Here is a 445,805-nt window from a genome sequence, read left to right as displayed (position 1 = left end):
GGGGGGCTGGGGGCTGGGGGGCGGGTTTTCGGCCCGTTCGACGGCTCGGCCTTTTGGCCCGGTTGGCGGTTCGGCCTTTGGGTTCGTTCGACGGCTCTGTCTTCGGCCCGGTCGACGGCTCGGCCGTTCGGCTCTTGGAGCGGCTGCGGCCTTTCAGCCTGGGCAGGGGTTGCTGCTCGTGCGGCCCGTGCGCGGCCGGCGGCCTTCTGCCTCTGCCCCGGCTGGTGTCTTTCAGCCCGTCCGGCGTTCGAGGACGAGGCCGCCAGGCCGATACGGGGGTCTGGGGGCGGAGCCCCCAGGTACGGGACGGGTAGGGGCGGAGGGGGCGAAAAAGGTTCGTCAGCAGCCGGGATACGCCGGGGGGCGGGGCCACAGGGGGAAGTTCACCCACATCTGGCACATCTGGGGCTCACCCCGGTGTGGGATCACCCCGGTGTGGGATCACCCCGATTTGGGATCACCCCGGGCCCGGGGTCACCTGATTCCGGGTCACCTGGAAACGGGCTCACAGGTGCTCGGGGTCACCTGGAAACGGGCTCACGCGTGCTCGGGGTCACCCGGAAACGGGCTCATGCGTGCTCGGGGTCACCCGGGCAAGAACTCACCTCGGTTCCGGGGCGCCCCGGGACCGGGCTCACCCGTGTTCGGGGTCACCCCCGGTCAGAACTCACCCGTGCTCGGGGCTAACCCCGTCTCGACCGCGCCGCCCGGGCAATCGCCACCACCGCCTTCTCCAAGGCGTACTCGGGATCGTCCCCGCCCCCCTTGACCCCGGCATCGGCCTCGGCAACAGCCTGCAACGCGTAGGCAACCCCGTCCGGGGTCCACCCCCGCATCTGCTGCCGCACCCGGTCGATCTTCCACGGCGGCATCCCCAGCTCCCGAGCCAGATCGGCGGGCCGCCCCCCACGCGCGGAGGACAACTTCCCGATGGCCCGCACCCCCTGCGCCAGAGCACTGGTGATCATCACCGGCGCGACCCCCGTCGACAGGGACCACCGCAACGCCTCCAGCGCCTCCGCCGCCCGCCCCTCCACGGCCCGGTCGGCCACGGTGAAGCTCGACGCCTCGGCCCGCCCGGTGTAGTACCGCCCGACCACGACCTCGTCGATCGTCCCCTCGACATCCGCGGTCAGCTGGGACACCGCGGAAGCCAGCTCGCGCAGATCGCTCCCGATGGAGTCGACGAGCGCCTGGCACGCCTCGGGCGTGGCCGCCCTGCCCAGCACCCGGAACTCATTGCGCACGAACGCCAGCCGGTCCGCCGGCTTCGTCATCTTCGGGCAGGCCACCTCACGGGCACCCGCCTTGCGCGCCGCGTCGAGCAGCCCCTTGCCCTTGGCCCCGCCCGCGTGCAGCAGCACGAGGGTGATCTCCTCGGCAGGCGCCCCGAAGTACGCCTTTACGTCCTTGACCGTGTCCGCCGACAGATCCTGCGCATCGCGTACGACCACGACCTTGCGCTCCGCGAAGAGCGACGGGCTCGTCAGCTCGGCGAGGGTGCCGGGCTGCAACTGGTCCGGCGTGAGATCCCGTACGTCCGTGTCCGCATCGGCGGCACGGGCAGCGGCCACCACTTCCTGCACGGCACGGTCGAGCAGGAGATCCTCCTGGCCCACCGCCAGCGTGACAGGGGCGAGAGGGTCGTCTTGTGCAGTCTTCCTGGCCATCGCGCCAAGCATCCCACGCTCCGCTGACAACGCGACGACAGCCGGGCGAGGACGACGGGGCGAGGGCGCCCGGGCGAGCGCGACCGGGCGAGGACGACCGGGCGAGCGCGACCGGGCGAGGACGACCGGGCGAGGGCGACCGGGCGGCAAGCGGCGGAGTCCAGCTCACCGCCGACCGGCCCACCCACGCCGACTGCCAGGACACCCACGGAAGACCTCTACGGCTCCTCCCGCCACCCGTCCCACTCACCCACGAACTCGTCCAGTTCCCCGGGTGCCAGCCGCTCCTCCGGGTCCCGCAGCACGACCAGCCACTGGGCGTCCTCGGCATCGTCCTCACCGGCCAGCGCGTCCCGGACGAGCTGCGGCTCCTCGTCGAGTCCGAACCGGTCCCCGAGTGCCTCCAGCGCCTCTTCCGCGGCATCGCGGTCGGGCAGCACCAGCACGTGTCTCACATCGCTCACGGAGACATTTTCCGCCACGCCCGCCGCCGCCGAAGCCGGGGCCTCCCCATCCCCCGGGAAAGGGCCAGGGCCACTGGCCCCCGGTCAAAGGGCCGGGTTCCCTTGCCACCGGACCACGGTGAGAGGACCCGGCCCCGCCACCGCCCTCGGAAGGGAGGACCGGCGCCCGTGTCATCCACCGCCCCCGCGAGAGCCGGCCCGCTCAGATCTCCCGCACCACCGGGACCCGGTCCAGTCCGATCCCGAACCGCTCCCGGTACACCCCCAGCACCTCCTCGTCCGTGCCCAGCTCCGTCACCTCCTTCGTGCCGTCGGCCGCGGTCACGGTGAAGGCGCGGCCGCTCAGCGTGATCCTTCCGCCGTCCTCGGTGACCCGCGAGCACACCAGCGACTGCGTGAAGTGCGACTCCGGCGACGTCCTGTGCCACCAGGCGCCCGACACGAAGTCCCCGAGCACACGCCTGCGCGTCTCCAGCCGGTACTGCGCCCTGCCGTCCCGCAGCACGTCCAGGTCCCCGTACTCCGAAGCCGCGCTCCCGGCCGGCTCCCCCACCTCCGCCACCCGGAACGTGCCCGCCGGGTCCACCTGATCCCCCCGCTCCCCGAAGGCCAGCGGCCAGTGGCTGTGCGCCCCGAAACCCACGTCGGCCAGCCAGTCGCCCCCGTCCGACGTCCGCACCCGCAGGGCGAGATGGTCGTAGGGGATCCCGAGCCGTTCCTCCGCCCCGTGCACCCGCGCCGCGAGCAGCGTCACGTCGAAGCCCAGCGCCTCCAGCAACGCCCCGAAGACGCCGTTCAGTTCGTAGCAGAATCCTCCCCGGCGAGCCCCCACCACCTTGTCCAGCAGCCGCTTCTCCTGCAGCACGATCTCCTCACGAAGGTGGATCGACAGATTCTCGAACGGCACGCTCCGCAGATGCCGCAGCTGGAGTTCGCGCAGCACCTCGGAGGTGGGTCCAGCGGGGCGCGCTGCGCCGATACGACGGAGATAGGCGTCGGCCTGTGCGGAATTCATGACCTCAGTCTCCCCCCGCTGCTCCCCGCACGCCCCCTCCGACGTCACCGGGCCCTCGCCTCTCCTCTCCGCCTTACCGCGGCCGTTCCGGTCCGTCACCTCAGTCACCCGCCACCTCAGTCACCCGCAACCCGCAGTTCCTCACCCGTGCCGGACACGGCGATCGCCCCGTCCTCGTCCGTACGCATCACCGCGGCACCCCCGGCCCTCAGCGCGGCGACCGTGCTCGGCGCCGGGTGACCGTACGGGTTGTCCTCGCCGCACGAGATCAGCGCCAGCCGCGGCGCCACCCTGCGTATGAGCTCCGGGTCCTGGTACGCCGATCCGTGATGGGCGACCTTGAGCACGTCCACCGCGCCCAGCCGCGCGCCCTCGGGTGACCTCAACAGGGCCTGCTGGGCGGGAGGTTCCAGGTCACCGAGCAGGAGCAGGGACATCCCGGCCGACCGTACGAGCAGGGCGACACTGGCGTCGTTCGGGCCCTCCGGCGCCGGCACCGGAGCCGGGGGCGGCCAGACCACCCGCCAGTCGAGGGTTCCCGCGCGGCGCCGCTCCCCCGTCGCGGCCCGGGTCAGCGGAATGTGCCGCGCGGCCGCCTGGGACCGCACGAACTGCGCCTGGTCCGCGGGCTCGTCGAGCCCCGTCGTCTCGATGGCGCCCACCGAGCGCCCACGCAGCACACCCGGCAGGCCCGCCACGTGGTCGGCGTGGAAGTGGGTGAGCACGACCAGCGGGATCCTGATGATGCCGAGCGCGCTCAGGCACCGGTCGACCAGGACCGGGTCAGGCCCCGCGTCCACCACCACGCCCGCGCCGTCACCCGCCGCCAGCACGGTCGCGTCGCCCTGTCCCACGTCGCACACCGCGAACCGCCACCCGGGCGGCGGCCAGCCCGTGATCACCCGGGCCAGCGGCGGCGGCTGCACCACGACCAGCAGGAACAGCACGACGCAGACAGCGCACAGCCAGGGGTGTCTCACCAGCCTCCGCCCGAGGAACACGGCGGCCGCCGTCACGAGAGCGAGCAGCAGCGCGCCCGTCCAACTGTCCGGCCAGTCCACTCCCGCACCGGGCAGCGCGGCGCCGGTACGGGCGATGTCGGCGATCCACCCGACGGGCCAACTCGCGCACCATGCCAACCCCTTGGCGACCGGCATGGTCACCGGAGCCGTCGCCAGGGCGGCGAAGCCCAGCACCGTGGCCGGCGCGACCGCGAACTCGGCGAGGAGATTGCACGGCACCGCGACCAGGCTCACCCGGGCCGACAGCACGGCCACGACCGGCGCGCACAGCGCCTGTGCCGCGGCCGCCGCGGCCAGGGCCTCGGCAGCGCGAGGCGGTACTCGCCGTCGCCGGAGCGCGGCGCTCCACCGTGGGGCGACGGTGAGCAGGGCACCGGTAGCAAGCACCGAGAGCAGGAAGCCGTAACTCCGTGCCAGCCAGGGGTCGTAGAGCACCAGCACCAGGACGGCGGCGGCCAGCGCGGGAATCAGGGACCGGCGTCGTCCCGTCGCGACGGCGAGCAGCACGATCCCTCCGCACGCGGCGGCCCGCAGCACACTGGGGTCCGGTCGGCACACGATCACGAAGGCGAGCGTGAGCGCGCCGCCGAGCAGGGCGGTCGTCCGCAACGGGATACCGAGCCGGGACGCAAGACCGCGGCGCTCCGCACGCTGAGCGAGTCCGGGCGGCCCGATGAACAGGACCAGCAAGATCGCCAGGTTTCCCCCGCTGACCGCCAGCAGATGCGCGAGGTCGGTCTCCTTGAACGCGTCGTCAAGTTCGGGTGTGACGCGTGAGGTGTCCCCCACGACCAGGCCCGGCAGGAGTGCCCGTGCGTCCGACGGCAGTCCGTCGGTCGCCTCCCGCAGCCCGCTGCGCAGCCGGCCCGCGAGCCGTTGCACACCCGACGGCTCCCCCACGACGTCGGGTGATGCTCCGGCCCGCACTCGCAGGACGCCCGCGATCCGGTCTCCGCCCGTGAGCGCGGGGACGAGCCGCGCGGTCACCCGCACCCACGTGGACGGCAGCAGACCCAGCCACGGCGAACGCACCGGGCCGCCCACCTCTCGTGGAGCGCCCGGCTGCCGTAGTGCGCTCGCGTCGACGATCACCAGCACCGGAGTACGCGTCGCCACGACCGCCCCGTCCGGTTCCCGCAGCCGCCGCACCTCCGCGTCGAACAGCACGGCCGTGGGAGCCGCGTGGTCGCCGTTGATCCGGGGCCTGGTGAGACGTGGATCGGAGGTGACCTCGACGTCGGCGGTCACCTGCGCGTACTGCCCCGCCAGGGCGGGCACGGGGCCGCGCCGCAGGTCCGCTCCGTGAGCCCCGGCGGAGGCGGCGGCCGCGGCGACGCACAGCAGCACGGCAGCCACCGAGACCCGCGGCCACTCACCCCACCGCCCTGTGCGGCCCTCCCCCCGACGCCGTTCATCGCTGCCCCGCGGCCCCTCGGCCCGATCCCCTCGACGGCCTCCCCCGCCAACTCCGCGATCTCCGTCGTCATCTCCCCGGCCGTCGGCTCCCTTGCCTCGACGGCCTCCGCCGCTGTCACGCCGACTCCGGGCGGCACCTCCTCGACACCCGTCACCGCGTCCACCCCCGTCCGGTGGCGCGCTCCTCGCGCCGCCCCGGTGCAGCCACAGCAACAGGCCTGCGCCGGCCAGGCAGACCAGCACCACAGCCGAGACCCGCGTGACGGCGGCGTCCACCGTCAAGGCCGCCGTCGCCCAGGCCGCCAGGGCGGGCGGCACCAACCTCAGGTCCGTCGGCCCTTCCTGGCGAGGATGCGAGGCCCCGAGCCGCGCACCGGAAACCGTGTGCACCGTCCGGCGACCGGGGGCCCCGGCACCTGTGTCCGAACCGGCCCCTGCACGCGTACCGGGCCCTGCCCCTGTGCTCGGCGTCCCGTTCATGGCCGGACGAGATTCCGCAGATCGGCGAAGCGCCGGTCGCCGATGCCGTTCACCTCACGCAGCTCGTCGACCGACCGGAACCCGCCGTGCTGGGTGCGGTAGTCGATGATGTGCTGCGCCAGGACGGGGCCGACCCCCGGCAGGGTGTCCAGCTGGTCCGGGGTGGCGGAGTTCAAGGAGACCGGCGTCGCGGGCGCCGCTCCGGCCGTGGACCCGCCGGCGGATCCCCCGGTGCCGGATACGACGGCTCCTCCGGGACCGGCGCCCGCCGGAGGTGCGGGGCCGCCGACCACAACCTGTTCGCCGTCCACGAGGAGGCGCGCCCGGTTGAGGCCTTCGGTCTTCGCGCCCGGACGCACACCACCCGCCGCCCGCAGGGCGTCGGCGACCCGTGAACCGGTCGGCAGCCGCTGGATCCCGGGACTGCGCACCTTGCCGCTGACGTCCACGACGATCTCGGTGCCCGGCCCGCCGGTGGACTCGGGCGTGCCCGCCGAGGCGTCCGGTTTCGTCCTCCGGCCCCCGGCCCGGCTGTCGTACGGAACCGCCGCCCGCACGACTTCGGGCGCGCGGACCTGCTGCGTCCGGCCTGTCCAGAAGTGCTGCACGGCGAAGACCGCGGCGACGACGAGCAGGACGGTCAGGGCGGCCACACCGCGGCGCTCCAGCCCGCACCGCGACTGCAGCCACAGCGGCATGCGCTCCCGGACGGCCGACCCGACCCGCTCCCGCCACGCGCCCGACGGCGCCTCCCCGTCGGGCCCCACGCTCCCACCGCCGCCAACGCCCGCACCCACGCCGTCGTAGGCACCCGCACCCGCACGGACACTCCCGAGAACGGAAGCGTCCGCGCCGGCGGCAGTCGCGGCAGTGGCCCCGCGCCGGCCCGCCGGCGGTCCGCTCCCCGACGCGCGCCGCTCCCCCGCTCCGTCGGTGAAGAGCGCCTCCGCGCGTCGGCGGAGCACCTCCGCCGACGCCCGGTGGCGTCCACCCCGCCCGTGGGCATGGTGGCGCCGGTGACGGGTGCGCCCGTCGGAGGCGGGACCCCGGCCGGGGCCGCTGGTCACCGTGGCTGTACGTGAACGTGATGAAAGTGCCATGCGCCGAGCATCGACCAGACCGCCGCCCCCGCGATGATCTTGCTCAGTTCCCGTGGACAAGCTCCCAGTTGTGGATAACTCGCTCACCCGGAGGGACCACGGGAGCCGCCAACAGCGCGGCCGGGCGGCCCCGTCACCGAGGCGAGACGACAACCGCCAGCAGCCCGGGCCCCGTATGCGCCCCGATGACCGCCCCGACCTCGCTCACATGGAGGTCCGCGAGGCCGGACACCCGCGCCCGCAGGCGGTCCGCGAGCACCGACGCCCGTTCGGGGGCGGCGAGATGGTGGACCGCGATGTCGACCTGCGCGACGCCCGCCCGGTCGGCCGCGATCTCCTCGAGGCGGGCGATCGCCTTCGACGCCGTCCGCACCTTCTCCAGGGGTTCGATGCGCCCGCCGTGCAGCTGGAGCAGCGGCTTCACGGCCAGGGCCGAGCCGAACAGAGCCTGCGCGGCCCCGATCCGGCCACCGCGGCGCAGATAGTCGAGGGTGTCGACATAGAAGTAGGCGGAGGTTCCCGCGCCCCGCTTCTCCGCCGCCGTGACCGCGTCGTCGATCGTCCCGCCCGCCTCCGCGGACGCCGCCGCGGCCAGCGCGCAGAAGCCGAGGGCCATCGCGACCATCCCGGTGTCCACGACGCGCACGGGCACCGGCGCCTCACGCGCCGCGAGGACGGCGGCGTCGTACGTGCCCGAGAGCTCGGAGGAGAGGTGGAGCGAGACGATGCCCGGGGCGCCCGACTCGGCCACCCTGCGATAGGTCTCGGCGAAGACCTCGGGGCTGGGCCTGGAGGTGGTGACGGACCGCCGCTTCTGCAGGGCGAGGGCCACGGAGCGGGCCGAGATCTCGGTGCCCTCCTCCAGCGCCTGGTCACCGAGGACCACGGTCAGGGGCACCGTCGTGATGCCGTGGCGCTCCATCGTCCGTGGCGGCAGGTAGGCCGTTGAATCGGTGACGATCGCGACATGGCGGGACATGAGCTGGAGGTTACCTGTCGGGGCGGGCGAGCGGCAGTCCGGCCCCGGGAGCCGGGAGCGGGGCCCTCCGGATCAAGTGGTGCTCTCGGGACGGGGCTTCTTCTGCCACGGGTACACGGGCCGCTGGAGCGGCGGGGTGATGGCCGGGCGGGCCGGCTGCTCGGCCCCACGGGTCTCGGGCGTCTCGGGCCAGGTCTGCCCGCCGGACGCCGCCTCGTCGGGCGCGGGGGCCTTCGGCCAGGGCGGCGTGACGGCCGGCTCCGTCGTCCAGTGCCGCAGTGCGCCCGCCTCCAGGTCTATCTGCGTGCTCAGCGCGTCGAGGTCTTCGTCCGCGAAGCGGCGGGCCCGGTCGCGGGCCGCCCAGCGCAGCGCGTCCGCCGACCGGGTGATCTGCTCGGTGCGCTCGCGGAGGCCGGGGAGCCGAGAGGCCAGGGTGCCGCGGTCCGGCTCGGTCTCCAGGCGCCTGAGCTCGCCGTCCAGTTCGTGGCCGTGCGCGCTGAGCCGCTCGAACAGGCCCAGCGACTCCTTCAGGGACTCGTCGTCCGTCACGCCCGCGTGCAGCGCGTCCTGCGTGGCCCGCATCGACGTGCGCAGCTTCAGCCGCAGCTGTGCCAGCTCGCCCACCGGGCCCGGCTGGGCGAACGTCCTGGCGCGCAGCGTGGTGTCCTCCACGGTGCGCCGGGCCTGCGAGACGGTGCGGTCCACGCCGCGCTTGGCCGCGCCGACGACCTTCACGGTGGCGTAGGCCCCCAGGACCACGAACAGCAGGAAGAGCAGCGCCATCACTGCGATCACGGCTTCCACCACGCTCCTCCTCCGTCCGGCCCCGGCAGCTGCCGCGGCGCTCTTCCACGGTAAACGCAGCGGGCAGGTCCGGAGTTCCACCAGAACCCCGAACCTGCCCGTAGGGGACTACCCCGACAGCCCCGAACGAACGTGCTGGGCTGCCGGTCTCCGGCTAGGCCGGGACGATGTTCACCAGTTTCGGCGCCCGCACGATGACCTTGCGGATGCCGGCGCCGTCCAGGGCGGCGACGACCCTCTCGTCGGCCAGCGCCACCTTCTCCAGCTCCTCGTCGGAGATGGCCGGGGAGACCTCCAGGCGGGCCTTGACCTTGCCCTTGATCTGCACGACGCAGGTCACGGACTCGTCGACGACGTACGCGGGGTCCGCGACCGGGAAGTCCTGGTGGACGACCGAGCCGGTGCGGCCCAGCTTGCGCCACAGTTCCTCGGCGATGTGCGGCGCCAGCGGCGCGACCAGCAGCACCAGGGACTCGGCGACCGTGCGGGCGAGCGGGCCGCCCGTCTTGGTCAGGTGGTTGTTCAGCTCGGTGACCTTGGCGATGGCGGTGTTGAAGCGCAGTCCCTCCAGGTCCTGGCGGACGCCGTCGATCGCCTTGTGCAGGGCACGCAGCGTGGCCTCGTCCGGCTCGGCGTCGACGACCGTGACCTCACCCGTGCTCTCGTCGACGACGTTGCGCCACAGCCGCTGCAGCAGCCGGAACTGGCCCACCACCGCACGCGTGTCCCAGGGCCGCGACACGTCCAGGGGACCCATCGCCATCTCGTACAGGCGCAGCGTGTCCGCACCGTACTCGGCGCAGATCTCGTCCGGGGTGACCGCGTTCTTCAGGGACTTGCCCATCTTGCCCAGCAGCCGGCTGACCTTCTCGCCCTGGTGGTAGTACGCGCCGTCGCGCTCCTCCACCTCGGCGGCCGGTACGGCGATGCCGCGGCTGTCCCGGTAGACGTAGGCCTGGATCATGCCCTGGTTGAACAGCTTGTGGAACGGCTCGGCCGAGGAGACGTGGCCCAGGTCGAAGAGGACCTTCGACCAGAAGCGCGCGTACAGCAGGTGCAGCACGGCGTGCTCGGCGCCGCCGACGTACAGGTCGACACCGCCGTGCGGCTGTCCCTCGCGCGGTCCCATCCAGTACTGCTCGATGGCCGGGTCGACCAGCTGCCGGTCGTTGTGCGGGTCCAGGTAGCGCAGCTCGTACCAGCAGGAACCGGCCCAGTTGGGCATGGTGTTGGTCTCGCGACGGTACTTCTTCGGTCCGTCGCCCAGGTCCAGCGTGACGTTGACCCAGTCCTCGTTGCGGGACAGCGGGGTCTCCGGGGAGGTGTTCGCGTCGTCCGGGTCGAAGGTGCGCGGCGAGTAGTCCTCGACCTCGGGCAGCTCCAGCGGCAGCATCGACTCGGGCAGCGGGTGGGCGATGCCGTCCTCGTCGTAGACGATCGGGAAGGGCTCGCCCCAGTAGCGCTGGCGGCTGAACAGCCAGTCGCGCAGCCGGAAGTTGACGGTGCCCTCGCCGATGCCCCGGCCGGACAGCCACTCGGTGATGCGCGCCTTGGCCTCGGTGACGCCCAGGCCGTCCAGGGAGATGTCCTCGCCTGTGGAGTTGACGATCTTCGCGTCGTACGAGGCGAAGGCGTCGTCCCACGTCGAGGGGTCGGTGCCCCGGTCGTCCGACGGCTCGACGACGCAGCGCATCGGCAGTTCGAAGGCGCGCGCGAACGCGAAGTCACGGCTGTCGTGCGCCGGGACGGCCATGATCGCGCCGGTGCCGTATCCCATCAGCACGTAGTCGGCGATGAAGACCGGGATCCGCTCGCCGCTGACCGGGTTGGTCGCGTACACGCCGGTGAAGACGCCGGTCTTCTCCTTGGCGTCGGCCTGCCGCTCGACGTCGGACTTCGAGGCGGCCTGCGCGCGGTACGCGGCGACGGCCGCCGCCGGGGTCGCGTGACCGCCGGTCCAGACGTCGTGGGAGCCCTCGGGCCAGGCGTCCGGCACGAACGCGTCGACCAGCGGGTGCTCGGGCGCCAGCACCATGTAGGTGGCGCCGAACAGGGTGTCCTGACGGGTGGTGAAGACCGTGATCGCCGCGCCGTCGACGGGGAAGTCGACCCGGGCGCCCTCGGAGCGGCCGATCCAGTTGCGCTGCTGCAGCTTGATGGCCTCGGGCCAGTCCAGCGCGTCCAGGTCGTCCAGCAGCCGGTCGGCGTACGCGGTGATGCGCATGTTCCACTGGCTCAGCTTGGCCTTGAAGACCGGGAAGTTGCCGCGCTCGGAGCGGCCTTCCGCGGTGACCTCCTCGTTGGCCAGCACGGTGCCCAGGCCGGGGCACCAGTTCACCGGCGCGTCGGAGGCGTACGCCAGGCGGTACTGGCCCAGCAGGTCGGCTCGCTCCGCGGCGGTCAGCTCACTCCACGCGCGCGTGGTGCCCTCGGTGCCCGGTACGGCGCGCTCGCCGCTCTCGAACTGGGCGACCAGCTCGGAGACCGGGCGGGCCCGGCCGGCCTCGGTGTCGTACCAGGAGTTGAAAATCTGCAGGAAGATCCACTGGGTCCACTTGTAGTACTCCGGGTCGATCGTCGCGAACGACCGGCGCTTGTCGTGGCCGAGGCCCAGCCTGCGCAGCTGGACCTTCATGTTCTCGATGTTGGCCTCGGTGGAGATCCGCGGGTGCGTGCCGGTCTGCACGGCGTACTGCTCGGCGGGCAGGCCGAAGGCGTCGAAGCCCAGGGTGTGCAGGACGTTGTGGCCCGTCATCCGCTGGAACCGGGCGAACACGTCGGTGGCGATGTAGCCCAGGGGGTGGCCGACGTGGAGTCCCGCACCCGAGGGATACGGGAACATGTCCATGATGAACTTCTTGGGCTTTGCGACCAGAGCGGGGTCTCCGGCGAGGTCACCGGTCGGGTTGGGCGCCGCGTACGTGCCCTCCGCGTCCCAGAAATCCTGCCAGCGTGCCTCGATGTCCGCGGCCATGGCGGCCGTGTAGCGGTGCGGCGCGGCCACCTCGGAGGCGGCGGGGGCACCGCCCGCGCCTTCGGCAGCGGGGGAGGCATTCGTCTCGCTCATGATCCTCAAAGCTCCATCGATCGTCTCTGCCAGCGGCTGGGGAAATGAAAAAGCCCCTCGCACAGGAGGGGACGCCGCGCCGATGCCGGCCACGATCCTTCAGTGGCCGGAACTGATCAGCGCGGCTCGCTAAGCAGAAGGCGTACGGCACGCATGGCGCCAGGGTACCCCAGCCCCGGCGAGCGCCGCGACGAGCTCGCGGCCGCTCCCGGCACGCCGTGCCATGCTCTCCGACACCACAAAGACTGAACAAAGTTCAGAAGTTACTTCGCGTAACAGCCACTAAGGGACAGCACAAGGATCTCGTTGCCTTTGGATAACGACGCAATAACTCAAACCTCGTATCCATAGGTATGGCTCGACTTAGAGTGCGCCTTCGGGACCGCTTCCCCGAACTCTTTGGGAGTACCCCCCATGAACCCTCGTCGCAAGAACAGCTCGCTTCCCCAACCCGGCCGGTCGGCCTACGGGGCGGCGTCGGCTGCCGCTCTGCTCCTCATACCCCTCATCGTCCTGCTCGGCGGTGACGGCGTCAGGGACTTCCTCAACTTCGGTGCCGGAGTGCTGTCGCTGGTCGCCCTCACGTGCTCCGTGGTGTGGGGGCTCGTCGCCACCGACCGCCTGTTCCTCAACACGCGCCAGCGCCTGATCGCCCAGGCTGTGCACCGGACGACCGCGGTCTCCTCGGTCGCCTTCCTCCTGCTGCACGTCACGGTCAAGCTGGCGCTGGACCACACCACACTGATCGCGGCCGTCGTCCCCTTCGGCCTCGGCGTCACGGGCACCGCAGGGCTGATCGGCTTCGGCTCCCTCGCCGGACTGCTCATGATCTTCACGGCCGTCACCGGCGCGCTGCGCAGCGCCTTCGCCTCCCCCGCGCCGGTCGCGTCCCGCTGGCGCGCCATGCACATGCTGGCCTACCCCGCCTGGTGCGCCGCGCTGGTGCACGGCCTCTACGCGGGACGCCCCGCGAAGACCTACGTCACGGTCCTCTACAGCCTGTGCCTGATCGCCGTCATGGCCGCCCTGGCGCTGCGCTCGACCTCCGGCCCCCTCAAGCGCAAGGTCGCCGACCGGATCCTGGCGGTCCTGGGCGAGCCGGGCGGACCCGGTGCCCGCACGTCCCGCGAGGGACGCGGGGGGCCCCGTGCCGCCGGCGGGGACGGGCCCCTGCCGGGCTTCACGTCCCGCACGCCGAGGACGTCCCCGCAGGACACGTTCGTGCCGCCGCAGCGCATGCCGGCCGCTCCGCAGTCGCTCTACGCCACCCCGCCCCAGGCCGCCGACGCGGCGAGCGGCGGGTTCGCGGCCGCCTACCGGGCCGTGGGGGGCAGTTCCCCCACCGGGGACCCGCTGATCGACCCGATGGAGCGCATCCAGGTCCCCCTGGACACGCAGCCCACGGAGGTCCTGCCGCGCACCGACGGCAGCACCTCGGGCAGCTGGCCCATCCCCTCCCCGCCGCCCGTCGGCGAGGCCCCCCGTTCGTCGTACGATCCTCTCGCCGACACGGGATACAACATCCCCGTCTATGACAATCAGGGCAACAACGGATACGGCACAAGTGATGTGTACGACACCGGTGAGACGAACCCCCTCTTCGGCACGTACAACACCAACGACACGTACGACAGCGGTCCCACGACTGACGTACTGCCGGGCGCCTTCGACGCTCCTGGCTCCGGTGAATCATGGAACGCCCCTTCCGGAGGCTTTTAAGTGAACGAGGCCCTGCCCGACGTCCCAGAGGTCCGCGTCGTCGGGCTTCCGCAGCTCACGTCGGGTTTCGACCTGGTTGAACGACTCGACCTGCCGATGCACCTCAAGGTGCACGGTCCACTCGAACCGATGGGCGGCGAACAACTCGCGGGCCTCGCCGAGGCGATCTCCCTGAAGGGCCGCGGCGGCGCGGGATTCCCCTTCGCCAAGAAGCTGCGCTCGGTCGCGGAGTCGGCCATCAAGAAGGGCATCCGGCCCGTGGTGGTCGTCAACGGCAGTGAGGACGAACCGGCCTGCCGCAAGGACACCGTGCTCATCAACCGGGCCCCGCACCTCATCCTGGACGGAGCCCTGCTGGCCGCCGAGGCCATGGGGGCCCGCACCCTGGTCATCGGCGTGACCCGGGCGTCCACGCAGGCCTCCATGGAGGCGGCCCTGGCCGAACGCGGACTGAGCAACCGGCGCGGATCCGCCCTCCGCGCGCGCGTGCAGCGCAATCCGGTGCGGATGGTCACCGGAGCGGCCGCCTCCCTGATCCGCTCCATCGACGGCGGTCCGGCGATCCCGCCGGGCCGCAAGATCAGCGCGTCGCAGATCGGGGTGGGCGGCGCGCCCACCCTGCTGTCGAACGCCGAGACGTTCGCCCAGCTGGCCATCGCCGCCCGCATCGGCCCCGAGCGCTACCGCAACACCGGCCTGTACGACGAGCCGGGCACCGTCATGCTCACCGTCTCGGGCGCGGTCGCCCGCCCCATGGTGATCGAGGTCCCGACGGGAGTGCCGCTGCGGTACGTGCTCCAGCTGGCCGGCGCGCCGCCGCTCCCGCAGGGCGTGCTCACCGGCGGCTATCACGGCAAGTGGCTGGACGCGGCGGCGCTGGACGGGGCGGTCGTCTCGCGCAACTCCCTGGACGCGGTGGGCGGTTCCCTCGGCGCCGGCGCGATCCTCCCGATCAGCCAGCAGACGTGCCCGCTCGGCGAGTCGCTACGGGTGGCCCAGTGGCTCGCCGAGGAGAGCGCGGGGCAGTGCGGCCCCTGCTACCTCGGCCTGCCCGCCGCGGCGCGCGGCCTGGAGGACATACTCAACGGCGGCGGCCCCGCCGCGCTCGAAGCCGTCAAGCAGGTCGCCAAGGCCGTGAAGCGGCGCGGCGCGTGCTCGCACCCGGACGGCTCGGCGATGTTCATCGAGTCCACGATCAAGGCCTTCACGGACGACCTGGCCGCCCACGTCCTCGGCAACGGCTGCGGCAGGCCCGTGGAGGGCGTACTGCCGCTCTTCGAGAACGGTCAGACCCCCACCGGCATCCCGGGTGGCCAGGGGCAGCTGGAGGCCGGTCCCAGCCGCCAGAAGATCTACGTGGACTGGACGCTGTGCCGCGGGCACGGCCTGTGCGCGGACATCCTTCCCGAGGTCTTCGAGCTCGGCGCCGACGGCTTCCCCACCGTCGCGCAGGCGCAGGTGCCCCGGTACGCGGAGGCGAAGGCCGTGCGCGCGGTGCGGCGCTGCCCCGCGCTCGCCCTGCGGATCGAGGAGGACTCCCGGTCCTCCGCCCCCGCCCGCAACAACCTGCCCGTCCTCTCGCAGGGGCGCGGTCGCCGGGCTCTCGGCAGCGGTCGCTGAACACGACGAAGGCGGGCCACTCGATATCGAGTGACCCGCCTTCAACTGCTGTGGAGCTAAGGAGAATTGAACTCCTGACCTCCTGCATGCCATGCAGGCGCTCTACCAACTGAGCTATAGCCCCTTGCGGTGTCCGCCCGGTTTCCCCGGCGGCGACGCCAACATTACACGCTCTCCCGGGTGCACCACCAAATCGTTTCCGGTCTGTACGGATACGGGAGATAGTGTCGGCCTTCGTGACCCCGACCGCCCTCCCCCGTGACCGCCGCGCGCTCCTCGCCCTGGGGACGTGCCTGCTGTCCTTCACGGTGTTCTGGACGGCCCAGCGGGCCGCGCACGTGTCGATGATCGATTTGATGGTGTACCGCGCGGAGGGCGAGACGGTACGCGGCGGCAACGACCTGTACGCACTGCGCGCGACCGGGGCCGGCCTCCCCGCCACCTACCCGCCCTTCGCGGCTCTGCTGTTCGTCCCGCTGGCGCTGCTGGGCGCCGGGACCGCGCGCACGCTGGCGACGGCCGGGAACCTCGTCCTTCTCACGGCGTTCGCCGGCCTCGCCACACGGCTGGTGGGGCACGCGCGCGTGGAGGGCGTCTGGTGGGTCGCGGCGGCGGCCGTGTGGTGCGAGCCCGTGTGGACGACCCTGCGGTACGGGCAGATCAACCTGCTGATCGCGGTGCTGGTGCTGTGGGACCTGACCCGCCGGCCCGGGCACCGGTGGGCAGGAGCCGGCATCGGACTCGCCGCGGCGATCAAGCTGACGCCCGCACTCTTCGCGGTGTTCCTGCTGGTCACCGGCCTGGTGGCCCGCACCGGGGGACGTTGTGGAGAGCCATGGCTGCGGCACGCGCGCGGGGCGGCCGTCGTCTTCGCCGGTGCCACGCTCTCGGCCGCGGCCGTCCTGCCGTACGACTCCTGGCGGTTCTGGACCCGTGTGGCGTTCGAGGCGGAGCGGGCCGGGCTCGCGGAGGACACCGCGAACCAGTCGCTGCGCGGGGTGCTGGCCCGGCTGCTGCACACCCCCGACCCCGGGCTGTGGTGGATCGCCGCCGCGACCGCCGTGGGGGCGGCGGGCCTCGCCGCCTCGGCGGCGGCGGAACTGCGCGGCAGCCGCCCCTGGGCGGCCGCCGGGTGCGCGGCCACGGCACTGCTGGTCAGCCCGGTGTCCTGGTCGCACCACTGGGTGTGGTGCGTACCGATGGCCCTGGTCCTCGCCACCAGGAACCGGACGGCGGCCGTGGGAGCGGCACTGGTCTTCTGCTCGTACGCCCTGTGGTGGGTGCCGCACGGGCCGGGCCGGCACGAACTGCGTCAAGGAGGAGTCGAGTTGACGCTGTCGGCCCTCTACGGGGTGACGGCCCTGGTCTTCCTGGCCCTGACCGCGACCCGGACCGCAAGGGCCGGGACCGGTACGGACAGGGCCGGAGAGGCCGGGACCGGTATGGCCGGGACCGGTATGGCCGGGACCGGTATGGCCAGGACCGGAAAGGCCCGGGCCCTGCGGCGGTCTCAGGCCGTCGCGAACGAGTAGAACCGCTTCAGGGTGCAGTGTTCGTCGAGGAGCCGGCCGTAGATCGGCTCGCCCTCCAGCTCCCGGTACGTCTCGATCGGGTCGCCTTTTATGATCAGCGCCCGCGCGCACTCCTCGCACCAGTACTGGTAGTCGTGATTGAGCGGCTCCATGTCGCGGACGATCGGTGTGCCGCTGCCGCACCAATCGCACTTCCGCCGGTGTGCACCCATCGATCAGCTCCAGCTGTGGCCGCAGGCCGTGCACACGTAGGAGATCCCGCCGTTGTCCCCGAGGACCTGCGCGACATGGACGGAACCGCAGGAAGGGCAGTCGAGGAGGGTGGGTGTCTTCCGGATCGCCGCCGCTTCGAGGAGATGGTCGGTCTCCTCGAGGATGCTCGCAGGCATCGCTACTCCTCCCGTCGGGCCGCGCCCCCTTCCGGCCGTCTGATTCTGCCACGGCCGGGCCAATACGGTCAGCGACGCCTGCGTACCAGTCCGGACACGGCACCCAGCCCGGCCGTGGCGGCCAGCGCGTACATGCACACCAGGAGCGCGTCCGCAGAGGTATACGCCCCGGAAGCCCCAAGTGACTCAAGCCGATTCAGGAAGAGTGCACCGAAGGCCGCCACACCGATCAGCTGACCGAGCTGTGTGACCGTCGCGAGCAGTCCGCTGGCATCCGCCGCGTCCTCGGGCCGCACCGTGGCCAGAGCCCCGGTGAGCGTCGGACTGAAGCTGAGCGCCAGGCCCATGCCCACGCCGGTGAACGCCACGTACAGCCAGAGGCCACCGTCGCCGCCGTCCCGCATCGCCCACCCTACGCCCGCCACGGAGGCCGCCGCGAACGCGAACCCGGCCGGTACGAGGGCCCGTTGCCACGCCGCGGGCCACGCACGCCAGGTCAGACCGACCAGACCGAAGACCACGGCGGTCGGCGCGAAGGTCAGCCCTGCGCGCAGGGCGCTGTAGCCGAGGCCGCCCTGGACGTGCAGGGTCAGTGCGAACAGGAACCCGCCGTTGACGGCCATCACGGCCATGATCCGGAAGACCGCGAGACCGACGCCGGGGTGACGCAGCACCCCGGGTGCGAGCAGCGGGGCCCCGCCACGCCGCGCGAGCCGGGCCTCGTAGCCGCAGAGGAGACCGAAGAAGGCCGCGGCCGCCGCGAGCGACAGCCAGGACCACAGCGGCCAGCCCTCCGCCTGGCCGAGCACGAGGGGCACCGTGAGCAGGGAGACGGCGGCGGCCAGCAGCACGAGACCCGGCAGGTCGAGACCGCGCGACCGCTCCAGCGCCCGCGGGTCGTCGCGCGGCAGCACCCGCCGGCCGACGGCCAGGAGTACGAGGCCCACGGGCACGTTCACGAGGAACACCGGCCGCCATCCGGTGCCGAAGAGGTCGGCGCTGACGAGGATGCCGCCGAGCACCTGGCCCGCCGCGGCGCCGGTCGCGAGGACCGCGGAGTACGCGCCGAGCGCCCGCGCCCGGCACTCGCCGGTGAAGTGACGCTGGATCAGGCTGAGGACCTGCGGGATCATCACCGCGGACCCGGCGCCTTGCACCACACGGAACGTGATCAACTCGCCGGTGTTCCCGGCGAGTCCGCAGGCCAGTGAGGCGGCCGTGAAGAGGGCGAGCCCGGCCAGCCAGACGCGGCGGTGACCGAGCAGGTCGCCGAGGCGGGCGCCCGTGATCAGCAGGACGGCGTACGCGAGGGAGTATCCGGCGACCACCAGCTGCAGGGCGGCGCCGGACGCGTGGAGTTCGGAACCGATCGTGGGTACGGCGACGTTCACGATGAAGACGTCGAGCAGCGCCATGAACTGGGCGGCGAGCACGACGGCGAGCAGCCGTCCGGGGCGATTGTCAGTGCCGGGGCCTTTACTGGTCGCGGGGCTCGGACTCGCTTGTGGTCCGGGGCCCGCGGGGGTTGTCGTCGTCATGCGCCGAGCCTGGCGACGAGCGGATCCGGGTGACGAGAGCCCGCCGGTGCTGGTACTGACAGCACCTGGCAACAAAGCGCTCCGGCCCCGACGATGGGACAGGGGGAGTGAGGACGATGGTCACGACACAGCAGCGCCGCAGGCCGGAGCTGGCGGCCTTCCTGCGCAGCCGGCGGGCCCGGGTGACACCGGCCGACGTGGGCATGCCGCCGGGATTCCGGCGCCGTACGCCGGGGCTGCGCCGGGAGGAGGTCGCCCAGCTCTCGGGCGTCGGGGTGACCTGGTACACCTGGCTCGAGCAGGGGCGGCCGATCAACGCGTCACCGCAGGTCCTGGACGCGGTGGCGCGCACCCTGCGGCTGGACCGGACCGAGCGGGAGCATCTGTACCACCTGGCGGAGGTGCCCTTCGAGTCCGGTCCCGAGCGCCTGGCGCAGGCCGTGGGGCAGGAGGTCCAGGACATCATCGACGCCCTCGACCCGCACCCGGCGGTGGTCTACAACTCGCGGTACGACATCCTGGCCACCAACCCCGCCTACCGCGACCTGTTCCTGGTGCCGACGACCAGCCAGATCGGCGTCCCCAACGTGCTGTGGACGCTGTTCTCGGTCCCCGACGGGTCCTGTCCCCTGGTGTTCCGGGAGCGGGAGCTGCCGGTGATGGTGGCCACGCTGCGCGCCGCCTACGGACGGCATGTGGGCGAGCCGGCCTGGGAGGACTTCATCGGCCGCCTGTCCGCCCGGAGTCCGTACTTCGTCGAGCTGTGGGCGAGCGGCGAGGTCATACCGCCGGGGCCCCGGGTGAAGACGTTCCGGCACCCTGCGGTGGGCGAGCTGCGCATGACCTCGGTGTCGCTGTCCGTCGACGGCATGCCCGAGTGCCGGATCGTGGCGTACTCGCCGGTGGACGCGGAGGCGAGGGAGGGGGTGGCGCTGCTGCGGGAGTGGCGGGAGCGGTTGTGGCCGTCGGCCGATGCCATGGACGCCGAGCCGGTGGGGGCCGACAGCTAGGGCAACGAAAAAGTCCCGCTCCCTGACGGGAACGGGATCTTCATCACCGATCTTTGACAACTCAAGAGTGTCGATCTGTGGAGCTAAGGAGAATTGAACTCCTGACCTCCTGCATGCCATGCAGGCGCTCTACCAACTGAGCTATAGCCCCTTGCGTTCTTCCCGCTCGGCGGGCGAACAAGAAGAACTTTAACCGGTGACCTGCCGGAAAGTGAAATCCGGGTCCCGCCCCCTCGTGAGGGTGCGGGCAGGGGTGCTCAGTCGTCGTCGCCGAGCACGGGCTCGGGCAGCGTGCCCGCGTTGTGTTCGAGCAGCCGCCAGCCGCGCGCGCCCTGCCCGAGGACGGACCAGCAGCAGTTGGAGAGCCCGCCGAGGCTCTCCCAGTGCTGGGATTCGAGGCCGAGGAGACGTCCGATGGTCGTACGGATGGTGCCCCCGTGACTGACCACCACGAGGGTGCCGTCCTCGGGAAGCTTGTCGACGTGCGCGAGCACCACCGGAGCGGCGCGGTCGGCGACCTCGCTCTCCAGTTCGCCGCCACCGCGGCGGACCGGCTCACCGCGCTTCCAGGCGGCGTACTCGTCGCCGTGCCGGGCGATGATCTCGGTGTGCGTCAGACCCTGCCAGACACCGGCGTAGGTCTCGCGCAGCCCCTCGTCGTGCACCACCTCGAGACCGGTGAGCCTGGCCAGCTCGGCGGCCGTGGCGGAGGCGCGCTTCAGGTCCGAGGCGACGACGGCGTCCGGTCGCAGCGAGGCGAGCAGGCGGGCGGCGCGGCGGGCCTGGCCGATGCCCGTCTCGGTGAGTTCCACGTCCGTGCTGCCCTGGAAGCGGCGCTCCAGGTTCCAGGAGGTCTGACCGTGCCGCCACAGGATGATGCGGCGGCCCCGGCCCTTCTTCCGCTCGTCCGCTCCGGCGGGGCCGCTCACCGCAGCTCTCCGAAGTCGGCGGAGTCCTCCTCGGCCTGCAGCTGGGCGTGCTCCTCGGCCTTGCCGCGCGTCGCCTTGGCGTCGGCGGGCAGCTCCAGCTCGGGGCAGTCCTTCCACAGGCGCTCCAGCGCGTAGAAAACACGCTCCTCGCTGTGCTGGACGTGCACGACGATGTCGACGTAGTCGAGGAGCACCCAGCGGGCCTCGCGGTCGCCCTCGCGGCGGACCGGCTTGACGCCGAGTTCCTTGTTCAGCCGCTCCTCGATCTCGTCGACGATCGACTTGACCTGGCGGTCGTTGGGTGCGGAGGCCAGCAGGAAGGCGTCGGTGATCGACAGCACGTCGCTGACGTCGTAGGCGATGATGTCGTGCGCGAGCTTGTCGGCGGCCGCCTGGGAGGCGGTGGTGATGAGCTCGATGGAACGGTCAGTGGCGGTCACTACGTAGCTTTCGGTCGGGAACAGGGGTCGGCCGGGGTGCGGGGTCACCCCGCGGGTCCCGGCCCGTCGGCGGCAAGAACCCTCACCGGTCACCTCAAGGGTCTCACGGCCCGCCGACGGCACCCCACGTGATGGTGGGAGCACGCCCCGGGCCTGCCGGGGCGTGCTCCCGGTCACGACGAGGTCAGGTAGCTCCGGCCGAGTACGACGGACACGTCCGCGTTGGACGTGACCTTGCCCTTCTGCACGGATGCCGTGGGCAGACCGAGGGTCTTGGCGACCTCGACGGCGTCGTCCTTGCTCCCGGCGTCGGCGTAGGTGATGCGGGACACGCTCTCGGAGGCACCGGCGGTGCCGGCGTCGACGAAGGTGTAGCCGCCGTTGATGAGGACCACGCGGGCCTTCTCGGTGCCTTCCCTGGAACCGGTGGCATTGGTGATGCCGACCCGCACGGCGTCGCCCTGTTGCGGGCTCCTGGCACTGCCGCCGAGGACGTTCTTGACGACGCTGTCGCTCGTTTTCGCGGTGAGTGTGCCGTCGGACTGCACCGGCAGGAGGGAGGTCCTGAAGTCGCCGCCCTTGGCGTGGTCGGCGAGCTTGGCGAGGAAGGAGCCGAGATCCTGGTCGTTGAGCGAGGGGTCGAGGATCTGCGCCAGCGTCTGCACGGTGGTCGTCGCGGCCTGTTCGTCGGAGGACAGCTTGCGCAGCACCCCCTGCATGACCTGCCCGAACCGCTCCAGCTGCGCGTTCTGGGCCTCGCCCGGGGCGCGGTAGGTGGCGTAGGCGACGGCCATCCGGCCGCTGAGGGTCTGGTCCTCCCCCTTGTGCACAAGGGGGTCGGCGCCCTTCTTCGACGCCTTGGCATCGGGGTCGGGCACGTCGGTGTCGGTGTCGATGCCGATGTTGCCGACGAGTTCGACGAGGTTGTTCAGGTAGGGGGTGTCGAGTCGCCAGGTGCCCTCGATGTCGGTGCCGAGGACCGTGTCGATCTCGTCGCGCGTCCCGGACGAGCCGTCGTCGTCGACGGACTTGGCGAGGGTGGTCGTGGTGCCGTCGTCGTCCGTCAGGGCGAGCGAGTTGGGCAGCAGGACGGTCGCGCCCTGGCGGGTGGTGGTGTTGTTGACGAGCAGCGCCGTGGAGGTGCCGCCCTTCTTGGTGTTGTGCAGGTGGACGACGATCACGTCGCGTTTCTGTGCCGCCGCGGACGTGGTCGTGCCGGACTCGGCGTCCGGCGAGGAGCCCGGGAGCTTGCCCGCGTACCAGAGGTAGCCGACGCCGCCGGCGACCACCAGGGCGAGGACCACGGCCAGGGCCACGACCCGGCTGCGGGCGCGGCGCTTGGCCTCCTCGCGCCGCTCTGTGCGGTTCTCGGTGAATTTGAGCCAGTCGATGACGTCCTCGGAGTCGCCGTCCGGGTCCTCGACGAAGGCGAACTGCTCGGTGCGGTAGTCACGGTCGGCGCGCGGTTCACCGTCCTCCGCGGGGCCCGGCTGCTGCGGGATGTACGCGGTCTGTTCGGCGACCCGCGGCTGCCGGCCGGTCCCCGAGGTCTGTCCGTAGGGGTCGTACGCGGTGCCGGTGGGCGCCTGGCCGTAGGAGGGGTCGTACGGGTCGTACGGCGGATCGGGCTGCTCCCGGCCGGTGTCGTACGAGGGCGCCGGCTGCTGCCGGCCTATGTCGTAGGGCGGTGCGGAAGGCTCGTGCCCGCCCGTGTCGTACGAGGGCGCCGAAGGCTGTTGGCCGGTCGCGTACGGGTCGTATCCATAAGCCTGTTGCTGCTGCCCGTAGGGGTCGTAGCCCTGCTGCTGCGGGGGCTGCTGCTGTGGGACCTGCCGGTACACAGGCTGCCCGAACTCGTCGTAGCCGACGAGTTCGTACGGGTCGCCGCCCGCGTACCCGTCGTATCGGTCGTTCACCGGTGCCCCTCTCGGCTCACTCGCCGCGGTACAGCTCGCGCTTGTCGATATAGCGCACCACGCCGTCCGGCACCAGGTACCAGACAGGGTCGCCCTTGGAGACCCGGGCACGGCAGTCCGTGGACGAGATGGCGAGCGCGGGGACCTCGACGAGCGAGACACCGCCCTCGGGAAGTCCCGGGTCGGTCAGCGTGTGGCCGGGCCGGGTGACGCCGATGAAGTGCGCGAGGGAGAACAGTTCCTCCGTGTAACGCCAGGTCAGGATCTGGCCGAGCGCGTCCGCGCCGGTGATGAAGAAGAGGTCCGTGTCGGGGTTGAGCGCGCGCAGGTCGCGCAGGGTGTCCGTGGTGTAGGTCGGGCCGCCGCGGTCGATGTCGATGCGGCTCACCGAGAACTGCGGGTTCTCCGCGGTCGCGATGACCGTCATCAGGTAACGGTCCTCGGCGGGAGCGACCTTGCGCTCGGTCTTCTGCCACGGCTGCCCGGTCGGCACGAACACCACCTCGTCGAGGTGGAACTGGGCGGCGACCTCACTGGCCGCCACGAGGTGCCCGTGGTGGATCGGGTCGAACGTTCCGCCCATGACGCCGAGACGGCGCTTGCCCGGACTCGACGGGGCGTTGCCGGTGCCCGGCACCGGGCGGTCCGCCGCGCGGCGTCCGGCGTCGCTCACCGTGTCGCTCGCCGGACCGGTAGGCATGTCCTGCTCTCCCATGCGTGCAGACCCTACCGGCCCGGCCGACGGGCTCCCGCCGACAGGCCCCCCTGCCCGGCCCGGACGGGGCTCAGCGGTCCCGGTTGAAGCGCGTGGTGATCCACAGCAGGAGGAGCAGCACGACGAAGGCGCCGCCGCCGGTCAGGTACGGGCTGAGGCTCTCGTGGTTGCCGCCGTGCTCCTCGCCCTCTGCGGCAAGGGTGACCAACTGGGCAGCGGTGCTGTGGAAGCTCATCTTCGGCAGGACCTATCCGGTGTGGGCGGGATAAAGACGTCCGGGCCATCGTATGCGGGGGCCCCGGCCCCCATCACGCCGACTCCGCCGTTGGGGAAGCCGATGGCGCCGGGCGAGGGCAGTGGACGAGGGCGCCGGGCGAGGCGGCGGGCGAGGGCGGCACGAGCCGGCCTTCAGCGGGCCGGGGCACCGCCCCGGGAGTCTCAGTCGTCGTCGTCCCGCTTGTATCCCCGCAGCAGGAACCAGGCGAGCAGGACGATCCCGACGACGCAGACGATCAGCACGACTCGCAGCAGATTGCCGCCTCCTTGCTGGTCCGCCGCGTTCGCGGCCTCGGTCAGCCAGGCGGCTGCGGCGATGTGTTCCATGGGGTCGCTCCTTACGGTGTGCTGCCCTGCCACCGTAACTCCGCCTAGGCTGGGGACCGCTTCGGGGGCGACACAGGGCAATCAGACGCGTGGGGGAACACATGTCCGACGACAGCCATGAGCAGAACGGGCACGAGAGGGTGCCTAGCAGGTCGCGCAGGCGCTTCCCGGGGATCTCCTCCCGGACCTACGAGCACCCGGCGGACCGCTCGGCCCTGGTGGCCCTGCGCAGGCTCACCGGCTTCGACACGGTCTTCAAGGCACTCAGCTCACTGCTCCCCGAACGCAGCCTGCGGCTGCTGTTCCTGTCCGACTCGGTACGGGTCTCGGACGCGCAGTTCGCACACCTCAACGACATGCTGCGGGACGCCTGTTACATCCTGGACCTGCAGAAGGTCCCGCCGATGTACGTCACCCAGGACCCCCGGCCGAACGCGATGTGCATCGGCCTGGACGAGCCGGTCGTCGTGGTCACCACGGGCCTCGTCGAGCTGCTCGACGAGGAGGAGATGCGGGCGGTCGTCGGCCACGAGGTGGGCCACGCCCTGTCCGGCCACTCGGTGTACCGGACGATACTGCTGTTCCTGACCAGCCTGGCGCTGAAGGTGGCCTGGATCCCGCTCGGGAACGTGGCGATCATGGCGATCGTCACCGCCCTGCGCGAGTGGTTCCGCAAGTCGGAGCTGTCCGCGGACCGCGCCGGGCTGCTCGTCGGCCAGGACCTGCGGGCCTCGATGCGCGGCCTGATGAAGATCGCGGGCGGCAACCACCTGCACGAGATGAACGTGGACGCGTTCCTCGCGCAGGCCGAGGAGTACGAGGCCGGGGGCGACCTGCGCGACTCCGTGCTCAAGATCCTCAACGTCCTCCCCCGGTCCCACCCGTTCACGACGGTGCGCGCGGCCGAGCTGAAGAAGTGGGCCGAGTCCCGCGACTACCAGCGGATCATGGACGGCCACTACCCGCGGCGCACCGAGGACCAGGACGCCTCCGTCTCGGACTCCTTCCGGCAGTCGGCCGCGAGCTACGCCAGCGATGTGAAGAACTCAAAGGACCCGCTGATGAAGCTGGTCAGCGACCTCGCGGGCGGCGCGGGCGATCTCGGCGGACGGGTGCGGCGCGGTTTCGGCGGCTTCGCATCGGGCGACGCCCCGAAGGACCCGAACCGGCCACAGACCCCGCCCCAGGGCGGACCCTCGTCCCAGGGCGGACCCTCGTCGCGGGACGACGGACCCGACAGCGGCCACCCCGACGGCACCGGCTGAACAGGGGCGGCCGGCACGGCTCCCGGGCACCACCGGCCCGGGTCGGCCAAACGCCGGACAGGGGCGCACCCGGGCAAGTCGGCCCACGCCGGACGGACCTGCCCGCGGGCAGGTGACGTGCACGCGGGCAGGTGACGTGCACGCGGGCAGGTTCAGACCTTCGGCTGCGCGTTCGTGGCCAGCGACCCGCACAGCGCCGTGGCGCCGCCGGTCGCGTACGGATCGGTACCGGCCGGCCCGCCCGCCTTCGCCGTCTGCCCGGCGAGCAGCGGGCGCAGATGGTCGGCCGAGTCCTCGGCGCAGGCCAGCGGCCCTGCCTGGACGTAGGAGAGGACCAGTTCCGCCTGGTGCCTGCGCAGGTCGTCGCGGTCGAAGCGGAAGTGCAGCTCGCGCCGGACGGTGAACAGCGACACCTGTGCCTCCGCGTCAGAGCCCGTGGGCCGCAGCGCGTAGACGAGGGTGTGGTCGGCGACGACCTCCAGGGTGTTCGCGTCGGGCTCGGCGGCCTGGAGGGTGCCCTGCACGCGGATCCGGTGGCCGGCGAGTTCCTCGCGGGCGGGGTCGAAGCGCACCAGCCAGCCGGTGGGCGCGTGCCGCCCGTCCGCCGCCGGGTGGTCGAAGCTCTGGTCGAACTGGTCGAGCTGCTGCGGGTCGAGCAGTATCCGTACCGGCCGGGTGACGTCGCCGGTGAGGACCTCCGGGTCCAGCGAGGACCTGACCAGGTAGTCCTTGGCCGTGGTCAGGGCGGTGACGACCTGACTGTCCGAGAAGTGCGCGGTGCGCCGGGAGGCCGGCATGGTGAAACCGTCGGCGCCGATGCGGAACTGGGCGGCCGGGCTGTGCGCGTACAGCTCCTCGGCCTTCGCGGCCCCCGGCACGGCGCTCTGCGGCGCGAGCGGGATCACCGTCATCCGCAGCGGTTCGGGGGGCTGGGCGGCGGGGCCCTGGTAGGGGTGGCGTACGCCCATGTAGATCGCGGTACCGAAGGCGATCGCGATGAGCAGGACGAGGACCAGCGCCTGCCGGGACAGTCCGCGGTGCAGGGGCGGGCGACGGCGTACGGCGGGGGCGTGATCGTCCACGCGCTCCCGGGCGGAGAACTCCTGCAGACGGGCAGCGCGGACGAACGACTCGTCGAAGACGACGGATCGGTACTCGTCCTCGCCACCAGCGGGAGCCCCTTCGGGCGCCCCCTCAGGTGGGTCTCCAGGCCCGCCCATACCTTCAGGTTAGGTCTCCTGGCGCCCCGGTAAACGCGACGCTACGGGACAACTTGCGTCAGGTCCTCACCAGCTCTGTCAGGGCGTGCGGGGGACCGCCGACACGGCCGGCCGGGAGTGGTCCGCGGAGACGGACGGGCTGACCCCCGTGACCTTGTCCCGGCCCTGTTCGAGGCCCGTCGGGGCGGGCGGGGGGACCGGGTCCTGGCGGCCGGACGAAGCGCCCCGGTAGACCGCGGTGAAGGCGAGGGCGACCATGCCGATGCCCATCAGGAGGGCCAGCATCCAGGCGACGGGGCGGCGCCAGCGACCGGGTCCCGCATACGTCCCGGACGGCCCGTAGGGGCCCTCGATGTGGTCGAAGGCGTCCAGGTCGTCCAGGTCCGGATCATGGCCGAAACCGCCGTTGCCGTCGGGGCCGAAGCCGTCCTCGTCGCCGTGGCCCCTGGCGTGCGCCCCACGGGCCTCCTCGGAGGCCTCCGCGCGGGCCTGGGCGGCGGCGAGCAGGCGCTCCACGGCGGTCGGCTCGTGGACCACGGCCGCCCGCACGAAGTCCTCGTCGAAGACCACGGAGGCGAACTCTTCGTCCATACCTCCGCGGTCGCGGTCGTCGTCGGGCTCCCAGCCGTCCGGGAACGGCGTGCCCCCCACGTCCTCCGGCACGGATCCAGAGTAGACCTGGGGGGTCATTTTGGGCAGACCGTACGGAAATTCTTCCGCCTGGCGAGACGCCCTCCCGCGGAGCGGTCTCAGCGCCGGACGTGCCCGTCCCCGGTCACGATGTACTTGGTGCTCGTCAGCTCCGGCAGGCCCATGGGGCCGCGGGCGTGGAGCTTCTGCGTGGAGATCCCGATCTCGGCGCCGAAGCCGAACTGGCCGCCGTCGGTGAAGCGCGTGGAGGCGTTCACGGCGACCGTCGTGGAGTCGACCAACCTGGTGAACCGGCGGGCGGCCTGCTGCGAGGTGGTGACGATCGCCTCGGTGTGCCCGGAGGTCCACAGCCGGATGTGCTCGACGGCCCGGTCCAGCGAGTCGACGACGGCGGCGGCGATGTCGTAGGAGAGGTACTCGGTCTCCCAGTCCTCCGCCGTGGCCTCCACGACGGTGGCCCGCGAGTCCTTCGCGTACGCGGCGACCCGCTCGTCGGCGTGCACGGTGACCCCGGCGTCCGCGAGGGCGTCCAGGGCGCGCGGCAGGAACTCCGGGGCGATGTCCTGGTGGACCAGGAGGGTCTCGGCGGAGTTGCAGACGCTGGGCCGCTGGGCCTTGGAGTTGATCAGGATGTCGATCGCCGTGTCGAGGTCGGCGTCGGCGTCGACGTAGACGTGGCAGTTGCCGGTGCCGGTCTCGATGACCGGGACGGTGGACTCCTGCACGACGGTGCGGATCAGGGAGGCGCCGCCGCGCGGGATCAGGACGTCGACCAGGCCGCGGGCGCGCATCAGCTCACGGACGGACTCACGGCTCTCGCCCGGCACGAGCTGGACGGCGTCGGCGGGCAGCCCGGCGCCCCCGACGGCGTCGCGCAGCACGCGCACGAGGGCGCTGTTCGACTCGTACGCCGACGAGGAACCGCGCAGCAGCACCGCGTTGCCGGACTTCAGGCAGAGGGCGGCCGCGTCGACCGTGACGTTCGGGCGGGCCTCGTAGATGATCCCGACGACGCCGAGGGGGACGCGGACCTGGCGCAGGTCGATGCCGTTCGGCAGGGTCGAGCCGCGGACGACCTCACCGACCGGGTCGGGCAGGGCCACCACGTCGCGGACGTCCGAGGCGATCGCGCGCACCCGCTCGGGCGTGAGCGTGAGCCGGTCGATGACCGTCTCGCCGGTACCGGCCTCGCGGGCCCGGGCGACGTCCTTGGCGTTTGCGGCGACGATCTCGCTCGTACGGACCTCCAGCGCGTCCGCGATCGCGAGCAGCGCGTCGTCCTTCTCGGCCCGCGGCAGGGGCGCGAGATCGGCGGCGGCGGCCTTCGCCCGGTAGGCGGCCTGGGTGACCGGGGACATCGAGTCGTACGGGGAGAGCGTGGTCATGACGGCAGCCTAATGCTCCGAATGGGGCCGTTCGGCTGTTGTCCCACACCCCGAGACACCCGGCGAAGGCGGCTCAAAAGGGGTGGACGCCCACCGGGGTGGCGGGCAGCGGGCCGTAGCCCTCGGCGATGCGGTGGTGGTACGTCTCCCGGTCGATGACCTCGAGGCCGACGATCTCCCAGGGCGGGAGGTTGGCGGTCTGCCGGTGCTCGCCCCACAGGCGCAGCGCGACCGCCGCTGCGTCGTGCAGGTCGCGGGCCTCTTCCCAGTACCGGATCTCCGCGTGGTCGTTGGCGTACCGGCTGGTCAGCAGGAAGGGGTGGTCGTGGGCGAGCTGTTCGAGGGCCCGCCTGACCTCCTTCAGGGGTGCCTCGCCGCCCGAGACGCTCAGCGTGACGTGCCAGAGCCGGGGGGCGTCCTTCGGTTCCTCGGCCTCGTACGTGTCACCGGCGGCGACGCTCGTGAGGGCCCGCTCCTCGCCGATCGCACGGGAGGTGCCACCACCGCGGGACGCCGCCGCCCCGGGGCGCACTCGTCTCACGACGGCCTCCTTCACCCGATGGTCGTGCCGAATCTCCCTGCCTCAAAGTTGAACAGCTACGGCGCCGTCGCGTGGCGGTTTTGCGGAACGTCCCTCGCCGGAGGGCGGGAGAACCGGCCGTTCAGGGCCACCGTGGCCGGTTGTCCACGAAACGTCCGGGACGCGGTCTACGGGTGCAGGAGCACCAGGTCGTCCCTGTGTACGACCTCCCGCTCGTAGGCGGGTCCCAGCTCACGCGCCAGTTCCCTGGTCGAGCGCCCGATCAGCTGGGGGATCTCCTTGGCGTCGAAGTTCACGAGGCCGCGGGCGACCGCACGCCCCGCGGTGTCGCGCAGCTCCACCGGGTCGCCGGCGGTGAAGTCGCCCTCGACCGCCGCGATGCCCGCGGGCAGCAGCGACGTGCGCCGCTCGACGACCGCGCGGACCGCGCCGTCGTCGAGGGTGAGCGCGCCCTGCGGGGTCGACGCGTGCTGGAGCCACAGCAGCCGGTCGGCCGAGCGACGTCCGGTGGGGTGGAAGTACGTGCCGGTGTCCCGGCCGGCGAGGGCGTCCGCGGCGTGCACGGCGGACGTCAGGACCACCGGGATGCCCGCGGCCGCCGCGATGCGTGCCGCCTCGACCTTGGTGACCATGCCGCCGGTGCCGACGCCTGCCTTGCCCGCGCTGCCGATCTCCACGTGCGCCAGGTCCTGCGGGCCGCGCACCTCCGCTATCCGCGACGTGCCGGGCTTGCTGGGGTCGCCGTCGTACACGCCGTCGACGTCCGAGAGCAGGACCAGCAGGTCGGCCCGTACGAGATGGGCGACGAGCGCGGCGAGCCGGTCGTTGTCGCCGAAGCGGATCTCGTCCGTGGCGACCGTGTCGTTCTCGTTGACGACCGGCAGGGCGCCCATCGCGAGGAGTTTGTCGAGGGTGCGGGATGCGTTGCGGTGGTGGGCCCGACGGCTGGTGTCGTCGGAGGTGAGCAGCACCTGCCCGACGCGGATGCCGTGCCGGGCGCAGGAGGCGGTGTAGCGGGCCACCAGGAGCCCCTGGCCGACGCTGGCGGCGGCCTGCTGCCGGGCGAGGTCCTTGGGGCGCCGGCGCAGCCCCAGCGGGGCGAGCCCGGCGGCGATGGCCCCGGAGGAGACGAGGACGATCTCGCGCTCACCGCCGCCACGGCCGTTGGCGAGGGCGTCGACGAGGGCGTCGACCCGGTCCGCGTCGAGGCCGCCGGCGGCGGTGGTCAGGGACGAGGAGCCCACCTTGACGACGATCCTGTGGGCGTCCGCCACACCCTGCCTTGCCGCTGACACGTATTTCCCCAATGTCTCCGAGGTCCGACCAGCCCGGTACGTGCAATCTACGTGAGCGCGGGCGGCCTGCGCCGCCGCGTTCCGAGGGGCGGACGACCCCCGTGTTCACAGGGTTCCCGGCAGGATGCCCGTTTTCCGGTGATAGTTCTCACCGCAGATTGCTAGCCGGGCGCCAGAGGTCATACGGTCAGTGGTCGGCCAGGTCATGCCTGCCGTCGTCACCCCCGCTTCTCCCATCCGCCGCATCCCTTCGCAGGAGCCCCGCCCGTGCCTTCCGCAGGCCTCGCCCCCCGCCGCATCGTGCAGCTTTCCGCGCTGCTCGCGATGTTCGCGCTCTTCACGGCACAGATCGTCTCCGCCCTGCTGCCGTACGTCCCGGTGTTCGTCGCCGCGAGTGCGGCGGGTCTCGCCCTCGACGTCTATCTGCAGTACCGCGACCCCGGTCTGCTCGCGCTGCTCGGCAAGGTCCGCTTCGACGTCACGGTGCGCCAGCTGCTGCGCGACATGCTCGTCCTCGTGGGGCTGCTGCGGATCGACGGCATCGACCCGGAGCGCGAGCAGGCGCCGCTGCTCGTCGCGCTGTGCCTGTTCTACGCGCTGCACTTCGCGTGCCAGGCCGTCGCGGTGCTGGTGCGCCGCACCCGTACGCTGCCGATCGTCACGCGGAACATCGACGCCTCCGCGCTGAACCTGAGCACCGCGCCGCCGCGCATCCTGGCCCGCCGGCAGGGCCACCGGCTGCTGACCTTCTCCGTGCCGACGACGGCCGGCCTGGTCCTCACCGCCGCCACCCAGGACGCCCTGTGGGGCCGCATCGGTGTCGGGGCCGCCCTGGTGCTGATCATCGGCGGCATCGTCCGCCTGGGCACCTGGCTGCTCCCGAAGAAGCGCGCCAGGAGCGAGCAGCAGGTCATGGAGTGGCTGGACAAGTGGCTGGCCGAGTACCGGCCGACGGTCGCCATGTACTTCTCCGGCGGCACGACGTCGGCGTACCAGGCGAACATGTGGCTGTCGACGCTCTCCCAGATCGACGCCAAGCCGCTGATCGTGCTGCGTGAGCGCTTCATGGTGCAGAAGATCGACGCGACGAACGTCCCGATCATCTGCTTCCCGAAGGTCTCGACGATGTTCTCGCTGGAGAACTCGACGCTGAAGATGATGCTGCACCCGGCCAACGCCGCGAAGACCTCGCAGGTGCTGCGCATCCCCACGATCAAGCACGCGTTCACCAACCACGGCGAGAGCGACAAGCTGTCCTCCTGCAACCCGTACGCGAAGGCGTACGACGAGGTGTGGGTGGCAGGACCCGCGGCCCGCGAGCGCTACCTGCTGGCCGAGGTCGGCGTCGAGAACAAGGACATCGTCGAGGTGGGCCGCCCGCAGCTGGCGCCGATCCGCCCCTACTCGGGCGCGCCGACCGGCACGTACACGACCGTCCTGTACGCCCCCACCTGGGAGGGCTGGGACGGCAACCCGGGCAACACCTCGGTGGTCCTGGCCGGTGAGAACATGGTCCGGCGGCTGCTCGCCGACGACGGTGTGCGCCTCCTCTACAAGCCGCACCCGATGACCGGCTCCGTCGACCCGCGGGCGGGCGCGGCCAACGAGCGCATCAAGGCGATGATCCGCGAGGCCAACACCAAGCGGTCGGGGGCCCGCCCCGGCCCCGAGGCTGCGGCCGAGCTGGCCCGCCGCACCGCGGAGCTGGACAGGCTCACCTCCACCGCGTTCCGGCCCAGCGCGGACGAGATGGAGCGGATGCTGCTCCAGGGCGCCCCGCACGGTGACCGCGAGGCGGAGATCGCCCGGGCGACCACGGCGTGGGAATCCGCGTACTGGGCGTCCTTCCCGGAGTGGGAGCACCAGATCATCACGGACGCGCGTCCGGCGATCTTCGCCTGCTTCAACCAGGCCGACCTGCTGATCAGCGATGTCTCGTCGGTCGTCTCCGACTGGCTGTCCAGCGAGAAGCCGTACGCCGTCGCCAACACCTCGGGCATGTCCGAGGCCGCCTTCCGCGCGGGCTTCCCGACGGTGTCCGCGGGCGTCGTCCTGACCCCGGCGGCGGACGGTGTCCCGGCCCTGCTGGAGTCGGTGCGCTCCCCCGAGAAGGACCTGTTCACCGCGGCCCGCGCCGAGCTCAAGGAACACCTGCTGGGCCCCTCGGACCCACCGTCCCTGTCCCGCTTCGACGCGGCGATCGCCGCCCTGTGCACCAAGGCCGACGAGCGCCGGGTGCGCATGGAGTCGCGTCTGGCCGCGGAGATCCCCTCCCAGCGCAGCGCCGCCCAGGAGACGGCCCAGGAGTCCGACCAGGGCCTGGAGGCCGTCGAGACCGAGGACAACGGCGCGGAGGACTCGGTCACCGCGTAGGTCCTGCGCAGTACGCCGACGGCCCCCGGGAGCAGCGCTCCCGGGGGCCTCGATGTGCACGGCGTCCGGGTCAGTCCGGGCAGACCGCCGCCGGCAGCCCGCGACGCTCGCCGTCCGTGAGGTCGCGGCCGAGGACCTCGCACAGATGGCGTTTCCACCGGCCGGGGTCCGGCGACAGCAGGTTCGCCTGGCCGCACGGGGCGCGCGCGGTGGGCTTCACCCCCCGCATCGCAGATCGTCACGCGGCGAACGCGCCCTGCAATCAGCCGACTTGGCCCGGGCCGAGACGCGCGCCAGGAGCGGCCCCACATGCAGGGACGCCCCGATCCGTGCGGATCGGGGCGTCCCATGACCATCGGGCGCGGTTGCCGGGAACGGCTAGAACGGCTCGAAGTCGTCGTACTCCTTCTCCGACTCGTCCCGCTCCGCCTGCTTGTCGCGGCGGCGCTGGGCGGCGGGACGGGGAGCGTCGAAGCGGTGGTCCTCGCCGCGCCGGCCGAGCATCTCGGCGCCGGCCATGACCGTGGGCTCCCAGTCGAAGACGACCGCGTTCTCCTCGGGGCCGATGGCGACGCCGTCGCCCGTGCGGGCGCCGGCCTTCATCAGCTGGTCCTCGACACCGAGCCGGCTCAGACGGTCGGCGAGGTAGCCGACGGCCTCGTCGTTGCTGAAGTCGGTCTGGCGGACCCAGCGCTCGGGCTTCTCGCCGCGGACGCGGAACAGGCCGTCCTCCTCCTGCGCCACCGTGAAGCCGGCGTCGTCGACCGCCTTCGGGCGGATGACGATGCGCGTGGCCTCCTCCTGCGGCTTGGCCGCGCGGGCCTTCGCGATCACGTCGGCGAGGGCGAAGGACAGCTCCTTGAGCCCCGTGTGGGCGACGGCCGACACCTGGAAGACACGGTAGCCGCGACCCTCCAGCTCGGGCCGGACCATCTCGGCCAGGTCCTTGCCGTCCGGTACGTCGATCTTGTTCAGGACGACCATGCGCGGGCGCCGGTCGAGACCGCCGTACTGCTTCAGCTCCTCCTCGATGATGTCGAGGTCGGAGACCGGGTCGCGGTCCGATTCGAGGGTCGCCGTGTCCAGGACGTGGACGAGGACGGAGCAGCGCTCCACGTGGCGGAGGAACTCGAGGCCGAGACCCTTGCCCTGGCTGGCGCCGGGGATGAGGCCGGGCACGTCGGCGATCGTGTAGACGGTCTCGCCTGCCGTGACCACGCCGAGGTTCGGGACGAGCGTCGTGAACGGGTAGTCCGCGATCTTCGGCTTGGCGGCGGACAGCACGGAGATCAGGGAGGACTTGCCCGCGCTCGGGTAGCCGACCAGGGCCACGTCCGCGACCGTCTTCAGCTCCAGGACGATGTCCTGGAAGTCGCCGGGCACGCCGAGCAGCGCGAAACCGGGGGCCTTGCGGCGGGCCGAGGCCAGCGCCGCGTTGCCGAGGCCGCCGCGGCCGCCCTGGGCGGCGACGTAGGAGGTGCCGTTGCCGACCAGGTCGGCGAGGACGTTGCCCGCCTTGTCGAGGACGACCGTGCCGTCCGGGACGGGCAGGATCAGGTCCTGGCCGTCCTTGCCGGAACGGTTGCCGCCCTCGCCGGGCTTGCCGTTGGTCGCGCTGCGGTGCGGCTTGTGGTGGTAGTCGAGCAGCGTGGTGACGGACTGGTCGACGACCAGGATCACGTCACCGCCACGGCCTCCGTTGCCGCCGTCGGGGCCGCCGAGCGGCTTGAACTTCTCCCGGTGTACGGAGGCACAGCCGTGGCCTCCGCTACCCGCGGCGACATGCAGCTCGACGCGGTCCACGAAGGTGGTCATGGTGGGGTGCCTCCAGCACTTCGGTTACTTCTGTACGTACGGAATGTCTCTTGGGTAACACGCGAAAGGCGGACCCGCCTTCCCGACCGGGAAGTGAGGTCCGCCTCGCGAGAAAGCTGTTCCGCGGAGCCTGGGCCCTAGAGGGACTGGATCAGGCGACCGGAACGATGTTCACGACCTTGCGGCCGCGGTGGGTGCCGAACTCCACCGCACCGGCGGTCAGCGCGAACAGCGTGTCGTCCTTGCCACGGCCGACGCTGGCGCCGGGGTGGAAGTGGGTGCCACGCTGGCGGACCAGGATCTCACCGGCGTTGACGACCTGACCGCCGAAGCGCTTCACGCCGAGCCGCTGAGCATTGGAGTCGCGACCGTTCCGGGTGGACGATGCGCCCTTCTTGTGTGCCATCTCTCCTCAGTCCCTTACTTCGCAGCCGCGGGGATCTCAGTGACCTTGATCGCCGTGTACTGCTGGCGGTGGCCCTGACGACGGCGGTAGCCGGTCTTGTTCTTGTAGCGAAGGATGTCGATCTTCGCGCCCTTGTGGTGGTCCACGATCTCGGCCTGGACCTTGATGCCGTCGAGGACCCAGGGGTCACTCGTCACGGCGTCGCCGTCGACAACGAGCAGGGTCGAGAGCTCGACCGTGTCGCCAACCTTGGCGGTGGAAATCTTGTCAACCTCAACGATGTCGCCGACAGCAACCTTGTGCTGGCGACCACCGCTGCGCACGATGGCGTACACGCGGATCTCTCTCTCACTCGGATCGGGACCCCGCAGTCCAGCCGCAGGCTTGCGCGAGCGGCCTCTCCCGAAGCGCGGGCGCCGGGAGGAAGAGGTTTACGGGGATGCGGCGTGCCAGGGGACACGCCGACGATCCAGGTTACGGGGCCGCAGCCGAAAGGGTCAAACCAGGCCGGGCCCCGCGACCGTGCCGCACGTCACGTCGTCGGCTTCTCGCCGTCGTCCGGGAGCGGCTTCACGCCCCTGCACAGGTCCGTGGTGTCCGCGGCACCGGGGTACGCGACCGACCGTACGCGGTCGAAGTGCGCCCGGTACATGTCGTGCACGGCGTCGTCGTCGACCTTGACGATGGACTCGTCGTTCTCGCGGAGCGCGGGCCCGGTGTAGTTCCCGGAGCCGGTGAAGCTGACCTTGTTCTGCACGCCGTCGTACATGCCGTCGATGAGGATGTACTTGGAGTGGATGATGAACGGCGTGGTCAGCTTCTGGCCGGGGTTCAGCGGGTCCCGGTCGTCGTTGTAGCAGCGCACCGAGGGGCCGCCGGTGGTGTGCAGCTTCTCCCAGGTGCCCTTGGTGCCGCCGGAGCTCTTGGCGCTGTCCGTCTCCGCGTACACGACGCTCACCGAGCAGCCCGCCTTCTGCAGCGAGACCAGCTTCTCGGCGATCGCCATCCTGGTGAGCTTGAAGATCGCGACCCGGACCCTGGTCTTCTGCGTGACCCCGGCGGCGTCCTTGTACGAGCACTGGACGTTGTTCAGCACCGAGTAGACGGTGTCGGTGTCCCGCGTGTTGCCCTCGCGCGGGAAGAAGTACGCCTTGTAAAGACCGTTGCTGACGGTGCGGTAGTTCCAGGACGCCCAGTCCCGGGCCACCATCGTGTCGAAGTAGTCCGAGTACGCGTCGTACATCGTCGGGTTGTTCGGCAGCAGCAGCGCGTCGTTGAAGAAACGGGTGTGCGCGGACGGCGTCGAGTTCGACGTCGTCTCGACGACCACGTTCGTGGCGCCCTGGACCGCGGAGAAAAGCCAGAACTTGTTGTGCATGATCGACTGCCCGAACTTCGGGTCGCCGAGGCAGGACTTCTTCGCCGGGCACGTGCTGACGTACGAGCCCTTGGCGCGGTCGGTGCCGAGACCCGCGGCCAGCGTGCTGTACGACGTGTTGGCCGGACGGTCGCTGACGCTGGACTCGTCGAGCAGGACCTGGACGTTGACCCCGCGGTCCTTCGCGGCCACCAGGGCGTTGACGACGGACGCCTCCCACACGTGGTACACCGCGACCTTGATGACCGATCCGGGCAGCGCCGCGTTGGTCAGCTCGATCAGCCGGGTGCGGATCGCGTACTGCTGATCCGTGGTCCCCAGCGGGTCGTTGAAGATCGGCCCCTCGGTCCACGTCGGACCGCCCACCGCCTCCGCGGTGCCCGCCGACGTCGCCGCCTGCACCCCCGCGGCCGACAGCACCGTGGCCAGCGCGACGGCCTGGCGTCCTCCCTTGACCGGCTTCACAGCGCGGTGCCGCCCCGTGCCCGTCAGGCGCACGCGCGCCATGAGATCCCCTCCCGTGACACGAGCAAGCCGTCTCCCCAACGCCGCCCGTGAGTTCATCAGTGTGACTGCTTGAGTTTTACATGTAGCTGATCGTGTTCCAAGCGGCGGGGGGTGGCCGCGGAAGCGGCGAAGCCCTGAAAACCCGTCAGGACAGACAAAAATCCCCGCTCAGGCGACCGCGCCCCGGTCCGTTCCCGCTCCGTCCGCACATACGTACGCCCCCTGCCCGGCGGTGGTCACCACCGGGCAGGGGGCGTGCGGTCTGCTCAGTCCTCGTCGGTGGAGGCCGTGACGGTGGACACCGTCCGCTCCGCCGCCGCGGTCTTCTTCGACGTCGACTTGGCGGCCGTCTTGGTGGTCTTGGCCGCCGCCTTCTTCGCCGTCGTCTTCTTCGCGGCCGTCTTCTTGGCCGCGGTCTTCTTCGTGGCGGCCTTCTTCGCGGTCGCCTTCTTGGCCGTCTTGCGGGCCGTCTTCTTCGCCGGTGCCGACTCCGCCGGCTCCTCGGCCGGCGTCTCGGCACCGGCCGCCTCGGGCGCGGAGTCCTGTGCGGGGGTCTCCGCCGCGGCCGACGGGACGACCACGACGGCCGCCTCCTCGGACGCGGTGGGCGCGGTCGCCTTGCGGACGGCACGGCGGCGCGGGCGGGCCGGGGCGGCGCTCTCGGCGGGCGCCTCGGCCTGCCCGGCGGCCGACGACTCGGCCACCGGCTCCGACACGGGCTCCGGCCTCGGCTCGGCGACGGGCTGCGGGGAGACCGCGACCGTCACCGCGGCGGCCTCGTCGGACGCCTTGGGCGAACCGGCGGGGGCCGACACCTTGCGGGTCGCCCGACGGCGCGTACGGCCCTGCGGAGCGGACACCTCGGGCGCCGGAGCCTCCTGGGCGGGCGCGAGCTCCGCGGGGGCCTCGGCGGCCACAGGTGCCTCCACGGGGGCCGCGGGCGCCTCGACGACCGGGTCCTCGACGGCCACCGGCTCCGACTCGGCGGCGTCCCGGGACTTGGCAGCACGCTCCTCGCCCCGCGGCGCACCCGCCGGAGCGGACGCACGCCGGCCGGTCCTGCGCCGCGAACGGCCCCGGGACGCGGCGGCCTCGGCCTCGGCGGCGCTGCTGTACAGCTCCTCGTCCGGCTGGAACTCGGGGGCCGGCAGCGCGGCCGGCACGGCGGCCTCCGCGGCCACCTCGGCCTCGGTCTCGTCCTCCGGCTCGGCCTCGAACGTCTCCGCGGCCTCGAGCTCGTACTCGTGCGTGTGCTCGCCGCCACGGCCGCGCTTCTTGCGCTTGCCGCCGCCACCGACGGAGGTCGGCTGCTCCATGTGCACGATGACACCGCGGCCGTTGCAGTGGACGCAGGTCTCCGAGAAGGACTCCAGGAGGCCCTGGCCGACCCGCTTGCGGGTCATCTGCACGAGGCCCAGCGAGGTGACCTCGGCCACCTGGTGCTTCGTACGGTCCCGGCCCAGGCACTCCAGCAGCCGCCGCAGCACGAGGTCCCGGTTGGACTCCAGGACCATGTCGATGAAGTCGATGACGACGATGCCGCCGAGGTCGCGCAGCCGCAGCTGACGCACGATCTCCTCGGCCGCCTCCAGGTTGTTCCTGGTGACGGTCTCCTCGAGGTTGCCGCCCTGCCCGGTGAACTTTCCGGTGTTGACGTCGACCACGATCATGGCCTCGGTCTTGTCGATCACCAGCGAACCGCCGCTCGGCAGCCAGACCTTGCGGTCCAGCGCCTTCATCAGCTGCTCGTCGATGCGGTGCGTCGCGAAGACGTCGACCTCGGAGGTCCACTTCGACAGCCGGTCGGTCAGATCGGGCGCCACATGGGACACGTATCCGTGGATCGTCTCCCACGCCTCGTCGCCGCTGACGATTACCTTGGTGAAGTCCTCGTTGAAGATGTCGCGCACGACGCGGACGGTCATGTCCGGCTCGCCGTACAGCAGGGTCGGAGCGTTTCCGCTCTTCGCCTTCTTCTGGATGTCCTCCCACTGCCCCTGAAGCCGCTCGACGTCACGGCGCAGCTCGTCCTCGCTGGCGCCCTCGGCGGCGGTGCGCACGATGACGCCCGCGTCCTCGGGGACGATCTTCTTGAGGATGGTCTTCAGCCGTGCGCGCTCGGTGTCGGGCAGCTTGCGGCTGATGCCGGTCATCGAGCCCTCGGGCACGTAGACCAGGTAGCGGCCCGGCAGGGACACCTGGCTGGTCAGCCGGGCGCCCTTGTGACCGATCGGGTCCTTCGTCACCTGGACGAGGACCGACTGGCCGGACTTCAGCGCGGACTCGATGCGACGCGGGCCGTGGGCCATGCCCAGCGCCTCGAAGTTGACCTCACCGGCGTACAGGACGGCGTTGCGGCCCTTGCCGATGTCGATGAAGGCGGCCTCCATCGACGGCAGCACGTTCTGGACCTTGCCCAGGTAGACGTTGCCGACGTACGAGGTCGACTGCTCCTTGTTGACGTAGTGCTCGACGAGCACGTTGTCCTCGAGGACGCCGATCTGGGTGCGGTCGCCGTTCTGGCGCACGACCATCACGCGCTCGACGGCCTCGCGGCGGGCCAGGAACTCGGCCTCGGTGATGATCGGAACGCGCCGGCGGCCCTGCTCGCGGCCCTCGCGGCGGCGCTGCTTCTTGGCCTCGAGACGGGTCGAGCCCTTGATGGACTGCACCTCGTCCGACGGGTGCTCGTCCTTCTTGCTGCGCGGTTCGCGGACCTTCACGACCGTCCGCTCGGGGTCGCTGTCCGCGGTCTCGACCTCAACGCCCGAGTCACCGGCGCGACGGCGGCGACGGCGGCGGCGACGGCTGCTGCTGGAGCCGGAACCGCCCGCCTCCTCACGCTCGTCGGCGTCCTCGGCGTCGTCCTCGGTCTGCTCGGCGGTGTCCTCGGCGTCCTGCGCTGCCTGCTCGTCGGCGTACTCGTCGTCACCGGAGTCGGTGTCGGAGTCGCCGGCCTCACCACGGCGACGGCGGCGGCCACCGCGGCGGCGACGGCGGCGGGAGCCGGTGTCCTCGGTGTCGTCACCCTCGACGGCGTCCTCGGCGGACTCCTCCTCGTCGACGGTCTCCTCGGGCTCGGGCTCGGGCTTCGGCGCGACCTGCGCGCTCGCGGCGGGCTCCTGGTCGCCGCGGCGGCGACGGCGGCGGCGCGGGCCGGCCTGCTCCTCGACGGCCTCCACCGTCTCCGTGGGCTCCTCCGCGGGCTCCTGGACCGGCTCCTCGACCTCCTCGGCGGCGGCAGCGGCGGCCCGCTCCGGGGTCTGGAACATCGGCTCGGCGAAGACCGGTGCCTGGAAGACGGCCACGGCGGGGCGCGCGGGACGTCGGGTGGAGTCGCCCTCGTCGGTCTCCGGCGCGGGCGCGGAGAAACCGGCGGCGGCCTGGCGGGTGGCACGGCGACGGCCGCCGCGGCGCGGCGCGGCCACCTCCTCGGACTGCGTGAACTGCGCGGTCCCGGCGGCGGGCTCCGCCACGGCGGCAGGCGTCGCGGCAGGCTCCTCGGGCAGGCTCTCGCCGGTCACGGGCGCCTCCACCGGCTCGTCGGCGGTGGCGCCCTCGGGCGTACCGGCGGGGGTGGAGACGCGGCGGGTGGCGCGGCGGCGGGAGCGACGGGGGGCGGCGTCCTCGGCCGCCTCGGGGGACTCCACCGGCTCAGCGGCGGGGGCGGACTCGTCCGCCGGGGTGAGGGGGGCCTGGTCCGCGGCCTCGGCCGTCTCGACCGTACGGGCGGGTGCGGAGGCACGGCGCCGGGTACGGCGGGCGGGGGCCGCCTCCTCGACGGGAGCGGCCTCGACGGGGGCGGCCTCGACGGCCGTGTCGGCCGGTACGTCCGCGGGGGCCGCGGACTCGGCCGGGGCCTGTGCGCCGGCGGGCGCGGAGGCGCGACGGGTGGCCCGCCTGCGGGACCGGCGCGGCGCGGCGTCGTCGTCGGCCTGCTCGGTCACCGTCCCGGCGGGGGCGGCGGACTCGGCCGCGGGCTCGGGGGTCTCGGACGCGGCGACGGCGGGCAGCACGGTCTCCGCCCCGACGTCGGCCGTCGGAGCGGCGACGGGCGCGGTCGCACGCCGGGTGGCACGGCGCCGGGCGCGGCGCGGGGCGCCGTCCTCGGCGGCGGGGGCCTCGGCGCCGGTGGTGACGGGGGCCTCGGCCGCCGTCTCTTCGCTCTCTTGCGCCTCGGGCGTGTCCGTGGCATCGGTCACGGTCTCGTCCGTGACGAGCTCGGCGGACGACGCGGCCGGTACGGCAGGCGCGGTGGTCTCGGCCGCCGCTTCGGAGGCGGCGGACGGCGGGCCCGCGGGACGCGAGGCGGCGCGGCGACGGCGTCGCGGCGGCAGCGTGTCGCTGGGGCTGGTGTTGTCGGCGGAGCCCGTGGAGGGCTCGGCGGGTTCGGTCGGCTCGAGCATGCGGGTGGATCTCCCGTCAGGCTCCCGGGCGCCGCGCCTGGCCCGGATGAATCCGGTGACGTCCGCGGCTCGCGCGATGCGCGGTGCCGCCGTCCGGGGCGCGGGCGCCGCACGGGAGCTCTCTGTGTCCTGTCTCGCCGGTTCCGTACGCCATGTGTGCGCACGGCCTGGCGAAAGTCTTGTGGTCGGTGCGCTGCCCGACCCAGGTGGCTCCCGAGTGCCAGGGCGGCGCTACGACATCCGTCCTTACGCGGAACCTTCCGGCACCGGCGCCTTCGCGGCGGCAGTGCCGGCGACCCCTGGACGATCGGCCGGGGCGGCCATGGCTGCCTCGCGGTCGGGCGCGAGCGGGTCGGTCACCGTGCCGGTCTCTTCATCGAACAGCCCCTGCGCCAGCCTGGTCACCGCTGCGGCGACCGGCGGCGCCAGGTCGGCCACGGCGCGGAGACCGGACAGGACGTCGTCGGGTCGTACGGCAGGCGTCACGTGCCGAACAACCAGCCGCAGTATCGCACAGGGCCGGTCCGTCGGCCTATCGGCCTGTGGATCGTGTGCCCCGTCCGGCGAGCTCGACGCCTCGGACCGGGGGCCGTGGGCCTCCAGCCCGGCGACGGCGGCGCGGGCGTCGAAGGTGCGCATTCCGTTCTTCGTCCTGCGCTGCACCTCGACGGTCTCCGCCGCGTTGAAGGCGTCGACCGCACGCCGGGCGTCCTCGGGCGTCACGCCGTCGAGGCGCAGCTCCCACACGGACGCGGTGAGCCGGTCGGCGAGACCCGAGGTGCGGGCCTCGACGGCCTCGGTGATGTCGAGCCCGGTGGGCAGCGACTCGTCGAGGAGCTCGCGCAGCTTGTCGGGATCACGCGCCTCGGTGAGCGCGATCTCCAGGTACTCCGCCTCACTGCCCGTGCCGGTGGGTGCGGCATTGGCGTACGACACCTTCGGGTGCGGCGTGAACCCCGCCGAGTACGCCATCGGCACCTCGGCACGGCGCAACGCGCGCTCGAAGGCGCGCTGGAAGTCACGGTGGCTGGTGAACCGGAGGCGGCCGCGCTTGGTGTAGCGCAGTCGGATGCGCTGCACCGCGGGTGCGGGCGGCGGGCCTTCGGGCTGTCGCTTGCCCAGTGTCGTTCAGTCCTTCGTGAGAGCGGTCGTTCTGCTGCCTAGAGTACGTGTGTCACCGGCTTCAGGTTCCCGCCGGGCCACCGTCCGCCGCTCCGGGGGCGTGCCGAAGAGCGCCCTGCGGAAGTCGGCGCGGGCCTGCCGGACGGACTCCCGGGCCGCGGTGACGGCCTGCCGTGCCGTGCGGCCCGCACTGCGGGCGGCGTCGGCCGCGGGACGCAGCACCGCGTCGCGGATCACGTGCCCGGCGGGGGTGAGCACGGTGCGGTAGACCCACTTGACCGGCTCCACGAAGAGCAGCCGCAGGAGCCGGGCGACAAAGCGCCCGACGGCGAGCGAGACGTGTCCGGCGACCCGCCAGGCGTGCCCGAGCGCCGCGCCGATCTCCCGGCCGACGACCACGAGCGCACGGCCGGCCGGCGCGAGGACCCACCGCCACAGGGCGAGCGCGGGAAGCACGAAGAGGATCCTCAGCGTCCAGTGGAGGACGGCACCGATCCCGACGAAGATCAGCCGTACGAGCCGTACGAGCCCCCGCGCGGCCCAGGCGATCCCCCGCCCGACAGGGGCGAGGATCCACTCGTACAGCCACAGTGCCGGTACGACGATCAGATATCTCGCCAGCCAGGCGAGGGCGGTGTACACGCCGAGACCGACGGCCCCGAGGACGCGCCCGAGCCCCCTGACCAGCCAGGCGAGCCCGTGCCCGACAGGCGTCAGGACGTGCGCGTACAGCCGGGTGAGCCCGGCCCGCACACCCCGGAAGAACCAGGTGAGCCCGGCCCGCACACCCCGGAAGAACCAGGTGAGCCCCGCCCGCACACCACCGAAGAACCAGGCGAGCCCCGCCCACACGCCGCGGAGGATCCGGGCGAGTCCGGCGCCGGCACCGCGCGCGGCCCGGGCGACCGCATGGCCGACCGGCGTCAGCACGGTCCGGTGGAGCCACACCACGGGCACGACCAGCAGGCGGTACGTGAGCCACCCGAGCCCCTTGCCCACCGGCACGACGGCGTACCGCCACAGCAACACCCAGGGCTGGACGAACACCGCCCACGCCAGCCACGCCAGCGCGCGTCCGGCCGGCCGCAGCACGGTGTCCCGCAGGAACCGGCCGCCGACGACCAGCGCGTCCCACCCGAGCCGCACCGGCACGACCAGCACGAGCACCACGATCCGCACCGGTATGCGGATCGCGACGGCCAGGCACCCCTCGCCCTGCGGCGCTTCGCGCCCGGCGGGCAATCCGGCGGCCGACTTCTCCAGTTCCATACCGGAGTAGACGCCCCGAGAGGCCGGATGGATGCGGAACACCCGGGGCATTTCGCCTCGCCGTCCCCGCAGGGCCCCAGCACGCCGAAGCGGTGTCCCGGGTGACTGTGGAAGCCGCCCGGGACACCGCTGCCGGTCAGACGTCCGGCGGGCCCTCGAGCGGGCCGCGCCGGCCGGGGTCAGCGACGGTCGTGCCCACCACCGTGGTGGCCGCCACCGTCGCGGCCACCGCCGTCGTGGTGCCAGCCGCCGTCGCGGCCGCCACCGTCGCGGCCGTGGTGCCAGCCACCGTCGCGGCCGCCGCCGTGGTGGCCGCCCCCGTGGTGCCAGCCGCCCTCGTGGTGACCGCCGCCGCCGTGACGGCCCCAGGACTCGTCGTCGACGCGGCGACCGTGGTCGTCGCGCAGGGTGGCGGTGTCGGAGCGGTTGTCCCACACGTAGGTGCGGCGGTCCTGGAAGACGTCGTGGCGGTTGTCGTGGCCGGATCCGGTGTGGACGCGGACGGTGGCGCGTCCTTCGAGGCGGAAGTGGCGGAAGGTGTAGGTGTCGCCGTCCCGGGACCGCAGGGTCCAGCCGTCGAGGTTGACGTCGCGCCGGCCGGTGTTGGTGAGGTCGACCCACTCCCTGTTCAGGGAACGGTTGGAGTTGTTGTCGTGGCCGGGCGAGTCGTACTGGACGTCACTGATGACCACGCGGTCACGCTGATGGCGGCCGTCCGCGGAGGCGGGGAGGGCCGTCGCGCCGAGTGCGGCGCCGGCTGCGAGGACCGCGGCGGCGATACGGCGGCTGGAGCGAGAAGACATGAACGTCCCCCAACTGTGCGAGCCTCGTCGGCCGGGCCTGACCGGCCGACGAGGACGATGTGCGTTCCCGGCGAGTGCCGAGGACCCACAGCTTGGTCATCCGCCGTGCCGTGCGGCAGGTGTCCCGGTTGGTGTTGCCGTATGCGGACATTTCCGTGACTGTCAGATGCAACATTCAACCGATTCGGCCGGGCCCGGGGATTCCGATCGTTGCGCCCTGCACCCACCGCCGCGGATCACCGTGGAAGCGATTTCCAGCTCCGCACGCGCCCCCACCGCACCCCCCGCACGCTCCGGAGCGATGGCGTGAATTGCGCGTAACACGGCGAAGCATCACATTTTCGATTCCTTGTTCCACAAGGTAGGAAAAGGTTCGATTCCGCACGCCAATGGTCCGGACCTGTGGCGGATCAGGGTGTCCGTGCGGCGGACCGCTTCGCGCTCTTCCTGCCGGCACCCGTGCCGCTCCGGTCGGCCGCGGCCGGTGCGCTCTTGCGCTTCGCGGGCTCCTCCGGAGCCGAGTCCGCCCGTGACGCGGCCCTCCTGGCCGACGAGGTCGGCCACTTGAGCTCGATCTCCAGCTCGATCTCACCGCCGCCGATCTCGACCTCGATCTCGCTGTGCAGGTCGTCGGGGATCCGCAGGCTCAGAGTGCTCGGACCGAGTTCCAGCTCCGCCTCGCCGCCCTCCCTCAGCGCGTCGGCGAGTGCCGTGAGCTGGTCGGCCGCCTCGATACGTGACAGGGAACGCTTCTGCTCGAATTTGAGGTCTTTCACGGCGAACTCCGATCCGGCGGAACTGGCAGACGCCTACCAATCTCGCCGCACCGGGAGCACCGCGCACCTCGAGGCGTTCCTGCCTCCGAGTGCACCGGGCGCGGTCGCGGCGCACGCTGGGAACATCGCACAGCGACCGCAACCGGGGGCCGCAGGCACCCGGGCTCTCGCAGACCAAGCACAGGTGACCGCTCATGTGCCGTTGGCTCGCTTACTCGGGAACCCCCCTGCTGCTCGACACCATCCTCTACAAACCGGCTCACTCCCTGATCGACCAGAGCCTCCACTCCCGGCTGGGCGTGGAGACGACGAACGGCGACGGCTTCGGCGTCGGCTGGTACCCCCAGGAGGACGGCGCAGGCACTCCCGCCCTGCTCCGTGAGATCGGCCCCGCCTGGAACAACCGCAACCTGAGGGAGATCGCGGATCATGTCCGCTCACCGTTGTTCTTCGCCCACATCCGGGCGTCCACCGGCACGGCGGTGCAGCAGACGAACTGCCACCCGTTCCGGCACGGCCGCTGGATGTGGATGCACAACGGCGCCATCTCGGGTTTCCACCTCATGCGCCGCGACCTGACACTGCTCGTCGACCCGGGGCTGTACTCCGACATCGAGGGGACGACCGACTCCGAGGTCATGTTCTACCTGGCGCTCACGTTCGGTCTGGACCGGGATCCGCCGGGTGCCGTGGCGCGGATGGCGGGAGTGGTGGAGCGCAGCGGCCGCGAGCACGGTGTGGAGTTCCCGCTCCAGATGACGGTCGCGGTGACCGACGGCGAACGCGTGTGGGCTTTCCGCTACTCGAGCCAGGGCTCTTCCCGGTCGCTGTTCCACAGCACCCGCGTGGACGCCCTGCGCAGGCTGCATCCCGACGTGGCGTTCCTGCGGGAGGTGTCTGACGAGACCCGCCTCATCGTGTCCGAACCCCTCGGTGATCTGCCCGGTGCCTGGAACGAGGTCCCCGAGAGCAGTTACGGCGTCGTGCAGGCCGGCGCCGACGAGTTCCATCCCTTCACCCCGGAACCGGCGTAACGCCACCGCGCCACCGCATGGGTGGGGCCCGGAGGGGCCGGCGGTCGAACCAGGAGGATTTTCATGCCCCAGAACGCGACCACGGCGATGCGGGCCGCGCCGCACGCGACGCACGAGGAACGCGCGGCCTTCGGCAAGGAGGCACGGCGCCGTTCGCCGCGATCGGACCACGGCGTGTACAGGCCCGCTCCCGACCGGCCGGACCCGCTGGCGATCCTGGAGGCGCAGTCCGCGGCACGGGTTCCCGAACTCGTCCCGATCCGCTACGGCCGGATGATGGAGTCTCCGTTCCGTTTCTACCGGGGCGCGGCCGCGATCATGGCCTCGGACCTGGCCGGCAGCCCGGTGTCGGGGCTCACGGCCCAGCTGTGCGGGGACGCGCACATGCTGAACTTCCGGCTGCTCGCCTCACCGGAGCGGCAGTTGATGTTCGACATCAACGACTTCGACGAGACGCTGCCGGGCCCCTGGGAATGGGACGTCAAACGGCTGTCCGCGAGTCTCGTCATCGCGGGCCGGGCGAACGGCTTCGACGACGCGGAACGCGCACGCATCGTGAGCGCCACCGTCCGCTCGTACCGTGAGGCGATGATCCGCTTCGCGGGCATGGGCAACCTCGACGTCTGGTACGCCAAGATCGACGCGGACATCCTCGCGGCCATGGCCGAGGGCAAGCTCCGCAAGCGCGGGCAGAAGCGACTGGCCCGCGCCATGGCCAAGGCCCGTACCCGCGACAGTCTGCAGGCCTTCGACAAGCTCACCGAGACGGTCCGCGGCCGGCCACGGATCGCGGCGGACCCGCCACTGCTCGTCCCGGCCGGCGACCTGCTGCCGGACGTCGAACGCGACGCGCTCGTACGCCGGTTCCGGGCGCTGACCGAGCGGTACGGCGGCACTCTCTCCGCGGACCGGCGCACGCTCCTCGCGGACTACCGGCTCGCCGACGTCGCCCGCAAAGTGGTCGGCGTCGGCAGTGTCGGCACCCGGTGCTGGATCTTCCTCCTGCTCGGCCGGGACGACCAGGACCCCCTCTTCCTCCAGGCCAAGGAGGCCGACACCTCCGTGCTCGCGGCACACGTCGGCGCGAGCCGTTACGCCAACCAGGGCGAGCGGGTCGTCTCGGGCCAGCGGCTGATGCAGGCCACCAGCGACATCTTCCTCGGCTGGGAGCGCGTGGACGGGATCGACGGCAGGCAGCGCGACTTCTACATCCGCCAGCTGCACGACTGGAAGGGCATCGCCGTGCCCGAGCAGATGCGGCCGAGGGGCATGCAGGCGTTCGGTGAGCTGTGCGGGGTGACGCTGGCGCGGGCGCACGCGCGCTCCGGCGACCGCATCGCGATCGCCGCGTACCTGGGCGGCGGCACCTCCTTCGACCGAGCCCTCGTCACGTTCGCGGAGACGTACGCCGACCAGAACGAGCGCGACCACCAGGCCCTGATCGACGCCGTACGCGCGGGCCGGCTCCCCGCGGAGAAACTGCCGCAGGCCTGAATCCCGGCGCGGGTGCGCGGGCGGGGAGAGCCCGCACCCCGACACCGGGCGTGGCACACGACGCCGTCGCACGCGTGGCGGATGCCTCGGAGCCCCCTCAAGGATCGGAGGGGGCTCCGTCATGGCGTCGGCCGCCGGGAGCGGCCGGCCGTCTCAGTGTGTGTGGCCGCTCGCCGCGGGCGTCGGCGTCGCGTTCTTGACCGTGAGCGGCAGGAGCTTCTTGCCGGTCGGGCCGATCTGGATCTGGGTGTCCAGCTGCGGGCACACCCCGCAGTCGAAGCACGGGGTCCAGCGGCAGTCCTCGACCTCGGTCTCGTCGAGGGCGTCCTGCCAGTCCTCCCAGAGCCAGTCCTTGTCGAGACCCGAGTCCAGGTGGTCCCAGGGCAGGACCTCCTCGTAGGTCTTCTCGCGCGTGGTGTACCAGTCGACGTCGACGCCGAAGGCGGGCAGCGTCTTCTCGGCGCACGCCATCCAGCGGTCGTAGGAGAAGTGCTCGCGCCAGCCGTCGAAGCGGCCGCCGTCCTCGTAGACGGCGCGGATGACGGCGCCGATGCGGCGGTCACCGCGGGAGAGCAGGCCCTCGACGATGCCGGGCTTGCCGTCGTGGTAGCGGAAGCCGATCGAGCGGCCGTACTTCTTGTCGCCGCGGATCTTGTCGCGGAGCTTGGTGAGACGGGCGTCCGTCTCCTCGGCGCCGAGCTGCGGCGCCCACTGGAAGGGGGTGTGCGGCTTGGGGACGAAGCCGCCGATCGAGACCGTGCAGCGGATGTCGTTCTGGCCGGAGACCTTGCGGCCCTCGGCGATGACGTTCATCGCCATGTCGGCGATCTGGAGGACGTCCTCGTCGGTCTCGGTGGGCAGACCGCACATGAAGTACAGCTTCACCTGGCGCCAGCCGTTGCCGTACGCCGTGGAGACCGTACGGATCAGGTCCTCCTCCGAGACCATCTTGTTGATGACCTTGCGCATGCGCTCGGAGCCGCCCTCGGGGGCGAAGGTGAGGCCCGAGCGGCGGCCGTTGCGGGTCAGCTCGTTGGCGAGGTCGACGTTGAAGGCGTCGACGCGGGTGGAGGGCAGGGAGAGGCCGATCTTGTCCTCTTCGTAGCGGTCGGCCAGGCCCTTGGCGATGTCGCCGATCTCCGTGTGGTCCGCGGAGGACAGGGAGAGGAGGCCGACCTCCTCGAAGCCGGTGGCCTTCAGGCCCTTCTCGACCATGTCGCCGATGCCCGTGATCGAGCGCTCGCGCACCGGACGGGTGATCATGCCGGCCTGGCAGAAGCGGCAGCCCCGGGTACAGCCGCGGAAGATCTCCACCGACATGCGCTCGTGGACGGTCTCCGCGAGGGGGACGAGGGGCTGCTTGGGGTAGGGCCACTCGTCGAGGTCCATGACCGTGTGCTTGGAGACGCGCCACGGGACACCGGACCTGTTCGGCACGACGCGGGCGATGCGGCCGTCGGCGAGGTACTCGACGTCGTAGAAGGCGGGGATGTACACGTTGCCGGTCTTCGCGAGGCGCAGGAGGACCTCCTCGCGGCCACCGGGACGGCCCTCCGCCTTCCAGGCGCGGATGATGTCCGTCATGTCGAGCACGGCCTGCTCGCCGTCGCCGATGATCGCCGCGTCGATGAAGTCCGCGATCGGCTCGGGGTTGAAGGCGGCGTGGCCGCCGGCCAGGACGATCGGGTCGTCGAGCGTGCGGTCCCGGGACTCGAGGGGGATGCCCGCGAGGTCCAGGGCCGTCAGCATGTTCGTGTACCCGAGCTCGGTGGAGAAGCTGAGCCCGAACACGTCGAAGGCCTTCACCGGGCGGTGGCTGTCCACGGTGAACTGCGGGACCCGGTGCTCGCGCATCAGTGCCTCGAGGTCCGGCCACACGCTGTACGTGCGCTCGGCGAGGACGCCCTCGCGTTCGTTCAGCACCTCGTAGAGGATCATGACGCCCTGGTTGGGGAGTCCGACCTCGTAAGCGTCGGGGTACATGAGGGCCCAGCGGACGTCACAGGCGTCCCAGGGCTTCACCGTGGAGTTCAGCTCTCCACCGACGTACTGGATCGGCTTCTGCACATGCGGGAGCAGAGCTTCGAGCTGCGGGAAGACCGATTCGGCAGGCATCGCGAACCTTCGTGAGCTGGCGGGGGGGGGCACCCCCGGCCGGAGGCTGGGGGGAGGGTGACCATCTAGCGTAACGCGGCCGGACGGTCCCCCCGCACGCTCAGGACGCGGCCCCGCGCACGGCCTTGCGCCACGCCCGCGGCAGCGCGTCCTCGTCGGCCGCCGCACGCCGCTCCTCCCGGCCGTACAGCACGCCGTAGGTGAACGAGCTCTCGCCGGCGGCCTGTGCCTGCTCCGCGAGGTCGCGCAGGGCGTCGCGGGTCATCACGCTGTCCTGGTGGTCGCCGAGCAGCTTGGTCAGGGACTTCATCGCCCCGGTGGTGGCCTCGGCGCGCTTGCCGAGGGCGGGAGCGGCGGCTTCGGCGGCGTACCGCGTCCGCTTGGCCTTCTTGCGGGCCTCGTGCAGCGCGACGTCCCGGTCCCGGCCCGGCGGCAGACCGGTGGCCCGGGCGACCAGGCGCGACAGCCGGTCGAGGTCCTTGCGGACCGCGGCGCCGAGGACCTTCCCCGGCTTGCCGCCGGCCGCCTTGCGCAGCGGCGGGTCGGAGACCAGCGCGTCGAGGGCGGCCAGCAGGTACAGGTGGCGCCGGCTGTCGAGGGCCTCGGTGAGCCGTTGCCGGGAGCCGGAGTGGCGCTCCCGGGACCAGGTGCGCAGGCGTTTGCGCACCGGGCCGGAGCGCAGCGTCCCCGGGAGGCCGTCCAGGGCCGCCGCCAGGCGCTTGGTGATCACTTCCTGGTCGCGGTCGCCGGCCAGCTCCCCCGCCAGCCACTGCAGCTCCGTGCGGATCGGGTCGGTGACGGTGCGGTCGAGGACGTTGTCGAAGGAGCGCAGGGTGTTGCGCAGGCGGCGGGTGGCGATCCGCATCCCGTGCACGGCGTCGGGCTGGTCGCGCCGGACGGCCGGGTCCAGCTCGACGAGGGCGTCGCGCTGCTCGCGTACGTAGGCGAGGACGTGGTCGCCCGCGGTGACGGGCTCTGCGGCGGACGGCTCCCCGGCGGGCCGCGCGGCCGCCGCCCCGGTCTCCGTCAGCGCCCGGGCCAGCTTGGACGGGGAGGCGGAGCGGTGCAGGCCGGCCTTGCGGAGTTTCTTCTCGACCTTGTCCAGGAAGGCGGGGTCGCCGCCGTCGGCGAGCTCCACCTCGATCTCGGTCCACTGGGCGGTGCCCTTGCCGCCGAGCCGCTCGGCGCGCACCCGGTCGACGCTGACCTCGGCGAGCAGGCCGCCGGAGTCGTCCACCAGGTGGCGGACGTCGCGGGAGGACCGCAGGCGTACCAGGGGGACGAGCGCGGCGTCCCGGACGCGGGAGCGCACGAGAGAGGTGAGCGTGGCGGGCACGGTGTCGGAGAGGGGCGCGTGGATCTCGTCGCGTACGCCGTCCGCCACGGGGAGTTTCAGGTGCCAGCCCTCGTCGTGGCCACCGGTGCGGTGGCGCAGGGTGATGGCCGCGGCTGCCAGGCGCTGGTCGGCGGTGTCGTAGTAGGTGGCGTCGAGTTCGTCGACGCCCTTGCCGATGACGCTCCCGACTCCGGGGACGTCCGTCAGGTCGGGCAGGCCCGCGCCGCCTCCGGCCGCGGGTCCCTCGTACTTCCGCTCGATCTCTCGTTTCGTGTCCGCCATGAAACAAATCTAGACGCGATTCGGGGCCGGGGGGCAGTGCGCCCCCGGCCCCGGACCGGCCCCTGGTGCCCTCCGGCGGGCCACGCCGGAGGGTCCCCGGGCCCTGTCCGGCCGGACCTCGCGGACCGGCCGGACGGGATCTAGGCGGACATCGGCCGCTGCACCCTGATGGACTGGAGCAGTCCCACGGCCACCCAGACCGCGAACATCGATGATCCGCCGTACGAGACGAACGGCAGGGGCAGGCCGGCGACCGGCATGATGCCGAGGGTCATGCCGACGTTCTCGAAGGCCTGGAAGGCGAACCAGGCGATGATGCCGGCGGCGACGATGGTGCCGTAGAGCTCGGTCGTCTCGCGGGCGATGCGGCAGGCGCGCCAGAGGATGACGCCGAGGAGCAGCAGTATCAGTCCGGCGCCGACGAAGCCCAGTTCCTCGCCCGCCACCGTGAAGACGAAGTCGGTCTGCTGCTCGGGGACGAACTGGCCGGTGGTCTGCGAGCCCTTGCCGAGGCCGGTGCCGAAGAGGCCGCCTGAGCCGATGGCGATGCGCGCCTGGTTGGTGTTGTAGCCGACGCCGGCCGGGTCGAGCTCGGGGTTGGCGAAGGCCGCGAACCGGTTGATCTGGTACTCGTCGAGGATGTGCAGCTGCCAGACGGCGAGCGCGCCGAGGGCGCCCGCGCCGATGATGCCGAAGACCCAGCGGTTGGAGGCGCCGGAGGCGAGCAGCACGCCGAGCACGATGATGACCATGACCATGACCGAGCCGAGGTCGGGCATGAGGAGCACGATCAGTATCGGTACGGCGGCCAGGCCCAGGGACTGCAGGACGGTGCGGTGGTCGGGGTAGGGCTTGTCGCCCGCGTCGACGCGGGCCGCCAGCAGCATCGCCATGCCGAGGATGATCGTGATCTTCACGAACTCGGAGGGCTGGAGCGAGAAGCCGCCGCCGAGGACGATCCACGCGTGGGCGCCGTTGACCGTCGCGCCGAGCGGGGTCAGCACGAGCAGGATCAGGGAGACCGAGAGGCCGTAGAGGACCGGCACGGCGGTGCGCAGGGTGCGGTGGCCGAGCCAGATCGTGCCGATCATCAGCGCGAAGCCGATGCCGGTGTTCATCAGGTGGCGGATCAGGAAGTAGTACGGGTCGCCCTGGTTGATGTCGGTGCGGTTGCGGGTCGCCGAGTGGACGAGGGCCGTGCCGATCAGCGAGAGCGCGATGGCGGAGAGCAGTATCGGCCAGTCGAGCCGGCGGGTGAGCGAGTCGCGGGCGAAGACGCGGGTCCAGCCGGCGCGCTCAGGCCCGTAGCCGGACACGGAGAAGCCGTTCGTGCCGGTCATGTGAGCCTTTCCTTTTTCGTGCGCGCGCCGGTCATGCGAGGGACCTCTGCCGCTTCCGGGGGCGGGCTGAGCGCCTGCGGGTGTCGCGGTTGGTCGGGTCGGGCGGGGCGGTGGTGCCCGCGGGCTGGTCCGGGTCCGTGCCGGCGGGCTGGTCCTTCTCGCTCGCCTGCTGGTCCTTGACGGGGTCCTGGGAGATCTTCGGGGCGTCGATCGAGCCGTCCGGCTGGATCTTCGGCAGGCTCTTCTGCGGGGTGGGAAGCAGCGCCCTCTTCTTGTCGATAGCGCCGTCCTCGGAGACGCCGTACAGCGCGTTGTAGATCTTGCGCACGGCGGGGCCGGAGGCTCCGGAGCCCGTACCGCCCTGGGAGATGGTCATGACGACCGTGTAGTCCTTGGTGTACGTGGCGAACCAGGAGGTCGTCTGCTTGCCGTAGACCTCGGCGGTACCCGTCTTGGCGTGCATCGGGATCTCGTCCTGCGGCCAGCCGCCGAACCGCCACGCGGCCGTACCGCGGGTGGCGACTCCCGCGAGGGCACCGTCTATCTCGTCGCGCGTCTTGTGCGTCATGGGCAGTTTGCCGTGCGAGGTGGGCTTGATCTCCTGCACGGTCCTGCCGTCGGCGCTGATGACGGCCTTGCCGACCCGCGGGTCGTAGAGGGTGCCGCCATTGGCGATGGCTCCGTAGATCGTGGCCATCTGGATCGGGGTGACGAGGGTGTCGCCCTGGCCGATGGAGTAGTTGACCGCGTCACCGGCGCGCATCTTGTTGCCTTCGAGGCAGTTCTCGTACGCGATCTTCTGGACGTAGTCGCCGTCCTTCTTGCCGGTCTTGCACCAGGCGTCCTTGTTGGACTTCCAGTAGCTCTGCTTCCACTGGCGGTCGGGGACACGGCCGGAGACCTCGTTGGGGAGGTCGATGCCGGTCTCCTTGCCGAGGCCGAACTGGTGGGCGGTCTTGTAGAACCAGTCGGCGGGGTGCTTCTTCGGCTTGTTGCCGCCGTCCTTCTGCCACTCCTGGTGCGAGAGGCGGTAGAAGACGGTGTCGCAGGAGACCTCAAGGGCGCGGCCGAGGCTGATCGAGCCGTATCCCTTGGACTCGAAGTTCTTGAAGACCTGGCCGCCGAGGTTGTACGAGCTGGAACACTCGTAGTTGCCGTCGAAGGGGTAGCCGGCGTTCACGGCCGCGGTGGTCGGGATCACCTTGAAGATGGAGCCGGGCGCGGCCTGGCCCTGGATGGCGCGGTTGAGCAGGGGGTAGTTGGACTTCTTGCCGGTGAGCTGCGCGTAGTCCTTGCCGGAGATGCCGCCGACCCAGGCGTTCGGGTCGTAGGCCGGGTTGGACGCCATGGCGACGACCCGGCCGGTCTTTGCCTCCATCACCACGAGCGCGCCGGCGTCGGCCTTGTAGTTCTCACCGGTGTTCTTGTCGAACTCGGTGCGGGCGGTCTTCATGGCCTCGTTGAGCTCGTACTCGGCGATGCGCTGCACGCGGGAGTCGATGCTGGTGACGATGTTCGAGCCGGGTTCGGCCGCGTCGCTCTCGGCCTTGCCGATGACCCGGCCGAGGTTGTCGACCTCGTAGCGGGTGACGCCCGCCTTGCCGCGCAGCTGCCTGTCGTACTGGCGCTCCAGGCCGGAGCGGCCGACCTGGTCGCTGCGCAGGTACGGCGAGTCGGTGTCCTTGGCCTTCGTGATCTCCGCGTCGGTGACCGGGGAGAGATAGCCGAGCACCTGGGCGGTGTTGGCCTTGCCGGGGGCGGCGTAGCGGCGGACGGCCTCCGGTTCGGCGGTGATGCCGGGGAAGTCCTCGGAGCGCTCGCGGATCTGCAGGGCCTGCTTGGGCGTGGCCTCGTCGGTGATGGGGATCGGCTGGTACGGCGAGCCGTTCCAGCACGGCTGGGGTGTCTTGGCGTCGCACAGCCGGACCTTCTCGACGACGTCCCTGGGCTTCATGTCCAGCACGTCGGCGAGCTTGGTGAGGACGCCCTTGCCGTCGTCCTTCATCTTCATCAGGTCGGTGCGCGAGGCGGAGACGACCAGCCGGGTCTCGTTGTCGGCGATGGGCACTCCGCGCGCGTCCAGGATCGAGCCGCGCACGGCGGGCTGGACGACCTGCTGGACGTGGTTGCCCGAGGCTTCCTTGGCGTACTCGTCGCCGTTGCGGATCTGGAGGTACCAGAGCCGTGCGCCGAGGGTCCCGAGGAGGGAGAGCACGAGGATCTGGATGACGACGAGCCGGATCTGGACCCGTGGGGTCCGGCCGGTCTCGGGGATGTTGGTCACTGCGGCTGCCTCCCCCTCTCAGTGTGTGTGCGAGTAGTGCGCGTGCGCGGCCGGCCGGTGCGCGCGGACGGCGCGGCCGGCAGGTCGCTGTGCGCGCGCGGTCGTCCGTCGCTCTCGCTGTCCGGTGATCACAGGCGCTTGACCCCCTTGATGCGTCCGGCGCGGGCGACGCGCGCCCTGGCCGCCTTGACCCGCAGGCCGCTGCGCTGGCTGCCGATGCGCAGGCCCGTGCCGGAGGACAGCCAGCCGGAGGAGACGTCGGCCGCCTTGGCGGCGTTGCTGTCGGCGAGCGGGTCGTTCTCGGCGCGCCGGGCCAGGGCCATCAGGCCGGGCACCACGAACGGGGCGAGCAGCAGGTCGTACAGGGCGGCGGTGAACAGCAGGCTGCCGAGGCCCACATGGCGGGCGGCCGTGTCGCCGACGAGGGCGCCGACTCCCGCGTACAGCAGGGTGGAGCCGATCGCGGCGGCGACGACGACGGCCATCGGGCCGGTCGCCGACTTGAGCCGGCCGTTCTCCGGTTTCGCGAGTCCGGCGAGGTAGCCGATGACGCACAGCACAAGGGCGTAGCGCCCGGCCGCGTGGTCGGCGGGCGGGGCCAGGTCGGCGAGCAGGCCCGCGCCGAAGCCGACGAGGGCGCCGCCGACGTGGCCGTAGACCATGGCGAGGGCGAGCACGGTGAGGAGGGCCAGGTCGGGGACGGCGCCCGGGAGGTGCAGTCGGGCGAGGACGCTCACCTGGATGACCAGGGCGACGACCACCAGGGTGGTGGAGAGCAGCATCCGGTTGAAACGCATGGGATTCGGCTCCTACTGCTGCTGTTGGCCGTCGACGGGCGCGTTCGCCGAGGGGGTGACCGTCACGGTCACCGTCGGCGTGGGGGTGGGTTTGGGCTTCGGCGGGAGCACCTCGTCGCGCGGGTCCTTGCGCGGGGCCTCCACGACGACGCCGACGATGTCGAGCTTGGTGAACGAGACGAACGGCCGCACGTAGACCGTGCGCGTCAGGTCGCCGCCGGAGGGGTCGACGCGGGAGATCACGCCGACCGGCACGCCGGGCACGAACGGCTTGTCGCGCTGCGAGCCGAAGGTCACCAGCCGGTCGCCCTTGGCCACCTTGGCCTTGCCGTTGAGGAGTTGGACGCGCAGCGGGCGGTCGCCCTGCCCGTCGGCGAAGCCGAGTTCGTCGGTGGACTCCATGCGGGTACCGACGGTGAAGTCGGGGTCGTTGGCGAGGAGCACGGTGGCGGTGCTCGGGCCGACGGTCGTGACGCGTCCGACGAGGCCGTCGCCGTTGAGGACGGTCATGTCGCGCCTGATGCCGTCGTTCGCGCCGACGTCGATGGTGACGGTCCAGGAGAAGCCCTGGGCCGCTCCTATGGCGATGACCTGGGCTCCCTTGATGCCGTACTGCCCGGCGCCCGCCGTCTTGAGCATCTTGTCGAGCTGCCTGACCCGGCTGCGGTTGCGGTCGTCGCTGCCGAGCTTCGCCTTCAGCGCCGCGTTGTCGTGCTCCAGCTGGGCGATGCGGTCGTGCCGGTCACCCGAGTCGCGGACGGCGGCGACCGCGTTGCCGACGGGGTCGACCGCGGACGACACCCCGTTCTCGATCGGGCCGAAGACGGTGGCCGCGGCATGCCGGGCACCGTCGACCGGTGAGTCCTCCCCACCGCGGATGTCCACCGTGATCAACGCGAACGCGATGGCGATCAGCAGCACCAGGAGCAGCCGGCTCTCTTTCGTGTCCCTCACGTGCGGCGGCCGTGCCTTCCTCGTCGGAATTGTTCGGGAATTCGTGGCTGACGCCCCGGCGAGCGACGCGGGGCGGCATGGGGGAGCTTATGCCTCTATATCAACGATCCGCCGTACGAGAGGAGATCATCTCGTACGGCGGAATCGCAGTGTCGTGTCATCGGCGCGGCTGGGCGTCCAGGACCTGCTGCAGCGCCTCGAACTCCTCGACGCATTTGCCGGATCCGAGCGCCACGCTGTCCAGCGGGTCCTCGGCGATGTGGATCGGCATGCCGGTCTCCCTGCGCAGCCGCTCGTCGAGACCGCGCAGCAGGGCTCCGCCGCCGGTCAGAACGATTCCGCGGTCCATGACGTCGCCGGACAGCTCCGGCGGGCACTTGTCGAGGGTCGTCTTCACGGCGTCGACGATCGCGTTGACCGGCTCTTCGATGGCCTTGCGGACCTCGGCCGCGGAGATGACGACGGTCTTCGGCAGTCCGGAGACCAGGTCCCGGCCGCGGATCTCGGTGTGTTCGTCATTGTCGAGGTCGTACGCGGAACCGATCGTGATCTTGATCTGCTCGGCCGTCCGCTCACCGAGAAGGAGGCTGTACTCCTTCTTGATGTGCTGGATGATCGCGTTGTCCAGCTCGTCGCCCGCGACGCGGATGGACTGGGCGGTGACGATGCCGCCGAGTGAGATGACCGCGACCTCCGTGGTGCCGCCGCCGATGTCCACCACCATGTTGCCCGTGGCCTCGTGGACCGGCAGGCCGGCGCCGATGGCCGCGGCCATGGGCTCCTCGATGATGTGCACCTGGCGGGCACCCGCCTGGGACGAGGCCTCGATGACGGCGCGGCGCTCGACGCCCGTGATGCCCGAGGGCACACAGACGACGACGCGAGGACGAGCGAGGTAACGCCGCTTGTGGATCTTCAGGATGAAGTAGCGGAGCATGCGCTCGGTGATCTCGAAGTCGGCGATGACGCCGTCCTTCAGCGGACGCACCGCGACGATGTTGCCCGGGGTCCGTCCGATCATCTTCTTCGCTTCCGCGCCGACCGCGAGGATGCCACCGGTGTTGGTGTTGATCGCGACGACGGACGGTTCGTTGAGTACGATCCCGCGACCCCTGACGTACACCAGCGTGTTGGCGGTCCCGAGGTCGACAGCCATGTCACGGCCGATGAACGACATTGAGTTCCCCATCAGGATTCGTCTGGCCTTCCCAAGTGGAGCTTTTGATGGCTTTTTAGGTCGGCGAGGTGGGTGCTGTGACGTGAAGGCTTCCATCGTAGACGCGCCTGCACGAACACTGCGCGAGGGTCTTCGCCAATTGTCAGCAGATGAGGCGGCGCCCCGCTTGTGGAGACGGGCCATCGGGGGCATGCGTTCCCCCGATCGGCACGGCATATGCCGGAGGACGGCCGAAATACTCCGGCCGTCCCTGGTCGAACGGGCCCCACTGCTGACATGACGTCAGAAAAACTGTTGCACACGGGTGCCGGGCGGGTCCGCCGGCCACCGCACCAGAAGCGGGCTCCCGAGGGGGAACGAGCGTCAGACCCGGCCGGGGAAGAAGATCTTCAGCTCACGCTCGGCGGACTCCTCGGAGTCGGAGGCGTGGATCAGGTTCTCCCGGACGATCACTCCGAAGTCCCCCCGGATGGACCCGGGCGCGGCGGCGATCGGGTCGGTCGGACCGGCCAGCGCCCGCACACCCTCGATGACGCGCTCGCCCTCGACGACGAGCGCCACGACGGGACCGGAGGCCATGAAGGCCACCAGCGGCTCGTAGAAGGGCTTGCCCTTGTGCTCGCCGTAGTGCTGCTCCAGCGTGTCCTGGTCCAGGGTCCGCAGTTCCAGCGCGGTGATCTGCCAGCCGGCCTTGCGCTCGATACGGCTGATGATCTCGCCGGTCAGGCCGCGACGGACGGCGTCCGGCTTGAGCAGGACGAGGGTGCGCTGGCTCACGGTGGTGGCTCCTTCGATCACATGGTGTGCGGGCTCAGAGGCTACAGGGCCGCACCGAGCCGTCGTTACTCAGTGTCAGGCGTTCCCCTGCCCGGAAACGCGCACGGTCCCTCCCGGTCAGACGCCGGACGGAGTGCCCGTCCCGCTCTGCGCCGCGAGGCGGGCCGCCTTCGCCTCGTCGATCCTGCGCCCGTAGTGGACCGAGGCCCACCACAGGGCCGCGAAGACCGCGCCCATGAAGAACATGGCGGGGACGGCGAAGCCGGAGGCGATCAGGGCGATCTGCAGCGCCCAGCCGAGCTGGACGCCGCCGGGCCGGGTGATCACACCGCAGAACAGCACGCACAGCACCATGGCGATGCCGCTCACCGTCCAGACCGTGGCGACGTCCAGGGCCGGGTCCTTCATGGCCACCAGGCCGGCGAAGCCGATCACGAAGAACTCGCCGATCAGAGTCGACGCACAGAGCGTACGCACAATCAGCCCCTCCCCAGGAGCAGTCGGGCCTCGCCGACGGTGATGACGGAACCGGTGACGAGGACGCCGCCGCCGGCGAACTCGCCCTCCTCCTCCGCGAGGGTGATCGCCGCCTCCAGCGCGTCGTCCAGACGGGGCTCCACCTGGACGCGGTCCTCGCCGAAGACCTCGACGGCGATGCCGGCCAGCTCGTCCGCGTCCATCGCGCGATGGCTGGAGTTCTGGGTGACCACGACCTCGGCAAAGATCGGCTCGAAGGCCTCCAGCAGCCCTCGTACGTTCTTGTCGCCGCTGGCGCCCACCACACCGATCAGCCGGCTGAAGTCGAAGACCTCGCTGACGGCTCCGGCGGTGGCGCGGGCGCCCGCGGGGTTGTGCGCGGCGTCCAGGACGACGGTCGGCGAGCGACGGACGATTTCCAGGCGGCCCGGCGCGGTGACCGAGGCGAACGCCTTGCGGACGGTGTCGATGTCCAGGCCCTGGGAGTGGGCCGCGCCGACGCCGAAGAACGCCTCGACCGCGGCGAGCGCCACCGCGGCGTTGTGCGCCTGGTACGCGCCGTGCAGCGGGAGGAAGACCTCCTCGTACTCCCCGCCGAGTCCGCGCAGGGTCAGCAGCTGGCCGCCGACGGCGACATGGCGCGCGACGACGCCGAACTCCAGGCCCTCCCTGGCCACCGTCGCGTTCACCTCGACGGCCTTCTTCAGCAGGACCTGCGCCGCGTCCACGGGCTGCTGCGCCAGGATGACGGTCGCGTCCTGCTTGACGATGCCGCCCTTCTCCTGGGCGATCTCGCCGGGCGTGGAGCCGAGCCGGTCGGTGTGGTCGAGGTCGATGGGCGTGATCACGGCGACGTCACCGTCGATGACGTTGGTGGCGTCCCAGCTGCCGCCCATCCCCACCTCCACCACGGCCACGTCGACGGGCGCGTCCGCGAAGGCCGCGTACGCCATGCCGGTCAGCACCTCGAAGAAGGACAGGCGGTACTCCTGCTGGGCGTCGACCATCTCGACGTACGGCCTGATGTCGCCGTACGTCTCGATGAACCGCTCCGCGGAGACCGGCGCGCCGTCCAGGCTGATGCGCTCGGTGACCGACTGCACGTGCGGGCTCGTGTACCTGCCGGTGCGCAGCTCGAAGGCGCCGAGCAGGGCCTCGATCATGCGGGCGGTGGACGTCTTGCCGTTCGTCCCCGTGATGTGGATGGAGGGGTACGCGCGCTGCGGCTCACCGAGGACGTCCATCAGCGCGGCGATGCGGTCGACCGAGGGCTCCAGCTTGGTCTCGCCCCAGCGCGTGGCGAGGTCGGCCTCGACCGCGCGCAGCGCCCTGTCGGTCTCCGGGTCGGCGGGGCGCGCGGGGACGTCCGACTGCGGCAGACCGCCCTGGGTGCGCAGGGTGCGGCTGCCGGCCTCGATCACCGCGAGGTCCGGGTCGCGCTCGGTCTCGTGCGCGACGATCTCGTCGAAGGGATCGAGCGGGTCGGACTCGCTGCTGTCGTCGTGCGGGGGGAGCTCACTCACGGGCCCAGTCTACGGAGCCCGGCCGACACCCGGCGCGGGGGCGCACCCCGGGGGCGGGAACAGCGAGGCCCCCGGTGCCACCTCGGCACCGGGGGCCTGCACGCACCGGCTGGGACCTGTCCGACAAGCCCTAGGCCTGCGGAAGCCGGTCCAGCTGGGCCTGGATGCGGGCGATGTCCTCGTCGGCCTTGGCGAGCCGCGTACGGATCTTCTCCACGACCTGGTCCGGGGCCTTCGCGAGGAAGGCCTCGTTGCCCAGCTTGGCGTTCGCCTGGGCCTTCTCCTTCTCGGCTGCGGCGAGGTCCTTGGCCAGCCGCTTGCGCTCCGCGGCGACGTCGATCGTGCCGGAGAGGTCGAGCGCGACCTGCGCTCCCCCGACCGGCAGGGTCGCCGTGGCCGTGAACTCCTCGCCCTCCGGCTGGAGGCGCAGCAGCTGGCGGATGGCCGCCTCGTGCGGGGCCAGGGCGGTCCCGTCGAGCGTCAGCCGGGCCGGGACGCGCTGGCCGGGCTGGAGACCCTGGTCGGCGCGGAAGCGGCGGACCTCGGTGATGACCCGCTGGAGCGTCTCGATCTCCCGCTCGGCAGCGTCGTCGCGGAAGCCGCTGTCCTTCGGCCAGTCGGCGATCACGACGGACTCACCGCCGGTGAGGGTCGTCCACAGGGTCTCCGTGACGAACGGGACGACCGGGTGGAGCAGCCGCAGCGTGACGTCCAGGACCTCGCCGAGGACCCGTCCGGAGACCTTTGCCGCCTCGCCGCCGGCCATGAATGTCGTCTTGGACAGCTCGACGTACCAGTCGAACACCTCGTCCCACGCGTAGTGGTAGAGGGCGTCGGAGAGCTTCGCGAACTGGAAGTCCTCGTAGAAGGCGTCGACTTCGGCGACCGTCTTGTTCAGCCGGGACAGGATCCAGCGGTCCGTCGCGGACATCTGCGAGGCGTCGGGCAGCGGGCCCTCGACCGTCGCGCCGTTCATCAGCGCGAACCGCGTGGCGTTCCAGATCTTGTTGGCGAAATTGCGGGAGGCCTGGACCCAGTCCTCGCCGATCGGCACGTCCGTGCCGGGGTTGGCGCCGCGGGCCAGGGTGAAGCGGACGGCGTCGGAGCCGTACGCGTCCATCCAGTCGAGCGGGTCCACCACGTTGCCGAAGGACTTCGACATCTTCTTGCCGCGCTCGTCGCGGACCAGGCCGGTGAGCGCGATGGTCTTGAAGGGGACCTCGCCGTCCATGGCGTACAGGCCGAACATCATCATCCGGGCGACCCAGAAGAAGATGATGTCGTGTCCCGTGAGCAGGACGTCGGTGGAGTAGAACTTCTCCAGGTCCGCGGTGCGCTCCGGCCAGCCGAGCGTGGAGAACGGCCACAGGCCGGAGGAGAACCAGGTGTCCAGGACGTCGGTGTCCTGGGTCCAGCCCTCGGCCTCCGTGCCGGGCGGCTCCTCGTCGGGGCCGACGCAGACGACCTCGCCCTCGGGCCCGTACCAGACGGGGATGCGGTGGCCCCACCACAACTGCCGTGAGATGCACCAGTCGTGCATGTTGTCGACCCAGTCGAAGTAGCGCTTCGACATGTCGGCGGGGTGGATCGCGACGCGGCCGTCGCGGACGGCGTCGCCGGCGGCCTTCGCCAGCGGGGCGACCTTGACCCACCACTGCATGGACAGCCGCGGCTCGACGGTCGTCCGGCAGCGCGAGCAGTGGCCCACGGAGTGGACGTACGGGCGCTTCTCGGCGACGATCCGGCCCTGCGAGCGCAGCGCGCCGACGATGGCGGAACGGGCCTCGTAGCGGTCGAGTCCCTGGAAGGGGCCGTGGACGGTGATGACTGCCCGCTCGTCCATGACCGTGATCGACTCCAGGCCGTGGCGCTGGCCGATCGCGAAGTCGTTCGGGTCGTGGGCGGGGGTGACCTTGACGGCGCCGGTGCCGAACTCGGGGTCGACGTGCGTGTCCGCGACGACGGGGATGGTGCGGTCGGTCAGCGGCAGCTTGATGCGCTTGCCGATCAGGTGCCGGTAGCGCTCGTCGTCGGGGTGGACTGCGACGGCGGTGTCGCCGAGCATCGTCTCGGCGCGGGTGGTGGCGACGACGAGCGTCTCGTCGCCCTCGCCGTACCGAATGGAGACGAGCTCGCCGTCGTCCTCCTGGTACTCGACCTCGATGTCGGAGATCGCCGTCAGACAGCGCGGGCACCAGTTGATGATGCGCTCGGCACGGTAGATCAGCTCGTCGTCGAACAGCCGCTTGAAGATCGTCTGGACGGCCTCGGACAGGCCCTCGTCCATGGTGAACCGCTCACGCGACCAGTCCACCCCGTCGCCGAGCCGGCGCATCTGGCCGAGGATCTTGCCGCCGTACTCCTCCTTCCACTGCCAGACGCGCTCGACGAACTCCTCGCGCCCCAGGTCCTGGCGGGACTTGCCCTCCTCGGCGAGCTGCTGCTCGACCTTGTTCTGGGTGGCGATGCCGGCGTGGTCCATGCCGGGCAGCCACAGCGCCTCGAAGCCCTGCATGCGCTTACGGCGCGTCAGGGCGTCCATGAGCGTGTGCTGGAAGGCGTGGCCCAGGTGCAGGGAGCCGGTCACGTTCGGCGGGGGGATGACGATGGTGTACGGAGGCTTGTCGCTCTTGGCGTCCGCGGTGAAGTACCCCCGCTCCACCCAGCGCTCGTACAGCTTCCCCTCTACCTCGGCCGGCGCGTACTGGGTCGGCAGTTCGGGAGTGGATGCGGGCGGCTGCTGCTGAGCGTTGTCGGTCACGGAGCCAGTTTAGAGGTGTCACGGGCCCGTCCCGAAACCGGATTCTTTGGTAACGGTGAGGCCCCCGGCACCGTGCGCCGTACGGCCTTGCGACAGGATGTTCGGAACACATGAATGTCTGGAGGGGAACCCAGTAATGAGCTACAACCAGCCGGGCCCGTACGGCGGGCAGCCGCAGCAGCCCGGACCGTACGGTCAGCAGCCGCAGGCGCCCCAGCCCGGTTACGGCTACCCGCCGCAGGCTCCCCAGCAGCCCGGCCCCGGCTATCCGCAGCAGGCTCCCCCCGGTGTTCCGCCCCAGCAGCCGTACGGCCAGCAGCCCTACGGCGCCCCGCAGCCGCCCGCCCCCGCCGACGGCAAGAAGAAGACCGGGCTCATCATCGGCGCGGTGGCGGTCGTGGCGGCGATCGCGGTCGGCGCGTACTTCCTGCTCGGTTCGGGTGGTGGCGGCGCGGACGTCGCGGACGACGGGCCTCACAAGCTCACGACTCCGGCGACTCTGCTCACCGAGTACAAGAAGGGCAACGACGCCAACGACGGCATGTCCAAGTCCGACCTGAAGGACGCCGAGTCCTGGGGCGTGAAGAACCCCAAGGACGTCAGTGCGTCCTACCAGGCGGGCGACAAGGACAATCCGCTGGGCGGGAAGATGATCTCCTTCGGTGGCGTCTACGGCGACATCGAGGACCCGGGCAAGGCCATCGACGGGTTCTTCTCCTTCCTGAAGGACGACTCCAAGGACGAGGACGTCACCTTCCTCGGCAGCCCGAAGGAGTACGAGCCCAGCTCGCTGGAGGGCGCCATCCTGAAGTGCCAGGAGGCCAAGGTGGACAACTCCGGCGCCAGCACGGGTCAGCCGAAGACGATGCAGGTGACGTGGTGCGTCTGGGCCGACCACAGCACTCTCGGCTTCGTGATGCCGATGGAGTTCTCCGACGTGGCGGCGGGCAAGAGTTCGGACCCGGCGGAGGTGGCCGAGACCACCGCTAAGGTCCGCAAGGAAGTCCGCGTCAAGATCTGACCGGCGCGCAGCACGGCGAAGGGGCCCCGGTCAATCGACCGGGGCCCCTTCGGCGTACGCGTTGCGGCGGCTACGCCGTCTTCTGCTCCCCCGGGCCGCGCCCGTTGCGCGCGTCCCTCGGGATCAGCGTCGGGTTCACGTTCGAGTGAACGACGTCCGCGGTGATGACGACGCGGGCCACATCCTTGCGGGACGGGACCTCGTACATCACCGACATCAGGACCTCCTCCATGATGGCGCGCAGTCCGCGGGCGCCGGTCTGGCGGAGGATGGCCTGGTCGGCGATGGCCTCCAGCGCCTCGCGCTCGAACTCCAGCTCCACACCGTCGAGTTCGAAGAGACGCTGGTACTGCTTCATCAGCGCGTTGCGCGGCTCCACCAGGATCTGGAGGAGTGCCTCGCGGTCCAGGTTGTGGACCGAGGTGATGACGGGCAGCCGGCCGATGAACTCGGGGATCATGCCGAACTTCACCAGGTCTTCCGGCATGACGGCCTCGAACTGGTCCTTGGACTCGATCTCGCGCTTCGAGCGGATCGTCGCGCCGAAGCCGATGCCCTTGGCGCCGGCCCGCGACTCGATGATCTTCTCCAGGCCCGCGAAGGCACCGCCCACGATGAACAGCACGTTCGTCGTGTCGATCTGGATGAACTCCTGGTGGGGGTGCTTGCGGCCGCCCTGCGGCGGGACCGAGGCGGTGGTGCCCTCCAGGATCTTCAGCAGGGCCTGCTGCACGCCCTCGCCGCTCACATCACGGGTGATCGACGGGTTCTCGCTCTTGCGGGCGACCTTGTCGATCTCGTCGATGTAGATGATGCCGGTCTCGGCCTTCTTGACGTCGTAGTCCGCCGCCTGGATGAGCTTCAGCAGAATGTTCTCGACGTCCTCGCCGACGTATCCCGCCTCCGTCAGCGCGGTCGCGTCGGCGATGGCGAACGGGACGTTCAGCATGCGCGCCAGCGTCTGGGCGAGGAGGGTCTTGCCGGAGCCCGTGGGGCCCAGCAGCAGGATGTTCGACTTCGCCAGCTCGATGGCGTCGTCACGCCCCTGCGCGCCGCCGTTCTCCCCGGCCTGGACCCGCTTGTAGTGGTTGTACACCGCGACCGAGAGCGCCTTCTTGGCGGCCTCCTGGCCCACGACGTACCCCTCGAGGAACTCGTAGATCTCGCGCGGCTTGGGGAGTTCCTCCCAGCGGACCTCGCTCGTCTCCGCGAGTTCTTCCTCGATGATCTCGTTGCAGAGATCGATGCACTCGTCGCAGATGTAGACACCGGGGCCTGCGATGAGCTTCTTGACCTGCTTCTGGCTCTTGCCACAGAACGAGCACTTGAGCAGATCGCCGCCGTCACCGATGCGTGCCACGGTGTGCTTCCCCTTCGCCTGGGAGACGCCTAGGTCCAGCGGCTCCTGGTGCTGCCTTATGTCCGACGGTACCTTGCCGGGCCCCCCGTTCGGGCCCCCCTTGGCACGGTTCACTTTGACGTGCTCCGTGCCAAGGAGCGGCAGACGATACAGCCTCGCGTCAGGCAACCGCCGAGTTGTTCATCTTCCGGGTGGAGATGATCTGGTCGATCAGGCCGTACGCGAGCGCGTCCTCGGCCGTGAGGATCTTGTCGCGCTCGATGTCCTCGCGGATCTTCTCGATCGGCGTGGTGGAGTGCTTGGCCAGCATGTCCTCCAGCTGCGAACGCATCCGGAGGATCTCGTTCGCCGCGATCTCGAGGTCGGAGACCTGGCCGCGGCCGGTCTCGCTGTAGGGCTGGTGGATCAGCACGCGCGCGTTCGGCAGCGCCATGCGCTTGCCCGGCGTACCGGCGGCCAGCAGGATGGCGGCCGCGGAGGCGGCCTGGCCCATGCAGACCGTCTGGATGTCCGGCTTCACGAACTGCATCGTGTCGTAGATGGCCGTGAGCGCCGTGAAGGAGCCGCCGGGGCTGTTGATGTAGACCGAGATGTCACGGTCGGGGTCCATCGACTCCAGGCACAGCAGCTGCGCCATGACGTCGTTGGCGGAGGCGTCGTCGATCTGCACGCCGAGGAAGATCACGCGCTCCTCGAAGAGCTTCGCGTACGGGTCGTACTCACGCACGCCCTGCGAGGTGCGCTCGACGAAGCGCGGGATGACGTAGCGGGACTCCGCGCGAGGACCGGTGTACTCGGCCTGCGCGCGGGCGTAGATGCCGCTGCCGGGGAAGTCGTTCACTGTGTCTCCTGGAAGCCTGAAAGGGGCCTGAGGCGGTCGCCTGGGGGCTTGAGGGGCTCGCGCACCGGCGTACGGCGGCCGGGTGCCGCGTACGTCGGCGCGCGCCGGCGTGAGCCGGTTACGCCGCCCCGGTGCCGCCGCCGCCCGGCATGCCGGCTGCGGTGGGCATGATGTCGTCGATGAGGCCGTACTCCTTGGCCTCGATCGGGTCGAACCAGCGGTCGCGGTCCGAGTCGCGGGTGATCTGCTCCACGCTCTGGCCGGTGTGGAAGGCGGTCAGCTCCGCCATCCGCTTCTTGGTGTGCAGCAGCCGCTCGGCGTGGATCTTGATGTCCGACGCGGAGCCCGCGAGGCCCGCGGAGGGCTGGTGGATCAGGATCTCGGCGTTCGGCAGCGCGAAGCGCTTGCCGGGGGTACCGGCGCTGAGCAGGAACTGGCCCATCGAGGCCGCCATGCCCATGGCGATGGTCACCACGTCGTTCTTGATGTACTGCATGGTGTCGTAGATCGCCATACCGGCCGTGATCGAGCCGCCGGGGCTGTTGATGTAGAGGTAGATGTCCTTGTCCGGGTCGGAGGCAAGGAGCAGCAGCTGCGCCGTGATCTTGTTGGCGATGTCATCGTCGACCGCCTGGCCGAGGAAGATGATCCGCTCGCCGAGCAGTCGGTTGTAGACCTGGTCGCCGAGGCCACCACCGATGGGCTCGCCGGCAGCTGTGGGCATCAGATTCGTCACGTATCCACCTGCTCGTCTTGCGACGGCGCCGGGCCGTCTCACGTCTTCTGCTCAGGCCTGGGGCCCCACCCGCACCGCCCCGGGGCGGCTTCGGGGACTCCCCTGCCCTCGTATTCATGGACCCTAACGCGCGGGTCCCTCCGGGGAATCCCGCAGAGGTAACTGTTCGCTGTGAGCGCATGCGCTGCGCTGGCTCTGAGCGGGGTTCGGGTGGGCCCCGTCCGACGGGAACCGTCTTTCTCCGGCGCCGCCGTGCGGCCGCGTCTGCGACAGGCTGCGCGCGCCGGCGGGTGCGGGTCGTCGGGGGCTGGTCGCGCAGTTCCTCGCGCCCCTGAAGGGCCCCTGAAGGGCCCCTGCGGGGCCGCCGACGCGTCTGCCGTGTCCCGGCCGTCGGCGGGTGCGGCTCCACGTGGGCCGAGCACGCCGTTGCCCGCGCCCCTCAGGGCGCACGACGGGCCCCCGGGACAATGAGATGTCCCGGGGGCCCGTCGGGCGTACTGGCGGGGCGGTCAGGCCTCGGGCTTGTCCTCGGTGGCGTCGTCCGAGGACTCGGCGGGGGCCTCGACGGTCTCGGCCGTCTCGTCCTCGTCGTCCAGGTCGACGATCTCGCCGTTGGTGTCCTTGACCGTGGCGGCCTCGACGACGACCGCGAGGGCCTTGCCGCGGGCGACCTCGCCGACGAGCATCGGAACCTGGCCGCCCTCGACGACGGCCTGGGCGAACTGGTCGGGGGACATGCCGGAGGAGGCGGCGCGCCGCATGAGGTGCTCGGTGAGCTCCTCCTGGTTGACGTTCAGCTTCTCCTTGTTGACGAGCTCGTCGAGGACGAACTGCGTCTTGATGCCCTTGACCGCGGCTTCCTTGGTCTCCGCGACGAACTCCTCCTCGGTCTTGCCCTGGATCTCCAGGTACTTCGCGAGGTCGAGGCCCATCTGGCCGAGCTGGTGGTGCTCGAGGTTGTGCTTACGGGTGTTGATCTCGTCCTCGAGCAGCTTCTCGGGGACCGGGACCTCGACCAGCTCGAGCAGCTTCTCCAGGACGCGCTCCTGGGCCTGCGTGGCCTGGTCGTACTGCTTCATGTTCTCGAGGCGCTTGCGGCTGTCGGCCCTCAGCTCGTCGAGGGTGTCGAACTCGGACGCGAGCTGCGCGAAGTCGTCGTCCAGCTCGGGCAGTTCGCGGGCGGCGACCTGGGTGACCTTGACGGTGACCTCGGCCTCCTTGCCGGCCGCCGAGCCGCCCTTGAGCTCGGAGGTGAAGGTGGTCTCGCCACCGGCCTCCACGCCCGTCACGGCCTCGTCGATGCCTTCCAGCAGCTCACCGGAGCCGATGGTGTAGGAGACGCCGGACGCGACGCCGTCCTCGAGGACCTCGCCGTCGACCTTGGCCTCCAGGTCGAGGGTGACGACGTCTCCGTCCTGGGCGGCGCGCTCGACCGGGGAGGTCGAGGCGAAGCGCTCGCGCAGCTCGGTGACGGCCTTGTCGACGTCCTCGTCGCTGACCTCGATGGCGTCGACCTCGACCTCGATGCCGGAGTAGTCCGGGATCTCGATGGTCGGGCGGACGTCGACCTCGGCGGTGAAGTTCAGCGTCTCGCCGTCCTTCAGCTCGGTGATGTCGACCTCGGGCTGGCCGAGGACGTTCAGCTCAGCCTCGTTGACCGCTTCGGTGTAGAACTTCGGGAGCGCGTCGTTGACGGCTTCCTCGAGCACGGCGCCACGACCGAACCGCTGGTCGATGATGCGGGCCGGGATCTTGCCCTTCCGGAACCCCTTCACCGTGACCTGCTGGTTGATCTTCTTGTACGCCGCGTCGAGGCTGTCCTTGAGCTCCTCGAAGGGCACCTCGACAGTGAGCCGAACCCGAGTCGGGTTCAGGGTCTCCACGGCGCTCTTCACGGTTCGGTCTCCTTGTGGCTGACTTCTTGGGGGTTCTGCGTGCCTCTGCCGGTCGGGCAGAGCCTCTGCGGATTCGCGGCCCTTGAGAGACGTGACAGTGCAGACATACGGGCGCGCAGTTTGCATACTAGCCGCAGGCGGTACACGCCCCAAAAGGAGACCGGTGAAGCCCGGCGCTGCCCGCCGGATCCAGCCGTCCTGGCGTCGGTCCAGGTGGTCGGGGTGGCGGGATTTGAACCCACGGCCTTCCGCTCCCAAAGCGGACGCGCTACCAAGCTGCGCCACACCCCGTCGGTGCGACACGTAGGGTACATGCCCCCGGGCCTCCCGGCGGGTCCATTTCCCCCGCGCTCGCGGCGCCGGCTGACGAAGCGCCGGACGGGGTGTGCGGCGAGGGGGTGCGAGACGCTACGATGCCTTCCGTGCCGCGGTCACTGACCTGCGGCGCGCTCCGTGCGGGCGTAGCTCAATGGTAGAGCCCTAGTCTTCCAAACTAGCTACGCGGGTTCGATTCCCGTCGCCCGCTCCACATGACGTAGGGCCAGGTCAGAGGATCATTCCTCCGCCTGGCCCTTGTCGTATCCCGGCTCTCCGTTCAGTCCGGTGTGTCCCCCGCGTGCCCCTTGGGCTTTCGATCTTTCTTCTTCGGCTTCGTCACGCCCTGGCGCCCCTTCTCCACCAGACCGCTCACCGCGTCGGCGATCAGCCGGTCACGGTCGGCGCTCGCGTGCTGGTAGATCAGGGCCGCGCGGGCGGTGCTGTGGCCCATGCGGGACATCAGTTCACGGGTGCTGGCCCCGGTCGACGCGGCGAGGGTGTTGCCCGTGTGCCGAAGATCATGGAAGTGCAGACCCTTGATCCCCGCGTCCTCGCACGCCCGGCGCCACAGCCGGTTGAAGTGGTTCCGGCGCGGGGTCGCCCCCTTGGCCCCGATGAAGACACGGCCGTCGGCGCCGTGCTCCGCGTAGCGCTCCAGGTGATCACGGACGTCGGCGACAATCACGCTCGGAATGGCCACCGTGCGCTTGCCGGCCGCGCTCTTGGGCGCCTTGATCTCGCGCTGCCCGTTGATGAGTTCTGCGACAGCACGGCGAACGCGCACCGCGCCGGCGTCCAGGTCGACATCCCGGCGGTGCAGGCCGATCAGTTCGCCCCAGCGCAAGCCCAGGAAGCCGGCCATCAGCACCAGCGCTCGGTACCGGGGATCGATGGCGTCGGCCAGGCTGTAGACCTCCTGCACCGTGGCGGTCGGGCGCTCCGGAGTGTGTACCGTGCTGGCGCCCTTGATCGTGCACGGGTTGCGCCGGATCATCTGGTCGGCAACGGCCGTACCCATGATCGCGCGCAGCAGGGCGTACGCCTTGGCCACCGTGGTCGGCCCGGTACCGGCAGCGAGCTTCTCGGCACGCCAACGCCGCACGAACGGGGGCGAGATGTCCGCGACGTTGACCGCCCCGAAGGTCGGTTCGAGGTGGTGCCGCAGGAGCGAGCGGTAGAGCTGCCGGGTGGTGGTGGTCAATTCGCGTTCCGTGATCCAGGCAACGGCGTACGGACCGAAGGCCACCTTTCCGGCGTCCGGGTCGTGCCAGTCACCGCGGCGCAACTCGGTCTGTTTGTCTGCCAGCCAGTCATCCGCGTCCCGTTTGGTGCGGAAGGTCTCCGGTGCCGGGCGGAGCTGCCCGTCAGGACCGGCGTAGCGCGCTTGGTAACGGCCGGACGGCAGCTTGCGGACACGACCGAACTGTCGGCGCTTGCCGGCCATCAGGCGACCGCCCGCAACGACGAGGAGGAACGGCGAGGCGCCACCGTGTTGCTCTCGATCAGCGCGCGTACGACGCTCTCCCGGATGCGGACGTGCCTCCCGACCTTCACGTACTCGACGCGCCGTTCCTCGATCAGCCGCCGCGGGAAGCGCACCGTCGTTCCCAGCAGTTCGGCGACCTGTTCCACGTTCAGCAGTCGATCCATGTTCAGTCCTCCCCTTGGCTGTCGAGGTCTTGCAGGGCTTCGCGTGCGGTCTCGCGGTTCTGTTGGATGTCGCGGCGGATGTTGGCCGCGAGCCAAGACTCACCGGGGGTGTAGCCGTGGCCGGCGTAGGCCCAGTGGGAGAGCACGAGGGTGGTCGCTTCCGGGTTGTCGTCGGGGTCGGGCAGGCCGAGGGCTTGGCGCTGCTGGGCTGCGCGGTAGTCGGCGCGGACCTGGCGGAGAGCGCCGAGGGTGGTGGAGTAGCGGCGGGATTTGGTGGAGAAGTGGCCGCGGAAGCCGAGCATGTGGGCCCACTCCCGTAACTTCCGGTCCGGGTAGAGGGCGTGCAGGTCGAGGCAGGCTTCGATCAGCCGGCGGGGATGCTCGGGCACGTCGAGGAGCACGAGGGCTTCCTTGTTGCCGATCCGGCGGTCGACGGTGCCGGTCGTCTCGGCGGCTTTCGTCGCGTACTTGGCGACGTAGGAAGCCACGGCGAGTTCGGTGATCTCTTCGCCTTGGCCGAAGGCGCCGATGGGCTGAACGTCGAGCTGTGTGCCCCAGCGCAGGGTGCGGGCCGATTCGTCACCGGCGGGTGGTACGTCGACCGCGACGCGGGCAGCAGCAGCGCGGATCGCGTCCGTGAGCAGGCTGAGGGTTGCCCAGGCCGGGGGCGGGGTGTCGGGCCCTTCGGGTCCGTCGAAGCGGATGACGGCATGGAAGTGCACGGCGCCGCGCTTTTGGTATTCGGCGACCTTGCCGAAGGACAGCCGGGACTGTTCGCGGGCGTCTTTCTGGGTGAGGCCGGCGCGCTTGGCGATCTCGCGGCGGAGGTAGATCGTGAAGTAGCGCCACAGGTCAGATGCGTGGTTGTTCCAGAGCACGGCGCCCGCGTAGTCGTAGCGGTCAGGGTCGAGCGGGGTGCCGAGTTCCGGTGCGTCCTCACCATGGCCGATGCCGCAGCGGCAGGGCCGGGCGCCGGGTCGGTTGTGGACGGGGCCGAAGCTCGGGGCGGTGAGGGTGGCGAACACGCGCGGGTGGTCGCGGATCGTCTCGGGGGTGCCCTTGGCGGGATCGCCCACGAGGCCCGCGCGGATCAGGTGGTAGGTGTCGCCGGCGTAGGTCCAGGCGCACGAGGGGCAGCGCGAAGCCCGGCGGTTGCCGCAGGCGATGCGCAGTGTGCCGCCGGGCTCAGTCTCGGTCGTGTACGCGTGCAGGACGGTCTTCGTCGTCGGGTCGATGGTCTTGATTCCGCCGGTCAGGCGAATCGGGTCGGAGCATCCCCCGGTACGGCGGATCTGGTCTTGCCAGCGGTCGAAGTCGGTGGAGCCGGCCACCCTCAGCACGTCGGCGAGGGTGGCCGCATCCAGACCGGCCGCGGTAGCGGTGTCGGTCACTGGTTGTCTTCCTTCGGCGGGTGGCGGTCGATCCAGTCCTCGGCGCAGACCTTGTGCACGGGCTTGCCTCGGTCCGAGCGCAGCGGGGTGGGCTTGCCGCAGAGCACGCACGGCTGGTCGCCGGTGTGGTCGTAGTGATCGGCGGAGCGCCAATTCAGAACAGCCATGCCGATCACCAGCCCCAACGACGCTTCTGCGGGGTGTTGGCGTCTCGGCTGGAGGTCTGCGACTGGCCCTTGGACCCACCGCTCGGGCGGGGCAACTTGGCGTCCCCGTCGTGCAGCCGATGCGCCTTAGCGGTCTTCTTGAGGCGGTCGTAGTCGCCGTCCAGCCCGTCGGAGAGGATGCGGTCGACACCGAGGCTCCAGCGGCGGGGCATCAGAGGGTCACCGCCTGTCGACGAACGCTGCGGGCGGTGCCGGCGCCCTGACAGGTACGGCAGACGACGCGAAGCAGGACGCGGGAGCCGTCCGGGTGGCGGGTGCCGGTGGTGATGGCAACGACAGGGAAGCCGTCGCAGTCCCGGCAGACGGGCAGGTTCGGGGCGGGCTGAGGCATGATGAGAGAGCCCTTTCGGGTTGAGAGATCTGGAAGAGGTCGGCCGTCCGGGGCGGCGGATACTTGGCGGTTGAGGCCGCCCCGGAGGGCATCACTTGCGGTAGCGGCTCCGGGACCGGACAGGCCGGGAGCGAACCGGATGCTTGCGTGGCGAGCGGGAGCGCCGGCGAGTGCCCGCGCGGGATAACTCCCGCTTCTTGCTGCGGTTGATCGTGTAGCTGAGCCCGCCCGTGGCGGACAGGACCGCAACGGCAGCACCGGCGACGATCTGGGCGACGAAGGCGATCACGAGCAGGACCGCGATCGTTCCGGCGGCGACCACCAGCGCGAGGATGATCGGGCCTTTGTAGGAGCGGGGTGCTTCCTGGACGATCACGACCTTGCGCAGGTCGGCACCGGGCGGGATCTGCCGGTACAGGTCGGCGGGGATGTGACCGGCGCGCATCTGGTCCTCGGGTAACTGCACGGTTCAGCCCTCCTCAGGCGGTGCAGCGGTGCGTGCGGGCGGCGAGTTCGGCGGCCGAGCGGTTGCCGTGCTCGGTAGAGAAGCCACAGTTCGGGGCGGTGCACGCGGCCGTGTGCTTGGTCTGGCCGCGTCCGTTGTTGAACGTGCCGACCTTGACGGGGCCGATACGGATCACGTCGTAGAAGCGGTTCGGGCGCACGGGATCTACCTCCTTTTCTGTCAGGCGAGTTGGGCGACGATCGCGCCGGCGAGGTCCTCGGTAACCCCGAGGCGAGCGCGCAGGGTCGCGGCGTCGATGTCCGTGCCGGTGCGGGTGCGGTGCTCGGTCGCGATCTTCCGGGCGTGGTCCACCAGGGCTGGGGGCACGCTCGGGACGCTTGCTTTCGGGAGCGCAGGTGCCGGTGCGGGCTCGGAGATCTCGGGAGCCGGCTCGGGTGCCTCGGGGCGTTCGACCACGGGCCCGGGGACCGGCCTAGGGTCAGGCTCCGAGGCGGGCACGGGGCCGGCGGGCGTGTGGGCAAGGAGAGTGCCGCCAAGGAAGGCCAGCGCGGGCCAACCGGCCACGACGATGCGCAGCCAGTCCGGGACGTGCTCCAAGTCCAGGAGCCCGGCGGTGGCGATGTTCGCGCCGAGCGAGGCGACCAGGGCCACGAGGAACCACAGCCAGGCCAGTACGGAGCGTTCAGTGCGCAGTCGACGCCACACGGCGACCAAGAGCAGGTCAACCGAGACGGGGTAGGCCCAGGCTTTCCAGCCGTCTTGTCCGGCAGCGGCAGCGAGGTCGTGCAGGTGGGCGAAGGACAGCGCACCGGCAATCACGGCCTGGACGAGAACGGCATCGAGGCGGATCGAGCGGGACACGGGTCTTCACCTCCTTCGCGGTGTTGGGCCGGGGCGGGACGGGGAGGGGTGTCCGGCCGCCCCGGCCCCGGACGGTCAGTCGGTGGCGGGGATCTCGCCGGCGCCCATGCAGTTCAGGCACATACCGGTCTGCTGTCCGACGGCACGGCGCTTGCGGCCGACGCGAACAGTGCAGGAGACCTCACCGGTGCCGCCGCAGGGCGGGCACTGCTTGGTGGTCGAGGGCTTGACCGTGGTCTTGCGTGCCATGAGCGATGTCCTTTCGGTTTTCGGCATGGCTCGGGTAGGGACCTGGCGCGAGACGGTCACGCCGACCGGAGTGCGAGAGGTGTTACTCGGTGACCGGGCGGGGCCGCACGAGCGGCGGCGCAGCGGGCATCGGCGGGATGATCTGAGCGACCGGGCGGAACGGGGCCAGGAACGGCAGCTCCGGGGTCAGGTGGGCGAATTCCCGGCAGACGGCCGCCGCCTCATCCGGGGAAATCTCTGGGGTGCGGATGCGAGACCAGCCACCAGAGGTGTCACCAGCTACCGCGATGCCGGGGCGGTTCGCAGGGATCATCGTGGCCGCCAAGACAGCCTCGGGGGCAATGTCGGACAGGCCCATGTCCGCGCTTGCCTTGTCGTTGACGCGGTGCACCACACGGCCGGTGAGCTGAGCCCGCAGTGCGGTTGCACCCCGGCCCTGGTCGGAGCCGAAGCGCTGCCCGCACACCTCCAGGTAGATGCCGATCGCGCGGGCCATCTGACCCAGCCGCACGAGCTGCATGACCACCCGGTCCCGCTCCGCTTCATCCTTCTTGGAGATCACGAAGAACAGTTCCGCCACCTCATCGATCAGCACCACCAGAGGCACTGGACGGACGTGCTCAGGCAACTCCCACAGGTCCGACACGCCGTAGAGGGAGAGCAGGTCGAAGCGCTCCTCCATCTCTGTGACCAGCCCATCGATCAGCCGGCCGGCGGAGGCCAGATCAGTGGCTAGGGCCGACAGCCGGGACGCGTAGCGGCCATGCTCGACACCGCGCTTGCAGTCGATGCCGATCAAGCCGACCGGGAGCTGTGCCAGCTCCTTGATCAGGTTGCGCTGATACATCGACTTGCCCGACTGGTTCGCCCCGAGGGTCAGCGCGTGCGGGACCTCCCGATAGTTCCGCTCAAACACCGTGCCGTCCTCGCACAGCGCAACCGGGACCACCAGATCACGCGCCTTGGCCTTACGCGGCATCCGCACCCGGTTGAGTACGTCGTAGCCGGTCATCCGCAGTTCCACGTAGCCGGGCTTGGTCTCCCCCACCATCACCGAGCGGACTCCCCAGGCGTGACGTAGACGCTCGGAGGACGCGGCGATGTCGGCGGGCTCCAAGCCGGCAGGAAGGCGCAGCGTGACCCGCAGACCGGTGGACGTTCCCCGGATGCGACGGACCTTCGGCGCCGCCGGCCGCACCTCACGACGAGCCACGTTGCGGGTCATGAACGCGCGGAAGCCGGACGGCCGAACGGTCAGACCGCACACGTCCATGGTTGACCGGTAGGTCCATGTGAACCGACCCCACGTGACCGGGAGACCGACTAGCGACCAGTACACGCGCGGGGCGTTGTACTTCGCGTAGCCGAGCCCACCGGTACCAGCAGCAGCGCCGCCCAGCTCGAACCAGGTAGCCACGTCCGTCATGGTCAGGCCGCCGTGATCGCGACCGCACGGAAGGAGATCCCGTGCCGCTTCTGGCCGTTGAACTCGTTCTCCCAGTCACGCGCCTTGAGCCCGACCACCCGCACCGGCATACCCGGCGCCAGACCCTCAGGGAGCCCGGTCTCCGGCACGGTCACCTGGTACAGGTTGCCCTCGCCCTCATCCGAGACGAGCAGGCCCACCGTCGACAGGCTGGCGTTGGTGTCACGGTCCACAGCCCGCTCACCGGTCTTCTTGTTCACCATCTTCGGCTCCGGGGCGGTCGCCACGAACACCACAGCGGTCGAAAGGTCGATCTTGAAGGACGGCATGCTTACCTCCAGGCACGTGACTGACTTGGCTAGCCCTGTTGGCTACATGACCAACGTAAGCATCCTGGCTAGCCATGTCAATACCTGACTGTCCTGGCTGTCCTGACGACAGATCTGCCGCGTAGGATCGGGGCCATGGCCTTCAACCCGGACCCACTCGACCCGGACGACGAGCGACCGCCGTATGAGCAGGTCGCTAGCAGCCTCGGAGCTGCAATTCGCACGAAGAAGTTGGCGCCGGGTGAGAAGCTCCCTTCGCACCAGAAGCTGACGGAGCTGTACGGCTTCGCCCGGGCGACGATCCAGCGCGCGTTGCGCGAACTGGAAGACGAGGGCCTGGTGGTCTCCCGCAAGGGCAGCGGGGTCTATGTCCGTAACCGGACCGAACGGCCGGCGGGCCTGCGACCGTACGTGGAGCAGGCGTTCGCAGCCGAACACGTAACGATCGACTTCTCAGGATTCTCCAGCGAGACGCTGCACGGTGCTCTGCAAGAACCGCTGGACAAGATCAGAGTCGGTCGGCTGACCCCCGGCAGTATCCGGATCCGGATACTCGTCCCAGACATGTCGGTGCCGCACGCAGCGCCGGTACGCCGGGAGGACGGCGGGGACGATGAAAAGCTACGCACCCGCATGAGCGGCATCATGCTGGGTTACACGCGGAGTATCCGAGACTCGATCAACGAGCTGCAACAGCTTGGGCTGGTTCCCGAGACGAAGGTCGAGGTTCGCGTTCACAGCGGGACAGCGTTCTTCAAGCTGTATGTGATCAACGACGCCGACGTGTTCTTCGGGTACTACCCGGTCAAGCCCAACAAGGTCGTCGCCCAGGGCCAGGCGATCGAGATCTACGACCTACTGGGCAAGGACACCGTCCTGTTCCACCACGCTGTGAACGAGGGCGATTCTTCGAGTGGCGCCCAGCAGGTTCAGCAGGCGCATATGTGGTTCGAGAGCGTGTGGGACACGATCGCGAGGGATTTCGATCTTGATTCCCAGTGACAGTCTGACCAGGACACTCGTCGTCGCCGAGGCCGTTTTGTTCGACTTCGACGGACCCCTGTGCGACGTGTTCGCAAGTTTGCCCGCCCCACAGGTCGCCCGGGACTTGACCCGTCTAGCGGCGGAGCACGACCCCACGCTTCGAACCAAACTCGCAGGGGTCTTCGATCCGCTCGAAGTCTTGCGCCTTACCCATGACTCGGATAGATCGTGGAGCAGCCGAGTCGAGGATGCCTTGATCGCGGCAGAGATCGAGGCCGTCCAGGTAGCGGGCAACCCGACCAAGGGTGGAGTCGAAGCCATGGTCGCGGCAAGGCAGTCCGGCCGACCGATCGCGGTGGTCACTAATAACTCCCCGGACTGTGTCCGCAGCTTTTTCGATCTCCACGGACTGTCGTACCTCGTGGATGGCGTGGTTGGACGCGTGCTCCATCGACCCGACCTGATGAAGCCGAACCCGTGCGCCGTGCTGCGCGCCGCCGAACAGCTCGATGTTGCGCCGACCGCCTGTGTCCTGATCGGCGACTCCTTGACGGACATCCAAGCCGCGCACGCAGCGGGAGGAACTGCAATCGGCTACGCCAACAAGCCCCGTAAACGCGAAGCGTTGACCGCAGCAGGAGCCGAAGCCATCACAGAGGACATGCACGCCATCGCACTCGCCCTGAGCTAGGAGGACCATGGCCAACGCCCTCATCGGCCATAAGCTGTTACAGGTTTCTCTACCTCATCAAGCCCCGGCTGCGCTCCGCTCCGCCGGGCGCGCTTCCCGGCTCTGGCTGCGCCCGCGCTCCTGCCTTCGGCCCGCTCGGCGCTGCCGCCGCCGACGCGCGCCCACATGTGGATAGGGCCGGTGGCCATGAGTCGATCACCGCATTGCGAGGCCCGCGGTCAAAGCGATGCCTCCGGCGGGGGATCGGCCGGCACCGGGATGGAGGGGGCGCCGTTCCCGACTGCGGGCCCGTAGGGGTCGTGCGCGGGGTGCTCCCATCCCGTCCACCATCGACCCAGGCAGAGCCGAGCAGACGCGGCCCAGGGCGTCAAGGTCGTTCGTACAGTGGCGCGCTCCACCTTGACGCCCTGAACCACGCCCGCTCCACGGTGTGTGGGTCGACGGCAGACGGGATGGGAGCTGGGGGTGTGTAGTGAAACGGGGTGCCTCGCTCAGAGCGACGCACCCCTCAGGCAGGACTCGAAGCTACCGAGCCGCCGGCGAAGCTTCCGCGGTCACTGGCGTCGACGGCGAGACAGGTGCCTGAGCTTTGTCATCCGCCGCACTGACGAGGGCCAGCACCACGACAGCGACACACACGCATACGAAGGCAAGGAACATCAGCCGCTGTTTCTGGACCACCGCTACACGACCCTTCGTATCCCCGGCGATGATCTGGTACTTGGTCGTCCGATGCTCGAAGAACTTACTGATCGAATCCTTGGGGAGGTTCCTGACCACCCGGGCTACGGCAAGCATCGCGCAAGCGATGCCGGCAACAACGATGGTCCCCACGGACGCACCGTCAAAGAGCTGGAAGAACACGACTTCGGACCCTTTTCGATGAGGTCGGCAAGACGCGAGCAGCATCGACTTCCCGCTTCACATAATGGTGAAAACGTCTCAATGCGTAGCGAGAATGGGCACACCGGTCACACACGCCGGATAGCTCTCATTTCGACAGGACGCTGACCTGGTCGTGGCACCACAAGGACTACATGGGCACACGAAGTGAGCAGCGCGCGCTCAGGTCAAGCCGGTGAACTATCGCCTTCGAAGATTGCGAAGGCGCCGGCTAAGCGTCGAGTTACGCCTCGATGCGGTTCTCGGCCTTGCGGCCCCTGTTCCACGCGTGTCCGACGAGACGGTAAGCCGTCGCCACACGGGATCCCGTGCCGCTGTTGTTGAATCCGCCTCGCGACGACTGGCTGAGGATCTCGGAGCGCCACTTGGCGGCAGAGCCCATGGCCTGGATCTTCCGAGCGAGTTCCTTGTCGTCGACCAGGTCGCCCCACCGGCCGAGGAACATGCCGATGCCGCCCAGGAGCATGCCGTCCCACGTCTCCGCGGAACGCTCCCAGGAATCCTCGGCCACGGTGAGCGTGCGGTCGAAGACGGAGGCTCCGTAGCGGTCGACGATCTGCAGGACACCGGAGACCGCACCCACTCCGTTCGTGGACGTGGAGCCCAATGTGAGTCCGTGCTTGTCGAGGATCCTGTCCGTGTCGACGAAGAGGGGGACACCGCCGGTGAGGCCCACGTGGTATTCGTCGATGGGACGGGGCTTGTGGGATTCCCTGTTCTTGATCAGGAAGAGGATGGCTTCCTGCGCCTGCGACAGACCGTGGTGGATCTCCGCCATGATGGTCGAGATGCCCGCAAGAGCGCAGGCCCGCCACCGGTGCTGTCCGTCGACAATGTAGAGGTCGCCGTTGGGACGCTTCGACACGATGATGGAACCGATCGCCTCGCGCACCATGTTGTTGGCGATGTTCTGCGCACGCCGCTCGTTAAGAGTCCTCTGAGCCTGCGGATCGATGTTGAGGTCCTTGATCGAAACCTCGACACCGTAATCGACGTCATGCTCAGGCAGCTCGAACGTGTACCGAGCCTTAGGCATAGTTGTGCCCTTCAGCGCTGCGTTAGGGGGAGTTGGCGGCCGAAGCCGGGATTTTGGGATACAGCGCGGCGAATACTTAATCACATCCGAGCGACCTTGTACAGCTCCCCCAGCTGACCGTGATCGCGCGGCACAACCACCGTTACCGTCAGCACCGCGACACAGGTGTCAGCGACCAGCCGTACCCTTCGGCCATGCATAGAGGGGCAATCACACGAGAGTCTGTGCTCAAGGCGATCGCCGAGCACGACGAGGTGGGCCGCGAGGCGTTCCTGGAGGAGTACCACTTCGGCAAAGCCCGTTCATACGTCCTCGTGCACGACGGGCAGGAGTACGACTCGAAGGCCATCGCCGGAGTAGCGCACAAATGGGACCAGGGACGAGCCCTGGCGCCCGGCGAGTTCAGCGGCGGTAAGGATCACGCAGCCTCCTGGTTGAAGCGCCTCGGCTTCGAGGTCAAGGCCGTCCAGAATCCCGACTGGGCGCGTGACGAGATCATCCTCGCGTGCGACCTGGTCATGGCGAACGGCTGGAAGGGACTCGACGCGCAGGACAGTCGGGTTATCGAACTGTCGGCCCTGCTCCAGCTTCTGCCCATCCATGCGGACGCGGACCGCAACGAGACGTTCCGCAACCCCAACGGCGTGGCCCGCAAGACGTTCGACATCGCTACCCGGCACCCCGACTACCGCGGCAAGCCCACGAAGGGCGGCGCCCTCGACGTTGAGGTGCTGCACGAGTTCCTTGCACGCTCGGACGAGATGACCGAGGTGGCACACCTCATCCGGGAGGGCATCAGCGCTGGCGACCTCCAGGACCTCGCCCAGGCGGAGGACGACCTTGATGAGGACTTCAGCGCGCCCGAAGGGCGGTTGCTGCTGCGTCGGCACCGGGCGAGGGAGCGAAACGGCGGGCTGCGTAAGAAGAAGATCGAGTCCGTTCTCCGGAAAGGCGGCACCCTCGCCTGCGAGGCATGCGGCTTCGACTTCGGGGAGGTCTACGGCGAGCGCGGAGCTGGATACGTCGAGTGCCATCACGTCGTGCCGCTGCACGAGGCTGGCGAGGGAAAGACCAAGCTCAGTGATCTTGCCCTCATCTGCGCGAATTGTCATCGCATGATCCACCGCCGGGCACCTTGGCCCACTCCTGGGGAGCTGAGAGCAGACATCGAGGCCCGTCGCAGGGCGCGGCTCCGCGAGGCTGCCGTCATCGGGCAGCAGCGCACCGAGGTGGCAGTGCCTTCGGTCGCGCAGAAGGGCCAACGGTGATCGAGCCGACAGACCCTGTGCTGCTCTTCGACGAGGAAGGCCGCATGTTCGTCCTGCATGAACCAGCTGTAGCCGATGAGCTGATCGATTCGGTAGACGAGTACGTAGAGGGTTACGACGGCCGTGGACGCCCTGTCCGCGCATACGGGGAGCCGGGGCAGGTAAGCCTTGCTGTGGTTGCGATGCAAGCCCAGGGCGAGGAGCTTCGAGCACGAGTGGCCCGCTACTACTCGATCTTCGCTGCACGCCATCCCACACGCATCCCTCCCCGAGAAGCCGATCTAGTGGCCTTCATCCGCGCAGTTGCAGACGACTGGATCGAGGAGTGAGGGAAGCCCTTGCTGCAAAGCCCCTGTGCGCTCGCGTGAGGGCCGAAGAGCCCAACGCCGGGTACCGTGGGCGTCCGAACTCTCACAGGGCGACAGAGGGCTCCACGTGCCCCCTACGTGCCCGATCCAAGGGCGGGAGGCGGGGAACAGCGGGGAATCGCGGCGACCGGACTCGATAGGCGCAGGTCAACGTCTCGCCAGGTCAGACACCATCCGCATACGCGATCTTCCAAACTAGCTACGCGGGTTCGATTCCCGTCGCCCGCTCCATATGACGTAGGGCCAGGTCAGAGGATCATTCCTCCGCCTGGCCCTTGTCTGCGTCATCAAGCCCCGGCTGCGCACCGCTCCGCCGGCTGCGCACCCGCCTTCGGCCCGATCAAGAACATGCCGCCACCCTCGACCCGGGCGAAGATGAGCGGGTGAGGCAGTGGGCGGCTGATCAGTCGCGCTCGGGCCAGACCGGGCCCTGGTCGGTCCAAATGACGCCCTTGTTGCGGCACAGGCAGAAGGGGTGGCCGACCGGGTCGGTGTAGACCTGCCAGCCGTAGCCGTTGGGGCCGATGAAGTCCTGCCTCAGCGTCGCGCCGAGGTCGAGGACGCGGCGCTGCTCGGGCTCGATCTCGTCCACTTCGAAGTCGAGGTGGAACTGCTTGGGGTGCTCGCTGTCGGGCCACTGCGGAGCGCGGTAGTCGTCCACCCGGATGAATGCCAGCTCGATCTCGCCGAACTGGATGCCGGCCCAGTCCTCGGAGCTGCCTTCCTTGACCGGACGGCCCGTCACCTCGGAGTAGAAAGCCGCCAGCTTCATCGTGTCCGGGCAGTCGATGATGAAATCGGTGAGTCGCAGCATCCCGCGATATTGGCACAAGCCCACACACGACTTCGAGACAGGCCGCCCCGGGGGCGTGCGGGCCGCCGTCCGCGACCGGCGGGGCCTACGACCGGTCGGCCGACGGCGCCCACGAGCGGTGGCGGGGGCCGTCGGTCCGCGCGTGCGCGAAGACGCGGAGCCCGCCCGGGCGGGGTCGGGTGCCCGGGGAGCGTCCCGTCCGGTCAGAAGCTGATCGAGTTGATGGTCTCCGCTATCGAGTTCAGGAACCGGTTGATGGACGGAGCCATCCCGGTCGAGGCGAGGAAGAAGCCGAAGAGCACCGCCACGATGGCCGGCCCCGCCTTGATCGACCCCCCTCGGATCAACACCACCAGGATGATCGCCAACAGCAGCACCACTGACAGCGAAATGGCCACAACTGATCACACCCTACGGTCGGTTCCGCTCTACCGGCCCGGGAGCGCCAGCCCCGCGCACCCCCGCCAGAACCATCGTGCCACCAACAGGCCCCCCGTATGCGGCCGCTGAGGCAACGTCGGCGAAGGAGACCCGGGTCCCGCGCCGCCGCGCCTGCCCCGCGGGACCCGGCCGCGGGCCTCCGCACGGCAATTCGGCGGTGCCCCCGCGCCGGGAATTCAAAGTGATCGTTTCCATGTCCACACACCCTGTTCGCAGGTAATTCGAATTGTCGCGGCGGGCACACCACGGCATCGAGCACAGGTAAGAAAAGACCAATGGAAGCGGACATTCCGCCAGAGTCGCCCGCGAGTGTTATGCACTATTTAGTCAGGATGAAGTGGGACACAACAGGCTGACAGGCCCTGCCGATCGATGATCGGACAGTGTGTCCATTCGCATGTTGACTTCCCCGAATCCGGGGTACGCGCAGGCGAAAGCGGTAATCACACCCAGGGGTTTCACGGAATCCCACAGACAACGCTAGGGTGCCTCAGATGTTCCACGCTGCCTCGTCCCCCGCAAGTGCAGCGAGGTCATGGACCGTCCCGCCGAGTTCCTGGCGGGAGGGCCTGTGACGAACTCGTTGCGTCCGTACGGCCACGACAGAGCGCCGCTCCCCCCGGCACAGCAGCCGGCGGACGGAGTGCCGAGTCCGCGCTCGCCCCACCCCGCACAGCCGGTCGCCACGACCGCCTCCCCCGCGGGCAAGCCGCTCAAACAGCGTGACGCGTTCTTCGACAACGCCAAGTACCTGGCGATCGTCCTCGTCGCGATGGGTCACGCGTGGGAACCGCTGACCGACCACAGCCGCGCCGCGGAGGCGCTGTACATGGTCGTCTACACGTTCCACATGCCGGCGTTCATCCTCATCTCCGGCTATTTCTCCCGCAGTTTCGACATGCGCGCCGACCGGCTCAGGCGGCTGGTGACCGGCGTCGCCGTGCCGTACGTGCTCTTCGAGGTCGCGTACTCCTTCTTCAAGCGGTACGCGGACGACGACCCGACGCACCCGATCAGCCTGCTCGACCCCTGGTACCTCACCTGGTTCCTGGTCGCGCTGTTCGTGTGGCGGCTGACCACCCCGCTGTGGAAGGTCGTGCGTTGGCCGGTGCCGCTCGCGCTGGCCGTCGCCGTCCTGGCCTCGGTCTCGCCCGACATAGGCGACGACCTCGACCTGCAACGGGTGCTGCAGTTCTTGCCGTTCTTCGTCATGGGCCTGTTCATGAAGCCCGAGTACTTCCAGCTGATGCGGCGCCGCGAGGTCCGCGTCCTGTCGCTGCCGCTCTTCGCGGCCGCGCTGGCGGTGGCGTACTGGGTGGGGCCGCGGATGAACTCGGCCTGGTTCTACCACCGTGACAGCGCTCAGGAACTGGGTGCCCCGTGGTGGGCCGGTGTCGTGATGACGCTCGCGCTGTTCGGCAGTTCGATGGTCCTCACCTCGTGCTTCTTCGCCTGGGTGCCGCGCCGGAAGATGTGGTTCACGGTGCTGGGCGCGGGCACGCTGTACGGCTACCTGCTGCACGGCTTCCTCGCCAAGGGCTCCCGTTTCTGGGGCTGGTACGACAGCTACGCCTGGTTGCAGAAGCCGTACGGCGAGATCCTGGCGACGCTCTTCGCCGCCGTGGTCATCACCGTGCTGTGCACCCCGCCCGTGCAGCGCGTGTTCCGCTGGGCGATGGAGCCGAAGATGGAGTGGGCCTTCCGGCAGGACGCGACGGAGCTCGCCCGCGAGCGCGCCAGGGTCAAATCGGCGGCGTGACCGGTCCTTCCGGGGCGGGGCTCACGAGGGCGGCAGGCCGAGCAGTGCGCGCATCGTGGCGTACTTCTTCGCCAGCCGGGCCCGGGTGTGCTCGTCGAGGGCCGCGAGCCGGGCCGGGTCGGCGTTGTGCGCCAGGTCCGCCGCCTTCACCAGCAGGGCCCCCGGAGTCGAGCGGATGCGTTCCGCGTACGACTCCGGGGGCTCGTCCTCGGTCTTCGTGAGCGCGAGGACGATGTCCTTGGTGCGCGGGGTCAGCGCGGCCCCGCTCAGCCACTCCCGCGACAGCGCGTCGTCCTCGACGGCGTCGTGCAGCCAGGCCGCCGCAAGCTGCTCCTCGTCGCCGCCGCGCTCGCGCACCCCCTCGGCCACGGCCTGGAGGTGCTCCGCGTACGGCCGGCCCGCCTTGTCGGTCTGCGCGGCGTGCGCCTTGCGGGCGAGGGCTTCGACTTCGGCCAGGGTCAGGAGAGTCTGCGTCACTCCCCCAGTGTCCCCCAGCCCCGTCCGCCCCGGGGCGCCGGCGTTCAGCGGGCGGCCGTGGGTCCGTCGCGGCAGATCAGCAGCAGGGCCCGGTCGTCGTTGACGTCCTTCGCGACCGTCTCGATGAGATGCCAGGCGGCCCCGTGGAAACCGCCCCCCACATAGCGGTCGGCCTCTCCGGTGAGCCGGTCGATGCCCTCCACGATGTCGCGTTCGGCGGTCTCCACGAGGCCGTCGGTGAACAGCATCAGGACGTCTCCGGGGCGCAGCGAGCCCTTCACGGGGTCGAACTGCGCGCCGTCGTACACCCCGAGGAGGGGGCCTTCGGCCACCTTCTCCTCCCAGCGCCCGCTGCCCGCGCTGAGCTGGAGGCCCGGTGGGTGGCCGGCGGAGAAGAGTTCGTAGTCGCCCGAGTCAAGGTCGAGGACCAGGTGGATCGAGGTCGCGAAGCCCTCGTCCCAGTCCTGGCGCAGGAGGTAGCCGTTGGCCGCGGGCAGGAAGGCGTGCGGCGGCAGCGATCCCAGCAGGCCGCCGAAGGCGCCCGACAGGAGCAGCGCGCGCGATCCCGCGTCCATGCCCTTGCCGGAGACGTCGGTGAGGACGACCTCCAGGGTGCGCCCGCCGTTCGTCCGGGCGGCCACCACGAAGTCACCGGAGAACGACTGCCCGCCCGCCGGGCGCAGCGCCATCTCCCGGTGCCAGCCCTGCGGCAGTTGGGGCAGCTTGCTCTGCACCCGGATCCGTTCGCGCAGGTCGAAGAGCATGGTGCCGCCACGCCGCCAGGGCACGCCGACCCGGCTGCGGAACTGGGCGATCAGCAGCCCGAAGAAGCCGCAGGCCGCGACGACGAGCACGACGCCCGGCGTCACCCGCGACGGGCCCTGCGTGTACGGGCCGAGCCTGACCGACTCCACGATCAGCGCGGTGGCCGCCGCGGCGTACAGACCGAGCAGGCTCGCCGGCCGCAGCAGCAGTCCGCCCGCGACGATCGGCAGGACCAGCGCGGCGGGTGAGCACCACACGGAGTTGACCATCGTGGTGGCCGCGATCAACGGGATCGTCAGGAGCAGACCGACCAGCGCGATCCAGTCCGAACCGTCCCCGCGGAAGTAGTCGACGGCGGATCTGCGCAGGGCGGTGCGGACCCGGTGCCACTGTTTCTTCAACCGGGCCGTGAACGTCTCGGCGGCCGTGCGCCGCCCTCGTCCTGCTGCCATTGCTCGGGACCCTATCCATCGGACCAGTCCCTTGGCACGGGAGGTCCCACTTGTCCCTCGTCCGAGCGCTCAAATTCACAGAGAACTTCACGGAAGAACGGTTCCGGTAACCCGGGCGAAATTCCCTCGCTCGCACCGCATTGCCCTGATAGGCATGGCCCATGACGACTGATGTGCGCGTGCTCGAACCGGCCGAGTGGGACGCCTGGTACGGCAATTTGATCCGGGCTTTCGGCGGGGTGAAGGAGTCGTCGGAGGAGCGCGAGCTGGGGCGTGCGCTCACCGAGTACGACCGTGCCATCGGGGTCTGGGACGGCGACGAGTGCGTCGGCAGCGCGGGCGCGTTCACCTTCGGCCTCTCGGTACCCGGCGGGGCCTGCGTGTCCGCCGCGGGCGTCACCATGGTGAGCGTCGCGGCGACGCACCGGCGGCGGGGGGTACTGACGTCGATGATGCGCCGGCAGCTGGACGACATCCGCTCGTGGGGCGAGCCGGTGGCCGTCCTGACCGCCTCGGAGCCGGTGATCTACGGCCGGTTCGGCTACGGCACCGGCACCCTGAACGTGAACGCCGAGATCGACACCGCCCGGGTGCGGCTGTCCGTGCCGCCCGGCACCGATGACGTACGCCTTCGGTACGCGCCGCCGGCCGACGTGCTCGACGCGTGCGAGGCGGTGTACGCGCGGCTGGTGCCCGGCCGTCCGGGCATGCTGGCGCGCCGCCCCGGCTGGGAGCGGGTCGCGCTGCTCGACCCGGAGAGTGAGCGGGGCGGTGCCTCGGCGCTGCAGTGCGTGGTCGCGGAGCGGGACGGGGAGGTCGCCGGTTACGCACGCTTCCGGGTCAAGCCCGAGTGGACTCCGTCCGGGCAGAACGGCACGGTCGTCCTGGAGGACCTGGAGGGGCTCGACCCGTTGGTGCGGGCCGCGCTGTGGCGGTTCCTGTTCGACGTCGACCTGACGAGCACGCTGCGCACCCGGGGCCGTCCCGTGGACGAGGGGTGGCAGCATCTGGTGTCCGACATCCGGCGCTGCAACCTGCGGACGCGGGACGCGCTGCACGTACGGCTCGTCGACGTCGGAGCCGCGCTGGCGGCGCGGACCTACCGGGCGCCGGTGGACGTGGTGTTCGAGGTCGAGGACGCGTTCTGCCCCTGGAACGCGGGGCGTTGGCGGCTCTCCGGTGACACGAAGGGCGCGTCCTGCGTGCGCACGGAGGACGCGGCCGATCTCGCCCTGTCCGTGAAGGAGTTGGGGTCGGCGTACCTCGGCGGGGTGTCCCTGGCGTCGCTCGCGGGGGCGGGGCTGGTGCGGGAGCTGCGGCAGGACGCGGTGGCCGAGGCGTCGGCGGGGTTCACCTCGGCGGTCGCGCCGTGGCTGCCGCACGGCTTCTGACGGTCACGGGATGCGGTGACCGTCACGGGGTCTGATGACCGTCACGGAGTCCGGTGACCGTCACGGAGTCCGGTGACCGTCACGCGGTCTGGCAGGCCGGGCACCAGAACAGGTTGCGGGCGGCGAGACCGGCGGTGCGGATCTCGCCGCCACAGACGTGGCAGGGCAGGGTGGCCCTGCGGTACACGTAGACCTCGCCGCCGTGGTCGTCGACGCGCGGCGGGCGGCCCATGGCCTCGGGGGTGTGCTCCGGGCGGACGGTGTCGATGCGGTTGTGGCGGACGCCCTCGCGCATCAGGGCGGCCAGGTCGGCCCAGATCGCGTCCCACTCGGCCGGGGTGATGTCCTTGCCCGGCCGGTACGGGTCGATGCGGTGCCGGAAGAGGACCTCGGCGCGGTAGACGTTGCCGACGCCCGCGATCACCTTCTGGTCCATCAGCAGGGCGGCGATCGTCGTACGGCTGCGGGAGACCCGGCGGTAGGCCCCGGCCGGGTCGGCGTCGGGGCGCAGCGGGTCCGGGCCGAGGCGGCCGTGTATCGCCTGCTTCTCGGCGTCGGTGATCAGGGCGCAGGTCGTGGGGCCGCGCAGGTCGACGTACGACCTGGCGTCGGCGAGGCGGAGGCGGACGGTGTCCGTGGGCGGCGGGGCCGGGGCGGGGCCGAAGGTGACCTTGCCGAAGAGGCCGAGGTGGATGTGGATCCACTCGGCTGCGCGGAAGCCGAGGAAGAGGTGTTTGCCGTGGGCGTCAGCGGATTCCAGGACGGCGCCGTCGAGCAGGGCCGCGGCGTCCGTGAATTTTCCCTGGGGGCTGGTGACGCGGGTTCTGCGGCCGGCGAAGGCCGCGGCGCAGTCCTCCGCCAGGCGGTGAATCGTGTGCCCCTCGGGCACGGGGTCCTCCTGCGTCGTCCGTCCTGGGGGGTGGGTTTTCACCCCTTCCGCCCCTGCCCGTCCCGTTTCCGGGGCTGTGCCCCCGCGCCCCCTGGCGCGCTTCGCTCACTCCTGGACGCCGGACGGGCTGAGACTTCCCGTCCGGCGTTCTTGGCGGAGCGCTACTGCTGCGGGTGGTGGGGCGGGATCTCGGGGAGGTCGCCGGTGGTCTCGTAGGCGGAGAGCATGTCGATGCGGCGGACGTGGCGCTCGTCGCCCGAGAACGGGGTGCCGAGGAAGGTCTCGACGAACTTCGTCGCCTCCTCCTGCGTGTGCATGCGCGCGCCGACCGCGACCACGTTGGCGTTGTTGTGCTGGCGGCCGAGCGAGGCGGTCTCCTCGCTCCAGGCGAGGGCGGCGCGCACGCCGGCCACCTTGTTCGCGGCGATCTGCTCGCCGTTGCCGGAGCCGCCGATCACGATGCCGAGGGAGTCCGGGTCCGCCGCCGTGCGCTGTGCCGCGCGCAGGCAGAAGGGCGGGTAGTCGTCCTGGGCGTCGTAGATGAGCGGCCCGCAGTCGACGGGCTCGTGGCCGGCCGCCTTGAGCCACTCCACGAGGTGGTTCTTCAGTTCGAAACCGGCATGATCGGAGCCGAGGTACACGCGCATGCTCCGAGTGTGACACGCCCGTACCCGTCCGGCCTCGCCGGGTGCCGCCGGAGAAAAGAGTGGCCTGAGCCACTAAACCTCAGGGAAACCTCAAGTAACGATCCGGAATCAAAGGTTCACGAATTCCGTGGCCTCCGTTTCACTGGACCGACTCGTACACCGCTCGTATGAGGAGCCGTACACCGCTCGTACGGGAAATCTGCACACTCGGCACAAAGGAACTCGTCCCATGACCTCGCAGCCGACCCTGTCGAAGGCCGGACACGGCCCGGAGAGCCCCGGAGAACCCGGTGGCGGACTCCAGGCCGGACTGAAGAACCGCCACCTGTCGATGATCGCCATCGGCGGTGTCATCGGAGCCGGACTGTTCGTCGGCTCCAGCACCGGCATCGCCACCGCGGGCCCGGGCATCCTGCTGTCCTACGCCCTTGTCGGCACGCTCGTCGTGCTGGTGATGCGGATGCTCGGCGAGATGTCCGCGGCCAATCCGACGTCCGGTTCGTTCTCGGCGCACGCCGACCGCGCGCTGGGCCGCTGGGCCGGCTTCTCGATCGGCTGGCTCTACTGGTTCTTCTGGGTGGTGGTGCTGGCCGTGGAGGCCACCGCCGGGGCCAAGATCCTCGAAGGGTGGATGCCGGCCGTTCCGCAGTGGGGCTGGGCGCTCATCGTGATGGTGGTGCTCACCGCGACCAACCTGGTCTCGGTCGGCTCGTACGGCGAGTTCGAGTTCTGGTTCGCCGGGATCAAGGTCGTCGCGATCGGCGCGTTCATCGTGGTGGGCGGTCTGGCCGTCTTCGGCGTGCTGCCCGGCGTCGACGCGGACAAGGCGGGGCTCGGCAACCTGACCGAGCACGGCGGCTTCCTCCCGCACGGGCCCGGCGCGATCCTCACCGGTGTCCTGCTGGTGGTCTTCTCCTTCATGGGCAGCGAGATCGCCACGCTGGCGGCCGGTGAGTCCGAGGACCCGCAGCGCGCGGTCACCAAGTCCACCAACAGCATCATCTGGCGGATCGCCGTCTTCTACCTCGGCTCGATCCTCGTCGTCGTCGCGCTCCTGCCGTGGAACGACAAGGCCATCGCCGACGAGGGCTCCTACGTCGCCGCGCTGAACTCCCTGGGCATCGCGCACGCCGGTCAGATCATGAACTTCATCGTGCTGACGTCGGTGCTGTCCTGCCTCAACTCCGGTCTGTACACGGCCTCCCGGATGGCGTTCTCGCTCGGTGAGCGCGGGGACGCGCCGAAGGCGTTCGCGCGGACGACGGCACGGGGTGTGCCGATGACCGCCATCGTGGTCTCGGTGGTGTTCGGCTTCGTCGCCGTCTTCTTCAACTACAAGTTCCCCGACTCCGTCTTCCTCTTCCTGGTCAACTCCTCCGGCGCGGTGGCCCTGTTCGTCTGGCTGGCCATCTGCTTCTCCCAGCTGCGCATGCGCAAGATCATCCAGCGTGAGGCGCCGGAGAAGCTGGTCGTGCGGATGTGGCTGTACCCGTACCTCACCTGGGCGACCGCCGCGATGATCGTCTTCGTGCTCGGCTACATGCTGACGGACACGGAGCACGACGGACGCGAGACCGTCCTGCTGTCGCTGCTCGTCGCGGCCGTGGTCCTGACGATCGCGCTGGTCCGCCAGCGGATGGGTGCCGGCCGGCCCGCGCAGCCGGTGACGGACGCCTCCCGGGACGAGGCGCAGGCCGAGGCCGGTGCCTGACGCCGGCTGCTGACGGCCGGGTGACCGGTACCCCGGAGTGCGAGGGTGGGGCCCCGCGGCGTGTGCCGCGGGGCCCCACCCGTGCGCCGTGCGGCGGACGCCTTGTGTCGTGCGCCTTGCGGCGGGGGCGGGTACGGCTCTGCCGGGCCGGCGCCCTCACAGGACGGTGAAGCTGTTCTTGACCTTTTCGTAGGTGCGCAACGCCCGGCTCTCGATGCCGGGTTGGTACCAGGTGTTGATCTGGTACGACGTGCCCTCGGCCTCGAAGCCGAGCAGACGGGCGTGCCACCGCACGCCCTTGAGCGCGAACGTGTACTCCCAGACGACCGCGGGCCGGCCCCGGAACGTCGTCTCCTCCAGGCGGATCTTGCGGTAGTCCCGCCCCTGGTGGGCGTTCCGCTCCGACGTCCGCCACGTCCTCATCAGGTCGCCGCGGGCCAGGGACGACCTGGCCACCAGTTCCTGTCCGCCGTCCGGTGAGGTGTAGTGCACCTCGGCGCCCGTTCTCAGGTCCCGTCGCCAGCCCTCCGGCGTCACCCACGCGAACCCTCCGGCCTCCCGGCGTGCGCCCGGCGGCAGGCTCGGCGGGCGCGAGGTGCCCGCGACGGTGGGCGTGGCGGACGACGGGGCGCCTGTCCCGGTGCCGGTGCGGGTCCCGTTGCCGGTCCCGGTGTCCGCCGTGACGGACGGTACCGGCGACGAGGGAGAGGCGCCGTCGTCCCGGCCGAGAGAGCCGCCCGCCGCCGCGAGCACGAGCGCGGCGGCGGCTCCCGCGAGGACCGCCGCGCCGGCGGCGAGCACCGTGCGGCGCGAACTCGGCCGGGGGGCCGACGCGGCGGGTGGAGGCAGTTCGCCCGGGGGCATGGTGGCCGGCTCGGTCGGCTTCGCGGCCGGCCGGGCCCGTGTCGGCGTCTCGGGGGGCGCGAGGGTCTCTGGTGGGGGTGCTGCCGCTGCACGGCTCGCGTCGGTGCCGGGGACGGCCCCCGGAGTGCGGCCGGCCGTGACGGTCGGGGTGCGTCGTACCGGAACCGCGTCCTGGACCGGGCCGGGCCGCCCGAGCGCACGCGTCGGTGACACCGTGCGGAGCGCGGGCGGGACGGGTCCCACGGGTTGCGGCGCTTCACGCGTCGGACCTTCCCCGGGGGTTCGCTCCGCCTCCGGGGCGGGGCGGAAGGTGGCCTGCGGGACGGGGCGAGGGAGCGTCGCCGGGTTTGGGCCGAGGTCGGTCCCCGGCTCCGGCTCCGGGCCGCGGCCTGTCCCAGGCCTCAGCTCCTGCTCGGGGTCGGGGGCCATCTCCGGGTACGGGCGGGAAGCCGTTTCGGAGCCGGGGCCGGGGGCCACCTCCGGGGCTGCGCGGGAAGCCCCCTCGGGGTCGGGGTCGGGGTCGGGGTCGGGGTCGGTTCCAGGCTTCGGTGCCTGCTGCGGGCCGCCGTCGGTCCTTGGCTGTGGCTGCCGCAACCCCATCCCGCCGGGGTTGCTCGTCGTATCCGGTGTGGGCCGGGGTACTTCGTCGGGCGCCGGTCCGGGACGGGTCCCGGTCGCCGGGCAGGCGATCGGTGTCAGGGCCGACTCGAGTGCCGCGAGGCCGGGGCGAGTCGACGGATCCTTCTCCAGCAGGGCTGCCAGGATGTCCCTCAAGTCCCCTGCTGACAGGGGCAGTTCGGGCTGCTCGTACAGCACGGCGTGCAGCGTCGCCAAAGTCGTCGAGCGGGAGAACGGGGAGCGTCCGCCGAGCGCCGCGCACAGCGTCGCGCCGAGGGACCACACGTCGGACGGTGGGCCCTGCGGCTGCCCCGACACCCGCTCGGGTGCCATGTAGTCGGGGGAACCGACGAGCATCCCGGCCATCGTGAGCGCCTTCGCGTCCTGCATCGCGGCGATGCCGAAGTCGGTGAGGACGACGCGGTGGCCGCGTCGCTCGACGAGGACGTTGCCCGGCTTGATGTCGCGGTGCAGGACGCCCCCGGCATGCACCTGGCGCAGCGCCGCGACCAGTCCGAGCCCGAGCCGCGCCGCCTCGCGCACGGTGAGCGGGCCGTCCGCCGCCACGATCTGTTCGAGGGAGCGGCCGACGACCAGTTCCATGACGATCCAGAGCCGTTCGCCCTCGTCCACCACGTCGTAGATGCGGACGACGTTGGGATGGTCCATCCGAGCCGTGGCCCTGGCTTCGCGCAAGGTGCGTTCCCGGCGGGTGCGGGTGTCCTTCGGGTCGAGTCCGTCGATCCGCATTTCCTTGACGGCCACCCATCGGCCGAGCATGTCGTCGGATGCTCGCCACACCCGCCCCATTCCCCCCTGGCCTATGCTTTCGACCAGCCGATAACGACCGGTCACCAATAATCCCGGAACACCGTCGTACGCATTTCCCGGCAATCCCCTGCACCCCCTTCACACGCGCCACGGACGTCCGTAACAGCGGAAACACAATGGTCACACTTCACGCCGTACCAGCATAGTGCGGAGAAATCTTGTGGTACCTCTTCAAGTACTGCGAATTCAGGCGCAGCCAAGGGGGACGAACATGAGTTCTCGTCGCACGACGACCATCGCGGGATCGCTGCTCACGGCATCTTTCTCGGCCGTGCTGATCCTTTCCTGTTCCGCCGTCGCGGACGACACGGGGCCGGGAAGCAGCAAGGGGGGAAAGGCGGTGGACGAGGCGCCCGCGGGCGTGCGGCCGATCACGCGGCTGCCCGGGAGGATCTCGGTCGACAACAGCTCGCTGAAAACATCGATCACCGCCACGGTGAAGAACGAGGGGACCAAGGAGAGCGACACCCTCCGGCTATTGGTGGTCGGTTTCGACGGCCTGCGCGTCAAGAATGTCGAGGGGTGTTCCGCCATCGCCGCCGAGGATCTTCCCGCGAAATCGAACAGTGGTTTCAGTTGCGCCGTGGGCAAGCTGGCGGCCGGTGCCACGAAGTCCTACGACGTCGACGCGACGTTCGATCTGAAGAAGGCCGGAGAACTCTGCCTGCCGGTCCAGGACGGCGCCGGGAAGAAGACGTACTGGCAGCAGGGTCCGGTGCCGTTCGGTACGACGAATCCGTCGCCGAACGCACCGGCCACTCCATTGCTGCTCGGCACCGACAACACTCCGGTGGCGCCCGACGGCGACGAGCTGCCCAGGACCGGCCCCGCGGACCGGGTCGTGCCGCTCGGCGCGGCCGGCGCCGCACTCGTCGGCGCGGGTGCGGCCGGCCTGTGGTGGACGACCCGACGGCGTCCGCGGCGGGGCGGGGCAGCAGCCGGTCTGAGCGGCTGAGCGGAAGCCGTACGAGCACGTGGGGCGGCCGTATCCGCACGTGGGGCGGGCCGGGAGGCCGTACGCGGTGCCCGGCCCGCACCGCCCCTCGGTAACCTGACGGCACCTGTCAGGTTATGCGGGCACGATGCCGTCCATGAACACCGTGGACAGTACCCACAGCAGGCTCGTCCTGCGGCCCGGCGACGCGGGCTACGAGGACGAACTCGCAGGATTCCAGACCGGTTTCACGCAGCGGCCCGCCGTCGTCTTCGCGGCGGCCGGCGCCGACGACGTGGCCGCCGCGGTGCGTCACGCCGCGGCGGCGGGCCTGCCGGTCGGCGTCCAGGCCACCGGGCACGGGCTGCCGGGCGACTCGCAGGGCGGGGTACTCGTCACGACGCGGCGCATGGCCGGCGTCACGGTCGACGCCCGGGCCCGCACCGCCCGTGTCCAGGCCGGCGTCCGCTGGGCCGACGTGATCGCGGCGGCCGGGCCTTCCGGGCTGGCCCCGCTCAACGGGTCGGCGCCGGGCGTGGGCGCCGTCTCGTACACGCTGGGCGGCGGACTGGGCATCCTGGCACGGGAGTTCGGGTACGCGGCCGATCACGTACGTTCGCTGGACGTGGTCACCGGGGACGGGCGGCTCCGCCGGGTGACCCGGGCGTCGGATCCCGGCCTGTACTGGGCCCTGCTCGGCGGCGGGCACCACCTCGGCATCGTCACCGCACTGGAGACGGAGCTCGTGCCGGTGACCCGGCTGTACGGCGGCTCGCTCGCCTTCGACGGGCGCGAGGTCGACCCGGCGTCCGCGCTGCGGGCGTACGAGCGCTGGACGCGGACGGTCCCCGACGGCCTGACCTCGTCGTTCGCCGCCGTGCCGTACCCGGACGTGCCGGGGCTGCCGCCGCGGCTGCGCGGACGGTACGCCGTGTCCGTACGCGTCGCCCACCCGGGTCCGGCCGCCGAGGGCGAGCAACTCGTCGCCCCGCTGCGGGGGATCGGCCCGGCGCTCACGGACTCGCTGCGCGAGATGCCGTACTCCGAGAGCCACACCATCCACAGCGATCCGGACTTCCCGCACACGTACTACGGGGACAACGCGGTGCTGCGGGAGCTGGACGTCGAGGCGGTGTCCGCGCTGCTCGCCCTGACGGGGCCGCAGGCACCCGTCATGTGCGCCGTGCAGATCAACCACCTGGGCGGGGCGCTGACCCGGCCCGCGCCGAACTCCGTGCCGCACCGAGCGGGGCGTTTCCTGGTCCGGCTGCTGGCGATGGCCGACCGGACACGGGCACGCGCCCTGCTGGATCCGGCCTTCGCCCTGCTGGAGCCGTGGACGACCGGGCGCATGCGCAACTTCGCGTTCGGGGCCGGCGACCGCTTGGACGGGCTGTACGACCCCGGAACGCGCGAGAGGCTCGCCGGGCTGAAGTCGGTGTACGACCCGGCGAACCTCTTCGGGGGTGCCTGAGGGATCAGCGGTCGAGGAACTTCCAGGCGGTCGGCAGCACGCCCATCGCCAGGGCGGCCTTGAGGGCGTCGCCGATCAGGAACGGGGTGAGGCCCGCCGCGATCGCCGCGGTGAGCGACATGTCGGCGGCGAAGGCCAGGTAGGGGACGCCGATCGCGTAGATGATCGCCTCGCCGAGGAGCATCGTGCCCGCCATGCGCAGGACCGAGCGGTCGGCGCCGCGGCGGGCGAGCGCGCCCACGACGGTGGCGGCCAGGAGCATGCCGAGGATGTAGCCGAACGACACGGTGACGCCCGAGCCGCCCTCGGCGAACCACGGGACACCGGCAAGGCCCAGCAGCGCGTACAGGGCGAGGGAGAACAGGCCGCGGCCCGCGCCGAGCGCGGTGCCGACGAGGAGCGCCGCGAAGGTCTGGCCGGTCACCGGCACCGGGGAGCCCGGCACGGGCACGGAGAGCTGGGCGGCGAGCCCGGTGAGCGCGGCACCGCCGGCCACGAGCGCCACGTCCCTGACGCGGGAGGCGGGCAGCAGGTCGGCGAGGACCGGGCGGGGGCGGGCGGTCACGACAGCGGTACTCATGGGGACTCCGGCGGCTTCTCACGGTTCGGGACACCGTGACGCTATCCCAGGGCACTTGGGCCGATCACCGTCAGCGCTCGACAAAGGGGGGAACGTGCGCTTGGTGCCCTTCCGACAAAGAACGCCGGGGACACCCACGGCAGCGTGATGCTGGTCACTGTGGTGGGGTCGGTTTGCCCACGGGGACGGGTGGACCGGGACTGTAGGGACCCGCCAAAGGCCTCCGCCTCGCCTTTGGTGCGTCCCGGGCGCCGGGGCCTGGCCGGAACCGCCGGGCAGGCTCTACGCTCCGGGACATGACCGCCCAGTCCGAGAACTTCGCGTCGCGTCGCTATGTCGACCTGCGCCGCCAGGGCACGGCCACCTGTCGTCCGGGCTGAGGCGGGCGGAGCGGATCCGGCTCGCCGAGACCACCAGGCGCAGTGCCGGACCGACTCCGAGGACGTCTCCCATGCCCCGCTCCCTCACCCCTTCTCCCCCACCCCCCGCGGCGCCCGCGCACGTCCGGCGCGCCGTCGACAGTGACCGGCGCAGGACCAGCGCCAGCGCGATCCTGCGGTCCGTACTGGAACACGGGCCCGTGGCGCGCAGCACCATCGCCCGCCTGACCGGCCTCTCCCCGGCGTCGGTGAGCGACTACTGCGGCCGGTTCGCCGCGCTCGGCCTGATCCGGGAGGCGCCGCTGCCCCGGCGGCCGAACGGCGTCGGGCGTCCGCATCAGCCCGTGGACCTGGACGACTCCCGCTTCGTGGTCGGCGGAGTGCACGTGGCGGTGCCGTACACCACGGTGGCGCTGCTCGACCTGCGCGGCCGGGTCGTCGCTGAACGGCGGCTGCGGCACGACGGCACCGAACCGGGCCGGGTGCTGGCGAACGCCGCGGACGGACTGGGCGCGCTGCTGGCCGGCGCGCCGGGACGCACTCCGCTGGGGGTGGGCGTGGCGGCCGGGGGCTGGGTGGACAGGGACTCCGGGACCGTCGTGGAGCACCCCCTCCTCGGCTGGCGTGACGTGGCCGTGCGGGAGGCGGTCGGGGCGCGCACCGGGCTGCCGGTGCACGTGGACGGGCACGCGCGGGCGCTGGTCAACGCGGAGCGGCTGTTCGGGCGGGCGCGGGGCAGCCGGAGCGTCCTGCACCTGTTCGTCGGCAATGTGGTGGACGCCGCCTTCGCCACCAACGACGAGGTGCACCACGGCCCCCGCTCGCAGGCCGGGGCGATCGCGCATCTGCCGCTGGCGGGCGGCACCGAGGCGTGCGGGTGCGGCCGGACCGGCTGCCTGCAGGCCGAGCTGAGCGAGCGGACGCTGTGCCGCCGGGCCCGTGCGGAGGGGGTCGCCGACACGGTGAACCCGATGCACGTGGTCGGTGCCGCGGCCGGTGGCGATCCGGTCGCCGTGCGTCTGCTTCTGGAGCGGGCCCGGCTGGTCGGCCGGGCGGCGGCGCTGCTCCTCGACGTGCTGAATCCGGACACCGTCGTCGTCACCGAGGTCGGCGTCGTCCACCGGGAGGACTGCCTGGCCGCGCTGCGGGAGGAGGTGGGTGCGGAGCGGGCGGCGGCGGTCGTGCCGACCAGCTTCCCGGACTCGGTGCTGGCCGTGGCGGGCGGCTCGGTGGCTCTCGACGTGCTCTACCGGGACCCGTTGGGCACGCCACCCGGGCCGACTTAATTCAGAAACTCGGAATGTTGACAGGCGTCACGCGTGGCCGGGAACATCCTTTGCATGAGCAGCGCGCAGGACCATTCCCCGGTGTTCCGGTTGCGGCAGGGCCGCGACCGGAACGCCGGTGGCGCGCTGTCGCCGGCGCGGCGGGTTCCGCTCACCAAGTGCCGCGTCGTCGACCTGATGCGGGTCGGCCGCACGCTGTGTTGCTGAGGCACTGACCTTCCGACGTTCTGACGTTCTGACGTTCTGACGTCCTCTCGGGCCGCTTCCTTCCGGAGCGCGGGACCCGGCCGCTGCCTTCCCGGAGCGGACCCCTGGGCGTCAGGGCATCCCGCCGGTCCCTCGGCCGGCCCCTCCCGATCTCTTCTTCCGCCTCTTGTCCGGCCGCGCTTTCGGCGCGTGCCTCTTCCTGCGCGTGCCTCTTCCTGCGCGCGGACTCCTCCGTCCGCTTCGCCCTGCCCGGAACCGCGCGCCCCCTCGTCCCGACCTCACGGAGCCCCGCCATGCCACCACTGCCCGCGTCCGGTGTAGACCGACGGCTGTTCCTGTCCTCCCTGCTCGGCGCCGCCGCCGCGGCCGGGCTCAGCGGCTGCGCGGGCAGCAGCGCCGCCGACACCGGCACCAAGCGGTCCGCGACCGCCCCGCTGTCCTCCGACGTCCCGGCCGGCACCCGCCTGAAGATCGCCTCCTACCAGGGTGTCCAGCAACTCCAGTTCAAGCTGGCGGGCCTGTCCGACCTGCCGTTCACGGTCACCGACTGGCCCAACATCGGCGCCGGTCCCGACGTCATCAACGCCTTCCGAGCCAAGTCCCTCGACCTCGCCAACAACGCGGGCATCCCGCCGATCCAGGCGCACTACCAGGGCTTCGACGCGAAGATCGTCGCGATCAACGTCACCCGCAAGCCCAACTACCTCTTCGCCACCAAGCCCGGCAGCGACATCGAGGACGTGCGGGACTTCAAGGGCCGGCGGCTCGCGTTCTCGCAGGGTCAGGCGCAGGGCGTCGTCCTTCTGCGCGCCCTGAAGAAGGCCGGGCTGGCGTACGACGACGTGGAGCTGGTGCCGTTGACCAGCAACCAGTTCCTCACCGCGCTCCAGGCCGGGCAGGTGGACATCGCCCCGCTCGCCAACAGCCAGGCGCCGGCCTACCTGAAGCAGTACCGGGCCAAGGGCGCGCACACCATCAAGACCGATGTCGTCGACCTGCTCAACCTGCTGTGGGCGCCCACCCCGGTGCTGTCCGACCCCGCCAAGGCCGCCGCCGTCGCCGCGTACATCCCGCACTGGGCCAAGGGCCAGGTGTGGGCCTACGAGCACCCCGACGCCTGGAACGAGGAGTTCTACGTCAAGACGCAGAACCTCAGCCTCGCCCAGGCGAAGTCCATCACGGAGCTGGCGAACAAGCCGTATTTTCCGCCGAGTTGGGACAAGGCAGTGGCCTGGGAGCAGGAGACGGCCGACCTGCTGGCCGAGGGCGGTTTCGTGAAGGCGTTCAAGGTCGGCTCCCTCTTCGACCGCCGTTTCGAGGGCATCGCCGCCAAGGCCGTGCCGGCCGAGTACCGGAGGTGAGCGCCGTGACGACCACCGCACCGGCACCGGCAGCCGTCTCCCCCGCCGCCGCACCCGCCGGGACTCCCGGCCGGGACCGCCGCACCCGGCGCCGCGGCCTGGCCCCCGGCAAGCGGCTGCCCGCCTCCCGGATCATCGGCCCCGCGCTCTTCGCCGCGCTGTGGGCCCTCGCGTCCGCCGCGGGACAGCTGGACCCCGGTGCGATCCCGGCGCCCTGGACCGTCCTGCGCACCGCGGGGCATCTGTGGACGGACGGCACGCTCCCCACCGATGTACTGACCTCGCTCCGCCGCGCCGCCTACGGGTTCGCCCTCGGGCTGACCGCCGGGGTGACGCTCGCCCTGGCCGCCGGGCTCAGCCGGGTCGGCGAGGCGCTGATCGACGGGACCGTGCAGCTCAACCGGGCGATCCCCACCCTCGGGCTGATCCCGTTGTTCATCCTGTGGCTCGGCATCGGCGAGACGTTCAAGATCGCGATCATCGCCATCGTCGTCTACATCCCGATCTACCTCAACCTGCACGCCGCCCTGTCCGGCATCGACCACCGCTATGTCGAACTCGCCGAGGTGCAGGGCCTGTCCAGGCTCCGCTTCGTCCGGCAGATCGTCGTCCCCGGAGCGCTGCCCGGCTTCTTCGTCGGGCTGCGGCTCGGGGTGACCGGCTCCTGGCTGTCGCTGGTCGTCCTGGAGCAGATCAACGCCACCAGCGGCCTCGGCTATCTCATGTTCCAGGCCCAGAACTACGGCCAGACGGACGTCATCCTCGTCGGCCTGCTGATCTACGGCGTCTTCGGCCTGGTCTCCGACACCGCGGTCCGCCTCGTCGAACGGAGGGTGCTGTCATGGCGACGCACACTGAGCAACTGACCCGGCCGGCCGTCCGGCTCCGGGGCCTGACCCGCTCCTTCGAGGAGCGCACCGTCCTCGACGGCATCGACCTCGATCTTCCGCCCGGCCAGTTCACCGCCCTCCTCGGGCACAGCGGTTCCGGCAAGAGCACCCTGCTGCGCGCCATCGCAGGACTCGACCACAGCGTCACCGGCAGCGGTGAACTGAGCGCGCCGGAGCGGGTGTCCGTGGTCTTCCAGGACTCACGGCTGCTGCCCTGGCGCCGGGTGCTCGACAACGTGCTGCTCGGCACGGACGGCAAGGAGGCCGCGCTGCGCGGTCGCGCCGCCCTCGCCGAGGTGGGACTCGCGGGACGCGAACGGGCCTGGCCGAGCGAGCTGTCCGGCGGTGAGGCACAACGCGCCGCGCTGGCCCGCTCCCTGGTGCGGGATCCCGAACTCCTGCTGGCCGACGAGCCGTTCGGCGCACTGGACGCACTCACCCGGATCCGGATGCACACCCTGCTGCGCGAGCTGTGGGAACGGCACCGGCCCTCCGTCCTCCTCGTCACCCACGACGTGGACGAGGCGATCGTGCTCGCCGACCGGGTCCTCGTCCTCGACCGGGGCCGCATCGGCCTCGACCTGACGATCGAGCGTCCGCATCCGCGCTCGTACCGCGATCCGCTGCTCGGCGAGTACCGCGAACTGCTGCTCGGCGCGCTCGGCGTGACCGGACACGAGAAGAGCCCGGGGCGGCGGGAGACCCCGGCACAACAGCACGTGGACCAGGCGGACGACGTGCCCGACCAGGAGAGAACCCAGTGACCGAGCGCCGACTGCACCTCAACGCCTTCCTGATGAACACCGGCCACCACGAGGCCTCCTGGCGACTGCCCGAGAGCAACCCGCACGCGAGCGTTGATCTGGCCCACTACCGCGACCTCGCCCGCACCGCCGAACGCGGCACCTTCGACTCCCTGTTCCTCGCCGACGGTCCGGTGCTCTTCAACAGCGTCGGCCAGCGGCCGTCCGGCGCCCTGGAACCCATCACCCTGCTCACCGCGCTGGCCACCGTCACCGAACACATCGGCCTGATCGCCACCGCGTCGACCTCCTACAACTCGCCCTACAACCTGGCCCGCAGGCTCGCCTCTCTCGACCACCTCAGCGGCGGGCGCGCCGGCTGGAACATCGTGACCACCGCAGGAGCCGAGGCCGCCCGCAACTTCGGCCTCGACGACCAGCCGGCCCACGCCACCCGCTACGAGCGCGCCGCCGAGTTCCTGGACGTGGCGCTCAAGCTCTGGGACAGCTGGGAGGACGACCTGGTCGTCGCGGACAAGGCCGCCGGGGTCTGGGGCGACGAGCACAAGATCCACCCGCCGCGGCACCGGGGGACGTACTTCAGCGTCGAAGGCGCGCTCAACGTGCCGCGCACACCGCAGGGTTACCCGCTGCTCGTCCAGGCGGGCTCGTCCGAGAACGGCAGACGGTTCGCGGCCCGGTACGCGGAGGCGGTCTTCACCGCCCAGCAGACCCTGGCCGACGCGCAGGCGTTCTACGCCGACCTCAAGGCCCGTACCGAGCGGGCCGGCCGGGACCGCGACCACATCAAGATCCTGCCCGGGATCGTCCCCGTGATCGGCTCCACGGAGGCCGAGGCCCGTCGGCACGAGGCGGTCCTCGAGGACCACATCGTGTACGAGCACGGACTGGCCCGGCTGGAAGACCTGCTGCGGGTGGAGCCCGGCACGCTCGAACTCGACGCGCGGCTGCCCGCCGACCTGCCGCCGGAGAGCGCCATCGAGGGGGCCAAGAGCCGCTACACGCTCGTGGTGGAACTCGCCCGCCGCGAGCGGCTGACCGTCCGCGAGCTCATCGGCCGGCTCGGCGGCGGGCGCGGCCATCTGACGTTCGCCGGCACTCCGGAGCAGGTGGCCGACGCGATCGAGGAGTGGTTCCGGCTCGGTGCCGCCGACGGCTTCAACATCATGCCCGCCGTGCTGCCGTCCGGCCTCGAACTCTTCGTCGACCACGTGGTGCCGGTCCTCCGCGCCCGCGGACTGCTCCGCGCGGAGTACGGCCCGCGCCAGACCCTGCGCGAGCGCTACGGACTGCCGCGCCCCGTCAACCAGTACGCCGCCGCGCCGGCCCTCGCCGCGCACTGAGCGCCACCGCTGCCCGTCCGCCCGTCCCCTCCCGAGCCACCCTCGAAAGGACCGTCCCCCATGCCCGAGATCGAGATCCGCAAGGTGACCGCCCGCATCGGCGCCGAGGTGTCCGGCGTCGACCTCGCACAACCCCTGGACGAGGAGACCGTCGCGATCCTGCGCGAGGCCCTCGGCCGGCACAAGGCGCTGGTGTTCGACGCCGCCGGACTGGACGACGCGGGCCAGCAGGCCTTCGCCCGGCACTTCGGCGACCTCACCACCGCGCACCCCACGGTGCCCGCCGTCGACGGCGCCCCGAACGTGCTCGCCGTCGACAGCGAGCACGGTCGCGCCAACCACTGGCACACGGACGTCACCTTCGTCCTCAACCCGCCGCAGGCCAGCACCCTGCGCAGCATCACGGTGCCGCCGTACGGAGGGGAGACGCTGATCGCCAGCTCCGCCGCCGCGTACCGCGACCTGCCCGGCCCGCTGCGCTCGCTGGCCGACACCCTGTGGGCCGAGCACACCAACGACTACGACTACGCCGTGCCGGACGAGGAGATCGACGAGGAAACGGCCGGGCAGCGCGCCCAGTTCACGTCCATCGTGTACCGCACGGCCCATCCGGTCGTCCGGGTGCACCCGCTGACCGGTGAACGCGGCCTGTTCATCGGCGGCTTCGCGCAGCGGATCGTCGGCCTGTCGGCGGCGGAGTCCCGCAAGCTGCTGGAACTGCTCCAGTCGTACGTGACCCGGCCGGAGAACGTGCTTCGCTGGCGCTGGTCCCCGGACCAGCTCGTCCTCTTCGACAACCGGATCACCCAGCACTACGCCATTGACAACTACGACGGTCTGCCGCGCCGGCTGCACCGGGTGACGGTCGCCGGTGACGTGCCGGTCGGTGTCGACGGCCGGGAGAGCCACGCGATCACGGGCGACGCCTCGCACTACACGCCCGTCGCCGTGCCCGCGCCCGTGCCGGTGGCCGCCTGATACCCGCCAGGTAACCGGACCCTCACGTTCCGTATCGTGGGTGTCCGCATGTTGGGCAGTTCCTTCGTCGGGCGGGGGGACTGCCCAGACTGTGGGCGTTTTTGCCCCGTCTCACGTAACGGACTCCCCCACGCCATGTCCCGGACCGCTCCCGACAGCGGCGTCGACCGACCCGACGACGCCACCGCCGACCCGGCACCGCCGCTCTCGCACGGACTCAAGCAGCGCCACCTGTCGATGATCGCTCTCGGCGGGGTGATCGGGGCGGGCCTGTTCGTCGGGTCCGGCGCGGGCATCGCCGCCGCCGGCCCGTCGATCGTCGTCGCGTACGCCGTCTCCGGTCTGCTCGTCATGCTGGTGATGCGCATGCTGGGCGAGATGTCGGCCGCTCACCCCTCGTCCGGCTCCTTCTCCGCGCACACCGAGCGGGCGATCGGACCATGGGCGGGCTTCGCCTCCGGCTGGTCGTTCTGGGTGCTGCTGTGCACGGCCGTCGGACTGGAGGGCATCGGCGCCGCGAAGATCGTCACCGGCTGGCTGCCCGGTACGCCGGAGTGGGCCTGGGTGGCGCTGTTCATGGTCGCCTTCTGCGCGGCCAACCTCGCGGCCGTGAAGAACTTCGGCGAGTTCGAGTTCTGGTTCGCCGCACTCAAGGTCGGTGCGATCACCCTGTTCCTGGCGCTCGGGGTGCTGGCCGTCGCCGGACTGCTGCCCGGCACCGACTCCCCCGGCACGGCGCATCTCACCGGCGAGGGCGGCTTCCTGCCGAACGGCAGCGAGGGGCTGGTCATCGGCCTGCTCGCGTCCGTCTTCGCGTACGGCGGCCTGGAGACCGTGACCATCGCGGCGGCCGAGTCCGAGAACCCGGTCCAGGGCGTCGCGCGGGCCGTGCGCACCGCGATGTGGCGCATCGCGCTCTTCTACATCGGCTCGATGGCGCTCATCGTGACGCTCGTCCCGTGGGACTCCGACGAGGTCGTCGAGAAGGGCCCGTACGTCGCCGCCCTCGACCAGCTGGGCATCCCGGGCGCCGCGCAGCTGATGAACGTGGTCGTCCTGGTGGCCCTGCTCTCGGCGATGAACGCGAACGTCTACGGCGCCTCGCGCATCGCGTACTCGCTGGTGGAGCGGGGGCAGGGGCCGAAGACGCTCGGCCGGGTCTCCGGCGGCGTACCGCGGGCCGCGGTGCTGGCCTCCTCCGTGTTCGGCTTCGGCTGCGTGCTGCTCAGCTACTGGCGGCCCGACGACGTCTTCCCGTGGCTGCTGAACATGATCGGCGCGGTGATCCTGGTCGTCTGGATCTTCATCGCGGTGGCGCAGCTGCGGCTGCGGCGCACGCTGGAGCGGGAGGCGCCGGAGCGGCTCGCGGTGCGGATGTGGGCGTTCCCGGTGCTGACCTGGGTGGCGCTGGCGGCGATGGCCGCGATCCTCGTCCTGATGGCGCGGCAGCCGGACACCCGGGTGCAGCTGTACTCGACGGGCGGGATGACGGCGTTCCTGGCGGCCGTCGGCTACGTCCGGCAGCGGACGCGCGCCCGCGGCTGACCCGGCGCCCATAGGGGCCCTCGCACGGAGACGGTCCGTGCGGGGGCCCTTGCGCATGCCGCAGGCCCTTTCCGTGCGGGGCCCCTGCGCATGTCCCGGCGGATGGAGCGAGACTCTTGCTGTTAGCGTGCAGTTGCAAGTAACTTGCAACAAGACGTCGGAGGGGATCCCTGGCATGGCCGTCTACACACTTCCCGAGCTGCCGTACGACTACGCCGCGCTCGCGCCCGTGATCAGCCCCGAGATCATCGAGCTGCACCACGACAAGCACCACGCGGCGTACGTGAAAGGGGCCAACGACACGCTGGAGCAGCTCGCGGAGGCGCGTGACAAGGAGACGTGGGGCGCGGTCAACGGCCTGGAGAAGAGCCTGGCGTTCCACCTGTCCGGGCACATCCTGCACTCGATCTACTGGCACAACATGACCGGCGGGGGCGGCGGCGAACCGCTGGCCGCGGACGGCGTGGGCGAGCTGGCCGACGCGATCACCGAGTCCTTCGGCTCGTTCCGGGCCTTCAAGGCGCAGCTGTCGAAGGCCGCGGCGACCACGCAGGGTTCGGGCTGGGGCGTCCTCGCGTACGAGCCGCTCAGCGGCAGGCTGATCGTCGAGCAGGTCTACGACCACCAGGGCAACGTGGGCCAGGGCGCGACCCCGATCCTCGTCTTCGACGCCTGGGAGCACGCCTTCTACCTGCAGTACCGCAACCAGAAGGCCGACTTCGTCGAGGCCATGTGGCAGGTCGTCGACTGGCAGGACGTCGCCCGCCGGTACGCCGCCGCCGCGTCCCGCACGGACGTGCTGCTGCTCGCTCCCTGAAGGGACCCCCCATCGTCCTGCTCGTGATCGTCTTCTCACCCTTCACGCGCAGGCGGAAAAGACGTGAGGCCCCCGCGAGGACGTGACTCGCGGGGGCCTCGCGCACGGGGCGCGCTCCGGCCGGGCGGCACGGGCGACCCCGGTGGCTCACAGGTTGCTGAAGTCCGGGCCCTTGGTGCGCGTGCGCTTGATCTCGTAGAAGCCGGGGACCGAGGCGACCAGCAGGGTGCCGTCCCACAGCTTGCCCGCGTCCTCGCCCTGGGGGGCCGGGGTGACCACCGGCCCGAAGAACGCGATCTGCTCGCCGTTCGCGCCCGGAACGGCGATCACCGGGGTGCCGACGTCCTGGCCGACCTTGTCGATGCCCTCCTTGTGGGAGGCGCGCAGCTGCGCGTCGAACTCGAAGTCCTCCTGGTCGGCGTAGTCGATCAGGTCCGCCGGGAGACCGGCGTCGGCGAGCGCCGCCGCGATCGCCTCGCGGGTCGCGTCCTCGCCCTGGTTGTGGAAACGGGTGCCGAGCGCGGTGTAGAGCGGGCCGAGGACGTCGTCGCCGTGCTTCTGCCAGGCCGCCGTGACCACGCGGACCGGGGCCCACGCCTTGGTGGAGAGCAGCTCGCGGTACTCCTCGGGCAGCTCGTCCAGCCTCGACTCGTTCAGGACGGCGAGGCTCATCACGTGCCAGCGGACCTCGATGTCGCGGATCTTCTCCACTTCCAGCACCCAGCGCGAGGTCATCCAGGCCCAGGGGCACAGCGGGTCGAACCAGAAGTCGACAGGAGTCTTCTCGGACATGGCTCTCCTCGTGAGGTCTGTTTCCCCAGGGCAACACCGGCACGCGCCCCGGCCATTCCCGGGTGCCCGCGGTCAGGAGCACATGGCAGGATCGGTCCTGTTCACGCGTACCGATCACGTCACGAAGGAGTGCCGCCCGTGCCCGGTGAGAATCTGTCCCGCGACGAAGCCCGGGAGCGGGCCGCGCTGCTGTCCGTCGACGGGTACGAGGTGTCCCTCGACCTGCGGTCCGCCGTGGGGGACGCCGGGAGCGAGCCGCGCACCTTCCGGTCCGTGACCACCGTCCGGTTCCGCTGCGCCGAGCCCGGCGCCGCCACGTTCGCCGACCTGATCGCCCCGAGCGTGACCGCCGTCTCGCTGAACGGCCGGGACCTGGACCCCGGTGCCGTCTTCGACGGTGCGCGGATCCGGCTGGAGGACCTCGCCGCCGAGAACGTGCTGGTCGTCGACGCCCAGTGCGCCTACTCCCGTACCGGCGAGGGCATGCACCGCTTCGTCGACCCGGAGGACGGCGAGGTCTACCTGTACACGCAGTACGAGCCCGCCGACTCCCGCCGGGTCTTCGCCACCTTCGAGCAGCCCGACCTCAAGGCGCCCTTCCGTGCCGAGGTGCGGGCCCCCGAGGGCTGGACGGCGTGGAGCAACGGCATCGGCGAACTGACGGACGGGGTATGGAAGTTCACCGAGACGAAGCCGATCTCGACGTACATCACGGCGTTCGTCGTCGGTCCGTACCACTACGTCACGGACCGCTACCTGCGCACCTTCGACGACGGTACGACGCTGGAGATCCCGCTCGGCGCGATGTGCCGCAAGGGCCTCGCCCCGCACTTCGACGCGGACGACGTCTTCCTCGTCACCAAGCAGGGCCTGGACTTCTTCCACGACCACTTCGACTACCCGTACCCCTTCGGGAAGTACGACCAGGCTTTCGTGCCCGAGTACAACCTCGGCGCGATGGAGAACCCCGGACTCGTCACCTTCCGGGAGGAGTTCATCTTCCGCGGCAAGGTGACGCAGGCGTCGTACGAGCGGCGCGCCAATGTCGTCCTGCACGAGATGGCGCACATGTGGTTCGGCGACCTGGTCACCATGCGGTGGTGGGACGACCTGTGGCTCAAGGAGTCCTTCGCCGACTTCATGGGCAGCTTCTCGATGGTCGAGGCGACCCGGTTCACCGACGGCTGGATCACCTTCGCCAACAACCGCAAGGCGTGGGCGTACCGCGCCGACCAGCTGCCGTCCACGCATCCGGTCACGGCCGACATCCGTGACCTGGAGGACGCCAAACTCAACTTCGACGGCATCACGTACGCCAAGGGCGCGTCCGTGCTCAAGCAGCTGGTGGCGTACGTCGGCCGGGACGCGTTCCTCGAAGGCGCCCGCCGCTACTTCAAGCGGCACGCGTACGGCAACACGCGCCTGGGCGACCTGCTGACGGTGCTGGAGGAGACCAGCGGACGCGACCTGGCCGCCTGGTCGCGGGCCTGGCTGCAGACCGCCGGCGTCAACTCCCTTACCCCGCAGGTGATCCTGAACGCGGAGGGCCGGATCACGGAGCTGGCCGTCGTCCAGGAGGCACCGGAGTCGCACCCCGAGGTGCGGCCGCACCGGGTGGCGGTGGGCCTGTACCGGCGCTCGTCCGGCGGTGCCGTGGAGCGGTACGCGCGCGCCGAGGTGGACGTCGAGGGCCCGCGCACCGTCGTCGGCGAACTCGCCGGTGCCGAGGCGCCCGACCTGGTCCTGGTCAACGACGACGACCTGACGTACTGCAAGGTGCGCTTCGACGAGAACTCGCTGGCGACGCTGCGGGAGCGGCTGGGCGAGATCGCCGACCCGCTCGCCCGCGCCCTGTGCTGGTCGGCCCTGTGGAACCTCACCCGCGACGGGCTCATGCCGGCCCGGGACTTCATCGGGCTGGTGCTGCGGTTCGCCGGGCGCGAGTCCGACATCGGCGTGCTCCAGATGCTGCACGCCTGGGCGCACTCGGCGCTCACCCACTACGCGGCGCCCGTCTGGCGGCCCGAGGGCGGCCGGCTGCTCGCGGACGGCGCGCTGAAGGAGCTGCGGATCTCCGAGCCGGGCAGCCAGGAACAGCTCACCTGGGCCCGGTTCCTCGCCCGCGTCGCGTCCGGCGCGGGCGATCTCCAGCTGCTGAAGGGGCTGGTGGAGGGCACGGCCAGGATCGACGGCCTGGACGTCGACCAGGAGCTGCGGTGGGCGTTCCTGGAGCCGCTCGCCGCGGCCGGTGAGGCCGACGAGTCGGTGCTGGCCGCCGAGCTGGCCCGGGACGACACCGCGTCCGGCAAGCGGCACCAGGTGCGCTGCCTTGCGGCCCGCCCGTCGGCGGCGGTCAAGGCGCAGGCCTGGGCGTCCGTCGTGGAGTCCGACGCGCTGTCGAACGCGCTGGTCGAGGCGACCATCGCGGGCTTCGGCCGGCCGTCCCAGCGCGAACTGACCGCGCCGTACACCGCGAAGTACTTCGAGGCGATCGAGCGCGTGTGGGCGGAGCGTTCCATCCAGATCGGGATGGACGTGGTCCGGGGCCTGTTCCCGGCCCTGCAGGACTCGCCCATGACGCTGGACGCGACGGACGCGTGGCTGTCCGCGCACGAGGGGGCGCCGCCCGCGCTGCGCCGCCTGGTCCTGGAGGCACGGGACGACCTGGCGCGCTCACTGCGCGCCCAGGCGTGCGACGCGGCCGCCGGCTAGCCGTCCCGGCTCCCCGGAGGGCACCGGTCTCGCCGGTGCCCTCCGTCGCTACGAGAGCGGCGGTTACCGGATACCTGTACGCACGGCCGCAACTCCGTCGGCTCCCTGGCCGGACCTGCCGTTTTCGGCAGTCGAACGTCCGTACTTTAGGACGGGCTTGTCCGGATTCGTCGACGGACGTGTAACAGCGGTTAAGGAACGGGTCGCGGGCGGAAAGCTCGGGGTCATGACGCACAACACCCCGCTCTCCCCCCGCCCCCTCCGTCACCTGTCCGAGGTGCAGCGGCGCGTGCTGACCACCGCGCAGCTGCGGGCGCGCGGTGTGACCGCCGCCGAGGTGAACGAGCAGTGCCGCCCGGGCGGCGCCTGGCAGCAGATCCTTCCCGGGGTCCACGTCCTGCACCCGGGCGCGCCCTCCGGCGAGGAGCGGCTGCACGCGGTCCTGATGTACGCGGCCCGCTCCCCGCTGCGGGCGGCGGCGCCCGGTGTCCCGGTCCAGCCGGGTGCAGAGGAGCCGCGCCGTCCGGCGTACCCGGACGTGTTGGTCACCGGTCTCGCCGCCCTCGCACTGCACGGCTTCTCCGGCACGCCCCCGCTGTCCTCCCTGGAGCGGATCGACGTCCTGGTCCCCCGGCTGCGGCGGCTGCGCTCGACGGGCTGCGCGCGGATCGTGCGCACCGCGGTGCTGCCGGTCCCCGAGCAGGTCGCGGGTGTGCCGCTCGCCCCGGTGCCGCGGGCCGTCGCCGACGCCGTGGCGGAGCCGTCGGACGCGGCCACGGTGCGCAGGCTGCTCACGGAGGCGGTGCGCGGCGGCCACTGCGAACCCGCCGCGCTGGTCCGGGAGCTGACGCAGGCCCGGCTGCTGAACCGGCCGCACGTGGTGGACGCCGTGGACTCGCTGCTGGCGGAGGGCCGTTCGATCGCCGAGGACCGCCTGCACCGCATGGTGCGCGAGTACGGCCTGCCCGACCCGGTGTGGAACGTGGACCTGCGGCTGCCGGGCGGCCCGCACCTGGGCGGTCTCGACGCGTACTGGCCCGAGCAGGCGGTGGCGGTGGAGCTGGACACCCGCGCGCCCCGCCAGGGCCTCGGGCAGGACGACGACGCGCTGTGGTCGGAGTACGCCCGTAAGCGGGAGCACCTGGAGCGGCTGGGCATCACGGTCGTCCACATCACCCCGCGCAAGCTGCGGGACGCGAGGGAGCAGCAGGCGGCGGTCGTGCGCACCGCGCTGATGGCGGCGGGCGACCGTGATCCGGCGGCGTATGTCGTGGTGCTGCCCCGGTAGTGACGGACCGCGGACACCCGGAGGGGAGAGGAGGGGCCACCGGACCGCCGGCGGCCCCTCCTCGTGCGTGCGGCCCGTCCCCGGGGGGGCTACTTGCCGCAGTACTCCGCCTCGATCACGGCGTTGCTGTCCCCCGACCAGTCGCCGTTGAAGTTGAAGGCGAGGGAGTGCCGGCCGTCGGCGGTGGTGACGGCTTCCGAGGTGGAGCCGTGGATGCCGCCGCCGTGGCCCCAGACGTGGACGCCGCAGCTCAGTTCGCGGTCGATGAGGCCCAGGCCGTAGCCGGCGCCCGGGATCTCGTCGACCCGGACGGTGGTCTTCATCTCCCTGAGCTGCTTCGGCGGGAGGAGCCTGCCGCGCAGCAGCGCGGAGTAGAAGCGGTTCAGGTCACGGGAGTCGGCGATCATCTCGCCCGCGGAGGAGGCGAGCGAGGGGTTGAGTTCGGTGACGTCGTACGTCGGCCCGGTCGTCGTGGCGGCGAGCTTGCCGTAGGCGCGGCTGCTGGGCCCGGGCACCTTGGGGTACGTGCCGGGTACGAGGGTGGCGCGCAGCCCGAGCGGCTCGATGACGCGGCGGCGGATCTCGGTCGCGTACGGGTGACCGGTGGCCTTCTCGATCACCAGGCCGGCGAGAACGTAGTTGGTGTTGGAGTAGTGCCAGGACGTGCCCGGGGCGAAGTGCGGCTCGTGCTGCATGGCGAGGCCGACGAGCTGCCGGGGTGTCACCGTGTCGAAGCGGTGCCGGAGGAAGCCGTCCTTGAGGAAGTGGGTGCGGGCGAAGCCCTCGTCCTCCGTGACGTTGTAGATGCCGCTGGTGTGGTTGAGGAGTTGGCGCAGCGTGATGCGGCCGCCGTCGTGGCCGTGGCCCCGCACCATGCCAGGGAGCCACTCGTCGACGGTGTCGTCCAGGGACAGCCGGCCCTCCGCCTCCAGTTGGAGCAGGACCGTCGCGACGAAGGTCTTGGTGATGCTGCCGACGCGGTACCGGTCGTCGGCGCGGCGGGGCGCGCCCGTCCTCAGGTCGCCGGTTCCCGAGGCCGCCTTCCAGGTGCCGTGCTCGTCCCCGGCCCGGGCGGTGACGCCCGGGACGCCGTCCCGTACGGCGGCGTCCATGGCCTGCCTGGTCGGCGTGTGGTCCCGTCCGGCGGGCGCCGCCGCCGCGGACCCCGCCAGCGTCACGGCCACCGCCACCGCGGTCGCCCCCACCAGTCCCGTACGCACTGACATGTGTTCCCCCATCGTCCTGTTCCCGTAAATGTGCACGGTCAGGGGGAGGGACCCGGCGGACGGGGCGGCAGTTGCCTGCCGCCCGGGCGGTTGAGTGCGTTTCAGCCCTTCTTGAGCACCAGTTCGGTGTTGCGGTCGCCGGGCGCGCCGGACAGGTCGGTGCGGGCGCCCGGTGCGTTGAAGGACAGTTCGCGGTAGAGCGCCGCGAGGCCCGTCTGGGTGAGGTCGGCGTAGTCCGTGCGGTGCGGGGCCGCGGACTCGACGAGGGTGGTGAAGAGGGAGACCGTGCCGTCCTTGTTGTCCACGACCTCGATGACGCGGGCGAGTTGGGGGAAGTCGACGTGCGAGGCGGTGGAGATCTCCCAGAAGGAGCCGCCGCCGGACGCGGTGTGCGGGGTGATGTCGTTCTTGTGGCTGTGGCCGTTGACCCAGGCCAGCACGTTGCGGTGGCCGCCGAGGAGGGCGAGCAGTTCGGCGCCGCCGTGGCGCTTCTCGCCGGGGTGCGCGGGGTCGGCGCGCAGGTTGCGCATGGTCTTGCTGGTGTGGTGGCTGAAGACGATGACGTACGAGTCCTTGTTGTCGCGCAGTGTCCGCTCCAGCCAGCGCAGCTGGGCCGTGCCGACCGAGCCCTCGTAGTGACCGCCGGGGTCGGTCGAGTCGAGGCTGACGCCGAGGACGTCGTCGGCGATGCGGAAGGCGTAGTACTGGGTGCCCGCGGCGAGGTTGGCCTGGGAGTAGCCGTGGCCGACCGGGCCGGGGCCGGTGTGGGCGGGGTCGAGGTGCGCGGCGAGGTACTCGGCCGGGGTGAAGGGCGCGCGCGCCTCGTCGGGGGTGACCGCACGCATGTGGCGGGCCTGGGACTTGAGCATCGCCCGGAAGTCGACACCCTTGGGGTCGCCGCCCTGCTTGACGTTCTTCCAGAGGGCGGCGCCCACGGTCTCGTCGAGGGTCATCAGTTTCCTGCCGCCGACGGCGAAGTCCGCGAAGAAGGAGTCGCCGGGCGCGTAGCAGCCGCCGGGCAGGGCGTCGTGGTTGCCGACAGTGGAGTACCACGGCAGGCCTAGGCCGGGGCTGCGCAGCTCGCGGACGGCCGCGTCGAGAAAGCCCCGGATGCGCGGGAAGCCGTGCTGCTTGTCGGCGTCGCGCAGGGCCGTGTCGGGCTGCCAGTACAGCTTGAGGTCGCTGTTCTGGACGCCTTCGTAGTGGCGCGGGTCCCCGGAGTTGGGGGTGATGCGGCCGCCGCTCATCACCTTGAGGAACCAGTCGAGTTCCGTCTTGGAGTTGTTGTCGGTGTTGTCGCCGGTGGTCATGACGAAGTGGAGCGGGGAGCCGGTGACGGGGGCTCCCCGCAGGCTGTTGACCCGCTCGACGAGGGAGACCGCGCCGGCCACCGACAGGGCTTCCTGGGGGCGCCAGGCGCTGGCGGTCTGGGCGCGCAGGTACTCGTAGCGCAGCGGGTGCTGCACGTCGACCAGATGCAGGTCGGTGAACTGGACGAAGGCGGCGAGTGCGGTGCGCCGTCCGGCGCGGCCCGTCCTCGGTGCGGCCAGCTCGCCGCGTACGACCCGCGGCCAGGCGGGGCCGTCGCCGAGCCGCCGGTAGCCGGAACCGGCGCGGGGCGCCGCGACCGAGCCCAGGGTGGTGCCGCGCGTGTAGGGCGCCAGGGGCACGGCGGGCGCCCGGCGCGACATGGCGACGGGTGCCTGGCCCGCGGCGGCCGGTGCCTGGCCGGCGGCGGCGTGTGCCTCGGCGGTGGGCCGCAGCGCGTACCCGACGCCCGCGGAGAGGGAGACCGCGCCGGCGGCGGCGAGCAGGGCGCGGCGGTCGAGGGATGCGGTGGTGGCGGAGGCGGCGGCTGTGGCGACAGAGCGTATGCGCGACATGGCGCGATCTCCCCGGGTACGAACGCGTCGGCAGTGGTCGCGGGGTCTCGTCTCACGAAATCCCCGCTCACACTGGATCGTTGGCACTGGGAATGACCTGCGCGTTAACTCGACAGCAACGCGCAACGCCGATCACCGTACGTGGATCTCCGTGTGCCCTGGGCGGCCACGGGCCCCTCTCCGAACGGCCGGGAGGCGGTCACTTTGCGTTCATCTTCCGGGGTACACGGCCTATGTTCCGGCGTCGGCGGGCCGTCCCGAGGCCGGGCGCCCGCGCCACAGGGCGAGGCCGACGTCGACCAGTTCGACGCGCTCCAGCGCGGGCACCGCGTCCAGTGGGTGCCAGGCCGCCATGTCGGTGGAGCCGTGGGTCTCGTGGCGCAGTTCGCCGCCGGTGATCCGGGCCTCGTAGACGATGCGCAGCCCGTGGAAGTCGGCGGTCCTGCCCAGCCGGCGCGGGTAGGCGCGGCGGACGGAGTCGACGCCGAGGAGGGTGACGGGCTCCACGGCGTAGCCGGTCTCCTCCTCGGCCTCGCGGACGAGGGTGTCGTAGGGGTCCTCGCCGTGGTCCATGCCGCCGCCGGGCAGGGTCCACCGCTTGCTGCCGTCGCCGGCCACCCAGCGGGCCAGCAGCAGCCGACCGTCCCGTACACACACGGCGTAGGCCGCCACCCGCAACTCCTCGTGCATGCGACGACGTTACGGCAGGACCGGGTTGGCCGGTGAGAGGGCGGGCGGTGACCAGCTCAACGGGCTGCCGCCGGCGGTCTCCACGGCCTCGGCGACGGCGAAGCGGACGGTCCGCTCGCCGGCGGGGCCGTACTCCGTGCGGGCGGTGCCCGTGAGCTGGAGCAGTGTCCCGGACGACCAGTCGAGGAAGAGCAGTCCCGCCCGCGGGTCCGCCTCCAGGTTGCCGAGGGTCAGGAACATCGAGTTGCCCGGGTAGTCGCGCCAGGCGAGCTCGTGGGGTGAATCGGCGTGCACGAAGCCGGGGTTGCCGCCCCGGTGGCTCACGTCGGCGCCGCGCGGGTGCACGCTCGCCAGGAAGAAGGTGTCGGCGGTGGCGATGAACTCCCGCTGGCCGGGGTTGAGTTCGCGGCCGTGGCGGGCCGTCCGGGGAGCACGGTCGACGGTCTCGTACTTCTCCCTCCGCTGGAGGTACTTGGGGCAGTTGGCGAAGACCTGGTCGGCCTCGACGGCCAGGCCGCGGGGCGTGGGGCGCGCCCGGCCGTTGAGGCGCATCCGGCGGCGGGTGCGCGGGTCGAGGGCGAGGGTGCCCACCGCCGTGCCCGGCGCGGAGAGCGCGTCCGCCAGCGGGTCACCGGGGCGGACCTCGCCCGCGACGGAGATCAGGCGGGGCCCGGTGGCTCGGACGAAGCCGGGCCGGCCGGTGACCAGGGACGCCCACACCCCGCCGCCCGCCGGGTCGGCGGCGCCGAGCACCAGCATCGGCTGCTGCTCCAGGAAGGCGGCCGCCACGGGCCGGATGCCCTGGCCGATCGACTGCCCCACGTGGTCGGCGAGGTCGCGGACACCGACCCGCTCCTGCACGGCGCGTGAACCGGGGTGGTACGTCACGACGCGCCCCTCTCCTAGAAGAAACCGCAGGTCGGAGCCGAGGACGAGGGCGTCGGCGCCTCCTCGGCGCCCTGGGGCGCGTAGATCTCCAGGCGGGTGCCGTCGGGGTCGTGGAAGAAGATGCCGCCGGAGGCCGAGCCCTCCCGGTGGGCGACCACGCCCTCGTACGCGAACTCGACGCCGTAGGCGCGCAGCGCCGTCTCGTGCTCCCTGACCCGCTCGACCGAGTCCGCCTCGAACGCCAGGTGGTGGAGGCCGGCACGGCCGCGGTCGTACGGGCCCTCGGCCTGCTGCCAGAGCGTGAGCGCGGGGCTGCCGCCCTCCCCCAGGAACGCGTACTCGCGGCCCTCTTCCCTGCCCTCGGCGATCACGCCGAAGCCGAGGACGTCCCGGTAGAAGCCGAGCGAGCGGTCGAGGTCGGTGACGCTGAGGCCGATGTGGCCGGTGCGCGGTGTCATGACAGTCCCCTCCGTCGGTGGGGCCCCCGAAACCGAGGGCTAACCCTTGTAATGGAGATTAGAGGTTAGACAGCGGGGACGCAACCGGTCACGTAGTCTTGACCGGTTAGCAGTGAAGGGAGCCCCCATGACCCCCGCGTCCCCGGCGTCCCCCGCGCCCAGCGCGCCGGACCCGCGCCCGCTCACCGGCGAGCCCCTCTCCCTCGACCTGCTCAACACCCGCTGGATGCACGAGGGCTCCGTGCGGGACCTGCTCACGGACACCGACGGCCTGACGGTGTGGCTGCGAGCCAACGGCCTGGACTTCCCGGCCGACGACGCCACCCTGCGACACCTCCTGCACACCCGCGACGCCCTGCGCGCCGCCGTCGACGGCTCCCTGGAGGACGGGGCGGACCGCATCGACGCGGTCCTCGCGCACGGGCGCGTCAGGGTGAGGCTGACCCCGCGCGGGCCCGGCGAGAGCGCCGAGTTCGAGGACGGCGCGTGGGGCCCCGCCTGGCTCGCCGCACGCGACTACCTGGAGCTGCTCGCCGCCGCCCCCGACCGCATCCGGCGCTGTGCCCACGGCTCGTGCATCCTGCACTTCTTCGACACCTCGCGGAACGGCACCCGCCGTTGGTGCTCGATGGCGGCGTGCGGTAACCGGGCGAAGGCGTCCCGCCACTACGCGCGCACGAAGGACGGCTGAGACCCGCGCCCGGTCGGCGCCAAGCCGCCGGGAACGCCCCTCCGTGTCCCGCTATGACCGCCGTGGCGTATGGCGGAAGTACGCCATGCCCTCATCCCGCCACGGTCAACTCTCCCCAAACAAGTGCCCCTTGGGTAAAGCTGAGCGGTCTTCCGGGTTCACATACCGGACTGATGTGATCGGCCCGATTCATCCCGGGTCCGTTCGCTCCACGCTCGTTCCTTTACCTACAAGGGATAGCTGATGACCCCCGAACCTCAGCGCGCTCCGATATCGGGCGCGAGACGCGTGGCCCGCGTGGCCGTGGCCGCAGGCCTGATGGCCGCGCTCTCCGCGGCCGGGCCGATACCCATGGCCTTCTCCGCGGACCACGCACCCGCCACACCGGACCCGGGCACCAAGTCCGCGAGCGCCAAGCTCGGTTCGGCCGACGCCGACCTCCTCACGGAGGCCAAGGCCGAGGGCGCCAAGAACGTCACGATGATGATCGCCACCGCCCCCGGGCAGACCGAGCAGGTCGCCGACCGGCTGGACGCGGTGAAGGGCGGCTCCGTGGGCCGCACCTACGACAAGGTCGGCTACGTCCGCGCCACGGTGCCGACCGCGAAGGCCGACGCGGCCATCGCCGCCGCCGCGAAGCTCACCTCCGTGCACGGCATCGACCTGCGCCAGGAGATCGCGCTCGACGACCCGGCCCCGAGCGCCGACACGGCCAAGGGCGCCAAGGAGCAGGCCACCGCGACGGCCGCCTACCCGGCCCCCTCCAAGAGCACGCCCGCCGAGAACCCGTACAACCCGTCCTTCGAGACGGGCGCCGTCGACTTCGTGCGGGAACACCCGAAGGCGGACGGCCGGGGCATCACCATCGGCATCCTCGACTCCGGTGTCGACCTCGGGCACCCGGCGTTGCAGAAGACCACCACCGGTGAGCGCAAGATCGTCGACTGGGTCACCGCGACCGACCCGATCACCGACAGCGACCTCACCTGGCGCCGGATGACCAACCCGGTCACCGGCCCCGTCTTCACCTACGGCGGCGCCACCTGGAAGGCCCCGGCGGGCGACTACCAGGTCAGCATCTTCCGCGAGTCCGCCTCCGTCGGCGGCGACGCCAACGGCGACGCGAACCGCGACGGCGACACGACCGACGCCTGGGGTCTGCTGTACGACGCCAAGGCCGGCACGGTCCGCGTCGACCTGAACAACAACCAGGACTTCACCGACGACGCGTCGATGAAGCCCTACAAGGACGGCTTCCAGACCGGCTACTTCGGCACCGACAACCCGGCGACCGACGTCGTCGAGCGGCAGCCGTTCGTCGTCGAGATCCGCAAGGACGTGCCGACCGACCCCTACGGCGGCGACTGGGTCGGCAAGAAGGCCGACTTCGTCAACATCGGCATCATCGAGTCCGAGCACGGCACGCACGTCGCGGGCATCACCGCCGCGCACGGCCTGTTCGGCGGCAAGATGAACGGCGCCGCGCCGGGCGCCAAGCTCGTCTCCTCGCGCGCCTGCACCTGGACCGGCGGCTGCACCAACGTCGCGCTCACCGAGGGCATGATCGACCTCGTCGCCAACCGCGGCGTCGACATCGTGAACATGTCCATCGGCGGTCTGCCGGCGCTCAACGACGGCAACAACGCGCGCGCCGAGCTCTACACGCGTCTCATCGACACGTACGGCGTCCAGCTGGTGATCTCCGCGGGCAACTCCGGCCCCGGCGCCAACACCATCGGCGACCCCGGTCTGGCCGACAAGGTCATCTCCGTCGGAGCGGCCATCTCCAGGAAGACCTGGGCCGCCAACTACGGCTCCCAGGTGGAGAAGCCGTACGCGATGATGCCCTTCTCCTCGCGCGGCCCGCGTGAGGACGGCGGCTTCACGCCGACGCTCAGCGCGCCCGGCGCCTCGATCAACACCACGCAGACCTGGCTGCCCGGCAGCCCCGTCGCGGAGGCCGGCTACACGCTGCCCGCGGGCTATTCGATGCTCCAGGGCACGTCGATGGCCTCCCCGCAGGCCGCGGGCGCCTCGGCGCTGCTGCTGAGCGCCGCGAAGCAGAAGGGCATCGACCTCACCCCGGCCACGCTGCGCACCGCGCTGAACTCCACCGCCGACCACATCAAGGGTGTGCAGGCGTACGAGGAGGGTGCGGGCCTCATCAACATCGGGGACGCTTGGGAGTCCATCAAGGACGACGCCACCGCGCACACCTACGCGGTCAAGGCACCGGTCGACACGGCGGTCGACTACGCCCTGAAGACGCCGGGCTTCGGCACGGGCCTGTACGACCGTGAGGGCGGCCTCAAGGCCGGCCAGTCCAAGACGTACGACGTGACCATCACCCGTACGTCGGGCCCCGACCGGGCGCTCCGCCACGAGCTGCACCTGGAGAACAACGCGGGCCGCACCTTCCGCATCGCGAGCTCCGACGAGGTCTCGCTGCCGCTGAACACGCCGGTCACCATCAAGATCGCCGCCAAGCCGTCCTCGGCCGGCATCAAGAGCGCGATCCTCGAGGTCGACGACCCGCGCACCGAGGGCATCGACAAGCAGGTCCTGTCGACCGTCGTCGTCGCCGCGCCGGTCAAGTACACGTACTCCGCGTCGGGTTCGGTGCAGCGCAACAGCAGCACGTCGTACTTCGTGACGGTCCCCGAGGGCGCCAAGTCCCTCGAGGTCGCGATGAGCGGGCTGAAGGACAAGAGCCAGACGCGCTTCATCTCCATCCACCCGTACGGCGTTCCGGTCGACAACACCTCGACGCCGTACTGCTACAACAACTACCTCGGCGGCAACGGCTGCAAGCCCGACGTGCGCGCGTACGCAGACCCGCAGGCCGGCGTCTGGGAGATCGAGGTCGAGTCGCGCCGTACGTCGCCGCTGCTCGACAACCCGTACAAGCTGGACGTCGCCGTGTTCGGCGCGGCCTTCGACCCGGCCGTCGTCACGGTCCCCGAGGCGAAGGTCGGCACCCCGGCCGCCGCCTCCTGGAAGGTGACGAACAACCTCGCGGCGCTCGACGGCTCGCTCAAGGGCGGCCCGCTCGGCTCCTCCAAGACGGCACGGCCGACCATCACCGAGGGCGCGACGCAGACCACCACGGTCGAGGTGCCCGCGGGCGCCAAGTCGCTCGACGTGGCCATCGGCAAGGTCTCCGACACGGCCGCCGACCTGGACCTGACGGTGAAGAACGCCGCCGGGACGACGGTCGGCTCGTCGGCGGACGGCGACTCCGAGGAGGCCGTCTCCGTGCCCTCCCCGGCCGCCGGGACGTACACCATCGAGGTCGTGGGCTACGCGGTTCCCTCGGGCTCCACGGCGTACGACTACCAGGACGTGTTCTTCTCGTCCTCGCTCGGCGAGGTCAGCGTCGACGGGTCCGCGCCGGTCAAGCTCGGCACGGGTGACTCGGCGACGGTGTCCGCCTCGGTCACCGCCGCCGCCGCGGCCCCCGAGGGCCGCGAGTTCTTCGGCCAGGTCCAGCTGGTGAACGCCCGCGGCACGGTCGCGGGCCTCGGCAGCGTCAAGATCGAGAAGGTCACCCCGTAACCGACGGGTGACGGCAGGAGGGGCGGGCGTCCTCGCGGGCGCCCGCCCCTTCGCGTCGCCGTCAGCCGGTGCCCCGCCGGGACTCCTGGCAGGTCAGCCCATCGGCACCGGGCAGCGCCCTCAGCAGCTCCTTGCGCGCGTCGCCGACACCCCGGCCGACCTCCCAGTCCTGCCCGTCCTGCGGACGCACCGGGATCCGGACGAGCGTGTACACGCCTGGCTTCAGGTTCTCGCGCGCGCCGCCGTCCAGGGTGACGGTGAGCGTCGGCCGGTCCTTCACCGACGCCTGCGGCCGGTAGTAGCGCCTCACCTTCAGCACGACCCGGACGTCCCCGTCCGTCCCTGGCGCGATGCTCACCACGGTCCCCTCCACGAGGACCCGCGAACAGGCGACGCGCATCTCGGGCGAGTCCGCCGGCGTGTCGCCCGCCTTGTTCCAGCAGCCGCAGGCGGACCTGCTGCACCCCGTCCGGCAGGTCCGCCTGCGGCACCCCGCCGAGCGCGAGCACCGCACGCACCCGGCGCTCCTGGGCCGCGTCCAGGGGGTCGTCCGCCCCCTGGACGCGCCGCGTCCTTCTGCGCAGCACCGTCACCCCTCCCCTCGCCGCGTTTCCTCTACGACGCCGGCGCGGGCCGAAACGTTCGCCGGGGCGTGGGTCACCCGCGCGGGGCCGCCCGAGGGGTACGTCACAGGCGCCATCCCATTCCTCGGGCAATGGATTGGACACACGGGGCCTGGTGAGACGCATGATGGGTTCACTGGGACCTGTCGTCCGTACGCAGGAAAAGCACGCTAGGAGTCGTCGTGAAGGTAGGAATCGTCGGAGCCACCGGTCAGGTCGGCACGGTCATGCGCAGGATTCTCGTCGAGCGGGACTTCCCCGTCGAGACGCTGCGCCTGTTCGCCTCGGCACGGTCGGCGGGTTCGACGATCGACTTCAAGGGCACGGCCGTGACCGTGGAGGACGCGTCCACCGCCGACTACACCGGCCTGGACATCGTGCTCTTCTCGGCGGGCGGTGCCACCTCGAAGGCGCTCGCGGAGAAGGTCGCCTCGCAGGGCGCCGTGGTGATCGACAACTCGTCGGCCTGGCGCAAGGACCCCGAGGTCCCGCTGGTCGTCTCCGAGGTGAACCCGCACGCGATCACCGACCGCCCCAAGGGCATCATCGCCAACCCGAACTGCACGACGATGGCCGCGATGCCGGTCCTGAAGCCGCTGCACGAGGAGGCGGGCCTGGAGGCGCTGGTCGTCGCCACCTACCAGGCGGTGTCCGGTTCCGGTCTCGCGGGCGTGGCGGAGCTGCACGGCCAGGCGCAGAAGGTCGTCGCCGACGCCGACAGGCTGACCCACGACGGCGGCGCGGTCGAATTCCCCGAGCCGCAGGTCTACAAGCGTCCCATCGCCTTCAACGTGCTCCCCCTCGCCGGCAACGTCGTCGACGACGGCCTGAACGAGACCGACGAGGAGCAGAAGCTCCGCAACGAGTCCCGCAAGATCCTGGAGATCCCCGGTCTCAAGGTCTCCGGCACCTGTGTGCGCGTGCCCGTCTTCTCCGGCCACTCCCTCCAGGTGAACGCCCGCTTCGCGCGTCCGCTGTCTCCGCAGCGCGCCACCGAGCTGCTCGCCGGCGCCCCGGGTGTCGTCCTCTCGGACATCCCGACGCCGCTGGAGGCGGCCGGCCAGGACGCCTCGTACGTCGGCCGTATCCGCCCCGACGAGACCGTCGACCACGGCCTGGCCCTCTTCGTCTCCAGCGACAACCTCCGCAAGGGCGCCGCCCTGAACGCGGTCCAGATCGCGGAGCTGGTCGCCGCCGAGCTGAAGGACTGACGCGGGTCCGCGGTGGCCGGGACCCCGGCGAGGGTCCCGGCCACCGCGGCGTCCGAGCAGCGGGAGCCGTCCCGGTGCCCGAGGCTCCTTCAGGGCCGCCGTACCTCGTAGAGGAAGCACCCGTACTCCACGGCCCTGACGTGGACCAGGGCGACCCGCGGGTCGGCGAAGGCGTCGGCGAGGGCCCCGTCGAGCGCCGCCTCGGCGTCCCGGGGGATCTCCAGCAGGCGCCCGCCCAGGATGTGCCCCTCTGCGGAGTACCGCCTGAGGACCCGCAGGGCACCCGGCCGGGCCAGGGGATACCGCTCTGCGCCGGGCTCAGGCCCCGCGCACTCCCCGGCGTGGATGAAGACCGGCCCCTGCTCGTCGTAGGCTCCGGGCCGCGCCCACGTCGCGGCCGCCCACCGCCGCAGCGGCGCGTAGGAGACGAGGGCGATCCGCTCCCCCGGCACACTGGGGCGCAGACAGCAGCGCAGGGGCGCCCCGCCCTCCTCGTCCGGGTACGGAGCGAGGGGCCGTCCGGCGTCGTCCCGGTCCCGGAGTTCCTTGAGCACCGTCTGCTCGACGGGTCGTGCGGTACAGGTCGTCATGCCTGAAGACTCGCCTCCGGGCGGCCGCCTTACCGGCGGGAAACGGACATCGCGTTCCGCGCAGTTCCCATGGAAGGATGACGCGACCCACACATAACGAGGAGATGACCGCGTGCCTGGCACAAACCTGACCCGGGAAGAGGCACAGCAGCGGGCGAAGCTGCTGAGCGTGGACTCGTACGAGATCGAACTCGACCTCTCCGACGCGCAGAGCGGGGGCACCACCCCGAACGGAGCCGGGAGTGGGGGCGGCACCTACCGGTCCGTGACCACGGTGCGCTTCGACTCCGCCGAGACCGGCGCGGAGTCCTTCATCGACCTGGTCGCCCCGGCCGTCCACGAGGTCATCCTCAACGGCGACCCGCTGGACCCCTCCGAGGTCTTCAAGGACTCGCGGATCACGCTGCCCGGCCTGCTGGAGGGACGCAACGTCCTGCGGGTCGTGGCGGACTGCGAGTACACCAACACCGGCGAAGGGCTGCACCGGTTCGTCGACCCCGTCGACCAGCAGGCCTACCTCTACACCCAGTTCGAGGTGCCGGACGCCCGCCGGGTCTTCGCCTCGTTCGAGCAGCCCGATCTGAAGGCCACCTTCCAGTTCACCGTGAAGGCGCCCTCCGGCTGGACCGTCATCTCGAACTCGCCGACGCCGGAGCCCAGCGACGACGTCTGGACCTTCAAGCCCACGCCCCGCATCTCCACGTACATCACCGCGCTGATCGCCGGGCCGTACCACAGCGTCCACAGCGTGTACGAGAAGGACGGGCAGTCGGTGCCGCTCGGCATCTACTGCCGGCCCTCGCTGGCCGGGTTCCTCGACTCCGACGCCATCTTCGAGGTCACCCGGCAGGGCTTCGAGTGGTTCCAGGAGAAGTTCGACTACGCGTACCCGTTCGAGAAGTACGACCAGCTCTTCGTGCCGGAGTTCAACGCGGGCGCGATGGAGAACGCGGGCGCCGTCACCATCCGCGACCAGTACGTGTTCCGGTCCAAGGTGACCGACGCCGCGTACGAGGTCCGGGCCGAGACCATCCTGCACGAGCTGGCCCACATGTGGTTCGGCGACCTCGTGACCATGGAGTGGTGGAACGACCTGTGGCTCAACGAGTCGTTCGCGACGTACACCTCGATCGCCTGTCAGGCGTACCACCCCGACTCGCGCTGGCCGCAGTCGTGGACGACGTTCGCGAACTCCATGAAGACGTGGGCGTACCGCCAGGACCAGCTGCCGTCCACGCACCCGATCATGGCCGAGATCCGCGACCTGGACGACGTCCTGGTCAACTTCGACGGCATCACGTACGCCAAGGGCGCCTCCGTCCTCAAGCAGCTCGTCGCCTACGTCGGCATGGATGAGTTCTTCAGCGGTGTGCAGGCCTACTTCAAGGCCCACGCGTTCGGGAACACCCGGCTGTCGGACCTGCTCGGCAAGCTGGAGGAGACCAGCGGCCGCGACCTCGGCACCTGGTCCGAGAAGTGGCTCCGGACGGCCGGCATCAACGTCCTGCGGCCGCGGCTCGAGACCGACGCCGACGGCGTCATCACCGCCTTCGCGATCCGCCAGGAGGCTCCCGCGCTGCCCGCCGGCGCGAAGGGTGAGCCGACGCTGCGTCCGCACCGCATCGCGGTCGGCCTGTACGACCTCGACGCGAGCGGCAAGCTGGTGCGCGGTGAGCGCGTCGAACTCGACGTCGACGGCGAACTGACCGACGTACCGCAGCTGGTGGGCAAGCGCCGTCCGGCGGTGGTCCTGCTCAACGACGACGACCTGTCGTACGCGAAGGTGCGCCTGGACGAGCAGTCCCTCGCGTTCGTGACGGAGCACCTGGGCGACTTCGAGTCGTCGCTGCCGCGCGCCCTGTGCTGGGCGTCGGCGTGGGACATGACGCGTGACGCGGAGCTCGCGACCCGCGACTACGTCTCCCTCGTCCTCGCCGGCATCGGCAAGGAGTCCGACATCGGCGTGGTGCAGTCGCTGCACCGCCAGGTCAAGCTGGCGATCGAGCAGTACGCGGACCCGGCCGCCCGCGAGACGCTGCTGGCCCGCTGGACCGAGGCGACGCTCGCCCACCTGCGCACCGCGCAGCCGGGCAGCGACCACCAGCTCGCCTGGGCGCGCGCCTTCGCGGCGACCGCCCGGACGCCGGAGCAGCTGGACCTCCTGGAGTCCCTGCTCGACGACCGGGAGACCATCGAGGGCCTGGCCGTCGACACCGAGCTGCGCTGGGCGTTCGTGCAGCGGCTCGCCGCGGTCGGCCGCTTCGGCGAGGCGGAGATCGCGAGCGAGTACGAGCGCGACCGCACGGCGGCCGGCGAACGGCACGCGGCGACGGCCCGTGCGGCCCGGCCGACCGAGGAGGCGAAGGCGGAGGCCTGGGCCTCGGTCGTGGAGTCCGACAAGCTCCCGAACGCCGTGCAGGAGGCGGTGATCGGCGGTTTCGTGCAGACCGGGCAGCGGGAGCTGCTGGCCCCGTACACGGACAGGTTCTTCGCCGTGGTCAAGGACGTCTGGGAGTCCCGCTCGCACGAGATGGCCCAGCAGATCGCGGTGGGCCTGTACCCGTCCGTGCAGGTCAGCGAGGACACCCTCGCGAAGACGGACGCGTGGCTGGCCACCGCGGAGCCGAACGCGGCCCTTCAGCGGCTGATCTCGGAGGCCCGCTCGGGCGTCGAACGGGCCCTGAAGGCCCAGGCGGCGGACGCGGCGGCGTCGTGAGGCGTTGCACGGCGGTGGCGGCGTGAGCCGTCCTACGGCGGACGTGCTCTGAGCCGTCGTACGGCGGACGTGGCGTGACCTGTCGCAGTTGAGAGGGGGCCCCGGCGATGTGCCGGGCGCCCCCTCCCGGTTGCCGCGCCGTCGCGGAGTCCGCGACTCGGACGGTACGGAGGTCACCCCGGGGCGACGGTGTCGGAAGCGGGGACGGCGGGGACAGCAAGGGTGGTGGGGGTGCCGGTGACCGGGGTGCCGGTGACCGGGTGGGGCGTGGCGGCCGGACCGGTGGTGCGGCGGGGTGCCCGCTGGCCCGCCACCGTCGCCGCGAACGCCAGGGCCATGCCGACTAGTTGGAGCGGCATCAGCGTCTGGCCGAGCGCCGCCCAGCCGATGACGGCCGCGGTGAGCGGCGAGAGCGGGCCGAGGAAGGTGACCTGGGTGGCGGTCAGCCGGCCGATGCCGCGGAACCAGAGCCAGTACGCGACCGCCGTGTTCGCCAGCGCCAGGTAGAGGTACCCGCCGACCGCCCGCCCGTCGAGCGCGGGCGGCGCGCCCTCGACGAGGAGCGCGAGCGGGGCGATCAGCAGTCCGCCGGCCGTGAGCTGCCAGGCGGTCAGCGCCAGGGGGCCGACGCCGTCGGGGCGCCCCCACCGCTTGGTCAGCACCGTCCCGGTCGACATCGACGCGGTCGAGGCGAGGGCGGCGAGGACGCCCAGGGTGTCCAGCGCCCCGGCCGCCTGGAGCACCACCAGGCTGACCCCCAGGGCGGCGGCGATCCCGGTGAGCAGGGTGCGTACGGTGGGCCGCTCCCCCAGCAGCAGCGCGGCGAGCCCGGCCACGAACAGCGGGCCGACCGAGCCGACGACCGCGGCCATCCCGCCGGGCAGCCGGTACGCGGAGAGGAAGAGCAGCGGGAAGAACGCCCCGATGTTCAGCGCGCCCAGGACCGCCGACTTCCACCACCAGACGCCGCGCGGCAGCACCCGGGCCAGCGCGAGGAGCACGAGCCCGGCGGGCAGGGCGCGCATCAGCCCGGTGAACAGCGGGCGGTCGGCCGGCAGGAACTCGGTGGTGACGGCGTAGGTGCTGCCCCAGGAGACCGGGGCCAGGGCGGTCAGCAGGACGGTCGCGGACCGCCGTCCGGTGGTGCCCGTGGAGCCGGGTGTCGCGTCCGTCATGACGGCGCCCTCCGCAAGGTGGGCCGACGCCTGGACGCGTCGGCGGAAAGTAAGTCAGTAGAAAGTAGCTTAGCGCTAAGCGACTTATCGTCAAGCTACTTTCTTGCGACCGACCGACGCACGGGCGGATACTCCCCCCATGACCGGGAACCCGCCGAGCCAGGACGAAGTCGACGCGATCGTCGAGCAGTGGGCCGACGTACGGCCCGACCTCGACACCAGGGCCATGGAGGTCTTCGGCCGCGTCTTCCGCCTCTCACGGGCGATGGGCGACCGCATGGAGCGGGCGTACACGCGGTTCGGGATCTCCCGCGGCGAGTTCGACGTACTCGCCACCCTGCGCCGCTCCGGTGAGCCCTACACGCTCTCGCCCCGCCAGCTCTCGGCGACGCTCATGCTCACCACCGGCGGAATGACCGGCCGCCTCGACAAGCTGGAGCGCGCGGGGCTGCTGCGCAGGTCCCCCGATCCGCACGACCGGCGAGGGCTCCAGGTGACCCTCACGGACGAGGGGTACCGCCTGATCGACGAGGCGGTGGGCGCGGGCCTCGCCGTCCAGACCTCGGCGCTCGACGCACTCGACCCCAAGCAGGCGGCCCAACTGGCCGATCTGCTGCGCCGGTTGCTCGCCGGTACCACGAGCTGACATCTGCCGCGGCCGGACGATGCCGCCGCTGCTGCGCAGGCACGGACGTGCCGGCCGGGTCGCGCTCGGCCCGGTACCGAACCGGGCCGCACCCGCAGACACAGCTCGAATCGGGCCGCACCCGCAGACACAGCCTGGTACGGCACCGCACCCGCAGGCACGGCGTGGGCCGGCCGTACGCGCGTACGGCCGGCGGGAAACGCGTAGAGGGAGCCCGTACACCCCATGGGTGCGGACTCCCTCGGCGGGGAAGATCAGAGGCGGACGGCGGCGGTCAGCCCTGCTTCTCGTGCCTGTGCTGCTTCTGGGACTTGTCGAGGACCATCACGAGTCCGGCGATGACCAGGAACAGCACGATCGGCGCCGCGACGTAGAGACCCAGCGTGTCGATCACGCTCAGGCCCTTGCCGGGGTCGTCACCGTCGTCGCGGGTGAGCGCGAGCGCGGGGGACGACATGAGCAGCATCATCAGCGTCGTACCGGCAGCCAGGGCGCCGGCGCGCAGGGCGTTCTTCTTGTCCACGGTGCAAACGTAGCGAACGCCCGGAGCGGCCGCGCGCCCGGGGTGCCATAGGAAGGACCCGGGTGCCGTACGAGGGGCTCATGGGCCGGGGCCCGGCCGGCGGTCCGGGGAGCACGCGAGGCACGCCCCCGGGCCGGACGGACATCCGCGGCGTCAGGCGTCAGGGGTGCCGGGTGCGGCAGCGGACGCCGGGGGCGCCGGACTCGGCCGCAGCACGTCCAGGAGGGCGTGCAGCCGGGGTGACGCGGCCAGTTCCTCCAGCGTGACGGGACGGCCCCCGGCGTCGGCGATGGGCAGTCGCCAGTTCGGATACTGGTCCCAGGTGCCGGGCAGGTTCTGCGGGCGCCGGTCCCCGACGGTGTCCGGCAGCCAGACGCCGACCATCCGGGCCGGCGTGCGCAGCAGGAACCGGTGCACCGCCTGGATCTCGGCCTCCTCGGACGCCGACGAGATTCCTCCGCCCCCGGGCTCACCCCCACCCTCGCCCCAGCCCCTGGATTCACCCTCAGCCCCGCCCCAGCCCTTGGGCTCACCCTCAGCCCCGCCCCCGCCGTCGCCCTTCAGCAGTCCGAGCCGGGCCAGCAGTGCCAGCCACTCCCCCGTGTCCGCGGCCGCCTCGGCCCGCTCCTGCGCCAGGGGCCGGGTCAACAGGCCCAGGCTGTCGCGGAGTTCCACGTGCTCGCCGGTGAGACGGGCGGCGGTGGACGGGAGGTCGTGCGTGGTGGCGGTGGCCAGGCAGTCGGCGCGCCAGCGTTCGGGCGGCAGCGGCAGGCCGTCGCCGGCCCAGTCCCGTTCGAACCACAGGACGGAGGTGCCGAGCACCCCGCGCTCCTGCAGGGCCTCCCGCACGCCCGGCTCGACGGTGCCGAGGTCCTCGCCGATCACCAGTGCCCCGGCACGCGATGCCTCCAGTACGAGGACGGCGAGCATGGCCTCGGCGTCGTAGCGGACGTAGGTGCCCTCGGTGGGCGGCCGGCCCTGCGGGATCCACCAGAGCCGGAACAGGCCCATGACGTGGTCGATACGCAGGGCGCCCGCGTAGCGGAAGAGGGCGCGCAGCAGCCGGCGGTACGGGGCGTAGCCGGACTCGGCCAGCCGGTCGGGGCGCCAGGGCGGCAGGCTCCAGTCCTGGCCCAGCGCGTTGAAGGCGTCCGGTGGGGCGCCCACGGTCATTCCGGCGGCGAAGTGCTCCTGCTGTGCCCAGGCGTCGGCGCCGCCCGGGTGGACGCCGACCGCGAGGTCGTGGACGAGGCCGATGTCCATGCCGGCGTCGCGGGCGGCGCGCTGGGCGGCGGTGAGCTGGGCGTCGGTGAGCCAGGCCAGCCACGTGTGGAAGTCGACGCGGTCCGCCAGTCCGGTCCGGGCGCGGGCGGTCTCGGCCGAGCGCGGGTCGCGCAGTCCGGCCGACCACCGGTGCCAGTCGGAGCCGTGCACCTCGGCCAGCGCGCACCACGTGGCGTGGTCCTCCAGGGCGGTGCCCTCCCGGGCGAGGAAGTCGCCGTGGGCGGCCTGCCGTCCGGGGCCGAGCGGCACGGCGCGGACCAGTTCGAGTGCCTCGCGCTTGAGGTCCCACACGGCGTCGCGGTCGATCAGCGCGCCCTTGTTCAGGACGGAGTCGCGCAGGGCATCGGCGCGGCGGAGCAGGTCGTCGAGCCGGTCGCGGTCGCCGGCGTGGGCGAACTCGGGGACGTCCTCGACGCGCAGGTGCACCGGGTCGGGGAAGCGGCGCGAGGAGGGCCGGTAGGGGGAGGGGTCGGTGGGGGTGCCGGGCACGGCCGCGTGCAGCGGGTTGAGCTGTACGAATCCGGCGCCGAGCGCGCGGCCCGCCCAGGTGGTCAGCTCGCTCAGGTCGCCGAGGTCGCCCATGCCCCAGGAACGGCGGGAGAGCAGGGAGTAGAGCTGGACGAGCAGTCCGTACGTGCGTCCGGGCGGGGCGGGCAGCCGGGCGGGGGCGGCCACGAGGTGGGCGTCGGCGGTGCGGCCGTCGGGTGCGGTGACGCACAGGGTGTGGATGCCGGCCGGGAGGTCCAGGGCGGAGGTGCGGGTCTCGCCCTGCTCGGTCTCGACGCGCAGCCTGGTGCCGTCCGGCAGACCGTCGAGCGCGGCGGGCGCGCGGCCTCCCCAGGACACGACGGTCGGGGGCAGCAGCCGCTCGTGCAGTTCGGCCTCCCGGGACGCGAGGGCGGCGCGGACGGCCTGCGGGGTGCTCGCGTCGACGCCCAGGGCCGCGAGGGCCGCGACGACCGCGGTGTCCGAGGCGGGGACCGTGCGGTCCGTGGAGGGGCGGTAGGAGGTGGCGACGCCGTGCAGGGAGGCCAGCCGCGACAGCGGTGTCCCGGCGGACTCGGCCTCGGCGGCTTCGGCGGCTTCGGTCCGCGGGGCCGACGCGGTGCGGGACGGCGGGTTCTCGACGGGCTCGGCGGGCGGGGCGGACGCGGCGTCGGACGGCGGGTTCTCGGCGGGCTCGGCGGGCGGGGCGGACGCGGCGTCGGACGGCGGGTTCTCGACGGGCTCGGCCGGGGCCATCTAGACCCCCGCTGCGGCGCCGGTCGAGGTCGGCTCGCTGGTCAGGGGGGCGGCGTCGGGGAGGGGCGGCTCGCTGGTCAGCGGCTCGGCGTCGGGCAGCGGCGGCTCACTGGTGAGCGGTGCCTCGCCCCAGGAACCTTCGGCGCTGTCGCACTCCTGCGGAGCAACGCCGAGCGTGTCCCGCTCGGGGACTCGGGCGGGCCGGGCTCCCCGCTGTTTCGGCCGGAGGCCGGCGTCGCGGGCATCGGCGGAGCACTCCGCCGAGGGTTTGGAGAGGGCCGAGAGCAGAAGGTGTGCCGAAGCGGCCACGGGGGTCTCCTTGTCGTCGTGCGGCGGGCGCGGGTTGTCGCAGCCCTACCCAATGAGCGCGGCCGCAGACGTCCACGCACACTCAAGGTGTTCTTGGTCACATTCTGTGTCAGGAGTGGCCATGCCACCAGAAGCCGGTCGGGTGCTGCCGGAGCGCCGCCGCACGGCGCGCCGGGACCCCCGCGCCCGGCAGAGGCGTCGCGGCGCGTCGGCCGGTTCCGTTGACACTGCGACCACGTGAATGGTGGGGTCGGTGCCGCCCCGGCCGAGCCGTGCGGGGGAGCCGAACGACAAGGGAGGGGCTGTTGTTGCAGCTCCGGCGCGGGATGGGAGCCGTACAGCTTCGGCGGGGACGGGGGACCGTGCGGCGGGGGCCGGGTGCCGTTCCGCTCCGCCGGGGGCAGGGTGCCGCCGTGCTCGCGTTCGTCCTCGCCGCGAGTGCGCTGGGCGTGGCGCCGGGTGCCTCCGCGGCGCCGGGTGCCGCAGGCGCCCGGGTTCGGGCTGCCGCCGCCGCGGAGGCGCCGCGCGCGGAGGCCCTGCCGTCGGTCTGGCCGCGCCCGCAGTCCCTGAGCGCGGGCGGTTTTGCCGTCACGGTGACGGACGAGGTGATCCTGGTTGCCGACGCGGTGGCCGATCCGTACGCCCTGGACGCGTTGCGGGCGCTGCTGTGGCAGGCCGGCGCGCGGAAGGTCACGACGGTGGGTGACAGCGACCCGCTCCCCGCGGACGCGTTGCGCGCGGGCGCACTGGTGGTGCGCGCGGGCGCGGAGTCGGCGCACGACAGGCCGACGTACGAGACGGCGCACGGCGAGTCGGCGCACGGCCTGCCTTCGTACGGCGAGTCGGCGCACGGCGGTCAGACACCGGGCAGCGGAACGGCGGGCACCGACCGCGCCAGGAAGCCCACCGGACCGAAGCGCCCGGGCGGCACCGCGGGCTCGACCGGCACCACCGGCTCGGGTCGCACCGCGGGCCCCGGCGGCCGCGACGGTGGCGGTCGCGGTGGTGCCGGGGACGGCAGGAGCGCGTACCCCTTCGGCGGGCACGCCGGAAGCGCGGCGACCGACGGTGCGCACGCCCTCGGTGTCCGCGCCGCGACCCCCCTGGACAAGGCCCTCGCCGCCCTCGGCGCGCCACCCCGCGCCGATCTCCCCTCCGGCGGCTACCGGCTGGCCGTCGGCCGGGCCGGGGGCCGGGCCACGGTCGCGCTCGCCGGAGCGGGCGAGGACGGCCTCTTCCACGCCGTGCAGACGCTGCGCCAGCTGATCGACGGCGACGGGCGCGTCGCGGGCGTCCTGGTCCGCGACTGGCCGGGTACGGCGGTCCGGGGCACGACCGAGGGCTTCTACGGCACCCCGTGGACCCAGGAACAGCGCCTGGCGCAGCTGGACTTCATGGGCCGCACCAAACAGAACCGCTATCTGTACGCGCCCGGCGACGACCTCTACCGCCAGGCGCGCTGGCGTGAGCCGTATCCGGCCCGACAGCGCGCCGACTTCCGCGAGTTGACGGGCCGGGCGGTCCGCGATCACGTCACCCCGGCCTGGGCCGTTGCCCCGGGGCAGGCGATGTGCTTCTCGTCGGACGCCGACGTCGATGCCCTGACACGCAAGCTGGACACCATGTGGGCGCTGGGCTTCCGCGCGTTCCAGCTCCAGTTCCAGGACGTCAGTTACAGCGAGTGGCACTGCGCGGCGGACGCGGAGGAGTTCGGCTCGGGGCCGGAGTCCGCGGCGCGGGCGCAGGCCCGGGTGGCGAACGCGGTGGCCCGGCGGCTGGCCGGACTCCACCCGGACGCACCGGCGTTGTCGCTGATGCCGACCGAGTACTACCAGGACGGCCCGACCGCGTACCGGCGGGCGCTGGCGAGCGTGCTGGACGACGCCGTCGAGGTCGCGTGGACGGGCGTCGGTGTCGTGCCGCGCACCATCACGGGCCGAGAACTCGCCGCCGCCCGGGACGCGTTCGGGCATCCGCTGGTCACGATGGACAACTACCCGGTCAACGACTACGCACAGGACCGGATCTTCCTCGGCCCGTACCAGGGCCGCGAGCCCGCGGTCGCGACGGGTTCGGCGGGCCTGCTCGCCAACGCGATGCGCCAGGCGGAGGCGTCCCGCGTCCCCCTCTTCACCGCCGCCGACTACGCCTGGAATCCCCGCGACTACCGCCCCCAGGACTCCTGGCGGGCCGCGATCGGCGACCTCGCCGACGGTGACGCGCGGGGCGAGCGGGCGTTGAGCGCGCTGGCCGGGAACGACGCGTCGTCGGTCCTGCGCGGCGACGAGTCGGCATACCTGCGCCCGCTCGTCGCGGCCTTCTACAAGACCCGCGCGACACCGGACAGCGCGGCGGCGGACAAGGCGGCGCGGCGGCTGCGGGACGCGTTCGCCGTGATGCGCGGGACACCCGGGCACCTGCCCGGCCGCTCGCTGGCCACCGAAGTACGGCCGTGGAGCCGGCAGTTGGCGCGCTACGGGGACGCGGGCGACACCGCCGTCACCATGCTGCGCGCGCAGGCGGGCGGCGACGCGACGACGGCCTGGCAGTCCTACCGCACCCTCGACGGCCTGCGCGCCGAACTGCGCAGGAGCCGGGTCACGGTCGGCAAGGGCGTCCTCGACCCCTTCCTGACCCGGGCGCAACAGGCGTACGAGGCCTGGGCTGGTCTCGATCACGAGTCCGCGGTGCGGGACGACGCACCGGCCGGTCACGACGCCGCGACCGGGCGCGACTCGTCGGCGGAGCCCGGTTCCTCCGCCGAGCACGGCCGGGCGGCGGGCGGGCGCACCGTCCGCCTGCCGCACACCCGCCCCCTCGCCGCGGTCACCGTGCTCGCCGATCCCGGGACGCCCGGAACCGTCGAGGCGTACGTTCCCGGCGAGGGCTGGCGGCGTCTCGGCACGCTCGCGCCGGGCGGCGCGACGGAGATCTCCGCGACGGTGCGCACGGACGCCCTGCGGGTGACCGGGGCGGGGTCCTCGCACGTACGGCACCTCGTGCCGTGGTTCGCCGACTCCCCCCTCGCGAAACTGGAGTTGGGGCGCACGCGGACGGACGTGGCCATCGGCGGCACCGGGTCGGTGACGGCGCGGCTCGTCCCCCTGCGCCCGTCCGACGTCCGCGGGAAGCTCACCGTGAAGGCACCCAAGGGTGTCAGGGCGCGGGTCCCGGCGACGGAGCTCCTGCGGCGCGGCACGCGGCTCGACGTCCCGGTCGAGATCACCGTCCCGGCCCGGACGCCCTCGGGCACGTACGTGGTGACGGTCGGTTTCGGCGGGGTGACCCGCGCCTTCACGGTCCGCGCGTTTCCCCGCACGGAGGGACCCGACCTCGCCCGGAACGCGAGGGCACGCTCCTCGGGCGACGAGACGGCGGACTTCCCGGCGTCGGCGGCGAACGACGGCGACCGGGGGACGCGCTGGTCCTCGCCCGCCCGGGACGACGCCTGGTGGCAGATGGAACTGGCCGCTCCGGTGCGCCTGGGCCAAGTGGTGCTGCGCTGGCAGGACGCATACGCCTCCACGTACCGGATCCAGGTTTCCGGAGACGGCCGCACCTGGCGGACGGCCTCGGAGGTGCGGGACGGGCGGGGTGGCCGCGAGTCGGTGCGCATGGACGAACGGGACGTGCGGTTCGTGCGCGTCCAGGGAGCGCGGCGGGCGACGCGGTACGGCTACTCGCTGTGGTCGGTGGAGGCGTACGGCGTGGCACGGTGACGTCCGGTGGCCTGCGGCGCGGCACGGTGACGTCCGGGCGGTACGGCGTGGCCCGGTGACGTGACGTCCGGAGCGTACGGCGTGCCCCGGTGCGAGGAACACCGGGCGGGACCGGCGGGCCGCGCGGTGAACCGGTAACGCCGCGGGGGTCGATAGACGGGGTGTGAGACTGTTCCGCCCCATGGGGGGCCACCGGGAGGACGCGACGGACGCGGCGCTGCTGCGGGCCGTCGCGGACGGGGACTCGGCGGCGATGGCCGCGCTGTACGACCGGCACGCCGGCTGGCTGCACACGCGGCTGACCCGGCGGTGCGCGGACCCCGAGGTCGTGCGCGAGGTGCTCCAGGACACCTTCGTGACCGTGTGGCGGTCGGCGGCCGCCCACCGGGGCGAGGAGGCCGGCGGCTGGCTGTGGACGATCGCGGCCCGGCGGCTGGTGGACGCGCGCCGGGTGCAGGAGCGGGCCGCGCGGGTGGAGTACGAGGCACCGGCGCCGGCGGCCTCCGCCGAGGAACGGGTGCTGGCCGGACTGGAGTACGGGGACGTCGGCGCGGCGCTGGACCGCATCTCGCCCGAGCTGCGCGAGGTGCTGCGGGCGACGGTGGTCGACGGACTGACCACCCGGGAGACGGCCCGGCTCCTCGGCATCCCCGAGGGCACGGTCAAGACCCGCGCCATGCGCGCCCGCGCCGAACTCCGGGCGGCCCTCGCCCATCTGAACCCGTCCCCGGTCCCGGCGCCGGGCCCGGCCACGCTGGGAGGTCCGGCATGACCGGCTGGCACGCACCCGACGACCTGATCACCCGCTACACGGACGGCTCCCTGCCGGAGACGGACGCCTGGTCCCTGGAGAAACACCTGGAGGGCTGCACCCCGTGCGCCGTCCGGGCGTCGCGCGCGGCACGGGCGGGAGCGGCGGGGACGGTGCTTGCGGAGGTACGCGACGCGGTCCTGCACGCGGCAGACCCGCGGTCGGCACCGGTGCCCGCCGGCACCGCGCCGGGGACGCCGCTGCCCGCGCCGGTCCCGGTCGACACCGCGCCCGGCCTCGTCCGAACCGCCGGGGGGCGGCTCGGGCAGATCCGCACCGCGGGACGGCGGCTCGGGCAGATCCGCACCGCGGGACGGCGGCCCGGGCGGTTCCGAACCGTTGGAGGACGGCTCACGCACGCCCGGACCGTCGGGGGACGGCCCGCGCAGGTCCGCACCGTCGAGGGACGGCCGGCTCAGGTGCCCACCGCCGAGCAACGGCCCGAGCAGATCCGAGCCGCCGGGAAACGGCTGACGCAGGTCCGTACCGCCGGGAGAAGGCTGACGCAGGCCCGTACCGCCGGGGCGCGGACCGGACGCGCCCTGTGGGCCGCGGGCCCCGCGTTGCGCGGGGCCTGGGCGGGGGCGGTGGTGCTCGTGGCCGTGGGGGCGCTCGTCCTCGCGTACGGCGGTGGATTCGACGGGGCGCGTCCGCTGCTGCTCGCCGTCGCGCCGGTCGTCCCCGTAGCCGGAGTCGCACTCTCCTACGGGCGGCACGCCGATCCCCTGCACGAGATCGCCGCGGCGTCGCCCGCCGGCGGGCTGCGGCTGGTGCTCACGCGGACAGCCGCGGTCCTCGCGGTGAGCCTGCCCCTGCTGACGGCGGCGGGCCTCCTGCTCCCGGCCGGCGATCCGCGGCTGCCGCAGGCGCCCCCGGCGGCCGCCTGGCTGCTGCCCGGCCTCGCCCTGACGCTGGCCACGCTGGCACTGTCGGGGTACGTGGGCTGCCGGGCCGCCTCGGCGGTGGTGGGCGCCGGCTGGGTGCTCGCGCTGGCCGGGCCCGTCCTGGCGGACACGGGTGCGGGTCTGACGGCCCGTCTCACCCAGCAGCTCTCCCTCTACTTCACCGGCGCCCCGCCGCAGTGGGCCTGGGCGGCGGGCTCCGCGCTCTGCGCCCTGCTTCTCGCCGCGCGCCGTACCGCGTACGACCGTCTGGAGACGATGTGACCCCCGGAACCACCGACGCCACCACGGCCCGAACCACCGGTCCCACCAGAACCAGAACCGGCACCGGCACGCCGTCCGGCCCCTCGTCCATCCATGTCCGCGGCCTGACCGTCCGCCATCGCGGGACCGTCGCCCTGGACGCCGTCGACCTCGACTTCGGCCCCGGCGTCCACGGGCTGCTCGGTCCGAACGGGGCCGGCAAGACCTCCCTCATCCGTGTCCTCGCGACGGTCGCGGAGCCCGCCTCGGGCCGGGTGGAGATGCTCGGCAGCGACCTCGGCCGCCACCGGGAGCGCGGCGCGGTCCGCCGGGAACTGGGCTATCTGCCGCAGGAGTTCGGGTACTACCCGGGATTCACGGTGCGGGAGTTCGTGGCGTACGTGGCCTGGCTGAAGGAGATGCCGGCCGCGGCCACCCCGGCCGCGGTCGAGCGCGCGGTGACCCGGGTCGGGCTCGCCGACCGCATCGACGCGAAGGTGAGGACGCTCTCCGGCGGGATGATCCGCCGCGTCGGCATCGCGCAGGCCATCGTGAACGACCCCCGGGTCCTGCTCCTCGACGAACCCACCGCGGGACTGGACCCCGAGCAGCGCGTCGAGTTCCGCGCGCTGCTGCGGGACCTCGGCGGGACGGCCACGGTGCTCGTCTCGACCCACCTGGTGGAGGACGTGGCAGCCGCCTGCACGGACGTCACATTGATCGAGGCGGGCCGGGTCGCCTACCGCGGCACCCCGCCGTCGCTGGCCGCCCTTGGCGCGGACGGCGCGGACTCCGACGGCAACGCCATCGAGCGCGGGTACACAGCGGCCCTGCGGGCCCACCGCGCGTGCACCCCTGCGGAGGCCGGCCGATGACCGCAGGGACCCGGCCGGCCTCCGCCGGGTACCGCGCGGCACCCGTTCGTCCGCCCCGCACGACGCCCGCGGCCGATGCCGCACCCGCACCCCACCCGCTGCGCACCGAGTTCCTGCGGGGCTTCGCCCCCTGGGCGGGTGCCGCGCTGCTGGTCGCGCTGGCGTGGCCCCTGGTGGCGACCGCGTCCCAGTGGCAGGGCAGCTGGGGCGAGACGACCACCAGGCTGAGCGCCGCAGCGGCCATGATCGGCGCCCCCTTCGCGCTGGCCGCGGGCGCCTGGCACGGCGGACGGGAACGCCGACTGGGGACGACGGAACTGCGTGCCTCGACCGCGCGTGGCCCGCTGGCCCAGCTCCTGACGGCGGCGCTGCCGCTCGCCTGCTGGCTGACCGCGGCCTGTCTGGCGGCGGCGGCCGGCGCGCTGCTCGCCTGCGCGCCCTACGCGTCGGCGGGCGGCCCGGCCCCGGCCGTCCCCGCGGGGACCGCCCTCTCCGTCGGCGCGTGCACGGTGCTCGGGCACGTGGCCGGACGCGTGCTGCCGTGGCGGCTGACCGCGCCCGCGCTGGCGATCTGCGGATACGTCCTCGCCGGCACCCTGGGCACCTCGCAGTCCGGCCTGCGCCACCTGGTGTTCGCGCATGTGCAGGGCAACGACGACAGCGAGCTGCCCCTGTGGTGGTATCCGCTCGTCTCCGTGCTGTGGGCGGCCGCTCTCGCCGCCGCCGCGGTCCTGGTCCACACCGCGCGCCGCCGGGCGACCGCGCTGCTGCCGCTCGGCGCCGCGCTGGTCGCCGCCGTCCTCCTCGTCCAGACGGGTGACGGCCTGCTGCGCGACAACCCCGCGTTCCGCCGGCAGGTGTGCGACACGTCGGTCACCCCGCACGTGTGCGTCAACGCCACCCGTCCCGGCCTGCTGCCAGAGGTCACGGACGCGCTGTCCGGTCTCACCGGCCGCCTGGAGGGCGTACGGAACCTGCCGGTGCGCTTCGAGGACCTCGGACGCCGCCCGCGCGGGGACGAGGCGGAACTCCCGATGCTCACGCCGTTCGGCTGGGGTGTCGTACGCGGCGAGGTGACCGACCCGGAACGGTACGCCTGGCAGGCCGCGCACGCGCTGGTCCGCTGGGACTGCGACGGGACGCCCTCGGCACGGCGGGTCCGGGTGACCGACGAGGCCGTGCTCCGCTGGCTGGCCCCCGATCCGATGGCCCGCCGCCTGCCGGCGGATCTCGCGGAGTGGGCGCGCACGAGCGGCGACCAGGGGGAGACCGCCCGTTTCCGCGCCGAGGACGAGGCATACGCCCGGCTGGCCGCCATGACCGACGCCGAGCGCCGCCCCTGGCTCGGCCGCTACTTCGCGACGGCCCGTGCGTGCGACCCGGCCCCGAGCGAGGTCCCGTCCCTGTGAACAGCCTCCGCCCGCCGGGCCCCCTCGTCCTGTACGCCCGTTCCCGCGACCTGCCGGTGACCGTGGCCGCGCTGGTCTGCACCGCGCTGCTCACCCTCTGGGCGGCGAGCCGCCCGGAGACCTATCTGGACCCGTACCGCAGGGTCCCGCTGCTCTCCCTCGCCCCACTGCTGGCCTCGGCGGCGATCGGGGTGAGCCTCCACTCGTCCACGCGGGACCTGGACGACACCGCCGTACGCCCCTGGTGGCCCCGGCGACTGGCCCATCTGCTGGTGCTCAGCGCGCTCGCGGCGCTGCTCCTCGCCCTCGCGGTGCCGGGGCACGCCGACGTGTTCGGCGCGGCGGCGATGGTCCGCAACACGCTCGGCGCGGTCGGGCTCACGGCGGTGTCGGCGGCGGTGTTCGGGGCCCGGGCGAGCTGGCTGCCGACGACGCTGTACTTCAGCGGGATGTATCTGTCGGCGTCCGCGCCCCGTGTGAGAAACGAGACAGTCCTGGCGTGGCCCATGCAGACGGGGCCGCAGCCGGGTGCGTGGGCCGTGGCGCTGGCACTGTTCGTGACCGGGCTGGCGCTCTGCGCGGTGCGCGGTGCCCGCCCCGAAGGGCCCCGCGGCTGACGCGGGGCCGTGCGCGGCCGGCCGGGCACGGGTGTGCGGGCAGGCCGGGCGGAACCGTGTGCCGCAGGCCGGGCCGGGGATGTGCAAAAGCCCGGATCGTCAGGCGGAGATGCCGTCGATCCGGGCCATCGCGTCCTCGGCGCCGTACGGCTGCAGGTAGGGCAGCCAGCGCGGGTCGCGATGGCCGGTTCCGATGATGCGCCAGGCGAGCCCCGTCGGCGGGGCGGGTTTGTGGCGCAGCCGCCAGCCGATCTCGACCAGATGGCGGTCGGCCTTGACGTGGTTGCAGCGGCGGCAGGACGCCACCACGTTGTCCCAGACGTGCTGACCCCCGCGGCTGCGCGGGATGACGTGGTCGACGCTGGTGGCGATGCCACCGCAGTACATGCACCGGCCGCCGTCCCGGGCGAAGAGAGCTCGCCTGGTCAGCGGGACGGGGCCCCGGTAGGGGACCCGGACGAACCTCTTCAGCCGGACCACGCTGGGTGCGGGGACAGTCACGGTCGCGCTGTGCATGAAGGCGCCGGATTCCTCGAGACAGACGGCCTTGTTCTCAAGGACGAGGACGAGCGCGCGGCGGAGCGGTACGACGCCGAGTGGCTCGTACGACGCGTTGAGGACCAGGACATGCGGCACGGATGCCTCCTTGTACGCCGGCGGCGCGTGGCTCGCGCCGGGACGATCTGTGGCCAGTGTCCCCTCATGCCTGGTGGAAGCGCCACCATGTCCCGGTAACGGGCTGGGAGTGTTTTCGACCACACCTCGTTCATCCCCAGGTGAGCACAGTCCCTCCCCCGGGCATCGCAACGATCCACACACGATGCCCCGTTAGTGTGGTGGGTCTGCCCGACGGTGTCCCTCTCGTGATTTCCGGCCGCGGGCGGACCGCTACGCCTGGAGGTACCCCCGTGTTCTTGTCCGTCCTGCCGGCCGCAGCCACGCCGTCGCCTTCACCGTCGACGACGGCCGACCCGCTCCAGGACGCCCAGGAGAGCGCGACCAACGCCGCCAGCTGGGTCGAGCAGAACTGGTCCACCTGGCTCAGCATCGGCCTGCGCGTCCTGCTCATCGTCGTCATCGCGGTGGCCCTGAGAATCGCGGTGCGCCGGGCGATCACCAAGTTCATAGAACGGATGAACCGGACGGCGCAGGCCGTCGACGGCACCGCGCTCGGCGGTCTCCTGGTGAACGTGGAACGGCGCCGGCAGCGGTCCCAGGCCATAGGTTCGGTACTGCGCTCGGTCGCGTCCTTCCTGATCCTGGGTACGGCCGCGCTGATGATCCTCGGCACGTTCGAGATCAACCTCGCGCCGCTGCTCGCCTCCGCCGGTGTGGCCGGTGTGGCCATCGGTTTCGGTGCCCGCAACCTGGTCACCGACTTCCTGTCCGGCGTGTTCATGATCCTGGAGGACCAGTACGGCGTCGGTGACACCATCGACGCCGGGGTGGCCTCGGGCGAGGTGATCGAGGTCGGCCTGCGCGTCACCAAACTGCGCGGCGACAACGGTGAGATCTGGTACGTCCGCAACGGCGAGGTCAAGCGCATCGGCAACCTCTCGCAGGGCTGGGCCACAGCGGGCGTCGACGTCACCGTCAGCGCCGCGGAGGACCTGGACCGCGTCCGTTCCGTGCTCAACCAGGTCGCCGAGGACATGAGCAAGGCGGAACCCTGGAACGAGCTGCTGTGGGGCCCGATCGAGGTGCTGGGCCTCGACAGCGTCCTGCTGGACTCGATGGTCGTCCGGGTCTCGGCCAAGACGATGCCCGGCAAGGCCCTGACCGTGGAGCGCGAGCTGCGCTGGCGCATCAAGCGGGCCTTCGATGAGGCCGACATCCGGATCGTCGGCGGCTCCACGGTGCAGCCGGAGGAGCTCCCCGCCCCGGACCCGACGGCGGCGGTGGCGGCCCCCTCGGTGTACGCGAACTCCGCCTCCCCGCAGTCGGAGGCCGCGTCACCGATCGCGCCCCGGCAGAGGTAGACCCCGCACGGACCGCAGGAGGGGCGCCCGGAACACTCCGGGCGCCCCTCCGCCGTACCCGAGGCCCCTCCGCCGAACCCGAGCCCCTCGCGTCCACGCACCCGCCCACGTGATCCGCCGCCCCACCCCATTGATCCGCGCCCCCGCAGGTAACGACTCTGTTGCCGCGGGGGCGGTTTCTCTTGACGCCCCGGCGGCACCGCGCATACGTTCCTCTCACCGAACTGGAAACTTTCCTAACAGTGATGGGCGATGCGGTGGCCCCGGCCCCCGTGTGGACTTCCCCGCCGCGTCACTGGAAAGCTGGGCAGCCGAGAGGCAGGTGGGGACAGACATGGCCGGATCAGCCGGTACGCCGGGAACTCCGCGCGTCCTGCGCGCCATGAACGACCGTGCCGCCCTCGATCTCCTGCTGGAGCACGGCCCCCTGTCCCGCACCCGGATCGGGAAGCTGACCGGGCTGTCCAAGCCCACCGCCTCCCAGCTCCTGGCCCGCCTGGAGGCCGCCGGCCTCGTGCTCGCCACCGGGACCAGCGAGGGACGCCCGGGCCCGAACGCGCAGCTGTACGCCGTCAATCCCCGCGCCGCCCACGCGGCGGGGCTGGACGTCACCCCCGCGCGCATCCGGGCCGCCGTCGCGGACATGACGGGACGGACCGTGGGTGAGTACGAGCTGCCCACGCCCGGCCGGCGCCCCGCCCACCCCGTCGTCCGGCAGGTCACCGACGCGCTGGACGGGGCCGTGAAGGCCGCGGGGCTCACCCGGGACGACGTCCACCGCCTCGTCATCGCGACCCCGGGCGCCTTCGACCCCAACACCGGACGGCTGCGCTACGCCTCGCACCTGCCCGGATGGCACTCCCCCAGCATCCTCGACGAGCTGGCCGCCGCGCTGCCGATGCCCGTCGAGTACGAGAACGACGTCAATCTCGTCGCCGTCGCCGAACAGCGGCTCGGCGCGGCCCGCGGCCACGAGGACTTCGTCCTGCTGTGGAGCGAGGGCGGCCTCGGTGCCGCGCTCGTCCTCGGCGGCCGGCTGCACCGCGGCTGGACCGGCGGCGCCGGCGAGGTCGGCTTCCTGCCGGTGCCCGGCGCGCCCCTGGTCCGCCACGTCACCCGCGCCAACAGCGGCGGCTACCAGGAACTGGCAGGCTCCCAGGCACTCCCGGCGCTGGCCCGCGAGCTGGGCATCCGGCCCGTGCCGAGCGGGCCGTACGCCGAGGTCGCCGCCGCCCTCGTCGCCCGGGCCGCCGCCGTGCACGAGGGAGCGCACCTGCGCCTGCTGGAGACGTACGCGACCGGGCTGGCCACCGGTCTCGCCTCGCTCGTCTCCGTGCTCGACCCCGAACTCGTCGTGCTCAGCGGCGCCTCCCTCACCGCCGGCGGTGAGCCGCTGCGGGCCCTGGTCCAGGCCGAGCTGGAGGAGCTGGCCGCGTCCCGGCCGCGCCTCGTCGTCGGTGACGTCCGTGAACACCCCGTGCTGCGCGGCGCGCTGGAGAGCGCGCTCGCGGCCACCCGCGACGAGGTCTTCGACACCTCGCGCTGAACCCATCCCGCCGTACCCGCCTCACCCCCGCGTCCCCTGCAGTCCCGCCCGTCCAAGGGAGACCCCGCCATGCCCGAAATATCCCGGAAAGCGGCCGTCGCGCTGGCCGTCTCCGCCTCGATGGCCCTCCTCACCACCGCGTGTACCGGCCAGTCCGACGGGGGGGCGAGCGACGACGCCTCCCGGGAGACGACGCTCAACTTCTGGCACGCCTGGAGTGCGCCCGCCGAGGTCGAGGCCGTGAAGTCACTGGTCGCGGGCTTCGAGAAGGCACACCCCAACATCCATGTGAACGTCGTCGGCAACATGACGGACGACAAGACCAACCAGGCGCTGCGCGCGGGTGGCGACAAGGCCCCCGACGTCGTCTCCTCCTTCACCACGAACAACGTGGGCAAGTTCTGCTCCTCCGGCGCCTTCGTCGACCTCGACCCGTTCTTCGAGAAGGCGGGACCCGACCCGGAGAAGACGTTCCCGAAGGCGATGAACGCGTACACCCGGTTCGAAGGCAACCGCTGCACGGTGCCGATGCTCGGCGACGCGTACGGGCTGTACTACAACAAGACCGCGTTCGAGAAGGCCGGCCTCACGAGCCCGCCGAGGACCTGGTCCGAGTTCGAGAAGGCCGCCAAGAAGCTCACCGTCACCAAGGGGGACTCGTACTCCCAGCTCGGCTTCATGCCGAACTACCACGGCTGGGAGTCGACCACCGAGCACTATCTGGGGCAGTTCTCGCCGACGTACTTCGACCGGAACGGCAAGTCCAACATCGCCAAGGACCCGGCGTTCAAGGAAGCGTTCACCCTGCAGAAGCGGCTGGTCGACGGACTCGGCGGCTATCGGAGGCTGGAGAAGTACCGGTCCGGGCTCGGTGACGAATGGGGCCCCAAGCACCCCTTCCACACCGGCCAGGTCGCGATGCAGCTGGACGGCGAGTGGCGGCTCGGCATGGCCGAGAAGACGAAGCCCGGCTTCGAGATCGGCGTCGCCCCCCTGCCCGTGCCCGACGACCAGGCCGACCAGTACGGCAAGGGCTACATCACCGGCGCCGTCGCGGGAATCGCTGCCACCAGCAAGAAGCAGAACGCGGCCTGGGAGCTGCTGAAGTACATGACCACGGACACGGACGCGGTGGTCGGCTTCGCCAACGCCATCCACAACGTGCCGTCCACGCTGGCCGCCCTCAAGTCGCCGAAGCTGAAGTACGACCCGCGCTTCAAGACGTTCCTGGACATCGCCTCGAACCCCGACTCGACGACGACCCCGGCGTCGGTCAACGGCGGTACCTACCTCGTGTCGATCCAGCAGTTCGGCTACGACTACGAGAGCGGCAAGGCCAGGGATCTGGCGGCGGGCCTGAAGAAGACCGCCGCGCAGATCGACACGGACATCGCCCAGGCGAAGTGACATCCTCATGAGCGCCACGTACACACTGCGCGCCAAGCGCCGCCGGGCGGCGCTGCGCACGGCCGCCTTCATGTCGCCCTGGCTCATCGGCTTCGCGGTCTTCTTCGCCTATCCGCTGATCTCGACGGTCTACTTCTCCTTCATGCACTACGACGGCTTCAGGCCCCCGACGTGGAGCGGGACGAAGAACTGGGTCTACGTCTTCCAGAACTACCCCTTGTTGTGGCCCGCGTTGAAGAACACGCTGTACCTCGTCGTCGTCATGGTCAGCCTCCGTGTCCTGTTCGGGCTCGGGGTCGGGCTGCTGATCACGAAGATCAGGACCGGCACGGGCGTGTTCCGCACGCTCTTCTACCTGCCCTATCTGGCCCCGCCCGTCGCCGCCACGATGGCCTTCGCCTTCCTGCTCAACCCGGGCACGGGACCGGTCAACGCGATCCTGGAGGGCATCGGGATCCCGGCACCGGGCTGGTTCAACGACCCCTCCTGGTCCAAGCCCGCCCTCACCGTGCTCGCCCTGTGGGGCGTCGGCGACCTCATGGTCATCTTCATGGCGGCGCTGCTCGACGTGCCGAGGGAGCAGTACGAGGCGGCGGAGCTGGACGGCACGTCCGCGTGGCAGCGGTTCCGGTACGTGACCCTGCCGAACATCTCGCCGATCGTGATGTTCGCCGTGGTCACCGGCGTGATCCAGACCATGCAGTACTACACGCAGCCGCTGATCGCCGGGAAGGTCGCGTCCGGGGTCATCCAGGGCGCGGGCACACAGTTCGAGCCCGGCTACCCGGACAGGTCGACGCTCACCCTGCCGCAGCTCGTCTACAACCTCGGCTTCCAGCGCTTCGACTACGGCTCCGCCTGTGTGGTCGCGCTCGTGCTGTTCGCCCTGTCCATGGTGTTCACCGCGTTCCTGATGCGGCGCCGGGGCGGCCTCATCCAGGCAGGTGACTGACCCATGACCCACGTACTCGACAAGCCGGTGGAGTCGGGGCCCCGCCCCGTCTCCCCCGCCGAACGCACCGCCCGCCGCCGGGTCCTCCTGGAGTGGGTCGCCGTGCACGCGCTGGGCGTGGCGGCGGCGCTCTTCTTCGTCCTTCCCTTCGTGTTCGTCTTCCTGACCTCGCTGATGAGCGACACCCAGGCACTCAGCCGGGACCTGATCCCGCACACCTGGGAGTGGGGCAACTACCGGAAGGTCTTCGACACCCCCGGCTTCCTGACCTGGTGGAAGAACACGCTGCTCTACGCCGGCCTCGGCACCGTCCTGACCGTCGTCTCGTCGGTCCCGGTGGCGTACGCGCTCGCCAAGTTCCGCTTCCGGGGCCGGAATCTGTCCCTGATGCTGGTCATCTCGATGATGATGCTGCCGCCGCAGGTCGTCGTCATCCCGATGTACCTGTTCTGGGCGAAGCAGCTGGACCTGTCCGGCACACTGTGGCCGCTGATCGTCCCGATGGCGTTCGGGGACGCGTTCTCCATCTTCCTGCTGCGCCAGTTCCTGACGACCATCCCGAACGAGTACCTCGACGCGGCGAAGGTCGACGGCTGCGGTGACCTCAGGACGCTGCTGAGGGTCGTCCTGCCGATGGCGAAGCCCGGCATCGCGGCCGTCGCGCTCTTCCAGTTCTTCTACGCCTGGAACGACTACTTCGGCCCGCAGATCTACGCGTCCGAGAACCCCGGTGCCTGGACACTGAGTTACGGCCTGGAGTCGTTCAAGGGCGCGCACCACACCGACTGGAATCTCACCATGGCCGCGACCGTCCTGGTCATGGCCCCCGTGATCCTCGTGTTCTTCTTCGCGCAGAAGGCGTTCGTCGAGGGTGTCACGCTGACCGGAGTGAAGGGCTGACTATGAAACTGGCAGTAGTGGGCGGGGGCTCCACGTACACCCCTGAACTCATCGACGGCTTCGCCCGGCTGCGGGACACCCTGCCCGTGGAGGAACTGGTGCTCGTCGACCCGGCCGCCGACCGCCTCGAACTGGTGGGCGGCCTCGCCCGGCGGATCTTCGCCAGGCTGGGGCACCCCGGGAGGATCGTCACCACGTCCGACCTGGACGCGGGGGTCGAGGGCGCGGACGCCGTGCTGCTGCAACTGCGCGTCGGCGGACAGACCGCCCGCAACGAGGACGAGACGTGGCCGCTGGAGTGCGGCTGCGTCGGCCAGGAGACGACGGGCGCGGGCGGCCTCGCCAAGGCGCTGCGCACCGTGCCGGTGGTGCTGGACATCGCCGAGCGGGTCCGCCGGACGAATCCGGACGCCTGGATCATCGACTTCACCAATCCGGTCGGCATCGTCACCCGCGCCCTGCTCCAGGCGGGGCACAGGACGGTCGGGCTGTGCAACGTCGCGATCGGCTTCCAGCGGAAGTTCGCCGGACTGCTCGGGGTCTCCCCCGCCGACGTGCACCTGGACCACGTGGGCCTGAACCACCTCACCTGGGAGACCGCCGTGCGGCTCGGCGGTCCGGAGGGCGAGAACGTCCTGCCGCGGCTGCTCACCGAGCACGGCGACGCCATCGCCGGCGACCTGCACCTGCCGCGCGGCCTCGTCGACCGCCTCGGTGTCGTCCCGTCGTACTACCTGCGCTACTACTACGCGCACGACGAGGTCGTGCGCGAGCTGCGCACCAAGCCGTCCCGCGCCGCCGAAGTCGCCGAGATGGAGAAGCAGTTGCTCCGGATGTACGGCGACCCGTCGCTGGACGAGAAGCCGGAGCTGCTGGCGAAGCGCGGCGGCGCGTACTACTCGGAGGCGGCCGTGGACCTGGCGGCCGCGCTGCTCGGCGGGGGCGGCAGCCCGTACCAGGTGGTGAACACGTACAACCGGGGCACGCTGCCCTTCCTGCCGGACGACGCGGTGATCGAGGTGCAGGCGGCGGTCGGCGCCAAGGGGCCGACGCCGCTGCCGGTGCCGGCCGTGGACCCGCTGTACGCGGGGCTGATGGCGGGCGTGAGCGCCTACGAGGACCTGGCGCTCGATGCTGCCCTGCGCGGTGGCCGCGACCGGGTGTTCCGCGCGCTGCTCGCGCACCCGCTGGTCGGCCGGTACGCGTCCGCCGACGCCCTCACCGACCTGCTGATCGCGCACAACCGGGAGCACCTCGCGTGGGCATGACCGCGAGCGTCCTCGCCGTCGACGCGGGGAACAGCAAGACGGACGTCGCGGTCGTGACGGCCGGCGGGAAGGTCCTCGCCACGGCGCGCGGCGGCGGGTTCCGGCCTCCCGCGGTGGGCGTCGAGACGGCCGTGGACGCCGTCGCCGACGCGGTCCACCGGGCGTTCGCCACGGCGGACGTCACCTCCGTCGCCCATGTCTCCGCCTGTCTCGCCAACGCCGATCTGCCGGTGGAGGAGGAGCAGCTGGCGGGGGCGCTCCGGGCGCGCGGATGGGGCGCGAGCGTGGAGGTACGCAACGACACCTTCGCGATCCTGCGGGCCGGGATCGCCGAACCGCGCGGGGTCGCCGTGGTGTGCGGTGCCGGGATCAACTGCGTGGGCATGCGGCCCGACGGCCGTACCGCCCGCTTCCCGGCGCTCGGCCGGATCTCCGGCGACTGGGGCGGCGGCTGGGGCCTGGCGGAGGAGGCCCTGTGGCACGCGGCGCGCGCCGAGGACGGGCGGGGCGGGCCCACGGCCCTCGCCCGCACCCTCCCGGCCCACTTCGGCCTCGGCTCCATGTACGCGCTGATCGAGGCTCTGCATCTGGAACACATCGGCAACGCCCGGCGGCACGAGCTGACCCCGGTGCTGTTCGCCACCGCGGCGGACGGCGACCCGGTGGCCCGCGCGCTCGTCGACCGGCTCGCGGACGAGGTGGTCGCCATGGCGACGGTGGCCCTGACCCGCCTGGACCTGCTGGACGAGGAGGCGCCCGTCCTGCTCGGCGGCGGCATCCTCGCCGCCCGGCACCCCCAGCTGGACGACCGGATCGGCGAACTGCTGGCCGACCGCGCGCCCAAGGCGGTCCCCAGGGTGGTCACGGCCTCCCCCGTGCTGGGCGCCGCCCTCCTCGGCCTCGATCACGTGCGGGCCCCCGACGAGGCCCACGCGCGCGTGCGCGCCTTCTACGAAGGGGAGTGAGCCCCGCGCGCGGGGACGTGTGCTCCCGCGCGCGGGGCGCGCCACCTGGGCACGGGTGGGAACCGAACGGATCCTGCGCGCGTATTCATGGGCAGGGGGTGGTGCGGGGAGTCGTGCGCTGCGCCGGAACCGGACAGGTGGGCCGCGATCCGCACAAGATCGAGTCAAGGCCTGTGCGGATGTCCGTCGCGGCGGCGATACTTGCGCCCGTGCCTCTCCGTCCGCGCCCGTCAGTGCGGCGGGGCGGGGTGGCCGACGGAGGACCATGGGGGAGGTCACGTGACACACCCGCAGCAGGGCGGTGCGGCGCCGGCTGCGCCGGCCGGGCCGGGCGTGCCGCCGGCGGTGCCGGCGCAGGCCGGAGTACCGGCGCCGAGGCCGGCCGCGCGACCGCTGCCCGACGGCGCTCCGCCCCGGCGTACGGCGTGGGCCGAGGGCGTCGACCGGCTGCGGGCGGGCGCGACGACCGAGCCCGGCCGGCTGCGGATCATCGGCGCCCTGCTGGCGCTGCTGGTGGTCGCGTTCGGCTCCGTCACCGCCTGGCAGATGACGGAGCGTTCGGCCGCGGCCGACGACGTCCTGCACAAGAGCCAGCCGCTGAGCTCCGACGCGGCGGACATCTACCGCTCGCTCGCCGACGCCAACACGGCTGCCTCCAGCGGGTTCCTGGCGGGCGGTCAGGAGCCGGACGACACCCGCCGGCGCTACGAGGACGACATCAGGACCGCCGCCGCGAAACTGGTCACCGCCGCCGCCAACTCCGAGCCGGGCTCCCCGTCGGCGCACACGGTCACCAAGCTGAACGAGCTCCTGCCGGAGTACAAGGGCCTGGTCGAGCGGGCCCGGGCGAACAACCGCCAGGGTTTCCCGCTCGGCGGCGCCTACCTGCGGTACGCGAACGAGAAGATGCAGGAGGAGATGCTCCCGGCCGCCGAGGACCTCTACACCTCGGAGAACCGGCGGCTGCGCTCCGACTATGCCGCCGCGACCCCGTACCCGTGGGCCGCGATCGGACTCGGCGTCCTCGTCCTCGGCGCGCTCGTCGGGGCCCAGCGGCGTCACTACCGGCACACGAACCGGGTCCTGAACCAGGGCCTGGCCGCCGCCACGGCCGCCTGCGCGGTGGTCCTGCTCTGGCTGGTCGTCGGGCACAGCGTCGCCCGCGCCGGACTCGACTCCTCGTACGACCACGGTGTCCGCTCGCTGAACGTGCTGCACGACGCCCAGATCGCCTCCCTCAAGGCCCGGGGCAACGAGACGCTCACCCTGGTGAGCCGCGGCGCGGAGACCGTCAAGGTCGACGGCGAGCCCAAGGACAAGTTCGACGTCGCCTTCCAGGCCGCGATGAGGGACCTCACCGAGGGGCTGGCCCAGGCGGACTCCCTCGCGGACGACACGGCGGGCCAGAAGCCCGTCGCGGCCGCCACCGGCAACATGAAGGTGTGGAAGTCCCGCCACCTTCAGGCCCGCAAGGCCGACGACGCGGGCGACTACCGGGGCGCCCTGGACAGGATCATCGGCACCCCGGCGCAGAAGCCGACCGCCGAATGCTTCGACGGCGTCGACGACAATCTGGACCTGGCCCTCGGCCACGAGGAGCGGGAGTTCCGGCAGGCGGCGGGGGACGGCCGGGGTGCGATGACCGGCCTGCCCGCCGGCGCGGCCCTCCTCGCGGTGCTGGGCGCGGCGGCTGCGGTCCTGGGCATCGGGCGCAGGCTTTCGGAGTACCGGTGAGGGGAGGAGCGGCGATGACGCTACGACGGCTGCGGGCGAGCCTGCGGGGCTGGGGTGGAGTGGGCGCGATGGCGCTCGCCTGTGCCCTCACCGCGGCCCTCGCGCTGCTGCTCCCGCTGGCCGACGCACACGGGGACGGCAGCACGGGCACCGGTGGGCCGGGCGTCGCGGACGGCCGGCAGCTGAAGGCCGAGGAGTGCACGGACCCCCAGGACCTGAGCCCCTCCCCCTCCGGTGACGAGAGCGGCACCACCGTCAGGGCCATCAAGGAGCGCGGCTATCTGAAGGTCGGCGTCGACCAGAACAGCTACCGCTGGGGCTACCGCGACCCGAACAGCACCAAGCAGAAGGTCGAGCTGGAGGGCTTCGACATCGACCTGGCGCGACGGATGGCGCAGGCGCTCCTCGGCAGCCCGGACAAGATCCGCTTCCAGGCCATCCCCACCAACGAGCGCATCCCCGCCGTGCAGCAGGGACGGGTCGACATGGTGGTCCGCACCATGACGATCTCCTGCGACCGCCTGGACCAAGTGGCCTTCTCCGCGCCCTACTTCGTGACCGGTCAGCAGGTGCTCGCCCCCAAGAAGTCGGCCATCGAGGGCTACGACGACACCCTCGCCGGCAAGAGGATCTGCACGGCCGACAGTTCGACCGCGCGGGACACCCTGATGGCCGACCGGAAGTCGGGCAGGCTGGTCTCGTCCGCCGACCTCTCCACGGTCGTCCCCAACCAACTCGACTGCCTGGTGCGGCTCCAGCTCGGCGAGGTCGACGCCGTGGTGACCGACGGCGCGCTGGCCGCGAGCCAGGCCGCGCAGGACCCGACGGTCGAACTCAAGGGCGGCACCTTCACCACCGAGTACTACGGTGTGGCGATGAACAAGGACGCCGAGGATCTCGTGCGCCGGGTCAACGAGGTCATCGAGGACTACCGCAAGAGCGGCTGGCAGGCGTCGTACGACACCTGGCTGGCCGCCACCCTGCCCGACAGGTCGCCGTCGTCGAAACCCCCGGTGGCCCACTACAGGTGACGGGCCGCGACCGACTCCAGGCAACTACCGAGAGCGAGAGGTGATCGATGGGCGTCACGGGGCCCCCCGGGCCGGTGCTGGACCGGGACGAGGTGGACCGTGCGCTGGCGCGGCTCGGCGCGGAGCACGAGGCCATCGAGACCTCGCTCCTCGCCCTGCAGGACCACGCGGGCCGCAGACTCCTCGAAGGCGCCGAGCTCACCGGCTCGACCAAGGAGCGCTGGACGGCCACCGAGGCGTCGATCACCCTGCTCTGGGCGTACTTCGACGCGTACGCGGACGCGCTGCGTGCCGCCCGCGGCATCCGCGCGCGCAGACGCTGGTCGAGCCGCGAGGACCTGGCCGAGCTGACAGAGCTGCTGCGCGGCGAGAGCGTCACCGTCGCCGGGAGTGCCACGGCCACGGCCAACGCGCCCACGCTCGCCGGATCGGGCAAGCTCAGCGAGCGGTTCTCACTGGCCGCGCTGGTGGAGCGGATGAACGAGCTGTACGCGGCCTCCCTCGACATGGTGGTGGCGGCGGACGCCGTCTGGTCGGCACTGCCCGCCCGGATCGACCTGCTGGCCGCGGAACTCCAGCGCACCCGCCGGCTCGCGCACTCCGTCGGCGTACGCCCCGGGGAGCATCCGTCGGGCGACGACCTGGAGCGGATCACCCGCACGCTGACGGCGATGCGGGAGCGCGTGATCTCCGACCCGCTCGCCTTCTGGCTGCCCGCACGGGGCAGTTCGGCGCCCGGCGGCGGCCGCCCGGACACGACGGCGTACGACCGTGAGGCGCGGGCCCTGGAGGACGTGCGGCGGGAGATCGACGCGGTGCTCACCGTGCGGCAGGACGCGGAGGCGCGGCTCGTGCGGCTGCGGGACGTGCTCTCGCGCGCGGACCGGACCCTGGCCGAGGCCCGCTCCGCCCGCGGTGAGGTGCTGGCGAAGATCGCCGCGTCCGAGGTGCCCGCGGTGAGCGGCCCGCCGACCGCCCTGCACGAGCAGCTCGCGACGGCCGCCGAGTACCGGCGGCACGCGCAGTGGCACCGCCTGTCCCCGCTCCTGGAGTCGCTGGAGCAGAAGGCGGAGGACGAACTGGAGCGCGCCCGGGAGTCGTTGACGGCGGTGACCGCACCACTGGCGGTGCGCGCCGAGCTGCGCGGCCGCCTCGACGCGTACAAGGCGAAGGTCGCCCGGCACGGCTTCGCGGAGGACCCGTTCCTCGTCGAGCGCTATGACGCGGCGCGCCGCATGCTGTGGAGCGCGCCCTGCGATCTGCGGGTCGCGGAGGAGGCGGTGCTGCGCTACCAGCGGGCGGCGGCCGACCTGCTCAGCCCGCGGTTGCCCGAGCAGGACGGGCCGGGCGAGCGGACCGACCGCAGGGGGCCGGTCACGTGAGGGGCAGGGGTGGGACGGCGTGAGTGAACAGCCCGAGAGTGCGCGGCGGACGTGCCGGCGGCCCGGCTGCCCGGGCTCGTACGAGGACATGGGCGGCGGGGAGCTGTACTGCGACACGTGCGGTCTGGCGCCCGTGGTCCCGCACGACGGCACGGTCGGTTCGCCGCCGACCGGGATCACCGCCGGCGGGCGCGGTTCCCGCGGCAGCAGCACGCGCGGCAGTGCGCGCGCCAGCTCGCGGACGTCGTCGCGGTCCTCGCAGTCCCGGCGTTCCGTCTCGGGCCGTCTGTCGCGGTCGCTGTCGGACGGTTCGGCGTCGCGGTCGGTGTCCGTGCGCAGTTCCGGTGCCACGACGGGGGCCTCAAGCCGCGGCCGGCTCGGCGCCGGCCTGGTGCAGGTCCCGGGGGTGCCGCGGCCCGACCCGCGCGAGATGGTGCTGGAGAACCCGGAGGTCCCCGAACGCAAGCGGTTCTGCTCGCGCTCCGACTGCGGGGCACCGGTGGGGCGTTCGCGCGGGGACCGGCCGGGGCGCACGGAGGGCTTCTGCACGAAGTGCGGCCACCCGTACTCGTTCGTGCCGAAGCTGCACACGGGCGACATCGTGCACGGCCAGTACGAGGTCGTGGGCTGTCTGGCGCACGGCGGTCTCGGCTGGGTCTACCTGGCCGTCGACCGCGCGGTCTCCGACCGCTGGGTGGTCCTCAAGGGCCTGCTCGACACGGGTGACCAGGACGCGATGGCGGCCGCGATCTCCGAACGCCGCTTCCTCGCCGAGATCGAGCACGCCAACATCGTGCGCATCTACAACTTCGTCGAACACCTGGACCAGCGCAGCGGCTCCCTCGACGGCTACATCGTCATGGAGTACGTGGGTGGCAAGTCGCTGAAGGAGATCGCCAACGGCCGTCGCACGGCGGGCGGCAAGCGGGATCCGCTGCCCGTGGAGCAGGCGTGCGCGTACGGCATCGAGGCGCTGGAGGCCCTCGGGCACTTGCACAGCCGCAACCTCCTGTACTGCGACTTCAAGGTCGACAACGCGATCCAGACCGAGGACCAGCTCAAGCTGATCGACATGGGCGCGGTGCGCAGGATGGACGACGACGAGTCGGCCATCTACGGCACCGTCGGCTACCAGGCACCCGAGGTCGCCGACGTCGGCCCCTCCGTCGCCTCCGACCTGTACACCGTCGCACGCACCCTCGCGGTGCTCAGTTTCGACTTCCAGGGCTACACGAACGTCTTCGTGGACTCGCTGCCCGACCCGGACACCATCGAGGTCTTCCGGCAGTACGAGTCGTTCTACCGGCTGCTGGTGCGGGCCACCGACCCCGATCCGGCCCGCAGGTTCGCCTCCGCGGAGGAGATGTCGGAGCAGCTGACCGGCGTCCTGCGCGAGGTCGTGGCCCTGCAGACCGGCCGTCCGCGGCCTTCCCTGTCGACCCTGTTCGGCCCCGAGGTCAAGGTCACGGACACGGAGCTGTTCGGCGGGCCGCACGGTGACGTGTCCCGGCTCGGCGCGCGCGCCGTGCCCGTACGCGGCAGGAAGGGCGCACCCCGCCCGGCGGCCGGGACGAACGGCGCGCCGCCGCTCCCCCCGCCTCCCGGGGCCGCCCTGGTCAGGCCACTGGACACGGCCGCCACCGCGCTCGCCCTGCCCGTCCCGCACGTCGATCCGGGCGACCCGAACGCCGGTTTCCTGGCCGGCTTGATGGCGTCCGCGCCCGCGGAGCTGGTCACGGCGCTCGCGGCGGCGCCCGGCGAGTCGGTCGAGACGAAGCTGCGGCAGATCCGGGCCTGGCTGGAGAACGGCGACTCGTACACGGCGCTCGACGTCCTGCGGAAGCTGGAGGAGCAGCGGCCCGACGACTGGCGGGTGGTCTGGTACCGGGGCGTGGCCGCGCTGGTCACCGGCGACCACGAGGGCGCGGCGCTGTCCTTCGACGCGGTCTACGACGCGTTCCCCGGGGAGCCCGCTCCCAAGCTGGCGCTCGGCGTGTGCGCGGAGGTGCTCGGCCAGCTGGACAACGCGGCCGAGTACTACCGCCTGGTGTGGACGACCGACCCGAGCTATGTGAGTGCGGCCTTCGCGCTGGCCCGGGTGCAGCTGGCGGCGGGCGACCGGCGCGGCGCGGTGCGGACGCTGGAGTCGGTGCCGGAGTCGTCGATCCACTACACGGCGGCGCGCGTCGCGGCCGTACGGGCGCGACTGCGGCACCGGACGGCCGAGGAGACCGCCGCGCCACGCTTCCTGGACGACCTGATCGCGGCCGCCGGGCAGGTGGAGGCCCTGGACGGATACGGCCTCGACGCCGTGCGACGCGAGCAGTTGTCCACAGAGGTCCTGGGATGCGCGCTGGACTGGGTACTCTCCGGTAGCCAGGGTTCCGCACCGGCCGCGGGCGGACGTGCGCTGCTGGGCAGCGAGCTGGACGAGCGAGGCCTCCGCTTCGGTCTGGAGCGTTCGTACCGGATGCTTGCCAGGCTCGCGCAGGGCGGCGAGGAGAGGATCGACCTGGTGGAACGTGCCAACCGTTACCGCCCCCGGACGTGGGTGTGATTGATGTCCCAGATGCCCCAGCCGACGGCTCTTTCGAGGTGCCCCAGTTGCGAGGAACCGCTGGAGCCGGGTGACCGTTTCTGCGGAGCGTGCGGGTTCGACCTGTCGGCGGTGCCCGCACCGCCGCAGGACACCCCCACGATCACCATGAACGGCGATGCGCCCCGCCCCCCTTCGGAGGTCCCGTCCGTGGACTGGCCCGTCGCCCCCGAGCGGGGCAGCTCCGGCACGCCCGCCCCGGTCCATCTGCCCTCGGACATCCCGGGCACGGACTCGGCCGGCTCCGAACTCCCGGACCCCCAGTCACCCGCCGGCGCCGGGTCCGCGCCCGGCCGGGGGGCCGAAGTGCCGGACGCCGGGGGCGAGTCCGCCGGGGTGCGGTTCGACCGGCCCGCGGAGCCGGACGAGTACCCCCTCGCTCCTCCCGGGTCGGCACCCGCCGATCCCCGTACCGCGGACCTCGCGACGCCGCCCGCCGGCACCAAGCTATGCGTGGCCTGCCGCGCGGGCCACGTCGACCGCGACGGCTACTGCGAGAACTGCGGGCACGCCCAGCCGCGCGAGCGGGACCACATGGAGCAGGAACTCGCCGCCGTCGCCGCGGTCAGCGACCGGGGGCTGCGCCACCACCGCAACGAGGACGCGTTCACGCTCTCCTCGACCGCGCTGCCGGACGGTTCGCCCGCCGTCGTCGCGATCGTCTGCGACGGCGTATCCTCGGCGACCCGCCCAGACGAGGCGTCGCTGGCCGCGTCCCGCGCCGCGGGTGAGGCGCTGCTCGAGTCGCTGCCGCTCGGCACCCACCCGCAGCAGGCGATGCACGAGGCCATCGTCGCCGCCTCGAACGCCGTCAACGCCCTGGCCGAGGAGCCCGCTCCGGCCCGCGAGCAGACCCCCCACCAGAACGCGCCCGCCTGCACCCTGGTCGGCGCCGTCGTCACCACCAGCCTGCTGACCGTCGGCTGGGTCGGCGACAGCCGCGCCTACTGGGTGCCGGCCGACCGGAGTGCGCCCCCCGCCCGGCTCACCGAGGACGACTCGTGGGCCGCGCAGATGGTCGCGGCCGGCCTGATAAACGAGGCGGAGGCCTACGCCGACGAGCGCGCCCACGCGATCACGGGCTGGCTCGGCGCGGACGCCTACGAACTGGAGCCGCACGTCGCGTCCTTCAAGCCCGACCGGCCCGGCGTGGTGGTGGTGTGCACCGACGGGCTGTGGAACTACGCGGAGGCGGCCGAACACATGGCCGACGTCGTCCCCCACGACGCGGCCGACCGGCCCCTGCACAGCGCCCAGGTCCTGGTCGGCCACGCCCTGGACGGCGGGGGCCACGACAACGTAACAGTGGCCGTCATGCCGTTCCCCGCACCCTCCCAGGGGGCAGGATCGGCCTGAGGCCGCAGCACGGGAACGGGCCTCGGACCGGAGGGGACCGGTCCGCACATCGTCGTCCTTCCGCCCGCCGTGGGAAACCGCGCGGCGCGGGAGGCTGGGGGGAGCAGAGAAGGCATGGCCAATTTCTCGAAGTCGCACGCGCCGCAGTTCTCGGTGGACGTCTACCAGAACGAGTACCTGCCGGAGGGCGGCCGCGAGGTCAACGCGATCGTCACGGTGAGCGCGACCGGCGGCGGCACCGTCGGCAGCGCGATCACCGCCCCGCATCTGTACGCGGCCGGGCAGGCACCCGACGCCGCCGTGGCGATCATGGTCGACTGCTCGGGCTCGATGGACTACCCGCCGGCCAAGATGCGCGGCGCCCGCGAGGCCACGGCCGCCGCGATCGACGCGGTGCGCGACGGCGTGCACTTCACGGTGATCTCCGGCACACATGTCGCCCAGGAGGTCTACCCGGCCGACGGGCGGCTCGCGGTGGCGAGCGCCCAGACCCGTGAGCAGGCCAAACAGGCACTGCGCAGGCTCAGCGCAGGCGGCGGCACGGCGATCGGCACCTGGCTGCGCCTCGCCGACCGTCTGCTGTCCTCGGCGGGCGTCTCGATCCGGCACGGAATCCTGCTCACCGACGGCCGCAACGAGCACGAGACGCCGAAGGACCTGAAGGCCGCCCTGGAATCCTGCACCGGCCGGTTCACCTGTGACGCGCGCGGGGTCGGTACGGACTGGGAGGTCAAGGAGGTCACCGGGATCGCCTCGGCGCTGCTCGGCACCGCCGACATCGTCGCCGACCCGGCCGCCCTGGCCGCCGACTTCACGCAGATGATGGAGACGGCCATGGGCAAGGAGGTCGCGGACGTCGCCCTCCGGTTGTGGACACCCGTCGGCACGGAGATCAAGTTCGTCAAACAAGTGGCGCCCACGGTCGAGGAGTTGACCGGCCGTCGCAGCGAGGCGGGCCCGCGCGCAGGCGACTACCCCACCGGGTCCTGGGGCGACGAGTCCCGCGACTACCACGTGTGCGTGGAGGTCCCCTCGGCCGGTCTCGGCCAGGAGATGCTGGCCGCACGGGTCTCCCTGGTCGTCCCGCAGAGCGACGGAAGCGTGCACAATCTCGGCGCGCAGGGGCTCGTACGGGCCGTGTGGACCGAGGACATGGTGGCGTCCACGTCGATCAACCCCCAGGTCGCGCACTACACAGGTCAGGCGGAACTGGCACAGGTCATCCAACAGGGCCTGGATGCCCGCAAAGCGGGAGATGTCGACGGCGCGACGGCCAAGCTGGGCCGCGCGGTCCAGCTCGCGAGTGCGTCCGGCAACGCCGATACTGCGAAACTGCTTGCGAAGGTGGTGGACGTGGTCGACGCGGCTGCAGGTACTGTGCGATTGAAGGCACGGGTCGAAGAGGCGGACGAGATGACCCTCGAGACCCGGTCCACCAAGACTGTTCGTGTGAAGAAGTAGCGAGCCCGAAGTAGCGAGCCCGGCCCCTCCAGGGGACCGGAGAAACCCGGCCGGACCGGCCGGAAAAGGAGAGGGGGAAGCGCCGACATGCCGACCTGCCCGAACGGACACCAGTCGGGTTCCGACGACTGGTGCGAGGTCTGCGGTCACCGCATGGCCGGTGCCGTGCCCCCGCCCCCGCCGCCGCCCCCTGCCGGTTACGGCTATCCGCCGCCCGGCTCACCCCCGCCGCCCGGTGCGGGTGGTCAGCCCGGTGGCGGCCGGCCCTTCTCCGGCGCCCCCGACCGCGAGCCGCAGCTCTGCCCGCAGTGCCGCACGCCCCGCGAGGGCGGCGCGCCGTTCTGCGAGGAGTGCCGGTGGAACTTCCTGACCAACACCGCCACCTCGTACACCCCGGCCGCGCCGCGTCCGCCGGCGCCCGGCCCGGGGGCTGCGGGCGGCCCCGGCCCGGGGCAGCGCTTCCAGCAGCAGCCCGGCCCGTCCTACGGCGTCGGCGGTGACCCGTACGACTACCAGGGCTCGCGGCCCTCGCAGATGAACCGGCCCGCCGAGCCCATCCCGCCGTACGGCCAGGAACCCTCCGGTCCCTCCGGCTTCGGCGGCAACCCGGCGGGCCCGTCCGGCTTCCCCGGCGAAGCCTCGCGACCCGGCGCGTCGGGCTTCCCCGGCGAGGCCTCGCGCCCCGGTCCGTCCGGTTTCCCGAGCGATCCTTCACACCCCGGCCCTTCGGGCTTCCCCGGTGATCCCTCGCGGCCGGTTCCGCCGCAGTCCGGTGGTCCCGGTGCTCCGCAGGCCTTCCAGCAGCAGAGTCCGGCCGCGCCGCCGGCCTTCCCCGGCGAACGGCAGCAGCCGCAGGCCCCGCAGCCGGGCGGTCCGGCCTTCGGGGGCGACGACGACTGGGTGCTTCCCCCGCCGTCCACCGGCCCCGGCGGCCAGGGCGGCCCCGGCGGACCGGGCAGCCCCGGCCAGGGACCGGGCCACGGACCGGGTCACGGACAGGGCGGTTACGGCTTCCCGCAGCCCGGCGCGACCCAGGCCCCGCCCGCCCCGGGCGCCGACTACCAGCAGCAGCCGCAGACCTGGACCGCGACCATCGGTCCCGACCGTGCGTACTTCATGGCGATGATGCAGCGCTCCGGTCCCGAGGCCGCGGGGCTGAACCTGCCCGCGTACTCGCCCGAGCAGCAGCGCCCGCTCACCGGCAACCAGCTCACCATCGGCCGCCGCCGCCACTCGACCGGCGACACCCCCGACATCGACCTGTCGGTGCCGCCGGAGGACCCGGGCGTCTCGCACCAGCACGCGGTCCTGGTCCAGCAGCCGGACGGCAGCTGGGCGGTCGTCGACCAGAACTCCACGAACGGCACGACGGTCAACGGCGGCGAGGAGCCCATCCAGCCCTTCGTGCCCGTCCCGCTCCAGGACGGCGACCGGGTCCACGTGGGCGCCTGGACGACGATCACCGTCCGCCGGGGCTGAGGCCTCTCCCGGGCCGGGGGGCGTGCCACCCGGCGCTCACCGGCCCGGTCCGCGTACGGCGGCTGCGCTCACGCCAACGGCCAGGTGTACGGCCCCTCGGGGTCGTCCAGCCAGGCCCAGGCGTCCGCGCCGCTGACCGTCACGCCGTACCGCTCCCGCGACGGCGCCTCCTCGCGCTCCCACACGGCGTACGCCTCGTGCGGGTCGACACGGCCCGCCGTCAGGGTCAGCAGGAACCGGAACAGGTCGTCGGTGGTGGCCCGGCGCGGCAGCCCGCCCAGTTCGGGGAACTCAGGCTCGGGCGGGGTCTCCCCGCGCAGCGGCACGAAGAAGGCGGGCGTGTGCAGGAAGCGCCCCTCGGCGTGCCCGGCGTCGCGCACGCGCAGGGCGATCAGACCGGTGGCCAGCGGGGCGAGGATCCGGGCCCCGGGGCGGCACTGAGGCAGCCAGGCCCGCGGGACCGAGGTCAGCGTGCAGGTCGCGATGATCCGGTCGAAGGGCGCGCGCTCCGGGACTCCCCGTGCTCCGTCACCGGTGACGACGGCCGGGTGGTGACCGGCGACGGCGAGGTGCCGCCGTGCCGAGCCCGTGATCTCCGGATCGAGATCGACGGTGGTGACGAGCCCGTCGCCGAGCCGGTGCGCGAGCAGGGCCGCGTTGTAGCCGGTGCCGGCGCCGATCTCCAGGACGGCGTCCCCGTCGCTTACCGCCAGCTCGGTCAGCATCTTCGCCATCAGTGAGGGCTGGCTGCTGGAGGACAGCAGCTCCCCGTCCCGCACCCGCGTCGCCAGCGGGGCGTCGGCGTACGCGCCGCGCAGCCAGCGCTCGCGGCGGCGCGGGTCGGGATCCTCTCCCCACATCCGCTCGTAGCCGCCCAGGACGCCGACGTAGTAGTACGGCACGAAGAGGTGACGCGGGACCGTCTCGAACGCCTCCCGCCACAGCGGGTCGCCGCCCCAGGCCCCGCTCGCGTCGATCTCGCGCACCAGCGCCGCCCGCGCGGACGTGGCGAGGTCGTCGAGGCCGGGGTCGAGAGCGTGCGCACCCATACCTCCACTGTGCTGCCGGAGTGCCCGCGACGCGAGTACCGGAGCCATCCCGTCCGCACTCGGCACCACGCGCCTCCTCGGCGCGCTCGCCGTGCTCCCCGGCGTACCCGGCGAAGGCGGGTGGTCCTAGGGCCTGAGTCCTCGGTCGGCGCGTCTGAGACGATGGACGGGTGAATGAGATCCGGCGCGGCACGCTTCAGGAGCAGACCTTCTACGAGCAGGTCGGCGGCGAGGAGACCTTCCGCCGCCTCGTGCACCGTTTCTACCAGGGCGTCGCCGAGGACCCCCTGCTGCGGCCCATGTACCCCGAGGAGGACCTGGGACCGGCCGAGGACCGCCTCACTCTCTTCCTCATCCAGTACTGGGGCGGGCCGACGACGTACAGCGACGACCGCGGCCACCCCCGGCTGCGGATGCGCCACGCCCCCTTCGCCGTCGATCAGGCCGCGCACGACGCGTGGCTGCGGCACATGCGCGTCGCCGTCGAGGAGCTCGGCCTCTCCGAGGAGCACGAGCACACCCTGTGGAAGTACCTGACGTACGCGGCCGCGTCGATGGTGAACACCGCGGGCTGACCTCACGGCCGGCTGGCCTCACGGCGGGCCGGCCTCACGGCGGGCTGGCCTCACCGCGGGCTGACCTCACGGCCGGCTTCCCGCGACCCGTCCGGCACGGGACCGGTCCGGCACGGGCGGGACGGGACCGGTGCGGACGGGCGGGACGTTCAGCGGACGCTGACGTCCAGCGCCCCGAGTCCAGTGGCCCTGCGTACGGCTATCGAGCCGTAGGGCGTGCGCAGCCGCAGCCAGGCCCCCGACGAGTACAGGGCCGGCGACTCCTCGTCCGACGCGGTCGTACGCGCGGGACGCAGGAACCCGAGCGCCTGGGCGGCATGCGCGGCCCGCATTGGAAGGGCGCTGTCGCCGACGGGCCGGGACCAGATCTCCCGGCCGATCCGGTCGAGCTCGGCCCGCGTACGCTGATCGGCCGCCAACTCCTGCGTACGGGACCGGAATTCGGACACCGCCGTGCCGACGGCCGCCCGGACCGCGTCCAGTGGGGGAAGCCCGGGCTCCCGTCGCCATCCGCCGCGGGGCGGAAGCAACCCGGCCCACGGCGGCCCGGTGACGGCAGCCGGCACGGTGACGGCGGCAGCCGCTTCGTCGAGCGACTCGAGCAGTTCACCGGCGGAGACCGTCACGTCCAGCGTGACGTCCAGTCCGCTCTCGTACGGCTTGACGAGACGCGCCGCACGCACGGCGAGGACCTCGAACGACGGCGGCCGTCCGAACACCGCCAGCGTCGTGCCGGACGCCTGGAGGCGCACGGCGGCGGCACGGTCGTAGTGGATCAGCCTGGCCAGGAAGGCGGCGAGGTCCGCCGCCTCCCCCTCGTCGGCCAGCTGCAGGTCCGTCATGCGGCGACGGCCTCGGCCCGGTCGTCCTGGTACTCCAGCAGGAACTCCCGCTCCTCCGCCGTGATCCGGCGCGGGCGCTGCGCCTCGAAGTCGAACGGCACGATCACCGTCTGGGCCCGGACGTACACCTGGTCCGGGTCCTTGACCTCGTAGGCGAGCGTGAACGACGCCGCCCTTATCTGCGTCACCCAGAGCTCGATGTCCACCGGCGCGTGCCGGTGGACCAGCTGGCGCTTGTAGTCGATCTCATGGCGCGCCACCACGGACCCCTGCTGGAAATCCTTGTCCGGGCGGAACAGGAAGTCGATACGGGCTTCCTCCAGGTAGCGGAGGAAGACCACATTGTTCACGTGGCCGTACGCGTCCATGTCCGCCCAGCGCAGCGGGCAGCGGTAGATGTGCCGCAAGATCAGCCCCGGGTCAGCTTCTTGTAGGTGGCGCGGTGCGGACGCGCGGCGTCCGGGCCGAGCCGCTCGACCTTGTTCTTCTCGTACGAATCGAAGTTGCCCTCGAACCAGAACCACTTCGAGTCACCCTCGTAAGCGAGGATGTGCGTCGCCACCCGGTCCAGGAACCACCGGTCGTGGGAGACGACCACGGCCGCACCCGGGAACTCCAGCAGCGCGTTCTCCAGGGAGGAGAGCGTCTCCACGTCGAGGTCGTTGGTCGGTTCGTCGAGGAGCAGCAGGTTGCCGCCCTGCTTGAGGGTCAGCGCCAGGTTCAGCCGGTTGCGCTCACCGCCGGACAGGACGCCGGCCGGCTTCTGCTGGTCCGGGCCCTTGAAGCCGAAGGCGGAGACGTAGGCGCGCGAGGGCATCTCGACCTGGCCGACGTTGATGTAGTCCAGCTCGTCGGAGACGACGGCCCACAGCGACTTCTTCGGGTCGATGTTCGCGCGGCTCTGGTCGACGTACGAGATCTTGACCGTGTCGCCGACCTTGATCGTGCCGGAGTCCGGGGTCTCCAGACCCTGGATCATCTTGAACAGCGTGGTCTTGCCGGCGCCGTTCGGGCCGATGACGCCCACGATGCCGTTGCGCGGCAGGGTGAAGGAGAGGTCGTCGATGAGGACCTTGTCACCGAAGGCCTTGCTGAGGTTGTTGACCTCGACCACGATGCTGCCCAGGCGCGGGCCCGGCGGGATCTGGATCTCCTCGAAGTCCAGCTTCCGCATCTTGTCCGCCTCGGCGGCCATCTCCTCGTAGCGGGACAGACGCGCCTTGGACTTGGCCTGCCGGCCCTTGGCGTTGGACCGCACCCACTCGAGCTCTTCCTTGAGCCGCTTGGCGCGCTTGGCGTCCTTCTGGCCCTCGACCTTGAGGCGGGAGGCCTTCTTGTCGAGGTACGTGGAGTAGTTGCCCTCGTAGGGGTGGGCGCGACCGCGGTCCAGCTCGAGGATCCACTCGGCCACGTTGTCCAGGAAGTACCGGTCGTGGGTGACGGCGACGACGGTGCCGGGGTACTTCGCGAGGTGCTGCTCCAGCCACTGCACGGACTCGGCGTCCAGGTGGTTGGTGGGCTCGTCGAGCAGCAGCAGGTCCGGGGCTTCGAGGAGGAGCTTGCAGAGCGCGACGCGGCGGCGCTCACCACCGGAGAGGTTGGTGACCGGCCAGTCGCCGGGCGGGCAGCCCAGGGCGTCCATGGCCTGCTCCAGCTGGGTGTCCAGGTCCCACGCGTTGGCGTGGTCCAGGTCGTCCTGGAGCTTGCCCATCTCCTCCATGAGCGCGTCCGAGTAGTCGGTCGCCATCAGCTCGGCGACCTCGTTGAAGCGCCTGAGCTTGCCCATGATCTCGGCCGCGCCGTCCTGCACGTTCTCCAGGACCGTCTTCGACTCGTCCAGGGGCGGCTCCTGCAGGAGCATGCCGACCGAGTAGCCGGGCGACAGGAACGCGTCACCGTTCGACGGCTGCTCGAGACCGGCCATGATCTTCAGAACGGTGGACTTACCGGCGCCGTTCGGGCCGACCACACCGATCTTCGCTCCGGGCAGGAAGCTCAGGGTGACGTCGTCGAGAATCACCTTGTCGCCGTGCGCCTTGCGCGCCTTGCGCATGGTGTAAATGAACTCAGCCAAGAGAAACCGTCCGGACGCTTGAAATCGGCAGTGGGCAGATACACCCCATCTTGCCTGACGGCCACCCCTGGATGGAAACCAGTCTCATCGGGGGCCCGCGACCTGCACGTCAGGGCGGGCGGCGGTTGCCGTACCTGACGCCGGTCTTCGCGTCGCGCGGAGCCGCCGGGGGCCGTGGCTCGCTGTGGAGGTGTCAAGGTGCCGTGTCGCTCAGTCCTGCGTCGGGGTCTTCTTCCGGATGAGCAGCAGCGCCGTGCCGCCGATGACGAGCAGCGCGAGGGCGGTGCCCGCGATCATCGGGGTGGCGCCCGAGCCGCCGGTCGCGGCGAGGTCGGTGCCGCCGGTGGAGGTGCCGCCGCCCGCCGTGGCCGGGCTCGGCTCACTGAGCGTCTGTGCCGCGTCGCCGCCCGCGCCGCTTTCGGTCTCGCAGTCGAGCACGCCGGTGAAGCGCTTCTCGAAGCCGTTCGGGCCCTCGATCGTGAAGTCGTACGCCTGGTCCTCCTGGAGCGGGATCGTCACCGTCTGTGTCACCCCCGCCTCGACGGTGTGCTCCACTCCCATCAGCTCGAAGGTGAACGGCTCGTCCCCCTCGTTGGCCGCCGTGATGTCCACGCCGGACTTGGCGCAGTTCTTGCGGGCGGACAGCGCGGGTATCGCCCCCTTCTGCGCCCAGGTCGCGGTCGCCGTCGCGGAGACCGTGGACTCGCTGGAACCCGCGAGTATCTGGGTCTGGCTCCGGGTCTCGGAGGCGAGGGCACGGCCGACGGGCACGGTCGTCGACGCCTGAACGGTCAGCGCTGCGGAACCGTCCGCCGTGTGCTGCGGCACCTCGAAGTAGAGCCGGCTGCCGTCCGTGGCCGAGGTGACCCGCTTGCCGTGCTGGTCGACGATCTTCATTCCGGCCGCGGTCGCGTCAGCGGGCGGGGACACCGTCACCGTGTCCGCGTTCGTGTGCACCGTCACCGGGCCGAGCTTCCCGCCCGCGTGGCCGGAGACGGCGGGCGAGTCGAGGGTGAGCGAGGCCTTGGGCTCCGCGAGGTTGTGCGCGCTCCGGTGCAGGTAGTCCGCGAGCTTCTCCGCCCGCGGGCTCACGGCGTCCACGTCGGCGCCGTCCGAGTACCGCCAGATGGCGACCTGGGTGCCGGCCGCCGCGTCCTGCTCGGTGAGGCCGCTCGTACCCGCCTTGTGCGCCAACGCAGCGAGATCGTTGACCTGCGGGTAGGAGTTCTGCAGGATCCAGCGGATCTTGCCCGCGTCCGCGTTGCCGTTGAGTGAGGTGCCGCTCCAGGGGGTCTCCTGGTACTTGGCGTCCTTCTGCGTCGGGTTGTGCACGTCGACGCAGTAGGTCTGGAGCATGCCGCCGTTGTCGACGGACATCTCGAAGAGTCCCGCGGAGACCTCCAGGTCCCCGTCCGCGTCGTGGATCACGGCGTCGCCGTACGTCTTCAAGCCGACGATCGTCGCGGTCGCACCGCCCTGGCTCTGCGGAGTCTCGTCGGCGACGGCCGCGCCGGCGGTGGCCATCGCCCCGGCCGCGACGAGCCCCGACACCAACGTCGCGGCGGCGAGGCGCGCGGCCCCCCGCCTGCGCGCGGACGACGCAGAGAACGAAGAAAACACAGAATTCCCCTTCGAGCAGGACCCGTTGACGTGGGGGAACGGTCCCACCAGCAGAATCAGAAGCCCCATGAGCTATGCCCGGCATCCTAGGGAGACGGCACACCGCCCTCCCCAGTCATGTCATCCGATAACCGATCCGACTCGGAATCGTTATCGCTGAGAACGCCCTGTGAGCTGGGCTTATCGACAAATCCACGAAAACCGTCGGCACACCGACGTCGATAAGCCGTACGCCAGGTCAGTTCGGTCCGATCTCTGACATCACGTCACCACGGCGGGCACCGGCTGCTCCTGCGCCGCCGGCTCGGTCCGGCTCCCCGGAACCGTCTCCCATTCGGGCTCGGACCTGGATGCGGTGGGAACGCCGGACTCCCCCTTGCCGGACGGGCGACGGAATGCCGACGTCCCTCGTGACAGGTCGTGGCCGACCGCCACCGCGTCGATGTCCGCCGACGTCCGGCTCTGCCCCTCGCGCACCTCGGTGCGCACCTTCAGCCTGCCCTGCACGATGACCGGGTCGCCCACCGAGAGGGACGCCCCCACGTTGGTCGCGAGCGCCCGGTTGGCCCACACCGTGAAGAAGTTGGTGTGCCCGTCCGTCCAGGTGCTCTTCTCGCGGTCCCAGTACCGCGCGGTCACGGCGAGCCGGAAGCGGGCCGAGGCCCCCGACCCCAACTCCCGGTACACCGGCTGCGTCGCCACGTTCCCCACCGCGCACACCATGGTCTCGTTCATACCGAACCCCTCCCTCACCCCGGCAGCCTTGCCGGGCGGATCGCGGACAGGCGTACAGGCCGGGCCCGTACGGCTGCGTCTGCCGCGGCGGTCACGTCGGTGCGATCGCCGTGGGACCAGACTGCCTCCGCCGGGCCGGGCCCGCTGAGGGCTGTGGACCGTCGCCGGGTTGTGGACAACTCGGGCACCCGAACGAGGAGTTCCGCAGTTCCGACAGACCCGCGGCCCCGCACGACGGATTCGGCACACCCACCCCCGCCAGCAGCCGCCCCCCACCCAGGGGGCGCCCTGCCCAACGGCGCGGCCCCCTGCGGGGGAGGCCTTGAACCCGCGCCTCCCCCGCAGCGGGGGAGGCCTTAAACCCGCGCCCCCACGACCCTCCCGAACTGTTCCCGCACCTCCCGGTACCGCAGCAGTTCTGCCGCCACCGGGTCGAGCACCCGGGCCCGTCCGCACCCGGCGGCCGTTTCCCGCAGCCGCCGTTCCGCTTCGAGCCCGTATCTGCGCGCCGGGCCGCGCGCCGCCAGTTTGCTGCTCCACTCCACGACCGGACCACCGACGATGCCCGCCACCATCAGCAGCACCGGCACACCGAGGTTCGGCGCCATGAACCCGATGATCTGACCCAACAGCCACAGCCCGCCGACGATCTGGAGGACCGTCATGGCGGCCTGGGCGAACACCGCCACCGGCCACCAGCCGGGCCGCGGCGGCCGCCCGGGCGGGCCTCCCGCACTTACCGCGAGCTCGTCCAGCGCCTCCGGCAGCCCCTGCGCGCCCCGGGCGGCCGCCTCGCGCACCGCCAGCGCCCAGGGCACGGGCAGCCCGTACGCCGCCCGTTCCGCTACCGTACGCACCGCCTGCTCGACGCGCTGGCGCGCGGTGGCCTCCTCGTCCGCGGGCGCCCGCACCGGCAGCCGCCCGGTCGGGGGTTCGCGCCGGTCCTGGTACCAGCGCCACAGCCTCAGCCAGGGAGTGCCGCACGCGCGGTTCGCGTTGCGCAGCCACGCGCGCTCGGCCGCGTCCCCCGCGGCGGTGGCGCCCACCGCGTCGGCGAGCCGGTCGGCGAACTCGTCGCGTGCCTCCTCGCTGAGCCCGGCGCGCCGACCGGTCGCGTAGACGGGCCACAGCCGGGCCGCGGCCACGTCCAGGTCGGCGCAGATCCGGCGTGCCGCGGCGCCGCGCTCCGCCACGAACTGACCGAGCGCCTCGCGCAGTTCACCGATTCCGTGCCCGGTGAGCCCGGACACAGCAAGCACGGTGGCGCCCGGCTCGCCGTACTCCCCCAGGGCGATGCCGTCCTCGTCGAGCAGCCGCCGCAGGTCGTCGAGGACCTGGTCGGCGGCCTCACCGGGGAGCCGGTCCACCTGGTTGAGGACCACGAAGGTGACCTCCGCGTGCGCCGCCATGGGACGCAGATAGCGCTCGTGGAGTACCGCGTCCGCGTACTTCTCGGGATCGACCACCCAGATGACCGCGTCGACGAGCGCCAGGATGCGGTCCACGTGTTCGCGGTGCTGGACGGCCGCCGAGTCGTGGTCGGGCAGGTCCACCAGGACGAGCCCGCGCAGCTGCGACTCCGCCTCGGGACTCTGCAACGGCCTGCGGCGCAGCCGTCCGGGGATGCCGAGCCGGTCGATGAGCGTGGCCGCGCCGTCGCTCCAGCTGCACGCGATGGGGGCCGCCGTGGTCGGCCGGCGTACGCCGGTCTCCGAGATGGCCACCCCGGCGAGCGCGTTGAAGAGCTGGGACTTGCCGCTGCCGGTGGCTCCGGCGATGGCGACCACCGTGTGCTGTCCGGAGAGTTTGCGCCGGGCCGCCGCCTCGTCCAGGACCCTGCCCGCCTCGGAGAGGGTCCTGTTGTCGAGCCGGGCGCGGGACAGACCCACGAGTTCGCGCAGGGCGTCGAGACGCGCCCGCAGCGGCCCGTCGTACGCGAGAGGGGCGGGCGGCGCCTGGACGGCGGCCCTGGTCTCCACCACGGGTGTCTCCTGCGGGGTGTCCGTTTCGGACACCCGCCGCGCGATCAGTCCGTCGTCCCAGCCCCGCGCGGACTCCGCCCCGGCGCCCTCGTCGGCGTGGTCATCACCGTCCCCGCCGCCGCGCTCGTCCTTGTCGCCGCCTTTCCTGGAGATGAACCTGATCGGTTTGATCGTCCTGCCGGCCCCCGGGGCGGTGTCGTCCTTGCCGTCCTCGGCGCGCGCGTGGCGCGGGCCCGCCTCCTCGCGCTCCACGCGCGCGTGGCCACCGTTGGAGGAAGCGTTGCCGGCGCGTCCGCCCTCGGACGGCTCCCGTGCCGGACGCCCACCGCTCCCGGCCTCCGCGGGGGCTCCGGTTTCGCAACGGGCACTCCCGTGGAAATCGTCCTTCGAAGTGCCGTCCCTGGGGGAGCTTTTCCCGGAAGTGCCGTCCCTTGGGGAGCCGTTTCCCGAAGTGCCGTCCCTTGGGGAGCCGTTTGTGGAAGTGCCGTCCCCTGCGGGGTCGTCTCCGGGACGGTCGGCGTGATCCGTGCGGTCAGTGACGGCGGTCACAGCGGTCACCTCTCCTTCTGCAGTACGGACAGCGCGGCGATGAGTTCGGCCTGGGGTTCTGGGTGTACGTCGAGTGCGTCGAGGGGCGCGAGACGGCGCTCGCGCTCGGTGTGCAGCGCCCTGTCGAGGTAGTCGGTGAGCAGGCGCCCGCCCCGGTCCCGCAGCCGCAGGGCGCCGTGCGCGCCGATCCGCTCGGCGAGTCCCTCACCGGCGGCTCTCCCCCGGCGGCCGCCCAGGAGCGTGGTCGCGACCAGCGCGGCCACCACCTCGGCGTCCGGTGCGACGCTCTTGTCGAGGTCACGGACCTCCTCCTCCGCGTACTCCTCCAGGACCCGCCGCCAGCGCCGTACGGCCATCCCGACGCGGTGCTCGGCGCTCTCCAGGATCGGGTCACGGTCCGTCAGCCCCGGCGCGGCCGCCGCGGGTTCCCGCCGCCAGGCCTCGTCGATCCGTTCGTCGGCGGCGGTGACGGCGCACAGCACGAGCGCTCCGAGGCTCTCGACGAGCGCGTCCAGCAGTTCGCCCGCCGTGCAGTCCAGCGGATAGGCGCGCCAGCGCTTCAGCGCGTCCCCGGCGAGCACGGCCCCGGACTGCAGGCGGCTCCGCACGCGCGCGTACTCGCTGTCGTAGGCCCCGTCCACGGCGGCGGTGAGCCGCAGGGCGGCGGCGTACTGCGCGGCGGCCGCGGCGGCCAGTTCGGGCATCCGGGACTTCAGTGAGTCGAGGGCGCCGTAGGCGGTGCGGGCCATCGCCTGGTGGCGGGCCGCGGGATCCTGGACGTGATGGATGAGCCAGGTCCGCAGCGGCGCGACCGCGGTCGCGGGGAGAAGCCCACCGCCCCAGGCCGACTCGGGCAGTTCGGGCACGGTGAAACGGGGCACGTCGCCGAGTCCGGCCTTGGCGAGCAGGGCGCCGTACTGCCGTGACACCTCGGACACCACCTGGTGGGGCACCCGGTCGAGCACGGTGACCAGCGTCGCCTGGTTCTCCTTGGCCGTACGCAGCAGGTGCCAGGGCACCGCGTCGGCGTACCGGGCGGCCGTGGTCACCATGACCCAGATGTCGGCGGCGCAGATGAGTTCGGCGGCGAGGACGCGGTTGTCGGCGACCAGCGAGTCGACGTCGGGCGCGTCGAGCAGGGCGAGGCCCGGTGGCAGCGTGTCGGCGGTCTCGACGCGCAGCACCCGCTCACCGCGTTCGACGGGTGTGTGCATGTCGTCGCCGGGCTCCTGGTGAGGCACCCACACGCGCGTGAGGTCGGGCAGCACCCGCATCCCGCTGAACCAGTGATGGTCCTCCGGATGACAGACCAGCACCGGGGTGCGGGTGGTCGGCCGCAGCACTCCCGCCTCGCTCACCCGGCGCCCCACGAGGGAGTTCACCAGGGTCGACTTGCCGGCCCCGGTGGATCCGCCCACCACGGCCAGCAAGGGCGCTTCGGGGTCTCTCAACCTGGGCACCAGATAGTCGTCGAGCTGTGCGAGCAGTTCGTCGCGGTTGGCACGCGCGCGTGGAGCCCCAGCCAGGGGCAGCGGAAAGCGTGCGGCGGCGACACGGTCGCGCAGGGCGGAGAGTGCGTCGAGCAGCTGAGGCCGTACGTCCAAGGTCACCACATGCGAAGAATGCCCAATTTTGGAGGCTTTCTGAAGCATATGGGCACGCCTGCGCGCCGACCGGACACAAGGGGGCGGAAGGGATGACTGGGGCGCAGGCATAACGAGTGCACAACACCCGGTGCGCCAGAGGCCAAAAGCGGTGCACGATTCGTACCTGCCTGCGATTATCAGGACCGCTTCACCGAACCTCCACATCGAGCCACGGAGGGGAAGCATCAAGGACAAGGACGCGGGAGCCCTATCCTTGTCCCCGGCACCGTCACGGAGCAGCCCACACCCGGGCAACACCAGGACACAGGCCACCACACCCGGCCCCCGTAGCTCAGTGGATAGAGCAGGCGCCTTCTAAGCGCTTGGCCGCAGGTTCGAGTCCTGCCGGGGGCGCACATACCCTGTCCCCTGCGAAAACGCATGAGGGTTCTCCGGTGTCCGGATGCACATCGCTGTGAGAAGGATCGTGCGGAGCACAGGTGCGTCGGAACGCGGCTTCACCTCGACCCGGTGAACCCGTGCGGTGACCAGCACCAGCGTGCGCCCAAGAACCGTTTCTCCCGGTTCCTGGCCCCGCTCCCGGAGCTTTCCCCGTCGATAAGGGTGACGCAGCGCTGATCGCCGTTACCACCCGTGACCGGGAGCGTTGAAGGGAAGTGCGGTCGCGTTCGTGCGGCCGCGCTTACCGAGTAGAAGGAGAACGTGATGTCCCGCATCGCGAAGGCAGCCACTGTCGTTCTCGGCACCAGTGCCGTGGTCCTCAGCGGGGCCGGCCTGGCCACCGCCGATGCCGACGCCAGCGCCGCCGCCGTCGGCTCGCCCGGCGTCCTGTCCGGCAACGTCGTGCAGGTTCCGGTTCACGTGCCGATCAACCTGTGCGGGAACACGATCAACGTCGTCGGCCTGCTGAACCCTGCCTTCGGCAACACCTGCATCAACAAGAGCGGCGACAAGCACTACCACCACCACGACAACAAGAAGGACAGCGGCTACGGCCGCTGAGCGGCGCGGCCCGCACACGCTCAACGACCCCCGGCAGTGGTACCGCCGGGGGTCTCGCACGACAGGGGGCCGGCGCCGGTCACGCGTACCGGTAGATCCCGCCGACATCCTCCAGCTGATCCGGCGTCACGTTCCACGGAGGCATCGCCTCGTGCCGCGCGACGATCCGCCGGTACTGTGAACTGCCCGGCCCGGGCGGGCTCGCGGGCAGGTAGCGCGCTCCCCGGTGTTTTCGCTGCCAGCGGGTCCAGAGCAGATCCACGAAGGCGTGGTGCAGCCAGAAGACCGGGTCGTTGACGGAGGCACCGCCGAGCATGTGCCCGCCGACCCAGCGGTGGACGCGGTTGTGGTTGCGCCACGCGCCACTGCCGGGCCCCCATCCCTCGAGTTTGTTGCGGAACCCCCGCGCCGACGTCGAGTTCCAGGGGTGTGCGTCATAGACGGGATCGTCCAGAGCGCCGGCCAGCTCGGCCGCCGTCGGCAGAGTGATCGGATCCCGGGGGCGGCCGAAGTCACGGGTGAGGTACTCGATGTCGGTGACCCCCTCCTTGATCTTCCACTTCCCGTTCCCGTAGGCGAAGGGCCCGCTCATGACCCGGTGGTCGGAGCGCCGGCCGTTGCCGCCGAGCAGGTCCGCCGTCCAGGGGGCGGAGGACGGCGTGCGGCTGCGCGTCCAGTCCCAGTAGGGCACGCTCACCGAGGAATCCACCCGCCGCAGCGCCCGCTCCAGGTCCAGCAGGAATCTGCGGTGCCAGGGCAGGAACGACGGAGCCATGTGGGCCGTGCGCAGACCGTCGTCGCCGTCGGAGACGTAGTACTCGATGTGCATCCGCACGAAGTCGTCGTACTCGCCGCGGCGCTTGATCTCCAGCAGTGCCGCGACGAACCGCCGCCGCTCGGCGCGGGTCAGGGAACTGACGTCCCTACGCGTGTACACCATCGTGCCTCCCCCCGGCCGCGAGGCCGCGCAGGCGCTGGGCGGCGCCCAGCTCGTCGACGGCCGCGCGCGCCGCGGCGAGCGGGGTGGGGTAGGACTCGTAGTGGTCCACCATGCTCAGGTACGAACCGTCTGCGCGCCGCATGAGATGCAGCGGCCGTCCGGCCACGGTGACGTGCCACTGTCCGCTGTCGTAGGCGGCAGGGCCCGCGACGGAGTAGACACCGTGGAGGTGGTGCCCGCGGTACGTCTCCTCGAAGGTGTCCGCCACGTCGCTCGGGTCGGACACCACCTCGTCGCCCCCCGACGGCCTCGACGCCGCGACGACGGGGACCGCCGAGACCGCGACGAGCGAGGCGAACATGGCGCCCATGACATGCCGGCGGGTTCTGTTCCCGACCTCCACCGGGCCGGTCGGAGGCACCGGCACTCTGCTGACGGACATCGTTCTCTCCTTGTCGGGTCCCGTGGCGCGTGGCGGCCGCGGTGGGAGGCCGGGTGCCGGGGTCCAGACCGCCGAACGCCCGGCCCCTGATGGGGCTACTCGCCGAACGTGAGGTTCATGATCGGCACTTGCGGGAGGGCGCGTTCGGGCAGGAGGTGGCCCGTCACGTACCGCGGCCCCTTCGGGCTGCCCGGTACGGGCACCGGCAGTTCTCCGGCATCCCTGAGCAGCTTCATGCCGAGGGCACGCTCCGCGCCGCCCAGCGGCACCGCGACGGGGACGGCGGGGGCCGCCACATCGGTCAGGACGGCGGCGAGGGTTGCCCGAGTGGTGGACTTCATCTCAGGTACGGTCCCTTTCAGGATTCGGGGCAACGCGTCCGTACCGCGTAACGATCCCGCCAACGGCATCAGCGCAAGATTCCCCCGTCCGACGCAGTTGTCGGACCGGCCGCCCGGGCGGCCGTGCGGCTCCGCGGATGCGCGGCTGTCCGGCCGCCGCACCGGTACGACGATCAGCTCGTCCAGAAGTCCCACCAGCGGGTCGGGGTCAGCACCCCGACGACACCGATCCCGGAGAGCATGCCGACGTCGAGGAGCAGCCAGTACCAGCGCTGGAAGCCCGGGTCCTCCAGCAGCTTGAACGGGCGAGTGCGCGGCCGGCGCCCGTCGGCCGTGCCCCGGCCGCCGTCGTCGGCCCGGCGACGGCCGCCATCAGACGCGCCCCCCACGGGCGGGCAGGAGCACGTGCGCCGCGCTGTTCAGGACGTCCTCGTCACCCGCGAAGGCCGTCAGGCTCTCCGGCGCCACGGGCCTGCCGGGCACCGCCTCGGGCCACGGGCGGGTGGTGAACAGGAAGTAGGTGTAGCCGCGTTGCTCCACAGCGGCCAGCCATTCGGCCGGCACCGCGCACCGGGCATTGAGGTACGGCATGTCGATCACGACCTCGCTTCCTTCGACGGAGAAAGTGAGCGGCAGGTCGGGCCGCTCGGCACCGTCGAGGATCTCGTCGTCCGTCAACAGGCCTTTTCCGCGCAGGAGTTCCTTGACCGCGGCCGTGGAACCGGCCGGGCCGCCTTCGCCGTCGCCCAGGGTGTAGGCGAGGAGGTAGGGCATGTCGCCGTCGGGGGCCGCGCCGCTGAACGCCATGACGACGAGCGTGCCGAGGTCGGCGGCGCGGAAAGGACGGGTGTGGCTTGAGGCTGAGGTCACCGCAAGACCCTATCCAGGCAACGGAATTCGTCCGGCCGCCTCATCACCCGCCGGCGTACGACGTCACACGTTGACGCAGATGTTCTCGAACGCGGGGTTGAGGAGGCCGACGACGTTCACGGTGTTGCCGCACGCGACGGCGGCACCTTCGGCCTATGCAATGAAATGAACTGATCAACCTTTGAGAGGAAGGCCACCGAGCAGGAGATGCGACGGGCTGGTGGCCTTGTTCAGGGCCTTCGTCGCGCCCTTCGCGGTGCTGAGCGGGGAGTTCTTGTTCTCGGTGTCGAGCGCGTTCGACTGCTGCTTCAGGGGCTGCACGTCCTCCACGTTCAACGAGCGCTGGCTGCCGATGGTCTCGATGGCGCCGTTCAGGCCGCCGTTGAGGCTGGTAGGAGCTGGATCGTACGCGAAGGCGGGAGCGGCGGCGCCCGCGGCGACCAGGGAACCGGCAACGACAGCGGCGGCCTTCAGGGACTTCATCGTGTTCCTTTCTTCGGCAACTCGCGTCGCCAGGAGGAATTCCATACAGACATGACTTATGCCTGGTCTCTCGACTTCGCCCTGGTTAACGATCCCCGCCACGACCGGAAACCCCGCGCCCGGTAAAAATCCTGACCACTACCCGAATGAACGGCGTGCGCCCCCCTGATCCGACGTGTCCGCCAGGCCGGAGGTGTCCGAGGCAGCGGTGCTGCCGCTGCCGACCACCGTGGAGACCACGACGTCGACGAGACCGGTCAGCAGGCTCGTGGCCACCGGCCCCACCTTGCGGAAATCACCCGAGTCGATCACCTCCTGCAGGTTGTCCAGACCCTTCCGCAGCTCCGCGAGCAGGTCGGCGTCGATGTCCGCGGCGTCCTCGTCCCGCAGGCCGTCGGCGTCCGGCGTCTCGTCCGAGGGGTCGGTGGTGGTGTCCCGCACGGGGTCGGCCGGCGTCTCCGCCGTGGCCTCCTCGGTGATGTCGGCGATCGCGGCCTTCGCGGCGTCGCCGAGCACCGTCGCCTCGTCGTCGGAGAGTCGGCCGTTGTCCGTCGTGAGCACCTCGCTGAGCAGGTCGGTGACCGGGTTCAGCGCCCCGTCGAGGCCGGCCACGGCCACGGCCTGGTTCAGGAGCCCTTCCGCGCCGGGGACGGGAGCCTCCGCGTGGGCGCGGCCACGCTCCGAGCCGTCGTCGGCCGCCATGGCGGCCGGGGCGGCGATCCCGAGCAGGAGCGTGGCGCAGAGTGCGGAGGACGCGATGCGCCGTGCGGGCAGAGCACGCATGGTTGTTCCCTTCGATGGTTGCGAGGAGCTTGTGATCACCGTGGGAGCGGTGATCTTTCCCTGCAACAGATCGACGGGCACCCGTACCCGCCTGACGCCGCCGTCATGAACGTCGTCCCTGGTGAGACGTCGTGTCATCGCACGGATACCCCCTCCGTCCATTAGGGGCAACGCGGACCGGCCGCCCTCCCGTCGGGGAGAACGGCCGGCAGAAGGGTCCGGGCCGGCGTCAGTCGTTGACGCAGACGTTGCCGAACGCGGGGTTCAGCAGGCCGATCACGTCGACGGTGTTGCCGCAGACGTTGACCGGGATGTGGATCGGAACCTGCAGGACGTTGCCCGACAGCACGCCAGGAGAGTTGACGGCGGCGCCGTTCGCCTCGCTGTCGGCGGCGGCGATGCCGGCGGTGCCCGCCACAGCGGCGGCGGCAACGGAGGTCAGGGCCAGGCCCTTCGCGATACGCGACATGGGGAGGTGCTCCTTGGGAGTCGACACAACAACCGGGCGGAGATGCCCGGCGCTGTGTCAACGCGCGGCCCTCGCGCTGGTTGCGCCTCCAAAGGAGTGGTGTCCCGACTGCCTGACTTCACCATTCCGACACACTTGGGATGTTTCACCGATAAATACCGATACCGGCTAGAGTTGCACTCCTCCCGGGGCCTTCGACCCCCGGGACAGGACTGGGGAGTCGGCGCGTCATCTGTGCGAACCGCACACGGTCGCCGCTCCGCCGGTCCGGAACCTTCTCCGCTCGGAAGGGCAACGCCGAATGCGTATTTCCCCGAGTCGTCTGCTGCGCCGCGCCTTGGTGAGCTGCTTCGCCCTTACCTCGCTCTGGGCGCCCGGCGGCCTCGCGACGGCCGCCCCGGCCGCCCCGGAGGCCGCGGAGGCCACGGAGGCCGAGAGCCTCGCGTTCGCGCAGCGGTATCGCGCCCTCCAGCACGGCGGGATCGTCCGGGCGGCGAACTCGTCCATCACCTGCGGTACGGCACCCGCGCGCGGCCCGCAGTCCGGCCGCACCTCGGGGGCGTCCTCGTGCGCTGCCGCGCAAGCGGGCGGAACGGCCGCGAACGACGACTTCGACATGTTCTACATCGACGTCGACGAGGACCCGAACACCTACAACTCCAGCCGGGGCGAGGTCCGTCTGCCCACGGGCGCGCGGGTCACGTACGCGCGCCTGTACTGGGGCGGCAACCTGCGGGTGGGCGAGCAGAAACCGCCGGAGGACAACGCGCGGGTGCTGGTGGCCGAGCCGGGCGGGGAGTACAAGGCCGTGCGGGCCGACACCGTCGTCGGGCACCGGCTGGCACACGGGGCGGACGCGTTCCAGGCCTCCGCGGACGTCACCGGGCTGGTGCGGGCGAGCGGGTCGGGGCTCTACACGGTCGCGCAGGTCAACGTGGCGATGGGCCGTTCGGTGGCCGGTGCCTGGGGCGGCTGGACGTTGATGGTGGCGTACGAACGGGAGTCGGAGCCGCTGCGGCACCTGGCGATGTGGGACGGCTTCGCCCCCCTCGGGCCGGGCGCGGACCAGGTGATCGGGGTCCCGGGACTGCCGCTCGGCCGGGGCGCCGGTGGCCTGGCGGGCCTCGTGGCCTACAACGGGGACGCCGGCCGCGACGGCGATTCGCTCATGGTGTCGACCGGGCTCGGTACGACGGCCCTGAGCGACGCCGCCAACCCCGCCGACGACGTGCTGAACTCCACGATCAGCGAGCCGGGGCCGGCCACCGCGCAGCGTACGCCGGCCTACCGGAACACCCTCGGCTACGACTCCGATGTCTTCGACCTTGGCACCGCGCTACGGAACGGCGGTGACCACTTGGCCTTCCGGCTCGTTGCGCAGCGGGACGCGGCCTGGGCCGGGGCGCTCTTCGTCGCTGTCGACGCCGAGCAGTGACGCGCTCCGACCGGCGCCGTCCGTGAGCGAGGAACCGCGTATGTCACTGCCACCGACCGACCCGGCGACGCGGGTCCTGCATGTCACCCAGCCCGTCGACGGCGGCGTCGCCCGCGTCGTCACGGATCTGGTGCGGGCGCAGCTCGCCGCCGGACTGCACGTCACGGTCGCGTGCCCGGACGGCGGCGGGCTCGCCGACACGCTCCGGATGCTCGGCAGCGACGTACGGCTGTGGCGGGCGACGCGCTCGCCGGACGGCGGGCTGGCGTCGGAGCTGTGGCAGCTCGGCAGGATCGTCGAGGAGACGCGGCCGGACGTACTGCACGCGCACAGCGCCAAGGCGGGACTCGCGGTGCGGCTCGCCCTGCGGGGCCGGCTGCCGACCGTGTTCCAGCCGCACGCCTGGTCGTTCGAGGCGGTCGGCGGTGTCACCGCCGCGCTCGCGCTGCGGTGGGAGCGGTGGGGGGCACGCTGGGCCACCCGGGTGGTGTGCGTCAGCGAGGCGGAGCGCAGGACCGGGGCGCGGGCCGGGGTGGCCGGCCGGTGGCGGGTGATCCCCAACGGCGTGGATTCTGCGCGCTTCCGTCCGGCGGACGCGCGGGCCGTGCGGTCCGGGATCCCGCTGCTCGCCGGGGCGGGCGCCGGGAGTCCGCTGGTGGTCTGCGTGGGACGGCTGTGCCGGCAGAAGGGGCAGGACGTCCTGCTTGCGGCGTGGCACTCGGTGGCCCGGCGGATGCCGGGAGCCCGCCTGGTGCTGGTCGGGGACGGTCCCGACGGCCCGGAACTGCGCGCTCGCGCCCCCGGATCCGTGCTGTTCGCCGGAGCCGCCGCAGACTCCGTGCCCTGGTACCAGGCCGCCGACCTGGTGGTGCTGCCGTCCCGCTGGGAGGGGATGGCGCTGGCGCCGCTGGAGGCGATGTCCTGCGGGCGCCCCGTCCTGATCACGGACGTCGACGGCGCTCGCGAAAGTCTTCCGCCCGGGCTCCAGGACCGGTGCCTGGTGCCCGCCGAGGCGCCGGGCCCGCTGGCCGACGCCCTGTGCGGTCTGCTGTCCGATCCACCGCTGCGCGAGTCGCTCGGCCGTCGGGGGCGTCGCCACGTACTGGCCACGCACGACGTACGGCGCATGGCCGACGCGGTCACGGCCGTGTACGGCGAGCTGCTCGTCGCACAGCCCGCCAGGCGCCGCAAGGCGTCCGCCGGGCACGCCGAGCGCGCGGAGTTCGCCGCGCGCGGGGCACACAACGAGTGCAGGGAGTCCATCCACACGTGACTGCGGAAAGCACCGTTCCCTCCCCCGGCGCACAGCCACGGGAGCACGGATTCTCGCCCGTCTCGGTCATCCCTCCGCGCGAGGCCGCCGACGGCTTCAGATTTCCCGCCGGCCGGCGGACCTTCGTACGGCGCACCTCGCGCTGGCCGCTGCCCGCGGTGGACGCCGGTGCGGCGCTGTGCGCGTCCCTGGCGCTTACCGGGACGCAGCGGCATCCGCTCCTCGTCGGCCTGTTGCTGGCCGTGGTGGTCGCCCTGAACGGGCACGCGTCGCTGTACCGGCCGGCCGCCGTGCCCGCCGTCCTCGACGAACTGCCCGCCGTCTGCGCGCGCGTCGCGGTGGCCTGGTGCGTGCTGGCGGCACTCGTGGCCGCGCTCGCGCCGGCCCACGCGCTGTCCGTGAGGACGCTGGTAGTGGGGTGCGTGCTCCAGTCGGCGGCGAGCTGCGGGGGCCGCGGCACGGTCCACTGGCGGCGGCGCAGGGCGCTGGTCCGGCATCCCGGGGCGGCCCTGGTGATCGGACCCGCCGCCAGGGCGCAGCGGGTGGCCGCCGCGTTCCTGCGGCACCCGCGGTGCGGGGTGCGGCCGGTGGGCATCGTCGACCGGCAGCCGTCCGGGGGCGAGGGGCTGCCGGTGCTGACCACCGGCGAGGAGGTGCAGCGGGCGCTCATCCAGAACGGCGTCCAGGACGTCCTCGTCGTCGGGCGCCGCGCCGAAGACACGCCGCTGCTCGGCGCGTTGGGCGAGTCCGGGTGCGTGGTGTGGGAGGTCGACGCCGACTCGCCGTCGCACGACGTGCACGGCGAGCGGCTGGCCGGGTTCTCCTGCCGGCGCGTCAGCGTGACCGGGCCCCGGGGCAGCGCGGGCAAACGGCTGCTCGACGTGCTGGTCTCCGGGGCGCTGCTGCTCGCGGTCAGCCCGCTGCTGCTGGTGTGCGCGGCCGTGCTGCGGCTGGCCGACGGGCCCGGGGTGGTCTTCCGGCAGGAGCGCATCGGCAAGGACGGGCGGCCCTTCACGCTGCTGAAGTTCCGCACCCACCGCCCCGTCGACGCACACGAGGCGGCGACGCGGTGGAGCGTGGCGAACGCGCACGAGATGAACCCGTTCTGCCGCTTCCTGCGCCGGACCTCGCTGGACGAGCTGCTCCAGCTGTGGAACGTCCTGCGGGGCGACATGAGCCTGGTCGGCCCGCGTCCCGAACGCCCTTATTTCGTGGCCCAGTTCAGCCAGACGTATCCCGGTTACGCGAGCCGTCACCGGATGCGCACCGGCGTCACCGGGCTCGCCCAGGTGCACGGGCTGCGCGGGGACACCTCCATCGAGGACCGCTGCCGCTTCGACAACGCGTACATCGACGACTGGTCGTTGTGGCAGGACGTCTGCATCCTGCTGCGCACGGCGGTCGCGGTCGTCCGTCCGACGGGGAGCTGAGCCGGTGACCGTCAGGTGGACGCCCCTCGTGCCGGTGGTGGCGGTGGTCGCGATGCTCGCGCTGCCGGTGGCGCCCGGCGGCGAGGGCGGCGCGACAGCCGCCGACGCCGTCTCCGGGCTGCTGGTGGCGTACTGCGTGATCCGTCTCGTACGGCAGCGGCGGCGGCCCCTGACGCGGACGGCCGCCGTGATCCTCGCCCTGCCCGTGGCCGGTTTCGCGGTCGCGGCCCTCGGGGCGGCGTCGCCGGGGGCGGGGCTCACCGGGTTCGGCCGCTATCTGCAGATCTTCGTGCTGGTCCCGGCCGCCGTGGTGCTGCTGCTGCGGGACCGGCGCGACTTCCGGCTGCTCGCCTGGGCGTTCGTCGCCCTGGCGCTGTGGCAGGGCGCGATCGGGGTGCACCAGTACGCCACCGGGACCGGTGCCTCGTACATGGGCGAGGAGATCCGGGCCGTGGGCACGTTCGGCGCGGCGGACATCATGGGGATGGCGACCGTGGTGGCGTTCGGGCTGGTGTGCGCGGTCGGGACGGCGCTCGGGACCGGCCCGGCCCGGCAGCGGGCCGTCGCTGCCGCGTGCGCGCTCACGCTGCTGGCGCCGCTCGCGCTGTCCTTCAGCCGCGGCGCGTGGATCGCCACGGCGGTGACGGTCGCGGCGCAACTGGCGCTGGCCGGGATGCGGCGCGCGCTGAAGGCGGGCCTGGCCGTCGCCGCCGTGGCCGTCGTCCTGGTGGGCGGGGTCGGTGTGGGTACCGCCATGCTCCAGGAGCGGATCACCAGCATCACGCAGGTCACGGACGCGCCCGACCGGTCGGTGACCGACCGCTACACGATGTGGGCCGCCGCGGTCGACATGTGGCGGGAGCACCCGGCGGCCGGGGTCGGACTGAAGAGTTTTCCCGAACACCGTGACGGACACGCCTCGTTGGCGCTGTCGTCGGGCAGCGACACGGAGGGCGCGGGCGCCGCGTTCCGCAGGCAGCCGCTGCTCTCCCCGCACAACATGTACCTGCTGGTCCTCAGCGAGCAGGGCCTCATCGGGCTGCTGGCGCTGGCCGGGAGCTGGCTGGCGCTGCTGGTCTGCGCGCTGCGCGGGCTCGTCCGGGTGCGGCGGCGGGACCCGGCGGGTGCGGCTCCCGGCGGCGGACCGGGGAGCGGGCACGGGCTCGACTGCGCGCTCGTCTCCTGCGGGCTGCTGGTCTGGCAGCTGGTCGACTTCGCGTACGGCGACATCGGCGGGCCCTCGACCGTGCTGACCGCCGTCTGCTTCGGGCTCGTGGCCTGGTGGGCGCTGATGGATCCCGCCTGTGCGGCGCCGGGCCGCGTCACGGCCGGGCCCTGCGGTGCCGCCGTCCGACCGGGCGTGACGGCGGGCCCTTTCGGAGAGGGCGTGGCGCGATGAAGGTGACACCCCCCCGGTCCGAGGGCGCGACGACAGTGCCCGCGGCGCGCGGCGCTTCCCCGGCCACCGGTACGGGTGCCGGTACGGCAGCTGGTACGGGTGCCGGTGCCGCCGGTACGGCAGCCGGTACGGCCGCCGGTACGGGTGCCGGTGCGGCAGCTGGTGTGGCCGCCGGTACCGGCGCTGACACGACCGCTGGTACCGGCGGCGCGGACGCGGTGGCCGGTACGGGCGCGGACATGGCCGTTGGTATGGGTGCGGACACAGTGACCGGTACCGGCGCGGACACAGTGACCGGTACCGGCGCGGACGCGGTGGCTGGTACGGGCACCGGCACCGGTACGCCTGCGGACGCGGTTGCGGTCGCGCCAGCCGGTCCCTCCTCGCAGCGCTTCCTCGCCAAGGCCGCTCTCGTCACCGTCGGCCTGTCCATCGTCGGCGCCCTGCTGGGCCTCGGCCGGGACCAGGCGCTCGCGCACCTCTTCGGGGCCGGCCGCGAGACGGACGCCTTCCTGATCGCCTGGACCGTGCCGGAGTTCGCGGCGACGCTGCTGATCGAGGACGGGCTGGCCTTCGTCCTGGTGCCGATGTTCAGCCGGGCCGTGGCCCGCCGGGCCCGGGGGGCCGCCGGGGACCCGGTGCGCTCGCTCGTCTCCGGCACACTGCCCCGCCTGACCGCGGCCTTCACCGCGACGGCTGCGCTGCTGATCGCCGGGGCGCCGTACGTCGTCGAGGTGCTGGCGCCCGGGCTGCCCGACCCGGGGCTCGCGGTGGACTGCACGCGGCTGACGGCGACCTGTGTCCTGAGCTTCGGGCTGGCCGGCTATTGCAGCGCGGCCCTGCGCGCGCACCGCCGGTTCGTCGCGCCGGCCGCCATCTACGTCGCTTACAACACCGGCATCATCACCGCGATGTTCGTGCTGGGCGGGCGCTGGGGCGTGCGGTCGGCGGCGGCCGGGGTCGCGGTGGGCGGCGTCCTGATGGTGCTGGCGCAGGCGCCGTCGCTGTGGCGGCAGCTCCGGGGGCGACCGCGCGACGGCCGGCACGGCAGGCAGGACGGGACGGCCGACAGCCGTCCGGACCGGCCCGCGCCCGGACCGGCCCCCGGCTCCCCCGCCCCGCCCGCGCCCGCACCCGCACCCGGAACCGCCCACGGCTCCCCCGTCCGGCCCGCGCCGGGCGCCGGCGGTCCCGCGCCGGGTTCCGGGAACGACGACGGGTCCGCCGCGCGCTCCATGGACCTGGTCCTCGTCGCCGCGGTCCTGCTCTTCGCCCTGTTCCGCCAGTCGCAGGTACTCGTCGAACGCTTCCTCGCCTCCTCGCTCCCCGCCGGGGCGATCTCGCATCTGAACTACGCCCAGAAGGTCGCCCAGATGCCGATGGTGCTGTCGCTCATGCTGTGCACCGTCACCTTCCCGGTGGTGGCGCAGGCCCTCGCGGAGGGCGACACCGAGCGGGCCCGGGACCGGGTGGAGCGCGACCTGGCCGTCGTGTCCTGCACCGTCCTGCTCGGCGCCGCGGCGGTCGTCGCCTGCGCTCCCCAGATGATCCAACTGCTGTTCGAGCGAGGAGCGTTCGGTGCCCAGGACACCGCGGCCACCGCCGCCGTCATGCGCGTGTACGCCCTCGGCCTGCTGGGCCACACCCTCGTCGGCGCGCTCGTCCGTTCGTACTTCTCGGCGGGCCGGCCCACCTGGTACCCGATGTGCGCGATGGCGGCGGGGATCGCCGTCACGGGCGGCGTCGGCGCGTGGGCCGTCGGCCCCTGGGGCGTGTGCGGGATCGCCGCCGCCAACGCCCTCGGCATCACCCTGTCCGCGCTGCTCCTGCTCTCGGGCATGGGCCGGCGCGGGGTGCCGATCCGTACCCGGCAGGTCGTGGCCGAGATCGGCCGGCCGGTGCGCGCGGCGGTGGCCGCGGCGGCCGCGGGGGCGTTCTGTGCGAGCCGCACGGACTCCCCGCTGCCCGCTCTCGCCGTCGGCGGCTCGGCCGTCGTCGTCGTCTTCGTCCTCGTGGCCTGGGCGCTGAACGCCCAGGCCGTCGCACCCGCCCTCCGCTCCGTGACCCGAAGGCTTCCGTATGTCCGTTTCCGCTGACCCGGCACGAGTTCGACGTGCCTCCAGACACACCGGCACTCCCCCGTGGGTGGCGATGTACCACTCCGTGGGCGACTGCTCCGACGACCCGTACCGCGTCACCGTCTCGCCCGACCGCCTCGACCGGCAGCTCGGGCTGCTGCGCCGGCACGGACTGCGGGGCGTGGGCATGGGCACACTGATCGCCGCCCGGGCCCGGGGCGAGGGGCGGGGCCTGGTGGGCCTCACCTTCGACGACGGGTACGCCGACTTCGTCGAGCACGCCCTGCCGCTGCTGCGGCGCCACGACTGCGGGGCCACCCTCTTCGTGCTGCCCGGCCGGCTGGACGGCCACAACGCGTGGGACCCGCTCGGCCCGCGCAAGCCGCTGCTCGGCAAGCAGGGCATCCGCGTCGCCGCCGCCTCCGAGGGCATCGAGATCGGCTCGCACGGCCTCACCCACGTGGATCTGACCCGGGCCGACGACACGCTCCTGCACACCGAGGTCGCCGACAGCCGAGCGCTGCTCTCGGACCTGATCGGCGCACCCGTCGACGGCTTCTGCTATCCGTACGGCACGGTCGACCAGCGGGCCGTCGACGCCGTACGGACGGCGGGCTACCGCTATGCCTGCGCGATCGACCCCGGGCCCCTGACCGGCCCCTTCGCCCTGCCCCGCGTCCACGTCGGCCAGAACGACACCGACGTGCGCCTGCTGCTCAAGTTGAAGCTCCACCGGCTGCGGCGCCGCCCCGCCGAGGGGGTCTGATGAAGGCCCTGCACGTCATCACCGGCCTCGGCGTCGGCGGCGCCGAACAGCAACTGCGCCTGTTGCTGCGGCACCTGCCGGTCGACTGCGACGTGGTGACCCTCACCAACCCGGGCAGCGTCGCCGACGGTCTCGCCGACGACGGTGTCCGCGTCATCCACCTCGGCATGACCGGCAACCGCGACCTCTCGGCACTCCCCCGGCTGGTGAGGATCATCCGGGCGGGAGGCTACGACCTCGTCCACACCCACCTCTACCGGGCCTGCGTGTACGGCCGGATCGCGGCCCGGCTCGCGGGAGTCAAGGCCGTCGTCGCCACCGAGCACTCCCTCGGCGACTCGCAGATGGAGGGACGGGCGCTCAGCACGGGCGTCCGCGCCCTGTACCTCGCCAGCGAACGGCTCGGCAGCTCCACCGTCGCCGTCTCCCCCACCGTCGCCGACCGGCTGCGCCGCTGGGGCGTGCCGGAGCCGCGCATCGAGGTCGTGCCGAACGGCATCGACGTGAGCCGCTTCCGCTTCGATGCGGTGCTGCGCGCACGTACCCGCCGCCGGCTCGGGCTGCCGGCGGGCGCGTACGTCGTCGGCGGCGTCGGCCGGCTCACGGCGGGCAAACGCTTCGACGTCCTGGTCCGGGCACTCGCCCGACTCCCCGACGACTACTGGCTGCTGCTGGTCGGCGGCGGCGCGGAGGAGAGCGTCCTGCGGCGCGTCGCACAGCGCGCGGGCGTGGCGGACCGTGTCCTGCTCACCGGCGAACGCCCCGCGGGCGGCTTCCCCGGTGCCGACCTTCCGTCGCTGATGGCGGCGATGGACACGCTCGCCTCGCCGAGCGCGGAGGAGGCGTTCGGGCTCGCCGTCGTCGAGGCCCTGGCCGCCGGACTGCCCGTGCTGTACGTGTCCTGCCCGGCGATCGAGGACCTGCCGCCCGGCGCGGCGCTCGGCGCACGGCGGGTGCAGGGCGGCGCGGAGTCGTTCGCCCGGGCGCTGGAGAAGGTCCGCGCCGAGGGCCCACGGCCGCGTACGGCGCCCGAAGCCGCCCACCACTACTGCATCACCCGCAGCGCCGCCCAGCTCATGGACGTGTACGCGGCCGCGGTGTCCCGCACCTCTCTGGGAGTGAGTTCCTGATGACCGACAACCACACCGGCTCCCACCGCCCGGCCGCCCGGCCCGGCCCGGCCCTGTCCGGGGCGCGGGCCCTGCCGGCCTGGGCCCTGCTCGCGGGCGGCACCCTGCTCGGCACCCTGGCCGGCGGCACGTACGGCGTGCTGACCCCCGCGACGTACACGGCGACCAGCTACGTCGTCGTCGTACCGACCGGGCAGGCGGACCAGGCGTCGGCGCTCGGCTTCGCGCAGGCGTACGGCCGGGTCGCCACGCAGCTCGCGGTGCTCGGCGACGCCCAGGTGTGGGCCGGGGTGCCGGTCAGGACGCTCCAGGAGAGTGTGCGGACCGCGACCTCGCCGGACGCCCCGATGGTCTCCGTGACGGCCACCTCCTCGCGTCCGGACCTGGCCGCCGACATGGCCAACGCCGTCTCGCGCTCCCTGACCCGGCACGCGAACGACACCAAGGGCAGCACGCACGTGGAACTGCTGCAGTTCTCGCGCGCGGTGAAGCCGGCCGAGGCCTCCTCTGCGTCGCCCCCGGTGACGGGCCTGGTCGGCGCCGCCGCGGGCGGGCTGCTGGGCGGGCTCGCGCTGCTCGTCCGGCCCCGGCGGGCGGCGGACGACGCCGCGCGCGCCGCGTCCGTGCCGAACCCGGCCGTCGCCGCCGACGCGCACGGACAGCTGTGAGCACCGGGCGGGGCGCCGGCGTTGCGGCCGACGGGACCACCACCGGGCCGGTTCCAGGCACCGCCCGCTACCCGGCGCCCATCCCGGGCACCGGCGCCGCGGGTGGCGACCGGAGCGCCCTGGCCGCCGAACTCGTCACCGGCGCGGACGAGTTCGCGGAGCTGGGTCCGGCCTGGGAGCGGCTGTACCGGCGGTGCTCGGCAACCACCCCGTTCCAGAGTCACGCCTGGCTGCACTCCTGGTGGCTCTCGTACGGCACCCCGGGCGCGCTGCGGCTCGTCGTGGTCCGGGAGGGCGGCGAGCTGCGCGCCGTCGCGCCGCTGATGCGCGTACGCCGGCCGCTGCCCGTCCTCGTACCGCTGGGCGGGACGATCTCGGACTACGCCGACGTGCTGCTGGACGACGAACACGCCGACCGGGCGGCGCCCGCGCTCGCCGAGGGACTCGCCGCGGCCGCCCGCACCGCCCTGATCGACTTCCGCGAGGTGCGTCCGGGCGGCGCGGCCGAGCGGTTCTACGAGCAGTGGAGCGGGCCGCGGCGCCGCGAGCGCGACTCGGTCTGCATGGAGCTGCCCGCCCTGCCGATGGAGGAGCTGCTGGACCGGATGCCGCCCCCGCGCGCCCAACGGGCCCGCTCCAAGCTGCGCAAGCTCGCCGCCCTCGGCGTCCGGCACCGCGTGGTGGGCCACGACGGCGTGGAGGCGGCACTGCACCGGTTGCTGGAGCTGCACCGGCTCCAGTGGCAGGGCCGCAAGGTGACGTCCGAGCACCTGCGGCCCCGGTTCCGCACCCATCTGGTGCGGGCGGTGAGCCGCATGGTCCTCTCCGGCGACGCCCTGGTGACCGAGTTCCTGCTCGAGGGCGAGGTCGTGGCGGTCAATATCACCCTGCTGTCGCGGCGGCTCGCGGGCGGCTATCTGTACGGCTCGGATCCACGGCTGCGCGAACGGAAGGCGGACGTGGCCACCATGCTGCTGGACGCGACCGCGCGGGAGTCGATCGGCGGCGAACGGCGGGTGCTGAGCCTGCTGCGCGGCGCCGAGTCGTACAAGCACCGCTGGCGGCCCGAGACGGTCGTGAACCAGCGACTGCTGCTCGCCCGGCGCCGTACGGCGCCGCTGCTGGCGGTGGTCGCCGTCGGTGTGGCCGCCCGCGGACTCTGCCGGGACCTGGTGCACCGCTGGAGGGAGCGCGGTGGCGACGGGTCCTGAAAGAAGCGTCGCCCTCCGCGAGTCGCCCCGCGGGGGGAGCGCCCGGCGGGCGCTCCCCCGGCGGTCACCGGTTGCGCGACCACCAGTCGAAGCGGAGGCAGAGCTTGCCGCCGATCCAGTGCTCGACCCAGTCGCCCAGTTCCACCGGCGAGCAGTTCACCGGACGCCCGGGAGTCGGAGTCGGGGCCGTCGGGGGTGTCTTCGTCGGCGGTGCGGTGGGCTCCGGTGCCGGATCGGTGCGGCCGGAGAGCATGTCCCGGTAGATCTGCGACGCCCTGGGGTTGTCGTCGCACTGCCACACGCCGTGCGGGCAGTAGTCGGTGACGGTGTGGTAGAGCGGCTGGTGTTCGACCATCCACGTGAGCATGCGCTTCATGTACGTCGCGTTGTCGCCGTTGCGGAAGAGTCCCCATTCCGGATACGAAATGGGCTTGCCGTGGGCCTTGGCGAAATCCACGTGCGCCTGAAGGCCGTAGGGCTCCGTCACCTGTTCGTCGAATGACATGCCCTGCGGCTGGTCGTACGCGTCCATGCCGATGATGTCGACCGTGTCGTCCCCGGGATAGCACTGCGTCCAGGGAATGGCGTCCCGGCCACGGTTCGGAGTGAAGTCGAACCGGAATTTCTGGCCCGGCACCGAACGCATGGTCGCGACAATTCTGTTCCAGTATTTCTTCCACGCCTCCGGATCGGGACCGCAGCGATGGGTGTACGTGATGCCGTTCATCTCCCAGCCGAGCACCACGACGGTGTCCGGCACCTCCAGCGCGACCAGTCGCTCGGCCAGCACGCGGAAGTGCTTGTCGTAGGCGCCCGACGCACCCTCGGCCAGCAGCCGCCGCACCTCGGCGTCGGAGAGGTGCCCCTCGTTGCGCTCCATCATGGGGACGTTGAGGACCAGGAGCCGGTCGGCCTTCGCGCGGCGCCAGTCCGCCCAGGCGTCGAGGAAGCCGGGCCGTCCCTCGATGTTGCTCCAGCGGTCACCCGGCAGGTACGTGTGGGCGACGCGGAGTTCGGCGCCGCCCAGCCACTCGCCGAACCGGGCGATCCGGGCCACGCCCCGGGGGCCGTAGTCGAGGTAGGCGCCGAGGGCGGGCCGGAGAGCCGCGGGTTTCGGCACCGAGGGCGCGGTCGTCCCGCTCTGCGGGAGGGGCGGCGGGGTGACCGGCGGACCGACCGGTGGGGTGGCGGGCGCGGGAAGCGTCACCGGGCCCGTGGCGGCGGGTGCCGGCGCCGCGGCGGGTGGCGTCGTGGCGGGTGGCGTCGTGGCGGGTGTCGCCGAGGCGGGTTCCGGCACCGGGGGGTCGGCGGCCCCTCGTGCCCCCGCACCCACCGCGTGTCCCGGTCCCGATGCCAGGGCGAGCGACGCGACGATCGCGGCCGCGACGAACGCCGACCGTCCGGCCCGGGGCCGTCGTTGCTGTGCGGCCATACCTGCTCCTCTCTCCACTCTTCTCCGCTGTCTCTCCGGCGTGCTGTGCCGTCTTGCGCTGTTCCATCCACTGACACTCAGTCATATAAATGCGAAGTCCGCCAACCGAGGGGCCGGAATTCGCGTGCTCCGATCACCCGCACGGGTGAATTGACATGAAGGAAATGCCCGTGTCGCTTCTCGACAGCCGCGTCCCCGCCGTTCTCCTGCGGATCGACCGGAATCCCTTTCACCACGGAACACTGGGCGCGGTGCGCTCCCTCGGGCGGGCGGGTGTGGACGTGCACGTGGTCGCCGAATGCGCCGGAAGTCCCGTACGCAGGTCGCGATTTGTGACCGAGCTGCACCCGCCGCCACCGCCCGGCGCGTCCCGCAGCGACATCGTCGCCACGCTGCTGCGGGTGGCCCGGCGTGTGGCGCGTCCCGCCGTCCTGATCCCCATGGACGACGCGAGTGCCGTCGCGGTGGGCCATCTGTGCGAGGAACTGAGGCCGGGTTACCTGCTGCCGCGGCAGCAGGGCCCGCTCGCCGAGTCCGTCGCCGACAAGGCGGAACTGGCCGGCCTGTGCGCCCGTACGGGCATCGCGCACCCGGTGACGCTGGTCCCGGACAGTCCCGCGGAGGCGGCGGCGGCGGCCTGGCGGCTCGGGATGCCCGTTGTGGCGAAGTGGAGCCGCCCGTGGCTAATGCCGGCCGGAACCGGGCTGCGCAGCACGGTGATCGTGCACTCGGCCCAGCAGGCGCAGGCGCTGTACCGGCGGTCGGCGGAGGCGGGCAGCCGACTGCTGCTCCAGGCCTTTCTGCCGCCCGGGCCGGACCGGGACTGGTTCTTCCACGGGTACGTCGACCGGTCGGGGGCCGTGCGGGCCGGCGGTCCGGGCCGCAAGCTGCGCGCCCAGCCGCGGGGCGCGGGCCTGACCGCCGTCGGCCAATGGATGCCGAACCCGCGGGTGCAGGAACTCGCCGAGAGGCTCGCCGGGGAGCTGGGCTACCGCGGCATCTTCGATCTCGACCTGCGCCGGGAGGGCGCGGACGGGCGCTATCACCTGCTCGACTTCAACCCCCGCCCCGGCGCCCAGTTCCGGCTCTTCACCGATGCCTCGGGGCTGGACGTCGTCCGTGCCCTGCACCTGGACCTGACGCACCGTCCGCTGCCGGACCCGACGCCGCGGCCCGGTCGGACGTTCGTCGCGGAGAACTACGCCCCGCTGACCGCGCTCGGCACGCGGCCGGGCGGGCGGGAGCTGGCCTGGCACGCCCGCGACGACCTGGGACCCGGGATCGCACTGTGGGCCCTGTGGTCCCGCCATGTGGCGGCGCGCCTGCTGGACCGCGCGCCGCGGACCGCGATCGCACCACCGCTTCCCCGGCCCGCACGACCGCCGGACACCAGGAATCCGTTGCCCGATGACGTGAGGCCGGTGCGCGACGCGCGTCCGCCGGCCGACGACGAGAAAGCGAGTACGTGCTGATGTACGACCTGCTGGTGGTAGGGGCCGGTCCCTACGGCCTGTCCATCGCCTCCCATGCCGCGGCCGCCGGTCTGAGCCTGCGTGTCTTCGGCAGACCCATGGCGTCGTGGCGGGACCACATGCCCCGCGGCATGTTCCTCAAGTCCGAGCCGTGGGCGTCGAATCTCTCCGACCCGCAGGGCCGGCTGCGGCTGGACATGTACTGCGCCGGGCAGGGGGTACGGGCGCGGCACGGGGAACCGATCCCCGTGGAGATGTTCGCCTCGTACGGCCTGTGGTTCGCGCGTCACGGCGTGCCAGGCGTCGACGAGCGGACGGTGACGCGCGTCGGCACCGTCCCCGGGGGCTTCGAGGCGGTCACCGAGGACGGGGAGGTGCTGCGGGCGCGGACGGTGGCCCTGGCCGTGGGTGTCCTGCCGTTCGTCGAGATCCCGGCGGCGCTGCGCGGCCTGGACCCCGAGTACGTCTCGCACAGCAGCCACCACGGCGACCTCGCCCGGTTCCGGGACCGGGACGTCACGGTGGTCGGCGGTGGCCAGGCGGCGCTGGAGACGGCGGCGCTCCTGGCGGAACAGGGCACCCGGGTGCGGGTGCTGGCCCGCGCGGACCGGCTGTACTGGAACGAGGTGCCCCCACCCTGGGAGCGCCCGTTGTGGCAGTCGCTCCGCGCCCCGCACAGCGGCCTCGGCTGCGGCTGGCGCAACTGGTTGTACGCCGAGCGTCCGGGCCTCTTCCGCCGCCTGCCGGCGCCGACGCGCGCCCGCGTCGCGGCGACGGCCCTCGGCCCGGCGGGTGCCTGGTGGGTGCGCGACCGGGTGGAGCCCGTCGTGGAGGTGCTCCTGGGGCGGGAGGTGTCGGCGGCACACGACGCCGGGGGCCGCGTCCGCCTGGAGACGGTGGGCCGGGCCGGTGACCTGACGGTCCTGGACACGGAGCACGTCATCGCGGCCACCGGGTTCCGGGCGAGCCGCGAACGGCTGGGACTGCTGGCGGACGACGTCCGCGGCGGCCTGGAGACGATGCCGGACGGATCGCCCTACGTGGGGCGGGACTTCGAGTCGTCGGTGCCCGGGCTCTTCATGGCCGGGCTGATGACGGCGGCCGGCTTCGGGCCCGCGATGCGCTTCGTGCACGGCGCCTCTTTCACGGCGGGCACGCTGGTGCGCGGGGTGCGCCGACGGCTGCACGAGGGGTTGCGGGACGGGTGGGTCCCGGCGCCCGCACTCCGCTCCCCGGACGGGGCGCTGGACACGGCAGGGCGGTGAAGCGGGCCTGGGTGCCGGGCAGACTCGTCCGGCACCCAGGAGCACCTAATGACGGGACGCCACTCGGCCTCGCCGGTACAGGACGGCCCCGCCGATCAGCAGCGCGGCACCGGTGGCCCCGGCGGCGAGCACGCCCTCACCTCCGGTCTGGGCCAGCGAGGACGAGTCATCCGGGCCCTCCGGCGTGTCGGCGGGCGGCTGGGCCCGGGTGTGCTCGGGAGGGCTGACCGGTGAGTCACCGGGCGGCCGCTCGGACGGGGTGTGCGGTGGGGTGTCTTTGGCCTCCTCGCCGCAGCGGTTGCCGAATGCCGGGTTCAGCAGGGCGACCACGTCGACCGTGTTGCCGCACACGTTCACCGGTACGTCCACCGGGACCTCGACGTTGTTGCCGCTGCCGACTCCGGGCGAACCCTTCGCGATGCCGTCCGCCGAGGAGCCGGAGTGCCCGTGCGAACCCGGCCCGTCCCCGTATCCGGCACCCTCGCCGTAGCCCCCGCCGTGGTGGGAGGGCCGGTGCGGAGCGCCGTGGGCGCCGCGGGAAGCGGAGATGTTGGCACACGAGTTGCCGAAGGCCGGATTCAACGCACCCGCCACGTTGACGGAGTTGCCGCAGGCGTTCACCGGCACGTGCACGGGCACCGACACGTTGTTGCCCGACGCGACACCGGGCGAGTCCGACGTGGCTCCGCCCGCGTGCGAGTCCGCGAAGGCGGGGGCGCCGTACATGGACACGATGCCCGTCGCGGCCGCGGCCACGACCATTCCCCTGCTCAGAGTCTGTCGCAATGTCGTTGTCTTCCTGCTGGTAGAAGTGGGAAAGCCGGCCCTGGCACCGTGAAGGTCATCCAAGGCCGGCGGGACCGAGCCGGACGGCTGGTGCGCTCCGACGTCAGGCGTTGACGCAGGCGTTGCCGAACGCCGGGTTCAGCAGACCGATCACGTTGATCGTGTTGCCGCACACGTTGGCGGGAATGTGAACGGGAACCTGGACCACGTTGCCCGACAGGACACCCGGGGACCCGATGGCGGCACCCTGCGCGTCGGCGTCGGCGAAGGCCGGGGCGCCCATGCCCAGAGCCATGATGGTGCCGGCGATGGCAGCTGCGCTCTTCTTGTGATTCACGTGCTTTCCCTTCTTTGCGGTCATGCCCCTGAGACGGCCGGAACCGAGCGAGCACCTTGGAAACGGCTCGCAGCACGACCTGCATGCGGTGAACGAGGACGGAGGTCCGAAGAAACTACGGAACGAAGGCCGCTTGATAATTCACTCGAACGCTGTACACAGAAAACGACGGCGCCGGTGGGATGCACGTGGGTAAAGGCCCGGGCGCCCCGCACGGAGAACCGCGGGCACCCCGGGCTGCACCGGGAGCGTCTCAGCCTTCGCTGTTGGCGGACAGGACCGAGATGTCCTCGAGGACGTGCGACAGGGCGCCGTCCCGCTTGGCCTGCGTCGAGTTGTCGCTGCACTGCTGAGCCAGGTCGTCCGACAGGATCGGGACGTCCTGGATCGGGACGAGGTTGACGACGGCGACGTTGACGTCCTCCAGCGCGAGGCACGGCTTGTTGAGCGTGCCCTGGACCAGGGACAGCTGCGGGCTCATGTCGCCCTTGGTCGTCGAGTTGCCGAAAGCCGACGTCGCGCCGTTCCCGTTGGCGACGGAGGGTCCGGCGTCGTCACCGATGGCAAGGGCCTGGGGAGCAGCCGCCACCGCCATACCGATCACGGAAGCGGTGGCCGCTGCGGCGACCATAGCCTTCTTGAGCACTTCGGGTTCCTTTCCTCGTAGCGACGCACTGTCGTACTGCCTCATCAACCCGGCGTCACAGGATTAGTTGCGGGCGTTCACCCGGTTGGCCGACAAGCGGTTCGCGACAGCTACGAGAAATCAAGGGTTTCAGCGGGTAGGTACACGCATGGGGTATCGGCCGTGCGGGTGAACAGGGGAAACCATCCTTGCCAAACGGAGTTGGCCATGGCGCTCCGGTGGACGGGGTTTCTAAGAAGGGACTGGCCAGTGATCAAGAAGGTTTTTGCCGCTGCGGCGATCACCGCTTCCGTCGTGGGCGCCTCCGCTGCCGCGGCTCCTACGGCGATGGCGATCGGTGACGACAAGGGGCCGGCCATCGCGAACGGCAACGCGGCGATGCAGAGCTTCGGCAACTCGGCCACGTACGGCGACATGAGCCCGCAGATGGCGCTCATCCAGGGCTCCTTCAACAAGCCCTGCATCGGTCTGAACGACATCAACGTTCCGATCGTCAACCTCATCCCGATCCAGGACGTCCCGGTCCTCTCGGACGATCTGAACCAGCAGTGCACGGAGAACTCCACGCAGACCAAGCGCGACGGCGCGCTGGCGCACCTGCTGGAGGACGTGTCGATCCTGTCCGCCAACGGCGAGGGCTGACACTCCGGGCGCGCGAGGGGCGGCGCCACCGACCAGGTCGGTGGCCCCGCCCCTCTTCGTGTGCCGGCGCCGTTTCAGCGCTCCAACGGGTCGCGCACGGGCGTCGCCGGGAAGGGGTCCGCAGGGCCCTGCCCCTCCGATGGCCTCTGTCCCTGTGCGCCAAAGGGAGTTGTGTGGCCCGTGGAGCCTTGCGTGCCGACCGGTCCGGTTCGATGCTGGCGCTTCTTGTTGTCTTACGTGCGGAGTCGCAGCGTGAGTGCTGACACACCGACCAGCCACCGTCCGAGCCGCCGCACCCTCCTCGCGGGTGGCGCTCTCGCGGGATGGGCCGCCCTCACCGCGCAGAAGGGAGCGTTCGCCGCGGACGCGGGGGACGCCGCGTGGGACGCGCGGCCGGGCGTCTTCCAGATCGGCCGCGAAGCGGCACGTGCCCGCCTCGTGCCGTACGCGAGTGCCGGTGACGCGCTGCGCGGGAAGTTCGCCGAGTCGCCGTACCACCATTCGCTGAACGGGACTTGGCGCTTCCACTGGGCCCGGAACCCCGACCGGCGGCCCGTCGGGTTCGAGGACCCGGACTTCGACGACGGCGGCTGGGACCGCATCCCGGTCCCGTCGAACTGGGAGATCGAGGGGTACCCGGAGCCGATCTACCTCAACGTCAGGTATCCGTGGATCGGCTACGAGACCCCGGCGCCGCCGCGGGTGCCCCACGACTTCAACCCGGTGGGCTCCTACCGCCGTACCTTCACCGTGCCCACAGGCTGGTCCGGGCGGCGCACGCTGCTCTCCTTCCAGGGCGTGAAGTCGGCGTTCTTCGTCTGGGTCAACGGCGAGCGGGTCGGCTACAGCGAGGACAGCTACACCCCCGCCGAGTTCGACATCAGCCGCCGGCTGCGGCCGGGGCGCAACACGATCGCCGTCGAGGTGTACCGCTGGTCCGACGGCAGCTGGCTCGAGGACCAGGACATGATCGACCTGTCCGGGATCTTCCGGGACGTGTACCTGTACTCGATCCCGCCGGTGCACGTGCAGGACCTGTTCGTGCGGACGGAACTGGACCCGGCGTACCGGGACGCCGTCCTCGCGGTGGACGTCGCCGTACGCGACCGCGGCGGGGAGCGGCCGGGCGGGTACCGGGTGACGGCGGAGCTGTTCGACGCACGCGGGCGCCGCGTGCCGGTCCCGGTGCCGGCCGGGGACGTGGAGTTCGGTGACGGTGACGCGGAGGTCCGGCTGCGGGCGGACGTGACGGCGCCCGCACTGTGGTCGGCCGAGGCTCCGAACCTGTACACGCTGGTCGTCACGCTCGCCGACGCCTCGGGCCGGGCCGTCGACGTGCACAGCACCCGGGTGGGCTTCCGCGAAGTCGGTTACGGGCCGGGGAAGTTCACTCTCAACGGCAAGCCGCTGATGTTCCGGGGCACCAACCGCCACGAGTCGGATCCCGACCGCGGCCAGGCCGTCGACGAGGCGCGGATGCTCCAGGACATCCGCCTGATGAAGCGGTACAACATCAACGCCGTCCGCACCTCGCACTACCCGAACCACCCGCGGTGGATGGAGCTGTGCAACGAGTACGGGCTGTACGTCGTCGACGAGGCCAATCTGGAGACGCACGGGGTGCGGGACACCCTGCCGGGGTCGCTGGCCGAGTGGACCGACGCCTGTGTGGACCGGGTCCGCTCGCTCGTGGAACGCGACAAGAACCACGCCTGCGTCGTCCTCTGGTCGCTCGGCAACGAGGCGGGCAAGGGGTCGAACTTCCAGGTCATGGCCGACTGGGTGCACGCCAGGGACGCCTCGCGCCCCGTCCACTACGAGGGCATGAACTCCGTTGCCGACGTGCACAGCGAGATGTACACCAGCCCGGCGGGCGTGGAGGCGTACGGCAGGTCCGGCAACCCGAAGCCGTTCATGCTGTGCGAGTACACCCACTCCATGGGCAACAGCGGCGGCAACCTCCGGGAGTACTGGGACGTCTTCGAGCGCTACCCGAACCTGCACGGCGCCTTCGTCTGGGACTGGACGGACCAGGCGGTCCGGCTGCCCGTGCCAGGGGACGCGCGGCGCACCTACCTGTCGTACGGAGGCGACTGGCACCCCGGTTATCCGACGGACGGGAACTTCTGCTGCAACGGTCTCGTGGCGTCCGACCGCTCGGTGCACCCGGGGCTGATCGAGGCGAAGAAGTGCTACCAGCCGGTGGGGATCAGGGCGGGCGAGCTGTCCGAGGGGACCGTGAAGGTGCGCAACAAGCACCTGTTCAGCGGGCTGGACGCGTACGACCTGCGGTGGTCCGTCACCCGGGACGGCGACCGGGTGCAGCACGGCACGCTCGCCGCGCCCGCCGTCGCGCCCGGGTCGGAGGGGACCGTCCGCGTCCCGTACCGCAGGCCCGTGGCGCCGGAGCCCGGAGCCGAGTACTTCCTCGGGCTCTCCTTCGTCCTGCGGGCCGGGACGAGCTGGGCCGGCGCCGGGCACGAGGTGGCCGCGGAACAGCTCGCGCTGGACTGGCACACGCCCGCGCGGACGGCGGCCGCGCCGCGCGGTGACCTCACGCCGGTGGAGACCGACACCGAGGTCGCGGTGACCGGGCGGGAGGTGGAGGTGGTGCTCTCCAAGGAGTCCGGGACGCTCTCCGCGTACACCTGGCGCGGGCGGCGGCTGCTCGTCGAGGGTCCCGTGCCGAACTTCTGGCGCGGGCCCACCGACAACGACATCGGGCGCAGGTTCCCGGCCACCGCGCGGACCTGGCGGGAGGCCGGCGCCCGGCGGACGGTGACGTCGGTGAGCGTCACGCGGCCCGCGTCCGGCGAGGTCGTCGTCGAGGTCGGCTGCACGCTGCCCACCTCGCCCGGCGCCTGCACGTGGCACACCGTGTTCACCGTGCGCGCCGACGGCGAGGTGCGGGTCCGGCACACCCTCGACGCCGCGGCCGGGCTGCCGGACCTGCCCATGGTGGGCGCCCTGCTGACGGTCCCGGCCGGTTTCGAGAGGCTCGACTGGTTCGGCCGGGGGCCGCACGAGAACTACCAGGACCGCAGGAGTGCCGCGTTCGTGGGCCGCTACCGCTCCACCGTCGACGAACAGATGGCGCCGTACGTCCGCCCCCAGCAGACGGGCAACATGACGGACGTACGGCGGCTGTCGCTGACCGACCGGGCCGGTGACGGGCTCTGCGTGCTGGCGGACCCGGCGGACGGCGAGCCGCTCCTGGAGACCAGCGCCCTGCATCACTCGCCGTTCGACCTGGACGGGCCCCGGCACCCCCATGAGCTGAAGCGGCGGGACGAGACGGTGCTCCTGGTCAACCACCGGCAGATGGGCGTCGGCGGTATCAACTCGTGGGGCGCGGCACCGCTCCCGGAGTACGTGCTGCGCTCGGGGCGGACGTACACGTACGCCTACCGCCTGCGGCCCGCCCAGGGGCAGCCCGTCCGACGCTAGTCCCGGAGGCGGTCGGCCCGGCGGACCGCGTCGGCCAGCCGGCGCACCGCCTCGTCCTGCGCGCCGGTCGCCAGCCGGTCGGCGCGGTCGGCGAGCCGGCCGAGCGAGGGGCGGGCCGGGAGCGCGGGCCGGCGGTCGTCGCCCCTGCGGAGGTCGTCGGCGAAGTAGGCGGCCACGGCGGCGACCTGGAGGCCGGGCGACGCCCTCCACAGGTCGTCGCCGAGGGAGGCCGCCTCCAGCCGGCCGGACTCCTCGTGCGGGCTGCGGTCGCCGGGGTCGAGCCAGCGGACGCTCGCGGTGGCGAGATGCCCGGAGGCACCCGGCCTGGTGCGGACGGCGTACAGGGCGGTGACGGTGTGGCCGGGGCCCACCTCGCCGCCGTCCACCCGGTCGTCGCGGAAGTCCTCGTCGGCGACCTGCCGATCGTCGTAGCCGACGAGCCGGAACGTCTCGACCGTCGCGGGGTCGAAGGCGACCTGCGCCTTGGCGTCGCGGGCCGTGAGGTCGATGTTGCGAGGGAGTTCCTCGCAGAAGACCTTCCTGGCCTCCGCGTCGTCCGAGACGTAGGTGGTGTGGCCGTCGCCCTTGTCGGCGAGGCGCTCCATCAGGGCGTCTCCGTAGTCGCTGCCGACGCCGACGCCGAACAGGGTGATGCCGTGCTCGCGGCGGGCGTCCGAGACACGCTCCAGGATGCTGTCCGCGTCGGTGTCGCCGGTGTTGGCGAGCGCGTCGGAGAGCAGGACGACCCGGTTGGTGGCACCCTCGCGCAGACCCTCCACGGCGGTGTCGTACCCGGCGCGGACGCCCTCGCCGAGGTTGGTCGAGGACCGCGGCTCCAGGCGGCGGACCGCGGCGTGGACGCGGTCGCGGTGGCCGCCGAGCCGGGTCATCGGCAGGACGGTCTCGGCCTCGTCGCTGAAGGCGACCAGGGCGACCGCGTCGTCGTCGCGCAGCCGGTCCGTCATCACCCCGAGGGAGTCCTTGGCCAGGTCCAGGCGGCCCGGTTCGGCCATGGAGCCGGAGACGTCGACGACGAAGGTGAGGGCGGCGGGCGCGCGTTCGCCCTCGTGCCGTTCCTCCCGGGTGGCGAGGCCGACACGGACCAGCGACCAGTCCTCGGCGTCGGTGCGGGCGCCGTCGACGGTGACCGAGAAGCCGTTGCCTTCGGGGCGTTCGTAGTCCTGGCGGAAGCTGTTGACGAACTCCTCGGGGCGGACGGTCGCCGGGTCGGGCAGCCGGCCGTCGGCGAGGGTGCGGCGGGCGTAGCCGTACGAGGCGGTGTCGACGTCCAGGGCGAAGGTGGAGAGGTAGTCGGGGGACGGGGCGGCGTCACGGTCGCTGTCGCCGGTCTCCTCCCCGGGCCGCTCGCCCTCCGAGGTGCCCGGCCCCGGCGCGGGGGCGGGCCAGCCGGTCCCGCCGGCACGGGACTTCGCGGCGCCGTCCGACGCCCTGCTGCCGTCCGCGCCGCCGCCGCAGCCCGTGAGCAGCAGGCCGCCCGCGAGCGTCAGCGCGAGCAGCCCCCCGCGCAGCCGCCGTATGTGGTCCATCCCCATCCGTGCCCCCTCGGTGAACGGTCCGGCTCCTGGCCTACGTCTGTGACTGTGACGTCCGAGGGGGCCGGGATGTGCGCCACGGGGCGTTGCGGATGCGTCTCGATGCGGCCACGGCGAGGGGCCGCCGAGACCGGCGGGTGACCTTCCGGACACCTACGACACGATGTCCTTGCGCCGGAAGCCGCGGAAGGCCAGGGCGAACAGCACGAGCGCGTACGCCGTGGACACCGCGGCGCCCTGGATCATGCCGCTCCACTCCAGGTCCGGCTGGACGGCGTCCGCCCAGGCGAACTGCCAGTGCGCGGGCAGGAAGTCGCGCCAGTCGCCGAGGGCGGTCACCGCGTCCAGCACATTGCCGGCGATGGTCAGTCCGACCGCGCCGCCGACCGCGCCGAGCGGGGCGTCCGTCCTGGTCGACAGCCAGAACGCGAGCCCCGCGGTGACCAGTTGCGACACGAAGATGTACGCCACGACGATCAGCAGGCGCTGGGTCGCGGTGCCCGTGGACAGCTCTCCGCCGGTCGGGACCTCCAGCGGGCCCCAGCCGTACGCCGCCGTGCCCACCGCCAGCGCGACGACCGGGAGGAGCACCATGGCGGCCAGGCTGAGGCCGAGTGCGACGGTGAGCTTGGACAGGAGCAGCCGGGTCCTTGGGACCGGCGCCGCCAGCAGATAGCGCAGCGACGACCAGCTCGCCTCGGAGGCGATCGTGTCCCCGCAGAACAGCGCCACCGGGATCACCAGCAGGAAGCCGGCCGACACGAACAGGTTCACCGCGGCGAAGTTCGCGCCGGACGCGGTGGCCGTGTCCATCAGCGTCACCTGGCCGTTGCGCCCGCCCGGTTCGCCGCCGATCGCGAAGGCGACGACGAGGACGAACGGCAGCAGCGCGAGCACGGCCCCCATGACCAGGGTGCGGCGGCGCTTCAGCTGCCGTGCGAGCTCCACCCGCAGCGGCAGGGTCCGTCGCGCCCGGTACCCGTCGGCCGTCTCGGTCCGCTCGGTGAGGGTGCTCACGCGGAGCCTCCGATCAGGGTGAGGAAGGCGTCTTCGAGCCGCCGGTGGGGGCCGACCGACCGGACGGGCACATCGAGCCGTACGAGTTCGACGACCAGGGTTTCCGCGCTTGCTCCGGTGGCCAGCCGGACCAGGAGTCCGTCGTCGGTGACGACGGCGGAGGTCACGCCGGGCAGCGCGCCGACCTTGTCGGCGAGCGGCTCGGCCACGGGTGAGCCGGTGCCGACGAGGAGGGTGTCGCCGGAGCCGATGATCTCGTGCACAGGTCCGGCCTGGACCAGCCTGCCGCGGTCCATGACCACCAGGTGGGTGCAGGTCTGTTCGACCTCGGCCAGGAGGTGGCTGGAGACGATGACGGTACGGCCGGCCGCGGCGTAGCGGATCATGACCTCGCGCATCTCGCGGATCTGGGGCGGGTCGAGGCCGTTGGTCGGCTCGTCCAGGATCAGGAGGTCCGGCATGCCCAGCATGGCCTGGGCGATGGCGAGGCGCTGGCGCATGCCCTGGGAGTACGTGCGCACCGCGCGGGCCAGTGCGTCGCCGAGGCCGGCGATCTCCAGGGCCTCGTCCAGGTGGGAGTCCTCGGGCGGGCGCCCGGTGGCCCGCCAGTACAGCTCAAGGTTCTCGCGGCCCGAGAGGTGCGGGAGGAATCCGGCGCCCTCGACGAAGGCGCCGACGCGGGAGAGCACCGGGGCGCCGGGCCGGATCGCGTGCCCGAAGACGCGGATCTCGCCGTCGTCGGGGCCGATCAGGCCCATGAGCATGCGCAGGGTGGTCGTCTTGCCCGCGCCGTTCGGCCCGAGCAGGCCGAGGATCTGGCCTCTCTCGACGCGGAAGGACAGGTCCCGTACCGCGTACCGGTCCGCCGACTTCGCGTACCGCTTGCTCAGTTCGGTGATCTTCAGGGGGACGTCGGCCAGTTCGGGGTCGGGCTGCCCGGCGGCGGCACGGCGGCGGCCGGTGAGCAGCAGGGCGAGCGCGACCAGGGCGCCGGCCACCGGCAGCCACCACACCCAGGCGGGCAGCGGGGCGGCCGCGGTCCGCACGTCCGGCGCGGTCGGGACCCGGAGGTCGCCCTTCAGCGACACCGTGTACGTGGCGGGGGCGGCCGGGGACGCGTAGCCGAGGTCCGTGGAGGCGAGGGCCAGGCGCAGCCGGTGGCCCTTGCGCATCTCGTGGTCGATGGCGGGCAGGGTCAGCCGGACGTCCTTGCCGGCCTTCGCGCCCTCCACCCGTACGGGCGTCACCAGCTGGGCGGGCAGCAACTGCCGGGAGTCGCCGGGTCCGACGTCGTACACCTTCCCGAAGAGGACGGCGTCGTCGGTGGTCGACTTCACGTGCACGGTCGCCGTCGGAGATCCCGTGATCCGCAGGTCCTCGGTGAGCGGGGCGGAGGTGAACTTCGCGAACTGCCCCGGGAAGTCGACCGACACCCCGACGCCGAGGGAGGACAGCTGGGAGATGCCCCCGGAGTCGTCGAGGCCGGGGAGGGCCGAGATGGCGGGCGGGCTGGCACCCGCGGGGTTGCGGACGCTCTGCTCGCGCCCGCTCAGCGCGACCTTCCGCAGTCCGCTCTCCAGGCCGGGGTAGGTGTCCGCGCTCGCGCCCCGCAGCTGTGCGGCGCCGTCCGTGGAGTCGACGCCCCCGGTGCGGGTGACCCGGAAGGCGGGGCCGGTGCCGGCGCTCTCGTCGTCCTTCAGGTAGCGGTCGAACCACGTGGTGACGCGGGCGTGGACCCGGTCGCTCTCCTTGTCGCCGCCGTCGTGGCCCCCGGAGATCCAGTCGACGCCGACCGGTGCGCCGTTGGCCCGGATCGCCTTGGCCGTCGCGTCGGCCTGGCCGAGCGGGAACAGCGAGTCGGTCTGGCCCTGCACCAGGAGCGTGGGCACCTTGATGCGGTCGCCGACGGCGGACGGGGAACGGGCTTCGAGCAGGGCGCGCGCCCGCGCGTCCGGCTTCCCGGCCTCCGCGACCCGGTTGTACATGGCGCACAGCCGTGCCTCGAAGCGTTCGCAGCCGCCGCCGGAGGTGATGAACAGGCCGGCCCACAGCTTCTTGAGGACCCCGTTCGGGAAGAGGGCGTCCGCCAGGTTCCAGTAGGTGATCGACGAGGCGACCGCGTCGACCCGCCGGTCGTACCCGGCGGCCAGCAGGGAGACCGCTCCGCCGTAGGAGGCGCCGCTGAGGCCCACCCGCGGGTCGCCGCGCCCGTCCAGCTCGACCTCGGGCCGCTCGGCCAGCCAGTCGATGAGCCTCGAGACGTCGGCGACCTCGCCCCTGGGGTCGTTCAGGCCGATCTTTCCGGTGGAGCCGCCGAAGCCGCGCGCCGACCAGGTCAGCACCGCGTATCCGTGGCGGGCGAGCTGCTCGGCCTGGTCCCGCACGTCCGCCTTGCTGCCGCCGAAGCCGTGGGCCAGCAGCACGGCAGGGCGGCGGCCGGAGCCCGCGGTGAAGTACGACGTGTTGATCCTCACCCCGTCGCCCATGGCCATGGCCCGGTCGGCGCGGTGCACGGGCGGCGGCTCGTCCGAGGCGGCGGCCGTCCACGTGCCGGCACCGGCGAGCACGACGACGGCGGCCGCGGCGGCGGCCCACCGGCGAGGCCCCCGCGGTGCGGGTCCGCGCAGTCGGGGCAGTCGAAGATCCATGCGTCAACCGTAAGGGGGGCCGCCGGCAACCGATGCAGCCACCGGGCTGAACCCGGGCCCCTCCCCCGGGCGTACGGTCGCGCCCCCGCGTACCGCGCCCGTGGTACGCGGGACCGCGGCTCAGGCCTCCCCGTCCTCCGGGATCGACACCAGCCAGCGGGTGTCACGGCGGGGACGCAGGTAGAAGGCCCAGTACAGGGTGGCGACGGCGGTGATGCCGCCGGTCCACAGGAGGTAGCCCGCCTCCTGCCGGCTCAGGATGTAGGCGAGGACGCCGATCAGCAGGACGGGTACGGCGGGCCACAGCGGCATGCGCCAGGCGGCCGTGTGGGCGTGCGTTCCGCGCCGGGCGAGCAGGGCGGCCACCGCGACCAGCAGGTACATGGCGGTGACGGAGACCCCGGTGACGCCGTACAGGGTGTCCAGGTTCACGAAGCACAGGACGGCGCCGGGGACGCCCACGAGGAGGGTTGCGACCCACGGGGAGCCGAAGCGGCCGAGGCGGGACAGGCCGCGGTTGACCGGCTCGGGCCAGGCCTTGTCGCGGGCGGAGGCGAACAGGACGCGGGAGTTCTGGATGACCATGACGATGCCCGCGTTGATGATCGCGAGGGCCACGCACAGGCTGACGAAGGTGCCGACGGCGGAGTTCGACCAGGTGGTGACCATGGTGCTGATGTCGCCGCCGCTGAGGGCCGCCAGGTCCGGGGCACCCATGGTGATCGCGACGACCGGCACCAGGATGATCACCGACGAGATGGCGAGGGTGGCGAGGACGGTACGGGCCACGTTGCGGCGTGGGTTCTCCAGCTCCTCGGAGAGGTAGACCGCGGTCGAGAAGCCCTGGGTGACGAAGAGGGCGATGGCGAGCCCGGAGACGATCAGCATGGCCGTGACGGTGTCCGTGTGACCGCCGGCGTCCGCGACCTGGAAGGAGACCAGGCTGCCCGCGCCGCGCTCACCGTGCGCGAAGCCGAGGACCGCCACGACGGCCGCGGCGATGACCTCGAGGACCAGGAAGACGCCGGTGATCCAGGCGTTGGCGCGCAGGTCGAGCAGGCCGGCGAGGGTGGCGAGCAGCATGACCGCGGCGCCCGCGTAGGACGGGTCGAGGTGCACGATCGGGGCGAGGTAGTCCGCGGTGCCCATGGCGATCACCGGCGGCACGATCATGACGACCAGCAGGGAGAGCACGAAGACGAGCCAGCCGGCGAGGCGGCCGGCCATCGTCGAGACCATGGCGTACTCACCGCCCGCGCTGGGGATGAGGGTGCCCAGTTCCGAGTAGCAGAAGGCCACGGCGATACAGAGGAGCGAGCCGATCGCGATGGTGAGGGCGGTCGCCGTGCCGAGGGACGAGAAGAGGTCGGGGACGACCACGAAGAGCGTGGAGGCGGGGGTCACGCAGGAGAGCGTCAGCAGGGTGCCGCCGACGATTCCGATGGAGCGCTTGAGCTTGCGGGGGCTGCCCGGCGCCGTGGGGGCGGCGGCCGGGGCGGCGGTCTCGACAGGGCGGAGCGTGTCGGTCATGAAGCGGTTCCGATCGACTCGTGCGGCAGTGCTTGGGGCGGGAGCGATATCGCCTCCGGCGGCTCGCGTCGTTCATCTGTTCGTCCGCTCCCGGCGCTGCATGGAACCCCGACGAAAACCAGCACGTCAATGGCTGTTTACCTACGGAATCCGCAGTCGCGTCACGACCCGGGTCACATGACTTTCGCAGGCCCTGGCGCGTGAAGATTGCAATCATCAAGCTCTTCGTAAAGGTGACCTTGCTTTCCAAGGTCGAATCTTCTCGTGACCTGCGTCACCCGTTTCATCCCCTCTGAACGAGAACCGCAGCTCCGGCGGCAAAAAAACGTGAAGCCGTCCGCAATGCGGACGGCTCCACTGCCCTGCGTCGATCACACCTAGTGGTTGCGGGGGAACCCCAGGTCGACACCCGCGGGGGTGTCCGCCGGGTCGGGCCAGCGGGTGGTCACGACCTTGCCGCGCGTGTAGAAGTGCGTGCCGTCGTTGCCGTAGACGTGGTGGTCCCCGAAGAGGGAGTCCTTCCAGCCGCCGAAGGAGTGGTAGCCGACCGGCACCGGGATCGGCACGTTGACGCCGACCATGCCCGCCTCCACCTCCAGCTGGAAGCGGCGGGCCGCGCCGCCGTCCCGGGTGAAGATCGCGGTGCCGTTGCCGAACGGCGAGGCGTTGATGAGGTCGACGCCCTCCTCGTACGTGTCCACGCGCAGCACGCACAGCACCGGGCCGAAGATCTCGTCCCGGTAGGCGTCGGCGGTCACCGGGACCCGGTCGAGCAGCGAGAGCCCGATCCAGTGGCCGTCCTCGTGGCCCTCGACCGTGTAGCCGGTGCCGTCCAGGACGACCTCGGCGCCCTGGGCCGCCGCGCCCGTCACGTACGAGGCCACCTTGTCGCGGTGGGCCGCCGTGATGAGCGGGCCCATCTCGGAGGCGGGGTCGTTGCCGGGACCGATCTTGATCTTCTCGGCGCGCTCACGGATCTTCTGCACCAGCTCGTCGCCGATCGCGCCCACGGCGACGACCGCCGAGATCGCCATGCAGCGCTCACCCGCCGAGCCGTACGCGGCCGACACGGCGGCGTCGGCGGCCGCGTCCAGGTCGGCGTCGGGCAGGACCAGCATGTGGTTCTTGGCGCCGCCGAGGGCCTGGACGCGCTTGTGGTTCGCGGCGGCCGTGGTGTGGATGTGGCGGGCGATGGGCGTCGAGCCGACGAAGGATACGGCCGCCACGTCCGGGTGCTCCAGCAGCCGGTCGACGGCCGCCTTGTCCCCGTGCACGACGTTGAAGACGCCATCCGGCAGACCGGCCTCGGCCAGCAGCTCGGCGATCTTCATCGAGGCCGACGGGTCCTTCTCGGACGGCTTCAGCACGAAGGTGTTGCCGCAGGCGATGGCCATCGGGAACATCCACATCGGCACCATGGCCGGGAAGTTGAACGGCGTGATGCCGGCCACGACGCCCAGCGGCTGGCGGATGGACGACACGTCCACGCGGCTGGCGACCTGCGTGGACAGCTCGCCCTTCAGCTGCACGTTGATGCCGCAGGCCAGCTCGACGATCTCCAGGCCGCGCGCGACCTCGCCGAGCGCGTCCGAGTGGACCTTGCCGTGCTCGGCGGTGATCAGCTCGGCGATCGCGTCCCGGTTAGCGTCGAGCAGCGCCCGGAACCTGAAGAGGATGTTCGTGCGCTGCGCCAGCGAGGACTGCCCCCAGGTCGCGTACGCCTCCTTGGCGGCGGCGACCGCCGCGTCGACCTCGTCGGCGCTCGCGAAGGCGACCTTGGTGGTCACGGCGCCGGTCGCCGGGTCGGTGACCGGGCCAAACGTACCCGACGCGCCTTCGGCGGGCTTGCCACCGATCCAGTGGTTGACGATCTTCGTCATGCCAGTAACTCCCTCACAGATGGCGGCGTCGGGTGGAGACGTGCCGGTCGTACTCGTCGCGCGCCTCGACCGCCGACGGGCGGGTCGCGGTCTCGGCCACAGGTACATCCCACCAGGCCTGGGCCGGAGGCGCGCCCGACACTGTGTCTGCCGTTTCGGTCTCCACGTAGACACATGTGGGAGTGTCCGCGGCGCGTGCCTCGGCCAGGGCCGCCCGCAGGTCACGCACGGTCTTCGCGCGCAGGACGCGCATGCCGAGGCTGGCCGCGTTGGCGGCGAGATCGACGGGCAGCGGCGCCCCGGTGTAGGCGCCGTCGCCCGACCGGTAGCGGTACGCGGTGCCGAACCGCTCGCCGCCCACGGACTCCGAGAGGCCGCCGATGGACGCGTATCCGTGGTTCTGCAGGATCAGCACCTTGATCGGGACGTTCTCCTGGACGGCGGTGACGATCTCCGTCGGCATCATCAGATACGTGCCGTCGCCGACCAGCGCCCACACGGGCCGGCCGGGCGCCGCCATCAGCACGCCGATCGCGGCCGGGATCTCGTAGCCCATGCACGAGTAGCCGTACTCCACGTGGTACTGGTCCCGCGACCGCGCCCGCCACAGCTTGTGCAGGTCACCGGGGAGCGAACCGGCCGCGTTGACGAGGATGTCCTGCTCGTCCACCAGGGCGTCGAGCAGGCCGAGCACCTGCGGCTGCGTCGGCCGCAGGTCGGGGTCCTCCGCCTCGAACGCCGCGTCGACCCGGTACTCCCAGCGTTCCTTGTCGTCGGTGTACTCGGTGACGTAGGCGGGTTCCGCGCGGTGGCCGTGCAGGGTGAGGGCCTCGGTCAGTTCCTCCAGGCCGGCGCGGGCGTCCGCGATCAGGGTCCGCCCGGCCAGCTTGTGCCCGTCGTGGGGCGCGATGTTCAGGTTGAGGAAGCGGACGCCCGGCCCCGCGAAGAGGGTGCCGGAGGCCGTGGTGAAGTCGGTGTAGCGGGTGCCGACGCCGATCACCAGGTCGGCGGTGCGGGCCAGCTCGTCGGCGGTCGCGGTGCCGGTGTGGCCGATGCCGCCGACGTCCTGGGGGTGGTCCCACCTCAGAGAGCCCTTGCCCGCCTGGGTGGAGGCGACCGGGATGCCGGTGGCCGCGGCCAGCTCCGCGAGCGCGTTCTCGGCGCGGCTGTGGTGGACTCCGCCGCCCGCGACGATCAGCGGACGCCGGGCCTCGCGGACGGCCCGTACGGCGGCGGACAGTTCACCGGAGTCGGGGGCCGGGCGCCGGACGGTCCACACGCGCTCCGCGAAGAACTCCTCCGGCCAGTCGAAGCTCTCCGCCTGCACGTCCTGCGGCAGCGCGAGGGTGACCGCGCCCGTCTCCACCGGGTCGGTGAGCACCCGCGCCGCCTGGAGCGCGGCCGGGATCAGCGCCTCGGGGCGGGTGATCCGGTCGAAGTACTTCGACACGGGACGCAGGCAGTCGTTGACCGACACGTCGCCCGCGTGGGGGACTTCGAGCTGCTGGAGGACCGGGTCGGCCGGGCGGGTGGCGAACACGTCACCGGGCAGCAGCAGCACCGGCAGGTGGTTGACCGTCGCGAGGGCGGCGCCGGTGACCAGGTTGGTGGCGCCCGGACCGATCGACGTCGTCACGGCGTGCGTGGACAGCCGGTTGCGCTGCCGGGCGTACCCCACCGCCGCGTGCACCATGGACTGTTCGTTGCGGCCCTGGTGGTACGGCATCTCGTCCGCGTACTCGACGAGCGCCTGGCCGATCCCGGCGACGTTCCCGTGGCCGAAGATGCCCCAGGTGGCGCCGATCAGCCGCTGCCGCTCGCCGTCCCGTTCCGTGAACTGGGCGGCCAGGAAACGCACCAGCGCCTGCGCGACCGTCAGACGGGTCATCGGTATCCCTCCGTGCTCTCCACGTGTCCGGGGTGGAAGCAGATCCGCCACTCCCGCTCGGGACCCGGGCCCGCCATCACGTTCAGGTAGTACATGGTGTGCCCGGGAGCCGCGACGGACGGGCCGTGCCAGCCGTCGGGTACGAGGACCGCGTCGCCGGTCCTGACCTCGGCCAGCACGTCGGCGCCGCCCTCGCGGGAGGGGAACACGCGCTGGTAGCCGAACCCGTTCGGGCCCTCGATCTCGAAGTAGTAGATCTCCTCGAGCTGCGACTCGGCGCCGGGGCGGTGCTCGTCGTGCTTGTGCGGCGGGTACGAGGACCAGTTGCCGCCGGGGGTGATCACCTCGACGGCGATGAGCCGGTCGCAGTCGAAGGCGTCGGCGGAGGCGAAGTTGCGCACCCGGCGGGCGCAGGTGCCGCTGCCGCGCTCTTCGACGGGAACCTCCGGTGCGGGGCCGTAGCGGGCGGGGAGTCGGCGCTCGCACTTCGCTCCTGCCAGGGCGAAGCGGCCTCCCGCACCGGAGGCGATCTGTGTCCGGGCGTCACGGGGCACGTAGGCGAAGTCGGTGACTCCCCCGAACACGCTTTCCCGGCCCCGGAGATGGAACTCCTCGTCCTGCGTGCGCACCGTGCAGCCGCCCTCCAGGGGCAGCACGATCCACTCGCTGTCGCCGCTGGTGAAGGTGTGTCCGCCACCGGGGCCCAGTTCGACGACGCGCAGGCTGCTGTGCCGCCAGCCGGCCCGCCCGGGGTCGATGTCGACGGCGTACAGCGGGCCCGCGGTGGCGCCCTTCGGGACGTACAGGTCGTTGCTCGTCATCCGGTCCTCACAGAAGTCCTACGGCGGTGTCCACCGCTGCGGTCACGTCCCCGTCCGCCGGGTAGAGCAGGGAGCGGCCGACGACCAGCCCCCGCACGGTGGGCAGCCGGAGTGCGCCGCGCCACTTCTCGTACGCGGCGTCCTGGTCCTCGCCGACGTCACCGCCGAGCAGGACGGCCGGCAGGGTGGAGGTCTCCATGACGCGGGCCATGTCGTCCGGGTCGTCGGTGACGGGCACCTTCAGCCAGGTGTACGCCGAACTGCCGCCCAGGCCGCTCGCGATGGCGATGGACTTGGTCACGGCCTCCGCGCCGAGGTCGGTGCGCAGCGCGCCGTTCGCCGGGTCGCGGCGGCACAGGAACGGTTCGACGAACACCGGGAGCCGGCGCTCCGCCATCTCGTCGACGACCCGGGCGGCGGACTCCAGGGTCCGCAGCGAGCCCGGGTCGTCGTAGTCGATGCGCAGCAGCAGTTTCCCGGCGTCGAAGCCGGACCGCTCGATGTCGCGCGGACGGTGCCCGGTGAACCGGTCGTCGAGTTCGAAGGCGGCGCCGGCCAGTCCGCCGCGGTTCATCGAGCCGAGGACGACCTTGTGGTCCAGGGCGCCGAGCAGGAGCAGGTCGTCGAGGATGTCGGCGGTGGCGAGGACGCCGTCGACGCCGGGGCGGGACAGGGCGAGGCACAGCCGCTCCAGGAGGCCGGCGCGGCTCGCCATCGCGAACTTGCGGTCGCCGACGGCGAGGGCGCCGCGGGCCGGGTGGTCGGCGGCGATGATCATCAGGCGTTGGCCCTCGTCCACCAGGGGACGCCGGGCGCGGCGGACGGCGGCCTCGGCGATCGCCTCGGGGTGGTGGACGCGGGTGCGGACGAGCTCGGACACGTCCACCGGGGCGAGGGTGCCCGGGGCGGCGGACCGGCCGCCGCCCGCGTTCTCCTCGTGCCGCGCCCCGCCGACGTGGCCCGCCCTCACCGCACCGCTCCCGCGGCGAGCGCGTCCTCGACCTCGTCCGGGGTCGGCATGGCCGAGGAGCACTCCAGGCGGGAGGTGACGATGGCACCGGCCGCGTTCGCGTACCGCATGACGCGCTCCAGGTCCCAGCCCGCGAGCAGGCCGTGGCACAGGGAACCGCCGAAGGCGTCGCCGGCGCCGAGGCCGTTGAGGACGGTCACCGGCAGCGGCGGGACCTCGGCGGACGTGCCGTCGCGGTGGACGGCGAGGACACCCTTGGGTCCCCGCTTCACGACGGCGAGTTCGACCCCGGCAGCCAGCAGGGCGCGGGCGGCGGCGTGCGGGTCGCGCTCGCCGGTGGCGATCTCGACCTCGTCGACGTTGCCGACGGCGACCGTGGTGTGGCGCAGGGCCTCGGCGTAGAAGGGGCGCGCCAAGGCCGGGTCCTGCCAGAACATGGGACGCCAGTCGAGGTCGAAGACGGTCGTACCGGCCGCGGCCCGGTGGGCGAGCGCGGCGAGTGTCGCCGTGCGGCTGGGCTCCTCGCTCAGGCCCGTGCCCGTCACCCAGAAGATCCCGGTCGCGCGGACGGCGTCCAGGTCGAGTTCGTGGGCGTCGATCTCCAGGTCGGGTGCCTTGGGCTGCCGGTAGAAGTAGAGCGGGAAGTCGTCCGGCGGGAAGACCTCGCAGAAGGTGACCGGGGTGGGCAGTCCGGCGACCGGCGTCACCCAGCGGTCGTCGACGCCGAAGTCCCGCAGCGCCTCGTGGAGATACGTGCCGAAGGGGTCGTCGCCCGTACGCGTGATCACCGCCGTACGCCGCCCGAGCCGGGCCGCGGCCACCGCGACGTTGGCCGCCGAACCGCCGAGGAACTTCCCGAAGGACGAGACCCGGGCCAGCGGGACGCCCGTCTGCAGGGGGTAGAGGTCCACGCCGATCCGCCCCATGGTGATCAGGTCGTACGCCATCGAGATCCCTTCGCTTCGGCTGTCCCCAGGTCTAGCCCGGCCCGGGGAACCCTGTCAACGTTTTGTCCAGACATTCGGACCAGGCCTTGACACCTCTCCGGGGCGGTCCGAAGCTGACGGCCATGACGCCGTTGCCACCGCAGTCGCCGCCCGAGCCGTCACGCCCCGCATCACCCCCGCCGTCGCCGCGGTCGTCGCCTCCGTCCTCACTGTCCCGCATCCGGGTCGGTTCGGCCCCCGACTCCTGGGGCGTCTGGTTCCCCGACGATCCGCGGCAGGTCCCCTGGCGGCGCTTCCTCGACGAGGTCTCCGCGTCCGGGTACGAGTGGATCGAGCTGGGCCCGTACGGCTATCTGCCGACCGACCCGGCCGTCCTCGCGGCGGAGACCGCGCGGCGCGGGCTCAGTGTCTCGGCCGGCACGGTGTTCACCGGGCTGCACCGGGGGCCGGAGGTGTGGGAGTCCACCTGGGCGCACGTCTCGGCCATCGCGGCGCTCACCCAGGCGATGGGCGCCCGGCATCTCGTCGTCATCCCCTCCTTCTGGCGGGACGACAAGACGGGCACGGTGCTGGAGAGCAGCACGCTGACGCCGACGCAGTGGCGCAGCCTCACCGCGCAGACCGAGCGCCTGGCCCACGAGGTGCGGGAGCGCTACGGGCTGCGGATCGTCGTCCACCCGCACGCCGACACGCACATCGACAGCGAGGAGAACGTCACCCGCTTCCTCGACGCGACGGACTCCTCGCTCGTCTCGCTGTGCCTGGACACCGGGCACTACGCGTACTGCGGCGGCGACAGCGTCAAGCTCATCGAGACGTACGGCGAACGCATCGGCTACCTCCACCTCAAGCAGGTGGACCCGCTGGTGCTGGCGGAGGTCCGGGCCGGCGGGGTGCCGTTCGGGCCGGCCGTGGCGCGCGGCGTCATGTGCGAACCGCCGTCCGGTGTGCCGGCGCTGGAGCCCGTCCTCGCCGCCGCGCAGAAGCTCGGCGTCGACCTCTTCGCGATCGTCGAGCAGGACATGTACCCGTGCCCCCCGGACAAGCCGCTGCCGATCGCGCGACGGACGCGGGCGTTCCTGAGGTCATGCGGGGCGTGAATTCCGGCGGGCGGCTGCTCGTCCAATGCGTCACGGGTGTCACAAAAGACCGCTTCCTGTCACACATGTCACGTATTCGCGGGTCTTGGGTCACACCCGGGCGACAGGTGCGGCTTCCCGGTCACGGTGCGTCGCCGAACGGGCACAGGCTGGGTGATCGCCAGCGCAGTGCCCGGCTCCCCCGACGGCCGCCCCCCGGCCGCCGCTGTGGCGCGCGCAGGGAGGTGCCACCGATGACCGACAGAAGGCTCTGGTCGTACAAGGAGATCGCCGCGCACATCCGGGTGCAGGCGGACACCGTCAGGTCCTACCGCAAGCACGGTCTGCTGCCCCCGCCCGACCACGTGGAGGGCGGAAAACCGTACTGGTACGCGGACACCGTCCGCGCCTGGGTCGCCTCGCGGCCACGGAACCGCGGGCGCAGAGAGGACTGAGCGGGGCCCACGGTCCCCGCCCCGGCGGGGCGGGGACCGCGGGCCGCCGTGGATCGGGCCGGGGGCGGGATGCCTCGTCAGCTCCAGGGCTCGACGACCGTCACCCCGGCCCCCGGGGCCGTGCCCATCGCCGCCAGCGCCGCCGGTGCCGCGTCCAGGGGGATGGTGGAGGTGACGAGCAGGTCGGGGCGCAGCACCCCGGCCCTTACCAGCTCCAGCATCCGCGGGTAGGCGTGCGCGGCCATCCCGTGGCTGCCCAGGACTTCGAGTTCGAGGCCGATCACCCGTGCCATCGGGACGGGGGTGGAGCCGGTCGGCGACGGCAGCAGGCCCACCTGCACATGGCGGCCGCGGCGGCGCAGACCGTTCACGGAGGCGGCACAGGTGGCGGGTGAGCCGAGGGCGTCCAGGGAGAGATGGGCGCCGCCGCCCGTCAGCTCGCGCACCGCCTCGGCCGGGTCCGCGGTCCGCGAGGCGTCGACGCACTCGGCGGCGCCGAAGCGCCGCGCCAGTTCCAGCGCCCGGCCCGAGACGTCGACCGCGACCACCCGGGCACCGCAGGCCGCCGCGATCATCACGGCCGACAGTCCGACGCCGCCGCACCCGTGCACGGCGACCCACTCGCCCGCCGCCACCCGCCCCTGCGCGACCACCGCACGGAACGCCGTCGCGAACCGGCAGCCCAGCGCCGCCGCCGTCCCGAAGGACAGCTCCGCGGGCACGGCTACCAGATTCACCTCCGCGTGGTCCAGGGCCACGTACTGCGCGAAGGAGCCCCAGTGGGTGAAGCCCGGCTGGGTCTGGCGCTCGCACACCTGCTGGTCGCCCGCCGCGCAGGCGGCACAGCTCCCGCAGGCGCAGACGAAGGGCACGGTGACGCGGTCACCGGGACGCCACCCGCTCACCCGGGCGCCCACGGCCTCGACGACACCGGCGAGTTCGTGTCCCGGGACGTGCGGCAGGGTGATGTCCGGATCGTGCCCCTGCCAGCCGTGCCAGTCGCTGCGGCACAGCCCGGTGGCCTCGACGCGCACCACCACCCCGTGCTCCGCGGGCCCGGGGTCCGCCACCTCGCGCACCTCGGCCGGCTCCCCGTACCGTTCGAACACCACTGCCCGCATCCGTCCCACCCCTCGTCCGTCGCACATCGCCCGTGGCCCGCGCACTCGCCCGTCGCCGTCGTCCGTCGCCGTCGGCCGGGGATCACGTCCGCGGGGAACGCTAGCCGCGCGCCTCGGGCTTGTCCCGGTCCCGTCGGCCTCGTACAGGGCGGCGGCACCACCGGACCTCCGCCCTTAGTACCCCCTAGGGGTATAGTGTGGAGTGCGTCGTGCGGGAACCCGGTCTCACGGGTCTCCCGCCTGCACACGTACGCCCCCCTGCCTCGACGAGGAGTAACGCCATGACCGCCCAGACCGGTACCCCGAACTCCGTCACGACCGTCTACCGGGTGAGCGGAATGAGCTGCGGGCACTGTGAAGGCTCCGTCTCCGGAGAGATCTCGGAGCTCGACGGCGTCGAATCGGTGAAGGCCGTCGCCTCGTCCGGTGAGGTCACCGTCGTGTCCGCCGCCCCGCTCGACGACGACGCCGTGCGGGCGGCGGTCGACGAGGCGGGCTTCGAGCTCGCCGGCCGCGCCTGACTCCGTCCCGCACCGCACCACGGGCGAGCCCGCCCGAAGCAGCTCGCACCCGCACCGGGCCGTACCGGCCGGCTGACACCGACTCCGTACGGCCCGGCTCACCGACTGGAGCCGACATGACCACCGCAGCAGCCCGGACCCCGGCGGCGGACGCCGCCGCGGCCGTCCCGGTCTCCGAGGTCGAGCTCGTCATCGGCGGAATGACCTGCGCCTCCTGCGCGGCCCGGGTGGAGAAGAAGCTCAACCGCATGGACGGCGTCACCGCCACCGTGAACTTCGCCACCGAGAAGGCGAGGATCGCATATCCGGCGGGGACCCCGGTCGCCGACCTGATCGCCACCGTCGTGAAGACGGGGTACACGGCCGAGGAGCCGGCACCCCCGGCCCCCGAGGAGGAGACGGCGCCCGCCGCGGACGACCCCGAACTGGCGTCCCTGCGGGAACGGCTGATTGTCAGCGCCGTCCTCGCCCTGCCCGTCGTGCTGATGTCGATGATCCCGGCGCTTCAGTTCGAAAACTGGCAGTGGCTCTCGCTCACCCTCGCGGCGCCCGTCGTCCTCTGGGGCGGACTCCCCTTCCACCGGGCCGCCCTCACCAACGCGCGGCACGGCGCGGCCACCATGGACACCCTCGTCTCCGTCGGTACGCTCGCCGCCTTCGGCTGGTCGCTGTGGGCCCTGTTCTTCGGGGACGCGGGGATGCCGGACATGCGGGACGGCTTCGCGCTGACCGTCTCGCGCACGGACGGCGCGTCCACGATCTATCTGGAGGTCGCCGCCGGAGTCGTCGCGTTCATCCTGCTCGGCCGCTTCCTGGAGGCCCGCTCCAAACGCCGCGCCGGTGCGGCCCTGCGAGCCCTGATGGAACTGGGCGCGAAGGACGTCGCCGTGCTCCGGGACGGCCGTGAGGTGCGCGTCCCCGTCGGCCGGCTCGCCGTCGGAGACCGTTTCGTGGTGCGGCCCGGCGAGAAGATCGCCACGGACGGCACGGTCGTCGAGGGCTCCTCGGCGGTCGACGCGTCCATGCTGACCGGCGAGTCCGTACCGGCCGACGTGTCCGCCGGCGACACCGTCACCGGCGCCACCGTCAACGCCGGAGGACGGCTCGTCGTCGAGGCGACCCGGATCGGCTCGGACACCCAGCTCGCCCGGATGGCACGGCTCGTCGAGAACGCGCAGAACGGCAAGGCCGACGTGCAGCGCCTCGCCGACCGGGTCTCCGGGGTCTTCGTACCGGTGGTGCTGTTGATCGCGCTCGGCACGTTCGGTGTCTGGCTCGCCCTCACGGGCGACACGGTGGCCGCCTTCACCGCCGCCGTCGCGGTGCTGATCATCGCGTGCCCCTGCGCCCTCGGCCTCGCCACCCCCACCGCGCTGATGGTCGGCACGGGCCGCGGCGCCCAGCTCGGCATCCTCATCAAGGGCCCCGAGGTCCTGGAGTCCACCCGCCGCGTCGACACCGTCGTGCTGGACAAGACCGGGACCGTGACGACCGGCCGGATGACCCTGCACGAGGTGTACGCCGCCGAGGGCGTCGACGAGAGTGAGGTGCTGCGGGCAGCGGGCGCCCTGGAGCACGCCTCGGAGCATCCGATCGCCCGGGCGGTCGCGGCGGGCGCCGAGGAACGCACCGGCCCGCTGCCGGCCGCGGAGCACTTCGAGAACGTCCCCGGGCTCGGCGTGCGCGGGCGCGTCGACGGGCGGGACATCCAGGTGGGACGGCTGCCGCACGACGCGCTACCGCCGGAGCTGGCCCGCGCCAGGGCGGAGGCCGAGGCACAAGGGCGTACGGCCGTGGTGGTCAGCCGCGACGGGGTGGCGATCGGCGTCCTGACCGTCGCCGACGCGATCAAGGAGACCAGCGCGGAGGCCGTACGCGCCCTGCGCGCCCTCGGCCTCACGCCGGTGCTGCTGACCGGCGACAACCGGGTGGTGGCCCGGTCCGTGGCCCGTGCCGTCGGCATCGACGAGGTGATCGCCGAGGTGCTGCCCGAGGAGAAGGTCCGCGTGATCGAGCGGCTCCGCGGCGAGGGACGGACGGTCGCGATGGTGGGCGACGGGGTCAACGACGCCGCCGCCCTCGCCACCGCCGACCTCGGCCTCGCGATGGGCACCGGCACCGACGCGGCCATCGAGGCGAGCGACCTGACGCTGGTGCGCGGAGACCTGCGGGTGGCGGCTGACGCGATCCGGCTGTCCCGAAGGACGCTCTCCACGATCCGGGGGAACCTGGTGTGGGCCTTCGGCTACAACGTGGCCGCGCTCCCGCTTGCCGCCGCGGGACTCCTCAACCCGATGATCGCGGGCGCCGCCATGGCCTTCTCGTCGGTGTTCGTGGTGACGAACAGCCTTCGGCTCAGGGCATTTTCATGACGGCGAAGCGGGAGTCCCTCTAGAGTCCAACGGAGGCCTCACATAAGCTCTTCACAAGGCTCGCGCAGCATCCTTACGCTTGGCCTCCGATCGACGTATCGGGGCTCTTGCGTATCTTCAGGACATATGCAAGAGACGCAGATCACAGTGATGTGAATGTAACCAGCGAAGGGGTTCGTGAGTCTAAGTTGGCGATGTCGGACACGTCTTGGGGGGCGTAGCCGGCATCGGGGGACGTCTTGGGGGACGTCCCCGGAAATTGCGTTGCCGGGGCACGTACACCGGAGAGCTTTGAGCGGCCCTCCCGGTCCGTACGGGTCCCGGCAGAGCGCACCGTGTCACGCGGTGGCGCACGCAGTTCTGCTCGTTCAGCTCGCAGCGGTTCAGGCGCTGTCCCACAGACGCCCGGCCGGATCCCGTGGGGGGAATCCGCACCGGGACCAGGAAAGCGCCCTGACTGCCGGCCCGTGGGGGGACCGGCAGCAGGGCGCTTTTCCGTATTTTTTGAGGCTCGGTTCGCCTCCGGGACGCAGGAGCCTGTGCCGACGGACCGATCGTGCTCGGCCCTCCTTCGTCGGGCCTCCGCGCGGTCGGTCCGTCGGCACAGGCGCGCCCCTTCGGCTCACTCGCCGTAGGGGGCCGTGGTGCGGTGACCCTGAAAAAGCAGGTCAGCGGGCCTCGACCGGGACGAAGTCGCGGAGGACCTCGCCGGTGTAGATCTGACGCGGGCGGCCGATGCGGGAACCCGGCTCCTTGATCATCTCGTGCCACTGGGCGATCCAGCCCGGCAGGCGGCCGAGGGCGAACAGGACCGTGAACATCTCGGTCGGGAAGCCCATGGCGCGGTAGATCAGACCCGTGTAGAAGTCCACGTTCGGGTAGAGCTTCCGCTCGACGAAGTAGTCGTCGGCCAGCGCGTGCTCCTCGAGCTTCAGCGCGATGTCCAGCAGCTCGTCGGACTTGCCGAGGGCCGAGAGGACGTCGTGCGCCGCCGCCTTGATGATCTTCGCCCGGGGGTCGAAGTTCTTGTAGACGCGGTGCCCGAAGCCCATGAGCTTCACGCCGTCTTCCTTGTTCTTCACCTTGCGGATGAAGGTGTCGACGTCGCCGCCCGAGGCCTGGATGCCCTCGAGCATCTCCAGCACCGACTGGTTGGCGCCGCCGTGCAGCGGGCCCCAGAGGGCGGAGATGCCGGCGGAGATCGAGGCGAACATGTTCGCCTGCGAGGAGCCGACCAGCCGCACCGTGGACGTCGAACAGTTCTGCTCGTGGTCCGCGTGCAGGATCAGCAGCTTGTCGAGCGCGGAGACGACGACCGGGTCCAGGTCGTACTCCTGGGCGGGGACCGAGAAGGTCATGCGCAGGAAGTTCTCGACGTACCCGAGGTCGTTGCGCGGGTAGACGAAGGGGTGCCCGATCGACTTCTTGTACGCGTACGCCGCGATCGTCGGCAGCTTGGCGAGCAGGCGGATCGTCGAGAGGTGACGCTGCTTCTCGTCGAACGGGTTGTGGCTGTCCTGGTAGAACGTGGACAGCGCGCTGACCACGGACGACAGCATGGCCATCGGGTGGGCGTCACGCGGGAAGCCGCGGAAGAAGTTCTTGACGTCCTCGTGCAGCAGGGTGTGCTGCGTGATCTCGCCCTGGAAGGTGGAGAGCTGGTCGACGGTCGGCAGCTCGCCGTTGATCAGCAGATACGCCACCTCAAGGAAGGTGGAGCGCTCGGCGAGCTGCTCGATCGGGTAACCGCGGTAGCGGAGGATGCCTTCCTCGCCGTCGAGGTAGGTGATGGCGGATTTATAGGCAGCGGTGTTGCCGTACCCGCTGTCGAGAGTCACCAGACCGGTCTGGGCGCGGAGCTTCCCGATGTCGAAGCCCTTGTCGCCGACGGTGCTGTCGATCACCGGGTAGGTGTACTCGCCATCGCCGTACCGCAGTACTACAGAGTTGTCGCTCACGTCATCCCTCACCGACGTTGTGCCTCTTCTTCGAGGTGCCCTGACTGTCTCTACCATCCCCCATTTGGCCCTGGAGAGTGCACTCGGGGTCGACCATTGGGCCTACTGGCGGCACTCAGTGCCGCCAACCTGCTCATCCTGCCTCCCTCCGCCCCGCTTCCGGAAGTGCAGTGTGACCTTTGTGACTCATTTGATCGATCATTTTCCGCGACACGCGTGGCGACGGGCCCGTTGACCCGTCCTCACCGGGGTCCGGCCCGTCGTCAGGGGCCGGACGGACGCGGGGCGAGGCGGTGGTCCAGGGCCGTGCACCGCCGGCCCGCGGACACCGTGCGGACCGCCTGGCCCATCGCCTTGCGGGAGCCGACGAGGACGACCAGCTTCTTGGCGCGGGTCACAGCGGTGTAGAGCAGATTGCGCTGGAGCATCATCCAGGCGCTCGTGGTGACCGGGATCACCACCGCCGGGTACTCGCTGCCCTGGGAGCGGTGGATGGTCACGGCGTACGCGTGCGCCAGTTCGTCCAGTTCGTCGAACTCGTACGCCACCTCCTCGTCCTCGTCCGTGAGGACCGTCAGGCGCTGCTCGTCCGGGTCGAGCGAGGTGACGACGCCGACCGTGCCGTTGAAGACGCCGTTCTCGCCCTTCTCGTAGTTGTTCCGGATCTGGGTGACCTTGTCGCCGACGCGGAAGACGCGCCCGCCGAAGCGCTTCTCGGGCACGTCCGGGCGGGCGGGTGTGACGGCCTGCTGAAGCAGGGCGTTGAGCGCTCCCGCGCCCGCCGGCCCGCGGTGCATCGGGGCGAGCACCTGCACGTCGCGGCGCGGGTCCAGGCCGAACCTGGCGGGGATGCGCCGGGCCACCACGTCGACGGTGAGCCGGCCCACCTCCTCGGTGTCGTCCTCGACGAACAGGAAGAAGTCGTTCAGGCCCTCGGTGACGGGCTGGTGGCCGGAGTTGATCCGGTGGGCGTTCGTCACCACGCCGGACTGCTGGGCCTGGCGGAAGACGCGGGTGAGGCGGACCGCAGGAATGGGGCTGCCGTCGGCGAGCAGGTCGCGCAGGACCTCGCCGGCGCCGACGCTCGGCAGCTGGTCGACGTCCCCCACGAACAGCAGGTGGGCGCCCTCGGCCACCGCCTTGACCAGCTTGTTCGCGAGGAGCAGGTCCAGCATCGAGGCCTCGTCCACGACCACCAGGTCGGCGTCCAGCGGCCGCTCCCTGTCGTACGCAGCGTCGCCGCCGGGCTTGAGCTCCAGGAGCCGGTGGACGGTGGAGGCGTCGGCGCCGGTCAGCTCCGCGAGGCGCTTGGCCGCCCGGCCCGTGGGCGCCGCCAGGACGATCCTCGCCTTCTTGGCGCGGGCCAGTTCCACGATCGAGCGCACGGTGAACGACTTGCCGCAGCCCGGCCCGCCGGTGAGGACGGCGACCTTCTTCGTCAGCGCGAGCCGGACGGCCGCCTCCTGCTCGGGGGCCAGCTCCGCCCCCGTACGCCCCCTCAGCCAGGCGAGCGCCTTCGTCCAGTCCACGTCGTGGAACCCGGGCATCCGGTCCTCGCCGGTGCGCAGCAGGCGCAACAGCTGCGCGGACAGGGACAGTTCCGCACGGTGGAAGGGGACCAGGTAGACCGCGGTGACCGGGTCGCCGCCCTCGGGGGACGGAACCTTCTCGCGCACCACTCCGGGCTCCTCACCCTCCTCCGGCGGCGCGGCCAGCTCGGCCAGGCACTCGATGACGAGACCCGTGTCCACCTGGAGCAGCTTCACCGCGTCCGCGATCAGCCGCTCCTCGGGGAGGTAGCAGTGACCCTGGTCGGTGGACTGCGACAGGGCGTACTGCAGGCCCGCCTTGACCCGCTCCGGGCTGTCGTGCGGGATGCCGACGGACTGGGCGATCTTGTCGGCGGTGAGGAAGCCGATGCCCCAGACGTCCGACGCGAGGCGGTAGGGCTGGTTCTTCACCACCGAGATCGACGCGTCGCCGTACTTCTTGTAGATGCGGACGGCGATGGAGGTCGACACCTCGACGCTCTGGAGGAAGAGCATGACCTCCTTGATCGCCTTCTGCTCCTCCCAGGCGTCGGCGATCTTCTTCGTACGCTTGGGGCCCAGGCCGGGCACCTCGATGAGGCGCTTGGGCTCCTCCTCGATGATGCGAAGCGTGTCCGTGCCGAAGTGCCGGGTGATGCGGTCCGCGAAGACCGGGCCGATGCCCTTGACCAGGCCCGAGCCGAGATAGCGGCGGATGCCCTGGACGGTGGCGGGCAGCACCGTCGTGTAGTTCTCCACGGTGAACTGCTTGCCGTACTGGGGGTGGGAGCCCCAGCGGCCCTCCAGGCGCAGGGACTCGCCGGCCTGCGCGCCGAGGAGCGAGCCGACGACGGTCAGCAGATCACCGGCACCGCGGCCGGTGTCGACCCGGGCGACCGTGTACCCGGTCTCCTCGTTGGCGTACGTGATGCGCTCCAGTACGCCTTCCACCACCGCCAGGGTCACCTGGCGGGTCCCCGCCTGATTGGACATGATCCGACCGTACCGGTGAGGTGTGACACCCGTCAGGGATCAGCGCCGGGGGTCCTTCTTGAGCCCTTCGACGAAGGGGGCGAAGGCGGCGACCGGGAAGGTCAGGGTGGCCCGGGCGGGGGTTTTGGTGTCGCGGACGGCTACGTGGGTGGCGGAGTTCGCGATCTCCACGCAGTCGTTGCCGTCGCCCTCACCGGAGTAGGACGACTTCCGCCAATTGTCCATGGGTCCCTCACAGCTCTTTCAGCAGTCGGCTCGGGGCACCCTTTTCAGGGCCTCGACGAAGGGGGCGAAGGCGGTGACCGGGAAGGTCAGGGTTGCCCGGGCGGGGGTTTTGGTGTCGCGGACGGCTACGTGGGTGGGGGATTCCGCGACCTCCACGCAGTTGTTGCCGTCGCCGCCACCGGAGTACGACGACTTCCGCCAGGTGTCGGGGGTGGTCACAGGTCTCACAGTTCCTTGGCCAGTCTCTGAATGAAGTCACGCGACCGTCCGGGGTCGAGTGACACACCCTCCATTCTACGGAAGAGCGTTCGAAACACCGCGAGTTGAGCTTCCGAGTCGATGAAACCTGTTCCATACGGCGCGTCACGAACGGCCGTGTCGAGCTTGGCCACACCCCCGCCGGCCAGCATCACAGGGCTCCACGCCGCACCGAAATTGTCCAGGTCGAAAGGGATCACACGCACGTTGATGTGATCCGCCTCAGAGGCTTCCAGAACGCGGGCGAGCTGAGTTCGCGCGACGGCGCGGCCTCCGACCCTGATGCGCAACGCCGCCTCGTGGAGGATGGCTTCGTACGGCACCGGAGCCGGGACGTCGAGGATCACCTTCCGTCTCATCCTGTGGCGTACGCGCAACTCGCGCTCCTGCTCCGGCAGCTCGGGAATTCTGGACGAGAACGCGGCACGGGCGTAGTCCTCCGTCTGCAACAGGCCGGGGATGCAGAGGAACTCCACGTCGCGCCGATATGTGGAGTGGTGTTCCAGTTCGGCCAGATCCAGGAAAGCCGTCGGCAGCAGCCCCCGGTCCTCTTCCCACCAGCCACGTGTACGGTCGGTGGCCATGGCCACGAGAGCGTCGATGAATGTCTCGTCCGTGCATGCATAGTGGGAAGCCAAGCGACGCAGCCGCCCTTCGCTCACACCCGCGAGGCCCGCCTCGATCTGACTGATCTGCGGAGCACTGACCCCGAGCAACGCCGCCGCTTCACGCGCGCTGAGGCCCGCCGCGTCCCGGAGTCTGCGCAGTTCGGTAGCGAGGCGCAACTGACGCGCAGTCGGCTCACTTCTCAGCACCATCGCTCCCCTTCCCAACACACGTTTGGAAGTGCCTCGTTCGGGGTCAGGGTACGCGATCCGCTTGCGCGACTTAAATGTTTAGCCCTACCGTCAGTGACGCGACGCACACCGTGCGGAAACGCCGGGACCCCGGAAGCGCACCGCCCCGTCCTGCCATGACGGGCGCGACACTGCCACCGCCCGCCCCGCAACTCCCCCCCCATGAACGGAGTTCACACGCATGCCCGAAAACGAGTCCTGGGAGTACTCCCTCCACGTCCCCAACGACCTCCGCGCCGTCACCGTCAGCCGCCGCACCCTTCGTCTGATCCTCACCATGCACGGACTGATCGGCCTCGTCGACGTCGCCGAGCCGCTCGCGACCGAGCTGGTCTCCAACGCCGTACGGCACACGAAGGGCCCCGCCGCCCTCCGGGTGCGCTGGTCGCCGCCGGACACCCTGCGGATCGGGGCCTGGGACACGGACCCCGAACCGCCGGAGCCACCGGCGCCGTCCGGGATCGAGGAACACCTGGAGCAGGGGCGCGGGCTGGCGCTGGTGCAGGCCTGCGCCACCGGGTGGGGCTGGCACCCGCTGGCACGGCACGGCAACCGGGGCAAGTACGTGTGGTGCGAGCTGGCGGCCGGCTGAGGCCGCCCGGGGCCCGCGAGAGGCGGAATCCCGCCGTCGGTCACGATTGAATCTCGGCCACCTCCCGCCCCTTGCCCTCGGGCGTGTAATCGATTCCAATCTCCCGTGTAATCGATTCCACGAGGAGGTGGAGCGACGATGGCGAGCATCAAGGACGTCGCTGCCGAGGCGGGCGTCTCCGTCGCCACGGTCTCGCGCGTCCTGAACGACCATCCGTCGGTCAGCGCGGACGCACGCGCCCGTGTCCTGACCGCCGTCCAGACCCTGGGCTACCGCCCGAACGCCGTCGCCCGCTCCCTGCGCACCGACCAGACCCGCACCCTCGGCCTGGTCATCAGCGACGTGCTCAACCCGTACTTCACCGAGCTGGCCCGCTCCGTGGAGGAGGAGGCCCGCGCCCTCGGCTACAGCGTCATCATCGGCAACGCCGACGAGCGGCCCGACCTCCAGGACCACCACGTCCGTACACTGCTCGACCGCCGGATCGACGGGCTGCTCGTCTCCCCCGCCGACGGCGGCTCCCCCGCCATGCTGGACGCCGTCCGCGCCGGGACCCCGATGGTCTTCGTGGACCGCTGGATCCCGGGCGTGGACGTGCCGGTGGTGCGGGCGGACGGACGCGCGGCGGTGCGCGACCTCGTCGCGCACCTGCACGGGCTCGGCCACCGCAGGCTCGCCATCATCGCGGGCCCGGCGGCGACCACCACCGGCAGCGAGCGCGTCGAGGCGTTCCGGGAGGCGCTCGCCGAGTACGGCATCGCGCTGCCCGACGCCTACACGGGCCAGGGCGACTTCCAGGCGGAGAGCGGACGCCGGGCCACCGAGGGGTTCCTCGCCCTGGACGAGCCGCCCGAGGTCGTCTTCGCCGCGGACAACCTGATGGCGCTCGGTGCGCTGGACGCCATCAGGGCGCGCGGGATGCGGGTCCCCGAGGACATCGCGCTCGCCGCCTTCGACGACATCCCGTGGTTCGTCCACACCGATCCGCCGATCACGGCGATCGCCCAGCCGACCGGCGCCCTGGGCCGGGCCGCCGTCCGCGCCCTGGTCGACCGCATCGAAGGACGGCCCCCGCAGTCCGTCACCCTCCCCGCCCGCCTCGTCGTGCGCCGCTCGTGCGGCGAGAGCGCCCCCGTGCAAAGGAGCAACCCGTGAGCCACCCGGACGAGTTGCTGCGTATCGAAGGCATACGCAAGACCTTCCCCGGCGTCGTCGCGCTCGACAGCGTGGACTTCGACCTGCGCCGCGGTGAAGTGCATGTGCTGCTCGGCGAGAACGGCGCCGGCAAGAGCACCCTCATCAAGATGCTCTCCGGCGCCTACCGGCCCGACGCAGGACGGATCCTCGTCGACGGCGAGGAGACGCGCGTCCACGGGGCGCAGGACTCCGAACGCCTCGGGATCGCCACCATCTACCAGGAGTTCAACCTCGTCCCGGACCTGACGGTCGCCGAGAACATCTTCCTGGGACGCCAGCCGCGCCGCTTCGGGCTGATCGACCGCAAGACCATGGAGGCCGACGCCGCCGCACTGCTCGAACGGGTCGGCGTGCACGTCTCCCCGCGGGCGCGGGTGCGTGAACTGGGCATCGCCCGCCTCCAGATGGTCGAGATCGCCAAGGCGCTCAGCCTGGACGCCCGCATCCTGATCATGGATGAGCCGACCGCGGTGCTCACCTCCGAGGAAGTGGAGAAACTCTTCGCCATCGTGCGCCGGCTGCGCGAGGACGGCGTCGGCATCGTCTTCATCACCCACCACCTGGAGGAGATCGCCGCCCTGGGCGACCGGGTCACGGTCCTGCGGGACGGCCGGAGCGTCGGCCAGGTGCCAGCCACCACCCCCGAGGACGACCTCGTACGCCTCATGGTGGGCCGGTCGATCGAGCAGCAGTACCCGCGCGAACGCTTCGACGCCGGGGCCGCCTTGCTGACCGTCGAGGGGCTCACCCGGGACGGCGTCTTCCACGACGTGTCCTTCGAGGTGCGGGCCGGTGAGGTCGTCGGCATCGCCGGGCTGGTCGGCGCGGGCCGCACGGAGGTCGTCCGGGCGGTCTTCGGCGCCGACCCGTACGACAGCGGGTCCGTCGAGGTCGCCGGGGCCCGGCTGCCGCGCCACGACGTCGGCGCCGCCATGACGGCGGGCATCGGGCTCGTCCCCGAGGACCGCAAGGGCCAGGGGCTGCTGCTCGACGCCTCCGTCGAGGAGAACCTCGGCCTGGTCACCCTGCGCCGGGCGACCCACGGCGGGCTCGTCGACCTCAAGGGGCAGCGGGAGGCCGCCGCCCGCATCGCGAAGCAGCTCGGGGTGCGGATGGCCGGACTCGGCCAGCACGTGCGCACCCTGTCCGGCGGCAACCAGCAGAAGGTCGTCATCGGCAAGTGGCTGCTCGCCGACACCAAGGTGCTGATCCTCGACGAGCCGACACGCGGTATCGACGTCGGCGCCAAGGTCGAGATCTACCAGCTCGTCAACGAACTGACCGCCGCCGGCGCCGCCGTCCTGATGATCTCCAGCGACCTGCCCGAGGTGCTCGGCATGAGCGACCGGGTGCTGGTCATGGCCCAGGGCCGGATCGCCGGCGAACTCCCGGCCGCCGAAGCGACCCAGGACGCGGTGATGGCACTCGCCGTCAGCACGTCCGCCCCCACCCACACCGGAACTACCGCAGTGGAGGACTCCCGTGGCCACTGACACGCTCAAGAGCTCACCGGGCGCCGGTGGCGCCTCGGCGGTCCGCCGCCTTCTCCTGGACAACGGCGCGCTGACCGCGCTCATCGTCCTCGTCGTCGCGATGTCGGCGCTGTCCGGCGACTTCCTGACGACCGACAACCTGCTCAACATCGGCGTCCAGGCGGCCGTGACCGCCATCCTCGCCTTCGGCGTCACCTTCGTGATCGTCTCGGCGGGCATCGACCTGTCGGTCGGTTCCGTCGCCGCGCTGTCGGCCACCGTCCTCGCCTGGACGGCGACCTCCCAGGGCGTCCCGGTATGGATGGCGGTGCTCCTCGCGGTCGCCACCGGCATCGCGTGCGGCCTGGTCAACGGCGTGCTGATCTCGTACGGGAAACTGCCGCCGTTCATCGCGACGCTCGCCATGCTCTCGGTGGGCCGCGGCCTGTCCCTGGTGATCTCGCAGGGCAGCCCGATCCCCTTCCCCGGCTCCGTCTCGCACCTCGGCGACACCCTCGGCGGCTGGCTGCCGGTGCCGGTGCTCGTGATGATCGTGATGGGCCTGCTCACGGCCCTGATCCTCGGCCGCACGTACATCGGGCGCTCCATGTACGCCATCGGCGGCAACGAGGAGGCGGCGCGCCTGTCCGGGCTGCGGGTGAAGAAGCAGAAGCTCGCGATCTACGCGCTGTCCGGTCTGTTCGCCGCGGCGGCGGGCATCGTGCTCGCCTCCCGGCTGTCCTCCGCGCAGCCGCAGGCCGCGCAGGGCTACGAACTCGACGCGATCGCCGCGGTCGTCATCGGCGGCGCCTCGCTGGCGGGCGGCACGGGCAAGGCGTCCGGCACGCTGATCGGCGCGCTGATCCTGGCGGTGCTGCGCAACGGCCTCAACCTGCTGTCCGTGTCGGCCTTCTGGCAGCAGGTCGTGATCGGTGTCGTCATCGCGCTGGCGGTGCTGCTCGACACGGTGCGGCGCAAGGCGGGGGCGACCCCGGCGGCCGCCGGGACGGGCACTCCGGGCGGCCGGGCGCGGCAGGCGGGCACCTACGTGCTGGCGGCCGTGGTCGCGGCGGCCGTCGTGGGCGCGATGTCCTTCCTGCACAACGGCTCGTCGGGCGGCACGACCCAGAAGGTGGGGCTGTCCCTGTCGACCCTGAACAACCCCTTCTTCGTGCAGATCAAGGCGGGCGCGCAGGAGGAGGCGAGGAAGCGGGGCGCGGACCTGACCGTCACGGACGCGCAGAACGACGCCTCCCAGCAGGCCAACCAGCTGCAGAACTTCACCAGCGAAGGCCTCGGCTCGATCGTCGTCAACCCGGTGGACTCGGACGCGGCCGGTCCCGCGGTGCGCGCCGCGAACAAGGCCGGCATCCCCGTGGTCGGGGTCGACCGGGGCGTGAACAAGGCCGACACGGCGGCGCTGGTCGCCTCCGACAACGTCGCGGGCGGCAAGCTCGCCGCCGAGACCCTCGCCGACAGGCTCGGCGGGCGTGGCACCATCGTGATCCTTCAGGGCCAGGCGGGCACCTCCGCCAGCCGTGAGCGGGGCGCCGGGTTCGCCGCGGGCCTGAAGGAGCACCCCGGCATCAAGGTCGTCGCGAAGCAGCCCGCCGACTTCGACCGCACCAAGGGCCTCGACGTCATGACCAACATGCTCCAGGCCCACCCGGACGTGCGGGGCGTCTTCGCCGAGAACGACGAGATGGCGCTCGGCGCGATCAAGGCGCTCGGTTCCAAGGCCGGAAAGTCGGTCGCCGTCATCGGCTTCGACGGCACCCCCGACGGACTGAAGGCGGTCGAGGCGGGGACCCTGTACGCCTCCGTGGCGCAGCAGCCCAGGGAACTCGGCCGGATCGCGGTGCGCAACGCGCTGGCCGCCGCCGAGGGCGAGAAGGTCGACAAGACCGTGAAGGTGCCGGTGAAGGTGGTCACGTCCAAGAACGTGGCCGGGTTCGGCGGCTGACGGACGGGCCGGGTCGGGGGCGCTTGCTCCGGACCCGGCCCGCATCGGCGTACGGGGGCCGGACCCGGCCCTCATCGACAGGCGGGGTCCGTACCCGGTCCCCGTCGGCATACGGGGGCCGGACCCGGCTCCCGTCGACGTACGGGGTGCGCCCCGTGGACGTACGGAAAGAGTGTGCTGATGTACGACTACGACCTGCTGGTCGTGGGATCGGCCAACGCCGATCTGGTGATCGGGGTCGAGCGGCGTCCCGCGGCCGGGGAGACGGTGCTCGGCTCCGACCTCGCCGTGCACCCGGGCGGCAAGGGCGCCAACCAGGCGGTCGCCGCCGCCCGGCTCGGCGCCCGTACGGCCCTGCTCGCGCGGGTCGGCGACGACGCGCACGGACGGCTGCTGCTCGACTCGCAGCGCGCGGCCGGTGTCGACACGGCGGGCGTACTCGTCGGCGGGGCGCCGACCGGGGTCGCACTGATCACGGTCGACCCGTCCGGGGACAACAGCATCGTCGTCTCGCCCGGTGCGAACGGGCGGCTGACCCCCGAGGACGTCCGCGCGGCCGGGGACCTCTTCCGGGCCTCCCGCGTGGTCTCGGCGCAGCTGGAGATCCCGCTGGAGACGGTCGTGGAGACCGTACGGGGCCTGCCGGCCGGCGGTCGCTTCGTCCTGAACCCGTCACCGCCGGTGCCGGTGCCCGCCGAGGTGCTGGCCGCGTGCGACCCGCTGATCGTGAACGAGCACGAGGCCCGCGTGGTGCTCGGCGACGCGGCGGGGGACCGGCCCGAGGACTGGGCGCGGGCCCTGCTCGCCCTCGGACCGCGCTCGGTGGTCGTCACGCTCGGCGCCGACGGCGCGCTGGTGGCGGACGCGGAGGGCACGGCCCGGGTCCCGTCGGTGCGGGTCGACGCGGTGGACACCACCGGGGCGGGCGACGCGTTCACCGCGGCGCTGGCCTGGCGTCTGGGGACCGGCTCGTCCCTGGCCGAGGCCGCCGCGTACGCGGCCCGGGTGGGGGCCGCCGCCGTCACCAGGGAGGGCGCGCAGGTGTCGTTCCCCACCGCCGAGGAGGTCGCCGCGCTGTGAAGAGGGCCGGAATACTGAACCGTCATCTCGCGGGCGCCATCGCCGAGTTGGGGCACGGTGACGGGGTGCTGGTGTGCGACGCGGGGCTGCCGGTCCCGGACGGGCCGCGCCTGGTGGACCTGGCCTTCCGGGCCGGGGTGCCGTCGTTCGCGGAGGTCCTCGACGGGCTGCTGGCGGAGCTGGTGGTGGAGGGCGGCACGGCCGCCCACGAGGTCCAGGAGGCGAACCCGCAGGCGGCGGCCCTGCTCCGGTCGCGCCTGCCCGCACTGGAACTGGTCTCGCACGAGGAGCTCAAGTCGCGGTCGGCGGGTGCGCGGCTGATCGTGCGCACCGGGGAGGCACGGCCGTACGCGAACGTGCTGCTGCGGTGCGGGGTGTTCTTCTAGGCGGGCCCGAGGTCCCGAAACCCCGTGGTGGGCGGGGCTCCCTGGGGCCGGGTGGTCCGGTGGTCAGCGCGATTTCGAAGGAGCCCGGTCCGTCGACCGGGCCCCTTCGGCTTTCCCCTCCCCCGTCAGAACCCCCGCGATCCCCCCGGATCCCCCTCCAAGAGTCCTGACTCAAACAAGACCCGCTGTCCCGCGGAAGGGTTGCACGCTCTCCCGAAGATTTTTTCCCGGGGCCGTCAACACCCCGCACGGGCGCGGAGACCCGGAGTCGCGAACAAGTCCGCGTTACGTCCTGATCGTGTCACTTGGCGTCCAACGGCGTTGCCGCTGCAACGCGTCATGGGTCACGATGTTCGACGTACTGGTGAGTCATACGCGATACACGGGGGTGAATGCATGAAGTTCGACATGGGCTCCACGACCCTGGCGGACCTCGGCAAGAGCACGGTCGGATCCAGTGACGACCTGGGCACTCTGATCAAGTGGCTCGTGCAGGCCGCGGAGCCGCTGGAAGGAAAGTTCAACGGCGCGGGCAAGGCCGCGTTCGACTCGTTCAAGAGCCGCGCGGACGAGATCACCGACGCGCTGAACGGCTCGCTGGGCGCGATCCTGGGCGGTCAGGGCGGCATGGACACCGCCTTCGGCACCGGTGACACCGAGCAGCAGGACAACGCCCACCAGAACATGGGGCAGGCCAACTTCGACGCGGCCCGCTTCGGCGCCCGATAGACGACTCAGGGGGATTTCGATCATGGGTCAGAACCAGGACCGCCGCTCGTACGACACCGGCGCCTCCACCGAGGTGCAGGGCAGTCTGCAGGGCATCATCGGCCAGTTGGAGCGGGTCCTCGGCGACCGCGACCGTGCGGTGCAGGCCGCGATGGCCGAGTTCCAGGCCGACGGCGTCTCCGACGACTACCACGGCAAGGAAGTCCGCTGGAACCGCGCGGCCAACGAGGTCCGCGACATCATCAGGCTCGTGCGCACCACGCTGGAGCAGAACGACGGCACCGCCCAGGCGACCCTCGCCAAGGCCCGCGCCGCCGTCGACAACATCGGCTGACACAGACCGGTGCCGGGCCGCGGTGACCGCCGCGGCCCGGCACCCGGCACGTCCGTGTGCCACCGCGCGTGGGACGCGCCCGCCCGGGGAAGCACCGTGATCGCCAGCACTCCTGGCAGGAAGGGTTCGTCGTGACGGCCCAGGAGTACGACAGCCAGCTGCTGGAGTCCGTGTCGGTACGCCGGCGGCGGCTGCGCGACGCCCTGCTGTTCGGGGCGCAGCGGCAACGCCGTTCGGTGGACGAGCGGTTGGGCAAGGTGTTCGCCGGGGTGGTGATCGCGGCGGTGCTGTGCGCGGGATGCGTGGGGTGGTCGTTCGTGTCGCACCGGATCATCGGCAAGAACCCGAACGGCGGTCCCGTACAGCCCTCTTCGGGGGTTTCCGCGCCGTCGTCACCGGGGCCCTCGGCGGGGCCCTCCGCGTCCTCAACGACCCCTTCTACCCGGTGATAGGTTCGAATTCGTGATATCTGCGGGGGCTTCCATTCAGCCGGGTCCGGGTGACCGCGCGGCGCTGAGCAGGGTGACCCTGGTCGGCGAGCGGCAGCGCGTGGACCTCGTACTGCCGTCCCGGGAACCCGTCGGGCTGCTGCTGCCCGAGGTTCTGCGGCTGCTCGGCGACCGGGTCGCTGACCGTCCCCAGCTGCGGCACCTGGTCACCGCGGACGGCTCCGCGCTCGCGCACGACAGCACGCTGGAGTCCGCGGGGGTGCCCGACGGTGCCGTGCTGCGGCTCGTACGGGCCGAGGACGCGCCGTCCGCTCCGGTGGTGCACGACGTCAGCGACGAGACGGCCGACGACCTCGACGGGCGTGCCTGGCGCTGGCGGCCCGCCGTCCGGCGGGTCGTGGCCGGACTCGCGACGGTCGGCTGGGCGCTCGTCACCGGGCTGGTGGCACGCGGCGCGTACGGGCACGGGGCCGTCGGCGGCGGGCTGCTGGCCGCCGCCGCGGTCGCCGCACTCGCGGGTGTGCTGCTCGGGCGGGCCGGGCGGCGCGGGGTGGCCGCCACGCTGGTCACCACCGGCGGGGCGCTGGGCGCGCTCGGTGCCTGGACGCTGGGCGACGCCCGTGACTGGCCGACGGCGGTGCAGTCGGGGGGACCGGCTGCGGCCGTCGTCGTGACGCTCGTCCTGCTCGGCCGGTTCACGCCGCTCGGGCGCGGCGGGCTGGTCGGTGGCGCCGCCCTCGCCGCGACGGGCGTGTGCTGGGAGGCGGCCGTCGCCCTCCAGTCGGGGGCGGCGAGCGCCGGGGAGCAGGCCAGGGCGGGCGCCCTGCTCGCCGTCGGGTCCGTCGTCGTGCTCGGGCTGCTGCCCCGGCTGGCGCTGATGGCCTCGGGGCTCTCCGGTCTCGACGACCGGCGGTCGGGCGGCGCCTCGGTGAGCAGGTACCAGGTGACGGCGGCGCTCGCCGCCACGCACCGGGGGCTGGCGCTGGCGACGGTCACCGTGGCCGTCTCCGCGGCGGCCGCGGGTGTGCTCGCCCTGCGGGAGCCCACCGTGTGGACGGTGCTGCTCGCCGCCGTCACGACGGCGGTGCTCGCACTTCGCGCCCGCGCCTTTCCGCTGGTCGCGGAGGTCGTGGTGCTGCTGCTCGCGGGGGCCGTGCTCGCCGTGCGGCTGATCTCCGTGTGGCTGGAGCGGTCCGGTGCGGCGGGGCCGCTGGCCGTGCTGGCCGGGCTCGCGCTGCTGCCGCTCCTGGTGCTCGCGGTCCAGCCCGCCGAACATGTGCGCGTACGGTTGCGGCGCGCCGGCGACGTACTCGAATCCGTCGGGGTGATCGCCCTGTTCCCGCTGGTCCTCGGCGTGTTCGGCGTGTACGGACGACTGCTCGACACCTTCGCATAAGGGGCGGACATGGCGCAGGAACAGGGACAGGGACAGGGAGGGGACTGGCAGCGGGACGTGCTGCGCCGCCTGCAACAGGCGGAGACGACCGCACCCGCCGGGACGCCGGCCGCGGGCCCGGCGACACCGCCGCGTACGGAGCGGCCCGACGCCGGGGAGCCGTCCCGCGCCGTGGGGCACGTGGAGCAGGCCGGTGCGGCAGGACGTGCGGGTGCCGCCGGGCACGTGGGGGCTGTAGGGCACGCCGGTGCCGCCGGGCAGCCCGGTGCCGTAGAGCAGCCCGGTGCCGTCGGGCAGCCCGGTGCCGGCGCAGGGCACGCCGGTTCGGTCGGGCAGCCCGGTGCCGTGGGACACGCCCGTGCCGTAGAGCAGCCCGGTACCGTCGGGCAGCCCGGTGTCGGCGCAGGGCACGCCGGTGCCGTCGGGCGGGCCGGGGGTTTCGGGCCGGGTGGGGGGCCGGGCTCCGCCGGTTCCGGGGGGCGGCGGGGCGAGCCTGCGTTGCGTCTCGTGCATCCGCCCCGATCCACCGGGCCGACTGCCCCCGCGACCGGGCAGCCCGCACCTCCCGCCGCCGCCGTGCACCCCGGGGCGTCGGCGGAGTCCGCGATCCCCGCGCCCGGGCGCCCCGCCACGCCCACGCAAGCACCGCTTCCCGCCCCCTCGCCGGCGGAGTCCGCCGTCCCCGCGCCCGTGCCTCCCGGGCGGCCCGCCGGGCAGGCGCCCGGCGGCGGCCCGCCGGCCCCGGTCCTGTCGGCCGCGGCGGGCGAGGGGCAGCCGGCCGGGGGCAGTCCCGTGCCGGGCGGCTCGCGGGAGCCCCGGCTGCCCGCGTCCGCGCCGGAGTCCGTGCCCACCGTCGATCCCCGGCTCGCGCGGGCCCTGGGCCGGCCGCAGCACGGGGACTCGATCACCCGGCGCACCGGACGCTCGCTGCGCCGGCTGACCGCGTCGGCCGCCCAGGACGTGACCGAAGAGACCCGGATCGCCCGGGAGTTGCAGCAGCCCGTCACCACCGGCCGGGTCATCGCGGTGACGTCGATCCGCGGTGGCGTCGGCAAGTCCACGGTCTCCGCGCTGCTGGGCCGCACCTTCAACCACTACCGGCACGACCCGGTGCTCACGCTGGAGGCGGACGCCGCGCTCGGCACCCTGCCCGTGCGGATGGGCGCGGAGTCCGTGCGCTGGGCGTGCGCCGACCTGGCGCAGGTCCTCAGCCCGTCCATGCGGCTGAACGACGTCACCGGCTACCTGGTGCCGGTCGCGGACGGCGGCTGGCTGTTGCCCGCGAGCCGGGGCCGCGTCGGCGCCCCGCTGGACGTGCCGACGTACCGCACGGTGACGCTGGCGCTGCGCCGGTACTTCGCTGTGACGGTGGTGGACTGCGAGAGCCTGCCAGGCGAGGTGGCCCGTACGGCGATGGACACCGCGCACGCCCGGGTGGTCGTCTCGCCGACGACGGCCGAGGGCGTCAACGGAACCCGCCAGGTCCTCAACTGGCTGGCCCAGTTGCCGCACGCCGCGCTCGCCTCCACGGTGGTCGCGCTCACCGCGGGCTCGCCCGACCTGGTGCTGGACGTCAAGGCGGCCACCGCGCACCTGAAGGAGACGGGCGTCACCGTCGTCCCGCTCCCCTACGACCGGCATCTTGCGGGCGGCGGCCCCATCCGCACCGACCTGCTCGGGCAGGCCACCCGCGACGCCACCGTCCGCCTCGCCGCCGAGGCCATGCGGCGCGCGACGAGGGTGCGATGACCGCCCGCCGCAGCGCCGCAGCACGTCACGACACCGGAGCCGTCCGAGAAGGGGTCCGTCCGTGACCCAGAGTCTGATACACCGGCCCGCCCGCTCGACCCGGCCGCTCGCGCCCGCCGGGCCGCGCACGGTCGAACCGCCGCCGAACCTGCCCGAGGGCAAGCTCGGCAACGCGGCGACGGCCCTGCTGCCCATGGCCGGCGTGATGGGTTCGGTCGTCATGATGACCGTCATCCGCAACAGCCAGTTCGCGGCGCTCGGCGCGATGGTGCTGGTCCTCGCGCTGCTCGGCGCGGTCGCCCTGTTCCTGTCCCAGCGCGGCAAGGCGCAGCGCACCCGGCGGGCCCAGCGCGAGCGGTATCTGGAGTATCTGGAGGAACTGCGCGAGGAGTTCGGTGCCGCCGAGCGGGAGCGGCGCCGGCTGGCCCGGGTCCTCAACCCGCCCCCGGAGGGGCTCTACGACCTCGTACGGGATCCGGCCCGTCTGTGGGAGCGGCGGCGTCAGGACCCGGACTTCCTGCGGGTGCGGGTGGGCACGGGCGACGTGCCGGTGCAGGAGCTGGCCATCGACTCGAACTCCGGCGGGGTGATGACACCGCCGGACCCGTTCATGCTCAACGAGGCGCGGGCACTGCTGGCCCGGTACTCGGTCGCCAGTGACTGTCCGCTGACGGTGCCGCTGGACCGCGCGGGCAACGTGAGCATCGTCGGCGACCGCGAGGGCGTGCTGCGGGTCGCCCGCGCCCTGCTGATCCAGACCGCCGTCACGCACGCCCCGGACGACGTGGCCGTCGCCCTCGGCATCCCCGGGGAGCGGCTGGCCGACTGGGAGTGGGCCAAGTGGCTGCCCCACGTGCTCGATCCGCAGGAGCAGGACGGGCCGGTCGCCGCCCGCCGGATCGCCCCGAGCCTGCCGCAGCTCGCCGCGCTGTGCCGGCCCGAGCTGGACCGGCGCGCGTCGTACGCGGCGGAGGTGCGGCGGGGTCTGTCCGGCCGGGACGCGCTGCGGATGACGAGCCGGCTGCTGGTGGTGAGCGACGAGTACGGCGAGACGGCCGCCGAACTCCCGCGGCCGGACACGGTGGTCGAGCTGCCGGACATGGGCGTCACCGTGCTGCACCTGCTGGAGCGGCAGGTGCACGAGCCGGACCAGGTCGGCGTCCGTATCCGCGTCGACGGCGACCAGGTGACGGTGGAGGACCTGCGCGAGCCGTCCGCGGTGGCGCAGGGCACGGCGGACGCGGTGAGCCCCGCGGGCGCCGAGGGGCTGGCGCGGCTGCTCGCCCCGCTGCGGCTGTCGGCGGAGTCCGCGGCCGAGGGGACCCCGGTGTCCGGGCCCGTCGACTTCCCCGGTCTGCTCGGCGTCGAGGATCCGGCGGGGCTGGACATGGCCCGGCTGTGGGCACCGCGCGGCGAGCGTGAGTTCCTGCGCGTACCCATCGGCCTGACGGACCGTCATGAGCCGGTGCTGCTGGACCTGAAGGAGTCCTCCGAGCTGGGCATGGGGCCGCACGGGCTGTGCGTGGGCGCGACCGGTTCCGGAAAGAGCGAGCTGCTGCGCACGCTGGTGCTGGCGCTCACCGCCACCCACTCCCCGGAGGACCTGGCCCTCGTCCTGGTCGACTACAAGGGCGGTGCCACCTTCGCGCCCTTCACCGAACTCCCGCACGTGGCCGGGGTCATCACGAACCTGGAGAACCAGGCCGGGCTCGTCGAGCGCGTCCACACCAGCCTCGCCGGCGAGGTCAAGCGCCGCCAGCAGGTGCTGAAGGACGCGGGGAACGTCGCCGACATCGGGCACTACGCGGCCCTGCGCGCCGCCGCACGGCCCGATCTGGAGCCGCTGCCGCACCTGTTCGTCGTCATCGACGAGTTCGGCGAACTCCTCACGGCCAAGCCGGACTTCATCGACCTGTTCCTGTCGATCGGCCGCATCGGCCGCTCCATCGGCGTGCACCTGCTGCTGTCCAGCCAGCGCATCGAGGGCGGCAAGCTGAAGGGGCTGGACACCTATCTGTCGTACCGCCTCGGTCTGCGCACCTTCTCCCCCGACGAGTCGCGCACGGTGCTGGACACCACCGACGCCTTCCACCTGCCGCCGCTGCCGGGCTTCGGCTATCTGAAGGTCGACACCTCGATGTACGAGCGGTTCAAGGCGGGGTACGTGTCCGGCGCCCACCGGGGCCCGGCCCTGCGCGACCAGCGGGACGACGAGCCGCTCGCCTGGCCCTATCCCGCCTTCAACACCCTCGGCACGGCCCCCGCCGAGGGCGGCTCCGAGCCCGCCGCGACCAAGCGGGAGACCGGACCGACCGTGATGTCGGTGATGGTCGACCAGCTGGCCGGGGCGGCTCCGCCGGTGCGCCGGATCTGGTTGCCGCCGCTGCCGGCCGCCGTCACCCTCGACGCGGCCGCGGGGCCCGTCCAGGTCACCGAGCGCGGGCTGCACCTGGCCGACGGTCCGGCCGGGGCGATGCGCGTGCCCCTCGGCGTGCTCGACGACCCGGCCGGCCAGTGGCAGGGCAAGTGGCTGCTCGACCTGACCGTCGCCGGCGGGCACGCCGCCGTCATCGGCGGACCGCAGTCCGGCAAGACCACCCTGCTGCGGACCCTCGCGCTGGCCCTGGCGGCCACGCACACCCCGTACGACGTCGCCGTCTACGGGCTCGACCTGGTCGGCGGCGGTCTGTCGGCGCTGGCCGGGCTGCCGCACGTCGGCGGGGTCGCCGGGCGCGCCGACCACGAGCGGGCCGCCCGGACGGTCGCCGAGGTGCGGGCGATGCTGGCCGAGCGCGAGGAGCTGTTCCGCGAGCACGGCATCGACTCCGTCGAGCAGCTGCGCCGGCTGCGGGCGCAGGGCCGCCTCGCGGAGCTCGGCTCGACCGACGTCGTCCTGCTCGTCGACGGATTCGGGGCGCTGCGCGACGAGTTCGCCGAACTCGACGACTCGGTGACGGACCTGCTCAAGCGCGGCGGCGGGTACGGCATCCACGTGGTCGCCGGCATGCTGCGCTGGAACGACGTGCGGATCGCCACCCAGTCCATGTTCGGCACGCGCGTCGAGCTGCGGCTGAACGACCCGGCCGACTCCTCCGTCGACCGCAAGCTGTCCGAGACGCTTGCCGCGGACACCCCGGGCCGGGTCCTCACGGACCGGAAGCTGTTCGCGCAGGTCGCGCTGCCACGCATCGACGGTTCGCCGTCCACGGACGACATCGGGCCCGCGCTGGAGGAGGCGGCGCGCACGATCCGGGCCACCTGGCACGGTGACGTGGCGCCGCCCGTCCGGGTGCTGCCGACCCGCCTGCCGGCGGCGCGGCTGCCCTCCGTGGCCGCCGAGCCGCGACGTGTGCCGCTCGGCGTGGACCAGGACGCGCTCGCGCCCGCCCTCCTCGACCTGTTCGGGAGCGACCAGCATCTGCTGATCCTGGGCGACAACGAGTGCGGCAAGACGAACCTGCTGAAGCTGATCGCCGGACGGCTCGTCGAGCGGTACAGCGACGAGGAGCTGGTCTTCGGTGTCTTCGACCCGCGCCGCGGGCTGCGCGGGGTGATCCCGGAGGCGTACCGCGGCGGCTACGCGCACAACGCGAAGCTGTCCGCCGCGCTGGCCGGCGGCATCGCGACCGAACTGGACAAGCGGCTGCCGGAGAGCGCGGACCCGGACACGCTGAGCGCCGAACCCGCTTTCAGCGGGCCGCGGATCGTGATCCTGGTCGACGACTACGACATCCTCACCACGGCGGGCCAGCAGCCGCTGACGCCCTTCCTGCCGTACGTCTCCTCCGCCCAGGACATCGGGCTGCACTTCGTCATCGCCCGCCGCGTCGCCGGGTCCTCCCGCGCCCTGTACGAGCCGCTGCTGACGACGCTGCGCGAGACCGGCACCGCCGCGCTCGTGATGACCGGTGACCGCACCGAGGGCCAGCTCTTCCCGGGCCTGTACGCCTCGGCGCAGCCGCCGGGACGCGGCACGATGGTCCGCCGCGGCCGCCACCACCAGCTCATCCAGACCGCACTCTCCGACACCGAGGAAGCCGAACGCCCGTGACCAAGGACGTCATCGCTCTCACCCCGAAGATGCCCGACGTCTGGGCCCTGCTGACCGGCCTGTACGCGGGCGGCCCCGACCTGGGGGTGTCCGCGGCGGCCGACGGAGCGGTCATCCAGCTCCACGGGCCGGGAGGCCGCCCGCTCGTCTCCGTCGAGGCGCCGGTCCTCGTCCAGGTGCCGGGCGAGGCGCAGCGTCTGCTCGGACCGTCGGCCGCCGGTGTGCCCCTGCCGTTCTGGTGGACCGAGGCCCGCGCCTCCACGGCGGTGCCGGAGGCGGAGCGCCTCGCCGCTTCCGTCTGCGGCCGGCTCAACGCCCTGCTGGGCGGCATCACCTGGCCGGCGGGCGCGGCGCGTACGGAGGTGGTGGACACCTCCGCCGTACCGGCACCGGAGACCGCGGAGCCCGCTACGGACGGGGAGCCGCAGGCCGCCGGGAGCGGCGGGGCGGAGGGCGGGGAGCCACAGGCCACCGCCGGAAGCCCCGGGACGGAGAGCGGGGAGCCGCAGGCCGCCGCCGGGAGCCGCGGGACGGACGGCGGGGAGCCGCAGGCCGCCGCCGGGAGTCGCGGCACGGACGGCGCGGACGCCTCCGTGACGGCGCGTGCGGCGGTCGGTCTGCCGGCCGTCGACGTGCTCACCGACAGCACCGCCGTCGTCCTGGCCGACCGGCCGGTGATCGCCCTGACCTCGTGGCTGTCGGAGATCCTGCGGGAGGCGTCCGGCTCGCGCCGCGCCCTGCAGATCGTGACCCCGCCGCACGTCCGGCTGAGTCCGGCCGCCCGCACCACGCTGGCCCGGGTACCCAACCGCTGGGTCGTCGAGGACCCGGACTGCGGGTACTACGACGGGCTGTCCGGGGCCGTACTGCGCTGGCAGGGCGGCACCTTCACGCCCGCCCTCACCGCCGACGGGAGGGCGACGGTGGCCCGCGCGTTCTCCGCCACCGGCCCCACCGCCGAGCGGCAGCTCCACGTCGCGTTCCGCACCCGGCACGCCGCCGACCCGAACCTGCTCCTCGGCGGGGCGCTGGAGACGGCCTGGCGGGCCCTCACCGGGACGCCGCCCGCCGGCTGGGGCACGGCCGAGCCGGTCAACCTGCCCTGGTCGCCCCGGCAGTTGACGGATCTGGCGCACGGGCGGGCGCCGGCCGCCACCCACCTGATCGCCGTGGGCGACCCGGCGCGGCCCGCGGTCGGAACCCTGCGGGTGACGCGTACGGGGGCGGGTGTGGAGGAGGACATGCTCCTCACCCTCGGCTTCGGCGAGGACGAGGAGCTGCCCCTCGACGCGGTCCAGGACCTCGCCGGGGTCCTCGTCGGCGACCACGCCCTGGTCAGCCTGCTCGTCTCGGTCCGCAGGGCCCGCCGGGACCTGACCGCGCCCCCGCTGCTGGAGGCTCCGCCCGTGCCCTTCTCCCTCACCCTGGGCCCGGACGAGGTGCGCGGCATCGGTCTCGCCCACGCTCGGCGCCCGCCCGTCGCCGTCCGCCCGGTCCCGCTGGGTCCCGCGGCCGGGCCCGCCCTGCACTACCCGCTCGGCGACGGGAAGGACCCGCGGTCCTGGGCGACGTTCCAGCAGCTCACGCAGCACCTGAAGCGGGGATAGCGGACCGCAGGGGCGACCTGGTCCTACAGGGCGTGCGCCACGAACCGGGCCGCCGTCTCGGCCAGCACCTCGCGTCCGTCCCGTGCCCACAGCCCGTCGTTGAACAGCTCGACCTCGATGGGACCCGAGTAGCCGGCCGCCTCCACGTACCCGCGCCACTCCCGCAGGTCGACGGCGCCGTCCCCGAGCTGGCCACGCCCGTTGAGGACACCCTCGGGCAACGGGGTCACCCAGTCGGCGAGCTGGAAGGTGTGGATGCGGCCGCCGGCGCCGGCCCGGGCGATCTGCCGCGGCGCGGTGTCGTCCCACCAAATGTGGTACGTGTCCACCGTGACGCCCACCTGGTCCGCCGGGAAGCGTTCCGCCAGGTCCAGGGCCTGGGCGAGGGTGGAGACCACGCAGCGGTCGGCGGCGAACATCGGATGCAGCGGTTCGATCGCCAGCCGTACGCCGCGCTCGGCCGCGTAGGGGCCCAGTTCGCCGAGGGCGTCGGCGATCCGCTCCCGCGCGCCGTGCAGGTCCTTCGAACCCGCGGGCAGCCCGCCCGAGACCAGTACGAGGGTGTCCGTGCCGAGGGCCGCCGCCTCGTCGACGGCCTCCCGGTTGTCGTCCAGGGACCGCGCCCGCTCGTCCGGGTCGGTCGCGGTGAGGAAGCCCCCGCGGCACAGCGTGGTCACGGCGAGCCCCGCGTCACGCACCAGCTTCGCCGCCGCCCCGACGCCGTACGACCGGACGGGTTCGCGCCACAGACCGACTCCGGGCACGCCCAACTCGGCGCATGTGTCGACCAGTTCAGGCAAGGACAACTGCTTCACCGTCATCTGGTTGACGGAGAGGCGGGAGAGGTCCTGGGTGGTCACTGGGCGACTCCGTACACGGCGAGCAGGTTCCTCATACGGGACTCCGCGAGCGCCGGGTCCGGGAACAGGCCCAGCCCGTCCGCGAGTTCGTAGGCACGCGCGAGGTGCGGGAGCGAGCGGGCCGACTGGAGTCCGCCCACCATCGTGAAGTGGGACTGGTGGCCCGCGAGCCACGCCAGGAGGACAACCCCGGTCTTGTAGAAACGGGTCGGCGCCTGGAAGAGATGACGCGACAACTCCACCGTGGGGTCGAGGAGTTCACGGAACCCCTTCGCGTCCCCCGTGTCCAGGACGCGTACCGCCTCGGCGGCGAGCGGGCCCAGCGGATCGAAGATGCCGAGCAGGGCATGGCTGAAGCCCCGCTCGTCGCCCGCGATCAGCTCGGGGTAGTTGAAGTCGTCGCCGGTGTAGCAGCGCACGCCGTGCGGGAGCCTGCGGCGCAGGTCGATCTCCCGCTGCGCGTCCAGGAGGGAGACCTTGACGCCGTCGACCTTGTCGGGGTGCGCGGCGATGACCTCGAGGAAGGTGCCGGTCGCCGTGCCCAGGTCCGCCGAGCCCCAGTAGCCCTGGAGCGCCGGGTCGAACATCGGGCCCAGCCAGTGCAGGACGACCGGTTCGGCGGACTGGCGCAGCAGATGCCCGTACACCTCCAGGTAGTCCTCGGCGCCCGACGCCGCCGCGCACAGCGCCCGGGACGCCATGAGGATCGCCTGCGCGCCTGTCCCCTCCACGAGCGCGAGCTGTTCCTCGTAGGCGGCCCGGACACCGTCGAGCGAGGCGGAGACGAGCTGGTCGGTGCCGACCCCGCAGGCGATTTGCCCGCCGACCGCCCGCGCCTCGGCGGCGGAGCGCCGGATCAGCTCGGCGGCGCCCGCCCAGTCCAGGCCCATGCCGCGCTGCGCGGTGTCCATCGCCTCGGCGACCCCGAGGCCCTGCGCCCACAGGTGGCGGCGGAAGGCGAGGGTCGCGTCCCAGTCGACGGCGGCCGGGGAGTCGGGGGTCGTGTCGGCGTACGGATCGGCCACGACGTGCGCGGCCGAGAAGACCGTACGGGAGGTGAAGGGGGCGCCCGGGGACAGGGCGAGCGGATCGGAGCGCGGGGTGTAGGCGCGCAGTTCCCCGTCCGCGCCGGGCAGTCGGATCGTCACAGCGAGATCTCCGGTACGTCGAGACGGCGGCCCTCGGCCGAGGACCTCAGACCCAGTTCGGCGAGCTGGACGCCGCGGGCGCCGGCCAGCAGGTCCCAGCGGTAGGGCGCGTCGGCGTAGACGTGCCGCAGGAAGAGCTCCCACTGCGCCTTGAAGCCGTTGTCGAACTCGGCGTTGTCCGGGATCTCCTGCCACTGGTCGCGGAAGGAGTACGTGGCGGGGATGTCCGGGTTCCAGACCGGCTTGGGCGTGGAACTGCGGTGCTGGACGCGGCAGTTGCGCAGCCCGGCGACCGCCGAGCCTTCCGTGCCGTCGACCTGGAACTCGACCAGCTCGTCCCGGTTCACGCGCACCGCCCACGAGGAGTTGATCTGGGCGACGGCGCCGCCCGCCAGCTCGAAGACGCCGTACGCGGCGTCGTCGGCGGTCGCGTCGTAGGGCTTGCCCTGCTCGTCCCAGCGCTGCGGGATGTGCGTGGCGGTGAGCGCCTGAACGGAGGTGACCCGGCCGAAGAGCTCGTGCAGCACGTACTCCCAGTGCGGGAACATGTCGACGACGATGCCGCCGCCGTCCTCGGCGCGGTAGTTCCAGGAGGGCCGCTGCGCGCACTGCCAGTCGCCCTCGAAGACCCAGTAGCCGAACTCGCCGCGGACGGACAGGATCCGTCCGAAGAAGCCCCCGTCGATGAGCCGCTTCAGCTTCAGCAGTCCGGGCAGGAAGAGCTTGTCCTGGACGACGCCGTGCCTGATGCCCGCAGCGTCGGCGAGCCGGGCCAGCTCCAGGGCGCCGTCGAGGCCGGTCGCGGTCGGCTTCTCGGTGTAGACGTGCTTGCCGGCGGCGATCGCCTTCCTGATCGCCTCCTCCCGGGCGGACGTGACCTGCGCGTCGAAGTAGATGTCGACGGCCGGGTCGGCGAGCACCGCGTCCAGGTCCGTCGACCAGTGCTCCAGGCCGTGCCGGTCCGCAAGCGCCGCCAGGGCGTGCTCGCGCCGCCCGACGAGCACCGGCTCGGGCCACAGCACGGTGCCGTCGCCGAGGTCGAGACCGCCCTGCTCGCGCAGGGCGAGGACCGAGCGGACGAGGTGCTGGCGGTAACCCATGCGCCCCGTCACGCCGTTCATGGCGATACGCACCGTCTTGCGTGTCACGTCATTCCCTTCGTACGCGTCCGGCGCCGCGTACGCTCGCAGGCGAGCGAGACAGCAAGCGCTTTCTATACGAGTGAGAAGCTAACCGCTGCGGAACCGATCGGACAAGACCGCGGGGACCGCGAGATGTTCGACGGGGCGGACAAGAGGTACGGTCACGCGGCGGGGGCAGGGCATCGCACGGCCGATCACGGCCCCGGACCGACTGAGCGACGCGCGACCGGAGGAACGACGAGATGACGGTGACCCTGGCGGACGTGGCGGCCCGCGCGCAGGTCTCGCCCGCGACGGTGTCGCGTGTGCTGAACGGGAACTACCCGGTGGCGGCCTCCACGCGGGAGCGGGTGCTGCGGGCCGTGGACGAGCTGGACTACGTACTGAACGGGCCCGCGAGTTCGCTGGCCGCCGCCACGTCCGACCTGGTCGGCATCCTCGTGAACGACATCGCCGACCCCTTCTTCGGGATCATGGCCGGTGCCGTCCAGGCGGAGATCGGGGGACCCCTCGGGCTGCCCCCGCACGCCTCGCAGGTGCTCGGGGGCGGGCGCGCGGGCGGTGAGCGTCTCGCCGTCGTCTGCAACACGGGCGGCTCCCCGGAGCGGGAGCTGACCTACCTCACGCTCCTGCAGCGCCAGCGGGCCGCCGCGGTGGTGCTGACCGGCGGGGCCGTCGAGGACGCGACGCACGGGGCCGCGGTCGCCGCGAAGCTGCGCAGGCTGGCGGAGGCGGGGACCCGGATCGTCCTGTGCGGGCGGCCGCCCGCTCCCGAGGACACCGGGGCGGTCGCGCTCACCTTCGACAACCGCGGGGGCGGGCAGCGGCTGACCGAGCACCTGATCGGGCTCGGGCACCGGCGCATGGGCTACATCGCGGGTCCCGAGGAGCGGACGACGACCCGGCACCGGCTGGAGGGGCACCAGGCCGCGCTCGCCGCGCACGGGATCGAGGACGACCCGCGGCGGATCGTGCACGGCCCGTACGACCGGCGGGCCGGGTACGAGGCGACCCTCGAACTCCTGCGGCGCGAACCGTCGTTGACCGCGGTCGTCGCCGCCAACGACACCGTCGCGCTCGGGGCGTGTGCGGCGCTGCGGGACTCCGGGCTGCGGATTCCGCAGGACGTGTCCGTGGCCGGGTTCGACGACCTGCCCTTCAGCATCGACGTGGTGCCCTCGCTGACCACCGTGCGGTTGCCGCTGTCCGAGGCGGGGGCCCGGGCGGGGCGGATCGCGATGGGGCGGGAGGAGGCTCCGCCGGGGGGTGTCGCGACGGTCCGCGGCGATCTGATGGTGCGTGGCTCCACGGCGGCGCCACGCGGGTGACCCAGCCGACGCATTCCGCCGTGCGGCTTGTGACGCCGGTTCACCGCGTTCCCAGGAGCCCGGTGAGCCGGGGTGGATCCACTCCCCGCCACACATCGACACCCGGCGCCGCCGCGTGCACCCTCCCTCCCCCATCTCCCCCACCGCCCGCAGCCAGCAGCCAGCAGCCACGCACGCCTGCCCGCACGCACGCACCGCACCGCACCGCAATCCGTACGGTCCGCACCCGCCATCCGGCCGAAGGGGCCGTGCCGGTACATCAGATGCCCGTTGCAGGTCGGGCAGACCACCCCGGTTCACCCCCGTGACCAGCGTGCAAGCCCGACCTGCAACGGGCGGATGTACCGGCGCGGCCCCGACCCACCCACCGCAGCCAAGGCGCACAACGCCCGCACCAGCCGGGTAGGGTCCGCCTCAAGCCGTGCTGTTCCGGGGCCGGGCCCCGGGTCCCGTAGCGAGGTGCACCACATGAAACTGGCCTTCTCCACCCTCGGCGTCCCCGGACTCCCCGTCCCCGACGTCGTACGACTCGCCGCGACCCACGGCTACCACGGCGTGGAGCTGCGCGTGCACCCCGAGGAACCGGTGCACCCCGGCCTCACCCTCGCCGAACGGGCGGACATCGCCGCCGGGTTCAAGGGGGCCGGCGTCGAGATCCTCGGCCTCGCCGGATACCCGCGGGTCGCGGCCCCCGGTGACGACGCCCCCGTCCTCGCCGAGATCCGGGGACTCCTGGAGCTGGCCAGGGACCTGGGCGCCCCCTTCGTCCGGGTCTTCCCCGGCGGCCGGGACCAGAGCCCGGAGGAGGCGGACGCCACGGCGGCCCGCCGCCTTGGCACGGCGGCGGAGTACGCCGCCGACGTCGGCGTACGGATCCTGCTGGAGACCCACGACTCCCACCGCACCGGCACCGACGCGATCCGCGTCCTGGGCCCGGTCGGCCACCGCCAGGTCGGCGCGCTCTGGGACGTCATGCACACCTGGCTGGGCGGCGAACAGCCGTCCGCCACGTACGCCGCCCTCGCCCCGCACCTGGGCTACGTCCAGGTCAAGGACATCGCGTCCCCCGACGACACGACCCCGCTCCTCCTGGGCACGGGCGTCCTCCCGCTCACCGAGTGCGTGGAGCTCCTCTCCCGCGAGGGCTGGGACGGCTGGCTGTGCTGGGAGTACGAGAAGCGGTGGTACGAGTCCGCGGCCCCGCTGGAGCCCCTGCTCACCCCGGGCCGCGACCACCTCGCCCGCCTCCTCAACGAGTCGGCGTAGCGGAGCGGGAAACGCAGAACCGGCCCCGGGCGCACACGACACCCGAAGCCGGTCGGACCACGCGGACCGGGCCCGTACCCGGACCGCGCGGACGGCGTACCCCGTCCGCGCCTCCCACCCGGTCTCCCGCGCGCTCCCGCTACTTGTTGGTGGTGCGCACCGCGTCCAGATCCGGACGCGGCCCCGCGGCACCGCTCCCGCCCCGCGGCGCGGCCACGTCGGCCCCGTCCGCGTCGCGCCGCGCCGACAGCGGGGACTTCTGCGCCGTCTGCTGCGGGACGTCCCCGTTGTAGTACGGGGTGTACTTCACCAGCGAACTGCCCGCACCGATGGCGGACCCCGCCGCGGTCAGCTCGGCCGCGGAGACCGACCCCGTCCCGCCGAAGGCGATGACGGTGTTGACCCCGGCCGCCTGCTCGCGCAGGTAGGCCGCGTCGGCCTCCGGCAGCGTCGTCTCGTCGGTCCACAGGATGGGGCCGTACGAGAGCATGCCGGTGCTCGCGGAGACACCGCCGCGCCAGCTGTCCGACCGGGCGAGGCCCACCGCGGACGGGGCGCTCCACCAGAACCGGGCGAGCGCGGCGGACGTGCCGTCGTGGCCGCTGCCGCTGACCGGGTAGTACGTGTAGGTGTCGGGCCAGTGGGAGAAGTACGTGTGCGTGAGCGCGTACTTGGCCGAGGCGCCGACCGGGACGACCAGACTCTGGTCGGGGTCGATCGAGTTGAGGTAGGACGTCACCGACGACGACAGCGTGTTGCCGTCGTTGAGGACGACGGTGGCCTTGCCGCCGTACCCGAGGGCACCGGCCGCCGCGGAGGCCGCCATCGCGGAGTGGTAGTCGGTGCCGGTGGCGACGAACACGTACTGGGGCGCGCCGGTGACGGCCTTGGCGACCGCCACGGACGTGGAGTACCGCGAGGTGCCGGACAGCCGCTTCGGTGTGAAGCCGAGGGAGCTGACCTTGCCTGCGACGGCGCTGGACAGGATGTCCGTGCCGCCGACCAGGTAGACCGTGGCGCCGGGCTTCAGCGTGCGCTTCAGCTCGGTCTGCACGGCGGCCGACAGCGAGGTCTTCGACGTCATCAGCAGGGGGCCCTGCTTCTGGCCGGCGAGGCTCTGCCCGGTCAGGGCGTAGGAGGGGCTGTCCTTGCTGATCAGGACGGTCGACCTGGCGTCGATCAGCCCGGGCCGGCTCTGGCCGGCGGTGTTCCAGGTCCAGCGGGACGCGGCCACGTTGGTGGCGTACGAGTCGGCGCCCCAGACGCGGCCCGCGCTCTGGCCGCGCAACGGCTGCCAGGCCGGGTCGAGGACGGACGACGTGCCCGGGGGCAGCGTCATCCGGGTGACCTCGCCGGTGGCGACGTCCACGACGCGGGGGACGGCGGCGTCCTCGTCGGTTCCGTTGGTGACGACGATCCGGGTGCCGGTGGGCGACCACGCCGGGGCGTACGCGTCGTCGTCGAAGGTGAGCTGGCGCTCCCCGGTGCCGTCGACGCCGACCACGAACAGCCGGCCGTCGCGCACGAAGGCGACCCGGGTGCCGTCGGGCGAGACGGCGGGGTCGTCGCCGGCGTCGGCGAGCTTCGTGAAGCCGCCGGTGGTGTCGTCGTAGAGCCAGACCGCCGAGCCGGTCGGCGAACCGCAGGTGTCGCCGGTGCGGACGAAGGCGACCAGGCCGTTGACGGACGCGCTCGGCTTGCGGTCGCAGCCGTCCTGCGCGGTGGAGAACAGCGGCTCGGCGTAGCGGGAGCCGTCCGAGGGCGCCCAGCGCAGGCGGCCGCCGCCGGAGTAGACGACGGTGCTGCCGCTGTACAGGAACGTCGGGTCGCCCACGCTGGTCATCGAGCCCCGTTCCTGGATCTTGACCAGGGTGGAGCCGGTGTAGCGGCGGGTCTCGACGCGGTTGTCCTTCACGTACGCGACCCGGCTGCCGTCGGGCGACCAGGACGGCTGCTTCGCGTCGGCGACGAAGTCGGTGTAGGTGCCGCTGCCCGGCTGGGTCGTCTGGAGGACGTTGCGTGCGCCGTTCAGGACCATCAGCCTGCCGTCCGCGGCCTGCCACGTCACGGGATCTGCCGCTGCCGCGCCCGGCGCGGTGGCCATGCCGGCCGCCACGGCGACGGCGGTGCCCAGTGCCGCGAGCACGCGGCGTCTGCGAATCTTCATGTGCCCCCACAAGAGTGATGAGAAGAGCTGTCGTTCACCTCCCCGGCGCGGAACGGAAACCTCACGTTCCTCCACGACAGCGGCGCCACTCTAGCCGCCCGGACGATCAGAACGGAACAGGTTTCCACCTGCCCCCGCCTGCGGCCGACAGCACGCCGTCACCGGCGCGCCCCGCTCCGACCGGGCCGGTGACGGCCCCTTCCCGGTTACTGTGCACACCCTTGACCGGAAGAAACTTCCCGGATATTCGTGACTCCTCGGAAGTTTCCTTCATGAGGGAAGGAGCGCACGTGCGCGACTCCGGCACGGGAAGCACCGCACAACCGTCCAGACGTTCCGTTCTCACCGCCACGGCGGGCGTCACCGCCGCCCTCGCCGCCGGGGGCAGCGCGTACGCCGCCGCCGGCGCACCGCACGACGACAGGAAGCTGCGCACCCTCATCTCCCGGATGACCCTGGAGGAGAAGGTCGGCCAGCTCTTCGTGATGCGGGTGTACGGTCACTCGGCCACCGCGCCCGACCAGGCCGACATCGACGCCAACCTCAAGGAGATCGGCGTCAGGACGGCCGCGGAACTGGTCGCCAAGTACCGCGTCGGCGGCGTCATCTACTTCGCCTGGGCGCACAACACCCGCGGCCCGCAGCAGATCGCGGACCTGTCGGACGGCATCCAGAAGGCCTCGCTCGGGCTGCCGCGCGGACTGCCGGTCCTCATCTCGACGGACCAGGAGCACGGGATAGTGGCACGCGTGGGCAAGCCGGCGACACTCTTCCCCGGCGCGATGGCGCTCGGGGCCGGAGGGTCGCGGGCGGACGCCCGCACGGCCGGCCGCATCGCGGGCGCGGAGCTGCGCGCGCTCGGCATCCGCCAGGACTACGCGCCGGTCGCCGACGTGAACGTGAACCCCGCCAACCCGGTCATCGGCGTACGGTCCTTCGGCGCCGACCCGGACGCGGTCGCGGGGCTGGTCGCCGCCCAGGTGAGGGGCTATCAGAGTGCCGGGGTCGCGGCGACCGCCAAGCACTTCCCCGGGCACGGGGACACCGCCGTCGACAGCCACACCGGTTTCCCGGTCATCGGGCACAGCCGCGAGCTGTGGTCCGAGCTGGACGCCGTGCCGTTCCGGGCGGCGATCCGGGCCGGCATCGACTCCATCATGACCGCGCACATCATGGTCCCGGCGCTCGACCCGGCCGGCGACCCCGCCACCCTCTCCCACCCGATCCTCACCGGCATCCTGCGCGGCGAACTCGGTTACGACGGCGTGGTGGTGACGGACTCGCTGGGCATGGAGGGGGTCCGCACGAAGTACGGCGACGAGCGGGTCCCGGTGCTCGCGCTGAAGGCGGGCGTCGACCAGCTGCTCAATCCGCCGTCCCTGGACGTCGCGTGGAACGCGGTGCTCGCGGCCGTCCGGGGCGGCGAGCTGACCGAGGCCCGGCTCGACGAGTCGATCCTGCGCATCCTGCGCCTGAAGGCCAGGCTCGGCCTCCTCAAGGACGCCTACGTCCCCGACTCCGCCGTCGAGCGCACGGTCGGCACCCCGGCCCACCTCAGGGCGGCCGACCGGATCGCGAACCGCACGACGACCCTGCTGGTCAACAAGGAGGATCTGCTCCCGCTGTCCCGGCGCACCCACGGGAACGTCCTCGTCGTGGGCGCCGACCCGGCCTCGCCGTCCGGTTCCGACGGGCCCCCGACGACCGTGCTCGCCACGGCGCTCACCGGGCTCGGCTTCTCGGCGACCGCGCTGTCCACCGGCACGGCGCCCTCGCAGGCGACCGTCGACCGGGCGGTCGCGGCGGCCGGGGGCAAGGACGCCGTGGTGGTCGGCACGTACAACGTGACGGCGACCAGCGCCCAGAAGAAGCTGGTCGCGCAGCTGATCGCCACCGGTGTCCCGGTGATCGCCGTCGCCGTCCGCAACCCGTACGACGTGGCCCAGCTCCCGGACGTCGGCGCGTGTCTGGCCGCGTACTCCTGGACGGACGTCGAACTGCGCGCCGCGGCACGGGTGATCGCGGGTGCGGTGTCCCCCACGGGGAAGCTGCCGGTGCCCGTGCAGCGGGCGGACGACCCGGCGCAGGTGCTGTACCCCGTCGGGTACGGGCTTTCGTACTAGCTTGACCCTGTCGGGGATCTTGGTGTCGTCCGCACAGTCTCTGGCGGACCGCCAGGACCTCGGCCGGGGGATCCCGTGCTGGTCCAGGAAGACCCGGTGAACCACCCCGACTCCCCTGCCGGCATCTCCGCCCAAATCACCCCCTCGGCGGTCAGACCGGCCGCGCCGGCACGAGGGGTGTCAGGGGGCGGTGGTCGCCAGGAGGTCGATGACGATCTCCGCCCCCAAGGCGTACGCGGGGACACCCGAGGTGATGAGTGCGGTTTCGGCGACTCCGATGAGGTCGACGACGGTGGCGCCGGCGTGGAGGGCGCCCTGGGCATGGATGCGGGCGGGGTGTTCCCGGCCCAGGGACAGGAGTTGGCCGAAGTGGACGAGTTGCTGCACGCGCGCGCCGAGCGGGTTTTCGGTCAGCACGATGTGCCGCAGCGCCGCGAGTGCCTCCTCGGTGGGCAGCCGGTCGAAGTCCCGCGCCAGGCGCAGCCGGTCCCGCACACCGCCCGGAACGCCTCCGAGGGTGGAACGGTAGCGGGCGCGCACCGCCTCGGCCCGCCGGGCGAGGGCGTCGTCGACGGTCGTCTCGTCGGCCGCCGCGTCGCCGGCTGTCGCGTTGTCGGCCGTCATGTCGTAGGCCGTCGCGTGGTCGGTCATGACGCGACCCGGGCGATCGAGGCGCGTACGGCGGCCAGGGCGCCCTCCGGGAAGTCCACGGCCCCGCCGATCGCCGCCGCCGCGATCTCCGCCTCGGCGCTCTCCTCGATGGCCACCACCAGGTGGGCGGTCCCCACCGAGTCCGGACCGAAAACGATGAGGCCGTGGTTGGCCAGCAGGGCCGCCGAGGTCGTGGGGCGCTGTTCCAGGACATCGACGATGCCGCGCACGGACACGTCGGACCCGCGCGGCCCCCACGGCACCACCGGGACCTCCTCGGGCTGCCCGAAGCGCAGCATCGGCTCGGTCCTGCACGGCAGCGGCCGGTGTGCGACGGCGAAGGCCGTCGCGGAGGGCGAGTGGGTGTGGATGACGGCGCCCACGTGCGGGCGGGCCCGGTAGACGGCGCTGTGCATGGAGATGATCTCGGCGCTGACGGACCGCAGCTCCCCTTCCAGGACCCGCCCGTCGAGGCTGACGGCCGCCAGGTCCTCGGGGCGCAGCCCGCGGACGAATCCCGGCGTCAGCAGGAAGCTGTCGGCGTCGAGCCGAGCGCTGAGGTTGGCGTGCCCCGAATGGGACATCACCCCCGCCGTGAAGAGCGCTTCCGCCGCTGCGACCAGCTCGTTCGCTCGTTCGTTCGCCACCTGTGCGGTTGCCATCCGGCACCTCCGAAGTCCGCTGCCGGCGGCTCTCGATCGCCGCCGTGCTCGCGTACCTCACTCTTCAACTTAAACTCAGGTTCAAGTCAAGCGGCCGGCGGCCGGACCGGGCGGGAACGAGAGGAGCGGCTGCGTGCGCATGACCATCGGACAGCTCGCGGAAATCACCGGAGTGCCGGCGTCGGCCATCCGGTTCTGGGAACGCCACGGCCTGCTGCCCACGCCCGAGCGCGAGAGCGGGCAGCGGCGCTACCCGCCGGAGGCCGCGCAGCGGATCGTGGTCCTGCGCAAGTGCCAGCAGGCGGGGCTGACCCTGGCGGAGATCGGCGAGTTCCAGGAGGACCAACCGCGCAGGCAGGCCATGATCCGCGCAAAGATCGCCGAGGTCGAGCAGCGCGTGATCGACCTCGACCACGCCCATCAGCTCCTGGTCCACGCCCTGCAGTGCGGCGAGGAGGACATCGTCAGTTGCCCCAAGTTCCGCGAGCAGATGGCCGCCTGGGAGACGAGCGCCCCGGCCGCGCCGTAGTCCCGGCCCACGAGACCTGCGCCTACACCACCTTGCGACAGGCCCGGACGCGCGAGCATCTCCAGCCGGAACCCCGTCCCGGCACCCGGCTGTGGGTGACGGCGTTCGCGGCGACGACGGCGCGGGGTGCCTCCAAGAGGCCCCCACCGGACTGTCCGACCGCCGCCGGGCACAGGTCCGGTCCGGCGACGCCGGACCGGCGGGCCACGTCCGCCCGTCGCGGTGGACGGGCGGGCGCGGCGCGGGTGTTACGGCCGCAGCGCGGGCTCGCGCTCGACGTCCCGCTTGTCCAGCCTGGCGTCGAACCTCGCCAGCGGCTTCGCCTCCGACGGGTCCGCCCGGACGGCCGCCGAGGCGACTCCCGCCCAGTCCAGGATGCGCGCGGTGGCGAACGCCTTCTCGTCGGCGACGAGACCCGCGACGTTGGCGCCGTGGTTCAGCCCCGGTGCCGTCATGACGTACGCGTCACGCGCCCCCGCTCCGAGCCGGAAGCGCTCGGCGCCCCACGGGTCGTTCTCGCCGTAGACGAACAGCATGTGGCGGGCGTTGTGCCGCACCCAGGTGTCGACGTCGCGCATCGCCCACGGCTGGAACCTCATGGAGATGTCGCGCGGCACGAAGTTGCGCGGGGGCTGGTACCCGTAGCGGATGAACTTCTTCTCGATGTACGGGAAGTGGATCGTGGGCGCTCCGAGCTGCGTACCGGCCTGGTAGTAGTACGGCGTGTACGTGGTCAGACCCTGGTCCGTGTAGGCGGAGAAGCCGGAGATCGTGTCCACGGAGGTCCAGATCTCGTCGTCGGTGGCGTGCGCCGCGTCCGCCGGGATGTCGTCGCAGTCGGACAGCAGGCTGTACTGCCAGAAGCCCCAGACGTAGTCGAGGACGACCGCCTCGTACGCCCGGTCCAGGCCGCCGACGGTGTCGAAGGTGTAGCCCTCGGCGGCCGCGAGGTCCTCGTACTTCTTCTCCAGCGGCTCGCGGCGGACGAGCGCCTCGCGCTGCACCGCGTTCAGGCGGTCGCGGCACTCCTTGGTGCCGACCCTCTCGAAGAAGCGGTCGTAGGCGGAGTCCTCGTCGTTGACCACGTCGTTCGGGGCGACGTACGCGACGACGCCGTCCATGTCGCGCGGGTAGAAGCGCTCGTAGTACGTGGCGGTCATGCCGCCCTTGGAGCCGCCCGTGGACAGCCACTTCTTGCCGTAGAGCGGCTTGAGGGCCTTGAAGATGCGGTGCTGGTCGCTGGCGGCCTGCCAGATGTCCAGCTTGCTCCAGTCGGCCGGGGCGGGACGGGACGGTGTGAAGAAGCGGTACTCCATCGAGACCTGGTTGCCGTCGACGATCTGGGTCGGCTCGCGGCGGCTCGGGTTCGTGGAGACGTTGTAGCCGCCGGTGTAGAAGACCGTCGGGCGCGAGGTGTCCTTGTGCAGCACGGTGACGCGCTGCTGGAACGTGCCCCTGGACGGGTGCCGGTGGTCGACGGGCTGGGTGTACGTGAGGACGAAGAAGCGGTACCCGGTGTACGGCTTCTCCTCGACCAGGCTCATGCCGGGTATCGCGAGCAGCTGGTCCTTGATGTCCTCACCGGTGGTGCCGGTGGCCTCCGGCTGGGCGGCGGTGGCCGCCCCGGCCGTGCTCAACGTGCCGATGAGCACCGTGAGCGCCAGCAGCCATCTGAGCGCCTTGCGCATGCACCCTCCCCTGGGAAATACGCGGATGTCCGCCGGAACCTAGCGGAGCAACACCCGGTGCACCAGGGGATGTTGAAGCGGCCTGCCGGAATTGTCGCGGATCGGACCCTATCGGCCCACGCATCGGGGCCGGAGCGGGCCCCCTTGGGCGGGGGTCCGGGGCCGGTTCAGCACAGGATCCAGCCCGAGCTCACCGAGCCCGTGCCGACGGAGCCCTTGACCCACACGCAGCGGCGTCCGGCGTGCACGGTCACCGGACCGGCGTGGTGCGTGTAGCGCCCCCGGTCGGCGACGGGCCTGCTGCCGCGCGCCTGCACGCTCACCGACATCGTCTTGGCGGCGCCCCGCTTCTTGGGGAACGTCACCGCGCACACGTAGCCGCTCCGCTTGTAGACCTGCACGGAGCCGGTGGTGAAGGGCAGCGTCCGGACCTTGCGCCCGGAACAGTAGGAGGCGGCCTCCGCGCTGCCCGGGACGGCGAGGGCGAGCAGCCCGGACGCGGTCAACACGGCCGTGCCGAGCGCCAGCCGCCGGCGTATCGCACCACTGTCCACTGTCGTCCCTCCCGCAGCCATCAGCGTACTGGTGTACGGACGCAGGACGTACGTCGGATGGTTGCGCGGCCGGGAGCCCCGGTACCGCCGGGTCAGGCCGTGGAGCGGACCGGCTTGCCGGACTCCGGCTCCCCGGACTCCGGCGTGCCGGTGAAGGTGCGCCACAGCTCGGCGTACCGCCCGTCCAGCCGCAGGAGTTCCTCGTGGGTGCCGTCCTCGGCGACCTGCCCGTGGTCCATCACCACGACCCGGTCGGCGCGGGCGGCCGTGGTCAGCCGGTGGGCCACGACCAGGGTCGTACGACGGCCCGCGATCCGGTCGGTCGCCTGGTTGACCAGGGCCTCGGTGGCCAGGTCCAGCGCGGCGGTGGCCTCGTCGAGGAGCAGGACGTCCGGGTCGACGAGTTCGGCCCGGGCGAGCGCGATCAGCTGGCGCTGGCCCGCCGACAGGTTGCGGCCGCGCTCGGCGACCTCGTGCAGATAGCCTCCGTCGAGCGTGGCGATCATGTCGTGCGCGCCGACCGCGCGGGCCGCGGCCTCGACCTCGGCGTCGGTGGCGTCGGGACGGCCGTAGGCGATGGCGTCGCGGACCGTGCCCTGGAAGAGGTACGCCTCCTGCGGTACGACTCCCAGCCGGTGGCGGTAGGAGGTGAGGTCGAGGGCGCGCAGGTCGGTGCCGTCCACCGTGACGCGCCCGCCCGTCGGGTCGTAGAAGCGGGCCACCAGCTTCACCAGGGTCGACTTGCCCGCGCCGGTCTCGCCGACGAAGGCGACGGTCTGGCCGGCGGGAATGGCCAGCGTGACGCCGCTCAGCGCCTCCTCGTCGTCTCCGTAGGCGAAGTCGACGTTCTCGAAGGCGATCTCCCCGCGCAGGGACAGGACTTCGAGCGGCTCGGCGGCGGCCTTCGTGGAGGTCGGCTCGCGGAGCAGCTCCTGGATGCGGCCGAGCGAGACGGTCGCCTGCTGGTAGCCGTCGAAGACCTGGGAGAGCTGCTGCACGGGCGCGAAGAACAGGTCGATGTACAGCAGGTAGGCGACCAGCGCGCCGGTCGTCAGCGTGCCCGCGTCCACCCGGCGGGCGCCCACGATCAGGACGGCCGCCGCGGCCACCGAGGACAGCAGCTGCACGAACGGGAAGTACACGGAGATCAGCCGCTGTCCGCGGATGCGCGCCTGCCGGTAGCTGTCGCTGCCGTCCGCGAACCGCTTCCGGCCGGTCTCCTCGCGCCGGAACGCCTGGAGGATCCGCAGCCCGGAGACGGACTCCTGGAGGTCGGCGTTGACCACCGAGACGCGCTCGCGGGCGAGTTCGTACGCCTTCACGCTCGCCCGGCGGAAGAAGAAGGTGCCGACGAGCAGCGGGGGCAGCGTCGCGAAGACGACCAGGGCCAGCTGCACGTCGATCACCAGCAGCGCGCCCATGATGCCGAAGAAGGTGACGACGGAGACGAAGGCGGTGACCAGGCCGGTCTGCAGGAAGGTGGACAGCGCGTCCACGTCCGTCGTCATCCGGGTCATGATCCGGCCGGTCAGCTCGCGCTCGTAGTAGTCGAGTCCGAGCCGCTGGAGCTGCGTGAAGATCTTCAGCCGGAGCGAGTAGAGGACCCGCTCGCCCGTGCGCCCGGTCATCCGGGTCTCGGCGATCTGTGCCGCCCACTGGACGAGCACGGTGAGCAGGGCGAGCGCGGCGGCCGTCCACACCGCGCCGCGGGCTAGCCGCGAGACGCCCTCGTCGATGCCGTGCCGGATCAGCACCGGCAGCAGCAGTCCCATGCCCGCGTCGACGGCGACGAGCCCGAGGCTCACCAGGAGGGGCAGCCCGAAGCCGCGCAGCAGCCGGCGCAGCCCGTACGACTCCTCGGGCGTGACCGCGCGCGCCTCGTCGATGCCGGGGGTGTCGGTGGCCGGGGGCAGCGCCTCGACCTGCGCGAGGAGTCCGGGGGTGGCGGGCATCCCGGCGATCGCGTGGTCCTTCGGCTCGCGGTCGCCGGTCCACAGGTGCGGGGTGACGCCCCGCTCGGCGTCGAACTCCGCGTCGAGCTCCTCGCGTACGGAGGTGTCCTCCCGCACGGCGGCGGGCCCGGCGTGCCCGGGTGAGACACCGCCGAGTTCGTCCGGGTCGGTGAGCAGCCGCCGGTACAGGGCCGAGCGCTGCTGGAGCTCCTCGTGCGTGCCGAGGTCGGCGAGCCGTCCGCCGTCGAGCACGGCGATGCGGTCGGCGAGGTTGAGGGTGGAGCGGCGGTGGGCGATGAGGAGGGTGGTGCGGCCCCGCATGACGTGCGCGAGGGCCTCGTGGATCTCGTGCTCGACCCGGGCGTCCACGGCGGAGGTGGCGTCGTCCAGGACGAGCAGCCGCGGGTCGGTGAGGAGGGCGCGGGCGAGGGCCATCCGCTGACGCTGGCCGCCGGAGAGGGTCAGTCCGTGCTCGCCGACGGTGGTGTCGTACCCGTCCGGCAGCTCGGCGATGAAGCGGTCGGCCTGGGCGGCGCGGGCCGCGGCCTCGATCTCCTCCTGGGTGGCGTCGGGGCGGCCGTAGGCGATGTTGGCGCGGACGGTGTCGGAGAAGAGGAAGGAGTCCTCGGGGACCAGTCCGATCGCGGCGCGCAGCGACTCCTGCGTCAGCTCGCGGACGTCGTGGCCGCCGACGAGGACGGCGCCGCGCGTCACGTCGTAGAAGCGGGGCAGCAGCAGCGAGACCGTGGACTTGCCGGACCCGGAGGAGCCGACGACGGCGAGGGTCTCGCCGGGGCGGATCTCGAAGGAGAGGCCGTCGAGGACGGGGCGCCCCTCCTCGTAGCCGAAGGACACGTCGTCGAACTCGACGGTGGCGGGCGCGTCGGCGGGCAGGGTCTTCGTGCCGTCCTCGATGGACGGCTCGGTGTCGATCAGCTCCAGGACGCGCTCGGCGCCGGCGCGGGCCTGCTGTCCGACGGTGAGGACCACGGCGAGCATCCGCACGGGGCCGACGAGCTGGGCGAGGTAGGACGAGAACGCGACGAAGGTGCCCAGGGTGATCTGTCCGCGCACCGCGAGCAGACCGCCTAGGGCGAGCATCGCGACCTGGCCGAGCGCGGGCACGGCCTGGAGCGCGGGGGTGTACCGGGAGTTGAGCCTGATGGTGCGCATCCGGCCTGCGAAGAGCCTGCGCCCCACCTCCCGCAGCTTCCCGGTCTCCTGGTCCTCCTGACCGAAGCCCTTCACCACCCGGACGCCGCTGACGGCGCCGTCGACCACCCCGGCGACGGCGGCGGCCTGGGCCTGCGCGTACCAGGTGGCGGGGTGCAGCCTGGTGCGGCTGCGCCTGGCGACGAACCAGAGGGCGGGGGCGACGGCGAGCGCGACGGCGGTGAGCGGCAGGGACAGCGCGGCCATGATCCCGAGCGAGATCAGGAAGAGCAGAACATTGCCGATGGTCATGGGCAGCATGAAGAGCAGGCCCTGGATCAGCTGGAGGTCGCTGGTGGCGCGTCCCACGACCTGTCCGGTGGACAGCTCGTCCTGACGCCGGCCGTCGAGCCGGGTGATCGTCCCGTACATGTCGGTGCGCAGGTCGTGCTGGACGTGCAGGGCGAGCCGGCCGCCGTAGTAGCGCCGGATGTACGTCATCACGTAGACGAGGACGGCGGCACCGATCAGGGCGCCCGCCCAGGGGGCCATGTCCCTGGTGTGGTCCCCCACGACGTCGTCGATGATCACCTTGGTGACGAGCGGTACCAGTGCCATGACGGCCATGCCGCCGAGGGAGGAGCCGAGCGCGAGCACGACGTCCTTGGGGTAGCGCCAGGCGTACCCGGCCAGTCGCCGCACCCAGCCGGGCTCGCCCGCCCCGCCCTGTTCCGCTGCCACGCAGATGCCTTCCGTAGATCCGCTTCCACCGGAAGGCACCAACACGGATCGGAGCGGATTTCATCCCTCCGCAACACTTCCCGTCCCGGCGGTGCGTGGCACGCGCACCGCCGGGCGGCGGGAAGGTGCGGGCGTCAGCCGCCGGACGGGACCGCCGGGAAGGCCTCCCGCGGGGTGTTTGTCGGCGTGTAGCGCTGCGTGGCGGCGGCGGTCGGCACCAGATCCTTGTGGATGGCCCTGGCCACGCCCTGGATGGTGGCGACGCCGTAGTCCATGGTGCTGTTGCCGTGGGTGAGGACCGAGATCGTGTAGTCGTGTCCTGCGCCGTCGAAGGTGCCGACGCTGTGGACGCGCCAGCCGTGCGTGGACCGCGACAGCCAGCCGTTCTTGACGTGCACGGCGACCGTGGAGGGGGCGCCGGCCGGGGTGCCCCAGCGCTGCGAGGAGACGACCTTGCCCATCAGCTTCAGGACGTAGGCGCGGGAGTTGTCGCTCAGCACGGAGTTCTTGGCGGTGAGCAGCGCGAGCAGCTTCTGCTCGTCGCGCACGGTGATCTGGGTCAGGCCCCAGTAGCCGTCGGCGCCCGGCTTGGTCTGGGTCATGCCGGCGGCGGTGAGGAAACCCTTGATCTTCGTCGTGCCGAGCCGGCGCCACAGGGTGCTGGTGGCCGCGTTGTCCGACTGGGTGATCATGGCCGTGGCGAGGTCGGTTTCGTCGTCCGTGAGGTAGCGGTCGTGCTTCTTGGCGTCCCACAGCAGCGTGGCGAGCACGGTCACCTTGACGACGCTGGCGGAGTCGAAGGCGGACGTGCTCCGCAGGGTGCAGGTGGTGCCGGTCGTACGGTCGCGGAGCCCGACGGCGATGGTGCCCTTGCGGCCGGCCAGCGCGGCCGTGATGTCGCGCTGGAGCTTCTCGGCCAGGCCGGCCCGGTCCGACGTACAGGTGACCTGCGGCGGCGCGGCGCTGGCCGGCGCGGCGGCGGCGGCCAGCGGTACGAGCGCGCCGATGCCGAGGCCGGCCGCGAGCACGCGGGCGCGCCCGGATATCCGGTGAGTCATGAAGGCTTCCCATCCCATGAGGCGATACGAGTGCGCCCCCTGCACACTCGCCCCCCCTTGACCACGCAGGGGTGCGAAAAGTTGTACGAGCCGCGCAGAGCGGGCGGTCGCGCGGCGGCCGGAGGGAACCTGCCCGGTTCCGACACGCAACGGACACATCTCGTTCACCCCATAAAGCGCATGTCCATGTCACGCTCCCGATTGCCCGCTCAATCAACCCGCGTAGATCGGACGTCCCCACATGCCCGCCACGCACATTCGCCGCTGGAAGACGCTGGCGCTGTCCACCTCCGCCGTGCTCGTGGCGCTCACCGTGCCGACGGTGACCGCCTCCCCCGCGAGCGCCACGACGACGGCGTACGACACCACGTACTACAAGAACGCGGTCGGCAAGACCGGTTCGAGCCTCAAGTCCTCGCTGCACACCATCATCAGCAGCCAGAGCAAGATCTCGTACTCCGCGGTCTGGAACGCGCTCAAGGTCACCGACCAGGACCCGAACAACAGCAACAACGTGATCCTGCTGTACAGCGGAGTCTCACGCGCCAAGTCCCTCAACGGCGGCGACCTCGGTGACTGGAACCGCGAGCACACGTGGGCCAAGTCCCACGGCGACTTCGGCGAGGTGACCGGTCCCGGCACGGACCTGCACCACCTGCGCCCCGCGGACGTCCAGGTCAACAGCATCCGCGGCAACAAGGACTTCGACAACGGCGGCAGCACGGTCAGCGGCGGGGGCGGCAGCCTCACCGACTCCGACTCCTTCGAGCCGCGCGACGCGGACAAGGGCGACGTGGCCCGCATGATCCTCTACATGGCCGTGCGCTACGACGGCGGCGACGGCTTCGCCGACCTCGAACCCAACGAGAGCGTCAGCAACGGCAGCAAGCCCTACATCGGCAGGCTCGCCGTGCTCAAGCAGTGGAACGACGAGGACCCGCCGAGCGCCTTCGAGGAGAAGCGCAACCAGGTCATCTACGACACCTACCAGCACAACCGCAATCCGTTCATCGACCACCCGGAATGGGTCGAGGCGATCTGGTAGCCGACGTGGCCGCCTGAACTCCCTCAGTGACAAGGGGAGTTCAGGCGGCGTCCGGTGCCCCCGGCCACCGGCAGGTGACAGAGGAATGGCCTCAGGGCGTACAACCAGTGACGTCCCGCCCGAGTCGCACTCCCTGGACGCGTCGGACCACCGCGTCCCAGGAACGACGAAAGGCACCCGATGTCACGAGCACGACGCAGGACCCGCTCCGCGCGCCTGACCGCGCCCCTGGCCGCCGTCACGCTGCTGGCCGGCGGGATCGGCACCTGGGCCCTGACCGGTGCCTCGGCCCAGGCCGCCACCGGATCGGCGGACGCCCGGGACGACTTCAACGGGGACGGCTACGCCGACCTCGTCGTCGGTGCCCCGGCCGCGACGGTGTCGAGCCAGGCCAAGGCGGGCTACGTGGCCGTCATGTACGGCTCCGCCGACGGCGCGTCCGCCGCGCACAAGAAGATCGTCAGCCGCTCCACCAGCGGGGTTCCCGGCGCCGCCACCGCCAACCAGCGGTTCGGTGCGGCCTTCACCAAGGGCGACCTGGACAAGGACGGCTTCAGCGACCTCGTGATATCCGGCGGCACGACGGGCTCGGTCGTCCTGTGGGGCTCCGCCTCCGGCCTCACCGGCGGCACCGCCCTAGCCGGGTACGGAGCCGCGCCCCAGGCCGGTGACTTCGACGGCGACGGCACCACCGACCTCGCCCTGTTCGCCGCGCAGTCCGTCCACGGCGACGAACCCGCGGGCGCCCCGGCCGCCCTGTGGAAGGGCCCCGTCTCCCGCGCCGGCAAGCCCGCCGCCGTCCTCAACATCCTGGACAGGTCGTCCTGGTGGGGCTGGGACGAGGACGACGCCTCCTGCGCGACCGGCGGCGGCTGCGAGGAGGACGGCGACTCGATGACCGGACCCGTCGTCTCCGGCCAGGTCGGTGACATCAACGGCGACGGCAGGGACGACATCGTCCAGTGGACGTACACCGGTGACGGCACCTGGGGCAACCGGCTGCTCTACGGGAGCGGTTCGGGCTTCAAGCGCGCCGGTGCCCCCGGCGACACCGTGGGCAGCGCGGCCGGTACCGGCGTGGGCGACGTGAACGGCGACGGGTTCGACGACGTCGTGGTCGGCGCCGACGACTGGCACACCAAGGTCCGGGTCACCTACGGCTCGGCGTCGGGCCTGTCGGACCACGTCGACTCCTTCGACCAGGACCTGGCCGGCTTCCCCGGTGTCGAGGAGGAGGGCGACCTCACCGGATCCTCGGTCTCCGTCGCCGACGTCACGGGGGACGGTCACGCGGACATCGCGCTCGGCATCGCGGGCGAGGACGTGGCCGGCGTCGTCGACGCCGGCTCGGTCGCGCTCGTCCACGGCGGCGCCTCGGGCGTCACGGGCGCCGGCACGCAGGTCTTCCACCAGGACACCGCCGGTGTGCCCGGAGTCGCCGAGAAGGACGACCGGTTCGGCGTGAGCACCGCGCTGCTGGACGTCGACGGCAACGGCCGCCCCGACCTCGCCGCGTCCTCCACGGCCGAGAACGCCTCCGCCGGCGCGGTCTGGATCCTGCGCGGCACCACGACCGGCCTGACCACCACGTCCGCCCTCGCGTTCGGCCCGAGGACGATCTCGGCCCCGTACACGAAGGCCCTGTTCGGCTCGTCCCTGCGCTGACCGGCCCGCCGGACGAGAACAGCGCCGGGGAGTGTGGACGCCACGCTCCCCGGCGCTTCCGCGTTCCCGCCCCTTCGGCCCGGGTCAGCCCAGGTGCGTCGGCGCGAACATCCGCAGCACCGCCGGGAGCACGACCACCGAGGGACCGGGTGCCGCGAGCGCCGTCGCGAGGTCCGCCTCCAGCGTCCCGGGGCTCGTCCGCACGCCCGGGACGCCGAAGGACTCGGCGAGCGCGACGAAGTCGGGGCGGGCCAGCTCGGTGGCCGCGGCCGTGGCCTCGCCGAACGCGTCGGTCATGTACTCGCGCAGGATGCCGTAGCCGCCGTCGTCGACGATCAGCCAGGTGACGTCCAGGCCGTACTGCTTCGCCGTGGCCAGTTCCGCGATCGAGTACAGCGCGCCGCCGTCACCGGAGACCGCGAGGACCGGCCGGGTCGGGTCGGCCGCCGCCGCGCCCAGCGCCGCCGGGAATCCGTAGCCGAGGCCGCCCGAACCCTGCGCCGAGTGCATGGTGTTGGGCCGGCGGGCGTCGAAGGCCGACCAGGCCCAGTAGGCCAGGATCGTCATGTCCCAGAAGGACGGGGAGTCATCCGGCAGGGCCCGGCGCACGGACGCCAGCACGTCCTGCTCCAGGGTGAGTTCCTGGGCGGCGATGCGCTCGCCCACCTTCTCCAGCACGCCGCGCACCCGGTCGGGGGCCGTCGGGTCGGGGCGCGCGTCCGCCGTCTCCAGCAGCGCCGACAGCGCCAGGCGGGCGTCGGCGTGGATGCCCAGGGCCGGGTGGTTGGCCTCCAGCTTGCCGAGGTCCGCCTCGATCTGGACGAGGCGGCCCCGCGGCGCGAACGTGTGGTAGTTCGAGGACAGTTCACCGAGGCCGGAGCCGACGACCAGCAGGACGTCCGCGTCCTCCAGGAAGTCCGTGGTGTGCCGGTCCTCCAGCCAGGACCGGAGCGAGAGGGGGTGCGTCCAGGGGAAGGCGCCCTTGCCGCCGAAGGTGGTGACGACCGGCGCGTTCAGCCTCTCCGCCAGCGCCCTCAGCTTCCCGGACGCGTCCGCCCGTACGACGCCGCCGCCCGCGATGATCGCCGGGCGCTTCGCGCGGGACAGCAGGTCGGCGGCCAGGGCCGTCAGTTCGGGGCGCGGGACGACGTCCTCGGGCGTCGCGTCCATCGCGGTCACCACGGGCAGCCGGGCCTCGGCCAGCAGCACGTCCTGCGGAATCTCCACCCACACCGGTCCGTGCGGGGCCGTCAGCGCCGACTCCCAGGCCGCCGCGATCGCGGACGGGATCTGCGACTGCGTACGGACCGGGTGGACGGACTTCACCACGCCCCGGAACGAGGCCTGCTGGTCGGGCAATTCGTGCAGGTAGCCGTGGCGCCCGCCGCCGAGTCCCGCGGTCGGGACCTGGCTGCTGATCGCGAGGACGGGCGCCGAGGCGGCGGCCGCCTCCTGGAGCGCGGCCAGCGAGGTCAGCGCGCCGGGGCCGGTCGACAGCAGCAGCGGCGCCGCCTCGCCCGTGATCCGGCCGTACGCGTCCGCCGCGAACCCCGCGTTGTTCTCGACGCGCAGCCCCACGTAGCGCAGGGACGAGCGGCGCAGGGCGTCGAAGATGCCCAGCGCGTGCTGGCCGGGCAGTCCGAACACGGTCGTCGCGCCGAGGCCGGCCAGGGTCTCCACGACCAGGTCCCCGCCGATGCGGCCCGGCGGAGGGTTGAGGGCCGCCTCGGTCTGCGCCGCGGTCGGCCGCAGGTCCTGGTCGTGGTCGTGGGTCACTTCGCCGCCTTCTCCTGGGCGATCTGGCGGGACATGATCGTCGTCAGCTCGTACGCCGTGTGGGACGCGGCGACCGCGGTGATCTCGGCGTGGTCGTAGGCGGGCGCGACCTCGACGACGTCCGCGGAGACCAGGTGGCAGGACGACAGGCCGCGCAGGATCTCCAGCAGCTCGCGCGAGGTCATGCCGCCGGCCTCGGGGGTGCCGGTGCCGGGGGCGTGCGCCGGGTCGAGGCAGTCGATGTCGATGGAGATGTACAGCGGGCGGTCCCCGATGCGCTGGCGCAGCTGGTCGGCGACCTCGTCGGCGCCACGGCGGTAGATGTCCGCCGAGGTGACGATGCCGAAGCCCATCTTCTCGTCGTCGGTCAGGTCCTGCTTGCCGTACAGCGGGCCGCGGGTGCCGACGTGGGAGAGCGCCTCGGTGTCGAGGATGCCCTCCTCCACGGCCCGGCGGAAGGGGGTGCCGTGCGTGTACTCGGCGCCGAAGTAGGTGTCCCAGGTGTCCAGGTGGGCGTCGAAGTGGAGCAGGGCGACCGGGCCGTGCTTCTTGGCGACCGAGCGCAGCAGCGGCAGCGCGATGGTGTGGTCGCCGCCGAGGGTCATCAGACGGGCGCCGGTGCCGAGCAGCTCGTCCGCCGCCGCCTCGACACTCTCCACGGCCTCGTTGATGTTGAACGGGTTCGCGGCGATGTCACCGGCGTCGGCGACCTGCGCGAGGGCGAAGGGCGAGGCGTCCTGCGCCGGGTTGTAGGGGCGCAGGAGCCGCGACGCCTCGCGGATCGCGTTGCCGCCGAAGCGGGCGCCCGGCCGGTACGAGACGCCCGAGTCGAACGGGACGCCGACCACGGCGACGTCGGCCGAGCCGACCTCGTCGAGGCGCGGCAGCCGGGCGAAGGTCGCGGGTCCGGCGTACCGCGGGACGCGGGAGGAGTCGACGGGCCCGCGGGGCGTCTCGGTGCTGCTCATGGTGAAGTGCTCTCTTTCCTACGCTTCGTCGCGTATGTACAACGGATACGACTCTACTGGGGATCCCGTCCGCGTTCGGACAAGGGTTCGGAGCCACGCGCACCTGCCGGCGGCGTGTCGTACGACGGGGACGCGGCCGGCGGTGCGGCGGCGGCTCGCGGGGACCTCCCGCCGGTGCCCGCGGCTGCCGACGGCTTTGACCCTAGGTGGCCGGAGAGCGACTGCGAAGTGTACGTTTCATCCACTCGAACCGCTCCGGATGGAGGGAACGTCCACCGTGCCGGACCCGTCCGCCCCGCCCGTCCCGCCGACCCCGCCGGTGCCGCTGGGCGCGCTGCTGGCCCGGGACGACCTGGGCCTGCGCCAGATCGCGGGCCCCGCCGACCCCGGTACGGCGATCCACTGGGCGCACACCTCGGAGATGGCCGACCCGTACCCGTATCTGCTGGGCGGCGAGCTGCTGCTGACCGCGGGGGTGCACGTCCCTGACGACGCGGAGTCCGGCGCGTACTTCGACGGCTACGTGTCACGGATCGTCGCCGCGGGCGGGGCGGCGCTCGGCTTCGGTCTCGCGCCGGTGCACGACACGGTCCCGCGGGCCCTGGTCGCCGCCTGCGAGACGCATGCGCTGCCCCTGCTGGAGGTGCCGCCGCAGACCACGTTCTCGGGCGTGGCCCGCGCGGTCTGGCAGCTGATGGCCCAGGCCCGTCTGGCGGAGCTGCGCCGGGTCACGGAGGCCCAGCAGAGTCTCGCCGCGGCCGCCGCCCGGCCCGACCCGGTCCCGGCCGTGCTGCGCCGGCTCGCCCGGCACACCGACGGCTGGGCGGCCCTGTACGGCCCCGAGGGCCGGGAGCTGGCCACCGCGGGACGCGTCCCGCAGACCCCGGCACCGGACACGACCGCGCGGTCCGCCCCGCGCACAGCGGCGCCCGGCGCGGCCGACCCGGCACCCGGAGCACAGGCCCCGGCATCCGGCACAGCGGCACCCGGGGCCCGCCCGGCGGGGTCCGCACAGGACCCGGCGGGACCCGGCCCCCTTCCGGCGGGCTCCGTACCCGGGGCGGCGGCGGATCCCGGGGGCACGGTCGTGCGGGCGCTGCGGGAGCTGGCGGGGATGGTGCGGCCGACCGGGCGAGCGGGGGGCGCGGGCCCACCGGGGCCCTCGTCCGCCGCCGACACCGTGGGCGGCGTCCACCTGGCCGCCTACGCCCTCGGGGCGGGCCAGGGCTTCGTCCTCGGGGTCGCCGGGGCCCGGCGCGCCCCCGGTGACCACACCATCGTCTCCGTGGCCGCCGTCTTGTTGTCGCTCCTCACCGGGGAGCACCAGAGCGGGACCGGGGCGGCCCGCTCGGCGGCCCTGGTCCGGCTGCTGCTCGGGGCGAATCCCGGGGAGGTGGCGCCGCTGCTCGGCGCCGAGCGCCTCCTCGTGGTGCACGCCCGGCCCGCCGGGGACGCTCCAGCGCCGGACGCCGTCGCGGCCTCCGCGCTGGGCGCCGCGCTCGGTTCCACGCTCGTCGACGTGGGCGACGACGTCGTACGCGTCCTCGTCCCGGCCGGCCGGGAACCGGCCCCGCAGCCCGGCTGGACCTGCGGGGTCAGTGCTCCCGCCGCCCCGGACGGGTGGGCCGCCGCGGACACCCAGGCCGCCCGCGCCCTGGCCCGCGCCCGTGCCACCCGCGCGGCGCTGGTGCGTCACGGGGAGCGCGCGGCGCTCGCGGACCTCGTGCCCGCCTCCGACGCCGAGGCGCACGCACGGACCCTGCTCGCCCCCATCACGGCGAACCCCGCCCTGACCGAGACCCTGCGCACCTGGCTCTCCCTGCACGGGAGCTGGGACCGCACGGCGGTCGCGCTGTCCGTGCACCGCAACACCGTGCGCCAGCGCGTCACGCGGTGCGCGGCCCTGCTGGCGGCGGACCTCGACGACCCCGACGTACGGATGGAGCTGTGGTTCGCGCTGCGGGAGGGGTGACGGGGGAGGTCACCGGGGGTAGCGCGGCTAGTGACGCACGTCCCAGCGTCCGGGACACCGGCGCCCCGGACGTGACCCCCCGGCACAATGGGAGGCATGCCGATACCCGGGACCCCCAGCCGCGCCGAGCTCGTCGACCACCTCGTACGGACCCGTATCGCGGGCGATGTCGCCACGCCCCGCGAGAACAACCTCTCCCACTACCGCAAGCTCGCGAACGGCGACCGCAACTACTGGCTCGGCCTCGAACTCGGCGACCGCTGGAACGACGAGCAGGACGTGCTCGCGGTGATGGCGGAGCGGTGCGGCGTGAACGACGACCCGGAGTACCGCTACGGCCAGGACACCATCGACCCCGAGCTGACCGTCGACGCCCTGGACCGGATGGCGGCCCGGCTGCGCAAGGCCGCCGCGGGCAGGCAGCGGGTCCTCTTCGCCACCGGTCACCCCGGCGGCCTGCTCGACGTGCACCGCGCGACCGCGGACGCCCTGCGCGCCGCGGGCTGCGAGATCGTCGTCATCCCGGCGGGACTCCAGACGGACGAGGGGTACGTCTTCCAGTTCGCGGACGTGGCGGTCCTGGAGCACGGGGCCTCGCTCTGGCACACCCACTCGGGTGAGCCCATGCGCGCCATCCTGAACGGTCTTGAGCGCGACGGCCGCCCGCTGCCCGACCTGGTCGTCGCCGACCACGGCTGGGCGGGCTGCGCGGGCCAGTCCGGCATCGACTCCATGGGCTACGCCGACTGCAACGACCCCGCCCTCTTCCTGGCCGAGGCCGAGGGCACGGTCCAGGTGACGATCCCCCTCGACGACCACGTCACCAGCCCGCGCCACTACGACCCGATGACGGCGTACCTGCTGAACGCGGCGGGCCTGGCGTAGCAACCGGCCGGGAGCGCCCGGCGCCTCCTGGCGCCGGGTCCCGGTACACGCGGCCGGTCACAGCGACCGTGCTCCGCGCCGCCCGGTCACTGTTCCCGCGCCGCGCCCCTGGGGCCCGGTCTCACCGCGGAACGCGGACCACGCCCTCCTGGATCACCGAGATGGCCAGCCGGCCGTCCTGGGTGTAGATCCTGGCCTGCCCGAGCCCGCGGCCGCCGGACGCGGACGGGGACTCCTGGTCGTACAGGAGCCATTCGTCGGCGCGGAACGGCCGGTGGAACCACATCGCGTGGTCCAGGGAGGCCCCGACGACGTCCCCGATCGCCCAGCCGCCGCGCCCGTGCGGGAGCAGCACCGAGTCCAGGAGCGTCATGTCGGAGACGTACGTGGCGAGGCAGACGTGCAGGAGGGGTTCGTCGATGGCGCCGCCGAGCTTGCCGTTGGTGCGGAACCACACCTGGGAGCGGGGCTCCCGGGCCTCGCCGACGCTGCCGAAGGGCGGGGCGTCGACGTAGCGCAGGTCGACGGCCTCGCGTGCCTCGAGGAGACGCTCCGCCACCCCGGGTTCGGTGAAGACGTCGGCGTAGCGCGGGAGCATCTCGGCCGCGGTGGGCAGTGTCTCGGGGTCCGGGGCCGCCGGCATGGGGGCCTGGTGCTCCATGCCCTCCTCATACGTCTGGAAGGACGCGGAGAGATGGAAGATCGGCTGCCCGTGCTGGACGGCGACGACGCGGCGGGTGGTGAAGGAGCGCCCGTCGCGGATCCGGTCGACGGTGTAGACGATCGGCGCCCCCGGGTCCCCGGCGCGCAGGAAGTACGCGTGCAGGGAGTGGGCGATCCGGTCCCCGGGGACCGTGCGGCCGGCGGCGACCAGTGCCTGCGCCGCCACCTGTCCGCCGAAGACGCGCGGGACGACGGCGGACCGTGACTGGCCGCGGAAGATGTCCTGCTCGATCCGCTCGAGGTCGAGCAGATCGAGCAGGGACTCAAGTGCCTGACTCATGAGGTCAGTTGTACCGTGAACTTTTTTCGCGTGCCTTACAGACCCATGTCCTTGGCGATGATCGTCTTCATGATCTCGCTGGTGCCGCCGTAGATGCGGTTGACGCGGTTGTCGGCGTACAGGCGGGCGATCGGGTACTCGTTCATGAAGCCGTAGCCGCCGTGCAGCTGGAGGCAGCGGTCGATGACGCGGTGCGCGACCTCGGTGCAGAACAGCTTCGCGGACGCGGCCTCGGCCGGGGTCAGCTCACCCGCGTCGAGGGCCTCCAGGGCACGGTCGGCGACGGCCTGCGCGGCGTCCACCTCGGCCTGGCAGGCGGCCAGCTCGAACTTGGTGTTCTGGAAGGAGGCGACGGGCTTGCCGAAGACGGTGCGCTCCTGGACGTACTGCTTGGCGAACCGGACGGCCGCTGCGGCCTGCGCGTAGGCGCCGAAGGCGATGCCCCAGCGCTCGGACGCGAGGTTGTGGCCGAGGTAGGAGAAGCCCTTGTTCTCCTCGCCGAGGAGGTCCTCGACGGGGACCTTCACGTCGACGAAGGCCAGCTCGGCGGTGTCGGAGGTCTTCAGGCCCAGCTTGTCGAGCTTGCGGCCGATGGAGTAGCCCTCGGACTTGGTGTCCACGGCGAAGAGGGAGATGCCGTGGCGGCGGTCCTCGGCGCTCGGCGCGTCGGTGCGGGCGCAGACGATCACCCGGTCGGCGTGCACGCCGCCGGTGATGAACGTCTTGGAGCCGTTGAGGACGTAGTGCGAGCCGTCCTCGGAGAGCTTGGCGGTGGTCTTCATGCCCGCGAGGTCGGAGCCGGTGCCCGGCTCGGTCATCGCGAGGGCCCACATCTCCTCGCCGGAGACGAACTTCGGCAGGAAGCGCTTCTTCTGCTCGTCGGTGGCGAGCGTCTTGAGGTACGGCAGGCCGAGCAGCACGTGCACGCCGGAGCCGCCGAACTGCACGCCGGCGCGGGAGGTCTCCTCGTACATGACGGCTTCGAACTTGTACGAGTCGATGCCGGCGCCGCCGTACTCCTCGTCGACGCGGATACCGAAGATGCCCAGCTCGGCGAGCTTGTAGTAGAAGTCGCGCGGTGCCTGGCCCGCGGCGAACCACTCGTCGTAGACGGGTACGACCTCGGCCTCGATGAAGGCCCGGAGGGTCTCCCGGAACGCCTCGTGATCCTCGTTGAACACCGTACGGCGCACCGCCGCCACCTCCGTCTGGAATATCTAAGCGCTTGCTCAGATATCACGGTACCCGGCGGTCACGACGGTCGTCCAGACCGGCCGCCCCATGACGCTCGTCACGCCCCGGGGGCCGCTCCGGCCGCCCCGAAGGCGCCCCGCGCCATCCGGTGCAGCAGCTCGGCGGTGACCCCGCGGCCCGGCAGGGCGCCGGGGCGGCCCAGGTGGGGCGTGGAGTTCAGGAGCCCGAAGACCGAGTGCACGGCCGAGCGCGCCGCGGGCTCGGCCAGGTCCGGGTAGACCTCGCGGACGACCTCCACCCACAGCTCGACGTACTGCCGCTGGAGCTGGCGCACGAGCTTGCGGTCGCTGTCCCGGAGGCGGTCCAGCTCACGGTCGTGCAGGGTGATCAAAGGGCGGTCGTCGAGCGCGAAGTCGATGTGCCCCTCGATCAGCGAGTCGAGGACCGCCTCCGAGCCGCCCCGGGCCTCGGCGACCCGGCGCCTGCCGCCGGTGAGCAGCTGGCCGCTGATCCCCACCAGCAGCTCGGCGAGCATCGCGTCCTTGCCCGCGAAGTGCCGGTACAGACCGGGACCGCTGATACCGACCGCGGCCCCTATCTCGTCCACTCCGACGCCGTGGAAGCCGCGCTCGGCGAACAGCCGGGCGGCCTCCCTGAGGATCTGCTCGCGACGGGTGGGGGCGTCGGTTCTGGTGGCCATGAGAACAATTCTAGACAGGGAGGTTAGCGCTCGTTAACCTGGAGGAAATGCGTTAACGCTCATTAACAAGGTGAGGGGACCGCAGGATGCACGAGGCACCGGAGCTGACGAGCGCGGCCGATCCCGCGTCGGAGGCCTGGCGGGCCAATGAGGCGGCGCACCACGCGCTGGGCGAGGAGCTGCGGCGAAGGCTTGCCGCGGCCCGGCTCGGCGGTGGTGAGCGGGCCAGGGACCGGCACACCGCGCGCGGCAAGCTGCTGCCCCGCGACCGGGTGGACGCCCTTCTGGACCCGGGCTCGCCCTTCCTGGAGCTGGCGCCGCTCGCGGCCGAGGGGATGTACGGCGGCGCGGCACCGGCGGCGGGCGTGATCGCCGGGATCGGGCGGGTGAGCGGCCGCGAGTGCGTGGTCGTCGCCAACGACGCCACGGTCAAGGGCGGCACGTACTACCCGATGACCGTGAAGAAGCACCTGCGCGCCCAGGAGGTGGCCCTGGAGAACCGCCTCCCGTGCATCTACCTGGTCGACTCGGGCGGCGCGTTCCTGCCCATGCAGGACGAGGTCTTCCCCGACCGCGAGCACTTCGGGCGGATCTTCTACAACCAGGCGCGGATGTCGGGTGCCGGCATCCCGCAGATCGCCGCGGTCCTCGGCTCCTGCACGGCGGGCGGCGCGTACGTCCCCGCGATGAGCGACGAGGCCGTGATCGTGCGCGGTCAGGGCACGATCTTCCTCGGCGGTCCGCCCCTGGTGAAGGCGGCCACCGGCGAGGTGGTCACCGCGGAGGAGCTGGGCGGCGGCGAGGTCCACTCCCGCGTCTCCGGCGTGACCGACCACCTCGCGGAGGACGACGCGCACGCGCTGCGGATCGTCAGGACCATCGCCGCGACGCTCCCCGCGCGCGGGGATCTGCCCTGGACGGTCGAGCCGGCCGTGGAGCCCAAGGCGGACCCGGCCGGGCTGTACGGCGCGGTGCCGGTGGACTCCCGCACTCCGTACGACGTGCGCGAGGTCATCGCGCGCGTGGTCGACGGCTCGCGCTTCGCCGAGTTCAAGGCGGAGTTCGGGCAGACCCTGGTGACCGGCTTCGCCCGGATCCACGGGCACCCGGTCGGCATCGTCGCCAACAACGGCATCCTCTTCTCCGAGTCCGCGCAGAAGGGGGCCCACTTCATCGAGCTGTGCGACCAGCGCGGCATCCCGCTGCTGTTCCTGCAGAACATCTCCGGGTTCATGGTCGGCCGCCAGTACGAGGCCGGGGGCATCGCCAAGCACGGCGCCAAGATGGTCACGGCGGTCGCCTGCACGCGCGTGCCGAAGCTGACCGTGGTCATCGGCGGCTCGTACGGCGCGGGCAACTACTCGATGTGCGGCCGGGCGTACTCCCCCCGCTTCCTGTGGATGTGGCCGAACGCCAAGATCTCCGTGATGGGCGGCGAGCAGGCCGCCTCCGTCCTCGCCACCGTCAAGCGCGACCAGGCGGAGGCCCGCGGCGAGTCCTGGCCCGTGGAGGAGGAAGAGGCCTTCAAGGACCCGATCCGCGCCCAGTACGAGCAGCAGGGGAACGCCTACTACGCGACGGCCAGGCTCTGGGACGACGGCGTGATCGACCCGATGGAGACCCGCCAGGTACTGGGCCTCGCCCTGACCGCGTGTGCCAACGCCCCGCTGGGTGATCCCGGCTTCGGCGTCTTCCGGATGTGAGGGGACCCCTGACGATGTTCGACACGGTACTTGTGGCCAACCGCGGCGAGATCGCCGTCCGGGTCATCCGTACGCTGCGGGCCCTGGGCGTGCGCTCGGTGGCCGTCTTCTCCGACGCCGACGCGGACGCCCGGCACGTCCGGGAGGCGGACACGGCCATCCGGATCGGTCCGGCGCCGGCCGCCGAGAGCTATCTGTCCGCCGCCCGGCTGCTGGCGGCGGCCGCGCGGACGGGGGCGCAGGCCGTCCACCCCGGGTACGGCTTCCTCGCCGAGAACGCCGCGTTCGCCCAGGCCTGCGCGGACGCCGGGCTGGTCTTCATCGGCCCGCCCGCCTCCGCCATCGACCTCATGGGCGACAAGATCCGCGCGAAGGAGACCGTGCAGGCGGCGGGGGTCCCGGTCGTCCCCGGCTCCTCGGGCAGCGGGCTCACCGACGCCCAACTCGCCGACGCGGCACGTGAGATCGGCATGCCCGTCCTGCTGAAGCCGTCCGCGGGCGGCGGCGGCAAGGGCATGCGGCTGGTGCGCGAGGAGGCCCTGCTCGCCGACGAGATCGCCGCCGCCCGCCGCGAGGCCCGCGCCTCCTTCGGCGACGACACCCTCCTCGTCGAGCGCTGGATCGACCGCCCCCGGCACATCGAGATCCAGGTCCTCGCGGACGGCCACGGCCACGTGGTGCACCTGGGCGAGCGCGAGTGCTCCCTCCAGCGCCGCCACCAGAAGATCATCGAGGAGGCGCCGAGCGTGCTCCTGGACGAGGACACCCGCGCCTCGATGGGCGAGGCGGCCGTCCAGGCGGCCCGGTCCTGCGGCTACCGCGGCGCGGGCACGGTCGAGTTCATCGTCCCCGGCGGCGACCCGTCCTCGTACTACTTCATGGAGATGAACACCCGCCTCCAGGTGGAGCACCCGGTGACCGAGCTGGTCACCGGCCTCGACCTGGTCGAGTGGCAGCTGCGCGTCGCGGCGGGCGAGCCGCTGCCGTACGGGCAGCAGGACATCTCCCTCACCGGGCACGCGGTCGAGGCACGGATCTGCGCCGAGGACCCGGCCCGCGGCTTCCTGCCCTCGGGCGGCACGGTGCTGTCCCTGCGCGAGCCCCGGGGCGACGGCGTGCGCACCGACTCGGGCCTCTCCGAGGGCACGGAGGTCGGCAGCCTGTACGACCCGATGCTGTCCAAGGTCATCGCGTACGGCCCCGACCGGGCCACGGCGCTGCGCAGGCTGCGGGCCGCCCTCGCCGGGACGGTCACGCTCGGCGTGCAGACGAACGCCGGGTTCCTGCGGCGGCTGCTGGCCCACCCCGCCGTCGTGTCGGGCGAGCTGGACACGGGTCTGGTCGAGCGGGAGGCGGAGTCCCTGATTCCGGACGGCGTGCCGGAGGAGGTGTACGAGGCCGCGGCGGCGATCCGTCTCGACGCCCTCGCGCCCGGGCGCGCCGGCTGGACCGACCCGTTCTCGGTGCCCACCGGATGGCGGCTGGGCGGCGAGCCCGCCCCGCTCGCCTTCCCCCTGCGGGTGCCGAGCCTCGAACCGGTCACCCACCGCCCGCGCGGCAGCCGTTCGGTCACCGCCGACCGGGTCTCCGTGACCCTGGACGGCGTCCGCCACACCTTCCACCGCGCCGGCGACTGGATCGGCCGCGACGGCGACGCCTGGCAGGTGCGCGACCACGACCCCGTGGCCGCCTCCCTCACCGGAGCCGGCCACGCGGGCGCCGACTCGCTCACCGCCCCCATGCCGGGCACGGTGACGGTCGTGAAGGTCGCCGTCGGAGACGAGGTGAGCGCCGGACAGAGCCTGTTGGTGGTCGAGGCGATGAAGATGGAGCACGTCGTCTCAGCGCCGCACGCGGGCACCGTCAGCGAACTGGACGTCACGCCGGGTTCGACCGTCGCCATGGACCAGGTCCTCGCGGTCGTCACCCCGGCGGACACGGCCCCGCCCCAGACACCCGCGTCGAGCGGGGCCCCGGCACCGGCACCCGCGGCGGACACGGCCCCGGCACCGACGCCCATGGCGGACGCGGCCCCGGAACAGACACCCCGGGCGGACGCGGCCCCGGCCGGTACGCCCCGGGGCACCGCCCCGGCGCAGGCTTCCCCGGTGGGCGCCGCCGCCCCGGCACCGGAGGAGACGTCATGACCGCACCCCCACCCGGCCTGCCCATGGCCGTACCTGCGCGGGGTCTGCCCGCGCGGGTGCGGATCCACGAGGTCGGCGCGCGCGACGGACTGCAGAACGAGAAGGCGAGCGTCCCCACCGAGGTCAAGGCCGAGTTCGTCCGGCGGCTCGCCGGAGCGGGCCTCACCACCATCGAGGCGACCAGCTTCGTGCACCCGAAGTGGGTACCCCAACTCGCGGACGCCGAGCAGCTGTTCCCGCTCGTCCGCGACCTGCCCGTCGCCCTGCCCGTGCTGGTGCCGAACGCGCGGGGACTCGACCGCGCCCTGGCCCTCGGCGCCCGTCACGTCGCCGTCTTCGCCAGTGCCACCGAGTCCTTCGCCCGCGCCAACCTCAACCGCACGGTCGACGAGGCGCTCGCCATGTTCGCACCGGTGGTCGAGCGGGCGCGCGCCGAGCAGCTCCACGTCCGCGGCTACCTGTCCATGTGCTTCGGCGACCCCTGGGAGGGGCCCGTGCCCGTCCCGCAGGTCGTGCGCGTCTGCCGTGCCCTGCTCGACCTGGGCTGCGACGAGCTGAGCCTCGGGGACACCATCGGCGTGGCGACGCCGGGGCACGTGCTGGCGCTGCTCGCCGCGCTCGACGGGGCGGGCGTCCCGGTGAGCGCGCTCGGCGTGCACTTCCACGACACCTACGGCCAGGCGCTCGCCAACACCCTGGCCGCCCTCCAGCACGGCGTCACGACGGTCGACGCCTCCGCGGGCGGCCTCGGCGGCTGCCCGTACGCCAAGTCCGCCACCGGCAATCTCGCCACCGAGGACCTGGTGTGGATGCTCCAGGGCCTCGGCGTCGAGACCGGTGTCGACCTCGGCCGCCTCACCGCCACGAGCGTGTGGATGGCCGGACAACTGGGCCGACCCAGCCCCTCCCGCACCGTCAGAGCCCTCTCCCACAAGGAGCAGTGACCCCATGGACCACCGCCTCTCCCCCGAACTCGAAGAACTCCGGCGCACCGTCGAGGAGTTCGCGCACGATGTCGTCGCGCCGAAGATCGGTGACTTCTACGAGCGGCACGAGTTCCCGTACGAGATCGTGCGGGAGATGGGCCGCATGGGGCTGTTCGGCCTGCCGTTCCCGGAGGAGTACGGCGGCATGGGCGGCGACTACCTGGCCCTCGGCATCGCCCTGGAGGAACTGGCCCGCGTGGACTCCTCGGTGGCCATCACGCTGGAGGCCGGCGTCTCGCTGGGCGCGATGCCCCTCCACCTCTTCGGCACGCCCGAGCAGAAGGCCGAGTGGCTCCCGCGGCTGTGCTCCGGGGAGATCCTGGGCGCGTTCGGCCTGACCGAGCCCGACGGCGGCTCCGACGCGGGCGCGACGCGGACGACGGCCCGGCTCGACGAGGACACCGACGAATGGGTGATCAACGGCACCAAGTGCTTCATCACCAACTCCGGCACGGACATCACGGGGTTGGTGACGGTCACGGCCGTCACCGGGCGCAAGGCGGACGGCCGCCCGCGCATCTCCTCGATCATCGTGCCGTCCGGCACCCCCGGCTTCACGGTGGCCGCCCCGTACTCGAAGGTCGGCTGGAACGCCTCCGACACCCGCGAGCTGTCCTTCGCCGACGTCCGGGTCCCCCGCGCGAACCTGCTCGGCGAAGTGGGCCGCGGTTACGCGCAGTTCCTGCGGATCCTCGACGAGGGCCGGATCGCGATCTCGGCCCTCGGGACGGGGCTCGCCCAGGGCTGCGTGGACGAGTCGGTGAAGTACGCCAAGGAGCGGCACGCGTTCGGGCGGAACATCGGGGCGTACCAGGCGATCCAGTTCAAGATCGCCGACATGGAGATGAAGGCGCACACGGCCCGCCTCGCCTGGCGCGACGCGGCGTCCCGGCTGGTCAGCGGCGAGCCCTTCAAGAAGGAGGCCGCGCTCGCCAAGCTCTACTCGTCCACGGTCGCCGTCGACAACGCGCGCGACGCCACGCAGATCCACGGCGGGTACGGCTTCATGAACGAGTATCCGGTCGCCCGGATGTGGCGCGACTCCAAGATCCTGGAGATCGGTGAGGGCACGAGCGAGGTGCAGCGGATGCTGATCGCCCGGGAACTGGGCCTCGCGGGCTGACCCCGCACCGGCGGGCCGGAGACGGCGGATCGCACCCCGCGTGCGGTCCGCCGGTTGCGTCCGCCGGTGCCCGCGGTCGCGGAACACCCCGCCCCCTGGACAAGTTGTGAGGTTAGGCTAACCTACCTTCGAACTTGTCCGGCGGGCGCTCCGCCCCGTGCCGAAAGCAGCCACACCCATGCCCAAGCCCCGTGCCAACCTCCTCTCCCGCCGCGGCATCCTCGCCGCGGGCGGTGCCCTCGGTCTGGGCGCCGCGCTCGCCGCGTGCGGCGACGACGAAGCGAAAAGCGGTGGTTCGGGCAGCTCGTCGACGGCACGGAAGTCCGGTCCCTGGTCCTTCAAGGACGACCGCGGCCAGAGGGCCAAGGCCGACAGGACCCCGGCGAACATCGTCGCGTTCACCGGCGTCGCCGCCGCGCTGTACGACTACGGCGTCGAGGTGAAGGGCGTCTTCGGCCCGACCAAGACCAAGCACGGCAAGGATGTCCAGGCCGGCGACATGGACATCAGCAAGCTGACGATCCTCGGCAACGAGTACGGCCAGTTCAACATCGAGAAGTACGCGGCCCTCGCGCCCGACGTCCTCATCTCCACGATGTTCGACGACGCGGGCACCCTCTGGTACGTCCCCGCGGAGTCCAAGGCCACGATCCTCAAGGTCGGCGCCCCGAGCGTCGGCATCTCCGTCTACGACCGCCAGATGACCGGGCCCCTGGAGCGGATGCTGGAGCTCGCCGGGTCGCTCGGCGCCGACGTGAAGTCCGCCAAGGTCACCAAGGCGAAGAAGCGCTTCGAGGACGCGGCCGCCAAGCTGCGCTCGGCGGCCAGGGCCAACCCGGACATCAAGGTCCTGATCGGCTCCGCGAGCCAGGACATCTTCTACGTCTCCGGCTCCAACCTCTCCGTGGACCTGGAGTACTTCAAGGCGCTCGGCGTGAACCTCGTCGAGCCCCCGGCCAAGACCCTGAAGGCCAGCGGCGGCTGGTTCGAGAACCTCAGCTGGGAGAACGTCGACAAGTACGACGCGGACATCATCATGATGGACAACCGCTCCGCGACCATCCAGCCGGCCGACATCACCGAGGCGACCTGGAAGAAGCTCCCGGCCGTCAAGGCGGGCCAGGTCATCCCCCGCGTCACCGAGCCGATCTTCTCGTACGACAAGTGCGCCCCGATCCTCGAAGACCTCGCGGCGGCCATCGAGAAGGCCAAGAAAGTCAGCTGATCCGCACCGGGCGGCCGGGCAGCGTCCGCCCCCGGACGGCGACCGCCCCCTGACGACAACTCAGGAGCACCCATGACAACGGCCGTGGCCGCCCCGTTCCGCTTCTTCTCCCTCCAGGTCGCACGGACGAGGCGGCTCGGCCCGTCCCTGCTCCGGGTCACCTTCACGGGCCCTGACCTGCACTCCTTCCTCTCCGACGGCCGCGACCAGAGCCTGTCGCTCTTCCTGCCGCATCCGGGCCAGTCCGAGCCCGCCGTTCCGGTCGAGCTCGGTGACAACTGGTGGCAGGGCTGGCGCGAACTCCCCGACGACGTACGGGCGGTGATGCGGTCGTACACGCTGCGGGGGCTGCGCCGCGACGCCCTGGGCCGTACCACCGAGATCGACATCGACTTCGCGCTGCACGGCGTGGCACCGGGGGCCGACACCCCCGCGGGTCCCGCCTCGCGGTGGGCGGCGGGCGCCGCGGCCGGTGACCGCGTCCTGCTGCTCGGTCCGGCGACCGAGGACAACCGGGCGATCCGCTTCCGGCCGCCGGAGGACACCGACCTGGTGGTCATGTGGGGCGACGAGACGGCCGTACCCGCCGTCTCGGCCGTCCTGGAAACGCTGCCGGCGGGCATGCGCGCCCGCGTCTGGCTGGACGTCCCCCACGCCGGGGACATCCAGGACGTGGCGACCGCGGCGGACGCCGAGATCACCTGGCTGGTGCGCCACGACGGGTCCCCCGCCGCCCTCGACGCCATCCGGGACGCTGAACTTCCCGCCGCGCGCGCTCCGTACGCGTGGATCGCGGGCGAGTCCGGCCGGGTGAGGGAGCTGCGCCGCCATCTGGTGCAGGAGCGCGGGATCGATCGCAGGCGGGTCACGTTCGTGGGCTACTGGCGGCACGGACTGACCGAGGAACAGCTGCGCGAGCAGGAGTGACGTCCGGGGCGGACCGAGGCCTACGTCACTGAAAGCGCAGGTCGGGCGGGGTCGCACGATCGACTTAGGTTAGGCTAACCTAAGTTGAACGCGCGACCTCGCCCCTCTTCTTGTCCCGCTCCGCTCCCGTCCCGCTCGGACTCTCCCGCACGGAGGACCCCCACATGCGCTCGCACCTGCTCAATGACACGACCACGGACCGGTATCGCCGCTCCGTGATTGAAGGAGTCGAGCGGGTGGCCGCCAAACTCGCCACCACCGACCGTCCGTTCACCGGCACCACGGTCGACGCCCTCGCTCCCCGGATCGAGCGGATCGACCTGGACCGCCCGCTGCACGACACCACCGCGGTGCTCGACGAACTGGAGGAGGTCTACCTCCGGGACGCGGTCTACTTCCACCACCCCCGTTACCTCGCGCACCTCAACTGCCCGGTGGTGATACCGGCGTTGCTCGGCGAGGCGGTCCTGTCCGCCGTCAACTCCTCGCTGGACACCTGGGACCAGTCGGCCGGCGGCACCCTCATCGAACGCAGGCTCGTCGACTGGACCGCCGAGCGCATCGGCCTCGGACCGGCCGCGGACGGCGTGTTCACCAGCGGCGGCACGCAGTCCAACCTCCAGGCGCTGCTGCTGGCCCGCGAGGAGGCCAAGGGAGACGACCTCGGCGCCCTGCGCATCTTCGCCTCCGAGGTCAGCCACTTCAGTGTCAGGAAGTCGGCCAAACTCCTGGGCCTCGGCGCCGACAGCGTCGTCTCCGTCCCGGTCGACCACGACAAGCGGATGCAGACGGTCGCCCTCGCCCACGAGCTGGACCGCTGCGAGCGCGAGGGCCTGATCCCCATGGCGGTCGTCGCCACCGCGGGCAGCACCGACTTCGGCTCCATCGACCCGCTGCCCGAGATCGCCGAGCTGTGCGCCCAGTACGGCGCCTGGATGCACGTGGACGCGGCCTACGGCTGCGGGCTGCTCACCTCCCTGAAGAACCGGGACCGGCTCACCGGCATCGAGCGCGCCGACTCCGTCACCGTCGACTACCACAAGTCCTTCTTCCAGCCGGTGAGTTCGTCCGCGGTGCTGGTCCGCGACGCGGCCACGCTGCGGCACGCCACCTACCACGCCGAGTACCTCAACCCCCGCCGCATGGTGCTGGAGCGCATCCCCAACCAGGTCGACAAGTCCCTGCAGACCACCCGCCGCTTCGACGCCCTCAAGCTGTGGATGACACTGCGCGTGATGGGCGCCGACGGGATCGGGCAGCTCTTCGACGAGGTCTGCGACCTGGCCGCCGACGGCTGGGAACTCCTCGCCGCCGACCCGCGCTTCGACGTGGTCGTGCGGCCCTCCCTCTCCACCCTCGTCTTCCGCTACATCCCGGCGGCCGTCACCGACCCGGCCGAGATCGACCGCGCCAACCTGTACGCCCGCAAGGCGCTGTTCGCCTCCGGCGACGCCGTGGTCGCGGGCACCAAGGTCGGCGGCCGCCACTACCTGAAGTTCACGTTGCTCAACCCCGAGACCACGGCCGACGACATCGCCGCCGTACTCGGTCTGATCGCCGGCCACGCCGAGCAGTACCTGGGAGAGTCCCTTGACCGCGCTTGCTGAATCCGCCCGTGTGCACGACTTCGTGGGGATCGGCCTCGGCCCCTTCAATCTCGGCCTCGCCTGCCTCACGGAACCGATCGCCGAACTGGACGGGGTGTTCCTGGAGTCCAAGCCGGACTTCGAGTGGCACTCCGGGATGTTCCTGGAGGGCGCGCACCTCCAGACCCCGTTCATGTCGGACCTGGTCACCCTCGCCGACCCGACGTCCCCGTACTCCTTCCTCAACTACCTGAAGGAAGCGGGCCGGCTGTACTCGTTCTACATCCGCGAGAACTTCTACCCGCTGCGGGTCGAGTACGACGACTACTGCCGCTGGGCCGCCTCGAAGCTGAGCAGCATCCGCTTCGGCACCACGGTCGCGGAGGTCACCTGGGACGAGGGCGCCGAGTTGTACGTCGTCCGCACGGAGGGCGAAGAGACGTTCCGCGCCCGCCGCCTGGTCCTCGGCACCGGGACTCCCCCGTACATCCCCGAGGCCTGCGCCGGCCTAGGCGGCGACCTCCTCCACAACTCCCGCTACGTGCAGCACAAGCAGAAGCTGCAGCAGAAGGAGTCGATCACCCTCGTCGGCAGCGGGCAGTCCGCTGCCGAGATCTACTACGACCTGCTGAGCGAGATCGACGTCCACGGCTACCGGCTGAACTGGGTGACGCGCTCACCGCGCTTCTTCCCGCTCGAATACACCAAGCTGACCCTGGAGATGACCTCCCCGGAGTACATCGACTACTTCCACGCGCTGCCCGAGCCGACCCGCTACCGCCTCCAGTCGGAGCAGAAGGGCCTGTTCAAGGGCATCGACGGCGAGCTGATCGACGCGATATTCGACCTGCTCTACCAGAAGAGGGTCGGCGGCCCGGTCCCCACCCGGCTGCTCACCAACTCCTCCTTGCGGACAGCGAGTTATGAGGACGGCACGTACACGCTGGGACTGCGCCAGGAGGAGCAGCAGAGGGACTACGAGCTGACCAGCGAGGGCCTGATCCTGGCCACCGGCTACAAGTACGCCGAGCCGGAGTTCCTCAAGCCGGTCCGCGACCGCCTGCGCTACGACTCCCGGAACAACTTCGACGTGGCCCGCAACTACGCCATCGACGTCACCGGCGGCGGGGTCTTCCTGCAGAACGCCGGTGTGCACACCCACAGCATCACGAGCCCCGACCTCGGCATGGGCGCGTACCGCAACGCGTACATCATCAGGGAGCTGCTCGGCACCGAGTACTACCCGGTCGAGAAGACCATCGCGTTCCAGGAGTTCGCCGTATGAGCACCCCCTTCACCTTCCGTCCGCTCGACCCCCTCAAGGACGCGGAACTGCTGCATCGCTGGGTCACGCATCCCAAGGCGGCCTTCTGGATGATGCAGGACGCCGCACTCCAGGACGTGGAGCGCGAGTACATGGCGATCGCCGCGCACGAGCACCACGACGCGTTCCTCGGACTGCGTGACGGCGAGCCGGCGTTCCTGATGGAGCGCTACGACCCGCGGTACGTGGAGCTGGTCGGCCTGTACGAGCCGGAGCCGGGTGACGTCGGCATGCACTTCCTGGTGCCGCCGACGGACACGCCCGTGCACGGATTCACGCGCTCGGTGATCACCGCGGTGATGGACGAGCTGTTCGCCGACCCGCGCACCCGGCGGGTCGTGGTCGAGCCCGACGTGTCCAACACGGCCGTGCACGCGCTGAACGCGGCCGTCGGCTTCGTCCCCGAGCGAGAGATCGACAAGCCGGAGAAGAAGGCCCTGCTGAGCTTCTGCACCCGCGAGCAGTACCTGACGGCCCGTGAGCCGGCGGTCCTCGCCGCCGGCCGAGGAGTGACGACATGACCCTGTCCGACGCGGTGGCCCACCTCTCGCCCGAGCGCTGGGCCGAGGCCAACCGCCTGCTGATCCGCAAGGCGCTCGCCGAGTTCGCCCACGAGCGGCTGATCACGCCGGAACCGGCGGGCGGGGACCGCTACACCGTCCACAGCGACGACGGCCTCACCCGCTACGGCTTCACCGCCCGGCGCCGCTCGCTCGACCACTGGCAGGTGGACGCCGCCTCCCTCACCCGCCACCGCGACGGCACCGAACTCCCGCTCGCCGCACTCGACTTCCTCATCGAGCTGAAGTCGTCGCTGGGGCTGAGCGACGAGGTCCTGCCGGTCTACCTGGAGGAGATCTCCTCCACCCTCTCCAGCACCTGTTTCAAGCTCACCAAGCCGCAGATCCGCTCCGCCGAACTGGCGCGAAGCGGCTTCCAGGCCATCGAGACCGGGATGACCGAGGGCCACCCCTGCTTCGTCGCCAACAACGGGCGCCTCGGCTTCGGGGTGCAGGAGTACCTCTCGTACGCGCCGGAGACCGCGAGCCCGGTGCGGCTGGTGTGGCTGGCCGCACACCGCTCGCGGGCCGCCTTCACCGCGGGCGCCGGCGTCGAGTACGAGTCCTTCGTGCGGGCCGAACTGGGCGAGGCGACGGCCGGGCGCTTCCACGCGGTACTCACCGCCGAGGGCCTCGACCCGGCCGACTACCTCTTCATCCCGGTCCACCCCTGGCAGTGGTGGAACAAACTGTCCGTGACCTTCGCGGCCGAGGTCGCCCGGCGCCACCTCGTCTGCCTCGGCGAGGGTGACGACGAGTACCTGGCCCAGCAGTCGATCCGGACGTTCTTCAACAGGAGCGCCCCGGAGAAGCACTACGTGAAGACCGCGCTGTCGGTGCTCAACATGGGCTTCATGCGCGGGCTCTCCGCGGCCTACATGGAGGCGACCCCGGCCATCAACGACTGGCTCGCCCAGCTCGTGGAGAACGACCCGGTGCTGAAGTCCACGGGCCTGTCGATCATCCGCGAGCGGGCCGCGGTCGGCTACCGGCACCTGGAGTACGAGGCCGCCACCGACCGCTACTCCCCGTACCGCAAGATGCTCGCCGCGCTGTGGCGCGAGAGCCCGGTGACCTCGCTCCGGGAGGGTGAGTCGCTGGCGACGATGGCCTCGCTCCTCCACGTCGACCACGAGGGCGCGTCCTTCGCCGCCGCGCTGATCGAACGGTCCGGGCTCACGCCCGTGGAGTGGCTGCGCGGCTATCTGCGGGCCTACCTCACGCCGCTGCTGCACAGCTTCTACGCGTACGACCTCGTCTACATGCCGCACGGCGAGAACGTCATCCTGGTCCTCGCCGACGGAGCCGTACGGCGCGCGATCTACAAGGACATCGCCGAGGAGATCGCGGTCATGGACCCGGACGCGGTACTGCCACCGGCGGTCGAGCGGATCCGGGTGGAGGTCCCCGAGGACACGAAGCTGTTGTCGATCTTCACGGACGTCTTCGACTGCTTCTTCCGCTTCCTCGCGGCGAACCTCGCCGCGGAGGACGTTCTCGACGAGGACGCCTTCTGGCGGACGGTCGCCGAGTGCGTCCGGGAGTACCAGGAGGCGACGCCCGAACTCGCCGACAGATTCCGGCAGTACGACATGTTCGCACCGGAGTTCGCGCTGTCCTGCCTCAACCGGCTCCAGTTGCGCGACAACAGGCAGATGGTGGACCTCGCCGACCCGTCGGGCGCGCTCCAGCTCGTCGGCACCCTGAGGAACCCGATCGCGGGCCGGTGAAAGCCGGGTGGGGCCCGGGAGACGGTCCTCCCGGGCCCCACCCCCGTCCGGCGGACTACGGGGCGGGCCAGGGCACCTGGGGCGATCGGTAGTAGTCGATCCCCAGCGCGTCCCAGCGCGGTCCCTGCGCGGCGAGCCGCACCTTGTAGGTGTCCCAGTCGTGCGTCGAGGCGGGCGACCAGCCGAGCTCGGCGACACCCGGCAGGCGCGGGAACGCCATGTACTCGACGTGGTCGGAGTTCAGGATCGTCTCGGTCCACAGCGGCGCCTCGACACCCCGGACGGCCGACGCCGGCACGCCGGGCAGGTAGCTGCCCGGATCCCAGTCGTAGGCCCGCCGCACTTCGACGAGTCCCGCCCAGTCCAGGCCGAGCGGCGTGTCCGCGGTGTACTTCATGTCGAGGTAGACCCGGTCCGCCGGGGACAGGATCAGCCCCGTCCCGTTCTGCGCGGCCTGCGCGACCCGCGCCTTCTCGGCGGCGCTCGTGTCGTCCAGCCCCCAGTACTGGGCCAGCGCGCCCTTCGCCGGGGTGGCGCCGGTGAGCTGGTGCCAGCCGATCACCGTCTTGCCGTACGCGGCGACGACCGGCTGGACCCGGTCCATGAAGGCCACGTAGTCGGCGTGGCTGGTGGAGTGCGCCTCGTCGCCGCCGATGTGGAGGTAGCGGCCGGGTGTGATCGCGGCCAGCTCACGGATCACGTCGTCCACGAAGTCGTACGTCACCGGCTTGTCGACGCACAGCGAGCTGAAGCCGACCTCGGTGCCGGTGTAGAGCGGGGGCGCCACGCCGTCGCAGTTCAGCTCGGCGTACGAGGCGAGCGCCGCGTTGGTGTGACCCGGCAGGTCGATCTCCGGGACGACTTCGAGGTGGCGCGAGGCCGCGTACCGGACGATCTCCCGGTACTGGGCCTTGGTGTAGTACCCGCCGGGTCCGCCGCCCACCTGGGTCGAGCCGCCGTGCGCGGCCAGCCGGGGCCAGGAGTCGACGGCGATGCGCCAGCCCTGGTCGTCGGAGAGGTGCAGATGCAGCTTGTTGATCTTGTAGAGCGCCAACTCGTCGACGTAGCGCTTGACCTGGCCGACCGTGAAGAAGTGCCGGGAGACGTCGAGCATCGCCCCGCGGTAGCCGTAGCGCGGGGTGTCCTTGATGGTGCCGCCCGCGACGAGCCAGGGTCCGGGCTGCACGGACTTCTTCTCGACCGCGGCCGGCAGGAGCTGGCGCAGGGTCTGCACGCCGTGGAAGAGGCCGGCGGCCCTGCGGGCGGTGATCGTGACGCCGGACCTGCCGCTGTCGAGGCGGTAGCCCTCGTCCCCCAGTGTGCGGGCGGAGCCGAGCCTGAGCCGGATGCCGTCCCCGCCGCGCGAGGTGACCGGCAGCCGGTAGCCGGTGGAGGGCCGCAGCACGTCCGCGAGGTACTCGCCGATCCGGCGGGCCTCGCGCGAGTCGTCGACCCGGATACGGGTGTCGCCGGTGACGCGGTACGGCGATCCCTTCGCCTCGACCGAGGCGGGAGCCGGGACCACCCGGCCGAGCGGAGTGACAGGGGTGCCGGTCGCGGCAGGAGCCGCGCCGGCGACGGAGATACCGGCGGCCGCCACGAGCAGCAGCGTACCGAGCAGGCGGGACGTTCTGTGGTGCTGTCTCACACGCGCTCCCTTCCATGAAGCTCCACGAGCCTCGCCGGGGTTCCCGCGATCCGGACCCCGATGGGTATAGACCACTCTCGCGCACGACCGGTGGAACAGCCCCCCTCGCGGCGGAGATCGTCCAGCGGGACGGCACATGGGCCGGTCGGCCTCCAGACGGACGAGGAGTCCACGCCGGCCGGGCAGACAGCCCTCGTGGACAACTCGCAGACAGCGGTCCACGAGTGATTCCACAAGCGCCTGCCCGATATCGGGCAGGATTCTTGCGAATCACCTGCGCGTACTCCAGGATCAACGGGTGCACGACGAACTTGTTGATCACCTGACGCGCTCGACGCCCCTCAACCGGGGCGAAGCACTCCGGGTGGTCCAGGACGTGCTCGCCTACTTCGACGAGACGGCCGAGGAGTACGTCCGGCGCCGCCACCGCGAGCTCCAGGCCCAGGGCCTGGTCAACGCGGCGATCTTCGAACGGATCGAGGCGGACCTGAAGTACCGCGCGGTCGCGCCGCCCGGGCTCACGCTCAGGCAGCTGCGCCGCATCGTCTACGGCTGACCGCGGGACGGCGCGGCCGGACGATCCGGCGGACACCACGAACGACAGAGCAGAACGACAGAGGGGAACCGAGAGACGCATGTGCGGAATCGTCGGGTACATCGGCAGGCGTGATGTGGCACCGCTGCTCCTGGAGGGCCTGCAGCGCCTGGAGTACCGGGGCTACGACTCGGCGGGCATCGTCGTCACGACCCCCAAGGCGGCGGGCCTGAAGATGGTCAAGGCCAAGGGCCGGGTCCGCGACCTGGAGGCCAAGGTCCCGGCGCGCTTCAAGGGCACCACCGGCATCGCCCACACCCGCTGGGCCACCCACGGCGCCCCCTCGGACGCGAACGCGCACCCGCACCTGTCCCACGACGGGAAGGTCGCCGTCGTCCACAACGGCATCATCGACAACGCCGGGGACCTGCGCAAGAAGCTGGAGGCCGACGGCGTCGAGTTCCTCTCCGAGACCGACACCGAGGTCCTCACCCACCTCATCGCCCGCTCCCGGGCCGAGAAGCTCGAGGACAAGGTCCGCGACGCGCTCCGCGTGATCGAGGGCACCTACGGCATCGCGGTCCTGCACGCCGACTTCCCCGAGCGCATCGTGGTGGCCCGCAACGGCTCCCCCGTCGTCCTCGGCATCGGCGAGAAGGAGATGTTCGTCGCCTCGGACGTCGCCGCGCTCGTCACCCACACCCGCCAGATCGTCACCCTCGACGACGGCGAGATGGCCACCCTCAAGGCCGACGACTTCCGCACCTACACCACCGAGGGCACCCGCACGACCGCCGAGCCGACCACCGTGGAGTGGGAGGCCGAGTCCTACGACATGGGCGGCCACGACACGTACATGCACAAGGAGATCCACGAGCAGGCCGACGCCGTGGACCGCGTGCTGCGCGGCCGCATCGACGACCGCTTCTCCACCGTGCACCTCGGCGGCCTGAACCTGGACGCCCGCGAGGCGCGTGCCGTGCGCCGCGTGAAGATCCTCGGCTGCGGAACCTCGTACCACGCGGGCATGATCGGCGCCCAGATGATCGAGGAGCTGGCCCGCATCCCCGCGGACGCCGAGCCCGCCTCCGAGTTCCGCTACCGCAACGCGGTCGTCGACCCCGACACGCTGTACGTCGCGGTCTCGCAGTCGGGCGAGACGTACGACGTGCTGGCGGCGGTCCAGGAACTGAAGCGCAAGGGCGCCCGGGTGCTCGGCGTGGTCAACGTGGTCGGCTCGGCCATCGCCCGCGAGGCCGACGGCGGCATGTACGTGCACGCGGGACCCGAGGTCTGCGTGGTGTCCACCAAGTGCTTCACCAACACCACGGTCGCGTTCGCGCTGCTCGCTCTGCACCTGGGCCGTACCCGCGACCTGTCGGTGCGCGACGGCAAGCGGATCATCGAGGGCCTGCGCAGGCTGCCCGGCCAGATCTCCGAGATCCTCGCGCAGGAGGACGAGATCAAGAAGCTGGCCGAGAGTTACGCCGAGGCCCGCTCGATGCTCTTCATCGGCCGGGTGCGCGGCTACCCGGTGGCCCGCGAGGCCTCGCTGAAGCTGAAGGAGGTCTCGTACATCCATGCCGAGGCCTACCCCGCCTCCGAGCTGAAGCACGGCCCGCTGGCGCTGATCGAGCCCGCCCTGCCGACCGTCGCGATCGTCCCGGACGACGACCTGCTGGAGAAGAACCGCGCCGCGCTCGAGGAGATCAAGGCCCGCAGCGGCAAGATCCTCGCGGTGGCCCACCAGGAGCAGGAGAAGGCCGACCAGACGATCGTCGTCCCGAAGAACGAGGACGAGCTCGACCCGATCCTCATGGGCATCCCGCTCCAGCTCCTCGCCTACCACACGGCGCTGGCCCTGGGCCGGGACATCGACAAGCCGCGCAACCTGGCCAAGTCCGTCACGGTGGAGTAACCCGCCTGCCGTCGACGGGACTTGAGCCCGCCGGAGCATGAACGACCCCCTGCGTATGCCACGTTCGCGCAGGGGGTCGCTCTGTCAGGGCCGGGGCCGCCCAACGCCCCGGCCCGCGCCCGCTCCGGCCGGTGGCCGTCACCCCCCCGGGCCGGCGGCGCGTCCCAAGGTCCGGCGACCGGTATATGCCCTTCACAAGGGCACAAACACCTCTGTGCGGGGGTGGATTGACGTGATGGGCAGGGGAGTTGAGCGTTCCGGGCCTCATCCGCCTGAGAACGGGGGCGAGTTGCGCGCCCGGGCGCCCGGAACGGGCGGAACGGGCCGTGCGCTAGGGGATGACGATGACGGGCCGCCTGGCGCGCTTCGCGAGCCGGCCGGCCACCGAGCCGAAGATCCGCCCGACGATGCCGTGCGTGGAGCCGACGACGATCGCGTCCGCCTCGTACTCCTGCCCGACCTCCTCCAGCTCGTGGCAGATGTCGCCCCCGCGCTCGACGAGGATCCAGGGGACCTCCGCCAGGTACTCGGCGCAGGCCAGCTCGAGTCCCAGCACCTCCGTGCGGTGATCCGGCACGTCGACGAAGACCGGGGGCTCGCAGCCCGCCCACACGGTGGTCGGCAGCCGGTTGGCGACGTGCACGATGATCAGCCCCGAGCCGGAGCGGTGCGCCATGCCGATCGCGTACGCCAACGCCCGCTCGCTGGACGTGGAGCCGTCGAATCCGACGACGACGCCGTGCTTGAACGCGGGATCGCAGGAATGGCGTGGCTCTTTCGCCGCCAGGGGCTCGGCCGCCGTGGGATCGGCGACGGAGCGCTTGCGGTCCGCGGGATCGAAGAATTCGTGACCGGCCATAAGTGTCTCGGCGTGTGGATCCTCGTGGGTGGGACGAACAGGGAGCGGCGGAGCCGTGTCCGGGAATCACCTTCCCAGCCCCATACCCCCAAGGGTACGGCGGCACGCCTCCTCTGCCCATGTTCCGCGCCTGCCGCGCGGGGTTCCAGGGAGCATGCACGAGGGGGCGCCCGTAACGCAATGGTTGCTGCCCCGTACAGGCGGTTTGCACAGGGTTCACCTCGTGCTTCCGGGACCGCTCGCGCGTACGGTGGTGCCGCCCCGGCCGGTCTCCGCCCCCCGCGGCAGTGTCCGGCCGGCCGGCCGGGCGTTGAACCGGGTGAGCCACGACCACGGGAAGCACTGGAGCGCAAGGGAGCACAGCGTGCCCGGAACAGAGACCGCGCCCCAGTCCGCCGGGCCGCGCCCGCCCGCGCCTCCCCCGCAGGACACGGCGGGCGACGTGGTGCGCTGGGCGGCCTTCAGCTGCGTCCTGGTCCCCGTGGTGCTCGTCCTGTACGGCACCTCGCTCGCCGGGGCGGCCGGCACGGCACTGGGGCTCGGGGCGGTGACCGCCGTCTGCCGGATGCTGCTGCGGGAGTCCGAGCGGGGGGCCGCCCGGCCGCGCCCCGCGGAACGGCTCCCGCACCGGGGGCGGCACGGCAGGGAGGCCGCGCCGTGCGTCGGCCCCGCGAAGTCCGGCCGGGGCCGCGGCGGCTCGCACGCGATGGCCGGCGGCCACATCGGGCCGGGCGGTCTCCCAGGTTTCCCCGGCACGGGCGGGGCACACGGGAAGGACGGTTCGGGAGCGCACCGGGGCGCCCGTCGAGCGGGGGGAAATACGCCGGTCGACTGACCGGTTTGTGCGCACGCCCCCGCCTGTTTTCAGCCAACTTCACTTACCCGCGCATGGCGTGGTCGAACGACCCCCCAACCCCCGTTCCACCTGCACGGAAGGGCTTACTGGGGACACGTGCACCCTATGGGGACCGGCCACCGGCACAAGGCGCACTTCCCTGCGCGGCCCACGAGTGCAACGCTTCGTGATCGAATGCTTCACGCCAAGTTGCCATGTCGACAATGTGCCGGATCGTGAACTGGTCACGCCGGCACCACGGGACGCAGTAGATTCGATCATGACTGTCTTACGGCGGGGGACTCGTGCAGGACCAAGGGGAAACGTGCAGGAGCGACACAACCGAGGAGCCGCGACCACCGAGGGGGGCTTAGCAGCATGAGCCACGACTCCACTGCCGCGCCGGAAGCCGCGGCCCGGAAGCTGTCCGGGCGACGCCGCAAGGAGATCGTCGCGGTGCTGCTGTTCAGCGGCGGCCCCATCTTCGAGAGCTCCATACCGCTGTCGGTGTTCGGCATCGACCGCCAGGACGCGGGAGTTCCGCGCTACCGACTCCTGGTGAGCGCGGGTGAGGAAGGCCCACTGCGGACCACAGGGGGCCTCGAACTCACCGCGCCACACGGGCTGGAGGCGATCTCACGGGCAGGCACCGTCGTCGTGCCCGCCTGGCGGTCGATCACCTCACCGCCACCGGAGGAGGCGCTCGACGCACTGCGCCGGGCGCACGAGGAGGGCGCCCGCATAGTCGGGCTGTGCACCGGCGCCTTCGTGCTGGCCGCGGCCGGGCTGCTGGACGGCCGGCCGGCCACCACCCACTGGATGTACGCGCCGACGCTGGCCAAGCGCTACCCGTCGGTGCACGTCGACCCACGCGAGCTGTTCGTGGACGACGGGGACGTCCTGACCTCGGCGGGCACCGCGGCCGGAATCGACCTCTGTCTCCACATCGTGCGGACGGACCACGGCAACGAGGCCGCCGGCGCGCTCGCCCGCCGACTGGTGGTCCCACCGCGCCGGAGCGGCGGCCAGGAGCGCTACCTCGACCGGTCTTTACCGGAGGAGATCGGCGCCGACCCCCTCGCGGAGGTCGTCGCCTGGGCACTGGAGCACCTTCACGAGCAGTTCGACGTGGAGACCCTCGCCGCGCGCGCCTACATGAGCCGGCGGACCTTCGACCGCCGCTTCCGCTCGCTCACCGGCAGCGCCCCCCCTGCAGTGGCTGATCACTCAGCGGGTGCTCCAGGCGCAGCGGCTGCTGGAGACGTCGGACTACTCGGTGGACGAGGTCGCGGGCCGCTGCGGCTTCCGCTCGCCGGTGGCGCTGCGCGGGCACTTCCGCCGTCAGCTCGGCTCGTCCCCCGCCGCGTACCGCGCCGCCTACCGGGCGCGCCGTCCGCAGGGTGACAGGCCCTCGGACCTGGACGGTTCCACGGGATCCCCGGGACCGGCGCCCGCGCCGCACCAGGAGAGCCCGGTCCCGCTGCAGACCCGGCGTACGGCGGCCGCGAGCTCGGTCGGCCCGTCCACCTCACTGTCCACGGAGTCGGCCAGGCACGGCCAGGACTTCTACGCGGCGGGCCGCCCGAGCCTGCCGGGACAGCGCAGCGCGCCGTAGCACCGGACGGGTGGGGGCCCTCGGGCTCCCACCCGGCACACCGCCGCCCCGGCCGCCGGGCCCCCGGGGTACACGGGCGGTCCGGCGGGCCGGAGCGGGCCGTAGGGTAAGACACATGAACGACCGCATGGTGTGGATCGACTGCGAGATGACCGGACTCTCGCTGTCCGACGACGCGCTCATCGAGGTGGCCGCGCTGGTCACCGACTCGGAGCTGAACGTACTCGGCGAGGGGGTGGACATCGTGATCCGCCCGCCCGACGCCGCGCTCGAGACCATGCCGGACGTGGTGCGCACGATGCACACCGCCTCCGGCCTCCTCGACGAGCTGGCCGCCGGCACGACGCTGGCCGACGCCGAGGAACAGGTCCTGTCCTACGTACGGGAGCACGTCAAGGAGCCGGGCAGGGCCCCGCTGTGCGGGAACTCGGTCGGCACCGACCGCGGCTTCCTGCTGCGGGACATGCCGACGCTCGAGGACTACCTCCACTACCGGATCGTGGACGTCTCCTCCATCAAGGAGCTGGCCCGCCGCTGGTACCCGAGGGCGTACTTCAACAGCCCCGACAAGAACGGCAACCACCGGGCCCTGGCCGACATCCGGGAATCGATCGCGGAGCTGCGCTACTACCGCGAGGCGGTCTTCGTCCCGCAGCCCGGCCCCGACTCGGACACCGCCCGCAAGATCGCCGCCAAGCACGTCCTGCCCGCCGAATAGCCTCCCGCCCGCCCCGCGGGAAAGGCGGGCGCGAGCACCCCTTCGGACCCTGTACACTTTTCCTCGGCCGGTCGGTGAAGCGACTTTCGCAGAACCGCCGGTCATGGTGGGTGTAGCTCAGCTGGTAGAGCACCTGGTTGTGGTCCAGGATGCCGCGGGTTCAAGTCCCGTCACTCACCGTGAGCAGTCAGCCGGTGACCTGTTCGCACAGGTCACCGTCTGACTGCGTTTCAAGGGACCCTCGGGCGCGGGCCCCTGCCTCAGGCGGTTCCGGCCGGGCAGGCCGCCCGCCAGGCCGCGGCGAAGGCGGCGACGTCCTCGTAGCGGTCGCCGGGATCCGTGCGGGTCGCGCGCTCGATCACCGCCAGCTGCGGTGCCGTACCCCGCCAGGCGCGCTCCTCGTCACCGGCGTCCAGGAAGAGCCGGGCGGTGCGGCCCAGGGTGAAGACGGTCGTGCGGGCGTCGATCACGGAGCCCCGCTCGAACTCCTCGGGCGCCATGTACCGCCGGGAGCCGGGCAGCCGCTCCTCCTCCAGCACGAAGGGGCCCGGACGGTACTCGTCGAGGTCGACCAGGTGGGCCATGCCGCCCGCGAAGTCGTACAGCAGAGCCCCGTCGTAGAAGTCGACGGCGACATGACCGGCGCTCTCCACGGCGAGGTGGGCGCCCAGGACACGGTCGAAGGCGCGCAGCACGTCGGCGGTCGGCAGGGCGCGGAAGCGGGCCATGGGGGTGTGCGGGCTCGTACGGTCGCGCTGCCCGGTCGCGGTGGGGTGGTAGAGCACCTCGCCCTTCCGCCAGGGCATCACCACCGCCCAGCTGTCCCGCACCGCGATCCGGTGGACCTGCGGGACGATGGCCGTGTGCCGTACGGCCCGGTGGAACGCCCAGCCGCGTTCGAGCGACTGGCGGGCTCGGTCGGTGACCGCTTCCTTGACGAACCAGCACGCGCCGTCGAGCAGGCGCACGCCGTACGACACGCATCCGGAGTCCTGCTCCCGGAACGCGGTGAACACCTCACCCACCCGGCCCAGATACGGCTCCACGGAGGAGACTTCGTCGACTGCAAGCAAGGGATGGAGGACCATGGACGCCAGCTTGCCCTACCGGAGGTCAGGACGACGCGCGCGCCACCAGTTCCGTGGGCAGGACCACCTGACGGCTCTCCAGGTCGCGCGAGGCGACGGGCCTGCGGTCCGCGATCTCGCCCAGCAGGAGGTCGATCATGGCGCGCCCCATCTCCTCGATCGGCTGGCGCACGCTGGTCAGCGGGGGGTCCATGTGGCGGGCGATGGCCGAGTCGTCGTAACCGACCAGCGCCACGTCGTCAGGTATCCGGCGGCCCGCCTCGCGCAGGACCTGGCGGGCGCCCGCCGCCATGACGTCGGAGCCGGCGAAGACCGCGTCCAGGGTGGGGCAGCGGGCGAGCAGCTCCGTCATCGCCCGGCGGCCGCCCTCCTCGGTGAAGTCGCCGGCCACGATCAGGTCCTCGTCGACCTCGCGGCCCGCGGCGCGCAGCCCCTCGCGGTACCCCTCGATACGGCGCTGGGCACCGAAGACGTCCAGGCGTCCGGCCAGATGGGCTATGGTCCGGCGACCCCGGGCGATCAGGTGTTCGACGGCGACCCGTCCGCCGCCGAGGTTGTCCGAGTCCACCGACGGCAGCGTCTCGCGCGCGGATCTGCGGCCGCTGATCACGGCCGGGATCTCCAGCTGGGACAGCAGGTCCGGGAGCGGGTCGTCGGCGTGCACGGAGACCAGCAGGACGCCGTCCACGCGGTGCGCGGCCAGGTACTGGGCCAGGCGCTGCCGTTCCCGGTCGCTGCCCGCGAAGATCAGCAGCAGCTGCATCTCGGTCTCGGAGAGCTCCGCGCCGACGCCCCGGAGCATGTCGGAGAAGTACGGCTCCGCGAAGAAGCGGGTCTCCGGCTCGGGGACCACGAGGGCGATGGCGTCGGTGCGGTTGGCGGCGAGCGCGCGGGCGGCCGTGTTCGGGACGTAGCCGAGTTCCGCCACGGCCGCCTGGACGGCGGCGCGGGTGGCGTCGCTGACCCGCGGCGAACCGTTGATCACCCGGGACACCGTGCCGCGGCCCACCCCGGCCCGCGCGGCGACCTCCTCGAGAGTCGGCCGTCCGCCACTGCGGCCCCGCGCTCCGTAGCCTGCCATGGTCCGCCTCCCTTCACACCGCGTCGCATCGCGTTGGCCTGGAATCTAACAGTCTTGATCCCCGCGCGATGCCCTGAGACGGTCCGGTAGGGCTCCGTCCGCCGGATTAGTTAACAGCCCGATAACCGAAGACAGGTCTCCGCGTCCTCACTCTTGACACCCCCGCGTGAACCGACGACTCTTCAACACATCACTTGTGGGAGCGCTCCCACGGTACCTGACAAAACACATCCCGCACGTTCCCCGCCCGAGCCGCAGCGAGTAACTAACGGGCCCAACAATGCAGTTGGCCGGGGGGTCGGCACGTCAGGGCAACAGGAGGATGCAATGCGAGCACGTACCCTTACCGCCCGCAGAGCGGTGGTCGTCACGGCCGTCGCAGCGCTGGGCGCCGGGCTGCTGACCGGCTGTGCCGACGACGGCGGTGACGACTCCGGCTCGTCGGGCGGCGGCAAGGGCAAGACCACGATCTCCCTTGGTCTGTTCGGCACGTTCGGCTTCAAGGAGGCCGGGCTGTACGACGAGTACGAGAAGCTCAACCCGGACATCAAGATCCAGGAGAACGTCACCGAACGGAACGAGAACTACTACCCGGCTCTCGTCAACCACCTCACCACGGGCAGCGGCCTCGCCGACATCCAGGGCGTCGAAGTCGGCAACATCGCCGAGGTCGTCGACACCCAGGCCGCCAAGCTCGTGGACCTGTCGAAGGTCGCGGGGGTCAACCAGAGCGACTTCGTCGACTGGAAGTGGAAGCAGGCCACCGCCAAGGACGGCCAGACGGTCGGGCTCGGCACCGACATCGGCCCCATGGCCATCTGCTACCGCAAGGACATGTTCGAGAAGGCCGGTCTGCCCACCGACCGCGAGGAACTCGCGAAGAAGTGGGACGGCGACTGGAACAAGTTCGTCGAGGTCGGCAAGGAGTACAAGAAGAAGGCGCCGAAGGGCACCACCTTCCTCGACTCCCCCGGCGGCCTGCTGAACGCGGTCCTCGGCAGCGAGACCGAGAAGTTCTACGACGCCTCCGGCAAGGTCGTCTACAAGGACAACCCGGCCGTGAAGTCCGCCTTCGACCTCACCGCGGGCGCGGCGAAGGAGGGCCTGACCGGCAACCTCACGCAGTTCCAGCCGACGTGGGACCAGGCGTTCGCCAACAGCAAGTTCGCGGCCGTCTCCTGCCCGCCGTGGATGCTCGGCTACATCGCGTCCAAGGCGAACCAGGACACCAAGGGCAAGTGGGACGTCGCCAAGGCGCCCAAGGGCGGGAACTGGGGCGGCTCGTTCCTGGCCGTGCCGAAGACCGGCAAGAACGTGAAGGAGGCGTCCAAGCTCGCCGCCTGGCTGACCGCGCCCAAGCAGCAGGCCACCCTGTTCGCCAAGCGGGGCAGCTTCCCGAGTGCCCAGAGCGCGTACGAGCTCCCCGAGGTGACCGGCGCCAAGAACGACTTCTTCGGTGACGCCCCGATCGGCACCATCTTCGCGGCGGCCGCCAAGGACAGCCCGGTCCAGGTGATCGGCCCGAAGGACCAGATCATCCAGCAGGGTCTGACCGACAACGGCGTGTTCCTCGTGACGAAGGGCAAGTCCCCGGCGGACGCCTGGAAGACGGCCACGAAGACCATCGACAACAACCTGGAGAAGTGACCGGTATGGCCACCCGGCACGACACCGCCGCGCCCCCCACCAAGGAGGGGGGCGCGGCCCCGGCCGGCCGCGTTCCGGCCGGTGCGCCCACGGAGGAGGAGGTCCGCCGCCGGGCCCGGCTCTCCCGCCGATGGCAGCGGGACCTGCGCTGGAGCCCGTACGTCTTCGCCTCTCCGTTCTTCCTGCTCTTCCTCGCCTTCGGCCTGTTCCCGCTGATCTACACGGGCTGGGCGTCGCTGCACACGGTGGAGCTGACGGCACCCACGGACATGGAGTGGGCGGGGCTGCGCAACTACACCCGCATCTTCGACGACGAGTTCTTCTGGAACGCGGCGAAGAACACCCTGACCATCGGCATCATCTCCACCGTCCCGCAGCTGCTGATGGCCATGGGCCTGGCCCACATCCTCAACTACAAGCTGCGGGCCTCGACCTTCTACCGGGTCGCGATGCTCGCGCCGTACGCGACGTCGATCGCCGCGGCCTCCCTGGTGTTCGTCCTGCTCTTCGGCCGCGACTACGGCATGATCAACTGGTCGCTGCACTTCGTCGGCATCGACAGCATCGACTGGCAGAACGACAAGTGGCCCTCGCAGATCGCCGTCTCGACGATCATCGTCTGGCGCTGGACCGGCTACAACGCGCTGATCTACCTGGCGGCCATGCAGGCCATCCCGCAGGACCTGTACGAGTCCGCGGCCCTGGACGGCGCTTCGCGCTGGAAGCAGTTCCTGCACGTCACGCTGCCGCAGCTGCGCCCGACCATCCTGTTCACCGTGGTCGTGTCGACGATCGGGGCGAGCCAGGTCTTCGGCGAACCGCTGCTGTTCGACCAGAACAAGGGCGCCTCCGGCGGCGCCGAGCACCAGTTCCAGACGCTCGGGCTCTATCTGTACGAACAGGGCTGGGTCAACCAGCACCTCGGGCGGGCCTCGGCCATCGCCTGGACCATGTTCTTGATCCTCATCGTGATCGGGATCGTCAACTACGTCATCTCGCGCCGGCTGCGCGCCAGTAGTTAAGGAGAACCGGCCGTGACGACGACCCTGACGACACCACCAGCCGACACCGTGCCCGCGGAGCCGAAACGCTCGCGGCGCCCCAAGTCCGCACGGGCGGGCGGACAGCTGCACGGCGGCCCGATCGCCTATCTGATCCTCGCCCTGTTCACCATCGGCTCGCTGTTCCCGCTGGTGTGGACGGCGATCGCCGCCTCGCGCGACACCAACCGGCTGGCGCAGACACCGCCGCCGCTCTGGTTCGGCTCCAACCTCTTCAAGAACCTGGACCTCGCCTGGGGCGACGCCAATCTCGGCGAGGCCATGTTCAACACCACGCTCGTGGCGGGCATCTCGGCGGCCACCGTCGTCTTCCTGTCCACGATCGCCGGGTTCGCCTTCGCCAAGCTGCACTTCCGGGGCCGCAGTGCCATGATGCTGATCGTCATCGGCACGATGATGGTCCCGCCGCAGCTCAGCGTGATCCCGCTGTACATGATGGTCGCCAAGCTCGACTGGACCGACCAGCTCCAGGCGGTGATCTTCCCGTCCCTGGTGAGCGCCTTCGGTGTCTTCTTCATGCGGCAGTACCTGATCCAGGCGCTGCCGAACGAGCTGATCGAGGCGGCCCGGGTGGACGGTGCGAGCAGCTGGCGGGTGGTCTGGCACATCGTGTTCCCGGCGGCCCGGCCCGCGATGGCCGTCCTCGGCATGCTGATCTTCGTGCAGACGTGGAACGACTTCCTGTGGCCGTTCCTGGTGCTGACGCAGACCGGCAACCCGACCGTGCAGGTCGCGGTGGCCGGCCTCGGCCGGGGCTACACCCCCGACCAGTCCCTGATCATGGCGGGAGCGCTGCTCGGCACGCTGCCGCTGCTGCTGGTCTTCGCCCTGTTCGGCAAGCAGATCGTCGGCGGCATCATGCAGGGCGCCGTCAAGGGCTGATCCCTCTCCGGGGGCCGGGTCATCGCCGCCCCGGCCCCCCGCCCTTCCCGTTTCTCTTCTCCGTCGGTCTCCCCGACCTCCTATGGGAGCGCTTCCATGCCTGAGCCCGTGACGTCCGTGTCCTTCCCTCCCGCCTTCCTCTGGGGCGCGGCGACCTCCGCGTACCAGATCGAGGGGGCGGTGCGGGAGGACGGCCGGACCCCCTCGATCTGGGACACCTTCAGCCATACGCCCGGAAAGACGGCGGGAGGTGAGACGGGGGACGTGGCGGTGGACCACTACCACCGCTACCGCGACGACGTGGCGATGATGGCGGACCTCGGGCTGAGCGCGTACCGCTTCTCCATCTCCTGGTCCCGGGTGCAGCCCACCGGGCGCGGCCCCGCCGTGCAGCGCGGCCTCGACTTCTACCGGCGGCTGGTCGACGAGCTGCTGGCGCACGACATCAAGCCCGCCGTCACCCTCTACCACTGGGACCTTCCCCAGGAGCTGGAGGACGCGGGCGGCTGGCCCGAGCGGGACACGGCGCTGCGGTTCGCCGAGTACGCGCAGATCGTCGGCGAGGCGCTGGGCGACCGCGTCGAGCAGTGGATCACCCTCAACGAGCCCTGGTGCAGCGCGTTCCTCGGGTACGGCTCGGGCGTGCACGCCCCCGGGCGGACGGACCCGGCGGCGTCCCTGCGGGCGGCCCACCACCTCAACCTGGCGCACGGGCTCGGCACTTCGGCGCTGCGCGCGTCGATGCCCGCCCGCAACACGGTCGCGGTGAGCCTCAACTCCTCGGTCGTCAGGCCGCTTTCGACGAGCCCGGCGGACCTGGCCGCGGTCCGGCGCATCGACGACCTGGCCAACGGCGTCTTCCACGGGCCGATGCTGCACGGCGCGTACCCGCAGACCCTGTTCGAGGCGACCGCGTCGGTCACCGACTGGTCGTACGTCCTCGACGGCGACCTCCAGCTGATCCACCAGCCGCTGGACGCGCTCGGCCTCAACTACTACACGCCGGCGCTGGTCTCGGCCGCGGAGGCGGAGCGGGCCGGGCCGCGCGCGGACGGCCACGGGGCGAGCCCCTTCTCGCCCTGGCCGGCCGCGGACGACATCGCCTTCCACCAGACGCCGGGCGAGCGTACGGAGATGGGCTGGACCATCGACCCGACGGGCCTGCACGAGCTGATCATGCGCTACACCCGGGAGGCGCCGGGACTGCCGCTGTACGTCACCGAGAACGGCGCCGCGTACGACGACAAGCCCGACCCCGACGGCCGCGTGCACGACCCGGAGCGGATCGCCTACCTGCACGGGCACCTCGCCGCGGTGCGCGACGCGATCACCGACGGCGCCGACGTGCGCGGCTACTACCTCTGGTCCCTGATGGACAACTTCGAGTGGTCCTACGGCTACGGCAAGCGCTTCGGCGCGGTCTACGTGGACTACGCGACCCTGGCCCGTACGCCGAAGTCGAGCGCCCACTGGTACGGGCAGGCCGCCCGGACGGGGACCCTGCCGTCACCGGTGGCCGCCGAGTAGACCGACCCGCGGGGGAACCGGGGGACGGGGGAACGGGGGGCACGGGGGGAACGGGGAAGCGGAGCGCGCCCCGGCCGGGTGGGGGGAGGTCCGGCCGGGTGGGGGGAGGTCCGGCCGGGGCGCGCTCTCCCCCGTGGAGGAAGGGCCTACGCGTGGGGGCTCACTTGTAGGCGCCGAAGGCCTTGGAGAAGGCGTTCTGGTCCTGGACGACCGAGCTGCACGTGGGGTCGGCGACGTTCTTCGCGCCGCCCGCACACTGCTTGTCGCGGGTCGCGGACCACATGGAGAGCCAGCCGAGGCCCTTGGACCTGGCGAAGTTCACGAGCTGCGTGGCGTCGTCGACCTTGAAGATCTCGCCTGCGACGTCGTTCACGCCGATCATCGGGGTGACGGCGACCGCCTTCCAGGCCGCGCTGTCGGAGAGGCCGAGGACGCCCCTGACCTGGGCCTGGGTCGCGGTGGCCGCCTGCTCGGCGTAACCGCCCATGTCACCGCTGTACGCGGGTCCGTAGTCCATCGCCATGATGTTGACGGTGTCGACGCTCACGCCGTTCGACCTGGCGTTGGAGAGCAGGCTCACGCCGTCCTGAGTCAGGCCCTCGGGCATCACCGGGAGGGTGAAGGAGACGTCCAGGCCGGGGTGGGCCTTCTGGAGCTTGGCGATGGCCTGCGCGCGGCGGGTGTTGGCCGCGGTGTTCGGCAGCGCCCCGCCCTCGACGTCGAAGTCGACCTTGGTGAGCTTGTAGGCGTCCACGGTCCTGGCGTACGCCGTCGCGAGCGCGTCGGCGGACGGGCAGGTCGTCGCGAGCTCCGAGCCGGCGGCGCCGCCGAAGGAGACGCGGACGTCGCCGCCCTTGGCCCGCAGGGCACCGATCTGTCCGGCGACCGCGTCGCTGCCGAGGTCGGTGACGCCGCCCCACTTGGGGGTGCAGCCGCCGCCGTCGGTGACGAAGGCGAGGTTGTAGTCCTTCACGCCGGTGGCCGAGGCGCTCGCGACCAGGTCGAAGGCGGGGTAGAGGGACGTGTCCACGTAGGGCGCGAAGCCGGCGTTCGTGGTGGTGCCGCTGCCGGAACTCTGGGACGGGGCGGGGCTGGTGGGGGCCGAGGTGCCCGGGCTCGGGTCCTTGGTGGGCGTGGCGCTCGGCCGGGGGGTCGCCGTCCCGCTCGGGCGGCCGCTGGGCTCGGGGGTCGCGCCGCCGTCCGCGGAGCAGGTGGCGTCGTCGATGCGGCAGCCGGTCGGGTCGGCGGTGCCGTTCACCACGAATCCGACGGTCACCGACTTGCCGGCGGCCAGGCCGTCCTTGTCCCAGGACGGCGGGGTCACGGTGACGTGCTGTCCGCTCACCTCGTACCGGCCGTTCCACAGGGAGCTGAGCTTGGCACCGGCGGGCAGGTCGAACTCCAGCGTCCAGTCCTTCCTGGCCTGGCCGCTGTCGTTCGTGACGACGTACTGCGCGGTGTAGCCGGTCGTCCAGTCGCTGGTCCTGGTGTACGCGGCGCCGACGCCGGCAGCCTGCGCGGTCCCGGTGAACAGGAAGGCGCCGCCACCGGCCACGGCCGCGGCGGCGATGCCGCCTATTGCCTTGTTCCTGCCACTGACCTTGCGCCGGTGCGTGCTGCTCATCGTGGTGCCTGCTTTCGCGGTGTCACGGGGGGTGGGTGCGAGCAGCACGCTAGCGATCGGGAATCGGGCAAACCGCTTGTTCCGGACGGCGGTCGGGGATCTTAGGGTGCGCTTAAGGAAGGCATCGGGGACCGTTAAAGGTCGAGACCAGTGTGCCCGTTCGGGGGCGGGCGGTGCCGCAGGAGGTGCCGCCCGAGGATGCGGCCACCTCGGCCGGTGGGCGTCAGCTCACGCCCGCTCCGCGCCTGCGGCGCCGTACGGAGCCGCGGTGGCCGCGCCTGACCGGGGCGCGTCCGGCCAGCTGGATCCAGATCCGCACCTCGGTGCCGCCCAGGACGGACGAGCCGATGCGCACGTCCCCGCCGGTCGACTCCGCGAGGCGGCGCACGATGTCGAGGCCGAGCCCGGTCGACCCGTCGCTGCCGGAGCCCCGGCCGCGCGCCATCGCCGCCTCCGGGTCGACGATCCCCGGGCCGGCGTCCGACACCAGCACGATCACCGCGTCCCCGCCGTTGTGCACGTCGACCGCGAAGGCCGTGCCCTCGGGGGTGTGCCGGAAGACGTTGCCGAGGAGCGCGTCGAGCGCGGCCACCAGGTCGGCCCGTGCCACCGGTATCCGCACCGGCCGGTCGACGCCCGCGACCCGGACCTTGCGGCCCTCGTCCTCGGCGAGCGCCGACCAGAAGTCCATCCGCTCGCGGACGACCTCGGACGCGTCGCACCCGGCGCCCGCGCCGATGGCCGCGGTCTGCGGCTTGGCCTCCCGGGCCGTCCGGATGATCGTGTCGACCTCGCGCTCCAGCTGCGCGACCGCGGCCCGGGTCTGGTCGGCGGCCGGCCCGTCGCCGAGGGAGGCCGTGTTCAGCCGCAGCACGGTCAGGGGCGTACGCAGCCGGTGGGAGAGATCGGCGGCCAGCTCCCGCTCGTTCGCCAGGAGCTGGACGACCTGGTCGGCCATGGAGTTGAACGCGACGGCGGCCAGCCGCAGTTCGGTCGGTCCTTCCTCCGGTACCCGGGCGCCGAGTTTCCCCTCCCCCAGCTCGTGCGCGCCCTCGACCAGGCGCTGCGCGGGCTGCACCATCCGCACGCCGAGGCGGTCGGCGACCGCGACCGAGCCGATGACGAGGGCGACACCGACGGCGGCCAGCACCGCCCAGGCCGTCCCCACGCCGTTGCTGACGTCGGATTCGGGGACGTACACCTCGACGACCGCTATCTCGCCGGAGCTCAGCGCGGTGGGCTGGAGCAGGGTGGAGCCGCCGGGCACCTCGGTGGTGGTGGCCCGGCCGAGCTCGCGGGTGGTGGTGATGTCCTTGCCCGCGGCGCGCTGCCTGCCGATGTCGACCGCGGCCGCGTCACCGGAGGCGGGTATGTGCACGGCCATGCCCGCGTCGGACCCGGCGGAGGCGACGACGCGCTCCAACTGGTCCCGGTCGGTGGTGATGGAGAGCGCGGGCGCGACGGCCGCCGCCTCCCGCTCCGCGTTCGAGAACGCCCGGTCCCTGGCCATCTCCTTGATGACAAGACCGAGCGGGATCGCGAAGGCGACCACGACCATCGTGGTGACCGCCACGCACACCTTGACCAGCGCCCACCTCATCGCGCCCGCCTCGTCTCCCGCCTCATGGCGCCGGCTCCACGCGCGGCGGCTCCAGCTTCACGCCGACCCCGCGCAGCGTGTGCAGGTAACGGGGCTTCGCCGCCGTCTCGCCCAACTTGCGCCGCAGCCACGACAGATGCACGTCTATCGTCTGGTCGTCGCCGTAGGCCTGCTGCCACACCTCGGCGAGCAGCTCCTTGCGCGCCACGACCACTCCGGGGCGGCCGGCCAGGAAGGCGAGCAGGTCGAACTCGCGGCGCGTGAGGTCCAGTCGCACGCCGTCCAGCTCGGCCTGTCTGCGCAACGGGTCGACCGACAGGCCGCCGACCCGGAGCACGGAGGACGGGGGTGCCTCGCCCACGGCGGCCCGTGAGCGCCGCAGGACGGCCGCCATGCGCGCCGACAGGTGCTCGACGGAGAAGGGCTTCGTCAGGTAGTCGTCCGCACCGTCGTTCAGCAGCCGGACGATCTCCGTCTCGTCGTCCCGTGCGGTGGCGATGATCACCGGGACGTCCGTGATGCCGCGGAGCATCTTCAGGGCCTCGGACCCGTCCAGATCGGGCAGTCCGAGATCCAGGATGACCACGTCGAAGGAGAAATGGGCGACCTCGCGCAGGGCCTCGAGGGCCGTGCCGACACTGCGCACGGTGTGCGCGGCATCGGTCAGATGCCGGATGAGGGCCGAGCGCACGAACTGGTCGTCCTCGACCACGAGCACACTTGCCATGGGCGGCACCGTACGCCATCCGGGGGACGCCGGTCCGGTGCCTGTGGACAACTCCGGGTGTGACGCGTGCATGAGACACCTGTGGGGCGCGTGGGGCAGTATGGCCGCGATGCGCAGAGGTCTCGTACACGTACTCGCGTGGTCGCTCGCCACGGGCGCGGCGGTCACGCTGTCGTGGTGGGGTGTCCACACGGTGATGGCGGGGACCGCCTACGACCCACCGCGTGCCCTGCCCATCACGGCGGCCGACGCCACCACGCAGGAGCCGAGGCCGCTGGCCTCCTCGACCAGCCGTCCCGCACCGTCGAGGAGCGCCTCCAAGAAGCCGCCGAAAAGTCGCCGGCCGGCCACGACGCCGACCCCGTCGCCCTCCCGGTCTGCGTCCCCGGGGCCGGGCCCCAGCGCCTCGTCCGCCGCCTCCTCCGGGCAGGTCAAGAGCTATGACACGGACGGCGGGCGGGCCGTCTTCGACCTCGGCAGGGCGTCCGCGACCCTCGTCTCCGCGACGCCGGCGCCGGGCTGGTCGATGCAGGTGTGGAAGACGGAGACGTGGATCCGCGTGGAGTTCGCCTCGGGCGCCGACCGGGTGTCGGTGTTCTGCACGTGGCACGACGGGCCGCCGCGGGTCGAGATCGGCACCTACTGACGCGTTCGGCCCCTCGCCGCGCGCCCCCGCGGCGCACGGCGCACCACCGGGACAGCCCCGCGCGGCACCGGATCAGGCCCCGCCGGGCACCGGGTCAGCGGAACACCGACGGGGGCGGCGCGGGCGACGCCACCGCCGCCGCGTCCGTGACCGGCACCGCTCCACCGGTGAAGTCGGCGAGCGCGCGGCCGTGTTCGACGCGTCCGGGGTGCGGGTCCGAGGCCGCGCGCCGGGTCAGTTCGGCCACCGGGAGCGGGCGTCCGGAGGCGACCAGGACGGCGTTTCCGAAACGCTTGCCGCGCAGCACCGTGGGGTCCGCGACCAGGGCCAGTTCGGGGAAGACGCTCGCGGCCGTGGCGATCTGGCCGCGCAGATGGGCGAGCGGCGGGCCGTCGGCCAGGTTGGCGGCGTAGAGGCCGTCGGCCCTGACGACCCTGCGGACGTCGCCGAGGAACTCGACCGAGGTGAGGTGCGCGGGGGTGCGGGCCCCGCTGAACACGTCCGCGATCACCAGGTCCGCCCAGTCGTCCGGCACCTTGGCGAGGCCTTCGCGGGCGTCCGTGGAACGCACCCGGATCCGGGCGTTCGGGTCCAGCGGCAGCTCGCGGCGGACCAGTCGGACGAGGGCGGCGTCGCGTTCGACGGCCTGCTGGGTGGAGCGGGGACGGGTGGCGGCGACGTAGCGGGCGAGGGTGAGGGCCCCGCCACCGAGGTGCACGACGTGCACGGGCCTGCCGGGCGGGGCGGCGAGGTCGATGACGTGGCCGAGGCGGCGCTGGTACTCGAAGCCCAGGTACGCCGGGTCGTCGAGGTCGACGTGCGACTGCGGGGCGCCGTCGATGAGCAGCGTCCAGGCACGCGCCCGGTCCCGGTCGGGTATCAGCTCGGCGAGCCCGCCGTCGACCGGCTCGACGACACCCCCGGAGCCCTCCTGCCCACGCCGCGCGCCGCGGCCGCTCTTCGACTTGCCCATCCGGCCATTATCGACGCGCGGGGGGAGGCCGGCCCACCGGCGGCGGAGCGTTCCACGTGGGCGGGTGCGGGGGCCGGGGTCAGCGGCAGTTGTCGGCGGCCTCGATGAGGCGGGCCGCCTCCCCGAGCGCCGCGCGCAGCACCGCCGGGTCCGTCGCGAGGTCCGCGTCCCCGGGCGGGAGCAGCCAGTCGGAACCCTCGACCGGCGGCTGAGGGGCGAGGCTCACCCCGCGTCCGTTGGTCTGCGTACAGGTGCTGCCCGGCATGTCCCAGGCGTCGGCGGTGCCGGGCGGCACCAGGAAGCCGAGGGTGTCGCAGTTGTCGTCGTGCAGGACGGGCCCGACACAGTCGCCGGAGCCTCGGCGCAGGATGTCGACCGCCTCCAGTCCCTGCCGCGCCGGGACGGTCACGAGATCGCAGTCGGCGTCCTGCTGTGGTGGCACACCGCACTCCGGGTGCGGTCCGTACCGCGCCGTACGGAACTCGGTGCTCTGCCTGGTCTCCATCCCGGCGTCCGACACGGAACCCTCCTCCTGACGAGTAGGTCGGGAGTACGGGCGGCTCCCGGTCCGCAGGGTTCAACGCGTCAGCGTGTCAACGGCTACGGCGGAAGTCCGCCGCAAAGGATGGCAGTTCATGGCAGATCGGGGATGAGATATCCGTTTTGTAGCTAAACCCGGGGTGCCGGCATCCTCACAACAGGTACGTTCTTGCCCGCTGGACCCACGGCGACGATCGGGTAGCAATCGGACAACTCGCCTCGGGTCCGGCATGGTTGGACGGTTCGCGAGAGAGGGCCCGGCCATGACGTCGTCGACGGTGACCTCGGCCGGGCACCCCCGGCCGCCACGGCCGAACCTCGCCTTCCGGCGGCTGCGCGGGCACCGCTCACCGGGCGAGTTCGCCGCCGTGGTGCGGCGGGCAGCGCGGGAGATCGGGGAGCGGGTCAGCTGCGACGCGCGGTACATCGGCCGCGTCGAGGCGGGCGAGATCCGCTGCCCCAACTACGCGTACGAGCGGGTCTTCCTGCACATGTTCCCCGGCCGCACGCTCGCCGACCTGGGCTTCTCACCCCGTGCGTCGGTACGCGGCCGGGGGGCGCGCCCGCCGGACGAGGCGCCCCCCGGGCCCCTCGCGTGCCGCTTCGGCGGCCCGCATGAGTCGCGGGAGGCGGGCGACCCGTATGACACGCAAGACACGTGCGACACGCACGAGTACCACGATCGGAATCACGAGGAGAGCGACGTGCAGCGTCGCGCGTTCATGACCGGCGGCACCGCCACCGTGGCTGCCGTCTCCCTGAGCCCCCTGGGGCTCACCGGCGCACCCGCCACAGCCGCGGAAGATCCGGTCCGCCGGGCCGGGTCGTCCGAGGCAGGTGCCGTCGAGGAAGCCGTCCGCAGGATCCGGGTGCTCGACGACCGGCACGGCGCGGACGGCCTGTACCGGCGTGCCGCGGCCCCGCTGCGCGCCGCGTACGCGCTGCTCGACGCGGGCACGATGCGGCAGACGACCGCCGACCGGCTGTACGCCGGCGCGGGTGAACTGGCCATCTCCGTGGGGTGGCTGGCCCATGACTCGGGCCGTTTCGACGACGCCCGCTCGCACTACGCGGAGGCGCTGGCGACGGCCCGGCTGGCCGGGGACGCCGGCCTGGAGGCGCATGCCTTCTGCAACACCTCCTTCCTCGCCCGGGACGCGGGCCGCCCGCGTGAGGCGGTGCGGGCGGCCCAGGCGGCCCAGCGCGTGGCCCGGACCCTCGGCTCGCCCCGTCTGCTGTCCCTGCTGGCGCTGCGGGAGGCGGGCGGCTGGGCGGGCCTCGCCGACCGCACCGGCTGCGAGCGCGCGCTGGCCCGCGCGCAGGCCCTCTTCGGGCGGGGCGCAGCGCCGGCCGATCCGGAGTGGATGAGTTTCTACGGAGAGGCCGAACTGGCGGCGCTGGAGGCGCAGTGCTGGTCGACGCTCGGCGACTGGCCCCGCGCGGCCCGGCACGCCCGGCGCGCCGCGCACCTCCAGAACCCGCACTTCACCCGCAACATCGCCCTCTACACGGCCGAGCTCGCCGATGACCTGGCGCGCGGCGGCCGGCCCGACGAGGCCGCCACGGCGGGCCTGCGCGTCCTCGGCCTGCTCGACGAGGTCCAGTCCTCCCGCGTCCAGTCGATGCTGGCGGGCACGGTGCGGGTGCTGCTCCCGCACCGGCGGGCGCCGGGGGTGTCCGCGTTCCTGGACAGACACGCGAGCCTGCCGCGCACGGCGTGAACGGCGGTTTTGGGGCGGGTCAGCCCGGCAGGTGCCCGCAGTCGTTCCACGTCTCGATCGCGGGCTCGCCGTAGGCCCAGCCGAGGACCGAGAGGGAGGTCGGGTTGAGGCGGATGCGGGCGGCGAAGTCGATCGGGAGGCCGAGCCAGCGGGCGCCGATGGAGCGGAGGATGTGCCCGTGGGCGAAGACCAGGACGTCACGGTCGGCGGCGCGGGCCCAGGCGACCGTCTCGTCCGCGCGCGCGGTGACCTGCTCCAGGGTCTCGCCGCCCGGGACACCGTCGCGCCAGATGAGCCAGCCCGGCCGGATCGCCTGGATCTCGGCCGGCGTCAGGCCCTCGTACGTGCCGTAGTCCCATTCCATGAGCGGGTCCCAGGTGCTCGCCCGCTCGCCGAACCCGGCCAGTTCGCACGTCTCACGCGCGCGCGTCAGCGGACTCGTGCGCACCTCGAGGCCGGGCAGGGGGTCGAACGGTGCGCGGTGGAGCCGCTCACCCAGTAGTTTGGCTCCGCGCCGGCCCTCCTCCAGGAGCGGGACGTCCGTCCTGCCGGTGTGTCTGCCGGACAGGGACCATTCCGTCTGTCCGTGCCGGGCCAGCAGGATGCGCGGTGCCATGAGGAGCCCTTCCGGGGGAAATGGGAGGCGGATGTCTCCATCATCGCGCACGCTTGCCCGAGGCAACCCGGCGGGCGATTTTGGCGTCTTCGAGGACCGGGGGCGCCCACGGGGCGCGCGCCCATGCACCGTAAAGTGGCCGAGCGGGCCATCGGCCCAGGTCGGCAGAAGGTCGGCAGTCAGAAGGGGGAGGGCGATCGGATGCCGCAGACCGAGGCACCCGGCACCGGTGCGGTCGCACGCACCCGATTGCGCTGGTGGACCGAGCTCCCGCTCCTGGTGCTGGTGTACGCGTGCTACTCGGCGGGCCGGCTGCTCGCCCGGGGTGACGTGGCGGGCGCCGTCGACCACGGCCTGGCCCTCCTCCGCGTCGAGAAGTTCCTGCGTCTCAACGCCGAGCATCCGCTGAACCGTCTCTTCACCCACCACGCCTGGCTCGGCGTACCCGCCGACTTCTGGTACGCCTCCCTGCACTACCTGGTCACGCCGGTGATCCTGGTGTGGCTGTTCCGCTCCCGCACGGTCCGCTACCGGGCGGCCCGCACCTGGCTGATGACCTCCACGTTCATCGGCCTGATCGGCTTCACCCTGCTGCCCACCTGCCCGCCCCGGCTGCTGACGGCGAGCCACGGCTTCGTCGACACGATGGCGCAGTACAGCGACTACGGCTGGTGGGGCGGCGAGGCGAGCGCGCCGCGGGGCATGGGCGGCATGACGAACCAGTACGCGGCCATGCCGAGCCTGCACGTCGGCTGGTCGCTCTGGTGCGGCGTGATGCTCTGGCGCCACGGCCGCACCCCGCTCGCCAGGATCGCGGGCGTCATGTACCCGCTGCTGACCACGGTCGTCGTGATGGGCACCGCGAACCACTACTTCCTCGACGCGGTCGCCGGGGCCGCCGTGATGGGCATCGGACTGGCACTGACCCCGCTGGTGCTGCGGTTCGCGGACTCCGCGAAGGCACGCGTGGGCGCCCGTCTCGCACCGGTCGCACTCGCCTCGCGGGGCGCGGGTTCCCCCATTGTCAGTGCGGAGTGCAAGACTTCCGCGGGTGAGCGAATTCCCCGACAGCGCCAGTCCTCCACCGGGCCGGGAGCCGAGCCGGACACCTCTCCCGCCGAAGCGGGGGAAGGCGCTGCGGCACCGGCTCGCTGAGCTGCGCGGCCCGGACGTCCCGCCGAAGGCACTCGACGCCCGGGCCCTCGCCGCGCTCGCCGCGAATCCGGGCTGCGAGCGCCGCGCCCTCCTCGACGGCGCCGGGGTCGACAAGGCGAAGCTGGCCGACGCGCTGGGCTCCCCGTCGGCCTTCGGCCAGTCACAGTTCGCCTTCACCCGGGGCAACGCGTTCGAGGCCCGGGTCAAGGCCGACGGCGGCGCGGAGCTGCTGCGGCTCGTGCACGAGACGCTGGACCCGCGGGCCGAGCCGCCCGCCGCAGGTCTCGTCCCCGACCTCACCGCCGCGGGCCCCGAGGGACGCGCCGCCCGTACGGCACTCGCGCTGCGCGAGGCCACCGGGGCCGCCGCGTGGACCCTGCTCGACCACCCGATGCTCGCCCTGGACGTGGCGGGCTCCCCCGCCTTCCTGGAGCCGGACGCGGTGGTCGTGCACCCCGACGGCAGCTGGACGGTCGTCGAGATCAAGTCGTTCCCGATGCTGGACGGTTCGGCCGACCCCGCGAAGGTGGGCGCCGCCGCCCGCCAGTCCGCGGTGTACGTGCTTGCGCTGGAGCGCGTCGCGTCGCTGATCGACCCCGCACCCGAGGTGCGGCACCAGGTGCTGCTGGTGTGCCCCAGGGACTTCTCCAACCTCCCCGCGGCGTCCGCCGTCGACGTCCGCAAGCAGCGCTCGGTGACCCGCCGCCAGCTCGCCCGGCTCACCCGCGTCGAGGACATCGCCGACGCCCTCCCCGCGGGCACCTGCTTCGCCCCCGACCTGCCCGCCCCCGACCTCACCACCGCCGTCGAGTCGGTGCCCGCGGCCTACGCCCCCGAGTGCCTCGCCGCCTGCGAACTGGCCTTCCACTGCCGGGAGCGGTCCCGCGGCGAGCGCGCGGTGACGGCCCTCGGGCGCTCCCTGCGTGCCGAGCTCGGCCAACTGGCCACCGTCGACGACGTGCTCGCCGCGGCCCGCGGCGAGGCCGGGGACCCGGACGACCCCGCGGTGGCCGCCCTGCGCAGAGCGGCCCGGCTGCGGGCCGAGGCGCTGCGCGGACGCACGGTGCCCCCGCAGGGCCGGGAAGCGCTCCCGGAGGCCGCCCCGTGTCGCTGATCACCACGCTGGCCCGCCTCGAAGCCGTCAGCAGCGGGCGCGCCCAGCCCGCCGCCACCGTCCGGCACCGGCACCTGTCCGAGCGCCCCCTCGTCTTCGTGCCGCTGACCACGGCGGGCGAGGCCGGGGCCCCGCTCGGGGCGCTCGTCGGCACCGACCGTGACGCGCCGCGGCTGCTCGTCGTGGCGCAGCCGCGGGACCGGGACCTGCGGTTCGCGTTCCTCGCCGAGCTGGCCGGGGTCGTCCTGCCGTACATCGACTCCTACGCGGACGCCGTCGAGGCCGCCGAGCGCACCGAGACCGACCCCGAGACCGGCAAGCGGGTCAAGGTCGAGGTCGACCTGTGCGCGGACGCGCCCCAGTTGATCGTGCCGAGCCGCTCGGGCGTCGAGTTCGTCCGGCTGCTGGGGCGCTCCATGCGGTTCCGGCGCACCGCCGAGGAGGAGCCCGAGGCGCCCCATCCGGCGCCGCCCCGGGTGCCGTTGCTCGGACGGTGGCTGACGCACTACGGGGAGCGGGCCAGGGTGCCCGGCTCCTCCCTGCTGCTCGCGCTCTCCGACGTGCTGTCCCGGCACTGGGCCACCGGCCAGAGCAGCCTGGAGGACCAGCACCTGGGCGCGCTGCTCGCCTGGATCGACCCGGCGCCGGGCGAGTCGGGCGCGGCGGCGGCCCTGCGGGCGGAGCTGCTGCGCGACGCGGCGGGGCAGCTCGTGTGCCCGCCGGCCGGCCCCGCCACCGACCCCGCCTTCGACAACAAGCTGCTGGCGCCCGCCATCGAGCGGTACGACCGCGCGCGTACGGCGCTGGCCGCCGCCGAGGACGGTCTGGAGGCCGACGAGCGGCTCGGTGAACTGACCGTCGCCGAGCGGGAGATCCGCGCCCTCGTGGAGAGTCGCACCCGGCCCACCTGGGACGCGGTGTGGCGCGGGCTCGACCTGCTGCGGGCGCTGCCCGAGGGCGCGCACGTCACCGACCGGTGGACCCGCGACCGCTGGTCGTTCACCGGCCACCGCGACCGGGTCGTCGCCGGTGAGCCCCCGCAGCCGCGCCGCGACGACGCGGTCACCGCCGCGAACAAACTCGCCACACGCGAGCGGGAACAGGCCCGGCTGGAAGCACAGGAGGCCCTGGACGACCCGCTCGTGATGGCCGGACGGCGGCTCGCCGGGGAGGCGTTCGCGGGCGAGGTGACGGATGTCGTCATGGCGTACAGCGAGGGCAAGCGGCCAAGCCCCCGCCCGCTGGTGAGCGTCCACACCGACGACCGGCCGCATCTCGGCGAGCGCACGAAGGTCTACCGGTCGCTGGGCGGCAAGCCGCAGGCCGCCGAGTTCGTCACGTACGAGGAGCACGGGGAGGCCGGTACCGGCGGTCTCGTCGTGCTGCGGATCGTCGACAAGATGGGACGCGGCAAGGAGCCCGAGGCCGGCTCCGTGCCGGAGAAGGGGGACCCCGTCTGCTTCACCCTGTTCGAGCACGAGCAGCGGGGCGGCGCGAAGCTGCCCGACCCGGAGGAGACGCCGTGGACCCACGGCGGACCTCCGGGTGAGGCCGTGACGGCGCCCGCCCCCGATCCGGTGACCGAGGAGGACGTCCTGTGACCGGTCTTTCCGCCGTCCCGGCCGACCCCGGCGCCGCGGCCGGCCGTGCCACCGAAGCGATCCTGCGCGACACCCTGCACGGCACGCACCGGGGGGTCGTCGTGGACTCGCCGCCCGGCGCCGGCAAGTCCACGCTCGTCGTGCGGGCCGCGCTCGAACTGGCCGCGGCCGGACGGCCGCTGATGGTCATCGCCCAGACGAACGCGCAGGTCGACGACCTGGTCCTGCGGCTCGCCGAGACGGACCCCGAGGTGTCCGTCGGCCGGCTGCACAGCAGCGACCCCGACCCGTACGACAAGGCGCTGGACGACCTGGCGAACGTCCGGAAGTCCGCGAAGGCGGCCGACCTCGCGGGCCTGTCCGTGGTCGTCTCGACGGCGGCCAAGTGGGCCCATGTGAAGGGCGTGGAGCCCTGGCGGCACGCGATCGTCGACGAGGCGTACCAGATGCGCTCGGACGCGCTGCTCGCCGTGGCGGGCCTGTTCGAGCGGGCGCTGTTCGTGGGCGACCCGGGGCAGCTGGACCCGTTCTCGATCGTGGGTTCGGAGCAGTGGGCCGGGTTGTCGTACGACCCGTCGGCGTCGGCGGTGACCACCCTGCTCGCCCACAACCCCGAGCTGCCGCAGCACCGCCTGCCGGTGTCGTGGCGGCTGCCCGCCTCCGCGGCGCCGCTCGTCTCGGACGCGTTCTACCCCTACACGCCGTTCCGCAGCGGAACCGACCACGGCGACCGCCGGCTCCGCTTCGCCGTCCCCTCGGACGGTTCGGGCCCGGACCGGGTGATCGACGAGGCGGCGGAGGCGGGCTGGGGCCTGCTGGAGCTGCCCGCCCGGCACACTCCTCGTACGGACCCGGAGGCGATCCGCGCGGTCGCCGGGGTCGTCCGCAGGCTGCTGGACCGGGGCGGGGCGGCCACCTCGGAGCGGTCGCCCGGACCGGTGCCGCTGACCGCCGACCGGATCGCCGTCGGCACGGCGCACCGCGACCAGGCCGCCGCCGTCCGGGCCGCCCTGACCGCGCTGGGCGTCGCGGACGTCACCGTCGACACGGCGAACCGGCTCCAGGGCCGCGAGTTCGACGTGACGGTGGTCCTGCACCCGCTGTCCGGGCGGCCCGACGCGACGGCGTTCCACCTGGAGACGGGCCGGCTGTGCGTCCTCGCCTCCCGGCACCGGCACGCCTGCATCGTGGTGTGCCGGGCGGGCGTGTCGGACCTGCTGGACGACCACCCGTCGACCGAGCCGGTCCAGCTCGGAGTCACGGTCAAGTTCCCCGACGGCTGGGAAGCCAACCACGCGGTCCTGGCCCGCCTCTCGGAACACCGGGTGGCCTGGCGACCCTGACCGCCCCTCCGGCGGCCTCCCCGGGCAGGCGATCAGCGAGACGCCGCCCCTCAGCCGGACGGAGTCCGGCACGCCGCCGCAGGCGGCCAACGGTTGCAGCCCCGACGGCTGGGAGGCCAACCACGCGGTCCTGGCCCGCCTCTCGGAACACCGGGTGGCCTGGCGACCCTGACCCTGGCCGCTGCCACGGGGGTCTCGCGGAAGCCGGCGCCCGTGACCGAGGTTGTTGCCCCGGGGCCCTCTTGCACCGACAGGGGACAATGGACGGTGGCCCGCGCCGGACGCGGGGCACCGGAACCGTACGAGGAGGAGAAGACATGGCGGAGCCCACGCCGCGTCGGAACGAACCGCGGCTACGCCCCGCGCCCCTGCTCTTCGAGCCGGCGGAGGCCGCCGGCGACCCGGAGCACTTCTTCGACCTGGAGTCGATAGACGACCCGCGGGCCCTGCTCGCGCGGGCCACCGAGCTGACCCAGGCGTTCCGCGCCGCGGCCGACCGGGCCGTGGAGTTCCAGGCCATCGCCGCCGCCCAGCTCGCCGACCCGCGCCGCTTCGACCGGCTGACGGCCGCCACCATCGCCGAGCGCGCCGAGTGGACCGAGGACTACGCGAAGAAGATGGTCGAGTTCGGCCGCGACCTGCTGCGCAGCGGCACGGACGGAAGCGGCCGCAGCCACGGGCACGGGATCGGCGACCACGCCTGAGCGCGCCCCGCACGGGCACGCGCCGTCGGACGCCTGGAGCTCGGGCGTGCGCCGCCGCACGCCCGAGCCCGGGCACCCCGGACGCCCGAGCACGCGGTGCGCGAGGCCCCACCCGGTCCGGTGCCGCCCGGTGGCCCAATCGGTCCGGTGCCGCCCGGTGGCCCAACCCGGTCCGGTGCCGCCGGGGGGCCCAACCCGGTCCGGTGCTGCCCGGTGGCCCGGCACGGGCGACCCACAAGGCCCCCCGGCATATGCCAGGCGGGCAAGATACTCCCCTCTCCACCTCCCTGTCCCGGATTTCGGCAACTCTCCGGAACGGAACGCTCACACCGGGTAGATCTTGACGGCATGAGCAGCTCACGGAACCTCGCAGGCACGTCCCCGCACGGCTCCGGCGTGGGCGCGCCGCCCTCCGACCGCTTCGACGCCTCGGGCGTCACTCTCGACGCCTCGGGCGTCACTCTCGACGCCCCGGGCGTCACCGCGGAGGGAGCCGCCTGGCTGGCCTCCGCCGGCACGCACCCGCGCAGCACCCTCGCCCTCTGGCAGGAGCGGCCCGGCGCCCCGGTCGTCCTGCCCTGCGGCACCGCCTTCGACGTCGTCAACGCCCCCGCGACCTTCGGACGGCGGATGCTCGACCGGCTGTGGGACGAGGGCCCCGGTTCGGGTCCGGTGGCCGCGTACCGCGGACGGATGCTCCTGTTCGCGGCGCCCGGCACGGCGCAGCGGTTGCCGTCCCTCCTCCGGTGGGAGGACTGGGGCTCCCGGGCGGACGGGAGCCCCGGCCGGTGCGGCGCGATTCCGCCGCTGCTGTGCCACGGCACGGGTGACGCCGTGACCGTGCCCGCCCTGTCCGCGGCGTCGGCCGAGAGCGCCCCTGACCGGCCGGAATGCCGCTGGCTCGTGGCTCCCGACACCCGCGGGCCCTGGCTCCCCGGGCCCGAGGTTCTGCTCTGGGCGGCCGTCCGGGCGGCCCGCGCGGCGGCCTCCGCGGCGGTGCGGATATCGATTTTTCCTCCCGCCGATCAGGGTGCTAAGGTCTACGACGTCAGCAGGCGCCGCTAGCTCAGTTGGTTAGAGCAGCTGACTCTTAATCAGCGGGTCCGGGGTTCGAGTCCCTGGCGGCGCACGTTGGCGATGGCGAGGCAAGTTCGCGGAAACGCGAATCTGTCTCGCCATCGTTGTTTTCGCGAGTGCCTCCTTTGTTTTCGCGATTGCCTTCGATTGCTTTCGCGCCGGGCTCAATGAGGCGTGATCTTCACCGTCCAGGAGCCGGACGCCGTGCGGTCCTCCACCTCGACGGTGACGTTCTCGCCCGGCACCGTGAAACTCTCGCCGACTCCGACCGGGGCGTCCGCCAGGGGCGGGTAGACCGAGTCGCCCCAGCAGCCCTCGGAGCGGGGGTGCGCGTCGAGCACCTCGATGGGGCCGCCCCCGGACTCGGCCTCACTGCGCACGCGGTACACGAGGACCCCCTGCGTGCAGGTCGAGCCGTCGTTGCCCGCCGGGGCTCGCACCTCGATGCCGAGCGCGCTGTCCGGGCCCGTGCGGACCACGGCGAGTTTCGTGCCGCGTCCCGCGCCCAGGGTGTGCGCGCCCAGGCCGACGGCCGGTATCCCGGAACCGATCGGCCGCTCGGACGAGCCGGCGATCCGCCCGCCGGAACCGACGGGCTGCGCGCCCGGTACCAGGGCCCGGCGTCCCGGGCCTGAGCCGCCCGAGCCCGCGCCCGCGCCTGCGTCCGCGCCCGCGGCCGGCGCCTGTTCGCCGGATCCCGGGACGCGCCCGGCGGGCCGGGGCGGGACCCCCGCGGCACCCGGCGCCCCGGACTCGGCGGCCTCCGTCACCGATGGGCCCGCGGCCGCCGTCCCCGCCGGTCCCGTGGACAGCGGTTCGAGGGTGAGGCGGGTACTGCCGGAGCCCTTGACGCAGGTGACCTGGTGCGGATCCAGCCAGCCCAGTTTCCACTTGTGCCAGCCGAACAGGTCCGGTGAGAGGCCGAACTGACTGCCCATGAGATCCCAGTCGCCGACGTGCGTGTCCCAGTCGCCCTTGCCGTCCGTGGGGCGGTGATAGAGGTCGGGCAGATCGAAGACGTGGCCCGTCTCGTGGGCGAGGACCAGGCGGTCCGGCGGGTGTTTCTCGAAGACCGTGACCACGCGCCGGATCTCCTTGCCGTCGGCGCGCAGCGGGGTGTCGAGGTTGACCACCTTCGTCGCGTCCGAGTCGACGCCCGGCGCGTCCGGATCGGCCACGAAGTAGACGATGTCGTACCGCGAGAAGTCGATCCGGCCGTCAGCCGCCCTCAGGGCGTCGCGGAGGTAGGCGCCCCGGTGCGCGGCGTTCCAGTCGCGCCGTATGGCGTACGCGGTGGAGGCGCGCGGCATCCGGATCCACCGGCGCTGCGGATGCGGGCGCAAGGTGAACTTGCCGTAGGAGGCACGTTCGAAGAAGCGGGTGGTGTCCGGGAAATAGTCGGCGGTGAGTTCGTCGGGTGTGGTCGTGGGGGCCGAATCGGGGAAAGAAAGGAACACCATGACCGCGTCGAGGGCGCGGGTGGGGCGCGGATAGGAGGCGTTCCAGGTGTCGACGCCCTCCGAGTGGTGCGCCGGGGTCCGCCGCAGGACGCACGGCGCCGCGAGCGGTTCGGCGAGCGCGGGTGCGGTGACCAGGGAGGTGGCGGCCAGCGCGGTCATCGAGGTGAACGCGGCGGCGGTACTGCGCAACCGGGGCGCCCCGTCACGGGCGAGTCCCTTCAGGGCCTCGCGGGTGAGCCCCTTCAGTGGCAGCGGACGCGGCACGTCGACCTCCGGATGCGGTTGTCAGGACACCGCACCCAGCCTGTGGGTATTTGTAGTACTACGCCCTGTTTGTCTGCACCAGAAGAGTGAGGGTGCTCCGGAAGCGACACCCCCGAGCACTCACGGACCGTCACAAGCGATCGACTCGGTAAGGAAGCTGGCCAGGGGCGGGCAGAAACGATCTGCCAGCACGGGTGGCCGTTCCCGGACGCCGCACAGTGGCTGGAAGGCCCCGGGGGCAACCTCTATGATCGGCACACTTTCCTGCACGGGCCCGGCTTGTGCGGCCGTCCCCCGTTCGGCCGAGTACCCCGACGAGACTTATACGAAGAACGAGTGCACTGCGGGAGCGAGCGGTGAGCGGAACCTCCGAAGGGCCGGCGCCCGCGGCGGACTTCGTCCGGCGGGCTGTCACAGAGCGTCACATCGACACACCTTCTCGTACGGTGATGTCGCCGCATCCGTCCGACGGAGCGCCCCCGGGCCCCGTCTCCGGGGAGGTCCACCGGGAGCATCCCCAGCCCCTCACCGACGCGGCGCCGGGCACCGGGCCCTCTCCTCTGCCGGGCCGCGCCCGCGGTGCCGCCTTCGCCGCCGCCCCCCTCGCCATGGCCGTCGTCGACCGCGCGGACGTGATCGTCACCGCCAACGAGACGCTCGGCCTGCTGCTGGGCACCGGCTCGGCCCCGCTCGACGGGCGGACCGCCTCCGACCTGGTGGACCTGGCGTCCGACGCCCGCACCTGGCACGCGTACCGCGAGGTGCTGCGCGGCCGGCAGGCGCGGCTGCGCTGCACGCGCCGGATCAGGCACCCCGACGGGCACTCCCTCTGGGTCCAGGTGACGGTGACCCCGCTGCCCGAGGAGGAGGCCGTCCTGATGTCGGTCGCCGACATCAGCTCACGCCGGGAACTCCAGGCGCGGCTGCGCCACTTGCAGATGCACGACCCGGTGACCCGGCTGCCCAACCGCACCCTGTTCTTCGAGCGCCTCACGGCCGCGCTGGAGACGGACGCGTACGAGGAGGGCGGCACCGGCCGGATCGGGCTGTGCTACCTGGACCTCGACGGGTTCAAGGCGGTCAACGACACCCTCGGCCACCGCGTCGGCGACCGGCTGCTGGGCGCCGTGGCCGAACGTCTGACGCGCTGCGCCGAACAGGCGGGTCACGCGCGGGCCGCCACGCCCCTGGTGGCCAGGCTCGGCGGCGACGAGTTCGCGCTGCTGGTCGAGGACTCCACCGGCACCGAACAGCTCGCCGACCTCGCCGAGTCCGTACTGAAGGCACTGGAGGCCCCCTTCGACCTGTCCGGCCGGCGGCTGTCGGTGTCGGCGTCCATCGGCGTGGTGGAGCGCCGTGCGGCGGGGACCACCGCGACCGGGCTGATGCAGGCCGCGGACACGACGCTGTACTGGGCGAAGGCCGACGGCAAGTCGCGCTGGACGCTCTTCGACCCGGAGCGCAACGCGCACCGCATGACGCGCCAGGCCCTGTCCTCCACCCTGCGCCCGGCCGTCGACCGCGGCGAATTCACCCTCGAATACCAGCCGTTGGTGAGCATGGAGGACGGCGGGGTGCGCGGGGTGGAGGCGCTGGTGCGCTGGAACCACCCGCAGTTCGGGATGCTGACGCCGAATCGGTTCATCGGTCTGGCCGAGGAGGACGGTTCGATCGTGCAGCTGGGCCGGTGGGTGCTGGCGACCGCCTGCCGGCAGGCCCGGCGCTGGCAGCGGGACCATCCGGACACGGACCCGATCTTCGTCAGCGTGAACGTGGCCGTGCGCCAGGTGTGGGACTCCGACCTGGTCGCGGACGTGGCGCAGATCCTCGCCGAGACGCAACTCCCACCGCATTTGCTCCAGTTGGAGCTGACGGAGTCCGCGGTGATGGGCTCGGCCGGGCGTCCGCTCCAGGCCCTTCAGGCGCTCAGCGACATGGGCGTACGGATCGCCATCGACGACTTCGGCACCGGCTACTCGAACCTGGCGTACCTGAGCCGGCTGCCGGTCTCGGTCCTGAAGCTCGACGGCTCCTTCGTCCGCAGCTTCCAGTACGAGAGCCTCGACGGCGCGGACGGCCACTCCGACTCCGCCGACGAGGTCATCGTCGAGGCCCTCGTCCAACTGGCGCACCGGCTGGGCCTGACGGTCACCGCCGAGTGCGTGGAGACGTCCGCGCAGGCGAACCGGCTGCGTGGAATCGGCTGCGACACCGGGCAGGGGTGGCTCTACTCCCGCCCGGTGGCACCGGAGCGCATCTCGGAACTGCTGGCGTCACCGGCCGTTCAGGCAGGCGCCGGCAAACCGTAGGCGTCCGCGATCAGTTCGTAGGAGCGCAGGCGCAGCTCGCCGCTGTGCGCGTTGCCCGTGATCATCAACTCGTCGGCGCCGGTGCGCTTCTGGAGGTCGTCGAGGCCGGCCCGCACCTCGTCGGCGGTGCCGTGGACGACGTTGGCGTTCCAGCCGTCGACGAACTCCCGCTCCATGGGCGAGAAGTCGTACGCCTCCGCCTCCTCGGGCGTCGGGACGAGGCCGGGGCGGCCGGTGCGCAGCCGGACCATGTTCAGGGCGGCGGCCAGGACCTGGCGGCGCGCCTCCTTCTCGTCGTCCGTGGCGAGGGCGGAGACCCCGATGAGTGCATACGGCGCGTCCAGCACCGCGCTGGGCCGGAAGGACTCACGGTAGAGGTCGAGGGCCGGGATGGTGTTGTGGGCCGAGAAGTGGTGCGCGAAGGCGAACGGGAGGCCGAGGACACCGGCGAGGCGGGCGCTGAAGCCGGAGGAGCCGAGGAGCCAGACCGGGGGCCGGTGCGGGGACTGCACTCCGCCGGGCGAGGTCGACTGGACCGGGCCGGGGACCGCGTGGATGCGGGCGTACGGGTGGCCGTCGGGGAAGTCGTCGTCCAGGAAGCGGGTCAGCTCGGCGAGCTGCTCGGGGAAGTCGTCCGCGCCTTCGTTCAGCCGGTCCGTGCGGCGCAGGGCCGCCGCGGTGGCGCCGTCCGTGCCGGGGGCCCGGCCGAGGCCGAGGTCGACTCGGCCCGGCGCCATCGCCTCCAGCGTGCCGAACTGCTCCGCGATCACCAGCGGCGCGTGGTTCGGGAGCATCACGCCGCCCGAGCCCAGGCGGATGCGGTGCGTGTGGGCGGCGAGGTGGGCGAGGATCACGGCCGGCGAGGACGAGGCCACGCCCGGCATGGAGTGGTGCTCGGCCACCCAGTAGCGGTGGAAGCCGCGGGATTCCGCGAGGCGGGAGATGTCGACGCTGGTGCGGAGGGCGTCGGTCGCGGTCCGGCCCGCGCCGACCGTGACCAGGTCCAGTACGGACAGGGGTACCGGGGCGGTGCCCTGCGCCCTGCCTCGGATGTCGTCCGTCTCTGCCACCGGTGTGCCTCCTGCTCGGTACGTCGCGCTGTCCGCGGAGTGCTAACAGGAGGGTGTCCCCGCTTATTCCCTGCGGCCCGGGCCGGTGCCGGCCCCGGGGGTGTTCCCGCCCCCGGGGTGTGCCGCCCCCGGGGTGTCCCCGTCCCCGGGGTGTTCCCGTCCCTGCCCGACCCGGCACGGGACTCGGCCCCGGGCCCCGCTCCGGGAGCGGCCGCCCGGGTCACGCCTGGACACGGGTCCCCGTTCCCGGGTGACGGGGGCGCCGAGTGCGGTCGTGCGAGACGGACCGTGCGGGGCCCGTGTTGACGAAGGGGGGTCCGGGTGCGAGCGTGGTCGGTCCGCGCATCTCGGACGCCTGCGGCCCACCTTCCCTCCCAGCGAAGCGGACGCGCCTTGCGAAACGGTCTCTCCTCGATGTCCGGCGGCCGGTCGGAAGCGACCCTTCTCGTCCTCGACGCCGAGCCGCTCCCCCGCCTCGGCCGGCTCACCGGCCGGGTGCGGATCGAGCACGCCGACGAGTCCACGCTGGCCGAGCGGCTGCCGCGGGCGGACGTACTGCTGGTGTGGGACTTCACCTCCCAGGCGGTGCGCCGCGCCTGGCCCGGCGAGGGCCCGCGCCCGCGCTGGGTGCACACGGCTAGCGCCGGTGTGGACCACCTCATGTGCCCCGAACTCGTCGCCGGCGACACCGTGGTGACCAACGCGCGCGGTGTCTTCGACCAGCCGGTCGCCGAGTACGTCGCCGCGCTCGTCCTCGCGATGGCCAAGGACCTGCCGCGCACGTGGGCGCTGCAGCGCGAGCGGGAGTGGCGCCACCGTGAGACGCAGCGGGTGGCGGGCACCCGGGCGTGCGTGGTGGGTTCCGGCCCGATCGGGCGGGCGATCGTGACGACCCTCAAGGCGCTCGGCGTCACGACCGCGCTGGTCGGGCGGGTGCCCCGGACCGGCGTCCACGGCCCGGACGATCTGGACCGGCTGATGGCGCGCGCCGACTGGGTGGTGTCCGCGGCGCCGTTGACCGAGGCCACGTACGGCATGTTCGACGCCCGGCGGTTCGGTGTGATGCAGCCGTCGGCGCGCTTCATCAACGTGGGGCGCGGCCCGCTCGTCGTCGAGGACGCGCTCGCCGAGGCGCTGGGGAAGCGGTGGATCGCGGGCGCGGCCCTGGACGTCTTCCGGCACGAGCCGCTCGGCCCGGACAGCCCGCTGTGGGACGTGCCGGGACTGATCGTGTCGCCGCACATGAGCGGGGACACGGTCGGCTGGCGGGACGAACTCGGCGCGCAGTTCGTGGAGCTGTTCGAACGCTGGACGGCGGGCAGGCCGCTGCGGAACGTGGTCGACAAGCAGCGCGGGTACGTGCCCGGGCACTGACGTCGGGCTCCCGGGAGAAGATCATCGGCGCCCGGCGTACGACGACCGGACACGGGAATTTCGCAGCGCAGCTCTGCGACCACGGGGAGTGAACGGGGCAAACCGCGAGGTCCACCCTCCGGAGCATGACGCGCGACGGTGACGGAGGCATATGCCATGGGGGCGCGTTGCTGCTGAGGGACGAGGAACGCGCCACCGATCTCGCCAACGAACGCCCACTGCGGGCGTTTTGGTGGTTATCGTGGAGTGAGCCCGTTTCCCGGGCTCGTTCTGTTCCGAGACGGGGCCGAAAAGCGCAGGGGGAAACCGTGGCGCTGATGAACGAGCCGACCGCACCACACCACTCGGCCCAGGACGCCCTGCGCGTCCTGGAGACGGTGGCGGGCCGTCCGACCGGTGTCACCGGCACCCGGCTGGCCCGCCTGACCGGCCTCGGCACGGAGCGCCTGACCACGCTCCTGCTGATGCTGCGCCGGGAGGGCTACGTCGAGCAGGTCACCGACGGCGCCTATGTCGCGGGCGCCGCCCTCGGCAGGCTCAGCTCTGCGCACGGCCGGGACCAGGCCCTGCGGGAGAAGCTCCAGCACACCCTCGACCGGCTGCGCGACTCACTGGGCGCCGCCGTCTACATCAGCCGTTACATCGACGGCGAGGTGCACGTCACCCAGTGCGCGCAGGGGCCGACGGCGCCCGCGGTCAACGAATGGGTGGACTTCCGTTCCTCCGCGCACGCCAGCGCGGTCGGCAAGAGCCTGCTGGGGCAACTGGATCTCGACGGGCGCCGCGACCACCTCTCCCGCCACAAGATGGCCCGCCTGACCTCGCGCACGATCACCAGCGAGCGGGTGCTGCTCAGCAGGCTGGACGCCCAGCCGCCCACGGTGCCGGTGCTCGACCTCCAGGAGTACGCGGTCGGCACGGTCTGCGCGGCCGTCCCCATCACCGCGGGCTCGTCCGTCGGCTGCCTCGCGCTCTCCCTGCCCCTCGAGCACGCGCACCGGCTCCGCCGGGCCGCGGACACCCTGAACCGCGGCGCGGCCCCGGTGCTCCTGTCCCTGGCCCTCTGACGCCCGGATCCCGGCCGCCCGGCCCGCCGCGGGGTGGTCGGAACCACCCCGCGGGAGCAGGTATTATTTTTCCTGTCGCCGCCCCGCGAGAGCGGGAGGCGAGAGTCACGCGCCGCTAGCTCAGTTGGTTAGAGCAGCTGACTCTTAATCAGCGGGTCCGGGGTTCGAGTCCCTGGCGGCGCACGGTGGTGAGGGCGGGTTGCTTCGCGGGAACGCGAAGCAACCCGCCCTCACTGTTTTGCGTGCGGCTCCACCCCGCCGGGTCAGCCCCGGAGGTAGGCCAGCACCGCCAGGACCCGGCGGTGGGTGTCCTGCGCCGGAGGCAGGCCGAGCTTGGTGAGGATGTTCCCGATGTGCTTGCCCACGGCGGCCTCGGTGACGACCAGCTCCCGGGCGATCGCCCCGTTGGACCTGCCCTCCGCCACCAGCCCGAGCACCTCCCGCTCCCGGGGTGTCAGCGCCGCCAGCGGATCGCGCCGCCGCCGCAGCAGCTGCCGTACGACCTCGGGGTCGACGACCGTGCCGCCGGCCGCGACCCGCACCACCGCCCGCGCGAACTGCTCGACCTGACCGATCCGGTCCTTGAGCAGATAGCCGACGCCGGTGCCGTCCCCGGTGTCGAGGAGCTCGGCGGCGCAGGCCCGCTGGACGTACTGGCTGAGCACCAGGACCGGCAGCGCCGGATCGTCCGCGCGCAGGGCCAGGGCCGCGCGCAGCCCCTCGTCCTGGAAGCCGGGCGGCATCCGTACGTCCGTGACGACGAGCCCTGGCGCGTGGACCGCCACCGCCTCCCGCAGGGCGTCCGCGTCCCCGACCGCGGCGACCACCTCGTGCCCGAACCGGGTCAGCACCCCCACGAGCCCCTCGCGCAGCAGCACGCTGTCCTCGGCGAGCACGACTCTCAGCGCGGCAGGCACGGTATCTCCAGACACAGGGCGGTCGGCCCGCCGGCCGGGCTCGTGACGGTCAGTGTCCCACCGAGGACCGCGAGCCGGTCGGCGAGACCGGTGAGCCCGCTGCCCCGGGCCGGATCGGCGCCGCCCCGTCCGTCGTCCCGCACCTCCACCCTCAGCCGGCCCCGCGCGTAACGGCCGGTGACGCGGGCCAGCGCGGCCCCGCTGTGCCGACCCACGTTCGTGAGCGCCTCCCGCACCGCGAAGTACGCGGCGGACTCGACGGCCTCGGCGAAGCGGGGCAGTTGGGCCGTCACCTCCACGGGAACGGCGGACCGGTCGGCGGCGTCGGCGATCGCGTCCGCGAGACCGTAGTCGGCCAGCACCTGCGGATGGATGCCGTGGATCAGGTCCCGCAGCTCGCCGAGGACCCGGTCCGCCTCGCGGTGGGCGGCGTCGAGCCCGGCGGCCAGCTCCGGGGGCGCGTCGAGGCGCAGCAGCCCCAGTCTCATGCTCAGTGCCACCAGCCGCTGCTGCGCGCCGTCGTGCAGATCCCGTTCGATCCGGCGGCGCTCCGCCTCGAAGGCGTCGACCAGCCGGGCCCGTGACCGGGTCACCTCCGCCAGCCGGCGCTCCGCCTCGCGCGGGGCGAGCAGCAGCCGGGCGAGGTGGGCGCGGGCCCGCGCGTACCGGTCGAGGGGCCACAGTAGGAGCAACAGGAGTACGGCGCCGGCGAGCGCGCAGACGGCCGCCGGGCCGTACCCGCCGATCAGCCACAGTTTGGCGACGCGGGTGTCCCCGCCGGCGAGCGCGAGCTGCACCGGCGCCCCGGCCACGGCCCCGGGGAAGACGACCGTGCCGGTCAGGACGAGCAGGTCGAGCGGCCACAGGACGACCGCGAACAGGACGGTGTACGCCAGTTCGCGCCAGGTCGCCGGCTCGGTCAGCCGCAGCCGGGCCCAGGCGGCGAGGCCGGGTTCGCCGGGGGTGCGGTGCGGGGTCGCGCGGCCCGGCGGGACTACGGGCGCCGGGTCCACCAGGCGCAGCCGCCGGCGCTCCAGGATTCCGACGGGCACGCCGGACAGGGCGAGCAGCACCAGCAGGGGCAGGCCCACGAGCAGGGGGGTGAGCGCGACGCCCGTGACGGCGAGCACCAGCAGGCCCACGAGGAGCGGTACGCCGACCAGCACGCCGGTGACGAGATAGGCGAACGCGCGTACGGCGCCCCGGTGGAGGCTGCTGGTCATGGGCCCACGGTAGGCGGCGCCGCACGGCGGGGACCATACGCGCAACGGGCGTACCGGGGGTGGGGCCAGGCCTACCTCCGGGCAGGGCCGCGTGGGCGGCGTGCGGGGTACCCACCCGCCCCGTCCGGGTGATCCGCTCAGGGGGCGCCCGGAACCGCGGCCGCCGGACACCAGGTCGTGCGCGCCGCGACCGGAGGCGGTCGCGGCGCGCACACCGCGACCCGGCTAAGGCCGGGCGTGGGTCAGAAGGTGACGTCCGAGCAGGCGTAGAACGCGTTCCCGGTGTCGGCGACCGTCCACACCGCGAGGATGACGTGGTGGCCGCTCCGGCCGCCGGGGATGGTGCCGCTGTGCGAAAGCGTGGACGGCGGACGCTGGCTGTTGTACGGGACGGTGAGGAACGGCGTGGTGTCCAGGTCCGAGCGGCTGAGCGCGTGGTTCTGGTTCCAGCCGTTCTTGGTGATGTAGTACTTGAAGTCGGTCGTGGCGTGCATGGCCGTGAACTGCCACCGGAAGGTGTAGCTCTGGCCGCCGGTGACCCGGGTCGCCGGCCAGGCGCCGCCGCCCGGCTTCGTCGGCTGGTTGAGCGCGCCGAAGTTGCCGTGACCCGCCGAACAGATCTGACCGTCGGCGGGCCCGCCCGCGGGGAAGCCCTTGGGGCCCTCGACGCTCTGCGGCTCCCACTGGATGTCACCGCAGCCGGTCACGGTGCCGTTCTGGCAGAGCTTCTGCCGGCTGACGGGGAGGTCGGTGTAGCCGTGGCCGCTGGCGCCGGCACTGGAGAGCACCAGCGTTCCGGCCGTGGCGAGGCCGACCGCGCCGGCGTACCACTTCGTCTTCTTGGTCGTCCGTATTCGCATGCTGCCGCTCCTGGAGAACATGGGGGAGGTTCCGTGAGCCGTACGCGCGCACCGCGATGTTGCAGGTCTAGACCAAGTCCCACATTATTGCCGGTAGTTGAACATGTCCATACCAATCTCGGGGCCAGTTCCCGTACCGGCGCCGCTCGTCGGCGTCCGCTCAGGTCGCGTCCGCGGTCCGCCCGGTGCAGAACGCCACCGTCAGGTCCTTGACCAGCGCCTTGCGTTCGTAGTCGTCGAGCTCGACCAGGCCCCGCAGGGTCAGCCGGGTCACCGTGTCCTCGACGGAGTCGACGACCGAGGCGAGTACGGAGTCGCGGTGCTGGGCGTCCAGCGCGGCGATCCGGCGCCGCTGCATCCGGGACGCGACCTCGGGGGCGTACTCGATCCGGGTCGGCTGCACCGAGAACACCTCCAGGCCGACGGGCGCCGTGTCCGCGGCCACCAGCCGGGTCAGCGCCTCGCCGACCGCCTCGCTGTTGCGCAGGGTCGGACCGTCCGCGCCGAACCCGCCGCGGACGGTCCCCGGCCGGTCGGCGGGCAGGTGCGAGAGCACCCGGCCCAGCGCCGCCTCCACGCACTCCCGCAGATAGGCCTCGTGGTCCTCGACGCCGAGCGTGGCGCGCGCGGTGTCCTTGACCCGCCACACCACGAGCGCCACCACCCGCAGCGCGACCCCGTTCACGTCGACCGCGGACATCGGCTCGCTGCGCCAGTGCCGCAGCCGCACGTCGACCCGGCGGCGCAGCACCAGCGGGTTGACCCACATCAGGCCGGTGCGCCGGACCGTGCCCCGGTAGCGCCCGAAGAGGCCGAGCACCCAGGCCCGCCCGGTCCGGCCCCGGGCCAGCCCGCCGAAGCCGAACAGGCCGAGCGCGCCGGCCCCGGCGTATCCGGCCCACTGCGCGGGGCCGAGCCCGGCGCCCGCGAGGCCCGGGAAGGGGGAGGGTGCGGCAGCGGGCAGCACGCCAGCCCACCACGAGGTGACCAGGCAGCCTGCCAGCCCGCAGGCCCCGGCCAGCACACCCGCCACTCCCGGCAGCACCCGCGCCGGGCGTTCGGCCAGTTCCGGGTCGACCCCGGGGACCGGCCGGGGCCGCGCCGGTACGGGGCGCCGCACCCGCGGCTGTTCGCCGGTGCCGCGCCGGCGTCCCACCACGGCGGGCGCGACCGGCACCGAGACCGGGTCGGGGTCGTCCCGGAAAAGCAGGTGGACGGGGATTTCGGTGGTCGCCTCGTTCTGGATGAGCCGGGCCGGCCGCAGCACGGCCTCGGCCACCGCCTCCAGGGGTCCGGACGGCGCCCCCTCGGATTCCGGGGTGTGTGAAGTCGTCGTAGTCATACGTGCCTCCATGCCTCCGCGCCTGGAAGTGTTCTCACGAACCGCGCCGGTGCGTCGCCGTACCGGCGCCGGGGTGCGCCCGTACGGATGCCGCCGTACCGGCAGAGGGGTGCGCCCGTACGGATGCCGCCGTACCGGCACGGGGGTGCACCGGCGCGCGGGGCGGCGCGCGGGTGCGTGGGGGGGGTGCGTCACATGGGACGCGTCAGGAGAAGAGCCGTCGCCAGGTCTCCGGTCCCGGATAGCCGTCGGCCGCGCCGCCCCGCCAGCCCTGGGCCCGCTGGAACGCCTCGACGTTGCGCCGGTCCGCCTCGCCCCAGCGCGGCCCCGGCCCCTTGGTGTAGTGCGCGCCGAATCCCTTCCTGACCAGCTGCTGCCCGAGGCGCGTGACGTACGCGTTGTCCGCCCCGGGCCGGAACAGCGCCCGGCCCGGATAGCCGGGCACCCCGTGCGAGGAGGGGTCCGGCGTCGTGGAACCCGGGCTCCCGGCCGGGATGTCCTTGCCCCGCCTTCCCACCAGGTACGACCAGGTCGTCGGCCCCGGCAGTCCGTCGGCGCCCGCCCCGCTCCAGCCCTGGGCCCGCTGGAAGGCCTGGGTGGCCAGCCGGTCGGCGTCCGACCAGCGCGGGCCCGGCCCCCTCCGGTAGAACCGGGCGCCGCCCCGCTCCACCAGGAGCCGGCCCAGCCGCGTGACGTGGGCGTTGTCCGCGCCCGGCCCGAAGTACCCGGCCCCGGGGAAGCGCGAGGACTTCCCGTCGGAGCCGCCCGGATCCGCCGGCGCGGACGGGCCCGGCTCACCGCCCGCCCCCTCGGCCAGCCCCTTGTAGCGGTACGCCAGATAGCGGTCGGAGTTGCTCCAGTACGCGTAGGGGGTCGACTGCTTCCGGGTGTACGGGCGGGTCTGCTCGTACGCCAGGTAGTACGTGTGCGTGGAGTCCGCCCAGCCGCCGAAGACGACCACGTGCGAGCCGTTCTCGGGGTTGCTCGGATTGTGGAAGAGGAGGATGTCCCCGGGCTCCAGCGCGCCCTTGGACGTGCGCACGCCGAAGGTGTGGAGACTGCCCGTCCATTCGTTTGCGGGCAGGTTCCAGGCCATCGACACGAAGCCCGAGCAGTCCTGCCGGTACCCGTCCGACCAGTACTTGGTCATGCTGTACGGCACCTCGGCCGCGACCCACTTGTTCGCCCGGTTGACGATCTCGGCCCGGGTGGTCGCCGGCACGGCCACCACGGCGGGCGCACCGGGACGCTCCGGTTTCCCCGCCGGGCCGTGCAGCGGGGCCTTCTCGCCCTGGGGGGTGTCGGGCGGCTCGCCGTCCGCGGGGAGGCCCGGCCTGGCGGGAGCGTGGGCGACGGCGACCGCGGGCACCGAGTGTCCCGCGCCGAGGACGGTGCCCGCCGCGGCCGCCAGCGCGAGCGCCCGCGCCGCGGGACGGGCCGGTCCGGGCGACGACACCGCGGCGGCCGCGGCACGGCGCCGGCCGGCACAGCCGGGACAGTCGCAATCGCTCGCGGGATCGAATTCCTCGAACACCGGAGTCTCCATGCGATGCCCCTCACACTCCAGATTGAAATGTCCGCATTTCTGCACGATCGTCAGTTTCTCAACCGCCATCCGTTGTCGCATGTTGACGGTCCGAATGATGTACGGCACCCTCCGCGCGCGTCGGCGCACCGGGAACTCGCGGGCCGGACCACCTCCCGGAATCGGGTAGAGTTCTCCAGGTCAGCCCGCGCCGCTAGCTCAGTTGGTTAGAGCAGCTGACTCTTAATCAGCGGGTCCGGGGTTCGAGTCCCTGGCGGCGCACAGACAGACCGATGGGGCCCCTCGCCGATGGCGAGGGGCCCCATCGTCGTCCGCGCCCGGAGGACCGAGAGATCCCGTTTTCGCAGGGGGGCATCACTCCAGGGGGAACAGGTCGCCGGCCGGGCCGGGCGGGATCATGCGGTGCTGCCGGTGAGGTACGCGGAGACGACCACGTTCGCCGTGTACGAGCGGCTGGCCCGGTCGAAGGTGCCGCCGCAGGTCACCAGCCGCAGCTCGGCCCGCCCGGGCTCGCGCGGCCCGTAGGCCCGCCGGGCGTCGAAGCGGTCGCGCGGGACGACCTGCACGTCGTCGACGGTGAACTCGGCGACCGAGCCGTCGTCGCGGACCACCCGGACCCGGTCGCCGGGCCGCGCCGAGCTGAGCCGGTAGAAGACGGCGGGCCGGGTCTCGGTGTCGACGTGTCCCACGAACAGGGCGGTGCCCGCCGCACCCGGCCGCGCACCGGCCGCGTACCAGCCGACCACGCCCGGCCGGTCGTAGGGCGGCGGCTCGATCGCGCCCTGCCGGTCCAGGCCGCGGGCCACCACCTGGGCCCGGATCCGCAGCGCCGGGACGTCGACGCGCTGGGGCCGCGCCTCCCGCAAGGGCTTGTGCGCGGGCGGCAGCCGGGCGCCCCGGGAACGGCCGGCGCCGGCCACGTCTCCCGTGGCCGGCGCCGCCCCCTGCCGTACGTCGGTCACCTCGCGGCCCCAGAGCCACAGCCCCAGCAGCAGAACCGCCCAGGCGGCGCCCGTCGTCAGGCGCCCGGTGCCGGAGGAGCGTTCCCCGCCGGTCATGTCGGGTTCCTCATCCGCCGCCGCGGTCCCGGCGGGCGCTGCGCACCGCGACGGCGACCGCGGCGGCGCTCGCGAGGACCAGGCCGATCACGGCCTGCCCGGTGCCCGGGCCGGTGGAGCTGGTGTCGACGGACGCGAAGTGGGCGGCGCCTCCGCCGCCCGCCCGCACCGGTGCGACCGGTGAGGCCGGAGCGGACGAGACGGTCTGCTCCGGCCGGTCCGCGGGGCGGCTCTCCGGATCCGGGGCGGCGCGGCCAGGGCCGTCCGCCCGGGCGACCGTGAGCGTGCCCCTGACCTTGTCGTCGACGCCGTCACAGGTGACCTGCACGCCGTAGCTACCGGGCTTCAGCGCGGAGCGGACCCGGCTCTCCCCGACGAGGGCGCCGTCGCCGCCCGTGAGCCGGGCGTCCGCGACGAACGCCGGGGACTTCGCGACGCCGGTCCTGTCCTTGCAGCCCGTCGCCCGCACCGTGATGTCGGCGCCGGGCGCCGGGGGCGAGGGGGTGACGGAGACGGCCGCGTCGGCCGCGTACGCCGTGGGCGTGAGCGCGGCGGCGAGCACCGCTCCGGTACAGAGTGTGAGTCGCAGTGAACCCATCGTGAACCTCCAGACACCTGGAGACTCCCCCTCCGGGACGGCAGCCGCATCCCGGAGAGGACAATCGCTGCTCCGTTCGGGCGGACTTCCGCCGCCCGAGGCATGGAACGCGGTTCAGACGCGTTCGATCAGGTCCGCGATGGAGTCCACGACCTTGGAGGGGCGGTAGGGGTACCGCTCGATCTCGGCGGGCGTGGTCAGGCCGGTGAGCACCAAAAACGTCTCCATGCCCGCCTCCAGACCGGCGAGGACGTCCGTGTCCATCCGGTCGCCGATCATGGCGCTGCTCTCCGAGTGCGCCCCGATGGCGTTCAGGCCGGTCCGCATCATCAGCGGGTTCGGCTTGCCCGCGAAGTACGGCTGCTTGCCGGTCGCCTTGGTGATCAGCGCGGCGACCGCGCCGGTGGCGGGCAGCGGCCCCTCCGCCGAGGGGCCGGTCTCGTCGGGGTTGGTGCAGATGAAGCGGGCGCCGCCGTTGATCAGCCGGACCGCCTTGGTCATGGCCTCGAAGGAGTACGTCCGGGTCTCGCCCAGCACCACGTAGTCGGGCTCGTGGTCGGTGAGCACGTACCCGATGTCGTGCAGCGCGGTCGTCAGGCCCGCCTCGCCGATGACGTACGCCGTGCCGCCGGGCCGCTGGTCCTCCAGGAACCTGGCCGTGGCCAGCGCGGACGTCCAGATGTTCTCGACCGGCACGTCCAGGCCCATGCGCTGGAGCCTGGCGTGCAGGTCACGGGCTGTGTAGATGGAGTTGTTCGTCAGCACCAGGAAAGGCCGGCCCGACTCCCGCAGCTTCCTGATGAAGGCGTCGGCGCCGGGGATCGGCACACCCTCGTGGATGAGCACACCGTCCATGTCGGTGAGCCACGATTCGATGGGCTTGCGGTCTGCCATGCCGTTCTCCTGCCGTACGCGGTGCTGCGTGACCCTCAGCCTAGCGATCAGTTGTCGGCCGGGGTCCGCCACTTCTCGACGTCACTCTGGCGGTTCCGGTCGATTTCGGTCCAGGGGTGGTCGGCCGGTTCGGGTCCCGCTCGCGCCGGCGGGAGGCCGTAGGGCTCCGCCGACCGAGGGGACTCAGGAGTCCGTCCGGGGCGTTCCTGGCGTGGCGGCTCCCGAGGGACGGCGTGGAGGGCAGGTCATATGTTCATGCGACTGCGCACGTCCCTGTCCCTCACCGTTGTCACCGCGGCCGCCCTCGCCTGCGGTCCCGTCCCGAGCGCGGCCGGGCTCGACGCCCCGCCGGCCGCGGCTCCCGCGGCCGACCGCCGCCCCGGCTGTGCCGATCCCGACGCCCGCGACTTCCCCTTGAGGACCCGCGTCCACGGCGGACCCGACGTCTACGAGACCGGCGGCGCCGACGGGACCTGGTTCCTCGACCTCACCAACACCACCGCCCACCCGTGCGGCGGCATCCATCCCGTCGTCGTCCTCGTCGACGAGAAGCGGCAACTGCGCCCGTCCCAGGTAAGGCTGGAGTTCTTCGAGGGGACCCGGGCGCACCCCGTCTCCTTCGAGCGGACGGACGACGACGAACTCGTCGGGGCCTTCGACGGGTTCCCCGGGTTCACCGTGGCTCCCGGGCGGACCCTCCGGGTGAAGGTGCGGCTCACCGTCACCTCCGCCGCCGCGCCGAACGACGTCGTGGCGAACGCGGCCGTGGTGCACCGGCACCGCGACGACGGCGACTGGGTGGGGCAGTCGAACGACTACCGCTTCCGGATCGACGGCACGCCGGACGCCGCCGTGGAGGGCACGGACACCCCGGCCCCCCCGACGGCCACGGGTTCGGCGTCCGCGGCTCCCTCGGCCCGGGCTTCCGGGGCTCCCTCGGCCCCTGCTTCCTCGGCTTCCTCGGTCTCCTCGGCTCCGGCTTCCTCGGTCTCCTCGGCTCCGGCTTCCGCGGTTTCCTCGGCTCCGGCTTCCACGGCTTCCCCGGCTCCGGCTTCCGGGGCCGCCACCGACTCCGGGGGGAGTGGTGGTGACAGCGGCGATGAGGGTGACGGTGACGCCGGCGCCGAGGGTGACGGTGGGGCGCCGGGCGGTATGCCGTCCGTCGAGGAACTGGCCAGGACCGGTCCCGGCACGCCACACGACACCGGCCTCCTGATCGGCGGCCTCCTCCTCGTCACGTGCGGCACCCTCCTGATCACGACGGCCCGCTTTCTGCGCGGACGTAGGTGAGGGGGGAGGCGGGGAGGGGACGCGGTGAGGTGGGCCCCGTCGTTTCGTCCGGGTGCCCCGGTGCCTGGGTGCCCGGGTGCCGGAACCGCAGCGCCCGCGCCGTCCCGGCAGCCCCCGCCGGTCAGCCCTCGGCGCGCCCGAACAGGGGTGCGAGGAGGAGCTGGGCCGCGCCCTCCGCGACGGCACGCGCACCGCCCGGCGCGAGACGCACCGGCACCGCCGCGTCCAGGCCCCCGCGCCGGGCGCGCTCGTCGAGGACGGCGCCGACCCCCCGTACGAAGGGCTCCTCGTGGGCTGCGACGGTACGGCCCCCCAGGAGTACCAGGTCGATGTCGAGCAACCCGGCGAGATTCGCGGCGCCCGCCCCGAGGACCCGCGCCGCCTCGTCCACGGCGCCCCGCGCCACCGCCGAGAGGCACAGCACCTCGATGCAGCCGTGGTTCCCGCACTCGCACAGCGGCCCGCCCAGCTGGATGACCTGGTGCCCGAACTCCCCCGCCCCGGTCCGCGTCCCCCGGTGCACGGCGCCGCCGATCACCAGCCCGGCCCCCAGTCCCGTACCGAGGTGCAGATACGCGAAGGACCCCTGGCCCGGCCCGGCACCCCCGCCGACCGCGAGGGCGAGCGCCGCCGCGTTGGTGTCCTTGTCCACGACCACCGGCACCCCGAGGCGCCCGGCGAGTGCCTCCCGCAGCGGAAACCCGTCCCACTCCGGGAACCCGGTGACCCGGTGCAGCACCCCGCGGTCGTGGTCGAGCGGGCCGGGCAGCGCGACTCCGGCGCCCAGCACGGACGCGGCCCCCGGCACCCCCGCGAGCAGGGCCGTCACCTCCCGTGCCGCCCCGGTGACGACCGCCTCGGCCCCGGAGCCGAGGTCCAGGGGCGAGCGCCGCTCCGCGACCACCGCTCCCGTGAGGTCGCACAGGACCGCCGTCAGTTCGTCCCGGTCCAGGTGGAGGCCGACCGCGTGACCCGCCTCGGGAACCAGCCGCAGCACCGTGCGCGGCTTGCCGCCCGTCGACGCCCGCCGGCCCGCCTCCGCCGCCAGGCCCTCCGCCCGCAGCCGGGCGGTGATCTTGCTGACGGCCTGCGGGGTCAGCCCGGTCCGCTCGGCGAGTTCGAGACGGCTGATACCGGCGGGGCCCGCCGTGCGCAGCAGGTCGAGCACCAGCGCCGCGTTGTGGCTGCGCAGCGCCGGCAGGTTCACCCCCGCCTCGCCGCCGCGCCCGCGCACGACACCCGACCGGTTCACTCCGCTCCCGGTGCCGCGCCCACGCACCTCCGACCGGTCCACTTCCGACTCCGCGCTGGTCCTGTTCACGTACGCCATTGTCCCCCGCGCTTGCACTTTGGCAACAGCGTTGCGAAAGTGGAGGCATGACAGGCACCAGCAGCACCGGATCCGGCTCCGGCACCCCCCTCCGCGTCGGCCTCGTCGGCTACGGCCTCGCGGGCTCCGTCTTCCACGCCCCGCTGATCGCCGCGACCGAGGGCCTCACCCTCGACACGGTCGTCACCTCGAACCCGGAGCGGCGTGAGCAGGCCCGGGCGGAGTCCGGCGACGCCGTCCGCTTCGCCGGCACGCCCGACGACCTGTGGGCACGCGCCGACGAGCTGGACCTGATCGTCATCGCCTCCCCGAACAAGACCCATGTCCCGCTCGCGACCGCCGCGCTGAAGGCGGGGCTGCCGGTGGTCGTCGACAAGCCCGTCGCGGGCACGGCGGCCGAGGCGCGCGAGCTGGCCGCCCTGGCCGACGAGCGCGGACTGCTCCTGTCGGTCTTCCAGAACCGCCGCTGGGACAACGACTTCCTGACCCTGCGCAAGCTCGTCGAGGAGGGCGAGCTCGGCGACGTCTACCGCTTCGAGTCCCGCTTCGAGCGCTGGCGCCCCCAGCTGAAGGGCGGCTGGCGGGAGTCCGGCGACCCGGCAGAGATCGGAGGTCTGCTCTACGACCTCGGCAGCCACGTCGTCGACCAGGCGCTGACCCTCTTCGGCCCGGCGGCGCAGGTCTACGCCGAGTCGGACGTGCGCCGCCCCGGCGCCGAGACCGACGACGACACCTTCTTCGCGATCACGCACGTGAACGGCGTCCGGTCCCACCTGTACGTCTCCGCGACCACCGCCCAACTGGGCCCGCGCTTTCGCGTACTGGGCTCGCGGGCCGGTTACGTCAAGTACGGCCTCGACCCGCAGGAGGCCGCGCTGCGCGAGGGCAGCCGCCCCGGCAGCACGGCCGAGTGGGGCATCGAGCCCGAGACCCTGTGGGGGCACGTCGGCTCGGGCGAGTCCCCGCTGACCGGCGGCGGCCGCCCGGAGCCCACGCTGCGCGGCGCGTACCCGGCGTACTACCAGGCGGTGGCCGCGGCGCTGCGCGACGGCGGCCCGAACCCGGTCACGGCGTACGAGGCGGCCGACGCCCTCGACGTCCTGGAGGCGGCCCGGCGCTCCGCCCGCGACGGTGCGGCGGTGACGCTGTGAGCACCCCGACGGCCGCGCCCACGATCCCCGAACTCGAGGAGCAGGAGCGCCGCTTGACGCTCCCGCGCTTCACGTACGACGACGCCTGGGCCCTCGGCTCCCTGCTGGTCGAGCTGGCCCGGGAGCGCGCCGCGCCGGTCGCCGTCGACATCCGGCGCGGCGGCCAGCAGCTCTTCCACGCGGCGCTGCCCGGCTCGACCCCGGACAACGACGCCTGGATCGACCGCAAACGCCGGGTCGTCGAGCGCTACGGCTGCTCCTCGTACCTGGTCGGCGCCCGCTTCCGCGCCAAGGGCACCACCTTCGAGGAGTCCTCGCGCCTGGACCCCGACGTGTACGCGGCCCACGGCGGCGCGTTCCCGATCGTCGTCGAGGGCACGGGAGTCGTCGGCACGGTGGTCGTGTCGGGTCTGCCGCAGGTGGAGGACCACCGGATGGTCGTGGAGGCGCTGGAGCACTTCAAGGGCTGACGGCGGCGCAGGCCCGCACACTTCGAGGGCCGAGGCCCAGGCCGGCGCAGGCCCGCACACTTCGAGGGCCGAGGCCCAGGCCGGCGCAGGCCCGCAGCCTTGAGGGCCGAGGCCAGCACCGGCCCCGCCCCGCGCGGACGAGGCCGGGTGCACCCTCACCCACGAGGGCGCCCCCGGCCTCGCAGTGCTCACGCGTCCTTGAGTTCCTGGCGCTGCCGTCCCAGGCCCTCGATCTCCAGCTCCACCACGTCACCGGCCCGCAGGAACGGCTTCGGTTCGGGCTGCCCGAGTGCCACGCCGGCCGGTGTGCCCGTGTTGATGACGTCGCCCGGGTGGAGCGTCATGAACTGGCTGACGTAGCGCACGACCTCGGCGACCGGGAAGATCTGCTCGGCCGTCGTGCCGTCCTGCTTGAGCTCCCCGTTCACCCAGAGCTTCAGCGACAGCGCCTGCGGGTCGGGCACCTCGTCCACGGTCACCAGCCAGGGGCCCAGCGGGTTGAACGTCTCGCAGTTCTTGCCCTTGTCCCAGGTGCCGCCGCGCTCGATCTGGAACTCGCGCTCGGAGACGTCGTGCGCCACCGCGTACCCGGCGACGTGCGCGAGCGCCTCCTCGTGCGACTCCAGGTAGCGGGCCGTACGGCCGATCACGACCGCCAGCTCCACCTCCCAGTCGGTCTTCACCGAGCCGCGCGGCACGAGCACCGTGTCGTGCGGGCCGACCACCGTGTCCGCCGCCTTGAAGAAGATCACCGGCTCGGCGGGCGGCTCGGCACCGGTCTCCCGCGCGTGGTCGTGGTAGTTCAGCCCGATGCACACGACCTTGCCGATCCGGGCCAGCGGCGGTCCTACGCGCAGCCCGGCCGCGTCCAGCGCGGGCAGCTCGTTGGCTTCGGCGGCGGACCGGATCCGGCCGAGCGCCGCGGCGTCGGCGAGCAGCGCTCCGTCGATGTCGGCGACGACGCCCGACAGGTCCCGCAGGGTGCCCTCGGCGTCGAGCAGCGCAGGCCGCTCCGCTCCCGCCGTACCGACTCGCAGCAGCTTCATGATCACAATCTCCCTCGATCGCGGCAGCCCGACCGATGGGTGCAGCCATCGGAGGACTGGTCGATCCTCCAAGGTGGGCGTCCAGTCCGCAAGACCCCGTTCACGGACTGGACCGTAACCTGAGCGCCCCCTCCGCCCGTCAGCCGAGCGCGGTCGCCGCCGGAGCGGCCCCCGGCATGTCGCGGTACAGCACCGCCCGTTCCACCGCGCTCCACGTCGTGCTGGTGACCACGTACAGCGCGGCGGCCAGCGGCACCACCGCCACCGTGAACAGCGTGAAGAAGGACATCAGCGGCATGACCTTGTTGATCGTCGCGAGGCCGGGCACCTGCTCGCCACCTGGTGCGGGGGCGGGCGCGGCCGACATCGTCTGCCTGGTCCGGCGGTAGTTGAAGGTCGCGACCACGGTGACGACGGCGAAGAGGCCGAGATAGACGAGCCCGGGGGCGCCGAGCGGCCCGCCGTCCCCCAGGGCGTCCGTCCAGCGGTCGCCGAGCGGGGCGCCGAACAGTCTGTGCCCGAGCAGCGCGTTGGCCCCGCCGCCGATCGTCGAGCTGGAGAACAGGTGGTAGAGGAGGAAGAACGCCGGCATCTGGAGGAGGCTCGGCAGGCACCCGGAGAGCGGCGAGACCTTCTCCTCCGCGTGCAGCTCCAGGAGGGCCTTCTGGAGCTTCTCGCTGTTGTCACCGTGTTTCCTGCGCAGGGCCGCGACCTGCGGCTGGAGCCGGGCGCGGGCCCGCTGCCCGCGCGCCGACGCCCGCGACAGCGGGTGCACCAGCAGCCGTACGAGGGCGGTGAACAGGACGATCGCGGCGGCTGCCGCGGACGCGTGGAACAGCGGCTGGAGCAGGTCGGCCAACTGCTCGACCAGATTGGCGAAGACAGACATGAAAGCGGACATGGGTGAGCCCTCCGGGGGTCTCGTCGTGCCGGACGCGAAGAAACGGCATGACGGCCCGCACGGGGGTACGCGGCGGTGAGTGAGGTGGTGCGCGTCCCTACGCGGTGACCGTCGGGAGGGCACACCCCGGCGCTCGGGGGCGTGTGCGTCCCGACGCGTCGGGATCGCGCTGGGGCAGGAACGCCGTGCGCTGCTCGCGGTCGCGGATGGCCGTCCGTACGCGCGTACGCGGGACGGCGGGCACGCAGCGCGCGGCGATGACGGCGCAGGCGGCGAGCGCGGAGCCGGCCGCGGCGGTCGCGGCGAAGGCGACGACGGCCGAGAGGCTGCCGGTGTCGAGGAGGGCGAACTCCAGGACGAGCAGGAGCAGCGCGGCGGCGGGACGCATGGTCGCCCAGGTCCGCGTCATCGGCCACTCCCCCTTAGTACGCCTATTCGTCCTGCCGTTATACAGGATGGGCCCGGGCGGGAGCTTTTCGGGAGCCGTACAGCCGTCGCTGTCCGGCCGCGGGCTTCGCCGGAGCCGTCCGTCCGGCCCGTACGACGGGCGGGGTCCGGGGTGCCGAAGGTTCAGGCGCCGGGGCGGGTTCCCCGGCCTGGTGTCAGCGGGGCCGCACGGAGCGCAGTCTGCCCCAGACCACCAGGCGGTACTTCGAGGTGTACTCCGGGGTGCAGGTGGTGAGGGTGAGGTAGTACCCGGGCTCGCTGTACCCGTAGGACGGGCGGACGTCGCTGCGCGGCACGGGGCGTACGACACCGCCGTCGCGCGCGGAGGTCTGCGGAAGCGTCCGGTCGACGGCGTACACGTAGGTGGCCGTCCGGGTCTCGACCTCGACCGTGTCGCCGCGTCTCAGCCGGTCGAGGTGCCGGAAGGGCTCGCCATGGGTGTTCCGGTGCCCGGCGAGCGCGAAGTTCCCCGGCCGGCCGGGCTGTGCGGTGCGCGGGTAGTGGCCGGCGTAGCCCCGGTCGAGCACGTCCGGCTTGCCGATGCCCTCGGCGACGGGCACGCGGAGCGAGAGGCGGGGGACGGTGAGGACGGCGTAGGCCTCGGACCGGCGTGGCTGTTCGCCGGGGCTCCGGCGGGCGGTGCCCGTCCGCCCGCCCGGGCCGGCCGGTGCGGCTCCGGTCCCGGCGTCCCCGGTGTCCTGGGGGAGGTTCTCGCCCGGATCAGGGGCGGCCGTCACGTCCGGTGCGGGCCGCTGCCACTCCCTCTCCAGTGCCTCGACCCTCCGCTCGGCCCCCTCGCGGGCCTGCCGGTTGGTCCACCACAGCTGGTGCACGACGAGGAGCAGGAGCACCGCCCCGAAGGTGACGAGGAGTTCGCCCGCGCTCCACAGTGCCCGCCGGCACGCGGCGCGCCGCCGTAGCGTGCCGTGGTGCACGACCCCGGGAGTCCGCATGCGTACGCCTCCTTCAATGCCTGCACGATAAGGGGCGTCTCCTCAAGTCGCCAGCACGGTGCAGGACTTGATCTCCCCGTCCCCCCAGCCCTTCTCCTCACCCTTCTCACAACCACTGGAAGAAAGATCTGTCACACCTCTCGACAACCTCACCCACCGCACTCGATGCTTCCTGATGACATGAGCGCGACACGTCAACGCCGGTGCCGCGACCGGCAGTTCGAGCGGGACGGAGAGGTCATGATCCGACGCAGAACACTGCTGGCCGCGACGGGCGGCACGCTCCTGGGGAGCGCGCTGGCCACGGGCACGGCACGGGCCGACGCGACCATCGCGGTCAACCCCGGCACCACGTACGGGACATGGGAGGGCTGGGGCACCTCCCTGGCCTGGTGGGCCAACGTCTTCGGCGCCCGGGACGACTTCGCCGACATCTTCTTCACCACCAAGTCCGTGGCGTACGACGGCCGGACCCTCCCCGGCCTCGGTTTGAACATCGCCCGCTACAACCTCGGCGCGTGCAGCCGGAACAGCGTGAACGGCGAGAGCATGGTCGCCTCGCCCAACATCCCGGCGTTCAAGCAGATCGAGGGATACTGGCAGGACTGGAACAACGAGGACCCCGCGTCCTCGGCCTGGAAGTGGACGGCGGACGCCGCCCAGCGCGCCGCCCTCGTCAAGGCGACCGCGCGCGGCGCGACCAGCGAGCTGTTCGCCAATTCGCCGATGTGGTGGATGTGCGCGAACCACAACCCGTCGGGCGCGTCCGGCGGCGGCAACAACCTCCAGTCCTGGAACCACCGCCAGCACGCCTCCCACCTGGCCGCGGTCGCCCTCCGCGCGAAGACGGACTGGGGCGTGAACTTCGCGACGGTGGACCCCTTCAACGAGCCCTCCTCCGCCTGGTGGACGGCCACCGGCACCCAGGAGGGCTGCCACCTGGACGCCTCCGTCCAGGCCGCCGTACTCCCCCACCTGCGCGGCGAACTCGACAAGCGCGGCCTGACGGGCACCCGGATCTCCGCGTCGGACGAGACGAGCTACGACCTCGCGCGCACGACCTGGAACGCGTTCGGCACGTCGACGAAGGCACTGGTGGACCGGGTCAACGTGCACGGCTACCAGGGGTCGGGCGGCCGTCGTGACCTCCTCCACACGGACGTCGTGACCACGGCCCGCAAAGGCCTGTGGAACTCCGAGTACGGCGACGGCGACGCGACCGGCCTCACCCTTGCGAGCAACCTCTGCCTGGACTTCCGCTGGCTGCACCCGACGGCGTGGTGCTACTGGCAGGTGATGGACCCCTCCGCGGGCTGGGCGACGATCGCCTACGACGCGACCACGCTCCAGGCCGGCGCCGTACAGACCAAGTACTACGTGCTGGCCCAGTTCAGCCGTCACATCCGCCCCGGCATGACGATCCTCGACACGGGCGTCGGCTACGCGGCCGCCGCCCTGGACGCGGCGGCGAAACGCCTGGTCATCGTCGCCGTGAACACCGCGTCGTCGGCCCAGACCCTGACCTTCGACCTGTCCCGCTTCACCCGGGCGACCGGCGGCACGGGCGGCCTGGCCCGCCGTTGGAACACGGTCACGTCGGGCGGCGGCGACCTCTACGCGCCGCACTCGGACACGTACGTGAGCGGAAAGGTCCTGCGGGTGCCGTTCGCGGCGGGGGCGGTGCAGACGGTGGAGGTGGAGGGGGTCGTGGTGTGACCCCGCCGGCCCGCGCGCCCGGCCTCCCCTGCCCAGGCCGTGGCGCTGGCCTGCGGATCTCTCTCTTTTGCCGGTCCACGGCAGTACGGTGTCCACCATGCGCCCCGACACGCCAGCCGAGAACGTCGACCACAACGCCGAAGCGGCACGCCTGGAGCGGACCGCAGGCCTGTACCCCGAGGACGCCGAACACCTGCTCGTGCAGGCCGCGGCCCACCTGGAACTGTCCGGCGACCGCCCCAGCGCCACCGCGCTGTACGACCGCCTGCTGTCGTCCCCCGAGCCCCTGGAGAACCCCCACCTGGTCCGCGCCCTGAAGGCGGCGAACCTGTGGGAGTACGGCCACGAGGCGGAGGCACGGGCGATCATCGACGGGGTCCGCGCGACGTCCCCGCGGGACCCGGCGGCCTGGGTGATCGTGGCCGAGGCCCTGGAGTCGCACGACGAACTGGAAGCGGCGCACGAGACGTTCACGGAGGGTGCGCGGCTCTTCCTGGCGGACGTCTCGGAGCCGCCGTACGCGACGCACCCCCTGCTTTTCGGCCGCCACCGGGTCCGCCGCATGCTGGGCGTGGCCCACGACGACTGGGACATGCTCGCGGACACGCTGCACTCGTCCCCCGTCTCCCTGGACGAGCTGCACAACCCCAAGCGGGTGTGGTCGCTGGGCTCGGACAACCCGGCGGAGCTGGCGGCGGAGATCTCGCGCCTGCGCGCGGAACTCGGCACGTTCCGGGAGGCGCTGTCGCGTCCGTTCCCGGTGGCGGTCCTGCACTGGCCGGCGGACGAACTGACGGAGCTGCTGACGGCGTACCCGTCGCTGTCCTCGGAGTACCCGTCCCACGCGGAGCACCTCGCGACGATAGAGGCGTCCCTGCGCGAGCTGTCCGCCTCCGGCACCCCGAACCTGGGCATCGTCACGGGCACGGTCCCGTCCTACGAGGCCTTCGCGGCCTCGGAGGCCACGTCCCCGGCGGACACGAACCTCCTCCCCCAGTACGCGACGACGCTCGCGGCCCGCGGCCGAGCGACGGCGTGGCCGCCGCAGCGGGGGGCGGGGTGCTGGTGCGGGTCGGGGAACCGGTACACGGAGTGTCACGGGGCCGTATAGGTAGCTAGGCCTGCCCGCCCTCTACTTCCCCTAATGACGTCGGCCCCAGCCCCACTCCTCGGCTGGGGCCGGCCTCGCATCTGCCAACGGCCATACCTCAATCAGCGCCCGTCTGTCAGTTGTCCCTGTTAGAACTGGGCATAGCCGTATCAGTGATCAGGGGGACCAGCGTGACTCAACCGGGGGATCTGTCGCAGCCTGTTGCGGGTGTGTACGAGGAGCTCATTACCCGGCGGATGCAGGCACAGATAGAGAAGTTGGACACGGCTCGCTGGAAGGCCATCGACGGCGATGTCAGTGAGGAGTCCTCCCCGCATGTGATCGCGCGGCATCTCAGCCGGGCCATAGGACGAAGACTCGCCCAGGTGCCGCACGACGAGCGCGTAGCGGTCGCGAACCGGATGATCCAGTCGATCACCTCCGACATGGTTGCTCCTTCGCATCTCAACCCGAGCGACCCCGTCGAACTCATTGCCGACGGCCCTCGTCAACTGTTGGCTCTGGCAGAGCAGGAGGCTCCAGGTGTCTACGCCGTACGGCCCCTGACACCGCTCTCCGAGACTGCGCTGATCACTAACTCGCCAGAGGACCCCAGCCTGGGGACGGAACTGCGGGCAGAGCTGGCCACTGCAGACCGCATCGATCTGCTGTGTGCCTTTGTGAAGTGGTACGGACTACGCGTCCTGGAGGATTCGCTCCGCGCCGCCAGGAAGCGTGGCGTCCCGATCAGGGTGATAACGACCACGTACATCGGTGCAACTGATCGACACGCTCTCGACCGCCTGGTGCGCGACTTCGGTGCCGAGGTCAAGGTCAACTACGAGATCCGTTCGACTCGTTTGCATGCCAAGGCATGGCTGTTCCGTCGTAAGAGCGGCTTTGATACGGCTTACGTAGGCAGCTCGAACCTGTCCAAGGCCGCCCTGCTCGACGGCCTGGAGTGGAACGTGCGACTCTCATCCGTCGCAACTCCCGCGGTGCTGCACAAGTTTGAGGCGACGTTTGATTCGTATTGGCATGACAGCGCGTTTGAGTCGTACGACCCGGACGACGACGGAGAGCGCCTCGATCGGGCTCTGGCACAGGCAGGCGGAACAGGTAACACCGCTGACCTGATGAGGATCAACCTGTCGGGCCTTGAGGTACACCCGTTCCCGCACCAACGCGACATGCTCGAACGCCTCCGCGTCGAGCGCGAGATCCACGGCCACAGCCGCAACCTCTTGGTCGCTGCGACCGGAACCGGCAAGACCGTTATGGCCGCGTTGGACTATCGAGCCCTGCGCAGGAAGCACGACGGTGACGCTCCCACCCTGCTGTTCGTAGCCCATCGCAAGGAGATCCTCGCCCAGTCCTTGCGTACCTACCAAGAGGTCCTCGACGACGCATCGTTCGGCGAGCTCCTCCACGGCGGTCAGGATCCGCGGCACTGGCAGCACGTGTTCGCAAGCGTCCAGTCCTTGAACATCCGTCGCCTTGAGACGCTGGCACCCGATCACTTCGACATCATCGTGATCGACGAGTTCCATCACGCCACTGCGGCCACCTATCGCCGAGTCATCAACCACTTCAAGCCGAAGCAACTGCTCGGCCTCACAGCGACGCCCGAGCGGATGGACGGGCTCACTGTGCAGGACGAGTTCTTCGGCGGCCGCATCGCCGCAGAGATTCGGCTATGGGAAGCCCTAGAGAACGACCTACTCTGCCCCTTTCACTACTTCGGCATCCCGGATGGCACGGACCTCACAGGCCTCGGATGGAGGCAAGGCGCGTACGCGGATTCCGAGCTGGGGAACCTGTTCACGGGTAACGATGCACGTGCACGGATCGTGGTCAAACAGATTCGGGACAAGGTCTCCCAGCCCGGAGCGATGCGCGCCCTTGGCTTTTGCGTCACCAAGGCTCACGCACATTTCATGGCCGACTTCTTCCGGAAGGCCGGTTTTCAGGCCGCAGCTCTTGACAGCGACTCATCTGCCGCTGTGCGTGCCCAGACGCTGGCCGACCTGCGTAACGGAAAACTCCAAGTTATTTTTTCCGTTGATCTCTTCAATGAGGGCCTCGACATCCCTGACGTGGACACCCTGCTTCTCCTTCGTCCCACGAACAGTGCCACTGTCTTCCTTCAGCAGCTCGGTCGGGGCCTGCGCCGTACCGACACGAAGCCAGTTCTCACGGTGTTGGACTTCATCGGGCAGCATCGGGCGGAGTTCCGCTTCGAGGAGCAGTTCCGGGCCATGACGAACCTCACCCGCAACCGACTCGTCGAGCACATCGAGCGCGATTTCCCGCAGCTTCCTTCCGGGTGCCAAATCATATTGGAGGGAAAGTCCAAGGACCTGGTACTCGACAACATCCGCACTCAGCTGGGTGCGACGATCAAGACGTTGGTGAGAGAAGCCCAGGACTACGGCACCCCACGCCTCGCTGACTACCTCCGCGAGAGCCGGCGAGAGATCAGGGAACTCTACAAGAGCGACAACTCGTGGACGACGATTCTTCGTAGGTCAGGCCTGCTGGATGAACCGTTTCCGCCGGGGGAAGCTGATCTCCTCAAGCGCGTCCACGCCTTCCTGCATGTCGATGACCCGGATCGCGTACGCGCGTACCTCCGCCTCCTGTCACCGGAGGCTCCCTCGTATGCATCACTCAGTGCGACCGAGCAGACGTATGCCCGCATGCTCTTCTTCAACATCTGGGACAACGCTGGCGGTTTCACCAGCTTTGCGGAGGGCGTTGCATCGCTGCGGAACCAGCCGGTGTTTCGCGACGAGCTCCGACAGGTTCTGTCGCACGTCATGGATAAGTGCGATCATTTCCCCATTCCTTTGTCGGGGCCGCACGACAGCATTCCGCTAAAGGTCCACAGCTCCTACAACCGATCAGAGATTTTGGCCGCCCTCGGAGTTGCTCGCTTCGGCGGCCAGATGCCTCGATCGTTCGCACAGGGAGTCCAATGGGTCGACGAGATCAAAACAGACGCCTTGTTGATCACCTTGGAGAAGAACGAGAAAGATTTCTCTCCCACTATTCGGTACAAGGATTATGCGCTGAGCCCCACCCTGTTCCACTGGGAATCGCAGAACGCGATCGCTGACACGTCTCGCACGGGGCTGCGGTATCAACACCACACCAAGCAGGGCAGCCATATTCTGCTGTTCATGCGTCGGTACAAGAACACCGACACCGGCAAATCTCAACCGTGGATGCTACTGGGACCCGCAACGTATGTGGAGCACACGGGTAACAAGCCGATGGGGATCACTTGGCGCCTTCAGCACGAGCTCCCCGCCGATGTGTGGACGTACTCCGCCCTCACCCCGGGGTGAGCTCAACTCCCCTACCTGCCGAGCGGTTCGAAGTGCATGTGCGCCCGCTCTACCACCTCGCCCGCGTCAACACCATGCGCTTGGAACCAGTGGAGGAGGTCGACGATGACGTGCATGGCGACCTCCTCACCCGTGGCCACGCTCAACACACTCGGAGCCTTCGCCCGGGGCAACTGCGCGGCACCGTAGTGGCTGAGAATGGCTTCAGCCCTTGCCACGGGAGCGTGCTGGCTATGCCCGCCGGACGAGTTCAGGCGGGTGGCCAGCTCGCACCACGTGATCTTTCGGTCCGCGTGCAGCAGCACGCCCCAGCGGTCGGCAACAGCGTCGACAAGCGCCATACCCCGCCCCCCTTCCGCTTCGGCTCCCGCACACACGAGCGTCGGTAAGGCACGGGCGTCCGGGTCTTGGACCTCGATGCGAACGTAGGTGCCGTTCATCGAGACAGCGAGAGTGGCGGGGGTCCCTGCGCCCACGTGCGTGATGACGTTGGAGACGAGTTCGGTCACGCACAGCTGAGCCGCGTCAATGACGTCGGGAAGGCCCCAGAGGGAGAGGTGCAGTCGCAGGAGGCGCCGCAGGGCCCGCACCTCCTCAGGCTCCGCAGAGAACGGGAGGTCCCATCGTTTCCTTGACACACAGCTCACGTACTCCATACCCGCCTCCTGTCCAAGGACCGCTCTCTACGGTCCGCAGTGGATTCACCACCGAGAGTTGCAGTGAAACTCTCAAAATGGAACTCTCACGCCACACATTCACGCTGTGCTTAGGAGTGCGGCACACACTCGCGCGCCCCGGCGTACGCGACCTTGCCGTCATGGTCGGGCAGCCATCACGATCTGAGAGATCCATACGAAGGGCCGTACACATGGCAGTTGGACCTACCACTCGCAGACGTCAGCTCGGAGCCGACCTGCGTCGACTTCGCGAGCTCATGGGCTTGACGCTTGAGGAAGCAGGGGCGCGCGTCGGCATCTCGAAGGCGACGTTGAGTCGATACGAAACCAAGGAGGGGTCCGTCAAGTGGCCCTCCGTAGACGCTCTTTGCCGCGAGTACGGCGCCTCGGACGAGGAGCGAAAGGCCCTGGTCGAGCTAGCGAAGGGTGCGAAGATCCAGGGTTGGTGGAGGTCGCTCGCAGACCCCATCCCTGAATCGATGAACCTGATGCTGACGCTCGAGAACGAAGTGGTGCGTGAGGACCAGTACGCGTGCACGTACATCCCTGGCCTGCTGCAGACCCGCGCCTATGCCGAAGCCGTTCACCGCGCCTCAGAGATGCGCTGCCCGGAGCGGGAGGTGCAGCACATGGTCGACATTCGCATGAAGCGACAGGAACTTCTTCAGCGCGACGAGCCCCCACATCTCTGGTGCGTCATCGATGAGGCAGCCATCCGGCGGGCCGTCGGCGGGCAGGACGTCATGCAGGAACAACTACGTCACCTACTGACCATGTCGGAGCTGCCTCACGTAACCGTCCAAGTCCTGCCCTTCTCAACGGGCGCTCACGCCGCGGCTGTTGGCAGCTTCGTCGTCCTCGGAAGCCAGACTCCTGAGCTAGACGTGGTGTACGTGGACACACTCGGTGGCGGGCTCTTCATGGAGAAGCCCGAGGAACTCAAGCGCTATAGGTTGGCGTTCCAGTACCTCAGCGCCCAGGCCCTCAACCTTGAGGCATCTGCCGGGCTTATCCGCCGTATAAGCGAGGAGTCTTGATGACAGTGCAGACCGGGCCTCGTTGGTTCACGTCTTCTTTCAGCGGCGGTAGCGGAACCGAGTGCGTCGAGTGCGCGCGCAGCAACGATGGCGTGCTTGTACGTGATTCCAAAAGTGCCGGAGGACCCATCGTCGCTGTTCAAGGGGCATCTTGGCGTGTGTTCATACGGGCGTTGGACGACGGTGCGCTGTCCCTCTAGGTCAGGGACGTTTCGTCATGAGTGCCGGCGCCTCACGTCGACCCCTTGACGCACGCGGCTACTGGATGCTCCACCGCGAGCTGTGGGCCCGGTTCGTGGGGCACGTGAAGATGTTCAGTTCGCCCCAGCGGCCCACTGTTACCTCGGTCGGGGTGGCGGATCTGTGGGTGGGGAGGCCCCGGTCCTCCACAGGGGTCCAGCTGCCGCTGCCGCCGTCCCATTCCGAGCTGTCGATCGTGAGCAGCAGGTCCATCGGCGTCCCGCAGGTGCGGCAGTCCATGGGGGACGGGTCCGTGAGGTGCCAGGACGCGAAACCGCCGACGCGCCAGCCCGGTGGGATGGAGAGGTCGTACTGGTAGGCGGGCGGCTCGGGCCGGGCCTTCGCCTCGCGCGCCCTGGCCCACTCCTCGTACTCCGCCTCCGTGTCCCAGCTCTGCACCTCGTCCGTCATGTCCTCGCGTGCCGCCTCCGCCGACTCTTCAAGTGCCTCCTCCCACGCGTCGATCCGGGCGCACAGCTCCTCCGGCAGAAGGCCGGCGAAGGGGTACGTCGTCACCTGTTCCGGGTGCAGTACGCAGGGCTCCGGGACGTACCCCGCGTAGCCGACGACCACCGGCTGCGGGGGCCTGGCCAGCGGGTTCGTCACCTCCCGCGAGCGGCGCCAGCGCAGGTGCAGCGACATGCCGTAGCCACTTGCGCCGTGCCGGTCGAAAGGGCACCAGAAGACCTGGAGCAGGTCGCAGTCGTCCGGTCCCGGCGGCAGGTCGGCGATGTCCCGCCGGTAGAGCTGGGCCAGCCCGATCATGGGCAGCGGGTCGGTGTCCGCCAGGTCCGCGACGCGGTGTTCCCGGCTCAGTTCCGTGAGGAGTTGGCGTTCCTCCTCGGTGAGGCCGGTGGCCGGGTCGCGGGCCCAGGCGCCGGCCAGGATCCGGCGCTCCTCGTGGATGTCCGCCGGGCGCCTGCCATGGTTGCGCCGATGTGACTCCGTACAGACGGGCCAGGGTTCGTCCGCCGGCCACAGCAGCGGGCCGCCCACCGAACTCATCGTCGCGTCGGGCGTGCCCGGCCTCGGGTGCAGCCGGGTCGTCGTCCCTCGGTGCGCCGCCAACTCCGGGAAGTGTTCCTCGATGTCGAGCGGGCGGGGCGGGGTGGTCCTCCTGGTCATGGATCCGACTGTAGGTCTACGGCCTGCGGCCACGGGCACGGCCACGGGCACGGCCGTGGCCCTGCCGCCCCCGCCCCCGCCCCCGGCGCGGGCATCGGCACCGGCACCGGCACCGGCACCGGCACCGGTGATGCGGTCGCCAGGCACCCGCGCCCACGCGTTAGCCTCGGTCGCGTTCGACTGACGTAGCGGCATTGGAGGCAGCGATGGCGAAGGTTCCGGCCGCGGTGGTGGCCGCCGGGGGGCTTGTCGGTGGGTACGGGGTCGCCCGCTGGACGAAGAAGCGGCCGCTGGGCGGGGTCGTGCTGGCCGCCGCCGGTGCCGCGGCGGCGCAGCAGTGGCGGCAGCAGGCGGGCGGGAAGGCCGCCGGGGCGCTGACCGCCGCGTACGTCGCCGCCTTCGCCGGGTCCCATCCGCTGGCCAGGAAGGTGGGCGCCTGGCCCGCCGTGTTCGGTGTCGCCGGAGCCGTGGCTCTCGCCTCCTGGGCCGTCGCCGACCGGCGGGGCTGAGCGCAGGCCAAGATACCGGTCAGGCCGTCCTCACACCCTGAAACGCTCGCCGATATGCCTGCGGGCTCGTCCCGACCACCCGTCTGAAGCGGTCCCGGAACGCCGTCGGGGAGCCGAAGCCCGCCTGGGCGGCGATGCGTTCGACGGGGTGCGTCGTCGTCTCCAGGAGGTACTGGGCGCGGCGTACCCGGGCCCGGTGCAGCCACTGCAGCGGCGTCGTGCCCGTCTGCTCGCGGAAGCGCCGGTTGAGCGTGCGGGTGCTCATGCCGGCCCGGGCGGCGATGTCCTCCAGGGTCAGGTCGTCGCCGGCGTTCTCCTCCAGCCAGTGCAGCAGGGGCTCCATCGTGCTGCCCGCGGGGGCCGGGGGCTGCGCGTGGACGATGAACTGGGCCTGCCCGCCCTCCCGTTCGAGCGGGACGACGGACATCCGCGCCGCGTGTGCGGCCACCGCCGAGCCGTGGTCCCGGCGGATCATGTGCAGGCACATGTCGATCGCCGCGGCGGCCCCCGCCGAGGTGAGGAACTGGCCGTTGTCGACGTAGAGGACGTTCGGGTCGACGGTGACGGCGGGATATCTCGCGGCCAGGTCGGCGGCCGCGATCCAGTGCGTGGTCGCGCGCAGCCCGTCCAGGAGGCCGGTGGCGGCGAGGACGAAGGCGCCCACGCAGATCGACGCGATGCGGGTGCCGTTCGCCGCCGCCGCGCGCAGCGCCTCCGGTACGCCCGGTGGCAGCGGGGCGGTCGGGTCGGCCACGCCCGGCAGGACGATCGTGTCGGCTCCCGCCAGCGCGTCGAGGCCGTACGGGGCGCGCACGGCGAACGGGCCCGCGTTCACCTCCTCGGCGACCGCGCAGACCCGGACCCGGTAGGCCTCGCGGCCGTCCGGCAGGCGGGCCCAGCCGAAGGTGTCGATCGGGGCGGACAGGTCGAACGGGACGACCTGGTCGAGCGCGAGTACGGCCACGGTGTGCATGGCGAGAGCGTAGGCATACACAGGATTCCGGCCAAGCGGCCCACGGAAGCGGCAGTCACCGAGCCGGCGGACCGCCTGGCCCTCGCCTTCGCCGCCGTGCCCGCCGCACGATCCGGCAAACGGCGTGCCGACTTCCTGGGGCACCTGGCTCTCGGCGTCGCGCCCAGCCGGGCGGAGTTGGTCCTCGGTGTCTCCAGCACCAGTGGGCTGACTTCGCGCACCGGGGGCCGTGACAGCCCTCGCGGGCCGATATTCCGCGAGAGCATCGACCCGGGTGTTGGCGGCTACTCGATGACTGTCGTCGCCCTCCCGGTCTTCTCGGGGTGGTGCTTTGGGGCGAATGTCCCTGTGTACTTCTGGCCCTTCTCGACTTGCACGTCCCGCTTGTTGTAGTCGTGGTGCAGCAATCCGAACCGGTAGGTGCCCTCGGACGTACACACCACCCCGGGCAGAAAACCGTGCAGCGGATGACCCGAGATGTCCACGTCGAAGTAGTCGTTAGGTACAGGGCACGTACCGCTCCAGTGGCTGTACGCGTCGGCCGGGCTGGGAGTGCCGCTCAGCCCGTCGAAGTGGAGCGTCCACTCCGCTGCCTCCGCCTTGCCGCTGACGGGCGCTGCTTGCGCTGTCGCCGGAATGCCAGCGAGGACAGCAACAGCCGCCATACCGGCCAGGGCGCGTGACGTGCGCTTCATGAGGAAACCGCCTTCCAGCCCCGGACCACCCGAGGTACTTGGCCCAAGGATCCCCACACCGCGCGTTCCCGGATCGCGAAGCGGTTGCAGTTCACCCATGATGGAGCGCCCATTCGGCCCGGCACTTGCGCTCGGCAGGGGTTACCCACCGTTCTTCGCGAACTCCGCCCGCGCTTTCCTGGAGCGGCCGATGGAGACCGACCCCGCGACTTCACCACGAACCCACGGGGTCCACCTCCCGACAGCCGGGCATCGGACCCTCGGGTTCCCACTGAAGTGCCTTCAGTTTTCGCGAACTCGCGGGGGTCTCGGGGTGTGACCGAGACGCGCGCCAGGGGGGCAACGGGATGATCTTGAAGGCAGCGAATGCGCGCCGCCTCGCCCGGTCGGCCCGTGGTCAGTGCGTTGAATGTCCCGATCGTGCGCAGGCTGACGCCGCCGCGCCCGAGTTCCAGCCCGGCGGCACCCTCCGTGCCATAGCCGACGGCGGCGATCCGGTCGGGGTCGGTCCGCGGTTCGGTGCGCGACACACCAAGCGCCGCGTGGCCGATGCCTCGCGTCCGCTCGGGATCGGCGAGCAGCGGCAGGCAACGGGCCGGCATCTCCTCGGGGTCGCCCGAACAGCGCCCGCCATGAAGGCCGAAGGCCAGCGCTACCTATTCTTCCTGGCGAGAATCCGTTACCCCCTGGCAATATCGCCACTTTCCCAAGATCCGCCCTCGCCCCTACCGTCACCCCGTGACCAAGTTCCTCCTCGCCGTCCACGTCCTCGCCGCCATCGTCGCCGTCGGGCCCGTCACCGTCGCCGCGAGTCTGTTCCCGCCCGCCGCGCGGAAGGTGCTCGCCGAGCCGGGCGACGCGCAGGCCCTCGCGACCACGCGGCTGCTGCACCGCATCTGCCGGGTGTACGCCACCGTCGGCGTCGTCGTGCCCGTCTTCGGGTTCGCCACGGCGAGCAACATGGGCGTGCTCGGGGACGCCTGGCTGATCGCCTCGATCGTGCTGACGGCGGTCGCGGCCGTGGTGCTGGCCGCGCTGGTCCTGCCCCGGCAGAGCGCGCTCCTGGAGGGTCCGGGTGACCGGGCCGCGACCGTCCGGCTCGCCATGTTCACCGGGATCTTCAACCTGCTGTGGGCCACGGTCACCGTTTTGATGATCGTGCGACCGGGGTCCACCACGGGCGCATAGGATCCCGCTCATGTACGCACAGCAGGGACAGCCGGGTCAGTCGGCGTCACAGGCCTACCTGGCCTCGGTGGAACAGCGCCTGATCGCCGACGGATGCGGCACGCGCTGGGAGGACTGGGCCGGGGTGCCCGTCCTCGTGGGGCGCCGGGCGGACTTCAAGATGCGCTGGATGGCGACGCGGCTGCATCTGTTCACCGTGGCGGCGGCGGTTCCGGAGATAACCGTCGAGGCCGTCTCGGGATTCACCGACCAGGTGATGAAGTACGCCAAGGCCAACAAGGGCGGCCTGCCGGTCGGTCTGCAGAACGGGATCGGCGCGTTCCCCGTGCTGGTCAGCGACCGGGTCGACCCGGCGGCCGTGCAGTGGGCGGAGCAGCAGCAGCGCCTCAAGTTCGCCGTCATGACGCGGCCGGTCGTGGTCGACAGCGCCCGCCAGTACGTGGGCACCTACCGCGGCAAGCCCGCGCTCGGCCGGGTCTACGCCTCGTACTTCATCGAGAAGGGCTCGGCGTACTTCTACGGCCAGTGAGCCCGCGCCCCCGCGGGTGCCCACCCCGGGGTCCCGCCGGGCTCACCGTCCGTCCGCTCGGGGCGGGTTCAGGCCCGGTGCCCCAGCACGTTCACGACCCGCCCGTTCGGGTCCCGTACGAAGAAGCGCCGTACGCCCCAGTCCTCGTCGCGCAGTTCCCGTACGATCTCCGCGCCGGAGGCGGCCACCCGCGCGTGGACCGCGTCGACGTCCTCGACCTCGATGCTCATGTCGGGGACGACAGGCCCGGTGCGGTCCTCGGTGCAGAGGCTGATCTGGGCGGTGGGGTGGGACGGGGAGGCGAGGGTCGCGATCCAGCCCTGGTTCATCACCTCGTCGAGGCCCAGCAGGCCGTAGAAGTCCCGGCCGGCGTCCATCGCCTCCGCGGACTCGACACGGATGTTCGGAACGATCCTGCGGACAGTCATGGCCGGCGGCTCCTCACGCGTCACAGGTGCGGGCGAACACGGGTTCCTCGTCCTGCGAGTCTGCCCTGAACTGCCGGGCCACCGCAGCCGCGACGAGCACTCCCGTGGCGATCAGGAGTGTGCAGAACGCCCACGCCAGGGGCCACGCGTTCGCGAACCCGTCGGGCGGTCCGGGGTGCGTGCGCAGGGAGACGTACAGGAGCGCCGCCGGTGGCACAGCCACCAGCAGCAGCGGCCAGGCGAGGGCGTCGCGGTGGCCGAAGTAGGCCGCCAGGGCGAGCAGGGCGGCGGCGAGGAGCAGGCCGCCGGCGCCCGTCACGGGGCTGGTCTCCTGGACGGCCCCCGCGTTCTCGACGCGGTTGCGCAGATCCCAGGGGAGGCAGAGGAGGTACGCCGCAGCGGAGAGGGCGGCGCCGAGCACGCGCGTCAGCCAGCGTTCCGGCCAGGGGCGCGTTCGCAGGGGGCTCAACAGCTTCTCGGTCATGCGTACGAGGTTCCGCCATGGGCCCGGCGGCCGACAGAGTACGCGTACTCAGGCTCCCCTACTCATACGCCGGAGCGGTTCCCGGGCCCCGACGCGCCGCCGGGACCCGGGTCCCGGCGGACCGCCCGCCGCCGGGCCACCCGGGAGTCACCGCGTCCCGCCGACCGCCCCGGGTGTCCCGTCACCGGCGTCACGTCACCGGTGCCGAGGCCGTATCGGAGGACTTCTCCGTGGCCGACAGCGGCGTGGCGATGTCCTCGAGGGACCGGCGTTCCGCGTTCACCGCGAGGAACACGGCGACCAGTCCGGCCGCGCACATCAGGCCCGCGCCGATCTGGAAGGCGAGCACGGTCTCGCCGACCACGCCGGATGCCGTGAGGTCCGCGAAGACGAGCGGGCCGCTGATGCCGCCGGCGGCCGTGCCGAGCGCGTAGAAGAAGGCGATGGCCATGGCCCGGGTCTCCATCGGGAAGATCTCGGAGACCGTCAGGTACGCGCTGGAGGCGCCCGCCGAGGCGAAGAACAGCACCGCGCACCAGCACGCCGTCATCGTGACCGCGCTCAGCGAGCCCTGGTCGAAGAGCCAGGCCGTGCCGAACAGCAGCAGACCGGAGATCAGATACGTGGAGGAGATCATGATGCGCCGGCCGACGGTGTCGAAGAGTTTGCCGAGCAGCAGCGGGCCGAGGAAGTTGCCGGCCGCGATGACGGCGAAGTAGTAGCCGGTGCTGCCGGTGGGCACGTCGAAGAACTTGGTGAGGATGGCGCCGAAGCCGAAGGTGATCGCGTTGTAGAGGAACGCCTGGCCGATGAAGAGCGAGAGGCCGAGCACGGCCCGTTTGGGGTAGCGCCCGAAGACGGTCTTGGCGATGAGGCCGAAGCCGATGCTCTTGCGCTGCTCGATGGTGATCTCGCGGACGGGCTCCGGGAGCGGCTGCCCCTTCTCCCGCTCGATCCCGCGCTCCACGGAGGTGACCAGCGCGTCGGCGTCCTCGCCCTGGCCGTGGATGAACTGCCAGCGCGGGCTCTCCGGGACATGCCGCCTGACCAGCAGGATCACCAGGCCCAGGACGACGCCGAGGGCGAAGGTCAGCCGCCAGCCGACGTTCTTGGGGAAGATGTCGGTGTCCAGCATGACGATGGACAGCAGGGCGCCGCCGATCGCGCCGAGCCAGTAGCTGCCGTTGATGATCAGGTCGACCCGGCCGCGGTACTTGGACGGGATCAGCTCGTCGATCGCGGAGTTGATGGCCGCGTACTCGCCGCCGATACCGAAGCCGGTGAGGAACCGGAAGACGAAGAACCACCACGGGGAGAAGGACAGCGCGGTCAGCGCGGTCGCGGCGAGATACACCACCAGCGTGATCATGAAGAGCTTCTTGCGGCCGAACCGGTCGGTCAGCCAGCCGAAGAACAGCGCGCCCGCGCAGGCACCCGCCACGTAGAGAGCCGCCGCGATGCCGGTGACCTGCGCCGAGGAGATCGCCAGTCCGCTGCCGTCCTCGGAGAGACGGCCCGCGATGTTGCCGACCGTGGTGACCTCGAGGCCGTCCAGGATCCACACGGTGCCGAGGCCGATCACGATCATCCAGTGCCAGCGGGACCACGGCAGGCGGTCCAGGCGGGCCGGCACGGCTGTCGTGACGGTTCCCGTGGAGCCGGGCACTGAGTCCGGCGTCGCTGAAGCTGTCATGGCTCCCTCTCCGATGAGTGACCCGCGGGTGACCCATTTCAGGGTGCCCGGATCCGCGCTGGTCACGCCATGCGGGCCGAGCGCCCGCTCACGCTCCGAGGGCCCGCGAGACGACGTAGATCAGGAGACCGGCCAGCGAGCCGACCACCGTGCCGTTGATCCGGATGAACTGGAGGTCGCGGCCGATGTGGGCCTCGATCTTCCTGGTGGTGTGCTGGGCGTCCCAGCCGGCCACCGTGTCCGTGATCAGGGACGTGATCTCCGCGCGGTAGGTCGTCACGACGTACACCGCCGCTCCCTCGACCCAGCCGTCGACCTTCGCCTGGACCCTGGGCTCGGTGGCCATGCGGGCGCCCAGCGAGAGGAGCGACGCCCGCACGCGCAGCCGCAGTTCGCTGCGCTCGTCCTCGGCGGCGGACACGATCATCGCCCGTACGGCCGTCCAGGCGGAGGCGATCAGGTCCTGGACCTCGCCCCGGCCGAGCACCTCGCCCTTGAGGCGCTCCACGCGCGCCCGGGTGTCGGTGTCGGACTGGAGGTCGGAGGCGAAGTCGGTGAGGAAGCGGTCGAGGGCGCCGCGCGCCGGGTGCGAGGGCGCGTCCCGCATCTCGGTGACGAAGCGGAGCAGTTCCCGGTAGACCCGCTCGCCCACCTTCCTGTCGACGAACCGCGGGGTCCAGCCGGGGGCGCCGCCCTGCACGGCGTCCATCACGGAGTCGCCGTGCAGCACCAGCCAGTCGTGGGCGCGCACGCAGACCAGGTCCACGGCCCGCCGGTGACCGCCGTCGGCGACGACCCGCTCCAGCAGCTTCCCGATGCCGGGCGCGATCTCCTGGGCCTCGGCCCGCCGGGTGATGGCCTCCCCCACGACCGCCTGGACGTCGGAGTCGCGCAGGACCGTCAGCGCTCCGCGCAGCGCGGTTGCCAGCTCGGCGGTGACCCGGTCGGCGTGCTCGGGCTCGGCGAGCCAGGTGCCGAGGCGGCCGCCGATGCCGACGGCGCTCAGCCGCAGGCGTACGACCTCCTCGGAGAGGAAGTTCTCCCCGACGAACTCGCCCAGGGAGACGCCGAGCTGGTCCTTCTTGTTCGGGATGATCGCCGTGTGCGGGATCGGCAGGCCGAGCGGGTGACGGAAGAGGGCGGTGACCGCGAACCAGTCGGCGAGCGCGCCGACCATGCCGGCCTCGGCCGCCGCGGCCACGTACTCGGCCCAGTCGCCCGCGCCCCGGTGGGACGCCCACTTGGCGAGGACGTACACGACGGCGACCAGGAGCAGCAGACCGGTCGCCGTGATCTTCATCCGGCGCACCCCGCGGCGCTTCTCCTCGTCGGCGGGGCTGAAAGAGGTCATCGCCCGGCCGGCCGGGCCGGGGGCCGCCCGGTTCACCGGGCCACCCCTGCGGGCATGCTGTCCCTCGGCATCCGTTTCTCCCGCTTTCGTGCGTTCCATCCGCTCCACCCACTCGGTGACCTCGTACACATTGTCCCTTCCTGACCGACTCATGGAACGGATCAGGAGTTCCCGGCGTCTGTCCGGACGGGGGTTCGGCCGGGGACCCAAGGGGCTCTTTGGGTGTTCTTCTTCCCATGACGCATCATGGGGTCTTCACATCGGAGCCGCGGGCTCCACGTCCGAGGAGACACGCACCGCATGACCAAGCGTCACGCCGGGGGTGCGGGGGTGTCCCCCGCAAGGCACGGCGCCCTGCTCGCCGCGATCATCGCCGTGATCGTGCTGTTCTCCACCGCCATATACGTCGGTGTCTCGGCCGACGACGGCGGTGAGCCCGCCGGCCCGGCCAAGGGGGGAGCCCCGCGCAACTCGGCCGCCCCCGCGTCCACCGGCACCTGGGTCGGCTCCTGGTCGGCCTCCCCCGGGGGCGCCGAGCCGGGAACCGAGTCGAAGGGCATGGCGGGCCGCTCCGTGCGCAACGTCGTGCACGCGAGTGTCGGCGGTACGAGTGCCCGCATCACCCTGTCCAACCTGTACGGCCAGCAGCCGCTCACGATCACGCACGCCACGCTCGCCGTCGCGGCAGCGCCGGGCGACGCCGCGGCCGCGGCCGACTCGATGCGCCGGCTCACCTTCGCCGGCAGCGGATCGGTCGTCATCCCGCCCGGGTGGCAGGTGCTGAGCGACGCCGTGCGGATCACCGTCCCGCGGGGCGGCGACGTCCTGGTGACCACCTTCTCGCCGACCCCGTCCGGCCCGGTCACCTACCACTCCCAGGCACGGCAGATCTCGTACACCGCCGAGGGCGACCGCGCCGAGGACGTCACCGGCACGGCGTACACCTCGCAGACCCCGTACTGGCGCTATCTGACCGCCCTGGACGTGCTGAGCAACGAGGCGGACGGCACGGTCGTCGTCATCGGTGACTCGCTGACCGACGGCGTCACCTCCACCGTGGGGGCCAACAGTCGCTGGACGGACGCCCTTTCGGACCGGCTGCGCGAGGCGGCCGGTTCCGGCGACGTGCCCCGCTACAGCGTCGTCAACCAGGGCATCAGCGGCAACCGGGTGCTGACCTCGGGCCTCGGCCGCCCCGCCGACAACCCGAGCGGGCTCTCCCGCTTCCAGCGGGACGTCCTCGGCCGGACCAACGTCAGGGCCGTCGTCGTCGACCTCGGCGTCAACGACATCCTGCGCAACCCGAACCAGGCCGACCCCGACCGCATCGTCTCCGGGCTGCGCAAGCTGGTCCGGCAGGCGCACGCCCGCGGGCTGCGGGTCGTCGGCGCCACGCTGATGCCCTTCCAGGGCCACCGCGGCTACAGCGACAACCGCGAGGCCGTGCGCCAGGCCGTCAACGCGCGCATCCGGGCGGGCCGGGTGTACGACGACGTCGTCGACTTCGACAAGGCGCTGCGCGACCCGTACAACCCGCGCCGGCTGCGGTCCGACTACGATTCGGGCGACCACCTCCACCCCAGCGACAAGGGCTACCGGAAGATGGGGCACTCCTTCGACCTCGGCTCCCTCAAGGGGTCGGCGCCCGCCCGGCTCTGACGAGGAGTTGGGCAGCCGGGGGACCGCGCCGAACGGTCAGTGGCCTTCGTGCCTCCGCCTCGTGCGGTCCTCGCGCCGCTCCGCCTTGCGGTCGCCGTGGTCGCCGTCCCGGTCGGTGAAGTCGTCGAAGTCGTCGAAGTCGGCGGGACCGCCGGTGTCCTCGGCCTCGCCGGAGCCCCTCAGCTCCTTGCGGGCCGCCCTGCGCTCCAGCTTCTGCCTGCGGCGCTCCTCCTTCAGGCGCAGCCTCTCGGCCTTCGTCGCCTTGCGCTGGACGCCCACCCCGCCCCAGAAGGCGAAGCCCGTGACGACCACGCGCGGGGCGCCGGGATCACCCGGGACGCCGTCCTCGCGGTGGTCGAAGCCGCCCATGACGCCGATGCCGCGGACGACGACCTCGACGCCCGGCGGTACGAGAATGTTCACGCCGCCCATGACCGCGAAGCAGTTGAGGACGACCTCACGCCCGGCGAAGTCCGCCTCGCGCAGGTCGATGTCCCCGCCGCCCAGCAACGCGACGGACGTGAAACGCCGCGGCACGGTCCAGCGGCCCTTGCGCTCGAACCCCGATAGGACGGCGACACCCCAGGCGGACGAGCCCTCGCCCCCGACGATCCGCCCACCCCAACTGCCGTCAACTCGCGGTGACTTGGTCAGGGAGAGCGGTGCGAGGGCCGCCGCGCCGGGCAGGTCGCGGGTGATCGGCGCCAGCTCACCGTACGTGCGGGCCCGGTACGTGGCGTCCAGCCGCTCCTCGAACTCCGCCATGTCGAGGCGGCCTTCCGCGAGAGCGTCCCGCAACTGGTCGGAAACCCGTTCACGATCGGCGTCGGAGGCCCGGAGCTCAGGGAGTTCGTCCGTCATGCCGAGCAGCCTACGAGGTCGTCCTGTCCGCGTACATCTGCGCGATGACCGCCTCGATGTCCGGCTCACGGACCGACAGATCCACCAGCGGGAACTCCGCCGCGATCCGCGCCACCAAAGGGGCGGCCGACTGCGCAGCCGGAAAGGCCAGCCACTGCCGCGGCCCCTCCACCTTCACCACCCGCGCCGACTCCACCTCGATCGGCGGCAGTTCACGCTCCAGGTCCACCACCAGCGTCCGCTCGCCCTCCCCCGCCTCGTGCAGCCCGGCCAACGGACCGTCGTACATCAGCCGCCCGTGGTCGATGACCATCACGCGGCGGCACAACTGCTCGATGTCGGTGAGGTCGTGCGTGGTCAGCAGCACCGTCGTGCCGCGCTCCGCGTTCAGATCGCGCAGGAACGCCCGGACCTTCGCCTTGGAGACCACGTCGAGCCCGATCGTCGGCTCGTCGAGGTAGAGCACCTCGGGGTCGTGCAGCAGCGCCGCCGCGATGTCACCGCGCATCCGCTGCCCCAGCGACAACTGGCGCACCGGCACGTCCAACAGGGGTGCCAGTTCCAGGAGTTCGACGCAGCGGTCGAGGTTCTCCCGGTAACGGGCGTCCGGGATGCGGTACATGCGGTGCATCAGCCGGTACGAGTCGATCAGCGGGAGGTCCCACCACAGCGTCGTCCGCTGCCCGAAGACCACGCCGATCCGCTGCGCGAGCCGGGTCCGCTCACGGGACGGGTCGATGCCCGCGACCCGCAGCCGGCCGCCGCTGGGCGTCAGGATCCCGGTCAGCATCTTGATGGTGGTCGACTTGCCCGCGCCGTTCGGACCGATGTAACCGACCATCTCGCCCCGCGACACGGTGAACGACAGGGAGTCGACCGCCCGCACCTGCCGCCGCTCGCCGCGCCAGAACCCGGTCCTGCGGCGCACGTCGAAGACCTTCTCGACGCCGTCGAGCTCGATGAAGCGGCGATCCGGCGCACCGGCCGCGGGAGCTGTTCCCCCGGCACGCTCGGGCCGCCGCTCCGGCACCGGGGCCGGCTCTGCGTCCGTTCCGCGTCCGGTGTCCGGCTCTCCGTCCGTTCCGCGTCCGGCGTCCGGCTCTCCGTCCGTTCCGCGCCCGGCGGCCTCAGCGATGTCCTGACGGTCCATGTCCGCTAACTCCCTGTACTCCGGTAGGAACGAAGACCCACCCGCCAGGCCAGGCCCGCGAGCGCGCAGCAGCCCGCAGCCACCAGTGGCGGCGCGAAAGCCGTCCACACCGGCAGGTCGAGCGGATAGGGCCGGCCCAGCACGTACAGCGCGGGCAGCCAGTTGACGAAGGCCAGCGGCAGCACGAAGGTCACCCCGCGCACCAGGTCCTCGGCGAAGACGGTGGGCGGGTACCGCAGCAGCGTGTTGCCGCCGTACGTGAAGGAGTTCTGCACCTCGGAGGCGTCCTGCGCCACGAACTGGAAGGCCGCGCCCGCCACGAACACCGCCGCGAAGATCGCACCCCCGCTCAGCAGCGTCACCGGGATCATCAGCACCTTGACCGGGGACCAGGCGATGTCGAGGGCGGCGATCGCGTAGCCGAGGACCAGCAGCCCCTGCGTGATCCGGCCCAGGCGGCGCAGCGCGAAGCGGTCCGCGGCGACCTGCGCCAGCACCGGCGCGGGACGCACCAGGAGCGTGTCGAGCGTGCCGTCACGCACCCGCCGGCCCAGCCGGTCCATCGACCCCATCGCGAGGTCCGCCAGCCCGAACGCGGACCCCGACAGGCCGTACAGGAAGGCGACCTCGGGCAGCGAGTAGCCACCCAGCCGGTCGACCTGCGAGAACATCAGCAGGATCGCCGTGAAGTCGAGCGCCGTCGCCACGAAGTTGCCGGCCGCCGTCATCACGAAGGACGCGCGGTAGGCCATCGTGGAACGGATCCACATGGCGGCGATCATGCGGTAGGCGCGCAGGGCGTCCCGCAGCCGCCCGGACGCGCCGTCCACGAGCGGACCGCTGTCAGCCACCCTGGACCACCACCCGCCGGGTCGCCACGCCCTGCAACAGCCGGCCGGCCGCGAGCAGCCCCACCGCCCAGGCCGCCTGGAACACGTACGTGGCCGCCGGATCCCTCCGGCCGAGCAGGACGTCCACGGGCGCCTGGATCAGCGACGCCCACGGCAGCACGCGCACCACCTCCCCGAGCACACCCGGGAAGACGTTCAGCGGCAGCAGCATGCCCGAGCAGAAGATCCCCGCCAGGAAGGCCAGCTGCGCCACGCCCGCACCGTCCAGCAGCCAGAACGCCGACAGCGCCACCAGGAAGCGGATCGCGAAACTGACGACCACCCCGAGCGCCACCGCCACCAGGAACGCCAGCCACGCCAGCGGGTCGGCGGGCAGCGCCAGGTCGAAGACCAGCGCGCCGAACACCATCGGGACCACCCCCCGCCCCAGCAGATGGAACAGCGCCCGCCCCGCGTCCGCGGCCAGCCACCACGCCTGAAGATCGACGGGCCGGTACAGGTCGATCGCGATGTCGCCGGTACGGATGCGCTCGATGAGCTCGTCCTCGAAGCCGCCCCCCATCACGGCGACCACCATGAGCATCGCCTGCCCCAGCCACACATAGGTCAGCGCCTGCGCCTGGCCGTACCCCCCGAGGTGCGGCCTCTCGTGCCACAGCGCCAGATAGGTGTACGCCAGGATCAGCCCGAACACGGTGTTGGTGAAGACACCGGCCGCCGTGGCCGTCCGATAGGTGGCATACCGCCGGAACCCGCTCACGGCGACGGCCGCGTACAACCGCGCTGTCCCCACGAAACCGGCCTCCCTTTGCTCCGGACCGAAGCGCACGAGCCTAGTCCCCGGGTGACCTGGCGTGCGACGCATTTTCCCGCCGCGACACGTCCCGGGATCGGGGAACGGAACGCCCGGTGCGAGAGTCTTCAAGAGGGGGCGCACCAGACGTACGAGGTCGTACGCATCCGTACGACGCGAAACAGGAGTCCGGCACCGAGATGAGCGACGAGCCGCAGCCGCAGGACAGCAGCAAGGGCCGGCCGCCCGAAGAGCCCGGGCAGGCCCAACCGACGCCCGCGAAGAAGCGCCGGCGCACCGGCTGGCGCCGGCTCTTCCCGACCTGGCGGATGGTGCTCGGCACGTTCGTCGGCCTGATCCTGCTCCTCGTCGGACTCTTCGCGCTCGGCTACTACCTGGTCAAGATCCCGGCCGCGAACGCCGCCGCGGTCAAGCAGAGCAACGTGTACCTGTACGCGGACGGCAGCCAGCTCGCCCGCGACGGCGAGGTCAACCGGGAGAACGTCACCCTCGCCGAGATCGCCGCGAACACCCAGCACGCGGTGCTCGCCGCCGAGGACCGGGACTTCTACACCGAGTCGGCCGTCGACCCCAAAGCCATGGTCCGCGCGGGCTGGAACACCGTCACCGGCAAGGGCAGGCAGTCCGGCTCGACGATCACCCAGCAGTACGTGAAGAACTACTACCTGGGCCAGGAACAGACCGTCTCGCGCAAGGTGAAGGAGTTCTTCATCTCCATCAAGCTGGACCGCGAGAAGAGCAAGGACGACATCCTCGAGGGCTACCTCAACACCAGCTACTTCGGCCGCAACGCGTACGGCATCCAGGCCGCCGCCCAGGCGTACTACGGCGTCGACGCCGACCGCCTGACGGCGGGCCAGGGCGCCTACCTCGCCACGCTGCTCAACGCTCCCAGCGAGTACGACGTGATCGCCCACCCCGAGAACAAGTCCGCCGCCCTGGCCCGCTGGAACTACGTCCTGGACGGCATGGTCAAGAAGGACTGGCTCAGCCCGTCCGCCCGCGCCGCCGTCGACTTCCCCACGCCGAAGGAGGCCAAGGGCTCCGCCGGGATGTCCGGACAGCGCGGCTACCTCGTCCAGGCCGTACGCGACTACCTCACCGGCAACGGGATCATCGACGAGGACACCCTCGCCACCGGCGGCTACCGCATCACCACGACCCTGCAGAAGAAGAAGCAGAACGCCCTCGTCAAGGCCGTCGACGACCAGGTCATGGACCAGCTCGACAAGAAGAACCGCAAGGTCGACACCTACGTCCGCGCGGGCGGCGTCTCCATCGACCCGGCCGGCGGCAAGGTCGTCGCCATGTACGGCGGCATCGACTACACCAAGCAGTACGTCAACAACGCCACCCGCCGCGACTACCAGGTCGGCTCCACCTTCAAGCCGTTCGTGTTCACCTCGGCCGTCCAGAACGCCGCGACCACCCAGGACGGCCGCCCCATCACCCCCAACACCGTCTACGACGGCACCGACAAACGCCCCGTGCAGGGCTGGAGCGGCGGCACCTACGCCCCCGAGAACGAGGACAACGTCTCCTACGGGCCGATCACCGTACGCAGCGCCACCGACAAGTCGGTCAACGCGGTGTACGCGCAGATGGCCGTCGACGTCGGCGCGGACAAGGTCAAGGACACCGCCGTCGCCCTCGGCGTCCCGGCGACCACCCCCGACCTGACCGCCACCCCCTCCATCGCGCTCGGCCCGGCCACCGCCAGCGTCCTGGACATGGCGCAGGCCTACGCGACCCTCGCCAACCACGGCAGGCACGGCACGTACACCCTCGTCGAGGACATCGGCAAGGACGGCGCCGCGAACGTCCTCCTGCCCGGCCGGGGCACGAAGCAGGCCGTCGACCGGGAGGCCGCCGACACCACGACGTCCGTCCTGCAGAGCGTCGTCGAGGGCGGCACCGGCACCGCCGCGCTTGCCGCGGGCCGCCCCGCCGCCGGCAAGACCGGCACCGCCGAGGAGGACCAGGCCGCCTGGTTCGCCGGCTACACGCCCGACCTCGCCACCGTCGTCGCCGTGATGGGCCAGGACCCCGACACGGGCGCGCACAAGCCGCTGTACGGCGCGCTCGGCCAGGCCCGCATCAACGGCGGCGGCTACCCCGCACAGATCTGGGCCCAGTACACGAGGAACGCCCTCATCGGCACCCCGGCGAAGGACTTCGACCTGGAGGTGGAGGCAGGCGCGCAGGAGCCGCAGCTCCCCTCCACCGGGCCCACCGGCCAGACCCCCGGCACCGGCGGCCAGGACACCGGCGGCACCACCGGCACCTCCCCCACCACCGGCGGCACGGACACCGGCGGCACCACCGGCAGCCCCGGCACCGGGGGCACGACCGGCAGCACCCCCACCACGGGAGGCACCGCGACCGACGGAGGCACCACGGACGGCGGCACCACGGACACCGGCGGGACCGACACCGGCGGCACCACCGACGGCGGCACCACCGACGGCGGCACGACCGACACGGGCGGCTCCACCGACGGCGGCGACACGGTCGGCACGGCGGCGGGGGTCTTCAACCGGCCCGCAGGCAGACGCCCGTAGAGCCCGCCCCCCACCGACAGACCCGGTACGGCGCGTCTCGCCGGGACAGCCCCAACCGGGCGAAGGGCACGGCGAAGGGGCCGGTGACCACGGTCACCGGCCCCTTCGCGACACCTGCTACAGATAGAGCCCCGTGGAGTCCTCGGACCCCTCGAAGCGGTCCGCGGCCACCGCGTGCAGATCCCGCTCACGCATCAGCACGTAGGCGGTGCCCCGCACCTCGACCTCGGCACGGTCCTCGGGATCGTAGAGAACCCGGTCCCCCGGCTCCACGGTCCGCACGTTCTGCCCCACCGCCACGACCTCCGCCCAGGCGAGGCGCCGGCCGACGGCCGCGGTCGCGGGAATCAGGATGCCGCCGCCCGACCGCCGTTCACCCTCGGCGGCGTCCTGCCGCACGAGCACACGGTCGTGCAGCATCCGGATGGGCAGCTTGTCGTCGTGATGGGTCTTCTCGCTCACGCGACGAACCTACCCGCCCCGGCCGCTCCCGTACGCAAGCGGGTCAACGCCTGCGACGGCGCGGGCCCAGCGTGAGCAGACCCACCAGCCCGACGGCGAGCAGCGCCACCGGCACGATGCGCTCCAGCCTCGGCGCGCCCTCCTCGGTGACGAACTGCGCCCGCACCTCGCCGACGACCCGGTTCACGCCGACATAGGCGCGGCCGAGCGTGTGGTCGATGTGGGAGACGGCCCTGGCCTTGGCGTCCCCTGCGATGGTCTTGGGATGGACTCGCACACCGATCTCGTCCAGCGTCTCGGCGAGGACTTCCCGGCGGCGTTTGATGTCCGCCTCGATCTGCGCCGGAGTCCTGGTATCCGACGTTCTCGACGTATCCGACACCGCGCTGCCTCCGTGGTCGTTGCTACACAACTCTGTTCTCCGGACTGTCTCCGGTCGACAGTCTGTCAGCTCGCGGGCGATCGCACCCCACGGCACCCCCTGCCGGACGCGCCGAAGCCCATTAGGCTCGTTCCCCGAAACCCGCCCCTGTCACGTGAGGTACCGATGAGCGAGCGACTCCAGCCCGGCGACACCGCCCCCGCCTTCACCCTGCCGGACGCCGACGGCCACGACGTGTCCCTTGCCGACCACAAGGGCCGCAAGGTCATCGTCTACTTCTACCCCGCCGCCCTCACCCCCGGCTGCACCAAGCAGGCCTGCGACTTCACGGACAACCTCGAGGTGCTGGCGGGCGCCGGCTACGACGTCATCGGGGTCTCCCCGGACAAGCCCGCGAAGCTCGCCAAGTTCCGCGAGCAGGAATCCCTGAAGGTGACACTGGTCGGGGACCCCGACAAGTCGGTCCTGGAGGCGTACGGCGCCTTCGGCGAGAAGAAGCTGTACGGCAAGACGGTCGTCGGCGTCATCCGCTCCACGGTGATCGTGGACGAGGAGGGCAAGGTCGAACGGGCCCTGTACAACGTGAAGGCGACCGGCCACGTGGCGAAGATCATCAAGGACCTGGGCATCTGACGGCCCTGTGACGAAGGTCCCTCCCGCCGGGACCTTCGTCTGCGGTCGCCACCATCGAGCAGGTGATCCGCTGGACCACGAGATCCAGCGACGAGGTTCCCTCCATGGCGGCCACCGGGCCCGGACCCGACGGGGTCACCGCCGACCCCGAGGCGGTGAAGCGCCACCGGACGCTCAGCCTGGCCGGCGTCTCGGCGGGCATGCGGATGCTCGGCCTCTCCCTGGTCTGCATGCTCGGCACGATGTCCGCGGCCCTGCCCGCGCTCTTCCCCACCCAGGTCCGCTACGGCTCCCTCTCCGTCGGCTACAACCTCTCCGCGTCCCTCTTCGGCGGCACGACCCCGCTGGTCATCACCGCCCTCATCACCGCCCTCATCAGCGTCACCGGCAGCGACATGATGCCCGCGTACTACGCGATGGCCGCGGCGCTCGTCGGCGTCGTCGCCGTCGCCTGCATGACCCCGTCCCCGAGGTTCTGATCCCGCACGGCTCCGTGACTGTCCGATAGTCGGTTCGTTACTCCGTACGAGATCACGAACAGGTGGCGCAACGGAGGGGGAACGATGGGGGCCAGCCCGTACACCAGGGAGCGCCTGGAGAAGGCGGCGAGCTCGTCGCGGACGCTGTCGGAGGCACTGGGGAAGCTGGGGGTGGATGCGGGGAGATCGCGACGGGAGTACATCCGCAAGCGCATGAGGCAACTCGGTGTGGACACCTCTCACTTCGAGCGGGAGGGCTCGCGATGGACGAGGGCGGTCCTCGGACCGGTGGTCGCCAGGTCGGCCAGCGTCTACGAGGTGCTGAGGTGTCTCGGATTGGCCCCGGTGGGCGGCCACCACGCCCACATCGCACGCCGCATCAAGGCGTACGGTCTCGACACCTCGCACTTCACCCCGGTGGTGCGGACGGAGAGGATGCGGCACAACCGACGGCGCAGGACCGCCGGGGAGATCCTTGTCGCCGACGTCTCCGTGCATGCCAGGCGGACGCCCAGCGCTCGGCTCAAGAGAGCGATGAGCGAACTCGGCGTCGCCAACCGCTGCGCCCTCTGCGGGATCGGCCCCGTCTGGCTCGGTGCGGCACTCCCGCTGGAGGTGGACCACATCGACGGTGACTGGCGGAACAACCGTCTCGAGAACCTGCGGCTCCTCTGCCCGAACTGCCACTCCACCACGGACACCTATCGCGGTCGGGCCAAGATCCGCAGTGGGAGGGCGGTCTCGTGAGCGACCTCGGGCGCCGGACGCGCCCCACGTCCGAAGAACTCCGCCGGGCGGTGGCCGGGGCGGTCTCTCTGGCTGACGTACTTCGGCACCTCGGTCACCCGGACAACGGCGGCCGGCGCGTGATGCTGCGCCGCTGGATCGGCGAGGAGCAGCTCACGACCTCACATTTCCTGGGGCAGGGGCACCGGCGGGGGAAACCGGGGACCACCCCCGTCAAAGCGCCGGAAGCCGTGCTGGTCCGGCACGGCAGAGCGGGTCGGACATCGACGAGCCTCCTCCGGCGCGCGCTCCGCGAGGTCGGTGTACCGGAGCGGTGCGCCCGGTGCGGGTGCGGTCCGCAGTGGCTGGGCAGGCGGATGACGCTGGAGATCGACCACGTCAACGGCGACCGCAGCGACGACCGCCGCGAGAACCTGCGGCTGCTGTGCCCCAACTGCCATGCGGTCACGAGCACCTGGTGCCGTGGCGGCCGCCGCCGGGCCGCGTCGGCCGACTGCGTACGCCGCCCAGTAGAGTAGGCGGCGCTGCGGGCCCGTACCCCAGCTGGCAAGAGGGCGCCGGTTTAGGTCCGGTGTGTCGTGGGTTCGAGTCCCACCGGGCCCACTGCGTTCAGGGCGCCACACCTTCGAGGAGTGGCGCCCTTCTGCGTGCGCGCCCTCAGCCCACCAGTTCCCGTACCGCCGGGACCAGGGCGCGGAACGCCTGGCCCCGGTGGCTGATCGCGTTCTTCTCCTCGGAGGAGAGTTCCGCGCAGGTGCGGGTCTCGCCGGCCGGCTGGAGGATCGGGTCGTAGCCGAAGCCGTTCGTGCCGGAGGGCGCGGCGCGGAGGGTGCCGAGGAGGCGCCCCTCGACGACGCGTTCCGTGCCGTCGGGGAGGGCTAGCGCCGCCGCGCACGCGAAGTGGGCGCCGCGGTGCGGGTCGGCGATGTCGCCGAGCTGGGCGAGCAGCAGTTCGAGGTTGGCCGTGTCGTCGCCGTGGCGGCCGGCCCAGCGGGCGGAGAAGATGCCGGGGGCGCCGCCGAGGACGTCGACGCAGAGGCCGGAGTCGTCGGCGACGGCGGGCAGGCCGGTGGCCTGGGCGAGGGCGTGCGCCTTGAGCAGGGCGTTCTCGGCGAAGGTGACGCCGGTTTCCTTGACGTCGGGGATGTGGGGGTAGGCGTCCGCGCCGACGAGGTCGTGTGGGAGTCCTGCGTCGGCGAGGATCGCCTCGAGTTCGGTGATCTTTCCGGCGTTGCGGGTGGCGAGGATCAGGCGGGTCATGCGCACCAGTATCCAGGGGTGCGGCTGGGTCCCGGCCGGACGGCCGTCGTTGCGGCGGGTGTTACGGGGTGCAGACCTTGGTGAGTTCGCCGGCCGCGTCCGTGACGGGGCTGATGTCGGGGGTGTCGTCGCCGTTGGCGATGGCGGTGCGGACGTTGTCGACGGCGGTGCCGAGGTCGTCGACGGCCTTGTTGACGTCGGCGTTGTCGGTGGTGTCGTCGATCTTGTCGAGGTTCCGCTCGATGGAGCGGAGGGATTCGTCGGTCTGTGTCGGGTCGTTGGCGGCGTTCTCGACGGCCTGCTGGAGGTCGGTGACGCTGTCGGCTATGGCGTCTGCGGTCTGGACGCAGTCCAGGGCCTTGTTGACGGCGTCGCAGCCGACGGCCGCCGGCAGGACGACGAGTGCGGCGGCGACGGCGAGTGCCGCGGTGCGGTGGCGCGAGGCCATGGAAGGGTCCCTCCCCGTGGGCATGGTGTGGTCGCGGGCGCGCGGCTGAGCCGTGCGCCCGTACCTCTAAGAACGCGTACGGCTAGTGTGCGGTTGCCTCGAGGGCGGCGCGCTGGGCGGCGGCGAGTGCGTCGCAGCCCGATACGGCGAGGTCGAGGAGGGCGTTGAGTTCCTCGCGGTCGAAGGGTTCGGCCTCGGCGGTGCCCTGGACTTCGACGAAGCGGCCGTCGCCGGTGCAGACGACGTTCATGTCGGTGTCGGCCTTCACGTCTTCCTCGTAGCAGAGGTCGAGGAGGGGTACGCCGCCGACGATGCCGACGGAGACGGCGGAGACGGTGCCGGTGAGGGGCTGCCGTCCGGCTTTGACGAGTTTCCTGCCCTGGGCCCAGGTGACGGCGTCGGCGAGGGCGACGTAGGCGCCGGTGATGGCGGCGGTGCGGGTGCCGCCGTCGGCCTGGAGGACGTCGCAGTCGAGGACGATGGTGTTCTCGCCGAGGGCCTTGTAGTCGATGACGGCGCGCAGCGAGCGGCCGATGAGGCGGCTGATCTCGTGGGTGCGGCCGCCGATCCTGCCGCGGACGGATTCGCGGTCGCCGCGGGTGTTGGTGGAGCGGGGCAGCATGGAGTATTCGGCGGTGACCCAGCCTTCGCCGCTGCCCTTGCGCCAGCGCGGGACGCCTTCGGTGACGGAGGCGGTGCAGAAGACCTTGGTGTCGCCGAAGGAGACGAGGACGGAGCCTTCGGCGTGCTTGCTCCAGCCGCGCTCGATGGTGATGGGGCGGAGCTGGTCGGGGGTGCGGCCGTCGATTCGAGACATGGCGACGAGCCTAGCCGTACATGGGTGAGGGGCCGCTCCGGGTGGGGAGGCGGCCCCTGGGGGTGAGCCCGGTGGGGCCCGGCGGGACGTGGTGGGTCCGGCGGGGTCCGGTGGGTTCAGGTGTTCACATCATGTCTTCGATGTCGGCGGCGATGGGGTCGGCGTCGGTGCCGATGACGACCTGGATGGCGGTGCCCATCTTGACGACGCCGTGGGCGCCTGCGGCCTTGAGGGCGGCTTCGTCGACCTTGTCGGGGTCGACGACCTCGGTGCGGAGGCGGGTGATGCAGCCTTCGACCTCTTCGATGTTCTCGATGCCGCCGAGCCCGGCAACGATCTTCTCAGCCTTGGTGGCCATGTCCTTCTCCCTGATCCGAACCGCTTTTGTCGCAGTAACCCACAGTTGGCCCATCTTCGCGAGCGGTCGTGCGGTGTGTGCCGAATGATGACGATCACGACAGCCTGACCGCTCGCAACTGGTCTACACCACTTTTCAACGGCCGCCAAACCCGGTCCTGTTCCCGGAGGACGTCCATGAGCGCCGACAGTGCGGCCAGGCCCGCGCGCACCCGCCGGAACGATCTGTTCCAGGGTTTGCAGAAGATGGGCCGGAGCCTGCAGCTTCCCATCGCGGTCCTGCCGGCCGCGGGCATCCTGAACCGGCTGGGGCAGCCGGACGTGTTCGGGGACGAGGGGCTCGGCTGGACCGACGTCTCCAAGGTCATGGCGGGTGCGGGCAGCGCGCTGCTCGACGGTTCGCTCGGGCTGCCGCTGCTGTTCTGCATCGGTGTGGCCATCGGCATGGCGAAGAAGGCGGACGGGTCGACGGCGCTGGCGGCGGTGGTCGGGTTCCTCGTCTACTACAACGTGCTGCGGCAGTTCCCGGAGGACTGTGCCGAGCAGGCGAAGGTCATCCAGAACATCGGCTGCATGGGCGCGGACCAGTCCGTGACGGCGTTCACGTACCAGAATCCGGGGGTCTTCGGCGGCATCGTCATGGGGCTGATGACCGCGTATCTCTGGCAGCGCTTCCACCGTACGAAGCTGGTCGACTGGCTCGGGTTCTTCAACGGCCGCCGGCTCGTGCCGATCATCATGTCGTTCGTGGCCATCGCGTTCGCCGCGCTGTGTCTGTGGGTGTGGCCGCCGATCGGTGACGGGCTGGAGAACTTCAGCGACTGGCTGGTGGGGCTCGGGGCGTGGGGTGCCGGTGTCTTCGGTGTGGCCAACAGGGCGCTGCTGATGATCGGGCTGCACCAGTTCCTGAACGTGCCCATCTGGTTCCAGTTCGGCAGTTTCACCAAGCCGGACGGGACGGTGGTGCACGGTGACATCAACATGTTCCTGGCGGGTGACCCGAACGCGGGGCAGTTCACGTCGGGGTTCTTCCCCATCATGATGTTCGCGCTGCCGGCGGCGTGCCTGGCCATGACGCACTGCGCCAAGCCGCACCGCCGCAAGGAGATCGGCGGTCTGATGCTCTCGGTGGCGCTGACGTCGTTCGTCACCGGCATCACGGAACCGATCGAGTACTCGTTCATGTTCATCGCGCCGGTGCTGTACGCGATCCACGCGCTGCTCACCGGCGTCTCCATGGCGGTGACCTGGGGTCTCGGCGTGCACGACGGTTTCAGCTTCTCGGCCGGTCTGATCGACTACGTCATCAACTGGAACCTGGCGACCCGGCCGTGGGCGATCATCCTGATCGGCCTGTGCTTCGCCGCCGTGTACTACGCGATCTTCCGCTTCGCGATCACCAAGTTCGATTTGAAGACTCCGGGGCGTGAGCCCGAGGACGAGGTGGAGGACACGACGCGGGCGTAGCGCCCCGGGGGCCGCGTGTCCCCTCACCGCCCGAAGGGCCCCTGGACCTGCCTGGTCCGGGGGCCCTTCGTGACGTATGGAACCGGTTGTTCCGCTATGGCCGAGGCCACAAAATCCGCGGGTTCCTTATCCAGCCTTCACCGTGCTACAACAGGTCTACACCACTGAGTGGTGTAGACCACGCCGTCCCCCACCCCCTGTCCCCTGGGCGGCGCCTTGCCCACTGGAGGAAGTTGTGTCCACGGCCAGCGCCGCTCCCGCGGCCGACAAGAAGAAGGGCTCGGGCGTGATGGCTGTTCTGCAGCGCATCGGCCGCAGCCTCATGCTTCCGGTCGCTGTCCTGCCCGCCGCCGCGCTGCTGGTGCGCCTCGGCAACACCGACATGCTGGGGCGCGAGTCGTTCCCGTCGTTCCTGACCAAGATCGCCGGCTTCATGTCGGCCGGCGGCAACGCCATCCTCGACAACATGGCGCTGCTGTTCGCGGTGGGCATCGCGATCGGCTTCGCCAAGAAGTCGGACGGCTCGACCGCACTCGCGGCCGTGGTCGGCTACCTGGTCTTCAAGAACGTGCTCGCCACGTTCACCGACAAGAACCTGCCGAAGGTCGCCACGGCCGTCGACGGCAAGGTCGTCATGGTCGACGCCCCCGTGGACGCCAAGGTCCTCGGCGGTGTGGTCATGGGCATAGTCGTGGCCCTGCTGTACCAGCGGTTCCACCGGACGAAGCTGCCCGACTGGGCGGGCTTCTTCGGCGGCCGCCGCCTCGTCCCGATCCTCTCGGCCTTCGCGGGCCTGGTCATCGGTGTCGTCTTCGGTTACATCTGGCCGGTGCTCGGCACGGGTCTGCACAACTTCGGTGAGTGGCTGGTCGGTTCGGGCGCGGTCGGCGCCGGCATATTCGGTGTCGCCAACCGTGCGCTGATCCCGGTCGGCATGCACCACCTGCTGAACTCCTTCCCGTGGCTGCAGGCCGGCGAGTACAAGGGCAAGAGCGGCGACATCGCCCGCTTCCTGGCCGGTGACCCGACCGCCGGACAGTTCATGACCGGCTTCTTCCCGATCATGATGTTCGCGCTGCCCGCGGCCTGCCTCGCGATCGTGCACTGTGCCCGCCCCGAGCGCCGCAAGGTCGTCGGCGGCATGATGTTCTCGCTCGCGCTGACCTCGTTCTTCACGGGTGTCACGGAGCCGATCGAGTTCACCTTCATGTTCATCGCACCGGTCCTGTACGCGATCCACGCGGTGCTCACCGGTGTCTCCATGGCGCTGACCTGGGGGCTGGGCATGAAGGACGGCTTCGGCTTCTCGGCCGGCGCGATCGACTTCGGCCTGAACCTCGGCATCGCGACCAACCCGTGGGGCCTGGTCCTGGTCGGCCTGTGCTTCGCGGCGGTCTACTACGTGGTCTTCCGCTTCGCGATCACCAAGTTCGACCTCCCGACGCCGGGCCGCGAGTCCGACGAGGAACTGGCGGCGCTGCAGAAGGCCGAGGCCAAGTAGCCGCTCACGCACCGAGGCCCCCGGGATCACCCGGGGGCCTTCCGCGTACCGGCGTCAGATCCGGTACGACGCCCCCGGCGCCGCCAGTTCCGCCGGGCCGTCGTACACCGCGCGCGCGTCCGCCAGGTTGGTCCGGGGGTCCGTCCACGGGGGGATGTGGGTGAGGACCAGGCGGCGGGCTCCCGCGCGGGCGGCCGTCTCGCCGGCCTCGCGGCCGTTGAGGTGGAGGTCGGGGATGTTCTCCTTGCCGTGGGTGAACGCCGCCTCGCACAGGAACAGGTCGGTGTCGCGGGCGAGTTGGTCCAGGGCGTCGCTGACCCCCGTGTCCCCGGAGTAGGTCAGCGAGCGGCCGCCGTGCTCGACCCGGATGCCGTACGCCTCCACCGGGTGGCGCACCTTCTCCGTGTGCACGGCGAAGGGGCCGATCTCGAAGGAGCCCGGCTTGACCGTGTGGAAGTCGAAGACCTCGCTCATCGAGGACGCGGAGGGCGTGTCCGCGTACGCCGTGGTCAGGCGCTGCTCCGTGCCCTCGGGTCCGTAGACGGGGAGGGGGTCGCAGCGGCCGCCGTCGTGGCGGTAGTAGCGCGCGACGAAGTACGCGCACATGTCGATGCAGTGATCCGCGTGCAGATGGCTGAGGAAGATCGCGTCGAGGTCGTAGAGACCGCAGTGGCGCTGCAGCTCGCCCAGGGCACCGTTGCCCATGTCGAGCAGCAGCCGGAAGCCGTCGGCCTCGACGAGGTAGCTCGAGCAGGCCGACTCCGCGGACGGGAACGACCCCGAGCAGCCGACGACGGTGAGCTTCATGAGGGCTGGAACCTCCGCGCTGGCGGGAAATGCAAAGGCAGAAACGAAACGGGAACGGGGGTCGTGCGGTGCGTCGAGCGTAAGGCGCAAAAGCTCCCGTCGCTCCTCCGCCGTGGGCCGTTGTGGGCGAACTCACCTGTGCTGTCACCGGTTCGGATGGACATGCGGCGGACGGGGCCGGACCGGGGCGGCAGCGGTTCGGACGGACGTGCGGCGGACGGGGCCGGGGCGGCGGCCAAAGGTGCGCGCCGGTACCTTCTACGGTATGGACACGACCTGGTGGCTCGCCCTGGTGGCCGTGGTACTGCTCGCTCTGGTCGCGACACTGGTCGACGGCTGGGGTCGCGGGCGGCGCCCGCCGGGACGTACGCGTCCGCCGGGGCGTCCGTCCGGGCGGGCGGCGGAGCCGCGGGGACGGGCGGGCAAGCCCCAGCCGGCGGAGATCTGGTGGGCGAACGTGCCCTACGAGGACGGTCCGGGCGCGAAGGACCGGCCCTGTCTGGTGCTGTCCGTGCGCGGGCGCCGGGCGACGGTCGCGAAGATCACCAGCAAGTACCACGACGAGCGGGCCGGGGTGATCCCGCTGCCGCCGGGGTCGGTGGGCGATGCCCACGGCAGGCCGAGTTACCTGGAGACGGACGAGCTGCGGGACGTTCCGGTCGGGGACTTCCGGCGCCGGGTGGGGGCCGTGGATCCCGCGCTGTGGGACCAGGTGCGCCACCTGGCCCGGTGACCGCGCGGGCGAACCCCCGTGGGCCGGCCGCAGGCCCCGGACGCGGGACGGGCCGCGGGTCCGGCCGCCCCTCCGGCTCCGGGACTGCGCCGGGACCTACGCCCAGAGCTGGCCCTGGAGCGTCTCGATGGCCTCTTCCGTGGTCGCGGCCGTGTACACGCCCGTCGACAGGTACTTCCAGCCGCCGTCGGCCACGACGAAGACGATGTCGGCGCTCTCCCCCGCCGCCAGCGCCTTCCTGCCGACACCGATTGCGGCGTGCAGGGCGGCGCCGGTGGAGACACCGGCGAAGATGCCCTCCTGCTGGAGCAGTTCCCGCGTGCGGGTGACGGCGTCGGCGGAGCCGACGGAGAAACGGGTGGTCAGGACGGAGGCGTCGTACAGCTCGGGGACGAAGCCCTCGTCGAGGTTGCGCAGACCGTAGACCAGGTCGTCGTAGCGCGGCTCGGCGGCGACGATCTTGACGTCGGGCTTGTGCTCGCGCAGGAACCGGCCGACGCCCATGAGGGTGCCGGTGGTGCCGAGTCCGGCGACGAAGTGCGTGAGGGAGGGGAGGTCGGCGAGGATCTCCGGGCCGGTCGTCGCGTAGTGCGCGCCCGCGTTGTCGGGGTTGCCGTACTGGTAGAGCATCACCCAGTCCGGGTGCTCGGCCGACAGCTCCTTGGCGACGCGTACGGCCGTGTTGGAGCCGCCGGCCGCCGGGGACGAGATGATCTCGGCGCCCCACATGGCGAGCAGGTCGCGGCGCTCCCGGGAGGTGTTCTCGGGCATGACGCAGACGATGCGGTAGCCCTTGAGCCTGGCGGCCATGGCGAGCGAGATGCCGGTGTTGCCGGAGGTCGGTTCGAGGATGGTGCAGCCGGGGGTGAGCCGGCCGTCCTTCTCCGCCTGTTCGATCATGTGGAGGGCCGGGCGGTCCTTGACCGAGCCGGTCGGATTGCGGTCCTCCAGCTTGGCCCAGATGCGCACGTCCTCGGACGGCGACAGCCGCGGCAGGCGCACCAGGGGGGTGTTGCCCACCGCGGCCAGCGGGGAGTCGTAGCGCATACCGATCAGGCCATGCCGCCGGCCACGGCCGGCAGGATCGTGACGTTGTCGCCGTCGGTCAGCTTGGTGTTGATGCCGTCGAGGAAGCGGACGTCCTCGTCGTTGAGGTAGACGTTGACGAAGCGGCGCAGCTCGCCGGCGTCCACGATCCGGGCCTGGATGCCCGCGTGGCGGGTCTCCAGGTCGGCGAAGAGCTCGGCAAGGGTCTCCCCGCCGCCCTCGACGGCCTTGTGGCCGTCGGTGTAGGTGCGGAGGATGGTGGGGATGCGGACCTCGATGGCCATGATTGCGGGCTCCTGTCGGGAGGAAAGTCAGGTCGGTGGGCGCGCGGCGGCGCTGCGTGCGTAGCGGGACGCGGGGTGGTGACGCCGCGGCTCCACGGCCGTACGGCGGCGGGGGTCAGCGCGGACAGAGGGCGCTGTTGAGCCTGCACAGGTCGACGTGCAGCCGCGCCACGAGCAGCGTGCCCGGCGTCTTCTCGCTCACGTCGTGGGAAACCATGCGCTCATCGTATCGATTCCCGGTCGGGATCCCGGAGTGTGATCTCAGATAGTGGATGAATTCTGACCGAAATGCGGGATCAGTAGCTCTCCACCACGGTGACCTCCTCCTCCGTCACCACGCCGTCGAGGATCCGGTAGGAGCGGAACTGGAAGGGTCCGGCGTCGTCGGCGTCGGCCGTGGAGACCAGGACGTAGTGCGCGCCGGGCTCGTTCGCGTACGAGATGTCGGTGCGCGAGGGGTAGGCCTCGGTGGCGGTGTGCGAGTGGTAGATGACGACCGGTTCCTCGTCACGGTCGTCCAGCTCGCGGTAGAGCTTCAGCAGGTCGCCCGAGTCGAACTCGTAGAAGGTGGGCGAGCGGGCCGCGTTCAGCATCGGGATGAACCGCTCCGGGCGGTCCGTGCCGGCCGGGCCCGCGACGACGCCGCAGGCCTCGTCGGGGTGGTCCTGCCGCGCGTGCGCGACGATCTGGTCGAAGAGCGCCTGGGTGATGGTCAGCATGCTGGTCAGGATAAGCAGAAGGGCCGTCCCGTACCGAGGGGTGGTACGGGACGGCCCGGATGCCGGACGGGCGGCTCGGCGCCGACGAGGCCGCAGCGGGGCACGCGGCGCCTCGGAGGTCAGCGCTTGACGAAGGCCGCGCCCTGCGGGTTGCGGTTCTTGAGCACCAGGTAGGAGACGCCCAGGAGCAGGGCCCACACGGGGGCGCAGTAGAGCGAGATGCGGGCGTCCTTGTCGATGCCCATCATCACGATCACCATGCCGATGAAGGCGAGCGAGAGGGCGCTGGCCCAGATGCCGCCGGGGGCCGGGAAGGAGGAGCGGGGCAGCTCGCCGCGGTCGGACTTGAGGCGGTAGCGGATCTGACAGATCAGGATGACGATCCAGGCCCACATGCCGGAGATGGTGGCGAAGGAGACGACGTAGTTGAACGCCTCGCCGGGCCACTGGTAGTTGATCCAGACGCCGACCATCATCAGCGCGGCCGAGACCGTGGTGCCGATGAGCGGGGTGCCGCTGCGGGTGAGCCTGGTGAAGACCTTGGGGCCCTGCCCGTTGAGCGCGAGGTCGCGCAGCATGCGGCCGGTGGAGTACATGCCGGAGTTGCAGGAGGACAGCGCGGCGGTCAGCACGACGAAGTTGACGATGCCGGCGCCGGCGGCGAGGCCCATCTTCTCGAAGGCGGCGACGAAGGGGCTGACGCCGGGCTGGAAGTTCGTCCACGGCACGACGGACAGGATCATGATCAGGGCGCCGACGTAGAAGACGGCGATGCGCCACGGCACGGTGTTGATGGCCTTCGGCAGGACCGTCTTCGGGTCCTTGGACTCGCCGGCCGTCACGCCGACCAGCTCGACGGCGAGGAAGGCGAACATGACCATCTGGAGGGTCATCAGGGTGCTGCCGATGCCGTGCGGGAAGAAGCCGCCGTCGCTCCACAGGTGGCTGACCGACGCGGTGTCGCCGGCGTCGGAGAAGCCGAGGGTGAGGATGCCGGCGCAGATGAGGATCATGCCGACGATGGCGGTGACCTTGACCATCGAGAACCAGAACTCCAGCTCGCCGAAGAGCTTCACGGAGATGAGGTTCACGGCGTACAGGATGACCGTGAAGACCAGTGCGGAGACCCATTGCGGGATGTCCCACCAGTACGTCATGTAGGTGGCGGCCGCGGTGACCTCGGTGATGCCGGTGACGACCCAGAAGAGCCAGTACGTCCAGCCGGTCACGAAGCCCGCGAAGGGGCCGATGAACTCGCGTGCGTACTCCGAGAAGGAGCCCGACACGGGGCGGTACATGAGCAGCTCGCCGAGGGCGCGCATGATGAAGAAGATGACCACGCCCGCGATGGCGTAGGCGAGGATCAGGCTGGGCCCGGCCTTCGAGATGCCCTTGCCCGCGCCGAGGAACAGACCGGTGCCGATGGCGCCGCCGATGGCGATCATCTGGATCTGCCGGGATCCGAGACCGCGCTGGTAGCCCTCGCCGTCCTCGGTCGCCGCGCTCTGCACGGCCTCACTGCCGTCGTACTGCTTGTCGACCTGCGATGAGGTCATGTTTGGTGCGCCTTTCTCCATGCCGACCCGAGCCGTCTGCGCGGCCTCGGAATCGGGTCCCGATCCCCCCGGATGTGATGGAGCTGTGCCTGGCCGGCGATCCGCCGGCTCGGTGGCGCACCCGTCGGGACATGGGTGTCGTCCCGTCGGGCGGTCGTGAAGATTTATCACGGCCGCAACAATGATCGGCTGAGGCGTTCGTGGTACACGCCACAGGAAGAACCGGACAAAAGGCGAACCGCGCCCCATAGGGCGCGGTCACGGTAATGCGATCGTTATCCGGATTTGAGCGTCCGCTGAGCGAACATCAGCGGGTGATTGTCCTGACAGGTCAGGGCATAAGGGTCTCGACAAGGGTCTCCTGGAGACCGCCCAGCCACAGGTACGCCAGCACCATGGGCTTGCGCGGGTCCTCGTCGGGGAGCCGGTAGAGCAGGTCGGTGTCCTCCTCGTCGACGACGTCGAGCCGGGCGCCGATCGCGAGCCGCAGGTCGTTGAGGGCCCGCAGCCACTGCTCGGACTGCCCGGCGGACAGTTCGAGGACCGCACCGCCGTCCCCGGCGGGGGTGAGCGCGTCCAGGGAGCGGATCACCGCCAGCGCGTTGTCGCGCTTGCCGGCGCGCAGGTCGTTCTCCGTGAAGCGGCGGAACTCGGAGGAGTGGGCGCGCTGCTCCTCGGCCTGCTCGGGCGAGTGGGCCTCGACGCCGGGGCCGCTGTACGCGTCCGGGAAGAGGCGTTGCAGCACGGGATCGGTGGGCGGCTCGCTGGGGCCCTCGGCGAACAGCTCGGCGAGCGGGTCCTCGGGCGAGTTCTCGGCGGGGCCGGGGCCGATCAGCTCCAGGAGCTGCACCGCGAGCGAGCGGATGATGGAGATCTCGACCTCGTCGAGCGCGACGGCCGCGCCGCCGCCGGGGAGCGGTTCGAAGTGTCCTGGCATCAGGGTGCGTCGCTACTTCCAGTACTGCGCGCCGCGGCCGGCCCGTTCGGTCGTGCGGTACCGGGCGCCGCGGCCGGTGCGGTCATTTCCGGTCCTGCTGGAGGGTGGCCCACAGACCGTAGCCGTGCATGGCCTGCACGTCGCGTTCCATCTCCTCGCGCGTGCCGCTGGAGACGACCGCGCGGCCCTTGTGGTGGACGTCGAGCATGAGCTTGTTGGCCTTGTCCTTGGAGTAGCCGAAGTACGTCTGGAAGACGTACGCGACGTAGCTCATGAGGTTGACCGGGTCGTTGTGAACGATCGTCACCCAGGGGACGTCGGGCTCGGGTACGGCGAAGACCTCCTCCGCCGACTCGGTCTTCTCGGTCTCTAGGGGTGCGGGAGCCGTCACACCGCCCATGCTGCCACCTGAGGGGGCCACCCGGCGAAACGGACCCACAAATCGTCAGTGTGACGAGATGGGAGTACGATCCGTCGTCATGAACACAGCGGACCTTGGCCTGGCAGAAGAAGGGCGCGAAGCGCTTCCTCAGGAGGGTGGTGGCGGGCGACGGGTGGGCGTTCCCTCGACGGCGCTCTTCACGGACCAGTACGAGCTGACGATGCTGCAGGCCGCTCTGGCCGGGGGGACCGCCGAGCGGCGCTCGGTCTTCGAGGTCTTCACCCGGCGGCTGCCGGAGGGCCGGCGGTACGGCGTGGTGGCGGGCACCGGCCGGGTCCTCGACGCCGTCGAGAACTTCCGCTTCGACGCGGACGTGCTGGGCTTCCTGCGGGAGAACGGGATCGTCGACGAGCCCACCCTGGAGTGGCTCGCCGCGTACCGCTTCGGCGGGGACATCTGGGGCTACCCCGAGGGCGAGGTGTACTTCCCCGGGTCGCCGGTCCTGCGGGTGGAGGGCTCCTTCGCGGAGTGCGTGCTCCTGGAGACCGTGATCCTGTCCATCCTCAACCACGACTCGGCGATCGCCGCGGCCGCGTCCCGCATGTCCTCGGCGGCGGGCGAGCGGCCGCTGATCGAGATGGGCGCGCGACGCACCCACGAGCTGGCCGCGGTGGCCGCCGCGCGCGCCGCGTACGTCGGCGGCTTCGCGACCACCTCCGACCTCGCCGCCGGTTTCCGGTACGGCATCCCCACCGTGGGGACGAGCGCGCACGCCTTCACGCTCGTCCACGACCGGGAGCGGGACGCCTTCCAGGCCCAGGTGAACTCGCTCGGCCGGGGCACCACGCTGCTCGTGGACACGTACGACGTGCAGGAGGCCGTCCGCACGGCCGTGGAGGTCGCGGGGCCCGAGCTGGGCGCGGTGCGCATCGACTCCGGCGACCTGCTGCTCGTCGCGCACCGGGTGCGCCAGCAGCTGGACGAGCTGGGCGCGGCCAAGACGAAGATCATCGTCACCTCCGACCTGGACGAGTACGCGATCGCCTCGCTGGCGGCGGCGCCGGTGGACGCGTACGGCGTCGGCACCCAGCTGGTGACGGGATCGGGCCATCCGACGGCCTCGATGGTCTACAAGCTGGTCGCCCGTGCCGAGTCGGCGGACCCGAAGGCCCCGCTCGAGCCGGTCGCGAAGAAGTCGTCCGGCGGCAAGACGTCCCTCGGCGGCCGCAAGTGGGCCGCCCGGCGCCTGGACGGGTACGGCGTCGCGGAGGCCGAGGTGATCGGCACCGGTGCCGTGCCCGCCGGGCTCGCCGACCGACAGCTGCTGGTCGAACTGGTCAAGGGGGGCCGGGTGCTGGCCCGCGAGGCCCTGGACGTCGTACGCAGTCGGCACGCGGCGGCCCGGGCGAACCTCCCGCTGTCGGCGATGCAGCTCTCGCGCGGCGAGCCGGTCATCCCGACGGAATACGTCTGAGGGGGCCGGGGCGGGGCGGGCCCGGGCCGCGCCCCGCGCGGGCGGACGCGCATGAACCACCGGTGAGCGGGAATGCAACGGCCACGTCCGCCTCCCTCCCGCCGCAGCCGAACGCCCCCTCCCGCAGTGCACCCGAAGTCCCTACGCCCGGTTTCGAAGACCCGCGCCCGCACGACCGCCCTTGGCACCCGCGCCGCCTGCCGGCCGGGGTCCGGGTCCGTGCCCGGGTGACGCGAGACGGCCGGGCCCGCACCCCACCACCGCACACCCGCCGAGCCGAAGGACACCGACCATGCGCCGCGCCTTGATCGTCGTAGACGTGCAGAACGACTTCTGCGAGGGAGGCAGCCTCGCGGTGGCCGGGGGCTCGGACGTGGCCGCCGCGATCACCGAGCTGATCGGCCAGGCGCCCGCGGGCTACCGGCACGTCGTCGCCACCCGCGACCTGCACATCGCTCCCGGCGGTCACTTCGCCGACAACCCCGACTACGTCCACTCCTGGCCCGCGCACTGCGTGGCGGGCACCGAGGGCGTGGGCTTCCATCCGAACTTCGCCCCGGCCGTCGCCTCCGGCGCGATCGACGCCGTCTTCGACAAGGGCGCCTACGCCGCCGCGTACAGCGGCTTCGAGGGTGCCGACGAGAACGGCGTCCCGCTGGGCGACTGGCTCAGGGCACGCGAGATCGCCGAGGTCGACGTGGTCGGCATCGCCACCGACCACTGCGTGCGGGCGACCGCGCTGGACGCGGCCCGCCAGGGCTTCCGCACGCAGGTGCTGCTGGACCTGACCGCCGCAGTGGCGGAGCAGACCACGCACCGGGCGCTGGAGGAGCTGCGCGAGGCGGGCGTGGAACTCTCCGGGAAGCCGGTGGTCCAAGGGCTGTGACCACACCGGTCCGGCCGTCGGCGCCGGTCCCGGCCGGGAGATGGTCGTTGTGGCCGGTCAGGTCTGGGGAATTGGCCGACGCGACAGGGACCGGATCGGCTGCCAGAGTTCCGTCCCGGTGACACCGTTGTCGGGGGCTGTGCGCCAGAGCAGGCCGTCGGGGTGGTGCAGGACCGCGGTGATCTCGTCCGGGGTGGGCGGCGCCGCGTTGCCGCGCAGGTAGACCGCGCGCATCCCCAGATTGCGCAGCCGCGTCAGCGCGCGGGCGCGGTTCTGGGCGAGCACGAGGAAGCGCAGGCAGCCGGCGCCGGGGCCGGCCGGACTCGGCAGGTTGAGTGCCACCACCACGCTGCCGTTCGGCAGCTTGCTGAAACCCCCTGCGGCCATGCGGTCACACCCCCGTGAGATCTGGTGTCAATAAGAAGGTCACAGGACGCACCTAAACACGATCGGCCGCAACCCGCCAGAGGGGTTACGGCCGATCATGGTCTGACCAGGGAAGACGTGAGTTACTTGGTCGAGGGACCCACCTTGAGCGTGATCGTGGAGCCGTCCCTGGGCTCCTTGACGATCTTGATCTTGGTGTTGGTGTCAGTGACCTTGACGCTGTTGAACGGGTTGGCCGGGTCGTAGTACGAGCCCCGGCGGTCGTCGAAGGCCGGGACGCCCTTCTGCGACTTGATCTTCAGCGCGACATCGGCGTTGTGGAGCGTGAACGCGTCCGTCGGGTAGGTGCTGAAGGTGGCGTCGAAGGCCTGGATCTTGTTGCGGAGCAGCTTGCCGTCGGCCCACTTCAGCGCCTTGGCGTGCGCGTCCACCGGCAGGATCAGGCCCTCGCCCGGGTGCTCGCTGGTGTTGTCGTCCGCCTGCGAGGTGTCCCACTTCCAGATCAGCAGACCGTTCTGGTACGGGTAGTGCTCGACCCAGTCGGGACGCGTCGTCGAGAAGCCGAAGTTGTACGGGCCGACCTTGAGGGTCTTGTCGTACGAGACGTACTGGCGGTTCTCGGCCAGGTAGTACTGCGCGTAGTCCTTGGTGAAGGACGCGCCGATGCGGGAGAAGCCGTTGGCCGTCCAGGCCGCGTCCGCGCTCTCCGCGTTGTCGGAGAAGAGGGCGGAGCCGTCGGCGGTCACGGTGATCTCGTCGGCCGCGAAGCCCTTCAGCGCCTTGCCGCCGTCGGAGGAGTAGCGGAAACGCAGGTCGATCTTCTTGCCCGCGTAGGCGTCGAGCGGGAAGGACAGCTTCTTGTACGCGGCCGTGGTGCCGGTCAGGGCCGGCTTGTCACTGCCGTCCCGCGGGATGGCCGCGCCGTCGGCCGTGCCGTCCAGGGCGGTCCAGTTGGCGCCGCCGTCGGTGGACACCTCGGTGTAGAGGAAGTCGTACTCCTCCTCGATGTCCCACCAGCCGTCGAGGGTCAGCGCGGCCTTCGACTTGCCGGTGAGGTCTACCGAACGGGTCAGCGTGTTCTTCAGGTTGTCGCCGCTGCCGCTCCACCACTGAGTGGCACCCTGGGCCGGCGTGACGACCTGGGTGGTGACCTCCTTCTTCGGCAGCGTGACGACCAGCGCCTGCTTGTCCTTGGTGTTGTACTCCGCGACACCCAGCTTGTGCCGCGACTTCTTCCCCGCCTCGGCGGTGCCGTAGTTCAGCCAGCCGAGCTGCAGCTTGTCCCAGGCGTTCATGTCGCCCGGAAGGTCACCGATGGACTCCTTGCCGGTGCCGAGCCAGGAGCCGGCCGACATCAGCGTCCAGAAACCGGTGCCGTTCTCGCCGCCGCCGGAGGTGTCGTACTCGTCCGGCAGGCCCAGGTCGTGGCCGTACTCGTGGGCGAAGACGCCGAGTCCGCCGTTCTCCGGCTGGATGGTGTAGTCGCCGACCCAGATGCCGGTGTCGCCGATCTGCGCGCCGCCGAGCCGGTTGCCCGCGGGGCCCGTGGCGCCCGCGTCGGAGCCGAACGCGTACCAGCGGTGGGCCCAGATCGCGTCCGTGGCCTGGGCGCCGCCGCCCGCCGACTCGTCCTCACCGGCGTGCACGATCTGGAAGTGGTCGATGTAGCCGTCGGGCTCGTTGAAGTCGCCGTCGGCGTCGAAGTCGTAGCGGTCCCACTGGTCGTAGTGGGCGAGGTCCGCCTTGATGGCGGCGTCGGTCTTGCCGGCCGCCTTCTGCTGGGCGACCCAGGCGGTGACGCCGTCGCTCACCACGTTCCAGACGCTGGAGCAGTTGGTCTGGCCGCAGTAGTTGGAGCCGTAACGGGCTTCGTTGTAGGGGACCTTGACCCAGTCGGTGACCTCGCCGTCGACCGAGTAGCGGCCCGAGGACTGCTTCTCGTAGTACTTCTTCAGCGACTCGGTCTTCTTGCCGGTGCCGAAGTAGAGGTCCTGGAAGTGCTTCTGGTCGTAGTCCTTCTGCCAGGCCGTGCTGTTGTCCTTGGCACGGTCCGGCGCGGCTATGCGGTTGTGCAGCGGGCCGGCGGTGCCGCCGTACTTGCTGTCGATCTGGTCGCCGAACTCGACCAGGATCGTGAAGATCTGGTCGGTCTTCTCGCGGCCGACCTCGACGTACTTGCTCTTGTTGAGCTTCACGACCTGGGAGCCGTCGCGGTCCTTGACCGCGGCGTCGCCGGATATGACCCGGTTCAGGGCCTCCTGGCGCTGGGCTTCCTGGGTCTTGCTCAGCGGGCCGTCCAGGTCGTGTTCGACCTTGTTCCTGGCCGGCTGCGGGTCGTGGCGGTCCACGGTCGCCGACGACGGTGCGTCATCGGCCTGGGCCACGGCGAACGTCGAGAACGTGGCGGTCGCCGCCGCGAGGGCGACGCCCACTGCGGCCGCTCTGAACGTCCAGGGTTTGCTGGTCACTTGATTTCCTCCCCTGCGCCCCGTGCGCGCGGAGAGGATGGGGGTCCTGGTCATGGAGGGTCCCGCGCGCCGTACACGCGATTCAAGTGACGACATTCGACCTGAGTTGCCGAGGAAAAGACAGATCTTGACTTGAACAGGCCAAGTGCACTATGCGAAGTGTCCGTTCGCTATCCGGACGGTCCGCGGGACGCCAACGGGCGCGTCGTACCGTCCGGTTGGCGGACGCCATGACTCCGTGCGCCCCCCGTGCTCCGGCACCGTGGGTTAGGTCACGCTTACTGGTCGTTCCGGTCGGGCATGCAGCGGAATAGAGTCGATTGGCGGAACGCCGGTATGCCGGCGGAAAGTCACGTCGACACCGTTGTCCGACCCGCAGATCCTTGTCCGCACCCTCCCCCATCGCGAGAGGTCCGGGGGGAGCACCCACCCGAGGACACGATTGCCATGCCTCGTCCGACCGCCAGGCCTCGACCGACCGCCGCACAGCTCGCCTACGGCTCCTGCACCGTGATCTTCTCCACGCTTGCCATGCTGCTGCTGTCACAGACGAGTTCGGGCCTGGGCATCGCGGTGATCGTGCTCTCGGCGCTCGTCCTCGGGCTGCTCGTCGCCATGACGGTCCCGCTGCCGAAGCCCGTACCGGCCGCCGCCGGGCCCCGGGCTGCCCGGCCGGTGCCGGTGCGGCGGGAGACGGCGTCCGTCGGGTCGTCGGAGTCCGGACGCGAGACGGCGGGCCCGTGAGACACGGACCCGCCCGACGTCACCGCGCCGTCCCACCGGCGTTTCTCACCGGGTCCTGACCACCACCGTCTTCGCCGCCTTGTCGTGCAGACCCTGCTTGTAGGGCCGGTCGAAGAAGCTCCAGCCGCCCGCGATCGCGGTCCAGACGCAGGCGCAGCAGAACGCGAAGGGGAGCCACAGCACGAGCGCCCGCACCAGCGAGGACTGCACGGAGGGCGTCGCGCCGTTGTCGAGGTTGGCCACCCGGTGGTTGAACAGCTTCTTGCCCAGGGTCTGGCCCGTCCTGCTGATCATGAAAGTGTCGTACGCGATGTAGAGGATCGCGGCGACGAGTTCCTGCCCGAACGACTTGCCGTACTCGATCTTGTCGGTGTCGACCGTGTACTGGGTGAAGCCGAAGCCCCAGGACAGCAGCCAGATGACGACACCGACGAGGATCATGTCGATGATCCTCGCGAGCACCCGCTTGCCGCTCTCGGCCAGCGGGGGCATCCCGGAGAGGGGTTCGCCACCGCCGTAGGGGCCGCCGCCGTAGGGATCGCCGCCCCCGCCGTACGGGGAGCCGCCACCGCCTCCGGGGGGTCCGCCGGCGCCGTACGGGCCGCCCCCTCCGTACGGGTCGCCGCCGCCGTACGGGTCGCCCTGGGGCGGCGGCGTGCCGTGTGGGGAGCCGCCGCCCTGGGCCGGCGGGGGCTGCTGCTTCTTGAACGGGTCGTCGTCCGGGAACTGACCGGAGCCGGGGGGCGGCGGTTCGGTGCTCATGGCCCGAGTCGACCGCGAACCCCCCGGCTCCGCATCCGGCGCGGGGCCGTCCGGGCTACGGGCGCGGGTCAGGCGGCCACGAAGGTGTGGGCCGCCTTGTCGTGCAGGCACTGGCGCCAGGGCCGGTCGAACAGGCACCACACGACGCCCACGAGCCCGATCGCGAGGACACCCGGGACGCTGTAGACGAGCCAGCGGCGCAGCGCCAGGGCGAAGGTCGGCGGCTCGCCGCCCTCGATGTCCCGCACCTGGAGACCGCAGAGCTTCTTGCCGAGCGTGCGGCCCCATCTGGCCGTGGGCAGCACCTCGTAGAGGACCCCGAAGAGGAGCAGCACCGCGAGAACGACACCGAGGCAGGTGGTCGTGGTGCCGTCGAGCAGCCACACCGTGACGGTCTCGCCGGACTGCTTCGCCGCGTCGATCTTGTCGTTGACGTGGTCGACGGCCCTCGTGCCGAGGGGTACGGCGGCCACGGCGGTGACAGCGGCGACGACGACGGTGTCCACGAGCCGGGCGGCCAGCCGCCTGCCCAGCCCCGCCGGGCGGGCGGCGGCCTGAGCGCGCGCCGCCGCCTGGAACACGTCGTCGACGGGTGGTTTCCACGGGACGACGGGCTGTCCCTCGTCGGCCGCGCCGGCCAGCCGGTGCACCTGCTGCGCCCAGGACGGCTGGCCGCCGCCGGCCCCGGGGCTCATCGGGGTGGCGGCCGGGCCCGCGGACTGCGGGGGGACCGTGCCGGACGGGGTCTGCGGGGCGACCGCTCCCGCGGGGCCGGTCTGCGGCCCGGCCGGGCGCTCCGTGCGCGGGGAAGGCGTACGCGGGGCCGTGCCCTCGGGGGCGAGGGGGCCGTCGGCCGTGCCCGCCGACTGCCCCGCACCGGCGGGTCCGGGGACCCGCGGCCCGCCGGGACGGCCGGTCCCGGCACCCGCGGGTCCGAAGGTGCCGCCGCCCGCGGACGCGGCGTGCCCGGCGCGCTGGGCACCGATGCTCCCGGCCTCCGCGGCCACGTGCCCCGCACCGGCGGGCCCGAAGACCCCGGCGCCTGCGCCTGCGCCTGCGGAACCGGCGTTCCCCGCGCCGGGGTTCCCGGCGCCCGCGGCACCGAAAGTCCCGGCGCCCGCACCGGCGTTCCCGGCGCCCGGCGCACCGGCGTTCCCGGAACCCGCGTTCCCCGTGCCCGCGGCACCGAAAGTTCCCGTACCCGCACCCGCGTTCCCGGTCGTCTCCGTGCCGTACGCCCCAGCGCTCGCGGAACCGGGGTTCCCCGTACCGGCGTTGCCCGCCCCGGCGCCGGCGCTCCCGGACCCCGCCGGTCCGAAGCCCCCTGCCCCCGCGGGACCGGTGTTGCCGGACCCCGTCGGGCCGAAGTTCCCCGCGGACGTGCCGGCGCCGGCCGGGCCCGTCGCGGTGCCGGGGCGGGAGGTGCCGCCGGGCAGGCGGCGGAAGACGAACGTGCCGTCCGGCGCGGGCAGGCGCGGGGAGTCCTCGTCGGCGGTCGCCGGGGGGATCGTCGTGGTGCCGTCCGTGCGGGTGGACCTGCCGTCGGGCTGGGCGACCGGGTCGGCCGGCCCGCCCGCGCGCGGGACGCGCGGGTCGGCGCTGCGGTCCGCGCCCCACGAGACCCGGCGGTCCTGGTCCCCGCCGAAGCCGGACTGCCACGACCGGTCGGCGCCCCAGGCGGACGCGGGCTCGGGCCGGCTGCCGTGCTGGGCCTCGGCCGGGGGCACCCGGTGCGGCTCGGCCGGGGGCTGCGGGTCCTCGTCGAAGAAGTGCGGGCCCGTCTCCTCGGCCGCCGGGGTCCCGCCCCGCGCGGCCGGGACCGAGTGCCCGGGAGCGGGCGCCGGGCCGGGCCCGGAGGCGGGACGCGGGCCGGCGGGCGACGCGAGGGGCACCCCGTCCGTCGGCGCCGGACGGCTGGTGCCCGGCACCCAGGAGGCGCCGTTCCAGTACCGGACATATCCAGGAATGGAGGGGTCCGGGTAATACCCCTCGCGGGGCCTGTCGTCACCGGGTGCCGGGGTTGGGGCGCTCATGTCCGTCGTCCCGTATCTGCTCGGGGGTTTTTGGGGGGTCCACATCTATCAGACCGGCGCGCGTACCACTGGCGCTCCCGCCGTACCCACCCCATCGGGGCAAGGCCGCGCCACCTCCCGCGCTCCTGGCGCCGAAGCTGTCCGGGACAGTGCGCGCGGGTGTCGGGAAACCCTTCCGGACCCGCGTAATGATCCGGGCGCCCCGCGCTCTCCACTCGTGCGGGCCCTTTCCGCGGGCCCGATCCGGAAAGGAAGCGCATCGACATGCACACCGTGGTGGAACGCGAACTCGAACTGAAACTCGTCCTGTCGCCGGAGCGCAGCATCCCGGTGCCGGCGCGGCTGACCTATCGCACCGACGATCCGTACGCCGTCCACGTCACCTTCCACGTCGGCTCGGACCATCCGGTCGGCTGGACCTTCGCGCGCGAGCTGCTCGTGGAGGGGGTGTTCCGGCCGTGCGGGCACGGTGACGTGCGGGTGTGGCCGACGAAGGTCGCGGCCCGCGGTGTCGTCCTGATGGCGCTGAACTCACCCGACGGCGACGCGCTGCTCGAGGCGCCCGCCGCGCAGGTGTCCGCCTGGCTGGAGCGCACCCTGCGGGCGGTCCCCCCTGGCTCCGAGGCGGAGCAGCTCGGCCTCGACGACGGCCTCGCCGAGCTGCTCGCGCCGACTCCGGCCGACGACCTGTGGCTGCGCGACCCGTGGCCGTCGGACGAGTCGCCGGACGGTGAGTGAGCGGCCGAGACAGGCCCTACAGCACCTTGCCCGGGTTCAGGAGGCCGAGGGGGTCGAAGGCGGCCTTGATGCCGCGCTGCATCTCCACGCCGACCGGGCCGATCTCGCGCGCCAGCCACTCCTTCTTCAGGACGCCCACGCCGTGTTCGCCGGTGATGGTGCCGCCGAGTTCCAGGCCGAGGGCCATGATCTCGTCGAAGGACTCGCGGGCACGCCGGGACTCGTCGGGGTCGGCCGCGTCGAAGCAGACGGTGGGGTGGGTGTTGCCGTCGCCGGCGTGGGCGCAGACGCCGATGGTGAGGGCGTACTTCTCGGCGATCCGCTCGACCCCTTCGAGCATCTCGCCGAGCCGGGAGCGCGGCACGCAGACGTCGTCGATCATCGTCGTGCCCTTGGCCGCCTCCAGCGCGGGCAGTGACAGCCGGCGCGCCTGGAGGAGCAGTTCGGACTCGGCGGCGTCCTCGGCCGGCACGACCTGGGTGGCGCCCGCCGCCTCGCACAGCGCGCCGACCGCCGCGAGGTCGGCGGCGGGGTCCGGGGTGTCGAAGGCGGCCAGCAGGAGCGCCTCGGTGGTTTCCGGGAGGCCCATGTGGGCGAGGGCATTGACGGCGCGCACCGTCGTGCGGTCCATGAGTTCGAGCAGGGACGGGACGTGGCCGCCCGCCATGATGCGGCAGACGGCGTCGCAGGCGGCGGCGGCCGAGGCGAACTCGGCCGCGAGCACCAGCTGTTGCGGCGGCCGGGGCTTCAGGGCCAGGACGGCCCGTACGACGATGCCGAGCGAGCCCTCGGAGCCGACGAAGAGGCGGGTGAGGTCGTACCCGGCGACCCCCTTGGCGGTGCGGCGGCCGGTGCGGAGCAGGCGGCCGTCGGCGAGGACCACGTCCAGGCCGAGGACGTACTCGGCGGTCACCCCGTACTTCACGCAGCACAGGCCGCCGGAGGCCGTGCCGATGTTGCCGCCGATGGTGCACATCTCCCAGCTGGAGGGGTCCGGCGGGTAGCACAGGCCGTGTTCGTCGACGGCGCGGGAGAGCGTCGCGTTGACGACGCCGGGTTCCACGACGGCGATCCGGTCGACGGGGCTGATCTCCAGGATCCGGTTCATCCTGACGAGGGACAGCACGATGCAGCCGTCCGTGGCGTTCGCGGCGCCCGACAGGCCGGTGCGGGCCCCCTGGGGGACGACGGGGACGCGCAGCTCGGTGGCGGTGCGCATGACGTGCTGGACCTGTTCCACCGTGCGGGGCAGGACGACGGCGGCGGGGGTGCCCGCCGCGCAGAAGCTCGCCATGTCGTGGGCGTAGGAGGCCGTGACGTCCGGGTCGGTGAGGACCGCCTCGGCAGGCAGGCCCGCGAGCAGACGGTCCACGAGGTTGCCCGTCGCTTCGTCGCGCGGGGCTTCGATACGGCTCATGATCACAGCGTCGCACCCGGGGCCATCGGTGTGAACCCCGGATACGGCACCCTTCGAGTGCCGGGACGCGGTCTTAGTGTTGACGCACAGTGAGCGGCATGGTGATCGCACAATTCCCGCCGGATCCCGTCCGGCCGAGCCGCTCCCCCCTCGTGCGGCGCGTGCTGACCGGCACCGCCGTGGCGGGTGCCGTCCTGGGCGGTGTGCTGGTGCTGCTGCCCGAAGGGCGGCAGCCCCCGCCGCCCGCGCCTGGGCCGATGGCCCGGACGGTGACGGCGGTCGGGGCCGGGGTGCCGGTGGCGCTGCCCGATCTGGCCGCGCTGATCGCCCAGCGCGAGGCACGGGTGCGGACCCGTCCGCGTGACGGCCGCTCGTGGGCCCTGCTGGGCACCGCCTACGTGGAGCAGGGCCGGCGGACGGCCACGCCCGCCCTCTACCCGAAGGCCGAGAAGGCGCTGCGTACGGCGCTGGGGACGGGGACGGCGAGGAACGGGACGACGCTGGACGGGCTGGCCGCGCTGGCCAACGCCCGGGGCGACTTCCGGACGGCGAAGAAGTGGGGCGAGGCGGCGGTCGCGCAGGCTCCGAAGCGGTGGACGGCGTACCCGCAGCTGCTGGAGGCGTACGAGGGCCTCGGCGACCACAAGGCCACCAAGAAGACACTCGACCGGCTGCTGGAGCTGCGGTCGGGGCCCGCGGTCATGGCCAGGGCCGCCCAGGTGTACCGGGACCGCGGGTGGCGTGAGGACGCCGCCGCCGCTCTCGCGGACGCGGCGGCCGGTGCGGGGACCCCCGCGGCGCGGGCCGCCTATCTGTCCCGGTCGGGTGACCTGGCCTGGGAGCGGGGCGAGCCGGTGGACGCGCTGCGCCGGTACGAGGCGGCGCTGCGCACGGATCCCGACGAGCATTCCGCGCTCGCCGGACAGGGGCGGGCGCTGACCGCGCTGGGCCGTACGTCGCAGGCGCTGAGCGCCTACCGGACCGTGCTCGCAAAGCAGCCGTCACCGGGCTACGCCCTGGAACTGGGCGAGCTGTACGAGTCGCTGGGGCTGGGCGGGGCGGCCCGGGTCCAGTACGACCTGCTGCGGGCGCGGGCGCGGGAGGAGGCCGCCGGGGGCGTCGACGTCGAGCCGGTGCTCGGGCTGTTCGAGGCGGACCACGGGGACGCGCGCTCGGCCGTGCGCCGGCTGCGCGAGGAGTGGCGGCGGCACCCCGGGATCCCCGTCGCGGACGCGCTGGGCTGGGCGCTGCACCGGGCCGGGGAGAACGAGGAGGCGCTGGAGTTCGCGACGCGGGCCATGGACAAGGAGCACGGCGGCGGGGTCCGCAGCGCCCTGTACGCCTACCACCGCGGGCAGATCGAACGGGACCTGGAGCGGTACGGGCCGGCCCGCCGCCATCTCCAGGAGGCGCTGCGCATCAACCCGCACTTCTCCCCGCTCCTCGTCCCGGCGGCCGAGCAGGCGCTGGCGGCCCTGGGCGAGCCTCCCGCACAGGGGCTGCCCGAGGACGCGGAGCCGTCGGGGGAGGAGGCGGAGGCGGTGGAGCCCGGGCCGAAGCCGTCGGCCGCACGGCCGACGGCTTCGGGCGGGGCGACGGCTTCGGGCGGGTCGGCGGCGCCCGCCCCGGGGCGCTAGGGCTCCCGCTGAGCGCCGGGGCGACGGCTACAGGTTGCCGCGCTTCTCCTGCTCCCGCTCGATGGCCTCGAACAGGGCCTTGAAGTTGCCCTTGCCGAAGCCCATCGAGCCGTGGCGCTCGATGAGCTCGAAGAAGACGGTCGGGCGGTCCTGGACCGGCTTGGTGAAGATCTGCAGCAGGTAGCCGTCCTCGTCCCGGTCGACGAGGATCTTCAGTTCGCGGAGCGTCTCCACGGGCACCCGCGTCTCGCCCGCCCATTCGCCGAGGGTGTCGTAGTAGGAGTCGGGCGTGTCCAGGAACCGGACGCCGCCCGCCTTCATCGTGCGCACGGTCTCGACGATGTCGTTCGTGTTCAGCGCGATGTGCTGGACGCCCGCGCCGCCGTAGAACTCCAGGTACTCGTCGATCTGGGACTTCTTCTTGGCGATGGCCGGCTCGTTGATCGGGAACTTGACCTTCAGGGTCCCGTCGGCGACGACCTTGGACATCAGCGCCGAGTACTCGGTCGCGATGTCGTCGCCCACGAACTCCTTCATGTTCGTGAAGCCCATGACCTTGTTGTAGAACGCGACCCACTCGTTCATCCGGCCGAGCTCGACGTTGCCGACGCAGTGGTCGATGGCCTGGAAGGTGCGGCGGGCGGGCGGCGCGACGATCGGGTCGGCGGCCACGTACCCGGGCAGGTAGGGGCCGTCGTAGCCGGTGCGCTCGACCAGGGTGTGCCGGGTCTTGCCGTACGTGGCGATGGCCGCGAGGACGACCGTGCCGTGCTCGTCCTTCATCTCGTACGGCTCGGCGAGCGGGCGGGCCCCGTGCTCGACGGCGTACGCGAAGGCGGCGCGCGCGTCCGGGACCTCGATGGCGAGGTCGACGACGCCGTCGCCGTGCTCGGCCACGTGCCCGTCGAGGAAGCGGCCCCAGTCGGTGGCGGGCTTGACGACGGAGGTGAGGACGAAGCGTGCCGAGCCGTTGGTGAGGACGTACGACGCTGTCTCGCGGCTGCCCGTCTCCGGTCCGGAGTAGGCGACCAGCTGCATGCCGAAGGCGCTGGAGTAGTAGTGCGCCGCCTGCTTGGCGTTGCCCACGGCGAAGACGACCGCGTCCATTCCCTTCACCGGGAAGGGGTCTGCCTCGCGCGCGGTGCTGGGGGTGTGGTGGGTTGTCTGAGTCATGGCGGCAGCGTCGCCCCGTTCCGCAAGGTGCGCAATAGTTTGCGAATCGACTGGGCAGTCTGTCCGGAGAAAGGCCCGTAGGATCGGGCGTTCTGTACAGGATGACCACCCCGGAGGCCCGCGTGGCGATCGATCATCTGGACGGTCGGCTCATCGTGCTGCTGGCGCGGGAGCCACGCATCGGCGTGCTGGAGATGTCCCGGCGCCTAGGCGTCGCGCGCGGCACGGTGCAGGCCCGCCTCGACCGGCTTCAGTCGAATGGAGTCATCCGGGGGTTCGGCCCGCAGGTCGACCCCGCGGCCCTCGGGTATCCCGTGACGGCGTTCGCCACCCTGCAGATCCGGCAGGGGCAAGGCGCGGACGTGCGGGCGCACTTGGCGACCGTGCCCGAGGTGCTGGAGCTGCACACCACGACCGGCAGCGGGGACATGCTGTGCCGGCTGGTGGCCCGCTCGAACGCCGATCTCCAGCGGGTGATCGACCGGGTTGTCGGCTTTGATGGCATCGTCCGGGCCTCCACGGCGATCGTCATGGAGAACCCCGTTCCGCTGCGGTTCATCCCGCTGGTGGAGCAGGCGTCGGGAGACTCCTGACGCGGGGGCCGAGCCCGGCGGTGCGCCGTCGTGAGGGGTGAGGCCCGTGACTTTCTGGGAGTACCTGAGCAGTCGCCACCAGCAGCTGCTCACCGACGCGTACCAGCACGCGAGCGCCGTCTTCCAGTGCATGGTCGTAGCGACGCTCATCGGCGTGCTCATCGGCGTCGTCACCTACCGCAGCGACTGGGCGGGCAGCCTCGCGACCACCACCACGTCCACCATCCTGACCATCCCCTCACTCGCGATGATCGGTCTGCTGATCCCCGTCGTGGGCCTCGGTGTGCCGCCGACGGTGATCGCGCTGACCCTCTACGGGCTGCTGCCGATCGTGCGCAACGCGATCGTGGGTCTGCGCGGGGTCGACCCGTCGCTGGTGGACGCGGCCAAGGGCATCGGGATGTCGCGTGCCGCCCGGCTGCTGCGGGTGGAGCTGCCGCTGGCCTGGCCGCCCATCCTCACCGGCATCCGGGTCTCCACCCAGATGCTGATGGGCATCGCGGCCATCGCGGCGTACGCCTCGGGGCCGGGCCTCGGCAACGAGATCTTCCGCGGCATCGGCTCGCTGGGCAGCAAGAACGCGCTCAACCAGGTACTCGCGGGCACGCTCGGGATCATCATCCTGGCGCTCCTCTTCGACGCCGCGTACGTCCTCGTCGGACGGCTGACCATCCCGAGGGGGATCCGTGTCTGATACCACCGACACCGCGACCGCGCCGGCCGGGACGCGGGACGCGCCGGCCACCGGCGCCACGATCGAACTGGAGAACCTCACCAAGCACTATCCCGGCAGCAGGGAACCCGCGGTCGACAGCGTCAACATGGAGATCAAGGCGGGCGAACTGGTCGTCTTCGTGGGCCCGTCGGGCTGCGGGAAGTCCACCACGCTCAAGATGATCAACCGGCTGATCGAGCCGACCGGCGGCCGGATCCGCATCGGCGGCGAGGACGTCACCGACATGGATCCGGTGAAGCTGCGCCGCAAGGTCGGCTACGCGATCCAGGCCTCCGGTCTCTTCCCGCACATGACCGTCGCCCAGAACATCGCGCTGGTGCCGAGGATGACCGGCTGGTCGAAGCAGCGGATCAGGGCGCGGGTGGAGGAGATGCTCGACCTGGTCGGCCTCGACCCGGGCGAGTTCCACGGGCGCTACCCGCGTCAGCTCTCCGGCGGCCAGCAGCAACGCGTCGGCGTGGCCCGGGCGCTGGCGGCCGACCCGCCGGTGCTCCTGATGGACGAGCCGTTCGGCGCGGTGGACCCGATCACCCGCGACCACCTCCAGGACGAGCTGATCAGGCTCCAGCACGAACTGCACAAGACGATCGTCTTCGTCACCCACGACTTCGACGAGGCGATCAAACTGGGCGACCGGATCGCGGTGCTGCGCGAACGCTCGCACATCGCGCAGTTCGACACCCCGGAGGCGATCCTCACCAACCCGGCCGACGACTTCGTCTCAGGTTTCGTGGGCGCGGGCGCCGCCCTGAAACGGCTCAACCTGACCCGGGTACGGGATGTGGAGATCACCGACTATCCGACGGTCACCGTCGACGACCCGCTCCAGGACATCTTCAACAGGCTCCGGTCGAGCGGTACGAACGAGATCCTGCTCCTCGACAAGCGCGGCCGCCCCTACAAATGGCTGCGTCGCGGCGACCTGATGCGCGCGCGGGGCTCGCTGGCGCGGGCGGGCACGCTGGTGCACGACACGGTGACCCGGGACGCCACCCTGCGGGACGCGCTGGAGGCCGTGCTCACGGACAACGCGGGCCGGGTCGCGGTCACCGGGCGGCGCGGCGAGTACACCGGCGTCGTCGACATGGAGACACTGATGAACTCCGTGCACGAACTCCTGGAGGCGGACCGGCTGGACGCGATGGAGCACCAGCACGAGCTGGAGGAGGCCCGCGCCCAGCAGACCCGTCACGACCAGGAGGGCGCCGAGGACGGGGAGACGCGAGCGTGAACGGTCCGAAGACGCCCGCGGACCGCCGCCCCGAGGGCGAGCACGAGGTCAAGGGACTCGCCTTCCGCGACGACGCCGCAGCCGCCGCGGAGGCCGAGGACGCGGTGGACGGCGCCGGTACGGCCGGGCGAGACGCCGGCGTCGCCGCTCCCCCGTCGCCCGCCGCCACCCGCCGCCGCGTCACCTGGCAGAAGCTGACCTTCCTGCCCGCCGTCCTGGTGGCCGTCCTGCTCGCCACCTGGCTCTGGTTCCGGCAGGCCGACCTGGACCCGATCTCGAAGAACGCCCTGGCGGCCGGCCTGGTCGCCAAGGCGCTGCGCCAGCACATCCAGCTGACCGTGATCTCCACGTTCTTCGTGCTGATCATCGCGATCCCGCTGGGCATCCTGCTGACCCGCAAGGCCTTCCGGAAGCTGGCCCCCGTCGCCATGACCTTCGCCAACATGGGGCAGGCCACCCCGGCGATCGGTCTGCTGGCGCTGCTCGTCATCTGGCTCGGCACCGGCCAGCGGTCGGCCCTGATCGGCATCACGATCTACGCCATCCTGCCGGTTCTGTCCAACACGATCGCGGGACTCAAGGCCAACGACCCGACGCTCCTGGAGGCCGCCCGGGGCATCGGCATGTCCTCCCTGGGCGTCCTGTCCCGCGTCGAACTCCCGCTGGCCGTCCCGCTGATCCTCGCGGGAGTGCGCACCGCCCTCGTGCTGAACGTCGGTACGGCGACCCTCGCGACCTTCGGCGGCGGCGGCGGGCTCGGCGTCCTGATCACCACGGGGATCACCACCCAGCGGATGCCGGTCCTGGTGCTCGGCTCGATCCTGACGGTCGCGCTAGCGCTCCTGGTGGACTGGCTGGCCTCGCTCGCCGAACTGCTGCTGCGGCCCCGCGGACTGGAGGTGGAGTCATGAGGCGTGTGTGTCTGCTGCCGGCCGGACTGCTGGTGCTGGCCTCCGCCTGCGGGCTGACCAGCGGATCCCCCATGGTCGACGACGTCGAACCCGGCTCGATCGGGCAGGGCCGCCCGCTCGACGGCGTCGACCTGACCGTCACCTCCAAGGAGTTCACGGAGCAGCTGATCCTCGGGGCGATCATGGGCATCGCCTTCGAGGCGGCCGGCGCGGAGGTCCTGGACCGCACCGGCATCCAGGGCTCCATCGGCTCCCGGGAGGCCGTCAGGAACGGCGACGCGGACGCCGCGTACGAGTACACGGGCACCGCCTGGATCACGTACCTCGGGAACAGCGACCCCATCGGCGATCCGAACAAGCAGTGGGAGGCGGTCCGTTCCGCCGACAGGAAGAACGGCGTCACCTGGCTGCCGCCGTCCACCCTCGACAACACGTACGCGCTCGCGATGAACCAGGGCAACTTCAAGAAGTACCGGACCACCACGCTCTCCGGGGTCGCGGCGCTCAGCAGGAAGGACCCCAGGGCCGTCACGCTGTGCGTGGAGAGCGAGTTCGCCAACCGGGCCGACGGGCTGCCCGGCATGGAGAAGGCGTACGGCATGAGCGTGCCCGCGGCGAACGTCACCCAGATGGACACCGGCATCATCTACACCCAGGTCGCGAAGGGGAGCTGCACCTACGGCGAGGTGTTCACGACCGACGGGCGGATCAAGTCGATGAACCTCGTGGTGATGAAGGACGACAAGGGCTTCTTCCCGCACTACAACGCGGCACCGATGATCAATACGAAGACGCTGGAGAAGCATCCCGCCATCGCCCAGGTCCTGGACCCGATCACCAAGAAGCTGAACAACTCCATGGCCCAGGCGCTCAACGCCAAGGTGGACGTGGAAGGGCAGGACCCGCACGAGGTGGCCCTGGACTGGCTGACGCAGGAGGGCTTCGTGAAGCAGAACTGAGGGCTGTGCCGGGGGCCCGGGGCGGTGGATCCTCAGCCGGGGCCCCGGGCTGCGGTGCCGGGGGCTGCGGCGCCGGGGCTGCGGTTGCGGCGGTCGGTGCCGGCCGGGGTCAGCAGCTCGGGACCCGGCCCTTGCCCTTCTCCAGCGCGACCAGGGAGCCGACCGCGCCCTTCAGCGTGGTCACGGGGATCAGCCGCAGCCCCTTCGGCAGGTCGGTCCTCGCGTCCGCGCACTCGGCCTTCGGCACCAGGAACACGGTCGCGCCGTCCCGCCGGGCGGCCTGCGTCTTGAGGGCCACGCCGCCGACCGCGCCCACCTTGCCGTCGGCGTCGATCGTGCCCGTACCGGCGACCGTGCGGCCGCCCGTGAGGTCGCCGCCGCCGCCGTCGCCGTCCAGCTTGTCGACGATGCCGAGCGAGAAGAGGAGTCCCGCGCTCGGCCCACCGACGTCGGCCAGCTTCAGCGTGACGTCGACGTCCTTCTCGTGGAGGTAGGAGAGCGCGGCCTCGGTCGCGGTGTCCTGGGACTTCTTCATCTGCTCGGCGTTGTGCCGCTCGATCTCCCTGGTGCTGTCCCCGCTCGGGTAGACCGAGTCCCGCGGCATCACCGCCCGGTCCGTACGGAACCAGCTGTCGACGACGTCGCCGAGGCCCACGTGCGTGTCCGGGCCGGTCGCCTCGATCGTCGTCATACGGAGCTGGCCGCTCGTCCTGCGCGTCGTGGCGCCGGTGATCGTGATCACGGGGGCGCCCTTGTTCTTCCCGAGGACGTCCGCCGTCATACCGGGCTGCGCCAGGGAGAACGGCAGCGGCGCGAACACAGCCGTGGCGAGCAGGGCCACGACGGGTACGGCGCAGACGGCGAGGGCCTTGGGGCGCGGGAGGCGAGAGAGCACGGGATCAATCTAACGTGAGGGCACGTTTCGTCCGGGGCGGGTGGCCGGGGGCCGCCTGCGGGCGACGGCCGGCGACGGCGTCGATGGCCTACCGGTCAGGTCGGCGCGGGGCGTCCAAGGCGTCCCCTGCCGGGCCCACGCGGGGCCTCGAAGACCACCCGGCCGGTCGGCGCGGGGCGCCCGCGGCCTGCCGACCGGTCAGCGCAGGGCGTCGGCGACCTCCCTGGCCGCGTCGACCACCCGCCGCCCCACCCGTTCCGGGACGGAGTCCGCGAGCATGACGACACCGACGCTGCCCTCGACCCCGGTCACACCTATGAGGGGCGCGGCGGCTCCGCTCGCTCCCGCCTCCAGCTCCCCGTGGGTCAGCGTGTACCCGGGCTCGGCCACCGGCGCCTGCCGGGCGGCCAGGATCGCGCGGCCCGCGGCACCCCGGTCCAGCGGATGCCGGAAACCGGCGCGGTAGGCGACGTGGTAGTCCGTCCACGTCGGCTCCACGACGGCGACGGCGAGAGCCTCGCTCCCGTCGACGAGGGTGAGGTGAGCGGTCGCCCCTATGTCCTCCGCCAGCGCCCGCAGCGCCGGCAGCGCGGCCTCGCGTACCAGCGGATGCACCTGGCGGCCCAGGCGCAGCACACCCAGCCCGACCCGGGCCCGGCCGCCCAGATCACGGCGTACGAGAGCGTGCTGCTCCAGGGTGGCGAGCAACCGGTACACGACGGTCCGGTTCACGCCCAGCTTGTTCGAGAGTTCGGTGACGGTCAGCCCGTGATCCGTGTCGGCGAGCAGCTTGAGGACACGCAGTCCCCGGTCGAGCGTCTGGGAGGTCTCCGCGGTCACGACGCCCACTCCTTCGTGGTGAGGGCCGACGGACCCCTGCACGGCGGTTGCGTCACCGGTCCCGTCGGCGACGCGCCTCAGAGGCCGCCGGTCGGCAAGCGACCCGGGTGCCCCGGGCGGAGGCGCTTCACGGCTGCGCTCCGCGGCGGCGCTGCCACGGGGCGTGTGCGTAGCGGGACAGTAGCGAGCCGGTCCGCTCAGCGGAAGGCTCCGTCCAGAATCCGGGCGCCGCTCACCGCGCGGCGGCTCCGTTTGCCCCGGTACGCGTGGCGTGCGCACACCCCGCACACCCCACCCGCACGCCGTGCGCACCGTCGGCCGCAGGGAGCACCCGAGGGCACGGCGACCGCACCCCACTGGCACCCGTACCCGTACTCGCACCCGCACCCGCACCCGCACCCGCACAGCCGTCGCCGTGCCCCGCGGGGCTCAGCGCATGCGCGTGGCCCACTCCTGGACCTTGGCGATGCGCTGGCGCAGCTGGCCGGCCGTGGCCTCGGCGCTCGGCGGGCCGCCGCACACCCGCCGCAGCTCGGTGTGGATCACCCCGTGCGGCTTGCCGCTCTGGTGGACGTACGCGCCGACCATCGTGTTGAGCTGCTTGCGGAGCTCCATCATCTCCTTGTGGGAGACGACCGGCCGTCGCTCCGCGGGGAGCTCGAGGAGGTCGGCCGCCTCGTCCGGCTTCTTGCGGCTGTGCGCGATCTGCCGGGCCTGCCGCTTCTGCAGCAGCATCTGGACCTGGTCGGGTTCGAGGAGGCCCGGGATGCCGAGGTAGTCCTGCTCCTCCTCGCTGCCCGGGTGGGCCTGCATGCCGAACTCGGCACCGTCGTAGAGGACCCGGTCGAAGACGGCGTCGGACTCCAGCGCCTCGAAGGGCAGCATGTCCTGCTCGCCGGTGTCCTCGTCCTCCTCGCGGTTCGCCTCCTCCATCTCCTTCTCGGACTCGGCGTACGGGTCCTCCTCGCCCTCCTTCCTGGGCTTGTCGAGGACGTGGTCGCGCTCGACCTCCATCTCGTTGGCGAAGCCGAGGAGGTCGGGGATGGTGGGCAGGAAGACCGAGGCCGTCTCGCCGCGCCGCCGGGACCGTACGAAACGGCCCACGGCCTGCGCGAAGAACAGCGGTGTCGAGATGGTGGTGGCGTACACCCCGACCGCGAGACGGGGGACGTCGACGCCCTCGGACACCATGCGGACGGCGACCATCCACCGGTCGTCGTTCTGGCTGAACTCGTCGATGCGGTTCGAGGCGCCGGTGTCGTCGGAGAGCACGACGGTCGGCTTGCTGCCGGTGATCTCCCGGATCAGCTTCGCGTACGAGCGGGCCGAGTCCTGGTCGGAGGCGATGACGAGCCCGCCGGCGTCCGGGATGCCCTTGCGCACCTCGGTCAGCCGCTGGTCGGCGGCGCGCAGCACGCTCGGCATCCATTCGCCGCGCGGGTCCAGGGCGGTACGCCAGGCCTGGCTGATCGCGTCCTTGGTCATCGGCTCGCCGAGGCGGGCGGCGATCTCGTCGCCCGCCTTCGTCCGCCAGCGCATGTTGCCGCTGTAGGAGAGGAAGATGACGGGCCGCACGACGCCGTCACCCAGGGCGCTGCCGTACCCGTACGTGTAGTCGGCCGAGGACCGCCGGATCCCGTCGTTCCCCTCCTCGTAGGTCACGAAGGGGATGGGGTTGGTGTCGGACCGGAACGGCGTACCGGTGAGGGCGAGGCGGCGGGTGGCCGGCTCGAACGCCTCCAGGCAGGCCTCACCCCACGACTTGCTGTCTCCCGCGTGGTGGATCTCGTCGAGGATGACGAGCGTCTTGCGCTGTTCGACGCGGTTGCGGTGCAGCATGGGCCGCACACCGATGCCGGCGTAGGTGACGGCGACGCCGTGGTAGTCCTTGCCGAGCGGCCCCGCGCTGTACTCGGGGTCCAGCTTGATCCCTATCCGCGCCGCCGCCTCCGCCCACTGCTTCTTCAGATGCTCGGTCGGCGCGACCACGGTCACCTGCTGCACGACATGGTGGTGCAGCAGCCAGGACGCGAGCGTCAGCGCGAAGGTCGTCTTGCCGGCCCCGGGGGTGGCGACGGCCAGGAAGTCGCGCGGCTGCTCCTGGATGTACCTCTCCATCGCCCCCTGCTGCCAGGCACGCAGCTTGTTCGCCGTGCCCCAGGGGGCGCGGCCCGGAAAGGCAGGTGAAAGGTGGTGGGAGGTGGAGGAAGAGGCGGCGGTGGTAGTCACGGTCTCCGGGGGTGGTCGATCCGAGGGCGCCGTCCGCTACGCGCGTCGGTGGGGCTGTGCGGTGACGACGGCGGACGACTCGGCTACGTATGACAACCGGGCCACCCTACCGGCGCCCCGGGCGTGTCCACGCGCGGACGGTACCGGGTCACCGGCCGATGGGACTCACGTCACAGCCGGCGCCGCGGGGAGCGCCGCTCACGGCCGCCCGCCCGCGCTCTCCTTCAGCCGGGTGGTCACCCAGGCGCCCGCCAGGGCCACCCCGGCCATCGGCAGGAACACGGCGGCGAAGGCGGCCGGGTGGGAGCCGGTGACCTCGCCCGCGGTGTGCGTGACCGTGCCGCCGCCCAGGGCTGCGAAGGCGGCTCCGCCCGCGGCGAGCAGGATCACGTTGGACAGGCCGTCGGAGATCTGGAGGGCGGCGGAGTTGGCGCCGGCCTCCTCGGGGGCGGAGAGCTGGAGCATCAGCACGCTGCTGGAGGAGAGCACCAGGCCCATCCCGAAGCAGCCGAACCCCCAGGCGACCGCGACCGTCCACACCGGGACGGACGGGATCAGCACACTCGGGGCGGCGGCGATCGCGGCCGACACCAGCAGCATCCCGGAGAACATCAGCCGTTCCCGGTACGGCTCCACCCGCGGCCTGGACTGCACGAAGGAGCCCAGCGCCCAGGTCGCCCCGCCCGCGGCGAGGGAGAACCCGGCGAGCGTCGGCGACAGCCCCCGCTGGGTGACCAGCATCAGCGGCACGAAGGACTCGGCGGCGATGAAGGAACCGGCCGCGAGCCCGCGCAGCAGCACGACGGACGGCAGCCCGCGGGCCGCCCGGTAGGTGCCGGGCGGGAGGAGGCCGAGGACGGCGGGGACGAGAAGCGCGGCTCCGGCGGCTCCGGCGGGGAGCGCGAACCACCGCCCGTTCTCGCCGGACGCGGCCTGTGCCGCGTACTGGAGGAGCCCGGCGCCCAGGGAGATGCCGAGGGCCAGCCGGATGCGCCGGCGGTCGAAGGGGGCGGGGACCGCGCCGGACGCCGGGCCGGACGCCCGGCGCCGTATCTGCGGGAGGGCGAGCGCGAGCGGGAAGACGACCAGGACCGGTATCCCGACGAAGACCCAGCGCCAGCCGAGGTGTTCGGTGACCGCGCCCGAGGCGAGCGGGCCGACGACGGACGGGATCACCCAGCTCGCCGCGAACGCCGCCATGATGGCCGGCCGCAGCCGCTCCGGGTAGGCGCGGCCGACGACCACGTAGAGCGCGACGATCACGAGGCCGCCGCCGAGGCCCTGCACCGCCCGCCCGAGCACGAACAGCCACATGGCCCCGGCCGTCCCGGCCAGCAGCAGGCCCGCCGCGAAGGCACCGATCCCGGCGGCGAGCGAGGCCAGCGGTCCTGCGCGGTCCGACCACTGCCCGGCGAACACCATGCCGAACAGGCTCGTGGTGAAGTACGCCGAGAACGCGAAGGCGTACAGCGACAGGCCGTCGAGCTCACGGGCGGCGACCGGCATGGCCGTGCCGACCGCGGTCGCCTCGAAGGCGATCAGCAGCACGACGGAGACGAGGCCGATACTGAGCGCCCGGTGCTCCCGGCTCAGCACGCCACCCTCGGGGACGGGCTCGCGGGGTCCGCCCCCGGCATCCCGCCCGGCCTCGGCCTCGGAATCGGCCTCGGGGAGCACGACGGGGACGGGCACGTGGGCGACGCCGCTGTCGCCGGGTTCCAGGACGGTCATGCAGCTCAGGGTAAGGGGCACGACCCCGGATGACCCCTGTCGGAGGTCGCTGACCGGCTACGCCCTTGGTCGTACGTCCGGGGCGCCCTTGGTCGTACGTCCGGGGCGCCCTTGGTCGTATGTCCGGGGCGCCCTTGGTCGTACGTCCGGAGCGCGCACCCGGCCACGGCGCCGTTCGTGAACGGCGTGTGGCAGTCGCGTTGCGCACCCCGCGTTCCCCTTGAGCCCCGCCCGGACCCGCCCTACGGTCATCACACCAGCCCGGAACAAGCGCCTCGTTCCGGATCTGGCCGTGTGCCCGAGTGGTTCAGGGACTCGCCTGCAAAGCGAGTTACGTGGGTTCGAATCCCGCCACGGCCTCAACCTGCCTGATCAGGAAAAACGAAGGGCGGCACCCCGGCGGGGTGCCGCCCTTCCGGCTGTCCGTCTCAGTTCCCGTCTCAGTTCCCGGATACGAGCGAGGAATGTGTGGTGCCCCGCACCGCAGGTAAGGGCGAGGCACCACAGCGGGGCTACTCGAAAGATGTTCAGGAGGGGGATGCGGTTGACTCGACGGTTGGCGTTCCACGCAGAGGCAACGGCCAAGTGAACGGCCTTGAGACGGCCCTTGGTGCCATCGGCGCGCGACCCACCACCGGGCGCGGCCCGTGGGGCGCAGCACGGCCCCCGTTCGTCAGTCGGTGTCGCCCTTGGGCTTCGGCCATGCCTGTAGGGCGATACGGGCAAGCCACAAGGTGCGCAGCTGAATCCGGTCCTCGTCCCAGCACTCGGCCCAACGATCGTTGCTCCACTTGTCCCGAAGCCCCTCCGGCGCGGAGAGCACTGACGAGGTCGTCAGCCGCAAAAGGCTGTGCGCACCCAGGCTGTCCTTCTTATGAGGCCATTCCCGGTTACTCAACGACGGGTTGAGCTTCGTGGTGGTGAGCGTGAGATTGCCGAGCTGATGGACCGCCTCATGTCGTTTCTTCAAGCTCTCCTCGCCGTCACCGTCGTTCAGCGGCCAGTGCGTCTCCCATTTCTGCGGCAGAACATGCTCAATGTTCAGCCGGGGGTCCGCACTGGAAAGTGCCGGCGCGTGCTCGGTCTTCGGCGTCCGCAGGTGATTCTCCAGTCCGACCAGCAGGGCCTTCAACCGGGCACGGTAGGAACGACGGTAGAGATCGTTCGCGATCAGGGCGGCAAGGAACGTCGGGTCGTCAGGCCATAGCCGCGCGTCGGCCGTTTGATTCCACAGACTGCGTACGACGGCGTGACCTGCCCGAGTGGGGTCGCTCTGCTGAGCATCGGCCAGTACTTGGACGAAGAGTCGGTTGTAGTCCTTCGTCGTCATTAAGCACACGGCTCGCCGCATGAGAAAGGAGTCGATGGCGCGGGCCGCGATCGCTCGCTGGTCGTTCGGTACGTCGTCTGTCGCGTGCAGATAGAGCAGCACCGGCCACGGCGTCGTCGTCATGGTCTGCATGCGGTCGAGCAATCGGCCGGTGGGATCGGTCAGCGGCAATCCCCGAACCCGCTGATACGTCTCGGCATAATGCCTGATGTCCCGGATCACGTCCGAAGCCTGCCGACCACTTTCCGGTAGCCACTTCTTGAAGTCGGCGAACAGGTGCTCCACCAAGACGTCTTGACGCTTTTGAACAGTCAGCCAATGGGCCAGGAGCAGGTCGATCAGGGCACGCCTGATGCGTCCGGTGGTGACCTGACCGCGCCAGGGTTCGGCATCAAGAGGCAGCCAGGCGTTTATTAACAGCTCTTCGGAGTGCTGGTGCTCCCCCTGCGACTCGACGGTCTGAAAAAGGAGGTTCTTCACCAGGTCCGCGGCGTCGAGGCGCACTCCACGGTGGTTCAGCGCCTCGAAGATCACCTGCGGGTCGTCACCCGCGTCTAGGACGATCTCGACGAGCTGCATGCGCTCTTGAAGCGTATAAAACAGGTCGTCGAGCCGCTGGGCTGGATTGGGCGCGGCCTTGGCCCAGTCGCCGATCTCCTGCTCGAACCACACGCGGGCACGGACCAGCCGGTGGTCGGGGGCGGGCGCCGTGCCGTCATCGTCGCTCCCGCGTACGGCCCAGAGGAATGCCGCACGGTCCTGAGGGAGCGGCCAGACCTTGTAGCGGTCGTCCGGGAACGCCTCGTGAACAGTCTCCGCCCGGTTCTCCAGCAGACTCGTGAAACGCCCGACGACGCTGTCGGCGGCAATGTCGTGGGCGACAGCCCGAGCTGCCGCGAAGAGGATCTGCAGCGTGGTCATACGCTGCTGGCCGTCGATGATGTGGGACGAACCGAGGCGCCGGGGCGGCCGGTACCGCTCCTGTACGACCACGGCGCCCAGGAAGTAGGTGCGCGGCTTCGACTGCCCCGTACCACTCTGGGGCTCTGTCTCCGCCTCTACTTCCTCCGCCGCCGTCCGGACGTCCATCCACAAAGGTTCCCAGTTGTCCTCCTGATCCCATACATAGGGCCTCTGGAAGATCGGGATCACGCTCTGGTGGTCGTTCGCGAAAACCTTCCCCAGCTTGACATCGCCGGCCTGCATCGCCCCTCCGGTCCCCCAGCACCTGCATGGTCATCGCAGCGTAACGGCGCGCGCCGGATTTGATCACCCTTCCTGCGAACGTCCGCACTCGCTACGCCAATTGAGCTGACGGTCACTACACCCTCCAACTCCGCGAGGGGGATGACGCCTACCGCACTCTCCAAGCCGCCTTCGAGGCTCCCGACAGCCGTGCGGAGCGCTACCAAAATCTTCCTCGGCTGACCACGCCCCTGAGTTCGAGTACGCCGTCACCGAGTTGTGCCGCAAGGACGGCTGTACCCGGGTGCAGGCGATCGGCGGGGCCGGGGACCTTGGGGCGGATGTCGTCGCCTACACCCCTGACGGGCGCAAGGTGGTGATCCAGTGCAAGTAGTACCGGGCAAAGTCGCCAGCCCCGATCTGCAGAGGTTTGCCGGAACCGTGTTCAACATCCACCATGCCGACGTGGCGGTGCTGGTGACCGCCGGAGCCGTCACCACCCCCGCGGCTCGCCTGGCCAAGGCTGCGGGCATCGAGATCGTGCACGCCGACCGGCTCGACCGGTGGGCCGACGGAAGAGATCAGCCGCCCTGGCATCACAGCCGCACTGACCGGACCGCACAACCTGGTCGGAACCCCGTTGGTCCAACAACGCGGCGCAGGCTGGCGTGCCGCTCCCGGTACGGGGGCACGCCCGGCCTGCGCCGCGTGGTTACGCGTCTCCGGTGGGCCCTGCGAGGGGCTCGGTCACCGCAGGGCGGCGTCGTTGGTGCGGACGGTCCGAAATCCCAGGGCGGCGAGCAGGGCGCAGGCGCCGCCGAGAGGGCCCCCAAACACCGAGCGGCAGACGAGCGGGGCTGTACGCCGGGGAGTGTCACCACAGCGCTATGACCTGTGCAAACGCGTAGGGAGTGCCCTTTTATGGCTACTTTGATGGGGGGGCGGTTGGCGCTGACTCCACGGTGTACGTTCAGGCAGGGTGCGCCGAGAGTGCCCAGCACGCCGTGAGAGGAACCGAAAGCCAGATGGAATCCGCCACCGCCGCTCAGGAACGGCTGCGCGCACGCCAGCAGGAACTGCATGACGAACTGGCGCAAGTCCAGCGGCAACTAAAGCAACTGGAGACGATGGTGGTCGCCTCGCAGTGGAGGCATGCTCCCAGCGGCCCGAAGGGACGCGGCACCGTCTACCACGTGACGGCGAACCGGAGTTGCCGCCTGACAAACGGGCCGCAAGAGATCACCCTGTATGAGGCCCTGCAGACGGGGTTGGTCCCGTGCTCCAGGTGCAGGCCGAAGAGCGCCTAGCGCCAGCCGCCTTGGGGCCGCCCCTCTCCCGGCAGCGCTGACCGATCGCTCGCGAGATACAAAACGTGGGCGTCCGTCTCAGTTTCCGTCTCGTTAATCGCCGTACACAGCCGTACGGCGCTGTTCGCGCTGCCCGGCGAATGCGGCCGTTCGTACGGGGCTGACGGCAACGGACGCACCCGAATGGCCCTTTGACAGCGCCGACAAACCTGCAAAGCGAGTTACGCGGGTTCGATTCCCGCCACGGCCTCCACGTCCTGTCCAGGGGGCACAGCAGGCCGGCACCCTCGAAGGGTGTCGGCCCACCTGCCGTCCTGCCCCTCCCGCTCCGCGTCCCTAGTGCCCTGACGCCGCCGCGCTCAGCGCGCTTGCGCGCTCATGCGCGTGCACCTGCGCCCGCCGTGACGAGCCGTTACGAACGTCACCAGAAGTTGGGGGCGTTCACCCGTCCGGCGTTGCGGGCCGGGCCCGAAGAGGAATCGACGATCAGGACATGGACCGACCGGTAGTCGGCCTGGGTGCTGTTCCTGGTCGCGAAGCCGTCCAGTTGACCACAGCCATCTGCTCCAGCGATCCGAAATTGTGTCCCGCACACCAGAACAGCACGAGCGCAGGGTCCCTGCAACCGAAGTGCCCGACGAACGGGGATCAGGTTTCGGGGGACCTCGGGGGTCCAAGCACCTTCCGAACGACCGTCTCGGCACGCGGCTTTGGGGGCGGCACGCTCAGCGAGGCGGCCTCGGCAGTGCGCCCCTCGTCGTCCGGGTGAGGGCCGCTGCCAGGGGTGCGGGCGGGGTCGTGAGGCCGTGGGTTCTGGTGAGGGTCCGTACGCGGTGCAGCAGCCAGACGCCGAACGCGAGCGTGGAGACGTCGGCGTTCAGCGGGCGGAGCGTCAGGTCGGACTCGGTCCAGGCGAGGACCGCCCCCGTGGTGCCGTCGACCACCAGGCCGGTGTCCTCGGTCAGGTGGCCCAGCCGGATCAGCCGGTCCGCGCCCGCCGCGAGCCCGTCGTCGGAGAAGTCGCCGGGACGCCGGTCCGCGCAGTACTCCGCGAGCGTCGGCAGCGGCACCTCCGTGTCGAGCCGGAACAGGAAGCCGTCCTCGGGAAGCCCCGTCTCCCGCAGGAAGCGGCGGGTCGGAGCGTGCGTCAGCGTGGACGGGAAGTCGACCTCCTCGAAGCGCACGATCCCGCCGGCGCCGAACTCCTGGTCCAGCAGCCGCCGCGGCAGGTCCAGGACGAGACCGGCGCCCGGCCCCGCGATGCGGGCGAGCGGGCGCACCAGCGCGGCCGCCCTCCAGTACGGCGGAACGCCACCGGCTCCCGCGCCCCGCTCGAAGACCGCCGTCAGCTGCGCGGACGCCCGCTCGACCGCCCTCGGCCCGAACCGGGCTTCCAGGGAGGCGAACTGCCCGCGAGCCGCCGCGAGTTCCTCGGTCGCCGCCGCGAACCGCAGCAGCACCTCCAGCGAGGGCGCCGACGGGGAGAGACCCATGAGGGCGGGGTCGCGGTGGAGAGCCGTGCCGCAGACCCGGCCCGTCGTCCCGTCCAGGACGATCGACTCGAACGCCCGCTCACAGGCCCTCACCGCCCCGGCGACCAGCTGGTCCCGCAGCTTGGCGGAGAGCGCGGCGACGTCTTCGGCCAGATCCGCCACTCCGCGCGGCCCCGCCCCGAGCAGCGCGCCGAGGCTCAGCAGGGCCCCCTCGGCCGGCAGACCGGGCTCCGTCGGCCGACGCCGCGTCGGCGCGAGCGTGACGTACGGATCGAGCTCGTCGTCGGTCGGTCTGATCGCACCGCCGACAACGGTGTCAGTCGTGATCATGGCTCCCCCGCGCATGTGACCGCAAGTGTGCTTCCCCCGCGGGGAACCCGCCGCCGGGCGGCGGTCCCCCCACTGCCGAGAACCCTACGCGGCACCACTGACAACGCCGGAAACACAGGAACACGGGAACACGACCGGCTCACGCCCGGACACGGTGCCGCGGCACCCCCCGACGACACCGGCAGGCGGCCGGACCGGCACCGGACCGGCCGACGGGCAAGCGGGTTCGCGCGGCGGTCCGGGGGCCGTCACGCCCCGGTCACCACCGCGGCCTGCGGCCGGATCGGCAGCCGGTTGACCGGGCGTCCGGTCGCCGCGCGGACGGCCGACGCGATGGCCGCCGGGGACGTCACGACCGGCACCGCGCTCACCGCCTTCGCTCCGAAGGGGGCGACGACGTCACGCTCCTCGACCAGCTTGACGATGCGGATGTCGGGCGCGTCCAGGGAGGTGGGCAGCGCGTACCCGGTGAGGTCGGGATGGCGGACCAGACCGCGGGCGGTGCGCAGGTTCTCCGTGAGCGCCGCACCGACCCCCTGTGTGACCCCCGCCTCGATACGGGCCCTGAGCTGGGCGGGGTTGAGGATGCGGCCGACGTCCTGGGCCAGCGCGAGTTCCACGACGCGGACCGAGCCGAGTTCGATGTCGACGTCGACTACCGCGCGGATCGCGCAGAACGCGAGGCCGACGAACGCGTCCCCCTGGCCCGCCGCGTCCAGCGGCTCCGTCGGGTGGGGACGGCACTGGGCGGTGGCCCACAGCTCCTTGCCGTCCAGCGCCTCCGTGACGGTCGTCGAGAGCACACCGTCGTACGAGGTGATCTTGCCGTCGGTGATTTGGAGCAGCTCCGTGGACATCCCGAACTTGTGCGCCAGGGGCTGCAGCAGCTGCGTACGGACCATCTTGGCGGCGCGCTCCACCGCGCCGCCCGACACCCAGGTGTGCCGGCCGCGGCAGCTCGCGCCCGCCGGGGGCTGGTCGGTGTCGACCGGGGCCACGTACACCTCGTCGATGCCGAGTGTCTCCTGGACGATCTGCCGGGCGAGCGTGGCGAAGCCCTGGCCGGTCTCCACGGCCGCGCACAGCACCGTGGCGACGCCGTCGTGGACCTTGACGGTGGCCGTCGAGACCTCGTCCGCGCCCTCGGCGCCGAGCATGTGCACCATGCCGACGCCGTAGCCGACACCGCGGCGCACCGCTCCCGGCTCGCCCGCGCCCTCGGGACCGCCGGGCAGCAGCCACTCCTCCTCGGGGGTGTCCTTGGGCAGCGCGGGCAGCGGGAAGTCCCGTACGGCCTGGAGCAGTTCGGCGACCGGGGCCGGGCAGGTCACCGTCTGGCCGGTGGGCAGCACGTCACCCGTGGCCAGCGCGTTGCGCAGGCGCAGCTCGGCGGGGTCCACCCCGAGCTTCTTCGCGAGCTTGTCCATCTGCGCCTCGTAGGCGGCGCACACCTGCATGGCGCCCTCGCCGCGCACGTGGCCGGAGGGCGGGTTGTTGGTGCGTACGGCCCAGCCCTCGATGAAGGCGTTCGGGACGACGTACGGGCCGCAGGCGAAGGAGACGGCGGCGGCGAGCGCCTCGGAGGAGGTGTCGGCGTACGCGCCCGCGTCCAGCAGGATCTGCGCCTCGACCTTCACCAGCCTGCCGTCGGCGTCGGCGTGGTGGCGGTAGCGCAGCAGGGTGGGGTGGCGGTGGGCATGGCCGAGGAAGGACTCCTCGCGCGTGGCGGTGAGTTTGACCGGGCAGCCGGTCTTCAGCGCCAGCAGGCCGAGGGGAAGCTGGACGCCCTGGTCCTCGCGGTCGGCGGTGGCCCCGGGGACGCCGGTGACGACGACCTTCACGCGGTCGGGCTCCAGGCCGTAGCAGGCGGCGGCCGCGTCGCGGTCGGCGTGCGGGTCGGTGGACGCCACGTAGAGCTCGACGCCGCCGTCCGGGCGGGGCACGGCGAGACCGGCCTCCGCGCCGATGGGCGCCGGGTCCTGGCGGCCGATGCGGTACAGGCCCTCGACGACGAGTTCGCCCGCCGCGTCCGGGTCACCGTGGCGCAGCGGGATGTGGCGGATGAGGTTGCCGTCGGGGTGCAGGGGTTCCGCCTCGAAGGCCTGCTCCGGGTCGGTCACCGGGTCGAGCACCTCGTACTCGACGATGACGGTGGCGGCGGCCATCCGCGCGGTGTCCGGGTGGTCGGCGGCGACGGCCGCGATGGGCTCCCCGTGATGGCGTACCACCTCGGAGGCGAACACCGGGCGGTCGGCCTTGCCCCGGCCGTGCAGCACGGCGCCGGGCACGTCCTCGTGGGTGACGACGGCGTGGACGCCGGGCATCTCACGCGCGTGGGTGGTGTCGATGGACACGATGCGCGCGTGGGGGTGGGGCGACCGGAGCACGGCGGCCCACAGCAGGCCCTCGGCCCACAGGTCGGCCGCGTAGGGGAAGGTGCCCTCCGTCTTCGCGCGGGCCTCCGCCGAGGGCAGGGACGCGCCGAGGCCGTGCGGCAGCGGTTCGGGGGCGGGGGGTGCCGCGGTCGTCTCGGTGGCGGCTTCGTTGCTCACGCCTGGCCTCCGTCCTGGCCGTACGGCTGGTCGTGCGGCTTGTCGTGCGGTGCCGCCGGTTCGAACGCCGACCGGGTGACGCCACCGTCACCCGGGCCGGCCTGGTGCGGGATGCGGACCTCGTCGCCGGCCGCTTCGCCGGTCGTGGCGTGCGCCTCGCGTTCGGCGACGACCTCGCGCACGGCGTCCAGGACGCCGCGGTAGCCGGAACAGCGGCACAGGTTGCCGCACAGTGCCTGGCGGGCCTCCAGCTCGGTCGGCGCGGGGTTGCCCTCGAGCAGGTCGTGCACGGTCATCGCCATGCCCGGTACGCAGAAACCGCACTGGACGGCGCCGCACCTGGCGAGCGCCCGCTGCACGTCCGAGGGCTGCCCGTCCGCGGCCAGGCCCTCGACGGTGCGCACCTCGCTGCCGGCGGCGGTGACCGCCGGCACCAGGCAGGACGCGACGAGCCGTCCGTCCACCTGCACGTTGCAGGCACCGCACTCGCCCTGCGAGCAACCGTCCTTGGCGCCCGCCAGGCCGAGCCGTTCGCGCAGCACGTAGAGCAGCGACTCGCCGATCCAGGCGTCGGTGACGGGGCGGTCGGCGCCGTTCACCCGCAGGACGTACGACGACATGGGGTGCTCGTCGTGCGCGGGGGCGGGGACCTCGGCGGCTCCCGCGTCCTCGGCGTCTTCGGTGTCTGCGGTGTTTTCGGCGCCCTCGGCGTCCTCGGCGTCCTCGGTGGCGGTCCGCGCCACCGGGTCGGCCGCACCGTCCGGGGCCGCCTCGGGGGCGTCGGCGTCGCCGGGAGCTTCCGGCACCGGCGCGGACTCCTCGTACGCGGCACCGGCGGGCGTGTCGTAGGCGGCACCGGCGGGCTCCCGCTCCGGTGCGGCTGGCCCGCCCTCGGACCCCGTGAACTCACCCCCGGGCCCCGCGAACCCGCCTTCGGGACCCGCCCCGGAGTCGGCGCCCGGGCCGAACCCGCCGCCCTCCCGGACGTGTCCGGCCGCTTCGAACCCGCGCCCCGACGTGTCGTGTCCGTTCGGGGCCGTCCCGTGCTCGTGCACCGCGACTTCGTGCTCGTGCGCGCCGACTTCGCGCTCGTGGGTGACCGTCCTCTGTCCGGGAACGGCCGTCCCGTCGCGGTGCGCGGTCGCCCGGGTGGCGGCCTCAGCGGCCTCAGCGGCCTCGGCGGCCTCGTGGACGCGCTCGGACGCCTCCTGGGCGGCCCGGGCGGGCACCTCGCCGTACGGGTCGACCGGCGCCCCTCCAGGGGCCTCGTCGGCCGTTCCCGCGGCGCCGTGTCCGCGGGGGGCGGAGAACCACGGCTCCCCCACGGTCTCCGTGGTCTCCGTGGTCTCCGTGGTCGCCGTCGCCCAGGGCGCGGAGGCGCCTCCGGGGAGCGTGGCCGGCGGTGTCCCGCCCCACTGCTCGACCAGCGACGACGTGGTGAACTCGCCCGATTCGTCCGGAAGATCGCCACCGGCGACGGGGATGGACCACTGCCCGGTGACGTCGTGCCCGGCGGGCTCGTGTCCTACGGCCTCGTGTCCCACGGGCTCGTGCCCGTACGGGGCGCCGTCGTGCGTCTGCTGCTCCTCGGACGCGTGGGAGCCCTCCGCGTCGGCGAAGGTCCACTGCCCGGTGGACGCCGGCAGATAGGAGAATTCGTCGTGCGCGGTCTCCCGCGGCGCGGAGTTCGCCTCCGGCCACTGGACGCCCTCGGCCGGCACGGCCCAGCTCCCGGTGGCCGCCGGGTCCGTTCCCGCGGTGGTGGCGGGGTTGACCGTTATCTGCGGCGGCACGTAGCCGTGCCCGGGCGCCGCGAGCGGGCTGTCCCGTTCCGCCAGGAGGGCGTCGATGCCCCCTTCGGGGAGCTTGACGAAGGCGGTGGCGCCGTCGTCGTAGTCCCCTTGGGGCAGCCGCTCCCAGGCTCCGTGGGTGCCGCCCCGGGGGGCGTCCTCTCCGTGCTGGTCGTCGGTCACGACAGCGCCCTCCCCAGTGCTCGTCGGGCCAGCGCGGCGACGGTGCGCCGCAGGTGCAGTACGGCGGGCGGAAGCTGCGGCACGGAGCCGTCCTCCGCCGGGACGGGGTCCGGGATGCAGGCCGCGGCGACGTAATCCCCGAAGGCGCCCAGCGCCTCGGGCACCAGGGCGCGGTTGTTGTCCCAGTCGATGAGCGAGGCGACCCACTGCTCGGCGTCCAGCGGGCGCAGCGGCATCGGCGCTATCGCGCCGACGGCACACCGCACTCCGCGCCGCGCCGGGTCGAGGACGAGTGCCACGGACGCGATGGCCCGGCCGGGGCCGGTGCGTCCGGTCGCCTTGACGAAGACCTGGGGGGCGTGCAGCAGCGGTACGCGCACGTAGCCGATGAGTTCGCCGCCGCGGAGCATGTCCACGCCCGCGAGGAGGTGGGACACCGGGATCTCGCGGCGGGCGCCGCCCGGGCCCGCGATGATCAGCGTGGCTTCCAGCGCGGCCAGTACGGGCAGGGCGTCACCGGTGGGCGACGCCGAGGCGATGTTGCCGCCCAGGGTGCCTGCGTTGCGGATCTGCGGCGGTCCCGCGGCGCGGGCGGCGGCGGCGAGCGCGGGAATGAGGGCGGCGAAGTCGGGTCGGCCCATGCGCGCGTGGGTGAGGCCCGCGCCCAGCAGGGCGTGGCCGTCCTGGTACTGCCAGCCGCGGATCTCGCTGATGCGTCCGAGGCCGACGAGCGCGGCGGGCCTGAGCTGCCCGGAGTTGACGGCCGCCATGAGGTCGGTGCCGCCGGCCACGGGAACGGCGGCCGGCATGGCGGTGAGGGCCGCCACGGCCTCGTCCAGCGAGCCGGGCAGCGTGACGGCCTGCGCCGCCCGCGGTGCTTGCGTGGTCAAACCGGCTGCCCCTTCCCGCTGCCCCACCTGGTCCCGCCTGTGTTGCCGTACGGTACGTGCTGACAGGGCGGACGTGGCAACTCTGGCACATCTTCCCGGGCCCTCGACGCGGGGGTCCGCTAGGAGGCATTCGCCCCTCTCACCTGCGAGATGGTCCCTTTTGGCACGGCATCTCCGGTCCGCGGGAATTGGCACTCTTCGGTGACTCCTGAGCACATTTCCGCCGGTCGGCCGCGTCCCGGGGGCCGCACCCCGGGACGGGCCCCTCACCGGCAGGCGGACCTCACGCGTTCGGGGGCGCCCCCTCGGCCGGGCGGCCGAGCACCCCGGGCCGCCGCTGCCAGGGCCGGGGACCCGCGGGCGGCCGGTAGGCGACCCCCAGGGCGTCAAGTCGCGCGTAGTGGGCGGTCATCCGCCGCTCGAAGTCCGCGAAGTCCCGCTCGGCGGGCACGGGCAGGGCGCTCCAGGCGACCTCGGCGAAGGCCGCGAGACGCGGGTAGGTCTGGTAGTCCACGCGGGCGGCGTCCTCCATCACCTCGGTCCACACGTTGGCCTGGGTGCCCAGCACGTGCCGCGCCTCGTCGGGGGTCAGCTCCGGCGGCACGGGCTCGAAACGGTAGACGTCCTCGAGGGTGCGGACATGGCCGATGGGCACCGGCTCGTCCGGGCCGGCGTGCTGGCGGTGGTCCAGGTACACGTGCTGCTCGGGGCACATGACGACGTCGTGGCCCGCGCGGGCGGCGGTGACGCCGCCCCGGTAGCCGCGCCAGGAGGAGACGGCGGCCCCCGCGGCGAGCCCGCCCTCCAGGATCTCGTCCCAGCCGATCAGCCGACGGCCGCGCGCGGACAGCCAGTTGCCGAAGTGTCCGACGAACCACGCCTGGAGCCCGTCCTCGTCCGCGAGGCCGAGTTCCTTGATGCGGGCCTGCGCGGCGGGCGACTGCCGCCACTGGTCTTTCGGGCACTCGTCGCCGCCGACGTGAATGAACGTGGACGGGAAGAGTTCGAGGAGTTCCTCGAACACCCCCTCGTAGAAACGGAGGGTGTGGTCGGTGGGCGCGAGTACGTTCTGGGAGATGCCCCAGTCGTCCCAGACGGAGAGGGAGGCCGTGTCGACGACGTCGGTGTTGCCCAGTTCCGGATACGCGGCGATGGCGGCCTGCGAGTGCCCCGGGACGTCGATCTCCGGGACGACGGTGATATGCCGGTCGGCGGCGTAGGCGACGATCTCGCGGATGTCGTCCTGCGCGTAGAAGCCGCCGTGCGGTTTCTCCTCCCAGCGGGGTGAGGCGCGGTGGCCGAATTTCGTGCGCGCCCGCCAGGAACCGGTCCCGGTGAGTTCCGGGTAGCGCTTGATCTGGACACGCCATCCCTGGTCGTCCGTCAGGTGGAAGTGGAAGACGTTGAGTTTGTGCGCGGCCAGCAGGTCGAGGTGGCGGAGGATTCCGTCCTTGGGCATGAAGTGACGGGAGACGTCCAGCATCATTCCGCGCCAGGGGAACCGGGGCCCGTCCTCGATGGCGCACCGCGGGACGGCGAGAGGGGCGCCCGGCCGGACGGGGGCCCGCCGGAAGGCGTCGGGGCCCAGCAGCTGACGCAGTGTCTGGGCGCCCCAGAAGACGCCCGCCGCGCTGCCGCCCGTGATCTCGACGCCCCGGCCGGCGCTCGCGACGAGCCGGTACGCCTCCGCTTCCAGGGCGTCGTCGAGGCGCAGCCGCAGGGTGTTCGTGCCGTCCGCCCCGCCCGGGGGCAGCGGCAGACCGAAGGCCGCGCCCAGGACGGAGCGCAGCCACCTCTCCGTACCGCCCGTGCCGGGCGCGGCCCACAGGGCGGTCGCCGGGTCGAGCGGCACCTCGTCGTGCGAGGGGCCCGTCACGGCGCGCGGCGCCGGAATCACATCCATCACGTCAGTCCTTTACCGCTCCGCCGAGGCCCGAGACGAGCCGCCGCTGGACGAGTACGAAGAAGATCAGTACGGGAATCGTCATCACCGTGGAGGCCGCCATCACGCCGCCCCAGTCCGGCTCGTCGGGTTTGTAGAAGACGAGGAGTGCCATCGGCAGGGTGGACTGCGAGGTGTCGCTGATGATGAACGACTTGGCGAACAGGAAGTCGTTCCAGGCCGAGATGAACGAGAAGACGCTCGTGGCCACCAGCCCCGGGAAGACCAGAGGGAACAGAATCTGCCAGAGGAATCGCGCACGGCTCGCCCCGTCGAGTTGGGCCGCCTCCTCCAGCGCCTCGGGAACGGCCTTCACGAAACCCCTCAGCATCCAGATGGCGAAGGGCAGCGAGAAGGCGATGTGGGGCAGGATCAGCGAGCCCAGCGTGTTGAGTTGGCCGAGGTCCCGCATCAGGAAGAAGAGCGGGATCGTCAGGGCTTCCACCGGCACCGTCTGCGCGATCAGGAACATGACCAGCAGGGTGGTGCGGAATCGGAAGCGGAAGCGTGTCACCGCGAACGCCGCGAGAAACGCCACGAGCGCCGAGACGACGACGACCGAGCAGGCCACCACGAGGCTGTTGACGAAGTACCGGCCGAATTCCTGCTGCCCGAAGACGCGCCGGAAGGATTCCAGCGAGGGCGACGCCGTCCAGGGCCGGGGTTCGCTGGACTCGATCTCCCCCGCCGGTCTGAAGGCGCTCAGCACCATCCAGTAGAGGGGGAAGGCGACGACCACCGCGATCAGCAGCGCGGACGCCTCGGCGGCCAGCCGCCAGGGGCGCCGGGGCAGGAACCGCCGCCCCGCCGTGTGCGACGCACTCACAGTTCCTCCCCCTGTCGGCGCAGCAGCCGCAGATGGACCAGCGTGACCGCCATCAGCATCAGCAGCATCACCACGCCGATCGCCGAACCGAGGCCGTACTGGGACGACGCGAACGCCTTCTGGTACGCGTACACGTTCAGCACGAGGTTCTGGCCCGCGATGCCGCCGCCGTTCGTCATGACGTAGATCTGCGTGAAGACCTTGAAGTCCCAGATGACCGACTGGATGGTGACGACGGCCAGGATCGGCCGGAGCATCGGGGCGAGCACCGAGCGCCAGGTCCGCCACTGCGAGGCGCCGTCCAGGGAGGCCGCCTCCAGCATCTCGGCGGGCACGGCCCGGATGCCCGCGTACACCGTCACCATCACGAACGGGAAGGAGCACCAGACCACTTCGAGGAGGACGAGGGCGAAGGCGCTGTACCGCCCGTACGTCCAGGAGTGGTCGCCGAGTCCAAGGACGCGGTTGACCGGGCCGAAGTCGGGGTCGAAGAGGAACAGCCAGACGGTGGAGCCGGTGACGGCAGGGGTCGCCCAGGCGCCGAGCGCCGCCAGCATCAGGGCGAGCCGGGGCAGCGCCCGTACCCGGGTCAGCAGCACGGCCAGCGCGCAGCCGGCCGCGAGCGTGGAGACGACGCACGCCGCCGCGAAGACCGCGGTGGCGAGGAGCACCCGCCGGAACTCGTCGTCGGCGAAGAGCGTCGCGTAGTTGCCGAAGCCCTGGAAGGTGGCCGGTTCGCCGCCGCTGACCTGGGCCTGGGTGTAGTCCAGGAACGAGATCAGGCCGAGCTGGTAGACGGGGTAGACGAGCAGGCCGCCGAGGACGACGAGGGCAGGGGCGAGATATGGCCAGGGGGCCCGGCCGCCGTGCCCGCGCCGGGACTTCGGGGGCCCCGTCTTCGTGACGGGGGCCTGCCGGACCGGTCCGGGCGGGCGTGGTGCGGACTGCCCGGCCCGGCCCGCGACTTCGGTGGTGTCGTGCGCGGTCATCGGCTCAGCCCACGGAGCTGAAGGCGTCGTTCATCTTCTTCGCCGCGTCCTTCGAGGCCGTCGGCACGTCCTTCCTGCCGCTGACGATCTCCTGGAACATCGTCGGCAGGACGAGCGAGGCGTCGATCTGGGCCCAGGCGGGCGAGGCGGGGACGAACTTGGTGCCCGCGGCGAGCGTCTTCACGAAGGGCTCGACGAAGGGCTCCTTCTTCGCGACGTCGGCGCGGACATCGGTGTACGTCGGCAGGAAGCCCATGGCGTCGAAGAGTTCGCCCTGCGTCTTCTTGGACGCGAGCCGCTTCATCAGGTCCACGGCGAGCGAGCGGTGGGACGTGCTCTTCAGGACGCCGACGTTGTTCCCGCCCGCGAACGCCGGGGCCGTCTCGCCCTCCTCGAGCCCCGGCAGCGGTACGACGGCGTACTTGCCCCTGACCTTCCCGGTCTCCACCGCCGCGTGGCTGAAGTCGCCCCCGATGGCCATGCCCGCCTTGCCCGCGGCGAAGGCGGTCACCGTGTCGTTGCCGCCCATGCCCGCGCACTTGGCCGCGGGGCAGTTGCTGTCGCCGAAGAGCGAGGTGTAGGCCTTGATGCCCTTCTGGGCGGCGGCGCTGTCGATGGCGGAGGCGTACGAGCCGCCCCTGCCCCGGGCGAGTTCGCCGCCGTGGGCCCAGATGAAGGGCATCGCGCCGTAGGTGTAGGCGCCGCCGACCGCGAGGCCGTACAGGCCGGGTTTCGCGGCCCGGATGCGGCGCGCGGTGTCGATCAGTTCGGCCTGCGTCCCCGGCACGTCGAGGCGGAGTTCCTCGAAGACGTCCGTGCGGTAGTACAGGGCGCGGACGCCGACGAAGAAGGGGGCGCCGTAGACCCTGCCGCCGACCGTCACGGACTGCCGGGCGGTCGGGTCGGTGTCCTTGGCCTCGTCCCAGTCGGTGAACTCCCCGGTGATGTCGGCGAGTCCGCCGTCCTTCACGTACCCGGCGGTGTCGGTGTTGCCGTACTCGATGACGTCGGGAGCGCTGCCGGGGTCGTTGAAGGCGGCCTTGATGCGCTGGGCGCGCGTCTCGACGGGGATGTACTCGACCTTGACCTCGGCGCCCCGATGGGCCTTCTCGAAGGTGTCGACGGCGGCGTCGACGACCTTCTCCTTGGGCCCGTTGTCGACCTCCTGGAAGAGCCAGACGCGCAGGGTGCCCGTCTTGTCGTCCTTGCCGGAGGCGGAGTCGCCGGACGACTGGGGGGCGCAGGCGGTGGCGGTCACGGTGGCCGCCACCAGGGCGGCCAGCGACGCGGCCATACGGACAGAGAGCTTCATCGAGCATCCTCCGAGGAAGTGCGTTGCAACATACGCAATGACGGTTTCGCAGTGCACAACACACCGGAGGCTATGGAGTTCAGGAACGCGGCCACAAGAGGTCTCCACCACTCTGTGACCCCGGGACGCACTCCGTGCAACGGGCTGGGCCCCGGGCGAGTCCGCGCCGGGGTTCCCGGGCACGACAAGGCCGCGGCACCCCGCACCGGGATGCCGCGGCCGTACTCGGTCCGCGCGGCTGCTGCGCCGAAGTGGGCGGCGGGGTGTCGCTACGGGCCGTCGCCCGCCGCCCCGCGCGCGCTACTTCTTGTCGCCGCCCTTGCCACCGTCCTTGTCGCCACCGGCGCCCATGGACTCGTAGATCTCCTTGCACATGGGGCACACGGGGTACTTCTTCGGGTCGCGGCCCGGGACCCACACCTTGCCGCAGAGGGCCACGACGGGCGTGCCGTCGAGGGCGCTCGCCATGATCTTGTCCTTCTGGACGTAGTGGGCGAAGCGCTCGTGGTCGCCGTCACCGTGCGACGTCTGCGGCGTCGGCTCCACGAGGGTCCCCGTCCCAGTACCTCGCTGGGGCTGGGTCTCAGGCTCAAGAGTGCTCATGCCGCAAGGGTACTGAAGCTCACCGCCGTCAGTTGAGCGAAGGGTCGTCCGGATAGGTGGCCACCATCGCCAGTTCGCCGCGCTGGCGGCGCAGGACCTCGCGCCACAGCCGCTCGGGAGCGGGCGAGGAGACGTCTCCGGGCTCGGACTCGACCACGTACCAGGCGCCCTCGACGAGTTCCTCCTCCAGCTGGCCGGGACCCCAGCCCGCGTATCCGGCGAAGATCCGCAGCGAGCCGAGGGCCGCGGCGAGCAGCTCCGGCGGCGCCTCCAGGTCCACGAGCCCGATCGCGCCGTGCACCCGGCGCCAGCCCAGCGGGGCCTGTTCCCCGGCCGCGTCGCCGGGGATGACCGCGACGCCCAGCGCCGAGTCGAGGGAGACCGGGCCGCCCTGGAACACCACGCCCGGCTCACCCGCCAGGTCCGCCCAGGCCTCCAGGATGTCTCCGACGCCCACCGGGGTGGGCCGGTTGAGGACGACGCCCAGCGAGCCCTCCTCGTCGTGGTCGAGGAGGAGCACCACCGCGCGGTCGAAGTTCGGGTCCGCCAGGGCGGGCGTGGCCACGAGCAGCCGTCCTGTGAGCGAGGACACCTCGGTCATGCCAGACATGATCTCTCATCTTCCCGCCACGTGGGGCGGCAATGCGGGTACGCGAGTGAACGCAGCTCAGGGCACGCAGGGGCCGGCCCGGCGCACACGGGGCCGGTGACCCCGTGTGCCCGATTAGGAACGGTTCGTGTTGTGGCCAAGCTATGACGCGGCTGGGAGGTCCTCGGGCTTACAGAAGGGGGGTGGGCGGCCATTACGCTTGCCTCTTCAACCCCTGCCCACCTCACCGGAACGCGAGATTCATGACCGTCAACGGCTCTGATGACGTACTGCTTGTCCACGGCGGCACCCCGCTCGAGGGCGAAATCCGTGTCCGCGGTGCGAAGAACCTCGTACCGAAGGCCATGGTCGCGGCCCTGCTGGGCAGCGCTCCGAGCCGACTGCGCAACGTCCCGGACATCCGTGACGTGCGCGTCGTCCGCGGGCTGCTGCAGCTGCACGGCGTGACGGTCCGTCCGGGAGAGGAGCCCGGCGAGCTGGTGCTCGACCCCTCCCACGTGGAGAGCGCGAACGTCGCCGACATCGACGCCCACGCGGGTTCCTCGCGCATTCCGATCCTCTTCTGCGGTCCGCTGCTGCACCGCCTCGGGCACGCCTTCATCCCCGGCCTCGGCGGCTGCGACATCGGCGGCCGGCCGATCGACTTCCACTTCGAGGTGCTGCGGCAGTTCGGCGCGAAGATCGAGAAGCGGGCCGACGGCCAGTACCTGGAGGCTCCGCAGCGGCTGCGCGGCACCAAGATCCAGCTGCCGTACCCGTCCGTCGGCGCCACCGAGCAGGTGCTGCTGACGGCGGTGCTCGCCGAGGGCGTCACGGAGCTGGCCAACGCCGCCGTGGAGCCCGAGATCGAGGACCTCATCTGCGTGCTGCAGAAGATGGGCGCGATCATCGCCATGGACACCGACCGGACCATCCGGATCACCGGTGTCGACTCGCTCGGCGGCTACACGCACGCGGCCCTCCCCGACCGTCTGGAGGCCGCCTCCTGGGCGTCCGCGGCCCTGGCGACCGAGGGCAACATCCTCGTCAGGGGCGCCCAGCAGCGCTCGATGATGACGTTCCTCAACACCTACCGGAAGGTGGGCGGTGCCTTCGAGATCGACGACGAGGGCATCCGCTTCTGGCACCCGGGCGGCCAGCTGAAGTCGATCGCCCTGGAGACGGACGTCCACCCCGGCTTCCAGACCGACTGGCAGCAGCCGCTGGTCGTGGCCCTGACGCAGGCCACGGGCCTGTCGATCATCCACGAGACGGTGTACGAGTCCCGCCTCGGCTTCACCTCCGCGCTGAACCAGATGGGCGCGCACATCCAGCTGTACCGCGAATGCCTGGGCGGCTCGAACTGCCGCTTCGGCCAGCGCAACTTCCTGCACTCGGCCGTCGTGTCGGGCCCCACGCGGCTCCAGGGCGCCGATCTGGTCATCCCCGACCTGCGCGGCGGCTTCTCGTACCTGATCGCCGCTCTCGCGGCCCAGGGCACCTCCCGCGTCCACGGCATCGACCTGATCAACCGCGGCTACGAGAACTTCATGGAGAAGCTCGTCGAGCTGGGCGCGAAGGTCGAGCTGCCGGGCAAGGCACTCGGCTAGCGGCACCCGGCCCGGCCGGCGGCAGAGACCGCGGGCCGGGCCGGCGCAGGCACCACGATGGGGCGGCGCCCGGAGTTCCGGGCGCCGCCCCATTGGCGTACTGCTCGATGCCGCGCCGCGTGTCGCGGCGCAGGCGGACCTACTTGCCCTTGGCGGCTTCCTTGAGCTTGCTGCCCGCGGAGACCTTCACGCTGTACCCGGCGGGGATCTGGATCGGGTCGCCGGTCTGCGGGTTGCGGGCGGTGCGAGCGGCACGGTGCGTGCGCTCGAAGGTCAGGAAGCCGGGGATGGTGACCTTCTCGTCGCCCTTGGCGACGATCTCGCCGACGGTCTCGGCGAACGCGGCCAGAACGGCGTCGGCGTCCTTGCGGGTCACCTCGGCACGGTCGGCCAGCGCGGCCACCAGCTCACTGCGGTTCATGTTGTTACTCCCGTGTTCTTCTTGCCGTTGAGGCGTGCCACGCGGCGGTGCCGCACGTTGAGTGCGGCGTAGCCGATGCTGCCAGGGTCCTCGGTCGGTCCCCGGACCCGGGTCCGTCGCCAGACCCTCGCGCCCGAAGACGCATCCTGCCCCCACCTGCGGCGGGAAAGCCAATCCGGCACCCCTGGGAGTCACACGAACACCCTTGGGAGTCACACGAAGAGCGCCACTGCCTCGGAGTGGTGACGCTCCGTCCGCTCCCGGCAGCGGACCGCAGGACCTGGGGAGGCCCGAGCCTGGCCGCCACCCTAAAGGCGGCCAGAGGCCGCGCGTTCCGCGACGCGCCGGGCCTCAGACGGTCGTGGTACCCGTCACAGCCGGTCTCACACAGTTGTGTTGCCCCGAAAAGCGCGGTTCAGACGCTCGTGTTGTCCGTCACGGTCACCCCGGCCGCCTTCGCGGCGTTGCGGACCGCTCCGGCGACGGCGCCCGCGACCTTGTCGTTGAAGACGCTCGGGATGATGTAGTTCGGGTTGAGTTCGTCCTCGGTCACGACGTCCGCCAGGGCGGTCGCGGCGGCCAGCATCATCTCCGTGTTGACGGTGCGCGACTGGGCGTCGAGCAGGCCGCGGAAGACGCCGGGGAAGACCAGGACGTTGTTGATCTGGTTGGGGAAGTCGGAGCGGCCGGTGGCCACAACTGCCGCGGTCAGCCGGGCGATTGCCGGCTCGACCTCGGGGTCGGGGTTCGCGAGCGCGAACACGATGGCACCCTCGGCCATGGCGGCCACGTCGTCGCCGTCGATCACGTTCGGGGCGGAGACGCCGATGAAGACGTCGGCGCCGCGCACCGCCTCCTTCAGCGTGCCGGTGAGGCCCTCGGGGTTGGTGTTGTCGGCGATCCAGCGCAGCGGCGAGTCGGCGTGGGCGTCCACCAGGTCCGAGCGGTCCGCGTGCACGACGCCGTGGATGTCGGCGACGACGGCGTTCTTGACGCCGGCGGCGAGCAGCAGCTTGAGGATGGCCGTGCCGGCCGCGCCCGCGCCGGACATCACCACGCGGATGTCGCCGATCGCCTTGTGGGCCACCCGCAGGGCATTCGTCAGGGCGGCGAGGACGACGATCGCCGTGCCGTGCTGGTCGTCGTGGAAGACGGGGATGTCCAGGGCCTCGCGCAGCCGGGCCTCGATCTCGAAGCAGCGGGGCGCGGAGATGTCCTCCAGGTTGATGCCCGCGAAGCCGGGGGCGATGGCCTTGACGATCTCCACGATCGCGTCGGTGTCCTGGGTGTCCAGGCACAGCGGCCAGGCGTCGATGCCGGCGAACCGCTTGAAGAGGGCGGCCTTGCCCTCCATGACCGGCAGGGCGGCCTTGGGGCCGATGTTGCCGAGGCCCAGCACGGCGGAGCCGTCCGTCACGACCGCGACGGCGTTGCGCTTGATGGTGAGGCGGCGGGCGTCCTCGGGGTTCTCGGCGATCGCCATGCACACGCGGGCCACGCCCGGCGTGTAGATCATCGAGAGGTCGTCGCGGTTGCGGATCGGGTGCTTGGACTGCATCTCGATCTTGCCGCCGAGGTGCATCAGGAACGTACGGTCGGAGACCTTGCCCAGGGTGACACCCTCGATGGTGCGCAGCTGCTCGACGATCTCGTCGGCGTGGGACGTCGAGGTGGCCGCGATGGTGACGTCGATGCGGAGTTTCTCGTGCCCGGACGCCGTGACGTCGAGGCCGGTCACCGAGCCTCCGTGGGACTCGACGGCTCCGGTGAGCTGGGAGACCGCCGTTCCGCTGGCGGGCACCTCCAGCCGGACCGTCATCGAGTAGGAGACGCTGGGCGCCGTTGCCATGGCCGACTTCCTCTGCTTTCACCGTGTTCGCTGCGTACGCCGCGGGGAGCGCTGTCGTCCCGGCGGGGTCGTCCGATCGTCGCACCTACCGCGCAGTACGTGGTAGCCACCCCGGGTTGCGAACGTTTTGTTCGCAACGACCCGACACTTTCGGAAAATTACTTCCACCATACGAGAAGTAGTGGACGGGAGGGAAGAGCGGAGCGGAACGCGCGGTGGCCGGGACACGCCAGAGGCCCACGTCACCAGGTGACGTGGGCCTCTCGGACGCCTGATGACACCGACCCGCCATGCTCGCCTCGCGGCAAGTGGTCGCTCGTAGCGACGAAGGTTGGGCCCGGGGGCTTGGATCGGGCCGGTGTCACGTCAAAGGTAACAAAGGATCCCCGCAAGGCAATTCCCGTCCCCGAAGTTCCTTCCCGAGTCACCGGGTCGGCCTCGCGCGAGAACCCCTCGCTCCTCAGTCCCGCAGCAGGTCGGGCACCCCCTGGGCGTCCGGCTCGTCCCGGTCCGCCGAGACGATGGTGAGCTGCTGGGTCGCGCGGGTCAGGGCGACGTACAGGACCCGCAGACCGGCGGGCGACTCGTCGGCGATCTCCGCGGGCGACACCACGACCGTGGCGTCGTACTCCAGTCCCTTGGCCTCCAGGCTGCCGAGCGCCACGACCCGGTCGCCGAGCCCGGCGAGCCAGCGGGCCGCCTCCTCGCGCCGGTTCATGGCGACCACGACACCGACCGTGCCGTCGACCCGGTCGAGCAGCCGCGCCGCCTCCGCCCGGACGCTGCGGGCGAGCGAGTCCCCCGCGACGGCGAAACGCGGCTCGACGCCCGTGGACCTTACGGCCGACGGGGACTGCGAGCCGGGCATGGCGAGGGCGAGGACCCGGGCGGCCAGCTCGGCGATCTCGGCGGGGTTGCGGTAGTTCACCGTCAGGGTGAAACGGCGCCGGGGGCGGGACCCCAGGGCCTCGTCGCGGGCCTGCGCGGCCTCCTCGGGGTCGGACCACGAGGACTGGGCGGGGTCGCCGACGACCGTCCACGTGGCGTGCCTGCCCCGGCGCCCGACCATGCGCCACTGCATGGGCGTGAGGTCCTGCGCCTCGTCGACGATGACGTGCGCGTACTCGGTGCGTTCCTGGGCGAGCCGCTCGGCCCGCTCGCGCTGGGACTCCTCGCGCGCCGGCATCAGCTCCTCCAGGCCGGTGAGCTGGTCCAGCGGGTCGAGGTCGCGCCTCCTGCGGGGCCGGGCGGGCGTCCCGAGGATCGCCTGGAGCTCGTCCAGCATGGCCACGTCGTGCACCGAGAGCCCGTCCCGCCGGAGCGAGCGGGCCACCTTGCGCACCTCGCCGGGGTTGAGGATCCGCCGGGCCCAGCGGTTGAGGCGCTTCTCGTCGGCCATGGCGGCCAGCACGCCCCGCGGGGTCAGCTCGGGCCACCAGGCGTCCAGGAACTCGATGAAGCTGTCCTCGGACGTGACGTCCTCGTCGAACGACGACCGCAGTTCCGCGGCCAGCTCGGGGTCCGTGTGCCGCGTGCCCGCACCGGACCTGGCCCACAGGGCGTCCAGGAGCAGCTTGCGCGCCCGCGGACGCAGCAGGTTCACGGGCGCCGTCCCGCTGAGCGCGTTCTGCCGGATGCGGTCCAGCTCGGCGGCCTCCAGCTCGACCCGCCGACCGAAGGCGACGACGCGCAGCCGGGCGGGCGCTCCCTGCGGCCGGCCGGGCTCCTCGCCGAACGCGAGCTGTTCCCCGCCCGTCGACTTCCCGGCGTCGCCCCCGAAGGACGTCTCCAGTGCGCCCCTGGCCGCCTTCCGCAGCACCTTCAGCATGCGGTGGGAGCCCTTGGCGCGGGCGACCGCCGGGGAGTCGTACTGGGTGGCCTCGGCGCCGTCGACCAGGGAGCCGATGGCGCGGATGGCGACCTGTCCCTCCTCGCCGAGCGAGGGCAGCACACCCTCCGTGTAGGCGACGAGCAGCGGGGTCGGGGAGACGATCAGGATGCCGCCGGCGTATCTGCGGCGGTCCTGGTAGAGGAGGTAGGCGGCGCGGTGCAGGGCCACCGCGGTCTTGCCCGTGCCCGGGCCGCCCTCGACGTACGTCACGGACGCGGCGGGCGCCCGGATCACCAGGTCCTGCTCCGCCTGGATCGACGCCACGATGTCGCGCATGGAGTGGCTGCGGGCCTGGCCGAGGGCGGCCATGAGGGCGCCGTCGCCGATCACCGCGAGTTCCCGGCCGTCCAGGGTCGCGGTCAGCTCCGGCCGCATCAGGTCGTCCTCGACGCCCAGGACCCGGCGGCCCTTGGAACGGATGACCCGGCGGCGGACCACCCGGCCCGGCTCGACCGGGGTCGAGCGGTAGAAGGGCGCCGCCGCGGGGGCGCGCCAGTCGATGACCAGCGGCGCGTAGTCGGCGTCAAGGACGCCGATACGGCCGATGTGGAGCGTCTCCGCGATCTCCGCGGTGTTGTCCTCGCGGACGGCGCCCTCGGCCGGGTCCACCGCCGTGTACGCGCCGTCCGGGCCCTTCTGGCCGTCCTTGCCGAGGAGCAGGTCGATCCGGCCGAAGAGGAAGTCCTCGAACTCGTTGTTGAGGCGATTGAGGTGAATTCCCGCGCGGAACACCTGGGCGTCGCGCTCGGCGAGCGCCCCCGGCGTGCCGACCTGACCGCGCTGGGCGGCGTCTTTCATCAGGAACTCGGCCTCGTGGATCTTCTCCTCGAGCCGCTGGTACACCCGGTCCAGGTGTTCCTGTTCGACGCCGATCTCCCGGTCGCGTACGGAATCCGCGGCCGAGTCGAGCGCGGCGGAACCCCCGACCGGAACATGCGCGGCCTGCTGTTGAACCTGAGCGGCCACCGGGCCCCCTTCTGACGTGCTGGGCAGCCGTCAACCGTACGCGAAGGGGGGCCCGCCAGGCTACGTCCCGCCGCGGGTTCGCTCACGCGTCCCGTGGCGGGAGGGTCACGCGTCCCGTGGCGGGAGGGTCACGCGTCCACTTCCACGAGCCGCTTGCCGTCGAAGGTCATGACCTCGAAGTGGTCGATCTCGTCCGGGGCGAAGGCGGCGCCGCCGTGCACGTAGAGCGGCTGCTGGGCCTGCTCCGTCTTGGCGTTGTCGATGCCGTACCCCCACTTCGGGACCGACCAGGAGGTGACGGTCTCGCGCTCGCCGTTCTTGCCGACGGCGATGAGGGAGCACTTGAGCGGGCCCTTGACGTTCTTGAGTTCCAGGACCGCGTGCGTGCCCCAGGGCTTCGACTCCGTCGCGACCACGGCGTTGACCTTGGTGCTCGGGTCGGTGGCCTGGGACTTGTCCTTCATGACCTGGAAGGCCGCCTTGGCGGGGCTGGTCGGGTGCGCCATCCCGGCCTGGTTCCCCGTGGTGTCGTCGCCCCCGCTGACCGCCATCACGGTCAGCGGACCGCCGATGATCAGCGCGGCCGCGGCCGCCACCAGGTACATTCCCCGCCGGCGCTTGCGGGCTCGCCGCTCCGCGACCTCGTCGACCAGCCGCTCCGCGAGCCGCGGGCCGGGGCGGGCGGACAGGGACTCGCCGATGGACGGCGTGCCCTGGGAGCCGGGCAGGTCGGCCAGCGCCGCCAGCATCGGTTCCATCCCGGCCAGCTCGTCGAGCTGCTGGGCGCACCATTCGCAGGTGGCGAGGTGCGCCTCGAAGGCGGTCGCCTCGGCGTCGTCGAGGATGCCGAGCGCGTAGGCGCCGACGGTCTCGTGCTCGTTAGGGCCTTGTGATCCCTGCATGGATCCAGGACTACCCGTTCCGAATCCCCCGTAAATGCTCATGCCGTCACCCCCCGCTCCTCCAGTGCCAGCTTCATCGACCGCAGTGCGTAGAAAACTCTGGAGCGCACCGTGCCACTGGGGATGCCGAGCGTCTCGGCCGCCTCATTGACCGTACGCCCTTTGAAGTACGTCTCGACCAGGACTTCCCTGTGAGCAGGGGTCAGGTCGTCCAGCGCGTCAGACAGTGTCATCAGCCACAACGCCTTGTCGATCTCGTCCTCCGCGGGGATGACCTCCAGCGGCGACGGGTCGACCTCCTGCGGCCGGGCCTGCCGGCTGCGGTGGCCGTCGATGACGATGCGCCGGGCGACCGTCACCAGCCAGGGGCGTACCGAACCGGTCGCTCGATTGAGCTGACCGGCGTTCTTCCAGGCACGGATGAGCGTCTCCTGCACGACGTCCTCGGCCCGTTGCCGGTCACCGGCGACCAGCCTCAGCACGTACGCGAGCAGGGGGCCCGCGTGTTCCCGGTACAGCGCACGCATCAGGTCCTCGTCCGGTTCCGAGGGCTGGGACGCACGATGTCGTGCCCTTGGCGGGCGTTCATCAGCCACTGCGGAATCCTTACGCACGCCTACCTCCGGTGTCCCCGATTCGACCGGGGTCCCCCAGTCCATCGCTCACCACCGGGTACGGACGCGGATGCGCCTGTGTTCAAAGTGGTCGCACAAATTTCTTGGCAGGGATGTGACAGGAGGGTAGTTCACGTCCGGGCGAGCGCCGCCCGGCGCCGGTGCCGGGCCACTCTCTCCCGGTTGCCGCACACCTCGCTGGAGCACCACCGGCGCCGGCGCCCCCGCGAGGTGTCCAGGTACACGATCCGGCAGTTGTCCCCCTCGCAGCGCCGGAGACTCGCCCGGGCGACGGGGTCGGTGAGCAGCTCCAGGGCGTCGCGGGACAGCGCCGACAGCACACCGGCGCGCAGCAGTGGTCCGCGCAGCCGGCGCAGCAGCGTCCCGTCCTCGGCGCGCACGGCGCGCGGTACGGGCGGCGGGTGCTCGGCGCGCGCGTTGACCCGGGCGAGGGCCGCGTCGGCGGGGCGGCCGTCCAGCTCCGCGCTCACCAACCGTTCGATGTCGGCACGCAGTTCGCGGCAGGCGGCGAGCCAGGCCTCGTCGACCGCCGCCAGCGGTGTCCCGGCCGGCACCAGGCCCGAGCCGGCGATCCAGGCCCGCAACCGCTCGGCCGTGCACAGCCGTTCCTCGGGATGGGTGGTCGCCACCAGGTCCAGGCAGATCCGCCCGGAGTCGAACCGCATCTCGTACGAGGCCGTGGCCGTGCCCGATGCCATGTGCCTGTCACCGCCTTGGGTTACCGCGAGGGTCGGTGCGGGGTCCGTACCCCTACAGTGCCTTTCCCCGGCCGCCGCGGGAACCCCCGCGCTGGACGTCCGCTTATGCGCCCGCGCGCCTGGACCATGGGCGCGGGCCGGCCGCGCCGGTTGACTGGCAGGCATGACACGAAACAACGGGGGGCGGCGCACGGCCGCCGCAGGAGTGCTGGGTGCCGCCGCGGTCGCGACGGGCCTGAGCGCCGGAGTCTTCTACATATTCGCCTGCGCCGTGATGCCGGCGCTGGCCCGCAGCGACGACCGCGTCTTCATCGAGGTCATGCAGAACATCAACGAGGTGATCCAGAACCCGGTGTTCTTCCTGAGCTTCATGGGCGCGCCGCTGCTCACCGCGGTGTGCGCGTGGCAGTCGCGCGGCAGGCCGGGGCTCCGCGGCTGGGTGGCGGCGGCGCTGCTCGCCGTCGTCCTCGGCCTCGTCGTGACCGTGGCCGGGAACATCCCGCTCAACAACGGTCTCGCGGACGCCGGCGACCCGGCGCGGATCGCCGATCCGGCCGCCGTGCGCGAGGAGTTCGAGGACCCCTGGGTGGCGTGGAACGTCGTACGGGCGCTGCTGTCCACCCTCGCGCTGGGCTGTCTGGTCCGGGCGCTTGTCGTGTTCGGGCGGACCGGCCGGCCCCAGGAACGTCAGGAGTCGGCGTACTTGGCGTCCGCGGCCGGGTCGAGCGCGAGCCGGTAGCCGCGCTTGACCACCGTCTGGATCAGCTTGGGCACGCCGAGCGCGGTCCGCAGCCGGGCCATCGCCGTCTCCACGGCGTGTTCGTCACGGCCCGCGCCGGGCAGGGCGCGCAGCAGGTCGGCCCGTGCGACCACCCAGCCGGGCCGCCGGGCGAGCGCCCGCAGCAGGGACATCCCGGCGGGCGGCACGGGCCGCAGCTCCTCGTCGACCAGCACCGCGTGCCCGCGGATCTCCACCCGGTGGCCCGCGACCGGCAACGTACGGGCGCGAGCCGGGAGTTCCTGGCACAGCAGCTGGACGAGGGGCCCGAGCCGGAAGCGCTCGGGCTGGACGGTGTCGATGCCGTGGGCCTGCAACGGCAGGGCGGTGACGGGGCCCACGCAGGCGGGCAGGACGTCGTGGTGGAGGGCGGCGAGGAGTTCGGGCAGCAGGTTGCGGTCCTCGGCGCGGGAGAGCAGGGACGCCGCGGCGGGCGCGCTGGTGAAGGTGAGCGCGTCCACCCCGCGGGTGACAGTCGCGTCGAGCAGCCGGTCGACGGGCCCGATGTCCTCCGGCGGCATCCACCGGTACACCGGGACGCCCACCACCTCGGCTCCCGCGGCCCGCAGCGACTCCACGAACCCGGGCAGCGGCTCGCCGTGCAGCTGGATCGCGACACGGCGCCCGTCCACGCCCTCGTCGAGCAGCCGGTCGAGCACCTCCGCCATGGACTCGGAGGACGGCGACCAGGCCTCGGTCAGTCCCTGGGCCCGGATCGCGCCCTTGACCTTGGGACCGCGGGCGAGCAGCTCCACCCCGCGCAGCCGCGCCAGCAGGTCCTCGCCGAGCCCCCACCCGTCGGCGGCCTCGACCCACCCCCGGAATCCGATGGCGGTGGTGGCGATCACGACGTCCGGCGCCTCGTCGAGCAGTTCCTTGGTTGCGGTGAGCAGTTCGCTGTCGTCGGCGAGCGGCACGATGCGCAGGGCGGGTGCGTGCACCACGACGGCGCCCCGGCGCTGGAGCAGGGCCCCCAGTTCGTCGGCGCGACGCGCGGCCGTCACGCCCACGGTGAACCCGGCGAGGGGGCCGTGGTCTGGTCGCTGCTGTTCGTCGTACATGGCTTTCGTCCCGGCTCTCGTCGTGCACTCGAGTCGTCGTGCGGTTGCGGCTGGCCCGAGCCTGTCAACGCCCCGTGACAGGCTCGGATCAGCCGCATGTCGCACGTGTAACGTCACACTTCGGCGTAGCTGAGCCGCGCGTTCGTGTCCGAGGCCGCCGCCGTGGAGGTCCGGGTGGCGGCCGGACGTCGAAGGTATACGGCCCAGGTGACCGCGAAGCAGACCCCGTAGAAGGCCAGGAAGGAGACGAACGCGCCCGTTCCGGAGCCGTAGGAGAGGAAGGACTGCCGGAAGGCGAGGTTGATGGCGACGCCGCCGAGCGCGCCGACCGCGCCGATGAGCCCCATGGAGGCCCCGGACAGCCGCCGGCCGTACGCGGCGGCCGCCTCACCGGTCAGGCCCCTGGCGAGTGCCTTGTTCTGGAAGATGCCGGGGATCATCTTGTACGTCGAGCCGTTGCCGAGGCCGCTGAGCACGAACAGCGCGATGAAGGCGACGGTGAACAGCGGCAGCGACTTCTGCATCGAGGCGACGATGATGACCGAGGTTGCGGCGGCCATCGCGACGAAGTTCCACAGCGTGATCTTCGAGCCGCCGTACCGGTCGGCGAGCCAGCCGCCGACGGGCCGGATCAGCGAGCCGAGCAGCGGGCCGATGAAGGTGACGTAGGCCGCCTCCAGCGGAGTGCGCCCGAACTGGTTCTGCAGCACCTGGCCGAACGCGAAGCTGTAGCCGATGAACGAGCCGAACGTCCCGATGTAGAGGAACGCCATGATCCAGGTGTGGCCGTCCTTCGCGGCGTCCCTGGCGGCGCCGGTGTCGTTCTTCACCGACGAGATGTTGTCCATGTAGACGGCGGCGAGCGCGGCGGCGGCGAGGATGAGCGGGATGTAGATGCCGAGCAGGACCCGCGGCCCGCCGCCCGCCCCGATGATCGCGAGGGCCACGAGCTGGATCACCGGCACGCCGATGTTGCCGCCGCCGGCGTTGAGGCCGAGCGCCCAGCCCTTCTTCCGCAGCGGGAAGAACGCGTTGATGTTGGTCATGCTGGAGGCGAAGTTGCCGCCGCCGATGCCCGCGAGCAGGCCGATGAGCAGGAAGGTGGAGAAGGAGGTCCCCGGTTCCATGACGACGAACGCGGCGATCGTCGGGACGAGCAGCAGGCTCGCCGACACGATCGTCCAGTTCCGTCCGCCGAAGATCGCCACCGCGAAGGTGTACGGCACCCGGACGACGGCACCGACCAGGGTCACCACCGACGTGAGCAGGAACTTGTCGGCGGGGGTCAGGCCGTACTCCGGGCCCATGAACAGCACCAGCACGGACCACATGGTCCAGATCGAGAACCCGATGTGCTCGGACAGCACGGAGAAGAGCAGGTTCCGCCGGGCGACCTTCTCACCCGTCTCCTTCCAGAAGGTCTCGTCCTCGGGGTCCCACTCGTCGATCCAGCGGCCTCCCCTGCTCAGTGCGGGGGCTGTACTCGGGGCTGTCATGACGCCTCCACGGTTCTCCGGTGCTCAGGTGTCGTACGGGTGACGACTCCTGAAGGTAGGGAGAGCGCGTTTCCGGACTGTGGCTGTGGGTGACCGGAAGGGAACGTTGCTCTCACGCACGGCCGGACGCGGCGGTGAGGCCCGGCGGCCCGGCCGGGCGGGTGGCGTCCGGCAGGCCCGGGCCTGCCGTCACGGCGGGCCCGGGCCGTCGCCCGCAGCAGGAAGGGCGACAGCAGGACGAACCAGAGATACGGGGCCGGTCACGCGCGTGCGCGTGCTGGGCTCGGCGAGCGTCTCGGTGAGGTTGGGGAACCGGTAGCCGCGCTGCCGGAGTTCGGGCAGCAGGGTGCCGAGCGCCTCGACGGTCTGGCGGCGGTCGCCGCCGGAGTCGTTCAATGACACTTCATGATGAGCGCATCGATGGCCGGAATCCATCCATCGGCCGGGTAGCGCAACCACCCCTTCTCGCCAGCCAGTTCGAGGGCCGCGCGACGCAGCGCGTCGAGCCCCGAATGCACCAGCCCCTTTCGCCACACGAGCGAAACGGGCGACAGCGGCACGGGATCGACGAGCGGCCGCAGCACCGACTCCGGCATGGCCGGAAAGTCCACGACGGCGAGAACGGGAGTCCGGGTCCTGGCCATCACTCGCCGGAACTCCTCGGCGCCGATGGCCACCGGCGCGGGCGACGCCACCTCGATCCCGCGTCCGTCGAACAGCCGGACGGCGAGGTCGGTCCACTCCAGCGTCCTGGGGTTGCCCGCGCCCGCGTACACCGACCCGCCCGCGAGTGCGTCCAGCGGCACCGCGTCCAGAGCGGCGAGGCGGTGGTCCGCGGGCAGGACGACGGCCATCGGCTCGTACCGGACGGGCTGCTGTTCCAGGCGCGCCCGTACCGCCGGGTCGAGGCCGGCGAAGCGCCCGAACGACGCGTCGAGCCGCCCGGCGAGCATCTCCTGGGCCGCGCCCGTCAGACCGCTCTCGAAACGGGCCATCAGCTCGCTGTCCGGGGCGAGTTCGCGGGCGCGGTCGAGGACGAGGCCGGAGATGAGACCCGCCGAGTTGATGTCGACGAGCAGGGGTGCCTCCGGCGCGGACCGCTGCCGCGCGGGACCGCCCCGGCCGAAGGCGGACAGCAGCGCGTCCTGCGCCTCGACGACCCGGCGCGCGTACGGCAGCAGCCGGACCCCGTCGGCCGTCAGGGCCACCTGCCGGGTCGTCCGGACGAACAGCTCCGCCCCCAGCTCGCGCTCCAGGCGCCGGATGTCCCGGCTCAGCGCCTGCTGGGCGACATGGAGACGGGACGCGGCGCGGGTGAAGTGGAGCTCTTCGGCGACGGCCAGGAAGGCGCGCAGCAGACGGGGGTCGGCGGGCATCCGGCGAATTTACAACCGTGGTGCGTCAATCACCACCGCCTTTGGTGTTGGACCGCCGCGGGCCCCGCGGGCGACCGTTGATCCATGCCGCAACCACCCTCCGAGGGGCCTCCCCCGCTCCTGTTCACCGTCACCGGGGACACCCTGGTCGTCGCCGACTTCGGCCCGCGCCGCCGGCGGTCCGCGCAGCCGGAGGGCGGCCCGCCGGGGCGGCAGGTCCCCCCGCGCAACCCCTACCGCCGGCTCCTCGCCGTGCCCGGTGCCCGCGCCTTCACCGCGGGGAACCTGCTCGCCCGCCTGCCCATGGGCATGTTCAGCGTCAGCGCGGTCGTCATGATCGCCGGATCGCGCGGGTCGTACGCGCTGGCCGGTGCCGTCACGGCCACCGGTCTGGCCGCGACCGCGGTGCTCGCCCCGTGGACGGCGCGGCTCGTGGACCGGTACGGGCAGGCCCGGGTGGCCGTCCCCGCGACGGTGTTCGCCGCGTTCGGATCGCTCGTGCTGCTGCTCTGCGTCCGCCTGGACGCGCCGGCCTGGACCCTCTTCGCCGCGTACGCCGCCACCGCCACGACACCCAACACGGGCGGCATGTCGCGCGCCCGCTGGGCCCACCTCCTCGACGGCGACGCCGAGGCGCTGCACACCGCGAACTCCTTCGAACAGGCCGCGGACGAGCTGTGCTTCATGCTCGGCCCGGTGCTCGCGGCCCTGCTGTGCGGGACCTTCTTCCCGGAGGCCGGCACACTGACCGGCGCCGTCCTGCTGGTGACCGGCGTCCTGCTCTTCGCCGCCCAGCGCTCCACCGAGCCGCCGCCGCGGCGGGGCGCGGGCACGGGTGGCGTGTCTTTGCTGCGTGCGCCCGGCATGGTTCCGCTGCTCGTCGCCTTCCTGGCCGTCGGTGCCGTCTTCGGCTCGATGGAGATCGTCACGATCGCGTTCGCGGAGGCGCGCGGCCACCGGTCCGCCGCCGGGGTGATCCTCGCCCTGCAGGCAGCCGGCTCCTGCGCGGCCGGCCTGCTGTACGGGGCACTGAAGCCGGGCGGTCCTGCCGGGCGCCGGTACCCGTGGTGCCTGGCCGCCATGACCGCGCTGCTCACCCTGCCACCGGCCGCCGCGTCCCTGACCGGCTCCCTCCCGGTCCTCGGCGCCGCCCTGTTCGTGGCCGGCCTGGCCACCGCTCCGACGATGATCACCGGCATGACCCTCGTCCAGGGCCGCACGCCCGAGGGACGGCTGAACGAGGGCATGACGCTGGCGGTGACGGGCCTTCTCGCAGGCATCGCGTCCGGCTCGGCCGCGGGCGGCTGGGCGGTGGAGCACGCGTCGGCCACGGCGGCCTTCGGAATGCCGGTCGCCGCGGGCGCCCTCGCGCTGCTGATCGCGACGGCGGGGACGATACGAGAAGGAGGCTCCTGACAGCGCGGTCGGCCCGGACGCACCGGGCCGGTCGCCGTCCGGCCCGTCGAACCGCCGGGCCGAATCCCGCTCACCCCATTGACGTGCTCACGCCCCCCACATACCTTCCCCCGTCGAAGCGCTTCGACAGGGCCCCGTCCCCCCGGAACCGGCGGGGACGGACGCGCGATGCGGGCGAGGACGAGGGCGAGGCTCACGTTCCCGCGGCTGGATCCGGAGCAGGAGCGGAAACGGGGACCCACCGATGGTCAGGATCACCGATGTGGCGCGGCACGCCGGCGTGTCCGCCAGCACCGTCTCGTACGCCCTGAGCGGCAAGCGCCCGATCTCCGCGGCGACCCGGCAGCGCGTCGAGGCGTCCGTCCGCGAGCTGGGCTACCGCCCGCACGCGGGCGCCCGCGCGCTCGGCAGCCCGTGCAGGGTGCTGGCGCTGGTCGTGCCGCTGCGGCCGGGCGTCCAGGTGCCCGCGGTGATGCGGTTCGCGGAGTCGGTGGTGACGGCCGCGCGCCGGCACGACCACGACGTGCTCCTGGTGACGCGTGAGGAGGGTGAGGAGGGACTGCGGCGGGTCGCGGACACCGCTCTGGTGGACGCGCTGATCGTCATGGACGTCCAGCTGCGCGACGGACGGCTGCCGCTGCTGCGGACCCTGGACCGGCCTTCGGTGCTGATCGGATTTCCGGCCGCGGCCGACGGTCTCACCTGCATCGACCTGGACTTCCGAGCGGCCGGCGAGGTCTGCGTCGAACATCTGGCACGGCTCGGGCACCGGGTCGTGGCGCTGGTCGGCCCACCACCCGAGGTGTACGCGCGGGAGACGGGGTTCGCACGGCGCGTCGTATCGGGTTTCACCGCCGCGGCCGACCGGCACGGGCTGTCGTCCTCGGTGCACCCGTGCGAGGCCGCGCCCGCCGCCGCCCGCGCCGTGGCGGAGCGGCTGCTGCGGGAGCGGCCCGCACTCACCGGCGTCGTGGTCCACAACGAGGCGGTCATGGAGCCCCTGATCGACGCCTTCGAGGCGCTCGGGCGGCGGGTGCCCGGCGACCTCTCGGTGACCGCGATCTGCCCGGACGAGGCGGCCGGGCGGACCCGGGTGCCCGTCACCTGCGTACCCGTCCCGACAGCCGAGGTGGCCGCGGGCGCCGTGGACCTGCTGATGCGGAAGCTGCGCGGCGCGGCCGTCCCCGCGGCGACCCTGCTGGCCCCCCGGCTGACGGAACGCTCCAGTACGGCCCGCCGGGCGGCCCCGTGACGCGGGAACCGCCCGGCCGGACACGCTCAGCCCGGCACGGGGAGGACCAGCGGGGGCCGGCTCCGCGCCACGGGCACCGCCGCGGCCGGCCCGGGGGTGCGCTCCAGCCGAGGCCGCCACCGCCAGGACCGGCGCGGCGGCCCGACTCCATTGACGTACGCGGGAATTGACGCGCTGCACGGATGTGCCCACGGGTCTCGTCCCGCCTCGGCAGCATCCCCGAAGGCGGTTCCCCGACAGGATGCCCGCCTCTCAGCCGAGCCCCCACGCGTGCCCGAGCGCATGGGCGGCACACAGGTTCACGTCGAGGAGGTACGCCCCCGCCGTCCCGCACTGCGCGCTCCCGGTGCCCGGGTCGACGGGCTGCCCGTGTCCCATCCCGGTGATGCCGTACGTCTCCACGACCGTCCGGCCCGCGCCGTCGCGGAAGACCTGGTGCGGGTAGCCGGCGGCGGTGTCGGCGGCGTCCGCCGTCTGGTCGGCGCCGTGGACGTCGGTCCACTGCTTCATCAGGTCGGTCATGTTGACGGGCTTCACCGTGTAGTCGGCGGTGCCCTGGAGCACGGTCAGCGTCGGCCAGGGCCCGGTGTGGCCGGGCCGCGCGGCCCGTACCCGGTCGCCCCACTGCCGTGCGGTCTGGGTGGCGCCGACGTACATGCACACGTACGGCGACCCGGCGGCCTGCGCGCAGCCGTACGGCAGGCCCGCGACGACGCCGCCCGCGGCGAACTTCTCGGGATACGCCGCCATCATCACGGTGGTCATCCCGCCGCCCGCGGACAGTCCGGTGACGTACACGCGCGCGGCGTCGCCCGACACGTCGGCGAGCTGCCGGTCCACCATCTGCGCGACGGACTCGGCCTCGCCCTGGCCGCGCCCGATGTCACCGCCCTGGAACCAGTCGAAGCAGGACGAGGCGTTGTTGGCGCTCTGCTGCTGCGGCAGCACGACCGAGAAGCCCCAGCGGTCGGCGAGCCGGAGCCAGCCGCTGCCGGTGCCGTACCCGGCGGCGTTCTGCGTGCAGCCGTGCATCGCGACGACGACGGGCCGCCCTGCGGGCAGCGCTTCGGGAACGTAGCGGTACATCTTCAGCGCTCCGGGATTCGACCCGAAGCCCGCCACTTCCTGGAGGGAGGCCGCCGAGGCCTTCGCGGGCGCCAGCAGGACGGAGAGGAGGGCGGCCAGCACGGCCACCAGGACGACAGGGGGTGATGCGGCTCTGGTCTGCGTCATGGGGAGGGACGGTAGAAGCGTGAACGACCCTCGGATATGGGGTGGGACACCACAACAAAGGCCCCGCGACTGGTGCCCGGCCCGGGAAAGCGGCATGACGAAGGCCCGCTGCCGGGGCAGCGGGCCTTCGTCACTGTGTCACAAACATGGGGTGGTGGAGATGGCGGGAATCGAACCCGCGTCCAACGGTGCAGAATCAGGGCTTCTCCGAGCGCAGTTCGCTGCGATTTTCTCAGCCCCGGAGATCACGCGAACAAGTCTCCGACGGGCTCAGTCACTGTTTGATTTCCCATCGGACCCCGTGACCGGGCCCGATGGTTTAGTTCCCTAGATTATGCCAGGATCCGGGTCGGGAACACTCCCGGGCTGACACCCATTAAGGGTCCTTCACTCACTGCTTATTAGGCAGCGAGGGCGAAGGACTGGGAATCGCTCTTGGAATTGGCGATTATTTGTTGCGACATATGGTTAACGAGATCATTGCCGCTTCCTCGGCTCGCTTCCCCTGCTTCGACAGCCGCTGTCGAAACCGATCATCCCCATGTTGATTTTTCAAAGCCGGACCTCGCGGTCCACGCACCCGCTGTGAGGTGCAGTGCCATCGTACGTGACCGACGCACCGCGATGCCAGCGCATTCCCCGCGGCGGCCCGGTTACTGGGCGCGCTGCTTGCGCTTGGCCGCCGCGATCGCCCGGTCCGACTCCCGCCGGTCCTGCTTCTCCCGGAGCGTCTGGCGCTTGTCGTACTCCTTCTTGCCCCGGGCCAGCGCGATCTCGGCCTTCGCGCGCCCGTCCTTGAAGTACAGCGCCAGGGGCACGATCGTGTGACCCGTCTCCTGCGACTTCGACTCCAGCTTGTCGATCTCCTCGCGGTGCAGCAGCAGCTTGCGCTTGCGGCGCACCGTGTGGTTGGTCCAGGTGCCCTGGCTGTACTCCGGGATGTGGGCGTTGTGCAGCCACGCCTCGTTGCCGTCGATCTGGACGAAGCCGTCGGTGAGCGACGCCCGCCCCTGCCGCAGCGACTTCACCTCGGTGCCGGTGAGCACGAGGCCGGCCTCGTAGGTGTCGACGATCGCGTAGTCGTGCCGCGCCTTCTTGTTCTGCGCGACGATCTTCTTCTTGCCGTCCTTGGGCCTGCCGGCCGCTCCCTGGCTGCCCTGCTTCTGCTGGGACTCTTTCGGTACGTACATTCCCTTGGCCATAGTGCTGGCCATTTTCGCACTACAGGGGGGCTGCGGGGGAACCGGATTTCGGCGGCCGTCCCCGGCCCCGCTACGAGGGGTCGCCGAGCCCGCTCAGTACGGTCACCGCGCGGCGGACGGCCTCGTCGTCCGCCTCCAGGTCAGGGGTGATGCCGCGGCCGTCGACGGTGCGTCCCGCGGGGGTCCGGTAGTGCCCGACGGTCAGCTCGGCGACCGAGCCGTCGGGGAGCCGGCTCGGCGACTGGACCGAGCCCTTTCCGAAGGTCCTGGAGCCCACGACGACCGCCCGGCCGCGGTCCTGGAGGGCACCCGTGAGGAGTTCCGCGGCGCTCATCGTGCCGCCGTCGACGAGTGTCACCAGGGGCCGGTCCGTGTCGCCGCCCGGATCGGCGTGCAGGGCGCGCTGCGCGCCGCGCACGTCGTACGTCGCGACCAGGCCGCCGTCGAGGAAGGCGGAGGCGGCGGTGACTGCCTCGGTGACCAGGCCTCCGGAGTTGCCCCGCAGGTCGAGGACGACGCCGGCCCGCCGCGGCGCCGCGGCGACCGCGGAGCGCACCCGCTCTCCTGAGCCCTTGGTGAAGGCGGCGACCTTGATCACGGTGACGCCGCCGGAGAGCCGGTGCACCGTCACGGAGTCCGTGGACAGGCGGGCCCGGCGCAGCGTCTCGCTCCACGCGCGCGTGCCGCGCTCCAGGCCCACGGAGACCTCGGTGCCCGCCGAGGCGTCCTCGGTGTCCCCGCGCAGCAGCGAGACGACCTCCGTCACCGGGCGGCCCTCGACCGCCCGGCCGTCCACGCTGCGCAGCCGGTCGCCCTTGCGGATCCCGGCGGTCGCGGCGGGCGAGCCGCTCCGCACGCGGGACACCTGGATACGGCCGTCCCGCTCGCGCCTGGCCCACAGCCCGACGCCGGTGTACTCGCCGTCGAGGGCCTCTTCGAACTCCTCGTACTCGCCCTGGGAGTAGACGGCGCTCCAGCGGTCCCCGCTGCGGCTGACCGCGCGTTCGGCGGCCTCCTTGGGTGACTTGCCGTCGGCCATGGCCTCGGCGGCGGCCCGGGTGACGTCCTCGCGGTGGCCGGCCGGATGCGGCCTCGCCGCGGCGGACGGAGTTTTCCGGCCGTGCTCGGGGAGGGATCCGGTCGCGGCGCCGGCGGCGAGCACTCCGGCGAAGACCAACGTCAGGGCGGCCCCGCGGCCGATGCGGCGGGGCTGACAGAACAGGTCACGACCTGACATGCCGGTGAGTCTAGGACAACGCGAGAGGGCCGTACCGCCCGTTGGCAGTACGGCCCTCTTGGCATGTGTCACACCTTCAGGTACTTGCGCAACGCGAAGAACGCGGCCAGCGCGGGCATCACCAGACTCGTCGCCAGGATGAGCGGCAGCTTGGTGAACACCGCGTCCCAGCCGATGAACTCGATCAGATTCAGCTTCTCCGACAGGGCCACGCCGTGGTCGATGATGAAGTACCGGGCGACCACGAGGAAGCCGCACGCCACACCGCCGCCGATGAGCCCGGCGACCGCGGCCTCCATGATGAACGGCGCCTGGATGTAGAAGCCGGAGGCGCCCACCAGCCGCATGATGCCGGTCTCACGGCGGCGGCTGAACGCCGAGACGCGCACCGTGTTGACGATCAGCATCAGGGCGACGACGAGCATCATCGCCATGACCGCGCGGGCGGCCCAGTTCATGCCGTTCAGCAGCTCGAAGAGGTTGTCGAGGGTGCTCTTCTGGTCCTGGACGGACTGCACCCCGGCACGGCCGTCGAAGGCGGTCGCGATGACCTGGTACTTCTCCGGGTCCTTCAGCTTGATGCGGTACGACTCCTGCATCTGGTCCGGCGTGAGGGAGGAGGCCAGCGGGGAGTCGCTGAACTGCTCCTTGTAGTGCTTGTAGGCCTCGTCCTTGGACTCGTAGGTGACCTTCTCCACGAGGGACGACATCTTGTCCAGGTCGGCCTTGATCTGTTCCTTCTGCTCGGTGGTGACCGCACCCTTGGCGCAGCTGGGGTCGGACTCCGCGTCGCTTTTGTTGCAGAAGTAGATGGAGACGTTGACCTTGTCGTACCAGTAGCCCTTCATCGTGTTCACCTGATCGCTCATCAGGAGCGAACCGCCGAACAGGGCGAGGGAGAGGGCGACCGAGACGATGACCGCGAAGGTCATCGTCAGATTGCGACGGAGACCGACACCGATCTCCGACAGGACGAACTGGGCGCGCATGGCGTTCGTTTGAGCCTTTCCGTGGATCGTCAGTGCTGGTAGCCGTAGACGCCGCGCGCCTGGTCGCGGACGAGACGGCCCTGCTCCAGCTCGATGACGCGCTTGCGCATCTGGTCCACGATGTTCTGGTCGTGGGTCGCCATCACCACGGTCGTGCCCGTGCGGTTGATGCGGTCGAGCAGTTTCATGATGCCGACGGAGGTCTGCGGGTCGAGGTTTCCGGTCGGCTCGTCGGCGATGAGGAGCTTCGGCCGGTTGACGAAGGCGCGCGCGATGGCCACACGCTGCTGCTCACCGCCCGAGAGTTCGCCGGGCCTGCGGTCCTCCTTGCCGCCCAGTCCGACCAGGTCGAGCACCTGGGGCACGGACTTGCGGATCTCGCCGCGCGACTTGCCGATGACCTCCTGCGCGAAGGCGACGTTCTCGGCGACCGTCTTGTTCGGCAGGAGACGGAAGTCCTGGAAGACGGTCCCCAGCTGGCGGCGCATGTGCGGCACTTTCCAGTTGGAGAGGCGCGCGAGGTCCTTGCCCAGGACGTGCACCTGGCCGTGGCTGGCCCGCTCCTCGCGGAGCACCAGCCGCAGGAAGGTGGACTTCCCGGAGCCGGAGGACCCCACGAGGAACACGAACTCGCCGCGCTCGACCTCCAGGGAGACATCCCTGAGAGCGGGCCGGGTCTGCTTGGGGTAGACCTTGGAGACGTTGTCGAATCGGATCACGGATGCACCACGGGTCGCCGGGGGTAGGTGTGCGTGACCATACGCGAACCGGGTGCGCGAGCGCAGTCGGCGAACACGGTTGCGCGAAGCTTGCACGTTTTGTCCCGGATCTGAGGGTCCGGAGGGGCAGCTTCAGGCCGGGAACAGGCTTCGATCTCGCCAGGACCGGGCAAGACAGGGCGAGCCGCGCCGAAATCCACGGAACCTGGCACAGTGGAGGGGGAACGGTCGCGTTCCCCGCAGCGTTATACACGCGGAGAGACAGCGCAAGGAGGGCCGGCGCATGACGTACGACCGATTGGTGTGCGCGAACTGCGCGTCGCCCGTGAGTGAGGGCCGCTGCCACGTCTGCCGCGCGAACCGGGAGCGTCTCCAGCAGGAGAGCCCCTTCGCCGGACTGAACCCGATGGCACTGATCGCACTGCTTGCCGTGCTGATCGCCGCGGTGGCGCTGCTGACCCACTAGGCGCATGACCGGGGACGACGCCCCCGGCACCGTGACACGGGAAGGGCCCGGAGCCAGCTGCTCCGGGCCCTTCTCACGCGTGTCCCACGCGGTCGCGCGTCAGGCTGCGGCACCGCCGCGGCCGCCCGCGAGGCGCGGGAGCATCCGGAAGCCGATACCACCCGCGATCATCGTGGCGGCGCCGACCAGCAGGAACGCGGTCTGTCCCGCGCCCGTCTCGGCCAGCTCGCCGTCGCTCTTGCCCTGCGCCGAGGTGCCGGAGGAGGTGTCCGAGCCGGTGTCGGTCAGGGCCGAGGAGCCCTCACCCTGCTCGACGGGCCTGGAGCCGCCGTCCGGGTCGGTGTCGTTGCCGCCGGTGCTGTCGCCGCCGCCGTTGCCGTTGCCGCCGCCGTTGCCGTTGCCCGGCTCGGTGGGGTCGGTCGGCTCGGTGGGCTCGGTGGAGGGCTCCGGCGGTTCCTCGGTGGGCGGCACGACCGTCGGAGTCGGGTCCGGCGGAAGGCCGGTGTCGGACGGCGTCGGGACCGGCACCGGCGGCGTCGGGTCGTCGCCGTCGACGTTCACGCCGACACCGTCACCGTCGGCGGAGGCGCCCACGTTCAGGCCGGCGACGTTCACGCCGACGTCGAGGGCCGAAGCGGCCCCCGCGGCGGTCAGCGAAGCACCGGCTGCGATCACCGCACCGGCGGCTATCCGCGCCACGCGGATCCGCGTCTTCTTGGTCATCTGCCTGCTACCCCCAGTAGCTCATCGTGAGTGGAGCAGCGCACGGGGCCACGGCGTCACAGGCGGCCTTTCGAAGCCCCCCGGTTCACATGCACCCCGAACATACGCATGCCACGCGTCACCATTCCCACTTTTCATAGCAACGTCAAGGTCGTTGCGTACGCGATGTCCGGATGAACGGCATTTGCCTGCCGTGCGGACATGTGACTGTGACGTAAAACCCAGACAACCCACACACGCAAGGCAACTGCCGTCCGGAGAACGGCAGTTGCCTTGTCGACAAAGCGGCGTCAATTCGCCCGGTTACTTCTCCTGCTGCTTGCGCCAGCGAATTCCGGCCTCGAGGAATCCGTCGATCTCGCCGTTGAACACGGCCTCGGGATTGCCCACTTCGTGCTCGGTCCGCAGGTCCTTGACCATCTGGTACGGGTGCAGGACGTACGAACGCATCTGGTTGCCCCAGGAGTTGCCGCCGTCGCCCTTGAGGGCGTCCATCTTGGCCTGCTCCTCCTGGCGGCGCCGCTCGAGCAGCTTGGCCTGCAGGACGTTCATCGCGGACGCCTTGTTCTGGATCTGCGAGCGCTCGTTCTGGCAGGAGACCACGATGCCGGTGGGGAGGTGCGTCAGGCGGACCGCGGAGTCGGTCGTGTTGACGCCCTGGCCGCCCGGACCCGACGACCGGTACACGTCCACCCGGAGCTCGGACTCGTCGATCTCGATGTGGTCGGTCTGCTCGACGACCGGCAGGATCTCGACACCGGCGAACGAGGTCTGCCGGCGTCCCTGGTTGTCGAAGGGCGAGATCCGCACCAGGCGGTGCGTGCCCTGCTCCACGGACAGCGTGCCGTAGGCGTACGGCACGTGGACGACGAACGTGGTCGACTTGATGCCGGCCTCTTCCGCGTACGAGGTCTCGTAGAGCTCCGTCTTGTAGCCGTGCCGCTCCGCCCAGCGCAGGTACATGCGCTGGAGCTTCTCGGTGAAGTCGGAGGCGTCGACGCCGCCGGCCTCGGCGCGGATGGTGACGACGGCCTCACGGGAGTCGTACTCGCCCGAGAGCAGCGTACGGACCTCCATCTCGTCCAGCGCCTTCCTGACGGAGGTGAGCTCGGTCTCCGCCTCGGCGCGGGTGTCCGAGTCGTCCTCCTCCTCGGCCATCTGGAACAGGACGCTCAGGTCGTCGATCCTGCTGCGCAGGGCCTCCGCCTTGCGGACCTCCGCCTGGAGGTGGCTCAGCTTGCTGGTGATCTTCTGCGCCGCGTCCGGGTCGTCCCACAGGGACGGCGCGGCCGCCTGCTCCTCGAGCACGGCGACATCTGCCCTCATCTTGTCGAGGTCCAGGACGGCCTCGATCGACTCCATGGTCGAGGAGAGGGACTTGAGCTCTTCGGATACATCGACGACTGCCACGCCTCCAGCGTAACGGCTACGCCAACCGACCCCATCGCCTCGACCCCCTTGGCGCCCAAGGGAGCAACGCCCGGCCGGGCCGGCCCGCCCCTGTTCCCCGGGCACCCGGCACTGCCACCGATCCCGGGGTGGGCCGGCGAACCGGCGCCGACGGGGTGCCGCCCGCGCCCACCTCGCCCCAGCCCGGAGCGGCACGCCTGCCCGCACCCCAGCCGGGACGACCCGCACCCGCCCTCCCGCAGAAGGGGCCGTGCCGGTACATCAGATGCCCGTTGCAGGTCGGGCAGACGGCCCCGGTTCACCCCCGCAACCCACGCGCCCGCCCGACATGCAACGGGCGGATGTACCGGCGCGGCCCCGACCCACCCACCGGCCCGTGGGCGACCCACCGGAGCGAACCCGACCCCCCGGAGGCAAGACGCCCCACCGGAGCGAACCCGACCCCCCGGGGCCAAGGCGCCCCACCGGAGCAAGCGCGACCCGACGCAGCCAAGACGCCCCACCGGAGCCAAGGCGCCCCCGACGCCCAGGACAGTCACGGCGCAGCCGGAGCCGACGTCTCCCTGTCGTCGCGGGGCGTGGCTCCCGCGTCGTCGCCCGACGTGGCGACCCACGTCCCCACCCCCACCGCGGCGATCAACGCCACCGCCGCCGCCCCCAAGGTGATCCTCCGCCGCCGAGCGGACGCCCGATGCCGGGCCGACCCCGGCCGCGGCGCCCCCGCGGCCCGCGGCGCCCGCGCCGTCCCCCGCGCGCCCCCGGCCAGCTCGTCCGGCCCCGGCACCCGCATCGACGTGTGCGTATCCCGGTTCGAGTCCGGCGCGGCCCCCGGCACCAACGGCACCGCCCCCCGCCGTACCCGGCCCCGCCCCCGCTCACCCTCGCGCCCCGCGACGGCCTCGGCCGTCTCCCCGTATCCCGGCCGCCGGGAGCCCTCGCCGCCCTCCGCCTCGGACTCCGCCTCCGCCTCCGACTCCGCGTCGGGCTCGTCGACGTCCAGCGGCGGCATCCCGGCCAGCAGCGGCAACTGCTCCCGCAGCCGCGCCCCCAGCTCGGACGCCCGCAACCGGGACGCCGGAGCCTTGGCCAGGCACTGCACGATCAGCTGCCACAGCTCGTCGGGGATACCGGGCAGCGGCACCACACGCTCCGTGACGTGCCGCCGCAGCACGGCGCCCGGATGCCCGCCCCCGAAGGGGGTGAAGCCGGCCAGCAGCTCGTACAGCACCGTGGCGAGCGCGTAGATGTCGACGGCGGCCCGCGGCGGCAGCCCCTCGATGATCTCCGGGGCGAGATAGTCCGGCGTGCCGATGATCTTCGTCGCCCGGGTCCGCCGCGGCGAGTCGATGAGTTTGGCCACCCCGAAGTCCGTCAGCAGCGCGGGATGCGCGCCGCCGGGTCCGAGGGGCCCCTGCATGTCGAGCAGGACGTTCTCCGGCTTGACGTCCCGGTGGACGACACCGGCCGCGTGCGCGGCGGCGAGCCCGTCCGCGACGTCCGCGACGATGGCGACCGCGGCCTCCGGGGCCAGCCGCCGCTCGCGGTCGAGCCGGGTCCGCAGATCGGTGCCGCGGACGAGGTCCATGACGAGCGCGAGGTCGTTGCCGTCCACGACGAGGTCGCGCACCGCGACCACGTGGGGATGGTCGAGGCCCAGGAGCGCCGTGCGCTCCTGGACGAAGCGCCCCACCAGCTCCTGGTCGGACGCGAGGTCCTCGCGCAGCAGCTTGATGGCGACGGGCCCTTCGGGACCCTCACCCAGCCACACCGTGCCGGCGCTTCCCCGCCCCAGAATCTGGTTCGCGGTGTACCGGCTCCCGATCTTCCGTGCCAAGGCTGCTCCTACAGACGCGTGTTGTCGTTAAAACTACGCGCCGGAAGAGCCAACCTTCACCGCGGAGACGGAAATCACCCCTCAGGTGTCGACAAATCCCCAGAGCAGTCGCCCGGCCTACTGCCCGGTCTTGGCTCCCAGGTCCCCGATCCACCCGCTCACGGTGTCGAACCAGTCGCTCAGTTGCTCCCAGTAGCCCTTCGTCGTCCCGATCCACTCCTGAAGGGGACTCAGCTCCCAGACCAGCCACCCGGCGACGAACAGGATGACCACCGTGAACAGGCACCCCTTGAGGCAACCGAGCCCGGGGATCTTCATCGGGTTGGCGCTGCGCGGCCGCGGCTCGCGCGGCTGCCGGGGCGCGGGCTGCTGCGGCTGCTGAGGCGCGGGCGCGTACCGCTGCGGCTGCTGCTGTTGCTGTTGCGGCTGCTGTCGCTGCGGCGCGTACTGCTGGGGCTGCTGCTGCGGATAGCCGTATCCGGGCTGCTGCTGCCCCTGCCGGCCTCGATGCCCCTGCTGCCCCTGCTGCCCCTGGGGTTGCTGCTGGGGCCGCTGCTGCTGGGGCCGCTGCTGCGGCCGGGCGACCTGCCGCTGGGGGCGTCGGCGCAGCGGGTCCTCGTTCGGGTCGAGATACGACTGGACCTGCGTCTGTTCGTTGCGGTCGCGGGCGGCGCGCAGCTGGCTCTGCCAGGGATGCGGGTCCTGGGGCCCTGCGGGTCCTCCCTGCTGGTGCGGCGGCACGGGCGGCAGCACGGCGGTCGGATCGGCGGCGCCGCGGTGGGGCAGCACGGACGTCGGGTCGGCGTCGCCCGAGGTGTGCGGCAGGACGCTGGTCGCGCCGTTCGGGTCGTAGGCGCCGGCGCCGTGCGGCAGCACCTGTGTCGCGTCGGCGGCTCCGGGGGTGTCCGGCACCGGCGCGGGGGCCGGATCCGGCGCGAGCAGCGCGCCGACCCCCTCGGCGGCGGCGATCTGCGCGGCGCTCGCGTGCACGCCGACGCCGTGGGCGACCGTGCGCAGCCCGCGGGCCAGGTTCTCGGCGCTCGGCCGCTCGTCCGGGTTCTTGCGCAGGCAGCGCTCGATGACGGTCCACAGCGGGTCCGGGACGGTCGACGGCCGGCGGGGTTCGGCGCTGAGGTGCTGGTGCAGCACTTCGAGGGCGGACCCCCCGGAGAAGGGCGGGCGCCCGGTCACCAGCTCGTAGAGCAGGATCCCGGCGCCGTAGATGTCGACGGCGGACGTCTGGGGGCGGCCCTCCGCGGACTCGGGCGCGACGTACGCGGGCGTGCCGACGAATTCGTGCGTGCGGGTGAGGCCGGGCGAATCGGCCAGCCGGGCGATGCCGAAGTCGGTGAGCATCGGGTGCATCCCGCCCCCGTCCTGCTTGAGCAGGACGTTCGCGGGCTTGAGGTCG

At 72.0% G+C, this 445,805-nt stretch carries 381 protein-coding genes, 11 tRNA genes, 1 other RNA gene and 6 pseudogenes (1 of these 399 only partly in view); 169 read left to right on the top strand and 230 right to left on the bottom strand.

Features of this window, described 5'->3' with window-relative positions; all coding sequences use genetic code 11:
• Positions 1–683: 683 nt before the first annotated feature.
• The 8 genes from holA to leuS form a co-directional block, all read right to left on the bottom strand.
• Positions 684–1,670: a DNA polymerase III subunit delta gene (gene holA / locus AC0ZLC_RS10290; protein WP_476751577.1), complete on the bottom strand. Its 987-nt coding sequence runs from the start codon at positions 1,668–1,670 to the stop codon at positions 684–686.
• 218 nt (positions 1,671–1,888) lie between these two features.
• A complete protein-coding gene (locus tag AC0ZLC_RS10285; RefSeq protein WP_476751576.1) occupies positions 1,889–2,134 on the bottom strand; it encodes a hypothetical protein in 246 nt (81 codons plus the stop codon).
• A gap of 202 nt (positions 2,135–2,336) precedes the next feature.
• Positions 2,337–3,149 carry an arylamine N-acetyltransferase family protein gene (locus AC0ZLC_RS10280; RefSeq protein ID WP_476751575.1) on the bottom strand — a complete coding sequence of 271 codons (813 nt, stop codon included), beginning with the start codon at positions 3,147–3,149 and terminating at the stop codon, positions 2,337–2,339.
• A 116-nt stretch (positions 3,150–3,265) separates the two neighbouring features.
• Positions 3,266–5,977 carry a ComEC/Rec2 family competence protein gene (locus AC0ZLC_RS10275; protein ID WP_476751574.1) on the bottom strand — a complete coding sequence of 904 codons (2,712 nt, stop codon included), beginning with the start codon at positions 5,975–5,977 and terminating at the stop codon, positions 3,266–3,268.
• An 86-nt stretch (positions 5,978–6,063) separates the two neighbouring features.
• Positions 6,064–7,167, bottom strand: coding sequence for a ComEA family DNA-binding protein (locus AC0ZLC_RS10270; RefSeq protein WP_476751573.1), 1,104 nt, complete (start codon positions 7,165–7,167; stop codon positions 6,064–6,066).
• A 133-nt stretch (positions 7,168–7,300) separates the two neighbouring features.
• Positions 7,301–8,146, bottom strand: a complete 846-nt coding sequence (locus AC0ZLC_RS10265; protein ID WP_476751572.1) for a DegV family protein — start codon at positions 8,144–8,146, stop codon at positions 7,301–7,303.
• A gap of 72 nt (positions 8,147–8,218) precedes the next feature.
• Entirely contained in the window at positions 8,219–8,950 is a 732-nt protein-coding gene (locus AC0ZLC_RS10260; protein ID WP_476751601.1) for a hypothetical protein, read from the bottom strand.
• 154 nt (positions 8,951–9,104) lie between these two features.
• Positions 9,105–12,017 (bottom strand): leucine--tRNA ligase, encoded by a 2,913-nt coding sequence (gene leuS, locus AC0ZLC_RS10255; RefSeq protein ID WP_476751571.1) that lies wholly within the window; start codon positions 12,015–12,017, stop codon positions 9,105–9,107.
• Positions 12,018–12,431: 414 nt separating this feature from the next.
• Here leuS and AC0ZLC_RS10250 point away from each other — a divergent pair, with 414 nt between their 5' ends.
• Entirely contained in the window at positions 12,432–13,736 is a 1,305-nt protein-coding gene (locus tag AC0ZLC_RS10250; protein ID WP_476751570.1) for a ferric reductase-like transmembrane domain-containing protein, read from the top strand.
• Positions 13,737–15,356, top strand: a complete 1,620-nt coding sequence (locus AC0ZLC_RS10245) for an NADH-ubiquinone oxidoreductase-F iron-sulfur binding region domain-containing protein (RefSeq protein ID WP_476751569.1) — start codon at positions 13,737–13,739, stop codon at positions 15,354–15,356.
• A 51-nt stretch (positions 15,357–15,407) separates the two neighbouring features.
• Here the strand turns inward: AC0ZLC_RS10245 and AC0ZLC_RS10240 are convergent.
• Positions 15,408–15,480 (bottom strand) — tRNA-Ala (locus AC0ZLC_RS10240).
• Between the two features lie 112 nt (positions 15,481–15,592).
• On the opposite strand from AC0ZLC_RS10240, the gene AC0ZLC_RS10235 reads away from it, so the two are divergent.
• Positions 15,593–16,888: a glycosyltransferase 87 family protein gene (locus AC0ZLC_RS10235; protein ID WP_476751568.1), complete on the top strand. Its 1,296-nt coding sequence runs from the start codon at positions 15,593–15,595 to the stop codon at positions 16,886–16,888.
• Here the strand turns inward: AC0ZLC_RS10235 and AC0ZLC_RS10230 are convergent.
• The 3 genes from AC0ZLC_RS10230 to AC0ZLC_RS10220 all read right to left on the bottom strand — a co-directional run bounded on the left by AC0ZLC_RS10230 (position 16,867) and on the right by AC0ZLC_RS10220 (position 18,815).
• Positions 16,867–17,100, bottom strand: coding sequence for a DEAD/DEAH box helicase family protein (locus AC0ZLC_RS10230; RefSeq protein WP_121403099.1), 234 nt, complete (start codon positions 17,098–17,100; stop codon positions 16,867–16,869). The two genes, AC0ZLC_RS10235 and AC0ZLC_RS10230, sit on opposite strands and share 22 nt — an antisense overlap.
• Positions 17,101–17,103: 3 nt before the next feature.
• The gene (locus AC0ZLC_RS10225; RefSeq protein WP_476751567.1) at positions 17,104–17,277 is read right to left on the bottom strand and encodes a hypothetical protein; all 174 of its coding nucleotides are present in this window, start codon (positions 17,275–17,277) and stop codon (positions 17,104–17,106) included.
• Between the two features lie 68 nt (positions 17,278–17,345).
• Positions 17,346–18,815 (bottom strand): MFS transporter, encoded by a 1,470-nt coding sequence (locus tag AC0ZLC_RS10220; RefSeq protein ID WP_476751566.1) that lies wholly within the window; start codon positions 18,813–18,815, stop codon positions 17,346–17,348.
• Between the two features lie 116 nt (positions 18,816–18,931).
• Here AC0ZLC_RS10220 and AC0ZLC_RS10215 point away from each other — a divergent pair, with 116 nt between their 5' ends.
• Positions 18,932–19,825 carry a helix-turn-helix transcriptional regulator gene (locus tag AC0ZLC_RS10215; RefSeq protein WP_476751565.1) on the top strand — a complete coding sequence of 298 codons (894 nt, stop codon included), beginning with the start codon at positions 18,932–18,934 and terminating at the stop codon, positions 19,823–19,825.
• A 78-nt stretch (positions 19,826–19,903) separates the two neighbouring features.
• On the opposite strand, the gene AC0ZLC_RS10210 is transcribed toward AC0ZLC_RS10215, so the two are convergent.
• The 7 genes from AC0ZLC_RS10210 to AC0ZLC_RS10180 all read right to left on the bottom strand — a co-directional run bounded on the left by AC0ZLC_RS10210 (position 19,904) and on the right by AC0ZLC_RS10180 (position 24,428).
• Positions 19,904–19,976 (bottom strand) — tRNA-Ala (locus tag AC0ZLC_RS10210).
• Between the two features lie 106 nt (positions 19,977–20,082).
• Positions 20,083–20,754 carry a histidine phosphatase family protein gene (locus tag AC0ZLC_RS10205; protein ID WP_476751564.1) on the bottom strand — a complete coding sequence of 224 codons (672 nt, stop codon included), beginning with the start codon at positions 20,752–20,754 and terminating at the stop codon, positions 20,083–20,085.
• Positions 20,751–21,194: a ribosome silencing factor gene (rsfS, locus tag AC0ZLC_RS10200; protein WP_358853726.1), complete on the bottom strand. Its 444-nt coding sequence runs from the start codon at positions 21,192–21,194 to the stop codon at positions 20,751–20,753. Before rsfS ends, AC0ZLC_RS10205 begins: the two co-directional genes overlap by 4 nt.
• Positions 21,195–21,367: 173 nt before the next feature.
• Positions 21,368–23,110, bottom strand: a complete 1,743-nt coding sequence (locus AC0ZLC_RS10195) for a LytR C-terminal domain-containing protein (RefSeq protein WP_476751563.1) — start codon at positions 23,108–23,110, stop codon at positions 21,368–21,370.
• A gap of 16 nt (positions 23,111–23,126) precedes the next feature.
• The gene (gene nadD, locus AC0ZLC_RS10190; RefSeq protein ID WP_476751562.1) at positions 23,127–23,825 is read right to left on the bottom strand and encodes a nicotinate-nucleotide adenylyltransferase; all 699 of its coding nucleotides are present in this window, start codon (positions 23,823–23,825) and stop codon (positions 23,127–23,129) included.
• Positions 23,826–23,895: 70 nt separating this feature from the next.
• Positions 23,896–24,060, bottom strand: a complete 165-nt coding sequence (locus tag AC0ZLC_RS10185; RefSeq protein WP_097263999.1) for a hypothetical protein — start codon at positions 24,058–24,060, stop codon at positions 23,896–23,898.
• A 203-nt stretch (positions 24,061–24,263) separates the two neighbouring features.
• On the bottom strand, positions 24,264–24,428 hold the full coding sequence (locus AC0ZLC_RS10180) for a hypothetical protein (protein WP_476751561.1): 165 nt from the start codon (positions 24,426–24,428) through the stop codon (positions 24,264–24,266).
• Positions 24,429–24,529: 101 nt separating this feature from the next.
• On the opposite strand from AC0ZLC_RS10180, the gene AC0ZLC_RS10175 reads away from it, so the two are divergent.
• A complete protein-coding gene (locus AC0ZLC_RS10175; RefSeq protein WP_476751560.1) occupies positions 24,530–25,693 on the top strand; it encodes a M48 family metallopeptidase in 1,164 nt (387 codons plus the stop codon).
• Between the two features lie 152 nt (positions 25,694–25,845).
• Here AC0ZLC_RS10175 and AC0ZLC_RS10170 read toward each other — a convergent pair whose 3' ends face one another.
• The 5 genes from AC0ZLC_RS10170 to proB all read right to left on the bottom strand — a co-directional run bounded on the left by AC0ZLC_RS10170 (position 25,846) and on the right by proB (position 30,785).
• Positions 25,846–26,913, bottom strand: a complete 1,068-nt coding sequence (locus AC0ZLC_RS10170; RefSeq protein ID WP_476751559.1) for an SCO2583 family membrane protein — start codon at positions 26,911–26,913, stop codon at positions 25,846–25,848.
• 78 nt (positions 26,914–26,991) lie between these two features.
• Entirely contained in the window at positions 26,992–27,576 is a 585-nt protein-coding gene (locus AC0ZLC_RS10165; protein WP_476751558.1) for an SCO2584 family spore wall biosynthesis protein, read from the bottom strand.
• An 86-nt stretch (positions 27,577–27,662) separates the two neighbouring features.
• Positions 27,663–28,949 carry a glutamate-5-semialdehyde dehydrogenase gene (locus AC0ZLC_RS10160; RefSeq protein ID WP_476751557.1) on the bottom strand — a complete coding sequence of 429 codons (1,287 nt, stop codon included), beginning with the start codon at positions 28,947–28,949 and terminating at the stop codon, positions 27,663–27,665.
• A gap of 73 nt (positions 28,950–29,022) precedes the next feature.
• The gene (locus AC0ZLC_RS10155; RefSeq protein WP_476751600.1) at positions 29,023–29,481 is read right to left on the bottom strand and encodes a hypothetical protein; all 459 of its coding nucleotides are present in this window, start codon (positions 29,479–29,481) and stop codon (positions 29,023–29,025) included.
• 176 nt (positions 29,482–29,657) lie between these two features.
• Positions 29,658–30,785: a glutamate 5-kinase gene (proB, locus tag AC0ZLC_RS10150; RefSeq protein WP_476751556.1), complete on the bottom strand. Its 1,128-nt coding sequence runs from the start codon at positions 30,783–30,785 to the stop codon at positions 29,658–29,660.
• A 267-nt stretch (positions 30,786–31,052) separates the two neighbouring features.
• Here proB and AC0ZLC_RS10145 point away from each other — a divergent pair, with 267 nt between their 5' ends.
• The gene (locus AC0ZLC_RS10145; RefSeq protein ID WP_476751555.1) at positions 31,053–33,158 is read left to right on the top strand and encodes a hypothetical protein; all 2,106 of its coding nucleotides are present in this window, start codon (positions 31,053–31,055) and stop codon (positions 33,156–33,158) included.
• Positions 33,159–33,228: 70 nt separating this feature from the next.
• On the opposite strand, the gene AC0ZLC_RS10140 is transcribed toward AC0ZLC_RS10145, so the two are convergent.
• The 10 genes from AC0ZLC_RS10140 to AC0ZLC_RS10095 form a co-directional block, all read right to left on the bottom strand.
• Entirely contained in the window at positions 33,229–33,378 is a 150-nt protein-coding gene (locus AC0ZLC_RS10140; protein ID WP_476751554.1) for a hypothetical protein, read from the bottom strand.
• A gap of 158 nt (positions 33,379–33,536) precedes the next feature.
• The gene (gene obgE / locus AC0ZLC_RS10135) at positions 33,537–34,973 is read right to left on the bottom strand and encodes a GTPase ObgE (RefSeq protein WP_476751553.1); all 1,437 of its coding nucleotides are present in this window, start codon (positions 34,971–34,973) and stop codon (positions 33,537–33,539) included.
• Between the two features lie 151 nt (positions 34,974–35,124).
• A complete protein-coding gene (rpmA, locus tag AC0ZLC_RS10130) occupies positions 35,125–35,379 on the bottom strand; it encodes a 50S ribosomal protein L27 (RefSeq protein WP_354782314.1) in 255 nt (84 codons plus the stop codon).
• Between the two features lie 14 nt (positions 35,380–35,393).
• Positions 35,394–35,714 (bottom strand): 50S ribosomal protein L21, encoded by a 321-nt coding sequence (rplU, locus tag AC0ZLC_RS10125; RefSeq protein WP_358853713.1) that lies wholly within the window; start codon positions 35,712–35,714, stop codon positions 35,394–35,396.
• A 197-nt stretch (positions 35,715–35,911) separates the two neighbouring features.
• A complete protein-coding gene (locus tag AC0ZLC_RS10120) occupies positions 35,912–37,264 on the bottom strand; it encodes a phospholipase D-like domain-containing protein (RefSeq protein WP_476751552.1) in 1,353 nt (450 codons plus the stop codon).
• Positions 37,265–37,530: 266 nt separating this feature from the next.
• A complete protein-coding gene (locus AC0ZLC_RS10115) occupies positions 37,531–41,670 on the bottom strand; it encodes an Rne/Rng family ribonuclease (RefSeq protein WP_476751551.1) in 4,140 nt (1,379 codons plus the stop codon).
• Between the two features lie 246 nt (positions 41,671–41,916).
• A complete protein-coding gene (locus AC0ZLC_RS10110; RefSeq protein WP_476751550.1) occupies positions 41,917–42,750 on the bottom strand; it encodes a TIGR03936 family radical SAM-associated protein in 834 nt (277 codons plus the stop codon).
• 48 nt (positions 42,751–42,798) lie between these two features.
• Positions 42,799–44,061 (bottom strand): hypothetical protein, encoded by a 1,263-nt coding sequence (locus AC0ZLC_RS10105; protein ID WP_476751599.1) that lies wholly within the window; start codon positions 44,059–44,061, stop codon positions 42,799–42,801.
• A gap of 179 nt (positions 44,062–44,240) precedes the next feature.
• Positions 44,241–44,864, bottom strand: coding sequence for a lamin tail domain-containing protein (locus AC0ZLC_RS10100; RefSeq protein WP_476751549.1), 624 nt, complete (start codon positions 44,862–44,864; stop codon positions 44,241–44,243).
• A 410-nt stretch (positions 44,865–45,274) separates the two neighbouring features.
• Positions 45,275–45,640 carry an amphi-Trp domain-containing protein gene (locus AC0ZLC_RS10095; protein ID WP_476751548.1) on the bottom strand — a complete coding sequence of 122 codons (366 nt, stop codon included), beginning with the start codon at positions 45,638–45,640 and terminating at the stop codon, positions 45,275–45,277.
• Positions 45,641–45,834: 194 nt separating this feature from the next.
• Between AC0ZLC_RS10095 and AC0ZLC_RS10090 the strand changes: the two genes are divergently transcribed.
• Together AC0ZLC_RS10090 and AC0ZLC_RS10085 are read left to right on the top strand one after the other, a co-directional pair.
• A complete protein-coding gene (locus AC0ZLC_RS10090; protein ID WP_476751547.1) occupies positions 45,835–46,674 on the top strand; it encodes a class II glutamine amidotransferase in 840 nt (279 codons plus the stop codon).
• Positions 46,675–46,737: 63 nt separating this feature from the next.
• Entirely contained in the window at positions 46,738–48,168 is a 1,431-nt protein-coding gene (locus AC0ZLC_RS10085; protein WP_476751546.1) for a DUF2252 domain-containing protein, read from the top strand.
• Positions 48,169–48,321: 153 nt separating this feature from the next.
• On the opposite strand, the gene AC0ZLC_RS10080 is transcribed toward AC0ZLC_RS10085, so the two are convergent.
• From AC0ZLC_RS10080 to AC0ZLC_RS10030, 11 genes are all read right to left on the bottom strand, one after another.
• On the bottom strand, positions 48,322–50,283 hold the full coding sequence (locus AC0ZLC_RS10080; RefSeq protein WP_476751545.1) for a TIGR03960 family B12-binding radical SAM protein: 1,962 nt from the start codon (positions 50,281–50,283) through the stop codon (positions 48,322–48,324).
• 100 nt (positions 50,284–50,383) lie between these two features.
• Complete coding sequence (locus AC0ZLC_RS10075) at positions 50,384–51,901, bottom strand: CYTH and CHAD domain-containing protein (RefSeq protein ID WP_476751544.1); 1,518 nt, start codon at positions 51,899–51,901, stop codon at positions 50,384–50,386.
• A 140-nt stretch (positions 51,902–52,041) separates the two neighbouring features.
• The gene (rodA, locus tag AC0ZLC_RS10070; protein ID WP_358855491.1) at positions 52,042–53,241 is read right to left on the bottom strand and encodes a rod shape-determining protein RodA; all 1,200 of its coding nucleotides are present in this window, start codon (positions 53,239–53,241) and stop codon (positions 52,042–52,044) included.
• 31 nt (positions 53,242–53,272) lie between these two features.
• Positions 53,273–55,525: a penicillin-binding protein 2 gene (mrdA, locus tag AC0ZLC_RS10065; RefSeq protein ID WP_476751543.1), complete on the bottom strand. Its 2,253-nt coding sequence runs from the start codon at positions 55,523–55,525 to the stop codon at positions 53,273–53,275.
• Between the two features lie 128 nt (positions 55,526–55,653).
• Positions 55,654–56,322 (bottom strand): rod shape-determining protein MreD, encoded by a 669-nt coding sequence (gene mreD / locus AC0ZLC_RS10060; RefSeq protein ID WP_358855493.1) that lies wholly within the window; start codon positions 56,320–56,322, stop codon positions 55,654–55,656.
• Positions 56,323–56,334: 12 nt separating this feature from the next.
• A complete protein-coding gene (gene mreC, locus AC0ZLC_RS10055) occupies positions 56,335–57,276 on the bottom strand; it encodes a rod shape-determining protein MreC (protein ID WP_476751542.1) in 942 nt (313 codons plus the stop codon).
• A 157-nt stretch (positions 57,277–57,433) separates the two neighbouring features.
• Positions 57,434–58,453, bottom strand: coding sequence for a rod shape-determining protein (locus AC0ZLC_RS10050; RefSeq protein WP_356377630.1), 1,020 nt, complete (start codon positions 58,451–58,453; stop codon positions 57,434–57,436).
• 363 nt (positions 58,454–58,816) lie between these two features.
• Positions 58,817–59,230 carry a nucleoside-diphosphate kinase gene (gene ndk / locus AC0ZLC_RS10045; RefSeq protein ID WP_121403076.1) on the bottom strand — a complete coding sequence of 138 codons (414 nt, stop codon included), beginning with the start codon at positions 59,228–59,230 and terminating at the stop codon, positions 58,817–58,819.
• Between the two features lie 117 nt (positions 59,231–59,347).
• Positions 59,348–59,707 carry a DUF4233 domain-containing protein gene (locus AC0ZLC_RS10040; RefSeq protein WP_476751541.1) on the bottom strand — a complete coding sequence of 120 codons (360 nt, stop codon included), beginning with the start codon at positions 59,705–59,707 and terminating at the stop codon, positions 59,348–59,350.
• Between the two features lie 2 nt (positions 59,708–59,709).
• The gene (gene folC / locus AC0ZLC_RS10035; RefSeq protein ID WP_476751540.1) at positions 59,710–61,230 is read right to left on the bottom strand and encodes a bifunctional tetrahydrofolate synthase/dihydrofolate synthase; all 1,521 of its coding nucleotides are present in this window, start codon (positions 61,228–61,230) and stop codon (positions 59,710–59,712) included.
• Positions 61,231–61,360: 130 nt separating this feature from the next.
• Positions 61,361–63,991, bottom strand: coding sequence for a valine--tRNA ligase (locus tag AC0ZLC_RS10030; protein ID WP_476751539.1), 2,631 nt, complete (start codon positions 63,989–63,991; stop codon positions 61,361–61,363).
• A gap of 136 nt (positions 63,992–64,127) precedes the next feature.
• Here AC0ZLC_RS10030 and AC0ZLC_RS10025 point away from each other — a divergent pair, with 136 nt between their 5' ends.
• A complete protein-coding gene (locus AC0ZLC_RS10025) occupies positions 64,128–65,012 on the top strand; it encodes a hypothetical protein (RefSeq protein WP_476751538.1) in 885 nt (294 codons plus the stop codon).
• A 70-nt stretch (positions 65,013–65,082) separates the two neighbouring features.
• On the opposite strand, the gene clpX is transcribed toward AC0ZLC_RS10025, so the two are convergent.
• The 5 genes from clpX to AC0ZLC_RS10000 all read right to left on the bottom strand — a co-directional run bounded on the left by clpX (position 65,083) and on the right by AC0ZLC_RS10000 (position 70,135).
• On the bottom strand, positions 65,083–66,372 hold the full coding sequence (clpX, locus tag AC0ZLC_RS10020) for an ATP-dependent Clp protease ATP-binding subunit ClpX (RefSeq protein WP_358849941.1): 1,290 nt from the start codon (positions 66,370–66,372) through the stop codon (positions 65,083–65,085).
• Between the two features lie 160 nt (positions 66,373–66,532).
• Complete coding sequence (locus AC0ZLC_RS10015) at positions 66,533–67,213, bottom strand: ATP-dependent Clp protease proteolytic subunit (protein ID WP_358849940.1); 681 nt, start codon at positions 67,211–67,213, stop codon at positions 66,533–66,535.
• A 118-nt stretch (positions 67,214–67,331) separates the two neighbouring features.
• Complete coding sequence (locus AC0ZLC_RS10010) at positions 67,332–67,937, bottom strand: ATP-dependent Clp protease proteolytic subunit (protein WP_476751598.1); 606 nt, start codon at positions 67,935–67,937, stop codon at positions 67,332–67,334.
• Positions 67,938–68,458: 521 nt separating this feature from the next.
• A complete protein-coding gene (gene tig, locus AC0ZLC_RS10005) occupies positions 68,459–69,844 on the bottom strand; it encodes a trigger factor (RefSeq protein ID WP_476751537.1) in 1,386 nt (461 codons plus the stop codon).
• A 214-nt stretch (positions 69,845–70,058) separates the two neighbouring features.
• A tRNA-Pro gene (locus AC0ZLC_RS10000) sits at positions 70,059–70,135 on the bottom strand.
• Positions 70,136–70,299: 164 nt separating this feature from the next.
• Between AC0ZLC_RS10000 and AC0ZLC_RS09995 the strand changes: the two genes are divergently transcribed.
• A tRNA-Gly gene (locus AC0ZLC_RS09995) sits at positions 70,300–70,373 on the top strand.
• A gap of 66 nt (positions 70,374–70,439) precedes the next feature.
• Here AC0ZLC_RS09995 and AC0ZLC_RS09990 read toward each other — a convergent pair.
• The 12 genes from AC0ZLC_RS09990 to AC0ZLC_RS09935 all read right to left on the bottom strand — a co-directional run bounded on the left by AC0ZLC_RS09990 (position 70,440) and on the right by AC0ZLC_RS09935 (position 77,092).
• Positions 70,440–71,606, bottom strand: a complete 1,167-nt coding sequence (locus AC0ZLC_RS09990; RefSeq protein ID WP_476751536.1) for a tyrosine-type recombinase/integrase — start codon at positions 71,604–71,606, stop codon at positions 70,440–70,442.
• A complete protein-coding gene (locus AC0ZLC_RS09985; RefSeq protein WP_476751535.1) occupies positions 71,606–71,812 on the bottom strand; it encodes an excisionase family DNA-binding protein in 207 nt (68 codons plus the stop codon). The genes AC0ZLC_RS09990 and AC0ZLC_RS09985 overlap by 1 nt, the downstream gene beginning before the upstream one ends.
• Before the next feature lie 2 nt (positions 71,813–71,814).
• Complete coding sequence (gene repSA / locus AC0ZLC_RS09980; protein ID WP_476751534.1) at positions 71,815–73,203, bottom strand: replication initiator protein RepSA; 1,389 nt, start codon at positions 73,201–73,203, stop codon at positions 71,815–71,817.
• Positions 73,200–73,370 carry a hypothetical protein gene (locus AC0ZLC_RS09975; protein ID WP_476751533.1) on the bottom strand — a complete coding sequence of 57 codons (171 nt, stop codon included), beginning with the start codon at positions 73,368–73,370 and terminating at the stop codon, positions 73,200–73,202. Before AC0ZLC_RS09975 ends, repSA begins: the two co-directional genes overlap by 4 nt.
• 5 nt (positions 73,371–73,375) lie before the next feature.
• The gene (locus tag AC0ZLC_RS09970; protein WP_476751532.1) at positions 73,376–73,582 is read right to left on the bottom strand and encodes a hypothetical protein; all 207 of its coding nucleotides are present in this window, start codon (positions 73,580–73,582) and stop codon (positions 73,376–73,378) included.
• On the bottom strand, positions 73,582–73,761 hold the full coding sequence (locus AC0ZLC_RS09965; protein ID WP_476751531.1) for a hypothetical protein: 180 nt from the start codon (positions 73,759–73,761) through the stop codon (positions 73,582–73,584). The genes AC0ZLC_RS09970 and AC0ZLC_RS09965 overlap by 1 nt, the downstream gene beginning before the upstream one ends.
• Before the next feature lie 91 nt (positions 73,762–73,852).
• Complete coding sequence (locus AC0ZLC_RS09960) at positions 73,853–74,227, bottom strand: hypothetical protein (RefSeq protein WP_476751530.1); 375 nt, start codon at positions 74,225–74,227, stop codon at positions 73,853–73,855.
• 13 nt (positions 74,228–74,240) lie between these two features.
• Positions 74,241–74,426, bottom strand: coding sequence for a mobile element transfer protein (locus AC0ZLC_RS09955; RefSeq protein ID WP_476751529.1), 186 nt, complete (start codon positions 74,424–74,426; stop codon positions 74,241–74,243).
• A 20-nt stretch (positions 74,427–74,446) separates the two neighbouring features.
• Positions 74,447–75,088 carry a DUF2637 domain-containing protein gene (locus tag AC0ZLC_RS09950; RefSeq protein WP_476751528.1) on the bottom strand — a complete coding sequence of 214 codons (642 nt, stop codon included), beginning with the start codon at positions 75,086–75,088 and terminating at the stop codon, positions 74,447–74,449.
• A 75-nt stretch (positions 75,089–75,163) separates the two neighbouring features.
• Positions 75,164–75,337, bottom strand: a complete 174-nt coding sequence (locus AC0ZLC_RS09945; RefSeq protein WP_476751527.1) for a hypothetical protein — start codon at positions 75,335–75,337, stop codon at positions 75,164–75,166.
• 82 nt (positions 75,338–75,419) lie between these two features.
• On the bottom strand, positions 75,420–76,763 hold the full coding sequence (locus tag AC0ZLC_RS09940) for an FtsK/SpoIIIE domain-containing protein (RefSeq protein ID WP_476751526.1): 1,344 nt from the start codon (positions 76,761–76,763) through the stop codon (positions 75,420–75,422).
• Between the two features lie 2 nt (positions 76,764–76,765).
• Entirely contained in the window at positions 76,766–77,092 is a 327-nt protein-coding gene (locus AC0ZLC_RS09935) for an SCO3933 family regulatory protein (RefSeq protein WP_476751525.1), read from the bottom strand.
• 135 nt (positions 77,093–77,227) lie between these two features.
• Between AC0ZLC_RS09935 and AC0ZLC_RS09930 the strand changes: the two genes are divergently transcribed.
• Positions 77,228–78,094, top strand: coding sequence for a GntR family transcriptional regulator (locus AC0ZLC_RS09930; protein ID WP_476751524.1), 867 nt, complete (start codon positions 77,228–77,230; stop codon positions 78,092–78,094).
• Positions 78,081–78,767 (top strand): HAD family hydrolase, encoded by a 687-nt coding sequence (locus AC0ZLC_RS09925; protein WP_476751523.1) that lies wholly within the window; start codon positions 78,081–78,083, stop codon positions 78,765–78,767. The genes AC0ZLC_RS09930 and AC0ZLC_RS09925 overlap by 14 nt, the downstream gene beginning before the upstream one ends.
• A gap of 525 nt (positions 78,768–79,292) precedes the next feature.
• Here the strand turns inward: AC0ZLC_RS09925 and AC0ZLC_RS09920 are convergent.
• Entirely contained in the window at positions 79,293–79,631 is a 339-nt protein-coding gene (locus AC0ZLC_RS09920; protein WP_476751522.1) for a hypothetical protein, read from the bottom strand.
• A 262-nt stretch (positions 79,632–79,893) separates the two neighbouring features.
• On the bottom strand, positions 79,894–80,706 hold the full coding sequence (locus tag AC0ZLC_RS09915) for a DUF6551 family protein (RefSeq protein WP_476751521.1): 813 nt from the start codon (positions 80,704–80,706) through the stop codon (positions 79,894–79,896).
• 194 nt (positions 80,707–80,900) lie between these two features.
• On the opposite strand from AC0ZLC_RS09915, the gene AC0ZLC_RS09910 reads away from it, so the two are divergent.
• The gene (locus AC0ZLC_RS09910; RefSeq protein ID WP_476751520.1) at positions 80,901–81,974 is read left to right on the top strand and encodes an HNH endonuclease; all 1,074 of its coding nucleotides are present in this window, start codon (positions 80,901–80,903) and stop codon (positions 81,972–81,974) included.
• The gene (locus AC0ZLC_RS09905) at positions 81,971–82,303 is read left to right on the top strand and encodes a hypothetical protein (RefSeq protein WP_476751519.1); all 333 of its coding nucleotides are present in this window, start codon (positions 81,971–81,973) and stop codon (positions 82,301–82,303) included. Before AC0ZLC_RS09910 ends, AC0ZLC_RS09905 begins: the two co-directional genes overlap by 4 nt.
• Positions 82,304–82,745: 442 nt before the next feature.
• Here AC0ZLC_RS09905 and AC0ZLC_RS09900 read toward each other — a convergent pair whose 3' ends face one another.
• On the bottom strand, positions 82,746–83,156 hold the full coding sequence (locus tag AC0ZLC_RS09900) for a VOC family protein (protein WP_476751518.1): 411 nt from the start codon (positions 83,154–83,156) through the stop codon (positions 82,746–82,748).
• A gap of 203 nt (positions 83,157–83,359) precedes the next feature.
• A complete protein-coding gene (locus AC0ZLC_RS09895) occupies positions 83,360–83,554 on the bottom strand; it encodes a hypothetical protein (protein WP_016435177.1) in 195 nt (64 codons plus the stop codon).
• A gap of 614 nt (positions 83,555–84,168) precedes the next feature.
• On the opposite strand from AC0ZLC_RS09895, the gene AC0ZLC_RS09890 reads away from it, so the two are divergent.
• Complete coding sequence (locus AC0ZLC_RS09890) at positions 84,169–85,356, top strand: acyltransferase family protein (RefSeq protein WP_476751597.1); 1,188 nt, start codon at positions 84,169–84,171, stop codon at positions 85,354–85,356.
• A gap of 21 nt (positions 85,357–85,377) precedes the next feature.
• On the opposite strand, the gene AC0ZLC_RS09885 is transcribed toward AC0ZLC_RS09890, so the two are convergent.
• Positions 85,378–85,833, bottom strand: coding sequence for an HD domain-containing protein (locus AC0ZLC_RS09885; protein ID WP_476751517.1), 456 nt, complete (start codon positions 85,831–85,833; stop codon positions 85,378–85,380).
• Between the two features lie 44 nt (positions 85,834–85,877).
• Positions 85,878–87,050 carry a PP2C family protein-serine/threonine phosphatase gene (locus AC0ZLC_RS09880; RefSeq protein WP_476751516.1) on the bottom strand — a complete coding sequence of 391 codons (1,173 nt, stop codon included), beginning with the start codon at positions 87,048–87,050 and terminating at the stop codon, positions 85,878–85,880.
• A 161-nt stretch (positions 87,051–87,211) separates the two neighbouring features.
• On the opposite strand from AC0ZLC_RS09880, the gene AC0ZLC_RS09875 reads away from it, so the two are divergent.
• Entirely contained in the window at positions 87,212–88,441 is a 1,230-nt protein-coding gene (locus AC0ZLC_RS09875; protein ID WP_476751515.1) for a GNAT family N-acetyltransferase, read from the top strand.
• 79 nt (positions 88,442–88,520) lie between these two features.
• Here the strand turns inward: AC0ZLC_RS09875 and AC0ZLC_RS09870 are convergent, their stop codons facing one another.
• Both AC0ZLC_RS09870 and AC0ZLC_RS09865 read right to left on the bottom strand, forming a co-directional pair.
• Positions 88,521–89,330: an Fpg/Nei family DNA glycosylase gene (locus AC0ZLC_RS09870; protein ID WP_476751514.1), complete on the bottom strand. Its 810-nt coding sequence runs from the start codon at positions 89,328–89,330 to the stop codon at positions 88,521–88,523.
• 161 nt (positions 89,331–89,491) lie between these two features.
• Complete coding sequence (locus tag AC0ZLC_RS09865; RefSeq protein ID WP_476751513.1) at positions 89,492–89,977, bottom strand: ribose-5-phosphate isomerase; 486 nt, start codon at positions 89,975–89,977, stop codon at positions 89,492–89,494.
• 229 nt (positions 89,978–90,206) lie between these two features.
• On the opposite strand from AC0ZLC_RS09865, the gene AC0ZLC_RS09860 reads away from it, so the two are divergent.
• Positions 90,207–91,688, top strand: a complete 1,482-nt coding sequence (locus AC0ZLC_RS09860) for an amino acid permease (protein WP_476751512.1) — start codon at positions 90,207–90,209, stop codon at positions 91,686–91,688.
• A gap of 156 nt (positions 91,689–91,844) precedes the next feature.
• Here the strand turns inward: AC0ZLC_RS09860 and AC0ZLC_RS09855 are convergent, their stop codons facing one another.
• Complete coding sequence (locus AC0ZLC_RS09855; RefSeq protein WP_476751596.1) at positions 91,845–93,980, bottom strand: protein kinase domain-containing protein; 2,136 nt, start codon at positions 93,978–93,980, stop codon at positions 91,845–91,847.
• 232 nt (positions 93,981–94,212) lie between these two features.
• Between AC0ZLC_RS09855 and AC0ZLC_RS09850 the strand changes: the two genes are divergently transcribed.
• Both AC0ZLC_RS09850 and AC0ZLC_RS09845 read left to right on the top strand, forming a co-directional pair.
• Positions 94,213–94,956 carry a hypothetical protein gene (locus tag AC0ZLC_RS09850; RefSeq protein ID WP_476751511.1) on the top strand — a complete coding sequence of 248 codons (744 nt, stop codon included), beginning with the start codon at positions 94,213–94,215 and terminating at the stop codon, positions 94,954–94,956.
• A 136-nt stretch (positions 94,957–95,092) separates the two neighbouring features.
• Positions 95,093–96,409 carry an FAD-binding oxidoreductase gene (locus tag AC0ZLC_RS09845; protein WP_476751510.1) on the top strand — a complete coding sequence of 439 codons (1,317 nt, stop codon included), beginning with the start codon at positions 95,093–95,095 and terminating at the stop codon, positions 96,407–96,409.
• A 4-nt stretch (positions 96,410–96,413) separates the two neighbouring features.
• Here AC0ZLC_RS09845 and AC0ZLC_RS09840 read toward each other — a convergent pair whose 3' ends face one another.
• A complete protein-coding gene (locus tag AC0ZLC_RS09840; protein ID WP_476751509.1) occupies positions 96,414–96,989 on the bottom strand; it encodes a biotin transporter BioY in 576 nt (191 codons plus the stop codon).
• Between the two features lie 451 nt (positions 96,990–97,440).
• Between AC0ZLC_RS09840 and AC0ZLC_RS09835 the strand changes: the two genes are divergently transcribed.
• The 9 genes from AC0ZLC_RS09835 to AC0ZLC_RS09795 all read left to right on the top strand — a co-directional run bounded on the left by AC0ZLC_RS09835 (position 97,441) and on the right by AC0ZLC_RS09795 (position 106,560).
• Positions 97,441–98,655 carry an ROK family protein gene (locus AC0ZLC_RS09835; protein WP_476751508.1) on the top strand — a complete coding sequence of 405 codons (1,215 nt, stop codon included), beginning with the start codon at positions 97,441–97,443 and terminating at the stop codon, positions 98,653–98,655.
• A gap of 54 nt (positions 98,656–98,709) precedes the next feature.
• On the top strand, positions 98,710–98,862 hold the full coding sequence (locus tag AC0ZLC_RS09830; protein ID WP_476751507.1) for a hypothetical protein: 153 nt from the start codon (positions 98,710–98,712) through the stop codon (positions 98,860–98,862).
• A gap of 293 nt (positions 98,863–99,155) precedes the next feature.
• The gene (locus tag AC0ZLC_RS09825; protein WP_476751506.1) at positions 99,156–100,223 is read left to right on the top strand and encodes an ABC transporter substrate-binding protein; all 1,068 of its coding nucleotides are present in this window, start codon (positions 99,156–99,158) and stop codon (positions 100,221–100,223) included.
• On the top strand, positions 100,220–101,089 hold the full coding sequence (locus AC0ZLC_RS09820; protein ID WP_476751505.1) for an ABC transporter permease: 870 nt from the start codon (positions 100,220–100,222) through the stop codon (positions 101,087–101,089). The genes AC0ZLC_RS09825 and AC0ZLC_RS09820 overlap by 4 nt, the downstream gene beginning before the upstream one ends.
• Positions 101,065–101,877 carry an ABC transporter ATP-binding protein gene (locus tag AC0ZLC_RS09815; protein ID WP_476751504.1) on the top strand — a complete coding sequence of 271 codons (813 nt, stop codon included), beginning with the start codon at positions 101,065–101,067 and terminating at the stop codon, positions 101,875–101,877. Before AC0ZLC_RS09820 ends, AC0ZLC_RS09815 begins: the two co-directional genes overlap by 25 nt.
• Positions 101,874–103,220, top strand: a complete 1,347-nt coding sequence (locus tag AC0ZLC_RS09810; RefSeq protein ID WP_476751503.1) for an LLM class flavin-dependent oxidoreductase — start codon at positions 101,874–101,876, stop codon at positions 103,218–103,220. The genes AC0ZLC_RS09815 and AC0ZLC_RS09810 overlap by 4 nt, the downstream gene beginning before the upstream one ends.
• A gap of 60 nt (positions 103,221–103,280) precedes the next feature.
• Positions 103,281–104,198, top strand: a complete 918-nt coding sequence (locus AC0ZLC_RS09805; protein WP_476751502.1) for a TauD/TfdA dioxygenase family protein — start codon at positions 103,281–103,283, stop codon at positions 104,196–104,198.
• Between the two features lie 135 nt (positions 104,199–104,333).
• On the top strand, positions 104,334–105,743 hold the full coding sequence (locus tag AC0ZLC_RS09800) for an amino acid permease (protein WP_476751501.1): 1,410 nt from the start codon (positions 104,334–104,336) through the stop codon (positions 105,741–105,743).
• Between the two features lie 175 nt (positions 105,744–105,918).
• Positions 105,919–106,560, top strand: coding sequence for a superoxide dismutase (locus AC0ZLC_RS09795; RefSeq protein ID WP_476751500.1), 642 nt, complete (start codon positions 105,919–105,921; stop codon positions 106,558–106,560).
• A 147-nt stretch (positions 106,561–106,707) separates the two neighbouring features.
• Here the strand turns inward: AC0ZLC_RS09795 and AC0ZLC_RS09790 are convergent, their stop codons facing one another.
• On the bottom strand, positions 106,708–107,352 hold the full coding sequence (locus tag AC0ZLC_RS09790; RefSeq protein ID WP_476751499.1) for a mycothiol-dependent nitroreductase Rv2466c family protein: 645 nt from the start codon (positions 107,350–107,352) through the stop codon (positions 106,708–106,710).
• A 138-nt stretch (positions 107,353–107,490) separates the two neighbouring features.
• Here AC0ZLC_RS09790 and pepN (AC0ZLC_RS09785) point away from each other — a divergent pair, with 138 nt between their 5' ends.
• Both pepN (AC0ZLC_RS09785) and AC0ZLC_RS09780 read left to right on the top strand, forming a co-directional pair.
• Positions 107,491–110,064: an aminopeptidase N gene (pepN, locus tag AC0ZLC_RS09785; protein WP_476751498.1), complete on the top strand. Its 2,574-nt coding sequence runs from the start codon at positions 107,491–107,493 to the stop codon at positions 110,062–110,064.
• Between the two features lie 226 nt (positions 110,065–110,290).
• Entirely contained in the window at positions 110,291–111,352 is a 1,062-nt protein-coding gene (locus AC0ZLC_RS09780; protein WP_476751497.1) for a hypothetical protein, read from the top strand.
• Between the two features lie 89 nt (positions 111,353–111,441).
• Here the strand turns inward: AC0ZLC_RS09780 and AC0ZLC_RS09775 are convergent, their stop codons facing one another.
• From AC0ZLC_RS09775 to AC0ZLC_RS09755, 5 genes are all read right to left on the bottom strand, one after another.
• Entirely contained in the window at positions 111,442–112,578 is a 1,137-nt protein-coding gene (locus tag AC0ZLC_RS09775; RefSeq protein WP_476751496.1) for a serine hydrolase domain-containing protein, read from the bottom strand.
• Between the two features lie 101 nt (positions 112,579–112,679).
• The gene (locus tag AC0ZLC_RS09770; protein ID WP_476751495.1) at positions 112,680–114,461 is read right to left on the bottom strand and encodes a TIGR03767 family metallophosphoesterase; all 1,782 of its coding nucleotides are present in this window, start codon (positions 114,459–114,461) and stop codon (positions 112,680–112,682) included.
• A 231-nt stretch (positions 114,462–114,692) separates the two neighbouring features.
• Positions 114,693–115,151, bottom strand: coding sequence for an NUDIX hydrolase (locus AC0ZLC_RS09765; protein ID WP_476751494.1), 459 nt, complete (start codon positions 115,149–115,151; stop codon positions 114,693–114,695).
• 9 nt (positions 115,152–115,160) lie between these two features.
• Entirely contained in the window at positions 115,161–116,039 is an 879-nt protein-coding gene (locus AC0ZLC_RS09760; protein ID WP_476751493.1) for a pyridoxamine 5'-phosphate oxidase family protein, read from the bottom strand.
• A gap of 14 nt (positions 116,040–116,053) precedes the next feature.
• Positions 116,054–116,497, bottom strand: coding sequence for a VOC family protein (locus tag AC0ZLC_RS09755; RefSeq protein WP_476751492.1), 444 nt, complete (start codon positions 116,495–116,497; stop codon positions 116,054–116,056).
• 127 nt (positions 116,498–116,624) lie between these two features.
• Between AC0ZLC_RS09755 and AC0ZLC_RS09750 the strand changes: the two genes are divergently transcribed.
• Positions 116,625–117,188: a CGNR zinc finger domain-containing protein gene (locus tag AC0ZLC_RS09750; RefSeq protein ID WP_476751491.1), complete on the top strand. Its 564-nt coding sequence runs from the start codon at positions 116,625–116,627 to the stop codon at positions 117,186–117,188.
• Between the two features lie 243 nt (positions 117,189–117,431).
• A complete protein-coding gene (locus tag AC0ZLC_RS09745; protein ID WP_476751490.1) occupies positions 117,432–120,743 on the top strand; it encodes a S8 family serine peptidase in 3,312 nt (1,103 codons plus the stop codon).
• A 61-nt stretch (positions 120,744–120,804) separates the two neighbouring features.
• On the opposite strand, the gene AC0ZLC_RS09740 is transcribed toward AC0ZLC_RS09745, so the two are convergent.
• Positions 120,805–121,101, bottom strand: coding sequence for a hypothetical protein (locus AC0ZLC_RS09740; protein ID WP_476751489.1), 297 nt, complete (start codon positions 121,099–121,101; stop codon positions 120,805–120,807).
• Positions 121,102–121,165: 64 nt separating this feature from the next.
• Positions 121,166–121,336, bottom strand: a pseudogene (locus tag AC0ZLC_RS09735) (RNA polymerase subunit sigma-70); the annotation flags it as partial.
• Between the two features lie 212 nt (positions 121,337–121,548).
• Between AC0ZLC_RS09735 and AC0ZLC_RS09730 the strand changes: the two are divergent.
• Entirely contained in the window at positions 121,549–122,577 is a 1,029-nt protein-coding gene (locus AC0ZLC_RS09730) for an aspartate-semialdehyde dehydrogenase (protein WP_476751488.1), read from the top strand.
• Between the two features lie 89 nt (positions 122,578–122,666).
• On the opposite strand, the gene AC0ZLC_RS09725 is transcribed toward AC0ZLC_RS09730, so the two are convergent.
• Complete coding sequence (locus AC0ZLC_RS09725; protein ID WP_476751487.1) at positions 122,667–123,167, bottom strand: DUF1203 domain-containing protein; 501 nt, start codon at positions 123,165–123,167, stop codon at positions 122,667–122,669.
• Between the two features lie 112 nt (positions 123,168–123,279).
• On the opposite strand from AC0ZLC_RS09725, the gene pepN (AC0ZLC_RS09720) reads away from it, so the two are divergent.
• Positions 123,280–125,883, top strand: coding sequence for an aminopeptidase N (gene pepN / locus AC0ZLC_RS09720; RefSeq protein WP_476751486.1), 2,604 nt, complete (start codon positions 123,280–123,282; stop codon positions 125,881–125,883).
• 173 nt (positions 125,884–126,056) lie between these two features.
• Here the strand turns inward: pepN (AC0ZLC_RS09720) and AC0ZLC_RS09715 are convergent, their stop codons facing one another.
• The gene (locus AC0ZLC_RS09715) at positions 126,057–127,058 is read right to left on the bottom strand and encodes an EamA family transporter (protein WP_476751485.1); all 1,002 of its coding nucleotides are present in this window, start codon (positions 127,056–127,058) and stop codon (positions 126,057–126,059) included.
• A 139-nt stretch (positions 127,059–127,197) separates the two neighbouring features.
• On the opposite strand from AC0ZLC_RS09715, the gene AC0ZLC_RS09710 reads away from it, so the two are divergent.
• The gene (locus AC0ZLC_RS09710) at positions 127,198–127,704 is read left to right on the top strand and encodes a MarR family winged helix-turn-helix transcriptional regulator (RefSeq protein WP_476751484.1); all 507 of its coding nucleotides are present in this window, start codon (positions 127,198–127,200) and stop codon (positions 127,702–127,704) included.
• Positions 127,705–127,978: 274 nt separating this feature from the next.
• Here the strand turns inward: AC0ZLC_RS09710 and AC0ZLC_RS09705 are convergent, their stop codons facing one another.
• The 3 genes from AC0ZLC_RS09705 to AC0ZLC_RS09695 form a co-directional block, all read right to left on the bottom strand.
• Positions 127,979–128,227, bottom strand: a complete 249-nt coding sequence (locus tag AC0ZLC_RS09705) for a hypothetical protein (RefSeq protein WP_476751483.1) — start codon at positions 128,225–128,227, stop codon at positions 127,979–127,981.
• A 153-nt stretch (positions 128,228–128,380) separates the two neighbouring features.
• Complete coding sequence (gene malQ, locus AC0ZLC_RS09700) at positions 128,381–130,753, bottom strand: 4-alpha-glucanotransferase (protein ID WP_476751482.1); 2,373 nt, start codon at positions 130,751–130,753, stop codon at positions 128,381–128,383.
• Complete coding sequence (locus tag AC0ZLC_RS09695) at positions 130,754–131,062, bottom strand: hypothetical protein (protein WP_476751481.1); 309 nt, start codon at positions 131,060–131,062, stop codon at positions 130,754–130,756.
• 413 nt (positions 131,063–131,475) lie between these two features.
• On the opposite strand from AC0ZLC_RS09695, the gene AC0ZLC_RS09690 reads away from it, so the two are divergent.
• The 6 genes from AC0ZLC_RS09690 to AC0ZLC_RS09665 all read left to right on the top strand — a co-directional run bounded on the left by AC0ZLC_RS09690 (position 131,476) and on the right by AC0ZLC_RS09665 (position 139,638).
• Positions 131,476–134,781 (top strand): beta-N-acetylglucosaminidase domain-containing protein, encoded by a 3,306-nt coding sequence (locus tag AC0ZLC_RS09690; RefSeq protein ID WP_476751480.1) that lies wholly within the window; start codon positions 131,476–131,478, stop codon positions 134,779–134,781.
• Between the two features lie 181 nt (positions 134,782–134,962).
• Positions 134,963–135,553, top strand: coding sequence for an RNA polymerase sigma factor (locus AC0ZLC_RS09685; protein WP_476751479.1), 591 nt, complete (start codon positions 134,963–134,965; stop codon positions 135,551–135,553).
• Positions 135,550–136,758: a zf-HC2 domain-containing protein gene (locus AC0ZLC_RS09680; RefSeq protein ID WP_476751478.1), complete on the top strand. Its 1,209-nt coding sequence runs from the start codon at positions 135,550–135,552 to the stop codon at positions 136,756–136,758. Before AC0ZLC_RS09685 ends, AC0ZLC_RS09680 begins: the two co-directional genes overlap by 4 nt.
• 89 nt (positions 136,759–136,847) lie before the next feature.
• Positions 136,848–137,612: an ABC transporter ATP-binding protein gene (locus AC0ZLC_RS09675; protein ID WP_476751595.1), complete on the top strand. Its 765-nt coding sequence runs from the start codon at positions 136,848–136,850 to the stop codon at positions 137,610–137,612.
• Positions 137,609–139,021, top strand: a complete 1,413-nt coding sequence (locus AC0ZLC_RS09670; protein WP_476751477.1) for a hypothetical protein — start codon at positions 137,609–137,611, stop codon at positions 139,019–139,021. Before AC0ZLC_RS09675 ends, AC0ZLC_RS09670 begins: the two co-directional genes overlap by 4 nt.
• Positions 139,018–139,638, top strand: coding sequence for a hypothetical protein (locus tag AC0ZLC_RS09665; RefSeq protein ID WP_476751476.1), 621 nt, complete (start codon positions 139,018–139,020; stop codon positions 139,636–139,638). The genes AC0ZLC_RS09670 and AC0ZLC_RS09665 overlap by 4 nt, the downstream gene beginning before the upstream one ends.
• 99 nt (positions 139,639–139,737) lie before the next feature.
• Here the strand turns inward: AC0ZLC_RS09665 and AC0ZLC_RS09660 are convergent, their stop codons facing one another.
• Positions 139,738–140,274 carry an HNH endonuclease gene (locus AC0ZLC_RS09660; RefSeq protein WP_358849898.1) on the bottom strand — a complete coding sequence of 179 codons (537 nt, stop codon included), beginning with the start codon at positions 140,272–140,274 and terminating at the stop codon, positions 139,738–139,740.
• Between the two features lie 272 nt (positions 140,275–140,546).
• On the opposite strand from AC0ZLC_RS09660, the gene AC0ZLC_RS09655 reads away from it, so the two are divergent.
• The 14 genes from AC0ZLC_RS09655 to AC0ZLC_RS09590 all read left to right on the top strand — a co-directional run bounded on the left by AC0ZLC_RS09655 (position 140,547) and on the right by AC0ZLC_RS09590 (position 159,694).
• The gene (locus AC0ZLC_RS09655; protein WP_476751475.1) at positions 140,547–141,617 is read left to right on the top strand and encodes a mechanosensitive ion channel family protein; all 1,071 of its coding nucleotides are present in this window, start codon (positions 140,547–140,549) and stop codon (positions 141,615–141,617) included.
• A gap of 334 nt (positions 141,618–141,951) precedes the next feature.
• On the top strand, positions 141,952–143,163 hold the full coding sequence (locus AC0ZLC_RS09650; RefSeq protein WP_476751474.1) for an ROK family transcriptional regulator: 1,212 nt from the start codon (positions 141,952–141,954) through the stop codon (positions 143,161–143,163).
• A 69-nt stretch (positions 143,164–143,232) separates the two neighbouring features.
• A complete protein-coding gene (locus AC0ZLC_RS09645) occupies positions 143,233–144,570 on the top strand; it encodes an ABC transporter substrate-binding protein (RefSeq protein ID WP_476751473.1) in 1,338 nt (445 codons plus the stop codon).
• A gap of 7 nt (positions 144,571–144,577) precedes the next feature.
• Entirely contained in the window at positions 144,578–145,522 is a 945-nt protein-coding gene (locus tag AC0ZLC_RS09640) for a carbohydrate ABC transporter permease (RefSeq protein ID WP_476751472.1), read from the top strand.
• Positions 145,523–145,525: 3 nt separating this feature from the next.
• Positions 145,526–146,422: a carbohydrate ABC transporter permease gene (locus tag AC0ZLC_RS09635; protein ID WP_476751471.1), complete on the top strand. Its 897-nt coding sequence runs from the start codon at positions 145,526–145,528 to the stop codon at positions 146,420–146,422.
• A 2-nt stretch (positions 146,423–146,424) separates the two neighbouring features.
• Positions 146,425–147,690 (top strand): 6-phospho-beta-glucosidase, encoded by a 1,266-nt coding sequence (locus AC0ZLC_RS09630; RefSeq protein ID WP_476751470.1) that lies wholly within the window; start codon positions 146,425–146,427, stop codon positions 147,688–147,690.
• On the top strand, positions 147,681–148,655 hold the full coding sequence (locus AC0ZLC_RS09625) for an N-acetylglucosamine kinase (RefSeq protein WP_476751469.1): 975 nt from the start codon (positions 147,681–147,683) through the stop codon (positions 148,653–148,655). The genes AC0ZLC_RS09630 and AC0ZLC_RS09625 overlap by 10 nt, the downstream gene beginning before the upstream one ends.
• A 279-nt stretch (positions 148,656–148,934) precedes the next feature.
• Entirely contained in the window at positions 148,935–150,389 is a 1,455-nt protein-coding gene (locus tag AC0ZLC_RS09620) for a hypothetical protein (RefSeq protein WP_476751468.1), read from the top strand.
• Positions 150,390–150,403: 14 nt separating this feature from the next.
• Complete coding sequence (locus AC0ZLC_RS09615) at positions 150,404–151,420, top strand: glutamate ABC transporter substrate-binding protein (protein ID WP_476751467.1); 1,017 nt, start codon at positions 150,404–150,406, stop codon at positions 151,418–151,420.
• Between the two features lie 47 nt (positions 151,421–151,467).
• Complete coding sequence (locus AC0ZLC_RS09610; RefSeq protein WP_476751466.1) at positions 151,468–152,802, top strand: hypothetical protein; 1,335 nt, start codon at positions 151,468–151,470, stop codon at positions 152,800–152,802.
• A gap of 88 nt (positions 152,803–152,890) precedes the next feature.
• Positions 152,891–155,359, top strand: coding sequence for a serine/threonine-protein kinase (locus AC0ZLC_RS09605; protein ID WP_476751594.1), 2,469 nt, complete (start codon positions 152,891–152,893; stop codon positions 155,357–155,359).
• Positions 155,360–156,754: a protein phosphatase 2C domain-containing protein gene (locus AC0ZLC_RS09600; protein WP_476751465.1), complete on the top strand. Its 1,395-nt coding sequence runs from the start codon at positions 155,360–155,362 to the stop codon at positions 156,752–156,754.
• Positions 156,755–156,868: 114 nt separating this feature from the next.
• Positions 156,869–158,215: a vWA domain-containing protein gene (locus AC0ZLC_RS09595; protein WP_476751464.1), complete on the top strand. Its 1,347-nt coding sequence runs from the start codon at positions 156,869–156,871 to the stop codon at positions 158,213–158,215.
• Between the two features lie 87 nt (positions 158,216–158,302).
• Positions 158,303–159,694 (top strand): FHA domain-containing protein, encoded by a 1,392-nt coding sequence (locus AC0ZLC_RS09590; RefSeq protein ID WP_476751463.1) that lies wholly within the window; start codon positions 158,303–158,305, stop codon positions 159,692–159,694.
• 68 nt (positions 159,695–159,762) lie between these two features.
• Here AC0ZLC_RS09590 and AC0ZLC_RS09585 read toward each other — a convergent pair whose 3' ends face one another.
• Positions 159,763–160,743, bottom strand: coding sequence for a methyltransferase domain-containing protein (locus AC0ZLC_RS09585; protein ID WP_476751462.1), 981 nt, complete (start codon positions 160,741–160,743; stop codon positions 159,763–159,765).
• 170 nt (positions 160,744–160,913) lie between these two features.
• Between AC0ZLC_RS09585 and AC0ZLC_RS09580 the strand changes: the two genes are divergently transcribed.
• Positions 160,914–161,318: a globin gene (locus tag AC0ZLC_RS09580; protein WP_476751461.1), complete on the top strand. Its 405-nt coding sequence runs from the start codon at positions 160,914–160,916 to the stop codon at positions 161,316–161,318.
• 149 nt (positions 161,319–161,467) lie between these two features.
• On the opposite strand, the gene AC0ZLC_RS09575 is transcribed toward AC0ZLC_RS09580, so the two are convergent.
• The 7 genes from AC0ZLC_RS09575 to AC0ZLC_RS09545 form a co-directional block, all read right to left on the bottom strand.
• A complete protein-coding gene (locus AC0ZLC_RS09575) occupies positions 161,468–162,160 on the bottom strand; it encodes a DUF8010 domain-containing protein (RefSeq protein ID WP_476751460.1) in 693 nt (230 codons plus the stop codon).
• Entirely contained in the window at positions 162,157–162,567 is a 411-nt protein-coding gene (locus tag AC0ZLC_RS09570) for an acyl-CoA thioesterase (protein WP_355785300.1), read from the bottom strand. The genes AC0ZLC_RS09575 and AC0ZLC_RS09570 overlap by 4 nt, the downstream gene beginning before the upstream one ends.
• 2 nt (positions 162,568–162,569) lie before the next feature.
• Complete coding sequence (ettA, locus tag AC0ZLC_RS09565; RefSeq protein ID WP_476751459.1) at positions 162,570–164,234, bottom strand: energy-dependent translational throttle protein EttA; 1,665 nt, start codon at positions 164,232–164,234, stop codon at positions 162,570–162,572.
• 210 nt (positions 164,235–164,444) lie between these two features.
• Positions 164,445–165,854 (bottom strand): Cys-Gln thioester bond-forming surface protein, encoded by a 1,410-nt coding sequence (locus AC0ZLC_RS09560; RefSeq protein WP_476751458.1) that lies wholly within the window; start codon positions 165,852–165,854, stop codon positions 164,445–164,447.
• Positions 165,855–166,115: 261 nt separating this feature from the next.
• Positions 166,116–166,589 (bottom strand): single-stranded DNA-binding protein, encoded by a 474-nt coding sequence (locus AC0ZLC_RS09555; RefSeq protein WP_476751457.1) that lies wholly within the window; start codon positions 166,587–166,589, stop codon positions 166,116–166,118.
• 356 nt (positions 166,590–166,945) lie between these two features.
• Complete coding sequence (locus AC0ZLC_RS09550) at positions 166,946–169,120, bottom strand: YfjP family GTPase (RefSeq protein WP_476751456.1); 2,175 nt, start codon at positions 169,118–169,120, stop codon at positions 166,946–166,948.
• A 5-nt stretch (positions 169,121–169,125) separates the two neighbouring features.
• Positions 169,126–170,733: a dynamin family protein gene (locus tag AC0ZLC_RS09545; RefSeq protein WP_476751455.1), complete on the bottom strand. Its 1,608-nt coding sequence runs from the start codon at positions 170,731–170,733 to the stop codon at positions 169,126–169,128.
• Positions 170,734–171,047: 314 nt separating this feature from the next.
• On the opposite strand from AC0ZLC_RS09545, the gene AC0ZLC_RS09540 reads away from it, so the two are divergent.
• Positions 171,048–171,120, top strand: a tRNA-Arg gene (locus AC0ZLC_RS09540).
• Positions 171,121–171,432: 312 nt separating this feature from the next.
• Positions 171,433–171,729, top strand: coding sequence for a chaplin (locus AC0ZLC_RS09535; RefSeq protein WP_476751454.1), 297 nt, complete (start codon positions 171,433–171,435; stop codon positions 171,727–171,729).
• A gap of 79 nt (positions 171,730–171,808) precedes the next feature.
• Here the strand turns inward: AC0ZLC_RS09535 and AC0ZLC_RS09530 are convergent, their stop codons facing one another.
• The 9 genes and pseudogenes from AC0ZLC_RS09530 to chpG form a co-directional block, all read right to left on the bottom strand.
• Complete coding sequence (locus AC0ZLC_RS09530; protein ID WP_476751453.1) at positions 171,809–172,669, bottom strand: tyrosinase family protein; 861 nt, start codon at positions 172,667–172,669, stop codon at positions 171,809–171,811.
• A complete protein-coding gene (locus AC0ZLC_RS09525; protein ID WP_476751452.1) occupies positions 172,653–173,111 on the bottom strand; it encodes a tyrosinase family oxidase copper chaperone in 459 nt (152 codons plus the stop codon). The genes AC0ZLC_RS09530 and AC0ZLC_RS09525 overlap by 17 nt, the downstream gene beginning before the upstream one ends.
• 95 nt (positions 173,112–173,206) lie before the next feature.
• On the bottom strand, positions 173,207–173,452 hold the full coding sequence (locus tag AC0ZLC_RS09520; RefSeq protein WP_476751451.1) for a hypothetical protein: 246 nt from the start codon (positions 173,450–173,452) through the stop codon (positions 173,207–173,209).
• Between the two features lie 173 nt (positions 173,453–173,625).
• Positions 173,626–173,841: a hypothetical protein gene (locus AC0ZLC_RS09515; RefSeq protein WP_476751450.1), complete on the bottom strand. Its 216-nt coding sequence runs from the start codon at positions 173,839–173,841 to the stop codon at positions 173,626–173,628.
• Positions 173,825–174,322, bottom strand: coding sequence for a DUF5949 family protein (locus tag AC0ZLC_RS09510; protein WP_476751449.1), 498 nt, complete (start codon positions 174,320–174,322; stop codon positions 173,825–173,827). The genes AC0ZLC_RS09515 and AC0ZLC_RS09510 overlap by 17 nt, the downstream gene beginning before the upstream one ends.
• Before the next feature lie 63 nt (positions 174,323–174,385).
• Positions 174,386–174,451: pseudogene (locus tag AC0ZLC_RS09505) on the bottom strand (chaplin family protein); the annotation flags it as partial.
• Between the two features lie 45 nt (positions 174,452–174,496).
• The gene (locus AC0ZLC_RS09500; protein WP_476751448.1) at positions 174,497–174,805 is read right to left on the bottom strand and encodes a hypothetical protein; all 309 of its coding nucleotides are present in this window, start codon (positions 174,803–174,805) and stop codon (positions 174,497–174,499) included.
• Positions 174,806–174,943: 138 nt separating this feature from the next.
• Complete coding sequence (locus tag AC0ZLC_RS09495; protein ID WP_476751447.1) at positions 174,944–175,588, bottom strand: hypothetical protein; 645 nt, start codon at positions 175,586–175,588, stop codon at positions 174,944–174,946.
• A 229-nt stretch (positions 175,589–175,817) separates the two neighbouring features.
• Positions 175,818–176,057: a chaplin ChpG gene (chpG, locus tag AC0ZLC_RS09490; protein ID WP_476751446.1), complete on the bottom strand. Its 240-nt coding sequence runs from the start codon at positions 176,055–176,057 to the stop codon at positions 175,818–175,820.
• 301 nt (positions 176,058–176,358) lie between these two features.
• Here chpG and AC0ZLC_RS09485 point away from each other — a divergent pair, with 301 nt between their 5' ends.
• The 9 genes from AC0ZLC_RS09485 to AC0ZLC_RS09445 all read left to right on the top strand — a co-directional run bounded on the left by AC0ZLC_RS09485 (position 176,359) and on the right by AC0ZLC_RS09445 (position 187,447).
• The gene (locus AC0ZLC_RS09485) at positions 176,359–177,492 is read left to right on the top strand and encodes a DUF3344 domain-containing protein (protein WP_476751445.1); all 1,134 of its coding nucleotides are present in this window, start codon (positions 176,359–176,361) and stop codon (positions 177,490–177,492) included.
• Positions 177,493–177,532: 40 nt separating this feature from the next.
• Positions 177,533–178,765, top strand: a complete 1,233-nt coding sequence (locus AC0ZLC_RS09480; protein ID WP_476751444.1) for a glycosyltransferase family 4 protein — start codon at positions 177,533–177,535, stop codon at positions 178,763–178,765.
• A complete protein-coding gene (locus AC0ZLC_RS09475; protein ID WP_476751443.1) occupies positions 178,762–180,195 on the top strand; it encodes an exopolysaccharide biosynthesis polyprenyl glycosylphosphotransferase in 1,434 nt (477 codons plus the stop codon). The genes AC0ZLC_RS09480 and AC0ZLC_RS09475 overlap by 4 nt, the downstream gene beginning before the upstream one ends.
• Positions 180,196–180,247: 52 nt before the next feature.
• Entirely contained in the window at positions 180,248–181,594 is a 1,347-nt protein-coding gene (locus AC0ZLC_RS09470) for an O-antigen ligase family protein (RefSeq protein ID WP_476751593.1), read from the top strand.
• A gap of 239 nt (positions 181,595–181,833) precedes the next feature.
• Positions 181,834–183,690, top strand: a complete 1,857-nt coding sequence (murJ, locus tag AC0ZLC_RS09465) for a murein biosynthesis integral membrane protein MurJ (protein WP_476751442.1) — start codon at positions 181,834–181,836, stop codon at positions 183,688–183,690.
• Positions 183,691–183,745: 55 nt separating this feature from the next.
• Positions 183,746–184,438 (top strand): polysaccharide deacetylase family protein, encoded by a 693-nt coding sequence (locus AC0ZLC_RS09460; RefSeq protein ID WP_476751592.1) that lies wholly within the window; start codon positions 183,746–183,748, stop codon positions 184,436–184,438.
• Positions 184,438–185,568, top strand: a complete 1,131-nt coding sequence (locus AC0ZLC_RS09455; protein ID WP_476751441.1) for a glycosyltransferase — start codon at positions 184,438–184,440, stop codon at positions 185,566–185,568. The genes AC0ZLC_RS09460 and AC0ZLC_RS09455 overlap by 1 nt, the downstream gene beginning before the upstream one ends.
• On the top strand, positions 185,568–186,236 hold the full coding sequence (locus AC0ZLC_RS09450; RefSeq protein ID WP_476751440.1) for a YveK family protein: 669 nt from the start codon (positions 185,568–185,570) through the stop codon (positions 186,234–186,236). Before AC0ZLC_RS09455 ends, AC0ZLC_RS09450 begins: the two co-directional genes overlap by 1 nt.
• Positions 186,237–186,316: 80 nt before the next feature.
• Positions 186,317–187,447, top strand: coding sequence for a GNAT family N-acetyltransferase (locus AC0ZLC_RS09445; RefSeq protein ID WP_476751591.1), 1,131 nt, complete (start codon positions 186,317–186,319; stop codon positions 187,445–187,447).
• 64 nt (positions 187,448–187,511) lie between these two features.
• On the opposite strand, the gene AC0ZLC_RS09440 is transcribed toward AC0ZLC_RS09445, so the two are convergent.
• Positions 187,512–188,879 carry a glycoside hydrolase family 26 protein gene (locus AC0ZLC_RS09440; protein WP_476751439.1) on the bottom strand — a complete coding sequence of 456 codons (1,368 nt, stop codon included), beginning with the start codon at positions 188,877–188,879 and terminating at the stop codon, positions 187,512–187,514.
• A gap of 164 nt (positions 188,880–189,043) precedes the next feature.
• Here AC0ZLC_RS09440 and AC0ZLC_RS09435 point away from each other — a divergent pair, with 164 nt between their 5' ends.
• Both AC0ZLC_RS09435 and AC0ZLC_RS09430 read left to right on the top strand, forming a co-directional pair.
• Positions 189,044–190,351, top strand: a complete 1,308-nt coding sequence (locus AC0ZLC_RS09435) for a carboxylate--amine ligase (RefSeq protein WP_476751590.1) — start codon at positions 189,044–189,046, stop codon at positions 190,349–190,351.
• A complete protein-coding gene (locus AC0ZLC_RS09430) occupies positions 190,351–191,616 on the top strand; it encodes an FAD-dependent oxidoreductase (protein WP_476751589.1) in 1,266 nt (421 codons plus the stop codon). Before AC0ZLC_RS09435 ends, AC0ZLC_RS09430 begins: the two co-directional genes overlap by 1 nt.
• Before the next feature lie 45 nt (positions 191,617–191,661).
• Here AC0ZLC_RS09430 and AC0ZLC_RS09425 read toward each other — a convergent pair whose 3' ends face one another.
• The 3 genes from AC0ZLC_RS09425 to rdlA all read right to left on the bottom strand — a co-directional run bounded on the left by AC0ZLC_RS09425 (position 191,662) and on the right by rdlA (position 193,385).
• Positions 191,662–192,402 carry a chaplin gene (locus AC0ZLC_RS09425; RefSeq protein WP_476751438.1) on the bottom strand — a complete coding sequence of 247 codons (741 nt, stop codon included), beginning with the start codon at positions 192,400–192,402 and terminating at the stop codon, positions 191,662–191,664.
• 103 nt (positions 192,403–192,505) lie between these two features.
• Positions 192,506–192,763 carry a chaplin gene (locus tag AC0ZLC_RS09420; protein ID WP_476751437.1) on the bottom strand — a complete coding sequence of 86 codons (258 nt, stop codon included), beginning with the start codon at positions 192,761–192,763 and terminating at the stop codon, positions 192,506–192,508.
• A 229-nt stretch (positions 192,764–192,992) separates the two neighbouring features.
• A complete protein-coding gene (gene rdlA / locus AC0ZLC_RS09415) occupies positions 192,993–193,385 on the bottom strand; it encodes a rodlin RdlA (RefSeq protein ID WP_476751436.1) in 393 nt (130 codons plus the stop codon).
• Positions 193,386–193,634: 249 nt separating this feature from the next.
• Between rdlA and AC0ZLC_RS09410 the strand changes: the two genes are divergently transcribed.
• Complete coding sequence (locus AC0ZLC_RS09410; RefSeq protein ID WP_476751435.1) at positions 193,635–194,027, top strand: rodlin; 393 nt, start codon at positions 193,635–193,637, stop codon at positions 194,025–194,027.
• A 252-nt stretch (positions 194,028–194,279) separates the two neighbouring features.
• Complete coding sequence (gene lacZ / locus AC0ZLC_RS09405; protein WP_476751434.1) at positions 194,280–197,474, top strand: beta-galactosidase, LacZ type; 3,195 nt, start codon at positions 194,280–194,282, stop codon at positions 197,472–197,474.
• Here lacZ and AC0ZLC_RS09400 read toward each other — a convergent pair.
• From AC0ZLC_RS09400 to iolC, 9 genes are all read right to left on the bottom strand, one after another.
• Positions 197,471–199,027: a vWA domain-containing protein gene (locus tag AC0ZLC_RS09400; protein WP_476751433.1), complete on the bottom strand. Its 1,557-nt coding sequence runs from the start codon at positions 199,025–199,027 to the stop codon at positions 197,471–197,473. The two genes, lacZ and AC0ZLC_RS09400, sit on opposite strands and share 4 nt — an antisense overlap.
• A gap of 153 nt (positions 199,028–199,180) precedes the next feature.
• Positions 199,181–200,044, bottom strand: coding sequence for an ABC transporter permease (locus AC0ZLC_RS09395; protein ID WP_476751432.1), 864 nt, complete (start codon positions 200,042–200,044; stop codon positions 199,181–199,183).
• On the bottom strand, positions 200,041–202,692 hold the full coding sequence (locus AC0ZLC_RS09390) for an alpha/beta fold hydrolase (RefSeq protein ID WP_476751431.1): 2,652 nt from the start codon (positions 202,690–202,692) through the stop codon (positions 200,041–200,043). The genes AC0ZLC_RS09395 and AC0ZLC_RS09390 overlap by 4 nt, the downstream gene beginning before the upstream one ends.
• A gap of 120 nt (positions 202,693–202,812) precedes the next feature.
• The gene (locus AC0ZLC_RS09385; protein WP_476751430.1) at positions 202,813–204,222 is read right to left on the bottom strand and encodes an APC family permease; all 1,410 of its coding nucleotides are present in this window, start codon (positions 204,220–204,222) and stop codon (positions 202,813–202,815) included.
• 377 nt (positions 204,223–204,599) lie between these two features.
• Complete coding sequence (mmsA, locus tag AC0ZLC_RS09380) at positions 204,600–206,102, bottom strand: CoA-acylating methylmalonate-semialdehyde dehydrogenase (protein WP_476751429.1); 1,503 nt, start codon at positions 206,100–206,102, stop codon at positions 204,600–204,602.
• A 13-nt stretch (positions 206,103–206,115) separates the two neighbouring features.
• Entirely contained in the window at positions 206,116–207,990 is a 1,875-nt protein-coding gene (iolD, locus tag AC0ZLC_RS09375) for a 3D-(3,5/4)-trihydroxycyclohexane-1,2-dione acylhydrolase (decyclizing) (protein WP_476751428.1), read from the bottom strand.
• The gene (gene iolB / locus AC0ZLC_RS09370; RefSeq protein ID WP_476751427.1) at positions 207,987–208,811 is read right to left on the bottom strand and encodes a 5-deoxy-glucuronate isomerase; all 825 of its coding nucleotides are present in this window, start codon (positions 208,809–208,811) and stop codon (positions 207,987–207,989) included. The genes iolD and iolB overlap by 4 nt, the downstream gene beginning before the upstream one ends.
• Before the next feature lie 7 nt (positions 208,812–208,818).
• Positions 208,819–209,697 (bottom strand): Cgl0159 family (beta/alpha)8-fold protein, encoded by an 879-nt coding sequence (locus tag AC0ZLC_RS09365; protein ID WP_476751588.1) that lies wholly within the window; start codon positions 209,695–209,697, stop codon positions 208,819–208,821.
• An 80-nt stretch (positions 209,698–209,777) separates the two neighbouring features.
• Positions 209,778–210,728, bottom strand: a complete 951-nt coding sequence (iolC, locus tag AC0ZLC_RS09360; RefSeq protein WP_476751426.1) for a 5-dehydro-2-deoxygluconokinase — start codon at positions 210,726–210,728, stop codon at positions 209,778–209,780.
• 122 nt (positions 210,729–210,850) lie between these two features.
• On the opposite strand from iolC, the gene AC0ZLC_RS09355 reads away from it, so the two are divergent.
• Positions 210,851–211,828 carry a sugar phosphate isomerase/epimerase family protein gene (locus tag AC0ZLC_RS09355; RefSeq protein ID WP_476751425.1) on the top strand — a complete coding sequence of 326 codons (978 nt, stop codon included), beginning with the start codon at positions 210,851–210,853 and terminating at the stop codon, positions 211,826–211,828.
• Between the two features lie 233 nt (positions 211,829–212,061).
• Complete coding sequence (locus AC0ZLC_RS09350; protein ID WP_476751424.1) at positions 212,062–212,262, top strand: helix-turn-helix transcriptional regulator; 201 nt, start codon at positions 212,062–212,064, stop codon at positions 212,260–212,262.
• A 77-nt stretch (positions 212,263–212,339) separates the two neighbouring features.
• Here AC0ZLC_RS09350 and AC0ZLC_RS09345 read toward each other — a convergent pair whose 3' ends face one another.
• A complete protein-coding gene (locus tag AC0ZLC_RS09345; protein WP_476751423.1) occupies positions 212,340–213,383 on the bottom strand; it encodes a zinc-dependent alcohol dehydrogenase family protein in 1,044 nt (347 codons plus the stop codon).
• 281 nt (positions 213,384–213,664) lie between these two features.
• On the opposite strand from AC0ZLC_RS09345, the gene AC0ZLC_RS09340 reads away from it, so the two are divergent.
• Together AC0ZLC_RS09340 and AC0ZLC_RS09335 are read left to right on the top strand one after the other, a co-directional pair.
• Positions 213,665–213,904 carry a heavy-metal-associated domain-containing protein gene (locus AC0ZLC_RS09340; RefSeq protein ID WP_476751422.1) on the top strand — a complete coding sequence of 80 codons (240 nt, stop codon included), beginning with the start codon at positions 213,665–213,667 and terminating at the stop codon, positions 213,902–213,904.
• Positions 213,905–214,020: 116 nt separating this feature from the next.
• Positions 214,021–216,276, top strand: a complete 2,256-nt coding sequence (locus tag AC0ZLC_RS09335) for a heavy metal translocating P-type ATPase (RefSeq protein WP_476751421.1) — start codon at positions 214,021–214,023, stop codon at positions 216,274–216,276.
• Positions 216,277–216,944: 668 nt separating this feature from the next.
• Here AC0ZLC_RS09335 and AC0ZLC_RS09330 read toward each other — a convergent pair.
• The 5 genes from AC0ZLC_RS09330 to AC0ZLC_RS09310 form a co-directional block, all read right to left on the bottom strand.
• Complete coding sequence (locus AC0ZLC_RS09330; RefSeq protein WP_476751420.1) at positions 216,945–218,234, bottom strand: citrate synthase; 1,290 nt, start codon at positions 218,232–218,234, stop codon at positions 216,945–216,947.
• Between the two features lie 263 nt (positions 218,235–218,497).
• Positions 218,498–220,756, bottom strand: coding sequence for an SF1B family DNA helicase RecD2 (gene recD2 / locus AC0ZLC_RS09325; RefSeq protein WP_476751419.1), 2,259 nt, complete (start codon positions 220,754–220,756; stop codon positions 218,498–218,500).
• Positions 220,757–220,795: 39 nt separating this feature from the next.
• Positions 220,796–220,981, bottom strand: a complete 186-nt coding sequence (locus AC0ZLC_RS09320) for a DUF397 domain-containing protein (RefSeq protein WP_476751418.1) — start codon at positions 220,979–220,981, stop codon at positions 220,796–220,798.
• Positions 220,982–220,999: 18 nt separating this feature from the next.
• Positions 221,000–221,200 carry a DUF397 domain-containing protein gene (locus tag AC0ZLC_RS09315; RefSeq protein ID WP_476751417.1) on the bottom strand — a complete coding sequence of 67 codons (201 nt, stop codon included), beginning with the start codon at positions 221,198–221,200 and terminating at the stop codon, positions 221,000–221,002.
• A gap of 5 nt (positions 221,201–221,205) precedes the next feature.
• Positions 221,206–222,057 carry a helix-turn-helix domain-containing protein gene (locus AC0ZLC_RS09310; RefSeq protein ID WP_476751416.1) on the bottom strand — a complete coding sequence of 284 codons (852 nt, stop codon included), beginning with the start codon at positions 222,055–222,057 and terminating at the stop codon, positions 221,206–221,208.
• A gap of 220 nt (positions 222,058–222,277) precedes the next feature.
• Between AC0ZLC_RS09310 and AC0ZLC_RS09305 the strand changes: the two genes are divergently transcribed.
• From AC0ZLC_RS09305 to AC0ZLC_RS09245, 13 genes are all read left to right on the top strand, one after another.
• Positions 222,278–222,688: an ATP-binding protein gene (locus AC0ZLC_RS09305; protein WP_476751415.1), complete on the top strand. Its 411-nt coding sequence runs from the start codon at positions 222,278–222,280 to the stop codon at positions 222,686–222,688.
• Positions 222,689–222,826: 138 nt separating this feature from the next.
• Positions 222,827–223,843, top strand: coding sequence for a LacI family DNA-binding transcriptional regulator (locus AC0ZLC_RS09300; RefSeq protein WP_358849833.1), 1,017 nt, complete (start codon positions 222,827–222,829; stop codon positions 223,841–223,843).
• Entirely contained in the window at positions 223,840–225,378 is a 1,539-nt protein-coding gene (locus AC0ZLC_RS09295) for a sugar ABC transporter ATP-binding protein (protein WP_476751414.1), read from the top strand. Before AC0ZLC_RS09300 ends, AC0ZLC_RS09295 begins: the two co-directional genes overlap by 4 nt.
• Positions 225,368–227,320: an ABC transporter permease/substrate-binding protein gene (locus AC0ZLC_RS09290; RefSeq protein ID WP_476751413.1), complete on the top strand. Its 1,953-nt coding sequence runs from the start codon at positions 225,368–225,370 to the stop codon at positions 227,318–227,320. The genes AC0ZLC_RS09295 and AC0ZLC_RS09290 overlap by 11 nt, the downstream gene beginning before the upstream one ends.
• A 180-nt stretch (positions 227,321–227,500) precedes the next feature.
• Positions 227,501–228,400: a ribokinase gene (locus AC0ZLC_RS09285; RefSeq protein WP_476751412.1), complete on the top strand. Its 900-nt coding sequence runs from the start codon at positions 227,501–227,503 to the stop codon at positions 228,398–228,400.
• Positions 228,397–228,786, top strand: coding sequence for a D-ribose pyranase (rbsD, locus tag AC0ZLC_RS09280; RefSeq protein WP_476751411.1), 390 nt, complete (start codon positions 228,397–228,399; stop codon positions 228,784–228,786). The genes AC0ZLC_RS09285 and rbsD overlap by 4 nt, the downstream gene beginning before the upstream one ends.
• 396 nt (positions 228,787–229,182) lie before the next feature.
• Positions 229,183–229,515, top strand: a complete 333-nt coding sequence (locus AC0ZLC_RS09275) for a hypothetical protein (protein ID WP_476751410.1) — start codon at positions 229,183–229,185, stop codon at positions 229,513–229,515.
• A 22-nt stretch (positions 229,516–229,537) separates the two neighbouring features.
• Complete coding sequence (locus AC0ZLC_RS09270; RefSeq protein ID WP_121402948.1) at positions 229,538–229,849, top strand: pore-forming ESAT-6 family protein; 312 nt, start codon at positions 229,538–229,540, stop codon at positions 229,847–229,849.
• Positions 229,850–229,980: 131 nt separating this feature from the next.
• The gene (locus AC0ZLC_RS09265) at positions 229,981–230,298 is read left to right on the top strand and encodes a hypothetical protein (protein ID WP_476751409.1); all 318 of its coding nucleotides are present in this window, start codon (positions 229,981–229,983) and stop codon (positions 230,296–230,298) included.
• A gap of 13 nt (positions 230,299–230,311) precedes the next feature.
• Positions 230,312–231,694: a type VII secretion integral membrane protein EccD gene (gene eccD, locus AC0ZLC_RS09260; protein ID WP_476751408.1), complete on the top strand. Its 1,383-nt coding sequence runs from the start codon at positions 230,312–230,314 to the stop codon at positions 231,692–231,694.
• A gap of 690 nt (positions 231,695–232,384) precedes the next feature.
• A complete protein-coding gene (locus tag AC0ZLC_RS09255) occupies positions 232,385–233,443 on the top strand; it encodes a CpaE/TadZ family protein (protein WP_476751407.1) in 1,059 nt (352 codons plus the stop codon).
• A 61-nt stretch (positions 233,444–233,504) separates the two neighbouring features.
• Positions 233,505–237,494, top strand: a complete 3,990-nt coding sequence (eccCa, locus tag AC0ZLC_RS09250; protein ID WP_476751406.1) for a type VII secretion protein EccCa — start codon at positions 233,505–233,507, stop codon at positions 237,492–237,494.
• On the top strand, positions 237,491–239,101 hold the full coding sequence (locus AC0ZLC_RS09245; protein ID WP_476751405.1) for a DUF6177 family protein: 1,611 nt from the start codon (positions 237,491–237,493) through the stop codon (positions 239,099–239,101). Before eccCa ends, AC0ZLC_RS09245 begins: the two co-directional genes overlap by 4 nt.
• Before the next feature lie 23 nt (positions 239,102–239,124).
• Here AC0ZLC_RS09245 and AC0ZLC_RS09240 read toward each other — a convergent pair whose 3' ends face one another.
• From AC0ZLC_RS09240 to AC0ZLC_RS09230, 3 genes are read right to left on the bottom strand one after another with little or no spacing between them, the layout of a single operon-like run.
• Positions 239,125–239,922: a sugar phosphate isomerase/epimerase family protein gene (locus tag AC0ZLC_RS09240; RefSeq protein WP_476751587.1), complete on the bottom strand. Its 798-nt coding sequence runs from the start codon at positions 239,920–239,922 to the stop codon at positions 239,125–239,127.
• 35 nt (positions 239,923–239,957) lie between these two features.
• A complete protein-coding gene (locus AC0ZLC_RS09235; protein ID WP_476751404.1) occupies positions 239,958–241,109 on the bottom strand; it encodes a dihydrodipicolinate synthase family protein in 1,152 nt (383 codons plus the stop codon).
• Positions 241,106–242,257 (bottom strand): Gfo/Idh/MocA family protein, encoded by a 1,152-nt coding sequence (locus tag AC0ZLC_RS09230; RefSeq protein ID WP_476751403.1) that lies wholly within the window; start codon positions 242,255–242,257, stop codon positions 241,106–241,108. The genes AC0ZLC_RS09235 and AC0ZLC_RS09230 overlap by 4 nt, the downstream gene beginning before the upstream one ends.
• 236 nt (positions 242,258–242,493) lie before the next feature.
• On the opposite strand from AC0ZLC_RS09230, the gene AC0ZLC_RS09225 reads away from it, so the two are divergent.
• Positions 242,494–243,579, top strand: coding sequence for a LacI family DNA-binding transcriptional regulator (locus AC0ZLC_RS09225; RefSeq protein ID WP_476751402.1), 1,086 nt, complete (start codon positions 242,494–242,496; stop codon positions 243,577–243,579).
• Between the two features lie 468 nt (positions 243,580–244,047).
• The gene (locus tag AC0ZLC_RS09220; RefSeq protein ID WP_476751401.1) at positions 244,048–244,845 is read left to right on the top strand and encodes a sugar phosphate isomerase/epimerase family protein; all 798 of its coding nucleotides are present in this window, start codon (positions 244,048–244,050) and stop codon (positions 244,843–244,845) included.
• 139 nt (positions 244,846–244,984) lie between these two features.
• Here the strand turns inward: AC0ZLC_RS09220 and AC0ZLC_RS09215 are convergent, their stop codons facing one another.
• Complete coding sequence (locus AC0ZLC_RS09215; RefSeq protein WP_476751400.1) at positions 244,985–247,012, bottom strand: cell wall-binding repeat-containing protein; 2,028 nt, start codon at positions 247,010–247,012, stop codon at positions 244,985–244,987.
• A gap of 272 nt (positions 247,013–247,284) precedes the next feature.
• Here AC0ZLC_RS09215 and AC0ZLC_RS09210 point away from each other — a divergent pair, with 272 nt between their 5' ends.
• Complete coding sequence (locus AC0ZLC_RS09210) at positions 247,285–249,135, top strand: glycoside hydrolase family 3 protein (RefSeq protein ID WP_476751399.1); 1,851 nt, start codon at positions 247,285–247,287, stop codon at positions 249,133–249,135.
• A gap of 180 nt (positions 249,136–249,315) precedes the next feature.
• Here AC0ZLC_RS09210 and AC0ZLC_RS09205 read toward each other — a convergent pair whose 3' ends face one another.
• Both AC0ZLC_RS09205 and AC0ZLC_RS09200 read right to left on the bottom strand, forming a co-directional pair.
• On the bottom strand, positions 249,316–249,786 hold the full coding sequence (locus AC0ZLC_RS09205) for a carboxymuconolactone decarboxylase family protein (protein WP_476751398.1): 471 nt from the start codon (positions 249,784–249,786) through the stop codon (positions 249,316–249,318).
• Complete coding sequence (locus tag AC0ZLC_RS09200) at positions 249,783–250,448, bottom strand: class II aldolase/adducin family protein (protein ID WP_476751397.1); 666 nt, start codon at positions 250,446–250,448, stop codon at positions 249,783–249,785. The genes AC0ZLC_RS09205 and AC0ZLC_RS09200 overlap by 4 nt, the downstream gene beginning before the upstream one ends.
• A 139-nt stretch (positions 250,449–250,587) precedes the next feature.
• On the opposite strand from AC0ZLC_RS09200, the gene AC0ZLC_RS09195 reads away from it, so the two are divergent.
• Positions 250,588–250,977 (top strand): MerR family transcriptional regulator, encoded by a 390-nt coding sequence (locus AC0ZLC_RS09195; RefSeq protein ID WP_476751586.1) that lies wholly within the window; start codon positions 250,588–250,590, stop codon positions 250,975–250,977.
• A gap of 248 nt (positions 250,978–251,225) precedes the next feature.
• On the opposite strand, the gene AC0ZLC_RS09190 is transcribed toward AC0ZLC_RS09195, so the two are convergent.
• From AC0ZLC_RS09190 to AC0ZLC_RS09175, 4 genes are all read right to left on the bottom strand, one after another.
• A complete protein-coding gene (locus AC0ZLC_RS09190; protein ID WP_476751396.1) occupies positions 251,226–252,665 on the bottom strand; it encodes a S28 family serine protease in 1,440 nt (479 codons plus the stop codon).
• A gap of 167 nt (positions 252,666–252,832) precedes the next feature.
• Complete coding sequence (locus AC0ZLC_RS09185; protein WP_476751395.1) at positions 252,833–253,219, bottom strand: hypothetical protein; 387 nt, start codon at positions 253,217–253,219, stop codon at positions 252,833–252,835.
• A gap of 92 nt (positions 253,220–253,311) precedes the next feature.
• A complete protein-coding gene (locus AC0ZLC_RS09180) occupies positions 253,312–257,064 on the bottom strand; it encodes an ABC transporter ATP-binding protein (protein ID WP_476751394.1) in 3,753 nt (1,250 codons plus the stop codon).
• A 134-nt stretch (positions 257,065–257,198) separates the two neighbouring features.
• On the bottom strand, positions 257,199–258,122 hold the full coding sequence (locus AC0ZLC_RS09175; protein WP_476751393.1) for a serine hydrolase: 924 nt from the start codon (positions 258,120–258,122) through the stop codon (positions 257,199–257,201).
• Positions 258,123–258,363: 241 nt separating this feature from the next.
• On the opposite strand from AC0ZLC_RS09175, the gene AC0ZLC_RS09170 reads away from it, so the two are divergent.
• Positions 258,364–259,167 (top strand): endonuclease I family protein, encoded by an 804-nt coding sequence (locus AC0ZLC_RS09170; RefSeq protein ID WP_476751392.1) that lies wholly within the window; start codon positions 258,364–258,366, stop codon positions 259,165–259,167.
• 180 nt (positions 259,168–259,347) lie between these two features.
• Entirely contained in the window at positions 259,348–260,832 is a 1,485-nt protein-coding gene (locus AC0ZLC_RS09165) for an FG-GAP-like repeat-containing protein (protein ID WP_476751391.1), read from the top strand.
• A gap of 84 nt (positions 260,833–260,916) precedes the next feature.
• On the opposite strand, the gene AC0ZLC_RS09160 is transcribed toward AC0ZLC_RS09165, so the two are convergent.
• The gene (locus tag AC0ZLC_RS09160; protein ID WP_476751390.1) at positions 260,917–262,608 is read right to left on the bottom strand and encodes a thiamine pyrophosphate-binding protein; all 1,692 of its coding nucleotides are present in this window, start codon (positions 262,606–262,608) and stop codon (positions 260,917–260,919) included.
• A complete protein-coding gene (speB, locus tag AC0ZLC_RS09155; protein WP_476751389.1) occupies positions 262,605–263,576 on the bottom strand; it encodes an agmatinase in 972 nt (323 codons plus the stop codon). The genes AC0ZLC_RS09160 and speB overlap by 4 nt, the downstream gene beginning before the upstream one ends.
• 259 nt (positions 263,577–263,835) lie before the next feature.
• On the opposite strand from speB, the gene AC0ZLC_RS09150 reads away from it, so the two are divergent.
• Together AC0ZLC_RS09150 and AC0ZLC_RS09145 are read left to right on the top strand one after the other, a co-directional pair.
• Positions 263,836–265,548 carry a PucR family transcriptional regulator gene (locus AC0ZLC_RS09150; protein ID WP_476751388.1) on the top strand — a complete coding sequence of 571 codons (1,713 nt, stop codon included), beginning with the start codon at positions 263,836–263,838 and terminating at the stop codon, positions 265,546–265,548.
• A 96-nt stretch (positions 265,549–265,644) separates the two neighbouring features.
• Positions 265,645–266,433, top strand: a complete 789-nt coding sequence (locus AC0ZLC_RS09145) for a phosphatase (protein ID WP_476751387.1) — start codon at positions 265,645–265,647, stop codon at positions 266,431–266,433.
• A gap of 121 nt (positions 266,434–266,554) precedes the next feature.
• On the opposite strand, the gene AC0ZLC_RS09140 is transcribed toward AC0ZLC_RS09145, so the two are convergent.
• From AC0ZLC_RS09140 to AC0ZLC_RS09130, 3 genes are all read right to left on the bottom strand, one after another.
• Positions 266,555–267,436, bottom strand: a complete 882-nt coding sequence (locus AC0ZLC_RS09140; protein WP_476751386.1) for an acyl-CoA thioesterase — start codon at positions 267,434–267,436, stop codon at positions 266,555–266,557.
• A 35-nt stretch (positions 267,437–267,471) separates the two neighbouring features.
• Entirely contained in the window at positions 267,472–268,629 is a 1,158-nt protein-coding gene (locus tag AC0ZLC_RS09135) for an acyl-CoA dehydrogenase family protein (RefSeq protein ID WP_476751385.1), read from the bottom strand.
• Between the two features lie 98 nt (positions 268,630–268,727).
• Complete coding sequence (locus tag AC0ZLC_RS09130; protein ID WP_476751384.1) at positions 268,728–269,330, bottom strand: SACE_7040 family transcriptional regulator; 603 nt, start codon at positions 269,328–269,330, stop codon at positions 268,728–268,730.
• 86 nt (positions 269,331–269,416) lie between these two features.
• On the opposite strand from AC0ZLC_RS09130, the gene AC0ZLC_RS09125 reads away from it, so the two are divergent.
• From AC0ZLC_RS09125 to AC0ZLC_RS09080, 10 genes are all read left to right on the top strand, one after another.
• On the top strand, positions 269,417–271,033 hold the full coding sequence (locus AC0ZLC_RS09125; protein ID WP_476751383.1) for a carboxyl transferase domain-containing protein: 1,617 nt from the start codon (positions 269,417–269,419) through the stop codon (positions 271,031–271,033).
• Between the two features lie 14 nt (positions 271,034–271,047).
• Positions 271,048–273,180, top strand: a complete 2,133-nt coding sequence (locus AC0ZLC_RS09120; protein WP_476751382.1) for an acetyl/propionyl/methylcrotonyl-CoA carboxylase subunit alpha — start codon at positions 271,048–271,050, stop codon at positions 273,178–273,180.
• On the top strand, positions 273,177–274,124 hold the full coding sequence (locus AC0ZLC_RS09115; protein WP_476751381.1) for a hydroxymethylglutaryl-CoA lyase: 948 nt from the start codon (positions 273,177–273,179) through the stop codon (positions 274,122–274,124). Before AC0ZLC_RS09120 ends, AC0ZLC_RS09115 begins: the two co-directional genes overlap by 4 nt.
• A 4-nt stretch (positions 274,125–274,128) precedes the next feature.
• Complete coding sequence (locus AC0ZLC_RS09110; protein ID WP_476751380.1) at positions 274,129–275,289, top strand: acyl-CoA dehydrogenase family protein; 1,161 nt, start codon at positions 274,129–274,131, stop codon at positions 275,287–275,289.
• A 178-nt stretch (positions 275,290–275,467) separates the two neighbouring features.
• The gene (locus AC0ZLC_RS09105) at positions 275,468–276,514 is read left to right on the top strand and encodes an ABC transporter substrate-binding protein (RefSeq protein WP_476751379.1); all 1,047 of its coding nucleotides are present in this window, start codon (positions 275,468–275,470) and stop codon (positions 276,512–276,514) included.
• A 72-nt stretch (positions 276,515–276,586) separates the two neighbouring features.
• Positions 276,587–277,441, top strand: coding sequence for a siderophore-interacting protein (locus AC0ZLC_RS09100; RefSeq protein ID WP_476751378.1), 855 nt, complete (start codon positions 276,587–276,589; stop codon positions 277,439–277,441).
• Positions 277,442–277,605: 164 nt separating this feature from the next.
• Positions 277,606–279,048 carry a lysine decarboxylase DesA gene (desA, locus tag AC0ZLC_RS09095; RefSeq protein ID WP_476751377.1) on the top strand — a complete coding sequence of 481 codons (1,443 nt, stop codon included), beginning with the start codon at positions 277,606–277,608 and terminating at the stop codon, positions 279,046–279,048.
• Positions 279,032–280,312 carry a lysine N(6)-hydroxylase/L-ornithine N(5)-oxygenase family protein gene (locus AC0ZLC_RS09090; RefSeq protein WP_476751376.1) on the top strand — a complete coding sequence of 427 codons (1,281 nt, stop codon included), beginning with the start codon at positions 279,032–279,034 and terminating at the stop codon, positions 280,310–280,312. Before desA ends, AC0ZLC_RS09090 begins: the two co-directional genes overlap by 17 nt.
• Complete coding sequence (locus AC0ZLC_RS09085; protein WP_476751375.1) at positions 280,309–280,872, top strand: GNAT family N-acetyltransferase; 564 nt, start codon at positions 280,309–280,311, stop codon at positions 280,870–280,872. The genes AC0ZLC_RS09090 and AC0ZLC_RS09085 overlap by 4 nt, the downstream gene beginning before the upstream one ends.
• On the top strand, positions 280,869–282,641 hold the full coding sequence (locus tag AC0ZLC_RS09080) for an IucA/IucC family protein (RefSeq protein ID WP_476751374.1): 1,773 nt from the start codon (positions 280,869–280,871) through the stop codon (positions 282,639–282,641). The genes AC0ZLC_RS09085 and AC0ZLC_RS09080 overlap by 4 nt, the downstream gene beginning before the upstream one ends.
• Positions 282,642–282,696: 55 nt before the next feature.
• Here AC0ZLC_RS09080 and AC0ZLC_RS09075 read toward each other — a convergent pair whose 3' ends face one another.
• Positions 282,697–284,289: a beta-N-acetylhexosaminidase gene (locus tag AC0ZLC_RS09075; RefSeq protein WP_476751373.1), complete on the bottom strand. Its 1,593-nt coding sequence runs from the start codon at positions 284,287–284,289 to the stop codon at positions 282,697–282,699.
• A gap of 298 nt (positions 284,290–284,587) precedes the next feature.
• Between AC0ZLC_RS09075 and AC0ZLC_RS09070 the strand changes: the two genes are divergently transcribed.
• Positions 284,588–284,845, top strand: coding sequence for a hypothetical protein (locus AC0ZLC_RS09070; RefSeq protein ID WP_358849790.1), 258 nt, complete (start codon positions 284,588–284,590; stop codon positions 284,843–284,845).
• A 79-nt stretch (positions 284,846–284,924) separates the two neighbouring features.
• Entirely contained in the window at positions 284,925–286,742 is a 1,818-nt protein-coding gene (glmS, locus tag AC0ZLC_RS09065) for a glutamine--fructose-6-phosphate transaminase (isomerizing) (RefSeq protein WP_476751372.1), read from the top strand.
• Positions 286,743–287,073: 331 nt separating this feature from the next.
• Here glmS and AC0ZLC_RS09060 read toward each other — a convergent pair whose 3' ends face one another.
• On the bottom strand, positions 287,074–287,601 hold the full coding sequence (locus AC0ZLC_RS09060) for a universal stress protein (RefSeq protein ID WP_476751371.1): 528 nt from the start codon (positions 287,599–287,601) through the stop codon (positions 287,074–287,076).
• Positions 287,602–288,814: 1,213 nt separating this feature from the next.
• On the opposite strand from AC0ZLC_RS09060, the pseudogene AC0ZLC_RS09055 reads away from it, so the two are divergent.
• The 3 genes and pseudogenes from AC0ZLC_RS09055 to AC0ZLC_RS09045 all read left to right on the top strand — a co-directional run bounded on the left by AC0ZLC_RS09055 (position 288,815) and on the right by AC0ZLC_RS09045 (position 290,949).
• Positions 288,815–290,051 (top strand): annotated as a pseudogene (locus AC0ZLC_RS09055) (helix-turn-helix domain-containing protein).
• Between the two features lie 115 nt (positions 290,052–290,166).
• Positions 290,167–290,769 carry an oligoribonuclease gene (gene orn, locus AC0ZLC_RS09050; protein ID WP_358849785.1) on the top strand — a complete coding sequence of 201 codons (603 nt, stop codon included), beginning with the start codon at positions 290,167–290,169 and terminating at the stop codon, positions 290,767–290,769.
• A gap of 105 nt (positions 290,770–290,874) precedes the next feature.
• Positions 290,875–290,949: transfer RNA gene (locus AC0ZLC_RS09045), tRNA-His, on the top strand.
• Between the two features lie 80 nt (positions 290,950–291,029).
• Here AC0ZLC_RS09045 and AC0ZLC_RS09040 read toward each other — a convergent pair.
• Both AC0ZLC_RS09040 and AC0ZLC_RS09035 read right to left on the bottom strand, forming a co-directional pair.
• Positions 291,030–291,857, bottom strand: a complete 828-nt coding sequence (locus AC0ZLC_RS09040; protein WP_476751370.1) for a protein kinase family protein — start codon at positions 291,855–291,857, stop codon at positions 291,030–291,032.
• 25 nt (positions 291,858–291,882) lie between these two features.
• Entirely contained in the window at positions 291,883–292,938 is a 1,056-nt protein-coding gene (locus AC0ZLC_RS09035) for a LacI family DNA-binding transcriptional regulator (protein ID WP_476751369.1), read from the bottom strand.
• A 327-nt stretch (positions 292,939–293,265) separates the two neighbouring features.
• On the opposite strand from AC0ZLC_RS09035, the gene AC0ZLC_RS09030 reads away from it, so the two are divergent.
• The 4 genes from AC0ZLC_RS09030 to AC0ZLC_RS09015 all read left to right on the top strand — a co-directional run bounded on the left by AC0ZLC_RS09030 (position 293,266) and on the right by AC0ZLC_RS09015 (position 298,055).
• Positions 293,266–294,585, top strand: coding sequence for an ABC transporter substrate-binding protein (locus AC0ZLC_RS09030; protein ID WP_476751368.1), 1,320 nt, complete (start codon positions 293,266–293,268; stop codon positions 294,583–294,585).
• A gap of 5 nt (positions 294,586–294,590) precedes the next feature.
• Positions 294,591–295,607, top strand: coding sequence for a carbohydrate ABC transporter permease (locus tag AC0ZLC_RS09025; RefSeq protein WP_358849944.1), 1,017 nt, complete (start codon positions 294,591–294,593; stop codon positions 295,605–295,607).
• A 12-nt stretch (positions 295,608–295,619) separates the two neighbouring features.
• Complete coding sequence (locus AC0ZLC_RS09020) at positions 295,620–296,528, top strand: carbohydrate ABC transporter permease (RefSeq protein ID WP_476751367.1); 909 nt, start codon at positions 295,620–295,622, stop codon at positions 296,526–296,528.
• A gap of 96 nt (positions 296,529–296,624) precedes the next feature.
• A complete protein-coding gene (locus AC0ZLC_RS09015; RefSeq protein WP_476751366.1) occupies positions 296,625–298,055 on the top strand; it encodes a GH1 family beta-glucosidase in 1,431 nt (476 codons plus the stop codon).
• Positions 298,056–298,215: 160 nt separating this feature from the next.
• Here the strand turns inward: AC0ZLC_RS09015 and AC0ZLC_RS09010 are convergent, their stop codons facing one another.
• The 3 genes from AC0ZLC_RS09010 to AC0ZLC_RS09000 form a co-directional block, all read right to left on the bottom strand.
• A complete protein-coding gene (locus AC0ZLC_RS09010; RefSeq protein WP_476751365.1) occupies positions 298,216–299,679 on the bottom strand; it encodes a glycoside hydrolase family 18 protein in 1,464 nt (487 codons plus the stop codon).
• Between the two features lie 223 nt (positions 299,680–299,902).
• Complete coding sequence (locus AC0ZLC_RS09005; RefSeq protein WP_476751364.1) at positions 299,903–301,279, bottom strand: HAMP domain-containing sensor histidine kinase; 1,377 nt, start codon at positions 301,277–301,279, stop codon at positions 299,903–299,905.
• Positions 301,280–301,301: 22 nt separating this feature from the next.
• Complete coding sequence (locus AC0ZLC_RS09000) at positions 301,302–302,006, bottom strand: response regulator transcription factor (RefSeq protein WP_476751363.1); 705 nt, start codon at positions 302,004–302,006, stop codon at positions 301,302–301,304.
• Between the two features lie 109 nt (positions 302,007–302,115).
• Here AC0ZLC_RS09000 and AC0ZLC_RS08995 point away from each other — a divergent pair, with 109 nt between their 5' ends.
• Positions 302,116–302,652: a hypothetical protein gene (locus AC0ZLC_RS08995; RefSeq protein WP_476751362.1), complete on the top strand. Its 537-nt coding sequence runs from the start codon at positions 302,116–302,118 to the stop codon at positions 302,650–302,652.
• 94 nt (positions 302,653–302,746) lie between these two features.
• Here the strand turns inward: AC0ZLC_RS08995 and AC0ZLC_RS08990 are convergent, their stop codons facing one another.
• Entirely contained in the window at positions 302,747–303,625 is an 879-nt protein-coding gene (locus AC0ZLC_RS08990; protein ID WP_476751361.1) for a spermidine synthase, read from the bottom strand.
• 79 nt (positions 303,626–303,704) lie between these two features.
• A complete protein-coding gene (locus tag AC0ZLC_RS08985) occupies positions 303,705–304,130 on the bottom strand; it encodes a hypothetical protein (protein ID WP_476751585.1) in 426 nt (141 codons plus the stop codon).
• A 298-nt stretch (positions 304,131–304,428) separates the two neighbouring features.
• Here AC0ZLC_RS08985 and AC0ZLC_RS08980 point away from each other — a divergent pair, with 298 nt between their 5' ends.
• A complete protein-coding gene (locus tag AC0ZLC_RS08980) occupies positions 304,429–305,886 on the top strand; it encodes a hypothetical protein (protein ID WP_476751360.1) in 1,458 nt (485 codons plus the stop codon).
• A gap of 19 nt (positions 305,887–305,905) precedes the next feature.
• On the opposite strand, the gene AC0ZLC_RS08975 is transcribed toward AC0ZLC_RS08980, so the two are convergent.
• Entirely contained in the window at positions 305,906–306,502 is a 597-nt protein-coding gene (locus AC0ZLC_RS08975) for a histidine phosphatase family protein (RefSeq protein ID WP_476751359.1), read from the bottom strand.
• A gap of 201 nt (positions 306,503–306,703) precedes the next feature.
• On the opposite strand from AC0ZLC_RS08975, the gene AC0ZLC_RS08970 reads away from it, so the two are divergent.
• The 7 genes from AC0ZLC_RS08970 (at position 306,704) to AC0ZLC_RS08940 (ending at position 313,548) form a co-directional block, all read left to right on the top strand.
• Positions 306,704–307,657: a phosphatase PAP2 family protein gene (locus tag AC0ZLC_RS08970; protein WP_476751358.1), complete on the top strand. Its 954-nt coding sequence runs from the start codon at positions 306,704–306,706 to the stop codon at positions 307,655–307,657.
• Positions 307,554–308,771 carry a hypothetical protein gene (locus AC0ZLC_RS08965; protein ID WP_476751357.1) on the top strand — a complete coding sequence of 406 codons (1,218 nt, stop codon included), beginning with the start codon at positions 307,554–307,556 and terminating at the stop codon, positions 308,769–308,771. Before AC0ZLC_RS08970 ends, AC0ZLC_RS08965 begins: the two co-directional genes overlap by 104 nt.
• Positions 308,762–310,372 (top strand): hypothetical protein, encoded by a 1,611-nt coding sequence (locus AC0ZLC_RS08960; protein WP_476751356.1) that lies wholly within the window; start codon positions 308,762–308,764, stop codon positions 310,370–310,372. The genes AC0ZLC_RS08965 and AC0ZLC_RS08960 overlap by 10 nt, the downstream gene beginning before the upstream one ends.
• Positions 310,369–311,715: an AAA domain-containing protein gene (locus AC0ZLC_RS08955; RefSeq protein WP_476751355.1), complete on the top strand. Its 1,347-nt coding sequence runs from the start codon at positions 310,369–310,371 to the stop codon at positions 311,713–311,715. Before AC0ZLC_RS08960 ends, AC0ZLC_RS08955 begins: the two co-directional genes overlap by 4 nt.
• 317 nt (positions 311,716–312,032) lie before the next feature.
• Positions 312,033–312,419, top strand: a complete 387-nt coding sequence (locus AC0ZLC_RS08950; protein ID WP_476751354.1) for a hypothetical protein — start codon at positions 312,033–312,035, stop codon at positions 312,417–312,419.
• A 348-nt stretch (positions 312,420–312,767) separates the two neighbouring features.
• Positions 312,768–313,484, top strand: coding sequence for a bifunctional DNA primase/polymerase (locus AC0ZLC_RS08945; RefSeq protein ID WP_476751353.1), 717 nt, complete (start codon positions 312,768–312,770; stop codon positions 313,482–313,484).
• A tRNA-Lys gene (locus AC0ZLC_RS08940) sits at positions 313,475–313,548 on the top strand. The genes AC0ZLC_RS08945 and AC0ZLC_RS08940 overlap by 10 nt, the downstream gene beginning before the upstream one ends.
• A gap of 112 nt (positions 313,549–313,660) precedes the next feature.
• On the opposite strand, the gene AC0ZLC_RS08935 is transcribed toward AC0ZLC_RS08940, so the two are convergent.
• Positions 313,661–315,220 carry a M6 family metalloprotease domain-containing protein gene (locus AC0ZLC_RS08935; protein WP_476751352.1) on the bottom strand — a complete coding sequence of 520 codons (1,560 nt, stop codon included), beginning with the start codon at positions 315,218–315,220 and terminating at the stop codon, positions 313,661–313,663.
• A 356-nt stretch (positions 315,221–315,576) separates the two neighbouring features.
• On the opposite strand from AC0ZLC_RS08935, the gene AC0ZLC_RS08930 reads away from it, so the two are divergent.
• A complete protein-coding gene (locus AC0ZLC_RS08930; RefSeq protein WP_476751351.1) occupies positions 315,577–317,529 on the top strand; it encodes a putative bifunctional diguanylate cyclase/phosphodiesterase in 1,953 nt (650 codons plus the stop codon).
• Here the strand turns inward: AC0ZLC_RS08930 and AC0ZLC_RS08925 are convergent.
• Positions 317,505–318,599 (bottom strand): LLM class flavin-dependent oxidoreductase, encoded by a 1,095-nt coding sequence (locus AC0ZLC_RS08925; RefSeq protein WP_476751350.1) that lies wholly within the window; start codon positions 318,597–318,599, stop codon positions 317,505–317,507. The genes AC0ZLC_RS08930 and AC0ZLC_RS08925 overlap by 25 nt on opposite strands.
• A 414-nt stretch (positions 318,600–319,013) precedes the next feature.
• Between AC0ZLC_RS08925 and AC0ZLC_RS08920 the strand changes: the two genes are divergently transcribed.
• The 3 genes from AC0ZLC_RS08920 to AC0ZLC_RS08910 all read left to right on the top strand — a co-directional run bounded on the left by AC0ZLC_RS08920 (position 319,014) and on the right by AC0ZLC_RS08910 (position 321,223).
• Positions 319,014–319,973, top strand: coding sequence for a D-2-hydroxyacid dehydrogenase (locus tag AC0ZLC_RS08920; protein WP_476751584.1), 960 nt, complete (start codon positions 319,014–319,016; stop codon positions 319,971–319,973).
• Between the two features lie 308 nt (positions 319,974–320,281).
• Positions 320,282–321,040, top strand: a complete 759-nt coding sequence (locus tag AC0ZLC_RS08915) for an IclR family transcriptional regulator domain-containing protein (protein WP_476751349.1) — start codon at positions 320,282–320,284, stop codon at positions 321,038–321,040.
• Between the two features lie 109 nt (positions 321,041–321,149).
• Positions 321,150–321,223, top strand: a tRNA-Lys gene (locus tag AC0ZLC_RS08910).
• Between the two features lie 80 nt (positions 321,224–321,303).
• Here AC0ZLC_RS08910 and AC0ZLC_RS08905 read toward each other — a convergent pair.
• The 5 genes from AC0ZLC_RS08905 to AC0ZLC_RS08885 form a co-directional block, all read right to left on the bottom strand.
• Positions 321,304–321,957 (bottom strand): LuxR C-terminal-related transcriptional regulator, encoded by a 654-nt coding sequence (locus AC0ZLC_RS08905; protein WP_476751348.1) that lies wholly within the window; start codon positions 321,955–321,957, stop codon positions 321,304–321,306.
• Positions 321,942–323,180 carry a sensor histidine kinase gene (locus AC0ZLC_RS08900; RefSeq protein ID WP_476751347.1) on the bottom strand — a complete coding sequence of 413 codons (1,239 nt, stop codon included), beginning with the start codon at positions 323,178–323,180 and terminating at the stop codon, positions 321,942–321,944. Before AC0ZLC_RS08900 ends, AC0ZLC_RS08905 begins: the two co-directional genes overlap by 16 nt.
• A gap of 242 nt (positions 323,181–323,422) precedes the next feature.
• A complete protein-coding gene (locus AC0ZLC_RS08895) occupies positions 323,423–324,040 on the bottom strand; it encodes a lytic polysaccharide monooxygenase auxiliary activity family 9 protein (RefSeq protein WP_476751346.1) in 618 nt (205 codons plus the stop codon).
• 160 nt (positions 324,041–324,200) lie between these two features.
• A complete protein-coding gene (locus AC0ZLC_RS08890; protein ID WP_476751345.1) occupies positions 324,201–325,382 on the bottom strand; it encodes an SPFH domain-containing protein in 1,182 nt (393 codons plus the stop codon).
• 205 nt (positions 325,383–325,587) lie between these two features.
• Positions 325,588–326,928: a peptidoglycan-binding protein gene (locus AC0ZLC_RS08885; RefSeq protein ID WP_476751344.1), complete on the bottom strand. Its 1,341-nt coding sequence runs from the start codon at positions 326,926–326,928 to the stop codon at positions 325,588–325,590.
• Between the two features lie 187 nt (positions 326,929–327,115).
• Between AC0ZLC_RS08885 and AC0ZLC_RS08880 the strand changes: the two genes are divergently transcribed.
• Positions 327,116–327,189: transfer RNA gene (locus tag AC0ZLC_RS08880), tRNA-Lys, on the top strand.
• Between the two features lie 134 nt (positions 327,190–327,323).
• On the opposite strand, the gene AC0ZLC_RS08875 is transcribed toward AC0ZLC_RS08880, so the two are convergent.
• From AC0ZLC_RS08875 to AC0ZLC_RS08865, 3 genes are all read right to left on the bottom strand, one after another.
• Positions 327,324–327,986: a class F sortase gene (locus AC0ZLC_RS08875; protein ID WP_476751343.1), complete on the bottom strand. Its 663-nt coding sequence runs from the start codon at positions 327,984–327,986 to the stop codon at positions 327,324–327,326.
• A 10-nt stretch (positions 327,987–327,996) separates the two neighbouring features.
• On the bottom strand, positions 327,997–328,584 hold the full coding sequence (locus AC0ZLC_RS08870; protein WP_476751342.1) for a hypothetical protein: 588 nt from the start codon (positions 328,582–328,584) through the stop codon (positions 327,997–327,999).
• A gap of 114 nt (positions 328,585–328,698) precedes the next feature.
• Positions 328,699–329,478 carry an HAD-IIA family hydrolase gene (locus AC0ZLC_RS08865; RefSeq protein WP_476751341.1) on the bottom strand — a complete coding sequence of 260 codons (780 nt, stop codon included), beginning with the start codon at positions 329,476–329,478 and terminating at the stop codon, positions 328,699–328,701.
• Between the two features lie 255 nt (positions 329,479–329,733).
• Between AC0ZLC_RS08865 and AC0ZLC_RS08860 the strand changes: the two genes are divergently transcribed.
• Entirely contained in the window at positions 329,734–330,768 is a 1,035-nt protein-coding gene (locus AC0ZLC_RS08860) for a hypothetical protein (protein ID WP_476751340.1), read from the top strand.
• A gap of 121 nt (positions 330,769–330,889) precedes the next feature.
• Here AC0ZLC_RS08860 and AC0ZLC_RS08855 read toward each other — a convergent pair whose 3' ends face one another.
• On the bottom strand, positions 330,890–332,098 hold the full coding sequence (locus AC0ZLC_RS08855) for an ROK family transcriptional regulator (protein WP_476751339.1): 1,209 nt from the start codon (positions 332,096–332,098) through the stop codon (positions 330,890–330,892).
• A gap of 47 nt (positions 332,099–332,145) precedes the next feature.
• Here AC0ZLC_RS08855 and AC0ZLC_RS08850 point away from each other — a divergent pair, with 47 nt between their 5' ends.
• Positions 332,146–333,249, top strand: coding sequence for a Gfo/Idh/MocA family oxidoreductase (locus tag AC0ZLC_RS08850; protein ID WP_476751338.1), 1,104 nt, complete (start codon positions 332,146–332,148; stop codon positions 333,247–333,249).
• Complete coding sequence (locus AC0ZLC_RS08845) at positions 333,246–333,719, top strand: heme-degrading domain-containing protein (protein ID WP_476751337.1); 474 nt, start codon at positions 333,246–333,248, stop codon at positions 333,717–333,719. Before AC0ZLC_RS08850 ends, AC0ZLC_RS08845 begins: the two co-directional genes overlap by 4 nt.
• Before the next feature lie 188 nt (positions 333,720–333,907).
• On the opposite strand, the gene AC0ZLC_RS08840 is transcribed toward AC0ZLC_RS08845, so the two are convergent.
• The 4 genes from AC0ZLC_RS08840 to AC0ZLC_RS08825 all read right to left on the bottom strand — a co-directional run bounded on the left by AC0ZLC_RS08840 (position 333,908) and on the right by AC0ZLC_RS08825 (position 337,066).
• Positions 333,908–334,765: a fumarylacetoacetate hydrolase family protein gene (locus tag AC0ZLC_RS08840; protein ID WP_476751336.1), complete on the bottom strand. Its 858-nt coding sequence runs from the start codon at positions 334,763–334,765 to the stop codon at positions 333,908–333,910.
• Positions 334,766–334,904: 139 nt separating this feature from the next.
• Complete coding sequence (locus AC0ZLC_RS08835; RefSeq protein ID WP_476751335.1) at positions 334,905–335,654, bottom strand: YidC/Oxa1 family membrane protein insertase; 750 nt, start codon at positions 335,652–335,654, stop codon at positions 334,905–334,907.
• A 109-nt stretch (positions 335,655–335,763) separates the two neighbouring features.
• Entirely contained in the window at positions 335,764–336,075 is a 312-nt protein-coding gene (locus tag AC0ZLC_RS08830) for a DUF6412 domain-containing protein (RefSeq protein WP_476751334.1), read from the bottom strand.
• 193 nt (positions 336,076–336,268) lie between these two features.
• Positions 336,269–337,066, bottom strand: coding sequence for a class E sortase (locus tag AC0ZLC_RS08825; protein ID WP_476751333.1), 798 nt, complete (start codon positions 337,064–337,066; stop codon positions 336,269–336,271).
• Positions 337,067–337,306: 240 nt separating this feature from the next.
• On the opposite strand from AC0ZLC_RS08825, the gene AC0ZLC_RS08820 reads away from it, so the two are divergent.
• The 3 genes from AC0ZLC_RS08820 (at position 337,307) to AC0ZLC_RS08810 (ending at position 343,222) form a co-directional block, all read left to right on the top strand.
• Positions 337,307–338,782: a glycoside hydrolase gene (locus tag AC0ZLC_RS08820; RefSeq protein WP_476751332.1), complete on the top strand. Its 1,476-nt coding sequence runs from the start codon at positions 337,307–337,309 to the stop codon at positions 338,780–338,782.
• A gap of 97 nt (positions 338,783–338,879) precedes the next feature.
• A complete protein-coding gene (locus tag AC0ZLC_RS08815; protein ID WP_476751331.1) occupies positions 338,880–339,893 on the top strand; it encodes an SEC-C domain-containing protein in 1,014 nt (337 codons plus the stop codon).
• 236 nt (positions 339,894–340,129) lie between these two features.
• The gene (locus AC0ZLC_RS08810) at positions 340,130–343,222 is read left to right on the top strand and encodes a DEAD/DEAH box helicase (protein WP_476751583.1); all 3,093 of its coding nucleotides are present in this window, start codon (positions 340,130–340,132) and stop codon (positions 343,220–343,222) included.
• 11 nt (positions 343,223–343,233) lie between these two features.
• On the opposite strand, the gene AC0ZLC_RS08805 is transcribed toward AC0ZLC_RS08810, so the two are convergent.
• Positions 343,234–343,878, bottom strand: a complete 645-nt coding sequence (locus AC0ZLC_RS08805) for an ATP-binding protein (protein WP_476751330.1) — start codon at positions 343,876–343,878, stop codon at positions 343,234–343,236.
• Positions 343,879–344,090: 212 nt separating this feature from the next.
• Between AC0ZLC_RS08805 and AC0ZLC_RS08800 the strand changes: the two genes are divergently transcribed.
• Entirely contained in the window at positions 344,091–344,936 is an 846-nt protein-coding gene (locus AC0ZLC_RS08800) for a helix-turn-helix domain-containing protein (RefSeq protein ID WP_476751329.1), read from the top strand.
• Positions 344,936–345,136 (top strand): DUF397 domain-containing protein, encoded by a 201-nt coding sequence (locus AC0ZLC_RS08795; RefSeq protein ID WP_476751328.1) that lies wholly within the window; start codon positions 344,936–344,938, stop codon positions 345,134–345,136. Before AC0ZLC_RS08800 ends, AC0ZLC_RS08795 begins: the two co-directional genes overlap by 1 nt.
• A 58-nt stretch (positions 345,137–345,194) precedes the next feature.
• On the opposite strand, the gene AC0ZLC_RS08790 is transcribed toward AC0ZLC_RS08795, so the two are convergent.
• Entirely contained in the window at positions 345,195–346,301 is a 1,107-nt protein-coding gene (locus tag AC0ZLC_RS08790) for a hypothetical protein (protein WP_476751327.1), read from the bottom strand.
• A gap of 206 nt (positions 346,302–346,507) precedes the next feature.
• Here AC0ZLC_RS08790 and AC0ZLC_RS08785 point away from each other — a divergent pair, with 206 nt between their 5' ends.
• A complete protein-coding gene (locus AC0ZLC_RS08785) occupies positions 346,508–346,810 on the top strand; it encodes a hypothetical protein (protein ID WP_476751326.1) in 303 nt (100 codons plus the stop codon).
• Between the two features lie 19 nt (positions 346,811–346,829).
• Here the strand turns inward: AC0ZLC_RS08785 and AC0ZLC_RS08780 are convergent, their stop codons facing one another.
• From AC0ZLC_RS08780 to AC0ZLC_RS08770, 3 genes and pseudogenes are all read right to left on the bottom strand, one after another.
• Positions 346,830–347,783: a GlxA family transcriptional regulator gene (locus AC0ZLC_RS08780; RefSeq protein WP_476751325.1), complete on the bottom strand. Its 954-nt coding sequence runs from the start codon at positions 347,781–347,783 to the stop codon at positions 346,830–346,832.
• A gap of 284 nt (positions 347,784–348,067) precedes the next feature.
• Complete coding sequence (locus AC0ZLC_RS08775) at positions 348,068–348,577, bottom strand: hypothetical protein (protein ID WP_476751324.1); 510 nt, start codon at positions 348,575–348,577, stop codon at positions 348,068–348,070.
• A 260-nt stretch (positions 348,578–348,837) separates the two neighbouring features.
• A pseudogene (locus AC0ZLC_RS08770) lies at positions 348,838–349,134 on the bottom strand (dienelactone hydrolase family protein); the annotation flags it as partial.
• 82 nt (positions 349,135–349,216) lie between these two features.
• Between AC0ZLC_RS08770 and AC0ZLC_RS08765 the strand changes: the two are divergent.
• Together AC0ZLC_RS08765 and AC0ZLC_RS08760 are read left to right on the top strand one after the other, a co-directional pair.
• The gene (locus AC0ZLC_RS08765; RefSeq protein WP_476751323.1) at positions 349,217–349,666 is read left to right on the top strand and encodes a hypothetical protein; all 450 of its coding nucleotides are present in this window, start codon (positions 349,217–349,219) and stop codon (positions 349,664–349,666) included.
• A 10-nt stretch (positions 349,667–349,676) separates the two neighbouring features.
• Positions 349,677–350,195, top strand: coding sequence for a levansucrase (locus AC0ZLC_RS08760; protein ID WP_476751322.1), 519 nt, complete (start codon positions 349,677–349,679; stop codon positions 350,193–350,195).
• Positions 350,196–350,263: 68 nt separating this feature from the next.
• On the opposite strand, the gene AC0ZLC_RS08755 is transcribed toward AC0ZLC_RS08760, so the two are convergent.
• The 4 genes from AC0ZLC_RS08755 to AC0ZLC_RS08740 all read right to left on the bottom strand — a co-directional run bounded on the left by AC0ZLC_RS08755 (position 350,264) and on the right by AC0ZLC_RS08740 (position 354,250).
• A complete protein-coding gene (locus AC0ZLC_RS08755; RefSeq protein ID WP_476751321.1) occupies positions 350,264–350,623 on the bottom strand; it encodes a VOC family protein in 360 nt (119 codons plus the stop codon).
• A gap of 13 nt (positions 350,624–350,636) precedes the next feature.
• Positions 350,637–351,107 (bottom strand): hypothetical protein, encoded by a 471-nt coding sequence (locus AC0ZLC_RS08750; RefSeq protein ID WP_476751320.1) that lies wholly within the window; start codon positions 351,105–351,107, stop codon positions 350,637–350,639.
• 190 nt (positions 351,108–351,297) lie between these two features.
• The gene (locus AC0ZLC_RS08745) at positions 351,298–352,800 is read right to left on the bottom strand and encodes an MFS transporter (RefSeq protein ID WP_476751319.1); all 1,503 of its coding nucleotides are present in this window, start codon (positions 352,798–352,800) and stop codon (positions 351,298–351,300) included.
• Positions 352,801–352,888: 88 nt separating this feature from the next.
• Positions 352,889–354,250, bottom strand: coding sequence for a DUF445 domain-containing protein (locus AC0ZLC_RS08740; RefSeq protein ID WP_476751582.1), 1,362 nt, complete (start codon positions 354,248–354,250; stop codon positions 352,889–352,891).
• Between the two features lie 201 nt (positions 354,251–354,451).
• Here AC0ZLC_RS08740 and AC0ZLC_RS08735 point away from each other — a divergent pair, with 201 nt between their 5' ends.
• Positions 354,452–355,810, top strand: coding sequence for an SGNH/GDSL hydrolase family protein (locus tag AC0ZLC_RS08735; protein WP_476751318.1), 1,359 nt, complete (start codon positions 354,452–354,454; stop codon positions 355,808–355,810).
• Between the two features lie 36 nt (positions 355,811–355,846).
• On the opposite strand, the gene AC0ZLC_RS08730 is transcribed toward AC0ZLC_RS08735, so the two are convergent.
• From AC0ZLC_RS08730 to AC0ZLC_RS08715, 4 genes are all read right to left on the bottom strand, one after another.
• A complete protein-coding gene (locus AC0ZLC_RS08730; RefSeq protein WP_476751317.1) occupies positions 355,847–356,671 on the bottom strand; it encodes a DUF1707 SHOCT-like domain-containing protein in 825 nt (274 codons plus the stop codon).
• A 10-nt stretch (positions 356,672–356,681) separates the two neighbouring features.
• Positions 356,682–357,701 carry an ABC transporter ATP-binding protein gene (locus AC0ZLC_RS08725; RefSeq protein ID WP_476751581.1) on the bottom strand — a complete coding sequence of 340 codons (1,020 nt, stop codon included), beginning with the start codon at positions 357,699–357,701 and terminating at the stop codon, positions 356,682–356,684.
• Positions 357,702–357,826: 125 nt separating this feature from the next.
• A complete protein-coding gene (locus AC0ZLC_RS08720; protein WP_476751316.1) occupies positions 357,827–358,672 on the bottom strand; it encodes an ABC transporter permease in 846 nt (281 codons plus the stop codon).
• Positions 358,665–359,465, bottom strand: a complete 801-nt coding sequence (locus AC0ZLC_RS08715; protein ID WP_476751315.1) for an ABC transporter permease — start codon at positions 359,463–359,465, stop codon at positions 358,665–358,667. The genes AC0ZLC_RS08720 and AC0ZLC_RS08715 overlap by 8 nt, the downstream gene beginning before the upstream one ends.
• Before the next feature lie 200 nt (positions 359,466–359,665).
• Between AC0ZLC_RS08715 and AC0ZLC_RS08710 the strand changes: the two genes are divergently transcribed.
• The gene (locus AC0ZLC_RS08710) at positions 359,666–362,047 is read left to right on the top strand and encodes a transglycosylase domain-containing protein (RefSeq protein WP_476751314.1); all 2,382 of its coding nucleotides are present in this window, start codon (positions 359,666–359,668) and stop codon (positions 362,045–362,047) included.
• 117 nt (positions 362,048–362,164) lie between these two features.
• Here AC0ZLC_RS08710 and AC0ZLC_RS08705 read toward each other — a convergent pair whose 3' ends face one another.
• Both AC0ZLC_RS08705 and AC0ZLC_RS08700 read right to left on the bottom strand, forming a co-directional pair.
• Positions 362,165–362,509 carry a GroES family chaperonin gene (locus tag AC0ZLC_RS08705; RefSeq protein ID WP_355780317.1) on the bottom strand — a complete coding sequence of 115 codons (345 nt, stop codon included), beginning with the start codon at positions 362,507–362,509 and terminating at the stop codon, positions 362,165–362,167.
• 43 nt (positions 362,510–362,552) lie between these two features.
• Positions 362,553–362,891, bottom strand: coding sequence for a DUF3618 domain-containing protein (locus AC0ZLC_RS08700; RefSeq protein WP_476751313.1), 339 nt, complete (start codon positions 362,889–362,891; stop codon positions 362,553–362,555).
• A 165-nt stretch (positions 362,892–363,056) separates the two neighbouring features.
• Between AC0ZLC_RS08700 and bcp the strand changes: the two genes are divergently transcribed.
• The 5 genes and pseudogenes from bcp to AC0ZLC_RS08675 all read left to right on the top strand — a co-directional run bounded on the left by bcp (position 363,057) and on the right by AC0ZLC_RS08675 (position 365,353).
• Entirely contained in the window at positions 363,057–363,524 is a 468-nt protein-coding gene (gene bcp / locus AC0ZLC_RS08695; protein ID WP_476751312.1) for a thioredoxin-dependent thiol peroxidase, read from the top strand.
• Positions 363,525–363,700: 176 nt separating this feature from the next.
• Positions 363,701–363,982: pseudogene (locus AC0ZLC_RS08690) on the top strand (MFS transporter); the annotation flags it as partial.
• A gap of 105 nt (positions 363,983–364,087) precedes the next feature.
• Positions 364,088–364,750: an HNH endonuclease signature motif containing protein gene (locus tag AC0ZLC_RS08685; protein WP_476751311.1), complete on the top strand. Its 663-nt coding sequence runs from the start codon at positions 364,088–364,090 to the stop codon at positions 364,748–364,750.
• Positions 364,747–365,268 carry an HNH endonuclease signature motif containing protein gene (locus tag AC0ZLC_RS08680; protein WP_476751310.1) on the top strand — a complete coding sequence of 174 codons (522 nt, stop codon included), beginning with the start codon at positions 364,747–364,749 and terminating at the stop codon, positions 365,266–365,268. Before AC0ZLC_RS08685 ends, AC0ZLC_RS08680 begins: the two co-directional genes overlap by 4 nt.
• Positions 365,269–365,278: 10 nt before the next feature.
• A tRNA-Leu gene (locus AC0ZLC_RS08675) sits at positions 365,279–365,353 on the top strand.
• 54 nt (positions 365,354–365,407) lie between these two features.
• Here the strand turns inward: AC0ZLC_RS08675 and rdgB are convergent.
• From rdgB to AC0ZLC_RS08655, 4 genes are all read right to left on the bottom strand, one after another.
• Positions 365,408–366,010: an RdgB/HAM1 family non-canonical purine NTP pyrophosphatase gene (rdgB, locus tag AC0ZLC_RS08670; protein ID WP_476751309.1), complete on the bottom strand. Its 603-nt coding sequence runs from the start codon at positions 366,008–366,010 to the stop codon at positions 365,408–365,410.
• 61 nt (positions 366,011–366,071) lie between these two features.
• On the bottom strand, positions 366,072–366,458 hold the full coding sequence (locus AC0ZLC_RS08665) for a hypothetical protein (protein WP_476751308.1): 387 nt from the start codon (positions 366,456–366,458) through the stop codon (positions 366,072–366,074).
• A gap of 82 nt (positions 366,459–366,540) precedes the next feature.
• Complete coding sequence (gene rph, locus AC0ZLC_RS08660) at positions 366,541–367,275, bottom strand: ribonuclease PH (RefSeq protein ID WP_476751307.1); 735 nt, start codon at positions 367,273–367,275, stop codon at positions 366,541–366,543.
• Between the two features lie 124 nt (positions 367,276–367,399).
• Positions 367,400–367,687 (bottom strand): PTS sugar transporter subunit IIB, encoded by a 288-nt coding sequence (locus tag AC0ZLC_RS08655; protein ID WP_476751306.1) that lies wholly within the window; start codon positions 367,685–367,687, stop codon positions 367,400–367,402.
• A gap of 122 nt (positions 367,688–367,809) precedes the next feature.
• Here AC0ZLC_RS08655 and AC0ZLC_RS08650 point away from each other — a divergent pair, with 122 nt between their 5' ends.
• Together AC0ZLC_RS08650 and AC0ZLC_RS08645 are read left to right on the top strand one after the other, a co-directional pair.
• The gene (locus AC0ZLC_RS08650) at positions 367,810–369,099 is read left to right on the top strand and encodes a PTS transporter subunit EIIC (RefSeq protein WP_476751305.1); all 1,290 of its coding nucleotides are present in this window, start codon (positions 367,810–367,812) and stop codon (positions 369,097–369,099) included.
• Positions 369,100–369,334: 235 nt separating this feature from the next.
• Positions 369,335–370,600, top strand: a complete 1,266-nt coding sequence (locus AC0ZLC_RS08645; RefSeq protein WP_476751304.1) for a PTS transporter subunit EIIC — start codon at positions 369,335–369,337, stop codon at positions 370,598–370,600.
• Positions 370,601–370,654: 54 nt separating this feature from the next.
• On the opposite strand, the gene AC0ZLC_RS08640 is transcribed toward AC0ZLC_RS08645, so the two are convergent.
• The gene (locus AC0ZLC_RS08640) at positions 370,655–371,407 is read right to left on the bottom strand and encodes an MBL fold metallo-hydrolase (protein ID WP_476751303.1); all 753 of its coding nucleotides are present in this window, start codon (positions 371,405–371,407) and stop codon (positions 370,655–370,657) included.
• Positions 371,408–371,672: 265 nt separating this feature from the next.
• Here AC0ZLC_RS08640 and AC0ZLC_RS08635 point away from each other — a divergent pair, with 265 nt between their 5' ends.
• The gene (locus AC0ZLC_RS08635; protein WP_476751302.1) at positions 371,673–372,140 is read left to right on the top strand and encodes a type II toxin-antitoxin system PemK/MazF family toxin; all 468 of its coding nucleotides are present in this window, start codon (positions 371,673–371,675) and stop codon (positions 372,138–372,140) included.
• Between the two features lie 96 nt (positions 372,141–372,236).
• On the opposite strand, the gene AC0ZLC_RS08630 is transcribed toward AC0ZLC_RS08635, so the two are convergent.
• The 7 genes from AC0ZLC_RS08630 to clpS form a co-directional block, all read right to left on the bottom strand.
• Positions 372,237–373,187, bottom strand: a complete 951-nt coding sequence (locus tag AC0ZLC_RS08630; protein WP_358851378.1) for a PLP-dependent cysteine synthase family protein — start codon at positions 373,185–373,187, stop codon at positions 372,237–372,239.
• Between the two features lie 5 nt (positions 373,188–373,192).
• Entirely contained in the window at positions 373,193–373,471 is a 279-nt protein-coding gene (locus AC0ZLC_RS08625; protein ID WP_358851379.1) for a MoaD/ThiS family protein, read from the bottom strand.
• Positions 373,472–373,586: 115 nt separating this feature from the next.
• Complete coding sequence (locus AC0ZLC_RS08620; RefSeq protein ID WP_356134259.1) at positions 373,587–373,688, bottom strand: putative leader peptide; 102 nt, start codon at positions 373,686–373,688, stop codon at positions 373,587–373,589.
• A 79-nt stretch (positions 373,689–373,767) separates the two neighbouring features.
• The gene (locus AC0ZLC_RS08615) at positions 373,768–374,190 is read right to left on the bottom strand and encodes a M67 family metallopeptidase (protein ID WP_476751301.1); all 423 of its coding nucleotides are present in this window, start codon (positions 374,188–374,190) and stop codon (positions 373,768–373,770) included.
• A 119-nt stretch (positions 374,191–374,309) separates the two neighbouring features.
• Positions 374,310–375,746: an amino acid permease gene (locus tag AC0ZLC_RS08610; protein WP_476751300.1), complete on the bottom strand. Its 1,437-nt coding sequence runs from the start codon at positions 375,744–375,746 to the stop codon at positions 374,310–374,312.
• Between the two features lie 331 nt (positions 375,747–376,077).
• Positions 376,078–376,683 (bottom strand): DUF2017 domain-containing protein, encoded by a 606-nt coding sequence (locus AC0ZLC_RS08605; RefSeq protein WP_476751299.1) that lies wholly within the window; start codon positions 376,681–376,683, stop codon positions 376,078–376,080.
• 82 nt (positions 376,684–376,765) lie between these two features.
• Positions 376,766–377,083 (bottom strand): ATP-dependent Clp protease adapter ClpS, encoded by a 318-nt coding sequence (gene clpS / locus AC0ZLC_RS08600; RefSeq protein WP_476751298.1) that lies wholly within the window; start codon positions 377,081–377,083, stop codon positions 376,766–376,768.
• A 79-nt stretch (positions 377,084–377,162) separates the two neighbouring features.
• Between clpS and AC0ZLC_RS08595 the strand changes: the two genes are divergently transcribed.
• Together AC0ZLC_RS08595 and AC0ZLC_RS08590 are read left to right on the top strand one after the other, a co-directional pair.
• Positions 377,163–378,539 (top strand): nicotinate phosphoribosyltransferase, encoded by a 1,377-nt coding sequence (locus AC0ZLC_RS08595; RefSeq protein WP_476751297.1) that lies wholly within the window; start codon positions 377,163–377,165, stop codon positions 378,537–378,539.
• 292 nt (positions 378,540–378,831) lie between these two features.
• Positions 378,832–379,425 carry a nicotinamidase gene (locus AC0ZLC_RS08590; RefSeq protein WP_476751296.1) on the top strand — a complete coding sequence of 198 codons (594 nt, stop codon included), beginning with the start codon at positions 378,832–378,834 and terminating at the stop codon, positions 379,423–379,425.
• A gap of 57 nt (positions 379,426–379,482) precedes the next feature.
• On the opposite strand, the gene AC0ZLC_RS08585 is transcribed toward AC0ZLC_RS08590, so the two are convergent.
• Both AC0ZLC_RS08585 and AC0ZLC_RS08580 read right to left on the bottom strand, forming a co-directional pair.
• Positions 379,483–379,812, bottom strand: a complete 330-nt coding sequence (locus AC0ZLC_RS08585) for a hypothetical protein (RefSeq protein ID WP_476751295.1) — start codon at positions 379,810–379,812, stop codon at positions 379,483–379,485.
• 122 nt (positions 379,813–379,934) lie between these two features.
• On the bottom strand, positions 379,935–382,280 hold the full coding sequence (locus AC0ZLC_RS08580; protein WP_476751294.1) for an immune inhibitor A domain-containing protein: 2,346 nt from the start codon (positions 382,278–382,280) through the stop codon (positions 379,935–379,937).
• Between the two features lie 447 nt (positions 382,281–382,727).
• On the opposite strand from AC0ZLC_RS08580, the gene AC0ZLC_RS08575 reads away from it, so the two are divergent.
• Positions 382,728–383,024 carry a hypothetical protein gene (locus AC0ZLC_RS08575; protein ID WP_476751293.1) on the top strand — a complete coding sequence of 99 codons (297 nt, stop codon included), beginning with the start codon at positions 382,728–382,730 and terminating at the stop codon, positions 383,022–383,024.
• A gap of 45 nt (positions 383,025–383,069) precedes the next feature.
• Here AC0ZLC_RS08575 and AC0ZLC_RS08570 read toward each other — a convergent pair whose 3' ends face one another.
• Together AC0ZLC_RS08570 and AC0ZLC_RS08565 are read right to left on the bottom strand one after the other, a co-directional pair.
• Positions 383,070–383,786, bottom strand: a complete 717-nt coding sequence (locus tag AC0ZLC_RS08570; RefSeq protein WP_476751292.1) for an RDD family protein — start codon at positions 383,784–383,786, stop codon at positions 383,070–383,072.
• A gap of 68 nt (positions 383,787–383,854) precedes the next feature.
• Entirely contained in the window at positions 383,855–385,819 is a 1,965-nt protein-coding gene (locus AC0ZLC_RS08565; RefSeq protein ID WP_476751291.1) for an RDD family protein, read from the bottom strand.
• 264 nt (positions 385,820–386,083) lie between these two features.
• Between AC0ZLC_RS08565 and AC0ZLC_RS08560 the strand changes: the two genes are divergently transcribed.
• The gene (locus AC0ZLC_RS08560) at positions 386,084–386,557 is read left to right on the top strand and encodes an SsgA family sporulation/cell division regulator (RefSeq protein WP_476751290.1); all 474 of its coding nucleotides are present in this window, start codon (positions 386,084–386,086) and stop codon (positions 386,555–386,557) included.
• Between the two features lie 16 nt (positions 386,558–386,573).
• On the opposite strand, the gene AC0ZLC_RS08555 is transcribed toward AC0ZLC_RS08560, so the two are convergent.
• On the bottom strand, positions 386,574–387,980 hold the full coding sequence (locus tag AC0ZLC_RS08555; protein ID WP_476751289.1) for an FAD-binding oxidoreductase: 1,407 nt from the start codon (positions 387,978–387,980) through the stop codon (positions 386,574–386,576).
• Positions 387,981–388,072: 92 nt separating this feature from the next.
• Here AC0ZLC_RS08555 and AC0ZLC_RS08550 point away from each other — a divergent pair, with 92 nt between their 5' ends.
• The gene (locus AC0ZLC_RS08550) at positions 388,073–389,611 is read left to right on the top strand and encodes a tetratricopeptide repeat protein (protein WP_476751288.1); all 1,539 of its coding nucleotides are present in this window, start codon (positions 388,073–388,075) and stop codon (positions 389,609–389,611) included.
• A 27-nt stretch (positions 389,612–389,638) separates the two neighbouring features.
• On the opposite strand, the gene hppD is transcribed toward AC0ZLC_RS08550, so the two are convergent.
• The gene (hppD, locus tag AC0ZLC_RS08545; protein ID WP_476751287.1) at positions 389,639–390,784 is read right to left on the bottom strand and encodes a 4-hydroxyphenylpyruvate dioxygenase; all 1,146 of its coding nucleotides are present in this window, start codon (positions 390,782–390,784) and stop codon (positions 389,639–389,641) included.
• A gap of 122 nt (positions 390,785–390,906) precedes the next feature.
• On the opposite strand from hppD, the gene AC0ZLC_RS08540 reads away from it, so the two are divergent.
• The 5 genes from AC0ZLC_RS08540 to AC0ZLC_RS08520 are packed head-to-tail and all read left to right on the top strand — an operon-like array spanning position 390,907 to position 395,214.
• On the top strand, positions 390,907–391,377 hold the full coding sequence (locus AC0ZLC_RS08540) for an Lrp/AsnC family transcriptional regulator (protein WP_476751580.1): 471 nt from the start codon (positions 390,907–390,909) through the stop codon (positions 391,375–391,377).
• Positions 391,378–391,423: 46 nt separating this feature from the next.
• Positions 391,424–392,071, top strand: a complete 648-nt coding sequence (locus AC0ZLC_RS08535; protein WP_358851395.1) for an ABC transporter permease — start codon at positions 391,424–391,426, stop codon at positions 392,069–392,071.
• On the top strand, positions 392,064–393,344 hold the full coding sequence (locus AC0ZLC_RS08530) for a betaine/proline/choline family ABC transporter ATP-binding protein (RefSeq protein WP_476751286.1): 1,281 nt from the start codon (positions 392,064–392,066) through the stop codon (positions 393,342–393,344). Before AC0ZLC_RS08535 ends, AC0ZLC_RS08530 begins: the two co-directional genes overlap by 8 nt.
• A complete protein-coding gene (locus tag AC0ZLC_RS08525) occupies positions 393,341–394,255 on the top strand; it encodes an ABC transporter permease (RefSeq protein ID WP_476751285.1) in 915 nt (304 codons plus the stop codon). The genes AC0ZLC_RS08530 and AC0ZLC_RS08525 overlap by 4 nt, the downstream gene beginning before the upstream one ends.
• Complete coding sequence (locus AC0ZLC_RS08520) at positions 394,252–395,214, top strand: glycine betaine ABC transporter substrate-binding protein (protein WP_476751284.1); 963 nt, start codon at positions 394,252–394,254, stop codon at positions 395,212–395,214. Before AC0ZLC_RS08525 ends, AC0ZLC_RS08520 begins: the two co-directional genes overlap by 4 nt.
• Positions 395,215–395,323: 109 nt before the next feature.
• Here AC0ZLC_RS08520 and AC0ZLC_RS08515 read toward each other — a convergent pair whose 3' ends face one another.
• The 4 genes from AC0ZLC_RS08515 to AC0ZLC_RS08500 all read right to left on the bottom strand — a co-directional run bounded on the left by AC0ZLC_RS08515 (position 395,324) and on the right by AC0ZLC_RS08500 (position 400,909).
• Positions 395,324–396,109, bottom strand: coding sequence for a S16 family serine protease (locus AC0ZLC_RS08515; protein WP_476751283.1), 786 nt, complete (start codon positions 396,107–396,109; stop codon positions 395,324–395,326).
• A 198-nt stretch (positions 396,110–396,307) separates the two neighbouring features.
• Positions 396,308–396,949, bottom strand: a complete 642-nt coding sequence (locus tag AC0ZLC_RS08510) for an IclR family transcriptional regulator (RefSeq protein WP_476751282.1) — start codon at positions 396,947–396,949, stop codon at positions 396,308–396,310.
• A gap of 429 nt (positions 396,950–397,378) precedes the next feature.
• The gene (locus AC0ZLC_RS08505) at positions 397,379–399,178 is read right to left on the bottom strand and encodes a DEAD/DEAH box helicase (protein ID WP_476751281.1); all 1,800 of its coding nucleotides are present in this window, start codon (positions 399,176–399,178) and stop codon (positions 397,379–397,381) included.
• A gap of 198 nt (positions 399,179–399,376) precedes the next feature.
• A complete protein-coding gene (locus AC0ZLC_RS08500; RefSeq protein WP_476751280.1) occupies positions 399,377–400,909 on the bottom strand; it encodes an MFS transporter in 1,533 nt (510 codons plus the stop codon).
• 288 nt (positions 400,910–401,197) lie between these two features.
• Here AC0ZLC_RS08500 and AC0ZLC_RS08495 point away from each other — a divergent pair.
• A tRNA-Cys gene (locus tag AC0ZLC_RS08495) sits at positions 401,198–401,269 on the top strand.
• 313 nt (positions 401,270–401,582) lie between these two features.
• On the opposite strand, the gene AC0ZLC_RS08490 is transcribed toward AC0ZLC_RS08495, so the two are convergent.
• Entirely contained in the window at positions 401,583–403,445 is a 1,863-nt protein-coding gene (locus AC0ZLC_RS08490; protein ID WP_476751279.1) for a DUF262 domain-containing protein, read from the bottom strand.
• Between the two features lie 241 nt (positions 403,446–403,686).
• Between AC0ZLC_RS08490 and AC0ZLC_RS08485 the strand changes: the two are divergent.
• The 3 genes and pseudogenes from AC0ZLC_RS08485 to AC0ZLC_RS08475 form a co-directional block, all read left to right on the top strand.
• Positions 403,687–403,818, top strand: a pseudogene (locus tag AC0ZLC_RS08485) (restriction endonuclease); the annotation flags it as partial.
• Positions 403,809–404,315 (top strand): restriction endonuclease, encoded by a 507-nt coding sequence (locus AC0ZLC_RS08480; RefSeq protein WP_476751278.1) that lies wholly within the window; start codon positions 403,809–403,811, stop codon positions 404,313–404,315. The pseudogene AC0ZLC_RS08485 and the gene AC0ZLC_RS08480, both read left to right, overlap by 10 nt.
• Positions 404,316–404,449: 134 nt before the next feature.
• Complete coding sequence (locus AC0ZLC_RS08475; RefSeq protein ID WP_476751277.1) at positions 404,450–404,731, top strand: hypothetical protein; 282 nt, start codon at positions 404,450–404,452, stop codon at positions 404,729–404,731.
• Between the two features lie 725 nt (positions 404,732–405,456).
• Here the strand turns inward: AC0ZLC_RS08475 and AC0ZLC_RS08470 are convergent.
• From AC0ZLC_RS08470 to AC0ZLC_RS08425, 10 genes are all read right to left on the bottom strand, one after another.
• Complete coding sequence (locus tag AC0ZLC_RS08470) at positions 405,457–406,554, bottom strand: SUKH-4 family immunity protein (protein WP_476751276.1); 1,098 nt, start codon at positions 406,552–406,554, stop codon at positions 405,457–405,459.
• 248 nt (positions 406,555–406,802) lie between these two features.
• A complete protein-coding gene (locus AC0ZLC_RS08465) occupies positions 406,803–409,106 on the bottom strand; it encodes a xanthine dehydrogenase family protein molybdopterin-binding subunit (RefSeq protein WP_476751275.1) in 2,304 nt (767 codons plus the stop codon).
• Positions 409,103–411,079 (bottom strand): (2Fe-2S)-binding protein, encoded by a 1,977-nt coding sequence (locus tag AC0ZLC_RS08460; protein WP_476751274.1) that lies wholly within the window; start codon positions 411,077–411,079, stop codon positions 409,103–409,105. Before AC0ZLC_RS08460 ends, AC0ZLC_RS08465 begins: the two co-directional genes overlap by 4 nt.
• Positions 411,076–411,969, bottom strand: a complete 894-nt coding sequence (locus AC0ZLC_RS08455) for an FAD binding domain-containing protein (protein ID WP_476751273.1) — start codon at positions 411,967–411,969, stop codon at positions 411,076–411,078. Before AC0ZLC_RS08455 ends, AC0ZLC_RS08460 begins: the two co-directional genes overlap by 4 nt.
• Positions 411,970–412,252: 283 nt before the next feature.
• On the bottom strand, positions 412,253–413,872 hold the full coding sequence (locus tag AC0ZLC_RS08450) for a beta-N-acetylhexosaminidase (protein WP_476751272.1): 1,620 nt from the start codon (positions 413,870–413,872) through the stop codon (positions 412,253–412,255).
• 4 nt (positions 413,873–413,876) lie between these two features.
• A complete protein-coding gene (locus AC0ZLC_RS08445; RefSeq protein WP_476751271.1) occupies positions 413,877–414,737 on the bottom strand; it encodes a carbohydrate ABC transporter permease in 861 nt (286 codons plus the stop codon).
• Complete coding sequence (locus AC0ZLC_RS08440) at positions 414,734–415,726, bottom strand: carbohydrate ABC transporter permease (RefSeq protein ID WP_476751270.1); 993 nt, start codon at positions 415,724–415,726, stop codon at positions 414,734–414,736. The genes AC0ZLC_RS08445 and AC0ZLC_RS08440 overlap by 4 nt, the downstream gene beginning before the upstream one ends.
• A gap of 4 nt (positions 415,727–415,730) precedes the next feature.
• Entirely contained in the window at positions 415,731–417,038 is a 1,308-nt protein-coding gene (locus AC0ZLC_RS08435; protein WP_476751269.1) for an extracellular solute-binding protein, read from the bottom strand.
• A gap of 300 nt (positions 417,039–417,338) precedes the next feature.
• Positions 417,339–417,641 carry a DUF3039 domain-containing protein gene (locus AC0ZLC_RS08430; protein ID WP_356172847.1) on the bottom strand — a complete coding sequence of 101 codons (303 nt, stop codon included), beginning with the start codon at positions 417,639–417,641 and terminating at the stop codon, positions 417,339–417,341.
• A 28-nt stretch (positions 417,642–417,669) separates the two neighbouring features.
• Positions 417,670–418,242, bottom strand: coding sequence for a YqgE/AlgH family protein (locus AC0ZLC_RS08425; RefSeq protein ID WP_476751268.1), 573 nt, complete (start codon positions 418,240–418,242; stop codon positions 417,670–417,672).
• Positions 418,243–418,493: 251 nt separating this feature from the next.
• Here AC0ZLC_RS08425 and murA point away from each other — a divergent pair, with 251 nt between their 5' ends.
• Positions 418,494–419,840 (top strand): UDP-N-acetylglucosamine 1-carboxyvinyltransferase, encoded by a 1,347-nt coding sequence (gene murA, locus AC0ZLC_RS08420; RefSeq protein ID WP_358851413.1) that lies wholly within the window; start codon positions 418,494–418,496, stop codon positions 419,838–419,840.
• Positions 419,841–419,979: 139 nt separating this feature from the next.
• Here murA and AC0ZLC_RS08415 read toward each other — a convergent pair whose 3' ends face one another.
• The 6 genes from AC0ZLC_RS08415 to AC0ZLC_RS08390 form a co-directional block, all read right to left on the bottom strand.
• The gene (locus AC0ZLC_RS08415; protein ID WP_007382399.1) at positions 419,980–420,261 is read right to left on the bottom strand and encodes an HU family DNA-binding protein; all 282 of its coding nucleotides are present in this window, start codon (positions 420,259–420,261) and stop codon (positions 419,980–419,982) included.
• 415 nt (positions 420,262–420,676) lie between these two features.
• Positions 420,677–422,110: an NAD-dependent malic enzyme gene (locus AC0ZLC_RS08410; protein ID WP_476751267.1), complete on the bottom strand. Its 1,434-nt coding sequence runs from the start codon at positions 422,108–422,110 to the stop codon at positions 420,677–420,679.
• Between the two features lie 460 nt (positions 422,111–422,570).
• Positions 422,571–424,967 carry a HelD family protein gene (locus AC0ZLC_RS08405; RefSeq protein WP_476751266.1) on the bottom strand — a complete coding sequence of 799 codons (2,397 nt, stop codon included), beginning with the start codon at positions 424,965–424,967 and terminating at the stop codon, positions 422,571–422,573.
• A gap of 128 nt (positions 424,968–425,095) precedes the next feature.
• The gene (locus AC0ZLC_RS08400; RefSeq protein WP_476751265.1) at positions 425,096–425,911 is read right to left on the bottom strand and encodes an anti-sigma factor family protein; all 816 of its coding nucleotides are present in this window, start codon (positions 425,909–425,911) and stop codon (positions 425,096–425,098) included.
• Positions 425,908–426,528, bottom strand: coding sequence for a sigma-70 family RNA polymerase sigma factor (locus AC0ZLC_RS08395; protein ID WP_358853138.1), 621 nt, complete (start codon positions 426,526–426,528; stop codon positions 425,908–425,910). The genes AC0ZLC_RS08400 and AC0ZLC_RS08395 overlap by 4 nt, the downstream gene beginning before the upstream one ends.
• An 86-nt stretch (positions 426,529–426,614) precedes the next feature.
• A complete protein-coding gene (locus AC0ZLC_RS08390; RefSeq protein ID WP_476751264.1) occupies positions 426,615–427,202 on the bottom strand; it encodes a CGNR zinc finger domain-containing protein in 588 nt (195 codons plus the stop codon).
• A gap of 163 nt (positions 427,203–427,365) precedes the next feature.
• Here AC0ZLC_RS08390 and AC0ZLC_RS08385 point away from each other — a divergent pair, with 163 nt between their 5' ends.
• A complete protein-coding gene (locus AC0ZLC_RS08385; protein ID WP_476751263.1) occupies positions 427,366–427,941 on the top strand; it encodes an anthrone oxygenase family protein in 576 nt (191 codons plus the stop codon).
• Here the strand turns inward: AC0ZLC_RS08385 and AC0ZLC_RS08380 are convergent.
• From AC0ZLC_RS08380 to AC0ZLC_RS08365, 4 genes are all read right to left on the bottom strand, one after another.
• A complete protein-coding gene (locus AC0ZLC_RS08380) occupies positions 427,890–429,041 on the bottom strand; it encodes a uroporphyrinogen-III synthase (protein ID WP_476751262.1) in 1,152 nt (383 codons plus the stop codon). The genes AC0ZLC_RS08385 and AC0ZLC_RS08380 overlap by 52 nt on opposite strands.
• 113 nt (positions 429,042–429,154) lie before the next feature.
• Positions 429,155–430,537, bottom strand: a complete 1,383-nt coding sequence (locus tag AC0ZLC_RS08375) for a nitrate/nitrite transporter (RefSeq protein ID WP_476751261.1) — start codon at positions 430,535–430,537, stop codon at positions 429,155–429,157.
• A gap of 189 nt (positions 430,538–430,726) precedes the next feature.
• Positions 430,727–430,939 carry a hypothetical protein gene (locus AC0ZLC_RS08370; protein WP_476751260.1) on the bottom strand — a complete coding sequence of 71 codons (213 nt, stop codon included), beginning with the start codon at positions 430,937–430,939 and terminating at the stop codon, positions 430,727–430,729.
• Positions 430,930–431,913, bottom strand: coding sequence for a LysR family transcriptional regulator (locus AC0ZLC_RS08365; RefSeq protein ID WP_476751259.1), 984 nt, complete (start codon positions 431,911–431,913; stop codon positions 430,930–430,932). The genes AC0ZLC_RS08370 and AC0ZLC_RS08365 overlap by 10 nt, the downstream gene beginning before the upstream one ends.
• Before the next feature lie 84 nt (positions 431,914–431,997).
• On the opposite strand from AC0ZLC_RS08365, the gene AC0ZLC_RS08360 reads away from it, so the two are divergent.
• Positions 431,998–433,329 carry an MFS transporter gene (locus tag AC0ZLC_RS08360; protein ID WP_476751258.1) on the top strand — a complete coding sequence of 444 codons (1,332 nt, stop codon included), beginning with the start codon at positions 431,998–432,000 and terminating at the stop codon, positions 433,327–433,329.
• A gap of 244 nt (positions 433,330–433,573) precedes the next feature.
• The gene (locus tag AC0ZLC_RS08355; RefSeq protein WP_476751257.1) at positions 433,574–434,581 is read left to right on the top strand and encodes a LacI family DNA-binding transcriptional regulator; all 1,008 of its coding nucleotides are present in this window, start codon (positions 433,574–433,576) and stop codon (positions 434,579–434,581) included.
• Between the two features lie 252 nt (positions 434,582–434,833).
• On the opposite strand, the gene AC0ZLC_RS08350 is transcribed toward AC0ZLC_RS08355, so the two are convergent.
• From AC0ZLC_RS08350 to ftsE, 6 genes are all read right to left on the bottom strand, one after another.
• Entirely contained in the window at positions 434,834–435,814 is a 981-nt protein-coding gene (locus AC0ZLC_RS08350; protein WP_476751256.1) for an extracellular catalytic domain type 1 short-chain-length polyhydroxyalkanoate depolymerase, read from the bottom strand.
• Between the two features lie 152 nt (positions 435,815–435,966).
• Positions 435,967–436,355: a transfer-messenger RNA gene (ssrA, locus tag AC0ZLC_RS08345) on the bottom strand.
• A gap of 112 nt (positions 436,356–436,467) precedes the next feature.
• A complete protein-coding gene (smpB, locus tag AC0ZLC_RS08340) occupies positions 436,468–437,004 on the bottom strand; it encodes an SsrA-binding protein SmpB (protein WP_358853129.1) in 537 nt (178 codons plus the stop codon).
• A gap of 82 nt (positions 437,005–437,086) precedes the next feature.
• Positions 437,087–438,253 (bottom strand): S41 family peptidase, encoded by a 1,167-nt coding sequence (locus AC0ZLC_RS08335; RefSeq protein ID WP_476751255.1) that lies wholly within the window; start codon positions 438,251–438,253, stop codon positions 437,087–437,089.
• A 68-nt stretch (positions 438,254–438,321) separates the two neighbouring features.
• The gene (ftsX, locus tag AC0ZLC_RS08330; RefSeq protein ID WP_476751254.1) at positions 438,322–439,242 is read right to left on the bottom strand and encodes a permease-like cell division protein FtsX; all 921 of its coding nucleotides are present in this window, start codon (positions 439,240–439,242) and stop codon (positions 438,322–438,324) included.
• Between the two features lie 29 nt (positions 439,243–439,271).
• Positions 439,272–439,961, bottom strand: a complete 690-nt coding sequence (gene ftsE / locus AC0ZLC_RS08325; RefSeq protein ID WP_358853126.1) for a cell division ATP-binding protein FtsE — start codon at positions 439,959–439,961, stop codon at positions 439,272–439,274.
• Positions 439,962–440,244: 283 nt separating this feature from the next.
• Here ftsE and AC0ZLC_RS08320 point away from each other — a divergent pair, with 283 nt between their 5' ends.
• Positions 440,245–440,427, top strand: coding sequence for a hypothetical protein (locus AC0ZLC_RS08320; RefSeq protein ID WP_476751253.1), 183 nt, complete (start codon positions 440,245–440,247; stop codon positions 440,425–440,427).
• 99 nt (positions 440,428–440,526) lie between these two features.
• Here AC0ZLC_RS08320 and AC0ZLC_RS08315 read toward each other — a convergent pair whose 3' ends face one another.
• From AC0ZLC_RS08315 to AC0ZLC_RS08300, 4 genes are all read right to left on the bottom strand, one after another.
• Entirely contained in the window at positions 440,527–441,150 is a 624-nt protein-coding gene (locus AC0ZLC_RS08315) for a hypothetical protein (protein ID WP_476751252.1), read from the bottom strand.
• A gap of 303 nt (positions 441,151–441,453) precedes the next feature.
• Positions 441,454–442,560 (bottom strand): peptide chain release factor 2, encoded by a 1,107-nt coding sequence (prfB, locus tag AC0ZLC_RS08310; protein WP_476751251.1) that lies wholly within the window; start codon positions 442,558–442,560, stop codon positions 441,454–441,456.
• Between the two features lie 535 nt (positions 442,561–443,095).
• Positions 443,096–444,394 (bottom strand): serine/threonine-protein kinase, encoded by a 1,299-nt coding sequence (locus AC0ZLC_RS08305; protein WP_476751250.1) that lies wholly within the window; start codon positions 444,392–444,394, stop codon positions 443,096–443,098.
• Positions 444,395–444,511: 117 nt separating this feature from the next.
• Positions 444,512–445,805, bottom strand: the 3' portion of a protein-coding gene (locus AC0ZLC_RS08300; RefSeq protein WP_476751249.1) for a serine/threonine-protein kinase. The gene runs 422 nt beyond the window's last position; the window shows 1,294 of its 1,716 coding nt (coding positions 423–1,716); its start codon lies off the right edge, out of view — the gene reads right to left on this strand; the stop codon is at positions 444,512–444,514.

The organism is Streptomyces sp. GLSS-08 (assembly GCF_056387915.1).
Note: the sequence above shows the minus strand (reverse complement) of the source record. Positions and strands in the feature narration are given on the sequence as shown.

Coding starts and splice junctions, on each gene's coding strand:
- holA (WP_476751577.1), bottom strand. CDS start 1,670: ATGGCCAGGAAGACTGCACAAGACGACCCTCTCGCCCCTGTCACGCTG.
- AC0ZLC_RS10280 (WP_476751575.1), bottom strand. CDS start 3,149: ATGAATTCCGCACAGGCCGACGCCTATCTCCGTCGTATCGGCGCAGCG.
- AC0ZLC_RS10270 (WP_476751573.1), bottom strand. CDS start 7,167: ATGGCACTTTCATCACGTTCACGTACAGCCACGGTGACCAGCGGCCCC.
- AC0ZLC_RS10265 (WP_476751572.1), bottom strand. CDS start 8,146: ATGTCCCGCCATGTCGCGATCGTCACCGATTCAACGGCCTACCTGCCG.
- leuS (WP_476751571.1), bottom strand. CDS start 12,017: ATGAGCGAGACGAATGCCTCCCCCGCTGCCGAAGGCGCGGGCGGTGCC.
- AC0ZLC_RS10250 (WP_476751570.1), top strand. CDS start 12,432: ATGAACCCTCGTCGCAAGAACAGCTCGCTTCCCCAACCCGGCCGGTCG.
- AC0ZLC_RS10230 (WP_121403099.1), bottom strand. CDS start 17,100: ATGGGTGCACACCGGCGGAAGTGCGATTGGTGCGGCAGCGGCACACCG.
- AC0ZLC_RS10225 (WP_476751567.1), bottom strand. CDS start 17,277: ATGCCTGCGAGCATCCTCGAGGAGACCGACCATCTCCTCGAAGCGGCG.
- AC0ZLC_RS10220 (WP_476751566.1), bottom strand. CDS start 18,815: ATGACGACGACAACCCCCGCGGGCCCCGGACCACAAGCGAGTCCGAGC.
- AC0ZLC_RS10215 (WP_476751565.1), top strand. CDS start 18,932: ATGGTCACGACACAGCAGCGCCGCAGGCCGGAGCTGGCGGCCTTCCTG.
- nadD (WP_476751562.1), bottom strand. CDS start 23,825: ATGGGAGAGCAGGACATGCCTACCGGTCCGGCGAGCGACACGGTGAGC.
- AC0ZLC_RS10185 (WP_097263999.1), bottom strand. CDS start 24,060: ATGAGCTTCCACAGCACCGCTGCCCAGTTGGTCACCCTTGCCGCAGAG.
- AC0ZLC_RS10180 (WP_476751561.1), bottom strand. CDS start 24,428: ATGGAACACATCGCCGCAGCCGCCTGGCTGACCGAGGCCGCGAACGCG.
- AC0ZLC_RS10175 (WP_476751560.1), top strand. CDS start 24,530: ATGTCCGACGACAGCCATGAGCAGAACGGGCACGAGAGGGTGCCTAGC.
- AC0ZLC_RS10170 (WP_476751559.1), bottom strand. CDS start 26,913: ATGGGCGGGCCTGGAGACCCACCTGAGGGGGCGCCCGAAGGGGCTCCC.
- AC0ZLC_RS10160 (WP_476751557.1), bottom strand. CDS start 28,949: ATGACCACGCTCTCCCCGTACGACTCGATGTCCCCGGTCACCCAGGCC.
- obgE (WP_476751553.1), bottom strand. CDS start 34,973: ATGACCACCTTCGTGGACCGCGTCGAGCTGCATGTCGCCGCGGGTAGC.
- rpmA (WP_354782314.1), bottom strand. CDS start 35,379: ATGGCACACAAGAAGGGCGCATCGTCCACCCGGAACGGTCGCGACTCC.
- AC0ZLC_RS10120 (WP_476751552.1), bottom strand. CDS start 37,264: ATGGCGCGCGTGCGCCTGACGGGCACGGGGCGGCACCGCGCTGTGAAG.
- AC0ZLC_RS10115 (WP_476751551.1), bottom strand. CDS start 41,670: ATGCTCGAGCCGACCGAACCCGCCGAGCCCTCCACGGGCTCCGCCGAC.
- AC0ZLC_RS10105 (WP_476751599.1), bottom strand. CDS start 44,061: ATGGAACTGGAGAAGTCGGCCGCCGGATTGCCCGCCGGGCGCGAAGCG.
- AC0ZLC_RS10100 (WP_476751549.1), bottom strand. CDS start 44,864: ATGTCTTCTCGCTCCAGCCGCCGTATCGCCGCCGCGGTCCTCGCAGCC.
- AC0ZLC_RS10090 (WP_476751547.1), top strand. CDS start 45,835: ATGTGCCGTTGGCTCGCTTACTCGGGAACCCCCCTGCTGCTCGACACC.
- AC0ZLC_RS10085 (WP_476751546.1), top strand. CDS start 46,738: ATGCCCCAGAACGCGACCACGGCGATGCGGGCCGCGCCGCACGCGACG.
- AC0ZLC_RS10080 (WP_476751545.1), bottom strand. CDS start 50,283: ATGCCTGCCGAATCGGTCTTCCCGCAGCTCGAAGCTCTGCTCCCGCAT.
- AC0ZLC_RS10075 (WP_476751544.1), bottom strand. CDS start 51,901: ATGGCGGACACGAAACGAGAGATCGAGCGGAAGTACGAGGGACCCGCG.
- rodA (WP_358855491.1), bottom strand. CDS start 53,241: ATGACCGGCACGAACGGCTTCTCCGTGTCCGGCTACGGGCCTGAGCGC.
- mreD (WP_358855493.1), bottom strand. CDS start 56,322: ATGCGTTTCAACCGGATGCTGCTCTCCACCACCCTGGTGGTCGTCGCC.
- AC0ZLC_RS10050 (WP_356377630.1), bottom strand. CDS start 58,453: ATGTCGTTCATCGGCCGTGACATGGCTGTCGACCTCGGGACCGCCAAC.
- AC0ZLC_RS10025 (WP_476751538.1), top strand. CDS start 64,128: ATGAGCTACAACCAGCCGGGCCCGTACGGCGGGCAGCCGCAGCAGCCC.
- AC0ZLC_RS10010 (WP_476751598.1), bottom strand. CDS start 67,937: ATGCCCACAGCTGCCGGCGAGCCCATCGGTGGTGGCCTCGGCGACCAG.
- AC0ZLC_RS09990 (WP_476751536.1), bottom strand. CDS start 71,606: ATGGCCGGCAAGCGCCGACAGTTCGGTCGTGTCCGCAAGCTGCCGTCC.
- AC0ZLC_RS09985 (WP_476751535.1), bottom strand. CDS start 71,812: ATGGATCGACTGCTGAACGTGGAACAGGTCGCCGAACTGCTGGGAACG.
- AC0ZLC_RS09975 (WP_476751533.1), bottom strand. CDS start 73,370: ATGGCTGTTCTGAATTGGCGCTCCGCCGATCACTACGACCACACCGGC.
- AC0ZLC_RS09970 (WP_476751532.1), bottom strand. CDS start 73,582: ATGCCCCGCCGCTGGAGCCTCGGTGTCGACCGCATCCTCTCCGACGGG.
- AC0ZLC_RS09965 (WP_476751531.1), bottom strand. CDS start 73,761: ATGCCTCAGCCCGCCCCGAACCTGCCCGTCTGCCGGGACTGCGACGGC.
- AC0ZLC_RS09945 (WP_476751527.1), bottom strand. CDS start 75,337: ATGGCACGCAAGACCACGGTCAAGCCCTCGACCACCAAGCAGTGCCCG.
- AC0ZLC_RS09940 (WP_476751526.1), bottom strand. CDS start 76,763: ATGACGGACGTGGCTACCTGGTTCGAGCTGGGCGGCGCTGCTGCTGGT.
- AC0ZLC_RS09935 (WP_476751525.1), bottom strand. CDS start 77,092: ATGCCGTCCTTCAAGATCGACCTTTCGACCGCTGTGGTGTTCGTGGCG.
- AC0ZLC_RS09930 (WP_476751524.1), top strand. CDS start 77,228: ATGGCCTTCAACCCGGACCCACTCGACCCGGACGACGAGCGACCGCCG.
- AC0ZLC_RS09915 (WP_476751521.1), bottom strand. CDS start 80,706: ATGCCTAAGGCTCGGTACACGTTCGAGCTGCCTGAGCATGACGTCGAT.
- AC0ZLC_RS09910 (WP_476751520.1), top strand. CDS start 80,901: ATGCATAGAGGGGCAATCACACGAGAGTCTGTGCTCAAGGCGATCGCC.
- AC0ZLC_RS09900 (WP_476751518.1), bottom strand. CDS start 83,156: ATGCTGCGACTCACCGATTTCATCATCGACTGCCCGGACACGATGAAG.
- AC0ZLC_RS09880 (WP_476751516.1), bottom strand. CDS start 87,050: ATGGCAGCAGGACGAGGGCGGCGCACGGCCGCCGAGACGTTCACGGCC.
- AC0ZLC_RS09875 (WP_476751515.1), top strand. CDS start 87,212: ATGACGACTGATGTGCGCGTGCTCGAACCGGCCGAGTGGGACGCCTGG.
- AC0ZLC_RS09865 (WP_476751513.1), bottom strand. CDS start 89,977: ATGCGCGTGTACCTCGGCTCCGATCATGCCGGTTTCGAACTGAAGAAC.
- AC0ZLC_RS09860 (WP_476751512.1), top strand. CDS start 90,207: ATGACCTCGCAGCCGACCCTGTCGAAGGCCGGACACGGCCCGGAGAGC.
- AC0ZLC_RS09855 (WP_476751596.1), bottom strand. CDS start 93,980: ATGGGGCGGGTGTGGCGAGCATCCGACGACATGCTCGGCCGATGGGTG.
- AC0ZLC_RS09850 (WP_476751511.1), top strand. CDS start 94,213: ATGAGTTCTCGTCGCACGACGACCATCGCGGGATCGCTGCTCACGGCA.
- AC0ZLC_RS09845 (WP_476751510.1), top strand. CDS start 95,093: ATGAACACCGTGGACAGTACCCACAGCAGGCTCGTCCTGCGGCCCGGC.
- AC0ZLC_RS09840 (WP_476751509.1), bottom strand. CDS start 96,989: ATGAGTACCGCTGTCGTGACCGCCCGCCCCCGCCCGGTCCTCGCCGAC.
- AC0ZLC_RS09835 (WP_476751508.1), top strand. CDS start 97,441: ATGCCCCGCTCCCTCACCCCTTCTCCCCCACCCCCCGCGGCGCCCGCG.
- AC0ZLC_RS09830 (WP_476751507.1), top strand. CDS start 98,710: ATGAGCAGCGCGCAGGACCATTCCCCGGTGTTCCGGTTGCGGCAGGGC.
- AC0ZLC_RS09825 (WP_476751506.1), top strand. CDS start 99,156: ATGCCACCACTGCCCGCGTCCGGTGTAGACCGACGGCTGTTCCTGTCC.
- AC0ZLC_RS09815 (WP_476751504.1), top strand. CDS start 101,065: ATGGCGACGCACACTGAGCAACTGACCCGGCCGGCCGTCCGGCTCCGG.
- AC0ZLC_RS09805 (WP_476751502.1), top strand. CDS start 103,281: ATGCCCGAGATCGAGATCCGCAAGGTGACCGCCCGCATCGGCGCCGAG.
- AC0ZLC_RS09800 (WP_476751501.1), top strand. CDS start 104,334: ATGTCCCGGACCGCTCCCGACAGCGGCGTCGACCGACCCGACGACGCC.
- AC0ZLC_RS09795 (WP_476751500.1), top strand. CDS start 105,919: ATGGCCGTCTACACACTTCCCGAGCTGCCGTACGACTACGCCGCGCTC.
- AC0ZLC_RS09790 (WP_476751499.1), bottom strand. CDS start 107,352: ATGTCCGAGAAGACTCCTGTCGACTTCTGGTTCGACCCGCTGTGCCCC.
- AC0ZLC_RS09780 (WP_476751497.1), top strand. CDS start 110,291: ATGACGCACAACACCCCGCTCTCCCCCCGCCCCCTCCGTCACCTGTCC.
- AC0ZLC_RS09775 (WP_476751496.1), bottom strand. CDS start 112,578: ATGTCAGTGCGTACGGGACTGGTGGGGGCGACCGCGGTGGCGGTGGCC.
- AC0ZLC_RS09770 (WP_476751495.1), bottom strand. CDS start 114,461: ATGTCGCGCATACGCTCTGTCGCCACAGCCGCCGCCTCCGCCACCACC.
- AC0ZLC_RS09765 (WP_476751494.1), bottom strand. CDS start 115,151: ATGCACGAGGAGTTGCGGGTGGCGGCCTACGCCGTGTGTGTACGGGAC.
- AC0ZLC_RS09755 (WP_476751492.1), bottom strand. CDS start 116,497: ATGACACCGCGCACCGGCCACATCGGCCTCAGCGTCACCGACCTCGAC.
- AC0ZLC_RS09750 (WP_476751491.1), top strand. CDS start 116,625: ATGACCCCCGCGTCCCCGGCGTCCCCCGCGCCCAGCGCGCCGGACCCG.
- AC0ZLC_RS09745 (WP_476751490.1), top strand. CDS start 117,432: ATGACCCCCGAACCTCAGCGCGCTCCGATATCGGGCGCGAGACGCGTG.
- AC0ZLC_RS09725 (WP_476751487.1), bottom strand. CDS start 123,167: ATGACGACCTGTACCGCACGACCCGTCGAGCAGACGGTGCTCAAGGAA.
- AC0ZLC_RS09715 (WP_476751485.1), bottom strand. CDS start 127,058: ATGACGGACGCGACACCCGGCTCCACGGGCACCACCGGACGGCGGTCC.
- AC0ZLC_RS09710 (WP_476751484.1), top strand. CDS start 127,198: ATGACCGGGAACCCGCCGAGCCAGGACGAAGTCGACGCGATCGTCGAG.
- malQ (WP_476751482.1), bottom strand. CDS start 130,753: ATGGCCCCGGCCGAGCCCGTCGAGAACCCGCCGTCCGACGCCGCGTCC.
- AC0ZLC_RS09685 (WP_476751479.1), top strand. CDS start 134,963: ATGGGGGGCCACCGGGAGGACGCGACGGACGCGGCGCTGCTGCGGGCC.
- AC0ZLC_RS09680 (WP_476751478.1), top strand. CDS start 135,550: ATGACCGGCTGGCACGCACCCGACGACCTGATCACCCGCTACACGGAC.
- AC0ZLC_RS09670 (WP_476751477.1), top strand. CDS start 137,609: ATGACCGCAGGGACCCGGCCGGCCTCCGCCGGGTACCGCGCGGCACCC.
- AC0ZLC_RS09650 (WP_476751474.1), top strand. CDS start 141,952: ATGGCCGGATCAGCCGGTACGCCGGGAACTCCGCGCGTCCTGCGCGCC.
- AC0ZLC_RS09645 (WP_476751473.1), top strand. CDS start 143,233: ATGCCCGAAATATCCCGGAAAGCGGCCGTCGCGCTGGCCGTCTCCGCC.
- AC0ZLC_RS09640 (WP_476751472.1), top strand. CDS start 144,578: ATGAGCGCCACGTACACACTGCGCGCCAAGCGCCGCCGGGCGGCGCTG.
- AC0ZLC_RS09635 (WP_476751471.1), top strand. CDS start 145,526: ATGACCCACGTACTCGACAAGCCGGTGGAGTCGGGGCCCCGCCCCGTC.
- AC0ZLC_RS09630 (WP_476751470.1), top strand. CDS start 146,425: ATGAAACTGGCAGTAGTGGGCGGGGGCTCCACGTACACCCCTGAACTC.
- AC0ZLC_RS09615 (WP_476751467.1), top strand. CDS start 150,404: ATGACGCTACGACGGCTGCGGGCGAGCCTGCGGGGCTGGGGTGGAGTG.
- AC0ZLC_RS09610 (WP_476751466.1), top strand. CDS start 151,468: ATGGGCGTCACGGGGCCCCCCGGGCCGGTGCTGGACCGGGACGAGGTG.
- AC0ZLC_RS09605 (WP_476751594.1), top strand. CDS start 152,891: ATGGGCGGCGGGGAGCTGTACTGCGACACGTGCGGTCTGGCGCCCGTG.
- AC0ZLC_RS09595 (WP_476751464.1), top strand. CDS start 156,869: ATGGCCAATTTCTCGAAGTCGCACGCGCCGCAGTTCTCGGTGGACGTC.
- AC0ZLC_RS09590 (WP_476751463.1), top strand. CDS start 158,303: ATGCCGACCTGCCCGAACGGACACCAGTCGGGTTCCGACGACTGGTGC.
- AC0ZLC_RS09585 (WP_476751462.1), bottom strand. CDS start 160,743: ATGGGTGCGCACGCTCTCGACCCCGGCCTCGACGACCTCGCCACGTCC.
- AC0ZLC_RS09575 (WP_476751460.1), bottom strand. CDS start 162,160: ATGACGGACCTGCAGCTGGCCGACGAGGGGGAGGCGGCGGACCTCGCC.
- AC0ZLC_RS09555 (WP_476751457.1), bottom strand. CDS start 166,589: ATGAACGAGACCATGGTGTGCGCGGTGGGGAACGTGGCGACGCAGCCG.
- AC0ZLC_RS09535 (WP_476751454.1), top strand. CDS start 171,433: ATGTCCCGCATCGCGAAGGCAGCCACTGTCGTTCTCGGCACCAGTGCC.
- AC0ZLC_RS09530 (WP_476751453.1), bottom strand. CDS start 172,669: ATGGTGTACACGCGTAGGGACGTCAGTTCCCTGACCCGCGCCGAGCGG.
- AC0ZLC_RS09525 (WP_476751452.1), bottom strand. CDS start 173,111: ATGTCCGTCAGCAGAGTGCCGGTGCCTCCGACCGGCCCGGTGGAGGTC.
- AC0ZLC_RS09520 (WP_476751451.1), bottom strand. CDS start 173,452: ATGAAGTCCACCACTCGGGCAACCCTCGCCGCCGTCCTGACCGATGTG.
- AC0ZLC_RS09500 (WP_476751448.1), bottom strand. CDS start 174,805: ATGAAGTCCCTGAAGGCCGCCGCTGTCGTTGCCGGTTCCCTGGTCGCC.
- AC0ZLC_RS09495 (WP_476751447.1), bottom strand. CDS start 175,588: ATGCGTGCTCTGCCCGCACGGCGCATCGCGTCCTCCGCACTCTGCGCC.
- chpG (WP_476751446.1), bottom strand. CDS start 176,057: ATGTCGCGTATCGCGAAGGGCCTGGCCCTGACCTCCGTTGCCGCCGCC.
- AC0ZLC_RS09485 (WP_476751445.1), top strand. CDS start 176,359: ATGCGTATTTCCCCGAGTCGTCTGCTGCGCCGCGCCTTGGTGAGCTGC.
- AC0ZLC_RS09480 (WP_476751444.1), top strand. CDS start 177,533: ATGTCACTGCCACCGACCGACCCGGCGACGCGGGTCCTGCATGTCACC.
- AC0ZLC_RS09470 (WP_476751593.1), top strand. CDS start 180,248: ATGCTCGCGCTGCCGGTGGCGCCCGGCGGCGAGGGCGGCGCGACAGCC.
- murJ (WP_476751442.1), top strand. CDS start 181,834: ATGGCCGTTGGTATGGGTGCGGACACAGTGACCGGTACCGGCGCGGAC.
- AC0ZLC_RS09460 (WP_476751592.1), top strand. CDS start 183,746: ATGTACCACTCCGTGGGCGACTGCTCCGACGACCCGTACCGCGTCACC.
- AC0ZLC_RS09455 (WP_476751441.1), top strand. CDS start 184,438: ATGAAGGCCCTGCACGTCATCACCGGCCTCGGCGTCGGCGGCGCCGAA.
- AC0ZLC_RS09450 (WP_476751440.1), top strand. CDS start 185,568: ATGACCGACAACCACACCGGCTCCCACCGCCCGGCCGCCCGGCCCGGC.
- AC0ZLC_RS09440 (WP_476751439.1), bottom strand. CDS start 188,879: ATGGCCGCACAGCAACGACGGCCCCGGGCCGGACGGTCGGCGTTCGTC.
- AC0ZLC_RS09435 (WP_476751590.1), top strand. CDS start 189,044: ATGCCCGTGTCGCTTCTCGACAGCCGCGTCCCCGCCGTTCTCCTGCGG.
- AC0ZLC_RS09430 (WP_476751589.1), top strand. CDS start 190,351: ATGTACGACCTGCTGGTGGTAGGGGCCGGTCCCTACGGCCTGTCCATC.
- AC0ZLC_RS09420 (WP_476751437.1), bottom strand. CDS start 192,763: ATGACCGCAAAGAAGGGAAAGCACGTGAATCACAAGAAGAGCGCAGCT.
- AC0ZLC_RS09400 (WP_476751433.1), bottom strand. CDS start 199,027: ATGGGGATGGACCACATACGGCGGCTGCGCGGGGGGCTGCTCGCGCTG.
- AC0ZLC_RS09390 (WP_476751431.1), bottom strand. CDS start 202,692: ATGGATCTTCGACTGCCCCGACTGCGCGGACCCGCACCGCGGGGGCCT.
- AC0ZLC_RS09385 (WP_476751430.1), bottom strand. CDS start 204,222: ATGACCGACACGCTCCGCCCTGTCGAGACCGCCGCCCCGGCCGCCGCC.
- mmsA (WP_476751429.1), bottom strand. CDS start 206,102: ATGACGAAGATCGTCAACCACTGGATCGGTGGCAAGCCCGCCGAAGGC.
- iolD (WP_476751428.1), bottom strand. CDS start 207,990: ATGACCCGTCTGACGGTCGCGCAGGCGCTGGTGCGTTTCCTGGCCGCC.
- iolB (WP_476751427.1), bottom strand. CDS start 208,811: ATGACGAGCAACGACCTGTACGTCCCGAAGGGCGCCACCGCGGGCCCG.
- iolC (WP_476751426.1), bottom strand. CDS start 210,728: ATGGCGTACGACCTGATCACCATGGGGCGGATCGGCGTGGACCTCTAC.
- AC0ZLC_RS09355 (WP_476751425.1), top strand. CDS start 210,851: ATGACGCCGTTGCCACCGCAGTCGCCGCCCGAGCCGTCACGCCCCGCA.
- AC0ZLC_RS09350 (WP_476751424.1), top strand. CDS start 212,062: ATGACCGACAGAAGGCTCTGGTCGTACAAGGAGATCGCCGCGCACATC.
- AC0ZLC_RS09345 (WP_476751423.1), bottom strand. CDS start 213,383: ATGCGGGCAGTGGTGTTCGAACGGTACGGGGAGCCGGCCGAGGTGCGC.
- AC0ZLC_RS09340 (WP_476751422.1), top strand. CDS start 213,665: ATGACCGCCCAGACCGGTACCCCGAACTCCGTCACGACCGTCTACCGG.
- AC0ZLC_RS09335 (WP_476751421.1), top strand. CDS start 214,021: ATGACCACCGCAGCAGCCCGGACCCCGGCGGCGGACGCCGCCGCGGCC.
- recD2 (WP_476751419.1), bottom strand. CDS start 220,756: ATGTCCAATCAGGCGGGGACCCGCCAGGTGACCCTGGCGGTGGTGGAA.
- AC0ZLC_RS09320 (WP_476751418.1), bottom strand. CDS start 220,981: ATGGACAATTGGCGGAAGTCGTCCTACTCCGGTGAGGGCGACGGCAAC.
- AC0ZLC_RS09310 (WP_476751416.1), bottom strand. CDS start 222,057: ATGGTGCTGAGAAGTGAGCCGACTGCGCGTCAGTTGCGCCTCGCTACC.
- AC0ZLC_RS09305 (WP_476751415.1), top strand. CDS start 222,278: ATGCCCGAAAACGAGTCCTGGGAGTACTCCCTCCACGTCCCCAACGAC.
- AC0ZLC_RS09300 (WP_358849833.1), top strand. CDS start 222,827: ATGGCGAGCATCAAGGACGTCGCTGCCGAGGCGGGCGTCTCCGTCGCC.
- AC0ZLC_RS09285 (WP_476751412.1), top strand. CDS start 227,501: ATGTACGACTACGACCTGCTGGTCGTGGGATCGGCCAACGCCGATCTG.
- AC0ZLC_RS09275 (WP_476751410.1), top strand. CDS start 229,183: ATGAAGTTCGACATGGGCTCCACGACCCTGGCGGACCTCGGCAAGAGC.
- AC0ZLC_RS09270 (WP_121402948.1), top strand. CDS start 229,538: ATGGGTCAGAACCAGGACCGCCGCTCGTACGACACCGGCGCCTCCACC.
- AC0ZLC_RS09240 (WP_476751587.1), bottom strand. CDS start 239,922: ATGACGGTGAAGCAGTTGTCCTTGCCTGAACTGGTCGACACATGCGCC.
- AC0ZLC_RS09225 (WP_476751402.1), top strand. CDS start 242,494: ATGACGGTGACCCTGGCGGACGTGGCGGCCCGCGCGCAGGTCTCGCCC.
- AC0ZLC_RS09220 (WP_476751401.1), top strand. CDS start 244,048: ATGAAACTGGCCTTCTCCACCCTCGGCGTCCCCGGACTCCCCGTCCCC.
- AC0ZLC_RS09215 (WP_476751400.1), bottom strand. CDS start 247,012: ATGAAGATTCGCAGACGCCGCGTGCTCGCGGCACTGGGCACCGCCGTC.
- AC0ZLC_RS09210 (WP_476751399.1), top strand. CDS start 247,285: ATGAGGGAAGGAGCGCACGTGCGCGACTCCGGCACGGGAAGCACCGCA.
- AC0ZLC_RS09205 (WP_476751398.1), bottom strand. CDS start 249,786: ATGACCGACCACGCGACGGCCTACGACATGACGGCCGACAACGCGACA.
- AC0ZLC_RS09200 (WP_476751397.1), bottom strand. CDS start 250,448: ATGGCAACCGCACAGGTGGCGAACGAACGAGCGAACGAGCTGGTCGCA.
- AC0ZLC_RS09195 (WP_476751586.1), top strand. CDS start 250,588: ATGACCATCGGACAGCTCGCGGAAATCACCGGAGTGCCGGCGTCGGCC.
- AC0ZLC_RS09190 (WP_476751396.1), bottom strand. CDS start 252,665: ATGCGCAAGGCGCTCAGATGGCTGCTGGCGCTCACGGTGCTCATCGGC.
- AC0ZLC_RS09175 (WP_476751393.1), bottom strand. CDS start 258,122: ATGACTCACCGGATATCCGGGCGCGCCCGCGTGCTCGCGGCCGGCCTC.
- AC0ZLC_RS09170 (WP_476751392.1), top strand. CDS start 258,364: ATGCCCGCCACGCACATTCGCCGCTGGAAGACGCTGGCGCTGTCCACC.
- AC0ZLC_RS09165 (WP_476751391.1), top strand. CDS start 259,348: ATGTCACGAGCACGACGCAGGACCCGCTCCGCGCGCCTGACCGCGCCC.
- speB (WP_476751389.1), bottom strand. CDS start 263,576: ATGAGCAGCACCGAGACGCCCCGCGGGCCCGTCGACTCCTCCCGCGTC.
- AC0ZLC_RS09150 (WP_476751388.1), top strand. CDS start 263,836: ATGGAGGGAACGTCCACCGTGCCGGACCCGTCCGCCCCGCCCGTCCCG.
- AC0ZLC_RS09145 (WP_476751387.1), top strand. CDS start 265,645: ATGCCGATACCCGGGACCCCCAGCCGCGCCGAGCTCGTCGACCACCTC.
- AC0ZLC_RS09140 (WP_476751386.1), bottom strand. CDS start 267,436: ATGAGTCAGGCACTTGAGTCCCTGCTCGATCTGCTCGACCTCGAGCGG.
- AC0ZLC_RS09130 (WP_476751384.1), bottom strand. CDS start 269,330: ATGGCCACCAGAACCGACGCCCCCACCCGTCGCGAGCAGATCCTCAGG.
- AC0ZLC_RS09125 (WP_476751383.1), top strand. CDS start 269,417: ATGCACGAGGCACCGGAGCTGACGAGCGCGGCCGATCCCGCGTCGGAG.
- AC0ZLC_RS09120 (WP_476751382.1), top strand. CDS start 271,048: ATGTTCGACACGGTACTTGTGGCCAACCGCGGCGAGATCGCCGTCCGG.
- AC0ZLC_RS09115 (WP_476751381.1), top strand. CDS start 273,177: ATGACCGCACCCCCACCCGGCCTGCCCATGGCCGTACCTGCGCGGGGT.
- AC0ZLC_RS09110 (WP_476751380.1), top strand. CDS start 274,129: ATGGACCACCGCCTCTCCCCCGAACTCGAAGAACTCCGGCGCACCGTC.
- AC0ZLC_RS09105 (WP_476751379.1), top strand. CDS start 275,468: ATGCCCAAGCCCCGTGCCAACCTCCTCTCCCGCCGCGGCATCCTCGCC.
- AC0ZLC_RS09100 (WP_476751378.1), top strand. CDS start 276,587: ATGACAACGGCCGTGGCCGCCCCGTTCCGCTTCTTCTCCCTCCAGGTC.
- desA (WP_476751377.1), top strand. CDS start 277,606: ATGCGCTCGCACCTGCTCAATGACACGACCACGGACCGGTATCGCCGC.
- AC0ZLC_RS09085 (WP_476751375.1), top strand. CDS start 280,309: ATGAGCACCCCCTTCACCTTCCGTCCGCTCGACCCCCTCAAGGACGCG.
- AC0ZLC_RS09080 (WP_476751374.1), top strand. CDS start 280,869: ATGACCCTGTCCGACGCGGTGGCCCACCTCTCGCCCGAGCGCTGGGCC.
- glmS (WP_476751372.1), top strand. CDS start 284,925: ATGTGCGGAATCGTCGGGTACATCGGCAGGCGTGATGTGGCACCGCTG.
- AC0ZLC_RS09060 (WP_476751371.1), bottom strand. CDS start 287,601: ATGGCCGGTCACGAATTCTTCGATCCCGCGGACCGCAAGCGCTCCGTC.
- orn (WP_358849785.1), top strand. CDS start 290,167: ATGAACGACCGCATGGTGTGGATCGACTGCGAGATGACCGGACTCTCG.
- AC0ZLC_RS09040 (WP_476751370.1), bottom strand. CDS start 291,857: ATGGTCCTCCATCCCTTGCTTGCAGTCGACGAAGTCTCCTCCGTGGAG.
- AC0ZLC_RS09035 (WP_476751369.1), bottom strand. CDS start 292,938: ATGGCAGGCTACGGAGCGCGGGGCCGCAGTGGCGGACGGCCGACTCTC.
- AC0ZLC_RS09030 (WP_476751368.1), top strand. CDS start 293,266: ATGCGAGCACGTACCCTTACCGCCCGCAGAGCGGTGGTCGTCACGGCC.
- AC0ZLC_RS09025 (WP_358849944.1), top strand. CDS start 294,591: ATGGCCACCCGGCACGACACCGCCGCGCCCCCCACCAAGGAGGGGGGC.
- AC0ZLC_RS09015 (WP_476751366.1), top strand. CDS start 296,625: ATGCCTGAGCCCGTGACGTCCGTGTCCTTCCCTCCCGCCTTCCTCTGG.
- AC0ZLC_RS09010 (WP_476751365.1), bottom strand. CDS start 299,679: ATGAGCAGCACGCACCGGCGCAAGGTCAGTGGCAGGAACAAGGCAATA.
- AC0ZLC_RS09005 (WP_476751364.1), bottom strand. CDS start 301,279: ATGAGGTGGGCGCTGGTCAAGGTGTGCGTGGCGGTCACCACGATGGTC.
- AC0ZLC_RS09000 (WP_476751363.1), bottom strand. CDS start 302,006: ATGGCAAGTGTGCTCGTGGTCGAGGACGACCAGTTCGTGCGCTCGGCC.
- AC0ZLC_RS08995 (WP_476751362.1), top strand. CDS start 302,116: ATGCGCAGAGGTCTCGTACACGTACTCGCGTGGTCGCTCGCCACGGGC.
- AC0ZLC_RS08990 (WP_476751361.1), bottom strand. CDS start 303,625: ATGGGCAAGTCGAAGAGCGGCCGCGGCGCGCGGCGTGGGCAGGAGGGC.
- AC0ZLC_RS08985 (WP_476751585.1), bottom strand. CDS start 304,130: ATGGAGACCAGGCAGAGCACCGAGTTCCGTACGGCGCGGTACGGACCG.
- AC0ZLC_RS08980 (WP_476751360.1), top strand. CDS start 304,429: ATGACGTCGTCGACGGTGACCTCGGCCGGGCACCCCCGGCCGCCACGG.
- AC0ZLC_RS08975 (WP_476751359.1), bottom strand. CDS start 306,502: ATGGCACCGCGCATCCTGCTGGCCCGGCACGGACAGACGGAATGGTCC.
- AC0ZLC_RS08970 (WP_476751358.1), top strand. CDS start 306,704: ATGCCGCAGACCGAGGCACCCGGCACCGGTGCGGTCGCACGCACCCGA.
- AC0ZLC_RS08950 (WP_476751354.1), top strand. CDS start 312,033: ATGGCGGAGCCCACGCCGCGTCGGAACGAACCGCGGCTACGCCCCGCG.
- AC0ZLC_RS08945 (WP_476751353.1), top strand. CDS start 312,768: ATGAGCAGCTCACGGAACCTCGCAGGCACGTCCCCGCACGGCTCCGGC.
- AC0ZLC_RS08920 (WP_476751584.1), top strand. CDS start 319,014: ATGTCCGGCGGCCGGTCGGAAGCGACCCTTCTCGTCCTCGACGCCGAG.
- AC0ZLC_RS08900 (WP_476751347.1), bottom strand. CDS start 323,180: ATGACCAGCAGCCTCCACCGGGGCGCCGTACGCGCGTTCGCCTATCTC.
- AC0ZLC_RS08895 (WP_476751346.1), bottom strand. CDS start 324,040: ATGCGAATACGGACGACCAAGAAGACGAAGTGGTACGCCGGCGCGGTC.
- AC0ZLC_RS08890 (WP_476751345.1), bottom strand. CDS start 325,382: ATGACTACGACGACTTCACACACCCCGGAATCCGAGGGGGCGCCGTCC.
- AC0ZLC_RS08885 (WP_476751344.1), bottom strand. CDS start 326,928: ATGGAGACTCCGGTGTTCGAGGAATTCGATCCCGCGAGCGATTGCGAC.
- AC0ZLC_RS08875 (WP_476751343.1), bottom strand. CDS start 327,986: ATGACCGGCGGGGAACGCTCCTCCGGCACCGGGCGCCTGACGACGGGC.
- AC0ZLC_RS08870 (WP_476751342.1), bottom strand. CDS start 328,584: ATGGGTTCACTGCGACTCACACTCTGTACCGGAGCGGTGCTCGCCGCC.
- AC0ZLC_RS08865 (WP_476751341.1), bottom strand. CDS start 329,478: ATGGCAGACCGCAAGCCCATCGAATCGTGGCTCACCGACATGGACGGT.
- AC0ZLC_RS08860 (WP_476751340.1), top strand. CDS start 329,734: ATGCGACTGCGCACGTCCCTGTCCCTCACCGTTGTCACCGCGGCCGCC.
- AC0ZLC_RS08855 (WP_476751339.1), bottom strand. CDS start 332,098: ATGGCGTACGTGAACAGGACCAGCGCGGAGTCGGAAGTGGACCGGTCG.
- AC0ZLC_RS08850 (WP_476751338.1), top strand. CDS start 332,146: ATGACAGGCACCAGCAGCACCGGATCCGGCTCCGGCACCCCCCTCCGC.
- AC0ZLC_RS08840 (WP_476751336.1), bottom strand. CDS start 334,765: ATGAAGCTGCTGCGAGTCGGTACGGCGGGAGCGGAGCGGCCTGCGCTG.
- AC0ZLC_RS08835 (WP_476751335.1), bottom strand. CDS start 335,654: ATGTCTGTCTTCGCCAATCTGGTCGAGCAGTTGGCCGACCTGCTCCAG.
- AC0ZLC_RS08830 (WP_476751334.1), bottom strand. CDS start 336,075: ATGACGCGGACCTGGGCGACCATGCGTCCCGCCGCCGCGCTGCTCCTG.
- AC0ZLC_RS08825 (WP_476751333.1), bottom strand. CDS start 337,066: ATGCGGACTCCCGGGGTCGTGCACCACGGCACGCTACGGCGGCGCGCC.
- AC0ZLC_RS08820 (WP_476751332.1), top strand. CDS start 337,307: ATGATCCGACGCAGAACACTGCTGGCCGCGACGGGCGGCACGCTCCTG.
- AC0ZLC_RS08815 (WP_476751331.1), top strand. CDS start 338,880: ATGCGCCCCGACACGCCAGCCGAGAACGTCGACCACAACGCCGAAGCG.
- AC0ZLC_RS08810 (WP_476751583.1), top strand. CDS start 340,130: ATGCAGGCACAGATAGAGAAGTTGGACACGGCTCGCTGGAAGGCCATC.
- AC0ZLC_RS08805 (WP_476751330.1), bottom strand. CDS start 343,878: ATGGAGTACGTGAGCTGTGTGTCAAGGAAACGATGGGACCTCCCGTTC.
- AC0ZLC_RS08800 (WP_476751329.1), top strand. CDS start 344,091: ATGGCAGTTGGACCTACCACTCGCAGACGTCAGCTCGGAGCCGACCTG.
- AC0ZLC_RS08795 (WP_476751328.1), top strand. CDS start 344,936: ATGACAGTGCAGACCGGGCCTCGTTGGTTCACGTCTTCTTTCAGCGGC.
- AC0ZLC_RS08790 (WP_476751327.1), bottom strand. CDS start 346,301: ATGACCAGGAGGACCACCCCGCCCCGCCCGCTCGACATCGAGGAACAC.
- AC0ZLC_RS08785 (WP_476751326.1), top strand. CDS start 346,508: ATGGCGAAGGTTCCGGCCGCGGTGGTGGCCGCCGGGGGGCTTGTCGGT.
- AC0ZLC_RS08780 (WP_476751325.1), bottom strand. CDS start 347,783: ATGCACACCGTGGCCGTACTCGCGCTCGACCAGGTCGTCCCGTTCGAC.
- AC0ZLC_RS08775 (WP_476751324.1), bottom strand. CDS start 348,577: ATGGGTGAACTGCAACCGCTTCGCGATCCGGGAACGCGCGGTGTGGGG.
- AC0ZLC_RS08760 (WP_476751322.1), top strand. CDS start 349,677: ATGTACGCACAGCAGGGACAGCCGGGTCAGTCGGCGTCACAGGCCTAC.
- AC0ZLC_RS08755 (WP_476751321.1), bottom strand. CDS start 350,623: ATGACTGTCCGCAGGATCGTTCCGAACATCCGTGTCGAGTCCGCGGAG.
- AC0ZLC_RS08750 (WP_476751320.1), bottom strand. CDS start 351,107: ATGACCGAGAAGCTGTTGAGCCCCCTGCGAACGCGCCCCTGGCCGGAA.
- AC0ZLC_RS08745 (WP_476751319.1), bottom strand. CDS start 352,800: ATGACAGCTTCAGCGACGCCGGACTCAGTGCCCGGCTCCACGGGAACC.
- AC0ZLC_RS08740 (WP_476751582.1), bottom strand. CDS start 354,250: ATGGAACGCACGAAAGCGGGAGAAACGGATGCCGAGGGACAGCATGCC.
- AC0ZLC_RS08735 (WP_476751318.1), top strand. CDS start 354,452: ATGACCAAGCGTCACGCCGGGGGTGCGGGGGTGTCCCCCGCAAGGCAC.
- AC0ZLC_RS08730 (WP_476751317.1), bottom strand. CDS start 356,671: ATGACGGACGAACTCCCTGAGCTCCGGGCCTCCGACGCCGATCGTGAA.
- AC0ZLC_RS08710 (WP_476751314.1), top strand. CDS start 359,666: ATGAGCGACGAGCCGCAGCCGCAGGACAGCAGCAAGGGCCGGCCGCCC.
- bcp (WP_476751312.1), top strand. CDS start 363,057: ATGAGCGAGCGACTCCAGCCCGGCGACACCGCCCCCGCCTTCACCCTG.
- AC0ZLC_RS08685 (WP_476751311.1), top strand. CDS start 364,088: ATGGGGGCCAGCCCGTACACCAGGGAGCGCCTGGAGAAGGCGGCGAGC.
- rdgB (WP_476751309.1), bottom strand. CDS start 366,010: ATGACCCGCCTGATCCTCGCCACCCGCAACGCCGGAAAGATCACCGAA.
- AC0ZLC_RS08665 (WP_476751308.1), bottom strand. CDS start 366,458: ATGGCCTCGCGCCACCGCACCGCGGCACTCGCCGTCGCCGCCGCACTC.
- rph (WP_476751307.1), bottom strand. CDS start 367,275: ATGTCTCGAATCGACGGCCGCACCCCCGACCAGCTCCGCCCCATCACC.
- AC0ZLC_RS08655 (WP_476751306.1), bottom strand. CDS start 367,687: ATGGGCCAACTGTGGGTTACTGCGACAAAAGCGGTTCGGATCAGGGAG.
- AC0ZLC_RS08650 (WP_476751305.1), top strand. CDS start 367,810: ATGAGCGCCGACAGTGCGGCCAGGCCCGCGCGCACCCGCCGGAACGAT.
- AC0ZLC_RS08640 (WP_476751303.1), bottom strand. CDS start 371,407: ATGAAGCTCACCGTCGTCGGCTGCTCGGGGTCGTTCCCGTCCGCGGAG.
- AC0ZLC_RS08635 (WP_476751302.1), top strand. CDS start 371,673: ATGGACACGACCTGGTGGCTCGCCCTGGTGGCCGTGGTACTGCTCGCT.
- AC0ZLC_RS08630 (WP_358851378.1), bottom strand. CDS start 373,187: ATGCGCTACGACTCCCCGCTGGCCGCGGTGGGCAACACCCCCCTGGTG.
- AC0ZLC_RS08625 (WP_358851379.1), bottom strand. CDS start 373,471: ATGGCCATCGAGGTCCGCATCCCCACCATCCTCCGCACCTACACCGAC.
- AC0ZLC_RS08620 (WP_356134259.1), bottom strand. CDS start 373,688: ATGGTTTCCCACGACGTGAGCGAGAAGACGCCGGGCACGCTGCTCGTG.
- AC0ZLC_RS08615 (WP_476751301.1), bottom strand. CDS start 374,190: ATGCTGACCATCACCCAGGCGCTCTTCGACCAGATCGTCGCGCACGCG.
- AC0ZLC_RS08610 (WP_476751300.1), bottom strand. CDS start 375,746: ATGACCTCATCGCAGGTCGACAAGCAGTACGACGGCAGTGAGGCCGTG.
- AC0ZLC_RS08605 (WP_476751299.1), bottom strand. CDS start 376,683: ATGCCAGGACACTTCGAACCGCTCCCCGGCGGCGGCGCGGCCGTCGCG.
- clpS (WP_476751298.1), bottom strand. CDS start 377,083: ATGGGCGGTGTGACGGCTCCCGCACCCCTAGAGACCGAGAAGACCGAG.
- AC0ZLC_RS08595 (WP_476751297.1), top strand. CDS start 377,163: ATGAACACAGCGGACCTTGGCCTGGCAGAAGAAGGGCGCGAAGCGCTT.
- AC0ZLC_RS08590 (WP_476751296.1), top strand. CDS start 378,832: ATGCGCCGCGCCTTGATCGTCGTAGACGTGCAGAACGACTTCTGCGAG.
- AC0ZLC_RS08585 (WP_476751295.1), bottom strand. CDS start 379,812: ATGGCCGCAGGGGGTTTCAGCAAGCTGCCGAACGGCAGCGTGGTGGTG.
- AC0ZLC_RS08575 (WP_476751293.1), top strand. CDS start 382,728: ATGCCTCGTCCGACCGCCAGGCCTCGACCGACCGCCGCACAGCTCGCC.
- AC0ZLC_RS08570 (WP_476751292.1), bottom strand. CDS start 383,786: ATGAGCACCGAACCGCCGCCCCCCGGCTCCGGTCAGTTCCCGGACGAC.
- AC0ZLC_RS08565 (WP_476751291.1), bottom strand. CDS start 385,819: ATGAGCGCCCCAACCCCGGCACCCGGTGACGACAGGCCCCGCGAGGGG.
- AC0ZLC_RS08560 (WP_476751290.1), top strand. CDS start 386,084: ATGCACACCGTGGTGGAACGCGAACTCGAACTGAAACTCGTCCTGTCG.
- AC0ZLC_RS08550 (WP_476751288.1), top strand. CDS start 388,073: ATGGTGATCGCACAATTCCCGCCGGATCCCGTCCGGCCGAGCCGCTCC.
- hppD (WP_476751287.1), bottom strand. CDS start 390,784: ATGACTCAGACAACCCACCACACCCCCAGCACCGCGCGCGAGGCAGAC.
- AC0ZLC_RS08520 (WP_476751284.1), top strand. CDS start 394,252: ATGAGGCGTGTGTGTCTGCTGCCGGCCGGACTGCTGGTGCTGGCCTCC.
- AC0ZLC_RS08500 (WP_476751280.1), bottom strand. CDS start 400,909: ATGACCGTCCTGGAACCCGGCGACAGCGGCGTCGCCCACGTGCCCGTC.
- AC0ZLC_RS08490 (WP_476751279.1), bottom strand. CDS start 403,445: ATGCAGGCCGGCGATGTCAAGCTGGGGAAGGTTTTCGCGAACGACCAC.
- AC0ZLC_RS08475 (WP_476751277.1), top strand. CDS start 404,450: ATGGAATCCGCCACCGCCGCTCAGGAACGGCTGCGCGCACGCCAGCAG.
- AC0ZLC_RS08470 (WP_476751276.1), bottom strand. CDS start 406,554: ATGATCACGACTGACACCGTTGTCGGCGGTGCGATCAGACCGACCGAC.
- AC0ZLC_RS08450 (WP_476751272.1), bottom strand. CDS start 413,872: ATGGATGTGATTCCGGCGCCGCGCGCCGTGACGGGCCCCTCGCACGAC.
- AC0ZLC_RS08440 (WP_476751270.1), bottom strand. CDS start 415,726: ATGACCGCGCACGACACCACCGAAGTCGCGGGCCGGGCCGGGCAGTCC.
- AC0ZLC_RS08435 (WP_476751269.1), bottom strand. CDS start 417,038: ATGAAGCTCTCTGTCCGTATGGCCGCGTCGCTGGCCGCCCTGGTGGCG.
- AC0ZLC_RS08430 (WP_356172847.1), bottom strand. CDS start 417,641: ATGAGCACTCTTGAGCCTGAGACCCAGCCCCAGCGAGGTACTGGGACG.
- AC0ZLC_RS08425 (WP_476751268.1), bottom strand. CDS start 418,242: ATGACCGAGGTGTCCTCGCTCACAGGACGGCTGCTCGTGGCCACGCCC.
- murA (WP_358851413.1), top strand. CDS start 418,494: ATGACCGTCAACGGCTCTGATGACGTACTGCTTGTCCACGGCGGCACC.
- AC0ZLC_RS08415 (WP_007382399.1), bottom strand. CDS start 420,261: ATGAACCGCAGTGAGCTGGTGGCCGCGCTGGCCGACCGTGCCGAGGTG.
- AC0ZLC_RS08410 (WP_476751267.1), bottom strand. CDS start 422,110: ATGGCAACGGCGCCCAGCGTCTCCTACTCGATGACGGTCCGGCTGGAG.
- AC0ZLC_RS08400 (WP_476751265.1), bottom strand. CDS start 425,911: ATGAGCATTTACGGGGGATTCGGAACGGGTAGTCCTGGATCCATGCAG.
- AC0ZLC_RS08395 (WP_358853138.1), bottom strand. CDS start 426,528: ATGGACTGGGGGACCCCGGTCGAATCGGGGACACCGGAGGTAGGCGTG.
- AC0ZLC_RS08390 (WP_476751264.1), bottom strand. CDS start 427,202: ATGGCATCGGGCACGGCCACGGCCTCGTACGAGATGCGGTTCGACTCC.
- AC0ZLC_RS08385 (WP_476751263.1), top strand. CDS start 427,366: ATGACACGAAACAACGGGGGGCGGCGCACGGCCGCCGCAGGAGTGCTG.
- AC0ZLC_RS08380 (WP_476751262.1), bottom strand. CDS start 429,041: ATGTACGACGAACAGCAGCGACCAGACCACGGCCCCCTCGCCGGGTTC.
- AC0ZLC_RS08375 (WP_476751261.1), bottom strand. CDS start 430,537: ATGACAGCCCCGAGTACAGCCCCCGCACTGAGCAGGGGAGGCCGCTGG.
- AC0ZLC_RS08365 (WP_476751259.1), bottom strand. CDS start 431,913: ATGCCCGCCGACCCCCGTCTGCTGCGCGCCTTCCTGGCCGTCGCCGAA.
- AC0ZLC_RS08360 (WP_476751258.1), top strand. CDS start 431,998: ATGCCGCAACCACCCTCCGAGGGGCCTCCCCCGCTCCTGTTCACCGTC.
- AC0ZLC_RS08355 (WP_476751257.1), top strand. CDS start 433,574: ATGGTCAGGATCACCGATGTGGCGCGGCACGCCGGCGTGTCCGCCAGC.
- AC0ZLC_RS08350 (WP_476751256.1), bottom strand. CDS start 435,814: ATGACGCAGACCAGAGCCGCATCACCCCCTGTCGTCCTGGTGGCCGTG.
- smpB (WP_358853129.1), bottom strand. CDS start 437,004: ATGTACGTACCGAAAGAGTCCCAGCAGAAGCAGGGCAGCCAGGGAGCG.
- AC0ZLC_RS08335 (WP_476751255.1), bottom strand. CDS start 438,253: ATGTCAGGTCGTGACCTGTTCTGTCAGCCCCGCCGCATCGGCCGCGGG.
- ftsX (WP_476751254.1), bottom strand. CDS start 439,242: ATGCGCGCCCAGTTCGTCCTGTCGGAGATCGGTGTCGGTCTCCGTCGC.
- AC0ZLC_RS08320 (WP_476751253.1), top strand. CDS start 440,245: ATGACGTACGACCGATTGGTGTGCGCGAACTGCGCGTCGCCCGTGAGT.
- AC0ZLC_RS08315 (WP_476751252.1), bottom strand. CDS start 441,150: ATGACCAAGAAGACGCGGATCCGCGTGGCGCGGATAGCCGCCGGTGCG.